Raw genomic sequence first — 408,522 nt, 5'->3', positions numbered from 1 at the left:
CAACCTTCGGTTCCAACCTTATCTTCCCACGCCGTTGCCAGCGTAGTATTTTCAGCCGCCCGGGGCTTAACCGTCGTGTTCGGGATGGGTACGGGTGTTTCCCCCCGGCGCATCGACACCAGACATTCTCTTGACCTTATCAAGAATCGAATCCTACACAGACCCCTACTCTATCCTTAGAAAGGAGGTGATCCAGCCGCACCTTCCGATACGGCTACCTTGTTACGACTTCACCCCAGTTATCTGTCCTGCCTTCGGCAGCTCCCTCTTTTGGGTCACTGACTTCGGGCATTACCGACTCCCATGGTGTGACGGGCGGTGTGTACAAGACCCGGGAACGGATTCACCGCGGCATGCTGATCCGCGATTACTAGCGATTCCGGCTTCGTGCAGTCGAGTTGCAGACTGCAGTCCGAACTGAGACGGTATTTTTGAGATTTGCTCCGGGTCGCCCCCTCGCTTCCCTCTGTTTCCGCCATTGTAGCACGTGTGTCGCCCAGGTCATAAGGGGCATGATGATTTGACGTCATCCCCGCCTTCCTCCGGGTTATCCCCGGCAGTCTCATCAGAGTGCCCATCTTACTGCTGGCTACTGACGATAAGGGTTGCGCTCGTTGCGGGACTTAACCCAACATCTCACGACACGAGCTGACGACAACCATGCACCACCTGTCTCCAATGCCCCGAAGGGAAAAGGCATTACATCTTCTGTCATCGGGATCTCAAGACCTGGTAAGGTTCTTCGCGTTGCTTCGAATTAAACCACATGCTCCACCGCTTGTGCGGGTCCCCGTCAATTCCTTTGAGTTTCATTCTTGCGAACGTACTCCCCAGGTGGAATACTTATTGCGTTTGCGTCGGCACCGATCTCCTTCGGAGACCGACACCTAGTATTCATCGTTTACGGCGTGGACTACCAGGGTATCTAATCCTGTTTGCTTCCCACGCTTTCGAGCCTCAACGTCAGTCTTTGTCCAGTAAGCCGCCTTCGCCTCCGGTGTTCTTCCTGATCTCTACGCATTTCACCGCTACACCAGGAATTCCACTTACCTCTCCAACACTCCAGATCGACAGTTTCCAAAGCAGTTCCCGGGTTGAGCCCGGGCATTTCACTTCAGACTTGCCATTCCGTCTACGCTCCCTTTACACCCAGTAAATCCGGATAACGCTTGCCCCCTACGTATTACCGCGGCTGCTGGCACGTAGTTAGCCGGGGCTTCTTATTCAGGTACTGTCATTATCTTCCCTGCTGATAGAGCTTTACATACCGAAATACTTCTTCACTCACGCGGCGTCGCTGCATCAGGGTTCCCCCCATTGTGCAATATCCCCCACTGCTGCCTCCCGTAGGAGTTTGGGCCGTGTCTCAGTCCCAATGTGGCCGTTCATCCTCTCAGATCGGCTACTGATCGTCGCTTTGGTAGGCTCTTACCCTGCCAACTGGCTAATCAGACGCGGGTCCATCTCATAGCGATTCTCTTTTCACCCTCTGCCATGTGGCAGTGTGTGCTTATGCGGTATTAGCAGAAATTTCTCTCTGTTATCCCCCTCTATGAGCCAGGTTGCCCACGTGTTACTCACCCGTCCGCCACTCAGTCTTCCCCTCTTTGACCCGAAGGTCTTAAAGGCTGGACTCCGTTCGACTTGCATGTGTTAGGCACGCCGCCAGCGTTCATCCTGAGCCAGGATCGAACTCTCATTCAATGGAGGCCTTCCGGCCTCCTCCTGCTTCGCTCATTCTTAAGCTTGGCTTTTTTCCTTCTTTTACTGCGAGTTTTCTTCGCTGCACTTTCTGTGCTTTCTGAATCTCTCCTCTGTCCTTCCGCATTCTTCCGCTTCCAAACAGAGACGGCTTTCGCCGTTTCGAATATTCAGGGTCTGTGTATGATTCGATCTTTGATTTTCAAGGTCCTCGCCGCCCCTTGGGACAGCTTGCTTATGATAGCATCCTCTCCCCTCTTCTGTCAATGCTTTTCTTTATTTTTCTTTTCTTTTTCCCTCTCTTTTTCCCCGAGTCATCTTTAAGAGCCTGAGGCACAGAATACAGTTCTCTTCTTCACTAGATCTTGTGATCGGCCGGCATTTCCTCTCCATCCGCTTCTCCTATAAGCTCGTCCAGAGTCCTACCGTAGGAGGGGAGAAAATCACGCATGAAGTCGGAGAGCTCCGGGAGCTCCGCGGAAAGGGAGAGAAGAATCCGCTCCGTGGATTTTTTCGCGCTCCGAAACTCCTGATTTCCGGCCTGCTCCTCAGAGAGGCATTTGATATAGGCGGAGAGCTTGTCCGCCGCCTTCACAAGCCGGAGAAGGTAGGACTTTGGATCGGGAAAGAAGAGCTCCTCATAGCGCGGGCGCAGGTCCTCCGGAAGGAGGGAGAGCAGGCGTTCCGCCGCCCCCTTCTCCAGCTCCCGATAGGCCTTCTGCATCTCCTCTCCGGAATATTTCACGGGAGTCGGCATATCGCCGGTGATGATCTCCGGGACATCATGATAGAGGGCCAGGAGGGCCGCTCTCTCCCCGCTCAGACTTCTGCCGTAGCGAAGATTTCCGATCTCGCAGAGGCAGTGGGCGATCATCGCGGTCTCCAGACTGTGCTCACTCAGGTTTTCCGGGCAGCTGTTTCTCATAAGTGCCCAGCGCTCGATATACCGCATCCGGGACAGGGTCGCAAAGAAATGACAGTTCACCTTCCAAACTCCTCCCTGTGAAAAATCGCGTAATAAAAAAGATACTGCTGCAGGATCCCGGGCTCCGGGAGAGATGGAAAAGGATCCTCGCCTAAGTAGTATTCCTCGATCGTCCGGCGGATCCAGACATCGATCGGCGCTCTCTCCGTCCTCCCATAGCCAAAGAGGAGAACGCAGTCCGCAACCTTTCGTCCGACGCCCCTGGTGCGGAGAAGCTCCTCGCAAAGTCTCTCCGTGGGAAGCGCCGAGAGCCTTTCCGCCGAGAGCTCTCCCCGGAGAGTTCTCTCGGCGGCGTCCCTTAGATAGGGAGCCCGGTAGCCAAGCCCCAGCTTCCGAAGCTCCTCCTCGGAGAGAGCGGCAATGCTCCCCGGAGAGGGGAAGAGAAAAACCGGCTCCTCCTCATAAGGAGTTCTCACGCTCCTCCCGCAGCGGGCGGACAGCTTCTCGATGCAGCCCCGGATCGCGGGAATGGACTTCCTCTGGGAAATAATAAAGGAGATCAGCACCTCAAAGGGATCCTGGCGAAGAACCCGGATTCCCCTCCCGAAAGCCTCCGCCCTCCTAAGATAACCGTCCTCCTCCGGAATTCCCCGGAGAAGCTTTCGGTAGCTTCTCCTAAGGTCGAAGTACTCCGCCCAGATCCTCTCCCACTTCTCCCCGGAACAGGAAACCCGAAATTCTCTCTCCCCTCGCTCCGGGCGAATATATAGGATTTCCCTCCCCTTGATAAAACGGTACAGTCCGGAGGAAAGGCGACGCGGTCGGAAGCATTGTCCGCTGTCTATGATCTTATCCAGCGAGAGCTCCTCCTCTGTCTCAACCCTTCTCAAGAAAGTCCCCCCTGAGACGCCCTCAGGATATAATACGGTAAAAAGACCCCGTTTAGGAAAAGGAGCTCCAGAATCGGCGCGGCCTTGTCGAAAAAGCCGGGGGAGGGGAGAAGGCGGAGTCTCCTGCAAAGCCCGATGATCGGGAGGAAAAGCAGGAAGCGTTCCCCGCCCTCCTCCAAAAGTCTCCCCTCTCTCTCCAGTCTGCGAAGGTCGATCCAGGCAAAGAAGCCGCTCAGAAGCAGATAGAAAAGGAGCGCATTGGAAAGCGGAAAGCGCCCGCTCGCCGCGAGAAAGAGGAAGGAGAAAAGACAAGCCCCCAGGCCGGGCAAAACGGCGCGGGAGAGCGGGATGAGAGCGTCCGAAAACGGAGCTTTTGCCGTGGAAGTCTCCCCCGGCTCTCCCTCCTCTTTCCTCTTTCCGGTGACTTTTCCCCCGCAGCCCGGACAGTGATCCGCTCCCTCCGGCACCTCTGCACCGCATTTTGAGCAGATCTGCTTCGGCCGGATCCGAAGGATCCTCTGCCCGCAGCGGGGGCAGAACTCACTCTTATCCGGGATTTCCTCCCCGCAGTGCCTGCATTTCATCGTTTCTGTCCTTTCCACTCTGAGACGCCCGCCCCTTCCTATCGCGGGACCGAAAACATCTTACGTCCTACGGCGGCTTTTGGCAAGTACCGAAAGCCGGGGACAGAACTGCTGCACTTGTTCGTGAAGAGTTTAGTAATGCACTTGATTTCTTACGGAGAATGTGGCACGTTGCATTACAAACAAATGCAGATTTGAATGGATGTGTAAGCATGGCAAATGGATTACTTCAGCTTCGTATAGACGACACCCTTCGGAAGGAAGCTTCCGATGTATATTCCCGGCTCGGTCTCGACCTGCCCACGGCAATCCGCATGTTCCTGACTCGCTCTGTGCAGGTGCGCGGCATCCCCTTCAGCATGATCCTGCCGGAAGAGGACTATAAGGCGACGGCAGCTGTCGCAGCCATGAAGCGCATGAGCAGTGATGCGGAGAAAGCCGGTGCAGCCGAAATGACACTGGATGAAATCAATGCGGAGATCGCAGCCGTAAGAAGCCTCCCGGGCGAAGCCGAGTCTCTGAGCCGCAGAAGCAGCAAAGAAAAAGCGTAGAAGTCTGCCATCAGGCAGACTCGGAGCGTCTTTGAGTCTTCTCGAAGAGAAAGAAAGAGGCGAGGAGCTGCCGCCTTTTCTGCCCTTTGCCCGCCCGGCCCAGGACGCTCTCGCTCCGGCTGCCGCGGCCAGCGGCGCATAAGCGATCTTAAGAAACCAGATCGCTAAACGCCGGGGCGGCAGACGGCCTGTGCACGGACAGACAAACTGGCAGGGCGGCAGTTTGAGACATACTTGAGTCTTCTCGAAGAGAAGTGTCTCCCGAAGGGAGATCGGCTGATGCCTCCCGGGCGAAGCCGAGTCCTGAGCGCAGAAGTCTGCCATCAGGCAGACTCGGAGCGTACTTGACCACTTCTCGAAGAGAAGTGTCTCCCGAAGGGAGATCGGCTGATGCCTCCCGGGCGAAGCCGAGTCCTTAAGCGCAGAAGTCTGCCATCAGGCAGACTCGGAGCGTACTTGACCACTTCTCGAAGAGAAGTGTCTCCCGAAGGGAGATCGGCTGATGCCTCCCGGGCGAAGCCGAGTCCTTAAGCGCAGAAGTCTGCCATCAGGCAGACTCGGAGCGTACTTGACCACTTCTCGAAGAGAAGTGTCTCCCGAAGGGAGATCGGCTGATGCCTCCCGGGCGAAGCCGAGTCCTTAAGCGCAGAAGTCTGCCATCAGGCAGACTCGGAGCGTACTTGACCACTTCTCGAAGAGAAGTGTCTCCCGAAGGGAGATCGGCTGATGCCTCCCGGGCGAAGCCGAGTCCTTAAGCGCCGGGGCAAAAGACGGCCTACTCTTTGGCAGACAAAGCGTCAGATCGGAATCAAAAATCGGAAGCGCTCCGACCCTGTCAGCAAGACGTCTATCGCTTGGGGAAAACGGATTCCATCGGAACAATCACGTGCCAACGGGCGTGATGCCGAAAAAGCGTGCGGAACGCCGGCACTTAACGAACACGAGTGCAGCGAAGTGTGAGTTTAGTACCGCTGCGTGGAGCCCCGAACGAGAGTGTCTTTTGAGGCACAAACCATAGCACAGGCGTCATGAATCCTTCCGTCTTTCCTTAGTTTTCCTCCGGCGGCTTTGCCTGGAGGATAAGCTCCGCCTGCTCCTCCGTGAGATCAAAGTTCAGAAACTAAAGGATCAGCACAAAAAAGGGACCGCCGATCACCGAGCTCAAAATGCCGAGCGGGATCTCATAGGGGAGCATGCCCCGGCAGAGGTCATCGGTCAAAAGCAAAAAGCATGCCCCGGCTAGGACGGAGAGCGGAAGCACTCTCCTGTAATTCGGTCCTGCGATAAAGCGGACCAGATGCGGCACCATGAGTCCCACAAAGCCCACGACACCCGCGACGGAGATCGTCGCCGCCGTGAGAAGGGTAGAGGAGATGATCGTGATCAGTCGGATCTTTCCGGTATTGATGCCCAGCGCCTTTGCCTCCTCCTCTCCCAGGGAGAGCACATTTAAGCGCCAGCGCAAAAGAAGGAGGGGCAAAAGCCCGATCCCATAGGCCGGGAGGAGCGTCCGAAGATCCCGGTAGCTCACCTTCGCGATGCTCCCCATCAGCCAGTAGGTGATTTCCGGAAGCGTCGAATTGGGATCTGCGACATATTTCACAAAGGAAATTCCGGACTGACAGAGCGTGGAGATCACCATGCCGCAGAGCACGAGGAGAAGCACCGCGTCCTCTCCCTTTCCGAGGGCGCGGCTTAAGCTGTAGGCGAGAAAAACCGCGAGGATCCCAAAGGCAAAGGCCGAGATCTGAACCAGGGCCGGTGGGAAGCCGAGGAGCAGTGCAATCGCCGCTCCGATCCCCGCCCCCGCGCTCGCCCCCAGAATATCCGGGGATACCATGGGATTTTTGAAGATGCCCTGATAGGCCGCGCCGGAGATCGCGAGCGCACTCCCCACCAGCATCGCGGCGAGGATGCGGGGGAGGCGAATATCCAAAACGACCGTGAGCTCCGCCTTGTTCCAGTTTCCGGGTACTCCGAAAAGACGGAAGAGGAGCATCCTAAGCACCGTTCCCGGGCCGACCGGATAGCGGCCGATCAGAAAGGAAATCCCGATGGCGAATAAAAGGCCGAAGAAAAAGAGGAAAAACAGAAGCGCTCCGCCCGCCTCCGCCCCCCTCCTCTCCTTTCCGCCCTCCGCCTTCTCTCCCATACTTTTCCCCCTTTATTTGCTTATTTTTGAATTCGAATCTCTTTTAAAAGTAATTCGCTTATCCGAAAAAAGCGGCCCGGCTCCCCGAACCGCCTTCTCCGTCTCAGCGCCTTCTCCCCATGAGAGAGAGAATCCGAACGAAGATATTGATGACATCCACATAGAGATTCAGCGCCGTATAGACCGCAAAGCTCGCCGTCTTCGGGCAGCGCTGCCCCCTCGCCCAGTCGTAGCCGATGTAGAGGGAGAAGAGGAAGAGACCGAGCATGCCGAAGAGGCCGTAGTTATAGACATGGAAGAGCATCGCCAAAAGCTCCGCGATGATAAGCCCGATCAGTGCGATGAAGATCGTCCGCCCCATCGAAAGAAAGGCCTTCGGCATGATGAGCGCCGCAAGCGTCATGATGAGGAGCACCACCAGCGTCATGCCCGCTGCAGCTCCGATCAGCGGAAGGGCATAGAAGGGCAGCACCGTCGCAAGAAGAGAGCCGAAGCCCAGCACCGTGATCGTATAGCCGAGAAGCGCGATCGGATAGCTCCCCCTCCTTGCGAGAGAGCTTCCGCCAAGGCTCACGACAAAGAAAAGGATCGTGAATATAAAGGGGTGGTTCCCGTAGTAATTCACGAGGATGCCGCTCATGGTATAGCATATCAATGCCGTCAGGAAAATGCCGTAGATCAGGTGGAGCCCGATCAGGATATTATAGCGTCCGAGAGAGAGCTCACCGTCCTGATAGGCACTTCTCTCAAGCTCTGTGTTTCTTCTGAATTCGTCCATCGAAACTCCTTTCATCCCAGCCTTTTATCGTTTCTGCCTCATAGTTTCGCCGCTTTGTCCATCCTCTCACCCCATTCCCTCTCTTCTTGGATGATACAATGAGCTCCCGGCCAGGCCCGCAGACAGATGCTGTTTTCTCTTGTATCATAGTACAAAATATCCGCCTTGAAAAGGGGGCAAATCCCCGTCTTCCGGATTTAGCACTATGAAAATTCAGGATTTCATTCAGAGGCTCTGCCTCTTGAAGAGGCATTTCCAGCCGGAAGGTCCGGATAGAAAGTCCTGCGAAAAAAAAATGCACAGCAAAATCCGGATAAGCTGTCAATCGGAAAATTGCTTTCCACGGAAATTTGGCCTTGACTTTCAAAAGGAACAGGGGAATACTTCATCTGGGTTTGGGCTGATACTGCGGACTTTATGGTATCTTGTATAAGGCTTTAAGGAGAAGCACGGATCTTATGGAATTAAAGGGACAGGCATTTGATTTGATGCAATACATTTACAGCTTCGTTCAGAAGCCTCTTATCAGAGGCTGTATTCGTTTTAATGGAAAATTGAAGGGCAGCAAACTGAAAGGGGCGATAAAGGCACTAATCTCATTTTACCCTATTTTACGCTGTAAATATGACGTGAAGAAAGGGGTATGGAAGGAGAGCGATATCTCCTATGAAAATTTATTGATAAACATAAGGGCCAATCACGATTTTTCAGTTATTGAAAATGATTCCTTATTATCCTCTCTTGAAATCGGAGTGGATGCGCCGCTGAAAATTTATTGGATATGCGGTGAGGAAAGAGATTCTCTCTGCGTAATTGCAAGTCATCTGCTTTGCGACGGAAGGGGATTGGAACAGCTCTTATATCTTTTCGCTGAGCTATACTCGAACAATGATATAAGGATAAAAACGCGGATGAATACAGACAGAAGTTTTTCTCAGATAAGCAGTAAATTTACCGTGATGCAAAAGGCAAAAATTCTGTTTTCGAGGGCAGGGACAGAGGCTATGGACAGGAAGCTGCATTTACCCTTAAATGAAGGCTCTCAAAAGCCTAAACTGATAGCGAAAAAAATTGATTTGTCGAAATTGGAGTGCTATCGCTCTCGCGCAATAGGATACAGGCCCAGCATAAATGACATTTTGCTCTCGGCCTATATTCTGGCCTTGCATCAGCTCTTCGGCTGGAAGGAGATCAGCATCCCCTGCCCGGTCGATCTTCGCAGATTCAACGCGGACGCAGACGACGCAATCTGTAATCTGACAGGAAATTATTACTGCCATATCAGCTTTCATGGGCATGAAAGCTTTGAAAAGATCTGCAAAGAGATTTCTATGCAGATCTGCGCGCAGAAAAACAGCAGCTTCTGTCTGAAAGAGCCGATTTTACTGCATCTTTTGTACCATGTGCTCCCCTTCCCGATCCTGAAAAAGCTGCTTCCTCCCAGAATTTCCGTTCCTTTAACTTCGTATACCAATTTAGGGAAAATTGAGGAAGCGCGTCTTGTGTTTCAGGGGCTCTCTGTTTCGGACGCTTTTATCGTCGCGGCGGCGAAACCAGTGCCGTACTTTCAACTGGCGATATCTACTTATAAGAGCGAGTGCACCCTTTCCGCGTGTACAGAAGCAAGCGGAAAAAGCTTTGATCTTCTTTCTTCTCTTATGAACAGCATTGGCAGCGTGATCGAGAATTTATCATAGAGAAAGGCCGCCATAGAAAGACCGTCATAAAAATTTAATTCAGCGCCGCCTTTCGCTCTGTCCCCTTTCTCCGGCCGTCCGCGCTTCTCCGTTTTCCGCCGCCTTTCTCCGCGCCTCCGCTCTCCGCGGGCAGCAGAATCCGGATGCTCTTTGGGTGATTTCGGATCTCCGCTCTCCGGAATTTCCCGCCGTATTCCCCATCCAGTGTCCACTCAATGCTCATTTCGCTCTCGATGAGGAGCTCCGCACTTTTAAAGGCGCGGATATAGGGGCTGTCCCGGTCCATCTGGGCGGAGACCAGACTGCCGATAATCTCCGTGAGCTCCTGGATGTTTTTCGGGGCGCGGATCAAAAGCACCTCGAAGAGGCCGTCATTCAGGGCGGGGGACGGCTTTTGCTTAAGGGCCGAGCTCCCGAAGGCGGAGAAGCCCCCGATGGAGCTTGTGTTGGATACTGCGCCAAAGAGGAAGTCCCCCTCCTCGGTCTCCCCATCGTGAAGGATCTTCAGCCTCCTTGTGTAGTTCAGATTCTCCGGGAGAGTCTGAAGCCCGTGGAGCAGATAGGCCGGGTAGCCCAGGACATTCTTAAGATCCTGCTTTGTGGAATAGCTCACCTTTGTGAAGGAGCCGAAGGCCGCCACATAGCTGAAATATTTCCCGTTCAGAGAGCCGATATCACAGGGAAAGAGGGAGCCTCTCGTGACAGAAGCCGCGTTCTTTGCGACGGAGGCCGGAATCCCGAGGCTTCTCGCAAAGTCATTGGTGCTCCCGAAGGGAAAGTAGAGAATCGGCATCCTCTCCTCCTCCTTCATCAGCGCATTTACAAGATGATGGAGCGTCCCGTCCCCGCCGACACAGGAGACGAGCTCGAAGCGGCCCGCATTCCCAGAAAGTATGCTGTCGATGCTAAGCTCGGGGACAGAGGGGAGCACAGGATATACCGTGAGCTCGCAGCCCTGGCGGCAGAGAGCCTCCATGATCCGGTAGCTCTCGCTCCCCCCCTTCTCCATCCCCGCCCGGGCATTGATGAAAAGCAGTGTCTTCTTTCTCTCCATAATCTCCCCCCTGAGGAAAGGCCTCTCCTTTCGGCGCTAATCCTCCTTCTCCCGGTCCAGTGTGAACCAAAAGTCCACACCGGTCCTGGTATTTTTCACCCCGCAGCTCTGATGGTGCGCCTCTGCGATCGCCTTTACGATACTGAGCCCGAGGCCGGAGCCTCCGTAGGATCTCGTGTGCGCCTTGTCCACCTTATAGAACTTCTCCCAGAGCCTGGGAAGCTCCTCCTCCGGGATGGGATCTCCCGTATTTCTGACGTGGACGGAGATCCTGTCTCCCCCCTCCCTCTCCGTAAAGATGCTGATCTGCTTCGGCTCCTTTACATGGTGCATCGCGTTGTTCAGATAGTTCGTGAGCACCTCCTCGATCTTGAACTCATCCGCCCAGACCTTGAGATCCTCCGGGATATCGACCTCGAGCTGTATGCCCTGCTGTCTTAAGAAAAGCTCTGCGGAGGAGACAATGCCGTCTACGACCTTCGCAAGGGAGAAGAGCGTGATATCCGGCAGGTCCTTCCCCTGCTCCAGTGCCGAGAGGTTCATGAGCTCCCGCACCATCCGGTTCATCCGCTTTGCCTCGTCGGAGATCACGGTGCAGTAATAGTCCCGGCTCTCCTTGTCCTCCGCGAGACCGTCCATCAGGCCCTCCGCATAGCCCTGGATCAGGGCGATCGGCGTTTTCAGCTCATGGGAGACATTTGCAACGAACTCCTCCCTCTTCTGGGCGAGTCTCCTCTTGTTCTCCACATCCAGCTGCAGCTCATTGTTTGCGGTCTTCAGCTCCGCGATCGTGCTCTCCAGACGCTCCGAAAGGATATTCATCGACTTTCCGAGCGTGCCGATCTCATCCTCCGAGTCCCCGCAGTAGCGCGCGGAGAAGTCCAGCTTCGACATCTTCTCCGAGAGCTTCGCGAGGGCGTTGATCGGCTTTGTGATCTCCCAGCTCGCAAAAGTAATGATAATCCCTCCGAGCACTATGGCGAAGCCGCCGATCGCAAGGAGGAAGCGATTGAAGAAGGCGGTGGATTCCCTGAGGCTGGAGAGCGGCATCGACATCATAAAGCAGCTCACATTGTCGCTGAAATATCCCCAGCTCTCGAGATAGCCGGTCTCCTCCCCGCTCTCCCCGCTCTGCTCGATGACATAATTGCTGAATCTGCGAAGAGTCCTGCCCTTTCTCCCATTGATGGCCCCCAGGATATTGCTGGAAAGGCGCTTTGAGAGAAACTCGGAGTTTGCGGAGGAGGCAAAGGTCCTGTCGGTCTCTGTGTCCAGGATGATGACGCTGATATTCTGGGTCTCCGTGAGACTTCGGATATAGCGGGTCGCCCGGTTTTCCTGCAGAGAATCCGGGGAATTCTCATCCGCGGGAAAGAGCTCCTCGAGGCCGTCCGCCTCCTCCAGCATCCCGTCGATCGTGGCATAGGCCGTCTCCAGCACATGGACCTTCTCCCGGAGATAGTAGCGCCCGAGGAAAAAGGTATTGGCAGCGAGCATTGCCGTCAGGATAAAGAGTACCAAAAGAAAAAACATGCTGTTTAAGCGCCATTGGATCGAGCTATGGCCTCTTTTTAGGATCTTCATCTAGTCCTCCGGATCAAACTTATATCCCATGCCCCATACGGTCCTGATGTACTCCCCCTTACTCTTAAGCTTCGCCCGGAGCTTCTTTACATGGGTATCAATCGTGCGGGCGTCCCCGAAATAATCGTAATTCCACACATTGTTCAGGATCTTCTCCCGGGAGAGCGCGATGCCCCGGTTCTCCACAAAATAAAGGAGAAGCTCGTACTCCTTGAAGCTAAGCTCCAGCTCCTTCCCGTCGACCCTGACGGAATGGGCCGACTTATCGATCTCGATCCCCCCGACGCTGACGGTCTCCTCCTGCTGGATGCCGGATCTTCGGAGCAGCGCCTCCACCCTGGCGACCAGGATCTTCGGGGAGAAGGGCTTCGAGATGTACTCATCTGCCCCGTACTCAAAGCCCCTGAGCTCATCTGTCTCCTCGGAGCGCGCCGTCAGCATGATCACAGGGACCCTGGAATGCTCCCGGATCGATTTCAGCACCGCCCAGCCGTCCATCTTCGGCATCATCACATCCAGGATCAGGAGGGAAATGTCCTTCTCCTCGAAAAAAAGGTCAATCGCCTCCTCCCCGTCGGCAGCCTCCAGAACCTCAAAGTCCTTCGCCTTGAGGAAGTCGGAGATCAGCTTCCGCATCCTCTCTTCGTCATCCACCACAAGGACCTTCAACTTCTCCATCTCTTCCCCCTTAGCCCGTGAGCTCCTCCAAAAATCGCGACGGCCTTACGCTCCTACTGTAGCGTTCCTTTGTGACATATATGTGAACTTCCCGCTTGGCCCGGGTCAGGGCGACATAGAAGCACCTTCTCTCCTCCTCAAGGCCCTCCCTTCCGTCTGCCCTCCGACTCGGGACGATCCCCTCCACCACATCGATGAGATGCACAATCTCGAATTCGAGCCCCTTTGCGCTGTGGTAGCTCATAAGGCGGATTCTCTCTCCTTCTTTCCCGCGGCAGGCAGCCCTTAGCTCCTCCCTTCCCTCCCGCAGGAAGCGGAGAAAGTCCTCCTTCTCCGGGAAGTCCTCCGCGCGCCCGGAAAGCATGCCGAGGATCTCGGAAAAGGGAGCGGGATCTCTCTGTCCTTTTCCGAGGAGCCAGTCCTCATAGCCCATCTTTTTCCGGATATAGAGAAGAGCCGCCTCCGTCGGAAGGGCGGCGATCCGCTGAAGATCCGTCCGAAGCTCCCGGATCCTTTCGCGGGCCTTTGGCTTCTCCTTGTAGTAGGAGAGAAGCTCGGGAAGGCCGGAGCCCTCCTCCCGAAGCGCCTCTCCGGAAAGAAAGCGGGGAGGGCGGTTCAGAATCCGGAGAAGATCAGCGCGGCTTCCCCTCCGAAGGGAGAGCCTGAGATAGGCGGAGAGATCCTCCGTGACGAGGTGAGAGAAGGGATCCTCCGTCCTCTCCCCGAGGGAAAACGGAATCCCGCGGCGAAGGAGAAACGGGATCAAAGAGGTGAGGACGAGTCTGGTCCGGTACAGGACCGCGATCTCCGAGCCGGGAAGTCCCTCTGAAAGCTCCTTGGAGAGGAGCTCCGAGAGAAAGCGGTATTCCCTCTCTGTGTCCGGGAACAGATACTCCCTTCCCTTTCCGCCCCCCGGAAGCATCGCTCTCAGCTTCTTCGCAAAGCGGAGGCGGTTGTTCTCGATCAGTCGGTGGGAGAGTCTGACCAGCTCCCGTCTTGCGCGGTAATTCTCCGGGAGCAGATAGCGGGATGCGTCCGGGTAGTCCGAGAGGAAGCGCTGCATGATTTTCGGGCTTGCGCCCCGAAAGGAGTAGATGCTCTGGTCCTCATCCCCCACAAAGAAAAGATTTCGCTCCGGCTCTCCGAGGAGGCGGAGCAGCTCGTACTGCGCTTCGGAGATATCCTGAAACTCATCGAGAAGGATATAGCGAAAGCGTCTCTGCCAAAAGGAAAGGCTTTCCCCCTCCCTCCGAAGAAGAGAGAGTGTGCGGAGAATCATATCGTCAAAATCAAGCTTTTGCTCCCTCTCCATCGCTTCCCGATAGCTCCGATAGAGCCTCTCGAAGTCCTCCTCGGAAAAGGAACTTCCAAAGTAAAGCGCTGCCGCCGTCTCTCTTCCCCCTTGCTCCTCCGGATTCCCCTTCTTCTTCCTATTCTCCGAATCCCCGCTCTCCTCCCTCCGCTTCCTCTCGGAAAAGGAAAGGAGGAGCGCTCTCCGAAATTCCTCCCCCTCCGGGAAGGGCCTTTTGTCCTTTCGGAGGATCTCTTCCAAAAGCCGCTGCCTCTCTCCCTCCGTCAGGATATTTCGCTTCCCGAAGCCGTAGCGCTTTCTCAGGATCGAGAAAAAGACCGAGTGGAGCGTGCCGAAGCACAGCTCTCTCCCGGTCCTCGGAAATCTCCTGCAAAAGCGAAGCCGAAGCTCCTCCGCGGAGGCTCTCGTAAAGCTTAAAATCAGGATTTCTTCCCCGGGGACCCCGCTTTGCAGGAGTCTTGCGGCCCGCTCCGTCAGGACAAGGGTCTTCCCGGAGCCCGGTCCGGCGAGGACGAGGGCCGGACCCTCCCCGTGAGAGACTGCTCTCTCCTGGGAAGGGCTCAAACGCCTCCCGCCCTCCGCCCCCTTTTCGGAAATCCCACGGCTCTCCAATGCTTCTCCTCCTCTCCCGCTCTGCTCTCCCCCTTCTCCTCTCTCAGAAAGAAAGTCGGCGGATGCCGTCCCGCAGGCGGGAAAGCGACTCCTCCTTTCCGAGGACAGAGAGGATCTCCGTCGCGCCGGCCGGAGTCATTTTCCGCCCGGAGAGCGCGATCCGGATCGGCCACATGATAAAGCCCGTCTTGTACCCTCTCTCCTTTCCGAAGGCAGAGAGGAGGGAAAAGAGCGCATCGTTCGAGAAATCCCCCTGCTTTTCGAGGAGCGGAAGGACCTCCTGGAGGAGCTTGAGAGAATTTTCGGCATCATTTTTCGTCTTCCGATTCTCATAGAGCTCCGTCGAGTATTCCGGAAGCGCCTCAAAGAAATCCACCTGCTGCGGGATATCCGGGAATATCTCGATCCGGCTCTTCACCATCTCCGCGATTCGACGAAGGTCCAGATCCCGCCGGATCGTCTCCCTGAGGAAGGGAAGCGCTCTCTGATAATAGCGCTCAAAGTCCATCGCCTTGATATATTCCGAGTTCATCCAGCGGAGCTTCCCCATATCGAAGACCGCCGGGGACTTTGATATCCTTTTATAGTCAAAGCTTTTTACGAGCTCCGGGAGGCTCATGATCTCCTGCTCCCCGACCGGGCTCCAGCCGAGGAGGGCGACGAAATTCAAGACCGCCTCCTCCACGAAGCCCTGCTCGATCAGATCCTCAAAGGAGGAATGGCCGGAGCGCTTCGAAAGCTTCCTGTGCTCTTCATCGGTGATCAGGGGGCAGTGCACATATTTCGGGACTTCCCAGCCGAAGGCCTCGTAGAGACGATTGTACTTCGGGCTGGAGGAGAGGTACTCGTTGCCGCGGACCACATGGCTGATCCGCATCAGATGATCGTCCACCACGTTCGCGAAATTATAAGTGGGGAAGCCGTCTGACTTAATCAACACCATGTCATCCAGCTCGGAATTCTCGACCTCCACATCGCCGTAGAGCTCATCGTGAAAGACCGTCTTCCCGCTTCGGGGATTATTCTGCCTTATGACATAGGGGATGCCGGAGACGAGCTTTTCCTGAACCTCCTCCGGGCTTAAGGAGAGGCAGTGCTTGTCATAATGCAGGATCTCCTCCCCGTTCACGACGGTTTTCAGCCCCTCCAGGCGCTCCTTCGTGCAGAAGCAGTAATAGGCCTCCCCCTTTTCCAAAAGCTCCTCTGCGTACTTTCGGTAGATCCCGGCCTTCACCCGCTCCGACTGGACATAGGGGCCGCAGTCCCCCGGCTTGTCCGGACCCTCGTCCCAGAAAAGTCCGGTATCGATCAGAGTGCGCCGGATGATCTCCACGGCGCCCTCGACCTCCCTTCCCTGATCGGTGTCCTCGATCCGAAGAAGGAAATCTCCTCCCTCGTGCTTTGCGATCAAATAGGCATAGAGCGCTGTCCTCAGATTTCCGACATGCATCCTGCCGGTGGGCGACGGCGCATACCTGGTTCTGATCCTCATAAATTCCCTCCTCCCGATGATGAAAGTCCCGGCGGCCTCTCCCGGGGCAAAAAGCGATGGAAAGCGCAGGCCCCTCTCGGCGCTGCGCGATGGGGATGAAAAGGAGGCCGGCTCCTCTCGAAGTCCGGCCCCGTCCCCGCTTCCGCTTCCCTAGTCTCTTCCGGAACCCGAAAGATCCATGGGGCGCATGGTCAGGTTGATGCGGCCCATCTTGTCGATTTCCAGCACCTTCACTCTGACCTTATCTCCGATCTGCACGACGTCCTCAACCCGGTTCACCCTGCCGTCCGCAAGCTTCGAGATATGCACCATGCCGTCCTTATTCGGGCTGAGCTGCACGAAGGCGCCGAAGTTCATGATCCGGACCACAGTCCCATCTATGATCTGTCCCGGCTCCACATCGTTCACGATGGATTCGATGATGGACTTCGCCTTCTCGAGCGATGCGAGATCAATGCCGGAGATGGAGATCATGCCGCTGTCATCGATGTCGATCTTCGCACCGGTCTCCTCCGAGATCCCGTTGATGACCTTGCCCTGCTTTCCGATGACATCGCCGATCTTCTCCGGGTTGATCTGGAGCGTGATGATCTTCGGCGCATAGGGGGAGAGCTCCTTCCTGGGCTCCGAGATGGCGGACTTCATGACACCGTCCATGATGAAAAGTCTCGCCTCGTGCGCTCTCCGGATCGCCTCCTCGACGATGTCCCGTGTCAGACCGTGGATCTTGATATCCATCTGGATCGCCGTGATGCCCTCCCGGGTGCCTGTCACCTTGAAGTCCATATCCCCGAAGAAATCCTCCAGGCCCTGGATATCCGTGAGCACCAGATAGTCCTCGTCGCTCTCCCCCGTCACAAGGCCGCAGGAGATTCCGGCCACCATCTTCCGGATGGGAACGCCGGCCGCCATGAGAGACATGCAGGAGGCGCAGGTGGACGCCATAGAGGTGGAGCCGTTCGACTCCATGGTCTCGGAGACAGAGCGGATCGCGTAGGGGAAGTCCTCTACGGAGGGAAGCACCGGGAGGAGCGCTCTCTCCGCGAGTGCGCCGTGTCCGATCTCCCGGCGTCCCGGTCCCCGGCTCGCCCTCGCCTCTCCCACAGAATAGCCGGGGAAGTTGTACTGGTGGAGATAGCGCTTCTCCGTCTCATACTCATTCAGCCCCTCGACCTTCTGCACCTCGGAGAGGGGGGCCAGAGTCGTAATATTCAGGATCTGCGTCTGTCCGCGCTTAAACATCGCGGAGCCGTGGACCCTCGGGATCAGATCGACCTCGGCCTCCAGCGGCCGGATCTCATCGATTCTCCTTCCGTCCGGCCTCTTATGATCCTTTAAGATCATCCTGCGGACCGTCTTCTTTTCGTACTGATAGATCGCCTCCGGGAGGAGGGAAAGTGCCTCCTCATCCTCCGAAAAGGCCCCCTCCAGCTTTTGGGACAAGACAGAGAGATTCTCATCCCTCTCCTTCTTGTCGTCGGCGAAGACCGCCTTCTCCATCTCCTTCTCCGGCACGATCTCCCGTATCCTCTCAAAGAGCGTCTCCGGGATGGAGCAGGAGACATACTCGTGCTTCTTCTTTCCGCACTCCGCGATGATGCTGTCAAAAAATCCGATGATCTGCTGATTCAGGCCATGCGCAAGATAGATCGCTTCGATCATCTTTTCATCGGAGATCTCGTTTGCCCCGGCCTCGATCATGATGACCTTGTCCCTGGTGGAGGCCACCGTGAGGAGGAGATCCGATGCCGTCTTCTCCGCATTTCCCGGGTTCATGATAAACTCGCCGTTGATCATCCCGACCTGAGTGGATGCGCAGGGGCCGTCAAAGGGCACATCCGAGATACAGGCCGCGAGGGAAGAGCCGAGCATCGCAAGAAGCTCCGGAGAGCAGTCCTGATCCACGGAAAGCACCAGATTGTCCAAAAGAACGTCGTTCCGGTAATCCTTCGGAAAGAGAGGGCGCATCGGACGGTCAATGACGCGGTCCGTCAGGATGGCACTGTCGGCCGGACGGGCTTCCCTCTTCTTAAAGCCGCCGGGAAACTTCCCGACCGCATACATCTTCTCCTCATATTCCACGGAGAGCGGGAAAAAGTCGATCCCGTCTCTCGGCTTCTCGGACGCCGTGCAGCTTGAGAGCACCGTCGTCTCGCCGTAATGCATGAGCGCAGCTCCGTTCGCCTGCGCACAGACCCTTCCGATATCCACGGTCAGGGTTCTGCCCGCAAGCTCCATTGAATAGCTTTTATACATACCTTCCTCCTGATTGGCCGAGCAGAAGCTCCAAAGCCACTGAACAGACTGCGGAATGCCCGCCGCCTCTTCAGTGATCTCGGAAACCTCCTGCTCCTAATTTCCAAAGAGAAAAAATAGAGACGCTTTCCGGAAAGCGCCTCTACCTCCTCTCATGTTTACTTTCTGATACCGAGCTTTTCGATGAGGCTTCTGTAGCTGTCGAGATCTGTCTTCTTCAGATAATCCAGAAGTCCTCTTCTGTGACCGACCATCATAAGAAGTCCTCTTCTGGAATGGTGGTCCTTCGGATTCCCCTTCAAATGCTCTGTGAGCTCCGTGATCCGCTCCGTGAGAATCGCGACCTGTACCTCGGGAGATCCCGTATCTCCGGGCTTCCTTCCGTACTTTTCGACAAGTTCCGCCTTCTTTTCCTTTGTAATCATTGTTTTTCTCCTGTATTTTTCATCTTCTCCCGTGCAGCGGAACAGCCGGAAGGAGTCCGGACTATCACGCCGACGCGTATTTCTCAGGTATCATATCGAATCCGGGATGCCTTGTCAAGCCGGGAAACACGGAGCGCATATCCCCGTCTTTTGTCTGTTCCGCTTCTCCCCTTCCGTCCCTTTCGTAAGAGATTTGTCTCGCAGTTTAAGGGAAATTTACTTGCTCCGCGGCCGAAAAGCCTTTACAATAGCCACCGTCTCCGTTAAAGAGCGGGAGGCAGAGACCGGGATCAAGACCGGATTAAAACAGAAAACTCCGATACCGATGGACTTCCGACCGGAAATCTGTCCGGAAAAAGGAAGGGACTTCTATAAAAGAAGGGAAAGGAATTTCTATTATGATTAAGAGAAAATTCTCCATGACAATGGCGATCGCAGTCCTCAGCGCTTTTTCGGCCTTCACCGCCCTTGCGGGCTGGCAGCACGGAGAGGGCGGAAATCAGAACCGCTGGTGGTACAGCTATGACCAGTCCAGCTACGCAAAGGACGGCTGGAACTGGCTGGACGGAAACGGAGACGGCGTGGCGGAGTGCTACTACTTCGATCAGGACGGCTGGCTCCTCACCAGCACCACGACCCCGGACGGCTATCAGGTCAACGAGGGCGGCGCATGGGTTGTGGATGGAAAGGTACAGACGAAGAAGGTCGCCGTAAAGAAAAACGGTGTCCGCTCGGATTATAAGGCCGTCAATAAGACGGACTCCACCGGCCTCGCTCCGAAAAAGGGAGAGACGAACGCATCTGACTTCCGTTCCGAAATGGACAAAAAGACGAAGGAGATGGAAAAGGAGAGCGTCACCAATACAGAGGACAAGGACAGCGAGGATTCCGGAGACGGCAGGAGCTCCGATAAGGGATCGGGCACTCCGGGACAGAAGAATGTCCTTCCGGACTCCATGGTAGAGTGATCTCTGCCTCTCTCCATCCTCAGTACTGATAAAAGCACCGAGGAAAAGAACTGATAAAAGAACTGAGGAAAATCCGGCGGCTCCGCCGGATTTTTTACTGCATAAGTCTCCGTCAAGCAGCCAAATGCGAGGCAAGCTTGCTTGCAGGAGCATTCGGCTATTTGACGGGACAACAGGTATGAACATGAAGCGCTGCTGCTTTTTGCAGCGTGGAATGCGAATACCTGTCAGCGCTGTGGAAGCTTCGAAGAAGCGAAGCAGCGCGGGGACCGATCTTCCTAGTGATTCAATGAACATGCAGGACGCGATCCTGCTGCTTCCCTGTCCAGCACAGGACGCTCTCGCTCCGACTGCCGCATCCAGCGGCGCATAAGCGATTTACAGGACCAAATCGCTAAACGCCGGGGCGGCAGACGGCCTGCGCACAGACAGACAAGGCAGCAGGGCGCCAGACAGAGTTGCGGATATCTGTCAGCGCTGCGGAAGCTTCGAAGAAGCGAAGCAGCGCGGGGACTGATCTTTCCGGTAATTCAATGAATATGCAGGACGCAGTCCTGCTGCTTCCCTGTCCAGCACAGGACGCTCTCGCTCCGACTGCCGCCTCTCTCAGCTTTTTCTGTAGGAAATCCTCTTCAGAGCGGAAAGGGCGAGCAGCACGAATTCCTCCCGGAGGAGAAGCTGGATGATGGCATAGCTTCCAAAGTAAAGGAAGGCGGAAAGGGCGAGCCGGAAAAAAAGCGAAAGAGGGAGGTCTTTTACTAAAAGAGCCGGGAAGAGGGAGAGAAGAGCAGAAAGAAGGAAGCGCTGCCCGCGGAAATTCCGAAGAAGATAGGGAAGATAGCTCCTTGTGAAGACGAGCTGGACCATAAGCACAAGGTACTCCGTCACCAGGGTCGCAAGCGCCGCTCCGAAGGCCCCGAGCCCGGGAATCAGAAGGAGATTCAGGAGGAAATCCGCGGCTGCCCCGGCGATCACGGAAATCAGAACTCTGCTCTCCCGCCCCTCCGCGGTCAGAACCTGTACCCCGAGGACAGCGGTCAGTCCGATCGCAGTGACAGCTCCCGCCATACAGCGCATTGCCGGGGCGGCCGCGGAAAAATCCGGCCCCGCCAGAAAGCGGATGCTTTCCTCCGCATAAGCGATAAAGTAAAGCGCCAGAGGGAGAGAGAGAAAGAGCGTGAAATTCACCGCCTTTCCGGCGAGCATGAGAAATTCCGCTCTCCTCTCCCTCTTTGCATAATAGGACATGCGGGGAAGAAGGACGTTTCCGAGCGAGGTGACAAGGGAAAGAAGAACCCCCTTCAGTCTGACCGAGGCATTGTAGAGCCCAAGCTCCCGGGAATCCCGGAGAAAGCCGAGCATCACCGTATCCATGTTGGTATAGAGGGAGACGACCAGACTCTGTGAGAAGAGAATCAGGATCGGGCGGAAATGTCTTTGAAGCCGGTAATCTCCGAGCGGACGGAGCGATATATATCGGGGGAGCAGAAACAGATTCAGTACATTCGCCGCCGAGGAGGAGAAGACGAGGATCAGCGCATAGCGAAGGACATCCCCCCTTCTTCTAACGAAAAGAAAGATCAAAACGATGGAGAGAAGGCCGAGAATCAGGCTCCGGAGGGTGATGTAATCGTACTTTTCCAGGGCCTGAAAGAGCCAGTTCATGCCAAAGAGATTCAGAAGAATACTGAAGGAATATACGAAAAAAAGCCCGCTCTCCTCCCGAAAGCGGGGGATCAGGCAGAGGGAGAGAAAGAAGGCCAAAAGGCTCAGGCAGGTCATGAGCGCATTGATAAAAAAAAGCTCCTGCGCCGTCCTGGAGAGGGAAAGCCTGTCGTCTCTCACCTGGGCGCAGGCCCGGATCCCATAGGTCGGGATGCCGAGGGAAGCGATCATCAGAAAATAATTCGCCACCGCGCTGACGAAGGCGACTCTTCCCGTCCCCTCGGAGAGAAGCACCCGGGAGACATAGGGAAAGCTGATGAGGGGAAAGACAAACTGCGCGGCAGTCAGAATGAAATTCATCAGGAAATTATAGCGTATGGAATGCGTTCTTTCAGCCACTCTCCCACCTTCCGCTGCCTTTGCTTTCCCCGGTCCCTGCTTAATAGAGCATCAGGCCTACGATTTCCTTTCCGAGCGCACGGAGCTTCTCCGTCTCCCTTTGCAGGCCTCGATTGCTCACAGCTCCTCTTCTCTCGAGGAGGATGACCCGCTCCCCCTCCGAAAGCGCGGAGATCGCATCCGGATCGCTCAGGATATTTCCGGCGGCAAGGCAGCCCTCCTCCGGGAAGAGCTCCTTAAACCGTCTCTCCGCCTCCCGGAGAAGCTCATCCTCATGCCCGACAAAGAGAAGCTTCCCGGAGCTCTCCCCCTTCACATGGAGGATCGCCCTCGCATTTTCAGCGGAGATCCGGTAAAAGGCCTCCTCTCCCCTGCTCCTGCCATTGTCCCCGGAGAGCTGCGACATCAGCTTGGAGAAAAGCTCCCTTCCGCTGAAGTGCTTCCTGCCGCCGAGCACATTGAGTCCAAAGCGCTTTGCGCTCCCATCCTCATCCACCAGGGGATCCTCCGCGACAAAGCGGCAGAGGATCGCCGCAGCGGCGAGGAAGATCCCGAGAATCATGCCGAGTATGCCGAACTTCACCGCATTCTTTGCGAGGTGCCGCGGTGTGAGGCCGGAATCCTTCGGTCTTTGCAGCTTGAGCAGCGCCTTCTGGACATCGCTGAGCGAGATCTGAAGTCCATTCACCTGCTCAAAGTAGGACTTCTGCTTCCCCGCCACGTCGAAGCTTGTGACGGAGGATCCCTCCGCGGAGGAGCCATCCGAAGCGGCGGAAGGATTCGAAGAAGAGCCATTTGCCCCGGGAGAGGCGTTGTTCGCCGCAAGATGCTCATTATTGCTCCCCTCCGTCACCGGGAAGCCCGGATTCTGAAGAAGCGTGAGATCATGGGGGCAGATCTGACTTGCGACCTCCTCCTTGTTCTTCTCGAGGTAGTCGATGATCGTCTCCCCGATCGTATTGACAAGCTCCGGCGTATCCCCGGCAATCATGATGTTGAGAAGTCCGGAGCCCGGGTCCACTCCCACACTGACCAGCTCCTTCAGGTAATTCGGGCGGACATCCCTTCCGCTCTTCTCATAGATCTCCTGATAGAGATCCTCATGCCCCAGCAGATTCACATAGGCCGCAAGCACGCTCTGTGTGCGGTCCGGATCCTGCATGCTGAGATTCGGATCGATCTTGTAATTCGTCGTGATATAGAAGCTGATGTCCCCCTCATAGAAGCTCGAGGCGTCCAGCTTCATCAGAAGGGATTCCTTCCGGTACTTCTCCTTCTGCGTGATCATGTTCTGGAGCTGGCGGATCTGCTTTTGGTAGGAGCTCTTCTCCACCTTGTAGGCGTTCAGGCGCTCCACGTTCTGCTGATTCAGCTCCGCGGTGAGCTCCTTGTCCCTCGTCTTCAGGAAACCAAGTCCCAGACTGATCAGCCCAAGGAGCAGCGCAAACAAAAGCCCGGTCAGAAGAAGCTTTCGAAAGCTCGCGAGGATCTCCGCGAGAACCTGCTTAAAATCGATCTCCGCGTCCTCTCTCTCGTATTGATTACCCATCTCAAACCCTTTCTCTTCCGTTTATGATTTCTATTTCTAAAGATCCTATTCCGAGCCCTTCCCGCTCACTACGACGAGAATGGTCTTGGCCAAAATCTTAAGATCCAGCCACAGGCTCCAGTTATCGATATATTTGCAGTCCAGGCGGACGACGTCCTCGAAGTCCTTGATCTCGGATCTCCCGCTGGCCTGCCACATCCCGGTGATCCCGGGCTTCATGGCGAGGCGCCTCTTATGGTAATTGCTGTACTTCTTGAACTCATTGACCGTGGGGGGACGCGTTCCGATCAGGGACATGTCGCCCCGCAGGACATTGAAAAACTGCGGAAACTCATCGAGAGAGGTCTTTCGGATAAACCTTCCGACCTTCGTGATCCTCGGATCGTCCTTCATCTTGAACATAAAGCCGTCCATCTCATTCTTCTCCATGAGCTCGGCCTTCCGCTTCTCCGCATCCTGATACATGGATCGAAACTTATACATCCTGAACTTCCGCCCGTTCTTTCCGATCCTCTCCTGCGAGAAGAGCACCGGCCCCGGCGACTCCAGCTTGATCGCCGCGCCGAGAAAGAAAAAGAGGAGGAGCGCGATGAGGGAACCCACGATGCCGCTCAAAATGTCGATGAGCCGCTTGATCAGCATGTAGCGGAGCTTCGGCTCCGGCTGATCCAGAAGCAGCATCGGAGAGCCGTTTCTGGCATAGAGCAGTGTCCTCTGTATGGCCGGACTGTATTTCTCCTCCTCCAGGGCGAGCGCGCGGTCCAGCTTCTCCACCGTCGGGAGATTCAGATGGACGGAGATCCCCATCTGGATGAAGTTCCGCACCGCGTCGATGATGTCCGGCTCCTGCGTGTCTTCCGTGATGAGATAGATCTCATCCAGCGCATTCTGCTGCACCCAGGAGACATAATCCCTCCGCCCCGCTACGACTGGGATATGATCGATCTCCTCCGCCTCCTCCGGTCTTCTCTCCCGGTCCAAAAGCGCGATGGCCGCCACCTTCCGGTACCAGTCTCCCTTCAGGAAATCCGAGAATTCCGCCGCCCGCTCCGAGCTCGTCGCGAGGAGGACAAAGGAAGCGCTCTGCGTCTTATAGAAGTGGTTGATCGTCCAGTTCTGCACAAAGAAGAGGAGGAAGGCCAGGATGGGGAGGAAGAACAGAAGAGAGCAGACAAAATAATATCTCGACTGCGTGACACTGTTCTTTTGGAGCAGCAGGATCGCGGCCCAGATCCCGGCCAGAGCGATCGTCGATCCCAGACTCTTCCAAAGGCTCCTCCAGAGACTGATCCTCTCAAAGGCATAGGCCCCGTCATAAAGGCGAAGGCTCATCGCGGCAAAAGCCGCGAAGCACAGCGGCCCCAGGGTATTGCGAAAGATATTTTTCTGCAAAAACTGCGGCGTCAGCTTATCCTCCCGGAGCAGATAAAAGGATAAGATCCCCGCGAGGACTGCGGAAAAAAGGTAAATCAGAACCGTAATCGTTAATTCCAGTTTTTTTCGCTTCATAATTCCCTGCGGCGCACTCCCCCGGCCGAAGCCGAAGTCGCCCCTCCCCCCTCTGTGCTCTCCGCTTCCCCGGAGAAGATATGCATTTCTCTATTCTATCCGGAATGATGCCGCTTGACAATTTAATTTTTTAAGTCCCTGTCAGGCGCCGGAACGGACGCCGTGTTTACACGAGCGGCCATTCCGGCATCTGACAGGACAACAGATATGAGCATGCAGGGCGGCAGCCCGAAATGCGAATAGCTGTTATGGATTGCGAAAGCAGCAGCGCTGCGAAGCAATCCATGGGACTTATCTCGTCCGCAGTGCCGAAGCCTTTGCCATATGAGTTCCTCTGACAGACAGGACAACAGATATGAGCATGCAGGGCGGCAGCCCGAAATGCGAATAGCTGTTATGGATTGCGAAAGCAGCAGCGCTGCGAAGCAATCCATGGGACTTATCTCGTCCGCAGTGCCGAAGCCTTTGCCATATGAGTTCCTCTGACAGGACAAGAGATATGAGCATGCAGGGCGACAGCCCGGAATGCGAATAGCTGTTATGGATTGCGAAAGCAGCAGCGCTGCGAAGCAATCCATGGGACTTATCTCGTCCGCAGTGCCGAAGCCTTTGCCATATGAGTTCCTCTGACAGGACAAGAGATATGAGCATGCAGGGCGACAGCCCGGAATGCGAATAGCTGTTATGGATTGCGAAAGCAGCAGCGCTGCGAAGCAATCCATGGGACTTATCTCGTCCGCAGTGCCGAAGCCTTTGCCATATGAGTTCCTCTGACAGGACAAGAGATATGAGCATGCAGGGCGGCAGCCCGGAATGCGAATAGCCGTTATGGATTGCGAATAACTGCTATGGATTGCGAAAGCAGCGGTGCTGCGAAGCAATCCATGGGACTTATCTCGTCCGCAGTGCCGAAGCCTTTGGCATATAGGTTTACTGCATAAGTATCTGTTATGGACTTCAAACATCTGTTATGGATTTCGAAGACAGTCGTGCCCCGCTAAAGTCCCGATTGCCAGAGGGGGGGCTTTCCACTATACTGGCGGCAGATCCCCTATTGTCCGTACGAAAGGAGAGATGGAATGAAGGATTTATCCGCTGCCATAGATGTCATAGGAGAGAAAAATATCTCCCGAAAATTCAATGAGAGAGAGAACGCACTCCGTTTCTTTCTCATGAATTTCATCATCGATCATAAAAGGGCCTTTGATCTTTCGCAGGATGCCCTCTGTGCGATGGATGCCTGTCATATGAGCCGGAAAGAGTACCAGGATGCCATCTCCGTCCTCAGGGAAAGAGACGGCATTGTTTCGAACGAGGATCAAAAGGTCTGTTTCGTCTATCCCATTTCCGCTTTGGAGACGGAGCACCAGGTCCTCCTCGGGGATGGGAGAAGCTGCTTTGCGATGTGCGCGATCGATGCGCTGGGCACCGCCTTTAGCTTTCAGCAGGATGTTGAGATCCGCTCCCGCTGCGCGGTCTCCGGAAGGGAGATCCGGATCTCTGTCCGGGACGCTTCCATCGCCTCCGCTTCCCCGGAGAATTTCTACGCCCTGACCTTTAAGCTGGAGGAGCTCACAAACTGGTCCGGCTTCTGCTGAAATGTTATGAAATTTTTCTGCGGGCCCGCAGAATTCGATCAATACGTCCGAGAGCAGGAGCTGGATCCCTCTCTTATCATAAAATGCGACGCAAAAAAAGCCCTCCGGGAGGCGAGGGAAATCTTTCTTTGCCAAGGTCCGGAAGAGTGATGGAAAAATCCGAAAAAGCCCGGCTCCACCGTCTTTTAGACGGCGCGAAAGCGCCTCCGACAGGGCCTCTTGCAGTAAGCCGAAAGTGAGACAAAAGCCAAAACCGGAAGCTTTGGATAAAGGGCGGCGGGACCGGGAAGAGGGTTTTCGCTGAGGGAAGGTGCTCTTCTGAAGGAGGCAGAGACTGACTGACCGCTGTAACTGCTGCAAGCGCCGATAGAAGAAAAATCATAAGGCCTTCTTCAGCAGCAGTCCTTCATCCCCTCTCCGAAGAGATCCTTGAAGCTTCCGTCGATGATCCGGTAAACGGCATAGCCGAGCTTCCCGTTTTTTTCTCCGGTAATCAGTGTCTCAAGAGGAGCGATCCTGTCCATGTCAAAAAATTTGATCTTCTGATTTTCTCTCGGGGCCGGAACGGCATCCGTTTCCCGCAGCTCTTCTCCCTCCCAGTAGAGGACGATGCTCTCGATCCGCTCCTCCTCCCCGGAGATAACGACGAGGTCCCGTCTCCCATCTCCCGTGATGTCCTCCCCGCAGGCGAGGATTATGCTTCTCTCCGGATGCCTCTTCTGAAATTCCAAAAGAAGGGGATCCCTCTCGGAGACCATCGGCGCAAAACCGGCTTTTTCCGCGGAATGACGCTCCCTTTCCGAAAGGAAGCTCCGCAGCGCGGAAAGCGCGGTGATTAAGAGAAGGAGAAAAAAGAGCAGAGCGAAAAACCGGATCAATCTCTTCCTCATCATCCCTCTTTCTCTCCAAAGAGCCACTTCTTAAGCCAGAGCCAAAGCGAAAAGAGCGCATAGCCAAAAAGCAGGGCGCTGCACAGGTACTGAAGCCAGGAGGGAAAGATCAGGAGCAAGCGATTGGCGCTCTGAATACTGTGGCTCGTGCGGTCATAGTTTAAGACCGGCTTAAAATTCGGAAGCAGGCGGTTTGCCGCATAGCCCGCTATTTCCGAGAGCAGGATCACCGACAAAGAGTAGAGGATCACCGCCCTCTTTCCGATACAGCGCCCTATCGTCAAAAGCTCCGCGATATTCGTCGCGCAGCCCGCCATCAGGAAGGTCACGGCCACGCCCGGTGCAGCACCGCTCGCAACGACCGCCGCGATAAAGGGAATGTGCCCCACCGCGCAGACATACATCAGAGCCGCGACCGCCGTGATTCCGAGAAGGGAGATCATCCCCGGCGAACCGAGATAGCGCTGAATCGCCCCCTGCGGCACGACCGTGAAAAGGACTCCCGCGATCAGCATGCCGGAGACCGTGTATTTGCTGATCGCGAGCGAGAGCTCCGTAAAAGCCCAGCGGAGTCCCTCCCGGAAGCGCACAAAAAGAGAGGGCTTCTCCTCCTCCAGAAAAAGCTTCTTCGCTTTCTTCTCATAGGCCGGTCTGTAGTAAAGCTCCTCTCCCGCGAAGCGGTTTGCGATCATTCCGATCAGAAGCGGCCCCAGGAGGCCGGTCAGTACGTAGATGGTCGCGATCTCCTTCCCGAGGAGACCATAGGCCAGGATGACCGCGATCGGATTGATCATCGGTGTCGAGGTCATAAAGGTGAGGACCGGTCCGAGATAGGCCCCCGAATAATACATGCTGATCCCGAGCGGAATCGTCCCGCAGCTGCAGATCGGAAGGCAGGCGCCGAGCAATGTCATCCCTAAAATCCCGGAAAATTTCCTGGAGCCAATGGCAAAACGCTGCATCCTTTCCAGGCTCACAAACTCGTGGATGATCCCCGCGGCAAAAAAGCTGAAGATCATCCACACGGAGGCGCTGTTCAGCATGGAAATCGCAGAGAGCAGGACATCCCTCAGAAAAACCGGAAGGCTCATTCCTCCCCCCTCCTCAGCGCCTCTTCAAAGGCCTCCTTCACTACCGCCCGCGAAAGACGCCGGTAGGCCTTCTCTTCATTCACAACCAGGAGACTTTTCGTGAGCGCGCCATATTTTTCGATATAGTCCGTATCCTTCCCCGCTGTATATACCTTTGTCTCCACCTCGGGATAGTCCTTCGCGAGCTCCTCCGTATACTTCGCGAGCTCCGCGCAGCAGGCGCAGGCCAGAATAAATTCCAGACAGGGCTTTTTCATGCTTCCTTCTCCTTTCTTTTTGCGAGGAAGGCCTTCCGGAGAAGGGAGCTGAGATGATGGCAGATCGCCTCAAATTCCGCGCTCTCCCGATTTCTGCTCCTCGAAAGCGAAACGGGGACCTCCTCCAGAATCTCTCCTTCCGTGCTCATTACGATGACCCGGTCACTGAGAAATACCGATTCCGGGACATCGTGCGTCACCATGACCACACTGATCCTTGCCTCCTGGAGGATCCTCTCCAGCTCATTCTGCATCAGCTCCCGGAGCTGGAAATCCACGGCTCCCAGCGGTTCATCCATGAGCAAAATTCCGGGTCTTCCCGCAAGGGCCCTGGCCACCGCGGCCCTCTGCTGCATGCCTCCGGAAAGCTGAATCGGATACTTATCCCTGTGCTCCTTAAGATGCGACATCTCGAGAAGCTCCTCCAGCCTTTTCTTCTTCTCTTCCTCCGACATGCCGGTAAACTTCATCCCGTAGGAGATATTTTTCTGCACGCTCATCCAGGGAAAAAGCATATAATTCTGAAAGACATAGCCTCTCTCCATAGAGGGGCCCTCGAGCTTCTTCCCATCCAGAAAAATCTCCCCCGCACTCGGCGCCTGAAAGCCCCCTATCATGCTGAGGAGCGTCGACTTCCCGCAGCCGGATGGCCCGAGCAGAGAGACAAACTCGCCCTCATCGACTGTGAAGGAGAGATCCCGGAGTACCTTCCTCTCTCTTTTCCCCTCCGAGAATACCTTTGTAATGTGGGAAAGCTCAAGTCTTCCCATTCCGGAACCTCCATCCTGTCAGTTTTCTCTCGAGGAGACGGATCAGCTGATCGATGAAAAGTCCGACCAGGGCCGACATAATCATAAGGGAATAAAGCTTCGATGTCTGAAGCCTCTGCTGCGCCTCGATGAGAAGGTAGCCAAAGCCCTTGTTGGTCGCGATAAATTCCGCGCAGATCACGCTCATCCAGCCGGCGCCGACCGCGAGGCGGAGCCCCGTCAGAAAGCCCGGCATCGCCCCCGGGACAATGATATCCCGGTAGATCGCTGCCGTCCCCGCCCCCATGCTTTTTGCCGCATTGATATAATTTCTGTCGATAGAGGATACCCCGGAAACCGTGTTCAGGATGAGCGGAAAAACCGCGCTCATAAAAATCAAAAATACCGTAGGTCCCTCCCCGAGACCGAACCACACGATGGACAGGGGCACCCAGGCCATGATCGGAACCTGGCGGATGGAATTGACAATGGGAGAAATCAGCTGAAGCGCCGTCTCCGAATAGCCCATGGAAAGCCCCAAAACCGTTCCGATGAGCGCCGCATAAAAGGTCCCCGTCAATACTCTGCACAATGTGATTCCGAGATTCAAAAGGACCCGGGGCTCTGTCCAGTCCCGGAGAAATTCCCCCATTGTCTCCGAAAAATCCGGCAGAATCATCGGCCTGTCGATCCACTTCGCCGCAAAGTACCAAAGGACAGCGAGAAGGAGGAGCACCGATATGCTGATCAGCCTCCTCTTCCCTCTCTCCCTTCTCTCAGACTCTCGAAGCTTGGCCCCATAGCCTTCCACTGTTCTCTCTTCTCCTTTGTAATTTCGTCTTCCCTCATATAGTGGGAAAGAAGTCCTGTGATCTCCCTCTCGTTCGAAAGTTCGGGCAGCTTTTTCTCATAATCGGAAAGCAGCTTTTGGAAGGCTTTCTTTTTCAGACAGTCCTCCCGGGCGACGAGCACTGCGCTGACCGTCCCCTCCCCGAGCTTTCGAAGCGGAAGAGAGAGGGACAAAGCGGTGCCGAGATCCAGCACCGCGGCATCGATCTCTCCTCCAAAAAGCGCTGTCGGGAGGGCAGAGGGACTCATCGGGAAAAGCTCCGCCGAAGGGTATGCGGCCTCCAAGCTTCTCCGCTGTGTATCCCGCTGATTCATATATCCGATTCTCCGGATCTCCCTCCCCGCTTCGGCAAGCGCCAGAACATCGGTATCCCTTGCGATCACGCCAAGCTCCACATAATCCTCCCGAAGAGAGCGGAGTTTCTCCGCGGCATCCTCGCAGAGCAGCGCGGCGTCAAGCTCTCCGGTGACAAGAGACATCATGGCATAGGAGCCGCAGCAGTCTCCGAAAACCGTCGGATCCGCGACCGCATCCACATCCCTCTGCTCCTCGATGAGCTCCATAAAAAGCCGGGAGGCCAGGTCCTCTCCGCAGGCGATCCTGAATTTCTCCTCCCTCCGCCGAAGATATGGCCAAAGGAGGGAGAAGGCGAGAAGCACAGCGGGGAGAAGGAGCAGGAGGAAAATCCTATATCTTCCTCTCCTCATAGACCGAGAGATCCGCTCCCTCCGCGTGATCGATGGCGAGCGCCTTCTTCTTGAAATCCTCGTAGCTCATCCCCTCCGGAAAAACCGGATCGACCTTCTCCTTCGCAAAGTCCTCGAAATTCTTTGCGCCGCACTGATCAAAATAGCTTAAGTCCACGTAGTCCTCGACATTGACCGTATTGATATCGTCCCGGATTCCATACTCCCGCATGGTGGCGAGCTGATTCCTCATATAATCCAGATTGAGATCCCAGCGTATGGTCCGGCCCTCGTCCACCAGCTTCCTCCAATAGGTCATGAGAGCCACCTCCACCGGGACATTATAGTAGGCGGAGAAGATCCTCGCCGCGCGGTAGGGATGCTCATACATGTATTGAATACAGAGCGTATGCGCTAAGAGCATCCTCTTCGCAAGCTCCGGATGCGCCTTGGAAAAGGTATAATTCATCGCGACCTTACAGCAGGTGCCGTGCCCCGACGGGCGGTCGGTATCCTGGCGGACCATGACGTGTCCGGCCTTGCTGTACTCGGCCATGGAGCCCCAGGGATCACAGCAGATATAGCCGTCCAGGGAACCCGCCACCAAAGCGAGATACTCATCCGAATCGCTCATCTCCTGATTATCGTATTTTGTGATGTCCTCCGGGATATTAAGCTGCTTCGTCCACTCCGCCCAGTTCAGGTTGTTCTTTTCCGGCTCCGTCCCAACGGAGATCTTCTTCCCGATGAGCTCCTCCGGCTTCCCGATCTTGTTGCTGACGACCAGATACTCGCTGCCTCCCGTATGATTTTCCGCCGCGATAAAAAGCGGCACATGCTTCTGCACCGCGCTCAGCGTCGTCGTCCAGCCGCAGTACGCCATGTCCATCTGTCCCGCGCTCATTGCCTCCGGCACATTGCCGTTTCCCGTCGTCTTCACTGTGATTCCGAGGGCCTTGAAAATCCCGGTCGCCTCTCCGAGGCTCGCCGCCGCCATATGATCGCAGTTATAGTATCCGAGATTCACCGTATAATTTTTGTCTTCCTCCGAAAGCTCCGGGAGAGAATAGCCGGAGAGAAGCTCCGAGACGATTTCTCCGTCGTTTTCCTCGGAATCCTTCTCCGCCTTCTCCGAGCCGGACGAAGAAGCGGAAGAATTTCCCTTCTCCGTGCTCCCGCAGCCCGCAAGCCCCAGAGCAAGCGCCGCTGCCAAAACGAGCGCCTCTCCCCTTCTGAATCTCTTCATCTTTCGTTCTCCTCGCTTTTTATCCCGCCCGGGTCCTTCTCCGCTCTTCCCGGCGATTGTTTCTCTCCCGGGCAGCTTCCCTTTCTTTTTCGTTTCCCGCTTTTCGCTTTCTCCGCCGCCTTCTTCGGCGTCAAAAGCAGACACAAATACAGTATAAATCAAGGCGGATAAAAATAAAAATTTGGATTACGAATAAATTCTCTTATTTATAGCAAATTTTAATCCATCTTCGCATCCGCAGCTCTCTTTCCGGAGAAAGCGGGCGGGATTTTCCTTTCGATCAGAGGAGCTCCAAAAAGGCCTCCATCCTGGTCGCAAGCCTCGGGATCTCCGATCGGGAATAGTCGACCTCTACGGAGCTGTAGGGAATCTTCAGACCCTCTGAGAGCTCCCTCACGGAGAAGCGCTCCACGCTGTAGGAATGGCAGGTTCTGAGCACGATATCCACGATCCCGTCGATCCGGTACTCCTTCGAGAGCTCCCGGATCCTGTCCAGTCTCCTTCGGTTCGGATCCATAACCGCGCATCCGATCTCCAGACAGCGGTCCGCGATCGCCTCCATGATATCCTCCCGATCGATATCCACCATGGGATAGACCTCCTTCAGTCCGCCGCAGTTTTCCAGGCAGACGACGGAGGCCCCGGCGCTTTCGATCAGGCGGAGCGTCTTCTCTGAAACTCCTCCTATCGGGCAGCCCGTCAGCAGGATTCTCTTCCTCTCCCTCTTTTCCGGAAGAAGGCGGGATCTCTCCTCCAGATAGGCCGTGAGCTCACAGAGGAGAGAGATGCGCCCGGGGAGAGGAAAAAGTCTCTCCGTTCCCTCCAAAATCAGGAAGAGCTCCTCCCCGGAGAGAGGGGCCGGTATCCTTCTTAGGAGCTGCATGAGACGAAGCCTTGCGAGACGATAGGAATTCCTGGCTCTCGAAGCGGCCCGGAGCTCTTCCCCGCATATAGTCCTTCCCATTCTTTTTTCGAGCTCGCGGAGAAGCCTCCTGCACTCATGGATCCACATTTTCCTCGCATAAGGGCGGTCCGCTCCCTGAGGAAGCTGCATAAGATAGAGCTCCTTTTTCTCTGCGAGAAGCTCATACATCTTTTTCTTCCCATCACAGCTCGTCTCTCCGATGACGAGCTCGGAAAAGCTCATGCAGGAGCTCCTTGGAGAGAAAAGCTCCCCGTATCCGCTCTGGATTAAGGGGCAGAGATTTCCCGGAAGGTCCTCCCCGGAAAGTAAGATGCTGCTCTCCTCCCCGTTTCGGAGGTTCACAGAGCAGATCCCGGCGGCATCCAGGATCTCCAGCGGCACGAAACTGCAAAAGACCCCGGCGATTCTCGCCCCCCTCTTCTTAAGAGCGTCCAGATAGCTTCTCTCCTCTGCCCTGATATTTCGAAATCTCGAGAGGAGCTCCCGGTATTCTTCGTCGGTCATTTCCTCTTTCCTCCTCTTTTTCTGCTCTCCAGAAGCTCCAAAAAGGCCTCGATCCTGGTCTTCAGCTGTTCCCTGTCGTTCGGATAAAAGTCCGTCTCAAGCTTCATATGGGGGACGCCCTTCTCCTCACAGCTCTTCCCGATATTCCTGGACTCGATCCCGAAGGGATTACAGGAATGGAGATTGACACTGATCACGCCGTCTATCCTCCACTCGTCGATGGTGGAGCGCACCTGCTCCATGCGGCGCTCATTCGGAGACATGACGGCGCAGGGGACCTCGAGATATTTCTCCGCGATGGCGAGAATCGGGTCCTTATCCGGGGACTCATCGATCAGCCTCCTCCTAGAGGATATGCCGCAGCAGCCCTCATAGCAGACGACAGCGGCCCCCGCCCTCTCGATCGCCCCGATGATCTTATCCTCCGTCCCCCCGAGACCGGCGCCGGAGATCAGGATGCGGAGCGGACGGCGCTTCCCGCTGTAGGGCCCTCTCCCCGCCCTGTACTCCGCCTCGCATTCTTCGATCTTCGCCTCCGTTTTCCGAAAGCGCTCTTCCTTATCGAAGATAAACTGACTCCCGTCCATGATGCTCCGCATCTCCAGCCCCGTGATGGCAGGCGGATCATATCTTCCAAGCTCATAGAGCCTTGCCATAAGCCGCCTCTCCCGGTTGCCTCTCCGAATCGCCCTGCGGATTGCCTCCTCCGAGATTTTAAGATCAAAGCTCTCCTCCAGCTTCTCCTTAAAGGCCTCTATTTCCATCCTCCAGTAGAGAAGAGATCTCTCCGTATCCGGGACATTGGGGAGGTGAATAACATGCATCGGCTTCAGGCGGCCGAGCATTTCATACATCTTTTTCTTTCCGTCGCAGGTCGTCTCTCCCATCACAAGATCCGAGAAAAAGGCGTAGGGACAGGTTTTATCCAGGACATGACCGTAGCTTGCCTTGATAAGAGGACAGAGATTTCCCGGGAGGTCCCTCTCCGCGGAGGGGATCGCCTCCGCGCTTCTCCCGCAAAGCCCCACCTCACAGAGCCCCGCGGCATCGATGAGCTCGGAGGGCGTATACTGGCAGAAGGTCCCCACCACGCTCTTTCCCTCCTCCTTGAGCCTCTTCATCCGGAGGAAGCCTTCCTTCCTGACATCCTCAAATTCCAAAAAATTTTTCGGCAGCTCCACGCCCATTCCAACGCCCCTCCCTTCGGCTTTTTCTTTCAGTCTAAGGCAGAGCGCGCTTTCGTCAAATTGTGATTTCTGATGAATCCCGACGTTTATTGCGAAGGTCCCCATAAGGGCCTTTCAAAAAATGCCGGATTTCTATCGCCCGGGAGCATCGGGACATGCTATCATAGAGGCACTTTCGGGAAATGTCGGCATAAGCTTTATTGGAGAAAAAAATGAATCTTGCAGGAACGCTTTCGAAGGAGCTGGGACTCCGTCTGTCGCAGGCAGAAGCAGTGATCGGAATGATCGACGAGGGGAATACCATCCCCTTTATCGCGCGCTACCGAAAGGAGCGAAGCGGCGGAATGGACGATGAAATGCTCCGAAGCTTCGAGGAGCGGCTCCGCGGCCTCCGGAGACTGGAGGAGAGAAGAAACTCTGTCCTTTCCTCCCTCGAGGAGCAGGGGGCTCTGACGGATGCCCTTCGAACGAAGGTAATGGAGGCGGAGAGCGCCTCCGCCCTGGAGGACATCTACCGCCCCTATCGTCCCAAGCGGAGAACGAGAGCGATGATCGCGAGAGAGCAGGGTCTTCAGGCTCTTGCGGACTTTCTCCTGGAGGAGCGGCCGTCCCGCCCCGTGGAGGAGGAGGCGAAGCGCTATCTCGATCCGGAGAAGGGGATCCTTGGGACGGCGGACGCAATCCGGGGCGCGGAGGATATCCTCGCCGAGCAGATCTCCGATGAGGCGGGCTTTCGCTCCTTTATCCGGGAATTAAGCTTCTCGGTGGGGCTTCTTGGCTCAAAGCTCCGGGATGAGGCTCTCCGGGAGGAAAAATCGGTCTATGAGATCTACTTCGACTTTCAGGAAGCCGTGAAAAGCCTTCCTCCCCATCGGATCCTGGCAATCAACCGGGGTGAGGCGGAGAAGGTCCTCAGTGTAAAGCTTTTGGCTCCGGAGGACAAAATCCTGGATCGGCTTTTGAGCGCGGTTCTCCGGCGGGGAAACCGCTTAAGCCGCCCCTTCCTCGAAGAAAGTGCCAGGGATGCCTACCGGCGTCTCATCGCCCCCTCTATCGAGACCGAGCTTCGAAATCAGCTCACGGAGCGGGCGGAGGAGAGCGCGATATCCGTCTTCGGGATGAATCTAAAGCAGCTTCTCCTACAGCCTCCTCTCTCCGGGAAGGTCATACTCGGCTGGGACCCGGGCTTTCGGACCGGATGCAAGCTCGCGGTCATCGATGAGACGGGCAGAGTTCTGGATACCGCCGTCATCTACCCCACGGCCCCGAGGCATGAGATCCGGGAAGCCCTCTCGCTCCTCTCCTCCCTCGTAAAAAAGTACGGCGTCAGCCTCATCTCCCTCGGAAACGGGACAGCCTCCCGGGAGTCGGAGCAGATCATCGCGGACTTCATCCGGGAGAGCCGTCTTCCGCTTCGCTATGTGATCGTAAACGAGGCCGGGGCCTCCGTCTACTCCGCGAGCAGGCTCGGCGCGGAAGAATTCCCGGACTTCGATCCCGGGCAGAGAAGCGCGGTCTCCATGGCGCGCCGTCTCCAGGATCCTCTTTCGGAGCTCGTAAAGATCGATCCTCAGTCGATCGGCGTCGGACAGTACCAGCACGACCTGAACCAGGGGAAGCTCTCGGAGAAGCTCCGTGCCATCGTCGAGGACTGCGTAAACTCCGTCGGAGTCGATCTGAACACCGCCTCCGTCCCCCTCCTCTCCGCGGTATCCGGCATTTCCCGCTCCCTCGCAAAAAATATCGTCTCCTACCGAGAATCCCACGGAAGCTTCGCGGAGCGGAGAGAGCTTCTCCTTGTCCCAAGGCTCGGGCCCAGGGCCTATGAGCAGTGCGCGGGCTTTCTCCGCATCACGGGGGGAAAAGAGCCTCTCGATGAAAGCGCCGTGCACCCCGAGAGCTACGATGCCGCAAGAAAGCTTCTCTCTCTCCTCGGTCTCTGCGAGGAGGATATCCGAAACGGAAGGACGCGGGAGCTCGAGAGCCTCCTATCCGAGCGGGGAATACGAAAAAAAGAGCTCATGGATGCGACGGGACTCGGAGAGTACAGCCTCTCCGATGTCCTCCGTGAGCTGGAAAAGCCGGGAAGGGATCCCAGGGCATCCCGTCCCGCTCCGCTCCTTCGCTCCGATGTGCTGAAGCTCTCCGACCTGAAGGAAGGCATGATTTTAGAGGGCGTCGTCCGAAATATCACAGACTTCGGCGCCTTTTTGGATATCGGTGTCCATCAGGACGGACTCGTCCATATCTCAGAGCTTGCGGAGCGCTATGTGAAGCATCCCTCGGAGCTTCTGAGACTCGGTCAGGTCAAAAGGGTCCGGATCCTCTCCGTCGATGAAAAGAGGGGGCGGATCTCCCTCAGCATGAAGAAAATCCCCTCCTGATCACCTTATCCGAGCCGTTCCAGCTCCTCGGAAAAGCGCTCCCAGTCCTCATAGAGCTCCGAGAGTCTCTCTTCCGCCGCCTCCTTCTCCCGGTGAAGCTCCATGAGGCGTCCGATATCGGAGGCGATCTCCGGGAGCGCCATCTGCTCCGTGAGCTCCCCGCTCCTTTCCTCCAGCTTCTGAATCTCCGCCTCCGTCTTCTTTAATCCGTTCTGCGCCTTTCGAAGCTCCGCCTGATGCTCCTTCTGTCCGGCCCAGTCCGTCTTTCCGGGGGACATCGTTTCCGGGGGAGGGGTGGAGCTCTCCTGCTTCGCCCTCCTCTCTCCTCTGTCCTCCCCTCTCCCGGCCGCTCCGTATCTTCTTACATCCTCTCTCTTCTCGAGATAGTAGTCATAGTTTCCGATATAATTATCAAAGCGCTCCTCATAGAGCTCCAGGATCCTCCCCGCGGTCCGATTGATGAAGTAGCGGTCGTGGGAGACGTAGAGCACCGTGCCCTCATAATTCCGAATCGCCTCCTCCAGGACCTCCTTCCCCTGGATATCCAGGTGATTGGTCGGCTCGTCCAGGATCAGGAAATTGGAATCCGAGAGCATCAGCTTCGCAAGGCTCACCCTTCCCCTCTCTCCTCCGGACAGATCCCCGATCTTTTTATAGACATCGTCCCCCATGAAGAGGAAGGCCGCGAGGATACTCCGAAGCCTCGTATTGTCGAGCTCCGGATAGCTGTCCCGGATCTCGTCGAAAATCGTCTTCTCCAGATCCAAAACCGCGTGCTCCTGGTCATAATAGGCCGCCTTAACCTTCGCCCCCAGGCGAAATTCCCCGCTGTCCGCCGGGATCAGGCCGTTCAAAATCTTGAGGAGCGTCGTCTTCCCGCTTCCGTTTCCCCCGATCACGGCGACATGCTCTCCCCTCTTAAGAGAAAAGCTCACATGGGAAAACAGCATTTTCCCATCATAGGACTTTGAGAGCTCCCGCACCGAAAGGACATCATTTCCGGAGAGAAGCTTCGGCATCAAAAGAAGCCGCATCTCATTCTGCATCTCCTCCGGTCTCTCGAGGCGTTCCATTTTCTCCAGCATCTTCTCCCGGGATTCCGCCCTCCTGATGGACTTCTCCCGGTTGAACTGCCGGAGCTTCTCAATGACGGCCTCCTGATGCCGAAGCTCGAGCTGCTGTTTTAGATAAGCCTTCCTCTCCGCCTCCCGGATCTGGCGCTTCTTCTCCGCGTACTCCGTGTAGCTGCCCCGATACATCCGGGCTCTCCCCCCCTCGAGATCAATGATCTTCGTCACGATCCGATCCAGGAAATAACGGTCGTGGGAGACGAGGAGCACCGCTCCCGAGTAACGCTTCAGAACCTTTTCCAGCCATTGGATGGACTCTATGTCCAGATGGTTCGTCGGCTCATCCAAAATCAAAAGCTCCGGCTTGTCGAGAAGGATCTCCTCCAGCCTTTTCTTCGTCTTCTGCCCCCCGGAGAGGATGTCGTATTCCCTGTCATCCTGCGCCATATCCGCGTGCTGCTGCGCAAGGTAGCCGATCTTCTTTCCCTTTGCGAAGGCGATCATCCCGCTGTCCGGCTCCTCCTCCCCCAGGATGCAGCGAAGAAGCGTCGTCTTTCCGGATCCATTGATGCCGACAATCGCGGCCTTCTCCTTCTCCTCCAGATGGAAGGAAACGTCCCGGAGCACCGGCTTGTCCAGGAAGGCTTTATTTAAATTTGAAATATTGATCATCATAAGGGAAAGTATAGCGGATTGCCCCAAATGCCGCAAGGCTCTCCCGGGGACAAAAGGCTCCCCTTATCCCGGAAGTCATGAAAAGAGGCGCTGTCCCGGGAATACAGGCGGGAATAGAAAAAGAACCCCTCCTCTCGGAAGGGCTCTTCCCGCCTCGAAGTCTCCTGATTACTCCGCGGTGATTGCTCCGGTGGGGCATACCTCCTCGCAGGCGCCGCAGTCAATGCAGCTGTCCGCATCGACGACATACTTGCTCTCTCCCTCGGAGATCGCCTGAACGGGACATGCGGATGCGCATGCGCCGCAGCTTACGCACTCGTCGCTGATTACATGTGCCATGTTTTGTCCTCCTTGTTTAAATAGATAGATTCTTTCCGGCCTCTCGCCGTTCCTTTATTCTAGTCGATTTGTCTCAGACTGACAAGTAATTAAAAAAAATGCGCTTGTTCCATTTCAGATGCAGAAAAAAGCAAAGAGAAAAAGCCCGGTCTCCCCGGGCCTTTCCGTCTCTTCGCTTTTCCTCTGGGCGTTACAGGACTCGAACCTGCGACCCCCTGCGTGTGATGCAGGTGCTCTACCAGCTGAGCTAAACTCCCAACGGCTATGATACCATAATCAGGGGAAAATGCAAGCCCCAAAAAGATTGCTCTCCGCCTGTCTCCCCGCCTATCTGCCCCCTCAAGGTCTCCCTAGGCTGTCCGTCTCTCCGCGGAAGTGGAAGAGAAGGCGGAAGCCCGCTCCCCGGCTCTCCCGGAAGCGGGAGGCAGAACTCTCTTTCGGCTTCTCCCGCCGACTCTCCTCCTTCCGGCCTTCCTTCTCCGCTCCGCTCTCCTCTTAGCCTCCTCCCTCTCCGCATCTCTCCGGCTGAGCTCCGAGAGAAGGAGCAGCAGAGCAAAAATCAGAAAGCCCAGAGCCCTCAGCCAGGAAAATCTTGACAGGCCGAATATTGAGGCCGAAAAGATCAAAAAGCCGGCCGCCCTGTCCGAAATCCTCAGAAAATCCATCCGATCCACCGTCCCTTTCCCGCGACATCCGATGGATCGATTATAGCACATATGTTCTTCTATGTAAACTTATGTTTTAGGAATATTTGTTCTTTTTTATAGGCTTTTCCTTGGCGGCTTTCTCAGGATCCCTCCCTTATGACGCGGTATTCCTCGATCAGGCGCTCCAGAGAAAGCGCGCAGTTTGCGGGACTTGTGGACGGGAGGAGGCGGGAATGGAGCCCCGTCCTCGGATAGCTCAGCTTCTCGTAGAAGCGCTGCGCCGCCTTACCGCTGCAGTAAATCCTTCGAATCTTTGTTCTTTTTAAAAGCTCCGGGATATCCGTCGGGACCGGGTCCTCTATCGAGCTGTCACTCGCCCCGGAGATGAGACAGCTCGACAGAGCGTCCCAGAGGGCGATGTGATGCCGGTGGACGAAATCCTTCCTCTCCTCCGTCGTCTTTGGGAGCGGCTCCTCAAATACGGCGGAAAGCACTCTCCAGAAGCGGTTTCTGGGATTCGCATAATAAAAACCCTCCTCCCTGGATATCGGAGAAGGGATGGAGCCCAGGATCAGAATCTCCGCGTCCGCGTCGTATTCTGCCGGGAATGCGCTGTGATCAACTCTCTTTTTTTCCATCAGCGGTGAATTGCCTTTCTGTAGAAGGGGAGGAGGGAGGCGATCGCCTTCTCCGCCTGGTCCAGTCTTGCGGAGAGCAGGGCGACCGGGCGGCCGTTCCCGAAATCCTTCGCAAGCAAAGAGATATTGGCAAAGCTCGGCTGGATCTGCCCGATATGATTTACGATGATCACATAGCAGAGCTCCCCGTTGAGCTCCGCCTCCTGGAGATAGGCCGCGCTGACATTCGGGTCCTGCGACATATACTCCCGGAGCGCATCCAGCATCTCCCAGTAGTCTCCCGTCGGCTCCCGGAAGCGGATCTCCCCCTCTACCTCGACCGCCTCCTCCCCGAGCTCTCTCGCTCTCTTTACGCGGAGGGCATCCATAATCAGCTTTCTTCCGAGAATCATGTCCTCCGTCCCCGCATCGATCACGAAGCCGGAGATCCGCTCATCCCCGAGAGACATCCCGGCAAGCTGCCGAAAGTCCAGCACCGCATAGCTTTTCTCCTCCGCATTCCAGTGCTCTGCCCTCTTTTTCGAGGTGAAGATCGCATAATAATGATGCTTCTCGCCGTCATTGAGGACGGCAAATGCGGGCTTTCTCTCCCTCCCGATCCCCGCGGTCTTCATCGGCATATAGAACTCCGCATCCTGCGTCAGCGCATCCAAAAAAAATCTCTTCGCCGCGGCAGTCTGCTCCTTTCGAAGCCTCTCCATCGCGATGATAAAGCGCCCGTTTTTCTTCTCCGTGTGGTCCATGACAAATCCCCCGATAGTATCAAGTCAAGCTTCCGACTGACTTCACTGCTCTCTGACCGGAGTATTCTACCATAGCGCGGAGCTTACTACAAGCCGACGCCGCAGCGCGGGCGTCGAACCGTATCCCCGCGGAAGAAGCCAATCCGATTCCCGAGGCGGGAGGCTGCTGTGTCCCCCGCCGATCCCCGGCCATAGCAGCAGCGCAGGCGGAGATTCGCAGTCCCGAGAGCGGGAGGCCGCTGTTCCCCTGGCCGCCGCAGCGTTTTTGATATCAGCGCACTCTGTGCACGGCCTCTGCCATTCTCTTTGCGTAGGCCCCGGCGTACTCCGCCTTTCCCTGTCCGGGAAGAGCGGGCATCGCGATCAGTCCGTCAAAGAATGCCGCTGCCTCCCCGGCCTCTTCCGCCTCCTTCTCCCCGAAATCAATCACAAGGGGGATTCCTCTTCTTTCCCGGACGAGCTTTGCTGTCTCCCTCATTTCGGACAGGCCCCCTTCCCCCGCATCCGGAGAGGGCAGGAGGCAGAGGAAGCCCTCCGAGTCCCCGGCGATTGCGAGGACCCTCTTCTCCGGAGAAGGGGCGAGCATGGAGATCAGGCAGATTCCGTGCTTTTTCGCGGCTCCCAGAAATTCTTCCCTCTCCTCAAAGGGGACATCCGGAAGGATCAGGGCATCGGCACCGGCCTCCGCCGCCTCCTTCATAAAGCGCTCCGTCCCGTAGGAGAAGACGACATTGGCATAGCTTCTGTAAATAAGCGGGAGCGAAAGCTCTCTCCGAAGCTCTCTCGTAAGAGAGAAGACGGCGTCTGTCGTTGTCCCTCCTCTCAGAGCGCGAAGCTCCGCCTCCATGACAGCGTCCCCCTCCGCCGCAGGATCGGAAAAGGGGATGCAGAGTCCGATGAGGTCCGCTCCGCCCTTTGCCATCTCACGAACGATCTCCTCCGTTGTCTTAAGATCCGGATCCCCGCAGATGATAAACGGGATAAAGGCCCTTCCCTTTTGAAATGCTTCTTTAATGCGGCTCATTCGCTGATCTCCTCCCCTCTCAAACGCGCGACGGACGCGCAGTCCTTGTCCCCTCTCCCGGAGACCGTAACCACAATGCACTGATCCTTCCGCATTTCCCCGGCAATTTTCATCGCATGGGCAAGGGCATGGGAGGATTCGATCGCCGGGATGATTCCCTCCGTCCTGGACAGATACTCAAAGGCCTCCAGAGCCTCCTCGTCCGTCACCGGCACGTACTCCGCCCTCCCCCTCTCATAGAGCTCCGCGTGCTCCGGTCCGACTCCCGGATAGTCGAGCCCTGCGGAGATGGAATAGACCGGCGCGATCTGTCCATAGCGGTCCTGACAGAAATAGGACTTCATGCCGTGGAAGATGCCGGGGCTTCCGGCGCGGATACTGGCTGCCGTCTCCGGACTGTCAATCCCTCTCCCCGCCGCCTCACAGCCGATGAGGCGAACCCCGGGATCCCCGATGAAGGAGCAGAAGGAGCCGATCGCGTTGGAGCCTCCTCCCACACAGGCGATGACGGCGTCCGGAAGCTTCCCCTCCTTTTTCAGGATCTGCTCCTTGATTTCCCTGGAGATCACCGACTGAAAGTCCCGCACAATCATGGGGAAGGGATGCGGCCCCACGACGGAGCCCATGCAGTAATGCGTGTCCCCGATTCTCCTGGTCCACTCCCCCATCGCCCGGGAAACCGCGTCCTTCAGCGTCCCCGTTCCGCTTGATACGGACACAAGCTCCGCCCCGAGGAGCTTCATCCTGTAGGCATTTAAGGTCTGCCGCTCCACATCCTCCTTCCCCATGAAGATGACGCATTCCATCCCGAAGAGAGCCGCCGCGGTCGCCGTCGCGACACCGTGCTGTCCCGCCCCGGTCTCCGCGATGAGACGGGTCTTTCCCATCCTCTTTGCGAGAAGCGCCTGTCCGAGGACGTTGTTGATCTTGTGCGCTCCGGTGTGATTCAGATCCTCTCTTTTCAGATAGATCTTCGCGCCGCCGAGCTCTCTCGTCATCTTCTCCGCGAAGTAGAGGCGGGAAGGCCGGCCGGCGTACTCGTTTAAAAGCTCCTTCAGCTCCGCCTGGAAATCGGGGTCCTCTCCGTATTTCCGGTAGGCCTCCTCGAGCTCATTCACCGCATTCATCAAAATCTCCGGGATGTACTGCCCCCCGTAGGATCCAAATCTTCCCTTTCTCTCCATGCTGAATCCTCCTTTTCCCTCTGTGCCGTCCCGCCGCCCTGTCTATTCTCGCAAAGGCCCTCTTCCTTCCCGGCCCCGGCACCGCTTCCCTTCGTTCTTCTCCCACCGGGCTTCCGCCGATCTCAGCGAGAGAGGCCGTTTCCTTTGAGAAATAATCCTCTGCGCTCCCATGACTGATACAGCAAAAAGTCCCCGGCAGAAAGAGATTCTTTCTGCCAGGGACGAAGAGATTCTTCGCGGTGCCACCCTGCTTCGCGATCTGACGCGCACTTTGCGGGATACCAACATATCCCCGGAAACTGACGTATTCCCTCACGTCGCAGAATACTCGGATCCGTCTCCGGAACCTTTGACTGCGCCCTCTGCGGTCCATTTGACAGACTGTAGTTCCGCCCGATTCTCAGCATCGCGGGCTCTCTGTGGGATCATGCCTGCCGTTATCTCCGCATCAACGGTTTCTATGGTTTTCCTTTTTAACATAAGCGCGGGAGAGCTGTCAAGAACTTTTTTATATCAGGGCCCCGCTCTCATCCGTCTTCCATCCACCGGCAGAGCACAGGCCCCCAAAGCCGTAACAAACCCGGCCTCCATGATCGGCCCGTTTTTAAGCCTCTATCAGCGGAGCAAAGAGAGCAGCCCCCGAAGCTCCTCCGACGTCTCCGCGGCATTCACTCTCCTCCGAAAGTCCGAGGAGCGGGGAAGGCCCGCCGTATACCAGGAGAGATGCTTTCGCATCTCCCGCACAGCGACCCTCTCCCCCTTATACTCCACCATAAGCGCAATGTGACGCTCCATGAGCCGGAGTCTCTCCTCTAATCCCGGCTCCTCCGGCAGGACGCCGCTCTCCAAAAAGAGGACCGTCCGGCGAATCAGCCAGGGATTCCCCCTCACCGCTCTCGCAAGGGCGATCCCGTCCACGCCCGTAGACTTCAGCATGCGCTTCGCATCCTCCGGAGAAAACACATCCCCGTTTCCGATGACCGGGATGGAGACCGCCTCCTTTACCGATCGGAGAACTTCCCAGTCCGCCTTCCCGCTGTAGTACTGCTCCCTCGTCCGGCCGTGCACCGTCACCGCGGCCGCTCCCGCATCCTCCATCCGCTTCGCAAATTCCGGGGCGGTGGACTCCCCCGCGGAAAAGCCCTTCCGAAATTTCACGGTGACAGGCTTATGAACCCGCGAGACCATCGCTTTTATGATCCTCCCGGCAAGCTCCGGCTTCCGCATCAGGGCGGAGCCCTCTCCGTTTCTCACGATCTTTGGGACAGGGCAGCCCATATTGACATCCAGGACATCAAAGCGCTCCTCCAGACGGACCGCGATCTCGCCCATGATCTCCGGATCGGATCCGAAAAGCTGCACGGCGAGCGGAGACTCCCCCTTTCCCCTCTCAAGAATTGCCTCTGTATTTCGGCTTTCGTAGAGCACGGCCTTTGCGCTCACCATCTCCGTGCAGGAGAGTGCGATCCCCTGCTCCTCGCAGAGGATTCGAAAGGGGAGATCCGTCACCCCCGCCATCGGCGCGAGGACGAGATTTCCCCTGAGCTCAAGCTTCCCTATTCTCACAGACCGCACCTGCCCTCCGAATAGCCTCCATCCCCTGAAAATACAGCTCCAGCTTCTGGAAAAGCTCCTGATTCTCCGCAGAAAGCTCCCGGAGCTTAAGCTCTGCTCCGATTTCGTCGTAGAGATAATCTCCCTCCTCCGACACAGACTGAAGCTCCAGATGTCCTCTCTCATGGAAGCGGAGGATCAGGATCCCTCCGACCTCCTCTGTGAAACGGACGGCCAGGATCCGAAGACGCTTCCGCACCTCCTCCGGAAGCCGATAGGCCGGATTCCAGTAAAATTTCTCGATATAAGAATTCGCGGCGCAGAGCACCGAGCTCTCATCCGCCATCTTTCCCACCTCTCCCTCCAAAAGCAGCTCCTCTTCCTCTCCTCCCGGAAATTATCCCGCTTTCCCCTTGCCCGAAGAAAAAGCCGGAACTGTGTCGTCTTTTGGCCCGGTGCTTCGGAAAATCCATCCATGCGGCAGTCGGAGCAAAAGCTTCCGCGCGGAAGAGGACAGCGAAACTCACGCCGGCTGTCCCCATCAAAAGCAGGGGCAGAGCTCAGCGCACCAGGAGCTTCGCGACCCGGTACTGCTCCGCCGGGATGTTCTTCGTCATGCGGAGAGCCTCCTGAATATCATAGTCCACAAACTCTCCCTTTTTATAGGCCACCAGGCGGTTGGACTTTCCCTCGACCAAAAGCTCCGCCGCCCTCGCCCCCATGATGGATGCGTAATAGCGGTCCTTGCAGGTCGGAGAGCCGCCCCGCTGCATGTGCCCGAGTATGGTCGCCCGGGTTTCGATCCCGGTCGCGGCCTCAATCCGCCTCGCCATCGAGCCGGAATGCCCGATTCCCTCCGCGTTTATGATGATGTAGTGCTTCTTTCCGCGCTTTCTCGATTCGATGATCCGGTTGATGATGGACTGCTCGTCGCCGTCATACTTCTCCGGGAGAAGAATCTCCTCCGCGCCGTTCGAGACGCCGCACCAAAGAGCGATGTAGCCGGCCCGGCGTCCCATGACCTCGATGATGGAGCAGCGCTCATGGGAGGTCGAGGTGTCCCGGATCTTATCGATGGCCTGCATGGCCGTGTTGATCGCCGTGTCGAAGCCGACCGTGTAATCCGTGCAGGCGATATCCAGATCGATCGTCCCCGGGACCCCGATCGTATTGATCCCGAGGGCGGAGAGCTTTCCCGCGCCGCGGAAGGAGCCGTCCCCTCCGATGATGACGATGCCGTCGATCCCGTGCTTTCGACAGATCTCCGCCCCCTTTTCCTGCCCCTCCGCAGTCGTAAACTCCCTGCAGCGCGCGGTGAAAAGAATCGTGCCGCCGCGGCTGATCGTGTCGGAGACGGAGGTCGTATTCATATCGACGATCTCTTCCTCCAGAAGTCCGGCGTAGCCCCTCATGATGCCCTTGACGGCCACTCCGCTGTGAATCGCGGTCCGGACCACACTCCGGATCGCCGCGTTCATGCCGGGCGCATCCCCTCCCGAGGTCAAAACTCCAATCGTCTTTATCTTAGCAGCCATAGCTCCCTCCGTTCTGCCCATCAGGAAGGAACCCGATGGGAAAGCCCCCGTCTCCATCCGCTTTTTTTCGCCCCCTTCTCAGAGGCTCAGAGCCCCGATACGATTCCGCAAAGCAAAAAAGCAGAGGCAGACTTTTGACACTGGAATCATAATTCATCGCCCTCTTTTTTTCAATAGGCCGTAGCGGAGCCTGATATTTTTTTCACCAAAGCCGGAGCGAAGCGAACGGAGGAGCTCTTCTTCGATGGATACGGCGCTGCTCTTCGAAAGACGCTTCACCGCCCTCTCCTTTCTGAGATAAACACAGACCTCCGCCTCCCCCGGATGCGGATGAAGAAGCCCGGAGAGATCCTTCTCCCCCCGAAGATAATCCTCCTTGTCGGAAAATTGGATCCAGAGCTCCCGGGGGACTTCCCGGAAGGGGAGGATCCGCTCTGCGATGAGCTTTGCATCCTGCCCGTCTCCAAGCTGCACCCTCCCTTGGATGAGCAGCTTCTCCTCGCCGTTTAAGGCCTCCCTCTGCTCCTGAAATGTCCTCGGGAAGACCGTGACCTCGATGCTCCCCTGCCGGTCCTCCAGCGTGAGAAAGGCCATCAGCTCGTTCTTCTTCGTGACCTTCTGCCGGATCTCCGTGAGAAGACCGCCGACTGTCACAAGCTGTCCCTCGGAGAGTCCGCCCTCTTCTCCGCTCTCCGGATCCGTCCGGAAGGCCCCCGCCTTCGCATCCACATAGAAGTCCAGAAGCTCCCGGTCGCTGTCCAGGGGATGCCCCGAGAGATAGACCCCGAGCGCATCCTTCTCATTTCGGAGAAGCTCCGCCTTTGGAAACTCCGGGAGGACCGGCATGGTGAAGCGAAAGGCCTCTGCCTCCTCATTGTCCTCTCCCAGGAGATCCGCGAGCGTCATCTGCCCCGCCATCGCGTTCCTTTTCTCCTTCGACTTCGACTCCAGCAGGAAGGGAAGGGCAGTCACCTTCTCCCTCCGGTTTCCGGGAAGGCTGTCCAGAGCTCCGGAGTAGATCAGGGACTCGACCGCCCTCCGGTTTACGCCCCGATCCGAGATGCGGAGAAGGAAGTCCTCGAGGTCCCGGAATTTTCCGCCCCTTCTCCTCTCCTCGATGATCTGCTCCGCCGCGCTCCTCCCGATCCCCTTCACGGCGCTGAGCCCGTAGCGGATCGAAGCGTCCGAGACGGAGAAGCCGCTCTCCGCGAGATTGATGTCCGGCGGGAGGATGGGGATCTCCCGGTCCCTCGCAAACTCCAGATACTCCGCGGTCTTCCCCGCATTGTCCATAAAGGAGCTCATGAGGGCCGCGTAAAATTCCGCGGGGTAATAGCACTTAAGATAGGCGGTCTGATAGGCGATAAGCGCATAGCAGGCGGCGTGAGACTTATTGAAGGCATACTTTGCGAAGTCGATCATCTCGTCGTAGATATGATTCGCCACCTGCTCGGAGATCCCCGCAGAGAGGCAGCCGGGTATGCCCTCCTCCGGATTTCCATAGACGAAGTTCCGCCTCTCCTTCTCCATGACGGAGGCCTTCTTCTTCGACATGGCGCGGCGGAGGAGATCGGACCTTCCCATCGAGTAGCCCGCGAGCTCCCGCACGATCTGCATGACCTGCTCCTGATAGACGATGCAGCCGTAGGTGGACTTTAAAATCGGCTCGATCCTCGGGTGCTCGTAGCTCACCCTTTCCGGATGCTTCTTCCCCTCGATGTACTTCGGGATGAAGTCCATCGGCCCCGGCCGGTAGAGGGATACTCCCGCGATCACATCCTCAAGGCTTGTGGGGCGAAGCCGCTTCATAAAGGAAACCATGCCGCCGCTCTCAAGCTGGAAGACGCCCGCGCAGTCCCCCCGGGAGATCATCTCATAGACCTTCGGATCCTCATAATCCATCCTCTCGAGATCGATCCTCTTTCCGTAATCCTTTTCCGCAAAGCGGATCGCATCCTGGATCACCGTCAAAGTCCGAAGGCCCAGAAAATCCATCTTCAAAAGCCCGAGCTCCTCCACCGTCGTCATCGTAAACTGCGTCGTCACCGCGCCGTCCGTATTCTTCGAGAGAGGCACGAATTCCTCGACCGCGGACCCCGCGATCACAACCCCTGCGGCGTGGGTGGAACTGTGCCTCGGCAGTCCCTCGAGACGCCTCGACATATCGATGATCCGCCTCGTCTCCTCGTCCTCCTCATAGAGCTTCTTGAGATCCGGACTTCCAAAGAGCGCCCTTTCGAGCGTCATATTCAGCTCATTCGGGATGAGCTTTGCGATCATGTCGCACTTCGCGTAGGGGATGTCCATGACTCTTCCGACATCCCGGACGACTCCCTTCGCCGCGAGCGTGCCGAAGGTGATGATCTGGCTGACCTGCTCCTTCCCGTACTTCTTTGTCACATAGTCGATGACCTCCTGCCGCCTCTCGTATTCGAAGTCCACATCGATATCCGGCATCGTCACCCGCTCCGGGTTCAGGAATCTCTCAAAGAGGAGCTGATAGCGCATCGGATCGATGTCCGTGATTCCGATGCTGTAGGCGACGATGGATCCCGCGGCAGAGCCCCTTCCGGGCCCGACTGCGATGCCGTGCGTCTTCGCGAAATGGATATAATCCCAGACGATCAGAAAATATTCGGTAAAGCCCATAGAGCTTATGACGGAGAGCTCATAGGAGAGCCTCTCCCGATAGTGCTCTGCCTCCTCCCCGTATCTTCTCACAAGGCCCTCCTCGCAGAGCTTCCTGAGATAGGAAAGGGGGGTAAAGCCGTCCGGAACCTCATACTTCGGGAGGTGGTAGTGTCCGAACTCGATCTCCACCTGGCAGCGCTCTGCAATCTTCTCGGTATTTAAGATCGCCTCCTCGGCATAGGGGAAGAGCTCCCGCATCTCCTCCTCGGACTTGATATAGAACTGTCCCCCGGGATAGCGCATCCGGTCCTGATCGTTCAGCTTCTTCCCCGTCTGAAGGCAGAGCAGGATGTCGTGCGCCTTTGCGTCCTCCCGGAAGGTATAGTGAATATCATTTGTCGCAACCATCGGGATCCCGGTATCCTCGTGGAGCCGAAGAAGGCCCTGGTTGACCTTCCTCTGCTCCGGATAGCCATGGTCCTGGAGCTCCAGGAAGAAATTCCCCTTCCCGAAAATCTCCTGATAGCGGAGAGCCGCATCCCTCGCCTCCTCATACTGATCCCGCGAGAGATCCCTCGCAAGCTCTCCCGCAAGGCAGGCGGAAAGCGCGATGAGCCCCCCGTGATAGCGCCTTAGAAGCTCAAAGTCCACCCTCGGCTTATAGTAAAATCCCTCCGTGAAGCCTCTCGTCACAAGCTTCATGAGGTTGTGGTATCCCTCCTCATTCTCCGCAAGCAGTACAAGATGATAGTATCTCGCCTCCGCCTTTCCGAAGCTTTTATCGAAGCGGGAGGCAGGACTCAAATAGATTTCACAGCCCAGAATCGGATGGATGCCCTGCGCCTTCGCCTCCTTATAGAAGTCGATCACGCCGTACATCACACCGTGGTCCGTGATTGCCACAGCATCCATGCCGAGCTCCTTCACGCGGGCGATCATCTCCGGAATCTTCCCGGCCCCGTCCAAGAGACTATAGCTTGTGTGAACATGCAGGTGGGTAAAGCTCATATTCTCCTTCCTCTTCGTGTCTCCGCTTTGCAAGGCGCGGGACCGGAAGCGGGCGCCCGGAAAACCGGGCGCCCGCCGCATTCTCTATCAATCCCTGTCAGGCATAGAGCCTCATTCTGCCCCCTTCAGGTATCCGCTGATTTCTGAAACTGCAGCCTCCTCATCGTCACCCTCCGCTGTGACGTTCAGCTCGGTCCCATTGTTCAGGCCGAGCGCCATCATCCCCATGATGGACTTGGCGTTGACCTTCCGGCTTCCCTCGGACATATAGATGCGGGAATTGTATTTGCTTGCGATCTGGACCAGCATCGCCACCGGATGGTCATCTGTCTTTTTCGGCAGGTTGACAGTTACATTCGCGTTCTTCATAGTTTGCCTCCAGGCCTCATCGGTTGATCCTCTGAGCCGCAATTCATGCAGAGTGAAAATATCACTCGTTCCAACACTTACTAAGATGCCTGATTTTCACAGCGCCTGGTTTTTTCGGATTTCCCTGATTCCTGTACTGGGGCATCCCTCCCTCCGGAGATCTGAGGCGATACGGCTCAGCTTTCTCATGCGATGATTGGCGCCGCTCTTTCCGATCGGCGGCTCCACGGTCTCTGCCAGCTCCTCCAAAGAGGCATCGGGTCTCCGAAGTCTCGCTCTCGCGATCTCCCGAAGCCCCTCTCCCAGCCTCTCAAGTCCGATCCGCTCCTCAATAAGCCGGATGTCCTCTGTTTGCCGGATGCTGGCCCGCACGGTCCTGCTGATATTCGCTGCCTCAAAATTTACGCGGCGGTTCACATTCTCACTGAGCTCCTTCCGGATCCGCACATTCTCAAAATCCATCAGCGCCTCATGGGCCCCTATGATATTGAGAACGTCCGAGATCTCAGAGGCGTCCTTCAGATAGATAATGCAGTATCCCCCGCGCTCTGTAGCTCTGGGCCGGAGCGAAAAACGGGACAAAAGCCCCGAAACCTCCGAGGCCTCCTCCTTCCCCCGACAGACAAACTCCAGATGATGGTCCTTCTCGGGGTCCGTGATAGAGGCTCTCTTCAGAAAAAACTCTCTGAGTCTTTTCCGATCCCGCTCCGTCTCGACAGTTTCAATCTTAAATGTTTTTTCAATTGCTGTAAAGCTCTTTTTTAAAAGCTCCTCTTTGACTTTTCTTGAAAATGACATGCTTTCCCCTGCTCAATACCGGAAAATGAGAAAAACACGCCGATCCATTCTCATGTTCCGCTCCTCTTCCCGCTTTCGCTCTGCTCCAGATCCCGGTGATCGATCCGAAGGCCGTAGTCCGCATCCTTTGAAAGCTCCCGAAAGAGAAGCTCCGCGATCGTCACGGAGCGATGCCTGCCTCCGGTGCAGCCGATTCCGATCACAAGCTGATTCTTCCCCTCCGCGATATAGTGCGGAATCAAAAAGCGAATCATATCATATAGCTTTTTCAAAAAGAGCTCCGCGACGCCGTCCCCGAGGACATAGTCTCTGACCGGCTGCTCGAGGCCGCTTCGGCCCCTGAGCTCCGGGATATAATAGGGATTTGGGAGAAAACGCACATCGAAGAGGAGGTCGAGATCCTCCGGTATCCCGTATTTAAAGCCGAAGGAAAGGATCGTGCACTGGAGATTCTCGTAGCGATGCGATTCCCGGAAGATGCGAAAGAGCTCTCTCCTGAGGTCCTTCTGGAGCATCCTCGTGGTGTCGATGATGATATCCGCCCGGCTCTTAAGCCAGGACAGCTTCTCTCTCTCCGCGCTGATCCCGGTCTCGAGACGCCCGTCCCGGCTCAGGGGATGGGCACGCCGGGTCTCCTTATAGCGCTTGATCAGGCAGTCCTCCGAGGCGTCCAGATACAGGATCTCATAGGGGGACTTCCCGTCCTCCCCCCTCTCATCGAGAATCTTCCGAAGCTCCGGGAGCTCCCGGCCCGAACGGATGTCGATCCCCAGGGCCGCCCTCTCCGCAGTCTTTGCCTCTCCCATCAGCTCCGAAAACTTCCCGATGAGAGGGATCGGAAGATTGTCCACGCAGTAGTATCCCATGTCTTCCAGGGATTTGAGCGCCACCGTCTTTCCCGCGCCGCTCATCCCAGTCACGATCAGAAGCTCCCCCACATCTTCACCTCCGGTTTCAAAAGGACGCCGGAGCTCTCCTTCACCCTCCGGATCACCTCCAAAATGAGGGCGTGGATCTCCGCGGCCGTCGCATTTCCCGTGTTTACGATAAAGCCGCAATGCTTTTCCGAGACCTGGGCGCCTCCAATCCGAAATCCTCTGAGCCCCGCCTCCTCGATGAGCCGCCCCGCAAAGTCTCCCTCGGGTCTTTGAAAGGTCGAACCGGCGGAGGGAAGGTTCAAGGGCTGCTTCTCGCTCCTTTTTCTCCGAAATTCCTCGCTCCGTGCCCGGATCTTCTCCGGATCCCCCTTTGAGAGACGGAAGAGGGCGGAGAGAACCGTATATCCCCGCTCCGCTACGATGGAATGCCGGTAGGAAAGCTCCAGCTCCGCGGCGGAAAGCGTCACGGGCTCTCCCGCGGCATCGAGGAGAGAAGCACGGGAAAGGATGTCCCGGATCTCCGTCCCATAGGCCCCGGCATTCATGACGACGGCGCCCCCCACGGTCCCGGGGATTCCCCGAAGGGCCTCCATCCCGCTGAGGGAGAGGGACTCCGCAAGATCCGAAAGCCTGGAGAGAAGGCAGCCCGCCTCCGCAAAAAGGAGAAAGCTCCCGGGGCAGTCCGGGTCCTCTCCGAGGAAGCGAAGCTCCGAGAGCCCTCCTCTAAGGGAAAGGACCGGATCCCGGAGCCCCTTGTCGCTCACCAGGAGATTCGTGCCGTTTCCCAGGATATGAAAGCGCTCCCCCCGCTCCGAAAAGCGTCGGATCAGTGTAATCAGCTCCTCCTCTGTCTTCGGAATGAAAAAATACTCCGCCTCTCCGCCCGCGCGAAAGCTCGTATGCCTCCGCATATCTTCCCTTCTCCGCTCTATCATTCCTCTTGCCGCCTCATATTGGCATTGACGCGGTCATGGAGAACCTGCGCCGCATTGTATCCCATCTTCTTTGCGCGGTGATTTACCGCCGCGCATTCTACGATGATCGCGACATTCCTCCCCGGGCGGATCGGAATCTCATAGCTGATCACGCGGTTTCCCAGATATTCCGCATACTGGTCCTTCAGGCCCAGGCGGTCGTACTCCCTCTCCTTCGACCACTCCGCAAGATTTATGACCATGTTGATGGTCTGGGTATCCTTCACGCACTCGACGCCGAACATCTGCTTTACGTCGATGATGCCGATGCCCCGGAGCTCGATAAAGTATCTCGTGATATCCGGCGCGCTGCCGACGAGGGACTCCTCCGAGACCTTTCGGATCTCCACGACATCGTCCGAGACCAGCCGATGCCCCCTCTTTAAAAGCTCCAGCGCGGCCTCCGATTTCCCGATCCCGCTGTCCCCGGTGATGAGAACTCCTTCGCCGTAGACATCGACCAGGACGCCGTGGACCGTAATCATCGGCGCCATCTTCACCTTCAGCCAGCGGATGATCTCTCCCTCCAGCTCCGTCGTCGGACTCTGGCTGGACAGAAGGGGGATTCCGGCATTGCGGCAGGCGCTGACCATGCAGGAGTCCGGCTCGATATTTCTCGCATAAATGATGCAGGGGATCGGATATTTCGTGATCTCCGCATAGCGGGCGCAGCGCACGCTCCTCTCCAGGGTCATGAGATAGGCGGTCTCGACATTCCCGATGAGCTGCACCCTCTCCGAATCAAACTGGTCAAAAAATCCGGCGAGCTGCAGCGCCGGGCGATTGACATCCGGGATCGTCATATAGATGGGATCCGTGTCGATCTCCGGAGTCAGATTCCGAAGATTTTCCTTCTCGATCAGCTCACTGACGCTGACCTTGTCCACGCTCTTCAATGCACACCTCCCAAGCGAAACCCCTCCCAAAAGGAGGGAGCGCCTCCCCTGCTTCTCTGATGATCTCAAGTATAATCGCCCCTCCCCGAAAAAGCAAGGAAGGCGGCGGCAAGGCGCTCTCTCAGACTCTGATATTCGCCCTCTTAAACTCCTTCTCCAGCTCGCGGCGCTGGCTCCGCTTCTTCATATCCTCTCTCTTATCGTAGTTCTTCTTCCCCCGGCAAAGGCCGATCTCCACCTTCACGAGGCTCCGCTTAAAATAGACGCGAAGCGGCACCAGAGTATACCCCTTCTCCCGTATCTTTTCCGAAAGCTTTCGGATCTCCGATCGGTGCAAAAGGAGTCTTCGGTCCCTGAGCGCATCCCGGTTAAAGAGATTCCCCTTTTCATAGGGATGGATGTGCATCCCCTTGATATAGACCTCCTCCCCCCGGATCTGGCAAAAGGACTCCTTGATGGAGCAGTGTCCGAGCCGGAGGGACTTCACCTCAGTCCCGAAGAGCTCTATCCCGCACTCGTATTCCTCATCGACAAAAAAGTCGTGCCAGGCTTTCTTGTTGTTTGCAATCAGCTTGCATCCTTCCAAAGACATAGACTTATCCTCGTAAAACAAACAAAGGGACCCACATACTCTGTATGCAGGTCCCAGCTCTCCTTATCCCCGGATGGTGATTACCAGATCACGTCAAGGATCAGTGCCACCGCAAAAAACGCGATCGCCGCGAACTTCGTGAACTTCTCCAGATTTCCCTCTATGGAACGCCCCCGGTTCTTCGACCAGTAGGTATCGGCGATCCCGGAGATCGCTCCGAGTCCCTCGCTCTTTCCCTCCTGCATCAGGATGATCGCAGAAAGAGCCAGCCCCAATATGACAAACAGGATCACTAGCGCGATTTTCATTCTCTCACCACCTTTAATAAAGCACCTTGAATCATGGATCGGGGCGCGGCATAAAGCCCTGCCGCTTCTTCCGTGCGATCACAGCTCCAGAGCAGAGCCTTGACGCCGGAATCATAAAGTCCCTGCACAAGTTCTGCGATTATATCATGAAAGCAAAGCGCGCGCAAGGCTTCTCCCATATCTCCTCTGAAAATCTCTGAAACGGGCTTCGCTTCCCTGCTTTTCCGTCTTACGACTCGGGAGACACTTCTCTCTGAGAAGACCCGGGTACGCTCCAAATCCGCCTGATGCTTGCGGCAGTCGGAGCGGGGGTGCCCTGTGCAGGAAGGACAAACGGCAGAGGGCAGAAGCTCAGCTCTCTTTCTTCCATTCAAAAGCCTCTCGATCGCTCCGATCGGCGAGGCATCGGCGGAAGCTCAGCTCTCCTTGTTCAGAAGCCTCTCCTCAAGCTCTGTATCGGGCAGGCTGGAGTAGAGCCGGACACAGCCCCCGCTCTTTCGGTCGGAGAGGAGAGCTTTTTGGAGGAGGCGGTGCTTTGTCTCCCTCGCCGTGCCCTCCGCCCCGTCATAGATCGGGACCGGATAGGACAGGACCTCTCGGATCGCCCGTTTTGCAAAGGGAAAGTGGGTGCAGCCGAGCACAAGGCCGTCGAGCGGACAGCGGATCGTCCCGTCAGCCATCCTTCGGTACGGGCGCAGGAGCTCCCGGAGATAGGATCGCATCTCATCGGAATCCTCCCTCCCCGCCTCCACCATGCGGACGATCTCCGGAGCGGGAAGGGAATGCACCCTCGCCCCCATCCCAAGGCGCGCTGCGAGCTTGTGAAAGCGCTCTCCGCCCAGCGTAGAGCTCGTCGCAAGGACCAAAATCTCCGGCCTTTCCCTCCCCGCGTTCTCGATCGCGGGCTTGAGGGCAGGCTCCATCCCGACGATGATTTCCCCGGGATTTTCCTCTCTGAGAAGCTCCGCCGCCGCCGAGGTCGCCGTATTGCAGGCGATGACGACGGCCTTCACCCTCTGTCCTCTCAGAAATTGATAGGAACGCTCGGAAAGAGCGCGGATCTCCTCCACGCTCTTCTCCCCGTAGGGTGCATTTTTACTGTCCCCGAAAAAGATGAGATCCTCCCCGGGGAGCTCCCGTTTCAGCGCCTTCACGACGCTGATCCCGCCCACTCCGGAATCAAAGATCCCGATCGGGGCGCGCCTTATCTCCTCCGCTTTTCTCATGAGCGCTCTCCGCCCTGCCCCGCTACTCATTTCGAATCGCGGCGAGCGGGCTCAGCCTCATGGCCCTAACAGAAGGGATATAGCCGGAGATCATCCCGACCAGTGTGGCAAAGAGAATCGCAAAGCCCGAAAGCCACAAAGGAATCAGCGAAAGCGATCCCCCGCCGGAAAATCCCATAATCTCCGCCCCGTACTTCTTCGTAAAGAAATTGATGATGACGGAGATTCCAAAGCTTAAGAAGATCCCTGCGATCCCCCCGAGAAGTCCGATCATTGCGGACTCTGTCAGGAACATATTTCGGATATCTCCCATATCACAGCCGAGAACCTTCATGACGCCGATCTCCTTCGTTCTCTCATAGATGGACATCATCATCGTATTCATGATGCCGATCGCCGCGACGAGGAGGGAGACCGCGCCGATTCCGCCGAGGACCATCTGGGTGATCCGAAGCGTTCCCTGGGTCTGCTTCAGCCACTCGGTATTCGAATAGCAGCTGTATCCCATGTCTGTGATCTCCTTCTGCACCGCGGCCACATTGTCCATGTGATCCGCGAAGACATAGGCCTCATCGTAGACATAGTAGCGAAGCGGCTTTCCGTTTTTGTTCCGCGCTGGACTGGGGACCAGGTCCTTCTTATAGATTTTTTTTAAAAGCTTCTTAAAGCTGTCGATATCGGTGTAGCAATTATTGGATTCCTGGCTGTAGTCGTCCTCTCCTCCCTCGATGATGCCGGCTGTCTTCAGGATAAACTTCTTCTGCGGTGCGGGCTGGGAGGAAGCGGAAGCCCCGCTGTCTCCGGGGCTCTGTCCCGCGGGAGAGCTCGCGGCGCCCGAGCCTGCGGAAGCGGAGCTGCTTTCCGGAGCGGGAAAGCTGTAGAAGATCGTCTCTTTCTCCGGATCTACGGTATAGGATTTCATCCAGTTTTTCCCCCTGTGGAAGGAGTTTAAGACCTGGTTTCCGTAGACCAGACTGAGCTCCTCCCCCGGGGCGGGCGGAGAGCCCGAAGCGAGCTTCAGCTCGCGGAGATAGGCCTGAGAGACCCCGATAATATTGTAGGTCGCTTCATAGGGCCCGCTCTTTGCCGTGACATAGACTCCCAGGGAGGGAGAGGTACCCTTCACATGGGGGATCTTCGAGAAATTATCGATCGTCTTGTCGGTGAGCTGAGGGGCGCTCTTCTTCCCGGAGCCCATTCCATCCCCGTAATTCGTGATCGTAATCATCGTGAGAGAGCCGGAATCCTGGAAGGATTTTACAAGACTTCTGTTCATACCAAGCCCCAGACTCACCATGACTACGATGGAGGCCGTGCCGATCACGACGCCGAGGACGGTGAGGACGGTCCTCGTCCTTCTCCTCCTGAGATTTCCGGCCGCAAGCTTTAAAAGATCAGATGCTCTCATCTTTCTTCTTCCTCCGCCTCTTCAGGATGCGGAAGACGGCAAAGACCAGCGAAAGAACAGCGGCCGCTCCGACGATGCCATAGATCGGGCGGACGGGAGAGCCTCCTCCCCCTTCCTTCTCCGCCTTGCTCTCCTGCATATCATCATCCGTCTCCAGCTTCTCCACAACCGTCAAAGTGATTTTTGCGTCCTCCGAGAACTTCTCCCCGTTCACATTCTCATAGTTGATCTTCACCGGGATGGTGCCGTCGTCCTCCGTCGCCGCGACGCCGCTCAGCATGACATCCACATTTCCGGTCTCCCCGGGCTTGATGTTTCCCACATAGGCGGAGGCGGATTTGATGGAGGGCGCCTCAAAGACAGCCTCTACATTATAGAGCGTGACCTTTCCGGTATTGTTGATGCCGAAGGTCGCGTCCGCCTCCGCGCCGATCTCGACGCTCTCCGGCGTGACATCGAAGTTAGAGCAGGAAAGGCGGGCGATCTGATTTACAGGGATGTTCAGGTCCACCTTCTCCTCCGCGTTTTTGAAGTCGGGAGAGTCGTACTTTTCATTTACCGTGACGCCATAGGTCTTCGGATCGACCCCGGCGGCAGCCGTCAGCTGCACCCGGACCTCGCTGGACTTTCCGGCCCCGAGATCGTTTAAGGAGATGGAGCTCGCACCGCCCTCCACGGAGAAGACGGCGGAATCGCTCACCTTCTCGGAGCTCAGATTCAAAAGGATATTGCTCGCGCCGATATTTTGTGAGGCGTTCTTCACATTCATGACGAGGACGAAGGGCTGCCCGGCATAGACCGTCTCCGGCTCCGTGTGATAGGAGTCCACCACGATTCTGGCCTTGGTCCGGTCGTTCGCGTTAAAGTCCCGAGTCTTGTCCTCATCCTTCTTTTCCGGGGGCTGCACCATGGCGGGGTTTTGGACATTGACAAAGAAGGTATCATCCTCTGTGGCGTTTACATCGGCTCCCGGAGCGAGCTTATAGCTTATGATGTAGTGGAGCGGGTAAAATCCGCTCGCCGCGTTCTGCTTGATCGCCATGGAGTAGCCGGGGGAGATGGTCTCGTTGTCCTCCACCTTGTCGAACTTCTGGTCATAGTTCGCCTCGTTGATGTCGAAGGGAAAGTCCTTCACCGCCTCTGATTTCGGGTTCTGTGTGAGCTGGACGCTCTCATTCTCCGCGAGGGCGGGACTCAGCTTCACCGTCACATCGTAGAGCGTCTTTCCGCTCTGATTTCGGAAATTCACGCTGTAGTTCATGACCTCCGGACGGGTCCCGACCGGCGTCGACTGCTGCTCCCCGATGGTAAAGGCCTTATCCTTATTGCTTGTCGCGGGGTTTTTTACCTCTCCCGCCTCCCCGACATAGACATTGATAAACTCTGTCTTATTCTGGGTCCCGGACACACCCGGGATATCGTACCAGATGGTAAAGGGGATGCCGAAGTAGCCGTCGCTCGTCTTTCCGGCATTGTCCTTCATCTTCAAAGCGTCCGAGCGGACCCGGACCTTGAAGCTGAGATCCGCGTACTGCCCCTTCTTCATGCTGCCGAGCCTCTTCTCCTGCGTGAAAAGAGAGGCATTGATCTCAAAGGGATAGACGCCGCCGTCCACGGGATAGACATAGTTCAGCTTGTTCTTATAGGCGTTATTTTTCCCGGCCTTATAGCCCTTCTCCCAGGCATCCTCCGCCTCGGAGTCATCCCCCTCTCCCGAGGAATTCCGGTAGGGATTCTCCTTCTTTACCTGGTTCGGCTCATTGACCGAGAGATAGTTCTGATCGTTCGAGAGGCGGACGCGGACATTCTGGATCTCATCCGTCGGCGGGTTGTAAAGTCCGTTTGAACCATTGTAGCCGATCCGGACATGGAGCTCCATCTCCTGCCCCGGCACACCGTTCTGCGCATCCACCGGATCGTGGATAAAGGTGTTCATATTGGTATTTACATAGGAAGCCTCCGCCCTGCCCGCTTGCGCAAGGCAGGAAAAGAGCAGGAGACTCAGCGCCAAAACCCCCGAAAGCATACTGTGAAAGCTTCTTTTTCCCTGCATTTTCCCTCCTCCGTCCCTTTTCTTCCCATAGCAGTTGCTTTCCCCTCCCTCAGGAGGAAGTCAGCGCTTCTGTCTTCACAAAGGGCCAGTCATGCTTCTCCTCATATATCCTTTTCTCGATGGGACTTTCCTTCTGAATGACGGTCTCCACGATTTTCCCGTCCACCACCCGGAGCTGACGGTCCGACCAGGCCGCGATATTCGGGTCATGCGTCACCATGATAAGGGTATTGTTCCGTTCCCGGACGATCCTCTGCATGAGAGCGAGGACCTCCTCCGTCGTGTGAGAATCCAGATTCCCCGTCGGCTCATCCGCGAAGATGATCTTCGGCTCAATGACGAGCGCCCGGGCGATTCCGACTCTCTGCTGCTGCCCTCCGGACATCTGATTCGGAAGATGATCCCGCTGATCCCCGATCCCCATGAGCTCAAGATATTTCTCGGACTCCCGGAGTCTCTCCTCCTCCGGTACGCCCCGAAACATCAGGGGCAGAGAGACATTCTCCACCGCATTCATCGAGGCTACAAGGTTGTAGCTTTGGAAGATAAAACCCACATTTAGACGTCGGAAGCGCACAAGCTCCCCTTCATTCATCCTGTCGATCCGCTCTCCCGCGATCTCTATCTCTCCCTTCGAGGGCTTCTCCAGTCCCGCCAGCATATTGAGGCAGGTGGACTTCCCGGAGCCCGAGGTCCCGACAATCGCGATAAACTCCCCCTGATAGACGTCAAAGCTCAGACCGTTCAGGGCATAGACTTCATTCTCCCCGATATGAAAGATCTTGTAAAGGTCCCGGACCCTGATGATCGGTTCCACCTCTCTCCCCTCTCTTTCATGGAAACGCCCCAAAATCACCGGCAGCATCCTACATAGAGCGCCCTCTGACAAAAAACGGTACAACAAGAAAAGACAAGATTCGCATAATACGGCAGTTCTCCGATTATTGTAGCAAATCAGCCGCTTAAGTCAAACAAAAGTGAAGTGAAAAGCGAAAGTTTCCCTGCAGCTCTGCCTCTTCTCCCGTCAAATTGCCAAATGCTCGGAGAGGCCGGCCCTGCCCGCGTTTTCCTGCCTGACTGAGGCTGATCTTTTTATAAGACCATAATTTCCGCTCCTTCGTTACAGGGATATAATTTTTTCGGGCGTCCCGAGCTTTGCATCGGCAGGAATATCTGTACAGCACCGGCGGCTTTCTGCAAGCCGCCGGTTTCCCCCTGCCACTTCGTCGATCCAACGCAGGACGCTCTCGCTCCGACTGCCGCAGCCAGCGGCGCGTAAGCGATTTTGAAGTACCAAATCGCCAAGCGCCGGGGCGGCAGACGGCCTTCTTATGGATCGGCAACGCGGCAGGGATATGTCGTGCCGCACTTTCTGCTTTGGCAAAACAGAAAAACGCGGGGCCCCGAAGGTCCCGCGTCCGATATCTCAATATGAAATTCTGCTTCTGACCTCTCCTCATCCTCAGCATTCCTTCGAAAAGCAGGGGCTCTCCCGCCCTGCCATTTTGTCCGTCCGCGCACAGGCCGTCTGCCGCCCCGGCGTTTAGCGATCTGGTTTCTTAAGATCGCTTATGCGCCGCTGGCCGCGGCAGCCGGAGCGAGAGCGTCCTGGGCCGGGCGGGCAAAGGGCAGAAAAGGCGGCAGCTCTTCGCCCCTTTCTATGTTCTCTTCGAGAAGACTCAAGTACGCTCCGAGTCTGCCTGATGGCAGACTTCTGCGCTCTTTCTTCGCTTCTTCGAAGCGAAGGACTCGGCTTCGCCCGGGTGGCTTCAGCCGATCTCCCTTCGGGAGACACTTCTCTTCGAGAAGTGGTCAAGGACGCTCCGAGTCTGCCTGATGGCAGACTTCTGCGCTCTATTTCTTTTCGGTAATGGAGTTGTAGAGCGGAACGAGGCTTTCCTTCCCGCCCATATAGGGGCGGAGAGGTGCGGGAATCCTGACGGAGCCGTCCGCCCGGATCAGGTTCTCGAGGAAGGCGATCAGCATACGGGGAGGCGCCACACAGGTATTGTTCAAGGTGAAGGGAAGGTGGAGCTTTCCGTCCGCTCCTCTCACGCGGATCTTCAGTCTTCTCGCCTGCGCATCCCCCAGGTTGGAGCAGGAGCCCACCTCGAAATACTTCTTCTGTCTCGGAGACCAGGCCTCGACATCGCAGGACTTGACCTTCAGATCGGCGAGGTCCCCGGAGCAGCATTCCAGGGTCCTGACGGGGATCTCCAGAGAGCGGAAGAAATCGACGGTATTCTTCCAGAGCTTCCCATACCAGAGCATCGCATCCTCCGGCTCGCAGACTACGATCATCTCCTGTTTCTCAAACTGGTGGATCCGGTAGACACCCCGTTCCTCGATCCCGTGCGCCCCCTTCTCCTTCCGAAAGCAGGGGGAATAGGAGCTCAGCGTCAGAGGAAGCTTATCCGCCGGAAGGATCTCATCGATGAATCTCCCGATCATGGAGTGCTCGGAGGTCCCGATGAGATAGAGATCCTCTCCCTCGATCTTATACATCATGGCATCCATCTCCGCAAAGGACATGACACCGTCCACCACCCGGGAGCGGATCATATAAGGGGGGATAACATAGGTAAAGCCGCGGTCGATCATGAAATCTCTCGCATAGCTCAGAATCGCGGAATGGAGGCGGGCGATGTCCCCGATCAGATAGTAAAATCCGTTTCCGGCCACTCTTCCCGCCGCGTCGAGGTCGATGCCTCCGAAGCTCTGCATGATGTCGCTGTGGTAGGGGATCTCAAAGTCCGGGACCACGGGCTCTCCGAAGCGCTCATTTTCCACATTAAAGCTGTCGTCCCTTCCGATCGGAACGGAGGGATCGATCATGTTCGGGATGACCATCATCCTCTTATGAATCTCATCCTGGAGCTTCGGCTCCTCGGCCTCGAGCTCTGACAGTCTCCCGGAGAAGTCTGCGACCTCGGCCCGGGCCTTTTCGGCCTCCTCCTTCTTCCCCGCTGCCATCAAAGCGCCGATCTGCTTCGAGACCTGGTTCTTCCTGGCCCGGAGCTCATCCGCCTCCTGCTGAATCTTTCTGGCCTCCGCATCCAGGCGGATCACCTCATCCACAAGCAGCAGCTTCTCCTCCTGAAACTTCTTCTGGATGTTTTCCTTCACAAGCTCCGGATGCTCCCTCACGAACCTGATATCCAGCATCTCTGATTTCTCCTCTCTTTCCCCATTTCCGCATCATGCCCTGTCCTGCCTCCGCGCCCAAGGGGGGCGAAGCTTTGGCACAGGAAATATAATATCACTGATCCTTAAAATTGTCATCGTTCCCATCGCGCTCATCTCCCCGGATGCCGCTCTCCCCCAGGCGGAGAAGCTCTTCAAAGAGAACGCCGCGAAGAGGAGGCTCTCCCCCTTCCTCCGAGCGCTTGATGCATCTTCTGATAAAATCCGCCGAAAGCACTGCGCTCTCGATAAGGCTCCTCCCGGAAAGGCGGCTCCCGGCGGCGATCGCCGAAAAGAGATCTCCGGTCCCGGGTCTCCCCTCCCCGACCCGCTCCCCGTAAAGGAGCGTGAGCTCCCCTTCCTCATAGACCGCATTCAGGATGCTCTTCTCCTGTTCGATCCCGGTGATGATGAGCCCCTTTCCCTCCGGGGAGAGCACTTCGCAGAGCGGCCTGAGAAGCTCCTCCGCCCTTTTCCTCCCGGAATCAAAGGAGGAGCCGCTCTCCCACAAATCTTTCGAGAGAGAGGGATAATCGAAATCCCCGAGAAAGCAGGCCTCCGTGAGATTCGGAAAGGCGAGCTCGGAGCTTTTCAGGAGCGCGCGCATGGAGGGGATGCGCTCCTCCCCCATGTTCTGATACCAGCGCCCGTGATCCGCCATGACCGGGTCCAGAAAACAGCGGGTCCCCGGATGCTCTCTGAGATAGGAGAGGAGCGCCTCTGCCTCTCCGCTGTCCCAGAGATATCCCAAAAGCAGAGCGTCAAAGCGAAAGCCCTGCCTGTCCCAGGCCGAAAGGGCTCTTTGAAAAAAATCCGAAAGCCCCTCCGCCTCCGCTCCGGAAAAACCGGTGTGGCTGCTGAGCACCGCCGTCGGGAGAGGGGAGGCCTCGATTCCGAGTGCCGAAAGGACGGGGAGCTGTACCGCGATCGAGCATCTCCCGACCGCACTGAGATCATTGCAAAGCGCCAGATGTATCATCTTCTCGAAAGCTCCTCCAGGAAGCCCCCCGTATTCTCCGAAATCCTTTCCTTCGGCCGGAAAATGGAGGATCCCACGACCAGAAAGTCCGCCCCGGCATCGAGGATGGAGGGGAGATTTTCCATCGTCACGCCCCCGTCGATCCCGATCTGATAGGCTCCTCCGCTCTCCCTCCTGATCGCGGCAAGCTCCCTTATCTTATCGAGAGTGTAGGGGATCAGCTTCTGCCCCCCGAAACCGGGGTTCACCGACATGATGAGCACAAGGTCGAGCAGGGAATCGAGCCCTCCGGAAAGAAGGACGGAGGAAAGCGGAGTTGCGGGATTCAGAGCAAGGCCGGCCTGCATTCCGAGCTCCCGGATCCGGTTCAAACTGCGGTCCAGATGCCTCGCCGCTTCGGAGTGAATCGTCACCCTGTCCGCTCCGGCGTTCTTCATATCCTCCAGATAGCGGATGGGCTCCTCCACCATCATATGCACATCGAAAAAGCTCTGACTTCGCTTCCGGAGAGAGCGGATGATCGGAGCGCCGAAGGAGATATTCGGCACAAAGCTTCCGTCCATCACATCGAAGTGGACAAAGCGCACACCCGCCCGCTCCGCTTTCGAGAGCTCCTCCCAGAGCTCCGAAAAATCCGCTGCAAGGAGCGAGGGAGCCAGTGTATATTTCATGAATTCTCCTTCCTCAGCCATGCCTCTCCTCCTGATCCCGTATCTCCCGATAGAGCTGACGATAGCTCTCATAGCGCTCCCGCGGGATTTCGCCCTCCGAAAGCGCCCTCTTCACGCGGCAGTCCCGCAGGGGCTCCCCGATATGGACACAGCTTTTGTAGCGGCACTCCCCCCGGAATTTTTCAAATTCCGGATAAAAATAGCGGAGGCGCTCCGCCTCGATCCCGGAGACGTAGAGGGAGCTGAAGCCCGGTGTGTCCATGACATAGCTCTCCTCATCCAGATAGAAAAACTCCGTATGCCTCGTCGTATTTTTCCCCCTCCGGATCTTCCGGGAGAGCTCCCCGGTCTCCATCCGCGCCTCCGGATGGATCAGATTGATGAGGGAGGATTTTCCGACGCCGGAGGGGCCGGAGAGGACGGAGCTCTTTCCGCGAAAGAGGGAGAGAAGTTCCTCCCGGCAGTCCGCCCTCCGCACACTCAGGAGCCGGACGGAATAGGAGGCTCCCTCATAGATTCTCTGAAGCTCCAAGGCTCTCTCCCTCTCCTCCTCTGTCACAAGGAGATCCGCCTTGTTGAAGAGGATCCGGACCGGAATCTCCTGCATTTCCATATGGATGAGGAAACGGTCCAGAAGCGGCAGACTCGGGGAAGGGTCCCGGAGCGAGAAGAGGACGACGGCCTGATCCACATTGCTGACCTCCGGGCGAAGCAGCTGATTCTTCCTCCGGAGGATCCGGATCAGATTCCCGCTCCTCTCCCTATCGGAATTCTGCACGGGCGAAAGCTCCACCTCGTCTCCGACGAGCGGCTTTTCCCTCCGGTTTCGAAAAATTCCCTTCGCCCGGCACTCAAAATCCCCCTCGCCGGTGTGGACATAATAGAAGCCGCCGATTCCTTTTATGATTTTACCCCGGAGCGTCATGTTCCGGACTCCGGGCGGAAGCTCACATTGTACTGTGCGAGCACGCTGTCCTTCTCCGCATCCACCACCTCCACGATGCCGCTCGATACGCCGTCCGCTCCCCGGATCTTGGAAAATACCAGCTGAAGCTCCGTCCCCAGAGTATAGGATCTCGCGCTCTGGAGCGTCGTATAGCGGCTCTCTCCGTTGATATCCTGCCGAAGATAGACCGTGACCATCATCGTATCGCTGACGCCCGGTCCGCCGGAGCCGATGCGGAGCGTCTGATTCAGACTTCCGTACCAATGGCCGCTCTGCGCCTTCTGGCTGCCTCCCGTCCCCTCCGTGCTCTCCGCGCTTTCGGCGCCGCTTAGCTTCAGATCGATCTTTCCTCCCCGCTCCAGTATGTCCCCGGCTTCGGGATTTTGCTCAATGACCACTCCGGTCGGGGTATCCGGATCCTCCTCATAGCTGATCTCTCCCAGCTGGAAGCCCGCAGACTTCAGATTCCGGACCGCATCCTCCTCCCTGCTCCCGACGAGGTCCGGGACACTGATGGGCGCTCTCTCCGAGCCCCTGCTCACAGTGAGGATCAGCTCTCCGGAGCCCGCCGTGCTCGCCTTGCTGCTGCTGATGAGACAGCCCTCCGCCACCGTCTCCGAGAATTCCTCCTTCTTCGTGAAGGGAATCTTTCTGGCATTGAGCTCCTTCTGCACCTCGGAGAAGCGCATCTTATGGAGCTTTGTGAGGTCCTCCGGATGCTGCGCATCGTAGAAATAGATGGTCTCCGGTCCCGCGGAGACGATGACCGTGATGCTGTCCCCCGCTCGGTAGCTTCCGTCCGGATAACTGATGATGACGCCCTCCCGGTAGCTGTCGGAATACTCCTTCTCCCCCTCCCGGAACTTAAGCTGATACTCCCGCATATATTCCGTGGCCTCCGGGATCGTCTTTCCGATGATGTCCGGAAGTCTGGTCTCCAGGGCGGAGATCGTGATATTCAGGCTGGACTCCGGGCTCTTCGTGCTGCTCTCCTGGGAAGTCGTCGTCTCCCCGCCTCTCAGCTCCCGCCCCGCCTTGATAAAGCGAAAGATCCTGCTCCCGATAAAGAGGAGGAGCACGGCGATGAGCAGCATGACGGCGAACGCGATCCCCCGGGAGAGCTCGGAGAAGCCGCGCTCCACTCCGCCGCGCTTTCCCTTTTCCTCTCTTTCTGCATCCATCTCAGCGCGCTTTCCCTCCGGATCCGAGAGCGCCGCCCGGAGGTCCTCCCCGAGCTCCGAAATATGCTGATAGCGGAGAGAGGGCTTTTTCTGCATGCAGGTAAAGACCGCCCGGTCCAAAGCCGGCGAAACATCGGGTACGATGGAGGAGACTCTGGGGATGGGATCCTCCATATGGGAGAAGACGACCGCGACCGAGGTCTCCCCGTCATAGGGCACCCTCCCGGTCAGCATCTCATAGAGGGTACAGCCGAAGGAGTAGATATCGGATCTCTCATCCGCGGCCCCGGACCTCGCCTGCTCCGGAGAAATATAGTGGACAGAGCCCATCACGGTCGCATTGACGGTCTGCTGGCTGGCCGCTCTCGCGATGCCGAAATCCGCGATCTTTACCGTGCCCGCCGAGCTCACCATCATGTTCTGCGGCTTGATGTCCCTGTGGACGATCCCCAGGCGGTGGGCCTGCTCCATGCCGTCGATCAGCTGGAGAGCGATGCGGATCGTCTCCCGGTCGGAGAGGCGCCCCTTCTTCTTGATATACTGCTTCAGCGTGATGCCCTCCACAAGCTCCATCACGATGTAATGGATCCTGTGCTCCTCATCGTCCACGACATCATAGGCGGAGACGATATTCGGATGATTCAGGCTGGCCGCCGCCTGCGCCTCCCTCTGAAATTTCCGGATGAACTCCCGGTCCTCGCAGTATTCCTCCTTCAAAAGCTTCAGTGCCACCAATCTCCCCATCTTCCGGTCCTCGGCCCGGTAGACATAGCTCATGCCGCCCTGGCCGACGAGAGAGAGGATGCGGTATCTTCCGCTCAGGATCTCTCCTTCTTTCAGAATCATGCTCCGCCCTCCCCCTGGAAAGCATCAATGAGGATCACGCCGATATTGTCTCTCCCCCCATTGATATTCGCCATATCGATGAGCGCCTGCCCCCTCTCCTCCACAGGGGAAGCATCCCGCACGATATTAAGGATGCTCTCATTGTCCACCATATTGCTGAGCCCGTCCGAGCACAGAAGGAGAGAGTCCCCCTCCATCAGATTCACTTCGAAGAAATCGGCCTCGACGCTGCTCTCCGTCCCGACCGCGCGCGTGATGATATTCCGGGCCCTCAGATAGTCCGGAGAGCCGCGGCGCATGAGTCCCCTCTCACACATTTCCTCCACATAGCTGTGGTCGTGGGTGATCTGACGGATGCCGCTCCCGCGGATCAGGTAGGCGCGGGAATCTCCGATATTGGAGATCGTAAGGAGCTTTCCCTCGATGACGGCGGATACCAGGGTGGATCCCATCCCCCGGAGCTCATCGTTCTCCGAGGAGAGACGAAAAAGCTCCGCATTGACCCTGCGGATCCCTCTCTCCAGGAGGCGGACCGTCGGCCCCTCCTCCGCGCTCTCAAGATACTTATGGAGCTCCTCCACGAGGAAGCGGGAGGCATAGTCCCCTGCCCTGTGTCCCCCCATGCCGTCCGCAAGGAGAAAGAGATTCGGAAGCTTCCCCACTGCTTCTTTGCTGGCAAAGACATAGTCCTGATTCAACTGCCGTCTCCGGCCCTGATCCGTCTTCGAAAAGAATTCCATCAAACTCTCCTATTCGCGCTCCCGCCTCTCCTCTGTTTCGATGGCATAAAACGAAAGCTCCGCTTCCCCTCCCGCCTTGATCCCCCAGGCACAGGGCAGCTTCCCTCCGTTTCTCCTCTCCCGCATCCTGTATCTATGCTAATTCGTTTCGCTCCGCTTCTCCCCGAGATAATCCCGGCGGAGCTGCCCGCAGGCCCCGGAGATGTCCGCTCCCATCTCGCGCCGGATCGTTGCGGAAATGCCGTTTTTCTCGAGGATATGCTGAAAATCCTCTATCCTCCTTCGCTCCGGCCTCTCCCAGCTCCTCTCCCGGATCGGATTCACCGGGATCAGATTCACATGGAGGGGAAAGCCCTTCTGCTGTCCCGCAGAGCCCTCTCCCTCATCCCGAAGCTTTTTGAGGAGAGAAGAGAGAGCCTCCGCCTCCTCTCTTGTGTCATTGAGATCCCGGACGACAGAATACTCGAAGCTCACCCTCCTCCCCGTCCTCTCGAAGTAATGCCGCACCGCGGGCAGAAGCTCTGAGAGAGGATAGCGGGCTGCGATCGGCATGAGCCTTCGGCGGATCTCATCATTCGGCGCGTGGAGGCTCAGGGCCAGCGTGAGCTGGAAGCCCTCCTCCGAGAGCCGGAAAAGCTCCGGCACGAGACCGCAGGTCGACACCGTAAGATTCCTCTGGGAGAGATGAAGCCCCCTCTCATCCGAGATCATCCGCACGAATTTCGTGAGATTCTCATAGTTGTCCAGAGGCTCCCCGGATCCCATGACGACTACATTGCTGATCCTCTCCCCTAAAAGGCGCTGAATCTGGTAGACCTGCGTGAGCATCTCCGCGGCACTCAGATTCCGGGCAAGTCCCTCCAGAGTAGAGGCGCAGAAGCGGCAGCCCATGCGGCAGCCCACCTGACTGGAGATACAGACAGTATTGCCGTGGCGGTAGCGCATAAAGACCGATTCAATGATATGGCCGTCCTCCAGGCGGAAGATGAACTTCCGAGTTCCGTCCAGACTGGAGGAAAGGATTCTGACAGGCTCCGGGAGGAAGAGACGGAAATGCTCCCTGAGCTTCTCTCGAAGGGGGAGGCTCAGATTCGACATCTCATCAAAGGAGGCGCAGAGCCTTTCATGCAGCCAGCTGTAGATCTGCTCCGCCCGAAAGGGCTTCTCGGAGAGCTCCCTCATCTTCTCCCGAAGCTCCGGCAGACTCAGTTCCCGTATCTCCTGCATTTAGACCTCCTTCTCCTCCCTTCGGCGAAACTCCGCGATATAGAAGCCGTCCGAGGGCTGCCCCGGGAGAACCTTCCTCTCGGAGAGAAGCGTGAAGGAAAAGTGCTCCAGGATATAATCCCGGTTCTCCTCATTTTCCGCGCGGCTCAGCGTGCAGGTGGAGTAGATGAGGCGGCCCCCCGGCTTCACATAGCTCTGCGAGCAGTCCAGAATCTCCCTTTGCAGACTCTGCAGTTCCAGAATCCTCTCCAGCCCCGCGGAGAAACGGATGTCCGGCTTTTTATGGAGGACGCCGAGCCCTGAGCAGGGGAGATCACAGAGCAGAAGATCCGCCCTCCCTCTCCCGAGCGAATCCGTGAGAGAAGGGTCCGACTTTCTCGCATCCCAGAGCTTCGCCTTGATATTTTTAAGATGCAGCCTTTCGATATTTTCCTCGATGAGACGGATCTTTTCCTCTGTGATATCCCGGGCATCGACTCTCCCGCTCCCCCTGAGAAGCTCCGCGACATGGCAGCATTTCCCGCCGGGGGAGGCGCAGACATCGACGACGAACTCCCCTCCCGCCGGGGAAGCGAGGAGACCGACCTGCTGGGAGGAATAATCCTGTATCGTCATCTCCCCGCATCGAAAGGCCTCCTCCTCAGAGAGATTTCCGGAGCGTTTTACGCATCTTCCATCCCGAAAGCGCACGTAATTTCCATGCTCCTCCGAGAGAAAGTAGGCGGCCATCCTCTCCGTCTCCTCCCTCCCGTACTCGGAGAGCAGAAAGCGATAGAGCCATTCCGGGAGGCTGAAGCGCACATATTCCGGGATCTCCCCCTCCTCCCGGAGCAAGCGCAGGATCGATTCCTTCTCTCCCGAAATCCTCCGAAGAACGGCGTTTACGAAGGAGGAGAGTCCGGAGAGCCCCCTCCGATGGCTGAGCTTTACGCTCTCATTGACTGCCGCGCTGTCCGGCACCCGGTCTGAAAACAGGATCTGGAAGCTCCCCATCCGAAGCAGCGTGCGAAGGAGAGGCCTCATTTTCTTCACCTTGAGACGGGAACAGCGGTCCAGAAAATAATCCAGCGTCACGGAGCGCTCCACTGTCCCGTTCACAAGTCTTGTGAGGAAGGCCCGGTCCCGCTCCGGCATGGCTTTATACTTCGAGAGCTCCTCCCGAAGCGCGATATGGGAATGCTTCCCCTTCTCAAAAATATCAAAGAGGATCGAGAGTGCCGTATTCCTCGGATCCTCCGAGCGCCGAATCCTCTCTCCTCTCATCCTCTTTCCTCCCTCTCCCATTCTCTCAGTCCCTTCTGTCCCTGTTTCTCGACAGGATCAAAAGCCGGAGAAGCTGAAGGAGGGAGGAAGCCGCCGCCGCGACATAGGTGAGGGCCGCCGCCGTAAGGACAGCCTTCACGCCGCGAAGCTCCGTCTCCGAAAGGATATGATTTTCCCTCAAGGTCTTCACCGCCCGCCGGGAGGCATCAAACTCCACCGGGAGCGTGATGATCTGAAAGGAGATCGCGATGATGAAGGCGAGGATTCCGAATTGGATGAGCGGCGTAAGCCCGATCAGAAAGCCAAAGAGGATGAGCGGGATCGAGATCCGGGACATGAAAGCGCAGAGCGGACTGATCGTTCTCGTAAGAATCAGGGGATAAAAGCCGACCGAATCCTGAATCGCGTGCCCGCACTCGTGTGCGGCGACACCGATCGCCGCGATGGAGCCGGAGTGCCTCGTGGAATCGGACAGATTTAAAATCTTCTGCGACGGCACATAATTATCCGTGAGGTCCCCGGGGATTCCGCGGATCTCCACATTGCCGATCCCGTTTTTCGAAAGGATAAAGCGCGCTGCCCCCTCGGCATCGAGACCCGCGGAGGCGGGAACAGCAGCGTAGCGCTCGAAGGTATGTCTCACATTGGCACTTGCGAGGAAAGAAAGCAGCGCGCCGATCAGGATGAGAAGATAGGTCCAGTCGAAATAGCCCGGATAATAAGAATACACTGCTTCACTCTCCTTTCTCCCGGAAAAGCTCGGTCCGTCTTATCACTGCCGCCCCGTAATCCCGCCGTATTGCTTCCCCGCCGCATTTCATGCTCTGAGATCATGCCTTCCTCTATCCGCCCGCACTTGAACACTAAGGCGACTTCTCTCCAGCTCCATTCGCTCGAACAGTAAGAAAGCTTCTATCCGGCTCCATTCGCCCGAACAGCAAGGCGGCCTCGCTCCGGCTCCATTCGCTCGAATATCATGGCGGCCGCTCTTCCAATTCCTACTCTTGTCCTCAGAGATGACAGAAGTTTAAACGGAAAAGATCCTTCGGCCCCGGAGGAAGGAGGCGGCATCCATTCTCCTTCTTCCCTCCTCCTGAAGCTCGAGGATCCGGAGAAATCCCTCCCCGCAGCGGATGAGGATATCGTTTCGTCCCTTCTCGAGATAAAGCTCTCCCGCATCCCCCCGAAAGAGAAAATCCTCCCGGGGAAGCTTCGCTCTCTCCGCCTCCAACAGGATGCGCTCTTCATCCAGTCTTCCGATCCGGGAAAGCTCTCCCGCATCACTGCCCCCCGGAAGGCTGTCCGCCTTCCAGAGCTTTAGCTGCTTTCCCAAAAGATAGCTGAAGCTCCCCGGCCAGGGATTCAGAGCGCGGATCCTCCGCTCCAGCCTGTCCGAGGGCTCGTTCCAGTTGAGAAGGCCGCTGCTTTTTTTCAAAAGGCCGACTCTCAGGGCCCCCTCCTCCGGCTGCCTTCTCCTTTGGATCGTCCCTCTCTCCAGACCATCGATCGTCTCCAGGATGAGCTTCCCGCCGAGCTTCGACAGCTTCTCAAAGAGGGAACCGCCCGTCTCGTCCTTTGCGAGCGGGACGGACTCCTGGAGCAGGATATCCCCCGTATCGAGTCCCTCATCCATCTGCATCGTGGTGACGCCGCTCTCCTTGTCTCCGGAGAGAATCGCCCACTGCACGGGGGATGCGCCCCGGAATCTCGGGAGGAGGGAGGCGTGGATATTGACGCAGCCGTAATCGGGGATCTCCAGCACCTCCTTCGGGAGAAGCTGCCCGAAGGCGCTCACTACGATGAGCTCCGGAGAGAGCTCCCGTATCCGTCCTATCGCCTCTTCATCTGTGAAAAGGCGGGAGGGTGTCAGGACCGAAATCCCATGCTCCTCCGCAAGAAGCCTTACCTCGGACTTTCTCGGCGCGCTGTGACGCCCCCTCGGGCGGTCCGGCTGCGTCAAAACGAGGGAAATCTCATGTCCCGCTCCAAGAAGCGCCTTAAGCCCCTCCGCGGCGAAGTCCGGAGTCCCCATAAAGATCAGCCTCACAGCTCCTCCTCTTCCTGTTCTTCTTCTCCTTCCGCTTCCCCATAGACCACGTCCCGGAGCTCTCCCTCGACTCTTGTCGTATACATCACTCCGTTTAAATGGTCGTTTTCATGGGAGACCGCCCGGGCCAGAAGTCCCTCCGCGTCGAATTCATAGTCCTTGAAATCGATGTCCTTCGCCTTCACATGCACGCGCATCGGGCGGGTGACAGTCCCCTCCTTCCCGGGCACGGAGAGGCAGCCCTCGGGGCCGGTCTGGAGCTCCTCCCCCAGCACGCTCACCTCCGGATTGATGCACACATAGCGCTTTTCGTCACCGATATCGATCACAAAGACCCGGCGGAGCACGCCGACCTGAGGAGCCGCGAGTCCCACGCCGTTTGCCTCATACATGGTATCCAGCATATCGCGGATCAGCTCCCTGGTCCGCTCCGTCACATTTTTAATCTCTTTGCATTCCTTCTCCAGAATCGGATCTCCCAGCTCTCTGATGGATCGAAGCGCCATTTCCTACCTCCCTTTTCCCGCTCTGATCTCCCGATATCCGGCATTTTTCATGTCCAAATCATTGTATCAGATCGTAGTGCAAAAGGATCAGCCCTCGCCGGTCAAAGCTTCGGACCGTCTTTGCGAAGTCCTTTCGCAATTTTATTATTATATCATGCGATTCATGCTTAATATAGATGATTTTCCGGAAAATATCCTTTAGCTTATAGAGCGGAGCGTTGAGCGGCCCGATGAGCTCCGCCCCCGCATCCCTCGCCCGGCTCTCGAAACGGGAAAAGCTCTGGGAGCTGACCGCCTCCAGAAAGCTCTCATCCGCGGAGCTCAGCCGGATCGTGAGAAGTCTGGAGCAAGGCGGATAGCCCATCATTTCCCGAAAGGCCAGCTCCTTCTCGTAGAAGAGCTCGTAATCCTGCCGCATGGACAAAACGATCGCATAGTGCTCCGGCTGGTAGCTCTGAATCACGACGGTCCCGGGATTTTCCCCCCTCCCCGCCCTCCCCGCGGCCTGCGTGAGAAGCTGGAAGGTCTTCTCCTGGGAGCGAAAATCCGGGCTGAAAAGGCTTAGGTCCGCTGCGATGACCCCCACCAGCGTGACGCCCGGGAAGTCATGTCCCTTCACGATCATCTGTGTCCCGATCAGAATATCCGCCTCCCGGTTTCGGAAGCGTTCGAGGATCTCCTCATATCCCCCCTTCCTCCCGGTCGTGTCCCTGTCCATGCGGAGCAGCCTCGCGCCGGGGAACTCTTTTTGGCAGAGGCTCTCCAGCTTCTCCGTCCCCGTCCCAAAGGGTGCGAGGTAGGGAGAGCCGCAGGAGGGGCAGCTTTTCATGAGGGGAAGCTCATAGCCGCAGTAATGGCAGCGAAGCCTCCCGTCCCGGTGGAGCGTGAGGCTCACATCGCAGTGCGGACATCGGATCGCCTCTCCGCAGCTTCTGCAGCTCACGAAACTGGAATAGCCGCGGCGGTTCATAAAGAGCATGATCTGCTCCCCCAGGGAGAGCTTCTCCTCCATGAGCTCCCGGAGCCTCCTGGAGAAGACGGAGCGGTTTCCCTCCGAGAGCTCTCTCCGAAGATCCACGATCTCCGTTTTGGGAAGGCAGCTCCCCGGCACGGCGCGCTTTTTCAGGCGGAGGAGCCTGGGCCTTCCGGAGAGAGCCGCCCGGTAAATCGTGAGAGAAGGCGTTGCGGAACCGTAGAGAATCGGGCAGCCGGAGAGCTCCGCCCTCTTTTCCGCGACCTCCCTCGTCTCATAGCAGGGGGCGGTCTCCGATTTATAGGCGCCCTCCTGCTCCTCATCCATGATGATAAGCCCGAGTCCGGAAAAGGGCGCAAAGACCGCAGAGCGCGGTCCGATCAGGATGTCGACCTCTCCCCTCTCACAGCGGAGATACTGCTCATAGCGCTCCCCGAGGCTCATGCGGGAGTGAAGGATCGCGGTCCTCCCCTGAAATCTCCCGCTGACCCTCAGCACCGTCTGATAGGTGAGGGAGATCTCGGGAATCAGAAGAATTGCCTGTCTCCCGCTTTGGATCACCTCCTCCAATATCCTGAGATAGACCTCCGTCTTCCCGGAGCCGGTGACTCCGAAAAGGAGGTAGGACGGCGGATCTTCTCCCTCCTTCCTCTCCTCTCTCTCTTCCGAAAAGCAGCGCCGGTATCCCTCTCTCAGTTCGGAAAGGGCCGCCTCCTGCTCCGGGTTCAGCTTCGGGATCTCCTCTGTCCCATGGTAGCGAAGAAGCGGATCAACTCTCCTTCGGTTCTTACGCACAGTCCTCTTCACCGGAAGCACCGTCTTCAGGCATTGATTCAAGGTCGTGCCATATTCCTCCGACATCCAGACGGCGAGGGCGAGCAGCTGCTCCTTGACGGAGACCGCCCCCTCGACCTTGGAGCGGATCTCCCGGATCTTCCCCGCGTCGTAATCCGTCTCCTCACTGAGGGAGAGGACGTAGGCGGTCTTTTCCTGTCTGCCGAAGGGCACGGAGACCTTATCCCCCGGTGCAAGCTCCATCCCCTCCGGGACAAGGTAGGTATAGGCCCGGTCCAGTGCCTCACTCTTGATATCTACGATAAGCTCTGCGTACAATTCCTCTCTCTCACTCCTCTCGAAAACGCTCCACCAGCCGGGAAAGTCCCATGGAATGAGAGCCTTTAAAGAGGACCAGATCCCCGGGGGCCGCCTCCCGGAGGAGCTCCCGGTAGAGCTCCTCCGCGTTCGAAAAATGCGAGACGGGGATCTGCCTTCCGTCCCCCCTCCGCTTCTCCTCCCTCCGGATGCCCCGGAGTATGCCGAGGGATTTCTCTCCGTAGAGAAGCACCCTGTCGATCGGAAGGGAGGAGAGGAAGGCGCCGCAGTCCTCGTGCAGCTCCTCGCTCCTTTCCCCGAGCTCCAGCATATCGGAGAGAAGCGCGATTTTTCTCCTCCCCTTCTCCTTTGAAAGCACAAGGAGCGAGGCCTTCAGGGCATCCGGCGAGGCATTATAGGAGTCATCCAGGATCCCGATCCCGCTCCTTGAGAGAAGCTTCTCCCCCCTCCCCTTCAGCCCGGAAAAGCCCCGGAGCGCCCGGAGCACTCCCTCCCTTTGAAGTCCGAGGTCCAGTGAGACAGCGAGGGCCGCCGCGGCGTTTTGCTGCATATGATGCCCCGCTGCGGAGAGCGGGATCTCCTCCTCCGCGCGGTAAAAGTGAAGCTCCACCCTCTTTCCCAAAGAGATTCCGAGATCGTGAATCCTCTCCTCCGTGAGAGAGGCGAGAAGCGGGTCCTCTCCGTTTAGGTAGAGAGCTGCTCCGTCCGCTGCGCCGTCCAGGATGTGGAGCTTCTCAAGGAGGATGTTCTCCTTCGTCTTCAGGTTTTCGATGTGCGCCGTACCGATATTCGTTATGAGGGCGAGGTCCACACGGGCGATGGAGGCGATCCTCGTCATCTCCCCGGGCTCCGACATCCCAAGCTCCAGCACGGCGATCTCCGCCCCGCTCCTTGCGAGCTGAAAAAGCGTGATCGGGACGCCGAGCTGCGAGTTCGCATTCCCCGCAGTCTGAAAAACCCTCCGCTCCGAGGAGAGCGCGAGGGCGAGCATCGAGCGCATCGTCGTCTTCCCGGAGGAGCCGGTAACGCCGATCACCTTCCCCCGGAAGCGCTCTTTCTCATAGCGACCGATCTCCTGGAGCGCCGCTCTCGTGTCCGGAACCTGCCAGAAGCGGACCTCGGGATATTTCTTCTTAAGCTCCGTCACATCGCGGGAGGAGAGCACGGCCGCTGCGCCCCTTTCGACCGCCATCTCGATAAAGTCGTGCCCGTCCTTATGCGCCCCGATGATCGGGACGAAGAGGCCTCCTCTTCCGTCCTCCCGGGAATCCAGATATATTTTCTCTATCCCTCTCTCATCAAAGGGAAAGGAAAGCGCAGTCTCCATAGCTCCTCCTCACAATGAAAATTTTCTCGCCGTCTCCTCTATGACCTCCCGGTCCAGAAAGTGGGTCCGCGCGCCGTTTACCTCATTATAGTCCTCGTGCCCCTTCCCGATCACGGCGATGATGTCCCCCTTTTCCGCGTTTTTCATCGCGTATTCTATCGCCTCTCTTCGGTCCGGGATCTCCGCATAGCGGCCCCCGAGAGGGACGAGACGGGACTTGATGTCCGAGATAATGTCCTCCGTCCGCTCGAAGCGGGAATTGTCCGCAGTGAGGACAGAGAAGTCCGCAAGCCTCGCCGCGGTCTCCCCCATGCCGTATCTTCGCTCCTTCGAGCGGTTTCCCCCGCAGCCGAAGACCACGACGAGTCGCTTCGGATGATATTCCCGGAGCGTCTCAAGGAGATTTTCCATGCCCATCGCATTGTGGGCGTAATCGACGATCACAGACATGGTGTCATTCTTAAAGGCGAGCTCCATCCTGCCGTTCACCCGGATGAGGCGGAGCGCCTTTAAGATCGCGGAATTCCGGATCCCGATGAGGGAGCAGACGGAGATCGCCGCCATGGCGTTATAGACATTGTATTTTCCGGGGAGATTCAGCCGGACATCGAGCTTCGCCATGCCGATCACCTGGAACTCCGATCCGACAAAGTCGGGGCTGTTGACAGCCTGGATGCCCTCCGCCATAAAGTCCGCGCTCTTATCGATGCCAAAGCAGTACATCCTGCACTTCGCCCCTGCGATCAGCTCCTCCGCATAGGGGGAGTCCCGATTGATGAGGCCGACCCTGCTCTGCCGGAAAATGCGGGATTTATAGTATTTGTACTCCTCGAAGTCCTTATGCTCATTCGGGCCGATGTGGTCCGGCTCGATATTGGTGAAGATGCCATAGTCGAAGTCAATCGCGTCGGTCCTGTAGAGCTTAAAGCCCTGCGAGCTCGCCTCCATCACGACATAGCCGCAGCCTCTGTCCGCCATCCTCCGAAAGAGATCCTGAAGCTCATAGGACTCCGGCGTCGTATTTTTCGTCTCCTCGTGGATCCCCGCGTAATCAACGCCCGTGGTTCCGATGAGGCCGCAGCTCTCTCCGGCGCTCTCCAGTATGCTCCGGATCATATGCGCCGTCGTCGTCTTTCCCTTTGTCCCCGTAACCGCGATGACCCTCATCTCCCGGGACGGAAAGCCGAAGCGCGCGGCGGAGAGCTTCGCGAGAGCCTCGCGGGAGGACGGAACCCTCACCACCGCGATACCCTCATAGATCTCCCGAAGATCCACCGGGAGCATTGAGCTCTCCTCCTCCACGACGATCGCCTCCGTCCCCTCCGCGATGACCTTTTGGAGGAAGGAGTGGGAATCCGTCGTGCTTCCTCTCATGCAGACAAAGACCGAACCCCTTCCGGCCTTTCTGGAATCATAAATGACTTCCCCGACCTCCACCTTTTCCGGGTCTCCATGCAAAAGCTCGTAGTCAAGCCCGTCCAGCCACTCGCTGAATTTTGCCATAATTCCTCTCCTCCCTCTCCCCTCTATCGCAGTTCTCCTCGGAAAAGCCGGGAAAGCGCCCATAGACTGCGGGAAGCGCCGATGCCGCAGCACTTCGGCATCAGCGCTTCCCCTTATCCGGCCTGATACCGGATCGGCGTTTCGCACACTTTTCCGGCATTACGCCCCTAGCGCAAATCTTTTTTCCGGAACCTGTTCCTCCTTAGAACAGCCCCACGATCTTTCCGTCGACGAGGTCGATGTCAACGGCCGCCGGTCTCTTCGGAAGTCCGGGAAGCGTCATGATATCTCCCGTCAGAACGACGACAAAGCCGGCTCCCGCAGAGACATTCACATCCCGCACCGTGAGCTCAAAGTCTCTCGGTCTCCCGAGCTTCTTCGGATCATCGGAGAGGCTGTACTGGGTCTTCGCCATACAGACCGGGAAGCCGCCGAAGCCGAGCTCCTCATACTTCTGAAGCTCCTTTGTGGCCTTCGGGGAGAAGCTCACCTTGGAAGCGCCGTAGATCTTCTTCGCGACGGCCTCAATCTTCTCCTTCAGACTCTGTCCGTCCTCCTGGACGAAGCGGAAATTCGCCTTCCCCTCATCGAGCACCCGGAGCAGGGTCTCCGCCAGCTGCCTTCCGCCTTCTCCGCCCTTTCCGTGGACCTCGGAGAGCGCGAACTCCACATTTCTCTCCCGGCAGAAGTCCTCGACGAATTTGAGCTCCGCATCGGTATCCGTCGGGAAACGGTTGATCGCAACGACGACCGGCATGCCGAACTCATGGAGATTCTCGATGTGCTTCTCCAGATTGACGATGCCCTTCTTGAGCGCCTCGAGATTCTCTCCCGCAAGATCCGCCTTTGCCACGCCGCCATTATACTTCAGAGCGCGCACCGTGGCAACTAAAACCGTGGCATCCGGACGGAAGCCCGCCATGCGGCACTTGATGTCAAAGAACTTCTCCGCGCCGAGATCCGCTCCGAAGCCCGCCTCCGTGATCGCGATATCGGAGAGCTTCAGGGCGAAGCGAGTCGCCTGAACGGAGTTGCAGCCGTGGGCGATATTCGCGAACGGTCCGCCGTGGATGACCGCTATATTGCCTTCCAGCGTCTGGAGGATATTCGGCTTTAAAGCGTCCTTAAGGAGAACTGCCATGGAGCCTGCCGCCTGGATGTCGTCCGCTGTCACAGGCTTCCCCTCCACATCATAGGCCACGACGATTCTCTTCAGGCGCTCCTTTAAATCATTCTCGTCCGTCGCAAGGCAGAGGATTGCCATGACCTCGGAGGCCACCGTGATCATAAAGTGATCCTCCCGGACAACCCCGTCCCCGGAGCCGCCGAGTCCGATGACGATATTCCGAAGGGAACGGTCGTTCATGTCGAGGACTCTCTTCCACACGATCCTCTTAGGGTCGATCCTGCGCAGATTTCCCTGCTTCAGATGATTGTCGAGCATCGCGGAGAGAAGGTTGTTCGCGCTGGTGATCGCGTGGAAGTCACCGGTGAAGTGCAGGTTCAGATCCTCCATCGGGATAACCTGGGCATATCCGCCGCCTGCGGCGCCTCCCTTGACGCCGAAGCAGGGCCCGAGGCTCGGCTCGCGGAGCGCGACGACAGTCTTCTTCCCCAGCAGGTTCAGTGCGTCGCAGAGACCGACCGAGGTCGTCGTCTTTCCCTCTCCGGCCGGTGTCGGATTGATGGCCGTCACCAGAACAAGCTTCCCGTCCGGCCGATCCTTCACCCTGTCCCAAAGCTCGCGGGAAAGCTTCGCCTTGTACTTTCCGTAGAGCTCAAGCTCGTCCTCCTGGATACCATAGTTTTCCGCCACGTCCCTGATTCTGCGAAGCTCCGCTTCCTGGGAGATCTGGATATCCGATTTCATCTTTTTTCCTCCTTGCTTGATGTATAAACCAGAGAAATTAGAATAATTTCTCCTGCTGCACGAAGTTTTCTCCCTCTCTCTATCCCTATCCCTCTGCTCTATGCCTTCTGTCTCAGCCCTCTTCTCTATGCCCTCTTCTCTATCTCCTCTTTCCCACTTCTTTCTCTTTCCTGCTTCCTATTTCTTTTTCTTTCCTATTTCCGCCCTCCTGCGGCACTCTCCCCTTCTCTCTCCGAAAGGAACGATAGGAACTCCTCCTTCGTCATCTGGACCTTCCGCCCCTTCGTCCCCTCCTCCGCTCCGACCACTCCATAATCCGAGAGCTGATCCATGATGCGGGCCGCGCGGTTAAAGCCGATACGGAATCTCCGCTGCAGCATGCCGATCGAGGCCTTCTCCGCCTCGGTGACAAGCTCTCCCGCCTCCCGGAAGAGTTCATCCCTGTCGCTCTCCGCCCGGCTCTCTCCGGAGAGGGGATTCTCGATGCTGGAGCTCAGCTCCTCGCTGTAATCGCTCTCCGTGTGCTCCTTCAGATATTCCACCGCATCCTGCACCTCCTGATCGGAGACAAAGGCCCCCTGCACCCTGACCGGCTTCGGAATCCCCTGGGGGAAGAAGAGCATATCTCCCTTCCCGAGGAGCTTCTCCGCGCCGTTCATATCGATGATGGTCCTGGAATCCACCCCGCTCGATACCGCAAAGGCGATTCTCGACGGGACATTGGCCTTGATGAGCCCCGTGATGACATTGACGGAAGGTCTCTGGGTCGCGATCACAAGATGCATGCCGCAGGCCCTGGCAAGCTGCGCGATCCGGCAGATCGCCTCCTCCACCTCCTGGGCGGAGACCATCATAAGATCCGCAAGCTCATCGATAATGATGACGATCTTCGGAAGCTTCTCCGCTGCCGCGTCCCCTCCGAGCTCAGCTATCCTCCTGTTATAGCCCTTCAGATCCCTGACTCCGGCCTCCGCGAACTTCTTATAGCGATCGCTCATCTCGGCGACCGCCCAGTTCAGAGCGGCGGCGGCCTTCTTCGGATCCGTCACAACGGGGATCAGCAGATGGGGGATGCCGTTATAGACCTGGAGCTCCACGACCTTCGGATCCACCATGATCATCCGCACCTCCTCCGGGCTGTAACGGTAGATCAGGGACATGATCAAAGTATTGATGGAGACCGATTTCCCGGAGCCCGTAGCCCCGGCGATGAGGAGATGCGGCATCTTCGCGATGTCCGTCACCACCGTTTTCCCCTCGATATCCTTTCCGACCCCGAAGGAAAGCTCCATCTTCGCGTTCCGAAACTCCGCTGAAGAGAGAATATCTCCCAGATATACCGTCTGGCTGTTCCGATTCGGGACCTCGATGCCGACTGCGGACTTCCCCGGGATCGGCGCTTCGATCCGGATATCGGAGGCAGCGAGCCGCATCTTGATGTCATTGCTCAGGGAGACAATGCGGGAGACCTTTACCCCCTGCTCGGGCTGCAGCTCATAGCGGGTGACAGCGGGTCCCACAGAGACATCGCTCACGCTGACTCCGACGCCGAAGCTCTCCAGCGTCTTTTGAAGCGTGAGAGCATTTCGCTCAATTTCCTCCCTGCTGTCCGCGCCCTGTGCCCCTCCTGTCTTAAGAAAAGAGAGCGGCGGAACATGGTAGCTGTGCTCCTTCCCCTTCCGAGGGGGCTTTCCCCTTTCCTCTTTGCCGAAGGATTCCGATGCCTCCCTCGGCGAGGGATCCGCAGCCTTCCGGCTCTCCCCGGTCTTCTCCCTGTCCCTTTCCTCACTCGGCCGGACAGGATCCGGGGCGGCTGCATGAAGCTCGCGGGAGAGTGCCTCCTTCTCATCGATCCAGAGCTCCTCTTCGGAGACGGACTCCGTCCCCGCCCCTTCCTTTGCGATATCGGCCTCGTCGGAAACGCTGGGGAAGCTCCTGCTCCCGCGGATCCCCCGCTTCCGCTTCGAATCCATGCGGGCTCTTCTCCTCCGCACTCCCGAGGGCCCCGCAGCTTCTGTAAGGGGAAGAGAAGGTCCTGTGTCCCCATCCGCGCCTCCCCTATGCCCCCAGGCATCGTCCTCCGGCTCGATCCACATGCCGTATTTCGCATAATCCGGCTCGGAATCGAGATAGTCCTCCGCCGGCTGCGCTCTTTTCCTTCTCCCGGGAAGGACAGGGAGCTCGATCTCTTTTCTTCCTTCCTCCGCTTTTTCCTTCTCCCCGCCCTGATCCCGCTTTTCCTCCGTGGGCCGGGAGCTCTCTTCCTGATGGAGTCCCTTGATCCTGAGAGAGGAGGCAGCGCTGTTTTCCGCCGCATCTTCCTTCTCTCCGCTCTCCCCCCCTCGGATGAAGTCCCGGAAGGAATCCAGAATTCCCTTCTCCTCGGATTCCTCCCCACTCCTCTTTTCTTCAGGAGGAAGGTTCTCCGGCTTTGTTTTCTCTCCCTGCAAAAGGTCAATCTCCGTGAACTCCCGTTCCGCGGCCGGAGCCGGGGTCGTTCTCCTTCCAGCCTCCGAAGCGAAAGAAAGTCTCCGGATCCCCTCCTCCGCCTCTCTCACCTTCCCCGCGGAAAAGCCCATCAGCAGGGCAAGCAGAGGACGACCCGAGGCGTAGACGAGGCAGAACAGCATCCCCATAAAGAGGAGAAACAGAGCTCCCGCCTGTCCTGCGGCCTGCCAGAGCAGAAGGGCGATCCCCCCGCCGACTGCGCCTCCGCCGACTCCTCCGGAGGCACCCTCCTCATAGATTTCCCGGATATCCTTCCCCGCGACACCGCCTCCCGCCGTGAGCTGCAAAAAGGCCCCGAGAAAAAGGAGAAAAAGAAGAGCCGCACAGAGTCTTCTGGAGCTGTTCTGATCCTCCCCCGCAAAGAGGAGAAGAGCCGTCGTGAAGAAAAGGACAAAGGGGAGCAGTCCTCCCAGCAGCCCGAAGACCCCAAACTGCAGGTCCCGGAGCAGATCCCCCACAGGCCCGCAGAGCCCGAGATTACTCAGAAAAAGAAATATGGAAAGGGAAAGAGCGAGAAGCAAAAGCAGCTCCTCCCGGAAGCTCGCCTTCTCCGGATCCGAAGAGGGAGCGGCACTGAGCGAGCGGGAAGCGGCGCTCTTTTCCGCCGTCTTCCTTCCCCTCTTCCTCTTCTCCGAGCTTGTCCTTCCGCGTCCTCCCGCCTTGACAGAGTTCTTTCCCGCGCTCCTCCCCGCGCCGCCCGCCTGCCTTTTAAGCTCCGACTCCGCTTCCCGTTTCTTCCTGCTCTTTCCCTTAGCTGTCATTCAAACCCCACATGCTGCCGCCGATACCCCGGCATCCCCTCTCTACACTCTCAAAATCAAAATCCGCAGCCCGCTCCTCCTCGTTTAAAGAAAAGCCCCCTGCCTCTTTCCCCCTGATATTTTGTATTATAGCTTATTTCCGCCCAAATTTCTACGCCTCTTTTCCTGTTTTTTGCGGCACTTTACCGTAAAAGTTCCTTGTCAGGCGACAGAATGGACGCCATGCTCGCATGGGCGGACATTCTGGCATCGGACAAGACTGCAGGTATGAGCATGCAGAGCGAAGCTCGGAATGCGAATACCGGCGGTGATTGCGAAAGGGCGAAGCCCCGAGCAATCGACTTTTACGGGAATAACTTAGGGAAAGTCCAGCGCTCCCATGGACGCCATCGGACATTTCGGCATCGGACAAGACTGCAGGAGAGCCGCAGAGCGAAGCTCGGAATGCGAATACCGGCGGCGATTGCGAGAGGGCAAAGCCCCGAGCAATCGACTTTTACGGACATTTTACGGAAATAACACAGGGAAATCCCGGCACTCCCATGGACGCCATCGGACATTTCGGCATCGGACAAGACTGCAAACATTACGGGAAGGGGAAGCGGTGCAGACGTGATTTAAAGACTTAATTGACTTTGTCCGAAATTTATGTTACCTATTTCCCAGCGGAAGGGGATCCGGCGGAGCCTTAAAAGCGGCCTCCCGGATTAAAAATGCGAAGATGCAAAAGCAGCCTTCTGTCGGCATTTTGTATCTTTATATCTATCTTTATCTATATAGCTATCTTTATCTATGAATAACGAAGGATCCGCCACAGGGCGAATCCCGTCTTTTACGCAGAGGAAAAGCCATGATAAATGTTGCCATTGTGAGCCCGGACCATTCCCTGGAGCCCGTGGACAAGGTCATAGAGGAGCAGGACTTTGGATGCAGTTTTCATCGCTACATCTATAAGAAGATGACAGATATCGACGAAATCTATCACGACTGCCGCGGAAAATGCGATGTGATGTTCTTCTCCGGAGAGCTCGGCTATCATTATATCCGGCACAAGTTTCCGGATATCCGTATCCCCTGTGCCTTCACCGCCTATGAGCCCATTGATGTGCTCTCGATTCTCCTGAATTTTCAGATCTCTCACCCGGAGATACGCATGAATCGGGTCTTCTGCGATTTTCTGACGGCGACCAATCACTTCATGGGGCTTCTGCAGTACCTCCCAAAGGAGCATCAGCCCTATTTCTATACGGAGCGGCACTACGATTACAGACATATCACCGACTTCGCAAAGCAGCTCTGGGAGCATAAAAAAATCGATATGATTCTCTCCCGAAGCATCAATAATCTGAAGAAGCTGGACGAGCTCGGCATCCCCTATGTTGCGGTTTTCCCCTCCGAGGAAATGATCGTAAAGTCGATCCGGAATGCGCTCAATGAGCTTCGGCTCGATCAGATCGCAGAGAAGGAGATCCTGAGCATCCTGATCCGCCTCCCCTTTTCCGAGGAGATCGAGCAGGAGGAACAGGAGTACCGCGAAGCCACCCTCTACAAGTTCCTCGCGGACTACCGGAAGAGCCGACATTTACACTTTTCCATCGAACAGGGCTTTAACCAATTTGAGCTTCACAGCGAGATTCCCGCCGGGGAGGACAATGCGGGCGCACTCGACTTTCTGAGGCGCGCGCTCACGGAGCTCAAGAGGAAGCTGGACTTCCCCTTCCGGATCGGCATCGGCATCGGAGCGTCCCGAGACAGAAGCCGCTGCTTCGCGGAGCAGGCTCTCATGGAGGCGAACCGCTACGGAAGAAATGATGCCTTCCTCGTGGACAAGGAGGACATCGTTCTGGGACCGCTCTCGCAGGATGCAAGACTCGCCGCAGACTACACCAATGAAAAAGCTCTCCTCTTCGCGAGGGAGCAGGGAATCAGTGACACCAATATTCTAAAGCTGGTCAGCCTCTTTCAGGAAGAAAAAAACCGGCTGCTCTCCTCCCAGTCCCTCTCCTCCCTCCTCGGTGTGACCGGCCGCTCCGCCAGCCGCATACTGGCAAAGCTCCTGGAGCTCGGAATGGTGGAGCAGCTGAGGGAAAGCGAGCAGCCGGAGAAGGCCGGGAGGCAGGGACGCCCGATCCACTACTTTCGTTTTCAGGAGGAGCGCTTCCGGGAGATGCTTTTTCCGGAGGATGATTCCCTATAGAAAAAGCGATGGATCTATCTATCCTGTTTTATCCTTGATAATGACGGAATCAAGCCTCCCTCAGATCGTCCCGGGATGCTGTATGCCCCTTCGAACCTTTTGAAAGCTCTCCTCTCCCATGAGGAGTCGAAGGAGTTCCAGTCCGAAATCCAGCGCAAAGCCGAGCCCCCGGCTCGTACTGATCCGGCCGGAGCTCACGACCCCTTCCCCGGTCCACTCCGCGTCGTTGATCCCCTCCTGCCAGCCGGGATAGCAGGTGAAGCGCTTTCCGGAGAGAAGCCCATAATGCCCGAGAATGCTCGGTGCAGCGCAGATCGCTCCGATCCTCCTTCCTGCTCTCTCCTGCTCCAAAAGCATCGTCTTTACCGCGGGATTTGCCTCCAGATTGGGGACCCCCGGGACTCCTCCCGGAAGGAAGATAAGGTCATATCCGGCGGGGTCCGCCTCCTCCAGCAGGCGGTCCGTCACGATCGCGATCCGATGAGAGCCCGTCACCACACGCTCCCCGCTCACAGAGACAAGCTCTGTCTCCACTCCTCCCCTTCTCAGGATATCCACAACGGACAGACACTCCACCTCCTCCAGACCGGGGGCCAGCAAGGCACATACTCTTGGCATCCTCTCTCCTTTCTCTTATCTTTTATTCTTTTCTCTTCTTATTCCCTTTACTTCTTCTTAGCTTCTTATTCTTTTTTCTTCCTATGTCTTCTCAGCTCATTTTCCTCTTATTGTATTTTATTTCTTCTATTTTTTTGATCCGTTCTGTCTTTCCGATCCGCACCCAGCTCTCCTGTCTCTCCTGTTTCTGCTGTCTTTCCTCTCTCTCCTCCCTTTCCTCTCCTCCGGGTTCCCGGTATAGCTATAGAAAGGAAAGGAGCGGAGCAGGGAGCATTTCATAAAATCTCATCGGAGAAGGGCGATCAGAGGGATGGCAGTATTTTCGCACTGAAATTATTCTCTCCCGAAAAAGAAGAGGGCGACGGTTCCGGGTCCCGTATGACATCCGATGGTACTGCCGATGGGAAAGATCTCCGCCGTTTTCAGCTTCGGAAAACGCTTCCTGAGCTCCACGCGGAGAAGCTCTGCGTCCTCCCGGCAGTCGGAATGGCTGATAAAGCACTTGTCGGAATAGTCCCTCCCGTCCTTGCAGAGCTCCTCCATCTTTTGGAGAATTCTGTCCATCACCCTTTTCTTTCCGCGGACCTTCTCCACTGCCTTCAGGCTGCCGTCCTCCGCGACCCGGAGCAGCGGACAGATATTCAAAAGAGAACCGATCCAGCCCGCCGCCTTCGAAACCCTTCCGCCCCGGATAAAAAACGTAAGGTCCGAGGTAAAAAACCAGCTTTGCTGTCTCGCGACAAGCCTTTGCAGCTCCTCATAGAGCTCCTCTATGCCCATACCCGCATCCCGGAGATCCGCTGCCCTGTCGACAAGCAGTCCATAGCCGGAGGAGGCGTTGAGAGAGTCCAGTACATAGACCTTCCTCTCCGGAAACTCCTCCCTCATCTCCTCCGCCGCAATCCTCGCGGAATTGATGCTCCCGGAAATGCCGCTGGAAAGCGTGATGTGGAGAAGGTCCCTGCCCTTTGAGAGCACCGAGCGAAACAGCGCCTTGTATTCTTCCACATTGACCTGGGAGGTCCGCGTCATCTCACCCGCGAGCATCCTTTGGTAAAGCTCCTCCGGACGAATGGACTCATAGAAATCATCCAGATACTCCTTCTCACCGAGAAAAAAATGGAAGTATGCAAGCTTCACATCCCTCTCCTCTGCCCACTGCCTGGATAAATCCACAGTAGAGCAGCAGCTCAATCCATATGCCGCCATAATTCCCCCGTCCTCTCTCCTCTGTTCCCCGCAGCGACTGCAAAAGGGCGAAGCCAAGTCAAATCGCTTTTTGTGAAACACCGATTTATCATAGAACAAATCCTGTCTATTTATCATCATAACGTGGATAAAGCTCTTTGTCAAAGTCCGGCATAATCAGCAAAGAGGAAATACATGATTTCAAGTTATATCTCATCTGATATGGCATAAATTTTATTTATGCATTTATCGCAGCTTTTCCGTGACAAAGCCAAAAATATACTTTATAATACCTTCGTTCGGGGCATTAGCGCAGCTGGGAGCGCGTCTCCATGGCATGGAGGAGGTCACGGGTTCGAATCCCGTATGCTCCACTCGCGAAAAAGCAGGGAAATCCGCCGGGAATGGCTTCTACCCCTGCTTTTTATGCTTTTCAGCCTTCTTTTTTGCCGCTTCCGGCGCAGCATATGCCACATTTGTCACAAAAATCTTGTCACGGATCTCGTCACAAAATCAGCGAAGCCTCCCCCGGATTTCCCCGATCGATATTTTCAGACGCTCCCTATCTCGACATCTTTCGCCCCGGCATATTTCTCAAACGCCGCCTTCGCCTGACAGAGCAGCTCATCAAGCGGAATCTCTTTCTCAAAGCAATAGATCACCGTCAAAATGTTTCTCGCATCCTCCGTGAGCATGGCGCGGGTGGAATCCGACATGGACGAGCCGAAAATCCCCTCGTCATCAGATAGAACCAGCATATTCTCCATGTCCAGAAAATCCTTTCCGATTCCGCGATAGCCCTCCCCGGCTCCGGCCCTCCGCAGTCTGACCGCGCCCTTAATCCGCGAAAGATCATAGGAGCCGAGCGAGAGCCCGCTTTGCAGGGAGATCATATTATTGACATCCACAACGGTATTGACCGGAGGGATGCCTTCCCCGCGCTTCACCCTGCGAAGCAGTGCCTCGGAGGAAACACGGTAGCGCCCCGGATTTCTCCCAAAGGCCCGGTACGCCGCCCGGCTCCCGCGGATGCCGGGGATCTCTTCCCAGTTTTTTCCTGCACACTCTCTCCGAAGCCTCGGCAGAATATCATTCTCCATAAAACGCGAAAGCTCACCGGAAGAAGGACCCGGCTTCGCATAAAATTGCAGACAGCCGAGCCGGATCTCCGGATAAACCGCATATAATCCTCTTTCAATTCGGATCTCATGCATGACTCTCACTCCCTTCTCACAAAACTGTTTCTCTATTTTCGCATCCTTTCCCGGAAAGCTCAAGGAAAAAGGCGGGAAATACGGATTCAAAATATCCACCCCCTATTGCAATTAAATCGGCTAAAATGTAGAATTAGACAATTTAGAATTTGCTCCGTAGATCAAAGCTGAATTCCGGGGAGCAGGCAGTGAAGAAATCGTAATATGAAGTTTACCTGGAAGAAATTTACCCGGAAGAAGTTTACCTGGAATAAGGAGAGAACAATCATGAATCCATTTATATTAGTGACGATAAAGCTGTTAATCGGCTTTTTTGCGATGGTCATAATCATAAATATATCAGGAAAGGGGAATCTGGCGCCATCGTCGGCCAGTGACCAGATTGTAAATTATGTGCTCGGCGGGATCATCGGAGGTGTGATCTATAACGACAGTATAAAAATACCTAATTTCATTGCCATTCTATGCATTTGGTGTTTTCTTGTCCTGGCTCTGAAGTGGGTCAAGAAGCATAATGTAAGAGCTAAGCAGCTGATAGACGGCAAGGCCCTGACAATAATCAATGACGGCAAAATAGTGATTGAGAATTGTAAGAAGGCCGGCTTGTCAGCTCACGATGTGGCTTTTAAGCTTCGTACCAATGGCATTTACTCCTCAAAGACAGTAAAGAGAGCTGTCGTCGAACAAAACGGGCAGCTGATCATAATACAGTCTGATGAAGAAGATCCAAAGTTTCCGGTCATCACGGATGGCCAGGTACAGCATGACATTCTCAAAGTAATCGGTAAGGACGAGAAATGGCTTCTCGATGAACTCAAAAAGCAAAACGTAGAGAAATACAGCGAAGTCTTTCTGGGAGAGTACGTGGACCATGCTTTGATATTAAATACCTATGAATAAACGGGAAAAAATTTCCTCTTGCTTTTTATCCTTCGATCCTGTATACTCCCTTTCGTTGGAGGTATAGCTCAGCTGGGAGAGCATTCGCTTGACGTGCGAAAGGTCACAGGTTCGAGTCCTGTTGTCTCCACGAAGAGGAGAAGGGGAGCCGTGGAAAACGGCTCCTCTTTTTCAATGCCCGGTAGTCCGTTTTGCTGTGGTGCTTTCTGTCCCGCGGGATCCGTCCGATCCGGCGGAGCTCTGTATTTTCCAAAATGCCCTCCTCCCGGAGAAATTCGCGAATCTGCTCTCTCTCTGTCTTTCCCCCGCATTCCTCATAAAAAAGTCGGTTTTTCCCTCCGCTGTAGAAGCAGGCCGCCTTTGAGAGCGTCGGAAAGCGGAGGAGAAGCCTCTGCTCCAGCGGTCCCGACGGAACCCTCCTCCCTTTCTTCACGAGATAGACATCTCTCCTCCCAAGGTAATACAGCTTTCCCTCTCGGAGTTCTCCGAGATCCCCGCTTCTATGCCAGCTCCCCTCTCTCTCCCTCTCCTCTCTCCCTCCCTTTGCGAGGGATCCTCTAAGCAAGGCATCGCTCTTTACCAGGATCTCTCCTCCTTCGATCCGGATCGAGACTCCCGATACCGCCCCTCCGAGGCAGGACTCTCCCCTCTCCCGGAGGATCCGCACATAGTCCGATAGCTCTGTCCGAGCGATAAGGTTGCACTCCGTCGCGCCGTAAATATAGCTGATCCTCACGCCGGGATAGTTTGCGAGTATCCTCTCCGCCTCCCGGATGTTGAGAATCGCCCCGCCGATGTAGAGCTCCCGGAGCCCGGGAAAAGCATTTTTAAAATGGAGGCAGAAGTCCGGTGTCGTCATCAGACTCCGGATGGGAAGCGAGGAGAAATGCCGAAGCCTGCGCTCCCAATAGGACCAGAGCGGAATCCCCAGGTGAAGCTCCGGAAGCGCTACCGCATTTCCCATAAGAAGGTTGGAAAAGCAATACATAAAGGAGCTGACCAGCACGCATTCCCCCCCGCTTTCCCCCTGATTCTCCATAGTAAGCCGAAGCTGCCGGAGCAGCTCCCCGTGCGTCCGGATCACGGTCTTGGCGCTCCCGGTAGAGCCGGTGGTCATCGTAAGAAGCGCTTCCGTATCCTCGGAGGGCCCGGCAGGGCCCAAAAGCGCAAAGCTCTCCTCCTCTTCCCTTCTCTGCCCTCCGTCTAAGATCCCAGTTTTCTCTTCGCTCCACTGACTGGCCGTACAGCTCTTACGCTCTTCCCTCCACTGCCTTCCGCCTGAAATCTCATCCTTCGCCGCTGCCCTTCCTCCTTTCCGCACCTTTCTTCCCCTCCTCTCCTCCGAAGAATCGATCCGGAGAAGCAGCGGTATCTGAAGGAGCTTTGGAAAGAGCAGCCGCAGAAAAAAGGTCCCTCGATTCACTGCGACGGCATCCGCCGGAGCGCTTTTCAGCGCGGCGCCCCCCCGGCGAAGCCCCGTCTGGACATCCGCATAGAGAAGAGAAATCCCAAGCCGCATGGCGGCGAGCATGAAAAGCAGAAGCTCATAGGAAGGAGGCGCAAAGAGAAGAATCCTCTGCCCGGGGCAAAGCCCCCTCTCAATGAGGCAGCGCTCCCTGCTTTCGACCTCCCGATGGAGCTCCCGGAAGCTTTTCCTCCGGAGCTCCCCCTTCCTGAAGTAGAAAAAGGCGCTCTCCTCCCCCTTCTCTTCGCATACTCTGTCAAAGAGCCTCACGATCTCACTCATATCCTCACCCTCAAAAGCTCTCTCATCCTGTGGACTTCTTTAAAGAAAAAGTATATCATGAATCCGTCTTCTTTCCCCGGACTCTTTTGCCCGTCTTTTTGAAAGAGAGGGATGCATGCCTGTACTTTCCATCATTGTACCGATCTATAATGCCAAGGAGACGCTCAGCCGCTGTGTAAACAGTATCCTCTCACAGGATTTCAAAGACTTCGAGCTCCTCCTCATGGACGATGGCAGCAAGGACGGCTCCGAAAAGCTCTGTGACAGCTTCTGCGAAAAGGATGCGAGGATCCGTGTCATCCATAAGGAAAATTCCGGCGTCTCCAATACCAGAAATGCGGCGCTCTCCATCGCAAAGGGCCGCTATATCCAGTTTCTCGATGCGGATGACTGGATCACTCCGGAGGCCAGCGGACAGCTTGTCCGCGCACTGGAAAAAGAGAAGGCGGATATCGTCATAGCGGATTTCTACCGGGTCGTCGAGAAATGGATCTCCCGGAAGGGCTCTATCGACACGGAAGGACTTCTCACGAGGCAGGAGTTTGCGGACTGGATGGCGAAAAGTCCCGCGGACTACTATTACGGCGTCCTCTGGAACAAGCTCTTCCGCCGGGATATCATCGAGCGCTATGGTCTCCGGATGGACCCGGAGCTCCGCTGGTGCGAGGACTTCATCTTTAATATGGAGTATCTCCTTCACGCAGACAGGATCTATGTGCTCCGCGTCCCGATCTACTACTATGTAAAGACGGAGGGCTCCCTCGTCCAGCAGGGACTCAATGCGAGCGACATCATCCGCATGAAGCTGAATGTGATCGACTACTACTCCGACTTCTATAAAAATGTCTACAGTCCGGAGGATTATGCGAAAAAGCGCGCGGAAATCTACCGCTTTTTGCTCGATTACTCCCGAGACAATGAAGCGATCCCCCTCCTTCCGGGATCCAAAAAACTCGGAGAGGAGAGGACGAAAGTCGCCCACGACTTCGTCCGGGAAAATTCCTGGACAAAGCATTACTATGAGGAGCGCATGTTTCAGCGCCTCTTCCGCTCCGTGATGAGCCGCTTTGATCTGGAGCGCCGCGAGCTTTCCGTCCTCCTCTACCTTCATAGCTTCGGCAGCGTCGGCGACTTAAAAGAGCTCTCCGAATACCTGGAGCTCCCCAAAATTTCCGCGCAGGCTCTCCTTCAGTATCTCTCGATCCGCGGCTACCTGAAGATGGACTTCGCAAAACCGGAGACCGCATCCCTCACAGAAAAATCCGGAAGAATTCTGAATGCGATAGACAGCGCTGTCTCGGAGGAAGAGCAAAACAGCACAGAAGGAATGAGCGAAGGCGAAAAGAAAAACTACCGCGCCCTCAGAGAAAAGGTCTTCCAGAACCTGAAAAAACGCCTGAGAATGTAGAGGTCGGCTGATGCCTCCCGGGCGAAGCCGAGTCGCTGAGCTGCGGACGCAGCGAAGCATAAGCACAGAAGTCTGCCATCAGGCAGACTCGGAGCGTCCTTGAGTCTTCTCGAAGAGAAGTGCCTCCCCCGCTCCTTCAGGACCCCCGGATCACTGAAAGCCCCACATTTTAAGCAGCCGTTCTGCCGCTTTGCCTGCCCAAGCGCAGGCCGTCTGCCGCCCCGGCGTTTAGCGATTTGGTCCTGAAAATCGCTTATGCGCCGCTGGCCGCGGCAGTCGGAGCGAGAGCGTCCTGTGCAGGGCGGACAAAGCGGCAGAAAAGGCGGCCTCCAGCCCTCTAAGGCTCGTGAGGAAGAAGATCCCCCGGGACATGATAAATCGTAAAATCCCGGTAAAAATAGGATCGGTTTTTCGAAAAAAGCCGCCTGCTCTCCTCTTCCTCCGCTAAAAAATCGTCCTTCCGAAGATAACGTCTGTTTTGCATATTCCACAGTGCAATGCGGGCCCCGGGAGAGGCGAGAGCCGAGAGCTTTCTCTCATTTTCCGAGAACTCCTCCTCGTCCATGTACTCAAAGAGATCCGAGAGATTCAGAAAGTCGAAGGGCCTTCCCTCCGGGACCTCCAGAAGGCTCCCCCGGAACAGTCGGAGACGATCGAGCCTTCTGCGGATGCAGTCATGATTTTCCTCCCTCAGATAGTCCGGGAGAGAGCTCTCCGAGTAATTCCCTCTGAGAATGTAGCTAAGATACGGATTTTCGAAGTTTCTGCTGTGGCTTATCCCATACTCAAATCGCGCCTTCACCTCCTCCGGAAAATGATCGGTATCCCCGACATGGCGGTAAAAGCTTCGGTCTCTTCCGAGCCTTCCCATAAGCCTCACCCCGAAATAGAGCCGAAAGATCGCGCGGAAGCGCTTCCCGTCGATCCAGCGCCCGTAAAATGCCCTCTGCTCCTCCGGCTCCCTCAGCCTGCAAAATTCCGAAAGCCTCCGGGAGGAGCAAAACAGCGGGGCGATCCCCCGCCGAAAGAGCTGGAAATACCGCTCAAATTTGCCGCAGTGGATCAAGCCCCTCCGGATTATCCCCGGATGCCTGTCAAAATACGCCCTGGAGGACTCTGAAAGCCCCTCCCGAAGCTTTCGGTAGCTCTCCTGCCGCTTCCCAGAGGGGCGCACTCCCAAAAAGGCGAGAAGCTCCGCGTGGGAAAGCTCCCGAAAGCCCGCCATCTTCAGCTCTGTACAGGCGAGCTCCGAGTGATTCCAGTCAAATGCCACGATCTCCGCGGGATCCGCCGTCAGGAGAAAGAGCGCATTGTCTCCGCCGGAGGCGACCGAAAGCCCTCTCTCCCCGGGCCGGATCGAAAGCCCTTCCCTTATAATCCTGCTGTCCTCCCAGCAATTCGCATAGCGAAGAAAGCGAAAACGTCTGTCCTCCATCCTTCCTGTCCTCCTCTGCCGCATCTCCCAGAAGCCCGCAGATCCCCTTTTATTTTCTGCTGCCGGCACTTCTCTCTTCCCCCGCCTCCTGACTCTCCTCTATCTCGATCCAGCCCTCGGTGCCGTTTACCAAAACACGGTCTCCATCGTGAAGCTTCTTCATCAGTCCCGGGACGCAGATCACGACGGGAAGCCCCATCTCTCTCGCGATCACGGCGGAGTGAGAGAGCAGGCTCCCCCTCTCGATGAGGAGCGCCTTCGCCCGGGGAAAAAGCACCGTCCAGCCGGGATCGGTGCGCTCCGCCGCCAGGATAAAGCCGGGCTCCGGAAGATCCTCCGGCTTCCTCACAATCCGGATCTCCCCCCTTATCCTTCCTCCGCCGCCGGGGATGCCGAAGAGTCTCCTCCCTCCGGAAGTACTTCTCTCCCTTCTTCTTTCTGCGGCCGAGCTTCGCTTCGACACAGAAAGCATATTCTCCGGACAGAGCTCCCCGTAGAAGTACATCCTCGGGGGAGCGGGCTTTTCCCGATTCTCCGAAAACTTCTTCTTCCTCCCGGCGATACGCTCCTTCCAGCCCCGGGAGTCCTCCCTCTCCCCGTCGATCCAGGAGAAAATCTCCGGCTTCGTGAGAAAGAAGATATCCCTCTCCTCTGAAATCAGGCCCTCCTCTGCGAGGTTTTTCCCAATCCGGAGAAAAATCCTCCGGACAATCGCATAGATGTAGGTCCTGCGAAGACGAAGACGCTCCCGGTTTCGAATAAAGTATTTTGTGAGGCGAAGGAGCAAATAGGCGCTCAGCCCCATTCTCCCCATGCCTTTGGAAAGACGCCGCTCTCTCCTTCCTGTCATCCCCCGCTTTTTCTTATGCGATTTGCCGCTTTTTCCGATCCTCCCTCCCTTTCCGCTCTCTTCCCGCTGAAGCTCCTCCTTCAGAGCGGAAAAGAGCGGCTCCGGGTCCTCCAAAAGGGTGATCGTCTCGAGCTTTAACTCCTCCATACTCCTCGCCCCGAACCTTTTGATATAGGATCGAATCCCCGAAAAAAGCGCCTCCTCTTCTTTTCCTCCCCTCCTCTTAAAAAGCTCCGAGAACTCTTTTCCGCTGTGCTCCCGGAAAAGGGCCCTTCCCCTTGGATCCTCCCGAAGCTTCTCCACAAGCTCCCGGTAGGCGAAGCTTTGCTCCGCGCTCTCCACTCCTCCCTGCCGGGACAGCTCTCTCCCAAGAAGCATTTCCGCGTCCTCCCCCCTCTTCTTCCGAAGGAGGGACAAAAGCGAACCGTAGGAGAGCATCGCGGCGATATCATTGATGATCGGCGTTGTGAAATCATCGAGGATCTCTCTCTCGAGCCTGGCGTAGAGCGCCTTTAGTGCAGAATTCTCCCAGCCCTCGAAGTCCGCCCCCTGATAGGGAGCGGTGACTCTTTCAAAGCGCCGGAGAAAATTCCGGCTGTCTCTCTCTATGCGGAGCATCCTTTTCAGAAAGCGAAGGTAGATGCGGGCCTTCCGGAGCTTCGCCTTCTGCACCGGCTCCTTCCACTCCACCTTCACCCCCATCATGGCCTCCATATAGGACTTGTTCTTCTCATATCCCGGGTAGAGCGCTGTCATCTTGTACCAGCTGTTCAGGCAGTAATAGATCTTGTTCTCATAGAATACGATCATGTGGGAGAGCTCCGGCCGGATCCGCTCGATCTCCTTCTCCGGGATCAGGAAATGCCGGAGCGTCTGCCGGTAAATTTTTTCATAGACCTCTCTTGCGAAGCTGTATGTGAGATCCGTCGTGACGCCGGCATAGCTCTCGATAATATTGGCATTGTCCAATATCGTGCGGGCTCTGTTCTTATCGATCTGCCGATAGGCCGTAATGAGCCTGTCCTGGAGGAGATAGATTTCATCCCCTCTCACGGCAAATTCCAGATCCCGGGCGCGCCGCCTCGGATAGCTCCGTTCCACCGCCCTTCCCAGCTCAGCAAGCCGGAGAATAAGAGATGCAGAGAGCCCTCTCCTTCCTCCGAAGACCTTCAAGGAGGAGTCTTCGAGAGCTCTCTCGGCCTCCTCCGAACAGGGAGAAAGCCTCCCCAGAATATCTACGGTATAGTCGAGGCTGTCTTTACTCCCGGATACCAGCCCCTCCCCGTTCCCCGCTGCCAGACTTACGAGGAGCTCGTCCGGATCGTTTGTCGCGGGATCCGTCGTGAAGAGGACACCGGAAAAATCCGCCTCCACCATCTCCTGAAAGATCACGGCGATCGAAAGATCCCCCCTGAGTATCCCCTCTCTCCTCCGATACTCCATCGCACGCTCTGAAAAACAGGAGGCATAGCAGCTCTTAAGAGCGGCGATATAATCGTCCTCTGTGCTCAGATTCAGGACAGAGTCCATCATTCCCGCAAAGCTGTGCCGCTCCCCGTCCTCATCAATGGCGCTGGAGCGGACCGCAAAGCGCCTCCCATCCGGGAAATGGAGGCGAAGCTCTCTGTCCAGGCTCTCCCGCATCCGAAGCGGGAGCTCCCTTCCCAGGATGAGATTCCTCATCTCATCGAGGATCTCCCTCTCTCCCCGGTAGCTGAGAAGAAGCTCCTGAAAATGGGAGAGCTCCTCTCCGAGAAAATCGTAGAAACAGCCGCTCCCCCAGATGAAAAAATCCGGCGTCAAAAAGCCGAGCGCGCGGAGACGCTGAAGATGCCAGCCCTTCCCGCCGAGAACGGGAAGAAGGGAGAGATCCGGAATTCTCCCCGACGACTTTTCTCGCTCCTCCCTCTTTCCTTTTTCCATAGCTTCCTCCTTTTCTCTCTGCCGCTCTCTAAAGGCTGCATTTCTGCCTTTCTTCCTGCTGCTCTCCGAAGATGCATTTCCGCCTTCCTCTCCGCTTCGCTCCAAAGGCACATTTCCGCCTTTTCCCCCCTGCGCTCTATCCTCATTGCCTCTGCCTGCCGGGCGCTCCCGCATCTCTGCCCTCTCCTCTTCTCTGCCTCTCTCGAAAAAGCGTCTCTTTCCTCTTTCTCTTTTCTCTCCGGATCCGTCTCTTTGCGCCCGCCGCCCCATCGCTCTGCCTCTATCTTATCTGTACCGCCTAAGAAGAATCGCCGGCATAAGCATAGATCTTATCCGAGCTGTCTAAGACGGATCCTTAGGAAGGGCCGTTCCACGCGATCCCGAAGCTCAGAGCTCCCCTGATCCTCCCCTCCCCTTCCTCTTCCGGATTCCATAGAAGAAAGATAGGGAAAAAAGCAGGAAGAAAAGTATAAGGGAGGAAGCAGGCAGACGAAATACTGCCGTATGCTCAGAGAGAAGGAAGAGATACGCCGCCGCGCTGAGACTTGCCGTAAACGGCTTTAAGAAAGGGAAGAGCTCCTGAAAAACAGAAAGGGAAAATAGCCCCGCAAAAAAGCACGGAATCGCTCCGAAGAAATGAAAAAGGAGGAGAAAGTATAAAAGAGCGGAGAAAAGATAGAGAAGCAGAAGCTCCGCTTTCTCGATCCTCGGGGGAAGGGAATCGCTCCTTCTCTGATCCTTCCCGGCTCTGTCCGCTTCGTAATCAAAAAAATCATCCGCGATACGGGAAGAGAGAAGCTGTAAAAGGATGAGTCCAAAGAGGGGAAGGAGAAAGTGAAGGGAAGAAGGCCCCCTCTCCCCGGACAAGCTCCGAAAAAAAAGAAGTAAAGCCGCAAAGAGAAGGGAGAGGAGGGCATAGAAAAGGATACGGCCCTTATAGAAAAAATATTGAAAAAAGCGCATATCCCCCTCTTTTTCCCGTCCCCTTATCTTAAAAAGCACTCTCATCTCTCCGCCCTCTTCCTAGCGGCGGGAGAGAAAACGTCGGTAGAGCTCTGCCTTCCAGAGCGTCGGAAACTGCGGCCTTCCGATAAAATGAAAGAGCTCCCGCATCGCCTCCTCCGGCTTTTCCTCCATCCATTCCTCTCTGAGGCGCCTCCCGGCCTCTTCCCTTCCAAGCTGGGAGTCCCGGACGAGAAAGCTGAGCTCCGGAAGACAGTGCGGGCGTCCCTCCGCCCTCTGATAGATGTATTTCGGCGCGAGATGGATGCGGCAGTCATAGTGCTGATATTCCTCTCCCGGGTCCCAGCTCGTCTTCGTTCGGAGAAAGCGGACGATCTCCTCCTCCCGGTAGGGATGATAGAGGAAGTAGGCCAGGAACTCCCGGAGCTCTCCCCGGGAATCCGGAAAGAGCAGCGCCCTCGCCTCTTCCCGGAGCTCCCGGTCCAGCTTCTCCTCGATCAAGGACAGAAGTCTCTGATAAAGCTTAGGAAGCTCCAGTTCTTCGGGAGGTTTAAGGCCCGCGCGGATCAGCTCCGTGAAGACATCCTCCCCATAGCAGCGAAACATCTGCTCCGGGCTTCTCCCGTGGATGACGAGAGCGGCGTCCTCCCGGGCGGAAAAGCGGATCATTGAGGCATAGCCCAGATAGGAACAGGCGATGCAGGGCGTGAGCCATTTTCGGACTGAGCTTCGGTAGAGGCGCTGCAGAAAGCTTTTCTCAAAGCGGATATATTCGTGCTCCACCGAAAGCTCCGATACGATGCGGTCGATATTGCTCCTCGCCCTCTCACTCAAAAAGCCGTTGCAGAGCGTGAAGGCCTTGATCCTGAGCCGGTAGCGTTTTTTCAGCTCATAGAGCACATAGATGCTGTCCTTCCCTCCGGAGATGCCGACCGCGGCGTCATAGCGATGCTTTCCTCTGATCCTCTCGATCCGCTCCGAAAACAGCTTCCCGAGACTCTCGTAATCCCTCAGCTTCTCTCTGTCTCTCAAGTAATTTTTACAGAAATTACAGATGCCATCCGCATGAAAGCGGATCCCCCGCACCGTCTCATCATTCAGACAGATTCTGCACCTCATGAGCTCTCCGAAAATCTCCCCTTTCCTCTCCGATCCCAGCCGCGCTGCTTCGCCGAAGACTCGGATTCAGACTCTCCCGCCACAGCGCTCGATCCCTCGCCCCGCGCGCTGTGGATGCGGGCCTCTGCCTTTGACAACGCCTTCTCACAGCCTCGGATTGATCACTATCATCCTAAGGAAGGGCCGGATCCAGCCTATGCCCTTGACAGCGCCCATTCACAGCCCCGGATTGATCACTAGCTTCTCAAGGGAGGGCCGGATACAGCCTGCGCTCTTGGCAGCGCCTGCTCACAGCTCTCCTCTCTGAATCTCCTGTCCTCCTCCGCCCCGAAGGCTCTTCGAAAAGACCGCGTAGCGCTTCTCCCGGGACTCATACTGCTCCGGGAAGCGCCGAAAGCCGGGCTTTTGCTCGCACTGAAAGTGATAGACGATCTCGTGATAGCCGGCCCTTCGCACAAGCTCCGAGCCAAAGCAGAGAAGAGCCGCATAGACTCCATGCTTTTGAAAGCGCTTTTTCACGGCACTTGTCTTGGAGATAAATTCTGTTCCCAGGGGATTCGGGTAGCCGTAGATATAGCCGATCATCTCTCCCTCCGGAGAGAAGGCCGCAGCCAGAACGAGGGGAAGGCTCCGGAAGCGGCTTAAGTAGATTCGATCGAAGGCCTCCCGCGGGAGCTCGGAATAGAGAAGCGCCGCGGAAAATGCGTCTCGGGAAATCTCATAGATCTCCCCGGCGAGGCCGAGCGCCTCCTCTCCGCGATATTCCAAAAAGCGGTATCCCTCTGAGAGGAGGCTTCGGTAGCTCTCCGCGGCTCTTTGAAGGAGCGGATTATCGATCAGGACGGCAGCGCTCCGATAGCTGTAGAGCTCCCGGTAATGAAGCCTCCTGAGCCAGTCCACAGCCTCGGGGGAATTCTCACAGTCCGGAAAATAATGGATGGAGAAGCCGCTGATGGCAAAGCGGTAGGACATCCAGGTGCAATAATTGACAGGACCCATGAGCTCAGAAAAGCCGAGCTCCGCGGCCCGCCTCTCCATCCTTTCAAAAAGACGCCCGGTCTCGGAAAAACTCCCGTCCAGCTTTGGAAAGCCAAACATGCAGGGATGCTCCGAAATCCCCCGGTTTACAATGAGACAGGCCTCGCAGCTTCCCTCCCGAAACCACTCCGCATAGTCCGAAAACCGCAGGATATCCCTCTCCGATATCTCAGAGGACTCCTTCTCCATCGCTCTCTCTGCCGCCTTTCTCTCTCCCCAAAGACTCAGTCCGTCCCTACTTCCACTGCCGGGGATCCTGCTTCCTGAGAAGCTCTACACTCTCAATCTGCGCGTACTTCGGGAGAATGTCGTTGACCCTCTCCAAAAGCCCGTCCTCAGGGAGCTCCCCGCTGTAGAGCCTCGCGTGGATATGTCCTCCCTCCTCCGAGAGCTCCGCTCTGTCCAGGGAAAGAGCCTGCCGCAGGCACTGCTCCAGCTCCTCCGGATAGATATTCTGCCCGTTCGAGCGGAGGATCATACGCGTCTTCCTCCCCTTCAGATAGAGCTTCCCTCCCCGAAGAAAGCCGAGGTCCCCGGTGTGAAAATACCCATCCCGGTCGAAGCAGGAGCGGTAGTAATCCTCCCTCCCGTAGTAGCCGATAAAGACATTGTCCCCCTTCACGCAGATCTCCCCGATGCCGTCGGAATCCGGCTTCGCGATGCGGACGGACTGATTCTCCAGGACCGTCCCGGAGGAGCTGATATCATGGCTTTGGTAGGAATATTCCAGGCTTATGATGGAGGCGGTCTCCGTGAGGCCGTAGGCCTCAATCAGGTTGATCCGCTCTGACTTGATTGCCGCCCGGATCTCCGTCCGAAGGGCCGCCCCGCCGGAAAAGAGGAAGCGGATATTCCCCCCGAGGAGGGCGGAGATACTCTTCCCCGTCTCCTCCGAGATCCGATAGATCCGTTCCAGCACGAGGGGAACCGCGCAGAGTACCGTGGGATGAAGCTCCGCGAGCTCGGAAAGGATCCTGTCCTTTCCGCTGGAGAGCGCGATCTTCATGCCGCTGATCAGGGAATAGAGAAAGTTTCCGATCTCCCCGAAGGTGTGGCTCAGGGGAAGAAAAAGGTAGGCGCGGTCTGTGTGCCGGATCGGCGCTCTCTGAAAGGTATTCTCCTGATTGGCGAAAATATTTCGGAGAGAGAGCATGACCGCCTTCGGTTCCCCGGTGCTTCCGGAGGAGAAGACAATCTTCACACAGCCATTTTCCGACTGGCTCGCCCATCTCCCGGGCGGAAAGGTGTTGTTGTAAAGGCCGGCATATTCATACTTCGCTCCGGAAAAGGAACGGCGCGCCGCCGCGGCATATTTCCATTCCGGAAGACGCATGCTCTCCCGCTGAAGCTCATAGAGAGAGAGAAGACAGAGCGACGGAAAGCGCTCCCGGAGCAGGCGGAGCGAGTCCTCCCTCCCCGGCGCATACAGGATCGCATCCAGCTCCAGACTCCCGCAGATCTCGAGAAGCTGTTTTCCGTCCCAGTATTCGGAGAGCGCCACGGATATCCCGGTATATCCGAGAACCGCGAGGTCTGCCGCCATAGAAAGACAGGAATTCTCCGAATAGATTCCGATTTTTTTCCCCTCGAGACCCTTTTTCCGAAGAACTCTCGCAAAGCGAAGCACATCCCGGTAAAAGCCCGCATAGCTCTGAGCCCGGTAAAAATCCCCCACCTTCTCGTAGAGATAGGCCTCCTCCCCATACTTCGCCGCATTTTCCCAAAGAAGCTGATCGATACTCTTCATAGGCCACTTCCTCCTCTGCTGCTGTCAATCCATCATGTCTGTTCGGATGAAGCGATGTCCACCTAAAGAAGTTTTACTGCCATAAAAGAAAAAGATCTTCAGAATAAAATTGAATCAAAACCTATCCTTTGTCATGCCTGCGGCTTTTGCTGAGCAGAGCGCCGGACAGCTGCATCCGCTTTTGTGCGGCTGCTGTCCGGAAGGGATTTTTACACTAATTAGTATAGCATATTTTTCCGAAAAAATATTACTCTTTCCGAAGGATATCCCTAAAAAAGACCGCCGCATGGAAAATCCATGCGGCGGTCTTTCTAAAAGATGCCGTTTCGCTCTGCCGCTCGCTCCTACTCCGACTGCCCTGCTCCTTCTGAAGCACGGCTTATGGGGCGGCAAAGCGGAAAAGCGGTCAAATCAACTTAGCAAACAGAAACCGGTCCGTCCTCTTTTGTTACAGAATCTCCAGCTTCTCCGCCTCCAGGACGTCTCCTCCCTTATTCACAGCGAGCTTCTTCGGCCAGATCAGGCATTTCGATCCCTTCTTCAGATCGCCGAGCCAGCTCTCCTTCTTCCCCTCAGAGCCGTACGGGACCGTATCCTCCCGGATGCTCCACTTGCGCCCGCTCGTATCGGTGAGCAGCATCCCCCACTTCTTTCTCTTCACCGATTTGATCTCGGCATAATAGGGGACATCTCCATTATCGATATCCGTGATGAACGCAAGCGCCCAGCTCTGGGGCGGGTAGCTCGCCGTGTACTCCGGAGACATCCAGGCGGATACCCTCATCCCGACCTTCAGATCGGAGCGGGAGAGTCTCTTTCCGCTCTCCGCGCTCACGACCGGCGTCGAGGCGTCCGTATTCGCGACGAGCTCATCCTCCTCGGTCTTTCCATCCTCTCCCTGAACCTCCGTCCGGATCACGATGCTCCCGCTCTTCTCATCGATCGAGCTGATCACCCCGGTCTCGAGGACAGAAACCTCCCTCAGCTCCGCTCCCCCCGCGGAGAGCTTTTCCGCATTCTCCGCCGGTACGGCCTCTGCCGCCTCTGTCTTCGCCTCCGGCGCCTTGCTGCTTCCCTTATCCGCCGAAGCGCTGCACGATGCAAGCGATGCCCCGATGAGACAAAGTGCCATGAATCCCGCTATCCTTTTTTTCATACTGAGCTCCTTTCTCTTGTATCCATCTCGGGGTTCCCTCCTCTGCAGCTTTTCCTATGGGAGAAGAACCCGTAGTACCCTATATCAGTCCTTATCAGCGGCGTTTCTGCCGCTGCTGTCTGCTCTTTGTGATCTCGGCGGCGCTCCCCTGGGGAGGAAAGCTCATGCGGAAGATGCATCCACCGGAGGGATTATCCAGCACGCGGATCCCGCCGCCCAGCTTCTGTACGATGTCCCGCACCAGGGCGAGCCCGATTCCGTAGCCGCTGTTTCTTTGGCTCCGGGAGATATCCGCCCGGTAGAAAAGGTCGAAGGCGTGGCTTTTCTCCTCGTCGCTCATGCCGATGCCGCTGTCTGTCACGTCGATCTCCAGTCCTCTTTCCCTCCTCACCCGAAGCTCACAGCTTCCGCCGGGAGTATTGTATTTGATCGCATTGTCCACGAGGTTGTAGATCGCTCTCTCCAGGAGAAGATCATCCGTGTAAAAGACCGCGTCATCTCCCGTCACATGGAGCGAGATCTCCTTCTCCGAGGCCTTCTCCTCCAGGTCCAGAATCACCTCCTCTGCAAGCTCTCTCACGAAGACCTCCTTTCTCTCCGGCTTTTCATCCCGGGTGAGAAAGAGAATCCCCTCCACGAGACCCGAGAGCCTCGTGATGTTTTTCTCCATGCTGTCCACAAAATCCGCAAGCTCTCCGGAAGGACTCCTCTCCTTCTTTCGAAAGACATCGATCTTTGTCTTCAGAACCGCGAGCGGCGTCCTGAGCTCGTGCGCTGCATTGATGCTGAACTGCCTCTGTTTCTCATAGTTTTCATAGATCTTGTTGATGGCCGCCTGGAAGCCCTCCGAGAGCGCCCGGATCTCATAGCTTCCCTTCTCGATCCGGATCTCGTCCTTTACGTATTCCACATTATCGATGTCGATCTCATTGACCTTCTCCGTCAGAAGCCGGAGGGGCTTAAGCATCCTCCGAATCACGAGGACGAAGAGCAGGGCGCCTCCCAGCATGGTGATTCCCATAATGAAGGCGGCATAGATGCGGTACTCCGCGAGGGTCCGGATCTGCGCCTCATCTACAACGAGAGTCAGCGGTGTATCCTCCGCATCATTCCCACCCTCCATGCCGTAAAAGCTGTGCTCCAGCTGGGACGCGAGCTTCCCCGCCATCCTGCTCTGCTCCTTCCAGAGCATATAGTTGGAAAAGAGGAGCATGAATGCGAAGACCCCGATCGTGACCGCCGTCAGCTTCAGCGCGAGGGAATGTGTCGACAGCCTATCCTTCATCGATGATATATCCCTTCCCGATCTCATTTCTTATGATATTTTTCCCGAGGCTCTCCTTCAGCTTCCTTCGGAGAGCGGATACATGGACCCGCACGGTATTGCTGAATTCGTTCATATCCCCGTCCCAGACATGCTCCAGAAGCTCCTCCTGAGAGATATAATTCCCCTGATTCAGGAGGAGATACTCGAGGATCCCGAGCTCCTTCGCCGTGAGACGGATCGCCTTTCCCTCCGCCGTCACGGTTTTACTCCTCATATCATAGGAGATGCCCTGGGCGGAGAGGACCGTATCCTCCTGCAGCTGCTTCCTCCGGAGGAGGGAGCGGATCCTCGCCTCCAGCTCCTCGAAATGAAAGGGCTTGATGAGATAGTCATTGGCTCCGAGATCCAGACCCTTTACCCTGTCCTTGATCTCCGTCCTTGCCGTGAGCATGATGACATTGACAAGCTTATTCTCCCTTCGGATAAGCTGAAGAAGCGTAAAGCCGTCGATCTTCGGAAGATTGATGTCCAGTACGATGAGATCATAGCTTCCCGAGAAAAAGAGCTCCTCTGCGATCTCCCCGTCCGCCGCCGTATCCACCGTATAGCCGGAGAGGCGAAGCCCCTCGGCGATGCTCTGCCTGAGCTCTCTCTCATCCTCCACCACCAAAAGCTTCACGACTTCTCAGCTCCTTCCCGGGCTCTCCCGAAGACTCCGCTCCGCGCCGTCCTTTCGTCCCTTCAGTCCCTCTATGAAAAATCCGCTCTTCAGAGCCCCGGCGGCGCAGGCCTTCTCGCAGCGGCCGCAGCGGATGCACTCCAGATGATTGCAGTTCTTCATCGGATCGATCTGCATCTGACAGGCCCTCCTGCACGCCCCGCAGCCCGTACATTTATCGGGGTCCAGACGGTAGGAGAAGACAGAGATCGGATTAAAGAAGGAATAGATCGCTCCCAGGGGGCAGATATACTTGCAAAATGGGCGGTAGATCAGGATGGAAAGGAAAATCGTCACAAAGAGAAGCACGTTTTTCCATAGATAGAGGAAGCCCACTGCCCCTCTCATCGTCCGGTTCAGAAGAACCAGGGGGATTCCGCCCTCCAGTGTCCCAACGGGGCAGATCAGCTTGCAAAAGTACGGCGAACCCTGTCCGATGATGTCCACCAGGAAGAGCGGAAGCAGGATGACAAAGACAAGGAGCAGCAGATATTTCAGCTTCCGGAGCAGCTTATCTCCCCGGAAAGTTCCGATCTTCTTCGGAAAAGGGATCTTGTGAAGAAGATCCTGTATCAGCCCGAAGGGGCAGAGCCAGCCGCAGACGAATCTCCCGAGGATTGCTCCGACCAGAAAGAGAAAGCCCAGCACATAGTAGGGAAACTTGAACTTATAGCTCCCGATCACCGCCTGAAGAGAGCCGATCGGGCAGGCCCCCCTCGCTCCCGGGCAGGAATAGCAGTTCATGCCCGGGACGCAGAGCTCCTTCAGCCGCCCTCCGTAGATCTTTCCGCTGAGAAAGCCCTGCAGATAGCTGTTGCTGATCAGTGCCCAGAGGGCCTGCATCCGATGTCTCGGCCACTCATTTATATTTCTTTTCCTGACGTTTTTCTTATCCAATTCCGATACACTCCATACAGATTCTGATCGCCTTTGCCAGCACGACCTCTCCCTCACCTCTCCAGAGTCCATAGATCATCATGAAGATCCCGAGAAGCGCCGCGCAAAGTCCCGGAGCGCGGGAGAGAAGCCAGCGCCTTATCCTTATCATGATCCGCTCTCCTTAAGCTTTTTCTGCTCCTTCTCCACGATTTCCTTCCAGTCCTTCAGGCTTCTGCTCCCGCTGTAGCTGTCTCCGACGATATTTCCATTCTTATCTACGAAGAAGGTCTCCGGCATCGCCTGTAGATTCTTTACTCTGCCGTTCAGATAGGAGCTGTCCGGGATCAGGAAGGGATAGCCCGCCTTTGTCTTCGCCTGGATCAGCTTCGCCTTTTCAATGGCCTCCTGATTCTCCTCTCCGCTCTCATCGCGGGTATCCGTGACGACGCCCACCACATTGACGCCCTTGTCCTTCATCTCCTGCCGAAGCTTCTCAAGATCCGGGATCTCCTGCACGCAGGCCGTGCACCAGGTCGCAAAGACGTTGACCATCGTAAGATCATAGTCCGAAAAGTCCTTCTCCGAAAAGTCCGCGCCGTCGATCGTCTTCGTCGAAAGAGGCGCGATGGAGGCGGTGCCGGAGGCTGTCATGCTCTGCCCCGCGGGTACGGAGGCGCCGTTTTCCGACATTTCCTCTCTCTCCCCTATCGTCACACCGATCTCCTCGATGAGCCCTCTCTCCTCCTCCGACGCGGAAGGATCCGTGCCCATATAGTAGACATACTTTCCGTCGCTGCTCTCCCCGATCTTTTTCTGTGTGCTGCACCTTGTCAGCTCCTTGATCTCCTCCTCCGTCATATCGGAGGCATACATGCCGATCGTTCCGACCCGGGAAAGGCCCTTCATCCAGTTCGTATAGCCGTCTCCTATTTTCTTGACCTCCGCTTCCCTCTGCTCCTTCGTGAGCTTGTTCCAGGAGACGAGGAAGTAACGAAATCCTCCCTTCTCATCCGCGAGGGAGTCGTCGAACATGGCGATCTCCTTCTGATCCATCTTCGAAAGAAGCTTCTCCGGAAGACTGAACGAGACTCCCATATAGGGAAATTCATATTTGTCGCTGCGCTGCCAGGCGTAATCCGCGGGCTTAAAGCTCTCATCCGACATCCCGGCCTGCTCTATGTTCATGCCGTCCATGGCCGCCACGCTCTCCGCCGCGGGGCTTCCCGCCGCCTTCTCCTCTTTCTTTCCTCCGCAGGCCGTAAGCCCGAGGCATAAGCCAAGGCTCAGCATAAGGGCGGCTGCCCTGCTTCCGTTTCCTCTCATATTTAACTCCTTGATCTCCTTAAGACTTTTCCTTTCATCCCGGGAAGCAGACGGAGCAAAGCGCCGGAGCCGTCTTCCCTATCGACAAGGGCAGTATAGCATGGCGGGTATAAAGTTCCTGTTAAGAAATCCGATTTTCGGAGTTTTTTTGAAGGGAGCGGTCCGTCCGCCCCTTTGGAAGCTGTTTCAAGCGGCCGACAGCCCGCTTTCGAAGCGGGCTCATCCCATTCCGCAGCCTTTGGAGTTTATGATCCCCGGATCGACCCGCTCGAAGCTACGGCAGTATAGTATGGGAAGCCGCATGGATAGGAAGCAAAACGGAAGGTGAGAATGGATGAAGAAAACGAAAAATCCCGCATCGGAAAGCCGTACGGATAGTTCTCAGACTTTAAAGCGGTAGCCGACTCCCCAGATCGTCTCGATATACTGCGGCTTTGAAAGATTATCGATCTCGATCTTCTCCCGGAGCTTCTTGATGTGAACCGTGACGGTCGCGATGTCCCCGACGGAATCCATCTTCCAGATCTCTTTAAAGAGCTCCTCCTTGCTGTAGACGTGATTTGGGTGGGAGGCAAGAAAATAGAGGAGATCAAATTCACGGGCTGTAAAGGGGACCTCTTTTCCGTTTACGAAGACGCGGCGGGCCGTGCTGTCGATCTTGATCCCCCGGATTTCCAGGATGGGGATTTCCGTCCGGCTGCTGCCGAGCAGTCTCTCATAGCGGGCGAGGTGCGCCTTGACCCTTGCGACAAGCTCGCTCGCCGAGAAGGGCTTTGTCATATAATCGTCCGCACCGAGTCCGAGCCCGCGGATCTTATCGATATCGTCCTTTCTCGCGGAGACCAGGATGATCGGGATATCCTTCCTCTCCCGCACCTCGCCGCAGATTTCGAAGCCGTCCTTTCCGGGGAGCATGAGATCCAGGATCAAAAGTGCATAGTCCTCCTTTAATGCCCTGGCAAGTCCCTTCCCGCCGTCCGATTCCAGGTCCACGGAAAAGCCGGAGAGCTCCAGATAATCTCTCTCCAGCTCCGCAATCGCCTCTTCGTCCTCCACGATCAGAATCCGCTTCCTCTCATCCATAAAAATCCTCCCGTCCCCGCTCCCTTACGGCCTTCCCTCTTCAGTGCTCTCCTTTTAGCGCCGTGTCCTTTCTGAGCGTAAAGTGGATCGTCGTCCCCGCTCCCTCCGCGCTCTCCGCCCAGATTCTCCCCCCGCTGTCCTCTATGATCTTGCGGGCGATGGAAAGACCGATTCCGGATCCTCCCTTCCGGGAATTCCGGGAGGAATCCTCGCGGAAAAAGCGCTCAAAGACATAGGGGAGAGCGGAGCTTTGAATCCCCCGGCCGTTGTCAAAGATCCGCACCTCCACGAAATCCCCCGCGTCCCCCACGAAGATTCTGACCTCCGGATTCGCCTTGTCCATGTATTTCACAGAATTTGAGATGATGTTGTTCACGACCTTCCGAAGCTGCTCCGGATCGGCCAACATCAAAACGGAATCCTCCACCTCGTTCTTATAGGAAAAGCGGTAGCCCTTCGACTCCATATCGAGTCCGATCTCGTCCGCACAGTCGGAGAAATATTCCCGCACGCTGATGCGTCTGAAATGGTAGGGAATCTTGTTGGTCTCGATCTTTGCGTAATAATTCAGCTCGTCGATCAGACGATCCATGTCGTTCGCCTTGTTGTAGATCGTGCGGATATACTTCTGCTGGCGCTCCGGGCTCTTCGCGATGCCGTCCAATATCCCCTCCGAGTAGCCCTTGATCGTCGTGAGAGGCGTCTTCAGATCGTGGGCGATATTGGAGATCAGCACCTTGTTCTCCGTGTCGTTTCGGATCTTCTCCTCCTGTGTCTCCTTCAGGCGGATCCGCATCTGTTCGAAGGCCTCCATCAGCTCTCCGAATTCATCCTCCGTCTCCGCCTCCAGCGTAAAGTCCAGATCTCCGGATTCGATCCGCTTCGCCGCCCGCTTAAGCTCATCCACCGGCTTCACGATGCCCATATAGATCCACAGGATGAAAAGAAGGCCCGCGAGCACAAGGATCAGGATCCCGGAGCTTAAGCTGAGGATGCCCAGGGAGGAGAGGAAGATAAGGAAAATGGGGAGCAGCGTGCTGACGCCGAAGCTCACCGCGATTCTCCCCATCAGACCGATTTTCATCAGAAGCTCAGCTTCTCCTCAAAGTACTCCGGAAGGGAAGCGATCGGCAGCCGGACCTGCTGCATGCTGTCCCTCTCCCGGACGGTGACGCAGCCGTCCTCCTCCGAGTCAAAATCATAGGTCACACAGTATGGTGTGCCGATCTCATCCTGCCTCCGGTAGCGCTTTCCGATATTTCCCCTGTCATCATACTCGCAGTACCAGCGGCGGGAGAGCTCGGTGCAGATCTTCTCCGCGCCCTCGGAAAGCTTCTTCGAGAGCGGCAGCACGCCGATCTTCACCGGGGCGATCGCCGGATGGAAGCGGAGCACGGTTCTCTCCTCCCCGCCCTCCAGCTCCTCCACATCGTAGGCCGCGCAGAGGAAGGCCAGCGTCACGCGGTCCGCCCCGAGAGACGGTTCTATGACATAGGGGATATAGTGATCCTTCGTCTCGTCATCGAAGTAGCTCATATCCTGCCCGGAGATCTCCTGGTGACGGGAGAGGTCATAATCCGTCCGATCCGCAATGCCCCACAGCTCTCCCCAGCCAAAGGGGAAGAGGAATTCCAGATCCGTGGTCGCCTTGGAGTAGAAGCTGAGCTCCTCCTTATCGTGATCCCTCGCCCGAAGCATCTTTCCCGGAAGTCCGAGCGTAAGCAGCCAGTTTTTGCAGTAATCCTTCCAATACTGGAACCATTCGAGATCTGTGCCGGGCTTACAGAAAAACTCCAGCTCCATCTGCTCAAACTCCCTCGTCCGGAAGGTGAAGTTCCCCGGCGTAATCTCATTTCGGAAGGATTTTCCGATCTGCCCGATGCCGAAGGGGAGCTTCTTCCGGGAGGTTCTCTGGACATTCTTAAAGTTCACGAAGATCCCCTGCGCGGTCTCCGGGCGGAGGTATACGGCATCCTTCGCGTCCTCTGTCACGCCCTGAAAGGTCTTGAACATAAGGTTGAACTGACGGATCCCGGTAAAATTATGCTTCCCGCAGCTGGGGCAGGGGATCCGCTGCTCCGAGACGAAGCTCTCCATCTTCTCCTTCGTCCAGCCGTCGACAGAACCATCCAGCGCGATCCCGTGTTCCGATGCGAAGTCCTCGATCAGCTTATCCGCCCGGAAGCGCTCGTGGCACTCCCGGCAGTCCATCAGAGGATCGGAGAAGCCGGAGAGGTGCCCGGAGGCGACCCAGGTCTGCGGATTCATGAGAATCGCGCAGTCGATCCCCACATTATGCTTCGATTCCTGGATGAACTTCTTCCACCAGGCGCGCTTTACATTGTTCTTGAGCTCGACGCCGAGATTTCCGTAATCCCAGGTATTCGCAAGTCCTCCATAGATCTCGGAGCCGGGATAGACGAAGCCTCTCGACTTCGCGAGGGAAACGATCGTGTCCATTGCATAATTTTTTGCCATAAGTTCCTCTTTCTGCCGCCGGAGTGCGGCAAGCAACCGACCTTTACCGATGGGTGATCCGTCGTCAGGCGAAACTGTCCCATGTTTATCTACTATAGCGCGATTCGCCTTGAAAATCCAGCCATGCTTATAAGGCGCGCTCCGTCACATTATAGGATTACCATACATGTGTTACAGCAGTAAAGGAAGCCGTCTGCCGCCCGGAAAGTGGAAGAAATCACGGTTTAAGTTGAAAGAGAATACTTAATAACAAAGACGGAGGATAGTTGTTAAACATGCTCCGTCTGGGATATTTAGTTTGAAGTCGCAGATTGCGGCTTCAAAAATTATTTTATTGTCTTAAGCCTTGCTATAAGATCTTTTTCAGGGATGCTATGGGCATCGTTGTTGATGTCAATTGGCTTACAGAGGGTGACAAGGAGTATATCGAGATCGGTTATTTTGAAAGCGACTCCGAGCTGCTTTATCAGGATGAAGTCCACGGCTCCATTTTGGAACAGGTCGATAAAGCAATTGAACTGATCTATTTCAAATATATGCGCGCCAAGATCACATATGAGGGGATTTACAGGCGTGAACGCTGCTTTGTACCGGATGCAGCGTTAAGAGAAGCACCGCTCAATGCAATCTGTCATAAGCAGTATGAGTCCAGGATACCAATTCAGGTTAGTGTTTATGATGACAGGCTTTATGTAGCAAATGTAGGACGCCTTCCTGAAAACTGGACGTTGGAGAATCTGATGAGTAAGCATGCTTCCTTGCCATATAACCCTGATATAGCTCATATCTTTTATCTGGCAGGCTTCATTGAAAGCTGGGGGCGTGGGATTGAAAAGATCTGCGATTCTCTGAAAGCAGATAATCTTCCGATGCCGGAATATACCGTCCATCCCGGCGATATCATGATAAAGTTTACCGGGCCGGAGGATAGAATTGTCAGGGTGAATAATAAGGTGAATGATAGGGTGAATGTTCACGTGAATGATCGAGAAAGTGCCCTGTTAAACTACCTTGCTCAAGACCCCGGGTACACGGTAACACAACTTGCTGAAATGATGAATGTCAGTAGAAAAACAATAGCGGGATATTTGAAAACTTTGAAAGAGAAAGGCGCTATCGAGCGTATCGGAACAACGAGAACGGGGTACTGGAAGATCAAGTAGCCCAAAGTAAAACAGAATAATGAATGAAACGAAGGCGCCGACTATAATGTCGACGCTTTCGTTTCTCGTAAGGGCAGGGATTTTGCTTTTGTACTTATCGCTTTTCGCTCACACTTGCGATATAGCCAAGCTCTCTGTCGTGCTCCTTAAAGTAGCGGGACATAGTGTGGAACATCTCCCGCTCCTCTTTCTTCTGTCCCCTCAGGATGATCGCAGCCGCGCGGAGGAGCCCCTCATCCCGGATCATCCCGATCGGGTCCATGAGCGTGATCCTCCCATAGCGCTGCACCGGCCGGAAGGAATGCTTCTCAAGGACCGCCTTCCAGCCCGGGACGCTCAAGGGCTCCACATTCATCCGAATAGCCCGGCTGAGTCCGGCCCGAAGCTCCCGCTGCTTTTCGGGATTCTCTTCATAGAGGCAGACATCATGGGTGAGGAGGAGTCCGCCCGGCTTCAGTACCCTGTAGTACTCCGAAAGTGCCCTGTCCTTTCCGTCCCCTGTCAGCATCGTAAGCATCGCCTCGTTGATGAGGATGTCGAAGCTCTGGTCCGGGAAGGGAAGGCAATAGGCATCCGCCCTCTGCACGGAGAGCCTGTCCTGAAGGCCCGCTCTTCGGATATTCCGCCCTGCCTTCTCCAGTGCCCCCTCATCCAGGTCCACCCCGATCACACGGCAGGGATAATGCCTTCCGATCCGAATCATCGTGGTCCCCATATTGCACGCCACCTCTAAGACTTTCGTATCCTTCCCAAACTCTGCCTTTCCGAGAAGCCAGTTCGTCGCGGCGATCCCTCCCGGTCTCAGCCGACGCTTCCCAAGTCTTGCCAGAAATTCATGCCCTGCTTCTCTCTTCATGCTTGTCTTCTCCTTCTCTCTCATTCCAAGCCTCCGCTTCTTCGGGGATGAGCTCCACCGGCACGATGCTCTTCAGCGCCTTCCCCTTGAAGTGAATTTCATTGACGACGACTCTCACCCGGAACGCCCTCGCGATGTTTTCCGCGCAGAGGACCTCCCGGACCGCTCCGCTGATATAGCTTCCCTCCCGGTCCATCATGAAGGCCTCATCCGCGATGGCCAGGGCATTGGTCGGATAATGGGTGTTCATGACGGCCGCGATTCCCTCCTCGTGAACCAGTCGGTCAATCATGTCCAGCACGAGGAGCTGATTGTGAAAGTCCAGACCGGTCTCCGGCTCATCCAGGATGATAAGCTTCGGATGATTGATCAAAGCCTTCGCGATGAGCACCATTTGCAGCTCTCCGCCGCTCATCTGATTGCAGTCCTTTCCGGAGAGCGATGTAATGTGCAGCTTCTCCATAAGCTCCAAAGCCTGCTCCCGCTCCTTCTGCCCCGGCTGGGCGAAGGGCCCGAGATGGGCGCTCCTCCCCATAATGACCATCTCAAGCCCGGAAAAGGAGAAGGCAAAGGAATGGGACTGCGGGATATAGGAGATATCGGACCAGATCTCCCGGGGCCTAAGCCTCCGGATATCCCTCCCAAGGAGTAAAGACCTCCCGGATTTCCAGGGCAGTATCCCCGTCATGCACTTTAGGAGTGTCGTCTTCCCGACGCCGTTCGGACCGAGTACGGAGAGCATCCTCCCCTCCCTCACATCAAGAGAAATCCCATTCAGGATCTGCCCTCCTTCCGGATAGGAGTAGCAGCCCCCCTCCACCTTCAGAATCATCGAAAGCTCCTCTCCGAGCGCTTCAAAAGCAGGATGAAAAAGGGCGCTCCCAGGATCGCCGTCAGCACGGAGAGCGGGAGCTCAATCACGGTCAAAGTCCGGGACAGGGTGTCGATGAGGATCAGAAAGGAGGCCCCGAGGCTGATGCTCATCGGGATCACCAGTCGATTATTGCTCCCCGTCATCATCCTCGCGCAGTGCGGGATCAAAAGCCCGACCCAGCCCACCTGCCCGCACATGGAGACCGAGGAAGCGGTGATCATGGTGATCGCAAGCACCAGGAGAATCCGCATCCTCTTCAAATGGATGCCGCTCGCCCTCGCTTCATCCTCGCTGAGGGAGAGGATGTTGAACTGCCAGCGGAGCAGGTAGATGAGCGCTGTCCCGATCAGAATCATGGGGCTTCCGATCAGCAGTTTCCGATAGGATGCCCCGGTGAAGCTCCCCATCAGCCAATAGGTGATCTGCGGGAGCTTATCCATCGGGTCTGCCGTATATTTCAGGAGGGAGGAGAGCGCATTGAAGAGGGAGGAAATCATCACACCGGAGAGAACCAGAAAGAGGATCGAGATCCCCCGCTTTCCCGAGGAGAGCCGCAGTGTCACAAAGACGGAGAAGAGGCCAAAGAGCAGCGCCGTCGCCTGAATCCCCGCCATATTAAAGGACAGAATAATCGCAAGGATCGCCCCGACGCAGGTCCCGCTCGTCACACCCAGGATATCCGGTGTGGCAAGCGGATTGGAAAAGAGCGCCTGGCAGGCCGCCCCTGCGCAGCCAAGCCCTCCTCCCACCGCAATCGCCATCAATATCCTCGGGATGCGGAGCTCGAAGATCACGGCGCGCGCCTGCGGATCCGCATCCCTCCCCGTAAGTGTCAGAAAAGCCGTCTCTATGAGCTTCGCCGGGGGCAGGCTCATGCGCCCGAACCCGCAGCAAAATACGGCGATGAGCGGCGGGAGCAGGAGCATGGCGGCGATTGCCCAGGGGCGGAAGGCCCCGTTTCGAAGCAGCAGCTTTCTTTCCATCGCTCAATACTCCAGCATTTCCTCTATCTCCGCCTCATTCAGCTCATAGCCGTAAAAGCGGGAATAGTAATCGCGGATCTTCTTCTTTAAGGGATAGTCCCGGAAGGCCTCCGGATAGGCACAGCAGGCGAGCCAGGCATAGACTAAGGGCGCATCGGGATTTGGAGTAAACCAGCTCCACATTCCGAGTGTCGTATTATAGACTCTTTTGTTCTTCACCGCATCCAGGGAGGAGAAATCCGCACCTTCCACCGTATTGTTCAGGACCTCTTCGCTCCGGATCGGGGAAATCCCCGGCCCGTTCAGGAAGAGAAGCTCCGGATTCCAGCCGTAAATCTGCTCAAAGCTCGTCTGCGCAAAGCCCTGCGTCTCCTCCGCGACATTCCTAAGCCCCAGGTTCTGGAGCCAGAAATCCCCGAACACGCCCTTTCCCGCAACCTGCGGGGAGCCGTTGTTCAGGCGGAAGAGAATCATGGCGCTCGGCCTCTCCCCCTCCGGGATCGTCGCGATCCTCTCTCTCACATCCTTGACGATCTCATCCCCGTATGAGAGGAAGTCGTCCATCTTCCCCTTCTCGCCGAAGACCTCCTCCAAAAGCCGGAGCCAGTCCCGATAGCGGGTCAGAGGGTCGGGAGGGCCCTCCCCGCCCTTCACCGTCGCAAAGCCGACGCAGGGGATCCCCGTCTTGCTGAGAGCCTCGTAATGCTCCTTGTTCCCGGCATTATAGAGGATGATATCTGGCTTAAGCTCCATGATCGCCTCTACATTGAGATCTCCCTGCGCGTAGACGGTATTCGAGACGTCCATGAGCTCCGGGGAGATATCCTTCAGTACGGTCTTTGCAATGGAGTCCTTGAAGCTCCCGGCAAAGCCCACAAGATAAGGGGTCTTCCCCTTAAAATATGCCATATAGGTGGAGAGGATCGGAACCTGATCCACGACGACCCTCCGGATCTCGTTCGGGACCATCACGCGATTTCCCGCGTGATCCAGTATCTCATGGCTTTTGCTGTCGTTTTTCCCCTCCGCCTCGCTCTCTTCCTTTTTTCCTTCTCCCGTCTCTTCCCTCTTCTCTGTCTTCGTCTCCCCGACGGCGGAAGACGATCCCTCTCCGGCCCGGGAAGCACCCCCTCCCGGAGTTGCACAGGCGCAGAGAAGCAGAGCGGAAAGAAGCAGGGACAGCCCTTTCAGAAAAATCCTTTTCATATACCCTCCAGCTGTACTGTGACTCTAAAAGTTAATCACAACTAACTCATGGGCTCAGTTTATCTCATTCAAAGGGATAATTGTGTTGCATTGGCAACACAAAAAACCTTCGGACGGCGCCAGACCTGCTGCTCCGCCCGAAGGCTTTCCTTTTTCCTTATCTCTTATCTATTTTCCTGATCTCTTATCTGTTCTCCTCAGCGGATCGTCTCCAGCACCGCGAGGCTTTTGAAATGCTTTGGGATCGTCTCCAGAAGGAGAGCATCGACGTTTTCCGAAAATTCCCGAAACTGCTCCGGGCTCAGGAGAAAGGTATAGAGCTTTTGCAGCGGGCTGTCCAGGACATGGCGCCAGGCCATTTCGCAGCCCTTTCCCGCATGTCCCGGCGGGAGCTCGGTATACTCCCCGTTCAGAAAGAGCATGCGGAGCTCGAAAATCCTCCGGACGAGCTCATTTGGGATATTTTCCTTCAAAAGGGCACAGAGGGAGAGGTAGAGAAGCGAGACCATCTCCTCCGAAGGAAGGCCCTCCTGCGCACAGTAGTCCGAAAATTCCAGGAAATAGGAGCCGTAGCAGGCATTCGTCAGGTCCAGGGCGATCTCCGTGAAATAGCGGGCGATCGAGGCGGAGCGGAGATTATAGCCGCTTCGTCCTTTGGCAAGCTGAAAGCTTCCGAAGACGAAGGGCCGGCAGGCCGCCATAAGGGGGCTCCCCGGCTTCTTCGCGCCGGAGGCCCAGACTGTGATCTTCCCAAGCTCCTTTGTGAGGAGCGTGAGACATTTGTCATAGTCCCTGGAGGGGCGGGAGGAGAGGACAACCCCGCAAAGCTCCAGAATTTCTCCCTTCGGCAAGGCCTAGAGCGGCTCCTCCCGGTAGCCGTACTCCCGAAGATAAAGGGGATTTTCCCGCCAGTCCTTCCTCACCTTCACGAAAAGCTGAAGGTTCACCCTGCCCTCCAGAAGCTTCTCCATCTGGATGCGGGCTCCGCTGCCGATCCGCTTCAGCATGCTCCCTCCCCTTCCGATGATGATGCCCTTGTGCGCTTCCCTTTCGCATATAATGCTCGCCTTTATGTCCCAAAGGCCGTTCTTCCTCTGCCGCATCTCCTCGATTAAAACCGCGATGCCGTGCGGAACCTCCTGGTCCAGCTTATAGAGCGTCTGCTCCCGGATCAGCTCCGCCGCGATATCCCTAAGAGGCATATCCGTGACCGTATCCTCATCGTAGTAGCGGGGCCCCGGCGGAAGATTGCGAAAGATCGCGCTCTTCAGCTCCTCGATGTTCTTATGCTTATAGGCGGAGATCGGGATCAGCTCCGTCAGCTCCAAAAGATTCCGGTAAGCCTCTGTCAGCTGCGTCAGCTCCTCCTCATTCTTCAGGATATCGATCTTATTCACGACGAGGATTGTCTTCTTTTTACACTCCCGGAGAAGCCCGGCGATATACTCCTCCGCCTCTCCCGGAAGCTCTCCCGGCTCCACGAGCCAGAGGACGAGGTCCACGTCGCCGAGCGCCTTCTCCGCGACATGCTCCATGAACTCGGAGAGGCGGTTCCTCGCCTTATGGATGCCCGGTGTATCGTGAAAGATGATCTGTCCCCTCTCATCATCATAGACCCCCATAATGCGCTTTCTCGTGGTCTGCGGCCGCTTCGAGGTGATCGCGATCTTCTGCCCTATGACGGCATTCATAAGGGTGGACTTTCCGACATTCGGGCGGCCCGCCAGGCCTACAAAGCCCGATCTGATTCCTTCCATCCCGCTCTCCTTTCCTCCTTCCTCAAAGCTTCTCCACACTCTCAAAAAGCTCCCCTGCTCCGGAGACCTTCGCCGCAGACCCGATCGTGCAGGCCGCGCCGGTCGAGAGAATCTCCTCGATATAGGGGGCAAAGCTGCGGATCCTCTCTTCCGTAGTGTCCAGAAGCTCCTCCCTCTCTCTTTGCAGCATCTCGTCTGTGATATGACTCAAAAAGCAGCTGAGATTCCACATCGCTCTCGCATAATTTGTCTTTGGTGCATCCAGCTCCGAGACCGCACCGATGATATATTTCATCATCCCCCTCTCATCGCTTCGGAAGGAGCGGAGATAGTCCGGGAGCTCCGCGTAGACCTGCATCGTACTTCTGATATGCGGATCCCGATAGGAGACAAGATAGCCCTCCCCGGAGAGGGAGAAGCCGGACATGCAGCCATAGGCGTTTCCTCTCTCCCGCAGTCTCTTCCAAAGATACTCAAAGTTAAGGATATTCTTTAAGACGCGGAGCGCACCGGAATAGGGATGCCGTTTCCGATCGAATCTCCCGCACTGCGAGACGAAGTTCACCTGTGCCGTATCGCAGAAGCCCTCTCTCTTTGCTCCCCGCAGAGAAAGCTGGGCGCTCTCCCCGCTCTTCTCCTCCCTCTCTATCCCGGGGCTCAGAATCTTTTCGAGTAAGCTCTGCTCCCGCTCTCTCCTCTCATACTCCGAGAGCCAGTCCGGGAGGAGGCCGAGGAGCTTCTCCAGCTCTCCCTTCTCCGAGGCGGCGGAGAGGAAGAGATTCTTCGTCTCAAAGAGCTTCTCTGCGACGAGGGAGAGCTTCCGCATAACGTTCCCTCCCTTCTCTTCGAAATCCGCGAGACTTCTCTCCAGGAAGCGGTAATATTCGATCCCCGCGCTAAGCTCACGGTAGCGTCCCGCGGCGGAGAAGCCGGAGGAGGCGCGGCGAACCGCATAGCTGTGGCTCGCATTCTCAAGGCTCATCCTCTCCCTGGAGCGGCACTCATTTAAGATCTCCAGCATACGCTTCGGATCCTCCAGCTTCGTCGTGTGCAGGATCTCCTCGAGGAGGGAGAGCGCCTTTTCGATCTGATCGGGCAGTATCCTGCACTCCGCGGCGAAGAAGCCCCGATAGCGGAGGGGATCCTCAAGATCCGGATAGACCTCCATGTCGAAGCCGTAGTCCCCGGTATTCAGATAGAGCTCTGAAGCGAGGTCCCGGAAGTTATGCTTTTCCGTGTCCATATAGGCGAGGGCGCTCTTCAAAAATCCCGCATAGGGGAGCTCCTCCTCCGTGAGACAGGCAGTATTGAAGTTCAGCCTGAGATAGAGGATGCCGCGGCTCGGAAGCTCCGTCAGCAGGATGCTCCTCCCGGAAATTTCCTCCCGATGGAACGAGCTTCGCTCCGCCTCTCTCCCGATGTCCTCCCTCGAGAGAAGCGGCAGGCTTCGAAGCGCCTCCTCCGTATTTTTCTCCTCCTGATAGCGAAGGAGAGCTTCCTCATCCGATCGGATCTTCCTAAGCTCCGCCTCGGAGAGCCCCTCCCGGAAGGCGCGGAGCTTCGCGGAGAGCTCCGCCTCCCTCTTCTCAGAAAGCCCCGCCTCCGGGCGGAGCAGAACGAGACTTGCGTGCTTTTGATTGAGGAAGCTCTCCCGAAGCAGCGACTCAAAATAGCCCTTCTCCACCAGGGCGCGAAGCTCCCCGTAGAGCTTTCCGCAGTCCAGGAAGCGCCAGGGCTCTCCCCCGTAGAGCCAGCTGTCCAGTGCGCTCAGGCTATAGACCAGCCCCTTCGGCGTACGCCCGTAGTCCGCCTCCCGGTAGAGGAACTCATCGTGATTGATCGCGGAGAGCAGCGTCTTTTTGTCGATGCCCTCCTCCGCGAGCTTTCTGAGCGTCCCCCGGATGATCTCCTGAAATCTCCGCTCCTTTTTGGGATCCGTATTCTTTGCGATGACGGAGAAGTAGGGCTGCAGAATCCCGCCGGCGTAGCCTCCGAGGATATCCTCTCCGATTCCGGCGTCCAGGAGAGCCTGCTTGAGCGCTGCGCCCGGTGCGGAGAGAAGCGCATAGTCCAGGATCGAATAGGCCATGGAGCGCTTCGGGTCCAGTGCATCCTTAAGGACCATGCTGTAGGCCAGATAGCTTCTCCCCTCCGGCTTCTCCTCTCTCCCGATCGGATAGCAGTCCTCCTCCCTCCTCTTCCTCGGGAAGGCCTCCTGCACCCGGACCTCCGAGAGGGGATCGATGGCGTCAAAGCCGGAGAGATACTCCCGATCCAAAAAGCGAAGCTTCGCCTCCATGTCGAGATCTCCGTAGAGGATGATGTAGGAATTCGAGGGATGATAGAAGCGCTCGTGGAAGGCGCAGAAATTCTCATAGCTTAAATCCGGAATCGCCTCCGGATCCCCGCCGCTCTCATTCCCGTAGCAGCTCTTCGGAAAGAGAGAGTGCATGATGCGCCGCTCCAGCACAGACTCCGGATTGGAGAAGGCGCCCCGCATCTCATTGTAGACGACGCCGCTGTATCGAAGCTCCGCACCCTCATTTACAGTCTCATAATGCCAGCCCTCCTGCAGGAAGGTAAAGCGGTTCTTCCGGCAGTTCGGGTGAAAGACCGCATCCAGGTAGACGTCCATGAGATTGTCGAAATCCTTGTCGTTTGTGGAGGCGACCGGGTAGACCGTCTTGTCCGGATAGGTCATCGCGTTCAGATAGGTATTCAGAGAGCCCTTCACGAGCTCGATAAAGGGATCCTTCAGCGGGAATTTCTCCGAGCCGCAGAGCACGGAATGCTCCGTAATATGCGAAACCCCGGTCGAATCCTCCGCCGGAGTCCGGAAGCTGATGGAAAAAACCTTGTTTTTGTCCTGATTTTGAAGTGTCAGCACCCTCGCGCCGGACTTCTTATGGCGATATACGACCGCCTCCGTGTCCAGCTCCGAAATCCTCTTTCTCTCAAGCCTCTGATATTCTTTCACTCTTCTGTATTCCTTTCTGTCTTCGGCATAGAGCGCCCGTTTATGATCCCGGCCCGCATATTTCCGTCCGGATATTTCAGATCCGGTATTTGATCCGGTATATTGGATCAATTGTTCCGGATCAGATATTCCCGATCAGGCGGTCCTTGAAGAACTCCGCAACCTCCCTCACGAGAGTATGCGGAATCAGGAGCTCCTCGGTCTGTGCGGGTATGAGCTCAAGACTGCTGAGCCCGTAGCGCTTCGCAAAGCTTTCCGCCCGCAGAAACTGGCTCCTTGAGCATATGATCCCGACGCGAAGCGCTGACTGCGCTCTCGAAGGCGCTTCCTCCCTGCCCTCACTCTGCGCGGGGGAGAGCTCCGCCGCTTCTTCACTCTCCTTTTTCCTCTCCCTGTCCTCCTGTTCCGCGAGGATGCTCTCCGCCTGCTCCGAGGGAGAGACCGTTTCTTCCCCGCTCTCCCCCTTTTCGTCTCCGCTCTCCGACTCCCTTCCCTCCGGATTCACCTCGATCAGCTCCTCCGTATCACTGCCCGCGTCCGGGGAAAAATAGAGCCCGCCGTCCGGCTGCGTCTCCACGGAGTCCGGTTTCGAGAGATCCATCCGGCTCCCATCCTCAAAGAGGATGTATTGCTGCTTCTGCTCCGCGCGCTCCGACTCGTTGGACAGAATGGTCTGCACAGAGTAGCCGATCTTCTCCTGGAGAGAGGAGGAGTAGAACTCCATCAAAAGCTTCGAGGCCGGAACCCCGCGCTTTATCATATAATAATACATCACGCTCGCCTGCGTGCTCGTCCCGAACTTTCCCCGCCCTCCGGAGAGGATGAAGACCGTCCCGGGTGAGCTCCCCGCATAGTCTGCCGCCTTCTCCAGTCGGTCCTTCAGCGTGTCCGAGGCCTTATTGTGGCTAAGGTAGGTCCCCATGACGATCACATAGTCCAGTCCCGCCTCCGGCTTCTTCCTGGGCAGAAGGAGCAAAAGGGAGAGAAGGAGAAAGGAGACGAAGGAAAGCGCATAGCTCGTCATGAAAAAGACGAAAACTCTCTTTCCCCTCTCCCTGTTCTTCTCCCTCTGCCGCTTTTCCCAGCGCCAGAAAAGCGCCGTCAGAAGATTGAGAAGCGAGAAGAATGGCCAAAACCAGAGAAAGCCGATCATCCCGCAATGAAGCAGCAAAATGACAAAGTAGGAAAAAGAGGATATGGCAAGCATAAAAAACAGTAATTCCATAGTCTCCTATCCATCCCTTCGGAGGATGTCCCCCTCCTCCGGACAAGCTGTGAGTCGGAGCATGAGCTCCTGCCCCGCGTGCGGGCAGGAGTCCTGCGCGATCCCGCTCTCCTTGTCCCGGATCTCGAGTACGACTGCCGGGATATCTCTCCCGTCCGGCTTCATGATCCGAATCTCCTCTCCCACGGAAAATTTATTTTTCTGTCGAAGGGCGAAAAAACCTCCCGTCCCCGGCTCCCGCGCTCTTCCGAGATAGACGGAGGGCCTCTCATAGCTCTCCCTTTGGCCCTTGGCCCCGGGCTTCGGGGGGCCGAAGTAGAAGCCCGTCGAATATTCCCGGTGCGTGCATCTCTCAAGCTCGTCCCGGTAGCCGGGCAGCTTCCTCCGGTATTTCTCCGGGTCCTCGTAAAAATCGTCGATCGCCCTCCGGTAAGCCCTCCCGACGGTTGCGGTATAGAGCTCTGTCTTCATCCTCCCCTCGACCTTCAGAGAGTCGATGCCGGCTGAGAGGAGCTCCGGGATATGCCCGATCATGGAGAGGTCCTGAGAGCTTAGGATATAGGTCCCCCTCTCGTTCTCATAGACCGGAAAATATTCCCCCGGGCGCTTCTCCTCGACGAGACAGTAATTCCAGCGGCAGGGATGCGTGCATTCCCCATGGTTTGCGTCCCTCCCCGTCATGAAATCGGAGAGGAGGCATCTTCCGGAATAGGACATGCACATCGCCCCGTGCACAAAGGCCTCGATCTCAAGCGATGCGGGGATCCTCCTCCGGATCTCCGAGAGCTCCGAAAGAGAAAGCTCTCTTGCGGCCACGACTCTCTTTGCTCCGAGCCTGTGCCAAAAGAGAAAGCTCTCGTAGTTGGTGCAGTTCGCCTGGGTCGAGATGTGAAGCTCCATCTCCGGCATCTCCTCCCTTGCGAGAAGGAAGATCCCGGGATCTGCGATCAGCACCGCATCGACCCCGCTCCCCCGAAGCTCCCGGAAATACTCCCTGACACCGGAAAGATCCCCGTTTCTTGCGAGGATGTTCGCTGTCACATAGACTCTCGCCCCCCTCTCATGCGCATAGCGCACGCCGGAGAGGATCTCATCCATGCTGAAATTTCTCGCCTTTGCGCGAAGGCCGTAGGCCTCCCCTCCGAGGTAGACCGCATCCGCCCCGTAGCGAAGCGCTGTCTTCAGCCCCTCCGGCGATCCCGCCGGAAGAAGGAGCTCTGTCCGTCTCACTCTCTTCCCTTCCCTCTTTCTCTGTCTCTTCCCCGCTGCAAATACAGCTGTCCTTCTGCTTCCCGCATCCCTTCTCCGGGAGCTCTTCCCCCTCCGTCCTCTCCTTCCCTTTTTCCCAGCGAAGGGGAGACGCCCGCTCTGATCGGAGGGGAGGCGGGCTCCGCGGCCTCCGGGCAGCGCAAGCTGACCGAAAGTCCGTCTCCGACCGGGAGGACAGCCGTCCGAAGCTTCCTGCTGTGCGTGATCGAGAAAAGATAGTCTCTCATGCGCCTGTGTATGGTCCGGTCCCTCCTCGGGATCTCAAAGCGGCTCTTCGCGATCTCCCCGTCCAAAAGGACATTGTCACTTAAGAGGATGCCTCCCTCTGTGAGAAGGCGGAGAAGCGTCGGGAGCCAGACCGGGTACTGGGCCTTCGCCGCATCCAAAAAAATAAACGGAAATTTCTCCCCTCTTTCGGAAAGAGAGGAGAGGAGCTCCCCCGCGTCCCCCTCGAAGAGATCGATCCTGTCCGAAAAAGGGCTCCCCGCGATATTGGCCCTCGCCTCCTCCGCCCTTCTCGGGCAGCTCTCCACCGTGAGAATCCGCCCTCCCTCCGGTAGGAAGCCCGCCATGAAAAGAGCGGAGTAGCCTACCGCCGCGCCGAGCTCCAGCACCCTCTTCGGCCTTTTCAAAAGCAGAAAAAGCCGAAGAAGCGCCGCCGTCTCATCCCGTATGATCGGGACTGCCCCTGCCAGCGCTTCCCCCCGTATCTTCTCAAGGAAAGGCTCCTCCTCCCCCATCAGAGAACGAATGAAATCGAGAACATGCTCCTCTGTGATAATCCTATTTGCCTCCTCATTCTTTCCCCGCCGCTTTTTCCAAAGTCCGCTGCCCGGATCAAAGCCTTCTCCCTCCGGCTGCCATATAGATCATAAAGACACCGCTTCGCTCCATAACAGCGCTTGCATGGGGGACAGAAGACCTCCCGTTCCCGGGGATGAAAGCGGGGCGGGAAAATACTGCGCCCTTTCGGATCGATGCAGGAAGTCCGGCCGCTATCCTGCCCCGCGGCTGCTCTCTCCCTCTACCGGGGAGTCCCCGATCGTCACATCGGCCTCGTCTCCGGCAGCTTCCTGCGAGTCCTGGGAGTCCTGCGAAGCTCCCTCGGATTCCGCATCGTTTGTCAGAAGCTTCCGCTCCCGAAGCTCCGTGAGCTTCCGCCCCTCCTCCTTCAGATAATCGATGAGCTCCTTTATGGACATCGAGCGGTTCAGGGTATAGCTCCCCGGCACAAACTCCGCCTTATAGAGCCTCGACTGAAAGAGAAAGGCATCCTGATTATCGATGAGTCCCGCCTTTTCAAGCTTCTCCGCGATCGCGCGGCGGCTCTCCCCCTTCAGGATCTCAATGCTTGCCTCCGTCCCCGGCGGCTCCTCCATGGCGTGCTGATAGAGAAGGCCGTGCCCGTAGCGATAGGCCATGAGCGCGCCGATCTGCAAAAAGTAGATGACGAGCATAAAGAGGATGACCCGCCAGGCCGCTCCGATGATGGCTGAGGATACCGTTCTGACCGCTTTCCGTCTTCCCATCACAAGTCCCTAGACCTCCATAATCACCGGGAGTATGACCGGATTTCTCTTGATTCTCTTCCAGAGAAAATCCGCGAGACTGTCCTTTATGATATTCTTGATCTTCCCCCAGTCGTTCACGTGCCTCACGAGACAGTCATCCACGGCATCCTGCACCTGCACCCTGGCTTCCTCCATGAGATCCTCGGACTCCCTCACATAGACAAAGCCGCGGGAAATCAGGTCCGGACCGGCGAGAAGGTGCCCGGAATACTTCTCCAGCGTCAGCACGACGACGATAATCCCGTTCTGCGCGAGGTTCTGGCGGTCCCGGATCACGATGTTTCCCACATCTCCTACCCCGAGGCCGTCGACAAAGATCCCGCCCGCCTGGACATGATCCCTGATCTCTGCCTTCATCTCACCGGACTCGGCGGAAAACTGCAGTACATCGCCGTTCTCCAGGATGAGGCAGTTCTCCCTCTCGACACCGACCGCGGCGGCGAGCTCTGCGGCCGCCCTCCTGTGATGATACTCCCCGTGGACCGGGATCGCATACCTCGGCTTTACCAGGGAGTAGAGGAGCTTCAGATCCTCCGAGCAGGCGTGGCCGGAGACATGCGTGTCCTGCATGATCACCTGAGCATGCTGCTTCGTGAGCTCATTCACGACCTTGTCGACCGCGAGCTCATTCCCGGGGATCGGATGGGAGGACATGACAATCACATCGTTCGGTGTGATATGCACCTTCCTGTGCATCCCGCTCGCCATCCGGGACAGAGCCGCCATGGACTCCCCCTGAGAGCCCGTCGTGATGAGCACCGTCTTCTCATCCGGATAGTCCTTCAGATTCTCGATGTCAATGAGGGTCCCCTCCGGGATATTGATGTAGTGGAGCTCCGAAGCCACACTGATGACATTGACCATGGACCTCCCCTCGACGACGACCTTCCGCCCGTACTTCGCCGCGGTATTGATGATCTGCTGCACCCTGTCCACATTGGAGGCGAAGGTCGCGACCAGGATGCGGTTGTTCTTATGCTCCGCAAAAATCAGGTCGAAGGTTCTTCCGACCGTCCTCTCCGACATCGTGGAGCCGGGCTTTTCCGCATTCGTCGAATCCGAAAACATCGCGAGAACGCCGTTCTTTCCGAGCTCCGCAAAGCGCTGAAGATCGATCTGATCCCCGAAGACCGGCGTGTAATCGACCTTGAAGTCCCCCGTGTGGACCAAAACTCCGGCGGGCGTATAGATCGCGAGCGCCGCCGCATCCTGGATGGAATGGTTCGTCTTCACAAACTCCACCTTCAGGTCGCCGAAGTTCACGGTCTGCCCGAACTTCATGGTCTTCGTCTTCACGAGCTGATCCATCCCTCTCTCCACGAGCTTTCTCTCGATCAGAGCGAGGGTCAGCTTCGTCGCATAGACCGGGACATTGATCTGCTGCAGGACATAGGGGAGCGCGCCGATATGATCCTCATGTCCGTGCGTAATGACGAAGCCCTTGATCTTCTCCATCTTGCTCTTAAGATAACTGATATCCGGGATGACCAGGTCGATCCCCAGCATATCGTCGGAGGGAAAGGAGAGACCGCAGTCCACGATGATCAGGCTCTCCTCCGTCTCAATGGCCGTGATATTCATGCCGATCTGATCCAGGCCCCCGAGGGGAATCACTCTCACAGAGCCTCCTGCCCCTGCCCTTGCCCCCTTCGTCTGCTGCTCCGTCTGCCTTCTGCCGCCGTGCTCTGCCGATCTCGTTCTATCCGCACGGCCTCCCGTTCTTCCCATGCTCTCTGAATGCAGAAGCTGCACTGTTCTTCCTCTTCTTGTCTCCGTCGTCTTCAATTCTTTCGTTTTTTCCGTCACTTCTCTCATTGCCTCTCTTATACATCGTATTATGTATACTTATCCTTTATCATTGTGCCTGTCTTTGGCACGGATCTTAACGGTACATTCTCTGCCGCTTTTCCCGCCCGGCAAAGAACGCTCTCGCTCCGACTGCCGCGGCCAAGGCGCGGCGGCCATGACTGAGTCTCCATCCTGTGAGCGCCCCCTGTCTCTGAGCATGCTCCGCCAGAAGGCTCAGCCTTCCTCCGTCTCGAAGCGGATTCCCTCGTCCTCCAGGAGCTTCGAAAAGAGCTCCATGACGGCTTCCGCCTCCTCATCCTCCGCAAAGACGTAGCTCGCCTCCTCGGCATCCTCCGGAGAGATGTCCTTCATAATATAGCAGGATCCGTCCTCTTCTCCCTCGGTATCCGCCGCCAAAATATAATGCCGTCCCTGCAGCACTGTCTCCTCCAGAACCTCAAGCTCCAGCTCCCCGTCCTCAGAGCGCAGTCTGATTCTCCCGTTCTCCATCCGTCCTCTCCGTCTCCCCGTAAAATCCGCTTGCTGTCTCCGCCGGAAGGAAGCCCTTCTCATCCCCCGCCTCTCCTTCCGGCTCTTCCATGTCTCCAGAATAAGCTGCGCGGCGACCTGATCGATCATCCGCTTCTGCTCTTCCCTGGGGACCCCGCTCTCATCCAGAATCTCCCGGGCGGCGATCGTCGTCAGGCGTTCATCCACCCACTCAATCGGCACCAAAACCCGCTTCGCCAAAAGCGCGGCAAATTCCCGGGCCTTCTCTGCCCTTTCCCCCTCCGTCTCATCCATATTCAAGGGAAGCCCGATGACGATACGCTCCACGGAGAGCTCCGAAACGAGCGCCGCAATCTCCTGCAGACTCCGGCGGAGCTTTCCCTCCCGTTCCCTGAAAATCGTCCGAAGCGGCTGCGCAATCAGACCACTCGGGTCCGTGACCGCGACTCCGATCGTTTTCGCCCCATAGTCCAGCCCCATAATCCGCATAAATCACCAAAATTCAAAGTCCGCGGAGACAAAGCCCGCAAGGAAAAGGCGGAAGCTGTCCCCTTCATCTGCAAAGGGAGTCCACCGGCAGGACACCGGACGAACTCCCTCTCTCCCCGGGGACATCCCGCGGCCCCTCATCATCCCCTCGGCCGCCGCTTCTATCCGCTTCTATTTCTATCCGCTTCAATCAACTGAGCCGCGACTCCACATAGGCGGACATCAGCTCCTCCAGAATCTCATCCCTCTCCACCTTCATAATGAGGCTCCTCGCCCCCTTATGGCTCGTGATATAGGTCGGATCTCCCGACATGATATACCCGACAATCTGATTGATCGGGTTATATCCCTTCTCTGTGAGGGCCTCATAGACTCTCCGGAGAACCTCAGTCACATCCAGACTGTTGTCCTGCATGGGCCTGATAATCTGTGTGCTGCTAAAATCTTTATTCATGCCGTCACGTCCTTTTTACGCCTCTTTTTATTCTATCTCATTTGAACGGCCTTCGCAAGAACATATCTGCCACATAATTTTTCGCCGAGCGCCGAAATTATTTCGCCAACTTTACCCGGCTCCCCCTCTGCTTCCCCACAGGGAATCAGGAACCTGACGTATTCCCTGTTGAAGCCGGCGAGATATCCTCTCCCCTCCCATTCTATCCTCTCCTCAAGGAGGACGCTCTCCCGCCTCCCGAGGAAGCGCCTCCGAAATTCCGCCGAGCGCTCCCGGTCAAGAGCGATAAGACGCGCCGAGCGCTCCGCCTTCACCTTCTCCGGGACCTGTCCCTTCATCCGCTCCGCTGCGGTTCCCCTCCTCCTCGAATATTTAAAGACATGAAGCTCATAGAAGCCGATCTCTGAAATAAAGCGAAGGCTCTCCGAAAAGTCCTCCTCCGTCTCCCCGGGAAAGCCGACAATCACATCCGTGGTGAGAGCCGCATCCGGAAAGCTCTCCCGGATGATCTTTGCGCTCTCCCGGAAGGCCGCGCTGTCGTAATGGCGGTTCATCGCCCGGAGCGTCCGGTCCGAGCCGCTCTGCAAAGAGAGGTGAAAATGGGGGCAAAATTCCGGGATCCCGGAGAGAGCACGCACGAAGTCCCTGCTGATGATCCTGGGCTCCAGACTCCCGAGCCGAACTCTCTCTATCCCGCTCACAGAGGCCACCTCCCGTATGAGAGAAAGAAGGCTCTCCGAGGGAAGGGCGGCGTTAAAGGCTCTCTCCCGTCTCTCTCTGTCCCCGCAGCTCTCCATCCCATAGGAGGAGAGGTGGATCCCCGTCAGAACGATCTCGCGGTAGCCTCCCTCGGAGAGCGCCCGGACCTCCCGCAGAATATCCGGAAGAGCCCTGCTCCGGATCTCTCCCCGGAGATAGGGTATGATGCAATAGCTGCAAAACTGCCCGCAGCCGTCCTGAACCTTCAGAAACGCCCTCGCTCTCTCCGTCCTCCCCCCGGCGGAAAACTCCTCATAGCCATGGACAGAGCGGAGATCGAAGCAGACCGGGGTCCGATCTCCCCGGAGGTAGTCCGAAAGGAGCTCCGCGATCCTCCCCTTCCCCGCATTCCCGATGAGAAGGTCTACGCTCCCGTCGGAAAGGAGCTCCTCCTTCCGCGCCTGCACATAGCAGCCGGTCCCCACCACGATCGCATCCGGATTCTTCGCCCGTGCCCTGTGAAGCATCTGCCGGGACTTTTTGTCCGCGATATTGGTGACGGAGCAGGTATTGATGAGATAGATATCCGCCCTCTCCTCCCAGGGGACGATGCGGGCCCCCGCATTCTCAAGTTCCCGGAGCATCGCCTCCGCCTCGTAGGCGTTCACCTTGCATCCCAGATTGTGCACCGCCACAGAAAGTCCCCTGATCTCCATCGTTTTTCCCGCTCTCTCCCCCCGCTCTCTCACGTCACTTTCTCCCCGCCATACGGCAATGCAGTATGGACGTTTCCCTCCGGATATGCTACATTACTTACGAAATATCGTCAATGGGCGGTCAAGCTGCAGCGGGCAAAAGAGTCCTGCCGGGCCGTCCGGACAAAAGGAGGGAACATGAAAACCGTTCGCATCTCATTGAATTCCATCGATAAAGTAAAGTCCTTCGTCAACGATCTCGTCCGCTTCACGGACGTGGACTTCGACCTCGTATCCGGCCGCTATGTCATTGACGCAAAGTCCATCATGGGGATCTTTTCCCTGGACCTCTCGAAGCCGATCGACTTGAACATCCACGCCGACGCAAACCGCATGGACGAGATCCTCTCCGTCTTAAAGCCCTACATCATCGGCGCGTAACGGAGGCCTATGCTTTATCACAGCTTTTTGATCAAATACTCGGAGATCGGAACCAAGGGGAAGAACCGCTATGTCTTTGAGGACGCGCTGGTACACGATATCCGGAGGAAACTGAAGAGGGCGGAGGGCTCCTTCCGCGTCACGAGAGAGCGCGGCAGAATCTATGTGAGCTCAAAATCCGAGGACTATGACCCGGAGAGCCTCATCGAAGCGCTTCGCCATGTCTTCGGCATCATCGGCATCTGCCCCATGGTCCAGTTTGAAAACGACGGGAATATCGAGAGCCTGAAGCGGGAGGTCCTCTCCTACTGGGGAGAGCTCTACCGCGGAAAGAAAAAAAGCTTCAAGGTCTATACGAGAAGAGCCGACAAGAGCTTTCCGCTCAGCTCCCCGGAGATCGACGCGGAGCTCGGGCACGAAATCCTCGACGCCTTCCCGGAGAGCTCCGTCGACGTCCATAATCCCGAGGTCCGCCTCCACGTGGAGATCCGCCAGTTCATCAATCTCTACTCCGAGATCATCCCGGGTCCCGGAGGCATGCCCCTTGGCACAAACGGAAAGGCGATGCTGCTCCTCTCCGGGGGGATCGACTCCCCGGCCGCAGGCTATATGATCGCAAAAAGAGGCGCGCTCATCGAGGCCTGCTATTTTCATGCGCCTCCCTATACCTCGGAGCGGGCAAAGCAGAAGGTCGTAGACCTCGCGGAAAAGCTCTCCCGCTACGCGGGTCCCGTCGCACTCCACGTCGTGAACTTCACGGAGATCCAGCTTGCGATCTACGAGAAATGTCCCCACGACGAGCTGACCATCCTGATGAGACGCTATATGATGCGGATCGCGGAGAGAATCGCGGAAAAGCGGGACTGCATCGGGCTCATCACAGGCGAATCCATCGGCCAGGTCGCAAGCCAGACCATGCAGAGCCTCGTATGCACCAATGAGGTCTGCCGCCTTCCGGTCTACCGCCCCCTGATCGCCTTCGATAAGCAGGAGATCGTCGATATCGCGGAGAGGATCGGGACCTACGAGACCTCGATCGAGCCCTACGAGGACTGCTGCACCATCTTTGTCGCGCGTCACCCGGTCACAAAGCCCGTACCGGAAAAGATACGAAGCTCCGAGGAGAGGCTCCTCCCGGAGATCGAAGCCATGACGGATAAGGCCGTCGAAGAGGCGGAGCTCATACTCTGCCGCTAGAAGCCGTGTTGCTTTTTCTGCCGTTTGTCCTCCCGGTACAGAACGCTCTCGCTCCGGCTGCCGCGACCCGCGGCGAGTAAGCGCAGAAGTCTGCCATCAGGCAGACTCGGAGCGTACCTGACCACTTCTCGAAGAGAACTGTCTCCCGAAGGGAGATCGGCTGATGCCTCCCGGGCGAAGCCGAGTCGCTGAGCTGCGGATGCGGCGAAGCAAGAGCGCAGAAGTCTGCCATCAGGCAGACTCGGAGCGTACCTGACCACTTCTCGAAGAGAACTGTCTTCCGAAAGGAGATCGGCTGATGCCTCCCGGGCGAAGCCGAGTCGCTGAGCTGCGGATGCGACGAAGCAAGAGCGCAGAAGTCTGCCATCAGGCAGACTCGGAGCGTACCTGACCACTTCTCGAAGAGAACTGTCTCCCGAAGGGAGATCGGTTGATGCCTCCCGGGCGAAGCGCCGAGGCGGCATGGGCCACGGTCTCACAATCCGGATACTGCATGCGGCTCAAATGCCGGATTGCAGGCTGCCGTCGGCATCAGCGGCGGACTCCGCCTCTTTCCGGCGCTATCGCTCCTTCCAGTAGCGGAGAAGCTCCTCTGCCTTCCCTCTCTTATTCCGATAATCCTCCTCCGATAAGAGGTAGTAATGATAGGAGGCGCCGCGGATCACGGTATCCTTTACAAAGCGAAATCCCATCCGTTTTGTAAGGCTGTTCATAATCCGGTTGTCCGCGCGGTCCTCGTTGATCACGCTTTGGACCTTAAGCCGGTCGAAGGCAAAGTCCAGGCTCAGAAGCTCCGCCTCTACCGCATAGGGCGCTTCTCCGGATCGGGTCTCGTCGATCATAAAGCTCCCCTGCGTGAGAGAGGAGCCGTCGGGCGCGATGTCATAGAGCCGGATCGTCCCGATGAAATCCCCCTCCTTTCGAAAAAGGCACCAGTAGATATCGTCCTCCCGGAGAAGATAGCTCTCCCCCCAGGCAAGCTGAGACTCCGGTGTGATCTCCTCATTCTGTGCGAGAAAGTGTCGATTTCTCTCCCGGTTTCTAAGCCGCACGATCTCCAAAGAAAGGTCCGCCCGGTAGGGCACAAGATCGAGGAAGAGCCCCTCGATCTTTTTTTCTCGGTATTCTCTTATGATATCTCCGATCCTGCGCTCTCTGTTCTCTGCCATTTCCTCTCCTTCCGAAACGAAATCTCCCGCTTTTTTCCTCTCCGGCACCACTTCAGATTGAGCTCCCCTCGGGATAAAGGATTTCTCTTCCTCTCTCTGAGGTCTCTAGCCCCGGAGCAGAAGGTTCTGCCCGTTCACCCTGTCACTCGCCGGGGAGAGCAGATATTCCATCGCGGGCGTCACCTCGGAGGGCTTCAGCATGTGCTCGCGGACGCCGCTGATTTCGAGAAGTCTCTCGTCGATTTTACGAAGGAACTTCGTATCCATCACACTCGGGGAGACGGCATTGAAATTGATCCGCTTTCCCTCGTAGTCCGAGGCCAGAGAACGCATGAGACCGAGGAGAGCATACTTCCCGACCGTATACTTTACGGTGTATTTTGCGGGGAGACCGACCGTATTCTCAGAAAGCATGAAGAGCACCTTCCCGTTTCTCTCTCCCTTTGTCATCTTAGGGAGGAAGGCCGCGAGGATCTGCATGATGGAGTGGAGCTGAAGCTCCATATCGTGAAGGACGCTCTCCCAGCGGATATCCTTCAGCTTTTGAAATTCATAGAGATCCGCCGGAAGGTGGACGATGTGAGTCGGCGAGGAGCAGATTTCCCTCACCTCCCCGATCAGCCCTTCCACCTCCTCCGAAAGGGAGAGATCCGCCTGTAAAGCTCGGAGCTGATTCCCGTTCTTCATTTCGATTTCCCGGAGGACATCCGGATGGCTCCGGTAATGCGAGAGAAAGAGAGCCTCCCTCTCCTTTTCGTTCAGAGAGCGGATCAGAGCGCTCCCGATCTCAGAAGACGCCCCCAGGATCAGATAGATATTATTCATAAAAGCCCACCGTAATTGCCGCCTTCGAAACCCTCTCGCCTCTTTGGTTTCGGATGACAGCGGAAATTCTGACTCTCCGAAAGAGCTCGTCCTTCTCCCGGACGGTCCCTGTGATCAGAAGCTGATCCCCGATATAGACCGGTTTATGAAAGGAGGTATCGAGCTCCTGAAGGATGCACTTCTCCCCGGGGAGATAGACCCCGACCAGCGTGGAATAGAAGGAGGCCGTCAGCATCCCGTAGACCAGTCTCCCGGAGAAGCCCTTGCTCTTGGCGATTCCCCCTTCCATATGCATGGGATTATTGTCCCCGCTGATCCGGTAGAAAAGCTCCATCATCTCTTCCGTGACGGTCCTTTGGAAGCTCTCCTTCATCCCGGGCTCGAGGCTCTCGTAGCTGTAGTGCTTCATCCCTTCTTTCTCTCGATCAGGGCGGCGAACTCCCCGACATTCTTTGCGGAGCGGATCTCATCCGTTGTGAAGCGGACACCGAAGCGCTTCTCGATCTCCGCGATCAGCTGCATATGGCTCAGAGAATCCCAGTCCTCGATATCCGCCGCCGTGGTCTCCTCTCCTATCGTAAGCTCCTCATCGTCAAATACATCCCGGAAAATATCCTGGAGCAGCTCCATCGTCTTCATCGCATCATTCCTCCTCTATGTAATAAGTCCCTGCGGGGATCTCTCCGCCCGGAAGCTCCAGGCGGTAGCGCCTCCCTCCTTCTCCATCCTCGCCCTCCAAAGAGAAGCCGAGCTCCGGCAGAAGCCCCTCCACCATTCGGTTTTTCTTCGTGGGAAGATACTCCGCTCTCAGCTCCGAAATTCCCTGCTCTTTGAGAAGCGAGAGGATCTTTTGAAAGGTATAGTTTTCCACTCCCTTTTTCAGAACGCGGCAGCTCATCACCCAGCTGTCGATAAAGCAGCTCTTCCCCTCAGATCGAAGGATGATGCAGGCGATGATGCCATAGTCACTGAAGCGGTCTCGGAGAGAGACCGTGTAGAGCCCGAAGGCGGGATCCTCCATCATCTCCCCGATCTGCGCCTCGGAGTAGCGCCTCGTCCTCAGATTAAACTGATTCGACTTATTGATGAGCTGGGAAAAGCGCTCTCTGGAATTCTCCGAAAGCGGTAGGAAGGAGGCCTTCATGGCGAGCTCCCTGAGATATTCCCCGTAGTCATCCAGGCTTTGCAGAAGCTCCTCCCGCTTCCGGTTGTCCGCATAGGATTTGGAGCGGCTGATGTCCTCCTTCGTGAGCTGCAGCCAGTCAAAGGCGTGGAAGCGGTCCAGAGCCCGGACATAGAGAGCCGGATCCTCCGGGACATCGACCACCGCGACCTCCGGCAGGAACTTTTCCACGATCGCCCGCTCGGTTGGATTATCGTCGAAGAAGACCAGAGAATCCAGACCGATATTGAGCTTTTCCGAGATCAGGCGGAGATTGGACGCCTTATCATTCCAGTTTGCGACAAAGCAGGAGATGTCATCATAGCAAAGGACCATATGCTGGTTCTTCTCGAAGGCCTCTCTCGCAAGATCCTCCTCATTCTTACTGCATACCGCGAGGATCACGCCCCGCTTCTTCAGTAAAAGGATGTATCGCTGAAAGGCGAGAAATGCCTCCCCCACCGCGTCATTGGGATCGAGATTGATCCCCTCATAGCCGAGATCTCCGACCGTCCCGCCCCAGAGCGTATTGTCGAGATCCAGTACCAGGCACTTTCTGACCTTCCCCGAGAGGGCGCGGAGCTGACGTCGGATGAGATCGCAGAAATCCCCGATGTACTGCAGAGAAAAGCCGGACTTATTCAGAAAATACGCCGTCTCATCGAACCAGTTTTTCTTTCCGACATAGGAGGCGAGCGCATCCACGGCGAGGATCGTCACATAGCCCGAACGGGATGCTCCAAGTAAGGCGTTGACCCTCCGAAGATAAGCGGTCCTGGAAAAGCCGCAGTTTGCCTCAAGATTTCCAAGCTGCTCCGAAAAGGGCAGCACCAGATCGGAGAGAAGGATCTGCGCTGCGGGAAGCTTCTCGTGGATCCTCTCGCAGAGCCCGAGAAAATAGCCCGCACTCTCCCTTGCCATCCTCTCCGTCTCCTCCTCGGAGGAGAAAAGCTCCGGATATGCCGGAATATCCCGAAGCTCCGGAAGCAAAACGACATAATCCGGAGCAAAGCGGTAGAAGGGGGAATCCGAATCCAGAACATCCATCCGGATCCCATCGTACTCCCCCTCGTAGATCCTCGGATTCTGCCCATCCGAAAGGAGAAGCGCGCGGAGCACGGACACAATCAGCTGGATACTGTTCGTCCCGAGCACTGCGATCCGGGGAACATCTCCCTCCCCCTGCTTCTCCGCCCTTCTCGCAGCCTTAAGCATCGAAGAAAAATCGCTGACATCCCTTGTCAGCTCCTTCCATTTTGCAAGATCCTCTGCCAAGATATCCCTCCCCGCGGAAATAAAGCCGACACGGATCGACCCGAAAGCTCCTTCCCATACGCTCAAAACGTTATTATCATATCATAAGAAGAGGCACAGGAAAACACCAATTTCCTGTGCCTCTTCTTAACACCGCATCTTCTAGCATGAATGCCTTGTAAGCAATCTAAAAATACGACTCTTCCTTAATACTTTTCAAGGAACTCATTTACGCTGATAATCTTTGGATCCCTCACAGTCGACTCGAGAAAGTCCTTATCCCCCGTAAGAAAAAGGTCAACATTCTCATTCAACGCAGCCCTCAAGATCGGCCTATCCTTCACATCTCGAATCAAACATTCTTCTGCGAACTCTCCTTCCGGCGTTTTGATAAACTCTATCGACTGGAGAATGGTATAAAGGAATGCTTCCAGCTCGACAGCCTTATCCGGAAACTTCTCTTGAAATTTACGATGAAGTTCATCGATTACATAATCACATATCTCTGCCTCAAAGGGAGGCCTAAGTGATTTCATAAGGGCAGCAGCAGATCGCCCATTTGGGAAAAGAGCCGCCGAGATAAAGATGTTGGTATCAATCATAACCTTCATCTATTCGTTTTCCCCTCTTCTGGATCTCATAATCCAGTCGGCGACCTCATCCTCCGACTTAAATCCAAGTTTTTCCGCTCTTCCCTTCATCTGTTCCTGAAATCTCTTTAGAGCATAAACCGCTGAGTTCATGATCCTTATTTCCGAGCCCTCCACAACAAAAGTGATCCGGTCTCCGATTTCAACGCCTAAAGCTTTGCGCACATTTTTCGGAATCGTTACTTGTCCTTTCGACATAAGCTTTGCATCATTTGCAAATACTGTTCCTTCCATGACATTTACCTCCACAGACGGGAAAGCAGGGTATCCCTAGCTATAATTTTACATAGAATTTCTATATATGACAAGAAGATATGATTTGATTCCGATTGATTCCGGTTATCCCATTTCTACAGGGTATACAAACTGCTGTCATCCATTTCTTATCACAGGATGTTTATCAAGTCGTGGTCATACTTTCTCCAGTGCGTCATTTTTAGAGAGCAGATAAACACAGTACTGATTCACGCTGACTCCTTCTTCTTTGAAATGCTCCGCCAAGCTCCTGTGAAGGCTCTTTGGGATACGGAGTTTAAACTGCCCCGAATACCCTTCCGTATTTACCGGCTCCGCAATAGCAATACCATCCTCTATAGCCGCAGCAATCCATTTTTTCTTCGCATCCTCGGCATTTTCCGCAACGCTCTCTATGGAATCTCCAACCGTAATACATCCAGGAAGGTCGGGATACCGCGCTATATATCCTCCTTCCTCCGGATCCGGAAGAATTTCCAGACGATACGGAAGGCTCATATAATATTCAATCGTTTTCATGTGCTGATTCCTCCACCACTTCTCGAACCATCTCTACATATATCTTCTTGATCGGTTCATGTTTTCTTGCCATGATGACCATCAGCTTTCTAATGATAATCGCCTATTTTATTTACATATGCGTTTCTCAATCCGCATAGCGCGTATCCTGCCCTATCAGTTTTCCTGCTGTGTTATGAGATTAGAGGCTCTCTCTGTCCTCCGCCTTCTGTGCGGAAGCGATCTCCAGCTCGATCCTCCCCTTTCCCATCGGCTCCAAAAGCCTCGCCGCTCTTTTCCTACGGAGCCGCACGGCCCTCAGCAGAATGCCAAAAATCGTATACGCCGACACACCGAGCAGAAAATCCAGCAGAGTCCACTTCAGGATCTCCAAAAGGAGCAGGAAGGGCTGGTCATAGAGAAGCGTGATGCAGTCCCTTATATTGTATAAGCTCCAGAAGAATGCATTTTCATGGATCAGATAGATCATAAAGGTAGAGGATCCCAGGAAGTTTATGATTCTGCTGTGTGGAATGCGGATTCGCCGAAAGATTTCAAAGAGGCAGACGACGAGAATGACGACAAGGATATCGAAATTTCCGAGCTCTCCGATGAACTGCACGAAATCCCCGTTTCCCCCATTTCTGACAAAACTCTCGATATTTCCTCTCGTCACATTATAGCTCGACAGAAGATGAAACAGGTTGACCAGAGCGATCACAAAAAGCAATGAGCGGGGCTTTATTTCTTTAAACGGCTGGTATTTGTGGAGGAAGCCCCCCAGCGCATAAAAGAAAACTCCGATCCCCGCGGTCCTAAGCTCAGAGGCCAGTCCGTCCAGCAGCCTCCCGGACCAGCTGAACTGGACGAAGGCAAGAAGAGTAATCAGGAAGGTAAAGTACTGCTTTTCCTCAAGTCCCGCCAGGAACTTGTTGAGAAAAAGAGCCGCGATAACGATCACGACGAAATAATATCCTATAAACCACCAGCCATTGTTGAACTCACCGGATACGATGAGGGCAAGGTATATCCCTGTATCCTGATTATAGAGGGAATCGAAGAGCGCCGACGCTATGACCAGCAGGACGGTCGCGAAAAAAAGCTGCATCAGTATCTTCTGCGAAACCCTGGCCAGATCGATCCTCTCCCTGGAGGCCAGAAAATAGCCGGAGAGCATCATGAAGAGGCCGTTTCCCACTGGTCCCAGCGGCATGGCGGCATGGATGAGCCAAAGCTGCGGATAAAATTCGGGACGATTGAATAAGCCGTTCCCGAAAAAATCGATCGAATTCATATCCGTGAGCTGTGCCTTCGGCCAATGCAAAAAGATGTGAAACATGACGATCATCAACATCGCCGCGATACGAAGGAGCTCGAAATTCGAGCTCCTGACTTTCCCGCTTTCCATGGAACTCCCCTCCCCTTTTCTGCGGGATGCCCCCTCCATCCAGGCCCCGCTGCTTTCATACATCCTAACATCTGTGAGAACTTAAGTCCAGGGCTCCGGCACAAGGCCCGCTGGCCGAGGAGTATAAAAAGATTTGCTTTAAAATACTAAAAGGGGATGCGGACAAAAACCCGGACTCTGACAGGATCCGGAAGGGACTGAAAAAATGGATTACGAGAAATCAACGGTTCGGAAATTCCGAACCGTTCAAGAAGAGGGAAGCTGTGTGGTTGCTCGTACCCTTACTTACTATAAGCTCAAAGAGAACCCGCCTGACACCCTCTCTCCTCCATGGCGTGAATCATGTCCACGACAAAGCGCTGGCACGGGACCTCGATGCCGAGCCTCTGTGCGGCGCGGACGACAGAGCCGCTGATCGTATCCACCTCGGTCCTTCTTCCGTCTCTTAGATCAGCGCAGATCGAGGTGATCCCCCCCGGAGAGCTCAGGGAGGTTCTTCTGACCCTCTCCCGGATCTCTTCCTCCTCCGCGCAAAGGCCCAAAGCGCGGGCCGCTTCCGCCGCCTCATGGATCAAAGCGCAGCACAAATTCCATGCATGCTCATTGGCACTGATATAGCCCATCTTCACCTGCAAAATTCCGGTCACGGCGCTCAGAGAGCTGTTGATAAAGAGCTTATCCCAGATCAACTGCTGAATATTCCCATAGATGCGGACGGAAAAGCCGCAGGCATCGAAGCTCTCCTTCAGCCTCGGGAGGAAAGCCTCCCGATCCTCACAGAGCATGCCGACATTGGTCTTTCCGCCTCCCCCTCGGCGGACATGCCCGAGCCCGAGCACTGCCCCATTGTCCTCCGTCGTTCCGATGATGATCCGCTCCCTCTCCGCGAACTTCCCGAGGATTTCCTCGTGCCCGGAGCCATTTTGCAGGCTCAGAAGCCGCGTCCCCTTCCCGATCAGCTTTCGGTTCTTCCGGAGCGCCTCTTCAGAGGAAAAGGCCTTCACGAAGAGGATCACAAGGTCCATCTCCGGGAGTCCCTCCGCGCTCAGAGACGCCCTCGGGCGGTAAAGCCTGCTGCTTCCCTCTTCCTCGATAAGGAGCCCCTCCTCCCGGATCCTCTCCACCAGCTCGCTTCGGCTGTCGATGAGCCAGACCTCATTCCTCTCTGACAGCAGTCCCCCGTAGACAGAGCCCATCGCTCCCGCGCCGATCACCGCTATCCGCATGGAAATCCCCCTCCCTGTAAGATCATATATTTCTCCGCCGCATCCCCGGGGCGGACCGCTCTTTTTCCTTTCCCGCGGATCTCTTATGGTCTCTTACGAAAACTCCGCGAGTCCCTCGATCGCATAGGCATGGACCGGACTGGAGTCCAGTCCCTTGATCGGAAGCGCCGTAAAGGAGAGGAAGAAAACATCCTGTTTTAATTCCTCCAGATTTTTCAGCACCTCGATGAAAATGATGTTCTCCGCGAGCAGGATATCATGGAAGGGCTTCACATCCTCATTGCAGTTCTCTATGGAAACCCCGTCCCCGAAGCCGACCGCCTTTACCCTCCTCTCGCGGAACCACTCCGCCGTCTCCGCATTGACAAAGAGCCTCTTGTCGAGCTCGGTATTGCTGTCCTTTGTGAACGGATTCAGCTTATAGGAGGAGTCGATGATGGCAATGTCTCCCTCCCGAAGCTTTGCGCCGAAGCGATCGAGATCCGCCGCGCCGATATGTCCGTTCGGCGCGATGCTCTCCCCGAAATTCACATAGACGCCCCGCCCCATAAAGCGGTCCAGCGGGACCTCCGTCACATCCGGCCAGCTCTCATCGTGATGATACGGGCACTCCGCGTGCGTCCCAAGATGGGACATGATATCGAGATTCGTGTGAAAATCCGGGATCGGTCCGCCGGTATTGAAGCGGTCCAGCCTGCATCTCCGGCTCTCCGAAGCGGGATCCACGAGCTTGGAAAGATCCACAAGCCGAAGCCCCATCCCTAAATCATATACTGTCTGCATAGTTTTCTCCTCTCTGCTGCCGCGTTTCCCTGCCGTTTTTCGCCGGCCGGGCACCCAAGCGCGGGACAGCTTCTCCTCGTCTGCCCCTTACTTTTACGCGGGGACTTATCTTCATGATAATGTAGAGCCGTTCGCCGCAGCGGATGGCCTGCGTACAGGCACACGGCGGCACGGCTTTGATTCCGGAATCGGATGCTTTGGGTATTTCCCCTGCCGGGCCGGAAATCACAGCACGGGAAGCGGCATCCATTCTCTGATCCTCCCCCCCCAAATCACAGCACAAGAAGCAGTGCGCACACGATGCACAGAATACTGCACAGCATCGAAATCGAGTTGATCGCGCTGGAGAGCCCCGGGTCCAGCTTGAGCTCCGAGCTGAAGGCCGGCGCTGTGGAGCCGATCGGAGCAAAGGCCAGGATGCACAGGGTCTGCCGTACCTCCCGCGCAAAGGGAAGCAGAAAATAAAAGCCGAGCGAAAGAAGCAGCGCCACAGCGTAGCGCACGGCGATCAGACGGATGAGCAGTGCGGTCTTTTCCCCGCCTCCCGAAATGTGAAAGCCCACGCCGATCATCAGCATCGCGAGAAAGGCATTGCCGCTCCCGATCAAAGAGGCGAAGTCACAGAGCGCCGCCGGGACATGGATATGAGAAAGCGAGAGCAGCGTCATCAAAAGGTAGACGTCAAAGGGAAGAGAGCAAAATAATTTCTTCAGAATCTTCTTCGGAGAGAAATGCCCTCCTCCGTTTAATACAAGGTCCGCGATGCTGTACGACCCGCCCAGGCCGATCACCGCATTTCCCGCGTCAAAAAGGCTTGTGACGATCACGCCCGTCGGGCCGAGAAAGCTCTGCACAAAGGGCAGGGTAAAGTTCCCGATATTGTAGCTCGGCAGGTTCATCACTGCAAAGGCTCTTTTTTCCCGGCCGTTCTTTGCATTGAGAAGAAACGCGAGCAGGATATAGAGCACACCGCCCAGAAAGCCGAGGAGGCAGAGGCTCAGCATCCCGGGATCGATCTCCTTATTGGCAAAGTTCGCAGCGATCGCCGCCGGAAGCGTGATCTTTAACACGATCTTCGACAGAAGCGGAAAATCCTCCTCACGGAAGAAGCCGATCCTCCGAAGCGTGATCCCCAGCAGTATGATGCCGATAAAGCAAAAAGCCTTTGTCAGCGTCGCCGCAACCCCCATCCTCTATTTCCCCCTCTCAGAAAAGCCCCGGGAAGAGTGCCGACGGGATCGAAAGCCAGATCTCCGGGAAGAGAATCAGAAGCAAAAGCACCGCCAGGGAGGAGAGAAAGTAGGGAAGTGTGCCCCGAAACGCGTCCTCGATCCGGATGCCGCTGATGGAGGACGCGAGCAGAAGGCAGAGCCCGTACGGAGGCGTCACCAGTCCGAGCGCCAGCGTCACAACGATAATGAGACCGAGAATGATCGGACTGATGCCGAGCGCCGTCGCGGACGGAAGGATGATCGGCACGAAGAGGATCATCGCCGGCACCGCGTCCATAAAGGTGCCTATGAAAAGGAAGAAGAGCACAACCACGAGGAGAAAGATCAGCCTGCCTCCGGCGAGCCCGAGGAAAAAGTTCTGCACCATCACATTCAGCTGATAATAGCTGAGCAGCTCCCCTAAGGCGTTTGCGGTCGCAAGCGCAAAGAGGGAGAGGGAGGACATCTTCATTGTCTCCACGAGGATTCCCGGGAGCTTTTGGAGCCGGATCGTCCGATAGAAAAAGATCCCCACAAGCAGCGCATACATGCAGGCAAACGCCGCGGACTCTGTCGGTGTAAAGAGCCCGGACACGATGCCGCCGATCAGGATGATCGGGGTCAGAAGGGCCGGCATGGAGCGAAACAGGAGCTTTAAAGCGGCGCGGATCGGGACCCTCTCCGACTTCGGAAAGTTCTTCCTCTTGGAATAGAAGCGCACCACCGCCATCATCGCAAGCCCGAGCAGGATGCCCGGGAGGATGCCTGTCATAAAGAGCGCTCCGGTGCTCACATTCGCGATCCCCGCGTAGACGACCATCGTGATGCTCGGCGGGATGATGGAGCCCAAGGTGGAGGAGGCCGCCGTGACGCCGACCGAGGTCCCCTTGTCATAGCCCTGCTTTTCCATCGCGGGGATAAAGATCTTTCCGACGCCGGCGGTGTCCGCCTGGGAGGAGCCGGAGATTCCGGCGAAAATCATGGATACCAGGATATTGGAATAGGCGAGCCCTCCCCGGAAATGTCCGACCAATGCATTGCAGCAGTCGATCAGCTTCTCCGTGATCTCCCCCTCATTCATCAGATTCGCCGCCAGGATGAAAAGGGGCACCGCGAGCAGGGTAAAGCTGTTCAGCCCATTGAACATCTTGGTGAAAACCACCGTATTCGGAATCGCGGGGAGGGAGCAGATCCCCAGAAAGGATACCAGCCCAAGTCCATAGCAGATCGGGACCCCGATCGCGATGCAGACGATAAATACAAGCACCAGAAGGACCGCCATCTACTTCTCTCCTTTCGCAAGCTTCCCGACATTCTCCGCGATCTGTGCTATGGTATAGATCGACGCGCTCAGTCCGGAGAGCGGCAGGCAGAGCCAGGTCGGTCCCCTCTTAAAGGAGGGGATATTGACCCAGGTATAGTTCCAAAACTGCCTTGTGATCCGTATGCCGTAGTAGACCATCCACAGGGAAAAGAGCAATATTGCGGCGGAGATTATGATCTCCAGAAGGAGCTTCGCCCGCTCACTTTTCAGCGCTCCGGAGAGAGAGCTGAACGCAAAGTGCCTCTTCTCATAGACCATCGCACCGGCCCCCATAAACACGGCCCAGATAAAGGAATACATGGAGACATCCTCTGTCCAGGTCGCCGCGATCCCGAGATAGCGGGAAAGCATCTGCACGACCACCGTGAGCAAAAAGAGAAAGAGAAAGGCGGCACCGACTCCGATCTGCACCTTCTCGAGGATCTGAATTGCTTTTTTCATCACATTCCTCTCATCGAAACAGAAGCGAACAGCTCCGCTCCGAGTCCGCCTGACGGCAGACTTCTATGCACGGAAATGATCCTTTTATGGAGATGCTTACTTTTCCGCTTTTCGGACCATTTCAAGCTCCGCCTTCATATTGTTGTCCGCCGCGAAGCTGTCCTGAATCGGAATCGCGATCGCCCGGAAGGCATCGATATCCATCTCCTCAAAGGGCGTCACCTCCGCGCCGTCCGCGATCACCTTCTCCTTGGACTCCTTGAACATGCGGTAGACTACCTCTCTCTCCTCCTTCGTGCAGGCCTCGACAGCCTCATCGATCCAGCCCTTCTGCTCCTCGCTCAGGCCGTCGTAGAAGTTTCCGTTCATCAGAAGGAGGCGCGTGGTGTAGTCATGATGTGTCTCGCAGATATAGTGACCGTTTTCGGTCTTGTGATGATCCTTCAGCATCAGGGAGGTATAGTCATTTTCCGCAGAATCTACGACGCCCTGCTGAAGCGCCTGATAGAGCTCTCCCCATGCCACCGAGGTCGGCACGGCCCCGCAGCCCTTCCAGAAATCCTGCTGCACCTTGGAGGACTGGGTCCGAATCGTCATCCCCTTCAGATCCGCGGGGGTCTTGATCGGCTTCTTTCCGTAATAGTCTCGGACGGAGGAGCTCCAGTAGGACAGGATCCTGAAATTGTTTCCCGTCTTCTCCTTCACGACCTCCTTCATCCTCGCGCCGAACTCCCCGTCGAGCGCGGCCTCCCAGTGCTCAAAGCTCTTGAAAAGATAGTTCAAAGAGAAGATGTCCACCTCCGGCACGCCGATCCCGGTCATAAAGCCCGGAGAGACGACGATCATATTCGCAGCCCCCATCTCGAGCTTCTCCACAAGCTCGGACTCGTTCTCTCCAAGCGTCCCCTTGTGGACCGTGACCGAAATCTTACCTCCGGACTTCTCCTCCACCACCTCCTTGAACTTATCCATGCCAAGAGAATACGGATTCTCCTCCGAAGTCTGATTCGAAGCGATGATCAGATTCAGCTTCGCCCCGCTGTCCGCAGAGGACGCCTTATCCGCTGCGCTGCTGCCGCTTCCCCCCGCGCTGCCGCAGGATACGAGGGATACCGCTGCCAGGATCCCCGCCAGTAGAAGTGCCAATCTCTTTTTCATAGTCCCCCCTTGATCTGTCTTTGCCGTCTCTCGCCGGCTGCCGTATGCTTGTGTCTTATACTACAGTGCCTTGATCTGCTCCCAGACCTCTTCCAGCACCGGGATTCCGTGCTCGCTGTTCTCCCTCCTCCGGATCCGCTCCCGCTCCCCCGGATAGAATACCTGCCCGCCCGGCGCAAGAGGCGTCGAGCTCCGAAGATCCTTCACCAGCTCCTCCGCGATCTGATCCGTGCTCTTTTCTCCGCAGAGCTTTCGCGGGTCCATCGCGATCAGGATCTGGGACAGGCCAGTCTCTGAGGAAAGCTCTCCGATCTCCCGGACGGAATTTCCGCTGCTCATCGCTGTCGCGATGAGATCCAAAAGGATCGAAAGCCCCGATCCCTTCCAGCAGCCGATCGGAAGCACTCTCCAGCTCTTCTCGATCGCCGCCGGGTCTCTTGTGAGACGTCCCTCCTCATCATAGCCGCCCGGGACCGAAAGCATGGCCCCCTTCTGCCTCGCCTCCTCCAGCTTCCCATAGGAAAACTGGGAGAGCGCGCAGTCCACGACGATATGTGCCCCGTCACTTTTCGGAAATGCCAGGATCAGCGGATTATTTCCGATCCTTCGCTCTTTTCCGCCCCAGGCGGGCATATTCGGCATCGTATTTGACCAGCAGATCCCGATGAAGCCCGCCTCTGCCGCCTGCCGGCCGTAGCTTCCGCCGCGCATCCAGTGGTTATTGTTCCTAAGAGCCACCATGCCGATGCCGTACTCTCCCGCGATCTCACAGGCCCTCTCCATCGCAAGCCTTGCATTCAGCGGTCCCAGACCCCGGTTCCCGTTCCATCTCTCCAGCGCGCCGAAGCGAAGCTCGCAGTCCGCGGATGCCTTCGGATCGATCTCCCCCTGATCCAAATACGAGATGACCCGCGGGAAGCGGTTGACACCATGACTGTACACCCCATCCAGGCTGTTCTCCGCAAAAATCTGTGCGGCCCTCCCGGCATTTTCTTCCGAAAAGCCTCTGCCGACAAGAACCCTCTGAAATTCGTCCCTCAGCTCCTGAAAACGAAGTCTCAGCATCTCTCTCCCCTTTTATCCCGGAATTTATCCCATATTAAAGATCTTCGCAATCGATTGTAACTGCATAATAGCACAATGTAATCGCTATATCAATCCATTCTTCTGGCATCTTATCACATACTTTCCGTAGTAGATTTGTGCTGATTCTCTAATTTTCTCTAATTCCTCCGCTTCCGGAGAATAGCTCATATGAAGAAAGCTCTCGTTCATATATCGAATTCTTCTTTCATCAGCTGATCGACGTCATCGGCGCTGAGGTTTTTTCCCGCTTTTGCAGATTCATAGCCCTTGGCAAGCTCCGCGTTCAATTCAGCACGGCTCATACCTCCGATGGCTGTCGGCTTGCCGTAAGAAAGATGTAAATCCAGCGGGAATCCCTTTGTCAGCACGATCTGACTATAAAGCATCTGAATGGCACTGGAAGGAGAAATGCCAAGCTGATGCAGGATGCTCTCTGCGTTTTTCTTCAGATTCGTATCAATTCTTGCATAAACTGCGCTTGTGTCTGCCATGGACGGCACCTCCTTTTGATCTTAGTATATCTTTTCCGGCAGCTTTTGCAAGCAATTGCAAGCAAATACCAACATTTAAATTTATCATTTCCGGAAGTATCCCGCAGGGGAAAAGGTCTGTCTCTGATAAAATAAAAGGACGGCGCTGTCTACGTCGTCTCCCGCTCCAGGATCCTGCACGGCAGCAGCCTTCGCTGACTTCGGATCCCCTCCTCCATTCCGAGCCTGAGAAGCTCCGCCGCGATCACGCTGGAATCGTACCTCCTGTTATCCAGTGTCGAAAGCTTCGGATTGCACATCTCCCCATAGATGCTGTTGTCGATCCCCATCAACGCCAGCTTCTCCGGCAGCTTATAGCCCTTATCCACAGCGGCCCGGACTCCGCCCGCTGCGATCAGATCGATGGAATACAGGATCCCATCCGTCTCCGGATGCTCTGTGAGAAGGCGCTCCGTCATCCGGCGCCCCTCCTCCACGGAGCGTTCCCCAACCCGGTAGATGAGCGGCTCCGGATTCAGGCCGTATTCCCGGCACTTCCTCCGATACCCCTCAAGCTTCCTCCGATTGGAGGGCGTCTCTTGATCTGTAACAAAGGCGATCCTCTTTCTCCCTCTCCCGTGAAGAAGCTCCATACAGCTCTCCACCCCCTTCTCCTCGTCGATCACGACGCCGGAGACATTCGGAAGCTCCATATAAGCATTGACCAGCACGACCGGAATCCCCGAAAGATAGCTCTCGATTCCCCTTTGGACCGCTTCCCCGCTAAACATGGAGCCGATGAGAGCCACTCCCTCCACACGGCGCTGCTCAACGAGCCGGATGCTCTCCAGCTTTTTCTCTTCCTCCGCACCGGCCCCCATGATGATCGAGCAGTAGCCCCGCTTCGTCAGCTCCTGCTCGATCACAAAGGCGCTCTCAATATGATGACTGACGCGGATGTCCTCGATCAGGATGCCGACCATCCTCGTGGACTGCTTTACCAGCCCCCGCGCGGCGACATCCGGGCTGTAATGATACTTTTCCAGCAGAGCCAGGATCCTCCGGCGCGTCTCCTCCTTCACCCCCGGCTTCCCATTTACGACGCGGGAGACTGTACTCGCCGCGACGCCGGCCTCTCTCGCGATATCATAAATCGTCATCATCCACACCCCTGCGTCGGGAATTCACAGCGGAAAACGCGGACTCTCCGCAGCTTCTCCTCGCTGTGAGCTCCGATTCCCTCTGATCCCTCTGAATGTCGGTCTCCTGCCTTTTCCGCCTCCTGCTCACAGGCTTATTGCCCTGCTTACAGGCTTATTGTCTGCTCACAGACTTATTATCCTGCTTACAGGCCTATTGTTCTTCCCGCTGTCTTCTTTTCCGGCTTGGCTGATTCCCTAGACACCGGCATATCCGCTCTTCATCCGGCAGATTTTCTGCCCTTTATCCTCATGCATTATTTTCGCAGGGAAGAAAATCCTGTCTCTCCCGGCCACGGAGACGCTGCATCCATCAGCCGCTCTCCGGCTCCAGAAAACGTCTGTCCCCGAGCTTTTTCCGAAAAGCGCGAAAGAGCGGGCCCGTGCAGAAGGAAAAGATGAGCTGCATGAGAAATGCCAGAAGGTAGAGCGCCGCCGCGCAGGAAAGCACGTGAAAGAGCAGAAGGGGGAGCGGAAGCGCGGCCGCCTCCCGTATCCTTAGATGGGGAAGGAAGACAGGATGCAGGAGATAGGCGGAAAAGGCAGCCTGAGCAAGGCAGTTGATCGCCGAAACGGTCGGGAGCTTCAGTCCTTTAAAAAGCCGAAAAACGAGGACCGCCTCGGAGATAACCAGCGGATTACAGTACGACCAGGCCGTGCTCTCACGGACCGGAATCCCCCTCCAGCGCTCGAAACAGGCCCAGAGCAGAAGAAGCAGAAGATTTCCAAGAAAAAGCAGCAAAAGCCTTCCCTGTGAAGCCTCCTCCTTCCCCGCTCCCCTCCTGTCCTTCCCCTCTTCCTCATAATCGCGGAGAAAAGCCCCTATGAGATAGAGCAGAGCAAAGTTCACGATCGTATAGCCATGCTGACTTCCGTAAAAGCTGATCGTGCTGAGACCGTTGTAATCCTTTCTCGCGAGATTTTGAAGCAGATCCACCGCGCTCGGATAGAAGGAGAAGAGAAGGAGCAGGAGAATAAGCAGCTTTCTCCTCTGCCTCCAGCTCCCCTCCGCCCTGTCCTTCTCCCGAAGTCCAGAAAGAAGGACATTCAGATAAGGAGAAATGAGATAGAGCCCCGAGTAGATCAGGATGAACCAGTTGCACGGTAAAAGCAGCCCCGCGATGTGCCGAAGGCTGAGCTTTTCCCAGCCCATCCCCGCCTGAAGGAGGAGGGAGAGCTCCCCATACAGGATAACCTGGAGGATAAGTTCCAACGGCTTCGTGCAGTCCCTTTTCCCTGAGCGGGACAGGAAATAGCCGGAGATCAGAACAAAGACATTGACCGCGCAGATCGCAGTATTTTGAAGGAGCTGCAGCATAAGCAGATTCCATCCGGAGCTGTATTTCAGCCCCCCTCCGATCTCCGCATTATTATAATGCAGGATGATAACCCCCATCGCGGCGAGTATCCTGAGCAGCTCTATCCCGGAATTTCGTTCCCTTCGTTCCGCCATTTCTTTTCCCCCTTTGATTACGATACGATCCGATCTCTGTTCTCTTCCTCCTCAGAAAGCGCGGCGAAGAGATCTGTCTTTTTCCCTCGGATGTGATCCAATCCCTCTGCACCTTAGCCCCGAAGCAGGCACAAGATATCGAGCCGGCTTTCTTTCCCCTTCCAATGCAGTCCGATCCCTCTGCGCTTCGTCTTTAAAGCGGGCATACTGCATCTATCATCCATCTATCCTTTTCTCTTATGATGCGCCCCGATCTCCATGCACTGTGCGCCCTGCCGGATATATTTTTCCTTCTGATGGGCAGAATCACTCCCCTCCGCCATTGACTCTTCCCCTCCCATCGCGCTTCCCTGCCGGATGGACGAAAAGCCGCGGGCTCACTCTCTTTTCCCCGTTTCCTTTTTCATGCCTCTTAGGAGCATCCCGATATCCTCCCTGTATAAAAAGAGGTAGAGTGCTGCGCAGAGTACAGCCTCTGCCAGACCGAGGAAGACATTCCTATGGAAAAATATCCTCCATATGAGGAGCGAGAGCAAAAGGAGCAGGCAGGACAGGAGAAAGCGGGTGCGGATCTTCATGAGCTTCATGCGAATCAGAACCAGACAGCAGACAAGATCCGAGATGATATAGCCGCAGAGCGTCGCGATCGCCGCCCCCTCGATCCCGATCCGGGGAATCAGGAGAAAGTTCAAAAGGATATTCGCCGCCGCGCCGCCGGACAGAATCAGCATATTCGGCCAGGTCTTCTTCACGACCAGAAACTGATTGGCCGCGACCTGAAACAGCATTTGCAGAAGCGGCGCAAGAAAAAGATAGGGAGCTACGATAAAGCCCTCCACATAGTCCCCGGCAAAGAGAAGCCGGTAGAGAAAATAGCTAAAGGCGGCGATGAAGATCGATGCCGAAAAGGAGATCACCCCCAGGTATTCAAAGACCCTGGAATTGCTCTCCACCTGATTTTCCTCCTTCATCGTGGAGAAGGCGAAGTACTGCCAGCCCCCGGCGAAGGCCGCATAGATCAGCTGGCTGACCTGTCCGAGCTTCGCGCCGATGGAGTAGATTCCGGCGGCCCCCACATTCATGAGATTTGTGATCATCAGTTTGTCGCTGGAATTAAAGACCCAGTAAATCAGAAAATTCGGGAAAAGCGGGATCGCGATCGAAAGGAGAGGTCTTAAAAGGCTTCGGTCAAAAAAGGACAGGCGAAACCATTTCCGGTTCATGATAAAGAACGCGGCCTCGATCGTAAAGCCGGAAAGCGCAATCGCGAGCGGGAGAGCGATGATGTAATACCCCCGGAGCAAAAGCGGGATGGAGATCGAGTAGGAGAGAAGGGGGGTCAGCGTGTTCGTGACGACAAAGACCCTCCTTTTGTTCTGCATCCTTGTGGGGGCGGAGATCAGATTGTTTGTCGCCGTGACCAGCGTCGCGGCCGCGGAGATATAGACGAGGTAGGCGTATTTCCTGTCACTGAAAAACCATCTCGCGATCAGCCCCCGAAAGAGAATCATCAGGAGAAAAACCAGAAGGGAGGTGCAGAGCGTAAAGGCAAGCGCCGTGGAGCAGATCCTCTTCTTGAAGTCCTCCTCATCCTTTTCGAAATACATCCGATACATCGCATCATACATGCCGAGCACCGCAAGCGCGCTCGCGAAGCTGATCAGGGTATTCGAGAGATCGCTGATCCCATAGTAGGAGGGATCCGGCATCAGCCTCGTGACGATCGGGACCATAATGAGCGGGACTATCTTTCCGATCGTCCCGCCGAGTCCGTATACCAGGAAATTTTCTATGAAAAGCCTGAATTTTTTCATGCGCCCTCACCGAGCGGAGCGGAAAGCGTTGAGATTTTGAATCACGTAATCGATCTCCTCCTCGCTCATACCATAGTACATCGGGATGCTGAGCTCTGTCTCGCTGATCTCCTCCGCAATCGGAAGCGCCCCCTTCGGGATGCCGAGACTCTCATAGCAGCGCTGAAGATGCATGGGAATCGGATAATGCTTATTGGTCCCGATCCCCGCCGCATTGAGACTTTGCTCCAGCTCCTCCCTCCTTTTCGAGCGGACGGCGAAGATATGCCAGACCGGAACGGCATTTTCCGAGACATGGGGCAGGATGAGCTCCGGATTCTTGATCTCGGTAAGATAGCGCCCGGCCGTCCTCCGACGGTCTTCATTGACCTTCGGAAGAAGGGGGAGCTTCGCATCCAAAAAGGCGGCCTGAAGCTCATCGAGACGGGAATTACAGCCCTTACGGATATGATGATACTTATAATCCGATCCGTAATTTCCGAGCTCGCGCACCTTCCTCGCGATCTCCGCATCATTTGTCACGACCGCCCCCGCATCCCCGAGCGCGCCCAGGTTCTTCCCGGGATAGAAGCTAAAGCCCGAGGCGATCCCGAAGGAGCCGACCATCCTCCCCTTATAGAGCGCGCCGTGCGCCTGCGCGCAGTCCTCCACCACATAGAGGCCTCTCCTCTTTGCGATTTCCATGATCTCATCCATCTCGCAGGCCTGTCCGTAGAGATGCACCGGGATCAAAGCGCGGGTCCTTCCCGTAATTTTCTCCTCGATCCTCTCCGGGTCAATGTTAAAGGTCCGGATATCCGGCTCCACAAATACGGGAAGCGCTCCGGTATAGGTCACAGCGAGCGCTGTCGCGATATAGGTATTGGACGGCACGATGACCTCATCCCCCGCGCCGATCCCGAGCGCCTTCAGGATGAGAACGAGCGCGTCCAGTCCGTTTCCGACCCCGACGCAGTATTCCACCCCGCAGTACTTCGCGAAGTCCTCCTCAAACCTCTTGTCCTCCTCGCCCTCGATATACCAGGATCTTTCGTAAACCCTCTCAAAGGCCGCCCGGATCTCACGGTCGAGCTCTCTCTCGAGGGGTTTAAAGCTGACAAACGGCACTCTCATCTCTTCTCCTCCCCATCTTCTCCCACAAAGCGCAGAAATTCCTCATAGTCTCTGATATAGTCCTCTTCCCTGTAATAATCGGAGGCCAGAACCATCAGGACCGCGTCCTCGGAGAAATCAAACATCTCCCTCCACATATTGTTGGAGACATAGAGACCCTCATACGGCTTTTCCAGAGGAACGATCTTCTTTTCCCGCCCGTTGTCCAGACGGATCTTGCAGGAGCCGTGGATGCAGATGAGGATCTGCTCCAGGGATTTATGTGCGTGATATCCCCTCGTCACTCCGGGCGCCGTATCATACATATAATAAACTCTCTTGATCTCAAAGGGAATATCCTTAAATTCCTCCAGCGCGACGAGCTGCCCTCTCTCATCCCCGTGCGGCTGAAAGACATATTTTACGACCTGCATTCTTCTCTCTCCTTCCTCTTTATCGTGAAGCTGTGCCAAAGGTACAGGGCATGCATCGCCGTCCTTGTCAGAGCCCCGCAGCTTCCCCGGTAGGCAGCCGGCATGACGAAAAGACTCTCCATCGCGTGATCTATAGAGTAGACCGTGCGATAGAGCTCCAGCGCCTTCCGGCTCTTCTCCCTGTATTCCGCCTCCGGCATCTGGTAGACCCTTCGGATGAGCTCCTGAAAGCGGAAGGCCCGGTAGCGCTCCGGCTCGCTCACCTTCTCCGAAAAGCGCCCCTCCACCGGCCCCCCGAGACAGTTCACTTCCCCGAAGAATCCCGCGGAATAGTTCTCTGTCTGATAGGCGGAGGCATTGATGCAAAGCACACCCTCCCTCACAAAATCCAGCATGCTGGTCCCCATTCCGACATGGACATCGCTCTCCCGGATGAGCGGCGTGAGCTCCTCGTAGGGGAGCTCTCCGAGGAGCTCCACCCTTTCTTGAATATCCTGCGGGAGTTTCTCTCTCTCCTCCCGGAGCCGGGGCAGTCCCGGCCCGTCCCCCGCGATCTTTAGCTTCATATCGGGATACACCCGGGCGAGCTCCGAAAAATCCGACAGAAGGCCGAGCACATAGCCCTTGAAGGGGAAATCCATCCGGCAGAGGCTGCTGATGACGAAGCTTCCCTCCCGCCTCTTCCGCTCTCTCCCTTCCTCTCCTCCCTCCGTCCTAAGGCCAGGCTCTATGATCGAAATCTTCTCCCTCGAAAGCCCATAGGTATTCGCCGCGATGTCCCGCATGATCTCGTCCATGACGGCGAAGGAGCCGCTCAAGCTGAGCTTTCGGAGGAAGCCTCTCGTCAGCCTGACATTGAGAGAAAGCCTCGGAGACACATCGCCCCAGAAGAGCGCGTAGAAGACCGAGCGCACAGAGCGAAGACCGAGAGAGCGAAGGAGATCTGCGCTGAGATAGAGATTCTCGAAGCTAAGCTGCAAATTCAGGATCTCCGCATCCTCCGTGAGATAGTCCTTAAGCCTCTGCTCCGCCCGAATCCCAAAGACGGTATAGCGAAAGCGCACGATCTCCACCCCGGCCTCCCGGAACATCCTCCCCGCGTTTTCCGATACCGAAGAGCCTTCGGAGACAAGGGCAATCGTCCTTCCTCCCCTCTCCGAAAGCCAGCGCGCCATCCGGTAGAAATAGGTTGTACCTCCCCCCATCTCCACCCGATCAAAGCAGCAGAGCATGATCTTCCTTCCCATCCTCAGTCCCCTCTTCCTCTCATAACTCTCAATTCTCTCACGGCATCCGAACTGCAAAGCCACCGCCGACGCCGCCCCGCCGACCGGTCGGTCCATAAACAGGCCGTCTGCCGCCCCGGCGTTTAGCGATCTGGTTTTTCAAGATCGCTTATGCGCCGCTGGCCGCGGCAGTCGGAGCGAGAGCGTCCTGTGTTGGAGCGGCTGGTCGGCGGAGGCTTCGCCCGGGTGGCTTCCGCCGACCTCCCTTCGGGAGGCATTTCTCTTCGAGAAGACTCAAGGACGCTCCGAGTCTGCCTGATGGCAGACTTCTGCGCTCTGCTTCGCTTCTTCGAAGCGAAGGACTCGGCTTCGCCCGGGTGGCTTCAGCCGATCTCCCTTCGGGAGACACTTCTCTTCGAGAAGACTCAAGTACGCTCCGAGTCTGCCTGATGGCAGACTTCTACGCTCTGCTTCGCTTCTTCGAAGCGAAGGACTCGGCTTCGCCCGGGTGGCTTCAGCCGATCTCCCTTCGGGAGACACTTCTCTTCGAGAAGTGGTCAAGTACGCTCCGAGTCTGCCTGATGGCAGACTTCTACGCTCATTCCACCTGAAGCGGAGTTTCTTTCCCCGTAAAACGAAAGCTCTGCTCCGGCTCTCTGACTCTCCCCCAGTCGTCCATCTCCCCGATCCTCGAAAGCTCGGGATCTCCTCTCAGAAACTGAACTCCCCTCCCGTTTGGAAGCCTCAGAGAGACCCAGAGATAATGGTTTTTGTACTGGAAGCGAAGATTCCGATAGAAAAGCTCCCAGTCCGCGGGGCTTAGGCTCCCAAGCTCCTCCTCTGTGAGTTCCCGGATCAGATAGGGATAGGCCCGGAATTTCCCGGGCTGCGAGATCCTCGCAGGACTGTAGCTCCCCATATCCTGATCGGCCCGCTTAAGGAGCGGCAGAAAGCGGGTGGGCGGAAGCTCCGCCCCGGCCTTCACCCAAAAGCCGAACCAATACTCCTGATACTTCGACCGATTCACCGAGAAATCCGGATAGTCCGGCATGGCCATAAGTCCCGGCTCCGTCCCGGCCGTCCCCCCCGCCGTACCGTAAACCGTCACAAGGCCGGGCACCGTCGCTCCTCCGTCTGTGAAGCGGTACTCCCCATCCGGAAGATCTGTCCGAACGGAAAGCGGAATCGTGAGATCCTGCTCCCCGTTTTTTCCAAAGAGGAGGATCGTCCCATCCCCCTCTATCTGCATATGGAGATCCCCAAAGGAGCGAGACTGCGTATCGACGATGAAGAGATTCTCTGAGGACGCCCCCGGATCCGAGAGGAAATACTGGCTCAAGGCTCTCTGGGAAAGGAGCTTCTCATAGTGCGGCAAGCGATACTCCGGGAGAATCATTCGGTCAAGCCTCTCCCCGAAAAAGAGAGCCAGGATCAAAAGCACAGCAGGAAGAAAAAAGATCAGCTCACGCTTCTTCATACTCCCCTCCGATCAGCTCCAGAAATTCCTCCGCCGCCTTCTTCCACGAAAAATCCTCTCCCCTTCTCCTGCTTTTCTCCTCCATCTCCTTTCGAAAGGAGGGATCCCCGAGGAGCCTTCGGAGGATCTCTCGTAAGGCTCCCGCATCCCCCGTCGGAAACAGGAGCTCCGGAATTCCCACGACCTCCGAGAGAGAGGAATTGTCCGCCGCCACGACTGTCGCGCCGCTCTTCATGGCCTCCACCGCGGGCGTGCCGAAGCCCTCGTAGAGAGAGGGCATCACAAGGCAGAGACTCTCTGCGAGAAGGAGCTGCTTCCTCTCATTTGAGACGAAGCCGGGATAGAGGATATCCGGGTCCGCCTCGATCCGACGCAGGGTCTCCTCATAGTTCCAGCCGCATTTTCCGCAGACGACAAGCTTCAGTCCGCCTTCCTTCAGCCCCTGAAAGGCATCGATCAGGACATCGAGATTCTTTCTCGGCTCCAAAATCCCGATAAAAAGGATGTATTTCTTTTCGGAGAGCCCCTCCGGGAGCTGCTCCTCAGAAAGGGGATGCGTCGTCGCGGAGGGATAGATCACCTGAATTTCTTTCCCGCTGCACTCCCTCTCATAGTATGAGAGCAAGGTTTTCCTCGTATAACGGGAGACCGTGACGATCCGGTCCGCCTCCCGAAGGGAGCTCCCGCCGAAAAGCCGCAGCATGAAAAGAAGCTTTCGATCCATGAGACTCGGATAGACCCGGTAGGTGAGATCATGCACCGTGAGAATCCTCCGGCATCCCTTCGGAAGTCCCAGAGGCATAAACTGCTGCGTCCCCCAGAAGGCATCCAGAACAATTCCCTCTCTCCGGAGAAAGCGGGGGAGAAGGAACTCAAAATACAAGGTATTCGGCAGAAAGCGAAAGCCCTTATAGCGAATCTTACGGACTCTCGGATGCTCCGGAAAACAGATCTCCCCGTCCGATATGAGATAGAGCTCAAGCTCCCGGGAAAGCTCCAAAAGCTCCGAGAGCATCGCGTCCAGATAGGTTCCGATCCCGGACTTCTTTTCCATCAGAGGACGCGCATCAACTCCCAGCCTCATGCTCTCTCCTCCCTTCTGGACAGTACGAGAAAGCTTATCATAAGCGCATAGTTCTCCGCGTTATAAAACATCCCCCAGAAATGGCCGTTAAAGATTCCGGTGATGCACCAGAGCAGAATCATCAGAAAATATGCGCTTCCGTAATGCCGGATAAGCTTCGCCGCCTTCCCGTAAAAGAGCATCAGAAGCCAGGACAGAGTCCCCAGAATCCCCATCCCCGAGAGGATGCTGGAGAAGGAGCCGTGCGAAGAGGTCGTCCCGATCCCGATCCCGAAAAAAGGGCGGAAGCGAAGGAGCGCCAGCGTGGAAAAACTGCTGATCAGCCGCACCCGGCTCGACTGGTAGGGAATATCTCTGACCCTCTCTACATCGATGAAGAGGAGCCCCCAGTCGTCAAAGACCGCCTTCATTCTCTTTCCGAAATAGCTGCTGTCCAGGATCCCGCTCCGATAAATGATGTAGAGGATGGAGAAAGCCAGAAGACACCACAAAAAGATCTGAAATATCTTCTCTCCCCGGATATTTTTCCGGTAGCGACTGATGAAAAAAATCGCGAGAAAGGCCAGAGCGAAGACCACGGAGGAAAAGGACATGCTGAGAAGCATGAGGAGGAAGGCCTGAATGGCCCAGTGAAGCGACATCTTCCCGAGCTGATAGTTCGCCAGGAAGAGAAATGCGACGAGAAGCATGGCATAGGAAAAATGCGCCGCCTCCGTCGTAAAGCCGCTCAAACGAAAAAGGATTCCCCTCTTCTCCATCATCGGAAACACCGCTTCGTTATAGCCGAAAAACAGATTGTTCAGGCTGAAAAGGACGTTGGAATGCGTGAGATTTTTAATCAGAAATTCGACCCAGCCGAAAATCACCGCGGCCTTGCACCATTTTGCGCATTTATCCAGCAGAGCCTCATAATCCTCCCTTCGAAAGCTGAGATAAATCCCATAGAGAATCGTGAGAAAGATCAGATACTGAATCAGCGTTTTCGTGACATAGGAGCGGAGAGCCGGAAGCTGCAGCTCGGTATTTCCGAACCAGTAGTCATCGATCAGCATATCCCCCGTCACCATATATTTCTGAAGAGGCCAGAGCTTTAGGCCGAGCAGACCGACAAAGAGGGCGCTCAGCGCAAGAAAAAGCTTGATCGTGCTTCCCGCATCGATTTCCCCGGATTTTTTTATGATAAAAAAGAGGGCCAGGATCAGGCAGATGAATTCCGTATAAAAATTATATTTGATCCCGCTTCCGATGCTGAGGAAGGCCCCGGCCTCGACATTCATATATACGAAGACATGCATTGCAAGAAGAGCGATGAACTTCTCCTTCAAAGTCCCGCTCTGAAAAAGGGTATATCCCGTATATGCCAAAAGGATCAGCGAAAATGGGTGAATCACGAAGCACTCCTCTCATCCGGCTTTCCGAAAAAGCTCTGCATCCATCGTTCTGCCCTCCGATAAAACCCGCTCCTCGCCAGGACGGAAAGCAGGGGTTCCGCGTAGACAAGGTCCAGAACGATCGCCGCCGCAAAGAGCGCGGCAGGGATAAGAGCTGTAAAGAATGGCGAAAATGGGGACGCTCCCCAGCTCCCCGTCCGGAACAGTAAAAGCCAGATCGACGGAAGCAAAGCGGGAATCTGATGTAAAATATAAACCGTAAAGGTTTTTCTCCCGAGAAAATTGATGAAGCGGCTGTAATGGACGCGGCTTCCCAGCACTCCCTCAAAGAGAAAAAGAGCACAGAGAAAGGCGGGCAGCATATTCATATTGACAAAATAAAATGCCAGATTGAGACCGTCCTTCAGTCCCGCGCTCAGAGCGGGAAAGGCGGGCAGCAAAACATCGCTCACAAAGAGACCGAAGAAAAAAAGGGAAAGGTAGCAGGCAGCGGAGAGCAGGTAAGCGATCCCCGCCCGTCTTATGATAAGGCGGGAGAGAAAGCGTCCCTCCCATGTCCTCTCTCCCGGATAATCGCCGCGAAGACTTCTCTTCAGATATCCTGTCAGAAGATAAAGCAGCATGAACCAGATCTCCTCCCCGAGGAAGAAATAGTCATTTCGAAGCGTAAAGGTCGGGATCAGACAGATTAAAACAAGTCCTGTGAGAATCAGCCTCTCTGTGAGAAGACGAAAGGAAAGGGCGTAATTCAGGAGAGGCCCCGCCATTAAAAGCATGATATAGCAGCTCACAAACCAAAGAGGCGAGCCGGAAAATGGTAGAATTCCGCGGACCAGCGCTTCCGCGCCGACGTCCGGCAGAAAAAGCTTTCCGAGGATCGTGATCGGCACACAGTAAAGAAAGAGGCGAAGATAAAGGTCCAGCAGTCTGCGCGCACGGAAATCCGAATCCGAAAGAAACCAGGCTCCGATCATCACGAAGAGATCCACCCCGATTCTGGGACCCAGGCTGATAAAATAATAAAAAGCATGATAGGACGCTCCCCTTAGCTCCGAAAAGATCCCGGACTGCGTCGCAAAATGACCGAGGACGATCATCAGCATCGCGGCAATCCGCAAGAGCTCAAATCTGCTGTCCCTATGCTTCAGGCCCTCCTGCTTTGGCACCTGCTTCACCTCCTCTCTGACTCCTTCCCTCTGATTTCTTCCCATTCGACATCCGGCCGTCACTTAGTGCAAGGAGAGAAGCTCCTCCGCGATCCTCCTCGCATCCCTCTTCCAGGAGTACTTCCGGAGCGTCTCCTCCCGAAGCGCCGCGGGCTTTTCCTCCTTCAGAAGCTCCGATAAGACATAGTCCGTCCGGAGGGGATCGATGTAGATCGCCGATTCCCCGTAGACCTCCCTCATACAGGGCGTATCCGAGAGGATGATCCTCGCGCCGCAGCTCATTGCCTCCAGCGGCGTGAGTCCAAAGCCCTCATAGAAGGTTGGAAAGAGGAAGGCCGTGCACTTTTGCATCAGCGCCTTCACCTCCCCGTCGGAGAGGTAGCCCGTGAAAATCACATTTTCCGGGATCTCTCCCATCTTCTCCTCGGAAAAGGGGCGGAGCTTCATCCCGGAGATCACAAAGCGCGCGCCCGGATTTCTGTCCGCCTCCCGGATGATCCAGCGGTAATTCTTGTTCGGAGAGAGGCTGGACAGAGTGAAGTACCACTCCTCCCCAAGGGGCGGAAGCTTCCGGAAGATGCCCTCATCCGCCTCGATCCTCTCCATATGCTCTGCGGAGGAGGGAACGACCGTAATCTTCTCCTCCGCCACGCCGCTGTAACGGGAAATCTCCCCTCTGGAAAACTGCGATACGGTAAAAATCTTTCGGTAGCGCTTCGCGTGCTTCCACAGAAGAAGCTGATTCTGGAGGAGAAAGCGCCTGGAGTAGAATTCCGGATGCGCCTTCGTCGCGGCGTCATGGAGCACGATCGCCGATCGCTCCGGGTAAAGGAAAGGGACCGCAGTGCAGAGGCAGAGACAGATCGCCTTATGCTTTTTGCAGTAGCGGAAAAGCTCCCACTGCTGCCAGAAAAGCCTCCTGTTTTTTCCGAAGCGGACGACCCGGAGACTCCGGTACTCCGGAAGCTTCCTCAGATCCTTCGGGACGAGGAGCACAAAATCCGAGGAGGAAAGCTCCCCCTCTGTGATAAGCTCATCGAGCTTCTCTATGACCTCATAGGCATAGCGCTGTACGCCGGTGATGTTGTGGTCGTAAAAATCTCCGTTGATGACGATCATGCTCTCCTCTTTCCATGCTGCCGGTTGTTCCTCCTTCGGAGAAGCCGAAGGAGCGGGAGCTTCAAAAAGGGAAGGGGAAGGGCAAAGAGCAGGGCGACAAGCCGCTGCTTTTTATTTCGATTGTCCCTTCCGAAATACTCCCCGCCGTTTCTCCTGTAATATTGCAAAAACTCCTCTCGGTAGGGGTGGCGGCAGTTTTGGTACCATGGCCTCGCATAGGCGAAGCCCCCCGCAAAGTGAACGATCAAAGGATCCTTCTTTGCCTCCTCATACTCCCTCTCCGAATAGGGAAGCCTCCCGTCCCGATAGCGCTCATAGTCCCGAAAGGAAAAGGCGAGGGGCTGGGAGAGGAGGTTTGTGCGGAAGGGAAGAGAGAGGATATGCCCCTGCATCGAAACATTGAGGGCATCCTGATCCGGATACTTATAGCGCTTCGCAGGCCCCTCCATGAGGGCGCCGAGCCGCTCGCTGAGCTTCTCCCTCCGGCAGGCCGAGAGCTCATAGAGGATCACGCCGGAGTTGATATAACAGCAGCCGCCGGAGAGCCCGAGAGAGCGGAGATAATTTTCGTCCATGCATTCACAGACTCCTCCGGCCCACATCCCCTTCATATCCATGGAAAAAAGGGGAGAGAGATCTCCCCGCACCATCGTATCGCAGTCCAGATAGAGCACCCGCTCCAGGCTCTCCGGCAGAATCTTCTCGATCCGGAGCCTTGCGACAGCAGCTCTCGGCCAGTCCTTTGTGAGATGAAAGGCATCCCCCCGGAAGCTTTCCTCTGTGAGAGGATAGAAGCAAAGCTCCTGATGAAAGCGCTCCGCAAGCCTTGAAAGCTTTTCCTTCCCCCCCTCCGAAATTCCGTCTGAGAGAATATGCAGCCGCACCGGGTTTTCCGTATTTTCTGTGAAAAGACTCTCCGCGGACGCAAGAAGAACCGGGAGAAATCTCTCGTCACTCGCATAGACTGCTTCTATCCGTCTTTCTTCCATAGCGTCCCTCTTCCTTACCCTCCCGCAAGCATACCGCTTCCCTCTGTCTCCGCCGCTCCATGAGCGGCAGCTTGCTCCTCTCTGCTCCCGCGCCTCTCTGGCAAGCGCGCGGATCCCTCTCCCTCTCAGGCCCTTCCTCGATCATCTCAAAGGCTCTCGGGATATTCCTTCACAGTGTAAAACTCAAACTCTCTGAAAGCGCAGCATCCTCCCCCCCTCAAAGCTCCGAAAGCAGTGCCCTGATCTTCTCCGAAAAGCTTCGGTAGAGAAAACGCTCCGTCACGCGCACCCTTGCATTCTCCCCGAGCTCCTCTCTTAGCTTCGGATCCTCCGCAAGCTTTTGGAGAGCCTCCGCATAGGCCGATACGTCCCGGTTTGGGACCTCCAGCCCGCAGAGCCCGTCCGGGCAGACATAATTCACGCCGGAGCCCTCGATCGTAAAGGTGACAGCGGGATGAGCAAAGTACATCCCCTCCGCGAGAGAAAGCCCGAAGGCCTCATTTTTCGTGACGGATGGAAAACAATAGATGTCGCAGGCCAGGAGGTTCTCCCGGAGCTCCTCATCGGGGACTGCCCCGAGGAAGCGGACTTTTTCGTCTCCCTCCGCCTCTTTTTTCAGTTCCTCCGTGAGCGGTCCCTTTCCCGCGATCCGGAGCAAAAAGCGATCGTCGAGAAGGCGGAAGGCCCGGATCAGATACTCATAGCCCTTGTAGGGGACGTGGCGCCCCACGGCGAGACAGAGAATCTTCCCCGTATTTTTCTTCCGAAGCTCCGCCGCCCGCTCCCTCTCGCCCTCGCTCACGCGGAGCCGCTCCTCGTTGATGCAGCTCTCGATCACCGTGCACTTCTCCCGGAAGGCGCGGAGCCAGACGCTCCCCTCGATATAATTCGGGCTTGTGGCGATCACTCGATCCGCCCTCTCGAGAAGTCTCCGATTCTGCCCGGAGAAAAAGCGGCGGAGGAGCTTTTGCTTTGTGATATCAAGATGCCAATAGACGAGAAGCTTCGTCTCCGGGGGAAGCTCCCGGAGGAGATAATGTGCGACGAAGGGATTCGGATAATGAAAGAGCACGACATCCGGTCGAAACTCCCGCATCAGACTCCGCAATTTCCTCCCATAGCTCAGAGAGAGCGCCTGGGAAGCGACGAGAAGCTGCTGCCCGCAGCGGATGACCTCGACGGAATCGATGTGATCTACAGAATCCCCGGAATGCGGGCGGTGATCGAAGCAGATCAGCTTCTGCTCCGCGACTCCCCGAAGAGAGAGCACCAGATCGCGCGCCGTCTGCTCGATCCCCCCGATAAAGGGCATATAATATTTTGAAATATGGAGGATCTTCATTCTCTTCTTCCCTGTCCCTGCCGCCTTTTCCGCCTACCGGCCGCTCCAATGCAAAATGCTCCCGCTCTGACTTCCGCAGGCTTCTCAAAAATGCAAAGCGCCGCTCTATGCCTATGACATGATACCATATTCCCGAAAAAAATCACAGTTCTATCTCAAAGCGCGGTATAATGTTCCTGCCAGGGCTTCCTCGCTTACAGAAGCCCCGAAAAAACATCTCCGGAAAGAAAGGTCCTCTCCATGAGCGAATCCCCCCTCATCTCCGTCGTAATCCCAGTCTACAACGCCTCCCGCTTCCTCCGGGAGGCTCTGTCCTCCGTGCTTATGCAGAGCTTTTCCGACTGGGAAATTCTCGCCGTGGACGATGCCTCGACGGACTCATCTCCGGAGATACTCAAGCGCTTTCAAACGGAATCCTCCCTCCCCGGGGAACGCCTTCGCATCCTCCGAAACGAAAAAAACCGCGGTGTGGCCTTCAGCCGAAACCGCGGTGTAAGGGAGGCACGGGGAGAGTGGATCGCCTTTTTGGATGCCGATGACCTCTGGGAAGCGAGAAAGCTGGAGCGGCAGCTTTCTCTTCTCACAAGCTCCCACAGCGAAAACGAAGTTCCCGTCTCTTCCCCGTTTCCCGCTTCCTCTCTCTCCTCTCCCCTCCTCTTTACCGCTTCCGGCTTTTTGAAAGAGAATGGGGAGCGTATCCCCTATATCCTGGAAGTCCCGGAAAAAATCCGGCGAGAGGAGCTCCTGAAGCAAAATCTGATCTCCTGCTCCTCCGTCCTATGCAAAAGGGACTGGCTGCTCCGCTTTCCCATGCCGGAGCAGCCGGGGATCCACGAGGATTTTGCAGTCTGGCTGCAAATCCTCTCGGAAACCCCCTTTGCACTCGGTCTCAACGAGCCGCTCCTTCTCTACCGGGTCTCCTCTTCCTCAAAATCCGGAAATAAGCTCAATGCGGCGAAAATGAACTGGAGAACCTATCGCTACCTGGGCCTATCCCCGCTTCGCTCTCTCCTCCTGATGGCGCACTACAGCTTCCGAAACCTGAAGAAATGGAGGACCATCCGCCGCGCCGGGAAAAAGGCGGACCTCACTGCCTCCGGGAACAGTCCCGCATAAGCCTGCCTACTCGGATACCTGCTCTGACTTCCAGCTGATATTCAACTTTTTCTTCTCCCTGACACAGTCGAGCAGATAGAGATTGATCAGGGTCTGATACGGTATCCCTGTTTCTGCCGCTTCTTCCCCACAGAGATTCTCAGCTCCTCGAGAAATTCCGAGAAGGCCGGTCCGATCAGAAGAAGAAGCGTATTGTACTCAATGAGGTAGATCTTGTCCTCCAGCAGTCCGTGAAAGGAGAGGAGGGCGAAAAAGTAAAGTGCAAGCCTCCATCTCCTTCGGCAGCAGTACCGCATCGCAAGAAAGAGAAGGAAAAGCGAGAGCAGGGTAAAGAGAAGCCCGTAGCGCTGCAAAACGGAGAGATAGACATTGTCCACATAATCATACTGCCCCGGGACCGCTGTGCCGTTTAAATCCGTCCCGGCCCCGACCCAGCTGATCCTCCGGGAGAAAAGACCGAAGCCATAGCGAAAGAGAGAGAGCTGCGAATACTCGATCCGTCGGTTTAAGAGACTGTTCAGCCTGCCAAGCCAGCCTCCCGCCCCGGGGCGATAGAAAAAGGCCGCGGCGAGGCTTAAGAGGAAGCAGAATGGATAGGAGAGGAGGCTGAGACGGTCCAAAATGGAGAGCAGCTTCTCCGTCTTCTCTGAAAATCCTGTGCTCAAATAGAGGAAAAGGAGGAGGAAGAGAAGACTTATGCCTCGGGAGAGATCCCCGATGCACCAACGATAGACTGTCAGATTAAAGAAAAGGAGAAAAGAGAGAAGCAACTTTCCCCATCCTCCCAGAGGCTGCCCCGAACCGGACTCCCCAGCCTTCCCGGCGGGCACTGCTGTCCCTCCCGCTTCTTCCTGCGGAGAAAGGAGCAAAAGCGAAAGCATCGTGATCGTGAGAAGGTAGGCCGGGAGTACGAGAGGATAGGAAAATCCCATACTGTGCCGAAGGATGCCGTCCTTCTCCCCGATCTGGTAGAGGATGATTCCGGAGAAGGAGAGAAGAACAATAGAGAATGCTCCCGCAGAGAGGAGGATCGCCGCGATCCGGAAGAGACGGCGGATATCCTGCTTTCTCGCCCCGTAGATCAAAAGGAAGCCGTGGATCAGGGCACGCTGGTCATTTCGAATCGAAAGATAGGAGGAAAAGAGGATCAATGCCCAGGACAAAAGATCCGAGAGCCGGTACTCCCGGAGAAAGAGAAAGCGAAGCGCCTCGGAAAGAAGAAGGAGAAAGAGCGGGAGCAGGAAGAGAAGCCGATAGGCGGGACCGTCCAGAAGAAGCTTCTTCACAAAAGAGCTGGAAAACAGCAGAAAAAGCAAGGAGAAAGAAAAGCCCAAACGATAGAGCAGGCCCGCTGCCTCCTCCAAATTGCATTTTTTCATGATTGGCTTCATCGCGTTTCCTCCCTCTTCCCCTCGTCTTCTTTCAGCCCTTTCTCGTTCTCCTTCCTATCCCTCTCCGCTTCCTCCCCCGAGCTCAGGAAGCGCTCCGGATGCTCTTCGAGAAATCTTCTCATCCCCTCCGTCTGCTTTCCGAAGGAGAAATGACCGACAACGGTATTTTCAGAGACGAGAATCGCGCGGGAATGTGTCATACAAAAGCTGCAGAGCCGATCCTCGTCCAGGCCCATGCAGCTTCCGCCCCGGACTGGAAATCTCCCCATCTCCTCCCAGAGACTCCTTCGGAAAAGGATGAAACCGATACTAAAGCGCACCGGACAGGCCTCGTAGCGAAGTCCCTCTCCGGAAAAACGCCGGTTCAGCGCATCGAGCGGCGGAACCTCCCCGCCCTCTCCCCAGAAGAAGCGGGCCGCAGCGGGATCTGACTCAATCCGGTATTCCCTGCCGGCCGCGGTGAGCGGCCGCTCGAATTTCTCCTCATAGCGCTCAAGAAGCGAGAGCTCCGTGAGCAGCCTCCGATAGCCGTAGCCGTTGACCGGGATCAGTGGAGCCGTAAAGCCCGGACGATAGGGCCCCTCCTCCTCCACTCTCCGGTAGAGAGAAAGGAGCGCCTCGAAGCAGCCTTTCGTCACAAAGATATCCTCATCCATCTTGAAGATGAATTCCGCCTCCGGATGAAGTTCGATCGCCATATTCTGTGCCAGCGTCACACAGTTTCTCTTCGTTGAAAGATAGGAGCAGCCCCAGTCCTTGGCAAGCTCCGAAAGCTCCGGATCGAATCGGCCGGAAGATAGAAGACATAGATCCATCGGGAAATCGGGGAGAAAGCTCTTGAGCCTGGGAAAGACCAGTCGGTACAGCCAGGGCTTATAGCCGGCGATCACAAGGAGAAGGATCCTCTCCCCCCTCTGACGATTCAGAAAGCGATGCGGGCCGGAGCTCAGCCTCCTACTCCGCTCTCTCCGAATCCCCTCCTTCAAAAGCCGATAGCCCTTCCCCATCAGCGCCGAAGTCCTGGCCCATTCCCGAAGCTCTGAAAATCCCATGAACCCTCCCGGAACATAGTCCCAAATACCCTCAGAAGACAACTATACCGCGGCCATTCCGCCATGACGATCCACAGGCAGGCCGTCTTTTCCCCCGGCGCTTAGCAGCGCTATAAAGGGAAATCTCCCGCGCAGCTCCCGGCTGGAAACTGACTCCCGCCGCCATGACGATCGGCCGATTCATAAGCAGGCCGTCTGCCGCCCCGGCGACTGACAGCGCCATAGAGAGAAATCTCCCGCGCAGCTCTCGGCCGGAAACTGCCTCCCGCCGCCATGACGATCGACCGATTCATAAACAGGCCGTCTGCCGCCCCGGCGACTGGCAACGCCATAAAGAGAAATCTCCCGCGCAGCTCCCGGCCGGAAACTGCCTCCTGCCGCCCTGACGATCGGTCGATTCATAAACAGGCCGTCTTTTCCCCCGGCGACTGGCAGCGCCATAATGAGAAGTCCCCCGCGCAGCTCTCGGCCGGAAACTGCCTCCCGCCGCCCTGACGATCGACCGATTCATAAACAGGCCGTCTGCCGCCCCGGCGCTTAGCGATTTGGTTCTGTAAATCGCTTATGCGCCGCTGGCCGCGGCAGTCGAAGCGAGAGCGTCCTGTGTTGGATCGACCGATCGTCAGATACGGCGCCAAAACCCCACTTCTCTTCGAGAAGTGGTCAATGACGCTCCGAGTCTGCCTGATGGCAGACTTCTGCGCTTTTTCTTCGCTTCTCCGAAGCGAAGGACTCGGCTTCGCCCGGGTGGCTTCAGCCGACCTCCCTCCGGGAGGCACTTCTCTTCGAGAAGTGGTCAACGACGCTCCGAGTCTGCCTGATGGCAGACTTCTGCGCTTTTTCTTCGCTTCTTTGAAGCGAAGGACTCGGCTTCGCCCGGGTGGCTTCAGCCGATCTCCCTTCGGGAGACACTTCTCTTCGAGAAGTGGTCAAGGACGCTCCGAGTCTGCCTGATGGCAGACTTCTACGCTCGACTTCGCTTCGCGAAGGACTCGGCTTCGCCCGGGTGGCTTCAGCCGACCTCCCGCCGGGAGGCACTTCTCTTCGAGAAGTGGTCAAGATCGCTCCGAGTCTGCCTGATGGCAGACTTCTACGCTCGACTTCGCTTCGCGAAGGACTCGGCTTCGCCCGGGTGGCTTCAGCCGACCTCCCTTCGGGAGGCACTTCTCTTCGAGAAGTGGTCAACGACGCTCCGAGTCTGCCTGATGGCAGACTTCTGCGCTTTTTCTTCGCTTCTTTGAAGCGAAGGACTCGGCTTCGCCCGGGTGGCTTCAGCCGATCTCCCTTCGGGAGACACTTCTCTTCGAGAAGTGGTCAACGACGCTCCGAGTCTGCCTGATGGCAGACTTCTGCGCTTTTTCTTCGCTTCTTTGAAGCGAAGGACTCGGCTTCGCCCGGGTGGCTTCAGCCGATCTCCCTTCGGGAGACACTTCTCTTCGAGAAGTGGTCAACGACGCTCCGAGTCTGCCTGATGGCAGACTTCTGCGCTTTCTTCACGGAGGAGGGAGCAAAGTCCCTGTCTCGCTCTCTCCGAGAGGATACGAAGGCTGTAGTTTTTCTCTCCCAGGACATAAACCGGGCGGCGGCGGACACGGAGACGCTCCGTCCTCGCAAAGACATTCAGAAGACGCTCCGCGAGAAAGCCGAAGACTCTCCCCTCCCGCTCGCTTCGTCCCGAGAGGTCGATCCGCCGTTCCAGTTCAAAGAGGAGCGGAAAGAGCCAGCCGCAGTAGCGCTCAAGAAGAGCTCTCGGCATGACAGCCATGTTGTAATAGGAGGCGGAATACCCGCCCATCAGCTCCCGGTAGGCCGGGTAATCATCCGGAAGGCGCTCCTCGATCAGGCTCTCCAGCGTCTCCAGATCCTTCTCTCTTCCCCCTGTCCGAAGATAGAGCTCCCGCACCGTGGTCCGAAGGCCCGTGATCGGCTCCGGAAGGATGATGTCATGTCTCCGAAGATCCCGCTCCGCCTCCGAAATCGTCAGATAGCGCCGGGAGGACAGCCCCCTCATAAAATATCTCCGGTAGTGGCAGAGGCCGACGAAATCCGAGCGGTCATTCTTCCAGATCCAGTAGAGCGCGGTGAGCTCGTTGAAGTTCGGATTCTTCCGTGAGATCTCCTCCCCGCTGTCGTCCCGGAGGGAACCGGGGATCGAAAAGTCCTTCGCCCCGACGAGGATCGGCACATAGCCCGGAAGCGCGGGGAGCTCTGAGAGCTTATGGCACACGATGTAGAATTTCGTCATAGCTCAGACGAAGCCTCCTCTTAAAAAGCATAAGAAAGGAAAACAATCTGCTCCTCCCCGTGATGCGGCAGTAAAGCTGAAAGTCCCTCCGATAAATCCGGTATCTTCTCTCCGCTCTCTCCCTCCCGGGAAAGGAGGCGCCGGAAAAATCCTGCCGGATCTCCCCCGGAAGGATCCAGAAGCGGTCGAGTCCCTTCTCCCGAAGCCGGTCCATAAGCCAGTAGTCCAGCATATCGAGAAAGATCCTCTCCTCGAAGTCTCCGAGCTCTCTGAGAAGGCTTCGGCAGATGCAGAGCCCGCTGTTGATGCAGTAGAGCCCCCGGTAATGCCCCGGCGCTCTCACGAAGTCCCCTGCCCTCTCAAAAAGCCGATAAGACTTCTTCGGGGAGAGGGGGCCGCGCAGGGAGCGGACCATCCCCGCGCGAAGCTCCGGAAATTTCTCCCCTCCCGAAGCTTTCTCCGCTTCTCTTCCCTCAAGGCAGCTCTCCCGGACATTTCTCAGATATTTCATCGAGAAAAGACTGTCGTCATCCGATAGAAAAATCCAATAATTCCCCTCCGCATTCTCCCCTTTTTCAGAAGGAGCCCCGCCGGAAGATGCCCTGTCCTTTTCTCTTTGGTCAAGCTCCAGAAGGCAGCGGTTGTAGGCCGCGGAGAGACCGAGATTCCTCCCCTCTGAGAGATAGGATATTCCACATCTCTTAGCCTCCTCCCGGTTTTCCGTTAGGAGCGCGGCGTCCTCGGAATTATCAAAAATCAGGATCTCCGTCTCCGGATACTCTCCGCAGAGCCTGATAAACTGCGGGAGGGAGCGAAGCGCCCGGAGCTTTTTTTGATAGAGCACAGAAATAAGATAAAAGCTCTCCATCCTTCCCCCCGCTCAAAAGATCCGAAGCAGCACAGCGAGGCGAAAGAGAACATTCCTCTTTCGGTAGGCGGTCCGGATCCTCCTATCGAAGAAAAGCCGGAGCGACGCGCCGGGACTCCTCCGATAAAAGGCAACCTCCTCCGAAAGCTCCCTCTTGAGCGGACTCATATCACGGGAAAAAGCGCGGAGAAGCTCCCCTGCCATCTCACTGTGAATCCGATCGGGATGGAGCAGGGAATGGAGATAGCGCTTAAGCACCGCTCCCCCGGAGCTCTGGCAGCCCACCGCGTTGTTCCCATGCTGCCGGTAGAGAATCGGCGTATCTTCATCAAAGATAAGCCTCCCTCCGATCGCAAGACAGCCCTTGTGGATCCACTCATCATGCATCGTAATCTTCTCCGTATCCGGCTCCGAGCGGTTGATCTTAAGAAGAAGCGCCCGTGTAAAGAGCATTGTGCAGCCCGTAGAATTGCTCTTTATGAGGGCCGATGCGAAATCGAGCATCCTCTCCTTCGCGTCCCTCCGAAGCGGCAGGGGACGAAGCTCCGCATCCACCAGGCGGGGAAGCCCATAATAGAGCGCGGCTTCCTCCTTTCCCGTCCCAAAGAGGAGGGAGAGAGCCCTCGAGAGCTTGTCCGGGAGCCAGACATCATCCTGATCGCAGAGCGCATAATAAGTACGTGCCTCCGCTCTCTCCTCCCCCCAATCATAGTGCTCCGCCCTCTTCATGAGAGAGAGAAAGCTCCCGGCCGGACCCAGATTTCTCTCCCCGCGGTAAAAAGAAAGTCTCCCCTCCTCCTCGTATTCCCGAAGTATCGCTGTCGTGCCGTCCGAAGAGCCATCGTCCCGCACAAGGATGCGAAGCTCTGTCCCCTCGGGGAGCTCCTGGGAAAAGAGACTTGCAAGCTGCTCCCTGAGATAACGCTCTCCGTTATAGGTCGACAGCAGGACCAGCACCCGCTCCATTATGACTCCATCCTCCTCTTTCCTCGTCCGACGCTTCCCCTGCCCGCAGAAAGACCAATAAATCAGTGCGCATAGCTGCAGGCTGCCGCTCTTAGCTCAGCTCTTCCCCCGCCCGCGGAAAGACGAATAAGCCATCACGCATAGCTGCAGGCCGCCGATTTCCGTCCGGCTCTTCCCCTGTTCATGGAAAGACGGATACCCCCGGCGTGAAGGCTGCAGGCCTCCTGCCTCTGCCGGGCCTTGCTCCCCGCCCACTGAGAGCATCCGGCAGAAAGAAGCGTTCGGAAGCGGCAGAACCGTTCATCCCTTTCCGTTTCCTCTCTTCAGAAGATAGCGCCAGAGCTTCCCGAAGGCCTTCAGAGAGCGCACGAGGTCCGCCGGGTCCTTTAGCCCCATCCACAGGCGGTGCAGGATGTAGCGCGGTCTCAGATAATAGCGCCTTCTCGCCCTGTCGCAGAAGTTCACCATTTCCTCGGCACTCAGCTCCGGGAGATCCAGCACGGTATTGTGTGTGCCGTCCCGCTTGCAGTAATCCTCATAGCTCGATGCCCTGAGCCAGCCGTTTTTCTTCGCAAGCCGATAGACCTCTGTCCCCGGATAAGGGATCAGAGGAAAGAACTGCGCCGTATCCGTATTCAGACGGAGCGCAAGGCGAAGGGTCTCCTCTATCGTCTCCCGATTTTCCCCGGGATTTCCCACCATATAGCAGGCGTGAACCAAGAGCCCCGCCTTTCTGCTGTCCTCGATGTAGCGCTCCACCTGGCTGAGTGTCGTCCCCTTCTTGATGGCATCCAAAATCCCCTGGTTTCCGCTCTCGATCCCGGGGATCAGCAGACGGCAGCCCGCTTTTTTCATAAGCTTCATGGTATCAAGGTCCAGGGTATTGACTCTCGCATTGCAAAGCCAGCGGAAGCGCTTCTGAAGCCCCCGCTCGATGAGGAGCCTGCAAATCGCTTCCACCCTCCTCCTGTCGATCGTAAAGGTGTCGTCCTCCAGTACAATTTCCCGCACATCCGGGAAATTTTCCGCAATATAGGAAAACTCCGAGACGACATTCTCCGGAGAGCGAAGGCGGTAGCGGTGCCCGTGCATGGTCTGCGGATAGACGCAAAAGGTACAGTGACAGGGGCAGCCCCGCCCCGTGAAGATCTGAATCTCCGGATACTCCGAGGCCGGGAAGAAATAATCCCGGTAGTTTAAGCGCCGTCGGATAAACTCCGCGGCCATCGGGATCTCGTCCAGCTTCTCGATATAGGGCGCGTCCGGATTATGATGGATCAGCCCCGCCCCGTCCCGAAAGCTTATCCCCAAAATCCCGGAGAGCCCGGAGAGCGCCTCCTCCCGGGAGGCACTCCCCTCGATAAGAGAGGCGAGTCGGCTGATCGTAAAGTCGTACTCCCTCCTCGCGATGAGATCGATCCCGGGCCCAAGCCGAAGTGTCTCCTCCGGCACAGCCGTCGGATGCGTCCCCACCAGGGCGATAAAGGCCTCCGGATAGCGGGCCTTCAGCGCCTCTCCAAAGGCGATATCCCGATAAATGGAGGGCGTGCTGGTATCCAGGACAAAGAGGCGGCAGCCCTCCGCCCTCTCTCGGATGAGAGAGAGGGACTCCGCCTCGTTGAGAGGCTTCGCGGGCGCATCCAGAAATTCCACGCTGTGCCCCTGCTTTTCCGCCCAGACCGCCGCATAGATCAGCCAGAGCGGGTAATAGAGCGCACCGCTCTTCGTCACGGCAGGACTCCTCGACTCCCTGGAAAACTTTCCGTATTCCGCCCGAAAGGGCGGATTGATAAAATAGATCTTCATTCCTGCCTGTCCTCTGTCCGGACTCCCTCTGCACTCTCTCTCTGAAAAAGAATCTGGACCGTCTTAAGGAGAATCTCCATATCCATCATCAGACTTCCGTTCTGGATATACATGAGGTCCAGCTTCAGCTTGTCATAGGCCGTCGTATTGTACTTTCCGTAGACCTGGGCGTAGCCCGTGAGTCCCGCCTTCACCTTCAGGCGATAAGAAAACTCCGGGATCTCCTTCTCATAGGCCGCCGCGATGTCCGGCCTCTCCGGCCGGGGCCCGACGAGGCTCATCTCCCCGAGGAGAATGTTCCATAGCTGGGGGAGCTCATCCAGGCGAAACGGCCGGATGAAGCGGCCGACGGCGGTAATCCTCTCATCATCCTTTTCGGCGAGGCGCGCCTTCCCGTCCCGCTCCGCATCCTCCCGCATGCTCCGAAACTTATAGATGTGAAAATGCCTGCCGTCCTTCGTGAGCCTCTCCTGCTGATAGATCACGGGCCCCCGGTCCTCGAAGCGGATGAAAAGCGCGATCAAAAGCATTATGGGCGAGAAGAAAAGCAGCCCGAGCGCGGAGATCAGGATATCCGTCAGCCTCTTAAAGAACGCCCTCTCGATGGTGAGGCTTGAGTTTCTGCAAAGATAAAGAGGAGTATCGAAGAGATGCTGATTCTCCGCACTTCGGATCAGGATATCCGAAAGCTTCGGTGTGAGATAACAGCGGATTCCCCTGCGGTAGCATTGCTTTAGAATATAATTTCTCTCCCGGGAGGGGATATCATAGATGAGGACACAGCTGTACTGCTCCATCTCCCGCAGCACGGCCTCCATCCCTTCCCTCAGGCTGATTTCCGCTGCCAGGCTGATCCGGTCCCCCCGGCTTTTCAGCTTATCGAGGAGGTATCGGTCCGGCTTCTCCTCATAGATCAGAAGAACCCGGTGCGGGGGATAGGCCATCCGGTAGAGCCTCGTGCAGACGATGGACCAGACCAGGGAGATCAGCATCTCCAGCACGAAAAGGCAGGAGAGGGGAAGGACGGAGACCATCTTCTTGGTCAGCGCCACGATCTCGATATAGCTCAGCACATTCGCGATCAGAAGCCCCAGCGCATGGGAGGAAATCAGGTTCACAATCCTGTGATAGCCCGCCTTCCATCCGCCGTAGATCCCGATAAAAGCAAAGAGGAAGATCAGATAGAGGGAGAGCACCAGCCAGTGTCCCCTCCGAAAAAAGACAGTCTCCATCAGGGGACTGTAGTAATGCATCCAGACATAGCGAAAGAGCCTTCCATCCAAAAAAAGGAGAACAGCACAGAAGGCCGCACGGATCACCTTTTGATACTGCTCTCTCTCTCTCATCTAAGCTCCTGCCCTCCGGGCGGACAGCTGCCGCCCCGCTTCCCTTCCTTCACTTCACCGCACCGTATCATCATATCGAATGGGAAAGCTCTTGTCAAATCAAGGGAGCAAGGCTTTCATCGCGGAGCAGGGAATAGGAGCCCCGCCCCATTCAAAGGCAAAGCGAAAAACGGGAGCTCAGTTTGAGGGCGAAAAAGGAAAGCTCTCCCCGGCCTTCACCTCGATCTCGCGATCCGCGCTCCCGCTTTGACGGATCACGATGCGGACGCCGTATTTCTTAAATACGCCGCCGAAGCTCTCGTTATCCGGCTCACTGTAGCGAAAATCCTGTGTTCTCGCCGCATTTCCCACTGCCTTCATCAGCTCCGACAGGAAGAGATCCAGAGCCTCCTCCGAGACATTCTCCATGATCTCGATCCGGATGAGAAACTCCTTCTTCTCATTGTCCCCGCTGAGATCCAGATCCTTCACGAAATCGTAGCCCTCATCATTCAGGGCATCCACCACATCGCTGTGAATCTGATCGAAGTCGAGGCGAATCTCCTTCGACTCCGGAGCCGTCGTCAGGGCGGGGGACTCCAGCTTCGTCTGATAAGTCGGTTTGCACGCCGAAAGAGACAGGGCTCCCGCAAGAACGCAGAGCCCCGCCAAACGAATTCCTCTGACTCTCATACTATAAAATCCTCCGGCGGGCAGCCCCGAGTCCATCTCAGTCCCTCGCCGTCCGCACGCAAAGAGCGCCGGGTGTAAACCCGGCGCCCCGAGAAGTAATTCCGCAGAATCCGAAATTACTCCGTGTAGACCTTCTTGCCGTTCGGAAGCGTGATCTCATTCTCGTGATCCTTGCTCTTGCTGTTGTAGGTCTTCTTGTCGCCAGCGTAAAGGATGACGCCGTCCTTATCGGTCAGATAGTAGACATCGTTGCTGTCCTTCACATTGGTCTTCTTCTCCTGCACAGCACCGGCAGCGTTCACGAGGACATGGTTGCCGTCCGCGATGTTCGCAGTGCCATAGTACTCGACGTTCCTTCCGACGAGCTTCTTGCGGTTAGCGCTGTCTACCTGGACACCGGCGAGGTTGGACTCCTCGTTGTCAGCCTTCAGGACCACACCGTAAGCAACATACTTCTTGATCTTGGAGACATAGTTGTTCTCCGCCTCACCGTTGGTCTTGAAGTACATCTGATAGCTATCGTCGTCGAACTCGACGTTCTGGTAGCCGGACTTCCTGGAGCCGTCCTTCTTCTCGTCGCTGGAGAAGTAGTAGAGCTTCTGATCCGCGCCAAGGCTGGCAGCCTGGTCAAGGTAAGCATCCTTGGAGAGATCAAGCCACTTGTCCTTGCCGTTGTATTTGTTGGTGTAGTGTCCGTCGACAACGCCGACAATGCCGGAGAGCATACGGCCCTTCTCGTCGAAGGCATAGCTCTTGCCCTTGATCTTCCGGATGCCGTCCTTGAAGATCTTGCCGTTGCCCTGCGCCCACCACCAGCTGTAGGAGTCGTCGTCGTAGTCGTCCTTGTCGTAGTCCTCGCTCGGAACAGCCCAGACCCACTGATTCTTTCTGGCAGCTCCGTCCGCGTTGGTGTAGACAATGCTGTCCGTCGCGTTCGCCGGAGTATCGAAGCCGTCCGCGCCGTTCTTGGTAGCGGTGGACCAATCCTCGATCATACGGCCATACTTATCGAAGTAGAAGGTGTAGCCGTTGATATTCTTCTTCTTGTTGCTCTGCTTCTTTCCGTTGTTGTCGAAGTAGAACCAGAAGGTATCGCTGCCGTCGCCGTCGCCGCTTCTCACGGAGTCGGTGTTGACCGTCAGCTGAACCCAGCCGTTCTGAGCGGAACCATCGTTCCAGCCGCCGAAGTAGTAGTCAGCATCAACCCAGGCATCGTCGCCGGTCTTGATGGTGTTGCTGTCCTTGTCGATCCAGCCGTAGAGCATCTTGCCGTCCTGATCGAAGGCATACTTCTTGCCGTTGATGGTCTTGAGATCGGAGACAGTCACCTGCTCGTTGTGATCTCTGTAGGCCTTTCCGTCAGAGCCGAAGTAGAACCATCTGTACTCCGCGCTGCTGTCGTCGTCGGTAGCAAGGGCAACCCACTGGTTGCTGACCATCGCGCCGTCCCCGTTGACATAGTAGTAGTCATCGCCGTCCTGGATCAGCTTATCGGTAGCCATGCTTCCGTCGGAATCGAGATAGAACCAGTAATCTCCGGACTTTCTCCATGCATCGGTAACAGCGCTGCCGTTGTTATCGAGATACTGCCAAGCTCCGGTGGAGTTGTCCCAGCCAGCTGCGAAGGTCACAGCGGAGGCACCAAGAGCGAGTAAAGCGGTTGCAGAAAGAGCTGCAACGATTTTCGTCTGCTTTCTCATAATAAATGCACTCTCCTTTTTGATTGATGGATTCAATATCCAAAGTTACGGGACTATTATACCTTCCGAGCTTAAATTATTCAAGTCCTTTTCTTAAATAACGCTTAGCTGCGGTAAATGTATGAATTAAGAGATATAATGCCCGCTGCCTTCCTTATACTACCTCATAAATCCCTCAAAGTACATAACAAAGATTCAACGAATTATTACAAAAAGCTGAACCTAAGAATTAAGGAATCCATAAGGATTGTTCGTATTATATCGACTCTCCGGAAAATGTCAAGTCTTTTTTTGATTCCCGGGGCTCTCCAGGCGGCAGATCAGGACGCTTCCCGGAGTCCGCGCGCGGCGGAAAGCCCGGTGAAGAGGATGACGAGAACCAGCGGCAGGACGATCGGCACCGCGATGTTGACGCTCGCCTGCACGAGGTAGACGAGGAAGGAGAAGCCGACGGCGGCGCACCAGTCCGATGGGAAGGATCTGTCCTCCAGCTTCTTCCCGAGCTCTCCGAAGAGGATGCGGAGCGAGCGGACGCAGAATATGAGATAAAAGAGAAGCCCGAGGATCCCGATCGTGACGAGATAGTTCAGATATTCGTTGTGCGCCGCGTCGAAGACGCCGTACTCCGCCTCTACCATCTGCTGGAAGAAATTGTCCATCGTGACTGCATAATAGCTCTCCGGCCCCATCCCGATGAGCTTTTGAAGAAGGTCCATCTTCTTGATAAAATACTGCATCCCGAACTTCCAGTTCATCCCTCTTCCGGTTCCCCAGGTGTCGCTGAGTACCAGGACATTCCGGTACGGCTCCAGCACACCGAGCGGTCTTCCGCTGTTTGCGATATAGAGGAGGATCAAAAAGGAGAGGATGGAGAGAAGGAGTAGGATGCCCCAGATCCGAACGAGAAGCTTCCCGCCCGGAAGCGCCTGCTTAAAGCAGGCGAGATATTCCTTCTCCCCCATGCTCCCTCCCGTTTTCCGGATCCCCTGCCTGAGGAAAAGATAGTACATGAGACCGATGAGAAAGAGAAGAAGGAAAATGGCGATCGGGAGCATCTTGCTGTCCAGCGCGATGCGGAGCAAAATTCCATTCTCATAGATATTTCCGATATGAGGGATCGTCTCGCTCTTTGTGAGAAAGCCCAGCATCCACATACAGGAGAGGAAAACGAGGATCGACTCCCAGTAGCGGAGGAAGCTCCCCTTCCACCTCCAGGCGTAGAGGGGGAGGAGGGCAAAAAGCACCGCGAAGGAAAGGGCCACGTTGTCGGACTTTCCCATGAAGCAGGCCATATAGGAGATCAGCATGCCCGCGAAATAAAAAAGGCGGAGCCAGGTCTTCTCCTCCCTCAGATGAAGGACCGTGAAGAGAGCCATATAGACCGCGGTCAGGCTGGTGTAGCTGTTGATATTCCCCACGCTCGAGGCGAAGGTCTCCCAGTAGACCGGAGCCACGCCGTCAAAAAAGTGGAAGAGATTCATCTTGAAAAAGTCCGTAATCCCCCAGAGGCAGACGAGTATCCCCGTGAAAAGCCCCAGGAGGATATGCCAGAGCTTGGCCCGGTAGATCCGGCTCAGCATGAAATAGGCGAGAAAGATCATAAACCACGTGAGAAAGCCCATGCATCTCCCGCCTCCGCTTTTCCCCTCCTGGGCGCCCCAGATGCCCCAGAAGGTCTCATAGAGATAGCCGGAGCGGAGCATGGAGACCAGGTAAACCACGATCAGAAGGAGCATGGGGAGGTCTGTCGAAAGAGGCTTTTTTACGATGCCGGTCTCCCGAAGCGCTTTTTCCAGGTCCTCAAAAAAGAGCCTGCATGCCGGGAAAAAGGCGCTTATTCTTTCTCTCAGACCGTGCGGCCCGGGAGAGGGTTTTTTCTCCTCCTTCTTCGCTCCCCTTTTCGCTGCGCGGCGGCGATATAGGAAATCCCCCTCAAAGAAGAAGCGATATAAAAAAACGAGAAGGAGGAAGACAGCCGCCCCGCCTGTCAAGATACAAAAGGCCTTAAAGCGGTCCTTGAGAATATCCCGGTAGCCCCTGAGAGTGAAGAGCGGAAAAAAACACAGCATCAAAAGGACATAGGCGTCCATGATCCGCTCTGCATATCGGTCTTTTGTATTCATCGATGAGCCTGCCTTTCTCTTCGCGCATACATGTATTTGCACCGGCAGAGGAAAACGCCGGTGCAAAATTCAATCTCTTTCCTGCTGATTTATTCTCGGTGGAATCCGACTTTCTCTAGTTTCCCGAATCCCCGCCGGGGCCCGGCTCCGGACTCACGGAGGCATCATTCCCCGGTTTTACGGGGCTGTCCGTCTGCACAGGGGAATCATCCTTCTTCGTGCTCTCCTGCGCCTTTGTGCTCTTTGTTTCCTTTCCGGGGGAGTCGTCCTGCTCCGTCGTCGTCTCACGGGACTTCTGCCCCTCGGAGGAACGGCTGCTCTCCTGCGTCCTGCCCTCGGTCTGGCTCGGGCCCGCATTTCCGTCCTGCGTACTGCTCTCCGATCGGTTCTTGCCTGAGCCCTTGCTCTCCGTATCCTGTGAAGAACTGCTGCTCTTTGCGGAGCTCTCGGAAGAGCCGTTCTTCTCCGAGCTCTTTCCTCCGGAGTCCTTCGCAGCATCCGTCTTCCGGCTCTCTGACTCTCCGCTTCCCTTTCGGCTGCGGCTTCCGTTTTTATCGTTTTTATCGGTCTCGGAGGTGCTTTCCCCGCTGCTCCGGCTCTTTGTCTCCCCGCTGTCCTCCGTGCTTTGCTTCTTTTTGTTCTTCCGGTAGACCTGCTCCGTCTCCTCCTCGTCCCTTCCGGCGCCGGATTTCCTGCGATCCTCCTTCGGCGTGCCGCCGCTCCGATAGGTTCCGCTGTCCTCCCCGATTCGCTTGCTGTAGGTCCAGACCGCATCGGAGGGATTATAATCATTGTCTCCGAAGAGGAAAGAGTGCGCCCAGGTGACATTGGAGGCGAGGCTCGTCGGTATGACACAGTCTCCCTTCTTCCCCATCATCTGCGTCTTTAAATCCTTCGGGAAGCCCTCGGAGCCGACGATATTGTAGCGGGAAATCCCCTTTGCCAGCTGCACGAGATCTCCGGCATTGACATTGAAGGCGAGCTGCGGAAGGACGGTGTCGATAATGGAGGTCAATGTCACAAGATCCGCCTTCTTCGCCTTTTCCAGCACCTGAGAGATCACCTCTCTCTGTCTCTTCGTCCTGCTGAAGTCATCGTCCATATAGCGGAGTCTGGCATAGGCCACGGCCTGCAGTCCGTCCAGATGCTGCTTCCCCGGTCCCTTGATGTATTCCGCCGCGGGATTATCGGTGATCTTTCCCTTCACGCCGGTCTCGGTAATATAGGCATTCATATAAAATGCCTCTTTCTCCGTGAGATCCACATCCACGCCGCCGATCATGCTGATCGCGTCCGCGACAGCCTTCCAGTTAAAGGTCGCGTAATGTTCGATATTCAGGTCCAGGTTTTTATTCAGGGCGGCGACAGCCTGCTCCGGCCCGCCGTCCGCATAGGCCTCGTTGATCTTCGCGAAGCGGCTGCCCGCTCCGAGATTCAGGTAGGTATCCCGGTAAACGAAGAGAAGCTTCACATCCCCGGTCCCCATGTCGATGTTTACGACGATCTGTACATCCGCGTTCGCGCCCTTTCCGACGCTCCCGTCCCGGGAGTCCACGCCAAAGACCGCCACCGTCCAGTAGCCCTGCATCTGCTGCTGCTTTGTGACGTCAATATTGGTGTTCTTCACCTTCTCCGTATTGAACTCGACCTCCTGCACGCTGCTCAGGCGGTACTGCACCGCCCAGACGCAGAAGACCGCCCCCAGCGTCAGAATCTCAAGGACAGCGATTCCTATAATCCTCCGGATCAGCGCTTTTTTCTTTTTTTTCCGGCGGAGCCGCTCCGCCTCGATCTCCTCTTCCCCACCGGAATGAATGCGGAGAACATCGATATGGTCCCTGCCATTCCCCGGCTTCTTCCCGTTCTCCGGCTTTTTCTTGTTCTCCGCTTCCTTTCCGCTCTCCGCTTCCTTCTCTTTCCCGGACTTCTTCTCCGCATCGCTCCCGGAGGAAGCGGCTCCCTTCTCCGCGCGCTTTCCGCTCTCTTCCGAGGCGGGAAGGGAATGGCTCTTCCGATAGCGCTTCTTCGAATTCGGGGCCTTTTCTCCCTCTCCCTTTTCCGGCTCCGGCTTTTCCTCTCTTCGCTTTTCAGCGCTGCCCCGTCCGCTCAGAGAATCCGGAGAGGACTTCCCTGCCTCCTTGCTCTTTTCGGAAGTATTTTCGCCGGAAGATTTCTTTTCCGAAGCCTTTCCCTCTGAAGCGCTTTTCCCGGAAGCATTCCCTGCGGAAGGATCCCGTCCGGCCCCCGTTTCCTCCGGGCCGGACTTTCCTGCCTCCTTGCTCTTCTTCTCCGAATCCTGCCGCTCCGGTTCCCCCCCGGACCCGGCCTTCTCAGAAGACGTCTTCTCCAGCTCCGTCTCTCGCTCCGTGTAGGGTCTTCTCGCACTCTTATTCTTCTCTAAGGCCATAGGTCCTCTCCATGTAGCTCTGCTTTACTGCTCTTTTTGTACTGCTTCTATTCCCATTCCAAGGGGGACGCTGTCCTTCCCCGCCGCGCTGTCATTTCCGCTAATCTGTGCAGCTTCCCCGGCGTCCGGCGATTTGCACGCACCGCCAGCTCCCTCATTCGCATTCCCGCGGCCCTTCGGCCCGCTCCTTGCTCATGCGGGGGCGTGTCTTAAAGTCTCGCTTCCTCTCTCATGCAAGCATGGCTCTTCCCGGGCTTGCTATGATTCCGCATGGCTCCGCCGCTTCGCTGCTCTCGCCATGCTACCCCCCTCATTCGCATTCCCGCGGCCCTTCGGCCCGCTCCTTGCTCATGCGGGGGCGTGTCCTAAAGTCTCGCTTCCACTCTCATGCAAGCATGTCTCTTCGGCTTAAGCTTGCTATGATTCCGCATGGCTTCGCCGCTTCGCTGCTCTCGCCATGCTCCCCCCCTCATTCGCATTCCCGCGGCCCTTCGCCCCGCTCCTTGCTCATGCGGGGGCGTGTCCTAAAGTCTCGCTTCCTCTCCCATGCAAGCATGTCTCTTCGGCTTAAGCTTGCTATGATTCCGCATGGCTTCGCCGCTTCGCTGCTCTCGCCATGCTACCCCCCTCATTCGCATTCCCGCGGCCCTTCGGCCCGCTCCTTGCTCATGCGGGGGCGTGTCCTAAAGTCTCGCTTCCTCTCTCATGCAAGCATGTCGTGGAAGCAGACTTTCGACACTGGAATCATATCATAATGTCGACGGGCGGAATTGTCAATTCGGGCGCGGCTTGGGAAAGTCTTTTCTCAGTATGCGTTCTTATTTACGAAGCCTCGAAAGATCGTGAGGAAGAGGATGCGGATGTCCAGCCCCAGAGTCCAGTTTTCGATATACCAAAGGTCATAACGGATGCGTTCCGGTATGGAGGTATCCCCGCGGAGGCCGTTCACCTGCGCCCAGCCGGTCATGCCGGGCCTTACCTGATGCTTTACCATATAGCGGGGGATCTCCTCCCGGAACATTTCCACAAACTGGGTTCTCTCCGGCCTCGGTCCCACGAGGGACATCTGTCCCATCAGGACGTTGAAAAGCTGGGGGAACTCGTCGATGGAGGTGCGCCGGATAAATTTCCCGATGCCCGTAACTCTGGGGTCCCCCGGTGTCGTCCAGCCGTTTTTCTCCTCCTCCGGTTTTTGCTGGACCATGGAACGGAACTTATACATCATAAAGGGGCGATTGTGGCGACCGACCCTCTCCTGCCGGAAGATCACAGGTCCCGGAGATCCGAGCTTGATGAGCAGAGCCACCGTCAGCATAATAGGGCTGAAGATGAGGAGCGCGGCAAGAGATCCCGCGATATCCATCGCCCGCTTCATAGCGGCATTGAGGGGATCCGTCAGCGGGACATTTCGGATATTGATGACGGGCAGCCCGTCCATATCCTCTGTCATCGGCTTTGAGTGAATCACATTCTGATAATCCGGAATGAATTTTGTGTGAACACCGGATTTCTCGCAGACGGAGACGATCCCGGCGAGCTTCTCATAGGCCGCAAGGGGAAGGGTGATCGCAATCTCATCGATCGTATTTTTCGAGAGAAGCTCCGACAGTGCAGTGATCTTTCCGATCACTTTGACATCGCGGTAGGAGCTCCCCGTCTCAGCCAGATCATCGACAATTCCATAGATATGGTAGCCCCAGTCGGGATTTCTCCGACAGGCGTCGATGAAACGGTCCGAGACCTCCGAGAAGCCGACCAGCAGGATATGCTTTTGATTAAAGCCGCGCTTCCGAAGCCCCGACAGGATCCTGCGGATTCCAAAGCGCTCCAGCGTAGTGAAAAAGACATTGATCGCGAAGAAGAGGGCGATCATCCTCGCGCTGAAGTGATCCAGATAGAGCGTCTTTCGAAAAGCGAAGAGCAGTGAGGCAGAAAGCAGCACTCCCACGCCGTTCGCCTGGAGGATCCGGATAAAAGCCGCCTTTCGTCCCATCGTCCGCTTCGGGCGGTAGAGCCCGAAGATCCAGTAGAGGAAGAGAAAGGCCGGGATCAGGAAAAAAAGCGCGCTGAAATAAACCCGCGGCGGAAGCACACCATGCCCCTCCGGGAATATCGGCGACTCGATCGCGAAGTACCATGCCAAACCGTAGGACCCCGCCAGCACCAGTGCGTCCAGGAGGACATGGAGCTGATTCAGCTGTCTTTGCTTATCCCTGATCATATCCGGAATTATACAATAATCCGCCCATACCCCGCAAGCGCAGAAGTCTGCCATCAGGCAGACTCGGAGCGTTCTTGACCACTTCTCGGAGAGAAGTGCCTCCCGGAGGGAGGTCGGCTGATGCCTCCCGGGCGAAGCCGAGTCGCTGAGCTGCGAAGAAGCGAAGCATAAGCGCAGAAGTCTGCCATCAGGCAGACTCGGAGCGTCCTTGACCACTTCTCGGAGAGAAGTGCCTCCCGGAGGGAGGTCGGCTGATGCCTCCCGGGCGAAGCCGAGTCGCTGAGCTGCGAAGAAGCGAAGCATAAGCGCAGAAGTCTGCCATCAGGCAGACTCGGAGCGTCCTTGACCACTTCTCGGAGAGAAGTGCCTCCCGGAGGGAGGTCGGCTGATGCCTCCCGGGCGAAGCCGAGTCGCTGAGCTGCGAAGAAGCGAAGCATAAGCGCAGAAGTCTGCCATCAGGCAGACTCGGAGCGTTCTTGACCACTTCTCGGAGAGAAGTGCCTCCCGAAGGGAGGTCGGCTGATGCCTCCCGGGCGAAGCCGAGTCGCTGAGCTGCGAAGAAGCGAAGCATAAGCGTAGAAGTCTGCCTGATGGCAAACTCGGAGCACTTCCGATTCCTGTAGCCGATCTGACGTTTTGTACGCCGAAAAGCAGGCCGTCTGACGCCCCGGCGCTTAGCGATTTGGTTTCTTAAAATCGCTTATGCGCCGCTGGCCGCGGCAGTCGGAGCGAGAGCGTCCTGCGTTGGGCGGGCAAACGGCAGATCGATCCACTCTCATCCGAAGCCGAGCCCTAAACGCAAGGTCTGCCATCAGGCATGCTCGGAGCGTCTCCGAGTTTTCTCGAAGAGAGCCGCCTTCCGAAGCAAGGCACTTCGAAATTATAAGATACCGCAACAAAGCAAAGACCCCGCCCTCCTTCGCGCTCACACGAAAAGGAGGACGGGGCCTCGCGTTATCAGGCCTATATTCATACTGCGCCGCAAAGCGCGGCATAGGCATTTACTTTATGGATTGCATACAGCTGACTCTGAAGGGAAGACCGATCCGCCGCTAGTACAAACAGGCACAGCATGGGACGGGAGTGCGCGGGTCTTCTTCCTCAAGAGCAGCTGCATGCCTGCTCCCGAAGGATAGCGATGTTTAGGCGTTCTCTCTCTTTTTCCGGAAGACAAAGGCTCCGGCGAGAGCGCTCATGGAAGCGGCAAGGCCTCCCAGATAGAGGAAGATATTGGACTCATCGCCCGTCTTCACACCACGGCCGCCCTTCCCCTTTCCCTTGGACGCCGCATCCACTGCCGCCTTTGCGCCAGCGGACTTCGCGGACGCGGGATCTCCCTTCTTCGCAGGATCCGCTCCAGCGCCCACAGGGGCCTGCTGATACTGCGCCGGGTTCTCCGGGCTCATATTCTGGCTGTTCTCCGTGTTCTGCCTTGCGGCGGTATCTACCCAGGCGTGACCCTTGGTCCCGGAGGAGGATCTGCCGCCGATCTCCGAATCCGTTGCGATATTGGACCCTGTGGCAGGTGCGGGAACCACATTCGAGGTCGCGATATAGCGGAGTGTCGTGGCCACCGGCGTCGCGGTGGACGAAACGGTATATATTGTGCCGATTGCTCCGATGCCGAGGAGGGATGCCGTCAGCGTAGCAGCGATGGCGTTCTTCCGATTCAAAAGCTTCTTTGTATTCGTATTCTTCTCTCTCTTCATGATGCTCACCTCATACTCTGTCTGGAAGACCTCGGAAAAAGCGCGGACAAGTATTCCCTCTCATAAAGTGGCCTGGGATATGTCGTTCGGGCTTCCGCCCTCCCGGCTCCCCGGGTACCGTGCGAACCATGATCTCTGCGGGCCAGCCGCAAAAACCGTTCTCACAGATTCCCTGAAGCAGAATATTATGCCAAAAAGTGCTTTTTCTTAATCGTTTCTTAAAACACTGCGATTGTAGCGAATCTTTTCGCACTTGTCAAGGCCTGTAAGAAAAATGTCGGATTATCGTATTTCTTTCGACAGCAACGGCGAGCCATATGCCGATCTTCCTTCCAATGCTGAAAGATTTCGCATGCTCTCTATATAATATCCTTCAAGATCGGGAGGGGAAAGGGCTCTCCGGGCGCTTCCTTCTTAAGGTCCCTCAGGACGAAGTTCGACTTCCGGAGTGTGAGGGCCGGGTTATAATAGGGGTCCCCCTGCCGCAGGATCTCCGGCCAGCGCTTCGCGAGCTTCACGATTTCAGAGTTAAAGCGCTTCACCTTCTCCGGCGTGTCCTCCATGCCGCGGGACTTCGACTCATAGTGGTAGAAGAGCGCGTAGGGATTATAGACGATCCGCTGCTTCAGAGCACGGAGCTTTAAACAGAAATCAACGTCGTTGAAGGCCACGGCGAGCTCCTCCGTGAGTCCCCCGACCTGTTCGAAGAGGCTTCGCTTTGTGAGGAGGACCGCCGCCGTCACCGCGGAATAATCCTGGACGCACTTCGCCCTATGCATATAGGTATTTTCCTTATCGTGAATGCCGATGAAGGCCGCGCCGGCGATGCCCCCAAAGCCCATGACGACGCCGGCGTGCTGGATGACATGGTCCGGGTAGAGAAGCCTGGCCCCGCAGGCTCCGATTCCGGGGAGCTGAACGAACTGCAGGAGCTCCCGCAGAGAATCCGGCTCGATGAGCTCGATATCGTTGTTCAGAAGAAGAAAATAGTCCCCTCTCGCCTCCCGGGCTCCGAAATTGTTGATCGCGGAATAATTGAATTCCCGCTCCCAGCGGACGACACGGACGACAGGTCTTTGGAGCGCCTCCTCCTTCGAGACAAAGCAGTCCGGAAATTCGCGCGTGATTTCTTCATAATAAGAGAAGGTATCCTCCCGCTCCGAATTATTCTCCACGACGATGAATTCAAGATTCGAATAGCTCCCCCGGATGAGGGAGCGGATCGCCTTGTCGAGATCCTCCCGGTGGTCCTTGTTCGGGATGATGACGGAGATCAGCGGCTCCGCTCCCTTTTCCGTCCTCTCGATCCGATATTTCAGATGATAAAAGCCGTAGGTGATCCCCTTCTCAGCGCTTAGGAGCGGCAGGCCGACTCTCGCGCAGTGGGCCTCGATCGCCCGTCTCCCGGCCTCAAAGGCATAGAGCTTCGCCTCCGGATTCGCCGCGGTGGAGAGCTGGTGGGAGCGCCAGTGGTAGAGCGCCTTTTTTATGTGAAAGATGTTCTCCGAGGTGAAAAGGGCCTCCGACAGCCGCTTTCTGTCCTCCGGCAGAAGGCCCCGCCTCTCCTCCTCCCGCTCCGCGATCGCATCTGCCCTCTCGCAGAGCCTCAGGATGAGATCGTAATCCTGCGCGCCGTCGTATTCCTTCCTCTCATAGACCTTCTCCCCTCTCTCGTTTTGCTCTGCGACGCTCTCCAAAAGCCCTCTCTCCACCACCAGGAGATGACAGATATAGTTCACCGAGCGGAGGAGCTCCGGATTATAGTCGGACTTGAAATGCGGCTCGAAGAGATAGGCGGACTCGAAGTCGATCTTGTCCTCATCGCTGTAGAGAAGCTTTAAGCCCGGATGCTCGTTGATCGCCTTTGCGCATTCATAGAGAGCGTCCGGCGAGAGCTCATCATCATGATCCATGAGAATGATAAATTCCCCCTCCGCCCCCATGCGGAGCGCGGCATTCGTGTTCTCCGCAATGCCGCGGTTCTTCGGAAGAATCTCATAGCGAAAGCGCGGGTCCTTCTCCGAAAACTCCTGAAGGACCTCTTTCGGAGTTTTTCCTCCCTCCTTTCCCCAGATCAGTCCCTCATAGGCCGAGGCATCCGCGGCGAGGAGCTCAAAATTCCCATAGCTTTGTCTTCGGACGGATTCCAGCATCCTCCTCAGAAATTTCTCCGGTGTCCGGTAGACCGGCACCGCGATGGAGAACTTCGGCTCATGCGGAAAATGCAGTCCTCTCTGCCTCTCGAGCTCCTCCTCGCTCACGCGGCAGCTTCGATACCACTCGTTGTAGTCATAGTCCTCTTCAATCCCCTTCAGCTTATGGACCGTCTTTTTAAAGAGGGCAAAGAATCCGTCCTTTCGAAACGTCTCCCGGACCGCCTCGAGCGTCTCCGGATTTAAGAGGGCGAGGAATTTCTCCCGTTTCCTGTGCGCATGGGAATTAAAGGCCTCCAGGCGTTTATCATCGAGAAAAAAGCGGCGCCTCCTGCCGTCCACCTCGATCAGGAGGGTGCAGGAATCCCCGCTGCCAAAGGTATAGGGAAGTTCGATATCGAAGCCGAGCTCCCGGCGGATCGGATGCCCCGTCTCCTTTTCATAATCCGGGAAAAAGGCCTCCGCCACGGAATCCCTCCGCACCGAGGAGATGAGAACGCCCTCCGCGGCCTTCCCGTCCTTTCCCAGGACCTCATAATGCACCCTTGTCTCCGGGTCTCTCCCGAAGGCCCAGCCCTGCAAATTGAGCTTTCCCTCCCGGACCAGCGCGATATCAAGCTTTGTTCTCATATCCTTCCCTCTCCCCGCGAAGCCATCCCCCCTCCGCGATACCCTCTCTGTCCCCCGCTCTTTGCCGGATCATGGGATCTTCCCGAAATGGGGCTTCAGTCGACACCCGAATACTTCGGGGCGTCGGGAAAATTGATTCTCTCCTCCTCCACCACCAATGGGCGCTTCATGACCCTTTGATTGATGGAGAGGATGTACTCTCCGAGAAGGCCGATAAAGAAGATCTGGACCGAGCCGAGAAAGAGCATGCCGATCAGCATGGGGGCCATGCCTGCCGGAAAGCGGTCCCACCAGATCAGCTTCATGACGAGGTAGAGCATGCCGATCAGCATGGAGAGCGCGCTGCAGACTCCGCCAAAGAATACGGCGATGCGGAGTCCGACCTTCGTGTAGCTTGTGAAGCTCAGCATGGCGGCGTCGTAAAGTGTGTAGAAATTATTGTGCGTCGTCCCCGCCCGGCGCTTTGGCTGCGTATAGGGGATCTCCGTCCTCCGGTAGCCGAGCTCTGCGACGATGCCGCGGAGAAAGGGCGTGGGATCATCCAAAGAGCGCATCACCCTGATGAAGCTTTGGTCATAGAGTCCGAAGCCCGTGAACTGGCTGATCTGATCCACAGAGGACATCCGCTTTATGGCGCGGTAGTAGATGCCGCGGAGCCAGTACATGAGTCTGGACTCCCGGGAGCGGATCTTCACGCCGATTACGATGCGGCTCCCCTCCTCCCAGGCATGGACAAAACGGGGGATCATCTCCACCGGGTCTTGAAAGTCCGCCGCCATCAAGATGGTGGCATCCCCGTCGGACTGCAGCATCGCATAGTAGGGGCTGTTGAACTGGCCGAAATTCTTCGCGTTGAAGATCGCCTTGATCTTCGGATCCTCCCTGCAAAGCTCCCGGATTCTGTCTCTCGTCCTGTCATGGGAGTCGTTGTCGATAAAGAGGAGCTCGTAGCAATAGTCCGAAAGCTCTGCCGAAAAGCAGTCTCTGAGGGCCTTTGCGAGCGGAAGCACATTTTCCTCCTCGTTGTAGCAGGGGATAACAATACTGATCTTTTTCAAATTCGCCTCGTTTCTGACAGCCTCCGAAGATGCGCCGCGCCTTGCTGCCTAGACCGAGATCGCAATCTTTATGGCGCGCCGCTCCTTCATATCATAAATGGCCTCCGCAGTCTTGTCGAGACCCCGATACCGCTTTGTGACAAAGCAGCCCGGATGAAGCCGCTCCGTTGTAAGGATATGGAGTATCCTCTCCAGATTCTCCCTCCCGCCCTTTGAGAGCGAGAAGCGGAGCGTCTTTCCCGCCATGCCCCGCCCGATGGAGAATTTCGGGATCTCCAGAGCATCGATCCCCCGGTGCTCCTCCTGTAATTTCTCCTTCCCGGGCTCTGCCCCAAAGTACATGACATTGGAGACGATTCCGGTCCCGTACTTCACCATGTCCACTGCCATCGGAAGAGATTTCTCGTCTCCCCCGCAGAGAAGCACGCTGTCCACTCCCTTGAGAGCCGTCCTCTTCAGGATCTCGTTTACGACCGGAGAGCCCGTGGAATTGGCGAGCGGATGGAGTCCCTCCGGGAGAGCACTGACGCAGCTTTTATAGTCGATGAGCTCCACCTGGCAGTGCTCGTCCGAGAAGCTCTTTGCGATCTCCGCATTCTCTCTTCGGGAGCCGACCGCGAAGATCCTTTTCGCTCCGTAATGCCTTGCGGCGAGGATCGCGGAAAGTCCGATCGCTCCGATTCCGAGGACCGCGATCTCCTGCCCCTTCCGGACCTCTCCCTCCTCCGCGGCGGTGAAGCCGGTCTGACAGACATCCACCGCCATGAGCGCGTCCAAGAGATCCATCCCCTCGGGGATTCTCGCGAGATTCCGGTCCGCATAGGGGAGATAGAAGAGCTCCTGAAAGGCCCCGTCGATGGACTTTCCGAGCATATGGGCAGAGAAATTATATCCGGCGTGGGCATAATTTTCCAAGACATCCGGCTGAGACCAGTCCGGTGTAACCGCGGAGACCGCGACCAGCTCTCCCGGGCGGAAGTCCCGGACCGCTCCTCCGACCTCTGCGATCTCCGCGAGACATTCATGCCCCAGAGTGAGCTCCGGCTTCTTCGGGGAGCCCTGCCAGATCGTATGCACATCAGAGGTGCAGGGGGAGATGAGCTTCGGGCGAAGCAGCGCGCCGTGGGTAGATAGAAGCTTTGGCTCCGGCTTCTCCACATAGGCGATCTCCCCTCTCCCCCTGAGAACGAGCGCCCTCATACTTTTCCTCCCGGGTATTCCGTGATCGTTTTCGAGCGGAGCGCGAGGATCTTCACATTCTCCCCGAAGTCCCGCCGGATCAGTGCCGCGATCTCATCGGTATAGCCGGGGGCGGCGATCAGGATCTCATCCACCGGCTCGGAGAGGAAGTGGGACGGAGGAACGATCCGGATATGGGAGCCGGGGGCGTATCTCCCCTGCTTAAAGGGAGCGGAGTCTATGATATAGCGGATCCTTCCGCAAAGCTCTGTGCTGGAGGAAAGCGTGAAGCCCTGGTGACTTGCGCCCCAGAGCGCCATAGTCTTTCCCTCCCGGGAAAGCTCCGAGATATGCCGCTGTATCGTCTCCTTCAAAAGACTCTGATTCTCCTTTAAGCCCGTGATATCGACGGGAGATATCGCTGCGGGCTCTCCTCCGGGATAGGCTGTATCGGAAGAACGCACAATGATCTCTATCGTGTCCCGGTTTACGATCCTTTCGGAGAGCGTCTCAAAGCCCGCATCCCGGAAGAGCCTTTGCAGGCTTTCCTTTGTATAATATGCGATATGATCCCGGAGAAGCTCATAGTAACCGTCATTTTCCAGGATATATTCAAAGCTTGGGACCGTGACAAGCCCAAGCCCCGAAGCTGTGAGATTCCTCCGGACCGCCCGGAGCATAGAGAGAGGATCCGGCTGATGCTCTAAGAAATTAAACTGGGTGAAGGCGTCAAAGGGAGCCTCCGGCAGGAGAACATCCCCTTCCAGAAAGCCCCTTCGGACAGAGAGCCCCTGCTCCCTCGCCTCCTCCGAAAGCCTCTCGCTATGCTCAATCCCATAGAGCTTCAGGGAAGTAAGGAGAGAACGGAGCGCTCCCGTCTCCTCTCCCTCCTCTTCGAGGGGAAGCTCTCTCCACAGGGAGAGAAACTCTCCTCTCCCGCAGCCGACCTCGAGGAGCTTCGGCTCCCTGAGCCCCGTCTTTTTGAGCTCCAGAAGGAGGCGGCGGTACTCCTCAAAGCGGAGACGGCGCATCGTACTGCTCCCTCCCCCGGCGCGGATCACATCCCTGTAATAGGGGACCGGCTCTGTATCAAACTGCACCAGCCCGCAGCGCCCGCACTGGCAGAGCCGGAGTGTGATGGCCTTCTCCCTGGAGAGCTCCTCCTCCCCCGGAAGATCCTGCGCACTCGCGGGCATATCCTGAAAGTCCGCAAGCTTCCTCAGTGCCCCGCCGCAGGCGAGGCAACGCCTTTTCGTCTCCCCCTCCCTCATTTCCGTTCCTCCTCTGATAGAAGCTCCTCGATGCCCTGCCGAAGACTGATCCTCTCCGAAAATCCCAGGGCGCGGAGCGCCGCGGTGTCCGGCGCCATGCCGATATCCCCCTCCGCATTGTTCCCCCTCACTCCAAAGAGAAGATAGTCTCTCTCCGGAAGCCTTTCTCCGCCAGATCCTTCATTCAGAATCCGCCAGATCTCCTCGACATAGCTTCGGAGCGGGCGAGTGTCCCGGGACGCGATATCGTAGATCCCGGCCTCCGCCCTCTCTGACTCTGAGAGAAGCAAAAGAGCGGAGGAGAGATCCCGGACCTCCAGATAATTCCAGTCCTGTGTGCAGGGGGAAAGGCGGATGGCTTCCCTCCTTAAATGAGCGTGAATCAGGGCATTCACGAGACTTCCCTCGTGATCCCCGCTCCCATAGACCGAGTGAATCCGAAGGTGATAGAAGGCCGTCTCGGAGCTTTGCTCCATCCCCCAGCGCCCGAAGGCAAGCTTCGCCTTTCCGTATTCGCTCCTCGGCTCGGGCCTTTCGTGTCCCCCTCCTCCGTATTCCGCCTGAGAGCCTGCAAAGAGAAAGCGGGAGGCGTGAAGGCCCTCCGCGATCCGAAAGGCCTTCTTCGCATTCCGGATATTCCGCTCCTGAAGCTCCGGATCGGATCTTCCGGCAGAGCCCACGCCGTCCCAGCTGAAGTGCAAAAAGACAAGCTCCCCCGGCAGGCAGAGCCCCTCCTTCCCCTCTCCGCGAAGGGAGAAGCCGAAGATCCTCCGGCAGGATTCCGCCTCCGGGATGGAGTCGAAGTCCAGCTCCTGAACCAAGAGCCCGGACAGGGCGGGGGTCTTTAGCTTCTCCCTGTTTTTGCTTCCGGGGCGGACCAGTCCCACCACCCTGTGCTTTCTCTCGAGCAGAAGCTTCGCCGCACTTCTCCCCAGAAAGCTTGTGACCCCGCTGATCATAAAGAGCATTCCCTCTCTCCTCCCTCAGGAATCCGCCGTTTTTATAAGCATCAGCTTCGAAAGCTCCTCTTCCGGCAGGAAGGGGGCCATGTCCTCAAGCGGCGGACTGAGGAGTGAGCCGTCCGGTAGCTTTTTCGCGGAGGATTTCGGGAGGAACTGCTGGCTCCTGCTCACGATGATCTCGCAAAGAGCCGGCCCCTCCATCGAGAGAAGCTCCCGAAGGCCCTCCTTGAGCCCGGAATTATCCGATATCCGGAGGAAGGGATAGCCGTAGGCCTTAGCGAGCTTCTCCAGGTCCGGAAAGCTCAGATCGCTTTTCCCGCCGAGTCCGGAATCCACGCCGATCCCGACGAGAGGCTCCCCGAAGAAGCTCCTCTGCGTCTGTCGGATCGAGTGATAGCCGCCGTTATTGATCACAAAAATCTTGATCGGAAGACGGTGGTGGATGATGGTCTGAAGCTCCTGGAGATTCATCTGAAGGGAGCCGTCCCCGGTGAGAAGCAGGATATCCCGTTTCCCGTAGTCCGGATACTGCTCCTTCCTCCCCTTCCAATAGGGGTTTTTCAAGGCGTTCTCCCGCCACTTCTCCGCATCCTCCCCGTGGCTGGCTGCGCAGGCCCCGATCGCCGCCGGGAGGTCGTAGCCCATGGACGCAACTCCGTCCTGGCTGATGAACCTCCCGTCCTTTTTCACAAGCCAGGCCTGCCCCCCCGCGACGCAGGGGCTGCCGTTTCCGACGACCGTGATCTGTCCATCCTCGCTGAGCTCTGACAGGATCTTCACAAGCGCATAGACATTCGCGCCCTCCCCGTCCTCTCCCTCTATCCTCAAGTATTCCGGAAGGACAGTCGGATAGTTCTCCCGGTAAAAGGCCGTGGTCTCCAGCCAGTCGAGCCTTTCACTCTCTCCCCCCGAGGCGATCCTCTCCGCGCTTTCTGTGTGGGAGAGCATGAGCGCGTCCCTTCGCAAAATCCCCTCTCCCCCCGAAAAGAGCCTCCTCAGCTTCCGCCTGTCAAGCTCCGATAAAAGAGCACGGATCAGATCTCCCGCGTCGGAGCGGACCCGGAAATCGACGTGGAGCGAGGGCTTCCAGAGCTCCTCCCCGTCGATATCGCAGAGCATCACATAGGCCTCTCTCGCCCAGCTTTGAAAACGATAGCCGACCTGCCGGATATTCAGGCGGGAGCCGATGCTCAGGATACAGTCCGCATTCTGCACGCAGAGATTCCCCGGACGGTCTCCCCTCCCCCCGGGTCGGCCCGCATAGAGCGGGTCCTCCGTCGGGATGATATCCGGCGCATTCCAGCCGACGACGACGGGAATCTGCAGGCGATCCTTCAGCTTCAGGAAATCGGCCTCCGCCCCGGCGATCCGGATGCCGTTTCCTGTATAGAAGACCGGTCTCCTGCTCTCCTTCAGCTTATCCAGGATATGGGACGCCGCTTCTCTCAGCTCCTCCCCGGGAGGGATCGGAAGCTCCTCCCGCGCTGCCCCCCGGTCCTCCGGAAGGCGCTGCGGATTTTCGAGGGCAGAGAGGCCGCGGAGAACTTCTTCCCTCTCCTCCTCCGACGTAAAGTATCTCTGCATCGAGGACGCCGTCTCCGGGTGAGAATGCCGCTTCCCTTCCGCATTCCCCCAGCCGTCCTCTCCGCGCTCATAGCTCTCCCGGAAAAAGCCCCGGAGCTCCTCCGTCTCGATATAGCAGCCCTGTACATCCACCGGAATATCCAGCCAGCAGGGGCCGGGCCGTCCGGTCTGCGAGAGATAGATGCACTTTTCCAGGGCATACCGCACCCGGTAGGGATCCAGCAAAAGCTCCGCATACTTCGTCATGCAGGAGACCGCCCTTGTGATCTCAAACTCCTGGTCCCCCATCGCGCGGAGCCTGCGTCCGCTCCAATGCGCCGTATTGTCCCTTCGGACCTGTCCGCTGATGACGAGCATCGGGATGGAGTCCAGCCACGCGCCGAGCACGCCGGTGATCGCATTCGTCCCTCCGGGGCCGGAGGTCACACACACGAGCGCCGGACGATTGTAGATCCTCGCATAGCTCTCCGCCGCCATGGCGCAGGCCTGTTCATGGTGCTGATAGAGCGTATGCATCCCCCTCTGATGCCCGAAGGCATCATTTAAGTGCATCGCGCCGCCGCCGGTCACGCTGAAGTTCTGCGTGATTCCGTTTGCGACGAGTGTCTCCGAAATGTAATCCGCCAATCTCTGTCTCATGCTCTCCTATCTCCCGAAAAATTCCGCCCAGTCATCCAAAAATTTCCTGTTTCTCTCATTTTCCCGAAGGACGAGCTCCTCCGGGGCCTCCGGCTCCGGCTCACCGCAGAGGTCCACAGAGAGGATCGGAAGAGCAGAGGCAAGAATCCAGGAGAGGCTCCGCGCGTACTCCTCCAAGCCGATGCCGCTCCCCTCTCTCCCCTCGTCCTGAAAAAGCCTCTTGTCGATCGAGAGACAGAGGGGAAGCGACAGCAGCTGAAGAAGCGAGGGGATATGGCTCTCCGCCCTTCCATTTCTCAGATCCTCATCCGTAAAGCAATAGAGGCTTGTGGAGAGAATCGGATCCCGGAGCTCCGGAGAGGGCCGGTACTCTCTCCCGAGGCTCATAAGCTCATCATTGATCCTCGCCCGCTTCTCCGCACTCGGTCCGATTAGAAGTATCCCCCGGCAATGCGGCATCCTCAGCATGATCTCCCGAATCCAGGAGGCGTGGCTTATCCCCCTTTGCTCCGTCCGCCGAAGATCCGCGTCATAGTCATAGATGACGAGGAGGAAATCCTCCTCCCGCTGCTCCAGCCAGAAACGACTCATATAATGATAATCCGAAAGATCCAGAAAATGAAGAGGAGCACCTAAAAGCTCCGGCCGCAAAAGCTCGGCTCTTAAAAGGGCTTCCTCCTCCGGGGCGCGGAGCCCGCCCCTTTGGAAGCGGTCCCGGAGGGAAAGAAGGAGAGCGCCCTCCCTCTCCCTCCAGAAGCTCTCCCTTTCATAGATTCCGGACAGATCCATGACGACAAAGGACAGCTTTTTCATCTCCTCTTCCCTTCCTCTCCTGAAAAATCCTGTTTCCCGAAAAAGGAAGCGCCGCTTTTCCCGACGCCTCCCGCGATCTTCTCACTGCTTTTCTATCATAACACGAATCCCCCTATAAATAAAATGATTCAAAGCAGAAAGCGCTTGCAAAACTCCGATCGAAATGCTAGGATAGAGGGGTCCTGCGGATATAGTACATCGGTAGTACCCTAGCTTCCCAAGCTAGTGAGGCGGGTTCGACTCCCGTTATCCGCTCTCGTTAAAAGAAGCCCGGAGCAGCTGCTCCGGGCTTCTTTTCTTCTTACTCTTTCCGTCCTCCCGGCTATTTCCCGGGCCAAGAGGAAAGGGGAGCCTTCGCCTCCAAAAGACGGAGGGAAAGCGCAGGAACATGCCATTTGGCTGCCGCAGGGCTTTCCTTTGCGGAAGATCCCAAAGGGCAGCGAAAAATTTCAGGAACTCCGCAATCCGGCGGGAAGCCCCAGCTCCTCCGGCAGAAAGCGCGGAGATACGTTCTCCTTCGTGCAGATGACAGAGGCCGCGAGGCGGCTCCCGATCTCACAGGCCCCGCAGAGCCCCTTCCCATAGGTCAGTCCGATGGCGACCCCGGCAAAGAAAGCATCCCCCGCCCCCGTCGTATCGATGACATGCACCCTTTTCGACGGACAGCGGCCGGAGGCTCCGCTCTGCTCCGCATAGACGGCGCCCCTCTCCCCCATGGTGACGATCATCCTCGGAATCTTCGCAAGCTGCACCTTTTCCAAAAGCTCCTTCTCCAGCTCCTCCGGAGAGCGGCCTTCATAGTTCTCGGAAAAGAGAAGCCCCGCCTCCTGCTCATTGCAGACGATGCAGTCGGTCCGCTTCAGAAGATCCCGCCTCTCCATCGCGATGGACATATTGGAGACCACCGCATAGATCTTCTTCCGATACTTCTCGGAAAGCGAAAAGATCTGCTTCAGAATCGCGGAGTCCATATCGATCTCCAGGACGACACTGTCCGCCCGGGAGATGATCTCCTCCCCATGCTCTTTCAGAATATCGGAGATTTCAGAAAGATCCGGTCTCCCGGAGATCGAGGCCACGACATCCCCCTCGTTGTTGAAGACCGCAAGCCAGGTCCCGAGCCCGCCCTCGACTCTCCGGATGTAGTCGGTGTTCACCCGATGGCGCTGGAGCTTCCGGATCACATCCGTCCCCATGCCTCCCTCATCCACAATGCTGATAAAGGTCGGCCGAAGCTCCACATTCGCGATGTCCTCCGCCACGTTCCGGCTCACGCCCCCGTGCACCTGTATGACGCGGCCCGCATTTTTGCCTCCGGGGATGTACTGCGAAAGCGGATAGCCCTTCACATCCACAAAGACCGCACCGAAGACCACGATTCCCAGCCCTTCGGCGCGGCTTTTCGCATCCTTCCCTTCTCCCTCAGCGTCTTTCTGCCTCGTTTCCTCTTCCATCCCCTCTTGCCTCTTTTCTACATCCATTTTCCCGTGCCGCAGTTTTCCCGGCGCGGGACGCTCTTCCCTCGGCTGCCCTGTCCTTTATATGAATCCGAATCCCTTCGGACCGGGCTCTCCGGAAGATGCCTTCGGATATCGGATTCTCAGGACTCTGCCGCCTCTTCGATGAGCTTGAGATAATTCGCGCTGTCCTTCAGCGTCGCTCCGCTCACGGCATCCGCCTTCTCCTCTCCGGCCATACTGTCGATCTCTATGACCGTCTTTCCGTCCGCCGCCTTCTGGATCGCATCATAGCCCTCGTCGATCCTCTTCGTGGCCTGGGCCTTTTCCTTCATCAGGCCGCTGTAATACTCCGCATTCACTCTCTTCGAGGCGAGAACCTGTCCCTCCGCGTAGTTTTCTCCCAGCTTCTTGTCACTGTTCGGCACGCCGCTCGCCGAATCCTTCGGCATGAACTGCAATTCGTCCAGGTAGCTCAGGACAACCTTATCCCCGTCCGTCAGCACGGCCGCTGTGGAGAAGCACTTATCGCCGTGGGCCGCTCCGAGCATAAATTTCAGCTTAAGTCCGCTCGGATCCCCTTCGAAGCTCACGCCCGGGTTTCCTTTCGCATTCTTCGCCGCCTCAACGATCGCGGCGAGGTACTTCGCCGTGTCCTTCAGTGTCGCTCCGCTCACAGCGTCCACCGCATTGTCCTCCGAAGAGAGCTTCTCCAGCTCTTCGATCGTCTTTCCCGCCGCAAAGCTCTGGATCGCATCGTAGCCTCCGGAGATCGTCCCGGTGGCCTGCGCCTTCTCCTTCATGAGACCGCTGTAATAATCGCTGTTCTCCCGCTTTGAGGCGAGCACGACATCTCCGGTATAGCCCTCCGCGAGGCCGCCGTCCGCATTCGGCACGCCCTTCGCGCTCTCCTTCGGAAGGAACTGGTACTCATCAATATAAGCTGCCAGAACGGTATCGCCCTTTACAACAGCGACGGCCTGGGCGAAGCTCTTCTCCCCGTGCGCTGACGCGTAGGCCTCACCGATCCGGAGCTCTCCTCCCGCCTCCTCCGCCTTGCTCTCGGAGGAAGCGGAGGATTCCTTTTTCTCCTCCGCCTTTGTCTCAGCGGGAGAGCTCTCAGGCGAAGCTTCTCCGAGCGCCTGTTTCACTGCCTCCTTTACCGCATTGCTCGTCACAGTGGCGCCGCTCACGCCGTCAATATCTGCGCCGTTTGCCTTTACGATCTGCTCCTGCAGCGTCGGGATCGCCGCCTTTCCGACATTATCCGTCTCGTTCGCTCCCTCTATCTTCGCCTCGATGATCTTCCCGTCCTTCTTCGTGAGCGTCACCGTCACATCTCCTCCGAAGCCCTTCGCGCTCCCGCTAAGGCTCGCGGAATCTCCCGCCGCTTTGCTCTCCGTCTTTCCGCCGCCGCAGGCAGCGAGTGAAAATCCCATCGCCCCCAGTATAAGTCCTGTCAAAACTCTCTTCATAAAAAATCCTCCCTGAACTTCTATGCCGAAATGACCGGCGCCACGATGATAAGCCCCACATATTTGTATGACTCGGCCCCGCCTTGCCGCCTTGTCTTCTGCCGCTGGGCGAGAACTTACGGCGCAAGCTAATCATATACAGGGGCCAACTCGCTGTCAATAAAAAAGAAGGATTTATTATCGTTTTATAAGTCACAGCTAACTTTCTCCGCTGACAAAAAAATACGAAAAATCCATAAAAGTCTATGCAGATTTTTCTCTCTCTGTGGTATTCTAGAAAGGTATCGACAAAGCTCCGCTTCCCTGTCTTCTCCGGAGGAGGCGTGTGTGCCTTTGGGTCCGCTTTTGCTTTTTTCGATACGTTTCAAAGTAATAAAGAAGGAGATTTCAATGGACAAAGCTTTAATGGACAACTATACGGAGATTCTTCGGGGCGAGCTGATCCCCGCGATGGGCTGCACAGAACCGATCGCGATCGCCTTCGCCGCTGCGGCCGCGGGAAAGCTCCTCGGCGAGGAGGCCGAGCACATGGTGATCAGCTGCTCCGGCAACATGATCAAGAATGTAAAGGCGGTCACGGTGCCAAATTCCGGAGGGCAGAAGGGGATCCCGGCCGCGGCAATTCTCGGTCTGATCGGCGGGGATCCGGACAAGAAGCTCGAGGTCATCACCGAGGTCACGGAGGAAGCGCGGGAAAGGACGAGAAGGCTCGCGAAAGAGGGATTTTGCGAGGTAAAATTCGCGGAGAATGTCCCGAACCTCTACATCTCCGCCATCGTCCGGGGAAAAGAGCACAGCGCGGAGATCCGGATCGAGAACAGCCACACAAATATCAGCCTCATGGAGAGGGACGGAGAAGTCCTCTTTCAGGAAGGGGAACAGCCAAAGGACGACACTCCGATCCCCATCGGGGATAAAAGCCTCATGGATCTCCAGGGCATCCTCGAATATGCGGACAGCGTCGATCTCTCCGAGGTCAGGGAGCTTTTACAGCGGCAGATCGACATGAACTATGCGATCTCCCAGGAGGGACTGGACAATGTATGGGGCGCCTGCGTCGGAAAGACAATCCTCGAGGCCTTCGGGCACGATGTGAAAAGCTGCGCCTGTGCAAGGGCAGCGGCGGGCTCCGATGCCAGGATGAGCGGCTGCCCTCTGCCGGTCGTCATCAATTCCGGAAGCGGCAATCAGGGCATCACGGTGAGCATGCCGATCGTCGAATACGCGAAGGCCCTCGAGGTCTCGGAGCAAAAGCGCTTCCGCGCGCTCATCATCAGCAACCTGGTTTCCATCTATATCAAGCACTTCATCGGGGCGCTCTCCGCCTTCTGCGGAGCGGTTAGCGCCTCCTGCGGGGCCGGGGCCGGCATCACCTATCTCTCCGGCGGAGACTACCCGAGGATCTCGAAGACGATCACCAATACTCTCGCAAATGTGGGCGGTATCGTCTGCGACGGCGCAAAGCCGAGCTGCGCGGCAAAGGTCGCGTCCTCCCTCCACGCGGCGATCCTCGCGCATCACATGAGCATGAACGATAAATCCTTTGCCGCCGGTGAGGGGATCGTGGAGGACGACGTGGAGGAGACCATCCGCAACATGGGTTATATCGGAAAGGTCGGCATGCGCCCCACAGATCGGGAGATTCTGAACGTCATGACGGATCAGGTCGATGTGAAAAGCTGCCTGTAAATACCGTATAAGGTCCCGCCGGTGGGGACTCCGGCGTTCCGCACGCTTTTTCGGCATCATGCCCATTGGCACGTAATTTTTTCGATTGAATCCGTGTTATCCTAACTTTTAACTTTATATTCTTCTCTATGGATAGCTGTCGGAAGGCAGCTGAGAGAAGACGGAAGAAGAAATCAGGAAGGGGAATTTATGAAAAAAAGAGCAGTGATTGGAATTTCCACAGGACTCCTTGTGGACAGCGGGGGGATCTTTCCCGGCTATCACAGGATCTATGTGAACCGGGATTATGTCGACTCCGTGCTGGCATCCGGGGGCGTCCCCTTGATGCTTCCGATGAGCGATGATCAGGAGGCTCTCGAGAAGGCCCTGTCCCTTATAGACGGACTGATCCTCTCCGGAGGCCACGATGTCTCCCCGATAAACTACGGGGAGGAGCCGCATCAAAAGCTCGGGGAGATCTGTCCGGAGAGGGACCGCTATGACTATTTCCTCTATCGAAAGGCAAAGGAAAGGGGAATCCCCATCCTCGGCATCTGCCGCGGCATCCAGGTGATCAATACCTGTGAGGGAGGGACTCTCTATCAGGATCTCTCCGAGAAGTCGGGGGATGTCTACAAGCATATGCAGGGGCACAGTCCGAAGACAGCGACCCACTCCGTGGGAATCGCCAAGGATTCCCGGCTGCAAAAGATCCTTGGAAAGGAAGAGCTCCGCGTGAACTCCTTCCACCACCAGATCTTAAAGGATATCGCGGCAGACTTCGATGTGAGCGCAAGAGCAAAGGACGGTGTCGTCGAAGCGATCGAGCATAGAAGCGCAGACTTCATCATCGGCGTGCAGTGGCACCCGGAAATGCGCTCCATGGTCGACCCCGATATGAAGAAGCTCTTTCAGGCTCTGGTCACGGAAGCGGGGAGGTAAGATATCATGGCTGAAGAAAAAAAGAAAATCGGATTTTGGTCCATCGTCCTTCTCACGATCAATGCGATCATCGGGACAGGCATCTTCCTCTCCCCGGGCGGCGTCGCAAAGCTCTCGGGAAGCCTCGCGCCCTTCATCTACATCTGCGCGGCGGTCTTTGCCGCCGTCCTGGCCCTAAGCTTTGCCTCCGCCTCCCGCTACGTCGTAAAAAACGGAGCGGCCTACGCCTACTGTGAGGCGGCCTTCGGCGAAAATGCGGGACTCTATGTCGGAATCACGAGATTCGTCGCGGCGAGCATCGCCTGGGGCGTCATGGCGACCGGTGTCGTGAAGACCGCCCTCCAGATTCTCGGACAGGACAGCTCGGACAAGGGAAAAATCACCCTCGGCTTCCTCCTCCTGATGACGATTCTCCTCGTGATCAATCTGGTCGGGACGAGGGTCCTCACCTTCGTCTCCAATCTCTCCACGATCGGAAAGCTCTCCGCCCTCGCCATCACGATCCTCGCGGGCTTCTATATCCTGTTCACGACCCATGTCAACCGCATCCTGGAGGTCGATCAGCTCCTGAATGACGCGGGAGAAAAGCTGGTGCCTCCGCTCACGAGCGGCGGATTCGTGACAGCCGTCATCGCCGCCTTCTACGCCTTCACAGGCTTTGAGAGTGTGGCGAGCGGGGCGAGCGATATGGAGGAGCCGGAGAAGAATCTTCCGAAGGCCCTTCCTCTTGCGATCAGCATCATCGCCCTCATCTACTTCGGCATCGTCTTCGTCTCCATGATGATCGATCCCGTGGCAATGGTGAGCTCAAAGGATGTCGTCGTGCTCGCTGCGGTCTTCCAGAATCCCCTGATCAAAAACATCATCATCCTGGGCGCTCTGGTCTCCATGTTCGGCATCAATGTCGCGGCCTCCTTCCTGACGCCGCGTGTCATCGAGGCGATGGCGAATGACGGCCAGGTCCCGAAGCTCTTTGCAAAACGGACCGGGCGCGATCTCCCGCTCCCGGCCTTCCTTCTGACGGTGCTTCTCGCCATCGTGATTCCGATGGCTTTTAATTACGATATGAGAGGCATTATGATCATAAGCTCGATCTCCCGCTTTGTGCAGTTCGTGCTGGTGCCGCTCGCGGTCATTACCTTCTACTACGGAAAGAACCGAAAGCCGATCATCGATAATCCGAAGAAAAACTTCATTCTGGATGTCCCCGTCTCCCTTCTCTCCCTCGTGCTCACCCTGCTGCTCCTCGCAAAATTCAAGTGGGCCGCGCAGTTCTCCGTCACAGTGGACGGAGTGACAAAGCCGAACCTCTATGCGATTTTCGCCATGATCCTCGGCTATATCGTGCTGCCGATCCTCGTCTACCTCTATCGAAGCAGCAAAAAGAAAGCGTCATAGAAAGAAGGAATTGACTATATTTTCCGTATCAGTCTCTCTCAGATAAGGAAACAGCCGCCTGTAAGGCGGCTGTTTCCTTATCTGTCATAATGCCGATCGCTCGTTCCAAAAAATCTTAGTTCTCATAGATCTCTCTGCGGTGCCCGACAGTGAGAGCAAGTATAATGAGCTCATCCTCTTTTATGATGCATATAAGGCGATAATCTCCTATTCTGTATCTCCATTGACCGCTTTTATTTCCCGTCAGTCCTCTTCCGTGGATACGGGGATCTGTCGTGTCCGCAAGATTTTTATCAATCCATCCTCGTATCATTTTCTGCGTGTACTTATCTAGCTTCCTGAATTCCTTCTTGAAACGTTCCGACAGCAGGACTTTATACTTCTGCATCCAACTCCCTCCAAAAATCGGCCGCGGGGGTAGCTTTGCATCCGCTGTCTATATAGTCTTTGTAGGCCTCCTCAGCTGCTGTGAGATCATATTCATCCTCTATACGCTCAAATAAAGCTCTCTTAAAAGCTTCCCCCAAGGAGACTGCATGAAGTTTTGCATAGCTCTCCGCAAGTGCTTTTTCTTCGTCTGTCAATCTGATGGAAAATGCCATATTATCATCCCCTCCCTTTTGCAGTACATTGTACTGCCGCCGGGCCGATCTGTCCATATCAAGCCTCTTATAAAGGGTAAGAGCGTCCGCAGCCTCAAAACCCGAGCACTCAGCGTCTCCTCTTTCTCGCATACTGCATCGCCTGAAGGGAGAAGCGGTAGAACTCCTCCTTCTTTCCCTTCAGGGCGCGGTCCGGAATCACGATCCCCCGCTTTGCATCGAGGTAGAGGATGAGCTGCCACGGCCCCTTCTCGACTCCTTTGATCTGAGACCAGTTATACTCCTGCTTTTCCCCCCTGTGCTTCAGGTAGAGATTTCTCTCGCTCACAAGGAGCTCGACCTCTCCCCAGAGCTTCCTCAGCTGGAGTTTTAAGCGGATCGCGAGGATTATCGGCTGAAAGAGAGGGAAATAAAGAGCCGCAAGGACTGCCAGAGCGCGGATCAGGGGATGACGCCCCGCGGGAGAGGAAAGGGCGAGCGCTCCCGTCGCGGCCGCGAAGGTCATATTGATGATCCCCAGATAGGAATGATAGGTCTTGTAGAGCGTGAGAGCCAGGAGATTTCGCACCGTATTTCGGAAAAGAAAGCGATACCTCATATCAGCTAAGCCCTGCCAGTACCCCTGCGCCCTGCGGCACATAGCCAAAAAGCTTCGGGATAAAGAGAGCAACCCCCGGCACAAAGGTGATAATCAGAAGCGCGAGGACCATCATTACATAGAAGGGAAGTGTCGCGACAACCACCTTCTCCATGGGGCGCTTCGCGATCGCGGAGCCGATGAAAAGGACCGCGCCGACCGGAGGGGTCAGGAGTCCGATCCCGCAGTTTAAGACCACGATGATGCCGTACTGCACCGGGTCCAGCCCGATGGAGCGCGCAATCGGGAGAAGGATCGGCGTGGAGATCAGGATGATCGGCGCCATATCCATGATGCAGCCTAAGAGCAGGAGGATGATATTCAGAAGGATCGCGATCACGACCGGATTGTCCGATACCCCGCGGATCAGCTGCGCTGCGAGATCCGGCACATGGAGCGTCGTAAGGCAGTAGCCGAAGGCGCTGGAGGTCGCGATCAGAATCAGGACGATCGCGAGGGTATTCACGCAGTCGTCGAGGCATTTCCACACACCCTTCCAGTTCAGGCCCTTATAGATATAGACCGAAACGATCAGGGAGTAGATGACGGCAATGGCAGCGGATTCCGTCGCGGTGACGAGGCCGCTCACGACACCGACCACGACGATCAGGATCGAAGCGAGCGCCCAGATCGAGACCCCGAGCTCCTTTAGGAAAAAGCGGAGGGAGAAGGCCTTCCCCTTCGGATAATGCCGCTTCTTCGAGATGATGTAGGAGCCGACCATGAGGCAGCCCGCAAGGACCGCACCCGGAAGATAGCCCGCGAGAAAGAGCGAGCCCACAGAGAGCCCGCCGGCGGTCGTCGCATAGATCACCATATTGTGGGAGGGCGGCACCAGCATCCCCTCGACAGAGGAGGAGATCGTCACCGCGGTCGAAAAGTCCACATCGTAGCCGCGGTTCACCATCATGGGAATCTCGAGAGAACCGAGGGAGGCCGTGTCCGCCGCCGCGGAGCCGGAGATCCCTCCGAAGAAGTAGGAGGCGACGATGTTTACCATCGCAAGCCCGCCGGTCATCCAGCCCACACAGGCGTCCGCCAGATTAAGGAGCTTCTCGGAGATCCCTCCGGTCCCCATCAAAACTCCCATGGTGATGAAAAAGGGCACCGCCATGAGGGAGAAGGAGGAAATTCCCTTGACCATCTGCTGACAGACCGCGGCCAGATCCTTCCCCTGATAGGCGAGGCAGAAGATTGCGGAGAGTGCGACGGAATAGGCGATCGGAAAGCGAAGAAGGATCATGATGAAAAAGCTGAGAAGAAGCACCATGATCGCGGCGGAATTGGCATCCATTACTCTCCCTCCTTCCGATAAAAGGCCTCGAGATCCAAAAAGATCCTCTCAAGCTCAAAGATCAGCATCGCAAGTCCCGCGATCGGGATCGGGAAATACATCCAGAACTTCGAGAGCCAGGGCATGCTGATATAGCTTCCGACCGCGCCGAGCCCGGCCGCATATTTCCATCCCACGACGATCATAATGACGGCGAGCACAAGGACCGCGATATCCGAAAGAAGATCCAGTATCTTCACAAAGGTCTTCGGGAGAAAGCGGTCGAAGGTCGTCATCCGGATATGGCTCTTTCTCCGGATCGCGAGCGCCGCGGAGAGAACCGCCATATAGGACATCAATGTGAGCACAAGCTCCTCCGACCAGGCCGGATCCGGAATGAAGGGGATCTGCCGCCCGATGACAGACATCGTCGTGATCGCAATGTCCGCTATCAGGAGAAGCTTGCAGAGAAAGAGAATGACCTTATCCATCAGGTCATAGAGCGGCTTGATCTTCTCAAGTCTGGAAAATATCACAGGCATAGCGACCTCCAAAAAGGGGCACCGCCGCAGAGGGGACAGCCTCCCGGGAAAGGGCGCGGCGTCCTCCGCCGGGCGAGCGGCGCGGGGATACGGACGACTTTCGGTGATTTAAGGCTGCCGCTTAAGCGGCAGCCTTAAATCGGTCTTTCCGAAATCAGGATGCGTAATCCAGAATCTTCTGGTAGAGCTCCGCCTGAGACTTCGTGCTGTCCTCGATGACCTTCTTGCAGGCGTCCTTCCAGGGCGCCTTGTCCGTCACCTCGACCACATTGACGCCGGAGGACTTAATCTTTGTGAGGACCTCCTTCTCCGCCTGCTCCGCGATCTCCCTGTCGTAGTCGCCGGCGATCCTTCCGGCCTCCTCCAGGACCTTCTGCTGATTCTCCGTGAGCTTGGCCCAGCCCTTATCGGAGATCACGATCTCTATGACGCCGAGGGTGTGGCCGTCCAGGACCAGGTTCGGGGCGACCTCCGGGAAGGCATTCGAAAGGTAGTTCGCCATCGGCTGCTCCGCACCGTCCACGACGCCGGTCTGGAGGGCGGAGTAGAGCTCGTTAAAGGGCACGACAGTCGGATTCGCGCCGAAGCCCTGTACCATTCCGGTCATGATCGGATCATTGGAGACGCGGAGCTTTCTGCCCTTTAAATCCTTCACCTCGACGGCGGGCTCCTTCGTGAAGAAGTGACGGAAGCCCTCCTCCCCGTAGAAAAGTCCGCGGATCGGGAGTCCCTTCTCCTTCGGCTCCTCCAGGAACTCCTTCGCGAGATCGGACTGCGCAAACTTCCAGAAGTGCTCCCTCGATTCAAAGGTAAAGGGCACGGAGAGGAGCTTCGACTTCTCCCCGCCATAGCTTGTGAGCGCAAAGGCGGAGATCCTCGAAATGTCGATACTATCCCCTCCCGCGAGGACGGAATCCAGGACATCATTCTCGGAGCCGAGTACGCCGGAGGCCTGGAGGTCTATCGAGATGGAGCCGCCGGAGATGCTCTCCACAGCTTCCTTGAACTTAAGATCCGTCTTCCCGACGATGGTGTCCAGCGGATTGACCTCTGCCATCACAAGCTTGACCTTCGGGTCCGCGGCGGCCTTCTCGTTGACCTGGTAATCCGTACTGGAAGCGCTTTCAGCGCCCTGCGAAGAGGCATCCTCCGCCTTTGATTCCGCGCTTTCTCCCTTTTCGGACGCGGCCTTTGTCTCCTGCTTCTCTCCTCCCGCCTTCGTCTCCTGCTTTGCGGATCCTCCGCAGGCGGTCAGTGACAAGGCAAGCAGCGCCGCAAGTGCCGCGTTCAGCACTCTTTTTTTCATAGATTTTCCTCCCTTTTTCGTCAAAATCCCATTCCGGTATGAACTCAAATCATTATAAAGCAGAAAAAAGCTTTTGGAAATCGGAAAACTTTCACAGAAAAGGGATAGGATTTTCTGGCAAAAGGCCGGAAAGGGGAGGGGAATGCATCGGATTCCCCTCCCCCTTTTCTCTCCCCCTCAGCCCAAGCCGGGAGGAGCATGGTCCCTGTTTTTCCCATCCAATGCTTCTCCCTCAACTCGGGCCGGAAGGGAGCATGGTCCCCTCGATTCTCTCCGGATGGGTATAGATATTGAATTCCTCTCCCCTCGCAAAGCCGATCAGGGTCATCCCCCGCTTCTCCGCAAGCTCCACCGCCATGGAGCTCGGGGCAGAGACGGCGATCAGGACCGGGGAGCCGATGAAGGATGCCCCCTCCAGGATCTCCGCGGCGATTCTCCCGCTGAAAAGGATCAGCTTCCCCGATAGATCCGGCTCCTCCTTGAGACAGGCCCCGAGAAGCTTTTCCATCGCGTTTCGTCTCCCGACATCCTCCCGGAAGAGGAGGAGCCTCTCAAAGTCTGCGAGGGCAGCGGCGTGAATCCCTCCCGTCCTGTGAAATTTCCGGGAGGCCTCGTTGAAGATACGGGAGAGCTTCTGCACCGCCCGGATCGGAACAAAGATGCGCTCCTCTGTTCTGCGCATTCTCTCCTCTCCGGAGAGCTCCTCCCCCCGGCATCTATCCCGGGGGCGCAGCTTTGCATGGATTTCCATCTTCTCCTCGTCCGCGAAAAGCTCCGAAAGCTCAGAGGCGCTTCGGATCAGGCCGCGGATACGGAGCTCTCCCAGGGCCAGATCCGAAAGCTGCCAGGGGGAGCAGGTGAAGCTCGACAGGAGCTCCCCGTCCAGGTAGAGGCGGCAGGGGAGCTCCGCCGCAAGCTCCCTCTCCCGTCTTTGGAAGCGCTCCCCGTCAAAGCAGAGCGCCTCCCGTCCTATGCCGTCCTCATACACAGCTCATCTCCCTCATATAATCGCTCTCCGGGATCTTCTCCACCTTGACGGTGCAGACCTTGTACTCCGGTGTCTTGGAGATGGAATCCAGCGCATCGCTTGTGAGCCAGTTGGCTCCTCCGATATAGTGGAAGGGCATCCAGCACTCGCCGGGATTGGTCTTCTCCGAGACCACGGCTCTCGCCTGGATCTTTCCCCTTCGGGAGGAGACATTTACCATATCCCCATCCCGGACCTCGAGCTTTTCCGCGTCCTCCGTGTTGAGCTCGATAAAGGAATCCGGCGCCATCTCATTAAGACCCTCCACCTTATCCGTCATCGCGCAGGCATTGTAGTGATAGAGGATACGGCCGGTCATCATGATGATCGGATAATCCTCATCCGGCAGCTCCATGGACGGGATATGTCTCGTCGGGATAAAGCAGCCGAGACCCCGCGCGAACTTTCCGACATGCATGATCTCCGTGCCCGGCTGGTCCTTCGAGCGGCAGGGCCACTGCAGGCCTCTGCCCGCGACCTCCGTGCTGTCCAGCCTCTCATGGCTGATCCCCGCGAAGTTCGGCGTGACCGATGCGATTTCATCCATGATCTCCGCGGCCGTGAGATGCGGCTGCGGATAGCCCATGCGGTTCATGATCTCTGTGAAGATCCAGGTATCCTCCCGGGTCTCTCCTTCAATCTCGACCGCCTTTCTCACCCGCTGCACCCGGCGCTCTGTATTGGTGAAGGTTCCCTCCTTCTCCGCGTAGGAGCGGCCCGGAAGAATGACATCTGCGAGCTTTGCGGTCTCCGTCATGAAAAGCTCATCCACTACGAGGAAGTCCAGAGAGCTGAGCGCCCGCAGGACATGTCTTGTGTTCGGGTCGGTCCGCATGGGGTCCTCACCGAAGATGAAGAGTCCCCGGATCTCCCCCGTCGTCATCTTCCCGAAGCACTCCGTCGCCTTCGTTCCGATCTCGTGATTCAGCTTCGTTCCCCAGGCCTTTTCGAACTTATCCATGACCTCGGGAATATCCAGATTCTGATAGCCCGGGAACTGCTTCGGATCCGCGCCCATATCGCAGGCCCCCTGGACATTGTTCTGTCCTCTGAGCGGATTCAGGCCGCAGCCCCTCTTTCCGAATTTCCCCACCATCATGACCATGTTGGAGAGGGAGATGACGCCGTGCGTCCCTGTGTGGTGCTCCGTCACGCCCAGGCAGTAGATGACCGGGGCGGTCTTCGCCTTCGCGTAGAGTCTCGCGGCCTCTCTCAGCTTGTCGGGGTCGATCCTGCAGATCTCCGCCACCCTTTCCGGCGTATATTCCGCGACGACCTTTTTGATCTCCTCAAAATGCTCCGTTCTCTTTTCAATGAACTCGTGATCGATCAGATCCTCTTCGATGAAAATGTGCATCATGCCGTTCGCAAACGCGATGTTTGTGCCCGGGCGGAGCTTCAGATGGATGTCCGCCTGTCTGCTGAGATCGATGTCCCTGGGGTCCACGACGATGAGCTTCGCTCCCCGCTGCACAGCCTGACGGATCTGCATGCCGATGACCGGATGCGCATGCTCGGGGTTCGAACCCACCAGCATGATCACCTCGGAATCCTGTGTGATGTCCGCAATGGTATTGGTCATTGCGCCAGAGCCTAACGTGGTTGCCAACCCGGCAACAGTAGGCGCATGTCACACTCGGGCGCAGTTGTCGGTATTATTGCTCTGAAACGCAGCTCGAACCATCTTCTGGAGCATATAAATGTCCTCGTTGGTCGATCTGGAGCAGGCAAATCCCGCGAGCGCCTCCCCTCCGTAATTTTCCTTGATTGCATTGAACTTCGAGGCGACGAGATCCAGAGCTTCCTCCCAGCTCGCCCTCTCAAACTCTCCGCTCTCCTTATTCTTGATCAGAGGATAGCGGATTCTGTCCGGATGGTCCACGAAGTCAATGGAGCCGCTCCGCCCCTTAACGCAGAGGAGCCCCTGGTTGGAGGGCCCGTTCGCCCCCATGACGTCCACGATCTTTCCGTTCTTGACATAGAGCTCCATCTGGCAGCCCGTTCCGCAGTGCGGACAGGTGGTGAGAACCTTCTTGATCTCCCACTCCCTGTAGTCCTTTCTCCGCTTGATCGTGATCGCCCCCGTCGGACAGGCCTGGGCGCAGTTGCCGCAGCCCTCACAGTCCGTGTCCTTCCAGTTGTCCCCGAAGGGAACCTTCACATAGACCCTCGCCGCATTTCTCTCCAGGGAGAGGGCGTGCCTCCCCGTCGCCTTCGCGCAGGTGCTGATGCAGCGCTGGCACTGGATGCAGAGCCCCGGATCGTAGGAGAGGAAGGGATGCTCGTCGAAGGGCGCGTGCTGCACATCGTAGTGAGACGGCTGGAAGTTCGGGACATCCACGCCGTGCATCCTGGCCTGGTACTGCAGCTCGCAGGCGCCGTTTTTCAGACACTTAAAGCAGTTTGTCTTGTGCTCCGCCATCAGAAGATGAAGCGTATTCTCTCTGGCCCGCCGGACCCGCTCGGTATTCGTGCGGACCTCCATGCCCTCCTTCACCTTGGTGTTGCAGGCCGTCACCAGCTTCTCCAGCCCCTCCACCTCTACGACGCAGAGGCGGCAGGAGCCGATCTCATTGATCTTCTCCAGATAGCAGAGCGTGGGGATCTCGATCCCGTTCTCCCTGCACACATTCAGGATCGTCTTATCTCCATCTGCCTCGAATTGCTTCCCATCAATCGTCAGCTTTATCATAGATCTCTTCCTCCTTCCATCGCGCCGCAGCCGAAATGATCGCAGCGGAGACAGCGGCTGCATTCCTGCATGGCCTCCTCGTGCGTCATCTCCTCCTCCACATGCAGAAAATCCTTTTTCCGGAGGAAAGCCGGTCTCTCTCCGACCTCCGTCCTTCCGAGAAGCGTCCGGATATTTTCCCTGGGCTCCGGGGCCGCCGCCTCGCAATGGAGCTTATGATGGTATCCGAGATACTCATCGATATTGTGAGCCGCCACCTTTCCCGCCGCGATCGCGCGGATCACCGTCGAAGGCCCTGTCGCGCAGTCTCCGCCGACGTAAACGCCGGGCATTCCCTCTACAGAGGTGTCCAGCCCCGCGCGGAATACCCTGCGGTCCGCCTTCATGCCGAAGTCCTCAAAGGGCCCGGAGACGATGTCCTGCCCCACGGCGATCAGGATCACATCCGCCTCAAAATGCTGCTGCTCCTTGTTCGCGGCGGTGGTTCCCGGTCGATCTCCGGAATAGGTGGATACCATCTGCGGCTGCGTGCTCAGTCCGCTGCAGCTCCCGTCCTCGTGCTTCGTGATCTCCACCGGGGACTGCAGCGTCACCAGCATGACGCCCTCCATGATCGCAGACTCCACTTCGCTTTCCAGCGCGGTCATATCCTTCTGCCTTCTCCGGTAGATGCAGCTGACCTCCGCCGCCCCGCAGCGGATCGCGGAGCGAGCGGCGTCCATCGCGACGTTTCCTCCTCCGATCACGATGACCTTCTTCCCCGTGTAGTCCGGGAGACGACCGTTCCCGATCTCATCCAGCATCTCGACGGCGGAGTAGACATTGGCCGCGTCGACGCCCGGAATGCGGAGTGTCTTTCCGCTCTGCGCACCGATCGCGACGAACATCGCATCGTACTCGTCCCGGACCTTCTGGATGGGGATATCCTTTCCCACATTCGTCTCGTAAATGACCTCGATATCTCCCGCCCCGAGAATCGCGTTCAGGTCCTCGTCTAGGCGGTCCTTCGGAAAGCGGTAATTCGGGATTCCGTAGCGGAGCATCCCGCCGAGCTTGTCGTGGATCTCATAGACCACCGCCTTATGTCCCATGAGCGCGAGGAAGTAGGCACAGGTCATCCCGGCCGGCCCTCCCCCGATGATGGCGATCCTTTTTCCGGTCGAGGGATTCGGCTTCGGCGTCCTCACCTGATCCACCCGCATCTGATCCACCGCGTACTTCTTTAAGCCGCGGATATTGATCGGGGACTCCAGCATCTTCCTCCGGCAACTCTCCTCGCAGGGATGCTCACAGACCATGCCGCAGGCCGTGGGGAAGGGATTGTCCTTCCGGATCATATTGATGCAGCCGGCGTAGTCCTCCTCCGCGATGAGCGCGATGTAGGCCGGGATATCGACGTGCGCCGGGCAGAGCGCGATGCAGGGCACCTTCTGCGCGACCGATTCGTCGCACTTATGAAAGCGGATATGGCTCTGATATTCGTCCGCGAAAAGCTCCAGCCCCTTCAGTACCTCATCCGCGGCATTCCAGCCGATCGCGCAGTCCGAGGACTCCCGGATCATCATCGCCATCATCTTAATATTGTCAAGCGTCTGCTGGGTGGCATCGCCGTTTATCACCTTCTGCAAAAGTCTTGCGACGAGCGGAAGACCGTCCCGACAGGGCACACACTTCCCGCAGGTCTGTCCCGCAGCAGTCCGGAGGAAGGAAAGCTGCACGGTGAGCGGGCAGCTTCCCGGCGGATAAACCTCCACCTTGTGAGAGAAATGCCGCTTGATCTTGCTGATTTTCACATCATAACTGTTCGGGTCCGCCAGATATAACTTACTCATTCTCTCCTCCCTGTTCTAAATCGCGGCGGCATGACCTTTCCCCCTGTCATCCCCCGCTGCTGCGGAGCGCAGGCATGACTCCCTGCTCCTTTTCCTGACAAATTCATCTCATTCTTCCTCCTGAAACTTCGTGCATTCCGCGGGATACCGGGCGGGAAAAACTCTCCTGAAGCTCCCCCGCTCCGCTCCCGGGCCCTGTGACGGGCTCAGCTTCCTCATCCCCCTCGGATCTGATAGATCTTCACCCTGTCCCCCGCCCGGAGAGGAGGCGTGCCGGCCGGAATCTCCGCCAGGAGATCGAAGCCCTCCATGGAAGAGACGGCGCCGTTTCTCTGATTTGAGAGGGGCTCAAAACGAAGCTCCTCCGAGAGAGAAAGCCTTCCCTTCAGGATCCGGGTTCTCCTGCTCGGCTTCGGAAAATCCTCACTCATCCTGGCATAGCCCTCCCGGAAGGAAATCTCGGAAAGACCGCAGAGCTTCCTAAGATACGGCGCGCAGACGTAGAGAAGAGCCGTAGCCGCGGAGCCGGGATTTCCGGAGAGGCAGAAAACCGGCTTTCCCAGAGCCCTGCCGCAGAGCAGCGCTCCCCCGGGCTTAAAGGGAAGCCCGTGGAAGAAAATCTCCGCGGAGAGTCTTTCCATGGCCTCCGGGAGGCAGTCATAGTCTCCCGTACAGACCCCGCCCGTTGTGAGAAGGAGATCGCAGTCCTTCAGGGCCTCCTCGATCCTTTCCGCGATCTTCTCCGCGCTGTCCCGCACTATACCGAAATCCCTCGGGAGGATCGGGAAGAAGCGGAGGCAGTCGGAGAGAAGATAGCCGTTTGTGCTCAGGATCTTTCCCTCGCAGAGCTCCTCCTCCCTCTCGCAGAGCTCATCCCCCGTGCCCAAAATCCCGACGACCGGTCTTCGGAAGACCCGGAGACTTCGGAGTCCCTGCCCTGCGGCGAGGGCGGCCCCTCCGCCAAAGATCCGCTTTCCCGCTTCGAGAATCCTCTCTCCCCTTTGGACATCCTCCCCGATTTCCACGATATTCCCCGGGGAAAGCGGAGAAAAAATCCTAAGCTCCCTCTCCGTAAACTCCGTAAGCTCATACTTTACGACGCAGTCCGCGCCCTCCGGAAGCATCGCGCCGGTCATCACTCTCGTCGCTGTACCGGGCCGGATGGGGAGACGCGGGACACTGCCCGCCGGGACCTCTTCATTGACGTGAAATACGGCGGGCCTTTCCCGGCTTGCTCCCCGGCTGTCTGCCGAGGAAAGCGCATAGCCGTCGTAGGGGCTCCTCCGAAAGGCGGGCACATCCCGCCCCGCGATGACATCCTCCGCGAGCACCCGCCCGAAGGCCTCCTCCAAAGGGACCTCCTCACTCTGCACTGCGGCATCGAGCCTCTCCCAAAGCTCCCATGCCTCCCGCACCGTTTGTATCATAGATAAAGCTCACTTTCTTCCAGATGATGACTCCGATACTCCGCCTCAATGAAATCGGCGATCGCGGAGATCTCATTCATCCCAAATACCTTCTCTCCCTGAAGAGGAAGCTCCTCTCTCTCCCAATCCGTCACATAGGCAAGCCTTCGGCTGAGCCCCTCGATCGCTCCCTTCCCCGTCTCCCTACGGAGCACCTCGATCTTCGGGTAATCCGTCCACTTAAAGCCCTCCAGGAGGATGAGGTCCACCCCCTCTGAGATCCGGAAGAGCTCCGCGGCGCTCAGCTCCCCTCTCCGGCTGAGAGAATATTTTTCAGAATCAAAGATCAAAGAGGCCTCCGCGCCCGCCTGAAAAAAGCGGTAGCTGTCCTTTCCCGGGATATCCGGCTCATAGCAATGTCCGTCGTGCTTCACCGTCATCACGCGGATTCCCCGCCTCGAAAGCTCCGGGATCAGGCGCTCGATCAAAGCGGTTTTTCCGGAATTTTTGTAAGCGGAGACCGCGAGGACACTTCTCCTTCTGCCGGAGAGAGAGGCGTAATCCGCCGGCGTATTGATATTCCGATAGCGCCAGGATTCCCTCCCGGCCCGGAAGATCTTCGTCCTGAGCTTCTCGAGACAGCGGAGCATCTTCAGCTCTCCTCGGGAGATCGCTTCCTCCAGCGCGGGGAGGCAGGAGCTCCGGTAGACAGCGCAGAAGGGATGCAGCCTCCCATCCTCCGTCTCGGAGATCACACAGTCCGCGTCCTCCGTCATCTCCCGAAGAAGACAGGCCGCAAGCTCTTCGGAGAAAAGCGGGACATCGCAGGGAAGTACGAAGAGGAGCGGAAAACGGCAGCTCCTCAATGCGCTGCAGAGCCCTCCCAGCGGGCCGCAGTCCGGATAGAGATCCTCCACCATGGGATAAGCTATGTCCGGATGGCTCTCTCTCCTGTCCACCGAGATAAGAAGCTCCGGAAAGCTGCTGAGTTCATAGACCAGCTTGTCCAAAAAGCTGAGAGAACCGATGCGAAGCTCCGACTTCGGAGAGCCCATGCGGCGGCTTTTTCCCCCCGCGAGGATCACGCAGCTGGATTCTTTGATTTTTTCTTTTCCTCTGTCTTCCATCCCATTTTTATGATATATTGCCTATTTTTCTCCGCTCTATATTCTGTTTTGAAATAATTCTCATAATTTATCATATCATCTTTTACCAAAATATCAACGATAGGTAAAATTTTCACAAACATTCGTTTACTTTCAAAAAGATAAACGATCAAAACAGAGAGACGGACTGAGCGGGGAAAGCTCTCGCTTAAACTGCTGGAAAGCGGCAGAGAAACGATCTTGAAAAAGCCGATCGCCGGGCGAAAGACAAGCTGAAACGCAGGCGGGGAAAGCCGCAGGACAGCGGACCTGAAATCCGAATAGCTGTCAGGATGCAGGGAGTGAAGAAGCCCGCTGCCAGGCTGCCTCAGAGCGAGCTGAAGCACTTCTTTGCTGAAAAAAGCGGGACAGCGCCCCGCTTTTCATGATTTCTCATCCGGCAGTATGCCTCTTCCGCTGAGGCTCCCTCTCGGCGCGGAGTCAAAGCGGAGATGCTCCCTCCGGATCTCCTCCTCAACCCTCTCAAGCTCTCTCTCAAGATCCGCGGCGGAGAGGATGCTGACCCCTCTTCCGGACCAGGCGATGAGCTGGACAAGCCGGTCCCCGCTCGCGACCTCCACTCTCCCTCCCTCCTCCGAAAGGCGGCGGCTGAGCTCCTCGATGTACTGATCCGCCGTCTGCGCCTCCTTTGTAAATACGACGCGGACCCCGGAGCGAAGCGCCGTCTCTACGGGATGGCGCTCCAGCCGGTAGGCATCAAAGACCAGGATCACATTCTTTCCGCTGTAGGCCCGATAGTTGGAAAGCCGCTCCAGAAGCTTTTCCCTCGCGCTGTCCAGATTCTCCTCCGCGATCTCCCGGAGAGCGGGAAAGGCATGGATCATGTTATAGCCGTCCACGATGAGAGCTTCCTCTCCTCTCTCCGGGGCGCCCTTCTTTTCCCGCTCCTCCCGTATCTCCCTCTCCCTTCTCAGATTCTCCGCCCGCGTTTTCTCAAAGCTCGTCCTCTTCCCCGCGGCCTCCGCCTCTGCAGCACGGTCCCGGACCGGCCCGTAGGTCCGGACGAAGATTTCCTCCAGCTCCTGATCCCCGATATAATGCCCCGCCTTCCGAAAGCCCTCTTCCGGATCTCTCCGCGTCCCTTCTCCTTCTCCGCTCTCCTCCTCTCTCCTCTCCCTTTCGAGATAGGGCGGAAGATGCATATATTTCTCCACCTGATCCCAGGGGATGATGCGGCTATTGCCGTGCAGGCAGAAAACGGAGGAGGAGGGGTAACGGAGATCCGAATCCGGATCATAACCCCATTCGGAGAGAAGCTCCCTCTCTTCCGGACAGCCGCGATAGCCGAGAAAGTCCATAGAGAGCTTCCCCCTCCCTCGGGACATCTCCCGAAACTCCCGCTCATAGGAAAAAAGCGAGGAGAGCGGCCCCTCTCCGGAAAGAAAGGCGCTTTCCCCGCGGATCTCCGGAGAGGCCGGCTCAAGTCCCCTCTTTGAAAGCTCTGTCATCGCTCTCCCCAGGGACTCCGGGGGGAGCTCCATCCTATATCGGTACCAGGGTTCGAGAAGCAGAGATTCCGCCCTGCGAAGCCCCTGCCGGAGGGCCCGGATCGCCGCCTCCCGGAAATCTCCCCCATCCGTATGCTTTTCGCTGGCCTTTCCGCTGAGCAGGCTGATCCTTAGGTCTGTGATGGGAAAGCCCCCCAGCACGCCGGGAAACTCCTCCGAGGAGAGAAGCTCCAGAATCTGCCGCTGCTTCTCCCCGGAGAGAGTATCCAAAGGGCAGAGCGTCCGGAGCTCGGTCCCGGAGCCGCGGGGCAGGGGCTCCAAAAGAAGATGCACCTCCGCATAATGGCGGAGCGGCTCGAAGTGCCCGACCCCCTCCGCGATCCTTCCGATCGTCTCTCGATAGAGGATCCGGCCCTCCCCAAAGCACACCTCCGTACCGAAGCGCTCCCGGATCAGCTCCCCCAGGATCTCGGTCTGGACCTCCCCCATCAGGCGAAGGCGGATCTCGGGGAGCTCGGAGTCATAGCTTAAGTGAAGCTCCGGAAATTCCTCCGAGAGCTCCCGGATTCTTCGATACAGCTCCCGAATCTCCTCCTCTCCTCCCTCCGCCGGGTAAAGACTGTACTCCAGGACCGCTTCGGAGGAGCTCCTGCTCTCCTCCCCCTCCTCCCCGATGCTCTGCCCCGCATAAAGGCTCCGGATTCCGGTGAGCGCAACCAGCATGCCGGGCTCCGCCTCCGAGAGCTCCTCATAGCCCGCCCCGCTGTAGAGCCGGATCCCGGTGATCTTCTCCCCCGGGAGAAGCTCCTGCCTTTTTTGAATTTTTCCGCTCCGAAGCTTCAGAAAGCTGAGTCTCCTCCCCTTCTCATCCCGAGAGATCTTAAAGACCCTGGCGGAAAGCCCGCGGGAAGCGGGGAAGGAGGGCTCCTTCATCAGAAAGAAAATCCCAAGGAGAAGAGGAGAGATTCCCTCCAGCTTAAGCGCAGAGCCAAAGAAAATCGGAAAGAAGCGCCTCCTTTGGAAGAGCTCCTGTATGCGAGACAGGGGAAGCTTCCCGGAGGAGAGGTATTCCTCCATGGCGCTCTCCTCTGTGAGAGAGAGGCTTTCGAGGAGCTCCGGCGGGAGGGAGGGAAAATCCGCAGGCTCCGGCATGAGCTCCCCTTCCCCTTCCGAAAGGGCGGAGGAGAAGTCCAGAATCTCAGAGCCAAAGCTCTCCCGGAGCTCCGCGAGGAGCTTCGCCCTATCCGTCCCGGGACGGTCCATTTTATTTACGAAAAAAAAGCAGGGGATGCCCCGGCTCTCCAGAAGTCGAAAGAGCGTCTTTGTGTAGCCCTGTACACCATCCGTCCCGCTTATAAGGAGAATCGCATAGTCCAGGACGGAGAGCGCCCGCTCCATCTCCGCGGAGAAATCCGCGTGCCCCGGCGTATCGAGAAGCGTGATTGTCTTCTCCCCGATGGAAAACACCGCCTGCTTTGAAAAAATTGTGATGCCCCGCTCCCTCTCAAGCCTCTCCGTGTCGAGGTAACTGTCCCGGTGATCCACTCTTCCGGGAGAGCGCAGCAGGCCGCCCCGGTAGAGAAACGCCTCCGAGAGGCTGGTCTTTCCGGCGTCCACCGGGGCCAGAATTCCGATCACAAGGCGCTCCATCTCTTCTCCTCCCTATCCTCTCTTACCGAGGAGCTCTATGATCCTCTCCGCCGTCTCCTCGGGACTAAGCCCCTCCTCATCGATCCGGATATCCGCGTCCTTCTCATAGAGCGCCGCTCTCTCCCGATAGAGATCCAAAAGCGTATATCCCTCGGGGATCGCAACGCCGCGCGCCGTGACATCCCCGATCCGCCTCTCCATCTCCGGATAGCTGATATCCAGATAAATGATCGTGGAGATCTCCCGAAGATGCCGCATCGCCTCTCTCTCATAGCAGATCGAGCCCCCCGGGGAGATCACGGTGTTTTGGACGGAGAGCGCAGAGGCATAGCCCTCCTCAATCCGAAGAAAGCCCTCCCTTCCATGTTCCTCTATGAGCTGTCTGAGCAGCTTCCCGCTCCGCTCCTGGATCAAAAGGTCCAGGTCCAGGAAGCTCATCCCAAGCCGCTTGGCGAGGAGCACTCCGATCACGCTCTTCCCGCTGGACGGCATCCCGATCATCGTCAAATTTCTCATCTTTACCTCACAGACCGTTTGCGGCGCTGTCCGCCGTCCGGAAAATCACAGGCGGAGGGCCTGGACTCCCGCCCTCAGCAAAAGGGGTACTCGGGACGCTTTCGTCCGCCGAACTCCCCCGCTGATGGAAAATTAACTTCCAGTGCAGATAGGGAGGACTTGGGATGCTCCCGTCCGCCAAGCTTCTCCGCCGAAGGGAGCTCACCTCCGGCTCGGCGAAAGGGGACTCGAGCTGCTCCTGTCCCACAAACTTCCCCGCTGATGGAAAATCAACTTCCAGCGCAGATAGAGAGGACTCGGGATGCTCCCGTCCGCCAAGCTTCTCCGCCAAGGGGATCTCACCTCCGGCTCAGAGAAAGGGGATTTGGGATGCTCCCGTTCACAGCCGGAAAACAGGAAAAAAGCGGCAGCTTTTACAGCTGCTCCGCAAAGAGCGTGAGAGGAGGAATCAGCTGCTTCTTCCGGGAGACCACGCCCCGGAGAAGGACGGAGCTTGCGCCGTCTGTCCCGCTGTCCGCCTTTTCCGGGCTCAGTCCGAAGGCATTCTCCACAAGCTGCTCCGCGCCGTTTCCAACCGCGAGAAGCCTCGTATCCTGGTCCAGGATATTGGTCAGCATGACAAAGCTCATATCAAGCCCCTCCTGCTGCATCGCCTCCCGCATGAAGCGAAGAAGTCTCGGCTCAAGCTCCTTCAGCTCCTGCTCATTCAGGGAAGTGACCTGGCTCACACCGAAGCTGAGCTTTCCCGCGCTGAAATGCTTGAAATCCTGATAGAAAATCTCCTTATCCGTCTTCCCCTTCAGATCGGATCCCGCGGAAAACATCTCCAGCGCGTATTTTTCGATCTCGACTCCGGCGATCTTTGCGAGCTCTCTCCCCACCTTTTCGTCCAATGGCGTACAGGTCGGTGAGCGGAAAAGGAGGGTGTCGGAGATGATCGCGGACATAAGAAGTCCTGCCGTCTGCGGATCCACCTCGACCCGGTTCTCCTGATACATCTGATAGATGATGGTGCTTGTGCAGCCGAGCGGCTGATTCCGGAAGTAGACCGGGGCCAGTGTCTGGATCGTTCCCAGCCGGTGGTGATCGATGATCTCCAGAATGTCGGCACTCTCGATCCCCTCTACGGCCTGCCCTGCCTCGTTGTGGTCCACCATGATGATCTGCTTCCCGTGGTTTCCGAGAAGGTTCCTCCGGGAAATCATGCCGAGGTAACGCCCGTTCTTCCCGAGAATCGGGAAATCGCGGTGGCGCTTGCTCGCCATGACCTCCCGGATATCATCGATGTAGTCCTCCTCCTCAAAGGTGATCAGCCCCTCCGTCTTCATAAAATAGCTGATGGGGATGGACTGGTTTATGAGGCGGGATGCCGTATAGGCGTCAAAGCTCGTCACCATGATGATCATCCCGTTTTGCTCCGCGAGGCTCTTGATCGTCGGGGAGACATTCGCGCCCTCGCAGATGATGATGCAGTCCGCGCCGTTGTCCAAAGCGGAGAGCTGATTCTCCGCCCGGTTTCCGAGGATGACGATATCGTGCTTTTCGATGTAATGCTTCATCATCTCCGGATTCGCGGCGGCGATGAGGACCTTTCCCTCCCGGCAGTATCTCTCCTCATCCCCGGTGATGAGCGTCGCCTCCAGCGTCTCCCGAATATTCCGGTACTGCGTGTGCGCCTTCGATATGATGCTCGAGTCATAGACATTCATATAGGACTTCGCGATGTCCCCGACCGTGATGAGTCCCTCCAGGACATCCTTCTCCGTCACCGCGGGAAGCGTCACGACGCCGCCCTCGCTCATCGTGTTCCAGGCCCTCTTTAAGGACATATTCTTTGAGACCCCCGGCGTCTTCCGGTATTCGATATCGCTGACCTGTGTTCGGACGGATTTTATGAGGCGCGGGCTCTCTGCCTTAAAATAACTGAGGACAAAGCTTGTCTCCGCGTTGGGGCTCCCCGCCCTGCACGGAATGTAGCGCCTGCTCCCGCTCAGCTTGTTTTTCAGTCTGGCATAGGCGATCGCAGCGCAGATGGAATCTGTGTCCGGATTCCGATGCCCGGTGACGAGAATCGGTCTCTCCGTGTTGTGCGGAATCTCCGTTCCGCTCTTTCTCTCAGCCATTGCTCTCCCCTCTTTCTATATATAGCCGTACACTCTATATTGCAGTGCGCTCTGCAGCTCTTTTTTATACTTCCGCATGTCTTCGCCGCTTCGCGCCTCTCGACATGCTCCCCCAATTCGCACTCCCGCGACGCTCCCGCCGCTCCCTGCTCATTGGGGGGCGTGTCGGAAGGTCTCTCCTCCTCTCCCGTGCAAGCACGTCGAGGAGGAGAGACTTTCCGATACTGGAAGTATAATTATGCCATTTCCGGAGGGGGGTGTCAAATGGGGCGGCGCTTTGTTTCTCTTGCATGGAATGCTTGAACTTGCGGGAGATATCGTCTATAATGCAAGGCGATGTAAGCGTTTACAAACTGTGTCAAGGCAGTGAAAAGGAGTGTGAACCATGACAGAATTCATGCAGAAGCTCTCGGAGCTGAGAGTTTGTCCCGTCGTCGTGCTGGACGATGCCGGGGATGCCGTGCCGCTCGCAAGGGCGCTCGCTTCAGGCGGTCTCCCCATGGCGGAAGTGACCTTCCGCACCGACGCGGCCGCGGAGTCGATCCGGAGAATCAAGGCGGAGTGCCCGGAGGTCACGGTCGGCGCCGGAACCGTGCTGGACAGAGAGCAATGTATGAGGGCGATCGAGGCCGGCGCAGGCTTTATCGTGAGCCCGGCTTTCTCCGACGAAGTCGCGCAGTGCGCGATCGGACACGGCATCCCCTATTGTCCCGGAACATGCACGCCGACGGATATCACAAATGCGCTCCGCTATAATCTTCCCATGGTGAAGTTCTTCCCGGCGGCGGCTTACGGAGGGCTTTCGACGATCAAGGCGCTCTCCGCTGTCTTCCCGGGACTCTTCTTTATGCCGACAGGCGGCGTGAATGCCGAAAATGTGAGAGACTATCTCGCCTTTGACAAGGTTATCTGTGTGGGCGGGACCTGGGTCTGCGGAAAGAAGCTGGTAAGGGAGAAAAACTGGACTGAGATCACGAGGCTCTGCCGCGAGGCCTGTGAGCTGACGCACTGATCCCGCTCTTCCGAAAGCTCTCCTCCTCGTAAAAAAGCAGCCCCTTCCGGGCTGCTTTTAACTTAATTTCATTCATGAGACACGCGGGAATCGAACCCGCGACAACTTGATTAAAAGTCAAGTGCTCTACCGACTGAGCTAGTGTCTCGAACAGGGCCAGTTGGATTCGAACCAACGAAATGCAGGCGTCAAAGGCCTGTGCCTTACCGCTTGGCGATAGCCCCGCGTAATCCTGCAGCAAAGGGTGGGCACCGGGGGTCGAACCCGGGATCTCCAGAACCACAATCTGGCGCGATAACCAACTACGCTATGCCCACCATATCACAGTCTATTTCACTGTGAATGAGCCAGAAGGGATTTGAACCCCCGACCCACGGCTTAGAAGGCCGTTGCTCTATCCAACTGAGCTACTGACTCTCAAAATCCCGCTTCCCCCGAAGCGACTTCCCTATAGTAGCGGATAGCGGCCGGATTGTCAAGAGAGAAATCGCGCATTCCCGGGCGGTCCCGCGCCTCTCGAAGCCGTAAAAATGCCGGGTTTCCCGAGGCTTCAGCCGGATAGAAAACGGCAGTCCTTCAGAGCGGAAGCCTCTGAAAAAGTCCGTAAAACCTAAGGGAGCGCAAAGCGAAAGCTCATCCTGCCGAAGAGAGCTCCTCCTTCGTTCCGATTCCCGGAAGCTGGGAGAAGAGGATCGCCGCGAGCATGAAGGCGCAGCCGAGGATTTCCCGTCCGCTCAGACTCTGCCCAAGGAGGAGAAAGCCGAAGACAGCGCTGAAGACGCTCTCTAAGCTCAGGATCAGGCTCGCAATCGTGGAATCCACATAGGCCTGCGCCATGATCTGCATCGTATAGCCCGCCGCCCCGCTGAAGATTCCCACGTATAGGAGCGAGGGAAGGGCCGCCCAGAAATCGGAGGCTGTGGGTCTCTCCAGAAGGAACATCAGGATCGTGGATAAAAACGCCGACGCAAGGATCTGAAGAAGGGCGAGATAGATCCCCTCCGCTTTCCTTATGAAATGTTCCACACAGATGATCTGCATGGCGTAGAGGAAGGCGCAGAGCAGCAGCATGAGATCCCCCATCCCGAGTCGAAGCCCCTCCTTCATGCAGAGGAGGTAGAGCCCGACAATGCTGAGCCCCGTCCCGATCCAGGTTCTCATCCCCTCTTTCTTCCGAAAGAGAAAAAGCCCCAGAAGGGGAACCCAGACGACATAGAGAGCGGAGATAAATCCGGCCTTCGCGGCCGTACTCATGGGAAGGGCATACTGCTGCGCTGCGCCGCCCATGCATAAAAAAAAGCCGCAGGCGGCTCCCCCCGCAAAAAGGGCGAGAAGCCCTTCTCTTCCCCGCCCGGCGCCATCCCTCTGCCTTAGGTTCTTCCGATACAAAAGGAACGAAAGGGGGGACATCGCCGCGAGAGAGATCCAGTTTCTCGCAGCCATAAAGGAGAAGGGCCCGAGATAATCCGCTCCATCCCTCTGCGCAATAAAGGCAAGTCCCCATATGGCGGCTGTCAAAAAGAGCATGCAAAAGCCCAGCACTTTTCTCCGACTTCTCCTGTTCAAAGCTCTCCCCCTGTTTTCTCATCCCGCGGCTTCCTCTCCGGCCCTTCTCCGGAGAAGAAGCGGGGATCCTATTGTTCCCTTTTCCCGCCGAAGGCGCGGGAAATACATCGGCACGGAAGCAGATGAAACTAGCGGTTCCTGTCCTCAATGTATTTTTGAATAAAGTCGAGATTTCCCCTCTCATCCACCTCAATAATCATATAGGAGGGGCGGCGGTCCGCCTGACGGGGGAAGCTGATAGAGCCGGGGTTTAAGCAGATGACTCCGCCCACCACCCGGAGAAAGGGCTTATGGCTGTGGCCGAACATCGCGACCCCGCAGTTCCTCGACCTCGCCTCCTCCGCGAGTATCCTCGGGTCCATGCTGACGCCATAGAGGTGTCCGTGGGTCAGGAAGCAGCGTTCCTTCCCAAGCTGAAGCTCCAGCTCCCTCGGAAGCTCCGCGAAAAAGTCACAGTTTCCCTGGAGGAAGCAACAGTGGCAGTCCCTCCCCGCGGCCTCCCGGAGCTTATCCTCCGGCTCCTCGATATCACCAAGATGAATCAGATCGGAGAAGGGCCCCTCCTCCCGGAGGACGCGGAGCAGGTTCTCATCCTTTCTGTGGGTATCGCTGACGACGAGGATTCTCTTCTTTTCTGTCTCTCCCTCTCTTTTTTCGCCGGGCGCTTCCTTCTCAAGCTCCTCCTGGTAGCGTCTCCCCCGCTCAGAAAGCTTCCGGTCGCTCTCCTCCACGGAGCGGAGCAGCCTTCGCATCTCGCGAAGCGCCTTCCCCCTGTGAGAGATCCCGTCCTTCTCCTCGGGACTCAGCTCCGCCGATGTCTTCCGGTACTCCGGAAGGTAGAGGATCGGATCATAGCCAAAGCCATTCCGTCCCGCCGGCTTCTCGGCGATCAGGCCCGGGAAGCTCCCCTCCGTGTGGAAGATCCGTCCGTCCGAAAAGGCAGCGCAGATATCACAGCTGAAATGTGCGCTTCTGTCCTCTCCCTTTACATCCTTGAGCTTCTCCAGAATCCGCCGGTTCTTCTCCTCGTAGCTGCTGTTTTCGCCCAGGAATCGGGCGGAATAGATCCCCGGCGCCCCCCTGAGATAATCGATGCAGAGCCCGGAATCATCCGCGAGGATCACGTCCCCCTCTCGGAGAAGTCCGTGCTCCCTCATATATTCCCGGATGCCGACCGCCTTTGCCTCTGCATTCTCCGCGAAGCTCTTTCCATTCTCCTCCGGATCAAAGTCGATGCCGAGATCTGACTTCGCGAGGATTTCCGAAGCCGCGTCCCTCAGGATTCTCCGGATCTCCCTCATTTTGTCCCGATTATGCGTCGCAAATATGATCCTCACGTCTTCCCTCCTCTCATTAGAATCGGCATTCCGCAGAGCTTATTTTTTCTCCTGGCGCGGACGGATACCGTATGAGTAAAAGTAGGTCTTCATCATCCCATTGTAGATCTTTCTGTTTTTATCCGCTCTCCCGAGGTAGCGCTGCGCATCCTCGTAGGCCGTGATCAGATAGAGCTTCCAGTGATCGAGCCCTTCCCAGGCCTCCCGGAGCTCTGTATAGAGAAGCGGAAGATTTCTCCTATCCTCGATCCGCTCCCCATAGGGGGGATTCGTGATGAGATATCCTCCCCTTCCGCTGTGAGAGAGCTTTGCGAGCTCCCGGAGCTGAAAATGGATCAGCTTCCCGACCCCGGCTCTCTCCGCGTTTTCCCGGCAGACCGGAAGCATCGCAGGGTCAATGTCATAGCCCTGGATATCCAGGGCTCTTCCGGCTCCTCCTGCGAGGATACCGCGGTCTATCTGCTCATTGGCCTCCGTCACCGCCTCATTCCAGTGCTTCCTTGGGACGAGGTTGCTCCAGCCCTCCGCCGTGAAGGCGCGGTCCGCCCCGGGCGAAATCCCCGCGGCGAGCATGGCGGCCTCGATCAAAAAGGTGCCCGAGCCGCACATCGGATCGATCAGCGGCAGCTCCGCTCTCCAGCCGCTTAAGAGGAGAAGGGATGCGGCAAGGGTCTCCGTAATCGGCGCCTTTCCCGCCTTCAGCCGATAGCCCCTTTTGTGGAGGGACTCCCCGCTTGTGTCCAGCGCGACTGTCAACTGATCCTTATAGAGGCTTACGCGGAAGGGATATTTCGCGCCGTGCTCCTCGAACCAGCTCCTGTGGTAGATCCTTCCGAGGCGATCCACCATCGCCTTCTTCATGACCGACTGGATATCCCGCGGCGAATAGAGCTTTGAGTTGATCGAGCTCGCCTTCGTCACCCAGAAGCTTCCATCCTCCGGTATGAACTCCTCTAAGGGCAGCGCTCTCGTCCCCTGAAAGAGCTCTTCATAGCTCTCTGCCCGGAACTCTCCGACCTTAAGGAGGATTCTCTCCGCGCTCCTTATGAAAATGTTGGCCCTGGCGATCGCTTCGGCATCCCCGATGAAGCTGACTCTTCCGTCCCGAACATCGCTGATCTCATAGCCCAGTTCGTAAATCTCCTTCTTCGTGACGGACTCCAGCCCGAAATGGCAGGGGGCCATCAGCTCATATGTCTTCATCCTCTCTCCTTTTTGACGGGAGCAGCCGTATTCCCATAAAGCCATGAAAGCACTGCCGCCATATAGAGCCGGACCTCTAGCGGTCCATCAGCCCCTTTAAAAGCCAAAGAAGCAAAAATACCGCGCAAAGAGGCAGGAGGATCGGCGAAAGCAGCGAGAAGATCCCTCCGATCAGCTGGGCGAGCAGAAAGAGCAGTAAAAGGACGAAGAGGAAGAGGAAGAAGCAGCCGAAATTATTGAGCTGGAAGGACTGAATCCTCGGTCCCCGCTCCTCTGTATTCTCCTCTCTCCACTCTTCCCTTCTTTCCCTCTCCGCCGAGGGACCGGGATCAGAGTCTATGCCTTGGTACTGTCTGTCCTCCTCGTCCGAGTTATAGTTGATCTCACTCTCCTCATGGCGAAACGGCGTCTCCCGGGCGATCCGATCCCCTCCCGCCTCCGCGGCGTCCGCGATGGTCTTTGCGAGGAGCCTCGGCTCTCCGAGCTCCGATACGACCTCCTCCTCGCTCCTCCCCTTTTTACACTCGGAGGCGATATAGTCCTGATAATAGCTTAGCTGCTCCCGGATCCGCTCCTCCGAGACCGAATTGCTGAGCTCCGCGCGGAGCGCCCGAAGAAATTCCTCTCTTGTCACAAGATCTCCTTTTATCCGGGACTTTGAAGTCCCGGTGCATTGTCTGTCTGTTTCCCGCTCTTTTCCCGTCTTAAAGACCGGGCGATCGGGATCAGTCCTTCTCCGCCTCCTCCCGATCCGAGACGACGATGCCGAGGTCCAGAAGCTGCTGCTCCTCAAAGACCGGAGCCGGAGCCTCCATCATGGCATCGGAGCCGTCCTTTCCCTTCGGAAATGCGATGACATCCCGTATCGTATCGGAGCCGACCATCCACATCGCAAGCCGGTCCAGACCATAGGCGAGTCCCGCATGGGGAGGCACGCCGTAGCGGAAGGCCTGCATCAGGAAGCCGAACTGCTCCATCGCCCTCTCTCTCGTAAAGCCAAGCTTCTCCAGCATCCTTTCCTGTACCTCTGCCTGGTGGATACGGACGGAGCCTCCGCCAAGCTCTGTGCCGTTTAGGACGATGTCGTAGGCCTTTGCCCTCACCGCCCCGGGATCTGTGTCGAGCAGGGGAAGATCCTCCTCCATGGGCATGGTAAAGGGGTGATGCATCGCCTGGAAGCGGCCGAGCTCCTCCGAATACTCAAACATCGGAAATTCCGTGACCCAGAGGAAGCTCCACGCCTTTTCGTCGATGAGGGAGAAGTCCCTCCCAAGAGAAAGCCTGAGCGCTCCGAGACTGTTCCAGACCACCCTCCTGTCCCGATCCGAGACAAGGAAGAGAAGATCCCCTGCTTTTGCCCGCATCGCCTCGCAGATCCGCTCCTTCTCCCCCTCCCTTAAGAACTTCGCAAAGCTCGATTTACAGCTTCCATCCTCCATGAGAGAGAGGTAGGCCAGGCCCTTCGCCCCGCATTCCTTCACGAAATCGGTGTAGGCATCGATTTTCTTCCGGGGCATCCCCGCCCCTCCCGGAAGCTTCAGTCCCTTGATGATGCCCCCTTCTCTCACGCAGTCGGAGAAGACGGAGAAGCCGCAGTCCCGAAGAAGCTCCGTCAGATCCATAAGCTTCATTCCAAAGCGAAGATCCGGCTTATCGCTCCCGTAATCGTTCATCGCATCGATCCAGCGCATCCTCCGGAGCGGGAGCGTCAGCTCGACGCCGCAGACCTCCCGGAAGATAAACTGCAGGAGGCGCTCATTGAGCTCCAGGACATCCTCGACATCTGCGAAGGAAAGCTCCATATCGACCTGGGTAAACTCGGGCTGCCGGTCCGCCCGGAGGTCCTCATCCCGGTAGCAGCGGGCGAGCTGAAAGTAGCGGTCCATGCCGGAGACCATCAGAAGCTGCTTTAAAAGCTGCGGGGACTGGGGAAGCGCATAGAAGGAGCCGTGATGGAGGCGGCTCGGCACGAGGAAGTCCCTCGCCCCCTCCGGCGTCGACTTGATGAGAGTCGGCGTCTCGATCTCCAAAAATCCGTTCTCCGTCAGGAAGCGGCGGATCAAAAAGGAGATGCGGGCCCTCGTCATAATGCGTTTCTGAAGCTCCGGGCGGCGGAGATCCAGGTAGCGGTACTTCAGGCGGAGCTCCTCCTTCGTCCGTATGCCGTCCTCGATGGGGAAGGGGGGCACCTCGGACTCCGAGAGGATGCGGAGCTCTCTCGCAGAGAGCTCGATCGAGCCGGTCGAAAGCTCTGCGTTTATGTCCTTCCCCCGGCTCTGCACGATGCCGCTCACCGCGATGACAAATTCAGAGCGAAGCCGGGCGGCCTTCTCAAAGACCTCCTGCCCGCAGTCCTTCTCCTCAAACAGAATCTGAAGGATACCGGAGCGGTCGCGAAGATCAGTAAAGATCAGTCCTCCCTTATTCCGGGACTTCTGGACCCAGCCCATCATCGTGACCTCCTGCCCGATCATAGACTCCGTAAGATGCGCGCAGCGGCACGTTCTGTGCAATCCCCTCATTGACTCAGCCATATTCTTATTCCGCCCCTTCCTAAGCGTAGATCTCCATGCACTCTTGGTAGCCCTCCTTCCGGAGCTGCTCCTTTTGAAATTTCTTATTCTTATTCATGCGGACGATGAGGACTCTCTCTCCTCTTTTCCTCCGGCGGTCTGCCTCTCTGAGCGCCGCCGAAAGCTTCTCCCGGGAGATTCCCTTTTCCAGGAGGATGGCAAGACTTCCCTCCTCCCTCTCTGTCTCCTCATTGCTCTCCAAAAGGATGGTCACAAGCCGTTCAAAGCCGATGGAGAAGCCGACCGCCGCGGTATCCTTCCCCGTAAAGAGCCCGACCATCCGATCGTATCTCCCGCCCCCTCCGATGGAGCCGGGAAAGCCCTCCGCCCGGATCTCGAAGATCGGCCCGGTATAGTAGCCCATGCCGCGGACCAGTGTGGGGTCAAAAGAGAGGCGAAGCTCCGGCCCCGCGATCTCTCGCACCATCTCCATGATCTCCGAAAGATTTTCGGAGATCTCCGGGGAAAGCTTCTCTCCGAGGATCTCCCCGAGCCTCCGGATATCCTCTGCCTCCTCTCCCGCATTGAGGACAAGGCTTAGATAGCGGTCGATCCCCTCCGCAGAGAGTCCCAGGGAGAGGAGTTCCTCCCGGACCCCCTCCGTCCCGATCTTGTCCGCCTTATCGAGGATCACGCAGATCTCCTCGAAATCCTCCTCGGGAAAGCCCGCAAAGCGCTGCATGCCCCGGAGAATCTCCCTGTCATTCAGGACGATCCGGAAGGGATGCCTCTCCGAAAAGCCGATCCGCCGAAGGAAGCTCCCGATCGCGAGGATGAGCTCGATCTCCGAAAGATTCGACTCATCTCCGAGGATATCGATGTCACACTGGACGAACTCCCGGAATCTCCCCTTCTGCGGGCGGTCCGCCCGGAAGACCGGGCCGATCTGCAGGGCCTTAAAGGGATTCGGGAGCTTCGCCTGATTTTCCGCGTAGAATCTCGTGAGAGGCAGGGTGAGGTCATAGCGGAGTCCGGAGTCGGAAAGGGCGGAGGCCTCCCCCGACGAAAGGGCATGCTCCAGCTTCTCTCCTCGCTTCAGGAGCTTGAAAATCAGCTTCTCATTGTCCCCTCCCTGCCGGCTTAAGAGGTTCTCGATGTGCTCGACCGCGGGGGTCTCTATCTCCGTGAAGCCGAATTCCCGGTAGCATTTTCGGATCTCCGAGAGGAGATACTGGCGGACGGCCATCTCGTCCGGGAGAATGTCCTTCATGCCAGTGACCGGCTTTTTCTTTAATCCCATAAACTTTCCTTCCGCTTTCAAAGAAATATCCAAGTATCCGCCCTTTTCAAGGCTCCGGGCTCTTCCATGGAAAAGGCGGCGAAATCCCGCCCTCTCTCAAAGGCTGTGGCTGTCCATGTAGCGCTTCATGTCCGGATCGATATCCAGGGTAGCGAAGTAATCCCTCGGCGTCTCCGCCCGGCGGATCAGCTTCACGCTGCCGTCTCTTTTCTTCAGAAGCTCCGCGCACCAGAGCTTTCCGTTGTAATTATAGCCCATGGCGAAGCCGTGCGCCCCGGCGTCATGGATAAAGAGGAGGTCCCCCTTTTCGAGCCTTGGGAGTCTGCGGTCCACCGCAAACTTATCGTTGTTCTCGCAGAGGGAGCCGACGACGTCATAGCTCTCCGTCCCCTCCTCTTTCTCCTTCCCGAGGACCGTGATGTGATGATAGGCCCCGTAGACCGCGGGCCTCATGAGATTCGCCGCACAGGCATCGACACCGGCATAGTGCTTATAGGTCTCCTTGAAATGGATGACCCTCGTGATGAGCGCCCCGTAGGGGGCGAGCATGAATCGTCCAAGCTCCGTGAAAATCCTGACATCGGAGAGTCCGTTCTTCCCGAGAATCTCGTCATAGACCCGGTGAACGCCTTCTCCGATCGCGAGGATATCATTCGGCTTCTCCTCCGGGCGGTAGGCGATTCCCACTCCTCCCGAGAGATTGATGAAGGAGAGCCGGATGCCGCAGTCCTCCTTCACCCGGACCGCCAGTGTGAAAAGCTGCCTCGCAAGAGTCGGATAGTACTCATTGCTCACGGTATTGGAGGCGAGGAAGGCGTGGATGCCGAAATGCTTTACGCCGCCCGCCTTCAGGATACGGAAGCCCTCAAGAATCTGCTCCTCCGTCATGCCGAATTTCGCGTCCTGGGGATTGTCCATGATCGTATTCGCGATTTTGAAATATCCGCCGGGGTTATAGCGAAGACAGAGCGTCTCCGGAAATCCCCCGAGCGTCTCCCGGAGCTCTTCGATGTTCGAAAAATCATCGAGATTGATGATCGCCCCGAGCTTCTCGGCGAAGCGGTACTCGGAGAGCGGCGTATCGTTGGAGGAAAACATGATCTCCTGTCCCCGGAAGCCGCAGGCTTCGGACATTTCAAGCTCCGCCAGGGAGGAGCAGTCCGTGCCGCAGCCCTCCTCTCGGAGGATGCGGAGGATCTCGGGATTCGGCGTGGCCTTCACCGCAAAATACTCCCGAAAGCCCGGGTTCCAGGAAAAGGCCTGCTTAAGCCTCCTCGCATTCTCCCGGATTCCCTCTTCGTCATAGAGGTAGAAGGGGGTGGGATAGCTCTCTGTGATCCTCTCCGCCTCTTCCTTTGTGATATAAGTCTCTTTCATGTCCATCCTCTTCCATCCTCTGTTCTGTCCTAAGCCCTTTCCCTCTTCCGGCCTTTCCGCCGCTTTCTCCCCCGCGCCGAGACTCCGTCCGCCTGTGCTCTCCCCTTCCGCAAGGCTCCCGCAGCGCTGACCGGGCAGTCGGAGCGGAAGCCCAGCCCCCCACGGGAGCGGCAAGATCTCGCCCTATGGAAAAATCTAAGCTGCGGAAGCCCCCGCATGGGGATAATGGAGACGCCTCGGAGCATCACAAGAGCTTGCATGGAACGGCGGAGCGTCCCAGCATCCCGCGGCGGAACGATATGGAATCTGCTAGGCCTGTATGACTCTCATGATATTTGTGCTTGTGACAGGCTGCCGCCTTGTGAGGCGGGAGAGAACCCCCGCCGTGATGACGCAGAGATCCCCGGTCTCGACGAGATTCCTGCTCCGAAGCTCCTCGAGAGAGCTGTCGAAAAGCTCATCCGTGGTATCCGCTCTCCTCGCCCAGATCGGGCTGACCCCCCAAAAGAGCATCATCTGCCTCGTGGTCTGCTGACTCGGAGAGAGCGCAACGATAGAGGTCCGCGGGCGGTATTTTGCGATCATGGACGCGGTGGCGCCGGAAAGCGTCGGAACGATGATGGCCTTCGCCTGAATCTCATGTGCCGTTGTGACGGTCGCCGCGCATACCGCGTTTCCGATGCTCTCATAGAGGCTCTTCTCGAGCACTCTGGTCTTGAATTGCTTATAGTTTAAGAACTGCTCCGTATACTCGACGATGGACGCCATCATCTGCGCGGCCTCCACCGGGTACTTTCCGTTTGCGCTCTCCCCGGAGAGCATGACCGCGTCCGTTCCATCGTAGACCGCGGTCGCGACATCCGTGACTTCCGCCCTCGTGGGACGCGGGTTCCGGATCATGGAGTCGAGCATCTGTGTCGCGGTGATGACAAGCTTCCCCTCATAATTGCATTTTTCGATGATCTCCTTCTGAAGCTGCGGAAGCCTCCGCGCCTCGATCTCGACCCCGAGATCTCCCCGCGCGACCATGATCCCGTCCGCCGCGTTGATGATCTCCTGCAGGTTGTCAAGTCCTTCCTGAGACTCGATCTTCGCGATGATCTTCATATTGGATCCGGCCTCATCGATGAGCTTTCGGATATCCTCGATCGCCTGGGCATTCCGGATAAAGGAAGCCGCGACAAAATCGAAGCCCTCATCGAGGCCGAAGCGGATATCATCGATATCCTGCTCCGTGAGGGAGGGAAGGCGGATCGGGACATTCGGCACATTGACGCCCTTTCTCTCTCCGAGCTCCCCTCCATTTGTGATCTCACAGCGGATCTCCTTTCCCGCGACCTCCAAAACCTTCAGGCCGATGAGACCGTCGTCGATCAGGATCACATTTCCTTCCTTCACATCCTCGCAGAGACCGCTGTAATTGATGTAGACCCTTTCCTTGTTGCCGACGCATTCCTCTGTGCTGAGCACGATCCTGTCTCCGCTTTTCAGCATGATCTTCTGATGATCCTCGAGAAGTCCCGTCCGGATCTCCGGTCCCTTCGTGTCGAGAAGCGCGGCGATCGGCCGCCCTGTCTCCTGCCGGACCTTCTTCAAGAGCTCATAGCGCTCGAGGTGCTCCGCATGATCCCCATGGGAGAAATTGAATCTCGCCACATCCATCGTCATGCCAAGCCGCTTCATGAGCTCATAGTCATTCTCATTCGGCCCCATCGTGCACACAATTTTCGTTCTTCTCATCTTTCTCTCCTTACTTTATCGCTCAGTCCCCGGGGGGTACTGAAAACAGACTCTCACATTCGGTAGAAGACAAATATTATAGCAGGTTCTATCACCCTATTATAAAAGGAAGCTCAGCGAAAATCCCTAAGATCTATGATCTTCCGCCCGGATCCTCCCTTCCTCCCCCTCTCATTGATCATGAGATAGAAGAGCAGCACATTGAGGATGGATAGGACGATCTCCACCTTCTCCCCGAAATACCGGCTCGAAACAAGGAAATAGAGATAGAGCACAAGCTCTATGAGCGCCATGTATTTCGCCTTCACCGGTATGATGAAGTAGAGCAAAAAGACGCTGTCCGGAAAGCTCAGGGCGTAGGCGAGGAAGATACTGAAGCCCATAAAGGCCGGGTAGAGCCGCAGACTGATCCCGCTTATGAAATAGCAAAGAAGAGCTGCGATAAGGAGGAGGAGCGCCCCCGTCCAGAAAAAAAGATTGTAGCGGAAGGTCCCCCATACCTGCTCCAGCGTCTGCCCGAGACTGTAATAGACAAAGATCCCGATCAGCGCCCAGATCGGGCTCCTGCTCGGATAGTAAAAAAGGAAGGTGATGAGCCTCCAAAGCTGACCATGTACAATCGCCTTCGGATTGAGATCCAGATACTGGAAATAAAGATCCGGATTGAAAAGCTGAATCAGGAAACCCAGTGCATAGATCGCGCAGATATAGCGCATCAGATTCGGTACCGCATATCTCCCAAGCTTCCTCTCCAGCCTCTTCTCAAAACTCATCCTGATTTCCCTCCGGGCATCCCCGCCCGCTTCTCCGGGAGCATTTCTCCCGCCCGCGGACGGGCTCCGTCTCTTCACCGCCTGAACGTAAAGAGTATACTTGTCGGGCATTGATTTTTCAAGGGATTTCCGCCTTTATGCTTTTTTTAGAAAGGGAAAGCTTGCTGGACTCCCCTTCCTATGCTAATGTAAGAGATCCGGAGCAGCGCTCCGGGGAGGGTTTATCTATGAGGAAAAATTACAGACTGGGGATCGATATCGGCTCCACCACGGTAAAGGCCGCGGTGCTGGACCCCGCGGGGAAGCTTCTCTTCTCCGACTACCGAAGACATTTCGCAAATATTCAGGAAACTCTCGCAGATCTCCTCTCGGAGGCCAGGGAGAAGCTCGGAGAGATTTCCCTCTCCGCGGTCATCACCGGCTCCGGAGGGCTCACGCTTGCTAAGCATATGGACACTCCCTTCTGTCAGGAGGTCGTCGCCGTCGCGTCCGCTCTGAAAAAGGAGCGGCCGGACACCGATGTCGCCATCGAGCTCGGCGGGGAGGACGCAAAGATCATCTACTTCCGGGGCGGCATAGATCAGAGAATGAACGGGATCTGCGCGGGCGGAACCGGCTCCTTCATCGACCAGATGGCATCCCTTCTCGATACCGATGCGGCGGGTCTGAATGCGCTCGCGGGGAGCTATCGGATGATCTATCCGATAGCGGCCCGCTGCGGCGTCTTCGCAAAGACAGACATTCAGCCCCTGATCAATGAGGGAGCGGCGAGGGAGGATCTCGCCGCCTCTATCTTTCAGGCCGTGGTGAATCAGACGATCTCGGGCCTTGCACAGGGAAAGCCGATCCGGGGCCATGTCGCCTTCCTCGGCGGTCCGCTCCACTTCATGCCGGAGCTTCGAAATGCCTTTATCCGAAGCCTCAATCTCCGGGACGAGGAGATCATCGCGCCGGAGAACTCCCACCTCTTTGCCGCGATCGGCTCCGCCCTGAACTGTGCGGAAGATGCGAAGGAGATCCCGATCTCCGAGCTCATCTCCCGCCTCCGCGCCGGCATCCGGATGGACTCCGAGATCAAGAGGATGCCCTCTCTCTTCCGAAGTGAAGAGGAGTACCGCCTCTTCCGGGAGCGGCACGAAAAGGCGAAGGTAAAAACCGCGGAGCTCTCCCAGGCAAGGGGCAATGTCTTCCTGGGCATCGACGCGGGCTCCACGACGACAAAGCTCGCGCTCATCTCCGAAAGGGGAGAGCTCCTCTATAAATTTTATTCCAACAACGACGGCTCCCCCATCGCGACCGCGATACGGGCTGTGAACGAGATCCGGGAAAGGCTCCCGAAGGGCGCGCGGATCGCCTGGTCCTGCTCTACGGGCTACGGGGAGGCTCTGCTGCAGTCCGCCTTCCAGCTCGACGAGGGAGAGGTCGAGACCATCGCGCACTACTACGCGGCATCCTTCTTCGAACCGGATGTGGACTGCATCCTGGACATCGGCGGACAGGACATGAAATGCATTCAGATCAAGGACGGGACCGTCGACTCCGTCCAGCTGAACGAGGCCTGCTCCTCCGGCTGCGGCTCCTTTTTGGAGACCTTCGCGAAATCGCTGAGCTTCTCCGTCATCGACTTCGCAAAGGAGGCGCTCTACGCCGAAAATCCCACGGACCTCGGCTCCCGCTGCACGGTCTTCATGAACTCCAATGTGAAGCAGGCCCAGAAGGAGGGGGCAAGCGTCGCGGACATCTCCGCGGGTCTCGCCTACTCCGTCATTAAAAATGCCCTCTTTAAGGTAATCAAGGTCACGGACGCAAAGGATCTGGGCGAGCATATCGTGGTGCAGGGCGGCACCTTCTATAATGACGCCGTCCTCCGCGCTTTAGAGAGCATCCTGGGGAGAAATGTCGTCCGCCCCGATATCGCCGGTATCATGGGGGCCTTCGGCGCTGCCCTGATCGCCAGGGAGCGCTATCTGATCGCGGGGGAGAAGCTCCGGGATCAGCTCATCGCAGGGGAGATCTCCCCGGAGGATACAGACGAGGGCCTGCCGAAGAGCCGCATGCTCTCTCTGGACAGGATCGCCTCCCTGAAATATTCCACCAGCATGACCCGCTGCCAGATCTGCAACAATCACTGTGTCCTGACCGTAAACCAGTTCGGCGCGGGGAGGAGCTTCATCTCCGGAAACCGCTGCGAGCGGGGACTCGGAAAGGCGAGGGTAAAGAGCGATGTCCCGAACCTCTACGCCTGGAAGATGAAGCGGATCTTCGGCTACGAGCCGCTCTCTCCGGAGAAAGCAGACCGGGGAGAGGTCGGAATCCCGCGGGTGCTCGGCATGTACGAGGACTACCCCTTCTGGGCGGTCTTTTTCCGCGCGCTCCGCTTCCGGACTGTCCTCTCCCCCGCCTCTACGAGAAAGATCTACGAGCTCGGCATCGAGTCGATCCCCTCCGAATCCGAATGCTACCCGGCAAAGATCGTCCACGGCCACATCGAATGGCTGATCCGGAAGGGCCAGAAGTTTATCTTCTACCCCTGTGTCCCCTATGAGAGAAATGAGACACCGGAGGCGGGCAATCACTACAACTGCCCCATGGTCACATCTTATGCGGAAAATATCAAGAACAATGTAGAATCCCTCGAGGAGAATTCCATCCTCTTCATGAAGCCCTTCGTCGCCTTCACAAACGAAAAGATCCTGACGGAGCAGCTCGTGAAGGTCTTCGTCCATCCGAAGCGGATCGAGGACAGCATCAAGCCGGTAGGCTCCCTCACACTCGAAAAAATCAAAGAGCAGTTCCGGAAGTGGAGCTTTACGGAGGAGGAGATCCGGCATGCCGCACACGAGGCCTGGGAAGAGCTCCTGAAATCACGCGAGGACACGGAGAGAAAGGGAGAGGAGACTCTTCTTTGGATGGAGAAGAGCGGGCACCGCGGCATCGTGCTCGCAGGCCGTCCCTACCACGTCGACCCGGAGATCCACCACGGTATCCCGGAGCTCATCGCCTCCTACGGCTTCGCCGTCCTCACAGAGGACTCCGTCTCTCACCTCGCAAAGGCCGAGAGGCCCCTGATCGTCACGGACCAATGGATGTACCACTCCCGGCTCTACCGCGCCGCATCCTTCGTAAAGACCCAGGAAAATCTGGATTTCATCCAGCTGAATTCCTTCGGCTGCGGACTGGACGCCGTCACGGTGGATCAGGCGAGGGATATCCTGACCGGCTCCGACAAGATCTATACCGTATTGAAGATCGACGAGGTGAATAACCTGGGCGCCGCGAGGATCCGGATCCGCTCGCTCCTCGCCGCGATCCGCGTTCGCTCGGAGAAAAACTACCGGAGGACACTGCGCCCCGCCTCCTACAGGCGAAAGCTTTTCACAAAGGACATGAAAAGGGAGGGCTATACCATCCTCTGCCCGCAGATGTCCCCGATTCACTTCGAGCTCATCGAACCGGCGATCCGCTCCGCGGGCTACCATCTCGTGCTTCTCGATAATGACAACCGAAGCGCCATCGACGAGGGCCTGAAATACGTCAATAACGACGCCTGCTACCCCTCCATCATCGTCGTCGGGCAGGTGATGGAGGCATTGAATTCCGGGAAATACGACTTAAACCGCACGGCGGTCATCATGTCCCAGACCGGCGGGGGCTGCCGCGCCTCAAACTACATCGGCTTCATCCGGAGAGCTCTCGCAAAGGCCGGCATGGAGCAGATCCCCGTCATCTCCCTGAACGCAAACGGCATGGAGTCCACGCCGGGCTTCCGCCTGACGATCCCGCTCCTCACAAAGGCCATGCAGGGAGTCGTCTACGGGGATATCTTCATGCGGGTGCTCTACCGCTGCAGACCCTATGAATTAAAGCCGGGCTCGGCGGAGGCTCTCCACCAAAAATGGAAGGAGATCTGTATCCGCTCCGTCTCGAAGAAAAGGCCCGATATGCAGGAATTTTCCCGAAATGTGAGAGGCATCATCCGGGACTTCGACGCTCTCCCCCTCCGGGAGGAGCTCAGAAAGCCGAGAGTCGGTATCGTCGGAGAAATCCTCGTGAAGTTCTCCCCTCTTGCGAATAACCATATCGTAGAGCTCCTGGAGAGGGAAGGCGCGGAGGCTGTCATGCCGGATCTTCTGGACTTCCTGCTCTACTGCTTCTATAACCAGAACTTCAAATACGAAAACCTTGGCGCCGGCTGGAAGGGAAGGGCGCTTTGCAATGCCGCGATCGCGCTCCTAGAATTCTTCCGAAAGACCGCGAGAAAGGAATTCCGGGCTTCCCGCCGCTTCACCCCTCCCGGTGAGATCCGGGAGCTCGCAGATAAGGCGAGGGAATACGTCTCCCTCGGAAACCAGACCGGAGAGGGCTGGTTCCTGACCGGAGAAATGCTGGAGCTCCTCGCGGAGGGAGTCGACAATATCGTCTGCACTCAGCCCTTCGGCTGCCTCCCGAATCACATCGTCGGAAAGGGCGTCATCAAAGAATTAAAGCGCCATAATCCCGGCGCGAACATCATCGCCGTGGACTACGACGCCGGTGCCTCCGAGGTCAACCAGTTAAACCGCATCAAGCTCATGCTCACCGTCGCCCAAAACAAAATCCGCGAGGGCGCTTAGTCCCGTAATTTCCCATCGGGGAAATTCGGGACGTACTTGGCGAGGCGAAGCCTCGTCCTGCGAAGCAGGACTGCTCGATGGCTCCCGGCCGAGAGCAGCCCCCGCCGAGAATCTAGCGCTCCTCCCGCACGCCAGGGCCTTTTCTCCGTCTGAAGGGACAAAAGGTCCCGTAATTTCCCATCGGGGAAATTCGGGACGTACTTGGCGAGGCGAAGCCTCGTCCTGCGAAGCAGGACTGCTCGACGGCTCCCGGCCGAGAGCAGCCCCCCGCCCGGGAACCTTTCGCTCCTCCCACACACCAATGCCTCCCCTCTGTCTTATGGGACAAAAGGTCCCGTAATTTCCCATCGGGGAAATTCGGGACGTACTTGGCGAGGCGAAGCCTCGTCCTGTGAAGCAGGACTGCTCGACGGCTCCCGGCCGAGAGCAGCCCCCCCGCCCGGGAACCTATCACTCCTCCCACACACCAAGGCCTCCCCTCTATCTTATGGGACAAAAGGTCCCGTAATTTCCCATCAGGGAAATTCGGGATGTATCTGGCGAGGCGAAGCCTCGTCCTGCGAAGCAGGACTGCTCGATGGCTCCCGGCCGAGAGCAGCCCCCCCGCCCGGGAATCTTTCGCTCCTCCCACACGCCAGGGCCTTTTCTCCGTCTGAAGGGACAAAAGGTCCCGTAATTTCCCATCGGGGAAATTAAGCCGCGGAAAATGCAGACCCTGGAAAAGTGCCGAAAAAAACGGCGGCTTGGATCCAAGCCGCCGTTTCCTGATTTATCAGCTATTTCATTTTTCCGACCGTTGCGAAATATCTCTGTATTCCCAACAATACGACAATGCCATCTACCAGCGGCAAGACATACCAAAGGCTCTGTGTTCCGACTATAAGCGGTAATAAAATGACAGAGGGGATAAATAGGATTATCTGTCTTAGCATTACCAAAATACCAGCCGTTTTACCATCTCCGATTGCCTGAAAGAAAGTCATAGTCATAATCATTACACCATAGACAATGAAAATGCTGTACATTGTCCGAAAGCTTGGAACAGCCAGAAGGAGTGTTTCATCGGACAATCCGAATAATTTGAGAACCGGCTTGGCAAAAGCTTCTGCCGGCAGCCAAAAACAAGCTGCCAATGCGATGGAACTAATGGTGAATACATTAAATATTTTTTCACCCTATCGTACTGCTTCGCTCCGAAATTGGCACCAATAGCAGGCTGCAGCCCCTGACTCATTCCCCATAGCGGGATGAAGGAAAAAGCTTGTATTCTTAAGGTTGCAGCCATAATGGTCGCTGAGGTTTCACCCCCATATCGAAACGCCTGACCATAGAGAAAGCTCTGTTGAATAATAGTAAGCACCTGCATAAGCATAGCAGAAACCCCTACAGAAAACATCTCTCCCGTTATTTCATTTTCTCTCCTGATTAAGCCGATTTTTACAACTTCGCTTTTTTTCTTAAAATACCAGAGTGTAACTATTGCTTGAACAAATTGTGCTGTTACGGTAGCAATGGCAGCCCCTTCAACACCATGTTCTTTCAACAGTATCATAAGGATCGGATCCAATGATATATTGATGCCTGCTCCCATCGCCATAATCAGCATGGCACGTTTCATCAAACCTTCGCCACGCATGACCATATTGGCCGCCTGCGCGAAATTTACAAATACAGATCCCAAAAAAATGATTCGTAAATAACGAGTGGAAAGATTTAAAAGTTCCCCCTTTGCGCCAAAGACAGCAAGCAGTTGTTGACAAAATAAAATCCCCAATACGGTAACAATCGCCGATAACAATAAAATCCAAAAACAAAGATTCCCCATAACTTTGTCAATGGTTCTTTGATTCCCTTCTCCAATTGCTCTTGACAGCAGAGATGCTGATCCTACACCAATCAAGGTAGCAATCCCTGTATTGATGTATGTAAACGGGGTGGCAATGCCCACCGCGGTCATGGCTCTTTCACTAAGTATTTGACCCGCAAAAATTCCATCCATCAGCGGATATAATCCAATGACAATCATCCCTAATATTGCGGGCAATGAAAGCTTAATTAATATCTGTAATGGCTGAGCCGTTAACAGCTCTTTACTGTTTTTATTCATACGATTACACCTCTTTTCCGTTTTCCATCAGAACGTCAATTATCATTTTTTCGATAATGTGGCGCTGTGAAATTAAGAGCGCTCTGATTCCCAATGTCTCACAGCCTAATATGAAAGTATTAATTAAATCATTGAGCAGACCCCAGGATTCTTTGGAAATTTTCGCATAGCCATGTTCCTCTAACATTTGCTCGAAGTTCCTGATACTGCTATCCTGTATCTCTTTATAAAGTTGCTGTAAAGTCTCATCCCCCTGCATTGATTGCAGGAACATAACATATATCGGAATGAATTCATTGTCGGAAAGCGCCTTATCAACAATCAGTTCGGCTAATACCTTTATCCCTAAAGGTTTAGGAATCTCGGATATTTTTTTCTTAATAATGTCTTCTCTGTATTTGCAGCCTCGTATCATCAGGTCGCAGAGGATTTCAGATGTACTTTTATAATGATGATACAATCCCCCCGCGGATAGTCCGGTAGCTTGCACTAAATCATGCATATTTGTGTTTTTGTATCCCTTGATCGCAAAGACTTCCATTGCAATATTCTGTATTTCTAATTTTCTTTCTCTTGGTGTCAGCCTTTCTCTATTCATTTCCCTCCTTTCACTACCGACACATATGTCGGTAGTGAAATATTAGCATAAGCTAACCCGACTTGTCAATATCTCGAATGAGCAAACTAAGCTATAATATTTTCAGGTGCGAATTCCGTCTTACCGTTCCTGCAGCTGACAGCAGTCGGTCAGCTGGGTCAGCTTCTTTTAATAGTTTTGCGAAAGAGGATGAAACGGAGTAAATCCCATTGTCGAAAATCAGCGCCTTGGACTTCCCGAAGCCATGGGCGAAGTATTTCCTGACGCTGGGAATCAGCGTTGTACCGATTATTTTTATCGAAGCATTTTCTCAGTCGTTCCGAAATCCAAAGGAAAACTTGCGGCAAAGATGTTGGAAGCAATTCACGTGCAGGAAAGTAAAAAGGCGGCACGGGAAAAAGCAATAAAAAGGTCCCGTAATTTCCCATCAGGGAAATTCGGGACGTACCTGGCGAGGCGAAGCTATCAGTCTTCGCTTTCCGTTTACTTTTTAGCCTGTGGGAAATACAGTCCTTCCGGGAAGGGCTGAAGGCGGAAATGCTGGTTCGAATCCGAACCAGCGATAAAAGACAGGAGCTTCTAATCCTTGGAACCGCACAGCCAAAAGATCAAGAATACGCCTGCGATACACAGCAGAAATATTATTACGGGAAGAATTTTCAAAAAGTACAACCCTAACAGCACGACAACTGCTGCACTGGCAATGAGCCTTGCTAGTGTGCTTCTTTTCATCCTTATTGCCACCTAATATTTCTAACCGCCGGAAAAAAGATACTCATTCCAGGTGCCAATGTTCCAATCCCTGCTGCCACATAGTTATAATCAAAGGCAATTCCGCCAGGATAAAGAGTCCCAACGACACCTAATGTGGACAGAATCTTTGAAACTACAGGCTCCGGGATCCAGATTCCTCCTATGACAAGAGAGAAATTTTATTTTGTAAATTCAAGACAATTAGCACCCATCAGGTTCTATTCATTGACTTTTTGCACCTTTTATCCTATATTATAGAAAAATGCAAAGGAGGCATGATTATGGCGCAAGCAACCTTCAGCGTCCGCATGGACGAAACATTAAAAAAACAATTTGATGGCTTATGTCAGGACTTTGGCATGAATGCCAGCACAGCAATTAATGTATTCGCCAGAGCTGTTGTCAGACAGCGCAGAATACCTTTTGAAATATCATCTCCTGAAACTGATATCACCAGAGAAGGCGCAATGCAAGCATTCAATACCCTGCGGGCACAGGCTAAAGAAAACGGCGTTTCTGATATGAGTCTTGATGATATCAACAAGGAAATTGATCGTGCGCGTGCCGAGGTATAAGGGATGATCTGCTGCGCAGTCATTGATACAAATGTACTCGTTTCTGCATTGCTCTCAAGCAAGGATAATACAGCCACCGTTCAGCTTGTACGTAAAGTAATCGGCGGTGAAATTATTCCTGTTTACAGCAATGTAATCACAAAAGAATACAGGGAAGTCCTATCCCGTAAGAAATTTGGATTCTCTGGAAACACAATCGAATACTTACTCTCCGCCGTAGAGAAATACGGTATATTGGTCGACCCATCACCATCAGGTATCATACTGCCGGATATGAAAGATCTGCCTTTTTACGAAGTAGTACTCGAAAAGCGTGAAGATAACACATATCTCGTCACAGGCAATATTAAGCATTTCCCGAGGGAACCATTTGTTGTAACACCTCGTGAACTGCTTGATATCCTAAACGAAAATAACTAAAAAGATGTCCGCACTCCCCTATCAAAATACATGCCTTATTTCACTGTTATTTTTCCAGTAATTTATACACTTTAATTTTTCTTCCAGGGTTAATTCCTTAAACAGTCCGTGTTTTTCCATCACAATTTCTGTTGTATATCCAAGCAATTTCTCTTGGGACTTCAAAATATCTTTACCCTTTTCAGTATTCTTTTTTGTTCCAATTCCCATACATAACATAAGTCCACAACAAAAACTAGCCCATACAAATCCCTCGTCAGCAAGTTCTTCAAATATCAAAAATGCTTTTTGAGGATTCAAAAGCAATATATCTCTTCCATTAAGATAGCTAAAAGCCTCTTCATATCTTTTCCTAACAATATCATTTCGCTCATTCGTATATTCTTTCATTACAAGCCCTTCACAGGCTGTGTTATCAGGAGAGCATCCTTTCTTTGATAAAGGCCTTGCCCATCCATTCTCATTCGTACGGTCAAATTGCATCATAGTCATTCATCCCCTTATCAACAAGTTTCTTCAGATCGTTCGGCGCATACAAAAGCCATTTTCGGTGAAACACAAAATCATCCTGCTTATCGAACAGATAGGTTTTGCTGGCAGACGAGTGTTCCATGCATTCTGAGAAAAACATCTCCGATAAAGACAATACATCCTTGTATGTCTCAAGGATATACCCGACTTTCTAATAAAGCTGCCCCCGTCCATATGTCCCCAATGCTTCGAGCAGCTTTGCTTCATCAAGGGAAGGTATAAGCGCAATGCATCGCAGCAATTCCTCTAAACCGCCAATTCTTGTAAAGTCCGCTATGCTGTCTCTATTACTGTTCTTTCAAGTGATGTAACACGCACTCCGTTATTCATCTCCATGATACTATTATTCTGATACTATTATTCCCACGCCACAATACAGGCTGGTAGTTCGGGCCATCGTAATCGAATGACCGCACTTCCTTCTCTGTAGAAAAATATACATCATAGAACGCCTGATTGGCATATCCATAAAACTCAAATGCACTGTAATGCGACACGAAGGAATCTTCAGTTATATGCGAAGCGACCTGAAAACGGTTCGGGATCGACCGCTCCGTTTCCATACTGATGACAACATAAAGATCGCGCCGTACCCGTTCGATATAAGTTTTTTAATAAGCCTTTATATGCCATATAGCTGCGCTCTCCGAACCGGTAAGCTTTACCATGTCACTATGCGAAAAACAGCGAAGGGCAGCTAATTCCTAATATAGATCCATCGCAAAACCTCCTTTCGTTTTTATATTATCGCAAAGCAAAAGGAATTACAACATTTTCGAGCAAATAAAGAAACGGAAGCAGCACCTAAGCAGGAACAAATATATCGCGATCTCGGCGTGGAGCCGCTGCTGGCAGCACAGGAGATGAAGCAACTCTCAATCCACATAGTTATGTATTGTGGGAATCCAGGCTCCATGTCTCTCATCAACGATTCTTCCGCTTCTTAAACCATCGAGAAGATACTTGGAAAGGCTTCAGCCTCCTTTCGCTGTGGGGAGCTCAGACAGATAATATCTTGATAATTCGTTTAATCTCTTTGAAATATTCTCCCGCAAGGCTTCCGGCTTCACCGACAGAACCGAAAGAGAAAAGTGAATAAAATAGTCCGCGATGAATTTTTCCTCTCCGCGATTATAAAAGCCGCGAATGAAATATTGATTTTCCTCTGTGCAAAGCCGCATGGATGGATAGTGCTCTTTATAAAACAGATCAAGCCCTTTTTCCGATATACGTACTTCAAACTCGACAGCATCTTTTCCCTTGTACAATTCATCCGCTGGCTTCTGAAATTCTGATAATTTCTTTCCCCTGAACTGTATGGAAGGCCCGACAGCTTGTATTTTATCACAGCGAAACACTTGAATTTTCTGTGTTTCAAAGTTATATGCCGTTCCATACCATTGCCCATAAGCGGAGGAAATATCAAAGAATTGAACACTATATTTTTTCAAAGCCTGCTTCCCATATTCGATCCGGCAAGGACGTTCTTCAATGACATATTGCAGAATTTCTTTGAGATAGCGGCTTTCGTTTGAATGATAAACCGCGCCTAAGCGAAAAACCTGCTCCATTCTTTGCAAGGCCGTTATCTGTGTTTGAGATAGGCAGCTTTCAAATTTTGATTTCAGTCTTTCCAGGCTCAAATGGAAAGGGGTCGACTGGTATGCCTTTAATGTCAGCATGGAAAAATAGAGCGAATACACTTCGTCAACGGTAAAAATAATAGGGGAAAGCAAGCGATTCGGAAGTATTTTATACGCACCGTTTCTTCCCGCCTGCGAATAGATTGGCATACCGATCTGCTCCAAAGATCGTATATCGCGAATTGCCGAACTTCTGGAAACGCCATACCGTTCCATAATGTCTTTCAAATGGAATGTATTTTTTCCACTGAGGTAGAGCAGCAGATCATTCAAGCGTTCTGACTTTCTCACAAAATCGCCTCCTTGCATAAAAGGTATCACAAATTGACACCTTTATCCATTATAATGCAGATAATTCAAAAAAGGAAAGGAGATCCGTATATGAAAACAAAGGCGGAGTTTTTAAGGATTATGGCGGTACAAGCAGAGATGGCATTGGCCACTTCTGTTGACAATGTCCCAAACGTGAGAATTGTCAATTTCTATTTCTCCCCGGACAGCAATATCCTCTATTTCGCAACTTACAAGGGGAATGACAAGGTGAAAGAGATCGCCGCGAACGAGAGAATCGCGTTTTCCACGATCCCGCATGGCGGGAATGAACACGTTAAAGCAAAGGGCATTGCGGCGAAAAGCAGGAGGACGATTTTCGACCTTGCGGAAAAATTCGTCGAAAAGATCCCGGACTATCAAAACACGATAGATGCCGCGGGAAAATCTCTTGTTCTCTATGAAATCAAATTTGACACAGCCGTTGTCACACTGGATTTAGAGCATATCAGAACAATAAAGCTGTGAGGAAAAGCAATTGGGGGCTGCCGCATCTTCTACCGCGGCGGCCAGCACACCGATCTCCAAACGAATGACCTGCAAGGTAGCAGGATTAGTGAACAGGTGCGGATAGGCAAAGATAACGGTCTGTTTGTCCTTTTCGTCTATGTAGATATTTGCTTCACAGCCAAGCTCCTGAGAAAGTTCTGCCTGAATGGTGGGGCAAAACTGCTCTGCAAGAAAAACTTCTGCCCGCACATTGGCGTCTTTGTTGAACGCATCCTGCTTTGTGTTGGAACGCTTTTCCCATGGCTCATCCTTACCGTATCCCAACACCCGCCAATCCAAAATCAGGTCAATATCTTCGGAAAAACGGCTGATCAAGTTGAATGCCTTGGAAATGCTGGTGCCGCCTTTGAAGGTAATAGCGTCTTTCCAGGGGCAGCGTTGGAACAGATAATCCAGCGTAAAGCATACCCAAAAATCTTTTTCTACGATGGCATCATTCAAGCCCATCTTATCTGCTGTATTTCGGAAGAGTTCGCGCCGGTCACTTTCCGGCAATCGTGCCACATTTCTCATTGTGGGTCACCTCCACACATCTTCCGTATCGTATCGTAAACCCAATTCGTAGATTCCGTCGCCTCTTTCAGACAGGCTCGCTTTTCGTCATCGGACAACTTTTCAGAAAGCGTCTGTATGATCTCCGGCGTCACATTGGTCCTTCCCAAAGTTTTCAGCGCTTGGATCACCAAACTCGTCATGTAAGACAGACCGGTGATTTCCTTGTTGGTCCTATGCTTAAATTCCAACTTTGTGAAGCTCCACTCATAGATCTTATACGGGCCGTCGCTGATATAGAACCAGACCGCCGTTACCTGTGTGGAGAGCCCCAAAAGGTTCAGGGCCGTATTCCCACACGGAACGATGGTCCAATGGTAGCTTCGCGCCAATGCTTTTGCGACTGCGTCCGGGTCAGCCGCTACGTATTCATCGAGCAACTCGCTGTACTTCGGTTTTTCATAGACTCCTTTTAGTATCCTGCGAAGCATACCAGCCTGTGTTAATCTGTTCAGCGTTCGTCTGACCGTTTCCTGGTCAGCAATATCCGCAAAATCGGAGTTCACAAAAATTGTGCCATCGACTGCATTTCCAATTCTATTTTGTATCTGTTCTGAGAATCCGTTTGCCACTATGCTCGCCTCCTTTTGTCCCGAATATTATATATTATTCGGGACACTTTTCAATAGGGTTTACAATCCTTACTTGTAGTATTTCCTGGAAGCAGAGTTTTAATCAAATTCTCAAAACTGAGACCGCATCAAAGGGTGAGTCCACATCAAAGGCAGCATATTATTTGCCCCAAATATTGCATATTATTCGGGACATTTTACGCGCTCGACAAGCAGATCCAGTCATTCATCAGGCACGCACTGGGTTTGCAATCACTGGGGATCAGGCGATACGGGTATTCTCCATGGACTGTGCGTTTGTCCTAAACCTCCATACCGTAAGCCCTGTAGAAGCGATACTCGATATTGGAGAGGATACAGCGAAGGGTTTGCAGCGCTTCTCGCTGGGCGGTGATGATCAGATCCCGGTCAATTTGGCACAGAAAAAAGTTTACGACAAAGAGTTTAAAGTCCAGGCCGTAAAGCTCGGTCGGGTGATCGGCTTCAGCAAAGCGCCAAGGAGCTCGGAATCAACGTGGATTCGCTCTGCAGAGAACGCACATAAGGCATTCCCCGGTATCGAAAAAGCAATCCTTCACAGTGAACGCGAAAGCCAATACACCAGTGCAGTCTGCCGTGCCGCACTTGCCCGCTGCGGCATCGTACAGAGTTTCAGCCTTGCGATATTTTCTTCCTTTGTTCCCGTCCCGATCGACTTATGTCTGCTGAAGCATCTTACTGCGGCGAGTCCCTTCTGAATGCTCTCCAGATAGCCGTTCGGCATTTCATTGTACAAGCTCTTCATAGTATTTTTTATCCTCGTCCTTAAAAACGTGGATGACATACTTCGCACCCATCTGCGGCAGTTCTTTTATTGCAAAAGCGGGCTGTCGTCATCCGTTTTGTCCTGCGCCCGATCTTCCATCAATCGGCGGAGCCGACTTCCCTTTTGATATCCGAAGCGACATCGGCGATCGTGATATGACGCAGTTCATCTTCCATCGCATCCTGTACCCGCCGCAGCTTTTCGTCCATAGCCGGATGAATGTTCCTGCCAACGGGACACTTGATATTCGGATTCTCATGGAAGTGGGCTTCCGGCTCCTCAGCGCAGCTCCCTCATCCTTCCCAGCCGTCGGTTCAGTGTGCTCCGGGATATGGCGAGCGCCCTGCATATTTCCTTTTGTGTCTTCCCGATATTGAGCATTTCCCGGATTCGGTTCTGCTCATACTCTTTCAGGGAAATTTCCCCGCTTTTCTTCTCCTCCCGCAGCCCTCCCTCCGTCACCGCCCTCTCAATCTGCAGATTTAACTCGTTCACCCCCATCCTCATATATTCCATCTGTACCGGCTCGAAATAGTTCTCTCCCCTCTGCTCTATCTTATAGAGCTTCTGATAATACTCTGTCATGCTGCGGGTATATCTTTTAAAAAGCTCAGAATCGGAATGCAGTGTTTTCCCCGGTGAAATCCGGTTCTTCTGCATCATCTCATAGAGCTCCCGCTCAAAGCGCCCGTCCTCAAGATACTCGCCAAGGTCCCGCTCGGTACACAGTATGATTCTCAGGCTCCCTGCCGCGTCCTTCTGCTTTTGGAGAGAAGCTATGTATCTCGCCAGTTTTTTCTGATAATACAGCTGCATCCTCTCCGGGTGATGGATCACCAGTGTCCCATCCTCCATATTTTTCAAGAGTCCATTCTCCCCGAAGAGATACTCCGAAAGATAGTCCCGGTAAAGGCTGGAGCTGTGCATGATGAAAAAATCCTTCAGCTTCTGCGCGGATTCATTGTGCATCGCCTTCGCGAGCATCTCATTGATTTCATTGTCGTCCGTATTGATATATAAAAGCCTTTCCTCGCTCCTCGCAAAGCGTGCGGCCTCCTCCAGGAGCTCCGCTGTGCAGATCTCCTCCAGGAAGTCAAAGGTCACACAGCTTCCGTTTGCAAAGTCAAACTGTGCGGATTCCGACTGAATTTCACCGTATCTCCGAAAGGAGAATAGAACCGTCGTCATTCCCAGCTCATCATGAATCGGTTCCACATTGATGATTCCGTAAAACTGATTGCGCTCTGCCGCCGCCTTGAGCATTTCCGGCTTCAGCTCTCGTTTTTGAAAGATCCTCCTTATGTAATCATAGGGAAAAAGCTCCTGTATATGAGAGCCCAGCAGCTCCTCCGTGACAAAGAACAGCCTCTTGAAGGCTTCATTGACGAAGAGAATCGTCCCGAAGCAATCGGTATAGACATTGGCGATCGGGTTGGCATCCAGTATGCCCCTGAGCTCCGCATTTTTCTCTTCCATGATTTTCGATCTTTGACTGCTGTGTATCTTGGAGGCGATCAGCTCCGCCATACTGTGCATGAATGTCACGGTGGAATCCCGCTTCCTAAAGAGCTCCCTCCCCTTGTCCTTGGGCAGAATCAGGGCGATGACGCCGATCGTGCGGATCCGGTCCCGGATCGGCACGCCGATGAACGCCTCCATCTTGCATTTTGCGTACTCCGCGCAGAGACGGCAGCTCTTCTTCTCCCTTTTATGCTCTACCAGAAGGTCCTTTCCATTGTACAGCACCTCCCCGATCAGGGAGCCGACCTTGATGTCCTGATAGAGCGAGAAGTACTGAAAGGCGCTCCCGATAATTCTCATACTCTTGTCCGTAATGATGACATCGGTGGAAACCACGTCTGAGATTGCCCTCGCAAAATCATCGAATTCCGTCCTGAGCTCTCCTGCATATCCCATCCTACCCTCCCGCCGCGATAACGCAAACAGCCTGCCGCTCCGGCAGGCTCCGTAGAGCGCCGGGGCGGCAAGCCTTCCCAAAAGGCCGCTCTTCCAAGCGGCCCGGTCCTTCACACTTATGATTTATGATATTCCGACACCAGTCTTCGGATCAGCTCCAGCCTCTCCGCTGTCACCTCGGACGAAATCGTGCAGTCGGCGCCGATCGCCACTCCTTTCGTTCCCGCCTCATCCAAGATGCGCCGGATCTCCACGCGAAGCTCCTCCTCACTTCCCGTATACAGTATGCTTCCCTCCGCGTTGTCGAAGCCTCCCAGCACCGGCTTCTCATTCAGGAGCTTCTTTCCCTCCGCGAGTCCGATTCCCTCGGAATACACCGCCCAATTATATGCTTTTACCGGGTAATCCTTGTACCAGCTCAGATGATTCGTATACTTTCCATAACCGCAGATATGCAGGATCGTCCTGTCCGAAAAGCGGTTGATATACTGAAGCACATCCAGATCCAGGGGCTCCACCAGCTTCCGATGCCCCTCGTGTGTCATCAGCTTATCTTGCACGCACTGCACACTGTAATAAATTCCATCGACGGAGGTCTCCTCAAAAAGGCGCTTCACAAGGCATTTCGTGTCCGAAGCGATGCATTTTGCGGCCTTCACCATCGTTTCCGGGCTCTCGTGGAAGAGCCGGACAAACTTCCGGAAATCCTCATCGTATTCCTCAAAGCGGAGGCGGATATACTGAAGCGGTGAAAAAATGTTGTAGTATTTATAGACATCGTTTCCGCAGTAATCGCAGATTTCCTTTACATATTCCACCTGCTTCGTGATCCAAGGATGCTCCGCCCCCACCGGGCCAAGCTCAGCGAGATCCTCTGTAGTGCGGATCGTTTTACGGCAGACGGAGGGATGCCCGAAGAAGCCGTCCGACATGATCTTAAGGAGATCCGGCTTTACCTCATCCGCGAATTTCTTCTGCTCTCTCAGCACAGTCCGGTATATCTCCTCGTCCGCGCCGCTGTAATGATCGTGAAACGAAACGAAATGATGCCAAAAGGCGACCGGGACTCTGCTCTCCTCCTCATTATTCAAAAATGCGTCAATTACCTTTCTGCGATCATCCGTCATATTCTCTTCTCCTCATTGGTTCTGTTCTCCTCATTGGTTCTGTTCTCCTCATTGATTCTGTTCCCCTCTTTGATTCCGTTCTCCCTTTTGCTTCTCTTCTCCTTCTTTGATTCTGTGGCCCCTTTTCCGATTCGATTCTCCTTTTCCTGGAGCTGCCTCGCGATCCAGTGAATTCTCCCGTCCTTAATCTCATTCGGGATGGAACAGTCCGCCCCCATGATATAGCCTCTGTGCCCGTTCTCGCGGATCAGCCGATTCACAAAGGCACAGATCTCTTCCCGGCTTCCCGAATCGATCAGCGTCTCGGGATTATTGTCAAAGCCCCCCAAGACACATTTCCCCGGGAACAGCTTCCGCCCCTCCTCGATGGAAATTCCTTCGGTAAAGGTCGCCCAGTTATATGCCTTCGCCTCATAGTCCTGATAAAAGCAAAGCTGATTCGTATGATGCGAATAGCCGCAGATATGGAGAATGTTGTAGTCGCTGAATTGATTCGCAGACTCCAGGACCTCTATCTCCGTCGGACGGACGATGCGCTCATACATCTCCCTCGTATAGCGCTTACTCTGTATATTCTGTACGCAGTAGTATATCCCGTCCAGTCCGGTCTCCGTGAGGAGCCGGGAGACAAGAAGCTTGATATCCTTCTGAATCTCCATCCCCGCCGCATGCAGCTCCTCCGGGAAGCTCTCCGCGAGAGCTGCGAAACGCTCATAGTCCTTATCGTAAAAATCCAGGCGGATGCGGATGACCTGAAGCGGCGCGAAGATATTATAAAAGGTCATCACCTTATCCCCGAAGAGCTCCTGCAGGCGCTTCACATACTTTATTTGCTCCGTGATCCAGGGATGATCCGGCCCGATGCTTCTGATCCTGAGGAGATCCTCACCCGTCCTTAGAGCATTGTCCATGACCGGGGGATAGCCCATGAAGCCCTCGCTCATAAACTTCATCATGTCCGGCTCAACTTCCTCAAAATATCTCTTATGTCCTTCTATGATCCTCTCTATGATCGCCGGATCCTCCAGCCCGCGGAATTGATCCTTCCCCAGTACGAAGTGATGCCAGAATCCCATGGGCACCCGATAAGTCTCCTTATTGTCCATGGCATCCCTAAGAAGTTTCCTCTTGTCCTCCCTCTCTCCCACAGCTTTTCTCCCATCCTGCTGGCCGCAAAGCTCCTATTTCTCTCTCGATTTCTCCGCGGCAAAATCCATTAAAGTCACAAGCTGATAGGACATCGTCACTGCCCCCGGGTCCAGATGTCCAAGCCCTCTGTCCGCCTGATAGCTCGCTCTCCCCCTGACTGCCTCCATCTTTTTCGTATTTTCGGCGCCCTCCTCCGCTGCCTTCTTCACCTTCTCACAGAGGAGCTCCGCATCTTCCTGCCGATCCAGGCATTCCTTATATTTCTTTACCGCCGGGGCCAGGCTGTCGATCATCGTTTTATCTCCCTCCTTCGCCTGCCCCCGCGAAATAATCGCATCCCGCATCGAAAGCAGAACCTCATACAGCGTCTCCTCCCCGATCTTCTCCTTTCCCTCCAGTGTCTTGGACGCCGCGATATAAGCACTCCCATAGAGTATCCCGGAGGAGCCTCCGATCACCGACATCATAATCCGCCCGATCTCCCGGAACTGCTCTGAAAGCTCCATCTCCTCCAGCCTCTCTGCCTGCTGCACCAGACTCTCAAAGCCCATGTTGAGGTTCGTCCAATGATCCCCGTCCCCGGTCGCGCTGTCAAGCTCTGTGATATAGTCTCCCCTGGAATGGATCAGCTCATACGCTCTTTTGATATATTCCACGTAATCCCGGGACCTAAGTGAAAAGTCCATAGCTTCCTCCTCCTTAAATCTTCCATGCCGGCGTATCACACGGCGCGTCCAAAAGAGCCTTCAGCTCTTCATCCAGCTTCATCAGCGTAATCGATGCGCCCGTCATATCGATGGATGTGCAGTAATTCCCGACGAGAGTGCGGTATGCCTTTATCTCTCTCTCCTTTAAAAGCTTCTGTACTTCCATATTTAAGATATAGAGCTCCATCAGCGGAGTGCCGCCCAGTCCGTTAATGAGGACCGCCGCCTCCGCGCCGGAGTAGTCGTAGTCCGCCATGATTTTATCCAGCAAAATCTCTGCGATCTCCTTCGCCGTCTTGATCTTGCTGCTCTCTACTCCCTGCTCACCGTGGATTCCCATCCCGATCTCGATCTCGTCCTCCGCAATCTGAAAGCCCGGCTTTCCGACCGCCGGAAGAATACAGGGTGTCATGGCGACGCCCATGGTTCTGATGTTCCGAACCGCCTTCTCTGCCGAAGCCCTGACCTCCTCAAGGCTTGCTCCCTGCTCTGCCCTGGCCCCTGCGATTTTATGCACAAAGACGGTTCCCGCGATCCCCCTCCTTCCGGTTCCCTCCTCCCGGTCCGGAACCGCTGCGTCATCCTTCACGATGACCTGACTCGTCTCGATCCCATCCAGCTTTGCGAGATCCGCGGCCATCCCGAAGTTCATGATATCGCCGGAATAGTTCTTGATCACCATCAGCACACCCTTCCCGCAGGATACCTCTCTCAGGGCAGTGCCGATCCGATCCGGGCTCGGGGAGGAAAACACATTTCCCGAGACCGCCGCATCCAGCATTCCCTTTCCCACATAGCCCGCGTGCAGCGGCTCATGCCCCGCGCCTCCTCCGGATATGAGCGCCACCTTATCGATCTTTTTCTCCTTTCGGCAGATCACCTCCAGCTTCGGTATATAGCTCAGGGCATCCGGATATGCCATCTGAAGCCCCATCAGCGCATCCCCTACCACCTCTGTCGGCTTGTTCATGATCTTCTTCATAAACGATCCTTTCTCTGTTTTATTCCCTATTCCCTATTCTCTTCTATAAATTCCCCGTCTGTCATCTCGTGAGCTTGGAAAGTGCCGATTCTCTCAACGCCAACAGCTCTGTTTCATCCTTTTCCATATGACACTTCATTCTCTCGGCAGGATTTCTCAAAATCACGCCATACCGAGGTAGGCTTTCTTGACCAGCGGGTTTCCGGCGATCTCCGAGGCCTTTCCCGACATACTGACGATGCCGTTCTCCAGCACATACGCCCGGCTCGATACCTGTAAAGCCATATTTGCGTTCTGCTCGATCAGAAGCACCGTCACCCCCTGCGCATTGATTTTTCGAATCATGGCAAAGATCATTTCCACAAAATTCGGCGCAAGTCCGAGCGAAGGTTCATCCAGGAGGATCAGTCTCGGATTGGACATCAGCGCCCTCCCCACCGCGAGCATCTGCTGCTCTCCTCCGGAAAGGGTTCCGGCCTGCTGCTGCCTCCTTTCCCTTAAGCGGGGGAACAGTTCATAGACCCGCTCTCTCGACTCCTTAATCTGCCTTTGCTCCCTTACGACAAACGCACCGATCCTCAGATTTTCCTCCACGGAGAGCTCCGGGAAAACCTCTCTCCCCTCCGGAGAGATCCCGATACCCGCCTTTGTCATGGAATAGGTCGGCACGCGGCTGATATCCCTTCCGTCGAAAATAATCTTTCCGGCCGCAGGCTTCACGATCCCCATGATCGAGTTCACAAGCGTGGTTTTCCCCGCGCCGTTGCTTCCGATCAGACAGACAATCTCTCCCTCATTCACTTCCAAAGCGACTCCTTTCAGGGCATGAATCGCTCCGTAGTTCGTATGCAGGTCCTCAATTTTCAACAGCATTCTGTGATCCTCCGAGATAGACATTGATGACTCTCTGATTTCGGGCGATCTCCTCCGGCAGCCCCTCCGCGATCGGCTTCCCGTGATCAATGACATAGATTCTGTCGGAGATCTTCATCACGACGCTCATATCGTGTTCTATCATAAGAACCGTATATCCCCGCCCCTTCAGGAGCCGGATGAACTCCATCAGCTCGGAGGACTCCTGCGGATTCATGCCGGCGGCCGGCTCATCCAAAAGGATCAGCTTCGCCCCCGTCGCGATCGCTCTCGCAATCTCCAGCTTACGCTGGTCCCCATACGGCAGGTTTGAGGCATAGTCGTCCCGCCTCTCATAGAGTCCGACCTCCTTCAGGATTTTCAGCGCCCGGAGCGTAATGGCATCCTCTTCTTCCCGGAATGCCCTGCTCCGAAAGATCGAGGAGAGAAAGCTGTAGCCCGTTTTGATATGCGCTCCCACAAGCACATTTTCGATCACCCTCATATCCGGAAAGAGGCGGATATTCTGGAAGGTCCTGGAAATCCCCCGCTTTACGATCTCTCCCGGCTCGCGGCGCTGGATTTCCTTCCCCTCAAAGAGAATCCTCCCGTGATCCGTCTTATACACTCCCGTGAGCATATTGAATACCGTGGTTTTCCCCGCGCCGTTTGGCCCGATAATGCTGACGACTTCCCCTCTTTTGACCCGGAAGCTGACATTCTCTACTGCAACGATGCCGCCGAAGCGCTTCGTAATTTCCTCTACCTCCAGCAACAGATCCTCTCTATCCATTTTGCCCCCATCCGCGCAGCCGGATTTCCTGCTGCAGCTTCCTATGCGTCTGCTTCCTTCCTAAGCTTCTTTTTCACATTTCCAGACAATCGATACGGCAGGGAAGACCTCCAGCCCAGGATCCCGGACGGGCGAAAGCGCATCATCAGGACAAGGATGGCGCCGTAGAGCACAAATCGGTATTTCATCAGACTTCGGGACAGCTCCGGAAACGCGATCAGGACGATCGCTCCGACATAGATCCCCCGCAATGTCCCCATACCTCCGAGAATCACGATGCTGAGTATCAGCGTGGATACATCGAAATTAAAGGTATTGGGATCGATATATCCGATCAAGGAGGCATAGAGGGCGCCGCCGAGCGCACAGATCACAGCGGAGAGGACGAATGCCAGGATCTTATATGCTGTGACGGGAATCCCCATCATTGTGCTCGCCATCTCATCCTCCCGGATCGCCCGAAGCGCCCTTCCTGTTTTTGACCGCATGAGGGAGCGGCAAAACAGCGATATCAGAACAATCATAAACAGTATCAGGAAATACATCCCGTGATTCGCTGTCGTGAGCTTCCATCCGAAAATCTGCGGCTTTGGGATATTCTTGACCCCCAGCGTTCCATTCGTCACGCTCTGCCAGTTCATCAGCACCATCTTCACGATCTCACCAAAGCCCAGAGTGATGATAGATAAGTAGGTGCCCGTCACGCGCAGGGTCGGAAGGCCCATCAGCGCGCCGATCAATGCCGCCGCGAGCATCCCCGCAAGCATCGACGGGAAAAACGGGCATCCCGCCTTCACGGAAAGAAGCGATGCGGTATACGCGCCGATAGCCACAAAGCCCGCGTGTCCCAGGGAGACCAGGCCCGTATATCCCGTCAGCAGATTCAGCCCAAGGCCCAGTATAATGTAGCAGCCGATCTTCGCGACTACCGTAAGAAAATACGGATTCCGGAATACAAACGGCAGCATAAGAAGGAAGACGGTCAAGATGATCCAGAGCAGCTTCGCATTCCTCCACGCAAAGCTCTCAAACGAAGACAATTTCCATTTTTTCCCTGTTTTATCCATCTGCATTCTCCTGTCCTATACCTTGGTGATTCCCTTTCTTCCGAATAAACCATTCGGCCGAAGAATCAGCACCAGGATCAAAATAATGAATGCCACAGAATCCCGGTAGGTCGAACCCAGAAACATGACTGCCATGCTCTCCGCATTTCCGATGATCAGTCCTCCCAGGATGGCTCCCGGGAGACTTCCGATCCCTCCCAGCACAGCGGCGGAAAATGCCTTGAGCCCCGCCATGAAGCCCATATTCGGGTAGACAATCTCGTAGTAGCCTGCGATCAGGACGCCCGCCAGCGCCGCGGAGACACCCGCGAGAAAGAAGGTAAAGCGGATGACAAAGTTTACGTCGATCCCCATCATCCGCGCTGCCTTGGCATTCTGCTGACTGGCTCTCATGGCAAGCCCGATCTTCGTCCGAAATACGATAAAAACCAGAATCAGCATCAGGATCACGGAGATGACGCACATCATAATCTGCGTCATAGAGACCGTCCCTCCCAAAAGGTGAATCCCGCTGTGCCCGAAAAAATTCGGGAAATTTCTCTTTTCGGAGCCCAGAAAGATAATCAGCAGATTCGTCACGATATTGGAGATCCCGATGGTCGTGATGAGGGAGGCAATCGGAGGCGAGCCCTTCTTCCGGAGCGGCTCCAGCGCCGCCTTATCGATCAAAATCCCCAGTATCCCGGTAAAGAGCATGCTAAGAAGAATTCCCGGGATGATTCCAAGCCGCATACTCACGATAAAAACCATCGCGATCTCCGCCCCGAAGGCATATACCGAGCCATGTGAAAAATTAACCAGCCTCAGGATCCCGAATACCAGCGAGTAGCCGACCGCAATCAATGCGTAGCCCATGCCGAGCGCCAGGCCGTTGAAAATCTGCTGAAGCAGCATAATTACCCCCTCTCCTGTATTGAATTAAGACAGATTTCCTGCCAGCCGCCTCCCTCAAGCTTCCTTCTCTTTCCGACATCAGTCCATCTTGACAAACTTTCCGTCCTTGATCGTCACCTTCACAAAGGCCTTGTCGACATCACCGGTCTTGTCAAACCTGGTATCCCCCGTGACGCCGTGGTAATCCAGCTTATAGAGCTCATCCTTTACCTTTTCGGAATCCGTATCACCGACGTTTTGAATGGCTGTGAGCAGCATCCCCACGGAATCATAGGCCTGGGAGCTAAGGGCCGACGGCGCCGCGCCGTAGGCTTTTGTATACGCGTCGACATAGTCCTTTATGCTCTGCTCCTCCGAATCCGCGAAGAAGATGACCGGGAAGCAGACCCCATTGACGGCATCCCCTCCCAGCTCCAGAAGCTGCGTGCTGTATGCATTGGAAAAGGCGATGATGGCGATGTCCGGATTCACCCTTTTGTACTGCTTTGCCACCGGTGCCACCAGATTGTACATGCCGCAGCAGATCACAGCTTCCGCTCCCGCGTCATTGAGCTTTGCAATCGCCGCGGAATAGTCGTCGGAGCCCTCCATGACCTCCTCGTGCGCAACAAGCTCTACTCCCTTATCCTTCATCCCCTCGAGGATTCCCTTGATGATGCCGGAGGTATTGGTCCCCCAGTCCGTCATAATGGAAATTATGCCGATTTTCTTCTTTCCGAGGTCATTGACCGCGATATCCACACTGGCACCGCCCTCCTTCGAGATGACGGTATTGTTTCGGAAGATATAATCTCCGATCGAGGAATAATCCGGATGCGAGGCGGACGGGGAAATCTCAATCACATGGTTTTCCTCATAGATCGGCGCCGCCGTCATACATACGCCCGATGAAAAATGTCCGATCACCCCCGCAATCTCATCCTTTTCCGAGACGATCTTCTGTGCGATCGTCGTCGCCTCCTCGGAGCTGTTCTTATCATCATACTCGACGATCTGAACCTCTCTCCCCAGGCAGCCGCCATTCTCATTCCACTTCTTCGCCATGAGCTTGGCGGCATTGGCAAAGCCGATGCCGTATTCCGAATTATCGCCTGTCATCGGCGCTGCCACGGCGACTTTAATCGGATGAGCGCTGTCCATGCCGCTGTTTTCCGCTGCACTCTGGGAGCCGCTCTCATTTTTTGCCGCCGTCGTCCCTGCCCCGCTTCCGGCACTGCACGCCGCATTAAAGAGCATCGCCGCAAGCAGCAGCATCGACACTGCCATAGCATTTCTTTTCATACACACCTCCTTAATCATGTTTCATGGATCATGATATCCAGAATTACCTGATCCGTTTCCCTCATTCCTTCCTTTGCAAGCTTTACCACTCCGTCCAGTGTCTTCCGGAAGTTATCCTTGACCATTCCGTCATCGCGGGAGAAGCGGATTCCTTCCATAGCCATATCGCTTCCCATAATGGCCGCATCGATGCTGCTTGCAATCTTCGCCGCACAGGATTCCCCCGCGCCGTCGCATACGATTCCCGAGATATTTTCCAGAGTATTGATGATGGTATTTTCGATCTCCCGCAGCCCGCCGCCTCGAAGATAGCTGATTCCCGCACCCGCTCCGGCTGCCGCATTCACGACACCGCAGTATGCGGAGAGACGCCCGATCTCATGCTTTTGATAAATCGCCGTGAGATTACTGAGCAGTAAAGCCCGCAGCAGCTTTTCGTGGGAAAGCTTTAAATATCTGCTGTATTCTATGAGCGGAAGAGAGACGGTGATTCCCTGATTTCCGCTCCCCGAATTGATTACCACCGGAAGATCGCAGCCATTCATCCTGGCATCCGATCCCGCGGCCGCCATTGCCCTTGCCCGGAGCTTGACATCCTCTGCATTGTTCCTGAAGAGCGCCCTGCCGATTCCAGCGCCATAGCTTCGTCTCAGCCCTTCCTCCGAAATCGCCGTATTGCAGCGGATCTGCTCCTCGATGAGCTCCCTGATCCTTTTCCCATACATGGACTTCTCAAAATCGATCTCCTCCGAAAAGCGGAGAATCGACTCCAGATCCAGCTCCCGATACTCCGGCTCCTTCTCCTCCCCCTCGGCTCCCGTTTCCCGATCGAAGATGACTTCTCCATTTTTACTGAGCCGATACAGTCCGGTATGCGTGTGGCGCACGCAGGCTTCCGCGGTATCGTCCCCGCTCTTGAGACTGACGATAATGTGAAGCTTTTCTGAGCTATCCAGCTGTTCCACAAGACAGATTTTTCTTCGGATCAGCTCCTTTGCAAGATCGATGTCTTCCTGCTGGATCCCCCGGAGCACCTCGAGCTTATCGTCCGGATTTCCTCCGACCGCCCCGAGCAGACACGCTGCCTCAATCCCCTTCAGCCTTCCCCCCATGGGGACATATACGCTTTTGGCGTTCTTTATCACATTCCCGCTGCATCTCACCAGGGCCTGATCCGGAAGCCTTCCGAGAGCTCTTCTCGCGACGGAAGCGGTATATGCGATGGCAATCGGCTCTGTGCAGCCGAGCGCCTTCTTCAGTTCGAAGGCCAAAATATCGCAAAATGCTTTCTCTTCTCTTTCGGACACTCCTTTTTCCTCCTCAATCCCCTCTGTTTTGATGTCATCATTATAGGATTCCGGGCATACTCTTTCAATAATTTTTGTTAAAATAATGCATTTCTCGCGTTTTAAATATACAATAATAGTTTTATTTGCACAAAGCTGGTGGATCTGCAATAAATAATCCGCATGGAATGTGTCAATTTGAGACAAGGAGGAATTCCTCCGGTGAAATCCGCTGTTTTGCGAAAATTTTTTCCTAAACAAGGCAGCCGCTTCCTCTTAATCTATTGAAAAAAAAGAAAAATGCCGGAGCTTCCGCCAAGGAATTTCCGACATTTCTTCTTCGCCTGAAAACACGGATACGGATCCGGTCCGCTTTCCCTCCGTTTCCGGACGGAACCGGACCTGCTTCATAAAGAGGGAAGCAGTCTCAGCGTTTCCCCGCTTCAGCCAAGCCTCTTCTCGATCGCCTCATTGACGGCCCGAAGGGCCTGCACTCTCGCATAGTACTTATCATTTCCGGATAGGATATGCCAGGGGGCAAAGTCCGTGGAGGTATAGCGGAGCATCTCATCCACTGCGCTCTCATATCCCGGCCACTTCTCCCGGTTCCTCCAGTCCTCATCCGTGATCTTCCACTGCTTTTCCGGTACCCTCTCCCGGGCCTCAAATCTCCGAAGCTGCTCCTCATTGGAGATATGGATCCAGAATTTCACGATCACCGCTCCCCACTGCCAGAGCCCGCACTCGAAATCATTGATCTCCCGGTAAGCCCTCTGCCAGTCCGCTGTCTCGCAGAAGCCCTCGATCCGCTCCACGAGGACTCTTCCGTACCAGCTCCGGTCAAAGATCGCGATGTGTCCGTCCTTCGGAAGCCTCTTCCAGAAGCGCCAGAGAAAGTGGCGCTTTTTTTCCTCGGGAGAGGGGCTCGCGATCGGATGGACGATATAGCCCCTCGGATCCAGCGCGGCGGAAAGGCGCTTGATATTCCCTCCCTTCCCCGCGGCATCCCAGCCCTCATAGGCGATGAGGAGCGGAATCCTGTGCAGATAGAGGCGGTTGTGATTTTCCGAGAGACGCTTTTGCTCCCTTTTCAGGGATGCTCTGTACTCCGCTTCGTCCAGCTTTACGGAGAGATCGGTTTCAGAAAGGGCGGGCATCGGGATAAAGCGATAATCTCCCGCATCGATATGCTCCGCCGAGATCTTCCGCGCCGCCCTCTCCCCGGGAAGCCTCGCGAGCTTTTCCTGTACGGAGGAGAGCAGTGCGCGGAAAATCCCGACAGTCGCCGCCCTCCTGTCCACTCCGGAAAAGATATGCCAGGGGGCGGAAGCGGAGTTTGTGTACTCCAGCATGAGATCATAGCATTTTTGGTACCTGCGGTAATGATGCACCCGCTTCCAGTCCGCTTTCGACACCCTCCAGGAGGTATCCGGATTTTCGGCGAGCTTGGTAAGACGCTTTTCCATCTCCTCTTTTGGGAGGTGGAGGAAAAACTTCAGGATGAGATAGCCATTGTCCGTAAGCGTCCGTTCAAAGCGGAGAATGTCGTCCATGTGCGCGCGGTTTTTCTCCTCCGGGATCCCGTTTTTCAGCCGGAGCGTCGATACCTCCTGATACCAGGAGCGGTCCATAATCGAGAGCTGTCCCTCCTCCGGAATCGTCTGCCAGTGGCGCCAGAGCATGGGATAGCGGAGCTCTGTCTCCGTGGGAGGCTGCGTATTCACAACCGTGAACCAGCGGGGATCGAAATTCTGGATGAGCTTCTGAATCATGAGTCCCTTTCCCGCGCTGCTCCATCCCTCAAAGAGGATAATGACGGGGAGCCCGGCCGCACGAAGCGGCGCATCCAGCGCGGTGAGCGCCCTCTTAAGCCTCTCGATCTCCGCGCGGTAAACTTCCTTGGAGAGCTTTTCCTCAAGATTTACTTTTTCCAGCAAGTGGCGGCCTCCTTTCTCTTCTGTTCCTTCCCGGCGGGAAAAGGTACATCCCGCGCCGGGCTTCTCCTTGGACCTTTGGATTTCGGCCCCTGAAATAATAAGGGCCTGTCAGTTTAGGATCTGTCAGTTTAGATTCAGAGCGGCGAGTCCCAGAAAGACCAAAATCATGAGATCGACCGGGATTGTGGTAAAAAAACGGCTGATGCAGCAGTGGAAGCTCTGCTCGGCTTTCAGCTCCCGGAGAAAGGGGGCAAAGCTTCGGACCAGACTGACGATGAGCACCACCGCACCGATGAGCAGGACGAGGGGATAGAGGATACTGAGAAATCCCTCCTCCGAAAAATGGTTCGCTAAAATCGCGAAGAGGTTATTGATGAGGTGGAGAAGAATCGAGCAGTGAATCCCATAGCGGTCTCTGATATCGGCGAGAACGATGCCGAGAAAAAGCGCCAGAAAAAATTGAAAGACATTGGCATGCATGAGCGCGAAGAAGAGCGCGCTCATCAGGATCGCAAACAGCCTCCCATAGCGCCTCAGATATCCGAAGAAAAGTCCCCGGAAAAGAAGCTCCTCAAAGAGAGGGGCCATAAGGATGGAGTAGACCCATTGCCAGATGTCCCCGACATCCCCCCCCGGACGCGGCCTCCCTCGCAGCCTCCAGACTGAAGCCCATCGCCTTGAGAATCCCCTCTATCGGAAAATCCAGAATCATAGTCAGAAGCTGCACTCCATAGAAGAGAAAGCTGTAGTAGACGATGGTCCGGATGCGGAAGCGCTCCAGGGGGACGGGATGCGGCTGAAAGCCCAGGATCAAAAAGGCAAAGAGCAGAGCCGTTACGCCGGAGAGTATCATCGCAAAATACATATTCCGAAAGAGATCCGTCCCCAAAAGAGAGACAAAGCCCGCGCCGAACTGAAATGTGAGCTCATAGACAAAAAGCGCGATCATAAGCTTTGTAAAGTACGGCCTCATCGCGTGTTCCGAAAAACTGACAGAATTCCTTTCCATGACATCCCTCCTGCTTTCGCTTTCCTTATAGTAGCATGTTCTGTCCTATTCCGCATCTTTTTCGCTCTGCCGCATCGTTCCCATCCATTTTCCGCTGCTTTAGCAGCATTTTCGCGGCGTATTTTGGCGGCGAAAAGCAGAGATATTGACAGAAATCCCCCGGCCTGTGCTAAAATATTCTCTGCCGCCTAAGCGAAGGGCAGAGAGGACGGCAGAGGCAGCTTATAAAGAGATAAAGGAAGGGGGCTTATACAGGATGAAGGAGGCAAAGCGCGACTGGTACCTCTATCAAAAGCGGGCGGATTTTTCCGAGCTCTCCGAAAAGCTCGGGATTGATCCTGTGACCGTCCGCATCCTTCGAAACCGGGAGCTCCATACGGAAGAGGAGATCCGAAGCTTTCTCTCCGCTTCCCTCTCGGAGCTCCCCTCTCCCCTCCTCCTCCCGGACGCCATCCGCTTTGCGAATATACTAAATCGGGCACTGGCGGAGAAAAAGCGGATCCGCATCGTGGGGGATTATGATGTAGACGGCGTATGCGCGGCCTATATCCTCTACCGCGGTCTCTCCGCCCTGAGTGAAAATCTGGACTATGAAATCCCCGACCGGATCCGGGACGGCTACGGGATCAACCGGGAAATCATCCGCCGGGCAAAGGAGGACGGAGTCGGGCTGATCCTGACCTGTGATAACGGGATCTCCGCGAGAGAGGAGCTTTCCTATGCGAAGGAGCTCGGCATCCCGGTGCTCGTGACGGACCACCACGATATCCCGAGGGATTCGGAGGGGAGGGAGCTTCTTCCGGAGGCTCTCGCCGTCGTAGATCCCAAAAGAGAGGGGAGCCGCTATCCCTTCCCGGAGATCTGCGGCGCGGTAGTGGCCTGGAAGCTTTTGCTCCTCCTATACCAGATGAAAAATATCGCGGAGGAAGAGGGGATGAGGCTCCTCCCCTTTGCCGCCATTGCCACAGTATGTGATGTGATGCCTCTCCGGGAGGAAAACCGCATCCTCGTAAAATACGGTCTCCAGGCTCTTTCAGATCCGGAAAATCCCGGCCTCCGGGCTCTCCTCTCACAAAGCGGTCTCTCCGGATTCTCCCCCCTTCGCGCCTATCACCTCGGCTTTGTGCTCGGTCCCTGCATCAATGCAGGGGGGAGGCTTGAGAGCGCAAAGACCGCCCTCCGCCTCTTTCTCTCGGAGAGCCCGGAGGAGGCAGAGCCGCTCGCCCAAAAGCTGAAGGAGCTGAACGAACAGAGGAAGGCCATGACGAAGCAGGCCTGCGAGGAGGCCTTCCGGCAGGCGGAGGAGGAGGACGAGAGCAGAAGCGTCCTGCTCCTTTATCTCCCAAAGCTCCACGAAAGTCTCGCGGGAATCGTCGCGGGGAGAGTCCGGGAGCGCTACTACCGGCCGAGCTTCATCGTCACAAGAGCACAGGAGGAGGGCATGGCCAAGGGCTCCGGAAGGTCCATTGAGGGCTACCCCATGGCAGATAAGCTCGCGGAGCAAAAGGAGCTCCTCGAGCGCTTCGGCGGACACCCGATGGCAGCGGGCTTCTCCCTCCGCGAGGATAAGATCGACGCTCTCCGCTCCGCTCTGAATAAGGATGCGGAGATTCCTCCGGAAAAGCTCAAAGAGAAGCTCTGGATCGACGCCGCGATGCCCTTTTCCTATGTGACGGAGAAGCTCATCTCGGAGCTCTCCCGCCTGGAGCCCTTCGGAAAGGGCAACGAGAAGCCCCGCTTCGCGGAGCGGGCGCTCCGGATTCTCTCTGTCAGGGTCCTCGGCCAGAAGCGAAACGCCGTGAAATTTCTCCTTCTCTCCGGGGAGGGAAGGAGAGCGGAGGCGATTCTATTTTCCGACGGAGACCGCTTTCTCCGGGAGCTCGGAGAAAAAAGGCTCATGGATATCGTTTACTATCCGGAGATCCATGAGTATAATGGCAGGAAATCCCTGCAGCTTATCATCAGTGATTACCGCTTCAGGGAGGAGAGCAGGTCGGGAGGAGGGAGACATGATTAAGGAAGTGATGGACTATATCGAAAAAGCGGATCCGGAGGTCGGGAGAGAGATCTGGAAAGAGTATGAAAGACAACAGCAGAACATCGAGCTGATCGCCTCTGAAAATATCATCTCCGCCGCCTCGATGCTGGCGATGGGGAGCGTCCTCACGAATAAATATGCAGAGGGCTATCCCGGAAAGCGCTACTACGGCGGCTGTTCTGTGGTGGACAGGATCGAGAGCATCGCGATCGAGCGGGCGAAGAAGCTCTTTCACTGCGAATACGCAAACGTGCAGCCGCACTCCGGCGCTCAGGCCAATATGGCGGTGATGATGGCGCTGTGCAGCCCCGGGGACAAGGTCCTCGGTATGTCCCTTGATGCGGGCGGACATCTGACGCACGGCTCTTCCGTGAATTTCTCCGGACGCTATTTCTCCGTCAGCTCCTACGGGATCAATGAGGCCGGCTTCCTGGATTATGATGAAATCGAAGAGACCGCGCTCCGTCTGAGACCGAAGCTGATCATCGCCGGCGCCTCCGCCTATCCGAGAATCATCGACTTCCGTCGCTTCCGGGAGATCGCAGACCGCTGCGGCGCGATCCTCTGGGTCGACATGGCCCATATCGCCGGGCTTGTCGCGGCGGGGCTTCACCCCTCCCCCATCCCCTATGCCCATGTGACGACCACTACGACGCATAAGACGCTCCGGGGCCCGAGGGGGGGACTCATCCTCTCCGACAAGGAGACCGCGGAGAGGTTCCAGCTCGACAAAAATCTCTTCCCCGGCTCTCAGGGAGGACCTCTCGAGCATGTCATCGCCGCAAAGGCGATCTGCTTCGGAGAGGCCATGAAGCCGGAGTTTTCGGACTATCAGAGGCAGATCCTGAAAAACACCAGGGCTCTCGCGGAGGCTCTTATGCTTCAGGGCTTCCGGCTCGTCTCCGGCGGGACGGAGAATCATCTGATGCTCCTTGATCTCACAAATCTCCCGGGGCTCTCCGGGAAGGACTTCCAGAACCGCTGCGACGAGGTGCACATCACTCTGAACCGAAACGCGATTCCAAATGACCCCCGCCCCCACTTCATCACCTCCGGCGTCCGGATCGGCACCGCCGCGATCTCCTCCAGAGGCTTCACGGAGGCGGAAATGGAGCCGATCGCGGAATGTCTCTGGAAAACCGCGGCGGATTTTGAGAAGAGCAAAGAAGAGGTCCTTCAGACCATTCTCTCCCTCAGCGCTGCCCATCCCATCTACGAGGGCTGACGCTCCTTCTTCCTGCTCAGAAGATGATAGTAGACCGGAAGCAGCAGGAGAGCCAGGATCGTGGAGGCACTCAGACCGCCGACATCCACGAGGGCGAGGCCCTGCATGACCTCTCCGTTTCGTCCGAAGGCCGCGGCCATAGGAAGCATGGACAGAACCGTGGTCAGCGTGGTCATGAGGATCGGGCGAAGCCTCGTCGCCCCCGCCTCGACCAGGGAATCCTTAAATGGCATTTCTCCCCGGTACTGGTTGACCGTATCCACGTAGAGGATGCCGTTGTTTACGACGGTTCCAACCAGCATGAGAAAGCCGAGCAGGGAGTTCATGGACAGAGTGGCATTAAAGAGCCAGAGGAAGCCGAAGGAGCCGATCAGAGAGAAGGGGATCGTCGTCATGACCATGATGCTGTAGCGCATGGATTCAAACTGCGCCGCCATCACGACAAAGACCAGGAAGACCGCGATGGAGATCGCAAGCCCCAGTGCTCCGAACTCCTCGTTCATACTCTGTGTGGAGACGCTGCTCGTCTTACTCACATCATGATCCAGATACTTTGAAAGAACATCCTCATCCAGCTGCTTCTTCGTATTTTTCGTCGCCTTATCCGTATAATCCGCCGTAATCGTGAGCTGATACTTCCGATCGACGCGGTAGATAGAGGCCGGGGAATCCGAGAAGCTGATATCCGCGATATTCTGAAGCTTTACGGAAGAGCCCCGCGCTGTCTTCAGCATGATATTTTTAAGCTTCTCCAGGCTGTCATAGTCCTCCTTCGGATACTCCAGCATGACGGAGGCATCCTCCCTGTCCACCTTCATCGTCATCACCTCCGTGCCGGAGAGGAGAAGATTCAGGTTCTGCGCCGCAAGGATCGGCGAAAGCCCCTCCGCGGCGGAGCGGATCGGATCCAGACGGACCTTCAGAATGGGGGCCGCGTTCTCCATGCTGGAGTGAACAGCAGTCAGATCCTCCCTCTGCCGAAGCTCCGAAACCAGCCGGTCCGAGATCTCCTTCAGCTTATCATAATCCGTCCCGCTCAGGATCGCCTCATAATTCGGCTGCTCACTTGACATATAGGACATGCTGCTCGAGGACTTCACGCGGATTGAGGCATCCGTCATATCCGAAAGCTTCTTCTGCCAAAGCTCCGCCTTTTTCTTCGTGCTCACGGAGCGTTTCTTCTTCAGATAGGCCGTCACGCTCGATCCGCTCTCACCGAAGAGAAGGCTCCTCGCATCCGAACTGCTCCGCACCATATATCGCTCCGTATCCGAATCCGAGGCTGCGAGCGCCTCCGCCTTTTTCAGGATCTTATCCAGCTCCTCGATCCTAAGCCCCGGCTTTGTCGTGATGGAGATACTCACAATCCCCTCATCCGTCTGCGGCATGAGCTCTGTCTTTACCTTGGTCGCGAGGAAGATCGAGAGCACGAGGAGCAGGATCGTCGTAATGACGACCAAAAGCTTATGCTTCAGAAGCCTCCCGATCACATTGCGGTAGCCCTCCTGCAAGGCCCGGATCCCCCGATAGGCGGGTGCCTTCTCATTCTCCTTCGGACGGTAGATGCTGTAGCAAAGCGGCACGATCGTGAGCGCGGAGATCAGGGAGGAAAGCATACAAAATACGATCGTAAAGCCGAGGGGCTTGAAAAACTGTCCGCTGATCCCCTTCATAAAGCCAAGAGGCAGAAAGACCACGCAGGTCGTCAGAGTAGAGCCGAATACGGAGCCCCCCACCGTCTCCACGGAGCGGATCGCCGCCTGCCTTCTCTCCCCATCCCCGCTGTCTCCGATCTTGTCGATGGAGCGGAAGCAGGCCTCCAGCACGACAATGGAATTATCCACCATCATCCCCACACCGAGGACCAGGGCGGAAAGCGTAATCATATTCATACTGTAGCCCATCGCCCACATGAAGATGAGCGCTCCGAGAATCGCGATCGGAATCGAGGTCCCTACGATCAGAGAGGCCTTCCAGTCCCCGAAAAAGAGAAGGATGATCGCCATGGAGATCGCGACCGCCATGAGCATCGTCTGAAACACACTCGAGAGAGAGTCCCGGATGCTGTCTGCGGCATCGTTGATCACCGAGATCTTCAGATTCGGATCCTCCTTCTCCATCTCCGCGATCAGCTTCTTTGCCCTTCTTGAGAGCGTGACCGCGGACTCGCTCTGCGTCTTTTTCAGGCCGAGCATCACAGTATCGGAACCGTTGTATCTCCCGATCGAGCTCTGCTTCTCAAGCGCCGTCCTCACGGTGGCGAGATCCTTCAGATAGATCGTGTCCCCGTTTCCGGTGATGATCGGAAGCTCCTTTAAGCTCGCAACCGTATCAAAATCCGCTGCCGTCGTGACAGAAAGATCCTGCGATCCCACGCCGGTCTCCCCCGCGGGATAGCTGAAGTCCGCATTCTTTATGATATCGGAGAGCTTTGAGAGATCGAGATGATACTGCTCGAGCTTCTCCGGGCTCAGCCGGATCTGCACATACTGCTTCCTCCCCCCGGATAGATCGACAGAAGCCACGGAGGAGAGCTTCTCAAACTGCGGCGAGATCGTATTCTTCACGTAGTTGTACATGTTTTCCTGCGCATTGTTCTCAACCGCAAGATCCATGGATGAGCTGTCTGTGATGTTCATCTCGACGTAGCTTGGCTCCTTCGCGTCCTTCGGAAGCGAAGGCTTTAATTCATCGATCTTTTTCTTCAGCTGATCGTAGGCCTTGTCCATATTGGTTCCGTAATTATAGCGAACGGCAACCATAGAGAGGTTTTCCGCAGAGGTTGAAGTATATCTCTTGACATCGGAAAGAGCGGCGACCTTCTCCTCGATCGGCTTGCTCAGCAGCTTGTCCACATCCGTCGGGGAAGCCCCGGGATAGCTGGTTGTGATGAGAATCAACGGGAGATTCATATCGGGCATCAGCTCGAGCTTTGAATTCAGGATCGACATAAAGCCGAAGAAAATGAGACAGAGAACGGCGAGAAAGGTCGTGACCGGACGTCTCAGAACAAGCTTTGTGATAGAACTCATACTTATCTCCTATCTGCCTTCCAATCCGGGGAAACATGTCCCGCACTGTCTTTTGGCAAGACTCGTTCCCCCGGTGCTTTCTTTCTATATCAGGTGGCCCCGCGGTTCAAAATCCGAAGGCCCCTTCTATTCGCTCTGAGAGGCAGAGCTTCCGCTCTCCCCCGTATCCCCGGACAACCTCACGGGGGCGCCGTCATAGATCTCATTATTCCAGCTCAGCACTACAAGAGCGTTCTCATCCAGTCCGGACAGCACCTCCGCATGATCTTTATTCTGTATTCCGAGCTCTATGGGGTTTCGAACGACCTTCCCGTCCTGATAGAGATAGACATAGGGCTCCCCCGCGGAATAATAGACTGCGTCCAGGGGAATCCGCTCCGCGTCCTCCGCCCTCTCTGAGACCAGACTGATCTTGCAGGAGGCGCCGTCGGGGAGAAGCTCCGCATTCTCCAGTGTTGCCTTCACCGGGAAAAGTCCGGTCTCAGGACTTGCAGCGCTCCCGATCTCCGTGATCTTCCCGCTGTAGCTCTGACCCTCCTTTTCCAGGCTGATGCTCTGCCCCAGGCTCAGCTTCCCCAAAAGATCCTCTGTCACATTGAATTTCGCGATCTTTCCACCGGAGGCCGCGATCGAGCAAAGCTGCGTGCTCTGAGATACCAGCGCATTCCTGCTCATCGTGCTGTTCTGCACGGTCCCCGAGGCGGGAGCAGTGACCGTCGAGAATTCCACCTGCGTATCATAGTTCAGGCGGGCGGATTTCACCGCCGCCGAAGCGGCCTCTGCCGCCGTTCTCGCGCTCTCATAGTCCTGCTCGGAGATATCCCCTGACTGGCGGAGAGAGGCCATGCGGTTTGCCGTATCCCGGGCGTTTCTCTCCTGCGCTGACGCCTGCTCCAGTGAGAAAGCTGCCGCATCAATCTGCTTTTGATTATCGATCGCCGCGATCTTGTCCCCTGTCTTGACGATGTCCCCGTTTTTCACATAGACCTCCCGGAGCTCTCCCGCGGCCTTCGGAAGGACGCAGTAGGTATCAGAGGGCGCGACCTTCCCCATCAGGGAGACTGTAGTCTCGATACTCCCCCTCTCCGGCTTCCCCGTGCTGACGATCGGGAGCTCCCTCGTCTCAAGCTCCTCCTTCGGCGCAAGCATTCTGGCCGCGATCAGCGCCGCCAGGCAGGCGACAATTGCTGTTCCAATCAAAACCTTCATGATCTTTTTCATACCATTTTGCTCCTCTTTCAAACAAATAGGATTCGTCCCATGGCAAAGCATCACCAGTTCTCAAAACAGAAGGGCTGATCGTTTCAGCCCCTTTCCCTCACGCAATCGCCTCCGACATTCACATCCCGGCCCTGCCTCTTAATACGACAGGATCCTCCTTATGGCTGAGCATCGGCGGACATGCAGCCGCGCTTCAGGATTCCCATGAGGATATCAAATTCCCTGAGCTCCGCCTTCATCGACTCGGGATAGGTATAGATGCGAAGCAGCGTGATGAGAGCGGAGCTGAACATCGCTTTAAACAGGACAATCCGCTCCTCCTCCGGTGCATTTCCGAGAGATGCCGGGCTCGTGCGCCTAAGAAGCCAGTCGAGAAGGACGCGCTCATATTCTCGCTTCGCATCCTTTCGATTGATAAGGTCCAGCCTTCTGGGAATCCCCGCATAGCTCAGAATGCGAAGACTCTCTTTCACGAGAAAATTCTCCTTCGCTTCGACAAGCCTCCTGAGCCAGCTGTGCACGGCAAGCCAGATATCCCCCTCGTACTCCTCCATCCTCTCCTGGAGATAGGCCGCTGCCAACCTCTCCTCCTCCTGAAAAATATAGGCGAGAAGATCCTCCTTGTCCTCGAAGTAGGTATAGAAGCTTCCGCGGGAGATCCCCGCATATCGGATAATCTTGTTGATTGAAGCCTGCTCATAGGGAACATGGGAAAACTCTCTCCGCGCTGCCCTTATGATCCGCTCCTGCTTTTCCTTTTCCAGCTTTAAAAAACGATCACTTGGCATCCTCTCCTCCTTCTTCTTCGAATGACAAGTTGTCATCATTCAGTCTCCATCAGTATAGTGACAATTTGTCATTCTGTCAAGCCCGGATTTCGTCCTGCTGCCCGGATAAGAGATAAACCGCTTCGCTTCCATACTTGGCCTCTGCCTCCTTCCGCTCTTTCCTGCTTTTAGAAAGACTATCGCTGCCTTTATAGCCAAAGCCATCCCTTTGATTGGACGGCTCTTCCATGCGTTCAGATCGGGCAAGGTATGAGAGCCGCGCCCAGACAGAATAAAAGAGCCCTGCTCCGTTAAATCCCGAAGCAGGGCTTTTCGATAAACGTATTTCATAGGTTTCCGTCTTACCCTCTGTCCCCGGAGCCGAACAGGCGGTAAGAAGCATGAGCACCGCTGTCAGCGCAGATGCCGCCCGGATATAGCCTTTTCTCATTCGATCCTCCCAAAATCACAATACAAAAACAGGAGGCCCTCCGCGGTGCGGAGAGCTTTCCGCCGTAAATCCAAATCCATTCTGGCGGAAAGAATTCCTCCTGTCCAATTATGATTTACGATAAGGGAAAGGGATTATTCCAAATCGCTATCCAAGGCCTCTACTTTCCGAATAAGGTTTCCAGGATGCCCCGGCCGAGCGCGGAGCCGACATTTCCTCCGATCCTGCGTCCGACACTGTTTCCGAGGAGGGACTTTCCGACTGAATTTCCGAGCTCCCGTCCGATCGCTCCCGCGGTGGATTTCCCGACCCTCTTAATGATCGCACTCTTCTCCTTCTCCGCCTTTGCCTTCTCCCTTTCGGCCTTTGCCTCCGCCTTTTCCTTCTCCTTCGCGGCTTTCGCCTCTGCTCTTTCCCTCTCCTTTTCTTCTCTCAGGGCAAGCCTCTCCGCCTCTGCCTGCTGCCTTTTTGAAAGCTTCTCCGCCTCCGCTCTTTCCTTTGCCGCTGCCTTTTCCTCCGCCGTCCGGCGCTCTGCCTCCTCCTTCTCCGCCGCTGATCTCTCCAGAGCCTTCCGAAGCTCCTCCTCCGAAAGCTCCGTCTTTCTCTTCAGAAATTCATAGGCGGAATCCCGGTCTATGCTTGCATCGTATTTCGAATAGAGCGAGGATGCCTTGATTTTCGTCTCGCGGACGCTGTCCTCGATCGGCCCCATCCTGCTCTCCGGCGGAAGGATCTTCCCTCTTCGCACCGGCTCGGGCCGTCCCTCCTGATCCAAAAAGGATACCAGCGCCTCTCCGGTCCCGAGCTCCGAGAGCAGCTTTTCCGTATCGAATGCGGGATTCTTCCGGAAGGACTGCGCCGCGCTCTTCAGCTTTTTCTCCTCCGCCGGCGTATAGGCGCGGAGCGCATGCTGGATTTTATTTCCAAGCTGGGATAATACGGAATCCGGGAGATCGGAGGGACTCTGGCTGATGAAATAAATCCCGATCCCCTTGCTTCGGATCAGCCGGACGACCTGCTCTATTTTTTCCAAAAGAGCCTTCGGCGCATTATCAAAGAGAAGGTGCGCCTCGTCGAAGAAGAAGACAAGCTTTGGCTTTTCCGGGTCCCCCGCCTCCGGCAGTGCTTCGAAGAGCTCAGAAAGCAGGTAGAGCATGAAGGTCGAGTAGAGCCTCGGGTCCTGCACGATCCGCGCCGCGTCCAGGATAGTGATGAATCCTCTCCCATCGCTGTCCGTCCGAAAAAAATCCCGGATATCAATGGCCGGTTCTCCAAAGAAACGATCTCCTCCCGCATTTTCCAGTGCCACCACGGCACGGAGAATCGCATTCAGGCTCGGCTTCGACATGTTGCCGTATTCTCCGGAATACTGTGCGGCATTCTCCCCGATATACTGGAGCATGGAGCGGAGATCCTTGGAGTCGAGGAGAAGAAGCTTCTCCTCATCCGCGATCCGGAATACGATAGAAAGGATATCCGCCTGAAGATCCGAGAGCTGGAGAAGCCTTGACAAAAGCACCGGCCCCATTTCAGAGACTGTAGTCCGAAGCGGAAGGCCTCTCTCCCCGCTGAGATCGAAAAACTGCACCGGAAAGCTCCGAAACTGAAATCCTGTCCCCTCCAGGCCGAAATATTCGATCCGCTTCCTCATGTCCTCGGAGTCCGCACCGGCCTCACAGCAGCCCGCAAGATCCCCTTTCACATCTGAGAGAAAGACCGGCACCCCCATCTCGCTGAAGGACTCCGCGAGCACCTTTAAGCTCACCGTCTTCCCGGTCCCGGTCGCGCCCGCGATCAGGCCGTGGCGGTTCGCCATCTTCGGCAGGATAGAAACCCTGCTCCCGTCATCAGCATCCTTCAGCACCCAAAGCTTATCCTCAAATCGCATCCTTCCCTCTCCTTCTCTGCCTCTTCTCCATAAAGCAGGGCTCTCCCGCTCTGCTCCGCAGCCCTCCGTGCTCATAAAGGGCGCATCCTAATCCGCCGTGCCGCTCCACTTTTTCCTGATTCCACGCATGCTTTCGCGGCTGCGTCGCTCTCAGCATGCTCCCGGGCATTCGCACTCCCGGTCTGCTCCGCATCCCTCCCTGCTCATAAAGGGCGCATCCTAAAGTCTCTCCGACTTCGCCCTTTTCCCTGCTCTTACAATGATTCCACGCATGCTTTCGCGTCTGCGTCGCTCTCAGCATGCTCCCCGACATTCGCACTCTCGCTCTACTTCGCAGCCCTCCGTGCTCATAAAGGGCGCATCCTAAAGTCTCTCCGGCTTCGCCCTTTTCCCGGCTCTTACAATGATTCCTCGCATGCTTTCGCGTCTGCGTCGCTCTCAGCATGCTCCCCGACATTCGCACTCTCGCTCTGCTTCGCAGCCCTCTCTGCTCATAAAGGGCGCATCCTAAAGTCTCTCCGACCCTCCCGTGCCGCTCCACTTTTTCCTGATTCCACGCATGCTTTCGCGTCTGCGTCGCTCTCAGCATGCTCCCCGACATTCGCACTCCCGGTCTGCTTCGCAGCCCTCCCTGCTCATGCCGGGGCGTGTCTTAAAGTCTCTCCGACTCCGCCGTGCGCCGCTCTACTTTTCCTGATTCCACGCATGCTTTCGCGGCTTCGTCGCTCTCAGCATGCTCCCCGACATTCGCACTCCCGGTCTGCTCCGCATCCCTCCCTGCTCATGCCGGGGCGTGTCTTAAAGTCTCTCCGACTCCGCCGTGCGAGCACGTCGCGTCGGAGAGACTTTAGACACTGGAATCATTATACCATCCCTTGCGAAAATTTCCTGCTTGATTCTGATCGGGTCTTTCGGAGCTTAGTTTTTGGTTTCCTGGATTCCGAGGATTTCCTTTGCGTGTGAGATCTCCTGTTCTGTCGGCGGGTTGACCGTCGGGAGGCGGTAGGGGATCCCCAGCTTTTCGTATTTATAGACCCCCAGCGTATGATAAGGCAGGATCTCGACTTTTTTCACATTATGCAGGCTATCGATAAAGGATTTCAGACTTCGGAGCTCCTCATCCCGGTCTGTGACACCGGGTACAAGCACGTGCCGGATCCAGACGGGAACCCCGGTTTCAGAGAGGTAACGCGCACAGTCCAGGATATTCTCATTGCCCCAGCCCGTGAGCCAGCGATGCTTCCTGCTGTCAATCTCCTTTATGTCCAAAAGCACCGTATCCGTCAGCTTCATAAGTTTCGTAAATTTTCCGAAAAACGGCTTCTTCCTCGTAAAGGGCTGCGCGGAGGTATCGAGACAGGTATTGATCCCCCTCCTCTTCGCCTCTTCAAAAAGCTGCAGCACAAAGTCGATCTGTATCAGAGGATCGCCCCCGCTCACGGTAATGCCGCCATCCTCTCCCCAGTACTCCCGATAGCGCTCCGCCTGGTCCAGGAGAGAGTCCGCGCTTCTCATGTCCTCGGAGTGATAATCCCAGGTATCCGGATTATGGCAGTAGCGGCAGCGCATCGCGCAGCCCTTCAAAAAGATCAAAAAGCGCGTTCCCGGTCCGTCCACAGAGCCAAAGCTCTCCACGGAATGCACCGCCCCAAGAAGCTTCTTTTCACCGGAAGGCGCATCCGCCGCATCCTTTTCCATATTGATAAGCCTCTCCTCCATGCCCTCCATAAAACCTCCTGATCTCCCAAATTCTATCCCCAACCGTTATTTTTTCGATAAGGAACGACAGCCTCCGATCGTTCCAGAAACATGCACGGAAAAGGGCCGTCCAGAACATCCCATGCTCCCGGGCCCTTTGGCACAGTCGCTTCTCTGTCCTGAATGGCCCTCGGCTCATTCCCAGTCTATCTCCATGGAGACACGGATCGATTCCGGTCCCTGTCCCAGAAGTCAGGGCGCTGCGTTTCTCCCGCAGCGTCCCAGCTCCTCTCGCCTCTCAGCTTCCGTCTTTTTAAAGCTTCTTGTGCTCGGTCCTCGCGATCACATCGAGCTGCTGCTCCCTCGTGAGGTCGATGAACTTCACCGCATAGCCGGAAACCCGGATCGTGAAGTTCGCGTACTCCGGCTTCTCCGGGTGCTCCATCGCATCCCTGAGCTTCTCGACGCCGAAGATGTTGACATTCAGATGATGCGCGCCCTTTGCGAAATAACCATCCATGACCCGCACAAGCGTCTTCGTCTCCTCATCCTCCGTATGTCCGAGTGCCGAGGGATTGATGGTCTGCGTGTTCGAGATCCCGTCCAGCGCATACTCATAGGGGAGCTTCGCGACCGAATTCAGAGAAGCCAAAAGCCCGTTCTTCTCCGCCCCATAGCAGGGGTTCGCTCCCGGAGACAGGGGCTCTCCGGCCCTTCTCCCATCCGGCATATTCCCGGTGGCCTTCCCGTAGACCACGTTGGAGGTGATTGTCAGGATCGAGGTCGTGGGCTCCGAATTCCGATAGGTATGATACTTCTTGATCTTCGTGAGGAAGGTATGGAGGAGCTCCACCGCGATATCATCCGCCCGGTCATCGTCATTTCCATAGCGCGGGAAGTCTCCCTCCGTCTCAAAATCCATGACCAGGCCGCTCTCATCCCGGATCGTCCGTACCTTCGCGTACTTGATCGCAGAAAGCGAATCGACCACATGGGAGAAGCCCGCGATGCCGGTCGCGAAGGTCCTTCTGACATCGGTATCAATGAGGGCCATCTCCGCCGCCTCGTAGAAGTACTTATCATGCATGTACTGGATCAGATTCAGGGTGTTGACGTAGAGCCCCGCGAGCCAGTCCATCATCAGATCATACTTCTTCATCACCTCATCGTAGTCCAGGTACTCGGAGCTGATCGGCGCAAAGGGCGGGGATACCTGCTCCTTGGTCTTCATATCTCTCCCGCCGTTGATCGCGTAGAGGAGGCACTTCGCAAGATTCGCTCTCGCCCCGAAGAACTGCATCTCCTTTCCGGTCTGCGTCGCGGAGACACAGCAGCAGATGCTGTAGTCATCCCCCCAGACCGGGCGCATGACATCGTCGTTCTCATACTGCACGGACGAAGTCTTCACAGAAATCCGGGCCGCATACTCCTTAAAGCTCTCCGGCAGGCGCTTCGTATAGAGCACGGTCAGATTCGGCTCCGGCGCAGGGCCCATATTCTCCAGGGTGTGGAGGAAACGGAAATCGTTCTTTGTCACCATGGATCTTCCGTCCTGCCCCATCCCCGCGACTTCCAGCGTCGCCCAGACCGGATCTCCGGAGAAGAGCTGGTTATAGGACGGGATTCTCGCAAACTTCACCATCCGAAGTTTCATCACGAAGTGGTCGATGAGCTCCTGTGCCTCCTTTTCCGTGATGGCACCGTCCTTCAGGTCCCTCTCAATATAGATATCCAGGAAGGTCGAGATACGCCCCACAGACATCGCGGCGCCGTTCTGCGTCCGGATCGCCGCAAGATAGCCGAAATAGAGCCACTGCACCGCCTCCGCCGCATTCTTAGCCGGGACCGAAATGTCATAGCCGTAGGAGGAGGCCATTTCCTTCATCTGCTTCAGCGCGCGGATCTGATCGGAGATCTCCTCCCTCTGCCGCACGACATCATCCGTCATAATGCCGCAGCCGCAGTTCGCGAGATCCTCCTGCTTCTTTTCGATCAGGAAGTCAATGCCGTAGAGCGCTACCCTCCGGTAGTCGCCCACGATCCGTCCCCTTCCATAGGTATCCGGAAGACCCGTCACGATCTTATTGTGCCTCGCCTTGATCATCTCCGGTGTATAGGCATCAAAGACGCCCTGGTTGTGCGTCTTGTGGTACTCCGTGAAGATCTTGTGAAGCTCCGGGTCCGGCGTATAGCCGTAGGTCGTCAGCGCCTGCTCCGCCATCTTGATCCCGCCGTAGGGCATGAAAGCTCTCTTCAGGGGCTTGTCCGTCTGAAGCCCTACGACTTTTTCCTTCTCCTTCGTCCCCTCCGCGATGTAAGCCGGGCCGTAGGCTGTGATCCCGGAGACCCGCTTCGTCTCCATATCCAGGACGCCGCCCTTTGCCCTCTCCTCCTTCTGAAGCTTCTGTACCTCAGCCCAGAGCTCATTCGTCGCCTCTGTGGGGCCCGAAAGGAAGGACGCATCTCCATCGTAGGCCGTGTAGTTCTCCTGAATGAAGTCTCTCACGTTGACATCCCTGAGCCAGTGACCACCCTTAAAGCCTCTCCATTCTTCTCTCATCGCTCGCCTCTCTATTCTCCGGTTCTATGCCGGTCCGATTACCGCCTTCCCGTTTCCGGGAGGGATGAAATAAAAGCTTGAAAAAACTTAACTACCCTCTTTCCGTGCACAGTATACAATATACATTTTTACGGGTCAATCTCCTGATCCCTTGAATTTTCCATGTATCGGAGGAAAACAATAATACTTCTCAGATTTGTTTTTTCCCTGATACATGCTTGAGTAAAGTCTAGTAATATGCTAGGATTAAAAAGATAGACCTGCGTTTTTCGCCGGATGCAGCGGATCCAGTCCGCGCTGCTCCGCTCTCCTCCCCGGCCAAAAGCGCAGCACGGGACAGAGGGAACTTCGTTGCAGATGCAACGCAAAGTAAGTTTTACCTAACTCTATTGAAAAAGTCAAGGACTTTCAGAATCAGCGGGACGGCCGAAAAGGAGGGAGAAGAAAATGATGATTTCCACGAAGGGGCGCTATGCGCTCACCACGCTGATCGATATCGCGGAAAACAGCGACGGACGGACTCCTGTCTCCATCAAAGAGATCTCAGAGCGGCGGGGAATCTCCCTGAAATATCTGGAGCAGATCATCGCCCTTATGGTGAAGGGAGGCTTTCTCAGAAGTGTCCGGGGTGCAAGGGGCGGTTATCTCTTTACCCGCCCCGCCTCGGAGATCGCTGTCGGGGATATCCTGAATGCAGCCGAGGGCACGCTCGCCCCGGTGGAATGCCTGATGGACGGAAAGAGCTGTGAGAAATCCGCGACCTGCCCGACCTTTCCCCTCTACCGGGAGATTGACGAGGCGATCTACAGCGTAGTAAACCGCTACCACCTCTCCGATCTTCTGAAAAAATAATAAAGGAGGCACTGCAAATCCACAGTGTCTCCTTCTTTTCTGCGTGCGACATGATTCGAACACGCGACCTTCTGGTCCGTAGCCAGACGCTCTATCCAGCTGAGCTACGCACGCACAGCTGCCTCTTTCAAGCTGCAGAAGCAATTCTAGCAAGCTTTCTATCCGCTGTCAAGGCTTCCTTCAAAAATAGTCCCGTTCGCGCCGCCTCCTTCTGACCTCTCCCCTTAGATAGTCAAAGGCGGCCTTCTCCCCCTCATCCCGGAGAAGCTTCAATAAAAAGATAAGCTCCTCCCTCGTCTTCTCGTGGAGGAGCGGCGTGTGCTCCATCTTTCGAAAATACTCCCAGGGACAGCTGTCACGGTAATCCTTTCCCCTGTAGACCTTGCAGGCCGCGACCCGATCACAGAACATCTCCGCCACATAGCGGTAGGGCATGCGGCAGCCGATCATACGATTCGGATCCTTGAGATCATAATCCACCCAGTACTCGAAGTGATGCTTGTTCCGCCCCTTGTGATGCAGCCAGGCGGGAGAGACGCCCGTCGCCAGTCTCTCCACCCCGTTCGGGCTCTGGGTTCCCTTGTAGTAGCGGATGCCGGTCCGAAACTCCGTCGGGCTGTACTTTGAAAGATCATGCAAAAGCCCCTGCCGGTAGAGTCCGATCCGGAAGCAGTTCTTCAGGACCTCCCACTTATGGTGGTTGATCGTCCGGAAATGCCCCCATGCATTTCGAAGGAGCGGCATCAGCACAGCTCCTCATAGAAGTCGGAGAGGAGCTTCGCGGAACGGCGGTAGGCGGCGAGCTCCTCCGGATTCAGGTGAATCTCCACGACCTCCTTCGCCCCCTGCCGGTTCAGGATCGTCGGCGCGCTCAGAAACACGTTTTTCAGGCCGTAGGCCCCGTCCAGCATCACAGAGACCGGGTATATCCTGTTTTCATCAAAGAGTATGGACTTGATGATCGCCGTGGTGGAAGCCGCGATGCCGTAGCAGGTATTGCCCTTCCGCTGGAAAATATCCCATCCCGCCTGAACGGTTTCCCTCAGAAGCTCCTCCTTCGTCTTTCCGGCGGTTCGCTCCGCATTGTCCCGCATGACATCCGATATATTCTTCCCCCCGATATTCGCAGAATCCCAGGAGACGAGCTCACTGTCACCGTGCTCCCCTATGACATAGGCCTGCACGCTTTTTGCGTCAAGCTCATAGAGCTTCGAGAGGCTGATGCAAAGGCGCGCCGTGTCCAGCGTGGTACCGCTCCCGATCACCCGCTCCTTTGGAAGGCCGGAGATCTTCCAGCAATAATAAGTCATGATATCGACCGGATTCGACACGACGACGAAGATCCCGGAAAAGCCGCTCTTCATGACCTCCGTGACGATGCTCCTTATGATTCCCATGCTGGGCGCAAGCATCTCCAGGCGGTTGTTCGAGTTCTTCGGCATCGGGGCCGACGCGGTGATCACGACGATATCCGCCTCCCGGCAGTCCTCATATCCCCCCTCCCTCACCTTGATATTCCGGTTCATGAAGTAGGTGGAATGCTCCATATCCATCGCCTCTGCCAGCGCCTTCTCCCGATTCACATCGATCAGCACAATCTCCTCGCAGAGCCCCTGGTTTATGATGCTGTAGGCCGTGGTGGCACCCACATTTCCCACACCGGCGATCACTACCCTGCTCTTTCTCTCCCCCATAATGCAGTCCTTCCTAGCTCTCCCTTCTCTTTGAGATCAGCCGGAGACGGCGCTTGGAAAGCTCCCGCTCCGCTGCGAGCTCCCCATCGGGGACCCCATCCTCTTCAAAGACAGGATAGCCATAGACAAATCCATAGACAATACTCGCGAGAATACAGGATGCGCTCACATCCAAAAGCGAATGCTGCTTTAAAAAGAGCGTCGCGAGACAGATGAGGAGCGCCAGCAGAAAGGAGCCTCTCCGGATCAGCGCTCCATGCTTAAGCCCCGCGATGTCCTTACTCTTCATAATCGCAATATGCATCGCAATGGAATTGTAGACGTGAACGCTCGGAAAAACATTGGTACAGGTATCCGTCCGGTAAAGCCAGGCCACCCAGTCCGTAAAGATATTCTTATGCGGCATAAGCGCCGGGCGGAGATCCGTCCCGTTCGGATAGATGGTGCAGATCACGAGGCTGAGTATCATCCCGCTGTAGAGGAAGGCCGTGACATGATAAAAATCCGAACGATTCACAAAAAGGAAATACAGTACCCCCCCGAAGATATAGATAAACCACAGAAAGTAAGGTACGATGAAATATTCGCAAAAGGGAATCATATCATCAAAGCGAGTATGCATGACATGAAAGCCTGTCGCTTTCGTGACGGATTTCTCCAGGACCCAAAACCAAAGAAGATAGAGGATCCCATAGTACAGCACCCAGGCGCAGCGATATTTTTTGATAAGCTTTCTGATTCTCTCCATCCGGCTCCTTTTCCGAGATATCCTTCTCCTAAATGGCTAAAGTATAGCATCCTTTTTACCTTCTGTGAAGCCGGATGACAGCCTCCCATCCCGCACTCCTCTTGAGCCCGGAGGAGCGCATGTCCCTGCCGCCGGCAAAATCAAGCGAAGAATCCAAGCTTCCCAAGGCTCAGCGGACTCCCCGGAGGTAGTCCTCCAGGAAGCGGAGAGGAAAGGGAGGATTCGCGAGAGCCTTTACGGCAAGCTGCATGAGGGCAAGCGGATTGTCATCCGAGAGGACGCGGTTTGCGCTCAGCTTTCCGCACTTTTTGCAGCGGTGAATGAGGGCCCACTCTCCGTCCTCCTTCACCCAGACAGCGATCGCCTCCATCTCCCCGCGGCAGTCCGACGCGCGGTCCCCCGGCTCCCGATCCACATGGAGACTGTGAAGACAGTGGGGGCAGTGATTCCTGTGCGCAGAGCCTGCCCCTTCGGCCCGGATTTCCCGCCCGCAATGGATGCAGCAAAAGCTCTCCCGGCAGGGCTCAAAGCGATAGTCGGGCTCCCGCCCCCTCTCCCCTCTCCCGCCTTCACCGTCCGATCGATCCTGCCCATGCGCTGACTTGGCGCTCTCCTCGCTCTCCGCTTCCGAGGAGAGACGTTCCCTGAGCTTCCTCTGGTAGGAGGAAAGGAGCTCTCCGCCCTCTGTCTGTATGCGTCCGTCCTTCTTTCTTTTCTTCGGCGGCTTTCTCAAAAAGCGCTCCATCCTCTCCCTCTCTTCCCTGCATCCGGCCGCATGCTGTCCCATCCTTATTTCGCCGCAGCCTCCATACGCCTCATGGATCTCTTCCCTGCGCCCGGCCGCACACTGTCTTTCCCTTCCTCTTTTCCTTCGAGGCTCCGGGCCGCGCCCACTGCATAAGCCGGCCCCCGGCAGCTTTATCAGATCAAAAAGGACCGCACCCGAAAGTCCGAATACGGTCCATACAGTGGAGACGACGAGATTCGAACTCGCGACCTCAGCGTTGCGAACGCTGCGCTCTCCCAGCTGAGCTACACCCCCTAAAAGAATCGCTCTCCCTGCGACCTGTATAGTGTAGCGCAATTTGATCCGGAATGCAAGAGGAGAATCATCCTCTCAGCTCTGACTTTTCCAGAGCACGCGGTAGGACTTCTCCAGGATCTCCGCAATTTGCTCGATCTCCCCGTGCTCGTCCCGGAAATCGGAAAAATCACTCTCCTCCCGCTGAAATTTCACCGCCGTCCCACAGGAGGAGCTCAGGTCCCGGGGGACCGGCATCATCCTCGCGGGAGCTCCCATCTTGCGAAGCTCCCGCTCGAAGCGCACCGCGCCGAAATGATTATAGAAGGTCGCGATATACTCTCTCATAGCTTGCTCAGATTCATGCGGTACTCGCCGTTTTCCTCCCGGAACTCCGCCTTGTAGCCCGCACTCGCGGCAAAACGCTTTACATTCTCCACAGAAACCATGCTGTCCAGCAGCACCTCATAGCTCGCTTCCTTTTTCTCCAGCGCCTTCTTCACCTGGATTACCGGCTGCGGGCAGGACAGCCCTCTCACATCGATCATAGCTTCTCTCCCCTCCTTTCCGAAAGCCCCCGGCTTTCTCCCTTAAGCTTCCTTCTTATTGAAAGTATTGGAAACCGCGATCACCGTCACTACGACAAGTCCCAAAATCACGGCAATCCGGCCGTTCGGTGTCGAGCCCTTCCCGGAAGATGCCAACGCGAAGTTATGCGCGAAGGCCGCACCGACGAAGAGCCCAAGGTAAGTCACCGCAGAATCCGTATTTCCCTCTCCCGCCATGACCATCTGCCGAAGCGGACAGCCGCCCAGGAGACAGCAGCCATAGCCGGCGAGAAGCATGCCGAGGAAATTCCATAGACTTTCCGTATGCGCGACCGGCTGATCGGCAAAGCCAGGGTGAAAATGCCCGCTCATGAGATTGGCGAGAAATGCCGCGACGAAGATCATGCAAAAGCCGATCAGAAGCTTCGGCTCACGGAAGAGGATGAAATCCCGGATCCCGCCGACCATGCACATCCTCGTGTGCTGTGCCAGTGCTCCGACCAAAAGTCCCGCGAGAAGCGAGATCAGAACCGCCGCGTGCTTCGCACCGGGTCCTTCCTTCGTGAAGAAGATAAAGGCCGGGGCCGCAAGTACAAGCGCGAGAAAAACGAGCTGAATCGCCGGAAGGATCAGCCCTTCGGGGCGGGTCTGCTGATAGCTTCTCTTCAGGGAATAGCCTCTGTTCAGGAAATAGATCCCTGCGACAATCCCGCATATAAATCCCAGAAGACCGAAGATCGCGTTGAAATCCCCTCCCGCGAGCCGAAGCACCGTCCGAAAGGGGCAGCCGAGGAACATCAGACAGCCGATCATCACGAAAAATCCCAGAAGAAATCTCGTCATCGGCGCGGAGCCTCCCCGCACGGAAAACTCCCCCCGGAACAAAGAGAGCAGCATCGCCCCCAGAATCAGTCCGATCAGCTCCGGCCGGATGTATTGTACCGCCTCTGCCCTGTGAAGCCCCAGACCTCCCGCCGTGTCCCGGATAAAACAGGCGAGACAAAATCCCATGTTCGCCGGATTCCCCAGGAGAACCAGCGCCACTGAGACAAGACCGATCACGGCGCCTGCGACGGCGATCGTGATCCGTTCCGCTTTCACATTCATATTCCCTCCTTCTTTCCTCTGCCCATCCATCTGGCATAATTTTCACCACCGATTCTAGCATAATTTTAAGAAATATGATATTTTATTATTTAAATCAGAAGGGAAACTTATAGAATTTGCTGATAAATAAGGAGGAAAATAGGAATGACCCCCATCTATCTCGACAATGCCGCGACCTCCTTTCCCAAACCGCCCGAGGTCGCCGAGGCAGTCTATGACTTTATGAAAAATATCGGCACAAATATCAACCGGGGCGGCTACCGGAATGCCTACCGGGCGGAAAATACGGTTTTTGAAACGAGGGAGCGCCTCTGTGCGCTTTTCCGCGGGCCGGATCCCAGAAATCTCATTTTCTCCTCCGGCGTGACCGCCTCCTTAAATCTCGTCCTGAAGGGCTTTCTGAAGGAGGGAGATCATGTTCTCGTCTCCTCCCTGGAGCATAACGCCGTGATGCGCCCTCTCATGCAGCTTCGAAGCCGGGGCATAAGCTTCACAAGGATCCCGACGGATTCCATGGGGCAGATGAAGCTTTCGCTTCTGGAGGGGCTGCTCCGGGACAATACGCGCGCCCTCGTATGCACCCATGCCTCCAATGTGAGCGGCCTCATCCATCCCGCAGCTCTTCTCGGAAATTTCTGCCGCCGCCATAAGCTCCTCTTCGTCCTGGACTGCGCCCAGACGGCGGGCTCGGTACCGATCGATATGGAAAAAATGCAGATCGACGCGCTCTGCTTCACCGGACACAAGAGCCTTCTCGGCCCCCAGGGAATCGGGGGAGTCCTGCTCCGGGACGGTCTCGGCGAAGAGCTTTCTCCCCTGATCTCCGGCGGCACCGGAAGCCGCTCGGACAGCGAGGAGATGCCGGACTTCCTTCCGGACCGTCTGGAGGCAGGCACGATGAATCTCCCCGGAATTTACGGGCTCTCCGCGGCGCTCTCCTTTTTGGAGAGAACCGGCATTGAGAATATTGCGGGGCGGGAGGCCGCCCTCACAGAGCGTCTCCTGAAAAGGCTCCGCGAAATTCCGGCGCTCCGGATCCTCGGCCATCCGGATGCCCCGTCCTCTTCCCCAAAGGGAGAAGACAGCGCCCACGATGCGCTTGAAGCCGCTCCGCAGGCTCCCGCCTACTGCCCTGTCCTCTCTCTTCAGGCCCCCGGGCTTCCGCTCTCGGAGCTCGCATTCCGGCTCGATGAGCGCTTTCACATCTCGAGCAGAGTCGGGCTCCACTGCGCTCCCTCCGCCCACAGGGCATTCGGCAGTTTCCCGGAGGGCAGTCTCCGCCTCTCCATCGGATACTTCAATACGGAGGAGGAGATCGACCGTACGGCGGATGCACTCCAAGAGCTCATACTTGAGCTCTCCCGGAATTCCTCTGTCTGATGCCGTCCCGTCTCCTTAGGTACAAATCAAGTCCTGCACATAATGAAAAGCAGTATGCTCAGGATAACCACAATTATCTCCACTGCCATCTTTTACCACTTTTTTGCGGCTCGCTGTCGGGATCTTCATCAATAAGATCAGGTAAAACCGCGCAGGGATCATGCGCAGCTGCTTCCCATGAGATTATCGGCGCATCGGCATCAAGAAATGAAGGTCCAAAATGCTCACTTCCTTTCCGGAGTACTTCATTATGCGAAAGCACAGTCTGAAAGAACGCACCCAGATTATGTGAAAGCACAGCCCAAAAGAGTGCATCCAGGTGACATGTCAAACGGAAAGCAATGCGCTGATCCGCGCGAGCGCACTCCTCGGCGCGATTTCGTTTGACATGCTCCGGGTCTTTGTTCCTGAGCCGGCCCTTATCCGGGTGCTCCGCTATGATTTTCCTTGTGACGCAGCGCTGCAGACGAAGTCAGCTAATAATGCATCTCGAGAGACAGCGCGCCACTAGATCCTGTTTTTATCCCCCCACTCACACATCCCATCCAGAATGGGAATAAGGGATTTCCCTCTGTCTGTCAGACTGTATTCTACCTTAGGCGGGATCTGCGGATACTCCTCTCTGTGTACAAGCCGATCGGCCTCCAGTTCCTTCAGGGCAGAGCTTAAGGTCTTATAAGAAATCCCTCCGATATATTTTTTCATCTCATTAAAGCGAACCACGCCAAACGACATTAAGGTATAGAGGATCGTCATTTTATATTTCCCGTTGATTAACGACAGGGTATAACCGAACCCCGTGGAACTCAGACATTCCTTATCGATACATTTTCCATGCATTTTACACTCTCCGAAAAGTAAGTATCTGACTCCCCTGTAAGTATCGCACCTCAATGTGCGTACTTGCCGAAAATCTCATTCTGAATAAAATTATAATGCAGGCCTCGGAGAAAGTAAACGTGCTCTGCCAGCCGACAAGGAGCAAAAAGAGCAGGAGAAGAGCAGGAGGGATTTTCATGGGAAAGAAAATCGCAGTCATCACCGGCAGCCCCCGAAAAAACGGGAACAGCTTCGCCATGACAGACGCCTTCATCAAGGAAGCAGAAGCAAGGGGTCACAGTGTCATCCGCTTTGACGCGAACTCCTTAAATGTGGGCGGATGCCGTGCCTGCGAAAACTGCTTTAAAAGCGGGAAAGCCTGTGCCTTTGACGATGATTTTAATTCTATTGCCCCTATTGTTTTAGAGGCGGATACCGTCGTCTATACTATGCCGGTGTACTGGTACTCTATCCCGGCAAAAATCAAAGCAGTGATCGACAAGATGTTCCCCTTCGGTATGGAGCATGAAAATATCGCCGGGAAAGGCTGTGCCCTGATCTGCTGCTGCGCAGAACATGATATCTCTGTAATGGATGGCGTGCGCTTTTCCATCGAACGCACTGCTACCCTGCTGCAGTGGCATATGGTGGGCGAGGTATTGATCCCCGGTGTGCAAAACCCGGGGGACATTGAGAAAACAGACGGCTGTAAACAGGCCGCCTCTCTTGCGGAAAGGATCTAAACGATAATGCCTTTTTGTCCAAGCGCCCATTGCATTAAATCAAGATTTCTCTAAAAAGGCTATGTGCAGCAAGGTTTTTCAAAATTGCCGAGTATATTGCTGGAAACAGCGGTGAGCCTTATAATCCATCATCAGCACTTGCTTTTTTGAAATCATATGGTATGATTAGTTATACAAATCATACCATATCACATTATTACAGGGGATCAATCATCATGAAGGCACCAAAGGGGAAATATGCCTGGACAGCCACAGTTGGGGAAAAAGGGCAGATAGTAATACCAAAACAGGCACGGGAAATCTTTAATATCAAACCCGGTGATACCATTCTGCTTCTCGGCGATGAAAAACGAGGCATTGCCATACCGCCAAAGGGAGCATTCGCACACTTGATGGAAGCAGCTTTTCAAGAGACAGAGGATGAATGATATGGGATACCTTCTGGAAGTAAATGGCCTTTCGAAAATTTATCCGACTTTTGAATTAAAGCCAATCAGCTTTCGTATTAAGGCCGGTGAAGTTATGGGCTTTATAGGCAGAAATGGCGCAGGTAAGACGACAACGCTCAAATCCATTCTGAATCTTGTACATCCCGACGCAGGCAGCGTTCATATTCTCGGAATGAATTATCTCGATAATGAGGCCAAAATCAAACAGCAGATTGGTTATGCGGTGGGCGGAATCGACTATTACAAAAGAGAAAAGCTAAAGGATATTGTCGCCATTACCCGTATCTTCTATGAGAATTGGGATGATGAGGCATATCGTCATTACCTTGACGCCTTTAAGCTTGACAAAAATAAAAAGATTATGGAGCTTTCCGAGGGCATGAAGGTGAAATTCTACCTTAGCCTGGCTCTTTCCCATCATGCGAAGCTCTTGATTTTGGATGAGCCGACAAGCGGGCTGGACCCGGTGTCCAGAGATGAAATGAATGAAATTTTCCGGAAGCTTGCCGAAAAGGATGTCGCAATTTTATTTTCCACCCATATCACCAGTGATTTGGAGAAATGTGCGGATACTATCAGCTATATCAAAAATGGAGCATTGCTTTTATCCGCAGAAAAAGAAGATTTTATCCGTTATTATGCAAGAGAAATCGGCGGTGCGCCGACGCTGGAAGATATCATGGTACACATCGAAAGAGAAGAGGTGAATCTGTGATGAAAAAACTTCTTTATAAGGAAATGAAGCTGTCGGCAAACCCTTTGAGCTATTGCTTTATCGCCTTTTCGGCTATGACAATGATTCCAAGATATCCCATTCTTGTCTCTTCCTTTTTTATCTGCCTTGGCATTTTCCATACCTACCAGCAGATCCGGGAATACGACGATATTACATACACGGTTATGCTGCCGGTCAAAAAACAAGACGTGGTCACAGCTAAATATTTATTCGTTTTGTTCATCGAATCCATGGCTTTTATTTTATATACATCGCTGACGATTATCAGAATGAAAGCTTTAGGAGCTGCCGCTCCTTATGCTGCAAATCCATTGATGAATGCAAACGCGGCTTATCTTGGATATGCACTAATTGTATTTGCAGCATTTAACAGTATTTTTCTCGCGGGCTTTTTTAAGACAGCATACAAGATCGGAAAACCCTTTTTAATATTCTGCATTGTCAATTTCATCATAATAAGCGTGGGGGAGATCCTGCATCATCTTCCCGGTCTGGGAAGCTTGAATGACCCTTCCAATTTGAGCATAGCGCAGCTTGTCCTATTTGCAATTGGCGTCACCGTATTTCTCTTATGTACATGCCTATCCTATCAAACATCCATAAAGGACTTTGAGGTAATTGATTTGTGAGCGAAAATCCCGCTTCAGAAAATCTTCCGGCTTCCGGCATTTTTATCCTCCTTTCGTAATGCCGTTCTGCTTTCGTTTGCGCTTGTACCTCAGCCTGATTTGTCACCACAATCCTGCACCGCACCGGCCAGAGATCACAGCGTTTCAAAAACAGCTTCCGTCAAGGATGACATCACGCAAAACAAGCGATAATTTATCAGCCATAAGTGCTGCAAAAAAGCTTGACCAGAACCGGATTTTCAGTTTTAGCCCGACCTTAATCTAAGTCTCTTTCAGAGGTATCGAACTGCATTGTCTTAATCATATGATGAAATTCGCAAATGGCTCTTTCCCTTTGTTCCTCAGTCATTTCTTCTTTGGAGACAGTGAGCAAAACGGAGTAGTCCAAATCCATAGCATAGACAAACTCATAGTAATAATCTTTACTCTCTCCAAAAACAAGATAATCAAATCCATTGCTATTGATCGTCCGGAGCTGGAATTTCTCAATACTTGGATATGCTTTTTTACACCTTTCCGTAAACGCCTCCCAGTCCTCCGGATTCTCCGTGATTTGCTGAAAAGAGATATAAGTCTTGCTGTCTAAATTTACCTGACTCCCGTCGGGAGAATAGGTATAGATGGTGTCAATTTCCATCGTATCAGCATCATAATCTGCATTCAAAAAAGAACTGGGGGACAGCTTATGAAAGCTAATCTTCATTTCATCTTTTGTTGTAAAGCTTTCCAAGTCGGGGTCTTCCTTCAGACCAAGCTCCCCGGCTTTTTTCGTATCCAAGTAATCCGTCTGTATCTTCGTCTCATCATAGCGGAATAAGCTGCCGGAAGAAGATCCCATTTTATCCTTCACCTCTTTCGCGACGATACCATTTAACAAAACCCCGGCTCTTCCGTCATTTTCACCGACGGAAGAAATTAAATTTCTTCCCTGTTCAATTGCTGTTACCTTCGCCGGACATAGACCATCCTCTGTTTCCAGCAAGACAAAGTCTCCCGTCCTGAGAGTGTCTTTTGCATTGCCTACTACTACCAAGCCTCTGTTTTTCATCAAAAGACAGTCATCAAAACGGAAAATGGCAGACTCCTCTTCGGAATCTGTCTTGCCGGATGCTTTCGAGGAAAGCTCTTCTTTATCTGCTGATTGACCATGACTGCTGTTCCCGGTCTCGCTGATTCCCTTTTCAAGATCAGACGCCCCTTTATTCTGCGCCTCGTTTTTGCCGCAGCCGCTCAGCATTACCATCAAGATCAAACTAAAACAAAGACAAAATTTCCTTATCATCTCTCGATTCCCCCTCTTCCGCGATATCTCGTCCATCTTGTACCGGCTTATTGTCTTATCCGCTTTATCGTTACTATATCATTCACTGAAATATTTTTCCATTAAGTTAAGCCATTCTTCTTGTCCGGGACTGTAGCAAACAGAGTTCCCCAAAATAAATCCTTCACCGGTCATTAAACCGGAGTAATACGGTGAAATCTGCAATTCTATCTCACTTCCATCCTCTTTTGTAAGAATCAATAAATCTTCATAAGATGACCTCCCCATATAAGATACATCAGAGCTTTTTAAAATCTTTATTATTTTATCAACGGTATCCGCATCTTCTATGTTTACAATCTTGCTCTGCCGTCCTCGGGTTTTTCGAATCAGTTTTATGGAAGAAATATCTGTAATCTCATCTAAAGAACGGACTTCATAAAAATCTTCAATTTTTTCATAAAGGGATCGATTAACAGAATCCATAAAAGGCATAGGATCCCCATTATAATCATATAAATGCACACATTCACGATTTATTTTTGACGGATCAACCTTGCTCTTGTCCTCTGTAATTGCAGTCAGTTCATCGTATGAGATCGGTTTGTATGCATAAAAATCTTCTCCGTGTTCCCACTTATACATCGATATATATGGCGTCTTAAACGGCTTAAGGGCTCTTAATTGCTTTTCGTGCAATTGACTAATATATTCCGACCTATTTTTATTTACTATCTCATCAAACACCTTGCCCAAATTCATATCTGAATATTTTATATCACCCAAATCCGAATATTGTCTAATACCCAAGTACAAAAGCCTCCCGTCTCTACCTTGATAAAAAGACAGAATCCCCGGAAAATCATATATTTCCTCAAAGCTCTCCTCGTTACCCATCTGGCTATCCATCCATTTTCCTAACTGAACATATCCGATTTCCTCAATCCTGCAATCTAACTCTCTCAAAACAGCAGTTTCGGTCTTAGATATTCCGAGAATGTAGGCGTATCCGTTACCAGAAAACCGTCCTAAAAACTTATAGTCATTTTTTATAGGCCTTGTATAGAACCCCAAAAGAGATTGATCCATATCCGCATATTTGATTTCAGGAGTTTCCGCCTCCATCGAAGTTATTAAATCCCTTATTTCACCCATTTCCGTATCAGTAAACCGATTTTCTGTAATACCGTCAGAAACAGCATTTGTTTGTTTATCGGTATCTGTATGTTCAAAGGTTTCCACGGAATTTAATCCCTGCCGCCCGGTACAGGCAATCAACAAAGCCATTGGTATAAAAATATAAAGCCAAAGTTTTTTCATAGTTATACTCTTCCATAAGAATCTCTGAGGAAAATATTCAAGCTTGAATTATTAGTTTTCGTATTGACTCCCCCCATCAATGATAATGATCCAAGTCTTTGCCTTTGCCTCATACTATTACTCGATAATTTCTGATTTGAGACGCACTGCAGATTATCCTCATTTTACATACTACATCTGAAATGCCGTTATCCAAAAACATATTCCGGCTATCAGTGAAAGCGGAGTCATAACATATTTTTCTTTCCTGCTCTTTGAAAGCATGTTCATAATAGTATTCAAAGACAGGTAAGCGGCAAAGAAGAAACAAATATATTTAGTAGCCTTAAAAGGCAGCCACAAGGGCATAAAACCTCCGGCTTGCAGAATAATTATCATTGCAAAAATTTGGATAGCCACCGAAATGACTGCCGCAACTCTAAATTTCTCAGGTAAGATTTTATATTGTCCGCCCATTGTAAATTCGCCCAAAGGCAAACCACAGGCAACAAGAACTGTCATAGCCGCTATAACTCCAAATATTACTGCACCTAATATTGAAAGCATAAATCAATATTCTCCCTTCGCAAAATACAAAAAAATTTCAGTTGCAAGCTGGAATTTATCGCTTATCGATCTCCCTCGCTATTCTGCTTTTTTTCAGCGTTTTATTTTTCAAACGCTGAATAAAAACGGTTGGATTATAATTGTAAGACAGCCTCACGATATAGTAATTTATCCACTCAATAACAGAGAACAACAAGAGAAAGACGGACACTGCTGTTACAATGAGATTGCTGCCATTCAGCAGGAGGATTGGGACTCCTATACACAACAGAACTGCATCTATTACTTTGAGTATTTTATATGTATTTCCAGTATATTTTATAAGAAACAGAGGGTCAGACATTCTCTTTAATAAAATGAACCAGTAAATAGAACCCTGCATTAAAATAAAGCTCAAAACGGACAGCGGATACAGGATAAGAATTATCATTTTAGAATCTACAAGCCACGCTTTCATAGCAAAAAAACATAACCAGAACGATACAAGCGCAGCAAGCTCCCCAGTCCCTAATTTTATCAGCTCCTTCTTTATCGCAATCGCATTCATTAGTCTCCCCCCGGAAAAAATCAGTTTATCTCATACATCCAATCAAAGACGGAAATGCCTGTCCTTAGCGCAGTAAGATGAAAGTACCTTCCATCAGGAGCTTTATAAAATTTAATCCATAAGTGTCACAAAAGCACTTCTTCCTTGTACTCACCTCTAGTTTTGAGGGTCTTGCATTTCATATTATCATAGTTAATTTCAAGGCGGCGTTTTGCGATATCTTGCCGGTCTCCTTTGCCGTTTTTTCTCCAGCGTATATAGCCCCCTTAAGAAGCTCATAATTGGATTTCAGGCATAATATTATCCTCCAAAAGGGTTTACTCTTCGATATTAGATGAGAGATTCGCATTTGTCAATTTAAAAGTTCTCCTTCAAATCAGAGGGTAGTCCAAGAGACCCTTTTCTTCCGGCTTTCGTATAAGGGTATAACGCACGGAAGCTGACTTCATCAGGTCCAGACAGCTGCTCTAAGATAAAATCAAACTGCTCTTTCGTTGATGCCATACCCCATCCTCCTCTTTTTCCCTGCTATCCTCAATGCAGGCAGAAAGCAGATCCGCGGAGTACCCCGTGTCCTTTGAAAGACCCACAGTCACAGATCAAATATGCTCATCTGCAGATACCGCTCAGGAAATTCCTGCAGAAACCGAAAGCAATCATCCGGTGTCGACAGGATTCCATTATCCCTACAGATATTTCGGAATATTCCCGACAATTCTTTCGCATTCGGACTCGGCAGCTCATATGCATTCCCATACCGTCTGATATACCGCTCTTTCATTCCCGGGAAATGCTTATCAAGTGCTGCATAATAGTATTCCCGATCGCCTTCCCGAAGTGTAAGTCCCATACCGAAATCAATAATACCCTTTACGCCGACTCTGACGCACTCATTCAAAATTGCCGTGATATTCTCCTCTGCATCATTGATAAACGGTAGAATCGGTGTAAGCCAGACAATCGTTGGAATGCCTCTGCTCTGCATTTCTGCCAGCACCTCGATCCGGCGCTTTGTATTGCAGACATTCGGCTCTAAAATCCGGCACAGCTCATCGTCGTAAGTTGTGAGAGTTATCTCTACGACACACTTTGCAGACCGGTTAATCTCTGACAGCAGGTCGATATCCCGAAGGATGAGATCCGATTTTGTCTGAACCGCAGCCCCAAAACCATTTTCCAGAATGATCTCCAGGCATCGTCTTGTCAGCCGCAGCTCTTCCTCGCAGTGCATATATGGATCCGACATCGCTCCTGTTCCGATCATGCACCTTTTTCTTTTCGACTTCAGTGCCCTTTCCAGAAGCTCCGGCGCATTCTTCTTCACCTCGATATCTTCAAAAGGATGCGCGAACTGATAGCAGCTGCTCCTGCTGTCACAGTATATACAGCCATGGCTGCATCCCCGGTATATGTTCATTCCGAAGTATCCGCCGCTGCCATTCAGAATTCCTCTCGCTTTTGCAAAATGCATTTTCAGCTCCCCTTTATCTTAATCGGATGCCTTATCACGGTCTTTCGCTTCTCCGGGGCGACCTTTCTGGCATCACTGAGATAAATCTCATGATGCAGCCGTTTATCCGTAAGATCCAGCTCATAACCCTGCTGTTCCATGAACTCATGCATCCTCTTAACTGTAGCAGGCTCATCATCATAAGAACCGATATGCATGCATTGGACGCATAGGCCTTCTTCGACTGTCAAAAGCTCCGCCCTGGAAAAATCCAGCTTTTTCTTTTTCGTCGCCTCATTCACAGCCCAGCTGAAATCATCCTCTGTCACGAAATCCGGAAGGCGCATCACGGAAATCCAATGGAAGTTTTCCTTATGCGCATAGTCAATTCCAGCCACGCTTTCCCGCCGGCCGGATCGGTCGCTTCGCAGCATGGCATCCGCTGCCTTCCGCTCAGACTGCCACCAGAATCCTTCCAGCGGCGGCACAACATAATCGAAGTATCCCTCTATCCGATGCTCTCCCTTCCTGCTCATCTTGATCGTAAAGGAAATTCCATACAGCAATCCGATAGACTGCCTGTACTCTCCATCCTCCTGATTCGGATCTCCCGATCCGCGCGCAGCGACATAATGCATGCTCGGCACTGTCACGATACCAGGCTTATCCTTTGGCATGTAAAGTTCTTTATATTCCTTCTTAAAATCAAATGCCACAGTATTCTACCTCCTTGCATCCTTCTATTCAAAACGCCTATTCCATGAAGCAATCTCGATCAGTCTGTCTATCTTCATTCTGCTCGCGCTCCGCAGGTATCATATCAATCCGAACACGACAACAGTATGTCGTGTTTATTATACCACTTTCAAATCGCCGCACAAAAAACAGCTGACAGAAACGGGAGCTTCCATCCGCTGCATGCATAACAAATGACTGTTCATGTCTGCACTTTATTCTATCCTCTGAAAATATCTCATTGCATTTTCGTCGTCGCAGCTTGCTTTACTTTCCGCCGCTGTCAGATCCAGCTTATCTATTTCGGCCTTCACACCGATGTAAGACTTGGCTTCGGAAAGTTTGGGAAAAAGGCAGCTCATCTTCACATGGCCTAGCTCATCTTCACATGGCCTAAGATAGTACTTTGAATGCCAACGCTAAGAGGAAAATACCCCATAACTTCAGAAGTATGCGGAAAAATCCCCATAAGATATCATTCTTGATTCAATATCCAGCCTATACTCCGTCATACTCTTCCCTGTCCAGATTATGAATGCCCGGAGGAAAGAGTTCAGCTCTGCATATCCCAGTAAAAAAGGGGGGTGCGAACGTTTTCTTGGACTGTCTGAGCGGCAATCCCGTCCGATATGGCCCATTTTACTGCTTTTCCGAGAGCTTCCTCCTTCAAATCATTTTCGGTCAGCAGGCTGCGCAATTCCTTCTGCTGAAAATATGGATTATACTCGACCTGATTGGCGCTCGATACGGAATCAAATTGCGGGATCCAATGATTCCAAATCTTTGGTGTCACATTGACGTACTCTCCGTAGGGCTGGTGGATCAGGTACAGATCCATATAATCCGTTCCCGGCTTTTTCAGATTATAATTGGGTTTTTTCGAGTAAGGTCAGCCCCTCCGCGCTCATCCTGTAAACTTTGTCGCAGACCTCGGAGATGTATTTTCGGTCGTGGGAAACGCTGATGATGGCCCCCGGGAACTGTTTCAGGATCTTGCGTACTTCCGGACCCGAGAGCGGCGAAAAGTTTCTGGTCGGTTCATCCAGAATCAGGACATTAGCCTCTGTCAGACTGATCTTCAGGAGAAAGAGTTTTGCTTTCTGACCGCCTGAAAGCTCCCTGATCGGATGGAACATCTCATCCGACGTATATTTCATGGATCCGAGATATGTCCGTACCATCGTCACATCTTCTTTTCTTCCTGAAGGCGCCAGATATTCCACCGGCGTCAGGTCGAACGGAAGTCTTTCCTCATAATTCTGAGGCATATAACAGGCTGTCAGATCCTGCCTCAAAAGAAGTTCTTCTGCAAGCTTCCGGATCAGCGTTGTCTTTCCCACGCCGTTATCCCCGATGATACAAACTTTCTCAGGCCCTCTCACCTCCAGCACAATGTTTTCTGCAAGAGTCCTTCCCTCCGGCGACTTCAGTTCAGTCAATCGAAATTCTATCACTGTTTTTCCGGCCGGCATGGCCTTCTGCCGCTCAAATCGTATCGTAATAGGGGCCTCTGTTTCCGGGACTTCGGTCATCTCTCCATGTTCCCTTTCGTAGCGCTTCTCCAGGGATTTCACAGCCTTCATTTTTTTCTTCAGCCGCCGTCCGCCGCTCGGATCCCGCCTTGATATATTCCGAAGATCCGATTCCACCGTTTGTTCAATGCGGCGAAACCGTTCCATGGCCTTTTTCTCATCTCTGCGCTCGTTATAAGCCTCCTGCGCCTGTTTATCGAACGCCCTCCGCCGTTCCTCCATAAAGGTCCGAAACGGCACGTTGGCCACAGTCAATCTGGAAGCTGTTTTTCGCCGCAGCTGTTCGATCAGGATCACACGGTTTGCCGTCCGCTCTATCAATGTCTCGTCATGGGAAATGAAAAGGATCCCGCCTGGAAACCGGTTGATCATTTTCTCCAGCCACTGAAGCGTCTCCAGATCAATATCGTTTGACGGCTCATCCAGAAGAAGGAGATCCGGATGTGCAAGAAGTAAACCCGCCATCTGAACCTTGACCCTTTCTCCTCCCGAAAGCGTCTGCATTTCCTGATCGGAATAAAACAGGGAATCCATAAATCCCATTTCCGCTGCTGTTTTCTTCAGCTCAGAAGGATTTGCATCCCAGAAGGCCGGAAGGCCCGAAAAATACTCATAAACAGTTTTTCTTTTATCTTCATCCCGAAGCTCCTGCGAAAGATATCCCAAAAGCTCTCCCTGTATGGTTCGCACTCCATTCGCTTCAACATAGCCTTCTACCAGTGAAGGATCATAGATCCACTTCAGCAAAGTAGACTTTCCATTCCCTTCTTCACCGACCAGGACGGCCTTGTCACCGGCGTTCAGCACAAGGTCAAAGTCCTGAAGGATCGTTCTAAAATCTTTGGTATGTATTATAGTAAGCGATTTGACCTGTAACAAAAAAACACCCCTCTCTGACACGCATAGACTGATTGATAGTCTGTCAGAGCGGGACGGTTTCTAAGTTTACGTAGAATGCTGCAAGAAAGGGCACAGAAGATATGCAGCCGGAATGCTCACTGCGATCAAAAAACCTTTCTCCAGATCCGCTCAAAAAAACAGACAATCTTCATTCAGTCTACGCAAACCAATTATGAGTATGGCACGCCCATAGGACATCCACAGTTTACATATCCCGAAATCGATTATCTGTCAATCATTGCTTCACCATCACATGAAGGTCATGTGCCTTTCAAAAAGAATCAAGAAATATATACCATATAAATGTCTATTTTTCAATACTTATTTCGGAGTTTATAGATATCCATTCTGTGCAGCAGCCAGCGGATGCCGAAAAGATCTTTATCATCGTCGATGAAGCGGTAACCTGGATTCCCGCAGCACATAACTATGTAGATTGAGAGTTACTTCATCTCCTGTGCTGCCAGCGGCGGCTCCACGCCGAGATCGCGATATATTTGTTCCTGCTTCTTTAGGACTTCGCCCTGAATTGCTGCCTTTCCGGGTTCCCGGAAGCATTCGATGACATCGAGCTCATCAAGAAGTTCCTGCATCGTATACCTTGAAAATAATCCTGCTTCCTCCATCTTTTTCTTGATGTAGGAAAGGTAAATCAGTGCCACAAATTCAACAAAAAGCTTGCCTTCCAGTGAACTTTCGGAAGAAGTTAATGTTCTGCGCAGGTTTAGACGCTCCTTGATGTTCCGGAAAGCTTTTTCGATGACATCGCGCATCCTGTATAGGCGGAGTGCCGTGACCGGATCTTTCACTTCGTTACTGATCAGGACAAAGAATCCATATCTCTCTCGGACGGAATCCATGGCTTCCTGCTTGTAGGAAAGAGAGATTCCTCTAGAACGGCAGGCCGGAGTTTTCTCCGAAGATCAGGGCCAGATTGATCTGCAAAAGCTTTTCCCCATCCTTATTCTTGCCGTACTTGACCTGCCTTAGGCTCTCGGAATAACTGGATACAGAAGTGCTGTCATAAGCCCAGTATTCCTCATCGGTCAACTTTTCCAACGCCCGGTGCAGCTCATCTTCAGCCAGCTTGCGAAGTACGGCATCCTCCACACTTTCACCGGCATCCGAAAATTGCCCGGCATTGTCATCTATCAACCGATCCAGAGAATCCTCCCGGCCGGGAATGATCCGCTGCACAGTACCGTCCTCGGCCAGTATGGTCCGCTCCGTCTTCAAATCCGTCTCAAAGTAGCGCATCTTGCGATCACCCTGCATATAGACCTGATAGACCTCCTCGGAAACCTCAATGAACTGACCGTTGACCCATAGTTTCCTTTTGTTATCATCCATTTAGCACCTCCAAATCGCGTGAAAACCTTTGGGCTTCGCACGATTCGGAGGGCTGCGGCGGTGGAAATGATGCTGCCTCCTGTATATGAAAAAACACCCGCACCACAACCTGAAAAGGCGTGATACAGGTGCATAGAAGCCATTTAATTCATGTTTATACTGAACTAACAGTTCAGCTTGTGACGCATAGGAGTACCGGGCGGCGCAAGCGCTTTTTTTAACTGAGCCGCCCTGTTAGTCAGCCGATGGAAAAACAGCTGCTTTTAATGAGCTGAGTATGGTCAAAATGAGACCAACGTATAACAAGACCCTCCTATCGAAGTTTTGACAGGGCGGTCTTGCTTTTATCTCTCAAGATTTGAACTGTTATACCATCTATAATTGAATTCTCATGCCATTATCAACTGGGCAGAAAAGGATAAAATTATAGATGGAGGTGAACTGAGAGTGCATATTAATCCTGAATCGCCGGGCCATATCGTCAAATCAGCACGAGAAAGAGCCGGAATAAGCATTGAAGAACCGGCGGAAAAGCGGGTATCTCCGAACGCTATCTGTACCGGATCGAGAACGAAGGGAAAAGGCCAAGTTATAATGTTCTCTATCGGATGATCCGGACATTGAATGTTTCTGCCGATATTTTCTTCTACCCGGAGAAGCGGACTGACGATACCGAGGTCGATCACCTTCTCCGTATGCTCTGCAATGCAGATGAGAGGGCCTTGGAAGTTATCAAGGCCACTGCAACGGCCCTTATCAATACCGCCCCTGAAAAGCAGCTGTGAGGCTGCTTTTTTGTTTCTGGCTCTCCATAGCCTTTTTCATAAGCAAACCGTCTCCGTATAAATGAAATGAGCCGACGATCACAGTCATAGACTGTTGATCATCGGCTCTGCGTCTTAGCGTCTGGCTCTTTGATGATAGTAATATTACCCTGTATTAGATTGATAAGTGTTTCCTTGCGGCACTTGGGGCAAAACAACGGAAAGTTCTTTAACTCTGTATCCTTGCGGATTTTTGTCCTGGTCTTTCCGCCGCAGATGGGGCAAAGAATCCACTTTGACCCCTTCATGAAAAACGCTGTTCGTTCCCACTCAAAAGATTTTCTGACTGAATTGTACGCATGCTCCACCATCCTTTCTGTTTGAAAGCTCGACTCTGCCGCCAAGCTGGTGTACCAACTGTTTTAACGTATACAGCCCCAGGCCGGAGTGGCCTTCGCCGCTTTGCCGGGCTTCGTCACCCCGGTAAAATCGTTCCGTTGCGCGCTCTAAATCCCTTTTGCTGAATCCGCACCCCGTATCACACACCCGATATGTGATGGCTTTTTGATCCGCGGAAGCGGAGATCAGGATTTTCCCATTTGCAGGCGTGTAGCGCAGACTGTTGGATACGAGATTATCAAAGATGCGATCCAGCTTGTCCGTATCAAGGGAATATGCACCATATATGCTGGCATCATCACACAACTCAATTGACACGGCTTTTTCCTTCGCCTGTAATTCGTAATGCTTTACTTTCCGGGAGAGGAATTCATATAAATCCACCTCTGTGAGTTCTAGTTTTTTTCCGGCCTGCTCGGACTCGGAAGCGGCCTGCATTTGCCGGACGAGGTTGCTGCATTTTTGGGCGTTTTCCTCAATGACAGACAAATACCGCTGTGATCTTTCCGGATTCATGTTTTTACTGTCCAGCAGGGATTCTGTGTAAGCCAGAACAATGGAAATCGGGGTCTTTAAGTCATGCGCCAATGCCTCAACCATCTCCACACGCTCCCGTTCCATTTCCCACTGAGTGGAAAGGGAAGTTTTTAATTCCTCCTGCATCTCGGAAAAAGCAGTACAGAGTTTCCCCAATTCGTTTTCTGAATAATAGTGGATCTCGAAATCCAGATCCTTGTCCTTTATCTTTCCTGCCGCCTCCATTAAAAGCTGCAAAGGCCGATTGATCCGCTTAATGAACTGCTTGGAAAACAACATTGTAAACAGGATGATATATAATACAGGTGAAAACAGGGCGACGGCAATCACGCCCAATACCCATCGGCCGCCGCTGCCTGAAGCGGATATTTTCACCTCATAAACGAGGGCAACGGCACCCTCCATTTTCCCGTCCTCGCCCGTAAGCGGGATCACATGCAGGTATGTATTCTTATCCGAATAGACCTCTGTGGTGTTCAGATGGTTAATCAGGTCTGCTTCCGAGGAGAAGATCGGGTCGGTATTTGTCCCATAGAGGACGGCTGCGCTGCTGTCAACGACCTGATAGGAAATGCCGTCACCTTCGATGGAATTCTTCAGCCCCATCTCATTTTCCTGGGACAGTAATCTTGTGTTTTCACCGCGCACATACTGATCGATGGACGGAATCTGCAGTTCATAATAGTTTGCCGGGTAAATGCCCCTGTTCTGTTCCATCAGATACAGGGCGGCGGCAAGGGACCATGTGATCAGCGTGGCCACGATGGATGCGGCGGCGATCCATGTAACCGTCATACGGAAGCCGCCGACAAGAGATTGTTTTTTCATGCGCTCACCACCTCCTATATGCGGTTCCATTTGTAGCCGATGCCCCATACCGTGGAAATATACTCCGTATCAGGGGATACCTCGGAAAACTTCTTCCGTATTTTTCGGATATGCTCCACAACGGTATAGGAGTCTCCTTCTAAGTCGTATCCCCATACTCTTTCGTAGATATGTTCCCTGGAAAAGACCTGACCGGCATGGAGCGCCAGAAGCTCAACGATGTCATACTCCCGTTTGGACAGGGGGATCGCTTCCCCACTGATTTTTACGCTATGCTCCAGCAGGTCAATGCCGAGTTCATTGAAGTACAGCTTTGTGCGCTTCTTTTCAGCGTTGATGTATTGCGACCGCTGTTCCCTTCGGAGGTTCGCGTCGATCCTTGCCAGAAGCTCCCTGAGCCCGAACGGTTTGGAGATATAATCGTCCCCGCCGAGTGTCAAAGCGCGGATTTTATCACTCTCCGCCTGCTTTGCACTCAGGAACAGGATGGGGCATAACAGCTCGTCACGGATTTTCCGGCAGACCTCAAATCCGTCCATCTCCGGCATCATAATATCAAGGACAATGAGCTCCGGCTGCTTTTTCGCAAGGGACACGCCGTCTGCTCCGTTATAGGCTGCCAAAACCTGATGACCCCGCGCCTCAAGCTCGTCCTGCAGGAGCGTAACCAGCTCTTTTTCATCGTCAATAATCAGTATCTTACTCATTTACTATCAGCTCCTTTTTACTGCTGCTGACATACAGGTTACGCCGGATCATCTGCACAAGTCAAGTCTGCGGCCGTCAGCCGGCCGTATATTCGGCCAGTTTGAACACGATCCCGCCTGATCCGCCATCCTGGTATTGATACAGGATACGGGTTTCTGTAGAGAACCAGAGCGTTGTTTCTCCAAAGGATACCTTAAAGCATTCTGCCTCGCCATAGGGAACCGAGATAGTTTCCGTTCCCTCGTATTTGATCTTCAGCATGGAGATGCTGGCAGTCAGGGGAATGGTGTCGTTCAGCTTGTAGGTTTTCCCGTTCTCATAGAAGACGGCACCTAAAATGACCATGAGAGATTCGTTATCGTAATAGGCGGCTGGCAGGGAAACCGTTTGATTCGAAGATTTCGCCCCGTTTGTTTCCACCTCCCAGCGGTCTGAATATTTCGTACTCACCTCAAATTTTTCATAAGGGGCCGCTTTGTTGTAATAGGAGGAAAGGGGCATGAGCGTGTCCATCGCTATCGTGACGCCGCTCTTGATCACCGTTTCGTCCTCATAGCTCTTTGTTTTCTGAATATCGCAGGTCTGGGCGGTCAAGTCCACGGTGATGTCAATTTCTGCAGTACCGTATTCATTGCCTTTGCTGTTGTAGATCACATAGGAAGCCGTTTGGTGTGCCGCCCACGGTATCGTTTCAATCACGGGCAGAGCTTCCGCGTTTGGATCGCTCTGCTTTGTTTGCAGGTTCTGAACGGCACAGCCGCTTAAAAGCAGGGTGCAGCAAAGTGTAAAAACCGCAACATACCCGAAAAAGTTCTTATTCATAATGCTTTCTCCCTTCCCATTTGTTAAACCAGATTACTCCGCCGACATAACAAGCGATCAGGCAGATCAGGACGGCAGCTGTGCCAATGATAAGCTGCTGCAAAACAGCGCCCGATGATATTTCCGCCGGAGGTATATTCATTCCGGCAGTAAATCCCAAGTAGGCTCCCGGCAGCTTTGCCAGCCGGAACGGCCACGCCCAGGGAATGAACATCCAGACTTTATCGCCAAGTACGGTTGTTCCAATGATAGCAGCCGTCACAAGGCCGCCCATGCCGATGCCGATAGACGCTCCCGTTCCCCAGCTAAAACTCAGCCACAAATGGAGCGCCATAAGCGGCAGGGTCCCGAAAAGTTCGAGGATCATTGCAAAGATGAACATGACCCATCCGTTCACGGTTCCCGGAGAAGCGATACTCATCCCGATACAAAATACTATCAGGGCAATCACTGTACTGACCGTATTGCAGAGAAACAGCGTCCAAAACTTTCCGGCGTACAGGGATCTTCGGGGAATGCTTGTGCTGAGATACCCTGTGAAGTTACCGGCCAGTTCTTCTTCCTGCACGATGAAAGCCGCAAGAATGCTGATAGCCAGAGGAACAACGAGTGCAGCCCAAGCGATAAAATATCCCTGAAACACATAGATTTCTTCCAGGTCGCTTCGCATGGATATATATACTACTCCTGCCAGAGAAAACAGAACAGGAACCAGAAAGGTCAGCCAACGGATCGCCGTCCGCTTTGTTTTGGTCCATTCAGATGACAATACTGAAATCATTTCAACTCCCTCCTTTGAAACCACAATGCGGTGAGGCCGGTCACTACGAAAAAGCCGACAACGGAAAGGATGATCCCGACAGGCAGGACAGATGCATCCAAGAGCGGATCGCCCGCCTCCAACATGACACCATTTGGATCTAATTGCAGGACAGGACACATCATGCGCGTCCCCCAACTCCACGGAAGTATAAACCACCATGATTTTTTAACGACGAACATACCTGCGATCAGTCCGGCAAAGCCTACCCCCATGCTGGCAAACATGCCTTTCCACGTCGCAGCCCATAGCTGGATCGGGATGATCGCAAGGCACGAGAGCCACGCAAGGAAATCTGCGGTAAAGATCGTTTTCCACGGAATATCCCATTTCCCATCGGTGATCGTGATCAATCCGGAACAGATCGTCGCTACAAAGAGGATCAGCGTTGCGATGAAAGTAAATATTACCATAGCGGTCACTTTGTTGACCCAAATCTGTCCGGGGGAATACGCATGTGCGCGTAAGCTGCGATAATTGCCGGCCTTCCTTTCCTGCATATCGATCAGATATGCGAATAAGGCAATGCCAAGAGGCAGGAATACGACCGTCCAGATATTGAATACCATCGTATTCACGTGTTCCCAGCCTCGCACAACATCCTTCGGCATGAGCCAGATGCCGGGCATCGCCTGAAGGACAAAGAACAGGGGAAGCAGGATCACAAGTTTCTTTGTGAAGGTTCTTCTATATTTCAACAGTTCAGACCGTAACCCATTCATCTGCGCGCACCTCCTTTGATCACCTCCATGAAGAACGCCTCCAGATCCTCGTCCCGGTTTGGTGTCCCCTGGAACATCAGCTGCCCTTTATTGATGATGCCGATCTCATCCACGACCTGCTCCACCTCGGAAAGAATGTGGCTGGAAAAGATCACTGTCATTCCTTTTTTCGGGAAAGTGGCAATCAGTTCACGCAGTTCCTGGATGCCTACCGGATCAAGCCCGTTGGTCGGCTCGTCCAGTATCAGCAGAAAGGGATCATTCAGCAGGGCAATGGCGATCCCAAGCCGTTCCTTCATGCCGTGTGAGAATTGGGAGGCACATTTGCTGCCGGTGTCCTTCAGATCGACGGTTTCCAAAACCTCGTAGATTTTATCTTTCGGGACGCCCAACAGTTTTGTGTGAACAAGCAGGTTTTCCTCGGCTGTCAGGTTTCCATATAATGCAGGCTCCTCGATCAGCGAGCCGATTTTGGCAAGATGCTCCCGCTTCCAAGGCTCTCCATCAAAGAGGATTTCCCCTTTTGTGGGACGGAGCAGACCCAGGATCAGCTTCAGGGTGGTGGATTTTCCCGCACCATTAGGGCCAAGCAAACCATAAATGGTATTTCTCTTGATTTCCAGCGAAACACCGTTCACAGCAAACTGCCCGGAGAAGTTTTTCGTCAATTCTCTTGTTTCAAGGATATTGTCTCTCATCGTATGAACCGTTCCTTTCTTGCAAACTATAGCTTTTTGTTTACAAGCACAGGATACGGGACAATTATCAAGAAACTATCATGATTTCAAAAAAGTTGAAAAGGATATAAAAGCGCGGCGGCTAACCCGGAAAAGTCGGGAAAGCCGCCGTTCAAGAAAAGGTTACTGAAACTTCCCACATGGGAAATGTCTGTGAACCTTGAGAACTCAATAGTTTAGCCGATAAAAAAGCGTAAGCCCCCATGCACAGATACTCGGTTTTATCAGTATTTATGCGGCTTTGCGGCACTTATCATAGTGATATCCTAGTGTGGAATCGCGGGAATGCAGGATAAAACACCTTATCGCACACGGCATTACAGCCCTTACACATTTCACCATAGCAATAGCAGGCACTGCAATCAGACCCACAGCAGCTGATAAATTCGATCAAATCATTCATCTCCCAATATCTCCTTTTGTTTCTTCTTACTGAAGTTCCCAAGCACTATCTGATATGCCTTATCAAGCAGATCTTTCAGGATGTCATCCGGCACCTCTCCATCAGCCTTTACTGAATTCCAATGCTGCTTATTCATATAGTAGCCAGGGATTATATCTTCATACTGTTTCCGCCAGAAATCCCCCTCCAGCGGCTCAAGCTTCAGCGTAATGTAATAAGGCTCATCATTATCATCCAGACATATCGCGGCAAACATCTTCCCACCGATCTGAAATCGAATCCAGTTCCATTCCGCCTGTAAATCTTTGGTCACACCTGTTTTTTCCATCAGATACTCTTCAATCCAGGGATATTTCATGCCTTTTATTCCTCCTGTAATTCTTTATCATGGCTTCTATCGCAGTTCTGACCTTCTCACGAACTTCCTCAGGTTCAATTACCTCCGCTTTATCTCCGAATGTCAAAATCCAAGTGATCAGATTCTCCATGTCCGTATAATCCGCTGTAAAGAGAAGTCTGCCATCATCATTTTCCGTAAAACATGAAGTCCCGAACTCTTCTACCAACCGCCACTTCTGATCCGCTTCAAATAATGCCTTCACTTTGATCCCACCCGGAAAGATTTTTTCATTTGAGAGATCCGGCATAGTCGCCTCTCTGCATTCAAAATTCTTTTCCGTTATTTGAACACCATCCATACGGTTCAGTTTGAACAGCCTAAAGTCCTTCCTTTTCAAGCACCACGCCCAAAGATACCAGCTCGACCAGCGAAACACCAGATAATATGGTTCAACCGTTCGCTCACTCTCCCCTGATGGAGCATAATACCGGAACTTGATCAAGCGCCTGTCTCCGATTGCATCCTGTATAATCTCTATCTTTGGAGCCAGCGAATCCCGGTACCATGATGACAGATCGATCAGAATGGAATCCCTGCCGGTGATAAACTCAGAGGAACCAGCCTGGATCTTTTCCATCAGCTGACCGTAATAACTACTTCCGCTCACGCTGTCCAGACTCCGCAGCCCTGCAAGGATCATCTGCATATCCTTTGATGTCAGGATTGTCCTGTCCATCCGGTATCCGTCCATAATGCTGATTCCGCCGCCAATGCCTTGTGCTGTACGGATAGGAATGCCCGCCCTGCAAAGATCTTCAATATCACGGTTTATTGTTCTTTTTGAAACCTCAAACCTATCTGCCAGCTCCGGTGCCGTAGTTTTCTCTTTCTGCAGCAGCACTGACAGTATCCCGATCAGCCTGTCTATCTTCATTCTCATTATGCTCCGTATGTATCATATCAAGCAAAACATGACATCTATATGTCACGTTTATTATAATTGATGTACAACTGAAAACAGCTGACAGAAACAGAGGATTCCATCAGCTGTATGCATTACAAATGACTGTCCATTGCTATTTTCTATTCAATCCTCTGAAAATATTTCAATGCATTTTCAATCGCCGCCGCTTTCTCCTCCGGACACTGTGGCTGCCTGCTGTCTTCAGACTTTGGTCAGCTTCGGTAGACATCCTGCTCGGCAAACATCTTTTCGTAGAGCTTTGTGTTCAGTTCCTCGTTTGCCATTTGATCTCACCTCCATTAACAATAGAAAAAGTCGGATGTTCCTTCGCGGAGAAACACCCGGCTATGTGAAAACTGGCTGATTTCTCCTGAAACCAATCGGTCTAAAGTCCAAATATGTGATTATTCAAATAAGACTGTCATCCAGAAGAAAGTCTATGACCCCGATGTTTAACACGCCGTTTTCGTCATACCATCGCTTTCTCACATCGTGGCGTACTACAATTTTCGGAAAGGAATCGCCAGTCAGAGAAAACGGTCTCATCTCGGTATTGATTTTTTCCGAATTTTCCATGGCATAGACAGATTGGATATACATCTTTTTATCACCTTTGGATACAACAAAGTCAATCTCCCTTGCGGTTCTTTTTTGCTTCTCTTTTTCATCTTTTTCATTGGAATATACGATTCCAATATCCACGCTGGCACGGCGGATTGCCAACTCGTTATAGATGATGTTCTCCATGATATGCGTCATTTCCTGCTGGCGAAAGCCGATCCTCGCGTTGCGAAGGCCGATATCTTCACAATAGTATTTGTTCGGATACTCGAAATAGCTCTTGCCCTTCACATCATAGCGTTTGCATTCACTGAAAAGAAAGGCATCTTCCAGGTGAGCCATATAGGATTTCACGGTATTGGGAGCGATTTGGTCTTTGCTCTTCAGCTTTTGCATGGAGTTGATCGCGTTTGCCACATTATTCGGATTTGTAAGCGAACCTACCGAAGAACAGAGCAGATCCAAAATGTCAGACAGAACGTCTATACGAGTGATTTTTTTCCGCTCTACGATGTCTTTGATATATACTTCAGTAAACAATGCTTTCAGATAAGCCATGCGAGCCTCATCATCCGGTCTTGAAAGAATGAGCGGCATCCCGCCGTAAAAGGCATAATTGTCAAAGGCATCCGCCTTGTCACCTCCGGCTGCAGCATAATACTCCGCGAAGGAAAGCGGATGTACGCGCACCTCGTCGCTGCGGCCACGAAATTCAGTCAGAATATCACTGGACAACATCCGTGAATTACTTCCGGTCACATAGACGTCAAGATCGGAAATGGTTTTCAGATCATTGAGCGCATCATAGAAAGTGATAGGCTTTCCATTCGGGTTATAGGGGTTCGGAACCTCGTCTGACATCTGTATCTCATCCACGAATAGATAAAACTGTTCTTTCTGATTGCCAATGCGTTCCTTCACATACGCTGTCAGCTCCAATGGGTTGCGATAGCGAATATCCCTTGCAAGGTCAAGTTCAATGACGATAATATGATCCTCGCTTATTCCGTTTTCCAACAGATAATTCTTATACAGGGTCCGCAGCAGATAAGACTTCCCGCACCGGCGCACACCGGTAATGACCTTCACCTGTCCGTCCCATGCATAGCCGATCAGCTGCTTCAGGTAGGAATCTCTTTTAATCTCCATAACGTCCTTCATTGATAACTTGTCAATATTATTATTCAAGTTCGCAATCACATTATACCTGATGGCAAATATAAAATCAATGTTTTTGCGCTATCAGAAGCGATATTTTACGGCAGTAAAAATGGCTTAAACACGTTGATTTTCCTGGGAATCCACGCATTTAAGCCATTTTTCTTTTCGTAGCGAGAGGGGGACTTGAACCCTCGACACCGCGGGTATGAACCGCGTGCTCTAGCCAGCTGAGCTATCTCGCCTTCTCAAACCATCCGACCCGAATCGCGATTAGCCGCGCCCCGGGCCGGACACTGGGGCCTACAGGGCTCGAACCTGTGACCCTCTGCTTGTAAGGCAGATGCTCTCCCAGCTGAGCTAAGACCCCTGTCCGCACTTTTCGCGACCTCCTTAGTCTACTAAACGGGCATTGCTTTGTCAATCCTTTTCTCAGTTGAAGCCATAGAACTTCTGACTCAGTTTATAGGCCATGATGGTGAGGCGGTTTCCGACTTTTCCGGGGAGGTTCACGCCCTGCCCGAGAAAGCCCATCCTGAGCCGCCACCAAAGCTTCAGATCCTTCTTCCGAAAGTACTCCCAGAGCTTCCGCTTCTTCTCCATGTTTTCTTCTGTCCCGGAACGGATCGCGAGCACAGAGGAGATCGTTGTGATGATCTCCAGATAGTGAAACATATAGTTTCGGAGCTTGGGTGGCTGCACCGCCGCGAGATTGCAGCAATCCGCCATGAATTGATTGACCCGGATCTGCTGATCGATCCGTCCGATCATGACCTGCTCATTGACCGACTGATCCTCTCTTCCGATGAAATAGTGATAGAGATTTTCATCCATATAATAGATATTCTTCACGAAGGGGAGCGGCTGGTAGACAAAGATATTGTCCACGTAAAAGGTGTGCTTTGGGAGCTCCAGCCCGCAGTCCCGGAGCATCTCCGTGCGGTAGATGACGGAATGCATGAGGATGTATTGGCCGAGCAGAAAGTGCTTCACCTCCTTCCAGCCGAAGATCCTGTCCTCGGGGAAGGCCGTCTTATAGCGCATGACCTTCTTTCGCTCCTGCCCGACCTTGTCGTAGACGAAATTTGCGACAAACATATCGACCGGAGTACCGGCGAGGACCTGCTCCCGAAGCTTCTCAAGCACGCGGAGAAGGACCTCGCTGTCCAGCCAGTCATCGGAGTCAACCACCTTAAAGAAAAGCCCCTTTGCGTTCCGCAGTCCCGCATTGACCGCCTCGCCGTGTCCCCCGTTCTCCTGATGGACCGCCCTGCAGACCCCCGGGTACTTCGCCTCATACTCCTCCGCGATTTCCAGCGTATTGTCCTTTCCCGATCCGTCGTCAACAATGATGATCTCAAGCTCATCGCCGCCGGGCAGGATACTCTCGATACAATGCCTCATATAGGCGGCGGAGTTGTAACAGGGAATCGCAAAACTGACTAATTTCATCTCGGTCCTTTCCATAGCGGAATGAATCCCTTCACGGCATTCAAACGTCGACACCTTCTCTCCCCGGCTCTCTTGCAATCTCCTCCGATTCCTAAAGTCCGGGCGGCAGATTTATATAAAAAACGAGGAGCATCTCTGCTCCTCGCCGGGATCGGAATGACAGGACTTGAACCTGCGGCCTCTTGACCCCCAGTCAAGCGCGCTACCACCTGCGCTACATCCCGATGCCCGTTAATATTATCGCAAAATCCAGAGAAAAGCAAGAGATTTACGGGAATTTACTTTTATTTTGCGGAAGATAAATCCGTCCCCCCTAGAAGCCCTGCCACTGCTCTGTCCCATTGACCGGCGCCTCTCCGCTCTCCGCTCCGATCGGATAGGAGACCCCGAGAAGCTTCTTGTGCATTAAAAATCCGACCATGGTCGGGATCGCCCCGAGCAGCGTAAAGAGATAGTAGAGCGCCAGATTTTGATAGTAGACCGCTGTACTCCCCGATTCCCTGACGACCACTCCCACTGCCGGAAATGCATCGAAGAGATTCACTTCATAGGCCCTCATGATGGAGATCGCCCAGTCCAGATTGTTACCGAGATAAACCATGAGCGCCATGACAAGGACGGAGAGAATCATTCCGAGGATATCGAACTTCCCCGCGAGAAGCTCATAGCCCTTGGTGACGCAGACCCCCATGACTATCCCTGCCCAGAGAGAAACATAGCCGAGCTGCCCGATAAAGACCATCACCGCAATGCCGATAAAGCTCCCGAGCAGTGCCCCGACGATTCCCGCGATAAAATTCCCTCTCTTTCCATTGTTCTTCTCAAACTCCGACTGCGTGCGGTTCCTCTCCTGGGCATACTCCTCCTTTGTCAGAAAACGAAGACTCCCCCCGACAAAATAGCAGCCGTTTTCGTCCGTGCGGCCGCTGAGCTCGCTGCAGTCCTGCAAACCATTTTGATGCAAAAATGTCGTGAGGTCCCGGATCCCCTCCGCGCATCTTTCGATCTGTGACTTCGCCGTAAGTCCGCTCTTCGCCAGAAAGCTCGCGCGGTGCCCCTGCAAAATCAGCTTTCCGAGCGTCTTTTTATACTCCTTCGGCGCCTGCTTCAAAACCTCCTTTTCCGGCTTCTGTCCTGCCCCCATCGAGACGGACACCACGATCTTTCGGACATTCGCGTCCATGATCACCGCGACATGGTAGCCATTGAAGTAGCCGGCGCTGATCCCACTGTCCTTGTCAAAGCTAAGACCGGTCTGCTCCGCGATCTTACGATTTACATCCTTTACCGTCATACTCTCCCCTTCTTCTGATACCGTGGTCCAGCCCCCTGCTGTCCACCATCCACTAACCACTAATCACTGAGCACTGAGCACTGAGCACTGAGCACTGAGCACTGAGCACTGAATGAGTATAAGCCAATCCGCCTGCGGCTTCAAGCTCCAGTATAGACATTTCCTCAAAATTTGCTCAGAAAAAGGCCGGGCAAACACCCGGCCCTTCGCAAGGTTTTCTCTGTCTTATTTCTTTTCTCCCCGCAGGAATTCATCAATCCCCTTCGCCGCCGCCTTTCCGGCTCCCATCGCCAGGATGACGGTCGCGGCGCCGGTCACGGCATCTCCTCCGGCATAGACCGCCTTCTTTGAGGTCTCTCCGTTCTCCTCCTTCGCGATGATGCATCCGTGGCTGTTCGTATCCAGGCCCTTCGTAGTAGCGCTGATCAGCGGGTTCGGAGAGGTGCCGAGGGACATGATCACGGAGTCACAGTCGATGACATATTCGGATCCCGGGATCTCCACCGGCCTTCTTCTTCCGGAGGCATCCGGCTCTCCGAGCTCCATCTTGATGACTTTGATGCCCTTCACCCAGTCATTTTCATCGGTGAGGATCTCCACCGGATTTTGCAGAAGATCAAAGATGATCCCCTCCTCCTTCGCGTGGTGAACCTCCTCCTGTCTCGCGGGGAGCTCCGCCTCGGATCTCCGATAGACGACATGCACCTCCGCGCCGAGGCGAAGCGCGGTCCTCGCCGCGTCCATCGCCACATTTCCGCCGCCGACCACGACGACCTTCTTTCCGCATTTGATCGGCGTATCCGCATCCTCCCGATAGGCCTTCATCAGATTATTTCTCGTGAGGAACTCATTCGCGGAGTAGACACCGTTCGCGGTCTCACCCGGAATATTCATAAACTTCGGAAGCCCCGCCCCGGTCCCGAGGAAGACCGCGTCGAAGCCCTCCTCATTCAGGAGCTCGTCCACCGTGATGGATCTTCCGACCAGAACATTGGTCTCGATCTTCACTCCGAGCTTTTTCACATTCTCGATCTCCGGGATAACCACCCTGTCCTTTGGAAGACGGAACTCCGGGATCCCATAGAGAAGCACGCCGCCCGGCTCATGGAAGGCCTCAAAGATCGTCACCTCGTAGCCGAGCTTCGCGAGATCTCCCGCGCAGGTCAGCCCGGAGGGACCCGCTCCGATGACGGCGACCTTCCTGCCGTTCGGCTCTCCGGGCTTCGCGGCGACATAGCCGTGCTCCCTCGCCCAGTCGGCCACATAGCGCTCGAGCTTTCCGATCGCGACAGGCTCTCCCTTGATCCCTCTCACGCACACACCCTCGCACTGCGTCTCCTGCGGGCAGACTCTTCCGCAGACAGCGGGAAGGGCCGAGGAGCGGGCGATGACATCCGCCGCCTTCTCGATATTTCCCTCATTGATCTCATGGATAAACTCATTGATCTGAATGGAGACCGGGCAGCCGACCACACAGCGGGGATTTTTGCAGTTCAGACAGCGGGAGGCCTCCTCCTTCGCCTGGGCATCGTCATAGCCGAGGCAGACCTCCTTGAAATTGGTGGCGCGCACCTTCGGATCCTGCTCCGGAACCGGAACCTTGTTCTTCATCATATTCACAGCCATTCTCTCACCTCCGATCATCCATTGCAGTTGCCGCAGCCGCCATGCGCCTTCTCCGCCTCGAGGAGCTCGAGCATCGCCCTGCCCTCCTCGGTCTTATAGGTCTGCTGGCGCTTCATAGCGAGATTGAAATCGACGAGATGGCCGTCGAATTCCGGTCCGTCCACACAGGCAAACTTTACTTTGTCACCGACAACGAGGCGGCAGGCGCCGCACATGCCGGTCCCGTCGATCATGATCGGGTTCATGGAGACAACGGTCGGGATGCCAAGTTCCTTTGTGGTCAGACAGGCGAACTTCATCATGATCACCGGTCCGATCGCGATGCACTTCGTGTACTTCCTGCCCTCCTCCAGGACCAGCTTCTTCAGGACATCCGTCACGACACCCTTTGCGCCGTAGGAGCCGTCATCCGTCGTCACATAGACATTTTTCGAGACGGAGCGGAGCTCCTTCTCCATGATGAGAAGATCCTTATTTCTTGCGCCGAGGATGACATCCGCCTCAACGCCGTGCTCATGCAGCCACTTGACCTGCGGGTAAACGGGAGCAGCGCCCACGCCGCCCGCAATGAAAATGATGCTCTCCTTCTTCAGCTCCTCGATCGGGGTCTCAATGAGCTCAGAGGGTCTGCCGAGAGGGCCCACAATATCCGTAAAATACTCTCCCTCCTTCAGCTTGCTCATCTTCTCCGTGGAAGCTCCGACGACCTGAAAGACAATGGTGATCGTCCCGGCCTTTCTGTCATAATCCGCGATGGTGAAGGGAATCCTCTCCCCAAGCTCCCCCAGCTTCGCGATCATGAACTGTCCCGGCTCCGCGTTCCTTGCGACAAAGGGCGCCTCCACGACCATGAGCCAGTCCTTGTCTACCAGATGCTCAACTTTTGTGATTTTGTACATGTTCTCCTCCATGTCCACTGCTTTCGGCCTGATACCCCTGCTGTACAGACCCGTGCGACTTTCGTCATCTTATGATTCCAGTATCAAAAGTCCCCCATCCATGATCTGCTCGCACAGGAGTGGATGAAAGACTCTATGATACGCCCTCTTACGGCTATGGAACGAAATAGCAGCCGGTATGCAGATAAGAGGCGGCATGGATGGGAGCCGCGAAACAGCGGAACCATGCGGAATCACTTTCGGCGTTTGACTTATTATAGCATATCCGCATGAAAACAGCATCATATAACAGGCGATTTTGCCCCATTTCCCGCCTTGCTTCGCAAATAATACATAAACTTTGCCGTAAAAGCCCCGTCCAATGCCCGCATAGATGAGATGCGCTGCGGCATTGAACATGCAGGCCCGAAAAGCCGGAAGGCAGACGGCAGGAGCGGCCGCGCCCGGGCAATCGGCCTTTACAGACGAGGAGAAGCGCTAAATCATGAGCGCTCCCCGCAGACCAGACAAAGCGCCGGAATTCACAGGTACCGGAATCCAACCGGAAAATAAGAGAGCGGGATGCCTAGCTCTCTCCCTTCCGGAGGAAGGCCGCCGCTTCGTAGGGGCGGAGCTTCCCGTCCTTCCTCCCGTCCTCGGGATAATTCCCGATGAGGAGCTCCCATCCTTCTTTCCGGGAAGGAATTCCCTCTGCCCTCTCCTCATCCGCGGAGAAGCTTCCGAAGACGAGGAGGCGCTCTTCCCCGAGGCTCCTCTCATAGCTCAGGACCTTCTCATTCCCGGAATCCGTAAAGTGAATCCGTCCCTCCGAGATGGGCGGGAGCTTCTTTCTGAGAAGGATCAGTTCCCGGTAGCAGTGCAGGATAGAGTCCTCGTCCGCCTCCTCTGAGGCGGCATTGATGAAGCTGTGGTTTTCCGGTACCGCTATCCATGGCTCTTCCTTTGAAAAGCCGGCATATCTCCCACCGTCCCACTGCATCGGCGTCCGGCTGTCATCTCTCGATCGGGCCGCGAGAATCCGGAGGGCGTCCTCCCTGCTGTGCCCGTCCTTTCGGAGAATCCCATAGTAGTTTATGCTCTCCACATCCCGATAATCCTCGATCCTCTGATAGCCCGGATTCGTCATGCCGAGCTCCTCTCCCTGGTAGACATAGGGCGTCCCCCGCATCAGATGGATAAAGATCGCGAGCATCTTCGCGGACTGCTTCCAGTATTTTCCCTCGTCGCCAAAGCGGGAAAGCACTCTCGGCTGGTCATGATTGCACCAGAAAAGCGCATTCCAGCCGCCTCCCTCCTGCATCTTTTCCTGCCACTCCGAGAAAAGTCTCCTGAGCTCCCGAAGATCCGGCGCCATCAGGGCCCATTTGTTTCCATCCTTGTAATCCACCTTCAGATGATGGAAGCTAAAGCACATGGAGAGCTCCTTCTCGGAGGGCCTTGTATAGAGAATGCAGTTCTCGATCGAGGTGGAAGACATCTCTCCGACCGTCACCATCCCATCGATTCCGGTCTTTTGTACGAGCTCCTTTAAGAAGCGGTGCACATGTCTCCCATCGGTATAGAACCTCCTGCCGTCCCCTTCCTCATCATCCGGAAATTCCTCCGGCTTTGAGATCAGATTTACGACATCGAAGCGAAAGCCCCGGAGCCCCTTTTCCTTCCAAAAGAGTATGATTTTCCGAAGCTCCTCCCGAAGCTCCGGGTTCTCCCAGTTGAGGTCCGCCTGCGTCCTGTCGAAAAGATGCAGATAATACTTCCCAAGCGAGGGGACATATTCCCAGGCGCTTCCGCCGAACTTCGACTGCCAGTTGCATGGCGCACCCCCGGATACGGGATCCCGGAAGATGTAATAATCCATATATCTTTTCTCACCGCGGAGCGCCCGCTGAAACCATTCGTGCTCCGTGGAGCTGTGATTAAAGACCATGTCAAACATCATCCCGATCCCGAGCTCCCCGGCCTCCCGGATCAGATTCACCGCGTCCTCCATCGTCCCAAAGACGGGATTCACCGAGTAATAATCCGAAATGTCATAGCCGTTGTCGCGCATCGGAGAGCGGAAAAAGGGCGTGACCCAGATATAATCAATACCGAGATCCTTCAGATAGGGAAGCTTTTCCCGGATGCCGTTCAGATCGCCGATGCCGTCTCCATTGGAATCCGCGAAGGACTTGATGTAAATCTGGTAGACCGTGCTTTTCCTGAAATCGTTCATTCTGTCTTCCTTATACACTCCTCGCGATCTCGTCCTTTCCGGCCCTGACCTCCTTCCCGGTCTCAAAGGAGAGCTCCGGCCCCTCTGTGACGACGAGAACGGTAATGAGGGGATGTCCCGCGGCGCGGATCTTTTCCGGATCAAAGCGGATGAGCTCCTGACCCTCTCTGACCTTCTCCCCCATCTTCACGAAGCTCTGAAAGCCGTCCCCGTTCATTGCGACGGTGTCCAGCCCAATGTGGAGAAGGATTTCCGTCCCATTCGGAAGGCTCAGCCCGACCGCATGATTGCTCTCCTCCATGACGACGCTGACGCTGCCGTCCGCCGGAGCGAGAAGGACATTGTCCGTCGGCTCAATCGCCATGCCCTCTCCCAATGTTTTCTTGGAGAAAACCTCGTCCGGAACCTCTTCGATCGGAACCGTTTTCCCGCTCAGAAAGGCCTTTAAATGAAGGGGAGCGCCGGAAGCCTCCGCGGCGGGAGATTCCTTTTCAGGAGCTCCGTTCCCTCTTTCCTCCTCCCTGTCAACTCCCTTTCTCCGTCCGATTCCATAGGTCAGAAGGAAGGGAAGCACGACAGCGACCAACATGCAGAGCGCAAACATCCCCATGCTCTCCGGCTTGATGGAGAGGATCCCCGGGAGTCCGCCGACTCCGATCGCGGAGGCATTGACAGAAAATGCCGTGCTCAGAACTCCGGCGACGCAGGACCCCGCCATGGCGGAGAAAAACGGAAAGACATATTTCAGGTTGATACCAAACATCGCCGGCTCTGTCACGCCGAGATAGCAGGAGATGCAGGACGGAATATTGATCTCCTGTGCCTTCGCGTTTCTCCTTTGCAGCACGATCATGCCGAGAACTGCGGAGCCCTGCGCGATATTGGAAAGCGCGATCATGGGCCAGAGCATGGTCCCTCCGAAATCGGAAATCAGCTGGAGGTCGATGGCATTGGACATATGATGCAGTCCCGTGATGACAAGGGGCGCATAGAAGAAGCCGAAGACCGCCCCGAAGATGACACGGTAGGGTCCGCTGATCCCCGCGTAAACCACTGCAGAAATCACGGAGCCGATGCGCCAGCCGATCGGGCCGAGCACGAAGTGCGCTGCCATCACGGAGAGAAGCAGGCTCATAAAAGGCGTCACAATCATGGACACCACCTTAGGCGTGACCCGTTTAAAGAAGCGCTCCAGATAGACCAGCGTAAAGGCAGCGAGAATCGCCGGGATGACCTGCGCCTGATAGCCGATCATATTGACCTTTACGAAGCCAAAATCCCATTTCGGAATATCCGCCGCCGCGGTCCCTGCGACAGCGTAGGCGTTGAGGAGCTGTCCCGAGACCAGGGTGAGACCGAGGATCAGGCCCAGGATCTCCGTCCCCCCCATCTTTTTCATCACAGACCAGCAGATCCCCACCGGGATGCCGACATGGAAGACGGCCTCACCGAGCAGCCAGAGGAAGCTGTCCACTCCCGCCCAGAACTGGCTCTGCGATACCAGAGTCGCCCCGTTAAAGATATTCAGGCTGTCGATCACATTTCGAAAGCCCAGGATCAAACCTCCGACGACGATCGCCGGGATGATCGGGGCAAAGATCTCCGCGATGGAGGTCATGACTCTCTGAAGCGGATTCTGGTTTCTCTTCGCTGCGCTCTTTACCTCGCTCTTCGAGACACCGGAGACGCCTGAAACCGCGACGAAATCCTGATAGAAATCCGCCACCTCATTTCCGATGATGACCTGAAACTGCCCCGCCTGCGTAAAGGTCCCCTTCACACAGGGGATCGACTCGATCTCCGGAATATTTGCGATCTTTGGATCATTGAGCACAAACCTCATCCTGGTGATGCAGTGGGAGACCGCGTGGATATTGTCTTTTCCGCCGATCGCCCGAAGCAAACGCTCCGACGACTCCGTAAATTTCCCCATAAGCCCTCCTTCGAAAATCCATGCCTTTCATCTACTTGTATAAACAAATTTCTCCTTTCCTACATCTTATCTTGTTTAAACAAATTGGTCAAGCAAATTTTCCTGTCTGATAAGGAAAAACTATGCTATAGTCGTATCAGCATGAAAACACCCCCGCGGACTTTCCCTGCCGCGGGGATGAAATGAGTCTCAGAAAGGAGATCTTATGTTCGAACAGCAAAAGCTCGGCTACAGCTACGATGCCCTGGAGCCCTTCCTCGACGCCCTCACGATGGAAACGCACTACAGCAAGCACCACGCGGCCTATACCAAAAATCTGAATGCCGCCCTGGAGAATGCCGGCATCCGTCCGGACTCCATCGAAAAGCTGCTCTCCTCCCTCGACGAAATATCCGACGAGGCCGTCCGGAAGGCGGTGCGGAACAACGGAGGAGGCTTTTACAACCACAATATCTACTTCCAGTCCCTGAGCCCCGAAAAGCACCGGGAGCCTGTCGGAAAGCTCGCGGACGCCATCCGGACACAGCTCGGCGGGACGGACAGCGTGAAGGAGAAGCTCAGCGCCCTCGCGGTCTCACTCTTTGGATCCGGCTGGGCCTGGCTCTCCGCAAATTCCGATGGAAAGCTTCAGCTTTCCTCAAGCGCCAATCAGGACAATCCCCTGATGGAGGGAAAGGGCTTCGTCCCGATCCTCGCGATCGACGTCTGGGAGCACGCCTATTACCTGAAGTACAAAAACCTCCGGGCCGACTATGTGAAGGCCTTCTGGGAGGTTCTCGACTGGAAAAAGGTCAGTGAAAGCTATGAAAAGCTCCTGAAATAGAAGACGCCCCGTATTTCAGCCGCTTTGCCTGCTCGTAAAAGGCAAAGCGGTCCGGGCGGTGCCGCGACTGCGTATACTCAAACATGACGCCATCCTTATTATAGGTATGGCTGGAGACCACGGCGAGACAGTTATAGTCCTTCATATCCATGTATTTCCCATCAATTTCCGTGATCCTTTCCACCGTGTACTTTCTTTTCGTGGTGACAATCGTCTCTCCGAGGACATACTCCATATATTCATAGATGGAGCCCTCGGCGATTTCTTTCGTGAGATTCCTCACAATGCTCTTCAGAAAATAGTTGTGATCCAAAATCAAAGCCTCTCCGTCCAGGTAGCGAAGCCTCTGAAGATAATAGATCTCCGCCCCGATCGGAAAATCCGTGCGGCGCTGAATCCGCTCCTCTACTAAAAGCTCCGCAAAGAAGATCACCTTCGTCTTTAATTCCAGGCGGTTCCTCGCGGCGGCCTCGCGGAGATTCTCGATTCCGCCGATCAAAAACTCCGCCTGCTCCTTTCTGCGGAACAGGACCACCGCTCCCTTCCCATGAATGATCTGGACATAGCCGTCCTCTGCAAGCTGCTGGAGAGCCCTGCGGACCGTATTTCGGGAGCAGCCGTAGTGCCGGATGAGCTGATGCTCTGAGGGGAGCATGCTCTGATACTCATAACGCTGATTCTCGATCTCCTCTCTCAGGTCCCTGTAAATCGCATCATACTTTGCTGCGGGCATGGCATTCTCCTCTTCAGCTGCTCCCCTCCGATTTCAAAAAAGAGAATAGCATCTTTTCCTCAGGCGGTCCACCGGATCCGCTGTCCTACCGGATTCCGACAAATTCGTATCCGGCCTCCTCCACCGCCTTTCTGAGTATCTCCTCCGGGATCTCCTGTCTGAGAGTGAGAAGCGCAGTGCCGCTCTCATGGGAGACCAGCGCGTTCTCCACTCCGGGGAGCTTTTCCAGGGCCTCCTTCACATGTCTCTCACAGTGCTCACACATCATTCCCTTAATCTTCAGCGTCTCTTTCATCTTTTCTTCCTTTCCGGAAAGCGGTCCTTCGCTCTCCATCCTGTTTGGATCGTTTCTGCTCTCCTCCTCGTGGCAGGGGGCGGGCAGCGGCTTCTCTTCCGCTTTTTCCCTGCCCGCTCCTCCTGCCGCCGAGGATGCCTCGGACTCAAGCTCTCCTCCCCAGGCCCTCCCCTTTCCCCTTCCATGGATCGGAAAAAGATTCAGACGAAGCGCATTCATGCACACCGTGAAGCTGGACAGAGACATCGCCGCCGCCCCCAGCATGGGGCTGATCCTCAGCATCGGGAGGAGCCCGGCTGCGATCGGGATCAAAATCGCATTATAGGCAAAGGCCCAGAAGAGGTTCTCATGGATATTCCGAAGCGTCGCACGGCTTAAGCGCACCGCGGCGGAGACATCCGTGAGGCGTGAGTTCATGAGTACCAGGTCCGCGGAGTCGATCGCGACATCCGTCCCCGCGCCGATCGCGATCCCGATGTCCGCTCTCGCAAGAGCCGGGGCATCATTGATGCCATCCCCCACCATCCCGGTCATGCCCTCCTTCTGGAGCTCCCGGATCACAGCCTCCTTTCCATCGGGCAGTACACCCGCTATGATCCGATCCACCCCGGCCTCCCGGCCGATCGCCTTCGCCGTTCTCTCATTGTCTCCGGTCAGCATGACAAGGGAAATCCCCATCCGCCGAAGCTCCGCCGCGGCCTCCGCGGAATCCTCCTTGATGCGATCCGAGACGGCGATCATCCCCAGAACCTCTCCGTCCCTTTCAAAATAAAGTGCTGTCTTTCCCTCCGCTGAAAGGGCTGCGGCTCTCTCCGAGAGCTTTGGGGGAAGCTTCGCCAAAGTGGAGATAAAGCTCCCGGATCCCCCGTGCAGTACGCTGTCTCCAAGTCTCCCCGTGAGGCCGTTTCCGGCGAGGACGCGGAAATCGCGGAGCTCTCCCGCATCGACATGCTCCTCCTCGGCTCTTCTCGTAACAGCCCCGGCGAGAGGATGCTCACTCCTCTTCTCGAGGGAGGCGGCGAGGAAGAGAAGCTCCCTCACCGAGACATTTTCCGCCGGGATCAGATCACTCACCTCCGGTCTCCCCTCAGTGATTGTCCCTGTCTTATCCAAAGCTATGATCCGGAGCTTCCCCGCATTTTCCAAGGCCTCCGAGGTCTTAAAAAGGATTCCGTTTCGGGCCCCCACTCCGTTTCCGACCATGATCGCGACCGGAGTCGCGAGGCCGAGCGCGCAGGGGCAGGAGATCACGAGCACACTGATCGCTCTCTCCAGGGAAAAGGCAAAGCTCTGTCCGGCGAAAAGCCAGCCCGCAAGCACAAGGAGCGCGATCAGCATGACCATAGGTACGAAAACTCCGGAGACCCGATCCGCCACTCTCGCGATCGGGGCCTTGGTCGCGGCCGCGTCGCTGACCATCTTGATGATCTGGGAGAAGGTCGTATCCTCCCCGACCCTCGTCGCTCTCGCCCGGATAAATCCGGATCGGTTGATCGTCGCCGCGCTCACCCGATCCCCCTCCTTTTTATCCACAGGAACGGATTCCCCAGTCAGCGCGGACTCATCCACCGCGCCGCCGCCGTCCACGATCACGCCGTCCACCGGGATGGACTCCCCGGGTTTTACGAGAAAGATATCTCCCGCTCTCACCTCCTCAATCGGCGTCTCGACCTCCCTTCCGTCCCGCTCGAGAAGCGCGGTCTTCGGCGCCATTTTCATCAGATTCTTCAAGGCGTCCGTCGTCCTCCCCTTGGAGAGAGACTCCAGGGTCTTTCCGACTGTGATCAGAGCCGGGATCATGGCTGCGGATTCGAAGTAGAGCTGATTATGATAGAGCTCCATGAGCTCCTGACTCTGCGCCCCGTTGGAGACAAGCCAGCTCATCCGGTAAAGAATATAAAGAGACCAGAGAAAGGATATCCCGGAGCCAAGCGCCACAAGGGTATCCATGTTCGGGGCCCCATGGCGAAGGGAGCGAAAGCCCGAGAGGAAAAAGGCCCGGTTAATCATCATCACGACGCCCGCAAGCAAAAGCTGTGTGAGCGAAAGCCCGATGGGATTGTGCTGCAAAAAGCCCGGGATCGGCAGTCCCAGCATCTTATGCCCCATGCTGAGATACATAAGAAGGAGCAAAAAGACGAGAGAGAGCTTAAGTCTTCGAAAAAGCTTCGCTGTCTCCCGGTCCCGGAGCGCTTCCTCTCCTCCGTCCGCCTCCTCCCTCTTCTCTGCTCTCTCCTTCGGGACCGCCCTGTATCCCGCGTTCTCCACAGCTCTCTCGATCTCGGCATCTCCCGCAGTCCCCTCTACCGACATGGAATTCGTGAGGAGGGAGACGGAGACAGACTTCACCCCGGGAAGCCTGGAGACCGCCTTTTCCACATGCGCCTGACAGGACGCGCAGCTCATGCCGCTCACATTGTACTGCCTTATTTTCCCCTGCTCTTTTTCCATCCTTTTTTCTCCCCTTATCTCTCTCATTCTGCCATTTCCCTGGGTCTGCCCCGCAGAAAAGCCCTCGGCGAAGCTCCGTTTTCCCGGCGGCCTGCCGCTCCGCTCTTCAGCGCATCAGCCTTTGGAGGAGGGCGCAGAGCTCATCGATGGCCTCGTCCTTTCCCTCCCGGATATCCTCCGCGACGCAGCTATGGATGTGACAAGAGAGCAAGCTCTTATTGAAGCTGTTTAAAGCGCTTGTCGCAGCGGAGACCTGAACCAGAATGTCCGGACAGTAGGCATCCCTCTCCACCATCCTCTCTATCCCCCGGATCTGTCCCTCCACCCTCTTAAGCCGTAAAAGAAGAGCTCTTTGCTCCTCTTCGCTCCGCTTCTTCCGGCGAGGTCCGCAGCAGGACTCCGGGGAAATGTCTCCCTCCGCCGACTCCGCATCGAAGAAATCTCTGTCTTCTGTCTCCTGCTTCTCCATCCTCACCTCCATAAGCCAAAAGCCATGCCGAAGCTGTGTACGGCTTCCTTCTCCCTGCAGTGTTTTTTCCGCCAAGCGGCAGATCTTCTCCCCACAGTCCGAAGCTTCTGAAATCCAAAGCTTTCAGGCTGCGGTCAAAGCCTTCTCCGCCGCTCTTCAAAGCCGAGGTAGATACCCATTAGGGGTATATCTTTTCAAAAGGATATTATACCCCCTATGGGTATTTGTCAAGTCCCGCTTCTCAGCTCTTTTCCATCTCCTCCCCCCGTTTCGCGGGAGCTTTCGTCTTTTCAATTATTTATTATAGAAATTCTCAATATATTGTCGTTATTTATTTAACAAAAACTCCTTTTCAAGCTCCTCCTATGGTGCTATGCTTCCAAAGGACGGTGCAGGGCCGCCCTTTGGGACCGGATTCTATCCGGGAAAGGAGAGAGCGTATGGCAAGATTTACTTTACCGCGGGATATTTATCATGGAAAAGGAGCTCTGGAGACACTGAAGAAGCTCGAGGGAAAGAGGGCGATGCTCCTTGTCGGCGGAGGCTCCATGAAGCGCTTCGGCTTCCTGGACAAGGCCGTCTCTTATCTGAAGGAAGCCGGTATGGAGGTCGAGCTCTATGAGGGGATCGAATCCGACCCTTCCGTAGATACGGTTATGAAGGGCGCAGAGGCGATGCAGCGCTTCCGCCCCGACTGGATCGTCGCGATGGGCGGAGGCTCTCCGATCGATGCGGCAAAGGCGATGTGGATCCGCTACGAATACCCCGACTGCAGCTTTGAAGATATGTGCAAGGTCTTCGGTCTTCCAAAGCTTCGGAGGAAGGCCCACTTCTGCGCCATCTCCTCCACCTCCGGCACCGCCACGGAGGTCACGGCCTTCTCCATCATCACAGACTATAAAAAGGGAACAAAGTATCCGATCGCGGATTTTGAAATCACTCCGGATATCGCCATCGTCGACCCGGAGCTCGCGGAGACCATGCCGAAGAAGCTGGTCGCCCACACCGGTATGGATGCGCTGACACACGCGATTGAAGCTTATGTCTCGACGGCGCATTGTGATTTTACGGACCCCCTCGCCATCCACGCGATCGAGCTCGTTCAGAAGAATCTCATCCCCTCCTACCAGGAGGACATGAGTGCGAGGGATACGATGCACAACGCGCAGTGCCTCGCCGGCATGGCCTTCTCCAATGCCCTGCTCGGCATCGTCCACTCCATGGCGCACAAGACCGGCGCCGCATTTGCGGACTGCGGAGCGCATCTGATCCACGGCGCGGCAAACGCGATGTATCTTCCGAAGGTCATCGCCTTCAACGCAAAGAATGCGGAGGCGAAGAAGCGCTACGCTGTCATCGCAGATTACATGCACCTTGGCGGAAAAAATGAGGATGAAAAGCTGAGCCTTCTCATCGCAGAGCTCCGCCGCATGAATGATGCGCTCAATATCCCCCACTGCATCCGAAATTACGGCGCGGATTCCCTCCCGACGGAGCAGGGCTTTGTCCCGGAGAAGATCTTCCTTGAGAGACTGCCCGGTATCGCGGAGCGTGCGATCGGAGACGCCTGCACCGGATCGAATCCCAGGATTCCGACACAGGAGGAGATGGAAAAGCTCCTGAAGGCCTGCTACTACGATACGGAGGTCGACTTCTAGGAAGGCCTCGATAAAATTTCATGTTGGGTCTTCCGAAAGCACTGTAAAATACTGCCCCCGGCGGGCGGCCGCGGCTTCGCTGCTCTGTCTGCGCGAGGGCGCCTTACGCCGCATAAAAAGCCCCCCGCGGATCCTTTGATCCACAGGGGGCTTATTTCCGAAAAAGCTTAGAGAATTACTTCAGCAGGAAACCGTACTTCACGGGATCATCATCATCCAGAACAAGCTGATTGAAGCCGGTTATATAGGCGCTCCCGGAGATCTTCGGAATGACCGCATCGTAATCTCCGACCTTCGCCGTCCCCACGATCTCTCCCTCGAAGATCGTGCCGAGAATCGACTCATAATAAAATTTCTCATGCTCCTTCAGTTCCCCGCGCGCAAATAAAGTCGCAAGCTTCGCGCTGGTTCCCGTTCCGCAGGGGGAGCGGTCAATCTGCCCCTGTCCGAAGGCGACACAGTTTCTGAGACTGGCTCCCTTGGTCTCCGTCTCGGACCACCATTCGACGAGGTCGACACTGTGGATATGCGAAAGCAGAGGGTGCTGCACCGGGATCTCCCTGTTGATGATCTCCCTCAGCTGAATTCCAAGCTTACTCAAAAGCTCCGCGTTCTCCGGCTTGATCTCGAGGCCGACCTGGTCCGCCCTCACGATCGCGAAGAAGGAGCCGCCAAAGGAAAGGTCAAATCGAATCTTTCCATGGCCGGGAAGCTCCACCTCCTGGTCCTTCTTATAGAGAAAAGCCGGGACATTCTGGAAGCTCACGCGCTTCGCCCTGCCGTTCTCCACCTGAACCTCGCCGCGGATAATGCCGGCCGGCGCCTCCTGGATGATCTTTGTGACAGGCTCCGTCACGGGGACCATCCCCGTCTCCACCGCAGTCGTCATGGCACCGATCGTCCCATGTCCGCACATATTCAGGTATCCGCCGCCATCCATGAAAATGATTCCGTAGTCCGCCTCCGGATCCGTCGGCTGAGTGAGGATCGCACCGAACATATCATTGTGTCCCCTTGGCTCCAGCATGAGAGAGGTCCTCAGCTGGTCCATATTCTCCTCCAGCCACTGCCTCTTTTCCGGCATGGACTTCCCCTTGATATTCGGGACGCCGCCGATCACAATTCTGGTGGCCTCACCCGCCGTGTGCGTGTCAACTGCCTGGATGCTTCTGAAAAGATTCATGCTTATCTTCCTCCATCTTCAAGTTCCTTATTCCTCCGCGGTCACTCCCGCGCCAAAAATCTCCTCTTCTATTTCTATTATATCCTCTGATGGGAAGCGCTGATTCGCTGTCTTGTCCGGGCTCAGACCTTCTTCTCTCCGCCCTCCGCTTCTGTCTCTCCGGCCTTTTTCTCCTTGTAGAGAGAATAGAACATCGAAAGTGCCGAGTATGCCATGACGATGACGATGACGATGCTGAGCACCTCATGAGAGAGACCGAGCACGAGACGGCTCGCGATAAATACGCCGATAACGCTCGGGATCACGGCGAAAAGCGACATCTTCCGGTTATACATCCCCTCCTTGATAAAGCGGATGGACGCCACCGGCATGAGATAAGCACAGGATCCCATCATGATCGGAAAAGCGACCTTCGGATCCATCCCCAGCAGCGAGACCAGAGCAAAGCAAGGGGCATAGAGTCCCACGCCGAGCGTCATGATCGCGCCGAGGAAGAAATTGATCACGACCGCAATGATGAGCTTCACTCCATGAAGACCGATCGCCTCTCCTTTTCCGGGAACCAAGCCTACCGTCTGGCAGACGATGACAACGCCGATCACCACGAGGGCGATACCCATAAAGAGCTGAACCTTCTGCTTTGAGAGCTTCGAGACCGCACCGGCACCGATCCATGCGCCGAGAGTCGCGGAAACAAGCATTGCGGCCAGCGTGAGCGGCTCTACCTGCACCGCCGAAATGAAGAAGCAGGCCTCCGCTATGACGGGAGGAACACAGGAGACATTCAGAGTCCCCGGGATCTTCCTGTCATCCACCTGATGAAGGCTCTTGTAGAGAGCGAGGCCAAGCGCGAAGGAACCAATGCCGAGCGTGTCCAAAAAATTGATTCCGAAACCGATCAACGCCGAGAGAAGACCGTTGGTCCCCTTCTCCAGTTCTCCGCGGTGGGCCAGGATATCTCTGACAAAATAGACTGCAAAAATCACAGCCAAAATCCCGAGTCCCCCCAATAAAAGATTGCTAACCATATTTTTTATCCTCCTCTGTCCTTCCCTTCCGTGAAATGATCCCAGACATCGTAAAAAACAACGACAAACTGCGGATCCCATCACTTCAGCTCTGCGGCCCATGCCGCATTCTCTGCGCTTCCCCCATTTTCCGGAAATTACACTTTGACGCTATCCCAAACGGAGACGTCTCTATTCTATGGCATTTCTGTTAGATTTTCAATCTATATTTTAATATAAATTAGTCACATTATCGAGGCTCTTCCCTTCCCCCACTCCACCGCTTTTTCCGAAAACTTCACGACAATTTTCCCGCTATTTTTCTCATTTTCCGTCTTTTTATTCTTATTTTTCTCATTTTCCACTTGCATTTCCGGAGAATCCGCGGTATATTGATTCCAGAAATTAGCAGCCACTCAGCTCTAATTTCAAATCAGGGGCTCCTTCCATTGACGTGACTTCTCAGGAATGACATCGGAAGGAGTTCCATTTGTTTGTAAAAGTCCCGGACGGCGCCTCTGTGTCTGCCGTGCTTGCACGGGCAGACACAGAGGCATCGGACGGGCTAGGCGTCATGAGCATGGAAGGCCGATAGGCCTGGAATGCGAATGACGGCGGCGATTACGAAAGGGCGAAGCCCGAAGCAATCGACTTTTACAAAATCTATGCACAGCATCTTACATCCAGCGCAAAGGAACGGGCTCACGGGCAGACACAGAGACATCGGACGGGCTAAGCGTCATGAGCATGGAAGGCCGATAGGCCTGGAATGCGAATGACGGCGGCGATTGCGAAAGGGCGAAGCCCGAAGCAATCGACTTTTACAAAATCTATGCACAGCATCTTACATCCAGCGCAAAGGAACGGGCACACGGGCAGACACAGAGGCATCGGACGGGCTAGGCGTCATGAGCATGGAAGGCCGATAGGCATCTGACATTCACACAAGAGGCAGCATTTACGAAAAAACAAGGCTCTTCAGAAGCTCCGGGAGCTCCCGGATATCACAGAGCCTTGCGGCGGGCTCCTCCGCCTCTCCGAAGCCATAGGCCGCATGGATAAAGGGGATCCCCGCGCTGCGGGCCGCTCTTTCATCCATGACGGTATCCCCCACGTAGAAGGCTCCCTCCCGGCTGATCCGATTCCTCTCCATCAAAGCCGCGATATTCTCTCCCTTCCCTTTTCCGGTATTTCCAAAGCACTCGATATCCTGAAAGTCACCCTCCTCTCCCAGAGAAAGCCCTCCGCAGTGAAGCAGTGTCTCGATATATCCCTTCTGGCAGTTTGAGACGATATAGAGCCGGATCCCTTCCTCCCGAAGTACCCGAAGCATTTTCACCGTCCCCGGATAGAAGCTCCCGCTGTGCAGCGCCAGGTAGGCATTCTCGTGCTGCATGCATTCCTCCATGATCCGGCAGCGCTCTTCCTGAAGGAGTCCCGGAAGTATCATCCGTCCGATTTCTTCCATGGTATGCCCCATATAACGGTACATATCCTCTCTCGTAAGCGGCGTCTTTCTGCAGCCCGGATATCGGGACAGCACCTCATTCCAGGACTCCGTGACCGCGTCGGAGGAGTCCCAAAGCGTTCCGTCCACATCAAAAATTACTGATTTTTCCATTTCTCTCCCCCGGAAGACAAGTCTCACCGCTTCCCTTATGAATGCGCACGCTTTTCCGGCATTCATTTCCCGTTCACACTTTGTTTCCAATTTGTTTACACCGAAAACATAGTTTATTCACTTCTGAAAACTATATTATACCTAGGATAACAAAGAGCAGTTATCCAGCCAAAAAGATTTTTTTCATAATACTCGGGCAGGGATCAAAGGATCCCTGCCCTCCTCCCATTTCAGGGATAAATTTCTGCCCCGCCGCAAAGATCGCAGGCGGGATTCTTTTATACCCAGGCATACAGAAGGAGAACAGCCTTTTATTATTAAAGGTCTGCCCCCCTCTGCAGGCCTGAGGGAAAAGTTCTTTTCCACTCGGGACTCTCCGCGGATTTACTCTCTCTCAAAATCCCACTGATTCCGCTTGACAAGCTATGGCATTTCTGCAGCTTACAGCCGCCGGGAAGGGTGTTGGCACAAGCGAAACGAATGCCTTCTCTCAAGCTGAAGCTTGAGGAACACCGCACATCATCCCGCTTTTTGGGAAAGCTTTACAAGCTCCGGCATAAGATACATAAGAAGCACCGCTATCCCATTATTCAAAAAATGAAGCCCCATCGAAGCCAGAATATTCCGCTTCTTTTCATAGAGCCGGCAGAGCATGAAGGAAAGCGGCAGGTATACCATAATCGCCAGCATATCCCGGGGCTTTCCGCTGAGGATCGCCGCAAGGCCGTGCACCAGGGAGAAAAGGGTCATAGATGCCGCGTAGGCGATGAGGCGTCCTCTCTGGCGGAGTCTCGCAAAGATGATCCCCCGGAAAACGGTCTCCTCAACGACCGGCGCAAAGATCAGCGCGAGGAAAATGACAACGAACTGCCAGGCCCTGCTCTGTCCGAAGATGCCGAAGATCTCCATCTGGTTTTGGTTTGTGACGCCGATCTTTTGCATAAGGAGAGCCAGCGGGACATTGATGAGATATACAAGAAGATTGCAGAGCAGGATATAAGCGAAATTCCGAAACGGCCTCCGAAAGGCTCTTCCGATGCCGTCGGAAAGCTCCTCCCGTTTTACAAGAATCACCTTACAAAGCATCAGCACATTGCCAAGGAAATAAAGGAGAAGATAAGGGAGAGTCTCCATCTTCCAGGGAGTGAAGCTCGATATAAGAGCGAGCAAAATACTGAGAAGCAGAAGATATCCCAGGAAATACCAAAGCAGAATACCCCGGTCTTCCTTCCAGCTGTTCCAAAGTTTCATAATCAAGTCCTTTCTCTCTATCCATTCCTTGGAGCGATCGGCCCTCCCCGTTTTCGCATCCGTCAAAGCTCTTCTTCCTCCTGCTCTTCCTCTCCCCTCTTAAGATCCCGAAGAGCGGCGGACAGGGAAGAGTCTTCCGCGCAGTCTTCCCGAGACTCATCGCCCTCCTTCCAATTCTCCAGGATGGGGCGGAGCTCCTCCTCTCTTTTCTCCTTCGGAATAAGGCGGGCGAAGATCTTCTCAAAAAAGGCAGAATTCAGCCAGGCGACAGCCGGATACCCGATCAGAAAGAGAAGGGGTGTGAGGATGGGGATCCAATAGATGCTGGACAGTGAAACGAGGATGAGCGCGCCGTCCAGAAGCAGCATCAGGATGGTAAAGCCCAGATTTCCGACGGCAAGTAAAAGAGCGTTTTTCAGCGTGCGCCACAAGCTGTTCTCAAAGCGGGCGAGCACCGGCCAAAGATAAAGGAAAACGATGAGCCAAAGCATCGTGAGCATAAGGATCACGGCGTGAAAAAACATCCCCCAAGGCCTCGGGCCCCGGAAGATCCGGAGAAAGAAAAAATGGTCTGCAAGGAGAAGAAGCCCCACAAGAAGCATAAGAAGAAAAAGGCAGACGGCCTGGCGGAAATTCTCCTTAAAGCTTTTGAAAAACATGTGGATGACCCCATTGTCTTCTTCCCGTACGATTTTCATGGTGCAGTAGTAAAGCGCAGTCGTGGAAGCCCCGATCGTGAAAACGGGGAGGCAGCACAAAAGCCAAAGGAGATTGAGAAGCATCATGTCTGCAAGCCGTCCGATAAATCTCCAGACCGGATTGTCATAATTGAATAGTCCCTGAAACATCTCTATCCCCCGCTCTTTTGCCGCCCGTTCTCTGGATTACTCGGATTGCTCCGCGCTTCCCGCTCCCGCAATCCGGGCGTTCATTCGCATTCCGCGGGGGATAAATACCTCCCCCGCTTCTTGCTCATGCCCGCTGCGCGCCTTAAGCGCATCCCCACTCTTTCGCGCAAGCGCTGAGAGCGGGGATGCGCTTAGGCGCTTGTAATCACATTGTACCCCGTCTGTCAAGTCTATGCAAGGAACGTCCCTTTTGTATTTTTTGCAGTATCATGTATTTTGATCCCAGCTTCCGGAGGAAATGCGTCCTCTTCTGGGCGGGAGAGCGGCAGAAGGGCAAGGGCAGTGCCGCGCTGTCTCAGGCCTCTCCGTAGGCCCTCTCCCAGTTCACGATGAGCTCTTCGATCTCTTTTTCAGAGGGGGAGTCCTCCATCCGCCCGCTTTTCTCTATCTCTTCGAGAATCCTGCTTTTCTCTTTTCCGATTCCATCCTCCCCGCCGTTTCGGGATGCGGAGAGCTCTGCCTGATAGCATTTCACATCCTTCCAGAAGCTCAGAGAGATCAGGAGGATCACGAAGCCGATCGGGAAGGCCGCGATGATGGAGACAGACTGCAGGTTCGCCATCGAGCTCTCCGAGAATACAAGGGCCAGAGGCAGGAGGATGAGGAGAAAGGCCCAGAGGCCTTTGACGGAATTCGCCGGCTCCTCCCCATCCGGAAGCCTGCGATAGCTGTATTGGGAAGCTACCAGCGCGATGGAGTCAAAGGAGGTCGCATAAAAGGCGATCATTGTGAGAATCAGGATTACGAGGAGCAGCGGAGCAAAGGGGAGATTCCGCAAAGCGACGATGATCGTCTCGTAGAGAGAAGCGCTCGTTTCATAGAAGGAGAGGAGGTTCTGCTTCCCCAGCTCCTGCAGGCCAAGAGAGTAATTCCCGAGGATAATAAAGCTGATCCAGGTGCTCCCCACGCCGAAGAGATAGCCTCCCAGTATCGTCTGGCGTATCGTCCGCCCCCGGGAGATCGAGCCGATGAAGAAGGGAGCCGCTACGCACCAGACCATCCAATAGGCCCAGTAAAAGATCGTCCAGTTCTGCGGAAAGCCTGTCCGCCTCGTCGGATCGGAATCGGTGGAGAGAACGAGAAAGTTCTGAAGGAGTCTTCCGATCGCGGAAAATCCGGTCTCCAGAATATAGCGGCACTCTCCTCCGAAGAGAAGAACATAGAGAAGAATCCCGTAAAAGAGGAAGGTGCAGGTCTTCGCGAGGAAGGAGATCCCCTGCATGCCCCGCATCACCGAATAGGTATAGACGATACAGGTCAAAATCAGGATGAGAATCGTGATCTCTCTCTGGGGGAGTGCAGTGCCCGTGAGACTCCGCACAGCCTCCGACATAAGCGGCGTCGCGACGGAAAAGGTCGTGGCCGTCCCCGCGAGAAGGGCGAATACCGCGAGGAGATCGATCAGCCGTCCCGCCATTCCGTCGGTATGCTTCCCAAGAAGCGGGCGGCAGGCCTCGGAATACCTCTGCCTTTCCCGCCTTCTGACATGAAGCATGAAGCCAAAGGCCGCGGCCAGCACAAGGTAAAAGGCCCAGGGAGTCAGCCCCCAGTGAAAGAGCGTAAAGGTGGAGGCCCAGTCCTGCGCAGTTCCGAGCTCCGCGATATGCGGATCCTTCGCATACAGGATCCATTCACAGAGAGAATAAAAGAGGATATCCGCCGCAAGCCCCGCCGTAAACATCATGGAGCCCCAGGCAAAAAAGCTGTATTTCGGCTTCTCACCCACCTCCCCGAGCACCAGCTTCCCGATATCGGAGAAGGCGAGCCAGAGGGAGAAGAGAAAGATCCCAAGCCCGAGCGCCAGATAGAGGACGCCGAACTCCTCCCCAATGAAAGCGCGAATCTGCGAAAGGACTCTATTGGAATCCTCCGGCAGAAGGAAGAAAAGAGCGGAGAGAACGAGAAGAGAAAATACAGGGATGAGAGTGATTCCCCAGTCGATTTTTCGAATGTCCTTCCCCTTCTCTGCTATTCTTTTGTTCATTTTCTTTCCTCCTTTTTTTATTTTGAACAATATAGCACGGGGAATAAGACCTGTCAAGAAATTCCACTCTTCATTGACCTCGATTTTCAGAGAGTGTATCATGGAACGGAATGAAGGAAACGCTGATTCAAGGAAGAGAAAGGAGTCCTTATGGATCTAAAGCTCGGAGATGTTCAGGGAACCGCGCTGATCCCCCTCGCAGTGCGCGCTTCGGAGAGCCGGAGAAAAAATGCGAGAATTCAGGATCCCAAGGCAGTAGAGATCATGGAGAAGCTGCAGATTGATCCGAAAAATCTGGACAGGCTCATAACGCATGAGTGCGTCGTCGCAAGAAGCATCCTCTTTGACAGCACGGTAAAAAAACTGATCTCCCAATACCCGAACGCCCTCTGCCTGAATCTGGGCTGCGGTCTGGATGACCGCTTCTCAAGGATGGATAATGGGGCTATAGACTGGTACAATATTGATCTTCCGGATTCCATCGAGGTCAGAAGGAGGGTCTTTGGCGAGCGGGAGAGAGAGCATACTCTCAGCAAAGATATCATGGATGAGAATTGCTTTCAGGATTTCCCGAAGGACCGTCCGGTAATTGCTGTCGCGGAAGGGCTTTTCATGTATTTTTCCAGGGAACAGATCAGCTCGGTCCTCCGCTCGCTCCAAAAGGGCTTCCCGAAGGGTTTCCTCGCCGCAGAGCTGATGCGGCAGCGCTCCATGAATAAAAAAAGGCACGATACCCTAAGATACAGCAGGGCTGAATTCGGCTGGGGCTGCGAGAACGGCCGGGAGCTGGAGAGCATGAATCCCGCCTTCCATCTTCTCTCCGAAACAAATTTCTCCGACGAAATGCAAAAATCCACATTCCTGAGCCGTCTGATCGGCACCCTCCTCCGAAAATACAATAATCGGCTCGCTCTGTATCAGTGGGGGGAGGAGTAAGCCCTCTTTTTGCCAAGCGGAGCCCTAGCCCTTCTTCTCCGACAGCGAGCGGATTGAGCTCTCATACGCGGTCGGAGACATGGCGGCGAGCTTTTTGAACTGGCGGGAGAAGTAGTGGACGGAGCTATAGCCCAGGCGGTCCGAGATCTCTGTCATATTGCATCCCCCCTCCCGGATCATGCGCTTTGCCTCTTCGATCTTCATGCGGGAGAAAAGCTCTATCGCCCCGATCCCCGCATTCTTCCGGAAGATCTTCTGAAGCTGCGAGCTTCCGATCAGATTGTCCCGGCAGATCCTGGAAATCGTCATCTTCTCCCGGATATGGCTCTCCATATAGCGGACGATCCGCCGATATCTTTCGCCTCTCTCCCCCCTCTCTCCCCGCCCCCTTTCTGCGGGGACGCGGGAAAAGCTCCTCCGGTAGAGGGAGATAAGAAGCTCCGAGAGATATTGGCGGATCAGCTGTGCCCCGCCAAAGGGAGCCTTCCTGGAAAAGCGCAGTTTTTTCTGATAGGGATCGTCCATCCTCCCGGAAAAAACGGAGGAGGCCTCCCGCACGATCCTTCCAAGAAGCTCCTTCTCCCTCTCATCTACGGAGAGAAGCTTCCCGGAAAAGCGCTCCATAGGGGAAGAGCGGCAGAAAAAGCCGATCACCACAAGACTCGGAGAGATCCTTCCATCGGTGAGGACATTGTGGAACTCACCCGGTCTGTGAAAATACAGCTCTCCCTGCCGAAGCGGGATCTCCCTCTCCCCAGCCACGACGCGGATCTCCCCGTAATCCACACAGATCAGCTCCCAAAAGTCATGGGACTCCCCCGGGAAGGCGAAATTACTCTTATATTGAAAATAATGTACGGACACAATCTCTTCGATCGAAATGACGTCGCACAGCCGCACCCCCTCATACTGCTCTTCCCGCTTCTCTTCCTCCTGCATCTCCATCGCTTGCTTCCCGGCCTCCGTCCTTCCCTTTTCCCTTTCCTTCTCCCGGCGTTTCCCCGTCCTTCCCCAAAGAAAACCGCGCCATCCCCCTGAGAAGATACGGCACGGACTTCCCCTCAGAGAAGCCGCGGCCAATCCTCTCCTTCCACCCGCTCCCATGACTGCAATTATACAAAGAATGGACGGAATTGTACAAAGAATTTTTTCGTCATATTTTCTATACTGAGCGTAGCAGAATCTCTTGTATATCGTGTTTATGCTAAAAATCAGGGAGGTAAATGATGAAAAAAAGACAGCTTGGAGCGGCGGCCCTGGCAGTTCTGACAGGCCTTGCCCTCGCATCCTGCGGGGGAGGAAGCACGGAGTCCGCCTCCACGGAAAAGGCTGCAGAGAAGCAGGCGGATGCTTCGGAGGCGAAGAGCGACTCTTCCGCGGAAGACGGAAAGGGCCTCGTCTATTGGTCCATGTGGGAGGCCACCGAACCGCAGGGCAAGGTCATACGGGAGGCCGCGGAGAAGTTCTCAAAGGACACGGGGATCCCGCTGGACGTACAGTTCAAGGGCAGAACCGGAATCCGGGAGGGATTGCAGCCGGCTCTCGACGCGGGGAGCAGGATCGACCTCTTCGACGAGGACATTGACCGCGTGAATAAAACCTGGGGGGATTATATCCTGGATCTGGAGGAGCTCTCGAAATCCCATGACTACGAAAAAAGTGCGAATGCGGGCCTCATCGCCGCCTGCCGGGAGGTCGGAGGCGGAAAGCTGAAATCCATCCCCTACCAGCCGAATGTCTTCGCCTTCTTCTACAATCAGTCCCTCTTCGACGAGGCCGGAATCAGCGAGGTTCCAAAGACCTGGGAGGAGCTCGGAGAAGACTGCCAGAAGCTCAAGGACAAGGGCTATGTCCCGATCACATCGGATGACGCCTATATCCTCAGCATGTTCGGCTACCATCTCTCCCGGATCAACGGCTATGAAAAGGCCTCTGAGATCGTGAAAAACGGGAAATGGGACGATCCCTCCGTGCTGGAGGTGGCAAAGGCCTACGAGGACTTCGCGAAAAAGGGCTATTTCTCGGAGAACATCTCCTCCAATGTCTGGCCGGCGGGACAGAACCAGGAGCTCGCGCTCGGCAGCGCCGCGATCTATCTGAACGGCTCCTGGCTCCCGAATGAGGTAAAGGATATGACGGGGGACGATTTTAAATGGGGCTGCTTCAGCTATCCGGCGGTCCCCGGCGGAAAGGACGGCACGGAGGCCTCCAACTACGGCGCACAGGTCTTTGCGATCAGCAAGGATTCCAAGAACCCGGAGGCGGCCTTCCGCTTCATCGAGTATGTCACAAAGGGAGAATTTGATAAAAAGCTCTCCGAGGAATCCCTGGGAATCCCGGCGGACTCCGAAAACAGCGATTGGCCGAAGCAGCTCGCCGCGGTAAAGCCCGTCATGGACAGCTTAAAGACCCGTTATCCCTGGGCGGCATCCGCGGAGGACAATGTAGACATGACCCCGATCCTGAAGGAAAATATGCAAAAGCTCTGCGGAGGAGAGATCAGCGCCGAGGACTTCGTGAAAAACCTTCAGAAATAAGGGATCAAAAAAGAACCGGAGGATGCAAAGGCTGTCACGGCAGAAGATAATCTCACCGTGAAGCAGACATCCTGAAAAGAGCATCATAAAGAGGAAAGATCGCAGCGGAGGAGACAGCGTGAGAAAGCAAAGCAGCGGGCAGAGAGGTCAGGGAACGGCAGCCGCAGGGAAAAGGAGGGCGGGAAACGCGCCGATCCTTTTCGTCCTGCCCGCGCTCTTTTTCTTCTTCTCTGTCTTTCTCTACCCCATCCTCCGCACGATCCTCATGAGCTTCTTCCGGATCGAGGGGATCACGGATCCGATCCCGAAATGGAGCTTTGTCGGGCTTCAGAACTATGAGAAGCTCTTCCGCACCGCCCTATTTCGGATCTCCCTTTGGAATCTCTTCCGGATCTGGTTCCTGGGAGGAATCCTCGTTCTGAGCCTCTCTCTTCTTTTCGCGGTGATTCTGGAGAGCGGGATCCGGGGCAAGCGCTTCTTCCGGGCCGTCATCTATCTTCCCAATATCGTGAGTGCGGTCGCGCTCGCCACCATGTGGCTCCAATATGTCTACAGCCCGAAATTCGGCCTGCTGAAAACCGTTTTCAGCTCACTTGGCATGAAAAGCCTCTCAAAGATTCAATGGCTGGACAGCGCCCATAAATTCGAGTCCCTGCTTCTCGCCTACTGCTTTGGCATGATCGGCTATCACATGCTGATTTTCATGAGCGGAATCGAACGGATCGGAACGGAATATTATGAGGCGGCGACTCTGGATGGTGCGGGCCGATTCCAGCAGTTTCGCTATATCACCCTGCCTCTCTTAAAGGGAATGTTCCGGACCAATCTTACGATGTGGTCTGTGACGAGCGTCGGCTTCTTCGTCTGGTCCCAGCTTTTTTCCACAGTCACGGCGGATACCCGGACAATCACACCGATGGTCTATCTCTATATGCAGGTCTTCGGGGCGGGAAACAGCGTCACGGAGCGGAATGCGGGTACCGGGGCCGCGGTGGGCGTATTGCTGAGCCTCGCGGTCATCCTTATCTTCCGGCTGGCAAACCGGCTTCTCAGAGACCGGGATCTGGAGTTCTGAGAGAGCAAAATAGAAAAAAACGTAAGGGGCATAAGGGAAAAGCTCGAAGTGCGGAAGCCGCCGAGAGCGCGGTGGACCTCCGGGAGTATGAGACCTTGGAGCGAAAAAGGTATTGAAAACAGGATGGAAAATGCGGGTTTTCACAAAAATCCGAGGAGGAAAGCTATGAAAAAGGCTGAGAAAATCTCATCGGGGCAGCTGCGCCTCTCCCGGGAGCTTAAGCTCCTTCCGGGCTACTTCATCGTTATCCTCTGGTGCGTCTTCACCTTCCTGCTCCTCGGCTGGGTCTTCCTCGCAAGCTTCTCTACGACGAAGGAGATCTTCTCGAATCATCTCCTGCAAAGCGGCTTTCATCTGGAGAACTTCCGAAAGGCCTGGGTGAACTCCGATGTCTCGACCATCTTCTTTAATTCGCTCTTCTACTCCCTCTCCTCCTGCGCCCTGCTGATTCTGATCGCTTCTCCTGCGGCCTATGCGCTCTCCCGCTTTGATTTCCCGGGAAATTCCATCATCCAAAGCGCCTTCGCGGGCTCCATGGGGGTGCCCGTCGTCATGATCGTGCTGCCGCTTTTCTCTCTCGTGGCCGGGCTGGATGTCCTAAACCACACGCTTTTAAACCGTCTGACCCTCATTTTCCTCTACACCGGCATCAATGTCCCCTATACCACGATCTTTCTGACGGCCTTTTTCGCAAATCTCTCCCGCTCCTTCGAGGAAGCCGCGTCGATCGACGGCTGTCCGATGGGGAAGGCCTTCTGGCTCATCATGCTCCCGATGGCGCAGCCGGGCATCATCACCGTCACAATCTTTAACTTCGTAAATATCTGGAACGAATATTTCATCTCTCTGATCTTCGGAAATTCCGACAAGGTGAGGTCCGTCGCGGTCGGTCTCTACTCCATGATCAATTCCATGAAATACACCGGTGACTGGGCCGGCATGTTCGCCTCTGTCACCATCGTCTTCCTGCCGACGCTCCTTCTCTATCTCTTCCTCTCCGAGAGGATCATCGCCGGAGTGACGGGGGGCGGCATCAAGGGCTGAGGAAGAGATCGATCTCCTCCCCGTCCTCGCTCAGCCGCAGCTCCCGAAAGTGAAGAGGGGAAAAATCCTGCTCATCCCTCTTCCGGAAGGAATAGCTCCCTCTCTTGAGATAGAATCTGTTTGTCTTTCTGTCCCCCTCGATCTTCATCACCAGCAGTCTGTCCCCCGATTCCGAGATGAGGAGATAGTCCTCCTCCGGATCGCCGCTCTCCGGATGCAGTGAAATCATTTCATAGTCCCGCTTCTCGGAAAAAAGCTGCTGCCGGTAAAAATGATCGAACAAAAAAGATAAAAATCCCAGATTGACGCACACAAGGCCCAGGATAAAAAATGCGCTCCAAAGCGTTCGGGCCGCTCGGAAAAGACCCTTCCCGAGCATTTGAATAATCCCGAGAAAGCCTCTCCCGATGCTTCGGATCCTTCCTTCCAGCCTTCCTCCTCTCATCTCAAGGGGAAGGCCTTCCCTCTCCATCCTCTCCCGCATGGAATCCTTTCTTATCCATGTAAAAAAATAAGAGAGATAGATCAGGGCACCCACGGCATAGAGAAGCAGTTCCCATGTATTTCGGGATATCCCATCTGTCCATGCGCTTATTTCCGATAGATACGGGATTTCTTCGAAAGAGGAGGAAAGACTGCTCACAAAAGAGGAAATGTGAACAGAAAAGCGACTGAGAAAAAAGCCGGCGGTGAAGCCTCCGATAAGGAAGAAGCTGAGAAAAAGGTCGCACTTTTCGATGAAAATGCCAAAGCGCTCAAAAAAGCCGGAAGCTCCCCTTCCCGGTCTCCCCTTTCCTCCGCTCCTTCGCTCAGCCCAAAGCCTTCTCCAAAGATACGGACTCCCGAAAAGAAAGCTGAATAGGGAAAGGCACGCCGTAAATTCCATCACATAGCGAAGCCCCTCCTGATGCAGCAAAAGCTCTCTCGGGATCCCGTAGAATTTCTCCCCATCCACGGCGCATTCATATCGGATCCATGCCCAGGCTATCGCTCCCGCGGCGCCAAAGAGGGCAATGATCTTCAGCGCGCTCTCCGAAAGAGCGCCGAGGAATCGGATGATTTCGTAAAAGCTCCTTCCGGAGGAATCCCGCCTCCCCCTTTCTCTATCCTTCTCCTCCTTCCCGATATGCTCGATCTGCACACCGTCCTTTCCGGGAATTTTGATTCCGATTCTGATCATTCCTCTCTCCTTTGGCAATGAAAGTCACGAAAAGGCGGAGCCGCCTCCTCTGCAAGGGATTATACAAGGAAAGGGCCGGATTGTGCAAAGAAAATCCGCCCTGCATTTCCTATACTCTTACTGTATGAGTCCCACGTTTTTCCGGCAGCTATCCTGCCCGTCCGGTCCATAAACGCCGCCCCGGCGTTTATCTGTAAATCGCTTATGCGCCGGAACGAGAGCGTCCTGCGATGTATCAGGGCAGCGCATCTATGCTCCTCCAGTCCAGATACGAAGTATCGTTTCCTGTATCGCTCCCGGTCCGATGGAAGGACAGCGGGACCGGCCGCGAATCCCTATATTGAGGTGTATCGATCTATGAGAACAGAAATCACGAAAGATGTCCTGCGCCGCGCTGCCGCGGCCTTCCAAACCAAGGGAAAGCTTCGCTCCTGTGTCCCCTACGGAAGCGGTCACATCAACGATACCTTCCGCTTAGACTGTGAAATCCCCTATATCCTGCAGCGAATGAACCGGGATATTTTTCGGGATATCCCCGCCCTTATGCGAAATATCTCTCTCGTGACAAGCTTCCTCCGGGAAAAGATCCTAAGCCGCGGCGGAGACCCGGAGAGGGAGTGCCTGAACCTCATCCCGACAAGGGATGGGAAAAGCTTTTACCGGGACCCGGACGGGGAATGCTGGCGCGCCTATCTCTTTATCGAGCGGGCAAGCAGCTATAATCTCGTGCGCCGCCCCGAGGACTTCCGGGAGAGCGGGAGAGCCTTCGGAAATTTCCAGCTCCTCCTCTCGGATTTTGATGCCTCCCTTCTCACAGAGACCATAGCGGATTTTCATGACACAAAAAACGCTTCCTCCGCTTTCGGGAAGCGCTGACAGAAGATCCGCTCGGGCGCGCGAAAAGCTGTGAGAGAGAGATCCGCTTCGCGCTCTCCCGTGAAATGCTCGCGGACAGAGCGATGTCGGCTCTCCGAGAAGGCCGCCTCCCTCTCCGCGTCTGTCACAATGACACAAAGCTCAACAACATCATGATCGACGACGAGAGCGGAAAGGCCGTGTGCATCATAGACCTAGACACCGTGATGCCCGGCCTCTCCCTCTTCGACTTCGGGGACTCCATCCGCTTCGGGGCGAGCACCGCGGAGGAGGACGAGCGGGATCTCTCAAAGGTTCACTTCTCCCTGCCGCTCTATGAGCTCTATCGGGAGGGCTATCTCGAGGGCTCCGGGGGAAGCCTCACGGAGGAGGAGATCCGGATGCTCCCGGAGAGCGCGCGCCTGATGACACTCGAGTGCGGCGTGCGCTTCCTCACGGACTATCTCAGCGGCGATCATTACTTCCATACAAGCCGGCCTGCTCACAATCTGGACCGCGCAAGGACCCAGTTCCGGCTTTTGGAGGAGATGGAGGAAAAGCTTTCCCTCCTCTCCTGATCCGCCTATGCGCGCTCTGCCCCGATTCCTTTCGCTTACAGCGCTCTCCCTTTAGGGCAGGGCGCTGCGGCATCTACATCGTCCAAAGAAGAAGTCTGTTCCGGATCTTTTCAAAGATCTGCATGATGATGACCAGGATGACGATCATAAAGATGAAGCCGGCCCAGGTCTTGTCATAGAGTCCGAGCATCGCATTCTGCCGGACATAGTAGCCCATGCCGTACTCCGCGCCGTACATCTCCGCATAGACCAGCATGACGAAGGTCCCGCTCAGAGAATTCACAAAGCCGGAGATGATGGACGGGCTCGCGGCGGGGAGCATGACCCGGAAGAGCTTCCGGAAGCCGTGGAGCTCCAGTGTCTCCGCCTTGTCCAGATAGCGCCTGTCAATCGTCATAATGCCGGTGATCGTGCCGAACACCGTCGCCCAGACGCTCTCGTAGACGATGAGAAAGAGGGACGCCGTCCGGAAATTCGGCGCGAGCAAAAGCGCAAAGGGAGAGAGAAGGATGGAGGGGACGACACTGATCGTGTAGAGCACCGGGTGCAGCGCATCCCGGAGCCCCCGGTTCATCCCCATGATCACTCCGATCAAAAGCGCGAGCGAGAGAGAGATCACGATGGCCGGAACCAGGATCGAGAGAGAGGCAATCAGATTCAGGAGCATGATATAGCGGTCCCCGGCAAAGGCCTTGCAGATCGCCTGCGTCGTCGGGAAGAGAAAGGCATTGATCAGGTGATTATTTGCGACATAGGCATAGAGTCCGATCAGAAAAAGATATACTAAAATTGTGATCCAGTACCTCTTAAAAAAGCGCGCGATGATCTTTCCCGCTCCGTTCATTTTCCGCCTCTCCTTTCCGCCCCGGCACGCAATGGCACTTCGCTACGCATCATGCTCCGCATAGAATTCCTGTATTTTCCGGTAGAAGTCCGGATTTTTCTTTTTCCTGCACTCCTCCGATTATTCCCCGATATGCTGTTCCACGTCCTGATTGATCTGACGAATCAGCTCGTTTCTCATGGAGATGATCTCCGGGTCCACAAACTGCGTCTCCCTCTTCGCCCTTTTCTCCTCCGGAATCCTGAGCTCGTAGATGATGCGGCTCGGCCTCTGTCCGAGGACGATGATGTGATCCGCGAGCAGGATCGCCTCATCCACATCATGTGTGACGAAGAATACCGTCTTCTTCCGACTCCTTTCCCCGCTCTCCCAGAGCTCCAGCACGAGGTCCTGGAGCTTTGCCCTGGTCACGGCATCCAGCGCTCCGAAGGGCTCATCCATGAGGAGAATGGGAGGGTCAATCGCAAAGGCCTGAGCGATCGCGCAGCGCTGCTTCATCCCTCCGGAGAGGCTCTTTGGAAGCTTCGAATAGATCTCCCTCTGAAGCCCCACCTTCTCCAGCATGGAAAGCGCAAGCGCCTTTTTCTCCGCCTTCGTCATCTCGGGAAAGCGCTGCCTCAGGGCGAGAACGATATTCTCCCCCGCGCTCATCCAGGGGAAAAGCCCATAGTCCTGAAATACCATGCCGCGAGACAGGCTCGCTCCTCTGATCTCCTCCCCGTCGATCCGTATGCTCCCACCCGTCGGCTTCTCAAGCCCCGCGAGAAGCCGAAGCAGCGTGCTCTTCCCGCAGCCGGACTGTCCCAGGATACAGACGAATTCTCCCGCCTCGACCGGGGTTCCGATCTCATGGAGGATTTCCTGCTTACTGTCCCGATAACAAAAGGAAAGACTGTCGATCTCTACACCATTCATATCTTTCACTCCTCTATCCTCGTCCCGGCGCCTCTGCGGGGACTTCCGGAATCCTGCGCCCCTGCCATGAAGGCAGCAGCGCATCACTCCGGGTCCTCAGGGCCACAGGCTCAAAGCATCTCGAGAAAGGCGGCGACACGAGTATTGAGCTGTCCGATATCGCTCTTTGAATAATCCGTCTCCACATTCAGATAAGGGATCTGCTTCTCCCCCGTGACGAAGCTCCGAATCTTATTCGTCTCCACATTATAGGTGTGACAGGCCTGAAGCGTCATCTCCAGGACTCCGTCCGCCCGGTACTCATCCACCATCTCCCCCAGCGCTTGGAAACGGTTCGGATTCGGGGACATGATGGAGCAGCCGATAGCCAGGTAGCGGCGGGAAATCGCCTCATAGATATCCTCCGCACTCTCATCGACCTGGAGTCCCACTGACTTCTGTCCGCTGCAGTTTTCATATCCCACAACGACGCCCCCGTTCTCCTCGACGGCCTGAATCACCTTCTCCGTCGCGCCGCCGATCGGGCAGCCTGTGATGATGATCCTGGGCCGTTTCTCGATGTGCTTCCCCGCCGCGTAATCCTTTTCGATCTGCTCCCGGAGCGAATCGACCTCATCCGCCAGAGCACTGCGGTCGAACTTGAAGGTAGAGCCATAGAGAACCTTAAAGATATCATAGCCATAGACCGGCGCCGGATCGTGCCGCATCACTCCGTAAAAATTCATCAGCGCGGCATTCGCCCTGTTGTTGATCCTGACCGCCTCCCGGACCTTCTCCTCCGTAATCTCGCACTGAAACTTCTCCGAAAGATAGTCCTTAAGGCGGAGGATCTCCTTCCGGTAAGCCTGCACGCCGTCCTCATCCTGATGGTTCGGAAGACGCAGAATGAAGACATCCTTGAACTCCCCCATGAGCTCATACATCTTCTTCTTTCCGTCGCAGGTCGTTTCCCCCACCACTACATCGGAAAAATAAAAATAAGGGCACTTCTGCGTCTTGGCAAAGCCGTAGCTCGACTTTATGAGAGGGCAGAGGTTCTTCGGGAGATCCTTCTCCGCATCCTGGATCGTCTCATCCGAGGTCGAGCAAAGGCTGACCGGAGCGGCCCCCGCCGCCATCGCGATCTCCTTCGGAAAGTAGGTGCAGTAGGAGCCGACGATCGGAATCCCCTTTTCCTTATATTCCCTGACGGTCAGAAAGGAATTCTTTCTCTGCTCCGCAAAGCCGTCGAAGACCGACGGCAGATCCTTGATCAGTTCCACTTCTCTCCTCCTGTTTCTGTTCCTTCTTCTCCCGCACTCTCCTAAAGAGGCTGTGCGGAAGCTCCTCCTGAAAAATATGTCTATTTCCGGCAAAGCGCCAGGCCCCTGTTCCCATCGAGGCCGGAACGCGGACGCTGCCCTGAAGCCTCGGATCCTCAGATCCCGCGATCGGAAACGCCCGGAAAAAACGGAGCTTTCTCAGCTTCGGCTCACAAAGCTCAGAAACTGTCTGAGCCGCTCATTCTCCGGATGATCCAGAATGTCCTCCGGCTTCCCGTCCTCCATAATCGTGCCCCCGTCCATAAAGAGCACTCGGCTTGCGACCTCTCTGGCGAAGGGGATTTCGTGGGTCACGAGGATCATGGTCACTCCCTCCTCCGCGATCTCCTGTATCGTCTGGAGGACCTCCTTCACCCATTCCGGATCCAGGGCCGAGGTCGGCTCATCAAAGAGCACGACACTCGGATTGACTGCGAGAGCCCGCGCGATCCCAACTCTCTGCTGCTGTCCCCCGGAGAGCTTCGAGGGGTAGAAATCCCTCCGGTCCAGCATCCCGACCTTTTGAAGAAGCGCCTCTGCCCTCTCCTTCGCCTCCTTCTTCGGGATATGCTGGACGAAGATCATCGCCTCCATGACATTTTCGATCGCTGTCTTATTCTTAAAAAGGTTAAACTGCTGAAAGACCATCGAGGAATTCTTCCGAAGCGTCTCTACCTCTTTTTTCGTATGTCTTTCCGCGTCGACTCTGACTCCATTGACCGTGACGATTCCCCTTGTGGGAATGGTCAGGTAGTTCAAGCAACGAAGCAGCGTCGATTTTCCGGTTCCGGAGGGGCCGATAATGGCGACCGCCTCCCCCTTATTTACCGAAAAGCTGATGTCCCGGAGCACCTCCGTCTTCCGGTCAAAGTCCTTATAGAGATGCTCCGCCCTGACGATTGTCTCTTCCGCCATCGTCCCTCCCCTCCGATTCCGATTCTCCCGGCAAAAAGGCATTTCCCGCGGAAGGATTCCACTCCGCTCCCCTCCGGGAAGGCGGCCTCCTCTCTCCTCCGGGAGACAGCCTGTATGCCCGATCAAGCTCTCATTCGACGGTATAGCCGAGCTCACTGTAGGGAATGATGTTCTGTGTCATATCGGAGTACATATATTTTTCGATGATCTTTGTGATCGTCCCATCCTCCATGAGTCCTGCGAGAACGACATTGACCTCATCCCGGAGCTTCTTTCCCTCCTCTGTCCTCGGGAAATAATATGCGACATCATTTGCGTAGAGGCGCTCATCCAGAAAGCGGAGATCCTGCTTCGTGCCGTTCTCCCATTTATAGACCGCGGAATCCGTACTCGCAAAGGCATCCAGACGGCCGAGCAGCACGTCCTGATAGCCGGCGGAGCCGTTATCTCCCTCATAGAGCGTGACCTCGAAGCCCTTTTCCTTCCCCATATCCTCGATGCTCTGCTGAGCAGCCTGTCCATTCAGAACGCCGACTCTCTTTCCCCTTAAGTCATCAAAGCTCCGAATCTCGCTGTCCGGCTTCACGACGACGCACTGTGCATCGCCGTAGTAGGGATCGGATACCAGATACTTCTTCGTCCGCTCCGCGTTAACGGCATAGCAGTTCGCCGCGACATCCGCTCTGCCGGCATCCAGCTGCCCAAAGGTCGCACCGGAGCCGGTCGCCTGCAGCTTCTCGATCTTCCAGCCCGTCTTTTCCCCGATCGCCTCCCAGATCTCCGCGTCGATGCCGGTCCATTTCCCGCTGTCATCGATCAGGCTGTAGGGCTCTCCCGAGCCGCTGGTCACCACTCTCACGCTCCGATCCTTCGCGAGGCCGGAATCCGCCTTCTCCTGCTCTTTCGCGGAGCTCTCCTCCCCGCTTTTGGCCGTCTCGCTTCCCTCTGACGCTTTTCCGCTTTCCGCCGAACTCCCGCCGGAGGAGGAGCCGCAGCCGCCGAGGAGCACTGCGAAGCCGAGAATCACTGCCGTCAAAAGTACCGCCCCTTTTCTTTTCACTTATCTTACCTCCTGTGTTTTCCCTGATCTCCCTGTATTTCCCTGCTCTTTCGCATTCTCTGCGCCCCGGGGCAGGCTTTAAAACGCCGCCGCACAGCGTTTTTCGAGAAGCTTCCTCAAAAAATCAAAGGCCGTGATGACGACCCAGTAGACCACCATAACCGCGCCGTAGATCTCAAAATATCGGTAGGTCCGGGAGCCCTCCGTGCGGGCGGCCCCCATGATATCCGGAACTCCCAGCATGAACGCCAGGGAGCTCGCTTTGATGAGATTGATAAAGTCGTTGAAGAGAGGCGGTAGCGCCACGCGGAGCGCCTGGGGTATGATGATGCGCCGCACGATCTGCAGATTCGACATGCCGAGCGACAGCGCCGCCTCGCGCTGCCCGTCATCCACCGAGAGGAGCGCCGCGCGGATGCTCTCTGACATGAAGGCCCCTACATTCAGACTCAGCACTAAAGAGACCGCTGTGACCGGCGTCATATCTCTGACCAGAGCGGAGTAAACCGCCACGCCAAAGTAAAAGAAGTAGAGCTGCGCGACGATCGGGGTCCCCCGCATGAAAGAGACAAAAGCTCTCGCGGCGGGATAGAGAAGCGGAAGCCGGTAGTAGGCGATCACCGCGATGATCATACCGAGAAGAAGCGAGAAAAACGCGGCGATCAGAGCGATCTCCAGTGTGACCGGAGTCTTCGCAAAAACCTTGGGGAGGACCTCCAGAAAGTAATGAATATCAAACATGCTTCTCCTTTTTCCCGCGCTTATCCCGGGATACGGATGCCGTGAGTCAGATCTCTGTCCCCTTAGAACTTGCCGTTCCTCCCGCATCCCGTAGAAGAGCGCGAGGCAAATCGGGGCGCCGATCATAGCGCCGATCACAGACAGAAGAAGGCCCGCAATAAAGAATCAGGCATTGTGCTCTGTATAGAAATCCTGCATCTTCTTATAGAATTCCGGATTCTCCGAGCCGTAATCCTTCTCCGCCTCGTCCAGAGCCTCCTTATAGAGCTCTGTCTGGATATGATCGTCCACCTTGATATTCTCCCAGCCCTCGCTCAGGAATCCGGTCTTCCCAAGAATATTCCAGCCTCTCTCCACCTCATGCTTCAGGGGATCCACGCTGATGCGGAAGTGCTCGTTGTTCATATAGGAGTTCAGGTAATCCTCCGTTACGTTCATGCGCTTCCCCAGGATCTTCTTGCACTCCTCCTTGTTCGCGTCGCTCGCCTCATAGTAGGCCTGCGCACGGAGAAGAGTCTTAATGACCTTTTTCATGGTATCCCGGTTTTCCTTGAGATACTTGTCCGTGACCACCATCCGGCAGCAGGAGTACCAGGGCATTAAGTCGCTTCGATAAGCGACGATCTTCAGCTTCGGCTGCTGAGAAATCTCGAAGTTTCTGCTGGTGCCGACCACCGCATAGTCCGCCTCTCCCTTGATGACGGCCGCCGTCATATCACTGTAGTTCGGGTAATGCACCCACTTCACATCCGTTTTCGGATCATAGCCCTTCTCCAGCAAAGTCCCAGCGATCGTATAGTCCGAGGCATCCGCCGCGACAGTTTTCCCAACCAGGCTCTCCACGCCCTTCCATTCCTCCGGGTTGTCCGTCCGGGTAATGATGGGCATGCAGCCGGTCGCCATATATCCCCCGATGATCTGCAGATTCTCTCCAGAGGCAATCGTCTGCAGAGGACCGTTGGTCCCATAGTTTGAAAAGATGTCGATATCCCCGGCAAGAAGTGCTGTCGTCGCATCATTCGACGCGTCAAAGGGCTTCTCTGTGATCTCTATCCCCTCTTCCTTGAGCCAGCCCTTTTCGATGGCAAGCTCCAGAAAGGTATTTCCACTGTTATCCCTCGCCCAGTTAATGCGAACCGTCTTCTGCGGCTTCTCCGCCTCGGCCTTCTCCGCCTCCGATCCGCCGCTCTCCGACGCTCCCGCGCTTTCCGAGGCGCTGCTGCTTCCTGCTCCGCTCTCTCCCGTCTTTCCTCCACAGGCCGCGAGTCCGAAAACAAGTCCCAGTACGAGAAGTCCCGCCAGTCTTTTCCTCATCATTTTCATCTCCTTTTTAATTAAGATAGAATTTCACCTTCCGGATTTTATCTCCCGCTTTTCTCCCCTCTCTCCCTGAAGGAGGAGCCTTCCCAGACGCCCGTTCAAAAGGAGCGAGACCAAGACAGAGGAGACAAGCTTATCCGTAAAATTTCCCGCGACAGCCCCCCAATAGGTCGCGCTGATCATATCCTTTCCGGACTGCCGGAGAGCCATGATCAGGATATCCGTTCCGGAACCCGTCAGCCCGCCGAAAAGCGCAAGGCGAATCGGGGCACCGATCATAGGACAGATCACAGACAGAAGGAGTCCCGCGACGACAGCGGTAGGAAGGGGAAAGCGCCCATGACTGAACTTCCGACAAAGCGACACGGTGACTGCGACCGCCGCACTGACAAGAGCAAATGGTATCGCCACAGCTCCCCCCACAACTCCCATGAGGAGATTGGTGCTCACACCGGTCAAAATCCCATAGCCCATGCCATAAGCCGCCGAGATGAAAATCGTCCCCAGCGTATCCAGGAAGAGGAGAGGGATCTTCATCGCCGAAACGGCCTCCCCCAATACAACATTGATCACGACCGCCATGGCGCATAAGACCAAAATCCTGGTTTTCTCAGCTCTCATCTCTTTTCCCCCTAAGAAAATCGTCCAGCCTCTTTCTGAAATCCCTCTCCTCTCCCTCCGCATACCAGACGGGAAGCTCTATGAAATCCGTGCTCAGATGAAGCTCGCGCAGCCGCTCAAAAAGAAGCTCCATAAAGACCCCTCTTCTCTCACTCAGCGCGCAGTTCGGGCTTTCCCGGACCGCGATCACCCCCCGGAAGCGGTATCCCTTTCTGCTGCAAATTGAAAGCTCCTTCAGCACCGGCTCCAGAAGGCGGATACAGTGCTCCCTGTAACCGGAAAGACGGGCATAGTCCTCATAGCTCATGGGAGGCCTGTCCGGCCCCAGAAAAAGAAGCTCCGGGCAGGGAAGCTGTATCACTCCATACCCGCTTTTCATAAGATCCGCCGCAAAGGGGAAAGCGCCTCTCGCCCTCTCCCAGCCTCTCAGGACCGCATTTTGATTCAAGATGCAGTGACACACGAGTATCAGCCTTTTCCCCGGAAAATCCATATTTCCCCTCGGCAAAGCAGAAAAATTCCAGAGCCGATCAGCGAAATAAACCATAAACCTCGACTCTGTAAGTGAAATACGATGATCATAAATCAGTTCGGCATCTCAAGCAACTTTTTGCCGCTATATATACAAAGAAACTAGAAATCCTTTGATCTATTTTATTTTTCTATCATTTGGAAAAATCACGATTTCCGCCCCCGAAGATCAGGAAGCAGTCCCATATCAGCTCTCGATGCAGGATGCGGATTTTGTAAAAAATCGGCGAAACGATTTTACAAAGCTGATAAAGCCCGGCGAAGCGGTAAAGCTTATTCCAATCCGGGCCCCTATCCTGTAAAACAGCTGCTTTTAAAACTTAACGGGGATGAAAGATCGATTCATGGAATCAGGAATAAAGGTCATGGAAGGGCACGGTGTCCGGCAGGAGGTGGAAGGAGATCCGCTTCCATTCCTCTGCCTCTCCCTGTGTATGAAGCCGGATGATGCGATCGGCAATGGACAGAGAGTCCGCCATACTGATCGTCGGAATAATCAGTGCAATCCCGTTTTGTAAAAGCATTCTCTGTAATTCCCAGATTCTTTCTCTCTGCGCAAGTCCTGCATTCTTAAAGGGCTGTATGCAAAAAATGAACTTGGGCCTTTGCAGGAGAATCCGATGGTAGACAAGAGCATATTTTTCTCTCTTTGTAAGCTCTCCCGCCGCTTTTCGGGCGATTCCCTTCCCGAAAAGCTCCTCCTGCTCCCTCCGTATTCTATCCCGCATCCTTTTCCGCTTTATGGGATTTCCCAAGGCGAATTCCATGGTAAAGCAAAGATTCTCCATAAAGCTAAGTTCAGGGAAGAGCATGCTCTTATCCGCCTGCTCCCAGATGACCGCGCACTCCCTGTCTCTCCCCGGGCGGATCCTGCGTCCGTCGAGCAGGAAAGCCGCCTCTCTCTTTCTTCCATCCCCCGTCAGGCAGTCCGAAAAATCTCTGTAATCCGCTGAATCCAGGAATTGTAAGACCAGGCATTCTCCCTCTCGGATCGTAAATTCGAAGCCCTGTCTCTCCGTCTTTCCGAGATAGTGCACGCAAAAAGCCGTCATTTTATCCCAAAGCTTCCTGTCTTTTAAATAAAAGTTGATCTGCTTCCGATAATTTTTCGATATGGCGGAGGCGATCCCTTCTCCTTCTCTTTGGTCTTTTGCGATCTTCATGATCTGCCCGTCCTTCAGGAAGGCCGTCCGATCGCAGATCATCTTGAGCTCCTCATAATGCGGGCTGATCAAAAGAAAGCTGATTCCCCTCTCCCTGTAATATCTTATGATCTGATATAATTTTTTGAGCTCCTCCTCGCTGAGCACAGCTCCCAGCTCATTGAAAATCATAAGAGAGTGTCCCGCTGTGATGCCGCGGATGATTTCTACGATAATCCTCTCAAAGCTCCCCAGGCTTTCCACGGACGAACGGGGGTCGATCTCTAAAGAAAGATCTTCAAAGATCCCTCCCAGTCTCTTTTCCAGAACGCGGTTTCGAATGATCCAATCCCGGAAGCCCCTTTGATAGACAAAGATATTGCTCAGCACCGACTGTCCCTCGATCAGGGAGCTCTCCTCTGAGATCAGACTAAGCTGCGGCGTCCTTTTTTTCGCTCCGCTCTCCTTCCATGAGTTAATGAGCTTTCCCCGGAAATAGATGTATCCATAGTAGATCGGATCATTTTCGAGTAAGAGCTTGAGAAGAGTCGCTATGCCAAAATGATTGATCGGGAGCAGTCCCATAATTTCCTCTTGCATGATACAAAGATCAAAATTCTGCAAAACGGGATTGTCCTGCCCCAGATATGTCACCTTTTCCATGCGAAGAATTTCACATCTCAAGATTTCCGCTCCTCCCTGAATACAGCCGTCTTTTCTCGGAATTTTCCTCTGCTTCTCTCCGGATCAGGGGCAGAGTGATCTCCACATCCGTACCGATATCCTCCACAGAGAAAATATGCAGTCCATACTCTTCCCCGAAGAGAATATGAATACGCTGATTGACATTCGAAAGGGCAATCCCCCCTCTGCCCGTCCCGGTAATTCCGGCCGAGAGCTCCTCCCTGGCATCTCCCAGTCTTTTCCTGAGCTTCCTGAGGTGCTCCTGATCCATTCCGACCCCGTTATCGGAAACCGTGAGCAGGAGCCCTCTGTCCGTTCTCTCGATCCGAATCTCTGTGCAGCCCTGCTCCAGCTTCAGCTCCGTCCCATGGATAATGCTGTTCTCCAAAATCGGCTGCAGGCTCAGCTTTGGAATCATGCATTTCAGAAGAAAAGCCTTATCCTCCTCATCCATGAGAATCCTCATGAGAAGGCGATCCCCGAAGCGGTATTTCTGGATTTTGAAATAGGTATTGCAGTTCTCAAGCTCCTCCTCCAGCGTCACCAGATCCTCCGTATTGCTGATCGTGTATCGAAAGAAAGCGGCCAATGCCTCTGTCATCTCCGCCACCTTATCCAGCCCGGCGATCAGCGCCTCGCTGCGGATGCCGTCCAGAGTATTATAAAGAAAATGAGGGTTGATCTGATTTTGCAGAGCCTGGTACTGCGCCTGCCGTTTGCTCTGCTCCGAAAGCTCCGCGGAATTCAGGATCTCCGATACCAGCTCCAGCTCCCTTTTATTCATCGGTGTCAGAGCGGGCAGCTCCGCGCAAAGCTCCGTTAAAGCGGCATAGCCTCGGAGAACCCGCTCAAGCCTCTCCTCATAGAAGCGGTAAGGGCGATAAATGCAAAGGAAAAAGAAAAGAGAGAGGAGCAATAGAAGAAAGAGCAGAAAGACAGCGCGAAAGCGAAAAAAGGATGCCTCTCCGGAGCAGAAGAGATCCGTCGCGATCACAAGAAGGAATAGAGCAAGAACGATGAACAAGAAAAAAATGATCTTGAGAGAGATCGCTCTCTTCCCCCGCCTCTTCATAAGAGCTCCCGGCTTCCGACCGCAGAGGCTCGATAGACGCTCGGTCTCATCCCGGATGTCTCCTCAAAGATATGGGAAAAGTGCTTTGCGTCATTATATCCCACTCTCCGGCAGATTTCCGCCACGGAGAGGTTTGTCTCTCTCAAAAGCTCCTTCGCCTCATCCATCCGCACATTGATAAGATATCTGGCAAATCCGATTCCCATCTCTTTTTTAAAGAGATTACTGAAATAGGAAGATGTCAGGCCCACGCTCTCACTGACGCTCTCCAGAGTAATCTGCTCCTGAAAATGGATCCGGATGTATCTTCTTGCAAGGCGTACGGCATGATGCGCTTTTTCCTTCTCTGACTCCCCTTCCCTCTCGGATTCCTCCTTCCTCTCCTCTCCCCCTCCGCCCCCGATCAAAAGCTTCAGCTTTTCCAAGACCTCGTTCAGCTCCTGCCTTTGGATCGGCTTCAGCAGATAGGCGAAAACTCCCTCCTCGATCGCGGTCTTCGCATAATCGAAATCCGCGTAGCCGCTGATAATGACCGTCTTTAGGGCGGGCGAAAGCTTTTTGGCCTCCCGGATCAGCTCAAGCCCCGTGAGACCGGGCATGCGGATATCCGTAATCAGAATATCCGGGGGACTCATCGCAATTTTTTCCAATGCGGCCGGCCCGTTTTCCGCCGTGCCGCTAAGCTCCATGCCATGCCCTTCCCAGTCTCCCAGAATCTGAATCAGTTCACAGATTCTTTTCTCGTCATCGGCGATCAGCACCTTTATCATCTCATCTCCCGCATCATCCCATCCACCGCCACAGACAAAGCCGCATAGTCGCCGATCCGATCTCCCAGTTCCGCCGCTCTGATCCCGCAGATTCCGGCGGGACCACTCAGTGCCTCCTCCGATATCACTCTTCGCATCTCCTCCGAAAACAAGTCCTCACAGCGCTCATAGATGCTTCCGATCACTATGATATCCGGATTCAGAAGATCAATCAATATGGATAATCCTCTCCCCAGCATCAGAGCGGATCTTCGAAACACAGAGCGCGCAAAGGGATCTCCCCGGCGCGCGGCCTTCGCAAGGAGCTTTGCGCTCAGCTCTTCCGCACGCAGCTCTCTTCCCTCCCACAGAAGCTTTTCTCCCCTCTGCCTCCTCTCCAAAAGAAGCGTCCTGGCCATTTCCGAAATCCCGCCTCCGGAGCAAAAGCCCTCGAAGGATCCCTCCTTTCCATAGCCCACAGGCCCATACTCCGACATCCGGATATGTCCGATCTCTCCGGCCATTCCGCTGCTCCCCTCATAGAGACGTCCGTTCAGGATGAAGCCCGCGCCCATGCCGGTGCCAAAGGTAAGAAAGATCATATTATCCGCCCCTCTCCCCGCCCCGAATCTCCATTCCGCAAGGGCACAGGCATTGGCGTCATTCTGTAAGAAGGCGGGAAGTCGGAAATGCTTCGTCATGATTTCGCATATCGCGATCTGATCCCAGCCCGGGAGATTCGGCGGGGACAGAATGATCCCGGCTCCGCTGTCAAGAGGTCCTCCGCAGCTGATTCCGACAGCGCACGGTCTCTGTCCCCCAAAGGACGAAAGCATCTCCTCCGAAAGCCCGATCAGTGCCTCTATGCACTCTCCTGCCGTCCTCCTCCCCGCTTCCGTTTCTATCGCCTCGCGCTTTAAAAGCTCGATTTCCGCTCCCCGCTCTCTTCCAAAGACCACAGCGGACTTGCTGCCGCCGATGTCAAGCCCCATATAAAGTCTTTCCATCTCTCCCTCCATATCCGCTGATGAAATCAGGATAATGAGCGCGCTCCCAAAGGCACGAAACGCCGCCGCTGTGCGTAAGGAACGCGGAAAAAGCGAAGCGTAAATCCGCGAATCCCTATGCCTCATCCCGAAACTGATCGACATTAAAATCAGAAGATAAGCAGTGTTTCCTTCTTCGAAAGCAAAAGCAGCTTTGAAAAAACAGGGCAGCTTCCCGGAAGCGGCCCCGTCTCTTCGATGATTTCACGGCACAGCGGCAAAACTCCGCGGCCGATGCTGTTTCGTCACTGCCGAAATTCACTCTATTGGATATTGCTCTTATCCAGCACAGAGACTCCGGTATCCGTGACCTTCCCTCCCAGTGTCTTTCCATTCAGAACCTCTACGCAGGCATCCACGCCGAGGCTTCCCATCTTATCGGGATTCTGCGCCATGGTGCAGAGCAGATAGCCGTCCTGTACGAGTCCCTTGATCGTATCTGACTTATCAAAGCCCACACCGACGATATCCGAATTTCCGGACGCCTTGATCGCATTCCCGGCACCGGCCGTAGAGCCCTCATTGGCGCCGAAGATTCCGACGACTCCCTGCGTAATATAATTTTCCGCGATGCTCTGTGCCTTTGCGGCATCACCGTCACAATACTGCGTCTCCAGAAGCTTGAACTTCGTCCCCTCGAAGGCCTCCCGGAAGCCCGCATCGCGGTCCACCGTCGACTGAGTAGAGGCATTCGTGCTGATGATTCCGATATCACCGCTCTCGATCCCCTTCGCCTTCAAGGCCTTCAGCATCTCCTCTCCCGCGCTTTTTCCCCCTTCCTTGTTATTGGTCGAAAAGCTCGCCTCCGCATCCACATTGGCCGGAGAATCGACATAGACCAGCTTAATTCCCTTGTCGATCGCCTCCTTCAGAGAACCGGAGATCGCGTCCGGCCCGTTTGCGGCGATCATGATCGCATCATAGCCGCCGGCCACCGCATTGTTCACGCATTCAATCTGCTTCGAATCATCCTTGGTGTCCGGGGACATGAAATCCACCGTCACGCCGTCCTTCTTCGCCGCCTCCTGCGCTCCCTTATTGAGGTTGACCCAATGCTGGTCGATGGAATCCATGGTGATCAGGGCGATCTTATAGGGCTTGTCCGCCTTGACCGCCTCCGCATCTGCCCCGGCCGCAGACGATCCCTCCTCCTTCCCCGTATCCGCAGGAGCAGAGCTCTCCTCGGTTTTAGGGCTGCTCTCTAGCTGCTCTGTCCCCTTCGTTCCCGCAGACGAACATCCGGACAGGAGCGCTGCCGCGATCACTGCGCTGCTCAGAAATACCGCCAAAGCTTTTTTCATGATTTTTCCTCCCTAAGCATAAACTTCTATCCTACCCCGGCCTAAAGGCCGCTGCTTCCTCTTCTGAAATATATAATGATTCCTCTTCCCCCGCGTATGCCAAAGGGAAGAGAAGCTTTCCGTCATGCTGCTTCACAGTCCTCAGTGACCTGCGGGACGGCGCCTGCCATAGCGCACAAGCACATCCGTGAGAACAGCCAGTACGACAATCACTCCGATGACGATCCGCTGAATCCCAACCTGCGCTCCCACCATATTGAGTCCGTTTTCCAGAGTCTGCCAGAGAGCGGCTCCCGCAAAGGTTCCAAGAAGAAGCCCTGAGCCCCCAAGCGGTGATACGCCTCCGATGACTCCCGCCGCGACGCCGTACATTTCGTACATGTTTCCGGCCTCCATATTGCCCATACCGGCCTGTGCGCAGAGGATATAGCCCACGATAACCGCACAGAATGCGCTGATCAGATAGGCCTTAATCGTAGTCGCCACGATATCCACTCCCGAGAGCCTCGCCGCGTCCGCATTGGAGCCGATCGCATAGATATGCCTTCCGACCCGGGTTTTCCCCAGAAGAAAATAGAAGATAAGGAAAAGGAGGAGCGCGATCCAGAAGGTATTATAGATTCCGAGCGTTTTTCCGTAGTAGAAAAAGCCCTGAAAGCGGTCCCCCTCCCCCTTTCCGAGAACGGCCGCGATATTATCCGTATTGCGGTTTCCGTTTACCAGATAGCCGATCCCGCGCGCAACAAACATGGTGCCGAGCGTGGCGATAAACGGAGGCAGCTTGAACTTCCCCACCAAAATCCCGTTCAAAAGTCCGATCAAAAGCCCGAGGCAGAGAGTCAGAAAGAGTGCCGGAATCAGCGGAATACCCCTCGTCATAAGCGTCGCGCTCATCATCGCGCTCATCCCCACCACCGATCCGATGGAGAGGTCGATATTTCCCGTGATCATGACGACACTCTGTCCCAGTCCGATCAGAAGGTATTTCGACATGGAGCGGAGCAGATTCAGGATGTTCTGAAGGGACAGAACCTTCGGATTGATCAGGCCAAACACGATATATATGATGATGAGGCCCGCAAATGCCGTCAGAGCCCCCCCCATTCCCCGGATCTCCAGAAGCCTTTTGGGCGCGTTCTTCTTCTCTTTCATATCCTCTCTCCATTTCCCGCAAGGCTCTGTGCCTCTCATATTTTCTTCTCAAAGGCTGTCGCAAGCTTCAAAATCTCGCTCTGACTCGCCTCCGCCGCGCTGAGCTCTCCGGTGATCCGCCCGTCGCAGATCACGAGAATCCGATCCGCAAGTCCCAAAAGCTCCGGCATCTCCGAGGATACAAAGAGAACCCCGATCCCCTGCTTTTTCAGGCGATTCATCAGCTGATAGATTTCCACCTTTGCGCCCACGTCGATCCCGCGCGTGGGTTCATCAAAGATCACAAGCCTTGAATTTCTGAGCAGCCATTTCCCGACCACGATCTTTTGCTGGTTTCCCCCGGACAAAAGTCCGGCCTCTGTCTCCATCCCCGGTGCTTTGACCTTCAGATTCTCGATCGCTTCCCGGCAAAGCGCGCGTTCCTTTCTGGAATCAATCACTCCGAATCCCCGGCAGATCCTGTCCAGATTCGGAAGCGCCAGATTCTGCCGGATGGAGAGCCTCGTGCAAAGTCCGTCCTTTCTCCGATCCTCCGGGGCTAGTACGATTCCCGCCCGGATGGCATCCCCGGGCTTTTCGATCTTAATTTCCCTCTCGTCCAGATAAAACGATCCGCTCTCCCGGAGATCCGCACCGAAAATTGCCCGCGTAAGCTCCGTCCTCCCGGCCCCCATGAGTCCCGCAATCCCGACAATTTCCCCCTCATAGAGAGAAAAGCCGATATTTCTTACCTTTCTCCCGGCATTGAGATCCTTCACTTCGAAAATCTTCCTGCCCTTAGCGCGGTCTATTCTCGGATACTGCTCCCTGATCTCTCTTCCCACCATGAGCGAGATGATATGATCCATGCTGTATTCCGAAAAGCTGCCGGAGGAGACCATCCTCCCATCCCTCATGATGCTGACTCGATCTGCGATGTGAGAGAGCTCGTCCAGTCTGTGGGAGATATAGACGATCCCATGTCCCTGCTCCTTCAGCTTTCGAATGATCCGAAATAATTCCTCGATCTCCCGGCTGCTCAGCGCCGAGGTGGGCTCATCCATGATCAAAATCCTGGCCCGGACAGAAAGAGCCTTCGCGATTTCCACCATCTGCTGCCGGGAAACCTGCAGCTCACCCGCAATCCTGTCTGCCGGGACAGAGATCCCGAGCTCCTCCAGATATTTCTCCGCCTCGCGGTTCATCGCCGCATTGTCCAGGAAGATCCCGTGTCTTCGCTCCCTGCCAAGGAAGATATTTTCCGCCACTGTCAGCTGATTGCAGAGATTCATCTCCTGATGGATGATCGCCACTCCCGCTTCCCGCGCGGATTTCGGGGAGAGATCACCGTAATTTTTCCCGAGGATACAAAGCTCCCCGGCGTCTCTCCCGTGGATCCCGCTGAGAACCTTCATGAGCGTCGATTTACCCGCCCCATTCTCCCCCAGAAGGGCCATGACCTCTCCCGCTTCCAGCTCGAAGTCCACCTGATCCAGGGCGAGAACTCCGGGAAAGGTCTTCGTGATCCCCTTCATTGAAACAAGCTTCTCCATCGCTCTGCTCTCCCCATGGAAAAACCGAAATAATCCCCAAAATACTATCGTATATCCACGAATTTATGATCTCTATTTCAATTATAATCCGATAAGCGGGGAGGCATAGTCCGGAAAACTTATTATTTCCGGTGAAATTTTTGCGATATTTTCTCCGGCACAGAAATAAAAAGACGGCGTCCCCGGTAGATTCGGAGACGCCGCTTATTCCAAAGCTCCGGACTGCTTTCCAAAGGAAGGAAGCTCCAGGCTGCTTTCCCAAAAGCATGCCTTGCCATGCTGCCCGCATGAGCAATGAAACCTACGCATTAAAAAAAGCGCGAGACGGGAATCGAACCCGCGACCTTCTCCTTGGCAAGGAGACGTAGTACCACTCTACTACTCGCGCATACTCGAAAGCAAAAGCTTTTCTGAGAATGCCCAGAACCGGAATCGAACCAGTGACACGAGGATTTTCAGTCCTCTGCTCTACCGACTGAGCTATCTGGGCAAGAGCGGGTGATGGGAATCGAACCCACGTATTCAGCTTGGAAGGCTGACATTCTACCGTTGAACTACACCCGCATTTCGCGCCCTCAGTCTCAAGGGCACGAACGATATTCTATAAGATGTCCAGGCTTTTGTCAAGGCGAAATCTCAGGAATTTGCCGAGCGAATTTGCGGCTGAAGGTATTCTCTGGGATTCCCGCTTCCTTGCTGCCTTTACCTGACCGATTGATATGTTCATATCCCAAGTGTATTTCATTTAGGGCATCACGATATCCGGCAATCTCTGCCTCGTTGTGGTTTAGTGGTGCACTGTTCTGATTCACAATTTCTGCGATACGCTCATCACTGGTCACAATCCCTTCAATAGCATTGGAACTCTTAACGGACTGCACTTTTGCAATAGCCTCCAATTCCGTGAATACACAGATATGTTCCTCTTTTCGAACACTTGCCATGGTTTTCAGGGAAGCAATGCTTGCCGTAATATTCATGAGCTTTGCAGGCAATAGTCCGTTATTAAGAAAAGAATAATCAAATCTTCTCATTAGAGGCCCCTATCTGCACATAATTATACTCTCTTATATGCAGATAATTCTTGGTCTTATGCAGATACAGTGAAACTTGAAGCACACCTGTTTTTGGGAAAGACCGCGCTTTATTGCGGTGTGCTTCCCGTTTCCCGTCAGGGATTCTACTGCTTCTTAAAGCGCCGGGATGATCCCGGGAAATAAGTCCGATTCCTCGGAGCACCTTTGCTGTCGCTGATGTAAAATACAGAGGACTACAGGGTTGTATTGAATAATACTTTCCCAACCGATGAGACTATATAACAGCCTATACGAAACCTGCTTTTTGGGCTGATCCCTATATTTCCGTTTCCGGCTGGCCCGTTTCAGTCAGATATGGCACCAAAAGCCCTCCTTTTTGACACTCAGCTCCTTGAATTCTGTCGACAATTCTGTCGACATTTCAGGCATGTTTCTCTTGGAATATAGTCTAATATATGCTATTATCAGACTATACGAAAGGAGAGACCTGTTATGCCGATTCCACGTGAAATTCTAGATGTCCCGCGCCCTAAGAACACAGTTGTCATTGCTTATGGGAGCGGCAAAAAGCGATACGCTGTCCGCCGGCGTGTCGGCTGCAGAAACGCAGGCGGCCGACATCTTCCGGTGAACGGTCCTACGATCGGCCACATCGTTGATGGTGCCTATGTTCCAATCGAAAAGAGTGCTCCGCAGGACGTTTCTCTTTCGCCGATTGATCTGAAGGATTGGGCCAGTGTCGTCCTCTGCGACCGATTGTTTAAAAGCATCCAGGATGAACTGTTTGCCGTATACAGTCAGAGTGACGCAATGAAGATTTACTGCATCTCACTGCTGAGGGTTTGTGACAAAGGCATCCGTGACTTTGAGCTTAAGGAGGCATATGAGACCAGCTTTCTGTCAGAACGGTATCCCGACGTATCCTTATCGAAAAACACGGTATCGACCTTCCTGAACGATCTTGGAAAGACGATGTCCCGCATCGTTACCTTTATGAGGAACCGGACAGCCTCTGTCTCCCCGGATCACCATCTGCTGGTCGATGGAACGCTCAAGTCGGATGAATCCAAAGTAAACTCTCTCTCCGATTTTTCCAGGAAAGCCCGGACCAAGGGGACAAGAGATATCTCTGTTCTCTTCGCGTTCGATCTGGAAGCGATGGAGCCGATCTGCTCCAAGTGCTTTCCCGGAAATATGCTGGATGCCACTTCCTATGAAGCCTTCATCAAAGAGAACCAGATCACCAAAGGAATCATTGTCGGTGATAAAGGCTTCCCGGAATCCGCAGCTCACGAGGAGTTTGAAAGCCATCCGGATCTGCATTATCTTAACCCGATAAAGCGTAACTCCAAGCTGATTGCGCGGCACTCCATGCTGGACTTCACGGCGATCCTGCCCGGCTATGAAGGCATCACTTACCGCAAGGAAAAGTGCGTTGGCATCGACAAATGGCTCTATTCCTACCGGAGCAGTGCCAAGGCCGCCAAAGAAGAAAGTGACTGGCTGCGCCGGGCAAAGAAGGAAAAGACCTACAGCCTTGAGAATCTCAGGGAGAAACAGAAGACTTTCGGCACGATCGTACTAGAGTGTGATCTGGATCTTCCTCCGGAGATTGCCTGCAAAGCTTATGACAAGCGCTGGGAGATCGAGCTCGTCATGCGGTATTACAAATCTGCCTGTGAATTCGATGAGACCCGCGTGCAGGACGACTACTCTGTGATCGGCAGTGAGTTTTGTAATTTCCTTTCAACGCTCCTGACCTTTCGCCTGATCGATGCCTTTGACAAGGCAGGTCTTCTTGAGGATTACACCTACAGAAAGATCTTCTCCGTGCTAATCCGGGCGAAGAAAGCGCGTGTCGGAAGCGAAAACTGGCAGCTTGTACGGAGGAATCCTTCTCACCTGGATCGTCCGAAGACTGAAGCACCATCCGATCAGGCGGAGCAGCCGGTAAAGCGTAAACGCGGCAGACCGCCGGGCAGCAAAAACAAGCCGAAGTCAGCTCCGCCTGAGCCATCAATGTGACAATAGGTCACTGAAGAGAACATCCACCTAAGACTATGTCATTGTCGATATAGTCTCACTGGTTGGGAAACTACTATTTGATATTTCTCCCAACAAAAAAGCAACCGTCCTCCGGCTGCTCTTTTGCTGCTTTCTTGTTTACGGTGTGATGGTATAGCTCTTATCAAGGAGCGGCCCGTTCACCAGATTGTCGACATCCTGCACCCGCAGGTTGAACTGCAGTTCCTTGATCTCCGCCTCCGGGATCGTGAGATCCTGATACGTGATAAACCCGAACAGGGACTGTCCCGGACCCACCTCAAAGTAGCGCGTTGTGCTACGCGTCTCTCCGTTCACGCTGCCCTTATCGCTGTTGATATAGAGCCGCTTGTTTGTCTTATTCCGGAGATAGAAAAACACATTCTCATTCCCGAATTGGTCCTGCTTGCACTCTGTCACGACTGCTTCAAAAATCTCATTGTCATCAAGCTGCTTGTAGCTGTCATTCGGCGCGAAAACATAGTTCACTTCCTTGTTCTCGCCGTAGGGATAAATGTGGAACACATCGGTCTCCCCCTTCTGATTCTTCGCATTGCTATCCACAATCGCAAAGCGGAAGGTCAAATCACCGAAACTCTGTAAGCTGTAGGTGCTATTCTTTTGGAAGATCAGATTGACCTGCTTTTCCTGTCCGGGCTCAACGGTCTCGCTGATTCCGCTCGTTCTGAGCACAATGCCGTCGCCCTCCAGGTTCTTTAGCACAAAGACATAGCTCTTGTCCGCACTCTTATTCTGCAGCGTGAGCTGCAGGTATTCCTGGTCCTCGCCGACATTTCCGTAATTGACGATTTTGACGCCGTAGTCTTCCTTGTCCACTGCCTGAAACGGGGTGATCTGAAACGCGGGTTTCTCCCCTTTTTCCTGCTTCTCAATCTCAGCCCCACTCCCCGCGGTCAGCGTGGTTTCTGCGCTCTCTGTAAGCGCAGTGGTCTCTGCGCTCTTTGCGTCCGCCTTCTTGCCGCCGCAGCCCGACACAAAAAGTGCCAACATACATGCCAGTGCAAATACTGTGCGCTTTTTCATCTGTCTCCTCCGTTCTGTAAGGTTTACGCGCTCACCGGGAAAGCATAGCACGCCCCGTCAAGCTTTACAATATTATCGCGATTGTTTCGCATGATATCCGTCGTTTTATTCAAAATATGCTCACTGCGACAAAAAAGGCAGCCCCTCGGGACTGCCTTACGGTTTACTGTTCCACGGTATAGGCCTTTTCGAGCGCCGGATGCTCCGACATCACGAAGGTATTCCCCTCATCCACAAAGAGGTTGAAGCTCAGATTCTGAATCGCCTCGACCTTCGTGTCCTCAACGTAGGAATGATCCCAGAAAATCGGGACAAACGCGGACTGTCCCGCCCCCACAACATGGAAGTTATTCATTTCAATCGGGATGCCGTTGACTGCGCCGCCCTGGATATACAGGGTAATCAGCTTATCGGAACGGTTCTCGAGATAGAGGTTCAAGATGTAATTGCCGTACTTGTCCTTCGTGACACCGGTGTTTGTCGCCTTGAAGTACGCGTTCTCATCGAGGAGCTTATCGCCTTCCTTTTCCTTCCAAGTATAGTGAACCTTGCTGTTTTCTCCGTTCGGGTAGATGTGGAACACATCATCCTTTTCCGGCGTATAGACCGAGAGCTTCGAATCCTGAACCAGGAAGCGGAACTCGAGGTCGCCGAAATCCTGAAGCTTATAGTTCGGGTTCGCCCGGACCTGGAGCTGTACCGGAACCTCCTGCCCCGGCTCCACGACCTGATTGATAGGGCCGTAGAGGCGGATGCCGTCTCCGGTGAAGGAATCCAAGAGGAAGCGATACGATACCGTCTCGCTTTTGTTCTGCAACCTGAAGGAAATAAATCCATTGTCGTTCGGGTCCATCATATACCCATCGACGCGGATGCCGTAATCCTGCTTGTCGACGGCCTGGAAGGACTGAATGGTAAAGGGCTTTTCTGCCTCGCCGCTCGTCTCGCTCGCCGCTACAGTCTCGCTTGTCGCTACGGTCTCGCTCTTCGTCTCCGCTTTTTTGCCGCCGCAGGCAACGAGTGGAAGCGCAAGGGTCAGCGCAAGGGTCCATGTCACAAATCTTTTCATATACTCCTTGTATGATGATTCCAGAAGCTAAATCAACTACAACTTTCCCAACGGTTGGACTATAGGAAAGCCTATACTTTCGCTTCTGTAGTTGCCGCCGTTATTACTTGGTTTACCTGTCCGCTCGTAAAGCCCTGAAAACTAGCCTTTCTGAGCATCCGTATCTTGAAAATCTGTCGACATTTTCCGCCCCGTTTCCTTGATATATAGCCTAATTAGATGTATAATAAGGCTATACAAAAGGAGGCCTGAAAGTGCCAATTCCGAAAGAAATCCTCGCCGTAGAACGCCCTAAGAACACAGTCGTTATCGCATATGGCAAGAACAAGGACCGGTTTGCAGTCCGTCAGCGGGTCGGCTGCAGGAACATCGATGGAAGACATCTTCCTGTCAATGGCCCGACCATCGGCCACATCATTGACGGCCGGTATGTTCCGATCATAAAGGAGACCACCGCTCCCGTCAGCCAGGCCAGAATCGACATGAAAGACTGGGCGGACATCATTCTCTTTGACAATGTTTTCCGCAGAATGTTGCCTGAACTCCAGAAAGTTTACTGCCAGGCTGACGCCCAGAAGCTCTACTGTATTGCCATCCTCCGGGTCTGTGACCCCGGGATCAAGGACAACGAGCTGAAGGCTGCATATGACGACTGTTTTCTATCGGAGCTGTATCCCGATGTAGCACTTTCAAAGAACACAGTGTCTGCTTTCCTCCAAAATCTCGGCAAGGCTGTTTCAAAGATCGTGCAGTTCATGCGGAATCGTACAGCTGCTGTTTCAATGGATCATCACCTCCTGGTCGATGGGACTCTGAAATCGGATGAATCGAGTGTCAATTCCCTCTCCGACTTCTCCTGGAAGGCGAAAATCAAAGGACGCAGAGATATTTCCGTTCTGTTTGCCTTCGACCTGGAAGAGATGGAACTGGTCTGCTCCAAGTGCTTCCCAGAAAACATGCTGGATTCCACTTCTTATGAATCCTTCATTACTGAGAACCGGATCACAAAGGGCATCATTGTTGCTGACAAGGGTTTCCCCGAATCAGCCGCTCACGAACAGTTCGTGGAGCACCCGGATCTGCATTACCTCAATCCGATCAAACGGAACTCCAAGTTCATTGAACGGCATCACATGCTTGACTTTACCGGAATCCTGCCCGGCGATGGAAGCATCACCTACCGGAAAGAGAAGTGCGAGGGCCTTGATAAATGGCTCTACTCCTTCCGGGACAGCAGCAAAGCTGCCGCAGAAGAACAGGACTGGCTCCGCAGGGCAAAGGAGAACGGGACCTATGACCTGGACGTTCTGAAGAAGAAGCAGAGGACCTTCGGGACCATCGTGCTGGAGTGTGATCTGGATATCCCGCCGGAAGTCGCTTATAAGGCTTACAGCAAGCGGTGGGAGATCGAGATCGTCATGCGGTTCTATAAATCCGCCTGCGATTTCGATGAGACCAGGGTCCATGATGACTACTCCGTCATTGGCAGCGAGTTCTGCGATTTCCTTGCTGCCGTCCTGACCTTCCGCCTGCTGAAGACCTTCGGCCAGGCGGGACTGCTGGAACGCTACACTTATAAGAAACTGCTTTCTATCCTGGTCCGGGCCAAGAAAGCCCGCCTGGATCGGGGGGACTGGCAGTTGATCCGGATCAACCCTTCCCATACGGTGATCCTTCAGACACTGGGACTACTTCCCAAGCCGGAAGAACCGCCCAAGAAGAAGCGTGGCCGCCCGAAAGGAAGTAAGAATCAGACCAAGTCTCCGAAAGAGAAATCGGAGCAGCCTGTCGTAAAGCGGAGACCCGGCAGGCCCAAGGGAAGTAAAAACAGGCCCAAGCCTACAGGGCAATCATAGTCGACTACATGCCCCCTTGGGGATGTATAGTCTCATTGATTGGGAAAGTTGTATTTAATGTCAACATTGTTTGGAGATCAATTACTGATGCTGGAGTGAAACGCTGATTTCCGCATCAGCTTCCGGAAATGCTGTATCTCAGCTTGATCCCGGCTCCCTTATTTCCGATCAGCAGCCTGAATTTCCCCCCGCTCGGATAGATCATGGAGGAGACGGCATATCTTCCATCAAAGAGGAAGAGCTCCAAGACATTCCCGTCCCTGATCAGCTCAAAGGGGATCTCATTCTCCCCTCCGATCTCTGCCTTATAGAGCTTTCTGCCGTTTCTGATCCAGGGATCCGCCTCCGTGAAGTCGGTGCTGATGCTGCCAAAGAGAAAATCCAGGCAGACGCGGATGCAGTGGGAGTCCTCGTCCATGAAGCGGAATTGAATGAGATTCGTGCCCATGCTTCTCTCTATGCTTCCCCGAATCCGGACAGGCTCCTTCCCCCGAAAGAGCTCCGCCGATGTCCCTCTCGCTATCTTCCGGATCAGCTCCCCTTCCTCCCGGGCGGCATCGTCTATATCGGAATACGGCCTCATTTTCAGCGCCCCATCCCGCGCTTCCGACAGAAGGCGGGGGTAGGAGAGCACGCCCCGGTAGCCGTCTTCCTCGGACGGGCCGTGGTCTCGGATCCACGGCATCCACTCCCAGCCTCCGAGCCAGGCCATGGAGATGAGACGGCCGTACCTGTCCCTATAGACCTGCGAAGCATAGTAATGAGGGCCGAAATCCAGGGTCCCGGAGCTCTCCACATAGAAGATGCAGTTTTTGAAATTGATCATCCCCATCATATAGATCGTACTCTGAAAGTCCGTCCGATTCATCGGCGATGCCGTGATGACCCAGTGATCTCCGAGCGGAAAAATATCGGGGCACTCAAACATGCTCCCCTCCCCGTCCTTCGCTTCGTAGAGGATGCCGTCATAGTCCCAGTGAAGGAGATCCTCGGAATGAAAGAGGTAGATCCTGCCATGGCTTCTCCGATCCTCCGCGTCGCCGCTCGATCCTCCGCAGAGCATCTGCCAGCGCCCGTTGTGGTAAATCACCTTGGGATCTCGGAAATCATGACTGTCCGGGCAGGGACAGCGTCCGATCAGGGGATTCTCCGCCGCCCTCTCAAAGTGACAGCCGTCATCCGAGTACGCCATGCACTGCGTTTGGAAGCTCTCTCCGTCCCTCGAACTCACCGCCGTATAGAAGGCATAGAGGCGATCCTTATATACGATGAGCGATCCGGAAAAGCAGCCGCCTCTTTGCCAGAGCTCATACTCCTTTTCCGGGAGCAACGCTGCTCCGCACTCCTCCCAGTGGATCAGATCCTTGCTCCTCGCATGCCCCCAGTGCATCATCGCCCATTCATTTCCGTAGGGATTGCATTGGAAGTAGAGATGATACTCTCCCTTGAACCAAACGAGCCCATTGGGGTCATTGAGCCATCCCTTTTTCAGGGCGAAATGCCACTTCGGCCGGATAATATCTGCCCTTCCCGTCATGATTTCACCGCCCCCAGCGTCATGCCCGCCGTCATCCTGCTGTTTAAGGAGAAATAGATGAGAAGCGTCGGCAGGATGGAAAGGGCGATCGCCGCGTAGGTGGCGCCCCAGTCCTTTAATCCCCGCGGTCCGATAAAATCCTGGAGGCCGATGGAGATCGTCTTCAGCTCGGCGCTGTTGATGAAAACGAGGCTGAAGGTATAGTCATTCCAGACGGTGATGAAATTCATGGCGAGAACCGTCAGAATGGTATTCAGGGAAAGCGGAATCATGATCCTTCCGTAAATTCCGAAGATACCGCAGCCGTCGATCACCGCCGCCTCTATGATCTCATCCGGTATGAAGCGGTAAAAGTTCACAAAGAGCATGATGGAGACCGGGAGCTGGAAGGCGAGGAGCGGGAGAATCACACTGATTCTGGTATCGATCAGTCCGATTTTTGCGAACATGGTAAAGAGGGGGATCAGCGTCACCGAATAGGGAATGGTCAGACCGATCAGAAAGTAGCGGTACAGAGCCCTGTTTCCCTGAAACTTCATCTTCGCTATGGCAAAGGCCGCCATCGAGCTGAAGAGCACGATGAAGCTCAGAGAGAAGAAAGAGATGATGGCGCTGTTTTTGATATACGTAAGAATATGGCTTTTCGTAAATATCGTCACAAAGTTTTCCAGGGTCAGGCTCCTTGGGAGCGCAAAGGGAGCGCTCAGGAGCTCGATATTCGGCCGGAATGCTGCGAGCAGCAGCCACAGGATCGGGTAGGCCTGAATCAGCAAGAAGGCAGCCATCAGCGACCAGTAGAGCACTCTTTTCGTCCTCTTAATGAGATAATACCGCATCCTCTCCCCCTATATCTCTTCTCGTTCCATATAGCGGCTGATCAAAAGGACCGCTACGATACTCAGTATGACGATCACGACCGCGAGCGCACTCCCGTATCCGTAGTCCCGGCTCGTAAAGGCCTTCTTGTACATATAGGTCGCAAGAATCTCCGACCTGTGATTGGGTCCCCCCTTTGTCATATTCATGGGCGCCGCGAAGCCGCGGAGCGCTCCGACGAGACTCAGGATCCCGGAGAGCAGAATGACATTTGTGATGGAGGGGATCCTCACCTTAAAGAGAAGCTGTGTCTCACTCGCCCCATCGATGCGGGCCGCCTCGATGATATCCGGAGAGACGGAAACGAGCGCCGAGTAGAAAATCAGCATATAGATCCCGATGTACTGCCAGCCCTCCACGGAGGCCACCGCCGGAAGCACCGTCCTGTATTCACTCAGAAACGCGATCGGAGCGAGACCGAAGAGCTTCCGGAAGATGTTGAAAAGCCCGATCGGCTCATAGGAATAAAAGCTGGTAAAGAGCTGCGCGACGGCGATCACGGTGATGACAGACGGAATATAGTAGACTGTCTGGATAAAGCCCCTTCCCTTCTTCAGATAGGTGAGAAGCAGGGCGATCAGAAAGCCGATGCCAAGCTGCATGAGCATCACGATCAGGATATAGACCAGGTTATTGCTAAGGGCCCTCACAAAGACCGCATCGCGCATCAGCTTCGCGAAGTTCCCGAGGCCTATCCATCTTTTTTCCCCAAGCCCATCCCAGTCCAGCACGCTGTAGTAGAACGTGAGTGCGATCGGAATCATGACAAGGACGGAATAGACGAGCAGCGCCGGAGACAGGAAAAGCGCAATCGCCTTTTTATCACGCAAAACTTTCATAAACACTCCTATACCGTGCGGCCTGCATTCCCCGATGCAGGCCGCGAAAGGCTGCGGTAAAAGCTCCGATAAAAGCCTCGATAAAAACCTCGAAGGGGAAGAGCCTCTCCCCGGAGAATCAGCGATTATTCTCCAGCGCCTCGTCGACCGCCTTCCGGAAATCCTCCGGCGTCTCCTCTCCCATGCAAAGCCCGGGAAGGTTATCGTTTATGACGGAGACCACGTCCTCCTTCAGTACGACATCCCAGGGACGGGCCGCTGTCTCGCCGATCTTCGACGCATCCTCCATGACCTTTACAAAGAGCGGGTCAAACTTGCTGCTGTCCCCTGTCTCGACCTTCTGCGGCGTCATGTGCTGGTGAGAAAAGTAGACCTTACTGTAGTTTTTCACGATATAGCTCAGATAGTCCTTGTACTCCTTGTCGAAGGACTTCGGATTGACCGCGAGGCCGATCCCGCCGAAGGCCCAGTACTCATTCGGCTTTGTCACGGCTCCCTCGCAGGAGGGCATATAGAAATACCCGAGCTTCAGCTTTTCCGGGCGCTTCTCGTCCGTGAAATAATTGAGCTCCCAGGTGCCGGTCGGATACATCGCGACCTTTCCGCTCAGGAAAAGATTTAATCCGGTGGCGACATCCGTCGTCGAAAAGCCCGGCTGAAAGTACTGACCGATCTCCGCCATGAACTCACTGGCCTTCACTCCCGGCTCCTCCTCCATCTTCGCCTCTCCGGATGCGAGCCGGTTCAAAAAGTCATTGCCGCTTAGGCGGAAGGGATAGGTGGCGAGAAGCCTTAAAAGCGGCCATCCGTCCCCTCCCCCGATTCCGAAGGGGGTATAGCCCTTCTCCTTCAGGATTTTGCAGTCCGCGAGGAGCTCGTCCAATGTCTTTGGAGCCTCCGAAATCCCCGCATCCGAAAAGATCTCCGTATTGTACCAGATCATCTCCGTGGAGAACTCCAGGGGCAGGGTATAGAGCTTTCCGTCGGAGGTCCTGCCGTAATTCAGGGCGAGCGGGATATAGCTGTCCTTCTCCCCGATCTCATCCAGAAACTGATCCATATCCGTCAGCATCCCCTGATTCCCAAGCTCTACGGCATAGGGGGAGGCGTCCAGATCAAACATATCCGGCATCTGCTGCCCCGCGATCATCGTGCGGAGCTTCTGGTCGTAGGAGGACCGGTCCGCATTGCTGTCGATGATGAGCTTGATCTTTCCTCCTTCTTTGTTGTAGCTGTCCGTGACCTCCTGAAGGGAGAGCAGGGTATCGTCCGAGGAGGACCTGGAGGAAAAGTAATGGATCTCCCTCTCGGCCTTCTCAGAGGAGCTTCCCGCCTCCTCCGTCGATGCCGCTTTTCCCCCTCCGCTGCAGCCTGTGAGAAGTACTGCCGATGTGAGGACAAGGCCTCCGATGCATCTCATTCGCCTGGAAAACATAAAACCTCCTATCATAAATAAATAATTCATAAATGATTATTCGCTTCTCGCATAGATGCGGATATGCTCCATACTGACGGCTCCGTCCTGTACAAAAAATCCCCAGTGCGTCCCCTTCCCGGAATAGGCCCTCGCGCTGAGCGCCAGCTCGTCATTGACATAAAGGCAGAGTATGCTTTTATCGGAGATCAGCCGGATATGAAGCCGCCGATCCGGGAGCTTTCGATAGTCCAGCGGCCGCTCCAGCTCAATCAGAAAGGGCTTGTCTCCGTCGATATACCACTGATTGACCCCCTTCTCCCTCCGCGGCCAGCGGTCCATGACCACCCGGTTGTAGAATGGCTCAAAGCGGAAATAATATCCCTCGGAGAGAGCGGTATCCTGACGAAGCGAAAGTCCGAAAACTCTGCTTCCCTCAGAAAATGAGAGATCCGCCTCTATCATGCAGCTCTCCGGCATGCCGTCGAAGCTGATGCGGCTTTTTCCCTCCCAGTTCTCTGCCTCTATCCTTTCCCTAAGCGCATCCTCCGGAGTGATATCCTTTTGGAAAAGGGCAGTGAGAGCCTCCGGGGGCTGCACAGTGAGCCTCTTACCCTCCTTTTGCGAGAGCCGATGCATATGCAGGGAGCCTCCCCACTCATATTGTCCGAAGTCCGTCTCCCCCCGTCTTGTCGGGATCCAGGCAAAGGCCCATCTCTCTCCGTTTCGCTCCGCCGTCTTCGCCGCGTAAAAGGCCCTCCCGTCCAGGCTGTCCTCGATCGGCGCCCTCCACGGTCCGTGAAGGGAGTCCGAGACCCGGTAATGTGTCACGAACTTTTCCGAGAAGGTAGAATACAGAAGATAATACTTCCCGCCCATGCGAAAGAGATCGGGGCATTCGTGCGTCATATAGGAATCCGGTTGATAGAAGGGCTGCTGCGCCTCCCAGTGGAGGAGATCAAAGGAGCGGCAGAGCCCGACGCAGCCTCCGCTCTGTTCGCTCGCCCCCCGAAGCCTGGCCGCAAGAAGCATGTAGTAGCACTTCTCCTTCTCCTCATAAAAGACATAGGGATCCCGCCAGTCATAGGGCTCATAGATTGACTCATCCGCACTGAGCAGGAAGTCCCTGTCCTTCTCCCAGTGAATCAGATCCCTGCTCACGGCATGCATGATATACTGCATCGGACGCCCGTCCCTGAAATATTTGGGATTGTAATTATTCTGCGCCGTATAAAAAATATGGAATCTTCCTTCCCTGTCGGAAAGGACAGAGCCGGTGTAGCAGGCGTAGTCGGCATCCTCATATTCCCCGACCGGAAGCACGGCTCCGCAGTCCTCGATCTCGACCCCATCCTCCGTAATCAGAAGATTCCAGCTCGTGCGGTAGCCATACTCATCCTCCGTATTTCCCTTTCTCTCATCGTGGAGATAGAAAATATAGAATTTTCCGTCGTGCGAAAACGGGATCGTATCTCCGACCCAGCCGTTTTCCGGTCTGTAAAAGATTTCCTTCATGAGCGGTACTCCTTCTTTCCTTATACCGCCATCCTAGCATCTTTCCCTCTGCCCTGATATCCGCAGAAACAACAATGTTTTCAATCCTTGATTGTGCAAGTGATTGTTTTCTTGCATTTTCACCGGAAATATCTTATCATTTTCATAGTTATCTTCTTTGTGTCGATTTGTTTTCATAATCAAAAATCAGAAAGGGAAGCTATGATAACGATCCATGAAGTGGCGAAGGCCGCGAACGTGTCGATATCGACCGTGTCCAGAGTGATGAATCAAAGCGATGCGGTCTCGGAGGAGACCAGAAGGAAAGTTCTGAAAGAGATCCGGGAGCTCGGATATCTCCCGAACGCATCCGCGAAGAAGGCCGCCCGAAAATCCGTAAAACTGATCGGCGCGCTCTTCCCCGACATCTCGAACAATGTCTTCGGGAGAATCCTTCAGGGGATCAACAGCATTGTCTCTCCCCTGGGCTACAACATTATCATCTGCGAGACCAACGGCGAGATGGAAAAAGAGATCCATTTTCTGAATGTCCTGAAGGACAAGCAGGTGGACGGCGTCATCATGGCCAACGTCCATATCCCGGAGGAGCAGCTGATGTGGATCCACAAAAACCAAAAGCCTGTCATCTACGTCTGTCAGGATATCCCAGACTTTGCCCTGAGGACCCCGTCGAGCTCTGTAAATATCGACAACAAGCAGGCTATGTGCGATATGGTGCGCTTCCTCTATGAGATGGGGCATCGGAGAATCGCCTTTATCGGAGGGCCGCTCCACGATCTCTCGGCCGGGAAGAAGCGCTATGACGGCTTTATGAAGGGGATGCGGGACTGTAATCTCTCGATCCATCAGGACATGATCTGCTTTCAGGAGGACTTCAGCATCCGCTCCGGCTACAGGGGCATGCATCAGATCTACGAACAGTCCGCCCTGATCCCGAGCGCCGTGATATCCGCCTGCGATAATATGGCGATCGGCGCGATCGGATTCCTCTACGACAATGATATCTCGGTTCCCGGGCAGGTCTCCGTCACGGGTGTCGATGATACCAATCTCGCAAGTGCGATCCGCCCCTCGCTGAGCACCATCCGCCACGCCGACTCGGACACCGGCGTCAAGGCGGCGAGGCTTTTGCTGGAGCATATCGCAAATCCCGATTTCAAGGGAGGCGCCTTTCAGCTTCCCTACCAGATCCTCAGAAGGCAGAGCGTCCGGCAGCTCCTGCGCCAGGATACGGCATAGTCAAAAGTCCCGGAGGATCAAAAGATATCTGTCCGGGATGTCGAGTATTCGATCTGTCTGGCTCCGGCATAATCCGGCTTTAAAGATATCCCACATAAAGAAAGAACAAGCGCAGTAGCTCCAAACACAGGCCGGATCCATCTAAGGCTCGGTAATTACAGCTATGAATTGGCGGTACCGCTTGGACAGAGATGCCCAAGCGGTACCGCCGCACAAAACAGCGAAGTGGCTCTCAAGCTTCCGGACCGGCGGCTCCGCCGCACAAGAATCATCACTCTCCGACCTTGTTCCTGCTTTTTCTCCATCTTCGAATAGTCAATCCCACTATCAGGTAAAGGATCGTGGGAACTATCCCTACAGACAGGGAAAAGAAAATTGCCTGACTTTTTTCTACAGACACGATTTTCATCAAAAGCAGCGGATTTATCACCGCATCTTCCATAGTGTGTGCAATGACTAAAGGCCATAAGCTTTTGGTCATTCTGAAAATTTCGGTATACATTACACTCCAACATGCAGTCACGATAAAACCTATCAGAAAAAATGTCAGCCGTCCAACAGGTAAAACATCATAAATTTCACTTTCCGACAAAAATACCATGATATAAGGCAGGTGCCAGAACCACCATATAAAACCTACAAGCAGATAAATTTTAAAATCGGGCAGTTTCAGCTTTAACAGCTGATTGGTAAGATATGCTCTCCAAACGGATTCTTCAAAAATATTTTTTATAAATTGAGTCGCAATTTGGACAAGTAAAATTCCTATATAGGCTTTAATAGTTATATTCGTATCCGAAAGCCGGATACCGCCTGTCATTTTCCCAAGCATGACAGCGATAAAAGTTACCGTAGGATATATCAAAAAACTGATGAGGTACATCATTTTATTGTTTTTTAAGTTAGGGGCAAATCCGGCATTTCTCCAGCCGTCTCCTCCGAAAGTACGAAGAATTATAGTACAAATCATTGGAGATATAAGCCATAGGACAAGCCCTAAGGATCCGTCTCCTCCTATATCCGTTCCGATATTTTCATAATGAGCCTGATTCGTTGCCAAATCTATGAGATAGGCTATCCATCCGCAGATGCCGCAAAAAATCGCAAAGATAAGTATATTGCGCCTGATTTGTTTTACATCATTCATCTTGATCTCCTTTTTCGGCTTGATAATATTCCGTACTACAACTTTTTCCTGAGCCTTTTGAACCACTCTATATTAAATTCCGTAGTATCAATACCGTAATCCAACGTTGCCAATGTAAATTTGCTGATTTCTTTTATCTTGTTGGACAGCTTGCTTTTGTTGTAAAGGGAGTTCATTCTTTCCCGATACTGCTTATCCCGATTCAGATCTTCTTCAAGCTGCGATTGTTCCCCGTGGATATCTATGGATTCTCTTAATTGCAGCAGCGACCTATACTCTTCTTCCAAAGAAAGAATGATCTTATCAATCAAAATTTCCCGTTCCTTTTTTGATACATAACCCATAAAGAGAAGTTTAGCCAGATCTGCATTTCTTGTCTTTGAAGTATCTATCGGAATCTTCAGCCATTCGAGCAATTCTTTCTGTCCTGCTTCAGTAATTGCGTACCTCTTCTTATTGACTCCGTTTTCCACCACTTCTTCAAAAGTAACCATCTCCCTTTCAAACAGCCTTTTCAGTGCCGCTTGTATACTTCCGAGGCTGTCACTGCACATTGATTTAAAACTATTTTTGATGACGTTTTTCATTTCATACGCTGTCATTCTGTGCAGCATCAAAATTCCCAAAATTATTTTATCCATAACTCCTCCTTCATTTTATACCTTATAGTATCATACCTTTTAGGTATGTTCAAGAGTGTTTTTAAAATAGATTTCAGGCAGAGCGTCCGGCAGCTCAGATAGAAAGAAGCGGATAAAAAATCGAAGCTGTCGGAAATTCCGACAGCTTCGACTGGAAGGATCGAAGGAAAGCGTGAGATCACACGGAAAAATGCGCGGTCTATCCTCCCGCTTTGATATCCCGGGCCCGCGGAAATTCTAATCCGCGGGCCTTTTAGTCAAGGATAAATCCATGGTGAAAGCAAAAAGCGCGGGGCCCCTCGAGGTAAATCCGTGGTGAAAGCAAAAGACGCGGGCCCTTCGGGATAAGTCAGTGGTGAAAGCAAAAGACGCGGGCCCTTCGGGATAAGTCAGTGGTGAAAGCGAAAAACGCGAGGTCCTTGGGCAGTTCAGGGGTGAAAGCGGAAGACCGCGAGCCCGTATCCGGAAAGCGGATGGGGGATATGCCAGGGCTGGTGGTCGCACTCTCCCTTTTTTGCCCGGTAGATATTCTTTCCGGTGAGGCCTTTCACCTTTCCGTTTTCGTCAAAGATCAGTGTGTATCTCCCGCCCCTCGGGACACCCACCATGTAGTCCGGCCTCTCCACCGGCGTCATATTGATGACGAAGAGAAGGCCCTGCTTTCCGGACTTATCCTTTCTGTAGAAGCTGAAGATCGAGCGGTCCGCATCGTCCGCATTGATCCACTGGAAGCCATCCCAGGAGTCGTCGATCTCATACATTGCGGGATGATCCCGGTAGAGATGGAGGAGGTCCTTCATAAAGGACTTCAGATCCCGGTTCAGCGGCTCCTCGCAGAGGTACCAGTCCAGCGCCGCGTTTTCATTCCACTCATGGAACTGCGCGAAATCCTGTCCCATAAAGAGGAGCTTCTTCCCGGCATGTCCGAACATAAAGAGATAGGCCGCCTTGAGATTTCGGAACTTGTCCTCTGTGCTTCCCGGCATCTTGTTGATCATGGAGCACTTCAGATGTACGACCTCATCGTGGGAGAGGACGAGGATGAACTTCTCGCTCGAGGCATAGCTCATGCCGAAGGTCATTTTATTGTGGTTGAACTTCCGGAAATAGGGGTCCAGCTTCATATAGTCCAGGAAATCGTGCATCCAGCCCATGTTCCACTTAAAGTGAAAGCCGAGGCCGTCGTCCTCCGGCCGGGCCGTCACCTTCGGCCAGGCTGTGGATTCCTCCGCGATGATGATGCTCCCGTCTCCGCGGCCGCGGATCACGGAGTTCAGGTGCTTGAAAAATTCTATCGCATCGAGATTTCCGTTTCCGCCGAAGCGATTCGGGACCCACTGTCCGTCTCTTCTGCCGTAATCCAGATAGAGCATGGAGGCGACCGCGTCCACACGGAGGCCGTCGATATGGTACTCTTCATACCAGTAGAGCGCATTTCCGATCAGAAAGTTCTTCACCTCGTTCTTGGAATAGTTGAAGATCTTTGTCCCCCAGTCCGGATGCTCCCCCATCCTGGGATCCGGATATTCATAGCAGGGCGTGCCGTCGAAGTCCGAAAGTCCGTGCGCGTCCTTTGGGAAATGGGCGGGCACCCAGTCGAGAATGACACCGATATTTTTCTGATGGAGGTAGTCCACAAGATACATGAAGTCCTTCGGACTTCCGTAGCGGGAGGTCGGCGCGAAATAACCTGTGACCTGGTAGCCCCAGGAGGCATCCAGGGGATGCTCCGCGATGCCCATGAGCTCAACATGCGTATAGCCCATGTCCAGGCAGTACTCCGCGACCTCCACCGCGCTCTTCCGGTAATTCATAAAGCCGGTCTCGCTCCCCGGATCCTTCTTCCAGGAGCCTAGATGGAGCTCATAGATCGCCATGGGACTCTCATAGAGATTCTGTGCGGCTCTCTTTCGCATCCACTTCTCGTCTCCCCACGAAAAATTCGAGAGATCCGCGGTCCTGGAGGCCGTGCCCGGGCGAAGCTCCGCGGAGAAGCCATAGGGGTCCGCCTTATAGAGGATTTCTCCCCACTCGGTGTGGATCGCGTACTTATAGAGCTCTCCAAAGCCCATATCCGGGAGAAAGCCCTCATAGATTCCGCTTTGCTCAAGCGGGAGCATATAATTTGCCTCCGCATTCCACCCGTTTCTGTCACAGACCAGGGAGACCGCCTTCGCATGGGGGGCCCAGACGGCAAAATGCATCCCCTTCCTCCCGTCCAGAACCGCGGGATGCGCGCCCATCTTCCGATAGACACTGTAATTTCTGCCATTTCCGAAGAGATAGCGGTCCAGCTCCGTCAGAAATACCGGATCCAAAGCCTCTGTCTTCGCAGGATTCTTCTTCTCCATCACATCCTCCTATGCTCTTCCCGGCTCCGCGAAAAAGGGCTCTAAAACTGCCTCTTCCCCCCGGCACTATCCGTTCGCGCCCTTTAATTTTATGATCCGCTCCCCGTGCGCGGGGACCAAAAGCTGCAGCCTGTCCCCGGAAAGCGGAAGCTCCTCCTCCAAAAGGAGGTCGATCGCAAGCTCCGCCTTCAGCGGAAGCTTGAGGCTCAGCTCCGCCGGGCTGTCGTCACAGCTCAGCGCGATGAGCACCGCTCCGTTTCCCTCCATCCTGGCATAGGCCCAGTGGCGATTTTGAAGCAGGATCTCCCGGTAGGCTCCGCTCTGAAGCTCGGAGTTCCTGCCGTGGATCTCAGAGAGCTTTGCGAGGTAGCTCGTAAATTCGTTCGGCTTCATCTCCTCCGTGATCCTCGGGCGAAGCGGAGCATCATCACCGTCCTTCCCCTTCCTTCCCTCCAGTGCGAACTCCCCGCCGTAGTAGATCGAGGGTTTCCCCGGCAGTGTAAAGAGCGCCGCATAGCAGGGGTAGAGGTCCTCCCGCCGGTCCAGCTTCGATGCGATCCGGTCCACATCGTGGTTTTCGAGGAAGGTATAGAGCTCCCCCGCAATCTGAATGTTCCGATTCAGATTGTGCGCCGGCTCAAAGAAGTTCCGCGTGTTGAAGCCGGAGTAGAGGGACTTATGGAGCTCATAATTCGTGACGGAGTGCAGGGTCTCCGGATTGACCCAGCGCTGATACTCCCCGTGGATCACCTCTCCCATGAGCCAAAACTCCGGCTTCATCTCATTCGTGAAGTAGCGAAGGGATTTCTGGAAATGAAGGTCCAGGACGTCCGCGCAGTCGAGGCGGAGGCCGTCGATATCAAATTCCTTCACCCAGAAGCGCACGATCTCCACGAGATATTTCCGGAGCTCCTCACAGTTAAAATTCAGCTCCGGAAGCTCGTTGACTCCGTGCCAGGCGGAGTAGGAGAAGGGGTCCCCGAGCGGAGAACGCTGCCCGAAGTTCACTCCCTTGTACCAGTCCCGGTAGGGGGATTCCTCCCCTTTTGAGAGGAGATCCTGAAAGGCGAAAAATTCTCTCCCCGTGTGGTTAAAGACGGTATCCACGACTACGCGGATCCCGCACTTATGCGCCATCTCCACAAAGCCGCAGAAGTCCTCGTTGGATCCGAGGCGCCGGTCGATTCTTTTATAATCCCGGCTGTCATATCCGTGGGAGGAGGATTCGAAAATCGGTCCGATGTAAACGGCGTTGCATCCCAGGACCTTGAGATACGGGATACAGGCCGTGAGCTCGGAAAAGCGGCGGCGGATCGCTCCGGAGTCATTTCGCTTCTCCGCCCCCACCATGCCCAGCGGATAGATGTGATAGAATATTGCGGAATCATACCATGCCATAGGCGGCCCTCCATTAGAGAAAACTACAGGCGGCTGACAAAGCCTTCGATCCGCTCCAGGGCCTTCTTGAGATCCTGAATGGAGTAGGCGTAGGAGATCCTCATATAGCCCTCCCCGCAGGCCCCGAACGCGTTGCCGGGAATGATCGCGACCTTTTCCTCCCGGAGAAGGCGGTTTGCAAAGTCCTCACTCGTCATATGAAAACGGCGAATCGAGGGAAAAACATAGAAAGCCCCATAGGGCTCAAAGCAGTCCATTCCGATCCTGCGGAGATTAGCGACCAGAAAACGGCGGCGCGCATCATAGGCCTGCCGCATCCTCGCGACATCCTCATCCCCGTTTCGGAGCGCCTCTACCGCCGCATACTGAGAGCAGGTCGGGGCACACATGAGCGCAAACTGATGGAGCTTCAGCATCTGACTTAGGATCCTCTCCGGCGCGCAGGCGTAGCCGAGCCTCCAGCCGGTCATCGCATAGGCCTTCGAAAAGCCGTTGATGTAGACCGTCCGCTCCCGCATCCCCGGGAATTCGATGATGGAGCGGCTTCTCCCCCGGTAGCTTAATTCCGAGTATATCTCGTCAGTCAATACAAAAAGATCATGCTCCTCGATGAGAGGAAGCAGCGCTCTCAAGTCCTCCTCCTCCATGATGGCCCCGGTCGGATTGTTGGGGAAGGGGAGGACCAGAAGCTTCGTCCGCTCCGTGATCTTCTCCCTGAGCTTCTCCGCGCTCAGGCGAAAGGAATCCTTCTCCTCCAGCTCGATCGGCACCGCCCTCCCCCCTGCCATGAGCGCGCAGGGGACATAGGAGACATAGCTTGGCTGGGGGATCAGCACCTCGTCCCCGGGGTTTAGTATGGCGCGCATCGCAAGGTCGATCGCCTCGGAGCCGCCGACCGTCACCATCACTTCAGAGGACGGGTCATAATTCACGGAGAAGCTCCGCCTAAGATAAGCCGCAATCTCCGTCTTCAGCTCCAGAAGGCCCGAGTTTGAGGTGTAGAAGGTTCTTCCCTTTTCGAGGGAGTGGATCCCCTCCTCCCGGATATGCCAGGGCGTGTCAAAATCCGGCTCTCCGACTCCCAGAGAGATCGCGTCCTTCATCTCCGCGACAATATCAAAAAACTTCCGGATTCCGCTCGGCTCGATCTCTGTGAGCACATGGTTCAGCGGAGCACTCATGGAGACACCTTCATTCTCTCATCCTTCCGGATCCGTTCCAAGATCGTGCTGTGATCCTTATATTTTTTCAGTACAAAATGCGTCGCGGTAGAGAGGACGGATTCCATCGGCCCGAGCTTCATGGCGACGAAATTCGCGACCTCCTTCATGGTCTTTCCCTTGATCATCACCGTGAAGTCGAAGCCGCCGCTCATCAGGTAGAGTGCGTCCACCTCCTCGTATTGATAGATCCTTTCCGCGATGGAGTCAAAGCCCATGCCGCGCTGCGGCGTCACCTTCACCTCGATGAGAGCGTCCACCCTCTCATCCTCTGTCTTATCCCAGTTGATCAAGGTATGGTAGCCGCAGATGATGTGCTCCTTCTCCATGGCCTCGAGCTCCGACGCCACTCTTTCCGGCTCCTCCATAAGGATGTCCGCGATGTCCTCTGCCGTCAGCTTCGCGTTGTTCTCTATCAGTAAAAGGATTTTCTCCCTCATGCTTTCCTCCGGAATTCCATTCTTAAGATTGGCGTCTTTTGCGCGTCTGAAGCCCGCTCCCGGTCCTTCCCGCAAGCCCTGTTTTGGGATATCACACGGCTGCTCCGCGCTCCCACATCCGAAAGTCATTCGGACTCTCGGCCCCTTTCGGTTCCTCCGTCCTCATGCCTTTTGCGCGTCTGAAGCCCGCTCCCGGTCCTTCCCGCAAGCGTGAAGGACCGGGAGCGGGCTTCGACGCTTGTGATATCATTGTACTGAAATTCGTCCTTCTAAGCAAGTCGATTTGTGCCGCTTATGATGCACTTGTACTATTTTCCGCCTTCTGTCCTCTTATGCTTTTTATCTCCGTTTTTGTCTTTTTATCGTCCCGAAAGGGGATTTGGCACTTCCCCTTTTGTGAGGAAGGAGGGTGCGGTGCCGTCTGTCCTGAGACGCTTCCGGTCCTCGCTGAGGGATCCGATCACGGAGGAGCGGACGCCGCACTGCCCCAGCTTTTCGGAGAGGGCATAGCCTCTTTCCAAGGCCATGAGGCAGCAGTTTCCGGAGGGGAGGCGGAAGGGATTTTGCGAAAAGAGCTCACAAAGCTCAATGCTCAGGGAGAGAAAGGGGATTTTCCCATAGGAAAAACGGCAGCCGAAGCTTCGCCCGCCCTTTTTGCCCTCACATAGTCTCCATATTGCGTCAAGCACACCGCCGTCCTCTACCGAAATGAGGGCGGAGAGGCCATAATCCTTCGCATAGCCGGGGATCAGGTCCCCAAGCTCCCCGGGAAAGATCTCCCCCGCGTTCTCCTTCGCGATGAGATCCTTCTCATAGAGGGTGACCGCTCTTCTGTCCTCCCTGTGGAGAAGAAGCCCGCATGCCATGATCCTGTCCTCCCGAAAGGAAAGGAGCGGAAGTCTCTCCAGCTTCCTTCGCTCCTCCCGGAGATAGCGCCGTGAAAAGCGGCGGCAAAGCTCCTCTTCCCGGCTCTCAAGGAGCGTCCTCGTTCCGAGGAGCCCCGGAATACCGATCAGCAGAAGCTCCTGCCCCGCCCGCATCTCCGTCACGATATGCGCCTTCGCCGCTCAGCGAAATATTGTGAGCACTCCGGGGAGAACCATCCCGATGATCATGACCGCTACCAGTATCGCCACAATGATCGTTGTGATTGTCTTCTTCTGATTGATATTCATTTTCCCTCCTGAAAAACATCCGTTCCGGGATTCTGCCCGCAATCAGATATAATGCTTTTTTGAGAATTCGAGCCGGCTCAGCGCTCTTGCGAGAGCGGCCTGAGACATCTTGTACTCCTGCACGCTCTGCTTCTGCCTAAGTCTCTCCTCCGCTCTCTGCCTCGCCTCCTCCGCCCTCCTCACATCGATCTCCTCGGGCCGCTCCAGAGTGTCGACGAGGAGTGTCAGGCGGTTATTCGCAAACTGGAGGATGCCCTTTCCGACCTCGACATGGACCCAGCTTCCGTCATCCTTTTGGACGTCCAGCGTCCCGACCTCCACCGCCACGACGATCGGCGCGTGATGTGCCATGAAGGCGATCTCCCCATCCAGCGTCCGGACATTGAGATAGCGCGCCTTGCCGTCGTAAAATACCTTATTCGTCGCAATGACCTTCAGGCTGAAAAGCTCCGCTGTCTTAGCCATGGATCGTCTCCGCCTTCTTCTTCACATCCTCGATATCGCCGACATTGAAAAAGGCGGCCTCGGGGAAGTCATCCATCTCTCCGTCGATAATGGCCTTAAAGCCTCGGATCGTATCCTTCAGCGGCACATAGCGCCCCGCGACTCCGGTGAACTGCTCCCCGACGAAGAACGGCTGCGAGAGGAAGTTTCTCAGCTTTCTCGCCCGGTAGACGAGCATCTTATCCTCCTCCGAGAGCTCCTCCATGCCGAGAATCGCGATGATATCCTGGAGCTCCCTGTATTTCTGAAGGCTCCGGAGTACGGCCTGCGCGGTCTCGTAGTGCTCCTTCCCGACGATATCCTCCTCCAGGATCCGGGAGGAGGATTCCAGCGGGTCCACGGCCGGATAAATCCCCTGCTCCACGATCTTCCGGGAGAGGACCGTCGTCGCGTCCAGATGGGCGAAGGTCGTCGCAGGCGCCGGATCCGTCAGATCGTCCGCCGGGACATAGACCGCCTGCACCGAGGTGACGGAGCCCTGCCTTGTGGAGGCGATCCGCTCCTGGAGCTGTCCCATCTCCGTTGCGAGAGTCGGCTGGTAGCCGACGGCGGAGGGCATGCGGCCGAGCAGGGAGGATACCTCCGATCCCGCCTGGACAAAGCGGAAGATATTGTCGATGAAGAGAAGCACGTCCTTGTGCTCTACATCCCGAAAATACTCCGCCATCGTGAGCCCCGTCTCCGCGACCCGCATCCTCGCACCGGGGGATTCGTTCATCTGCCCGAAGACCAGCGCGGTATTTTTGATGACGCCGGACGCCGTCATCTCGGTGTAGAGATCGTTTCCCTCCCGGGATCTCTCCCCCACTCCGGTAAAGATGGAGTAGCCGCCGTGCTCTGTCGCCACGTTCCGGATGAGCTCCTGAATCAGGACGGTCTTCCCCACGCCGGCCCCTCCGAAGAGCCCGACCTTCCCGCCCTTTGCGTAGGGCGCGAGGAGGTCGATGACCTTGATCCCGGTCTCCAGGACCTCCTGCACCGGACTCTGATCCACAAAGGAAGGGGGCTTCCTGTGAATCTCCCAGCTCTCCGAGTCGAGGATCTCCTCCTTTTTATCGATGGTCTCCCCGAGGACATTGAAGAGCCTTCCGAGTGTCTTCTCCCCAACGGGGACGCTGATGCCCTTTCCGAGGGACTTCACCGGCATATCTCGCTCCAGCCCCTCGGAGGGGGAGAGCATGATGCAGCGGACGACATTCTCCCCGAGATGCTCCGCTGTCTCCATCACGGCCCTCACCCCATGGTTATCCACCTCCATGGCGGTTCTGATGGTCGGAAGGGGGCCCTTTTCAAACTCCACATCCACGACCGGTCCCATAACCTGAACGATTTTTCCCGTCTGCATGCTTTCCCTCTCCCGTCTCAGGGCCGGACTCTCGTCCCGCCCCGGCTTCTTCTCTTCGCCTTCGCCCTCTGCTGCGCCCTCGCCCCGGCGGCGACCTCCGTGATCTCCTGTGTGATCTTAGCCTGCCTCACCCTGTTGTAGAGCGTTTTAAGCTGCTGCTTCAGCCTGCTTCCATTCCGGTTCGCCGCGTCCATCGAGGTCATGCGCGAGTTCTGCTCCGAGCAGAAGGACTCCACGAGCGCGCTGTAGATGAAACCGTTGATATAGTCCGGAATGATATTTTCGATCACCGCATCCGGGGAGGGGAAGATGTTGAAGGCCTCATAGTTTGCGCTCACCGGGTTCCCCGTGAAGATCTCCTTATGCAGCTTGTCCAGGGGGAGGAGCTGATTGACGCAGGTCTCCATCTCGAGGGAATTCTTCATCCTCGTATAGACGATATAGAGCTCATCGATCTCCCGATCCTCAAAGAGCTCCATCATCCGCATCGTGATCATTCTGGCGCGGTGGAGGGTCGGGTTCTGCGCCGTATAATGGAACTGCTCCTCGATCTCCTGATTCTTCGAGTGGAAGTAGACCCTTCCCATCTCCCCGACGACGAAGAGCTTGGAGTTTCCGTGCCGGCTCAGAGTCTCCTCCGCCATCTTAAGGACATTGTGATTATAGGCCCCGGCGAGGCCCTTGTCCGCCGTGATGCAGAGCACCGCGGTCCTCCCCTCTCCCCGGAGCACCTTCTTCCGAAAGTCGAGATAGGGATGACTGTAGTCCGGCGGCAGATGCCTTATGATGCGGGCGATCATGGACTGAAGTGTATAGAAGTAGGGCTCCGTCGACAGAAGCTCCGCCCTGGCCTTTCGCATCTTGGTAGAGGAGATCAGATACATCGCGTTGGTGATTTTCATCGTATTGTCGATGCTGCTGATCCTGTCCCTAAGTTCCCGCGTCGTGGGCAAGCTGTGCCTCCTTCCCCGCATCCTTTGTATAGAGCTTTCGGTACTCCTCCTCGATCTCCAGAATCTTTTTCTCACTGTCCTCCGAAAGAAGGCCCGAGATCTCGATATTCCTTCCGATCTCCGGATACTTCTCCGAGAAATGCCGGAGGAGCTTCGCCTGGTAGTCCTTTACCTCTCCGCTCTCCAAAAAGAGCAGTCGCTTATTTAAGGCGACGACCAGGGTGATCACCTGCTCGGAGAGGGACATCGGATGCCCCAGCGGCTGCTTTAAAAGCTCCATCAAAATCTTCCCCTGGGCGAGCTGCTCCTTCGTTCCCTCATCGAGATCCGAGGAGAACTGGGTAAAGACCGCCATCTCCCGGTACTGCGCAAGGTCGATCCGGAGAGAGCCGGAGGCCTTCTTCATGGCCTTTGCCTGCGCCGCGCCTCCGACGCGGGAGACGGAGAGGCCCACATTGACTGCGGGGCGCTGGCCGGAGAAGAAGAGACTGCTCTCCAGGAAAATCTGTCCATCCGTGATGGAGATGACATTCGTCGGGATATAGGCGGAGACATCCCCGTCCAGCGTCTCGATAATGGGGAGGGCCGTGATGGAGCCGCCGCCGTGCTCCTCGCTCAGGCGGCAGGATCTCTCCAGCAGTCTGGAGTGCAGGTAGAAGACATCCCCGGGATAGGCCTCCCGCCCCGGCGCCCTCCCGAGGAGCAAAGAAAGCGCGCGGTAGGCCACGGCGTGCTTTGAGAGATCATCATAGACGATCAGGACATCCTTCCCCTTCTCCATGAAATACTCCGAAAGAGAGGTCGCCGAGTAGGGCGCGATATACTGAATCGATGCGGGATCCGCCGCCGTCGCCGCCATGATGCAGCAGTAGTCCATCGCATCATGCTTTTTCAGATTGTCAACGAGAGAAGCGATCGTGCTCTCCTTCTGCCCGATCGCGACATAGACGCAGATGCAGTCCTTCCCCTTCTGATTCAGGATGGTGTCGACCGCGATGGAGGTTTTCCCGGTCTGGCGGTCCCCGATGATCAGCTCTCTCTGCCCCCGTCCGATCGGGAACATGGAGTCAATCGCGAGGATGCCCGTCTGAAGCGGCTCACTGACCGATTTTCGGTCTATAATGCCGGGGGCTGGCTGCTCGATCGCGCGGTAGCCGTCCGCCGGGATCTGTCCCAGTCCGTCTACCGGAGCGCCGAGCGCGTCGATCACCCTTCCGAGATACTGATCTCCCACGGGAATCCCGGCCCGCTTCCCTGTCCTTATCCCGCGGGAGCCCTCCGCGATATCCGCCTCGTCCCCGAAGAGGATGACACCGATCCGATCTCTTTCGATATTCTGTACCATGCCCTTCACGCCGCTGTCAAAGAGGATGACCTCTCCGTACATGGCGTGATCCAGCCCGTCCAGGATGACGATTCCGTCCCCGACGCTCTCCACAAAGCCGATCTCCTTCTTCTCGGCCTTCAGATCGAAGCTGTCGACGGAGCTCCTCAAAATCGTCATGATATCCGCGTCGCTTGTCAGAGAGGATCGGGTATTCTGGATCTCCTGGAGAAACTGCTCTCTCCTCCCCCGGGTGCTCCAGTCGTACTGGTCATTCCCAACCTCCAGGATAAAGCCTCCTCCGAGGGATTCATCCTTTTCCAGCTCAAAGCGGGTATGATTCATCTGATAGCGGTCTGTGACGAACTTCTTGATCTTCAGAAGCTGCTCTTCCGTCGGCTTCGTCACATAGCGAAGCTTCACCCGGAGAGTCGTCGCCTCCGCGTTGGAGAGCTTCTGGTACTCATCCGCGATCTCCTGCCAGGAGGATACGGAATTATCGTCGACAAGCAGCTTCAGGATATCCCTGACCTCGGCGGGAAATACGCTGTCTATGATCTCGTGGCGTTTTTCCAGCGGAATCATCGGGTCCGCGAGCTGGGAGGAGGTCTCCGGCAGTACCTCAAAGATTCTGCTGCTCTCCTCGATGACGCTCTGCGAAACCTTCATCCTGTTCAGCTGCTTCGCATACTCTATCGTTTTCTGAAGCATATTCCTCCCTTAATCCCCCTTGCCCGTATCCTTCAGGAAGGTGTCATAGAGCTTACTGTCATTCTCGCTGGAATCCTTCGAGGCCGCAATCTTGTAGGCCGCCTGCGCGACGAGGAGCGCCATCTGCTCCTGCATCTCATGCTGCTTGGCCTTCGCCTCCTTCTCTGCCTCCAGCTTGGCATCGCTCAGGATTCTCTCCGCCTTCTGCCTCGCATTGCCGATGATCTCATCGTACTCCTGAGAGGCCTCGAGCTTCGTCTTCTCAAGCTGCTCCCTGCGCTCTGCCTCCACGCCGTTCATGCTTGTCTCGTACTGTTTTCGGAGGTCCTCCGCCTGCCGCTTCGCCTCCTCCGCATCCTTATAGGAGCTGTCAATCTCGCCCCGGCGCTTTTCCAGCACCTCCCGCACCGGCTTAAAGAGAAAGCGGTGCAAAAAATAATACAGGATCAGGAGATTGATCACTGTGAAGATAATATTGGTAAGTTCTACGCTGAGCATCCCTTCTCCTTCCCTCTCCCGGCTCCCGCCAATCACTTAAGCAAGCCGTTCCTACTTTAAAAAGAAGATAATCAGGATGCCTATGACGAGACCATAGATGGCGGTCGCCTCCGCAAGAGCACAGCCCATCACCAGAGTCGTCGTGATCTTCTGGCTGGCCTCCGGCTGTCTCGCCACCGCCTCCACCGCCTTTCCGGTCGCAAGTCCGATGGAGATTCCCGCTCCGATACATGCCAATGCTGCGATTGCAGCTCCCAATGCTACCATAACCCTACCTCCGTTTCGTAGATTATCCGCCCCTTATTCCCCGACCTCTTCCTTGATGTAGAGAGAGGTCAGAAAGACAAAGACATAAGCCTGAATCAGTCCGTCAAAGATGTCAAAGTAAAGGCTCAGAACCGCCGGGAGTCCCACCGGGACCACGAGCTTTACCAGTTCCATAATGACAAAGGCCCCGAGCACGTTTCCGAAAAGCCGCATGCAAAGGGAGAGGGGACGAATGAAAAGCTCCAGGATATTGATCGGCGTCACGATGGCCACAGGCTTTGTGAAGCTCTTAAGCCAGCCTTTCGCGCCGAGCGCACGAATCCCGGCAAATTCCACCAGGAAGATGCTCATAAGGGAGAGGGCGATCGGAACATTCAGATCCTTGGTCGGCGGCTTCACACCGAATATGCCGATCAGATTCGCAAGGCCGATGTAGAGGAGTACGACCGCCATATAGCTTCGGTACTCCCTTCCCTTCTCCCCCAGCATTTCCCCCGTAAAGCTGTCCAGCCGGCTCACAATCAGCTCCGAGAGAAGCTGCCTCCTCCCCGGATTCCGCACCTTCAGATTGGAACCGAGATAAAACGCGGCGGCGATCAGCAGCACCATGACGGCCCAGCTGATTACGACCGACTCAGAGATTCCGATCCCTCCGAAGATGGGTATCGTAAAGACGGTCTTCACCTTCAGCTCATTCAGAAGCTCCTCCGCAAGCTTTTGCATCCCTTTCCCTCCCCCTTTTTGTCCCGGAAGACATTCCATTATATACCCTGTAAATATTTATTCAAGGGACTTTCTCAAAGTCGAGACAAAGGGAGGGAACGGCCCCCGCAGCATGGCCGTCCCCTCCTCCTTCTTTTCTCCCGTCAGGCCGCGGCCGTACTAGAGGAAAGCGCGTTGGGGAGCGTTGCCTGTGTCCCCGCCTCCGCACTGCTCAGAGCTGCCGCATTGGTGATCGCGGCGGCCTCCTCCACGCGGAGATAGCGCTTTGCGACATAGGCGTCCTGTCCATTGTAGTCGATGATCGCCCAGTCATTATCGTAATCGCCCTTGTAGTGGACCTCCGTCCCCCCCTCGAGCCTCGTCAAAATCTCGGAGCCCTCCGTGCTCGGCTTCGTCCGGACCCTGAGTCCCTCTGCCGCGAAATACCGCTTCGGACTCTCCGTCGTGACCGGAGCCGTCGTCTCAGGGGCCTGCGTCTCGGCCGCACTGCTGTCCGCCTCGGAGGAGCTTTGCTGCGCCGCCGGCGCCGTAGTCCGCGTATTCTTCTTGGAACCGCCGCTCACAAAGGCGCGGATCAGGAAGAAGAGAAGGATCAGGCAGAGAATCGGAACCGCGATCTTCAGGATGTTGTAGATGTCAATCTCATAGACATCCTGCCGTTCCGTACCTCTCCGCTTTCCCGTGCCGCCTGCATTCCGCCCGCTCGTCCTGAGGCCTGTCGTCTTCTGCGCGGCATTCCTCCTTGGGGTATTGCGAAGCGGCCTTGCCGGGCGTTCCCCGAGGCGTCTGCCCGTCCCCGTGTTCCTCGTGTTCCGCCCCGTGGACACGGATCGGCTCATCTCCCTCGCTCTCTCCGATCCGCTCCTGCCGGAGGAGCCCGGACTCGGATTCGCCTCCTTGAAATGGAGCGCACTGATCGGAATCTCCACCCGGCCGGTCACGGCGGAGGCTCTCCGGCGCTCAAACGGCTGCTCCAGGGATGGGGATTCCGACGGCTGCTCCTCCGCCCCCTCTCCGGGCTGCTCTTCTCCCCCGGAAACCGCCGCACCGTCCGCCTTGCTCCGTCTGGGCTGGTCCCGATCCACATAGGCCGAAAGCTCCTCACGAATCAAATGGAAGGACTCATTGGCGTCCTCCGGGGACACCCCCTCTCCGGAATCTCCGATCGAGCGGATCCTGTGATAATTGTCCCGGGTCTTCGCACCGATCAGACGGTTGTCATAGAGCTGGTCGATATCCCCCTCCAACTCGCCGGAGACAAGGACAGCCTTGTCGATCTGAATCCTCACCAGACTCTTCAGAATCTCCCTGTTCAGAACAGCCGCGTCCTGATATCTTCCCCTGGAGATCAGGTTCTGCGCATCATTCAGCTGCACCCGGATATTTCCCCAGATACTGTTCTCTCTCGATGTTGGCATCGGTTTACCTCCTTCTGCCTATGCTGGTCCCTCCTATCATAATATTTATATTTTGGCATTGCAAGGAGATGTTCGATAAGAGCGGTTCTCTGTGTACAGCAGTCTCCGCCGTACAAAGCTCAGGAGAAAATCCTCCAGCCGGCGATAAAGTGGCTCGCCCACCAGCCGTTCAGACTTCTGTTTACGACGCGGCCGTTGGAGGAGGAGGCATCGATGACTCCACCTCCGCCCGTCGCGATCCCGACATGCCCTGATACGACGATAATATCTCCGGCCTGCAGCTCCCCGTAGGAGACCCTCTTGAAACGGCCCGGGCTCCTCCAGCCGGCGGAGGACATATAGGAGATCCCCACACCGGACTGGTTTAAGCACCAGTAGACGAAGCCGGAGCAGTCAAAGGAGTTCGGCCCCTTCGAGCCCCAGACATAGGGGCAGCCGATCTTTGAGGAGGCGACGGAGATCAGTCTCCCCGCGGAGCCGGATACCGTCGCTCCTCCCCCTCCCGTGCTCTGCTGGACGGGAACCGAATCCGCACCGCTTCTTCCCTGTGAGCCTCCGCTCCCGCTCCTTCCGCTTCTTGCCGGCGTCTTCTTCGGCTGCTCCTTCGGCTTGGACTTCACATTGCCGGAGCCGAGCTTCGCGAGTGTCTGCGCGCCTGCCATGCCGTCGGCATTCAGCCCGTTCCTGGACTGGAAGTCGGCGACCGCCTGCTTCGTCAGCTCCCCGAAATAGCCGGAGGCCTTCTCCTGCGGGAGGTAGCCGTATTTCGCGAGGAGCTTCTGAAGATTCGCGACCTCGTCCGACTGCTCTCCCAGCCGCATGCCGTAGGGCTTTGCGCTGTCCGAGTCGAGCGAGGCTCTGGTATCCGGTCCCAGGTAGCCGTCGACGATCTGATCATTTCTCGACTGAAAGGCCCGGATGGCATTCTGCGTGCTCTGGCCGAAATTTCCGTCCGCGCTGCCGGACATATAGCCGAGCGCAATGAGACGCGCCTGATACTTCTTTACGATGTCGCTCTGCTCTCCGAGGGCAATGATATTCGCCTTTACGTTGTCGGAATAGAGCAGCTCATCCGTGGACTGTCCCACCGTGCCGTCGACCTTTAAGCCGTTGACCTCCTGCATCTTCTTCACTGCGGTCTCCGTCACCGCATCGAAGCTTCCGTTGATCTGGCTTGCCTCCGTCAGATAGCCGAGATTATAGAGGCGGTACTGGACATTGGTGATGTCATTTCCCTGAAAGCCGAGCTTCGCCGCATAATGCGGGGCGGAATCCGCCATCAGAGCGTCCCAGGTGCTCACACCCGTGATGCCGTCCATGGGCATCCCGACCTGTCTTTGGAAATACTGCACGGCCTTTGAGGTGGCATCCCCATAGTAGGTGGTGGGCTCATCCACATCCATATAACCGAGGTCCATGAGGCGCTGCTGCAGATCCCGGACAACGGAATTGATGACGCCGACGGTCAGATTGACCGGCGCGAGCTCCTCCGCGTTCTGATCGATCGTCACCCCGTCCACAGAGGGAAGAACATTGCCGTTGACCCCGAGTGCGGCCACGGCCCGGACCGCTTCTGTCTCCTCCGCCGTCGTCACGACAATATCGGTCTCCGAAGCGGAGCTGTCACTTTTTTCTCCCACCCGCCTTTCGCAGCCGGAAGCGGCAAAAAGCAGCGCCGCCGCAAAAAGGGACAGTCCCTTTCTCCATAAAATCTCTCTTCTCATCTTCTCTTCTTCCTCCTTCCGCCGTCCAAAAAGCGCTCCCCGCTTCCCGGCGAAAGCTTCTTCCCTCTCTATACGATAACAGAAAAACCTTGATTCCCACTTTCCCAAATCACTGCCGGAAACGCGATCCTCCCGATGGAGTCTGCGTTTCCCCGGCCCGGCTTTCTCCCGGCTTTCTAATTCTCCGAAGATTTGTAATTATAACATAGGCCCCGGCCCCTTGTCCCCATAAAATTTGATCTGCCCCGGGAAGCGGGAAAATCAGAGGCGTTAAGCAGCATCCTGTTCCGTCAAGCTCCTGTTTTCCCGCGGAGCGGCCGCCTGATTGCAGGACACTTTCACTACAGGGCGCTGCCTTGACTTTTTAGATGCGGACATTATACTTGTGCGTGGTTTTATTTAAAGAGCGTGGGATATGCGGCAAAGCGGAGGGCCGGAGCATGCGTTTACGCCATATTGCAGGATCAGAGGACTTTGTCCTTCAGTCGGACGCCGCAGTGCGGGAGCCCGCGCGCTTTCGGGGGAGGTGGAAGGAGGATTTCTTCCGAAATCATGCGCCGATCCATATCGAGATCGGGATGGGAAAGGGACGCTTTCTGACGGAGCTCTCCCTCCTCCATCCGGAAATCAATTTTCTCGGAATCGAACGCTACGACAGCGTTCTTATGAAGGCGATCCAAAGGAGGAAGCGGGCCGAAAAAGAGGGGGCGGACTTTTCGAATCTCTCCTTTCTGAGCATCGACGCAAGGCTCCTCCCGGAAGTCTTTTCGGAAAATGAAATCAGCCGGATCTACCTGAACTTCTCCGACCCCTGGCCGAAGACACGGCAGAAAAACCGGCGCCTCACAAGCCCGGTCTTCCTCCGAATCTATCGGAGCTTTCTGAAAGCAGAGGGAGAGCTTCGCTTTAAGACAGACAATGAAGCACTCTTTCGCTACTCTTTGGAGAGTATCTCCTCCTCCGGCTGGTCCCTCCTCGAAAAGACAGAGGACCTCCATCGAGATCCCGTCCTCTCCCGGGGGAATGTCATGACGGAATACGAGAAGAAGTTCTCCGAAAGAGGGAATCCCATCTTCGCGCTCTATGCAAGGCCGTAAGTGCTTCCCCGTCCCTCCTCTTCCGCCCCCCCTTCTGTTCCAAAACGCGAGGACGCAGAAGCCTCCCGATCCTTATTATGGAAGCGCGGAAAAGCCTCCGGGAACTCCTTTTTCTCATTCCCGGGGACTCCCCGCGGCGGCCTTAAATTTTTTTGAAAATCTCTTGACTTTTCCCCGCGGCTTTTGTATATTTATGAGCGTCGCCGGAGGGCGGCACAGTATAAAAGCGCCCTTAGCTCAGTTGGTAGAGCAGTAGACTCTTAATCTATTTGTCCAGGGTTCGAGTCCCTGAGGGCGCAGCAGTGCGGAGGAGCGAAGGCTCCTCCGCACCTTTTCTTGCAGGAAGAAATAGTATACAATAGAACACAGGCCTGCTTTTTGAACAGGAAGACGGATTTCAGGAACAGGAGGACGGCATGCAGACCATTCTAGTTTGTGATGATGATAAGCAAATCGTGGAGGCGATCTCCATTTACCTGGCCGGAGAGGGTTTTCGGCTTCTGAAGGCCTACGACGGCTATGATGCCTTAAAGATTATGGATCAGGAGAAGGTGGATCTCCTGATTATCGATGTCATGATGCCGGGTCTGGATGGGATCCGCACCACGCTCAAGATCCGCGAGAAAAGCTCCATCCCCATCATTATCCTCTCCGCAAAGGGCGAGGACAACGACAAGATCCTGGGGCTGAACATCGGTGCGGATGACTATATCACAAAGCCCTTCAACCCCCTCGAGATGGTGGCCCGCGTAAAGTCCCAGCTCCGGCGCTACACCCAGCTTGGGAATATCGGCGAGGCCGGGAATCTGGACAGCATTTATTCGAGCGGCGGTCTCGTCATCAACGACGACACCAAGGAGGTGACAGTGGAGGGAGAGCCGGTAAAGCTCACCCCGATCGAGTACAACATTCTTCTCCTCCTCGTGAAAAATGCGGGCAAGGTCTTCTCCATCGACGAGATCTATACCTCGATCTGGAACGAGCAGGCGATCGGAGCGGACAATACGGTCGCGGTGCATATCCGGCACATCCGGGAGAAGATCGAGATCAATCCGAAGGAGCCCCGCTACCTGAAGGTGGTCTGGGGAGTCGGATATAAGGTCGAGAAGCAGACGAGCCTAGAGGATCCCAGAAAATGAAGCGAATCCTGGCAGGCTCCGTCAACGCCTTCTCCATCCTTTTGGTCCTCGCGGGCATCATTACGCTGGCCTTAAACTCCGAGCAGGGCGGGATTTTGGCCTCTCTCGCCAACCCGGCTTACTTGGATTCTCCCGTCTTTGAGACACAGGTTTCCGAATCTGTCAACGACATCTTTGACTACATCGATCTCAAGGATATCTTCGAAAACGGCAGCGCCCTGGATCTGAACCGGACCATCGCGCAGAGCGAGACGGCAGGCGCGTCCCGCTCCTACAGCCTGGACTATCTGATCAAATACGCCCGTTCCATGGGCTATTACCTTAACGAAAAAAATGAGATCCGGGACGACGGTCCCGCGACCGTCACAAAGCTTCAGGACGAAAAACAACATCAGATCCGCGTGACCTACCGGGCTTATATGCCAAACTACCAGCCCAGCAGTCCCTCCGACGGCCTTATGAGCCTCGGAAAGCTCGCCCAGGAGACGCTGAGCTATCTCGCAAAATACTACGCGGTCCGCTCCGAGTTCTTCGATCAGCCGACGAATCTCCGCTTCTATGCCTCCTACTCCGGAGACGGGAAGTCGACGAGCTATACCAACGCGCCGGAGCTCAGCATGGATACCCTCTCCCAGTCCGGAAAATATCTCTATACCGATTCCGAAACGCTGGAGTTAAGCTCAAACATGAAGACCCCGCCGAACCTGGTCCCCCTCCTGCAGGCGAGAAATCCCTATCAGAACGGCTCCTACCTTTTTGCGGTCAGCATCGACACGGATTTTCCGAGCCAGGATGCCTATGCACTTGCGGCGGCCCGCTATCACTCCCACCACGTCAACACCGTGGTGGGGCTTGTGCTGCTGTTCTTCGGACTTTTCGCCTGTGCGGTGAGCTTCTGTGCGCTCCTCATGCTCACAGGGAGAAGCGCGGAATCCGGGAAGATCCATCTCTACCCCACGGATCGTCTGCCCTCAGAGCTCCCGATCCTCCTTTTCCTGCTCTGGATTCCGGCCTCCGGTGCGCTCAGCCGCGCTCTCCTCGCCTCCCTCGAGAATTTCACCGGGAGCATGGAGCACTGGGATTACTGGCACGGCGCCCTCCGCCTCTTTTTCCGCTACCTCTTCTTCCTGCCTCTCTGCCTCTCTCTCGCGAGAAACTATAAGGCAGAGACTCTCTGGGAATACTCCTTCCTCCGAAGGATGCTCCTCGTCATAAAGCACTACATCCGCTCCGCGGCGCTCACGGCTCCGCGCTTCTACAGCATCCTCCTCTTCCTGCTCCCCAATCTCTCGGGGCTTTTGCTGATCGGACTCCTCCTCTACCGCTTCTTCACCCGGGCAAGCCTCTTCTGCTTCCTGGTCGCATCGGCCCTCCTCCTGATTCTCCTCGCCATCGACTTCTATGCCTGGAGGATCGCCACCGGCCTCAGCAAGGCGGTGAACGAGCAGGTGAAATCCGAGCGGATGAAGGCCGATCTCATCACCAATGTCTCCCATGATCTGAAGACTCCCCTCACCTCCATCATCAACTATGTGGATCTCCTGAAGAGGGAAAAGATCGAAAATCCCAGGGCGGCGGAGTATCTGGAGGTGCTGGATCAGAAGGCAAACCGTCTGAAAACTCTGACGGAGGACCTCGTGGAGGCCAGCAAGGCAAGCTCCGGCAATGTGTCGATCGAGCTCACAGAGCTCGACTATGCCGCGATGGTGCAGCAGGCGCTCGGCGAGTTCGAGGAGAAGATGAAAGCGGCGAAGCTGGATGTGATCCTGAATGTGCCGGGGCGTCCCGTGCTCATCCTGGCGGACGGAAGAAGGCTGTGGAGAGTGCTGGAAAATCTCATGAATAACTGCTGCAAGTATGCGCTCCGCGGAAGCCGCGTCTATGTGGATGTCCGGGAGGAGGAGGACTCTGCCTCCTGCACGATCAAAAATATCTCGGAGGCCCCCTTAAACATCTCTGCGGAGGAGCTGACCGAGCGTTTCGTCCGGGGCGATGTCAGCCGGACGACCGAGGGCTCCGGTCTGGGTCTCTCCATCGCGAAGAGCTTGAGCTCCCTCATGAAGGGACGGCTCGAGATCTCCATCGACGGAGATCTCTACAAGGCCGCGGTCATCCTGCCAAAGCCGCACCGAAATGAGGAGGCGGGAAGGCCGGGCACTGTCCCGGATGCAGAGAGCGCCATGGAGAAAACCAATGAAGCCGTAGCGGAGCAGGTGAGAGAGCTCACGGCGGAGCTCCCGGAGATCGATTCCAGACTCGCAAAGCTCTCCTCCAGAGAGAACGGAGAAGAAGGACAGGGCCGAGAAGAGCAGGGCGAAGAAGAACAGGCCGAAGAAAAAGACAAAGACTGAGACAGAGAACCGAGAAGCCGGGAGGAGAGATCGAGAGAGGAGGTCTTATGAAAAAGAAAAGAGAACACTTCCACGCCGCCCTCCTTATCCTGCTGCTCTTTGCGGGGCTTTTTCTCCGGCTCGGGAGCGAGGGAATCGCTTTCGCCGCGGGGGGAAGCTGGCCTTCGCCCCCGGCGGATATCCAGTCCAACGGAGCGATCCTGATCGACTCCGATTCCAACGCGGTGCTCTACGCCAAAAATGAGCACGAGCATTACTTCCCCGCCTCCATCACAAAGGTGCTCACCGCCGTCGTGGTCCTGGAGCATGTGAAAAATCTCGATGAGAAGCTGACCTTTTCCAGCTCCGCGACAAGCGGAAATCTGGAGGCAAATTCCACCGTCATCGGAGCGGTGCCGGGGGATAAGCTGAGCGTGCGGGACTGTCTCTACAGCCTGCTCCTGCACTCCGCAAATGACTGTGCCAATGCGCTCGCGGAGCATGTGGCGGGCTCCAATGAGGCCTTCGCCGAGCTGATGAATCAAAAGGCCGCGGAACTCGGCTGCACGGACTCCCACTTCATGAACCCCTCCGGCCTGGACAACCCGGAGCACTATACCAGCTGCGCGGACATGGCAAAGATTTTGCAGTATGCCATCAAGAATCCGACCTTCCGGCAGATCGACAGCACACAGGTCTATACGCATGCGCCGATCAGCAAGTATCCGGATATCGGCGCAAAGGAAAATACCATCTACGCCCACCACCACATGATGCGGCGGGCCTACCGGGACTTCTATAACGGAGTCTTCGCCGGTAAAACGGGATATACCATGACGGCGGGAAATACGCTTGTGACGGCATGCAAAAGAAATAATATGACCCTGATCTGCGTCATCCTGAACGGCCACCACAGCCAGTATTCCGACACCAGGAAGCTCTTCGACTTTGCCTACGACAATTTCAGCTCCATCCCCATCTCAAAGAGCGACTCCCCCTACGCCTCTTTGCAGAACAATCTCAAGGTGGACGGGATTCCTCTTGTGAATGCTCTGGAGCTCTCCATCGGCGAGTCCGACCACATAACGCTCCCAAAGGATGTGGAGTTCCAGGAGCTCAACTCCTCGCTCAGCTATGAGCTCTCCGAACGGGAAAAGTCCGACGGCTCCATCGCGAGAGTGGATTACCGCTTTCAGGATCACACAGTGGGCATCGCCTATGTAAAGCTTCTGGACCGCTCTATGAATGCGGGAGGAGATGCGGCGGAGGACGCGGTGAATGCCGCGGAGGCCTTCACGGAAAGCATGCCGGGCACAATCCGCTCTGAGCGCTCCGGGGAAGAGGAGTCCACGGTGGCGGGGCAGCTCTCCAGGGGGAACAGAAGGAGCCAGGCTCCCCTCATCTTCGACAAAAAGGGCGGGCGCATCATCGTCCAGAAGCCGATCCTGCGGGTTCTCGCCATCCTTCTCGCGATCGTGCTCATCCTTCTCCTTGCCTTTCTGATCCTCTATCTCTATCAAAGACAGGAGGAGTTCACGAGGAAGCGCCGGAGAAGCCGGATGCTGAAGCATACCCGGGATCTCACGCGGGAGCAGAAGGCCCGCAGGGATCTGATGCTCGGGAAGCGAAGCGGAAGAAATAAAAGAAGATTCTGAGAGCCATCAGCCCTTCATCCGGCCGATCAGCTTCGCGCCGTTTACGCGGAGCCAGTCCCGGCGCTCCCGGTAATCCGGAAGCTCCTCCTCCACGAGAGCCCAGAAATGCGGGGAATGGTTCATCTCCCGGCGATGACAGAGCTCATGGACCACGACGTAATCTAAGACCTCCAGGGGGCAGAGCATGAGAAGGCAGTTAAAGCTCAGATTCCCCGCCGCCGTACAGGAGCCCCAGCGGGTCTGTTGATTCCGTATTCTGATCCTGCCATAGTCCACGCCGATTCTTTCGGCATAGTATCGAACTCTCTCCGGTATGCTCTCCTCCGCCTGATCCGCCAGCCTTCGGAGCTCCTCTGTCCCGATCGGAGGGAGGCTCCGGCGCTGCTCCGCCTCCATCGCCCGCTTCTCCTGATGACTGATGATCCAGTCCGCCCTGCTCCAAAGAAAACGGTGAATCTGCCGCTCTGAAAGCCGAAGCGGGGCCCTGACGAGGATTTCACCGTTCCGGTCGACCTCCACGGAGAGGCTCCTCCGATCACTTCGCTTCAGCTTCGCGTGAAGCTCCGTCCCCGGAATCTCCAAAAGCTTCGCGGACAGAGCCCGGTTTGCGAACATGCAGGGAAGCGCTCTTTTTTCCCTGCCCGGGCCTGCCTCCCCTTCTTTTTTTCCGCTTTTCCGCTTCATCCCTTCCCCCTTCTCTCTATCTCCCGGAAAGGCATATCGGGTATCCTTCTCCCCGAGCTCTCCCAGGATGCGCATCGGCCGTTCCCGGAGGGAATCCGGCCCCGCAAAAAATCCCCTCTGGCAAAAAACCCCGGGGTAATATTTACCCCAGGGTCTCTGCAAATTGCCGATCAATGAATGGATCTCTCCCCGCCGGATGACGGGGCGGATTCCTTAAACCAAATAATCCGAAAACGTATTTTTCATGTACGGCAGCTCCTCAGAAGCTGCTGTCAGCTGTAGGATCTTCCCGACGCCAAGGTACAGGATTCCGAGAATGGACTTCGCATCCACTACCCGGCTTCCCGCGCTCAGATTGATATCGAAAGGAAGTCCTGACGCCTTCTTCACGAAATCATCCGCCCCCGCGGCGCTGGGGATCATTACATTTAATGTGCTCATTTTCGTTCCTCCTGAAGCTTTCTCCGAAAACATAGCCCTCGTTATTCTCCCTATTTCTATCCTCTACTCTATCCCCCATCTTCATTTATCAGGCCTCTCTATGGGGTGGCAGATATATTACCATCTCTTTTCACCGTTTACAATGGGCAAAGCTCACAATCTTCAAGATCTCTCTTCCTATTTAAAGGCTTTTTCTGCTATACTGTAATCGTAAGACCCGAGATTAAAGCCGGAAACGGCCGCGAGGAAAGGGGGATTTCTATGTTTAATTTTGATCGTTTTGAATTCCGCAATGTGAGACCGTCCGAGATCGATGAGACCGCAGAAATCGAGCTCCTCTGTTTTCCGGAAAACGAAGCCTGCAAGAGAGAACATATGGCGGAACGCGTGAAGACCGCCCCGGAAACCTTTCTCATCGCCTATGATCGGATCAATGGGAAAATCGCAGGCTTTCTCACGGGACTCGCCACAGAGGAGGAGAGCTTCCGGGATGAGTATTTCACGGATGCCTCTCTCCACGATCCAAGGGGAAAGACCGTCCTCCTCCTCGGTCTGGATGTCCGCCCCGAGTATCGGCATCACGGCCTTGGCAGCGAGCTCATGCAGCGCTACATCAAAAGAGAGCGGGGAAGGGGCCGCTCTCTTCTGCTTCTGACCTGCCACAGCCAGCTCGTCGGCTTCTATGAGAACCTCGGCTTTGAGGATCTCGGAATCGGAAGCTCCAGCTGGGGAGGCGTGCGCTGGCACGATATGCTCCGAAGGCTCGGAGATTAGGGAAGCGAAAGACTCGGCTTCGCCCGGGTGGCTTCAGCCGCCCCCCCTTCGGGAGGCACTTCTCTTCGAGAAGTGGTCAAGAACGCTCCGAGTCTGCCTGATGGCAGACTTCTACGCTCAGTCTTCTTTCATTTCGCGGATCCTCTGGTTCATCTTCCCGGCGAGCTTCCTGTAATACCAGGCATAGCCGAGCCAGATCAAAAATGCGAGCAGCAGCTCCCCTGCGAGGTAGAGCAGCATCGCCCCGAGCCCTTGTCCCGTCGGAATCCATCCCGCCCAGAGGGCTGCCGCCGTATACACGCTGCAGCCTATCCCCATATGAACGAGGGCCTTGAGCGGAAGCGGCATGTCGCTCCCCTCGTAGATTGCGGACGGCGCTCCGAAGCCGATCCCTATCAGGATCGTGGCGATAAACATCCTGCTGTAGGCGTAGTGTGTCAGCACAAAGTTCCCCTGGGAGGAGCGGTCAATCAAAAAGCCCACCGCCCCGAAGATAAAGCTTGCAATTCCGATTCCCATCGCTGCATTCATAATTCCGCTTTTCCATATACTTTTTTTCATCTTTCTCCTCCTCTCATATCCCAAGGTAATTCCGGAACGCTTTCAGATATTTCCGGGTGACATAATCCCGGCAGCCATTCTTCAGCTTCAGGGAAAGTGTACCGCTAAAGCCCGCCTCCACACTGTCCAGATAGCTCAGATTGACGAGCGTCGTCTTCGATATCTGGAGGAAGCGATTCCCAAGCTGCTGCGCGATCTCGTATAGCCTCTTTCTGGATCGGTAGCGCTGATTCCTCCCATAGAGAAGGGTCTCTCCGCCCTCAATCCGGACCATATACAGCTCCTCCGGCTGCACGATTCGAAGCGTATCTCCCTCCCAGGCTGCGATCACTGTCCCTGCGGCGCCAAGGAGCTCCAGCGCCTTTTGCACCTCCTCCGTCACAGCGGAAGCATAGATCACGGCACAGGCATCCCCGCAGCCCTCTGTAATTTCCACACGCACCTTCATGATTTTCCTCTCCCTCTTTCTATCTTCCCTTCTCCTCCCGCGGCATCCTTTCCTGCCTCTCCTTCTCCCTTTGCTTCCGCTTGTCCCTACTATAGCGCAGGGGACGCATTCCTGTCCCGCATTCTCCGCTAAGATGCAGAAAAAGGCAGCTATGCTGCCTTTTTCCATCGCTGAGGCCGGATTCTCCCCTGCCATTCCCCTACAATATTACGCCGTCCTTAAAGATCGAGATTTCCCGGCAGTCATGCTCCTCGCTCCTGGTCCTTTTCCCGGAGGCCGCCTCCTTTACGAAGTTCCAGAGGCGCTCCGCGGCGCTGTCGATGGATTCCCCGGAGGATGCGACAGTTCCCGCGTTGAAGTCAATCCAATTTTTCTTCCGCTTCGCGAGGCTGTCGTTGCTGGACAGCTTCATCGTCGGCGCCGGGGCGCCGAAGGGGGTCCCCCGTCCCGTCGTAAAGAGAATCAGCTGGCAGCCGGCAGCAGTCAGATTCGTCGCGGATACCAGATCGTTTCCGGGCCCCCAGAGAAGACTGAGGCCCTGTTTTTTCGCGCTCTCCGCGTAGCCGAGCACATCGACGATCGGCGCTCTCCCGCCCTTTTGTACGCAGCCGCAGGATTTATCCTCGAGAGTTGTAATCCCCCCTTCCTTGTTTCCGGGGCTCGGATTCTCATAGACCTGCTCATGATGACTCAGAAAATATTCCTTAAATCCGTTCAGCATATCGGACGCCTTCCGGAAGACCTCCTCGTTTTCACAGCGGGGGAGAAGCATCTCCTCCGCACCGAACATCTCCGGAACCTCGGTGAGCACCGTGCTTCCTCCCTCCGAGATCAGACGATCCGAGAGACGCCCCACCACAGGATTTGCCGTGATGCCGGAGAGGCCGTCGGAGCCCCCGCACTTCATTCCGATGAGCAGCTTGTCGACTCCGAGGGGCTGTCTCTGAAAGCGACCAGCATAGTCCGAAAGCTCCATGAGAAGCTTCCTCCCGTCCTCCAACTCATCCTCCGTATCCTGGCAGATCAGGAAGCGGACTCTCTCCCTGTCATAAGGCCCGAGCTCGGCGAGAAACTGCTCGTGGGTCAGATTCTCACAGCCCAGAGAGAGTACCAGTACGCCCCCCGCGTTGGGATGCCGGACGAGAGACGCGAGGAGCTTCCGCGTCATCCCGTGATCCTCTCCGGTCTGGGAACAGCCGAAGGGATGGGGGAAGGAGTAGAGCCCTTCGATGCTCCCCTGCACGAGATCCTGATTCTCCCGGACGAGCGCCTTCGCGATATCATTTACGCAGCCTACTGTCGGGATGATCCAGAGCTCATTTCTCGTGGCAGCTCTCCCGTCCGATCGGAGATATCCGAGAAAGCTCTCCGTCTCCCTCCTTTTAAGCGCGGGATGGGAAGGACTGTAGCGGTATTCCAGCTCAGCGGAGAGATTTGTGGCCATATTGTGGCTGTGAACCCATTCTCCGGCCGCGATCTCCCGCGTCGCATGGCCGATGCGGCAGCCGTATTTTATAATATCCGATCCCTTCTTCAGGGAATAAAGAGCGAATTTGTGCCCCTGCGGGATATCCTCTCTCAGCCTGACGGAGATCCCATCCACCTTGAGCTCGCTTCCCGCGGGGATCGGCCGGATCGAAACTGCGACATTGTCCTCCGGATTGATATGCACAAACTCTGCCATATTTCTCCTCCTCTTCCAAAATTCCAAAAGCTCTCTCCCCCGGCAGCGGAGCCATGATCGATCTATCGTATCCGCCTCTCGGGAGCGGAAAAGAGATGCCGCGTTCCGTCTGTCATAGACGAATTCCTCCGCCCGGGAAAAAAATTCCCCCGCGGAAAGCCCCGGGACGATCAGCTTATCAATCTCGCGGTCCTTCCTCCCTCAGGCCTCATCCCCTGCGGCAAGGGCAAAGGCCGCCTTCGCGCCGTCCCTCCGGATCCGCCTGAGATTTTCCAGTGTCAGCGGATAAAGCCCCGGGATCTCCTTCAGATCCCTGCCCCAGAAGTCCTCTCTCCCCATTCCGTCAAAGAGAAGGCTCTCCGGGGAGGCATTCCTCTTCTCCCAGAAGAAGTCGAGCACCGCTTTGTCATCCTTTATGCGGTACTCCTCTCCGTCCGGCCTTTCCGCAAGGACGGCGTCTTCCTCCCTCTGCTTAAGCCCATCGGAGTAAAAGGCGAAGTAAAACGCGAGGCTCATCGCGAGACATTTCGGAAGCTTCCCGAATTTCTCATGGTACTCGAGCAGAGAGGGCAGATTCCTCGCCCTCCACTTCGATGTGGAATTCAGGGAGATCGAGAGCAGCTGATGGTCCACAAAGGGATTTCGGAAGCGGTCCTCCACGGCCGAGGCGAAGCGCTCACAGTCCTCCCTCTCCAGGGGCAGGATCGGGATGATCTCCTCCTTGAGCATCTTATTCAGAAAGCCGAGGATCACGGGATCCTGCACGCAGTCTCTCACGATATGAAAGCCCGCAAGATACGCGCCGAGCACAAAGCCCGTGTGCGCCCCGTTCAGGATTCGGACCTTCCGTTTCTTATAGGGGGCAACCTCCGGGACCACATGTACATTGAGACCGGCCCTATGGAAGGGCAGCTTCTCCGCGAGGCTCTCCGGTCCTTCGATATACCAGACGCCGAAGACCTCCCCGACATCCGCGAGCGGATCGCTGTAGCCGTTCTCCCGGTCCAGTCTCTGCCGCTCCTCCTCGCTCCGGATCCTCCCCGGCACAATCCTGTCGACAAGGGTAGAGCAGAAGAGGTTCTCCTTCTCCAGCCAGCTTCCGAAATCCGCCCCGAGCTTCCACTCTTCGCCATGACGCTCCACGAGCTTCTTCAGCTCCCTTCCGTTATCATCGATCAGCTCGCAGGAGAGGATGACAAGTCCCTCCCGCCCCGCCCGGAATCTCTCATAGAGAAATCTCGTGAGCTTCCCCGGGAAGGAGTGCGGCGGCCTGTCCTCAAAGCGGGTATCGGGATCGTATACGATGCCGGCCTCCGTCGTATTGCTCACGACATACTGAAGCTCCGGAGATTTTGCAAGCTCCAGAAACTCCCGAAAGCCCTCTTCCGTATAGGGGTTCAGGCAGTTTTTTACCGCGGAGATCACGCGCCTTTTATCCACCCTCTCCCCCCTCTCCATGCCCCGGAGATAGAGAGTATAGAGCCCCTCCTGCTGATTCACGAGCTCCGTAAGTCCCTGGGCGATCGGCTGCAGCATCGTGATCTTTCCCTGCCATCCCGCCCTCTCATTCGCCATATCGAACCAGTAATCCGAAAAGGCGCGGAGAAAATTCCCCTCCCCGAACTGCAGGACCTTTACCGGAGCATCCCGAAGGATATACCCCTGATATCCGCTTTTCCTCAAAACCTCATAATTTAATTTCTCCATGGAAATCCCGCTCCCTTTCCCTCTCTCCTCGCCGCCGTCCGCTGCTTGATCCGCGCTAAGCGGACATCCCGCTGTCTCGCGGAAAAGCGGCCGGCAGCATGCAAAGCCTCTGCTCTCAGCGCTGTTTTCTGGTATTTTTGGTATTTCTGGTATTTTTGGTATTTTTGGTATTTTTGGTATTTTTGGTATTTCTGCTGTTTCTCCTGTTTCTGGTATTCCAGCTATTATCGCCTCTGCCCGCTGTTCTTCTGCTCGTGTAAGCGCTTACATTTTATGCAATAATAATACCCTCCGAAGAGGGCAAAGTCAATAGGCTTCCGGAAAGAGGAGATGGAAGACAAGCAGAGGCTCAGTCCGGGGATCGGAGAAAACGTTTGATCTCCAGCTCCGGCATGAGCTCCTCCGTGATGATGGTGAGCATCTCCTCCAGCTTTTCCAGCTCCTCCGGGGCGAACCTCTCCCGGCAGCGCCGCTCTACGATCTTCGCATAGCTGCTGCTCAGCTCATAATACTCCCAAAATCTCCTCGTGGGGCGGAGATGATACTCCCTCCGGTCGCTCTCGGAGCGGACCTTCTCGATATAGCCCTTCTGTATAAGGGCGTTCACCTTATAGGCCGCATTCGGAGCGGAGATCCCCATCATCCCGGCAAACTCCTGTACGGTGGGCTCCCCCAGAGCACGGATGCACTCCATGCTGTAGGATTCCACGGTCGTAAGCGTCGCCTCCCGCTTCTCGAAGCGGGAGAAAACCTGCATATAAAAATAGATTCGAAACTTGTTGTAAAGCTCCACGATGACATCGCTGAATTTCATGACTTCTATCTGCTCTCCGCCGCAATTTACCTTATCATTCCCCTCTGACCCCGCCGCCCCCTTCGCATCCCGAAGCATCAGCCTATCATAAAAGTGAGCTCCGCGGAGACCGCGGTTTTCCCGTCGATCCTCGCCTCTGCCTTTCCGATCCCGACCGGACCGTGCATGCGGCAAAGCTCACAGCGAAGCTCGAGCACATCGCCGGGGCGGATCTTTTGGCGAAATCTCGCATTCCTGATCCCGCCGAAAAAGGCGAGCTTCCCTTTGTTCTCCGGCATGCTGAGAAGCGCCACTGCACCGGTCTGCGCGAGCGCTTCGATGGCAAGGACCCCCGGCATCACCGGATAAGCCGGAAAATGTCCCTGGAAAAAGCTCTCATTTCCGCTGACACATTTCCGCGCCAACGCAAAGCCCCCCGGCTCATAGTCGAGTACTCTGTCGATCAGGAGAAAGGGATAGCGGTGCGGCAGGATTTTCTGTATACCGTCGATATCGAGCTCCCGAGGCTTCCTCTCTGCCTCCATGCTCTCTGATTCCATCTTTTCCGGATCTCTCATCTTCCTCTCCTCTCTCCCTATGCTTTTTTGAAGATCAGGCAGGCGTTATGTCCGCCAAAGCCGAGCGAATTCGAGAGCACATACTGAAGCTCCCCGCTTCGTCCCTTATTCGGAACATAGTCCAGATCGCAGTCCGGATCCGGCACAAGGAGGTTCTTCGTCTGGGGGATATAGGCATCCTCCAGAGCCTTTACGGAGAAGATCGCTTCCACAGCCCCCGCGCCGCCGAGCAGATGCCCGGTCATGGACTTTGTGCTGGAGACCGGAATTCGATGGGCAAGCTCTCCGAAGACAGTCTTAATCGCCGCTGTCTCCCCGAGATCATTCAGGTGTGTGGAGGTGCCGTGCGCATTGATATAGCTGATCTCTTCGGGCCGAATCCCCGCATCTCTCAGCGCGAGTCTCATGCACTCCGCGCCGCCCTCCCCGTTCGGGGCCGGGGAAGTGATATGATAGGCATCGCAGTTCGCCCCATACCCGACGATCTCCGCATGAATCCTCGCTCCCCTTTTTATGGCGTGCTCTCTCTCCTCGAGCACAAGGATGCCGGCGCCCTCCCCCATGACGAAGCCGCCCCGCTCCTTATCGAAGGGAATGCTGGCCCGCGCGGGGTCCGATGCCGTGGAGAGCGCCTTCATGCTGGAGAAGCCGCCGATGCCGAGCTCCGAGATCGAGGCCTCTGTGCCTCCGGTCAGCATCGCATCCTCATAGCCGTCCCGGATCCGATGGAAGGCATCGCCGATCGCATTGGAGCCGCCGGCGCAGGCCGTCACCGGGCAGCTGCACATACCTCGGAGCTCATAGCGGATCGCGATCTGCGCCGCCGCCATATTGGAGATGGCCATCGGGATGAAGAAGGGATTTACCCTTTCAAAGCCCCGCTTTTCTCCCTTGCTGTGCTCCTCCTCGATGGTTTTGAGTCCTCCGATACCGGAGGAGACGATCGCCCCGATGCGGGTCGGATCGATGGCAGCGCGCAGTCCGCTCTCCTGCATCGCCTGCTCAGCGGCGATCAGCGCGAACTGGGTAAAGCGCGCCATATGCTTTAATTCGCGCTTGTCCAGGATCTCCTCCGGATGGAAATCCTTGACCTCCGCCGCAAGCTTTACCGAAAAGCCTTCCGTATCAAAGCAGCTGATGGGGGCGATCCCGCATTTTCCATCCCGGATCGCATCCCAGCTCTCCTTCACCGTATTTCCCGTCGGATTCACTGTGCCAAGCCCGGTGATGACCACCCTTCTTTTTTCCATCTTTTTCTCCTTCCTGCTTCTTCCTGTAGTTCCTGCCCGCGGCGGGAGCCTTTAAAAACGGACCTGCTCTTTCTCTTGGCTCTTTTTCTGTCCTTAGCACTGTGCCAACTCGCTCCGGCGTTTTTCCTTCGGAGCATCACTGTCCTTCCCTCCGGGTCCTGTTCGGTCCTGTAGGCCTCACAGGATCCCGCTTCGCGGGACACAGTGCATCGCCCTATGGCTTTCCGATTCTGTCGGACCCGCTCTTTCTCTTGGCTCTTTTTCTGTCCTTAGCACTGTGCCAATTCGCTCCGGCGTTTTTCCTTCGAGGCGGAACGCTCCTTCTCCCCGGGTCCTGTTCGGTCCTGTAGACCTCACAGGATCCCGCTTCGCGGGACACAGTGCATTTCTCTATGGACATTCAGCTTTGTCGGACCTGCTCTTTCTCTTGGCTCTTTTTCTGTCCTTAGCACTGTGCCAATTCGCTCCGGCGTTTTTCCTTCGAGGCGGAACGCTCCTTCTCCCCGGGTCCTGTTCGGTCCTGTAGACCTCACAGGATCCCGCTTCGCGGGACACAGTGCATTTCTCTATGGACATTCAGCTTTGTCGGACCTGCTCTTTCTCTTGGCTCTTTTTCTGTCCTTAGCACTGTGCCAATTCGCTCCGGCGTTTTTCCTTCGAGGCGGAACGCTCCTTCTCCCCGGGTCCTGTTCGGTCCTGTAGACCTCACAGGATCCCGCTTCGCGGGACACAGTGCATTTCTCTATGGACATTCAGCTTTGTCGGACCTGCTCTTTCTCTTGGCTCTTTTTCTGTCCTTAGCACTGTGCCAATTCGCTCCGGCGTTTTTCTGAAAGAAAAACGCCTACGCTCTCATTCCACCGTCGATCAGGAGTACCTGGCCGGTGATGTAGGAGCTTTCGTCGGAGGCGAGGAAGCTGACGGCGTTTGCGATGTCTTCCGGTTTTCCGAAGCGTCCGAGGGGGATTTCCGAGAGCATGCTTTCTTTGATCTTTTCCGGCAGTGTCTCGGTCATGCGGGTTTCAATAAAGCCGGGGGCCACGGCGTTGACTGTGATATTTCTCCCGGCGTATTCCCTCGCCAGGGTCTTCGTGATGCCGATGATCCCCGCCTTGGACGCGGCATAGTTGACCTGTCCGATATTTCCATGGAGGCCGACGACACTGGAGATATTTATGATCCGGCCGCTTCTTTTCTTCAGCATGTATTTCCCGGCATATTTAGAGAGGAGGAAGACGCCCCGGAGATTGATGCGAAGGACGCTGTCGAAGTCCTCTGCGCTCATCCGAAGAAGGAGATTATCTCTTGTGATTCCGGCATTGTTTACGAGGACATCGATCGCCCCGAAGCGTTCGACCGCCGCATCGACCATCTCCCTGACCGCCTCTTCCTCCGAGACATCCGCCCGAAAGAGCAGGACCTCTGCCTCCGGCGCGGCCTCATGGATCAGGCGCTCCGTCTCCTTCGCCCCCTCCTCATTTCCCGCATAGTTTATCAGCAGATTTCTCCCCGCCCTCGCCTCGCGGACCGCGATCGCTCTCCCGATCCCGGAGCTCGCACCGCTCACAAGACTGAGCTTTCGCCTCTCTTCTCTTTTCTCCATCTTCTCCTTATCCCCTCATCCTTTCTCTCAGCGCTTCGATCTCCTCCGCGGTCTCCAGCGAAGTAATCTCGATCTCCTCGATCTCCATGGCCTTTGCGGTCTTTTTCACAAAGCCGGAGAGGGTCCTCCCCGGGCCGATCTCATAGAAGCTCCGGACTCCCCTTCCGAGGAGCTCCCGGAGAATGCTCTCCATTCGGACCGGCTTTTGCACCTGCTCGATGAGAAGCTCCGGTATCTCCGGATCGCCTTCCCTCCTCTCTCTTCCAAGAAAATTGTAGAGGACCGTGCATTCCGGCGTCTTAAAATGGATCTTTTTGAAATATTCGGAGAGCGCATCCCCCGCGCTCTTCATAAGAGCGGTGTGAAAGGGGCCGGAGACCTTGAGAGGGATTACTCTCTTTGCCCCGAGCTCCAGGGCGATCCGTCCCGCCTCCTCCACGGCCTCGCTCTCTCCGCCGATCACAAGCTGCCCCGGGCAGTTATAATTGCAGATCGAGACCAGTCCCTTTTCGGAGGCCCTTTCGCAGGCCTCCGAAAGCTTCTCCTCCGAGAGGCCGAGGACCGCGCTCATCCCGCAGGCGATGCCCTGCGAGGCCCTCTGCATCGCATCCCCCCGAAAGGCCGCAAGCTGAACCGCGGTCCTTGCGTCAATGGATCCCGCATAGCTGAGAGCGGAATATTCCCCGAGGGAGAGGCCTGCCGCGTAATCCGCGCGAAAACCCATGCCGCGGAGGATCGCCGTCACGCCGCAGGCGAAGGCGACGAGGGCCGGCTGCGTATACTTCGTCTCATGAATGAGTCCCTCCGGGTCCTCAAAGGAGAGGCGGCGAAGGTCGAATGGCAGCTCTATGCCCTCATAGACCTCCCGAAATTCCGGATAGCTCTCATAGAGGTCCTTTCCCATCCCCGCGTGCTGACTGCCCTGCCCGGCGTATAAAAATGCGATGCTCATCTCTCTCCTCCTCTATTCCGCCGCCTGATAGCGCGCTCTCACTCAGATCCCCCGGCAGATTTCCGCCAGGATCTCTGCCACCGGCCGGATCTCCTTCAGCTGTCCGCAGCTCTGTCCCGCCATGAGCGATCCGTTCTTCGTATCGCCCTCGAAGACCGCCCTTCGGAGAGAGCCGAGCGTGAATTTCTCGAGCTCCATCCTGTCCTCTCCGGCCTTCTCCCTCTTCACATACTCGCGGCTCATCTGGTTCTTGAGAACCCGCACCGGTGTCCCTCCGATTCTCCCGGTCACGATGGTATCAGAGCCCTGCGCCTTCAAAACCGCTTCCTTATAGTTTTCATGAATCGGACATTCCTCCGCCGCAAGAAGCGCGGTGCCGATCTGAGCCCCGCAGGCCCCAAGCGTGAGAACGGCCTGCATCTGCCGATGATCCGCGATGCCGCCCGCCGCTATGACCGGGATATCCACCGCATCGACCGTCTGCGGGATCAGAGTCATCGTCGTCATCTCTCCGATGTGCCCTCCGCTCTCACAGCCCTCCGCAATGACCGCGTCCGCCCCGATCCGCTCCAGATGCTTTGCGAGGATCGGAGCCGCCACGACCGGAATCACCAGGATTCCGGCGGCCTTGAATCTCTCCATATAGGCTCCCGGATTTCCCGCGCCGGTCGTGACCACCGGGACCTTCTCCTCGCAGACGATATCCACCATCTTCTCCGTCTCCGGATTCATGAGCATCAGATTGACGCCGAAGGGCTTCTTTGTCCTCTCTCTCAGAATATGGATCTGCCTCCTGAGCTCCTCCGCGCTCCGGATTCCGCCGGAGCCGATCAGCCCCAGTGCCCCTGCCTCAGAACAGACCGCCGCGAATTCCCCGCTTGCGATATTGGCCATGCCGCCCTGAATGATGGGATAGCGAATCCCGAGTATCTCATTTAAGCGTTTCTTTTCCATATTCCTTTTCTATTTCCTTTCTGTTCCCGTCTCCTCTTTTGGATCCTTCGGCAGCGGAGGTTCATAGCAAAGGATCGCCGAAGCCCAGGTGAGCCCTCCCCCAAAGCCCACGAGGATGAGCTCCTCCCCTCTTTGAAGCAGGCCTCTCTCTCTCATGTCATCCAGCGCGAGCGGAATCGAGGCCCCGCTGGTATTCCCGTAGTGCTCCATATCCTCGAAGAACTTTCCGGGATCTGCCTTCATATGGCGGACGACATTTCGTATGATGCGGCTGTTGGCCTGATGGCAGACCACATGGGAGATCTCCTCCAGCGTCCTCCCGCTCTTTTTCAGGATCTCCTCGATGCAGCGGGGCACGATATCGATCGCAAAGAGGAAGACCGATTTCCCGTCCATCAGCATGTGATCTACCTTCTGATGCTTCCCCGCGGTGACTCCGCTCCCAAGCACGCTTTCATCCTCCGTCCCGTCGGAATAAAAGCCATCGAAGGCCCCCGTATAGGTCCCCGGCGCGAGGATCGACGCATCCCCCCGGGAGCCAAGGAAGCTCTCATAGACCGAGGCCGCGCTCCGCTCGAGGACCGCGGCCCCCGCACCATCCCCGAAGAGGATGGAGGTCGTCCGGTCGGAGAGATCTAAGAGACGGGAGAGCTGCTCCGTCCCGATCAGGAGCGCATAGCGGCCTTCGTTTCCGAGAAGCAGTCCCCTTGCGACCTCGAGTCCATAGACAAAGCCGCTGCAGGCGGCATTGAGATCCAGGGCCGGGATCGTCTCCGGGCATCCCAGCTCCCGCGCCACAAGACAGGCGAGGCTCGGTGTCGCAAAATCCGCGGACATCGTCGCCACCACGACAGCGCCGAGCTCCGAGGAATCGATGCCGGATCTTCCGAGGGCCTCCCGCGCCGCCCGGACGGCGAGTGTCATCGCGCTCTCCTCCTTTTTGCAGAAATACCGGTCGTGGATGCCGGTCCTCGGAAAAATCCACTCATCACTCGTGTCCGCATAATGCGAGAGCTCATCATTTGAGACGAGCCGCCCCGGCAGTGCGGAGCCGAGCGCTATTATCTTCAGTCCGTCCATTCCGTCCTCTTCTGTCCCCTCTCCTCTGTCTTCTGTCTCCGCGTCAGATCGCCCTGTACTTCTCAAATCTTTGCTCCCGGATCTCCGAGGGACTCATCCCCCGGAAGGAAGAGAGTGCCTCGGAGATCGCTCTGTCCATGCTCCGGTAGAGCTGCTCCGGGTCGCGCTGCGCCCCTCCGACGGGCTCTGGGATGACGCTGTCCGCGACCCCGGCCCGGAGGAGATCCTCCGCCGTGAGCTTCATCACCTTCGCGGCCTCCCCTGAGAGGGAGGCATCCTTCCAGAGAATCGTCGCAAAGCCCTCCGGGCTCAGAACGGAGTAGACCGCATTTTCCAGCATGAGGATCTTGTTCGAGACGCCGATCCCGAGAGCCCCTCCCGAATTCCCCTCCCCCGTGACGAGGGAAAGGATGGGGACATGGAAGGCGCTCATGACCGCGAGATTCTTCGCGATCGCCTCCCCCTGCCCGTGCGCTTCCGCCTCCAGCCCGGGATAGGCACCCGGTGTATCAATGAAGCTTAGGATCGGGCGCCCGAACTTCTCCGCCTGGCGCATGATGCGAAGCGCCTTCCGGTAGCCCTCCGGCCGGGGCATGCCGAAATTGCACTCCATGTTCTCCTGGACCGTCCTCCCCTTCCGCGTGCCGAGCACCGTCACGGGCTGCCCGTGGAAACGGGCGATTCCGCCATAGACCGCCCGGTCCTCGTCAAAGAGATGGTCTCCTCTTTGCTCAAAAAAATCCGTAAAAAGCGCCGCGATGAAGTCCTCGACATGGGGGCGCTTCGGATGCCTCGCGAGGAAGACCCGATCCCCGGGCTCAAGCCTCTTCAGCTTCTGAAGAAGCTCCTCCCTCGAGGCTCCGAGTCTCTGCATCTCCTCCCCGCTCTCTCCTTCCTTCCGCTCCGAGAGGGCCCCGAGCTCCCGCTCCGTCCGCTCCAGCTCGCTGAGAATATCCTTTATCATCATGCCTTCTCACCCCCCTGCGCTCCCTCCGCTCTGTGGAGCTCTAAGAGCCGGAGCAGAATCTCCCTCATCTCCCTCCGCTCCACGATCCTGTCTAAAAAGCCATGCTCCAGCAGGTATTCGCTCCGCTGAAAGCCCTTTGGGAGCTTCGCATTGATGGTCTGCTCTATGACCCTCGGCCCCGCAAAGCCGATCAGGGCGCCCGGCTCCGCGAGCGTGATGTCCCCCAGCGTCGCGAAGCTCGCCGTCACTCCTCCGGTCGTGGGGTGCGTCAGGAAGCTGATGTAGAAGCCGCCGTGCTCCGAGAAGCGCTCGATCGCGGCGGAGGTCTTCGCCATCTGCATGAGACTGTAGATCCCCTCCTGCATCCTCGCTCCGCCGCTCGCGGAGAAAATGATGAGCGGCTGCCCCTTTTGGTCCGCGTGTTCTACTGCCCGGGTCACCTTCTCCCCGACGGCGCGGGACATGGAGCCCATGAAAAAGCGGCTGTCCAGAACGACCGCGGTCAGATCGATGCCGCCGATCTTCCCATAGCAGGAGACGACGGCCTCCTTCAGACCGGTCTTCTTCTCCTGTGCCGCGATCTTCTCCTCATAGTCCGGAAAATCCAGCGGATCTCCCGCGCAAAGATCCTTGTCCAGCTCATGAAAGCTCCCGGGATCGAGGATGAGCTTCAGCCGGTAATAGGCGCCGATCGGGCTGTAGGAGCCGCAGATCGGACAGATATAAAAGTTCTCCTCCCAGCGGCTTCTCAGAGATCTCCTGCTGCATTTTCTGCAGCTGATAAAGCCCGCCGGAATCTTCACCGACTGAGACGCGCTGATCGTGTCCTTATACGCGCGGTTTCTGAGCTCCCGGTCCTTGACCAGCTCATATAGGGAAGTAATGGGTGATTTCATATTGCCTCCTGAGAAGCGGACCAACCCGCAAGATTCAGGAATGGGCGCCGCAAAGCGCGCGCCCATTCCTTCGCTTCCTCCGAAACTTATGCCTTCGCCTTCTGGAGATAGTCGTATACATCCTGTACGGTGTGGAGCTTTCCGATCTCTCCATCCGGGATGGAGACTCCAAGCTCATCCTCCAGCGCCATATGAAGCTCTACCAGGGAGAGGGAGTCGATCTCCAGATCCTTGATCAGATCCGCCTCCGGCTTCACCTTATCCTCATCACAGGCCAGCGTATCCACGATGATTTCCTTTAATCTCTCAAAGTCCATATTCTT

Annotated in this window: 350 protein-coding genes, 17 tRNA genes, 2 rRNA genes and 1 pseudogene; 52 read left to right on the top strand and 318 right to left on the bottom strand. The window is 55.3% G+C overall.

Translation table 11 applies throughout. The features are described 5' to 3' along the window. Nucleotides 1-4: 4 nt before the first annotated feature. From rrf to GCWU000341_RS13895, 6 genes are all read right to left on the bottom strand, one after another. A 5S ribosomal RNA gene (rrf, locus tag GCWU000341_RS03310) occupies nt 5-123 on the bottom strand. Nucleotides 124-180: 57 nt separating this feature from the next. Continuing rightward, nucleotides 181-1,704 (bottom strand): 16S ribosomal RNA (locus GCWU000341_RS03305). Next, entirely contained in the window at nt 1,697-1,828 is a 132-nt protein-coding gene (locus tag GCWU000341_RS14075; protein ID WP_009216427.1) for a hypothetical protein, read from the bottom strand. Before GCWU000341_RS14075 ends, GCWU000341_RS03305 begins: the two co-directional genes overlap by 8 nt. A 231-nt stretch (nt 1,829-2,059) precedes the next feature. Further along, entirely contained in the window at nt 2,060-2,686 is a 627-nt protein-coding gene (yfbR, locus tag GCWU000341_RS03295) for a 5'-deoxynucleotidase (RefSeq protein ID WP_081443122.1), read from the bottom strand. Beyond that, complete coding sequence (locus GCWU000341_RS13900; protein WP_009214313.1) at nt 2,683-3,516, bottom strand: DNA-3-methyladenine glycosylase family protein; 834 nt, start codon at nt 3,514-3,516, stop codon at nt 2,683-2,685. Before GCWU000341_RS13900 ends, yfbR begins: the two co-directional genes overlap by 4 nt. Beyond that, the gene (locus GCWU000341_RS13895) at nt 3,513-4,118 is read right to left on the bottom strand and encodes a zinc ribbon domain-containing protein (protein WP_155812584.1); all 606 of its coding nucleotides are present in this window, start codon (nt 4,116-4,118) and stop codon (nt 3,513-3,515) included. The genes GCWU000341_RS13900 and GCWU000341_RS13895 overlap by 4 nt, the downstream gene beginning before the upstream one ends. Before the next feature lie 194 nt (nt 4,119-4,312). Between GCWU000341_RS13895 and GCWU000341_RS13005 the strand changes: the two genes are divergently transcribed. After that, nucleotides 4,313-4,651, top strand: a complete 339-nt coding sequence (locus GCWU000341_RS13005) for a type II toxin-antitoxin system RelB/DinJ family antitoxin (protein ID WP_009214311.1) — start codon at nt 4,313-4,315, stop codon at nt 4,649-4,651. A gap of 1,120 nt (nt 4,652-5,771) precedes the next feature. Here GCWU000341_RS13005 and GCWU000341_RS03275 read toward each other — a convergent pair. Then, entirely contained in the window at nt 5,772-6,803 is a 1,032-nt protein-coding gene (locus tag GCWU000341_RS03275; RefSeq protein WP_009214307.1) for a FecCD family ABC transporter permease, read from the bottom strand. A 103-nt stretch (nt 6,804-6,906) separates the two neighbouring features. Then, a complete protein-coding gene (locus tag GCWU000341_RS03270; RefSeq protein WP_040653011.1) occupies nt 6,907-7,581 on the bottom strand; it encodes a Bax inhibitor-1/YccA family protein in 675 nt (224 codons plus the stop codon). Between the two features lie 458 nt (nt 7,582-8,039). Between GCWU000341_RS03270 and GCWU000341_RS03265 the strand changes: the two genes are divergently transcribed. Next, nucleotides 8,040-9,278 carry a hypothetical protein gene (locus GCWU000341_RS03265; protein WP_009214304.1) on the top strand — a complete coding sequence of 413 codons (1,239 nt, stop codon included), beginning with the start codon at nt 8,040-8,042 and terminating at the stop codon, nt 9,276-9,278. Between the two features lie 34 nt (nt 9,279-9,312). On the opposite strand, the gene GCWU000341_RS03260 is transcribed toward GCWU000341_RS03265, so the two are convergent. The 7 genes from GCWU000341_RS03260 to rpsO form a co-directional block, all read right to left on the bottom strand. Then, nucleotides 9,313-10,332: a diacylglycerol/lipid kinase family protein gene (locus GCWU000341_RS03260; RefSeq protein WP_009214303.1), complete on the bottom strand. Its 1,020-nt coding sequence runs from the start codon at nt 10,330-10,332 to the stop codon at nt 9,313-9,315. 36 nt (nt 10,333-10,368) lie between these two features. Then, entirely contained in the window at nt 10,369-11,916 is a 1,548-nt protein-coding gene (locus GCWU000341_RS03255) for a sensor histidine kinase (protein WP_009214302.1), read from the bottom strand. Further along, nucleotides 11,917-12,594, bottom strand: a complete 678-nt coding sequence (locus GCWU000341_RS03250) for a response regulator transcription factor (protein WP_009214301.1) — start codon at nt 12,592-12,594, stop codon at nt 11,917-11,919. It lies immediately after the preceding gene. A 10-nt stretch (nt 12,595-12,604) separates the two neighbouring features. Further along, a complete protein-coding gene (locus GCWU000341_RS03245; protein WP_009214300.1) occupies nt 12,605-14,518 on the bottom strand; it encodes an ATP-dependent helicase in 1,914 nt (637 codons plus the stop codon). 43 nt (nt 14,519-14,561) lie between these two features. Further along, nucleotides 14,562-16,010 carry a glutamate--tRNA ligase gene (gene gltX, locus GCWU000341_RS03240; protein WP_040653008.1) on the bottom strand — a complete coding sequence of 483 codons (1,449 nt, stop codon included), beginning with the start codon at nt 16,008-16,010 and terminating at the stop codon, nt 14,562-14,564. 150 nt (nt 16,011-16,160) lie between these two features. Further along, nucleotides 16,161-18,266 (bottom strand): polyribonucleotide nucleotidyltransferase, encoded by a 2,106-nt coding sequence (locus tag GCWU000341_RS03230; RefSeq protein ID WP_009214297.1) that lies wholly within the window; start codon nt 18,264-18,266, stop codon nt 16,161-16,163. A gap of 158 nt (nt 18,267-18,424) precedes the next feature. Further along, the gene (gene rpsO / locus GCWU000341_RS03225; RefSeq protein WP_009214296.1) at nt 18,425-18,691 is read right to left on the bottom strand and encodes a 30S ribosomal protein S15; all 267 of its coding nucleotides are present in this window, start codon (nt 18,689-18,691) and stop codon (nt 18,425-18,427) included. 398 nt (nt 18,692-19,089) lie between these two features. Between rpsO and GCWU000341_RS03215 the strand changes: the two genes are divergently transcribed. Continuing rightward, nucleotides 19,090-19,659, top strand: coding sequence for a hypothetical protein (locus GCWU000341_RS03215; protein WP_009214294.1), 570 nt, complete (start codon nt 19,090-19,092; stop codon nt 19,657-19,659). A gap of 606 nt (nt 19,660-20,265) precedes the next feature. Here GCWU000341_RS03215 and GCWU000341_RS03210 read toward each other — a convergent pair. The 3 genes from GCWU000341_RS03210 to GCWU000341_RS03200 are packed head-to-tail and all read right to left on the bottom strand — an operon-like array spanning nt 20,266 to nt 24,781. Then, nucleotides 20,266-21,723 (bottom strand): flippase, encoded by a 1,458-nt coding sequence (locus tag GCWU000341_RS03210; protein ID WP_050761878.1) that lies wholly within the window; start codon nt 21,721-21,723, stop codon nt 20,266-20,268. 40 nt (nt 21,724-21,763) lie between these two features. Further along, complete coding sequence (locus GCWU000341_RS03205; RefSeq protein ID WP_009214291.1) at nt 21,764-23,272, bottom strand: hypothetical protein; 1,509 nt, start codon at nt 23,270-23,272, stop codon at nt 21,764-21,766. 45 nt (nt 23,273-23,317) lie between these two features. Beyond that, nucleotides 23,318-24,781 carry a sugar transferase gene (locus GCWU000341_RS03200; protein WP_009214290.1) on the bottom strand — a complete coding sequence of 488 codons (1,464 nt, stop codon included), beginning with the start codon at nt 24,779-24,781 and terminating at the stop codon, nt 23,318-23,320. 1,079 nt (nt 24,782-25,860) lie between these two features. On the opposite strand from GCWU000341_RS03200, the gene saoL reads away from it, so the two are divergent. Further along, nucleotides 25,861-26,379: a MerB-like organometallic lyase SaoL gene (gene saoL, locus GCWU000341_RS03195; RefSeq protein ID WP_040653003.1), complete on the top strand. Its 519-nt coding sequence runs from the start codon at nt 25,861-25,863 to the stop codon at nt 26,377-26,379. Between the two features lie 392 nt (nt 26,380-26,771). On the opposite strand, the gene saoC is transcribed toward saoL, so the two are convergent. From saoC to GCWU000341_RS03150, 9 genes are all read right to left on the bottom strand, one after another. Beyond that, complete coding sequence (gene saoC, locus GCWU000341_RS03190; RefSeq protein ID WP_009214287.1) at nt 26,772-27,272, bottom strand: Cys-Cys-COOH (seleno)protein SaoC; 501 nt, start codon at nt 27,270-27,272, stop codon at nt 26,772-26,774. Next, nucleotides 27,269-28,360: an efflux transporter SaoE gene (saoE, locus tag GCWU000341_RS03185; RefSeq protein ID WP_009214286.1), complete on the bottom strand. Its 1,092-nt coding sequence runs from the start codon at nt 28,358-28,360 to the stop codon at nt 27,269-27,271. The genes saoC and saoE overlap by 4 nt, the downstream gene beginning before the upstream one ends. Then, entirely contained in the window at nt 28,357-28,617 is a 261-nt protein-coding gene (gene saoT / locus GCWU000341_RS03180) for a thioredoxin-like (seleno)protein SaoT (RefSeq protein WP_009214285.1), read from the bottom strand. The genes saoE and saoT overlap by 4 nt, the downstream gene beginning before the upstream one ends. Beyond that, the gene (locus GCWU000341_RS03175; RefSeq protein WP_009214284.1) at nt 28,614-29,387 is read right to left on the bottom strand and encodes an ABC transporter ATP-binding protein; all 774 of its coding nucleotides are present in this window, start codon (nt 29,385-29,387) and stop codon (nt 28,614-28,616) included. The genes saoT and GCWU000341_RS03175 overlap by 4 nt, the downstream gene beginning before the upstream one ends. Continuing rightward, nucleotides 29,374-30,177 carry an ABC transporter permease subunit SaoP gene (saoP, locus tag GCWU000341_RS03170; RefSeq protein ID WP_040653001.1) on the bottom strand — a complete coding sequence of 268 codons (804 nt, stop codon included), beginning with the start codon at nt 30,175-30,177 and terminating at the stop codon, nt 29,374-29,376. The genes GCWU000341_RS03175 and saoP overlap by 14 nt, the downstream gene beginning before the upstream one ends. Then, a complete protein-coding gene (gene saoB / locus GCWU000341_RS03165) occupies nt 30,114-30,923 on the bottom strand; it encodes an ABC transporter substrate-binding (seleno)protein SaoB (RefSeq protein WP_009214282.1) in 810 nt (269 codons plus the stop codon). Before saoB ends, saoP begins: the two co-directional genes overlap by 64 nt. Beyond that, nucleotides 30,904-32,148, bottom strand: coding sequence for an ABC transporter substrate-binding subunit SaoX (gene saoX / locus GCWU000341_RS03160; protein ID WP_155812582.1), 1,245 nt, complete (start codon nt 32,146-32,148; stop codon nt 30,904-30,906). The genes saoB and saoX overlap by 20 nt, the downstream gene beginning before the upstream one ends. Nucleotides 32,149-32,428: 280 nt before the next feature. Beyond that, nucleotides 32,429-33,577: a double-cubane-cluster-containing anaerobic reductase gene (locus tag GCWU000341_RS03155; protein WP_009214280.1), complete on the bottom strand. Its 1,149-nt coding sequence runs from the start codon at nt 33,575-33,577 to the stop codon at nt 32,429-32,431. Next, complete coding sequence (locus tag GCWU000341_RS03150; protein ID WP_040652999.1) at nt 33,574-34,764, bottom strand: double-cubane-cluster-containing anaerobic reductase; 1,191 nt, start codon at nt 34,762-34,764, stop codon at nt 33,574-33,576. Before GCWU000341_RS03150 ends, GCWU000341_RS03155 begins: the two co-directional genes overlap by 4 nt. Nucleotides 34,765-34,976: 212 nt before the next feature. On the opposite strand from GCWU000341_RS03150, the gene GCWU000341_RS03145 reads away from it, so the two are divergent. After that, a complete protein-coding gene (locus GCWU000341_RS03145; protein WP_009214278.1) occupies nt 34,977-37,148 on the top strand; it encodes a Tex family protein in 2,172 nt (723 codons plus the stop codon). A gap of 5 nt (nt 37,149-37,153) precedes the next feature. Here the strand turns inward: GCWU000341_RS03145 and GCWU000341_RS03140 are convergent, their stop codons facing one another. From GCWU000341_RS03140 to GCWU000341_RS02935, 39 genes are all read right to left on the bottom strand, one after another. Beyond that, the gene (locus GCWU000341_RS03140) at nt 37,154-38,893 is read right to left on the bottom strand and encodes an ABC-F family ATP-binding cassette domain-containing protein (protein ID WP_009214277.1); all 1,740 of its coding nucleotides are present in this window, start codon (nt 38,891-38,893) and stop codon (nt 37,154-37,156) included. Between the two features lie 168 nt (nt 38,894-39,061). Continuing rightward, the gene (locus tag GCWU000341_RS03135) at nt 39,062-39,232 is read right to left on the bottom strand and encodes a DUF362 domain-containing protein (RefSeq protein WP_009214276.1); all 171 of its coding nucleotides are present in this window, start codon (nt 39,230-39,232) and stop codon (nt 39,062-39,064) included. A 184-nt stretch (nt 39,233-39,416) separates the two neighbouring features. Next, nucleotides 39,417-39,489: transfer RNA gene (locus GCWU000341_RS03130), tRNA-Val, on the bottom strand. A 93-nt stretch (nt 39,490-39,582) separates the two neighbouring features. Next, entirely contained in the window at nt 39,583-39,906 is a 324-nt protein-coding gene (locus tag GCWU000341_RS03125; RefSeq protein WP_196794790.1) for a hypothetical protein, read from the bottom strand. 113 nt (nt 39,907-40,019) lie between these two features. Beyond that, entirely contained in the window at nt 40,020-40,517 is a 498-nt protein-coding gene (locus GCWU000341_RS03120; protein ID WP_009214274.1) for a DNA-deoxyinosine glycosylase, read from the bottom strand. After that, nucleotides 40,517-41,260: an enhanced serine sensitivity protein SseB C-terminal domain-containing protein gene (locus tag GCWU000341_RS03115; protein WP_009214273.1), complete on the bottom strand. Its 744-nt coding sequence runs from the start codon at nt 41,258-41,260 to the stop codon at nt 40,517-40,519. Before GCWU000341_RS03115 ends, GCWU000341_RS03120 begins: the two co-directional genes overlap by 1 nt. A 271-nt stretch (nt 41,261-41,531) precedes the next feature. Continuing rightward, nucleotides 41,532-42,284, bottom strand: coding sequence for a tryptophan synthase subunit alpha (gene trpA / locus GCWU000341_RS03110; RefSeq protein WP_009214272.1), 753 nt, complete (start codon nt 42,282-42,284; stop codon nt 41,532-41,534). Further along, the gene (gene trpB, locus GCWU000341_RS03105) at nt 42,281-43,468 is read right to left on the bottom strand and encodes a tryptophan synthase subunit beta (RefSeq protein ID WP_040652990.1); all 1,188 of its coding nucleotides are present in this window, start codon (nt 43,466-43,468) and stop codon (nt 42,281-42,283) included. Before trpB ends, trpA begins: the two co-directional genes overlap by 4 nt. Nucleotides 43,469-44,083: 615 nt before the next feature. Beyond that, nucleotides 44,084-44,986, bottom strand: coding sequence for a tRNA dihydrouridine synthase DusB (gene dusB, locus GCWU000341_RS03095; RefSeq protein ID WP_050761897.1), 903 nt, complete (start codon nt 44,984-44,986; stop codon nt 44,084-44,086). Between the two features lie 28 nt (nt 44,987-45,014). Then, complete coding sequence (locus GCWU000341_RS13410; protein WP_009214267.1) at nt 45,015-45,389, bottom strand: DUF6145 family protein; 375 nt, start codon at nt 45,387-45,389, stop codon at nt 45,015-45,017. Nucleotides 45,390-45,582: 193 nt separating this feature from the next. Then, nucleotides 45,583-46,557, bottom strand: a complete 975-nt coding sequence (pfkA, locus tag GCWU000341_RS03085; RefSeq protein ID WP_040652987.1) for a 6-phosphofructokinase — start codon at nt 46,555-46,557, stop codon at nt 45,583-45,585. Nucleotides 46,558-46,710: 153 nt separating this feature from the next. After that, nucleotides 46,711-50,196, bottom strand: coding sequence for a DNA polymerase III subunit alpha (locus GCWU000341_RS03080; RefSeq protein WP_040653337.1), 3,486 nt, complete (start codon nt 50,194-50,196; stop codon nt 46,711-46,713). Nucleotides 50,197-50,307: 111 nt separating this feature from the next. Next, a complete protein-coding gene (locus GCWU000341_RS03075; protein ID WP_009214263.1) occupies nt 50,308-50,565 on the bottom strand; it encodes an HPr family phosphocarrier protein in 258 nt (85 codons plus the stop codon). Nucleotides 50,566-50,661: 96 nt separating this feature from the next. After that, nucleotides 50,662-51,363, bottom strand: a complete 702-nt coding sequence (whiA, locus tag GCWU000341_RS03070) for a DNA-binding protein WhiA (RefSeq protein ID WP_009214262.1) — start codon at nt 51,361-51,363, stop codon at nt 50,662-50,664. 50 nt (nt 51,364-51,413) lie between these two features. After that, nucleotides 51,414-52,274 (bottom strand): RNase adapter RapZ, encoded by an 861-nt coding sequence (gene rapZ, locus GCWU000341_RS03065; RefSeq protein WP_036600079.1) that lies wholly within the window; start codon nt 52,272-52,274, stop codon nt 51,414-51,416. A gap of 11 nt (nt 52,275-52,285) precedes the next feature. Further along, nucleotides 52,286-53,152 (bottom strand): UDP-N-acetylmuramate dehydrogenase, encoded by an 867-nt coding sequence (gene murB / locus GCWU000341_RS03060; RefSeq protein WP_242651599.1) that lies wholly within the window; start codon nt 53,150-53,152, stop codon nt 52,286-52,288. Nucleotides 53,153-53,172: 20 nt separating this feature from the next. After that, complete coding sequence (gene hprK, locus GCWU000341_RS03055; RefSeq protein WP_009214259.1) at nt 53,173-54,111, bottom strand: HPr(Ser) kinase/phosphatase; 939 nt, start codon at nt 54,109-54,111, stop codon at nt 53,173-53,175. Nucleotides 54,112-54,232: 121 nt separating this feature from the next. After that, nucleotides 54,233-54,703 (bottom strand): SsrA-binding protein SmpB, encoded by a 471-nt coding sequence (gene smpB / locus GCWU000341_RS03050; protein ID WP_009214258.1) that lies wholly within the window; start codon nt 54,701-54,703, stop codon nt 54,233-54,235. Between the two features lie 80 nt (nt 54,704-54,783). After that, complete coding sequence (gene secG, locus GCWU000341_RS03045) at nt 54,784-55,011, bottom strand: preprotein translocase subunit SecG (protein WP_009214257.1); 228 nt, start codon at nt 55,009-55,011, stop codon at nt 54,784-54,786. A gap of 416 nt (nt 55,012-55,427) precedes the next feature. After that, nucleotides 55,428-56,237, bottom strand: a complete 810-nt coding sequence (murI, locus tag GCWU000341_RS03035) for a glutamate racemase (protein ID WP_040652982.1) — start codon at nt 56,235-56,237, stop codon at nt 55,428-55,430. 22 nt (nt 56,238-56,259) lie between these two features. Then, nucleotides 56,260-57,645: an ABC transporter permease gene (locus GCWU000341_RS03030; RefSeq protein ID WP_009214254.1), complete on the bottom strand. Its 1,386-nt coding sequence runs from the start codon at nt 57,643-57,645 to the stop codon at nt 56,260-56,262. Then, the gene (locus GCWU000341_RS03025) at nt 57,632-59,698 is read right to left on the bottom strand and encodes a COG1361 S-layer family protein (protein WP_009214253.1); all 2,067 of its coding nucleotides are present in this window, start codon (nt 59,696-59,698) and stop codon (nt 57,632-57,634) included. The genes GCWU000341_RS03030 and GCWU000341_RS03025 overlap by 14 nt, the downstream gene beginning before the upstream one ends. 49 nt (nt 59,699-59,747) lie before the next feature. Then, on the bottom strand, nt 59,748-60,563 hold the full coding sequence (locus GCWU000341_RS03020; RefSeq protein WP_009214252.1) for an ABC transporter ATP-binding protein: 816 nt from the start codon (nt 60,561-60,563) through the stop codon (nt 59,748-59,750). A 989-nt stretch (nt 60,564-61,552) separates the two neighbouring features. Further along, nucleotides 61,553-62,863 carry a serine--tRNA ligase gene (gene serS, locus GCWU000341_RS03010; RefSeq protein ID WP_009214249.1) on the bottom strand — a complete coding sequence of 437 codons (1,311 nt, stop codon included), beginning with the start codon at nt 62,861-62,863 and terminating at the stop codon, nt 61,553-61,555. Nucleotides 62,864-62,957: 94 nt separating this feature from the next. Then, nucleotides 62,958-63,860 carry a bifunctional hydroxymethylpyrimidine kinase/phosphomethylpyrimidine kinase gene (locus GCWU000341_RS12545; RefSeq protein ID WP_009214247.1) on the bottom strand — a complete coding sequence of 301 codons (903 nt, stop codon included), beginning with the start codon at nt 63,858-63,860 and terminating at the stop codon, nt 62,958-62,960. Beyond that, nucleotides 63,857-64,552, bottom strand: coding sequence for a ribulose-phosphate 3-epimerase (gene rpe / locus GCWU000341_RS03000; RefSeq protein WP_009214246.1), 696 nt, complete (start codon nt 64,550-64,552; stop codon nt 63,857-63,859). The genes GCWU000341_RS12545 and rpe overlap by 4 nt, the downstream gene beginning before the upstream one ends. Continuing rightward, nucleotides 64,545-65,456: a ribosome small subunit-dependent GTPase A gene (gene rsgA / locus GCWU000341_RS02995; RefSeq protein WP_009214245.1), complete on the bottom strand. Its 912-nt coding sequence runs from the start codon at nt 65,454-65,456 to the stop codon at nt 64,545-64,547. Before rsgA ends, rpe begins: the two co-directional genes overlap by 8 nt. After that, a complete protein-coding gene (locus GCWU000341_RS02990; RefSeq protein WP_009214244.1) occupies nt 65,453-67,504 on the bottom strand; it encodes a protein kinase domain-containing protein in 2,052 nt (683 codons plus the stop codon). The genes rsgA and GCWU000341_RS02990 overlap by 4 nt, the downstream gene beginning before the upstream one ends. Then, nucleotides 67,501-68,244, bottom strand: coding sequence for a Stp1/IreP family PP2C-type Ser/Thr phosphatase (locus tag GCWU000341_RS02985; RefSeq protein WP_009214243.1), 744 nt, complete (start codon nt 68,242-68,244; stop codon nt 67,501-67,503). The genes GCWU000341_RS02990 and GCWU000341_RS02985 overlap by 4 nt, the downstream gene beginning before the upstream one ends. Nucleotides 68,245-68,382: 138 nt before the next feature. Continuing rightward, nucleotides 68,383-69,471 (bottom strand): 23S rRNA (adenine(2503)-C(2))-methyltransferase RlmN, encoded by a 1,089-nt coding sequence (gene rlmN / locus GCWU000341_RS02980; RefSeq protein ID WP_009214242.1) that lies wholly within the window; start codon nt 69,469-69,471, stop codon nt 68,383-68,385. Beyond that, complete coding sequence (locus GCWU000341_RS02975) at nt 69,472-70,734, bottom strand: transcription antitermination factor NusB (protein WP_196794789.1); 1,263 nt, start codon at nt 70,732-70,734, stop codon at nt 69,472-69,474. A gap of 25 nt (nt 70,735-70,759) precedes the next feature. Next, nucleotides 70,760-71,464 carry a zinc metallopeptidase gene (locus GCWU000341_RS02970; protein ID WP_009214240.1) on the bottom strand — a complete coding sequence of 235 codons (705 nt, stop codon included), beginning with the start codon at nt 71,462-71,464 and terminating at the stop codon, nt 70,760-70,762. 297 nt (nt 71,465-71,761) lie between these two features. Further along, nucleotides 71,762-72,781 carry a methionyl-tRNA formyltransferase gene (fmt, locus tag GCWU000341_RS02965; RefSeq protein ID WP_009214239.1) on the bottom strand — a complete coding sequence of 340 codons (1,020 nt, stop codon included), beginning with the start codon at nt 72,779-72,781 and terminating at the stop codon, nt 71,762-71,764. After that, nucleotides 72,778-73,287 carry a peptide deformylase gene (gene def, locus GCWU000341_RS02960; protein ID WP_009214238.1) on the bottom strand — a complete coding sequence of 170 codons (510 nt, stop codon included), beginning with the start codon at nt 73,285-73,287 and terminating at the stop codon, nt 72,778-72,780. The genes fmt and def overlap by 4 nt, the downstream gene beginning before the upstream one ends. A gap of 58 nt (nt 73,288-73,345) precedes the next feature. Beyond that, on the bottom strand, nt 73,346-75,373 hold the full coding sequence (priA, locus tag GCWU000341_RS02955) for a replication restart helicase PriA (protein ID WP_009214237.1): 2,028 nt from the start codon (nt 75,371-75,373) through the stop codon (nt 73,346-73,348). A 10-nt stretch (nt 75,374-75,383) separates the two neighbouring features. Further along, entirely contained in the window at nt 75,384-76,700 is a 1,317-nt protein-coding gene (locus GCWU000341_RS02950; RefSeq protein ID WP_009214236.1) for a UDP-N-acetylmuramoyl-tripeptide--D-alanyl-D-alanine ligase, read from the bottom strand. Nucleotides 76,701-76,709: 9 nt separating this feature from the next. Next, nucleotides 76,710-78,203, bottom strand: a complete 1,494-nt coding sequence (locus tag GCWU000341_RS02945) for a UDP-N-acetylmuramoyl-L-alanyl-D-glutamate--2,6-diaminopimelate ligase (protein WP_040652977.1) — start codon at nt 78,201-78,203, stop codon at nt 76,710-76,712. A gap of 202 nt (nt 78,204-78,405) precedes the next feature. Continuing rightward, nucleotides 78,406-80,073: a formate--tetrahydrofolate ligase gene (locus GCWU000341_RS02940; RefSeq protein WP_009214234.1), complete on the bottom strand. Its 1,668-nt coding sequence runs from the start codon at nt 80,071-80,073 to the stop codon at nt 78,406-78,408. A 194-nt stretch (nt 80,074-80,267) separates the two neighbouring features. Beyond that, the gene (locus tag GCWU000341_RS02935; protein ID WP_009214233.1) at nt 80,268-83,342 is read right to left on the bottom strand and encodes a DNA translocase FtsK; all 3,075 of its coding nucleotides are present in this window, start codon (nt 83,340-83,342) and stop codon (nt 80,268-80,270) included. Between the two features lie 850 nt (nt 83,343-84,192). Here GCWU000341_RS02935 and GCWU000341_RS02925 point away from each other — a divergent pair. Beyond that, nucleotides 84,193-85,539, top strand: coding sequence for a hypothetical protein (locus tag GCWU000341_RS02925; RefSeq protein ID WP_009214230.1), 1,347 nt, complete (start codon nt 84,193-84,195; stop codon nt 85,537-85,539). Between the two features lie 60 nt (nt 85,540-85,599). On the opposite strand, the gene GCWU000341_RS02920 is transcribed toward GCWU000341_RS02925, so the two are convergent. Continuing rightward, entirely contained in the window at nt 85,600-86,157 is a 558-nt protein-coding gene (locus GCWU000341_RS02920; RefSeq protein ID WP_009214229.1) for a DJ-1 family glyoxalase III, read from the bottom strand. Nucleotides 86,158-86,490: 333 nt separating this feature from the next. Beyond that, entirely contained in the window at nt 86,491-87,366 is an 876-nt protein-coding gene (locus tag GCWU000341_RS02910; RefSeq protein ID WP_040652975.1) for a DegV family protein, read from the bottom strand. Nucleotides 87,367-87,646: 280 nt separating this feature from the next. Between GCWU000341_RS02910 and GCWU000341_RS02905 the strand changes: the two genes are divergently transcribed. Next, nucleotides 87,647-87,719, top strand: a tRNA-Ala gene (locus GCWU000341_RS02905). Between the two features lie 177 nt (nt 87,720-87,896). Here the strand turns inward: GCWU000341_RS02905 and GCWU000341_RS02900 are convergent. Then, a complete protein-coding gene (locus GCWU000341_RS02900) occupies nt 87,897-88,559 on the bottom strand; it encodes a B3/B4 domain-containing protein (protein ID WP_040653324.1) in 663 nt (220 codons plus the stop codon). A 267-nt stretch (nt 88,560-88,826) separates the two neighbouring features. Here GCWU000341_RS02900 and GCWU000341_RS02895 point away from each other — a divergent pair, with 267 nt between their 5' ends. Both GCWU000341_RS02895 and GCWU000341_RS02890 read left to right on the top strand, forming a co-directional pair. Continuing rightward, the gene (locus tag GCWU000341_RS02895) at nt 88,827-89,459 is read left to right on the top strand and encodes a DUF421 domain-containing protein (protein ID WP_040653322.1); all 633 of its coding nucleotides are present in this window, start codon (nt 88,827-88,829) and stop codon (nt 89,457-89,459) included. A 57-nt stretch (nt 89,460-89,516) separates the two neighbouring features. After that, nucleotides 89,517-89,589 (top strand) — tRNA-Val (locus GCWU000341_RS02890). Here GCWU000341_RS02890 and GCWU000341_RS12985 read toward each other — a convergent pair. Further along, entirely contained in the window at nt 89,563-91,206 is a 1,644-nt protein-coding gene (locus GCWU000341_RS12985; protein ID WP_009214224.1) for a class I adenylate-forming enzyme family protein, read from the bottom strand. The genes GCWU000341_RS02890 and GCWU000341_RS12985 overlap by 27 nt on opposite strands. A 115-nt stretch (nt 91,207-91,321) precedes the next feature. Between GCWU000341_RS12985 and GCWU000341_RS02870 the strand changes: the two genes are divergently transcribed. Further along, a complete protein-coding gene (locus GCWU000341_RS02870; RefSeq protein WP_009214223.1) occupies nt 91,322-92,614 on the top strand; it encodes a glycosyltransferase family 2 protein in 1,293 nt (430 codons plus the stop codon). Nucleotides 92,615-92,951: 337 nt separating this feature from the next. Here GCWU000341_RS02870 and GCWU000341_RS02865 read toward each other — a convergent pair whose 3' ends face one another. The 15 genes from GCWU000341_RS02865 to GCWU000341_RS02790 form a co-directional block, all read right to left on the bottom strand. Continuing rightward, nucleotides 92,952-94,049, bottom strand: a complete 1,098-nt coding sequence (locus tag GCWU000341_RS02865) for a DUF3419 family protein (RefSeq protein WP_196794788.1) — start codon at nt 94,047-94,049, stop codon at nt 92,952-92,954. Between the two features lie 49 nt (nt 94,050-94,098). Beyond that, on the bottom strand, nt 94,099-96,822 hold the full coding sequence (locus tag GCWU000341_RS02860) for a PEP/pyruvate-binding domain-containing protein (RefSeq protein WP_196794787.1): 2,724 nt from the start codon (nt 96,820-96,822) through the stop codon (nt 94,099-94,101). Nucleotides 96,823-97,209: 387 nt separating this feature from the next. Beyond that, a complete protein-coding gene (locus GCWU000341_RS02855) occupies nt 97,210-97,830 on the bottom strand; it encodes a hypothetical protein (RefSeq protein ID WP_009214220.1) in 621 nt (206 codons plus the stop codon). 15 nt (nt 97,831-97,845) lie between these two features. Next, nucleotides 97,846-98,904 carry a hypothetical protein gene (locus tag GCWU000341_RS02850; RefSeq protein ID WP_009214219.1) on the bottom strand — a complete coding sequence of 353 codons (1,059 nt, stop codon included), beginning with the start codon at nt 98,902-98,904 and terminating at the stop codon, nt 97,846-97,848. Between the two features lie 288 nt (nt 98,905-99,192). Continuing rightward, the gene (locus GCWU000341_RS02845; RefSeq protein WP_009214216.1) at nt 99,193-100,131 is read right to left on the bottom strand and encodes a hypothetical protein; all 939 of its coding nucleotides are present in this window, start codon (nt 100,129-100,131) and stop codon (nt 99,193-99,195) included. A gap of 46 nt (nt 100,132-100,177) precedes the next feature. Next, entirely contained in the window at nt 100,178-101,689 is a 1,512-nt protein-coding gene (locus GCWU000341_RS02840; RefSeq protein ID WP_009214215.1) for an AMP-binding protein, read from the bottom strand. A gap of 448 nt (nt 101,690-102,137) precedes the next feature. Continuing rightward, the gene (locus GCWU000341_RS02835) at nt 102,138-102,845 is read right to left on the bottom strand and encodes a hypothetical protein (RefSeq protein WP_009214213.1); all 708 of its coding nucleotides are present in this window, start codon (nt 102,843-102,845) and stop codon (nt 102,138-102,140) included. Between the two features lie 94 nt (nt 102,846-102,939). Continuing rightward, nucleotides 102,940-104,130 carry a sensor histidine kinase gene (locus tag GCWU000341_RS02830; protein WP_009214212.1) on the bottom strand — a complete coding sequence of 397 codons (1,191 nt, stop codon included), beginning with the start codon at nt 104,128-104,130 and terminating at the stop codon, nt 102,940-102,942. Next, nucleotides 104,120-104,791 (bottom strand): response regulator transcription factor, encoded by a 672-nt coding sequence (locus GCWU000341_RS02825; RefSeq protein WP_009214211.1) that lies wholly within the window; start codon nt 104,789-104,791, stop codon nt 104,120-104,122. Before GCWU000341_RS02825 ends, GCWU000341_RS02830 begins: the two co-directional genes overlap by 11 nt. A gap of 6 nt (nt 104,792-104,797) precedes the next feature. Then, nucleotides 104,798-105,673, bottom strand: coding sequence for a 4Fe-4S binding protein (locus tag GCWU000341_RS02820; protein ID WP_009214210.1), 876 nt, complete (start codon nt 105,671-105,673; stop codon nt 104,798-104,800). Nucleotides 105,674-105,719: 46 nt separating this feature from the next. Further along, entirely contained in the window at nt 105,720-105,878 is a 159-nt protein-coding gene (locus tag GCWU000341_RS13715; protein ID WP_009214209.1) for a CD1871A family CXXC motif-containing protein, read from the bottom strand. Beyond that, nucleotides 105,875-107,032, bottom strand: a complete 1,158-nt coding sequence (locus GCWU000341_RS02810; protein ID WP_009214208.1) for a TlpA disulfide reductase family protein — start codon at nt 107,030-107,032, stop codon at nt 105,875-105,877. Before GCWU000341_RS02810 ends, GCWU000341_RS13715 begins: the two co-directional genes overlap by 4 nt. A gap of 381 nt (nt 107,033-107,413) precedes the next feature. After that, nucleotides 107,414-108,115 carry a response regulator transcription factor gene (locus GCWU000341_RS02800; RefSeq protein WP_009214206.1) on the bottom strand — a complete coding sequence of 234 codons (702 nt, stop codon included), beginning with the start codon at nt 108,113-108,115 and terminating at the stop codon, nt 107,414-107,416. Between the two features lie 40 nt (nt 108,116-108,155). After that, nucleotides 108,156-109,199, bottom strand: a complete 1,044-nt coding sequence (locus GCWU000341_RS02795) for a sensor histidine kinase (protein ID WP_009214205.1) — start codon at nt 109,197-109,199, stop codon at nt 108,156-108,158. After that, nucleotides 109,199-110,593, bottom strand: coding sequence for a glycine--tRNA ligase (locus GCWU000341_RS02790; RefSeq protein ID WP_040652966.1), 1,395 nt, complete (start codon nt 110,591-110,593; stop codon nt 109,199-109,201). Before GCWU000341_RS02790 ends, GCWU000341_RS02795 begins: the two co-directional genes overlap by 1 nt. A 374-nt stretch (nt 110,594-110,967) precedes the next feature. Here GCWU000341_RS02790 and GCWU000341_RS02785 point away from each other — a divergent pair, with 374 nt between their 5' ends. Further along, nucleotides 110,968-111,756, top strand: a complete 789-nt coding sequence (locus tag GCWU000341_RS02785; protein WP_009214203.1) for an ATP-binding protein — start codon at nt 110,968-110,970, stop codon at nt 111,754-111,756. 94 nt (nt 111,757-111,850) lie between these two features. Here the strand turns inward: GCWU000341_RS02785 and GCWU000341_RS02780 are convergent, their stop codons facing one another. The 15 genes from GCWU000341_RS02780 to mtaB form a co-directional block, all read right to left on the bottom strand. Then, nucleotides 111,851-112,612: a class I SAM-dependent methyltransferase gene (locus GCWU000341_RS02780; RefSeq protein WP_009214202.1), complete on the bottom strand. Its 762-nt coding sequence runs from the start codon at nt 112,610-112,612 to the stop codon at nt 111,851-111,853. After that, entirely contained in the window at nt 112,590-113,444 is an 855-nt protein-coding gene (locus tag GCWU000341_RS02775; protein WP_009214201.1) for an ABC transporter ATP-binding protein, read from the bottom strand. The genes GCWU000341_RS02780 and GCWU000341_RS02775 overlap by 23 nt, the downstream gene beginning before the upstream one ends. After that, complete coding sequence (locus GCWU000341_RS02770) at nt 113,441-114,469, bottom strand: FecCD family ABC transporter permease (RefSeq protein WP_009214200.1); 1,029 nt, start codon at nt 114,467-114,469, stop codon at nt 113,441-113,443. The genes GCWU000341_RS02775 and GCWU000341_RS02770 overlap by 4 nt, the downstream gene beginning before the upstream one ends. Before the next feature lie 3 nt (nt 114,470-114,472). Continuing rightward, nucleotides 114,473-115,675 (bottom strand): ABC transporter substrate-binding protein, encoded by a 1,203-nt coding sequence (locus GCWU000341_RS02765; protein WP_009214199.1) that lies wholly within the window; start codon nt 115,673-115,675, stop codon nt 114,473-114,475. 197 nt (nt 115,676-115,872) lie between these two features. Continuing rightward, a complete protein-coding gene (gene recO, locus GCWU000341_RS02760) occupies nt 115,873-116,526 on the bottom strand; it encodes a DNA repair protein RecO (RefSeq protein ID WP_009214197.1) in 654 nt (217 codons plus the stop codon). Between the two features lie 3 nt (nt 116,527-116,529). Beyond that, complete coding sequence (gene era / locus GCWU000341_RS02755; RefSeq protein WP_040653314.1) at nt 116,530-117,432, bottom strand: GTPase Era; 903 nt, start codon at nt 117,430-117,432, stop codon at nt 116,530-116,532. Between the two features lie 22 nt (nt 117,433-117,454). Continuing rightward, on the bottom strand, nt 117,455-120,409 hold the full coding sequence (locus GCWU000341_RS02750; RefSeq protein WP_040653312.1) for an insulinase family protein: 2,955 nt from the start codon (nt 120,407-120,409) through the stop codon (nt 117,455-117,457). A 121-nt stretch (nt 120,410-120,530) separates the two neighbouring features. Continuing rightward, nucleotides 120,531-121,634: a YdcF family protein gene (locus tag GCWU000341_RS02745; protein WP_009214194.1), complete on the bottom strand. Its 1,104-nt coding sequence runs from the start codon at nt 121,632-121,634 to the stop codon at nt 120,531-120,533. Between the two features lie 6 nt (nt 121,635-121,640). Beyond that, entirely contained in the window at nt 121,641-122,864 is a 1,224-nt protein-coding gene (locus GCWU000341_RS02740) for a peptidase U32 family protein (protein ID WP_009214193.1), read from the bottom strand. Beyond that, nucleotides 122,861-123,643, bottom strand: a complete 783-nt coding sequence (locus tag GCWU000341_RS02735; protein ID WP_009214192.1) for an O-methyltransferase — start codon at nt 123,641-123,643, stop codon at nt 122,861-122,863. The genes GCWU000341_RS02740 and GCWU000341_RS02735 overlap by 4 nt, the downstream gene beginning before the upstream one ends. A gap of 255 nt (nt 123,644-123,898) precedes the next feature. Further along, nucleotides 123,899-124,432 (bottom strand): endolytic transglycosylase MltG, encoded by a 534-nt coding sequence (locus GCWU000341_RS02730; protein ID WP_009214191.1) that lies wholly within the window; start codon nt 124,430-124,432, stop codon nt 123,899-123,901. Between the two features lie 9 nt (nt 124,433-124,441). Next, nucleotides 124,442-126,289, bottom strand: a complete 1,848-nt coding sequence (locus GCWU000341_RS02725; protein ID WP_009214190.1) for a ribonuclease J — start codon at nt 126,287-126,289, stop codon at nt 124,442-124,444. A gap of 207 nt (nt 126,290-126,496) precedes the next feature. Beyond that, nucleotides 126,497-127,261 carry a Holliday junction resolvase RuvX gene (ruvX, locus tag GCWU000341_RS14160; protein WP_009214188.1) on the bottom strand — a complete coding sequence of 255 codons (765 nt, stop codon included), beginning with the start codon at nt 127,259-127,261 and terminating at the stop codon, nt 126,497-126,499. Between the two features lie 190 nt (nt 127,262-127,451). Continuing rightward, nucleotides 127,452-127,715, bottom strand: coding sequence for an IreB family regulatory phosphoprotein (locus GCWU000341_RS02715; protein ID WP_009214186.1), 264 nt, complete (start codon nt 127,713-127,715; stop codon nt 127,452-127,454). 32 nt (nt 127,716-127,747) lie between these two features. Beyond that, nucleotides 127,748-129,130, bottom strand: coding sequence for a tRNA (N(6)-L-threonylcarbamoyladenosine(37)-C(2))-methylthiotransferase MtaB (mtaB, locus tag GCWU000341_RS02710; RefSeq protein WP_009214185.1), 1,383 nt, complete (start codon nt 129,128-129,130; stop codon nt 127,748-127,750). A 177-nt stretch (nt 129,131-129,307) separates the two neighbouring features. On the opposite strand from mtaB, the gene GCWU000341_RS02705 reads away from it, so the two are divergent. Then, nucleotides 129,308-129,550, top strand: coding sequence for a PTS sugar transporter (locus tag GCWU000341_RS02705; protein ID WP_009214184.1), 243 nt, complete (start codon nt 129,308-129,310; stop codon nt 129,548-129,550). Nucleotides 129,551-129,559: 9 nt separating this feature from the next. Then, nucleotides 129,560-130,747, top strand: coding sequence for a tRNA uracil 4-sulfurtransferase ThiI (gene thiI, locus GCWU000341_RS02700; protein WP_009214183.1), 1,188 nt, complete (start codon nt 129,560-129,562; stop codon nt 130,745-130,747). Nucleotides 130,748-131,307: 560 nt separating this feature from the next. Here thiI and GCWU000341_RS02690 read toward each other — a convergent pair. From GCWU000341_RS02690 to GCWU000341_RS02575, 23 genes are all read right to left on the bottom strand, one after another. Next, entirely contained in the window at nt 131,308-131,916 is a 609-nt protein-coding gene (locus GCWU000341_RS02690) for a GNAT family N-acetyltransferase (protein WP_155812572.1), read from the bottom strand. Nucleotides 131,917-132,021: 105 nt separating this feature from the next. Continuing rightward, nucleotides 132,022-132,741: an SDR family oxidoreductase gene (locus tag GCWU000341_RS02685; RefSeq protein ID WP_009214180.1), complete on the bottom strand. Its 720-nt coding sequence runs from the start codon at nt 132,739-132,741 to the stop codon at nt 132,022-132,024. Further along, complete coding sequence (locus GCWU000341_RS02680; protein ID WP_009214179.1) at nt 132,734-133,150, bottom strand: MaoC family dehydratase; 417 nt, start codon at nt 133,148-133,150, stop codon at nt 132,734-132,736. Before GCWU000341_RS02680 ends, GCWU000341_RS02685 begins: the two co-directional genes overlap by 8 nt. Continuing rightward, nucleotides 133,147-133,380, bottom strand: a complete 234-nt coding sequence (locus GCWU000341_RS02675; protein WP_009214178.1) for an acyl carrier protein — start codon at nt 133,378-133,380, stop codon at nt 133,147-133,149. Before GCWU000341_RS02675 ends, GCWU000341_RS02680 begins: the two co-directional genes overlap by 4 nt. 4 nt (nt 133,381-133,384) lie before the next feature. Continuing rightward, entirely contained in the window at nt 133,385-135,178 is a 1,794-nt protein-coding gene (locus GCWU000341_RS02670) for an HAD-IIIC family phosphatase (RefSeq protein WP_050761873.1), read from the bottom strand. A 185-nt stretch (nt 135,179-135,363) separates the two neighbouring features. Continuing rightward, nucleotides 135,364-135,768 (bottom strand): putative toxin-antitoxin system toxin component, PIN family, encoded by a 405-nt coding sequence (locus GCWU000341_RS02665; protein WP_009214176.1) that lies wholly within the window; start codon nt 135,766-135,768, stop codon nt 135,364-135,366. Beyond that, nucleotides 135,769-136,041, bottom strand: coding sequence for an AbrB/MazE/SpoVT family DNA-binding domain-containing protein (locus GCWU000341_RS02660; RefSeq protein ID WP_009214175.1), 273 nt, complete (start codon nt 136,039-136,041; stop codon nt 135,769-135,771). Between the two features lie 177 nt (nt 136,042-136,218). Beyond that, nucleotides 136,219-136,581 carry a type II toxin-antitoxin system HicB family antitoxin gene (locus tag GCWU000341_RS02655; RefSeq protein WP_009214174.1) on the bottom strand — a complete coding sequence of 121 codons (363 nt, stop codon included), beginning with the start codon at nt 136,579-136,581 and terminating at the stop codon, nt 136,219-136,221. 181 nt (nt 136,582-136,762) lie between these two features. Then, nucleotides 136,763-137,968, bottom strand: a complete 1,206-nt coding sequence (locus tag GCWU000341_RS02650) for an acyltransferase family protein (protein WP_196794786.1) — start codon at nt 137,966-137,968, stop codon at nt 136,763-136,765. Between the two features lie 296 nt (nt 137,969-138,264). Continuing rightward, nucleotides 138,265-139,194, bottom strand: a complete 930-nt coding sequence (locus tag GCWU000341_RS02645; RefSeq protein ID WP_009214172.1) for a ketopantoate reductase family protein — start codon at nt 139,192-139,194, stop codon at nt 138,265-138,267. A 93-nt stretch (nt 139,195-139,287) separates the two neighbouring features. Continuing rightward, entirely contained in the window at nt 139,288-139,977 is a 690-nt protein-coding gene (locus tag GCWU000341_RS02640) for a cyclase family protein (protein WP_009214171.1), read from the bottom strand. 272 nt (nt 139,978-140,249) lie between these two features. After that, entirely contained in the window at nt 140,250-141,167 is a 918-nt protein-coding gene (locus tag GCWU000341_RS02630) for an AEC family transporter (RefSeq protein WP_009214169.1), read from the bottom strand. 16 nt (nt 141,168-141,183) lie between these two features. After that, nucleotides 141,184-142,470 (bottom strand): TRAP transporter large permease, encoded by a 1,287-nt coding sequence (locus GCWU000341_RS02625; protein ID WP_009214168.1) that lies wholly within the window; start codon nt 142,468-142,470, stop codon nt 141,184-141,186. Continuing rightward, nucleotides 142,471-142,953 carry a TRAP transporter small permease gene (locus tag GCWU000341_RS02620; protein ID WP_009214167.1) on the bottom strand — a complete coding sequence of 161 codons (483 nt, stop codon included), beginning with the start codon at nt 142,951-142,953 and terminating at the stop codon, nt 142,471-142,473. A gap of 96 nt (nt 142,954-143,049) precedes the next feature. Next, nucleotides 143,050-144,111, bottom strand: coding sequence for a TRAP transporter substrate-binding protein (locus tag GCWU000341_RS02615; protein ID WP_009214165.1), 1,062 nt, complete (start codon nt 144,109-144,111; stop codon nt 143,050-143,052). A gap of 60 nt (nt 144,112-144,171) precedes the next feature. After that, nucleotides 144,172-145,176, bottom strand: coding sequence for a 3-dehydro-L-gulonate 2-dehydrogenase (yiaK, locus tag GCWU000341_RS02610; RefSeq protein ID WP_009214164.1), 1,005 nt, complete (start codon nt 145,174-145,176; stop codon nt 144,172-144,174). Between the two features lie 206 nt (nt 145,177-145,382). Beyond that, the gene (locus GCWU000341_RS02605; RefSeq protein ID WP_009214162.1) at nt 145,383-145,688 is read right to left on the bottom strand and encodes a type II toxin-antitoxin system RelB/DinJ family antitoxin; all 306 of its coding nucleotides are present in this window, start codon (nt 145,686-145,688) and stop codon (nt 145,383-145,385) included. A 149-nt stretch (nt 145,689-145,837) separates the two neighbouring features. Beyond that, nucleotides 145,838-146,830 (bottom strand): LacI family DNA-binding transcriptional regulator, encoded by a 993-nt coding sequence (locus tag GCWU000341_RS02600; RefSeq protein ID WP_009214161.1) that lies wholly within the window; start codon nt 146,828-146,830, stop codon nt 145,838-145,840. 349 nt (nt 146,831-147,179) lie between these two features. After that, a complete protein-coding gene (locus GCWU000341_RS02595; RefSeq protein ID WP_009214159.1) occupies nt 147,180-148,319 on the bottom strand; it encodes an acyltransferase family protein in 1,140 nt (379 codons plus the stop codon). Between the two features lie 377 nt (nt 148,320-148,696). Then, on the bottom strand, nt 148,697-150,133 hold the full coding sequence (locus GCWU000341_RS02590) for a lipopolysaccharide biosynthesis protein (protein WP_009214158.1): 1,437 nt from the start codon (nt 150,131-150,133) through the stop codon (nt 148,697-148,699). Nucleotides 150,134-150,139: 6 nt separating this feature from the next. Beyond that, nucleotides 150,140-151,246: a DegT/DnrJ/EryC1/StrS family aminotransferase gene (locus tag GCWU000341_RS02585; RefSeq protein ID WP_009214157.1), complete on the bottom strand. Its 1,107-nt coding sequence runs from the start codon at nt 151,244-151,246 to the stop codon at nt 150,140-150,142. Beyond that, nucleotides 151,243-151,659, bottom strand: a complete 417-nt coding sequence (locus tag GCWU000341_RS02580) for a sugar 3,4-ketoisomerase (protein ID WP_009214156.1) — start codon at nt 151,657-151,659, stop codon at nt 151,243-151,245. Before GCWU000341_RS02580 ends, GCWU000341_RS02585 begins: the two co-directional genes overlap by 4 nt. Beyond that, nucleotides 151,647-152,906: a glycosyltransferase gene (locus tag GCWU000341_RS02575; RefSeq protein ID WP_040652956.1), complete on the bottom strand. Its 1,260-nt coding sequence runs from the start codon at nt 152,904-152,906 to the stop codon at nt 151,647-151,649. Before GCWU000341_RS02575 ends, GCWU000341_RS02580 begins: the two co-directional genes overlap by 13 nt. 428 nt (nt 152,907-153,334) lie before the next feature. On the opposite strand from GCWU000341_RS02575, the gene GCWU000341_RS13400 reads away from it, so the two are divergent. Next, a complete protein-coding gene (locus GCWU000341_RS13400) occupies nt 153,335-153,496 on the top strand; it encodes a hypothetical protein (protein WP_009214153.1) in 162 nt (53 codons plus the stop codon). On the opposite strand, the gene GCWU000341_RS02565 is transcribed toward GCWU000341_RS13400, so the two are convergent. From GCWU000341_RS02565 to GCWU000341_RS02530, 7 genes are all read right to left on the bottom strand, one after another. Next, the gene (locus GCWU000341_RS02565; protein ID WP_009214152.1) at nt 153,484-154,362 is read right to left on the bottom strand and encodes a hypothetical protein; all 879 of its coding nucleotides are present in this window, start codon (nt 154,360-154,362) and stop codon (nt 153,484-153,486) included. The two genes, GCWU000341_RS13400 and GCWU000341_RS02565, sit on opposite strands and share 13 nt — an antisense overlap. Beyond that, complete coding sequence (locus GCWU000341_RS02560; RefSeq protein WP_009214151.1) at nt 154,349-155,446, bottom strand: glycosyltransferase family 4 protein; 1,098 nt, start codon at nt 155,444-155,446, stop codon at nt 154,349-154,351. Before GCWU000341_RS02560 ends, GCWU000341_RS02565 begins: the two co-directional genes overlap by 14 nt. Continuing rightward, a complete protein-coding gene (locus GCWU000341_RS02555) occupies nt 155,443-156,837 on the bottom strand; it encodes a hypothetical protein (protein WP_009214150.1) in 1,395 nt (464 codons plus the stop codon). Before GCWU000341_RS02555 ends, GCWU000341_RS02560 begins: the two co-directional genes overlap by 4 nt. Continuing rightward, nucleotides 156,834-158,048, bottom strand: coding sequence for an acyltransferase family protein (locus GCWU000341_RS02550; RefSeq protein WP_009214149.1), 1,215 nt, complete (start codon nt 158,046-158,048; stop codon nt 156,834-156,836). The genes GCWU000341_RS02555 and GCWU000341_RS02550 overlap by 4 nt, the downstream gene beginning before the upstream one ends. A gap of 18 nt (nt 158,049-158,066) precedes the next feature. Then, a complete protein-coding gene (locus GCWU000341_RS02545) occupies nt 158,067-159,122 on the bottom strand; it encodes a glycosyltransferase family 4 protein (protein ID WP_009214148.1) in 1,056 nt (351 codons plus the stop codon). Next, a complete protein-coding gene (locus tag GCWU000341_RS02540) occupies nt 159,119-160,111 on the bottom strand; it encodes a glycosyltransferase family 8 protein (RefSeq protein WP_009214147.1) in 993 nt (330 codons plus the stop codon). Before GCWU000341_RS02540 ends, GCWU000341_RS02545 begins: the two co-directional genes overlap by 4 nt. A 217-nt stretch (nt 160,112-160,328) precedes the next feature. Further along, nucleotides 160,329-161,453: a glycosyltransferase gene (locus tag GCWU000341_RS02530; RefSeq protein WP_009214145.1), complete on the bottom strand. Its 1,125-nt coding sequence runs from the start codon at nt 161,451-161,453 to the stop codon at nt 160,329-160,331. A 240-nt stretch (nt 161,454-161,693) separates the two neighbouring features. Here GCWU000341_RS02530 and GCWU000341_RS02525 point away from each other — a divergent pair, with 240 nt between their 5' ends. After that, nucleotides 161,694-162,569 carry a glycosyltransferase family 2 protein gene (locus GCWU000341_RS02525; protein WP_009214143.1) on the top strand — a complete coding sequence of 292 codons (876 nt, stop codon included), beginning with the start codon at nt 161,694-161,696 and terminating at the stop codon, nt 162,567-162,569. Between the two features lie 86 nt (nt 162,570-162,655). Here GCWU000341_RS02525 and GCWU000341_RS02520 read toward each other — a convergent pair whose 3' ends face one another. Next, the gene (locus GCWU000341_RS02520; protein WP_009214142.1) at nt 162,656-163,960 is read right to left on the bottom strand and encodes a hypothetical protein; all 1,305 of its coding nucleotides are present in this window, start codon (nt 163,958-163,960) and stop codon (nt 162,656-162,658) included. Beyond that, complete coding sequence (locus GCWU000341_RS02515; RefSeq protein ID WP_009214141.1) at nt 163,957-165,012, bottom strand: hypothetical protein; 1,056 nt, start codon at nt 165,010-165,012, stop codon at nt 163,957-163,959. The genes GCWU000341_RS02520 and GCWU000341_RS02515 overlap by 4 nt, the downstream gene beginning before the upstream one ends. Before the next feature lie 953 nt (nt 165,013-165,965). Here GCWU000341_RS02515 and GCWU000341_RS02505 point away from each other — a divergent pair. Further along, on the top strand, nt 165,966-166,253 hold the full coding sequence (locus GCWU000341_RS02505; RefSeq protein WP_040652948.1) for a hypothetical protein: 288 nt from the start codon (nt 165,966-165,968) through the stop codon (nt 166,251-166,253). A 206-nt stretch (nt 166,254-166,459) separates the two neighbouring features. Here GCWU000341_RS02505 and GCWU000341_RS02500 read toward each other — a convergent pair whose 3' ends face one another. From GCWU000341_RS02500 to GCWU000341_RS02415, 18 genes are all read right to left on the bottom strand, one after another. Continuing rightward, the gene (locus tag GCWU000341_RS02500; RefSeq protein ID WP_009214135.1) at nt 166,460-167,257 is read right to left on the bottom strand and encodes a DUF4422 domain-containing protein; all 798 of its coding nucleotides are present in this window, start codon (nt 167,255-167,257) and stop codon (nt 166,460-166,462) included. Then, nucleotides 167,229-168,125 (bottom strand): glycosyl transferase group 2 family, encoded by an 897-nt coding sequence (locus GCWU000341_RS02495; protein WP_009214134.1) that lies wholly within the window; start codon nt 168,123-168,125, stop codon nt 167,229-167,231. The genes GCWU000341_RS02500 and GCWU000341_RS02495 overlap by 29 nt, the downstream gene beginning before the upstream one ends. A 12-nt stretch (nt 168,126-168,137) precedes the next feature. After that, on the bottom strand, nt 168,138-169,091 hold the full coding sequence (locus GCWU000341_RS02490) for a glycosyltransferase (protein ID WP_009214133.1): 954 nt from the start codon (nt 169,089-169,091) through the stop codon (nt 168,138-168,140). 300 nt (nt 169,092-169,391) lie between these two features. Next, complete coding sequence (locus tag GCWU000341_RS02485) at nt 169,392-170,897, bottom strand: B12-binding domain-containing radical SAM protein (protein WP_009214131.1); 1,506 nt, start codon at nt 170,895-170,897, stop codon at nt 169,392-169,394. Continuing rightward, nucleotides 170,894-172,243 (bottom strand): sugar transferase, encoded by a 1,350-nt coding sequence (locus tag GCWU000341_RS02480; protein WP_009214130.1) that lies wholly within the window; start codon nt 172,241-172,243, stop codon nt 170,894-170,896. Before GCWU000341_RS02480 ends, GCWU000341_RS02485 begins: the two co-directional genes overlap by 4 nt. A 177-nt stretch (nt 172,244-172,420) precedes the next feature. Beyond that, on the bottom strand, nt 172,421-172,915 hold the full coding sequence (locus GCWU000341_RS02475) for a hypothetical protein (RefSeq protein ID WP_155812568.1): 495 nt from the start codon (nt 172,913-172,915) through the stop codon (nt 172,421-172,423). A 116-nt stretch (nt 172,916-173,031) separates the two neighbouring features. Then, a complete protein-coding gene (locus GCWU000341_RS02470) occupies nt 173,032-174,615 on the bottom strand; it encodes a hypothetical protein (RefSeq protein WP_009214128.1) in 1,584 nt (527 codons plus the stop codon). 320 nt (nt 174,616-174,935) lie between these two features. After that, nucleotides 174,936-176,738, bottom strand: coding sequence for an O-antigen ligase family protein (locus GCWU000341_RS02465; RefSeq protein WP_009214127.1), 1,803 nt, complete (start codon nt 176,736-176,738; stop codon nt 174,936-174,938). 115 nt (nt 176,739-176,853) lie between these two features. After that, nucleotides 176,854-179,145, bottom strand: a complete 2,292-nt coding sequence (locus tag GCWU000341_RS02460) for an LCP family protein (RefSeq protein WP_009214126.1) — start codon at nt 179,143-179,145, stop codon at nt 176,854-176,856. A gap of 805 nt (nt 179,146-179,950) precedes the next feature. After that, nucleotides 179,951-181,366, bottom strand: a complete 1,416-nt coding sequence (locus tag GCWU000341_RS02455; protein WP_040653297.1) for an undecaprenyl-phosphate glucose phosphotransferase — start codon at nt 181,364-181,366, stop codon at nt 179,951-179,953. 1,142 nt (nt 181,367-182,508) lie between these two features. Further along, nucleotides 182,509-183,075, bottom strand: coding sequence for an LPXTG cell wall anchor domain-containing protein (locus tag GCWU000341_RS02450; RefSeq protein WP_009214122.1), 567 nt, complete (start codon nt 183,073-183,075; stop codon nt 182,509-182,511). A 359-nt stretch (nt 183,076-183,434) separates the two neighbouring features. Continuing rightward, nucleotides 183,435-185,858 carry a glycosyltransferase family 2 protein gene (locus GCWU000341_RS02445; protein WP_009214120.1) on the bottom strand — a complete coding sequence of 808 codons (2,424 nt, stop codon included), beginning with the start codon at nt 185,856-185,858 and terminating at the stop codon, nt 183,435-183,437. 95 nt (nt 185,859-185,953) lie between these two features. Beyond that, on the bottom strand, nt 185,954-186,916 hold the full coding sequence (locus tag GCWU000341_RS02440; protein WP_009214118.1) for a glycosyltransferase family 2 protein: 963 nt from the start codon (nt 186,914-186,916) through the stop codon (nt 185,954-185,956). 48 nt (nt 186,917-186,964) lie between these two features. Beyond that, nucleotides 186,965-188,116: an alcohol dehydrogenase catalytic domain-containing protein gene (locus GCWU000341_RS02435; RefSeq protein WP_009214117.1), complete on the bottom strand. Its 1,152-nt coding sequence runs from the start codon at nt 188,114-188,116 to the stop codon at nt 186,965-186,967. After that, the gene (locus GCWU000341_RS02430) at nt 188,113-189,366 is read right to left on the bottom strand and encodes a class I SAM-dependent methyltransferase (protein ID WP_009214116.1); all 1,254 of its coding nucleotides are present in this window, start codon (nt 189,364-189,366) and stop codon (nt 188,113-188,115) included. The genes GCWU000341_RS02435 and GCWU000341_RS02430 overlap by 4 nt, the downstream gene beginning before the upstream one ends. Beyond that, nucleotides 189,363-190,334: an NAD-dependent epimerase/dehydratase family protein gene (locus GCWU000341_RS02425; RefSeq protein WP_009214115.1), complete on the bottom strand. Its 972-nt coding sequence runs from the start codon at nt 190,332-190,334 to the stop codon at nt 189,363-189,365. Before GCWU000341_RS02425 ends, GCWU000341_RS02430 begins: the two co-directional genes overlap by 4 nt. Nucleotides 190,335-190,349: 15 nt before the next feature. Beyond that, nucleotides 190,350-192,551, bottom strand: a complete 2,202-nt coding sequence (locus GCWU000341_RS02420; RefSeq protein WP_009214114.1) for a thiamine pyrophosphate-binding protein — start codon at nt 192,549-192,551, stop codon at nt 190,350-190,352. A 6-nt stretch (nt 192,552-192,557) separates the two neighbouring features. Continuing rightward, complete coding sequence (locus GCWU000341_RS02415) at nt 192,558-193,364, bottom strand: hypothetical protein (RefSeq protein WP_009214113.1); 807 nt, start codon at nt 193,362-193,364, stop codon at nt 192,558-192,560. A gap of 184 nt (nt 193,365-193,548) precedes the next feature. On the opposite strand from GCWU000341_RS02415, the gene GCWU000341_RS02410 reads away from it, so the two are divergent. Continuing rightward, nucleotides 193,549-193,619: transfer RNA gene (locus tag GCWU000341_RS02410), tRNA-Gly, on the top strand. Nucleotides 193,620-193,813: 194 nt separating this feature from the next. Here GCWU000341_RS02410 and GCWU000341_RS02405 read toward each other — a convergent pair. Further along, nucleotides 193,814-194,818 (bottom strand): carbohydrate kinase family protein, encoded by a 1,005-nt coding sequence (locus tag GCWU000341_RS02405; protein WP_330360368.1) that lies wholly within the window; start codon nt 194,816-194,818, stop codon nt 193,814-193,816. 146 nt (nt 194,819-194,964) lie between these two features. Then, nucleotides 194,965-196,296, bottom strand: a complete 1,332-nt coding sequence (locus tag GCWU000341_RS02400) for an FMN-binding protein (protein WP_009214111.1) — start codon at nt 196,294-196,296, stop codon at nt 194,965-194,967. A 390-nt stretch (nt 196,297-196,686) separates the two neighbouring features. Between GCWU000341_RS02400 and GCWU000341_RS02395 the strand changes: the two genes are divergently transcribed. The 3 genes from GCWU000341_RS02395 (at nt 196,687) to GCWU000341_RS02385 (ending at nt 200,304) form a co-directional block, all read left to right on the top strand. Further along, nucleotides 196,687-197,985 carry an L-cysteine desulfidase family protein gene (locus tag GCWU000341_RS02395; RefSeq protein ID WP_040652945.1) on the top strand — a complete coding sequence of 433 codons (1,299 nt, stop codon included), beginning with the start codon at nt 196,687-196,689 and terminating at the stop codon, nt 197,983-197,985. Nucleotides 197,986-198,174: 189 nt separating this feature from the next. Next, a complete protein-coding gene (locus tag GCWU000341_RS02390; protein ID WP_009214109.1) occupies nt 198,175-198,906 on the top strand; it encodes a gamma-glutamyl-gamma-aminobutyrate hydrolase family protein in 732 nt (243 codons plus the stop codon). Between the two features lie 6 nt (nt 198,907-198,912). Further along, nucleotides 198,913-200,304, top strand: coding sequence for an APC family permease (locus tag GCWU000341_RS02385; protein ID WP_009214108.1), 1,392 nt, complete (start codon nt 198,913-198,915; stop codon nt 200,302-200,304). Between the two features lie 115 nt (nt 200,305-200,419). Here the strand turns inward: GCWU000341_RS02385 and GCWU000341_RS02380 are convergent, their stop codons facing one another. From GCWU000341_RS02380 to GCWU000341_RS02305, 15 genes are all read right to left on the bottom strand, one after another. Beyond that, nucleotides 200,420-200,692, bottom strand: a complete 273-nt coding sequence (locus tag GCWU000341_RS02380) for a type II toxin-antitoxin system RelE family toxin (RefSeq protein WP_009214107.1) — start codon at nt 200,690-200,692, stop codon at nt 200,420-200,422. Then, nucleotides 200,679-200,906, bottom strand: coding sequence for a type II toxin-antitoxin system RelB family antitoxin (relB, locus tag GCWU000341_RS02375; RefSeq protein WP_036598971.1), 228 nt, complete (start codon nt 200,904-200,906; stop codon nt 200,679-200,681). The genes GCWU000341_RS02380 and relB overlap by 14 nt, the downstream gene beginning before the upstream one ends. 109 nt (nt 200,907-201,015) lie before the next feature. Next, a complete protein-coding gene (locus GCWU000341_RS02370) occupies nt 201,016-201,504 on the bottom strand; it encodes a YcxB family protein (protein ID WP_009214105.1) in 489 nt (162 codons plus the stop codon). A 1-nt stretch (nt 201,505) separates the two neighbouring features. Beyond that, nucleotides 201,506-202,837 (bottom strand): TRAP transporter large permease, encoded by a 1,332-nt coding sequence (locus GCWU000341_RS02365; RefSeq protein ID WP_009214104.1) that lies wholly within the window; start codon nt 202,835-202,837, stop codon nt 201,506-201,508. Then, nucleotides 202,837-203,358, bottom strand: a complete 522-nt coding sequence (locus tag GCWU000341_RS02360) for a TRAP transporter small permease (RefSeq protein WP_009214103.1) — start codon at nt 203,356-203,358, stop codon at nt 202,837-202,839. Before GCWU000341_RS02360 ends, GCWU000341_RS02365 begins: the two co-directional genes overlap by 1 nt. A 154-nt stretch (nt 203,359-203,512) precedes the next feature. Continuing rightward, nucleotides 203,513-204,664, bottom strand: coding sequence for a TRAP transporter substrate-binding protein (locus GCWU000341_RS02355; RefSeq protein ID WP_009214102.1), 1,152 nt, complete (start codon nt 204,662-204,664; stop codon nt 203,513-203,515). A 232-nt stretch (nt 204,665-204,896) separates the two neighbouring features. Continuing rightward, complete coding sequence (fdhD, locus tag GCWU000341_RS02350) at nt 204,897-205,652, bottom strand: formate dehydrogenase accessory sulfurtransferase FdhD (protein WP_009214100.1); 756 nt, start codon at nt 205,650-205,652, stop codon at nt 204,897-204,899. Next, the gene (gene fdhF / locus GCWU000341_RS02345; protein WP_081443116.1) at nt 205,645-208,383 is read right to left on the bottom strand and encodes a formate dehydrogenase subunit alpha; all 2,739 of its coding nucleotides are present in this window, start codon (nt 208,381-208,383) and stop codon (nt 205,645-205,647) included. Before fdhF ends, fdhD begins: the two co-directional genes overlap by 8 nt. Then, nucleotides 208,380-210,215 (bottom strand): NAD(P)-binding protein, encoded by a 1,836-nt coding sequence (locus tag GCWU000341_RS02340; RefSeq protein WP_009214097.1) that lies wholly within the window; start codon nt 210,213-210,215, stop codon nt 208,380-208,382. Before GCWU000341_RS02340 ends, fdhF begins: the two co-directional genes overlap by 4 nt. Nucleotides 210,216-210,430: 215 nt before the next feature. Continuing rightward, complete coding sequence (locus GCWU000341_RS02335) at nt 210,431-211,642, bottom strand: molybdopterin molybdotransferase MoeA (RefSeq protein ID WP_009214096.1); 1,212 nt, start codon at nt 211,640-211,642, stop codon at nt 210,431-210,433. Beyond that, nucleotides 211,639-212,748 carry a molybdopterin-guanine dinucleotide biosynthesis protein B gene (mobB, locus tag GCWU000341_RS02330; protein WP_040652941.1) on the bottom strand — a complete coding sequence of 370 codons (1,110 nt, stop codon included), beginning with the start codon at nt 212,746-212,748 and terminating at the stop codon, nt 211,639-211,641. Before mobB ends, GCWU000341_RS02335 begins: the two co-directional genes overlap by 4 nt. After that, a complete protein-coding gene (locus tag GCWU000341_RS02325) occupies nt 212,703-213,113 on the bottom strand; it encodes a hypothetical protein (RefSeq protein WP_009214094.1) in 411 nt (136 codons plus the stop codon). Before GCWU000341_RS02325 ends, mobB begins: the two co-directional genes overlap by 46 nt. A gap of 36 nt (nt 213,114-213,149) precedes the next feature. Then, nucleotides 213,150-215,885 carry a translation factor GTPase family protein gene (locus GCWU000341_RS02320; RefSeq protein WP_009214093.1) on the bottom strand — a complete coding sequence of 912 codons (2,736 nt, stop codon included), beginning with the start codon at nt 215,883-215,885 and terminating at the stop codon, nt 213,150-213,152. 12 nt (nt 215,886-215,897) lie between these two features. Further along, a complete protein-coding gene (locus GCWU000341_RS02315; protein WP_009214092.1) occupies nt 215,898-216,401 on the bottom strand; it encodes a shikimate kinase in 504 nt (167 codons plus the stop codon). Nucleotides 216,402-216,814: 413 nt separating this feature from the next. Further along, entirely contained in the window at nt 216,815-218,497 is a 1,683-nt protein-coding gene (locus tag GCWU000341_RS02305; protein WP_040653289.1) for a putative manganese-dependent inorganic diphosphatase, read from the bottom strand. A 412-nt stretch (nt 218,498-218,909) separates the two neighbouring features. Here GCWU000341_RS02305 and eda point away from each other — a divergent pair, with 412 nt between their 5' ends. Next, nucleotides 218,910-219,536 (top strand): bifunctional 4-hydroxy-2-oxoglutarate aldolase/2-dehydro-3-deoxy-phosphogluconate aldolase, encoded by a 627-nt coding sequence (gene eda, locus GCWU000341_RS02300; protein WP_009214089.1) that lies wholly within the window; start codon nt 218,910-218,912, stop codon nt 219,534-219,536. A 75-nt stretch (nt 219,537-219,611) separates the two neighbouring features. Here eda and GCWU000341_RS02295 read toward each other — a convergent pair. The 13 genes from GCWU000341_RS02295 to GCWU000341_RS02235 all read right to left on the bottom strand — a co-directional run bounded on the left by GCWU000341_RS02295 (nt 219,612) and on the right by GCWU000341_RS02235 (nt 231,345). After that, a tRNA-Lys gene (locus GCWU000341_RS02295) sits at nt 219,612-219,684 on the bottom strand. Between the two features lie 3 nt (nt 219,685-219,687). Then, a tRNA-Gln gene (locus tag GCWU000341_RS02290) sits at nt 219,688-219,760 on the bottom strand. Between the two features lie 19 nt (nt 219,761-219,779). Next, nucleotides 219,780-219,853 (bottom strand) — tRNA-His (locus GCWU000341_RS02285). A gap of 26 nt (nt 219,854-219,879) precedes the next feature. Continuing rightward, nucleotides 219,880-219,953 (bottom strand) — tRNA-Arg (locus tag GCWU000341_RS02280). A 216-nt stretch (nt 219,954-220,169) separates the two neighbouring features. Next, complete coding sequence (locus GCWU000341_RS02275; RefSeq protein WP_155812566.1) at nt 220,170-221,102, bottom strand: DMT family transporter; 933 nt, start codon at nt 221,100-221,102, stop codon at nt 220,170-220,172. Nucleotides 221,103-221,230: 128 nt separating this feature from the next. Then, complete coding sequence (rdgB, locus tag GCWU000341_RS02270; RefSeq protein WP_009214087.1) at nt 221,231-222,439, bottom strand: RdgB/HAM1 family non-canonical purine NTP pyrophosphatase; 1,209 nt, start codon at nt 222,437-222,439, stop codon at nt 221,231-221,233. A gap of 39 nt (nt 222,440-222,478) precedes the next feature. Next, nucleotides 222,479-223,642 carry a THUMP domain-containing class I SAM-dependent RNA methyltransferase gene (locus GCWU000341_RS02265; RefSeq protein WP_040652939.1) on the bottom strand — a complete coding sequence of 388 codons (1,164 nt, stop codon included), beginning with the start codon at nt 223,640-223,642 and terminating at the stop codon, nt 222,479-222,481. A gap of 76 nt (nt 223,643-223,718) precedes the next feature. Then, a complete protein-coding gene (locus tag GCWU000341_RS02260; protein WP_009214085.1) occupies nt 223,719-224,276 on the bottom strand; it encodes a DUF1700 domain-containing protein in 558 nt (185 codons plus the stop codon). Nucleotides 224,277-224,367: 91 nt separating this feature from the next. Further along, on the bottom strand, nt 224,368-226,176 hold the full coding sequence (gene aspS, locus GCWU000341_RS02255) for an aspartate--tRNA ligase (protein WP_040652935.1): 1,809 nt from the start codon (nt 226,174-226,176) through the stop codon (nt 224,368-224,370). Between the two features lie 19 nt (nt 226,177-226,195). Continuing rightward, entirely contained in the window at nt 226,196-227,455 is a 1,260-nt protein-coding gene (gene hisS, locus GCWU000341_RS02250) for a histidine--tRNA ligase (RefSeq protein ID WP_040652932.1), read from the bottom strand. A 96-nt stretch (nt 227,456-227,551) separates the two neighbouring features. Then, nucleotides 227,552-228,838: a diaminopimelate decarboxylase gene (locus tag GCWU000341_RS02245; RefSeq protein ID WP_196794785.1), complete on the bottom strand. Its 1,287-nt coding sequence runs from the start codon at nt 228,836-228,838 to the stop codon at nt 227,552-227,554. A 303-nt stretch (nt 228,839-229,141) separates the two neighbouring features. After that, entirely contained in the window at nt 229,142-230,572 is a 1,431-nt protein-coding gene (gene pyk, locus GCWU000341_RS02240; protein WP_040652930.1) for a pyruvate kinase, read from the bottom strand. Between the two features lie 113 nt (nt 230,573-230,685). Further along, nucleotides 230,686-231,345, bottom strand: coding sequence for a membrane protein (locus tag GCWU000341_RS02235; RefSeq protein WP_040653285.1), 660 nt, complete (start codon nt 231,343-231,345; stop codon nt 230,686-230,688). 227 nt (nt 231,346-231,572) lie between these two features. Here GCWU000341_RS02235 and GCWU000341_RS02230 point away from each other — a divergent pair, with 227 nt between their 5' ends. Beyond that, entirely contained in the window at nt 231,573-235,958 is a 4,386-nt protein-coding gene (locus tag GCWU000341_RS02230; protein ID WP_040653283.1) for a 2-hydroxyacyl-CoA dehydratase, read from the top strand. Nucleotides 235,959-236,952: 994 nt separating this feature from the next. Here the strand turns inward: GCWU000341_RS02230 and GCWU000341_RS02215 are convergent. Together GCWU000341_RS02215 and GCWU000341_RS02210 are read right to left on the bottom strand one after the other, a co-directional pair. Further along, the gene (locus GCWU000341_RS02215) at nt 236,953-238,065 is read right to left on the bottom strand and encodes an MATE family efflux transporter (RefSeq protein ID WP_009214076.1); all 1,113 of its coding nucleotides are present in this window, start codon (nt 238,063-238,065) and stop codon (nt 236,953-236,955) included. A 4-nt stretch (nt 238,066-238,069) separates the two neighbouring features. Beyond that, entirely contained in the window at nt 238,070-238,663 is a 594-nt protein-coding gene (locus GCWU000341_RS02210) for a TetR/AcrR family transcriptional regulator (protein WP_009214075.1), read from the bottom strand. Nucleotides 238,664-238,871: 208 nt separating this feature from the next. Here GCWU000341_RS02210 and GCWU000341_RS14430 point away from each other — a divergent pair, with 208 nt between their 5' ends. The 3 genes from GCWU000341_RS14430 (at nt 238,872) to GCWU000341_RS02200 (ending at nt 240,411) form a co-directional block, all read left to right on the top strand. Further along, nucleotides 238,872-239,192 (top strand): transposase, encoded by a 321-nt coding sequence (locus GCWU000341_RS14430; RefSeq protein WP_442852098.1) that lies wholly within the window; start codon nt 238,872-238,874, stop codon nt 239,190-239,192. Nucleotides 239,193-239,697: 505 nt separating this feature from the next. Beyond that, on the top strand, nt 239,698-239,991 hold the full coding sequence (locus tag GCWU000341_RS02205; protein ID WP_040652923.1) for a type II toxin-antitoxin system RelB/DinJ family antitoxin: 294 nt from the start codon (nt 239,698-239,700) through the stop codon (nt 239,989-239,991). Between the two features lie 3 nt (nt 239,992-239,994). Continuing rightward, nucleotides 239,995-240,411: a putative toxin-antitoxin system toxin component, PIN family gene (locus GCWU000341_RS02200; protein WP_009214070.1), complete on the top strand. Its 417-nt coding sequence runs from the start codon at nt 239,995-239,997 to the stop codon at nt 240,409-240,411. Between the two features lie 21 nt (nt 240,412-240,432). Here GCWU000341_RS02200 and GCWU000341_RS02195 read toward each other — a convergent pair whose 3' ends face one another. Together GCWU000341_RS02195 and GCWU000341_RS02185 are read right to left on the bottom strand one after the other, a co-directional pair. Next, on the bottom strand, nt 240,433-240,897 hold the full coding sequence (locus GCWU000341_RS02195) for a hypothetical protein (RefSeq protein WP_040652922.1): 465 nt from the start codon (nt 240,895-240,897) through the stop codon (nt 240,433-240,435). A gap of 1,019 nt (nt 240,898-241,916) precedes the next feature. Further along, nucleotides 241,917-242,876 carry a helix-turn-helix transcriptional regulator gene (locus GCWU000341_RS02185; protein WP_040652919.1) on the bottom strand — a complete coding sequence of 320 codons (960 nt, stop codon included), beginning with the start codon at nt 242,874-242,876 and terminating at the stop codon, nt 241,917-241,919. A gap of 90 nt (nt 242,877-242,966) precedes the next feature. Here GCWU000341_RS02185 and GCWU000341_RS02180 point away from each other — a divergent pair, with 90 nt between their 5' ends. Beyond that, nucleotides 242,967-243,383 carry a pyridoxamine 5'-phosphate oxidase family protein gene (locus GCWU000341_RS02180; RefSeq protein WP_040652918.1) on the top strand — a complete coding sequence of 139 codons (417 nt, stop codon included), beginning with the start codon at nt 242,967-242,969 and terminating at the stop codon, nt 243,381-243,383. Here the strand turns inward: GCWU000341_RS02180 and GCWU000341_RS02175 are convergent. Both GCWU000341_RS02175 and GCWU000341_RS02170 read right to left on the bottom strand, forming a co-directional pair. Beyond that, nucleotides 243,354-243,938, bottom strand: a complete 585-nt coding sequence (locus GCWU000341_RS02175) for a nucleotidyl transferase AbiEii/AbiGii toxin family protein (RefSeq protein ID WP_009214063.1) — start codon at nt 243,936-243,938, stop codon at nt 243,354-243,356. The genes GCWU000341_RS02180 and GCWU000341_RS02175 overlap by 30 nt on opposite strands. Next, nucleotides 243,935-244,549, bottom strand: coding sequence for a DUF6088 family protein (locus tag GCWU000341_RS02170; protein ID WP_009214062.1), 615 nt, complete (start codon nt 244,547-244,549; stop codon nt 243,935-243,937). Before GCWU000341_RS02170 ends, GCWU000341_RS02175 begins: the two co-directional genes overlap by 4 nt. A gap of 284 nt (nt 244,550-244,833) precedes the next feature. Between GCWU000341_RS02170 and GCWU000341_RS13705 the strand changes: the two genes are divergently transcribed. Then, complete coding sequence (locus GCWU000341_RS13705) at nt 244,834-245,286, top strand: hypothetical protein (protein WP_009214061.1); 453 nt, start codon at nt 244,834-244,836, stop codon at nt 245,284-245,286. A 166-nt stretch (nt 245,287-245,452) separates the two neighbouring features. Here the strand turns inward: GCWU000341_RS13705 and GCWU000341_RS13870 are convergent, their stop codons facing one another. From GCWU000341_RS13870 to GCWU000341_RS12540, 15 genes are all read right to left on the bottom strand, one after another. Then, nucleotides 245,453-245,599 (bottom strand): hypothetical protein, encoded by a 147-nt coding sequence (locus tag GCWU000341_RS13870; RefSeq protein ID WP_242651612.1) that lies wholly within the window; start codon nt 245,597-245,599, stop codon nt 245,453-245,455. Between the two features lie 34 nt (nt 245,600-245,633). Beyond that, nucleotides 245,634-247,271, bottom strand: a complete 1,638-nt coding sequence (locus GCWU000341_RS02155) for a sigma 54-interacting transcriptional regulator (protein WP_040652916.1) — start codon at nt 247,269-247,271, stop codon at nt 245,634-245,636. A gap of 116 nt (nt 247,272-247,387) precedes the next feature. Then, nucleotides 247,388-248,398 (bottom strand): uroporphyrinogen decarboxylase family protein, encoded by a 1,011-nt coding sequence (locus GCWU000341_RS02150; RefSeq protein WP_009214059.1) that lies wholly within the window; start codon nt 248,396-248,398, stop codon nt 247,388-247,390. Continuing rightward, entirely contained in the window at nt 248,395-249,546 is a 1,152-nt protein-coding gene (locus GCWU000341_RS02145) for a uroporphyrinogen decarboxylase family protein (RefSeq protein WP_009214058.1), read from the bottom strand. Before GCWU000341_RS02145 ends, GCWU000341_RS02150 begins: the two co-directional genes overlap by 4 nt. A 33-nt stretch (nt 249,547-249,579) precedes the next feature. Further along, nucleotides 249,580-250,233 (bottom strand): dihydroxyacetone kinase subunit DhaL, encoded by a 654-nt coding sequence (gene dhaL, locus GCWU000341_RS02140; protein ID WP_009214057.1) that lies wholly within the window; start codon nt 250,231-250,233, stop codon nt 249,580-249,582. 13 nt (nt 250,234-250,246) lie between these two features. Continuing rightward, nucleotides 250,247-251,236: a dihydroxyacetone kinase subunit DhaK gene (gene dhaK, locus GCWU000341_RS02135; RefSeq protein WP_009214056.1), complete on the bottom strand. Its 990-nt coding sequence runs from the start codon at nt 251,234-251,236 to the stop codon at nt 250,247-250,249. Nucleotides 251,237-251,398: 162 nt separating this feature from the next. Further along, nucleotides 251,399-252,109, bottom strand: a complete 711-nt coding sequence (locus GCWU000341_RS02130; protein ID WP_009214055.1) for an ABC transporter ATP-binding protein — start codon at nt 252,107-252,109, stop codon at nt 251,399-251,401. After that, nucleotides 252,093-252,881 (bottom strand): ABC transporter ATP-binding protein, encoded by a 789-nt coding sequence (locus GCWU000341_RS02125; protein ID WP_009214054.1) that lies wholly within the window; start codon nt 252,879-252,881, stop codon nt 252,093-252,095. Before GCWU000341_RS02125 ends, GCWU000341_RS02130 begins: the two co-directional genes overlap by 17 nt. A 41-nt stretch (nt 252,882-252,922) precedes the next feature. Next, entirely contained in the window at nt 252,923-253,948 is a 1,026-nt protein-coding gene (locus tag GCWU000341_RS02120) for a branched-chain amino acid ABC transporter permease (RefSeq protein ID WP_196794784.1), read from the bottom strand. 15 nt (nt 253,949-253,963) lie between these two features. Beyond that, nucleotides 253,964-254,842, bottom strand: a complete 879-nt coding sequence (locus tag GCWU000341_RS02115; RefSeq protein WP_009214052.1) for a branched-chain amino acid ABC transporter permease — start codon at nt 254,840-254,842, stop codon at nt 253,964-253,966. Between the two features lie 78 nt (nt 254,843-254,920). Then, the gene (locus tag GCWU000341_RS02110) at nt 254,921-256,123 is read right to left on the bottom strand and encodes an ABC transporter substrate-binding protein (RefSeq protein ID WP_040652915.1); all 1,203 of its coding nucleotides are present in this window, start codon (nt 256,121-256,123) and stop codon (nt 254,921-254,923) included. Between the two features lie 14 nt (nt 256,124-256,137). Further along, nucleotides 256,138-257,430 (bottom strand): L-cysteine desulfidase family protein, encoded by a 1,293-nt coding sequence (locus GCWU000341_RS02105; RefSeq protein WP_040653268.1) that lies wholly within the window; start codon nt 257,428-257,430, stop codon nt 256,138-256,140. Nucleotides 257,431-257,852: 422 nt separating this feature from the next. Continuing rightward, nucleotides 257,853-259,346 carry a polyphosphate:AMP phosphotransferase gene (pap, locus tag GCWU000341_RS02100; protein WP_009214048.1) on the bottom strand — a complete coding sequence of 498 codons (1,494 nt, stop codon included), beginning with the start codon at nt 259,344-259,346 and terminating at the stop codon, nt 257,853-257,855. A gap of 123 nt (nt 259,347-259,469) precedes the next feature. Then, nucleotides 259,470-259,934 (bottom strand): CPBP family intramembrane glutamic endopeptidase, encoded by a 465-nt coding sequence (locus tag GCWU000341_RS02095; protein WP_009214047.1) that lies wholly within the window; start codon nt 259,932-259,934, stop codon nt 259,470-259,472. Next, nucleotides 259,918-260,355 carry a hypothetical protein gene (locus tag GCWU000341_RS12540; protein ID WP_009214046.1) on the bottom strand — a complete coding sequence of 146 codons (438 nt, stop codon included), beginning with the start codon at nt 260,353-260,355 and terminating at the stop codon, nt 259,918-259,920. Before GCWU000341_RS12540 ends, GCWU000341_RS02095 begins: the two co-directional genes overlap by 17 nt. A 256-nt stretch (nt 260,356-260,611) precedes the next feature. Here GCWU000341_RS12540 and recJ point away from each other — a divergent pair, with 256 nt between their 5' ends. Both recJ and glyA read left to right on the top strand, forming a co-directional pair. Further along, nucleotides 260,612-262,372, top strand: coding sequence for a single-stranded-DNA-specific exonuclease RecJ (gene recJ / locus GCWU000341_RS02090; protein WP_040652914.1), 1,761 nt, complete (start codon nt 260,612-260,614; stop codon nt 262,370-262,372). Further along, nucleotides 262,365-263,618 carry a serine hydroxymethyltransferase gene (gene glyA / locus GCWU000341_RS02085; RefSeq protein ID WP_009214043.1) on the top strand — a complete coding sequence of 418 codons (1,254 nt, stop codon included), beginning with the start codon at nt 262,365-262,367 and terminating at the stop codon, nt 263,616-263,618. Before recJ ends, glyA begins: the two co-directional genes overlap by 8 nt. Here the strand turns inward: glyA and GCWU000341_RS02080 are convergent. The 7 genes from GCWU000341_RS02080 to pflB form a co-directional block, all read right to left on the bottom strand. Then, complete coding sequence (locus tag GCWU000341_RS02080) at nt 263,606-266,650, bottom strand: efflux RND transporter permease subunit (RefSeq protein WP_009214042.1); 3,045 nt, start codon at nt 266,648-266,650, stop codon at nt 263,606-263,608. The genes glyA and GCWU000341_RS02080 overlap by 13 nt on opposite strands. Before the next feature lie 126 nt (nt 266,651-266,776). Next, nucleotides 266,777-267,871: an efflux RND transporter periplasmic adaptor subunit gene (locus tag GCWU000341_RS02075; RefSeq protein ID WP_040652912.1), complete on the bottom strand. Its 1,095-nt coding sequence runs from the start codon at nt 267,869-267,871 to the stop codon at nt 266,777-266,779. Between the two features lie 158 nt (nt 267,872-268,029). After that, nucleotides 268,030-268,659, bottom strand: a complete 630-nt coding sequence (locus GCWU000341_RS12535) for a TetR/AcrR family transcriptional regulator (protein ID WP_081443135.1) — start codon at nt 268,657-268,659, stop codon at nt 268,030-268,032. A 39-nt stretch (nt 268,660-268,698) separates the two neighbouring features. Next, nucleotides 268,699-268,989 carry a hypothetical protein gene (locus tag GCWU000341_RS02065; protein WP_155812562.1) on the bottom strand — a complete coding sequence of 97 codons (291 nt, stop codon included), beginning with the start codon at nt 268,987-268,989 and terminating at the stop codon, nt 268,699-268,701. 260 nt (nt 268,990-269,249) lie between these two features. After that, nucleotides 269,250-270,977: a helicase HerA-like domain-containing protein gene (locus GCWU000341_RS02060; RefSeq protein ID WP_009214038.1), complete on the bottom strand. Its 1,728-nt coding sequence runs from the start codon at nt 270,975-270,977 to the stop codon at nt 269,250-269,252. 918 nt (nt 270,978-271,895) lie between these two features. After that, entirely contained in the window at nt 271,896-272,675 is a 780-nt protein-coding gene (gene pflA / locus GCWU000341_RS02050) for a pyruvate formate-lyase-activating protein (RefSeq protein WP_040653263.1), read from the bottom strand. 313 nt (nt 272,676-272,988) lie between these two features. Further along, nucleotides 272,989-275,235, bottom strand: coding sequence for a formate C-acetyltransferase (gene pflB / locus GCWU000341_RS02045; protein ID WP_009214035.1), 2,247 nt, complete (start codon nt 275,233-275,235; stop codon nt 272,989-272,991). Between the two features lie 447 nt (nt 275,236-275,682). Here pflB and GCWU000341_RS02040 point away from each other — a divergent pair, with 447 nt between their 5' ends. After that, a complete protein-coding gene (locus GCWU000341_RS02040; RefSeq protein WP_009214033.1) occupies nt 275,683-276,087 on the top strand; it encodes an RrF2 family transcriptional regulator in 405 nt (134 codons plus the stop codon). A gap of 40 nt (nt 276,088-276,127) precedes the next feature. Here GCWU000341_RS02040 and GCWU000341_RS02035 read toward each other — a convergent pair. From GCWU000341_RS02035 to yedE, 9 genes are all read right to left on the bottom strand, one after another. Further along, nucleotides 276,128-276,201 (bottom strand) — tRNA-Arg (locus GCWU000341_RS02035). Nucleotides 276,202-276,267: 66 nt separating this feature from the next. After that, nucleotides 276,268-276,831, bottom strand: coding sequence for a DUF5662 family protein (locus GCWU000341_RS02030; protein WP_009214032.1), 564 nt, complete (start codon nt 276,829-276,831; stop codon nt 276,268-276,270). After that, nucleotides 276,831-277,781, bottom strand: coding sequence for an L-lactate dehydrogenase (locus GCWU000341_RS02025; protein WP_009214031.1), 951 nt, complete (start codon nt 277,779-277,781; stop codon nt 276,831-276,833). Before GCWU000341_RS02025 ends, GCWU000341_RS02030 begins: the two co-directional genes overlap by 1 nt. A gap of 13 nt (nt 277,782-277,794) precedes the next feature. Further along, nucleotides 277,795-278,529 (bottom strand): phosphatase PAP2 family protein, encoded by a 735-nt coding sequence (locus GCWU000341_RS02020; RefSeq protein WP_009214030.1) that lies wholly within the window; start codon nt 278,527-278,529, stop codon nt 277,795-277,797. Nucleotides 278,530-278,698: 169 nt separating this feature from the next. After that, on the bottom strand, nt 278,699-279,316 hold the full coding sequence (locus GCWU000341_RS12940; protein WP_081443114.1) for an RNHCP domain-containing protein: 618 nt from the start codon (nt 279,314-279,316) through the stop codon (nt 278,699-278,701). A gap of 182 nt (nt 279,317-279,498) precedes the next feature. Next, nucleotides 279,499-279,571: transfer RNA gene (locus GCWU000341_RS02010), tRNA-Ala, on the bottom strand. A 75-nt stretch (nt 279,572-279,646) separates the two neighbouring features. Continuing rightward, on the bottom strand, nt 279,647-279,898 hold the full coding sequence (locus GCWU000341_RS02005) for a DUF3343 domain-containing protein (protein WP_009214028.1): 252 nt from the start codon (nt 279,896-279,898) through the stop codon (nt 279,647-279,649). After that, the gene (locus GCWU000341_RS02000) at nt 279,895-280,098 is read right to left on the bottom strand and encodes a sulfurtransferase TusA family protein (protein WP_009214027.1); all 204 of its coding nucleotides are present in this window, start codon (nt 280,096-280,098) and stop codon (nt 279,895-279,897) included. Before GCWU000341_RS02000 ends, GCWU000341_RS02005 begins: the two co-directional genes overlap by 4 nt. Nucleotides 280,099-280,140: 42 nt before the next feature. Continuing rightward, on the bottom strand, nt 280,141-281,205 hold the full coding sequence (gene yedE / locus GCWU000341_RS01995) for a YedE family putative selenium transporter (RefSeq protein ID WP_040652910.1): 1,065 nt from the start codon (nt 281,203-281,205) through the stop codon (nt 280,141-280,143). Between the two features lie 144 nt (nt 281,206-281,349). Here yedE and GCWU000341_RS01990 point away from each other — a divergent pair, with 144 nt between their 5' ends. Next, nucleotides 281,350-282,585, top strand: a complete 1,236-nt coding sequence (locus tag GCWU000341_RS01990) for an aminotransferase class V-fold PLP-dependent enzyme (protein ID WP_009214025.1) — start codon at nt 281,350-281,352, stop codon at nt 282,583-282,585. 507 nt (nt 282,586-283,092) lie between these two features. Here GCWU000341_RS01990 and GCWU000341_RS01985 read toward each other — a convergent pair. Further along, on the bottom strand, nt 283,093-283,425 hold the full coding sequence (locus GCWU000341_RS01985) for a winged helix-turn-helix transcriptional regulator (protein WP_009214021.1): 333 nt from the start codon (nt 283,423-283,425) through the stop codon (nt 283,093-283,095). 176 nt (nt 283,426-283,601) lie between these two features. On the opposite strand from GCWU000341_RS01985, the gene GCWU000341_RS01980 reads away from it, so the two are divergent. From GCWU000341_RS01980 to GCWU000341_RS01965, 4 genes are all read left to right on the top strand, one after another. Further along, on the top strand, nt 283,602-284,147 hold the full coding sequence (locus GCWU000341_RS01980; RefSeq protein ID WP_040652908.1) for a flavodoxin family protein: 546 nt from the start codon (nt 283,602-283,604) through the stop codon (nt 284,145-284,147). Nucleotides 284,148-284,362: 215 nt separating this feature from the next. After that, nucleotides 284,363-284,575 (top strand): AbrB/MazE/SpoVT family DNA-binding domain-containing protein, encoded by a 213-nt coding sequence (locus GCWU000341_RS01975; RefSeq protein WP_009214019.1) that lies wholly within the window; start codon nt 284,363-284,365, stop codon nt 284,573-284,575. After that, nucleotides 284,568-285,311 (top strand): ABC transporter ATP-binding protein, encoded by a 744-nt coding sequence (locus tag GCWU000341_RS01970; RefSeq protein ID WP_009214018.1) that lies wholly within the window; start codon nt 284,568-284,570, stop codon nt 285,309-285,311. The genes GCWU000341_RS01975 and GCWU000341_RS01970 overlap by 8 nt, the downstream gene beginning before the upstream one ends. After that, nucleotides 285,311-285,961, top strand: a complete 651-nt coding sequence (locus GCWU000341_RS01965) for an ABC-2 transporter permease (RefSeq protein ID WP_009214017.1) — start codon at nt 285,311-285,313, stop codon at nt 285,959-285,961. The genes GCWU000341_RS01970 and GCWU000341_RS01965 overlap by 1 nt, the downstream gene beginning before the upstream one ends. A gap of 256 nt (nt 285,962-286,217) precedes the next feature. On the opposite strand, the gene GCWU000341_RS01960 is transcribed toward GCWU000341_RS01965, so the two are convergent. The 11 genes from GCWU000341_RS01960 to GCWU000341_RS01915 all read right to left on the bottom strand — a co-directional run bounded on the left by GCWU000341_RS01960 (nt 286,218) and on the right by GCWU000341_RS01915 (nt 295,602). Further along, nucleotides 286,218-287,243, bottom strand: coding sequence for a hypothetical protein (locus tag GCWU000341_RS01960; RefSeq protein ID WP_155812560.1), 1,026 nt, complete (start codon nt 287,241-287,243; stop codon nt 286,218-286,220). A 78-nt stretch (nt 287,244-287,321) separates the two neighbouring features. Then, the gene (locus GCWU000341_RS01955; protein ID WP_009214015.1) at nt 287,322-288,542 is read right to left on the bottom strand and encodes a hypothetical protein; all 1,221 of its coding nucleotides are present in this window, start codon (nt 288,540-288,542) and stop codon (nt 287,322-287,324) included. 171 nt (nt 288,543-288,713) lie between these two features. Next, nucleotides 288,714-289,088, bottom strand: coding sequence for a hypothetical protein (locus tag GCWU000341_RS01950; RefSeq protein WP_009214014.1), 375 nt, complete (start codon nt 289,086-289,088; stop codon nt 288,714-288,716). A 55-nt stretch (nt 289,089-289,143) separates the two neighbouring features. After that, on the bottom strand, nt 289,144-289,635 hold the full coding sequence (locus GCWU000341_RS01945) for a hypothetical protein (protein WP_009214013.1): 492 nt from the start codon (nt 289,633-289,635) through the stop codon (nt 289,144-289,146). Nucleotides 289,636-289,992: 357 nt separating this feature from the next. Then, on the bottom strand, nt 289,993-290,139 hold the full coding sequence (locus GCWU000341_RS13865) for a hypothetical protein (RefSeq protein WP_009214011.1): 147 nt from the start codon (nt 290,137-290,139) through the stop codon (nt 289,993-289,995). Between the two features lie 88 nt (nt 290,140-290,227). Next, complete coding sequence (locus tag GCWU000341_RS01940) at nt 290,228-291,106, bottom strand: SPL family radical SAM protein (RefSeq protein ID WP_009214010.1); 879 nt, start codon at nt 291,104-291,106, stop codon at nt 290,228-290,230. A gap of 2 nt (nt 291,107-291,108) precedes the next feature. Next, the gene (locus tag GCWU000341_RS01935; RefSeq protein WP_009214009.1) at nt 291,109-291,801 is read right to left on the bottom strand and encodes a GyrI-like domain-containing protein; all 693 of its coding nucleotides are present in this window, start codon (nt 291,799-291,801) and stop codon (nt 291,109-291,111) included. Between the two features lie 572 nt (nt 291,802-292,373). After that, a complete protein-coding gene (locus GCWU000341_RS01930; RefSeq protein WP_009214006.1) occupies nt 292,374-292,658 on the bottom strand; it encodes an oxidoreductase in 285 nt (94 codons plus the stop codon). Nucleotides 292,659-292,683: 25 nt separating this feature from the next. Further along, nucleotides 292,684-294,231 (bottom strand): ATP-binding cassette domain-containing protein, encoded by a 1,548-nt coding sequence (locus GCWU000341_RS01925; RefSeq protein WP_040652906.1) that lies wholly within the window; start codon nt 294,229-294,231, stop codon nt 292,684-292,686. 464 nt (nt 294,232-294,695) lie between these two features. Next, the gene (locus tag GCWU000341_RS01920; protein WP_442852097.1) at nt 294,696-295,139 is read right to left on the bottom strand and encodes an IS1634 family transposase; all 444 of its coding nucleotides are present in this window, start codon (nt 295,137-295,139) and stop codon (nt 294,696-294,698) included. Between the two features lie 4 nt (nt 295,140-295,143). Then, nucleotides 295,144-295,602, bottom strand: a complete 459-nt coding sequence (locus tag GCWU000341_RS01915; protein ID WP_009214003.1) for a hypothetical protein — start codon at nt 295,600-295,602, stop codon at nt 295,144-295,146. A 539-nt stretch (nt 295,603-296,141) separates the two neighbouring features. On the opposite strand from GCWU000341_RS01915, the gene GCWU000341_RS12935 reads away from it, so the two are divergent. Then, complete coding sequence (locus tag GCWU000341_RS12935; RefSeq protein WP_081443113.1) at nt 296,142-296,387, top strand: helix-turn-helix domain-containing protein; 246 nt, start codon at nt 296,142-296,144, stop codon at nt 296,385-296,387. A 98-nt stretch (nt 296,388-296,485) separates the two neighbouring features. Here the strand turns inward: GCWU000341_RS12935 and GCWU000341_RS01910 are convergent, their stop codons facing one another. From GCWU000341_RS01910 to treP, 19 genes are all read right to left on the bottom strand, one after another. Then, nucleotides 296,486-296,674, bottom strand: a complete 189-nt coding sequence (locus GCWU000341_RS01910; protein WP_009214000.1) for a cysteine-rich KTR domain-containing protein — start codon at nt 296,672-296,674, stop codon at nt 296,486-296,488. A 22-nt stretch (nt 296,675-296,696) separates the two neighbouring features. Next, complete coding sequence (locus GCWU000341_RS01905; protein WP_242651594.1) at nt 296,697-298,130, bottom strand: sensor histidine kinase; 1,434 nt, start codon at nt 298,128-298,130, stop codon at nt 296,697-296,699. Nucleotides 298,131-298,144: 14 nt separating this feature from the next. Next, nucleotides 298,145-298,837: a response regulator transcription factor gene (locus tag GCWU000341_RS01900; protein ID WP_009213998.1), complete on the bottom strand. Its 693-nt coding sequence runs from the start codon at nt 298,835-298,837 to the stop codon at nt 298,145-298,147. Nucleotides 298,838-298,913: 76 nt separating this feature from the next. Next, complete coding sequence (locus GCWU000341_RS01895; protein ID WP_009213997.1) at nt 298,914-299,660, bottom strand: DUF3108 domain-containing protein; 747 nt, start codon at nt 299,658-299,660, stop codon at nt 298,914-298,916. Beyond that, nucleotides 299,653-300,441: a lantibiotic immunity ABC transporter MutG family permease subunit gene (locus GCWU000341_RS01890; protein WP_009213996.1), complete on the bottom strand. Its 789-nt coding sequence runs from the start codon at nt 300,439-300,441 to the stop codon at nt 299,653-299,655. The genes GCWU000341_RS01895 and GCWU000341_RS01890 overlap by 8 nt, the downstream gene beginning before the upstream one ends. Continuing rightward, entirely contained in the window at nt 300,438-301,202 is a 765-nt protein-coding gene (locus tag GCWU000341_RS01885; protein WP_009213995.1) for a lantibiotic immunity ABC transporter MutE/EpiE family permease subunit, read from the bottom strand. Before GCWU000341_RS01885 ends, GCWU000341_RS01890 begins: the two co-directional genes overlap by 4 nt. Next, on the bottom strand, nt 301,199-301,900 hold the full coding sequence (locus tag GCWU000341_RS01880) for a lantibiotic protection ABC transporter ATP-binding protein (RefSeq protein ID WP_009213994.1): 702 nt from the start codon (nt 301,898-301,900) through the stop codon (nt 301,199-301,201). The genes GCWU000341_RS01885 and GCWU000341_RS01880 overlap by 4 nt, the downstream gene beginning before the upstream one ends. 434 nt (nt 301,901-302,334) lie before the next feature. Next, on the bottom strand, nt 302,335-302,700 hold the full coding sequence (locus GCWU000341_RS01875) for an MmcQ/YjbR family DNA-binding protein (protein ID WP_009213993.1): 366 nt from the start codon (nt 302,698-302,700) through the stop codon (nt 302,335-302,337). After that, entirely contained in the window at nt 302,681-303,616 is a 936-nt protein-coding gene (locus GCWU000341_RS01870) for a helix-turn-helix transcriptional regulator (protein WP_040652905.1), read from the bottom strand. The genes GCWU000341_RS01875 and GCWU000341_RS01870 overlap by 20 nt, the downstream gene beginning before the upstream one ends. Before the next feature lie 438 nt (nt 303,617-304,054). Further along, nucleotides 304,055-305,356, bottom strand: coding sequence for an ATP-binding protein (locus GCWU000341_RS01865; protein ID WP_040652904.1), 1,302 nt, complete (start codon nt 305,354-305,356; stop codon nt 304,055-304,057). A 180-nt stretch (nt 305,357-305,536) separates the two neighbouring features. Next, nucleotides 305,537-305,610: transfer RNA gene (locus GCWU000341_RS01860), tRNA-Met, on the bottom strand. 52 nt (nt 305,611-305,662) lie between these two features. Continuing rightward, nucleotides 305,663-305,735 (bottom strand) — tRNA-Val (locus tag GCWU000341_RS01855). A 62-nt stretch (nt 305,736-305,797) separates the two neighbouring features. Next, the gene (locus GCWU000341_RS01850; RefSeq protein ID WP_040653258.1) at nt 305,798-306,817 is read right to left on the bottom strand and encodes a glycosyltransferase family 2 protein; all 1,020 of its coding nucleotides are present in this window, start codon (nt 306,815-306,817) and stop codon (nt 305,798-305,800) included. A gap of 151 nt (nt 306,818-306,968) precedes the next feature. Continuing rightward, a tRNA-Pro gene (locus tag GCWU000341_RS01845) sits at nt 306,969-307,041 on the bottom strand. Between the two features lie 89 nt (nt 307,042-307,130). Continuing rightward, nucleotides 307,131-308,111 (bottom strand): FUSC family protein, encoded by a 981-nt coding sequence (locus tag GCWU000341_RS01840; RefSeq protein WP_009213988.1) that lies wholly within the window; start codon nt 308,109-308,111, stop codon nt 307,131-307,133. Between the two features lie 225 nt (nt 308,112-308,336). After that, nucleotides 308,337-309,737, bottom strand: coding sequence for an NADPH-dependent glutamate synthase (gltA, locus tag GCWU000341_RS01835; protein ID WP_040653257.1), 1,401 nt, complete (start codon nt 309,735-309,737; stop codon nt 308,337-308,339). A gap of 14 nt (nt 309,738-309,751) precedes the next feature. Continuing rightward, nucleotides 309,752-310,636 carry a sulfide/dihydroorotate dehydrogenase-like FAD/NAD-binding protein gene (locus tag GCWU000341_RS01830; protein WP_040652903.1) on the bottom strand — a complete coding sequence of 295 codons (885 nt, stop codon included), beginning with the start codon at nt 310,634-310,636 and terminating at the stop codon, nt 309,752-309,754. A gap of 565 nt (nt 310,637-311,201) precedes the next feature. Next, a complete protein-coding gene (gene treC, locus GCWU000341_RS01825; protein WP_040652902.1) occupies nt 311,202-312,851 on the bottom strand; it encodes an alpha,alpha-phosphotrehalase in 1,650 nt (549 codons plus the stop codon). A gap of 10 nt (nt 312,852-312,861) precedes the next feature. Then, nucleotides 312,862-314,784, bottom strand: coding sequence for a PTS system trehalose-specific EIIBC component (gene treP / locus GCWU000341_RS01820; RefSeq protein WP_009213981.1), 1,923 nt, complete (start codon nt 314,782-314,784; stop codon nt 312,862-312,864). A gap of 205 nt (nt 314,785-314,989) precedes the next feature. On the opposite strand from treP, the gene GCWU000341_RS01815 reads away from it, so the two are divergent. Then, nucleotides 314,990-315,607, top strand: a complete 618-nt coding sequence (locus GCWU000341_RS01815) for a superoxide dismutase (RefSeq protein ID WP_009213980.1) — start codon at nt 314,990-314,992, stop codon at nt 315,605-315,607. On the opposite strand, the gene treR is transcribed toward GCWU000341_RS01815, so the two are convergent. The 3 genes from treR to GCWU000341_RS01800 form a co-directional block, all read right to left on the bottom strand. Next, entirely contained in the window at nt 315,576-316,340 is a 765-nt protein-coding gene (treR, locus tag GCWU000341_RS01810; RefSeq protein ID WP_009213979.1) for a trehalose operon repressor, read from the bottom strand. The genes GCWU000341_RS01815 and treR overlap by 32 nt on opposite strands. Before the next feature lie 85 nt (nt 316,341-316,425). Continuing rightward, nucleotides 316,426-319,086 (bottom strand): heavy metal translocating P-type ATPase, encoded by a 2,661-nt coding sequence (locus GCWU000341_RS01805; RefSeq protein WP_196794783.1) that lies wholly within the window; start codon nt 319,084-319,086, stop codon nt 316,426-316,428. 106 nt (nt 319,087-319,192) lie between these two features. Beyond that, entirely contained in the window at nt 319,193-319,567 is a 375-nt protein-coding gene (locus GCWU000341_RS01800) for a metal-sensing transcriptional repressor (RefSeq protein WP_009213977.1), read from the bottom strand. A gap of 428 nt (nt 319,568-319,995) precedes the next feature. Between GCWU000341_RS01800 and GCWU000341_RS01795 the strand changes: the two genes are divergently transcribed. After that, entirely contained in the window at nt 319,996-321,213 is a 1,218-nt protein-coding gene (locus GCWU000341_RS01795) for an iron-containing alcohol dehydrogenase (RefSeq protein WP_040652901.1), read from the top strand. A 175-nt stretch (nt 321,214-321,388) separates the two neighbouring features. On the opposite strand, the gene GCWU000341_RS01790 is transcribed toward GCWU000341_RS01795, so the two are convergent. From GCWU000341_RS01790 to GCWU000341_RS01765, 6 genes are all read right to left on the bottom strand, one after another. Then, the gene (locus GCWU000341_RS01790) at nt 321,389-322,396 is read right to left on the bottom strand and encodes a proline racemase (protein WP_009213974.1); all 1,008 of its coding nucleotides are present in this window, start codon (nt 322,394-322,396) and stop codon (nt 321,389-321,391) included. Between the two features lie 122 nt (nt 322,397-322,518). Then, a complete protein-coding gene (locus GCWU000341_RS01785) occupies nt 322,519-323,424 on the bottom strand; it encodes a sulfite exporter TauE/SafE family protein (protein WP_009213973.1) in 906 nt (301 codons plus the stop codon). 937 nt (nt 323,425-324,361) lie between these two features. Next, nucleotides 324,362-325,024 (bottom strand): HAD family hydrolase, encoded by a 663-nt coding sequence (locus GCWU000341_RS01780; protein WP_040653247.1) that lies wholly within the window; start codon nt 325,022-325,024, stop codon nt 324,362-324,364. A gap of 519 nt (nt 325,025-325,543) precedes the next feature. Further along, nucleotides 325,544-326,341: a CPBP family intramembrane glutamic endopeptidase gene (locus tag GCWU000341_RS01775; protein WP_009213968.1), complete on the bottom strand. Its 798-nt coding sequence runs from the start codon at nt 326,339-326,341 to the stop codon at nt 325,544-325,546. Next, entirely contained in the window at nt 326,338-327,123 is a 786-nt protein-coding gene (locus GCWU000341_RS01770) for a YesL family protein (RefSeq protein ID WP_009213967.1), read from the bottom strand. The genes GCWU000341_RS01775 and GCWU000341_RS01770 overlap by 4 nt, the downstream gene beginning before the upstream one ends. A 355-nt stretch (nt 327,124-327,478) precedes the next feature. After that, nucleotides 327,479-329,167 (bottom strand): BCCT family transporter, encoded by a 1,689-nt coding sequence (locus tag GCWU000341_RS01765; RefSeq protein WP_081443112.1) that lies wholly within the window; start codon nt 329,165-329,167, stop codon nt 327,479-327,481. A gap of 150 nt (nt 329,168-329,317) precedes the next feature. Between GCWU000341_RS01765 and GCWU000341_RS01760 the strand changes: the two genes are divergently transcribed. Then, a complete protein-coding gene (locus GCWU000341_RS01760) occupies nt 329,318-330,103 on the top strand; it encodes a class I SAM-dependent methyltransferase (protein WP_009213964.1) in 786 nt (261 codons plus the stop codon). Nucleotides 330,104-330,127: 24 nt separating this feature from the next. On the opposite strand, the gene GCWU000341_RS01755 is transcribed toward GCWU000341_RS01760, so the two are convergent. Further along, a complete protein-coding gene (locus GCWU000341_RS01755; protein WP_330360366.1) occupies nt 330,128-331,048 on the bottom strand; it encodes an AraC family transcriptional regulator in 921 nt (306 codons plus the stop codon). Between the two features lie 281 nt (nt 331,049-331,329). On the opposite strand from GCWU000341_RS01755, the gene GCWU000341_RS01750 reads away from it, so the two are divergent. The 3 genes from GCWU000341_RS01750 (at nt 331,330) to GCWU000341_RS01740 (ending at nt 334,759) form a co-directional block, all read left to right on the top strand. Beyond that, nucleotides 331,330-332,640 carry an ABC transporter substrate-binding protein gene (locus tag GCWU000341_RS01750; RefSeq protein ID WP_040653241.1) on the top strand — a complete coding sequence of 437 codons (1,311 nt, stop codon included), beginning with the start codon at nt 331,330-331,332 and terminating at the stop codon, nt 332,638-332,640. 193 nt (nt 332,641-332,833) lie between these two features. Continuing rightward, the gene (locus GCWU000341_RS01745) at nt 332,834-333,715 is read left to right on the top strand and encodes a carbohydrate ABC transporter permease (protein WP_040653233.1); all 882 of its coding nucleotides are present in this window, start codon (nt 332,834-332,836) and stop codon (nt 333,713-333,715) included. A gap of 165 nt (nt 333,716-333,880) precedes the next feature. Next, nucleotides 333,881-334,759, top strand: coding sequence for a carbohydrate ABC transporter permease (locus GCWU000341_RS01740; protein ID WP_040652900.1), 879 nt, complete (start codon nt 333,881-333,883; stop codon nt 334,757-334,759). Here the strand turns inward: GCWU000341_RS01740 and GCWU000341_RS01735 are convergent. Then, nucleotides 334,749-335,939 carry a hypothetical protein gene (locus GCWU000341_RS01735; RefSeq protein WP_009213959.1) on the bottom strand — a complete coding sequence of 397 codons (1,191 nt, stop codon included), beginning with the start codon at nt 335,937-335,939 and terminating at the stop codon, nt 334,749-334,751. The two genes, GCWU000341_RS01740 and GCWU000341_RS01735, sit on opposite strands and share 11 nt — an antisense overlap. Before the next feature lie 357 nt (nt 335,940-336,296). On the opposite strand from GCWU000341_RS01735, the pseudogene GCWU000341_RS14305 reads away from it, so the two are divergent. Next, nucleotides 336,297-337,372 (top strand): annotated as a pseudogene (locus tag GCWU000341_RS14305) (phosphotransferase enzyme family protein). Nucleotides 337,373-337,445: 73 nt separating this feature from the next. Here GCWU000341_RS14305 and GCWU000341_RS01725 read toward each other — a convergent pair. The 20 genes from GCWU000341_RS01725 to GCWU000341_RS01625 form a co-directional block, all read right to left on the bottom strand. Then, the gene (locus GCWU000341_RS01725; protein ID WP_009213956.1) at nt 337,446-338,216 is read right to left on the bottom strand and encodes an ABC transporter permease; all 771 of its coding nucleotides are present in this window, start codon (nt 338,214-338,216) and stop codon (nt 337,446-337,448) included. Between the two features lie 120 nt (nt 338,217-338,336). After that, nucleotides 338,337-339,131 carry an ABC transporter ATP-binding protein gene (locus tag GCWU000341_RS01720; RefSeq protein WP_040653230.1) on the bottom strand — a complete coding sequence of 265 codons (795 nt, stop codon included), beginning with the start codon at nt 339,129-339,131 and terminating at the stop codon, nt 338,337-338,339. Between the two features lie 110 nt (nt 339,132-339,241). Then, complete coding sequence (locus GCWU000341_RS01715; protein ID WP_009213954.1) at nt 339,242-340,393, bottom strand: double-cubane-cluster-containing anaerobic reductase; 1,152 nt, start codon at nt 340,391-340,393, stop codon at nt 339,242-339,244. A 198-nt stretch (nt 340,394-340,591) separates the two neighbouring features. Further along, a complete protein-coding gene (locus GCWU000341_RS01710) occupies nt 340,592-341,347 on the bottom strand; it encodes an amino acid ABC transporter ATP-binding protein (protein WP_009213953.1) in 756 nt (251 codons plus the stop codon). 130 nt (nt 341,348-341,477) lie between these two features. Further along, on the bottom strand, nt 341,478-342,407 hold the full coding sequence (locus tag GCWU000341_RS01705) for a transporter substrate-binding domain-containing protein (RefSeq protein ID WP_009213952.1): 930 nt from the start codon (nt 342,405-342,407) through the stop codon (nt 341,478-341,480). Between the two features lie 78 nt (nt 342,408-342,485). Continuing rightward, complete coding sequence (locus tag GCWU000341_RS01700) at nt 342,486-343,148, bottom strand: amino acid ABC transporter permease (RefSeq protein WP_040652899.1); 663 nt, start codon at nt 343,146-343,148, stop codon at nt 342,486-342,488. Between the two features lie 165 nt (nt 343,149-343,313). Next, nucleotides 343,314-344,465, bottom strand: coding sequence for an ABC transporter substrate-binding protein (locus GCWU000341_RS01695; RefSeq protein WP_050761870.1), 1,152 nt, complete (start codon nt 344,463-344,465; stop codon nt 343,314-343,316). A gap of 30 nt (nt 344,466-344,495) precedes the next feature. Next, nucleotides 344,496-345,089, bottom strand: coding sequence for a CD3073 family putative ECF transporter S component (locus GCWU000341_RS01690; RefSeq protein WP_009213949.1), 594 nt, complete (start codon nt 345,087-345,089; stop codon nt 344,496-344,498). Next, on the bottom strand, nt 345,079-345,582 hold the full coding sequence (locus GCWU000341_RS01685) for a CD3072 family TudS-related putative desulfidase (protein WP_040653225.1): 504 nt from the start codon (nt 345,580-345,582) through the stop codon (nt 345,079-345,081). The genes GCWU000341_RS01690 and GCWU000341_RS01685 overlap by 11 nt, the downstream gene beginning before the upstream one ends. Before the next feature lie 388 nt (nt 345,583-345,970). Further along, nucleotides 345,971-347,446: a hypothetical protein gene (locus GCWU000341_RS01675; protein ID WP_155812558.1), complete on the bottom strand. Its 1,476-nt coding sequence runs from the start codon at nt 347,444-347,446 to the stop codon at nt 345,971-345,973. Next, nucleotides 347,436-348,518, bottom strand: coding sequence for a sensor histidine kinase (locus GCWU000341_RS01670; RefSeq protein WP_009213945.1), 1,083 nt, complete (start codon nt 348,516-348,518; stop codon nt 347,436-347,438). Before GCWU000341_RS01670 ends, GCWU000341_RS01675 begins: the two co-directional genes overlap by 11 nt. After that, complete coding sequence (locus tag GCWU000341_RS01665; protein WP_009213944.1) at nt 348,515-349,288, bottom strand: response regulator transcription factor; 774 nt, start codon at nt 349,286-349,288, stop codon at nt 348,515-348,517. Before GCWU000341_RS01665 ends, GCWU000341_RS01670 begins: the two co-directional genes overlap by 4 nt. Beyond that, nucleotides 349,285-350,274 carry an ROK family protein gene (locus tag GCWU000341_RS01660; protein WP_040653221.1) on the bottom strand — a complete coding sequence of 330 codons (990 nt, stop codon included), beginning with the start codon at nt 350,272-350,274 and terminating at the stop codon, nt 349,285-349,287. The genes GCWU000341_RS01665 and GCWU000341_RS01660 overlap by 4 nt, the downstream gene beginning before the upstream one ends. Before the next feature lie 302 nt (nt 350,275-350,576). Beyond that, nucleotides 350,577-351,614 carry an ABC transporter substrate-binding protein gene (locus GCWU000341_RS01655; protein WP_009213941.1) on the bottom strand — a complete coding sequence of 346 codons (1,038 nt, stop codon included), beginning with the start codon at nt 351,612-351,614 and terminating at the stop codon, nt 350,577-350,579. A gap of 141 nt (nt 351,615-351,755) precedes the next feature. Beyond that, nucleotides 351,756-352,766, bottom strand: a complete 1,011-nt coding sequence (locus GCWU000341_RS01650) for an ABC transporter permease (RefSeq protein WP_040653219.1) — start codon at nt 352,764-352,766, stop codon at nt 351,756-351,758. 35 nt (nt 352,767-352,801) lie between these two features. Further along, on the bottom strand, nt 352,802-354,298 hold the full coding sequence (locus GCWU000341_RS01645) for a sugar ABC transporter ATP-binding protein (protein ID WP_009213939.1): 1,497 nt from the start codon (nt 354,296-354,298) through the stop codon (nt 352,802-352,804). A gap of 316 nt (nt 354,299-354,614) precedes the next feature. Further along, nucleotides 354,615-354,686, bottom strand: a tRNA-Gly gene (locus tag GCWU000341_RS01640). A 29-nt stretch (nt 354,687-354,715) separates the two neighbouring features. Continuing rightward, a tRNA-Phe gene (locus GCWU000341_RS01635) sits at nt 354,716-354,788 on the bottom strand. A gap of 3 nt (nt 354,789-354,791) precedes the next feature. Then, nucleotides 354,792-354,862, bottom strand: a tRNA-Gly gene (locus GCWU000341_RS01630). 59 nt (nt 354,863-354,921) lie between these two features. After that, nucleotides 354,922-355,332: a hypothetical protein gene (locus GCWU000341_RS01625; protein ID WP_009213936.1), complete on the bottom strand. Its 411-nt coding sequence runs from the start codon at nt 355,330-355,332 to the stop codon at nt 354,922-354,924. Nucleotides 355,333-355,962: 630 nt separating this feature from the next. Between GCWU000341_RS01625 and GCWU000341_RS01620 the strand changes: the two genes are divergently transcribed. After that, nucleotides 355,963-357,360: a transposase gene (locus GCWU000341_RS01620; protein ID WP_242651593.1), complete on the top strand. Its 1,398-nt coding sequence runs from the start codon at nt 355,963-355,965 to the stop codon at nt 357,358-357,360. A 138-nt stretch (nt 357,361-357,498) separates the two neighbouring features. Here the strand turns inward: GCWU000341_RS01620 and GCWU000341_RS01615 are convergent, their stop codons facing one another. Together GCWU000341_RS01615 and GCWU000341_RS01610 are read right to left on the bottom strand one after the other, a co-directional pair. Further along, the gene (locus GCWU000341_RS01615) at nt 357,499-358,422 is read right to left on the bottom strand and encodes a hypothetical protein (RefSeq protein ID WP_009213934.1); all 924 of its coding nucleotides are present in this window, start codon (nt 358,420-358,422) and stop codon (nt 357,499-357,501) included. 163 nt (nt 358,423-358,585) lie between these two features. Beyond that, entirely contained in the window at nt 358,586-359,491 is a 906-nt protein-coding gene (locus tag GCWU000341_RS01610; RefSeq protein WP_009213933.1) for a hypothetical protein, read from the bottom strand. Nucleotides 359,492-359,745: 254 nt separating this feature from the next. Between GCWU000341_RS01610 and GCWU000341_RS01605 the strand changes: the two genes are divergently transcribed. Continuing rightward, entirely contained in the window at nt 359,746-361,347 is a 1,602-nt protein-coding gene (locus GCWU000341_RS01605; protein WP_009213931.1) for a transposase, read from the top strand. 115 nt (nt 361,348-361,462) lie between these two features. Here the strand turns inward: GCWU000341_RS01605 and GCWU000341_RS01600 are convergent, their stop codons facing one another. From GCWU000341_RS01600 to GCWU000341_RS01580, 5 genes are all read right to left on the bottom strand, one after another. Then, nucleotides 361,463-362,884: a glycoside hydrolase family 32 protein gene (locus GCWU000341_RS01600; protein WP_009213930.1), complete on the bottom strand. Its 1,422-nt coding sequence runs from the start codon at nt 362,882-362,884 to the stop codon at nt 361,463-361,465. Further along, nucleotides 362,881-363,720, bottom strand: a complete 840-nt coding sequence (locus tag GCWU000341_RS01595) for a carbohydrate ABC transporter permease (RefSeq protein ID WP_009213929.1) — start codon at nt 363,718-363,720, stop codon at nt 362,881-362,883. The genes GCWU000341_RS01600 and GCWU000341_RS01595 overlap by 4 nt, the downstream gene beginning before the upstream one ends. Before the next feature lie 9 nt (nt 363,721-363,729). After that, nucleotides 363,730-364,599, bottom strand: coding sequence for a carbohydrate ABC transporter permease (locus GCWU000341_RS01590; RefSeq protein WP_009213928.1), 870 nt, complete (start codon nt 364,597-364,599; stop codon nt 363,730-363,732). A 118-nt stretch (nt 364,600-364,717) separates the two neighbouring features. After that, nucleotides 364,718-366,034, bottom strand: coding sequence for an ABC transporter substrate-binding protein (locus GCWU000341_RS01585; protein WP_242651592.1), 1,317 nt, complete (start codon nt 366,032-366,034; stop codon nt 364,718-364,720). Between the two features lie 36 nt (nt 366,035-366,070). Further along, entirely contained in the window at nt 366,071-367,528 is a 1,458-nt protein-coding gene (locus tag GCWU000341_RS01580; RefSeq protein ID WP_009213926.1) for a glycoside hydrolase family 32 protein, read from the bottom strand. A 201-nt stretch (nt 367,529-367,729) separates the two neighbouring features. Here GCWU000341_RS01580 and GCWU000341_RS01575 point away from each other — a divergent pair, with 201 nt between their 5' ends. Continuing rightward, nucleotides 367,730-368,767, top strand: a complete 1,038-nt coding sequence (locus tag GCWU000341_RS01575; protein ID WP_040652896.1) for a LacI family DNA-binding transcriptional regulator — start codon at nt 367,730-367,732, stop codon at nt 368,765-368,767. Nucleotides 368,768-369,038: 271 nt separating this feature from the next. Here GCWU000341_RS01575 and GCWU000341_RS01570 read toward each other — a convergent pair whose 3' ends face one another. The 16 genes from GCWU000341_RS01570 to GCWU000341_RS01495 form a co-directional block, all read right to left on the bottom strand. Further along, nucleotides 369,039-369,914: a CPBP family intramembrane glutamic endopeptidase gene (locus tag GCWU000341_RS01570; RefSeq protein WP_040652893.1), complete on the bottom strand. Its 876-nt coding sequence runs from the start codon at nt 369,912-369,914 to the stop codon at nt 369,039-369,041. A 35-nt stretch (nt 369,915-369,949) separates the two neighbouring features. Beyond that, entirely contained in the window at nt 369,950-370,555 is a 606-nt protein-coding gene (locus tag GCWU000341_RS01565; RefSeq protein WP_009213923.1) for a PadR family transcriptional regulator, read from the bottom strand. 428 nt (nt 370,556-370,983) lie between these two features. Continuing rightward, the gene (glgB, locus tag GCWU000341_RS01560; RefSeq protein ID WP_009213921.1) at nt 370,984-372,906 is read right to left on the bottom strand and encodes a 1,4-alpha-glucan branching protein GlgB; all 1,923 of its coding nucleotides are present in this window, start codon (nt 372,904-372,906) and stop codon (nt 370,984-370,986) included. A gap of 66 nt (nt 372,907-372,972) precedes the next feature. Further along, nucleotides 372,973-374,304: an alpha-amylase family glycosyl hydrolase gene (locus tag GCWU000341_RS01555; protein ID WP_009213920.1), complete on the bottom strand. Its 1,332-nt coding sequence runs from the start codon at nt 374,302-374,304 to the stop codon at nt 372,973-372,975. Between the two features lie 23 nt (nt 374,305-374,327). Beyond that, nucleotides 374,328-375,485, bottom strand: a complete 1,158-nt coding sequence (locus GCWU000341_RS01550; RefSeq protein WP_009213919.1) for an aminotransferase class I/II-fold pyridoxal phosphate-dependent enzyme — start codon at nt 375,483-375,485, stop codon at nt 374,328-374,330. Beyond that, nucleotides 375,482-375,964 (bottom strand): Lrp/AsnC family transcriptional regulator, encoded by a 483-nt coding sequence (locus tag GCWU000341_RS01545; RefSeq protein ID WP_036598946.1) that lies wholly within the window; start codon nt 375,962-375,964, stop codon nt 375,482-375,484. Before GCWU000341_RS01545 ends, GCWU000341_RS01550 begins: the two co-directional genes overlap by 4 nt. Before the next feature lie 359 nt (nt 375,965-376,323). Continuing rightward, a complete protein-coding gene (locus tag GCWU000341_RS01540) occupies nt 376,324-377,013 on the bottom strand; it encodes a hypothetical protein (protein ID WP_050761868.1) in 690 nt (229 codons plus the stop codon). Nucleotides 377,014-377,181: 168 nt separating this feature from the next. Next, nucleotides 377,182-377,604 carry an ATP synthase F1 subunit epsilon gene (gene atpC / locus GCWU000341_RS01535; RefSeq protein WP_009213915.1) on the bottom strand — a complete coding sequence of 141 codons (423 nt, stop codon included), beginning with the start codon at nt 377,602-377,604 and terminating at the stop codon, nt 377,182-377,184. Then, nucleotides 377,597-378,988, bottom strand: coding sequence for a F0F1 ATP synthase subunit beta (gene atpD / locus GCWU000341_RS01530; protein ID WP_009213914.1), 1,392 nt, complete (start codon nt 378,986-378,988; stop codon nt 377,597-377,599). The genes atpC and atpD overlap by 8 nt, the downstream gene beginning before the upstream one ends. Nucleotides 378,989-379,005: 17 nt before the next feature. After that, nucleotides 379,006-379,941 (bottom strand): ATP synthase F1 subunit gamma, encoded by a 936-nt coding sequence (gene atpG, locus GCWU000341_RS01525; RefSeq protein WP_040652889.1) that lies wholly within the window; start codon nt 379,939-379,941, stop codon nt 379,006-379,008. After that, nucleotides 379,919-381,976, bottom strand: a complete 2,058-nt coding sequence (atpA, locus tag GCWU000341_RS01520; RefSeq protein ID WP_009213912.1) for a F0F1 ATP synthase subunit alpha — start codon at nt 381,974-381,976, stop codon at nt 379,919-379,921. The genes atpG and atpA overlap by 23 nt, the downstream gene beginning before the upstream one ends. Nucleotides 381,977-381,985: 9 nt before the next feature. Next, nucleotides 381,986-382,474 carry a F0F1 ATP synthase subunit B gene (gene atpF / locus GCWU000341_RS01515; protein ID WP_009213911.1) on the bottom strand — a complete coding sequence of 163 codons (489 nt, stop codon included), beginning with the start codon at nt 382,472-382,474 and terminating at the stop codon, nt 381,986-381,988. Between the two features lie 51 nt (nt 382,475-382,525). Beyond that, nucleotides 382,526-382,741: an ATP synthase F0 subunit C gene (atpE, locus tag GCWU000341_RS01510; protein WP_009213910.1), complete on the bottom strand. Its 216-nt coding sequence runs from the start codon at nt 382,739-382,741 to the stop codon at nt 382,526-382,528. Between the two features lie 33 nt (nt 382,742-382,774). Next, nucleotides 382,775-383,464 (bottom strand): F0F1 ATP synthase subunit A, encoded by a 690-nt coding sequence (locus GCWU000341_RS01505; protein WP_040652887.1) that lies wholly within the window; start codon nt 383,462-383,464, stop codon nt 382,775-382,777. Between the two features lie 143 nt (nt 383,465-383,607). Beyond that, nucleotides 383,608-384,882 carry an SH3 domain-containing protein gene (locus GCWU000341_RS12530; protein WP_009213908.1) on the bottom strand — a complete coding sequence of 425 codons (1,275 nt, stop codon included), beginning with the start codon at nt 384,880-384,882 and terminating at the stop codon, nt 383,608-383,610. A gap of 119 nt (nt 384,883-385,001) precedes the next feature. Further along, the gene (locus GCWU000341_RS01495; RefSeq protein ID WP_036599441.1) at nt 385,002-386,606 is read right to left on the bottom strand and encodes an NlpC/P60 family protein; all 1,605 of its coding nucleotides are present in this window, start codon (nt 386,604-386,606) and stop codon (nt 385,002-385,004) included. Nucleotides 386,607-387,046: 440 nt separating this feature from the next. On the opposite strand from GCWU000341_RS01495, the gene trmB reads away from it, so the two are divergent. From trmB to GCWU000341_RS01470, 5 genes are all read left to right on the top strand, one after another. Continuing rightward, on the top strand, nt 387,047-387,703 hold the full coding sequence (trmB, locus tag GCWU000341_RS01490) for a tRNA (guanosine(46)-N7)-methyltransferase TrmB (protein WP_040652884.1): 657 nt from the start codon (nt 387,047-387,049) through the stop codon (nt 387,701-387,703). Between the two features lie 226 nt (nt 387,704-387,929). Next, nucleotides 387,930-388,002 (top strand) — tRNA-Lys (locus GCWU000341_RS01485). Between the two features lie 117 nt (nt 388,003-388,119). Further along, the gene (locus GCWU000341_RS01480; protein ID WP_009213905.1) at nt 388,120-388,842 is read left to right on the top strand and encodes a response regulator transcription factor; all 723 of its coding nucleotides are present in this window, start codon (nt 388,120-388,122) and stop codon (nt 388,840-388,842) included. Then, nucleotides 388,839-391,193 carry a sensor histidine kinase gene (locus tag GCWU000341_RS01475; RefSeq protein WP_009213904.1) on the top strand — a complete coding sequence of 785 codons (2,355 nt, stop codon included), beginning with the start codon at nt 388,839-388,841 and terminating at the stop codon, nt 391,191-391,193. The genes GCWU000341_RS01480 and GCWU000341_RS01475 overlap by 4 nt, the downstream gene beginning before the upstream one ends. 47 nt (nt 391,194-391,240) lie before the next feature. After that, nucleotides 391,241-392,827, top strand: a complete 1,587-nt coding sequence (locus tag GCWU000341_RS01470) for a D-alanyl-D-alanine carboxypeptidase family protein (RefSeq protein WP_009213903.1) — start codon at nt 391,241-391,243, stop codon at nt 392,825-392,827. 6 nt (nt 392,828-392,833) lie between these two features. On the opposite strand, the gene GCWU000341_RS01465 is transcribed toward GCWU000341_RS01470, so the two are convergent. Then, the gene (locus tag GCWU000341_RS01465) at nt 392,834-393,685 is read right to left on the bottom strand and encodes a M48 family metallopeptidase (RefSeq protein WP_242651591.1); all 852 of its coding nucleotides are present in this window, start codon (nt 393,683-393,685) and stop codon (nt 392,834-392,836) included. 39 nt (nt 393,686-393,724) lie between these two features. Further along, nucleotides 393,725-393,952, bottom strand: coding sequence for an HPr family phosphocarrier protein (locus GCWU000341_RS01460; RefSeq protein WP_036599440.1), 228 nt, complete (start codon nt 393,950-393,952; stop codon nt 393,725-393,727). Nucleotides 393,953-394,213: 261 nt separating this feature from the next. Between GCWU000341_RS01460 and GCWU000341_RS01455 the strand changes: the two genes are divergently transcribed. Next, the gene (locus tag GCWU000341_RS01455) at nt 394,214-394,726 is read left to right on the top strand and encodes a GNAT family N-acetyltransferase (protein WP_040652879.1); all 513 of its coding nucleotides are present in this window, start codon (nt 394,214-394,216) and stop codon (nt 394,724-394,726) included. Between the two features lie 117 nt (nt 394,727-394,843). On the opposite strand, the gene GCWU000341_RS01450 is transcribed toward GCWU000341_RS01455, so the two are convergent. The 14 genes from GCWU000341_RS01450 to acpP form a co-directional block, all read right to left on the bottom strand. After that, nucleotides 394,844-395,287 carry a DUF3021 domain-containing protein gene (locus GCWU000341_RS01450; protein WP_009213899.1) on the bottom strand — a complete coding sequence of 148 codons (444 nt, stop codon included), beginning with the start codon at nt 395,285-395,287 and terminating at the stop codon, nt 394,844-394,846. A 13-nt stretch (nt 395,288-395,300) separates the two neighbouring features. Then, a complete protein-coding gene (locus tag GCWU000341_RS01445; RefSeq protein WP_040653204.1) occupies nt 395,301-395,735 on the bottom strand; it encodes a LytTR family DNA-binding domain-containing protein in 435 nt (144 codons plus the stop codon). 199 nt (nt 395,736-395,934) lie between these two features. Further along, entirely contained in the window at nt 395,935-397,419 is a 1,485-nt protein-coding gene (locus GCWU000341_RS01440; RefSeq protein ID WP_009213897.1) for a UxaA family hydrolase, read from the bottom strand. A gap of 201 nt (nt 397,420-397,620) precedes the next feature. Continuing rightward, complete coding sequence (locus GCWU000341_RS01435; protein ID WP_009213896.1) at nt 397,621-399,126, bottom strand: tagaturonate reductase; 1,506 nt, start codon at nt 399,124-399,126, stop codon at nt 397,621-397,623. A gap of 349 nt (nt 399,127-399,475) precedes the next feature. Further along, nucleotides 399,476-400,018, bottom strand: a complete 543-nt coding sequence (locus GCWU000341_RS01430; protein WP_009213894.1) for a MarR family winged helix-turn-helix transcriptional regulator — start codon at nt 400,016-400,018, stop codon at nt 399,476-399,478. After that, entirely contained in the window at nt 400,018-400,464 is a 447-nt protein-coding gene (gene fabZ, locus GCWU000341_RS01425; RefSeq protein ID WP_040653200.1) for a 3-hydroxyacyl-ACP dehydratase FabZ, read from the bottom strand. The genes GCWU000341_RS01430 and fabZ overlap by 1 nt, the downstream gene beginning before the upstream one ends. A 50-nt stretch (nt 400,465-400,514) precedes the next feature. Next, a complete protein-coding gene (fabF, locus tag GCWU000341_RS01420) occupies nt 400,515-401,747 on the bottom strand; it encodes a beta-ketoacyl-ACP synthase II (RefSeq protein WP_009213892.1) in 1,233 nt (410 codons plus the stop codon). 844 nt (nt 401,748-402,591) lie between these two features. Then, nucleotides 402,592-403,350 (bottom strand): 3-oxoacyl-[acyl-carrier-protein] reductase, encoded by a 759-nt coding sequence (gene fabG, locus GCWU000341_RS01415; RefSeq protein ID WP_009213888.1) that lies wholly within the window; start codon nt 403,348-403,350, stop codon nt 402,592-402,594. Nucleotides 403,351-403,357: 7 nt separating this feature from the next. Then, nucleotides 403,358-404,302 carry an ACP S-malonyltransferase gene (locus tag GCWU000341_RS01410; protein WP_009213887.1) on the bottom strand — a complete coding sequence of 315 codons (945 nt, stop codon included), beginning with the start codon at nt 404,300-404,302 and terminating at the stop codon, nt 403,358-403,360. Nucleotides 404,303-404,344: 42 nt separating this feature from the next. Continuing rightward, nucleotides 404,345-405,256 (bottom strand): nitronate monooxygenase, encoded by a 912-nt coding sequence (locus GCWU000341_RS01405; RefSeq protein ID WP_009213886.1) that lies wholly within the window; start codon nt 405,254-405,256, stop codon nt 404,345-404,347. A 9-nt stretch (nt 405,257-405,265) separates the two neighbouring features. Next, nucleotides 405,266-406,402 carry a 3-oxoacyl-ACP synthase III family protein gene (locus GCWU000341_RS01400; protein ID WP_330360365.1) on the bottom strand — a complete coding sequence of 379 codons (1,137 nt, stop codon included), beginning with the start codon at nt 406,400-406,402 and terminating at the stop codon, nt 405,266-405,268. Then, the gene (locus tag GCWU000341_RS01395) at nt 406,380-407,303 is read right to left on the bottom strand and encodes an acetyl-CoA carboxylase carboxyltransferase subunit alpha (RefSeq protein ID WP_009213884.1); all 924 of its coding nucleotides are present in this window, start codon (nt 407,301-407,303) and stop codon (nt 406,380-406,382) included. The genes GCWU000341_RS01400 and GCWU000341_RS01395 overlap by 23 nt, the downstream gene beginning before the upstream one ends. After that, nucleotides 407,300-408,199: an acetyl-CoA carboxylase, carboxyltransferase subunit beta gene (gene accD, locus GCWU000341_RS01390; protein ID WP_040652873.1), complete on the bottom strand. Its 900-nt coding sequence runs from the start codon at nt 408,197-408,199 to the stop codon at nt 407,300-407,302. Before accD ends, GCWU000341_RS01395 begins: the two co-directional genes overlap by 4 nt. An 86-nt stretch (nt 408,200-408,285) precedes the next feature. Continuing rightward, the gene (gene acpP, locus GCWU000341_RS01385) at nt 408,286-408,516 is read right to left on the bottom strand and encodes an acyl carrier protein (RefSeq protein ID WP_009213882.1); all 231 of its coding nucleotides are present in this window, start codon (nt 408,514-408,516) and stop codon (nt 408,286-408,288) included. Between the last annotated feature and the right edge of the window lie 6 nt (nt 408,517-408,522).

Source organism: Oribacterium sp. oral taxon 078 str. F0262 (assembly GCF_000160135.1).
Classification (GTDB): Bacteria; Bacillota; Clostridia; order Lachnospirales; family Lachnospiraceae; genus Oribacterium.
This window is presented reverse-complemented; position numbering and strand designations above follow the sequence as displayed.

What these genes read in the sequence shown, in the direction of transcription:
- GCWU000341_RS14075 (WP_009216427.1), bottom strand. Translation starts at nt 1,828, where the DNA reads ATGCGGAAGGACAGAGGAGAGATTCAGAAAGCACAGAAAGTGCAGCGA.
- GCWU000341_RS13005 (WP_009214311.1), top strand. Translation starts at nt 4,313, where the DNA reads ATGGCAAATGGATTACTTCAGCTTCGTATAGACGACACCCTTCGGAAG.
- GCWU000341_RS03275 (WP_009214307.1), bottom strand. Translation starts at nt 6,803, where the DNA reads ATGGGAGAGAAGGCGGAGGGCGGAAAGGAGAGGAGGGGGGCGGAGGCG.
- GCWU000341_RS03270 (WP_040653011.1), bottom strand. Translation starts at nt 7,581, where the DNA reads ATGGACGAATTCAGAAGAAACACAGAGCTTGAGAGAAGTGCCTATCAG.
- GCWU000341_RS03265 (WP_009214304.1), top strand. Translation starts at nt 8,040, where the DNA reads ATGGAATTAAAGGGACAGGCATTTGATTTGATGCAATACATTTACAGC.
- GCWU000341_RS03260 (WP_009214303.1), bottom strand. Translation starts at nt 10,332, where the DNA reads ATGGAGAGAAAGAAGACACTGCTTTTCATCAATGCCCGGGCGGGGATG.
- GCWU000341_RS03255 (WP_009214302.1), bottom strand. Translation starts at nt 11,916, where the DNA reads ATGAAGATCCTAAAAAGAGGCCATAGCTCGATCCAATGGCGCTTAAAC.
- GCWU000341_RS03250 (WP_009214301.1), bottom strand. Translation starts at nt 12,594, where the DNA reads ATGGAGAAGTTGAAGGTCCTTGTGGTGGATGACGAAGAGAGGATGCGG.
- gltX (WP_040653008.1), bottom strand. Translation starts at nt 16,010, where the DNA reads ATGAGGATCAGAACCAGGTATGCGCCGTCGCCCACCGGCAGGATGCAT.
- GCWU000341_RS03230 (WP_009214297.1), bottom strand. Translation starts at nt 18,266, where the DNA reads ATGTATAAAAGCTATTCAATGGAGCTTGCGGGCAGAACCCTGACCGTG.
- rpsO (WP_009214296.1), bottom strand. Translation starts at nt 18,691, where the DNA reads ATGATTACAAAGGAAAAGAAGGCGGAACTTGTCGAAAAGTACGGAAGG.
- GCWU000341_RS03215 (WP_009214294.1), top strand. Translation starts at nt 19,090, where the DNA reads ATGATTAAGAGAAAATTCTCCATGACAATGGCGATCGCAGTCCTCAGC.
- GCWU000341_RS03205 (WP_009214291.1), bottom strand. Translation starts at nt 23,272, where the DNA reads ATGGGTAATCAATACGAGAGAGAGGACGCGGAGATCGATTTTAAGCAG.
- GCWU000341_RS03200 (WP_009214290.1), bottom strand. Translation starts at nt 24,781, where the DNA reads ATGAAGCGAAAAAAACTGGAATTAACGATTACGGTTCTGATTTACCTT.
- saoL (WP_040653003.1), top strand. Translation starts at nt 25,861, where the DNA reads ATGAAGGATTTATCCGCTGCCATAGATGTCATAGGAGAGAAAAATATC.
- saoC (WP_009214287.1), bottom strand. Translation starts at nt 27,272, where the DNA reads ATGATGAGGAAGAGATTGATCCGGTTTTTCGCTCTGCTCTTTTTTCTC.
- saoE (WP_009214286.1), bottom strand. Translation starts at nt 28,360, where the DNA reads ATGAGCCTTCCGGTTTTTCTGAGGGATGTCCTGCTCTCTGCGATTTCC.
- saoT (WP_009214285.1), bottom strand. Translation starts at nt 28,617, where the DNA reads ATGAAAAAGCCCTGTCTGGAATTTATTCTGGCCTGCGCCTGCTGCGCG.
- GCWU000341_RS03175 (WP_009214284.1), bottom strand. Translation starts at nt 29,387, where the DNA reads ATGGGAAGACTTGAGCTTTCCCACATTACAAAGGTATTCTCGGAGGGG.
- saoB (WP_009214282.1), bottom strand. Translation starts at nt 30,923, where the DNA reads ATGAGGAGAGGAAGATATAGGATTTTCCTCCTGCTCCTTCTCCCCGCT.
- saoX (WP_155812582.1), bottom strand. Translation starts at nt 32,148, where the DNA reads ATGAAGAGATTCAGAAGGGGAGAGGCGCTCGTTTTGGCAGCGGCGCTT.
- GCWU000341_RS03155 (WP_009214280.1), bottom strand. Translation starts at nt 33,577, where the DNA reads ATGACCGACGAAGAATACCGGGAGCTCCTCTCGAGATTTCGAAATATC.
- GCWU000341_RS03150 (WP_040652999.1), bottom strand. Translation starts at nt 34,764, where the DNA reads ATGGGCGTGGAGCTGCCGAAAAATTTTTTGGAATTTGAGGATGTCAGG.
- GCWU000341_RS03145 (WP_009214278.1), top strand. Translation starts at nt 34,977, where the DNA reads ATGAATCTTGCAGGAACGCTTTCGAAGGAGCTGGGACTCCGTCTGTCG.
- GCWU000341_RS03140 (WP_009214277.1), bottom strand. Translation starts at nt 38,893, where the DNA reads ATGATGATCAATATTTCAAATTTAAATAAAGCCTTCCTGGACAAGCCG.
- GCWU000341_RS03135 (WP_009214276.1), bottom strand. Translation starts at nt 39,232, where the DNA reads ATGGCACATGTAATCAGCGACGAGTGCGTAAGCTGCGGCGCATGCGCA.
- GCWU000341_RS03120 (WP_009214274.1), bottom strand. Translation starts at nt 40,517, where the DNA reads ATGGAAAAAAAGAGAGTTGATCACAGCGCATTCCCGGCAGAATACGAC.
- GCWU000341_RS03115 (WP_009214273.1), bottom strand. Translation starts at nt 41,260, where the DNA reads ATGGACCACACGGAGAAGAAAAACGGGCGCTTTATCATCGCGATGGAG.
- trpA (WP_009214272.1), bottom strand. Translation starts at nt 42,284, where the DNA reads ATGAGCCGCATTAAAGAAGCATTTCAAAAGGGAAGGGCCTTTATCCCG.
- trpB (WP_040652990.1), bottom strand. Translation starts at nt 43,468, where the DNA reads ATGGAGAGAAAGGGAAGATTTGGATCCTACGGGGGGCAGTACATCCCG.
- dusB (WP_050761897.1), bottom strand. Translation starts at nt 44,986, where the DNA reads ATGGCGGGGGTGACGGATCTCCCCTTTCGAATCCTCTGCGAGGAGCAG.
- pfkA (WP_040652987.1), bottom strand. Translation starts at nt 46,557, where the DNA reads ATGGCTGCTAAGATAAAGACGATTGGAGTTTTGACCTCGGGAGGGGAT.
- GCWU000341_RS03080 (WP_040653337.1), bottom strand. Translation starts at nt 50,196, where the DNA reads ATGAGCTTTACCCACCTGCATGTTCACACAAGCTATAGTCTCTTGGAC.
- GCWU000341_RS03075 (WP_009214263.1), bottom strand. Translation starts at nt 50,565, where the DNA reads ATGAAGAACGCGAATGTAACTGTCAACCTGCCGAAAAAGACAGATGAC.
- whiA (WP_009214262.1), bottom strand. Translation starts at nt 51,363, where the DNA reads ATGTCATTTTCAAGAAAAGTCAAAGAGGAGCTTTTAAAAAAGAGCTTT.
- rapZ (WP_036600079.1), bottom strand. Translation starts at nt 52,274, where the DNA reads ATGAGCGGCGCGGGAAAGACGGTGGCGCTCAAATCCCTGGAAGACATG.
- murB (WP_242651599.1), bottom strand. Translation starts at nt 53,152, where the DNA reads ATGCGGAGGCATACGAGCTTTCGCGCGGGCGGAGAGGCGGAGTATTTT.
- smpB (WP_009214258.1), bottom strand. Translation starts at nt 54,703, where the DNA reads ATGTCTTTGGAAGGATGCAAGCTGATTGCAAACAACAAGAAAGCCTGG.
- secG (WP_009214257.1), bottom strand. Translation starts at nt 55,011, where the DNA reads ATGAAAATCGCGCTAGTGATCCTGTTTGTCATATTGGGGCTGGCTCTT.
- murI (WP_040652982.1), bottom strand. Translation starts at nt 56,237, where the DNA reads ATGAGAAAAGCGGAGGAGATAAGGCGCGCCCCGATCGGGATCTTTGAT.
- GCWU000341_RS03030 (WP_009214254.1), bottom strand. Translation starts at nt 57,645, where the DNA reads ATGAGAGCATCTGATCTTTTAAAGCTTGCGGCCGGAAATCTCAGGAGG.
- GCWU000341_RS03025 (WP_009214253.1), bottom strand. Translation starts at nt 59,698, where the DNA reads ATGCAGGGAAAAAGAAGCTTTCACAGTATGCTTTCGGGGGTTTTGGCG.
- GCWU000341_RS03020 (WP_009214252.1), bottom strand. Translation starts at nt 60,563, where the DNA reads ATGCTGCCGGTGATTTTGGGGCGTTTCCATGAAAGAGAGGGGAGAGAG.
- serS (WP_009214249.1), bottom strand. Translation starts at nt 62,863, where the DNA reads ATGCTGGATATCAGGTTCGTGAGGGAGCATCCGGAGCTTGTGAAGGAA.
- GCWU000341_RS12545 (WP_009214247.1), bottom strand. Translation starts at nt 63,860, where the DNA reads ATGATACATCTGGCGCTTTGCAATGATCTCAGTGCGGTCGGGAGATGC.
- rpe (WP_009214246.1), bottom strand. Translation starts at nt 64,552, where the DNA reads ATGGCTGAGGAAGGAGAATTCATGAAATATACACTGGCTCCCTCGCTC.
- rsgA (WP_009214245.1), bottom strand. Translation starts at nt 65,456, where the DNA reads ATGACGCTCCGGGGTAAAATCATAAAAGGAATCGGCGGCTTCTATTAT.
- GCWU000341_RS02990 (WP_009214244.1), bottom strand. Translation starts at nt 67,504, where the DNA reads ATGATTCTGAAAGAAGGAGAGATCCTGAGCGGAAGATACCGCATCCTC.
- GCWU000341_RS02985 (WP_009214243.1), bottom strand. Translation starts at nt 68,244, where the DNA reads ATGGAATTCTTTTCGAAGACGGATCAGGGCCGGAGACGGCAGTTGAAT.
- rlmN (WP_009214242.1), bottom strand. Translation starts at nt 69,471, where the DNA reads ATGCAGGAGATACGGGAACTGAGTCTGCCGGAGCTTCGGGAGAAGATG.
- GCWU000341_RS02975 (WP_196794789.1), bottom strand. Translation starts at nt 70,734, where the DNA reads ATGAGAGGAGAGAGGATTCGGCGCTCGGAGGATCCGAGGAATACGGCA.
- def (WP_009214238.1), bottom strand. Translation starts at nt 73,287, where the DNA reads ATGGCGCTTCGATCCATCAGAGAGCTGGGAGATCCGATTCTGGAGAAG.
- GCWU000341_RS02950 (WP_009214236.1), bottom strand. Translation starts at nt 76,700, where the DNA reads ATGGAGACTGCGCTTTCCTTTCCCTTTGATGAGAGAGGGATAGAGAAA.
- GCWU000341_RS02945 (WP_040652977.1), bottom strand. Translation starts at nt 78,203, where the DNA reads ATGGCAAAATTCAGCGAGTGGCTGGACGGGCTTGACTACGAGCTTTTG.
- GCWU000341_RS02940 (WP_009214234.1), bottom strand. Translation starts at nt 80,073, where the DNA reads ATGAAATCGGATATCCAGATCTCCCAGGAAGCGGAGCTTCGCAGAATC.
- GCWU000341_RS02935 (WP_009214233.1), bottom strand. Translation starts at nt 83,342, where the DNA reads ATGACAGCTAAGGGAAAGAGCAGGAAGAAACGGGAAGCGGAGTCGGAG.
- GCWU000341_RS02925 (WP_009214230.1), top strand. Translation starts at nt 84,193, where the DNA reads ATGATAAATGTTGCCATTGTGAGCCCGGACCATTCCCTGGAGCCCGTG.
- GCWU000341_RS02920 (WP_009214229.1), bottom strand. Translation starts at nt 86,157, where the DNA reads ATGCCAAGAGTATGTGCCTTGCTGGCCCCCGGTCTGGAGGAGGTGGAG.
- GCWU000341_RS02910 (WP_040652975.1), bottom strand. Translation starts at nt 87,366, where the DNA reads ATGGCGGCATATGGATTGAGCTGCTGCTCTACTGTGGATTTATCCAGG.
- GCWU000341_RS02900 (WP_040653324.1), bottom strand. Translation starts at nt 88,559, where the DNA reads ATGCATGAGATCCGAATTGAAAGAGGATTATATGCGGTTTATCCGGAG.
- GCWU000341_RS02895 (WP_040653322.1), top strand. Translation starts at nt 88,827, where the DNA reads ATGAATCCATTTATATTAGTGACGATAAAGCTGTTAATCGGCTTTTTT.
- GCWU000341_RS12985 (WP_009214224.1), bottom strand. Translation starts at nt 91,206, where the DNA reads ATGAGTGAGATCGTGAGGCTCTTTGACAGAGTATGCGAAGAGAAGGGG.
- GCWU000341_RS02870 (WP_009214223.1), top strand. Translation starts at nt 91,322, where the DNA reads ATGCCTGTACTTTCCATCATTGTACCGATCTATAATGCCAAGGAGACG.
- GCWU000341_RS02865 (WP_196794788.1), bottom strand. Translation starts at nt 94,049, where the DNA reads ATGGAGGACAGACGTTTTCGCTTTCTTCGCTATGCGAATTGCTGGGAG.
- GCWU000341_RS02860 (WP_196794787.1), bottom strand. Translation starts at nt 96,822, where the DNA reads ATGGAAAAAGGAAAGAGGGAGGAGCGAGAAAAGTCGTCGGGGAGAATT.
- GCWU000341_RS02855 (WP_009214220.1), bottom strand. Translation starts at nt 97,830, where the DNA reads ATGAGAGTGCTTTTTAAGATAAGGGGACGGGAAAAAGAGGGGGATATG.
- GCWU000341_RS02850 (WP_009214219.1), bottom strand. Translation starts at nt 98,904, where the DNA reads ATGAGGTGCAGAATCTGTCTGAATGATGAGACGGTGCGGGGGATCCGC.
- GCWU000341_RS02845 (WP_009214216.1), bottom strand. Translation starts at nt 100,131, where the DNA reads ATGGAGAAGGAGTCCTCTGAGATATCGGAGAGGGATATCCTGCGGTTT.
- GCWU000341_RS02840 (WP_009214215.1), bottom strand. Translation starts at nt 101,689, where the DNA reads ATGAAGAGTATCGATCAGCTTCTTTGGGAAAATGCGGCGAAGTATGGG.
- GCWU000341_RS02835 (WP_009214213.1), bottom strand. Translation starts at nt 102,845, where the DNA reads ATGAAAAAAAGGATAGCGGGATTCATGGCACTTTGTCTCATCGGGGCA.
- GCWU000341_RS02830 (WP_009214212.1), bottom strand. Translation starts at nt 104,130, where the DNA reads ATGAAGGATAGGCTGTCGACACATTCCCTCGCGCTGAAGCTGACGGCG.
- GCWU000341_RS02820 (WP_009214210.1), bottom strand. Translation starts at nt 105,673, where the DNA reads ATGCAGGCCCTCTGGGCACTGATCAGCAACAGCTATCTGCAGGGCTTT.
- GCWU000341_RS13715 (WP_009214209.1), bottom strand. Translation starts at nt 105,878, where the DNA reads ATGATAAGGATAAGGCGCTGGCTTCTCTCCCGCGCTCCGGGACTTTGC.
- GCWU000341_RS02810 (WP_009214208.1), bottom strand. Translation starts at nt 107,032, where the DNA reads ATGAGAGGAAACGGAAGCAGGGCAGCCGCCCTTATGCTGAGCCTTGGC.
- GCWU000341_RS02800 (WP_009214206.1), bottom strand. Translation starts at nt 108,115, where the DNA reads ATGGATGAGAGGAAGCGGATTCTGATCGTGGAGGACGAAGAGGCGATT.
- GCWU000341_RS02795 (WP_009214205.1), bottom strand. Translation starts at nt 109,199, where the DNA reads ATGAAAATCGGTCTGATGGGGAGAATCGCGGTGAGCTTCGGCGTCAGC.
- GCWU000341_RS02790 (WP_040652966.1), bottom strand. Translation starts at nt 110,593, where the DNA reads ATGGCAAAAAATTATGCAATGGACACGATCGTTTCCCTCGCGAAGTCG.
- GCWU000341_RS02785 (WP_009214203.1), top strand. Translation starts at nt 110,968, where the DNA reads ATGGGCATCGTTGTTGATGTCAATTGGCTTACAGAGGGTGACAAGGAG.
- GCWU000341_RS02780 (WP_009214202.1), bottom strand. Translation starts at nt 112,612, where the DNA reads ATGAAGAGAGAAGCAGGGCATGAATTTCTGGCAAGACTTGGGAAGCGT.
- GCWU000341_RS02775 (WP_009214201.1), bottom strand. Translation starts at nt 113,444, where the DNA reads ATGATTCTGAAGGTGGAGGGGGGCTGCTACTCCTATCCGGAAGGAGGG.
- GCWU000341_RS02770 (WP_009214200.1), bottom strand. Translation starts at nt 114,469, where the DNA reads ATGGAAAGAAAGCTGCTGCTTCGAAACGGGGCCTTCCGCCCCTGGGCA.
- GCWU000341_RS02765 (WP_009214199.1), bottom strand. Translation starts at nt 115,675, where the DNA reads ATGAAAAGGATTTTTCTGAAAGGGCTGTCCCTGCTTCTTTCCGCTCTG.
- era (WP_040653314.1), bottom strand. Translation starts at nt 117,432, where the DNA reads ATGGAAGGAATCAGATCGGGCTTTGTAGGCCTGGCGGGCCGCCCGAAT.
- GCWU000341_RS02745 (WP_009214194.1), bottom strand. Translation starts at nt 121,634, where the DNA reads ATGGAATTACTGTTTTTTATGCTTGCCATATCCTCTTTTTCCTACTTT.
- GCWU000341_RS02735 (WP_009214192.1), bottom strand. Translation starts at nt 123,643, where the DNA reads ATGGGGGAGGAGGAGCCTTTCCTTGAGAAGATACGGGGGGAAGCGCTG.
- GCWU000341_RS02730 (WP_009214191.1), bottom strand. Translation starts at nt 124,432, where the DNA reads ATGGGAAGACGGAAAGCGGTCAGAACGGTATCCTCAGCCATCATCGGA.
- GCWU000341_RS02725 (WP_009214190.1), bottom strand. Translation starts at nt 126,289, where the DNA reads ATGAGAGAAGTGACGGAAAAAACGAAAGAATTGAAGACGACGGAGACA.
- ruvX (WP_009214188.1), bottom strand. Translation starts at nt 127,261, where the DNA reads ATGCGGATTATGGGGCTGGACTATGGGGCGAAAACGATCGGAGTCGCG.
- GCWU000341_RS02715 (WP_009214186.1), bottom strand. Translation starts at nt 127,715, where the DNA reads ATGAATAAAGATTTTAGCAGCACACAGATTATCAGGCCCATGCAGGAC.
- mtaB (WP_009214185.1), bottom strand. Translation starts at nt 129,130, where the DNA reads ATGGAGATCAGGGGACTTTCTGTGGCGGTGCACAATCTGGGATGCAAG.
- GCWU000341_RS02705 (WP_009214184.1), top strand. Translation starts at nt 129,308, where the DNA reads ATGAAAACCGTTCGCATCTCATTGAATTCCATCGATAAAGTAAAGTCC.
- thiI (WP_009214183.1), top strand. Translation starts at nt 129,560, where the DNA reads ATGCTTTATCACAGCTTTTTGATCAAATACTCGGAGATCGGAACCAAG.
- GCWU000341_RS02690 (WP_155812572.1), bottom strand. Translation starts at nt 131,916, where the DNA reads ATGGCAGAGAACAGAGAGCGCAGGATCGGAGATATCATAAGAGAATAC.
- GCWU000341_RS02685 (WP_009214180.1), bottom strand. Translation starts at nt 132,741, where the DNA reads ATGAATAATATCTATCTGATCCTGGGGGCGTCTTCTGAGATCGGGAGC.
- GCWU000341_RS02680 (WP_009214179.1), bottom strand. Translation starts at nt 133,150, where the DNA reads ATGAAGCACTACAGCTACGAGAGCCTCGAGCCCGGGATGAAGGAGAGC.
- GCWU000341_RS02675 (WP_009214178.1), bottom strand. Translation starts at nt 133,380, where the DNA reads ATGAAGACGATGGAGCTGCTCCAGGATATTTTCCGGGATGTATTTGAC.
- GCWU000341_RS02665 (WP_009214176.1), bottom strand. Translation starts at nt 135,768, where the DNA reads ATGAAGGTTATGATTGATACCAACATCTTTATCTCGGCGGCTCTTTTC.
- GCWU000341_RS02660 (WP_009214175.1), bottom strand. Translation starts at nt 136,041, where the DNA reads ATGGAAGGAACAGTATTTGCAAATGATGCAAAGCTTATGTCGAAAGGA.
- GCWU000341_RS02655 (WP_009214174.1), bottom strand. Translation starts at nt 136,581, where the DNA reads ATGAAAACGATTGAATATTATATGAGCCTTCCGTATCGTCTGGAAATT.
- GCWU000341_RS02650 (WP_196794786.1), bottom strand. Translation starts at nt 137,968, where the DNA reads ATGGAAAGCGGGAAAGTCAGGAGCTCGAATTTCGAGCTCCTTCGTATC.
- GCWU000341_RS02645 (WP_009214172.1), bottom strand. Translation starts at nt 139,194, where the DNA reads ATGCGGATAGCGGTGATCGGCGCGGGAGCGATGGGCTCTGTCTACGGG.
- GCWU000341_RS02640 (WP_009214171.1), bottom strand. Translation starts at nt 139,977, where the DNA reads ATGCAGACAGTATATGATTTAGGGATGGGGCTTCGGCTTGTGGATCTT.
- GCWU000341_RS02630 (WP_009214169.1), bottom strand. Translation starts at nt 141,167, where the DNA reads ATGGGGGTTGCGGCGACGCTGACAAAGGCTTTTTGCTTTATCGGCATC.
- GCWU000341_RS02625 (WP_009214168.1), bottom strand. Translation starts at nt 142,470, where the DNA reads ATGGCGGTCCTTCTGGTGCTTGTATTTATCGTCTGCATCGCGATCGGG.
- GCWU000341_RS02620 (WP_009214167.1), bottom strand. Translation starts at nt 142,953, where the DNA reads ATGAAAAAAGCAATTCAGATCCTCGAGAAGGTGCAGATCGGAGTCGGT.
- GCWU000341_RS02615 (WP_009214165.1), bottom strand. Translation starts at nt 144,111, where the DNA reads ATGAAAAAGAGATTGGCACTTCTACTGGCGGGGATCCTGGCAGCGGTA.
- yiaK (WP_009214164.1), bottom strand. Translation starts at nt 145,176, where the DNA reads ATGCTGAGACTTCGTTTTCAGGAGCTGAGGGACGAATTTCAGAGGGTT.
- GCWU000341_RS02605 (WP_009214162.1), bottom strand. Translation starts at nt 145,688, where the DNA reads ATGGCAGACACAAGCGCAGTTTATGCAAGAATTGATACGAATCTGAAG.
- GCWU000341_RS02600 (WP_009214161.1), bottom strand. Translation starts at nt 146,830, where the DNA reads ATGATGACGATTTATGATATCGCGAGAGAGGCCGGCGTCGCGGCGAGT.
- GCWU000341_RS02595 (WP_009214159.1), bottom strand. Translation starts at nt 148,319, where the DNA reads ATGGCGGAACGAAGGGAACGAAATTCCGGGATAGAGCTGCTCAGGATA.
- GCWU000341_RS02590 (WP_009214158.1), bottom strand. Translation starts at nt 150,133, where the DNA reads ATGAAAAAATTCAGGCTTTTCATAGAAAATTTCCTGGTATACGGACTC.
- GCWU000341_RS02585 (WP_009214157.1), bottom strand. Translation starts at nt 151,246, where the DNA reads ATGAGAGTGCCGTTTGTCAGCTTTAAACCCCTCGAGAGAGAGCTCGAC.
- GCWU000341_RS02580 (WP_009214156.1), bottom strand. Translation starts at nt 151,659, where the DNA reads ATGCAGGTCGTAAAATATGTCTTTCAGCCGCACGGGGATGAGAGAGGG.
- GCWU000341_RS02575 (WP_040652956.1), bottom strand. Translation starts at nt 152,906, where the DNA reads ATGGGAAGGAAGATCATGCTCTGCTGCTTTGATCGGGTGGAGATGGGG.
- GCWU000341_RS13400 (WP_009214153.1), top strand. Translation starts at nt 153,335, where the DNA reads ATGGCAGACTTCTACGCTCTGCTTCGCTTCTTCGAAGCGAAGGACTCG.
- GCWU000341_RS02565 (WP_009214152.1), bottom strand. Translation starts at nt 154,362, where the DNA reads ATGAAGAAGCGTGAGCTGATCTTTTTTCTTCCTGCTGTGCTTTTGATC.
- GCWU000341_RS02560 (WP_009214151.1), bottom strand. Translation starts at nt 155,446, where the DNA reads ATGAGGCTGGGAGTTGATGCGCGTCCTCTGATGGAAAAGAAGTCCGGG.
- GCWU000341_RS02550 (WP_009214149.1), bottom strand. Translation starts at nt 158,048, where the DNA reads ATGGGAAGAAATCAGAGGGAAGGAGTCAGAGAGGAGGTGAAGCAGGTG.
- GCWU000341_RS02545 (WP_009214148.1), bottom strand. Translation starts at nt 159,122, where the DNA reads ATGATCGTCATCAACGGAGATTTTTACGACCACAACATCACCGGCGTA.
- GCWU000341_RS02540 (WP_009214147.1), bottom strand. Translation starts at nt 160,111, where the DNA reads ATGGAAGAAAGACGGATAGAAGCAGTCTATGCGAGTGACGAGAGATTT.
- GCWU000341_RS02530 (WP_009214145.1), bottom strand. Translation starts at nt 161,453, where the DNA reads ATGAAGATCCTCCATATTTCAAAATATTATATGCCCTTTATCGGGGGG.
- GCWU000341_RS02525 (WP_009214143.1), top strand. Translation starts at nt 161,694, where the DNA reads ATGAGCGAATCCCCCCTCATCTCCGTCGTAATCCCAGTCTACAACGCC.
- GCWU000341_RS02520 (WP_009214142.1), bottom strand. Translation starts at nt 163,960, where the DNA reads ATGAAGCCAATCATGAAAAAATGCAATTTGGAGGAGGCAGCGGGCCTG.
- GCWU000341_RS02515 (WP_009214141.1), bottom strand. Translation starts at nt 165,012, where the DNA reads ATGGGATTTTCAGAGCTTCGGGAATGGGCCAGGACTTCGGCGCTGATG.
- GCWU000341_RS02505 (WP_040652948.1), top strand. Translation starts at nt 165,966, where the DNA reads ATGGCAGACTTCTACGCTCGACTTCGCTTCGCGAAGGACTCGGCTTCG.
- GCWU000341_RS02500 (WP_009214135.1), bottom strand. Translation starts at nt 167,257, where the DNA reads ATGACGAAATTCTACATCGTGTGCCATAAGCTCTCAGAGCTCCCCGCG.
- GCWU000341_RS02495 (WP_009214134.1), bottom strand. Translation starts at nt 168,125, where the DNA reads ATGGAGAGCTTTTATCTTATTTCTGTGCTCTATCAAAAAAAGCTCCGG.
- GCWU000341_RS02490 (WP_009214133.1), bottom strand. Translation starts at nt 169,091, where the DNA reads ATGGAGCGGGTGCTGGTCCTGCTGTCGACCTATAACGGAGAGCGTTAT.
- GCWU000341_RS02485 (WP_009214131.1), bottom strand. Translation starts at nt 170,897, where the DNA reads ATGAAGATCTATTTTATCAATCCGCCCTTTCGGGCGGAATACGGAAAG.
- GCWU000341_RS02480 (WP_009214130.1), bottom strand. Translation starts at nt 172,243, where the DNA reads ATGAGAGAGAGAGAGCAGTATCAAAAGGTGATCCGTGCGGCCTTCTGT.
- GCWU000341_RS02475 (WP_155812568.1), bottom strand. Translation starts at nt 172,915, where the DNA reads ATGAGAGTCAGAGGAATTCGTTTGGCGGGGCTCTGCGTTCTTGCGGGA.
- GCWU000341_RS02470 (WP_009214128.1), bottom strand. Translation starts at nt 174,615, where the DNA reads ATGAGAAAGCAGACGAAAATCGTTGCAGCTCTTTCTGCAACCGCTTTA.
- GCWU000341_RS02465 (WP_009214127.1), bottom strand. Translation starts at nt 176,738, where the DNA reads ATGAATACAAAAGACCGATATGCAGAGCGGATCATGGACGCCTATGTC.
- GCWU000341_RS02460 (WP_009214126.1), bottom strand. Translation starts at nt 179,145, where the DNA reads ATGGCCTTAGAGAAGAATAAGAGTGCGAGAAGACCCTACACGGAGCGA.
- GCWU000341_RS02455 (WP_040653297.1), bottom strand. Translation starts at nt 181,366, where the DNA reads ATGATCAGGGATAAGCAAAGACAGCTGAATCAGCTCCATGTCCTCCTG.
- GCWU000341_RS02450 (WP_009214122.1), bottom strand. Translation starts at nt 183,075, where the DNA reads ATGAAGAGAGAGAAGAATACGAATACAAAGAAGCTTTTGAATCGGAAG.
- GCWU000341_RS02445 (WP_009214120.1), bottom strand. Translation starts at nt 185,858, where the DNA reads ATGAGAACAAAGCTTGATATCGCGCTGGTCCGGGAGGGAAAGCTCAAT.
- GCWU000341_RS02435 (WP_009214117.1), bottom strand. Translation starts at nt 188,116, where the DNA reads ATGAGGGCGCTCGTTCTCAGGGGGAGAGGGGAGATCGCCTATGTGGAG.
- GCWU000341_RS02430 (WP_009214116.1), bottom strand. Translation starts at nt 189,366, where the DNA reads ATGAGGGAGGGGGAGACGAAAAGGCGTTGCCTCGCCTGCGGCGGGGCA.
- GCWU000341_RS02425 (WP_009214115.1), bottom strand. Translation starts at nt 190,334, where the DNA reads ATGCTCTTTATGATCAGCGGGGTCACAAGCTTTCTGGGGAGAAGTGCG.
- GCWU000341_RS02420 (WP_009214114.1), bottom strand. Translation starts at nt 192,551, where the DNA reads ATGAGACAGAGATTGGCGGATTACATTTCGGAGACACTCGTCGCAAAC.
- GCWU000341_RS02415 (WP_009214113.1), bottom strand. Translation starts at nt 193,364, where the DNA reads ATGAAAAAGCTGTCCTTTGTCGTCATGGATCTGTCCGGAATCTATGAA.
- GCWU000341_RS02405 (WP_330360368.1), bottom strand. Translation starts at nt 194,818, where the DNA reads ATGGAAGAGGAAACGAGGCAGAAAGACGCTGAGGGAGAAGGGAAGGAT.
- GCWU000341_RS02400 (WP_009214111.1), bottom strand. Translation starts at nt 196,296, where the DNA reads ATGAAGAGAGTTTTGACAGGACTTATACTGGGGGCGATGGGATTTTCA.
- GCWU000341_RS02395 (WP_040652945.1), top strand. Translation starts at nt 196,687, where the DNA reads ATGGACAAAGCTTTAATGGACAACTATACGGAGATTCTTCGGGGCGAG.
- GCWU000341_RS02390 (WP_009214109.1), top strand. Translation starts at nt 198,175, where the DNA reads ATGAAAAAAAGAGCAGTGATTGGAATTTCCACAGGACTCCTTGTGGAC.
- GCWU000341_RS02385 (WP_009214108.1), top strand. Translation starts at nt 198,913, where the DNA reads ATGGCTGAAGAAAAAAAGAAAATCGGATTTTGGTCCATCGTCCTTCTC.
- GCWU000341_RS02380 (WP_009214107.1), bottom strand. Translation starts at nt 200,692, where the DNA reads ATGCAGAAGTATAAAGTCCTGCTGTCGGAACGTTTCAAGAAGGAATTC.
- relB (WP_036598971.1), bottom strand. Translation starts at nt 200,906, where the DNA reads ATGGCATTTTCCATCAGATTGACAGACGAAGAAAAAGCACTTGCGGAG.
- GCWU000341_RS02370 (WP_009214105.1), bottom strand. Translation starts at nt 201,504, where the DNA reads ATGAGGTATCGCTTTCTTTTCCGAAATACGGTGCGAAATCTCCTGGCT.
- GCWU000341_RS02365 (WP_009214104.1), bottom strand. Translation starts at nt 202,837, where the DNA reads ATGGATGCCAATTCCGCCGCGATCATGGTGCTTCTTCTCAGCTTTTTC.
- GCWU000341_RS02360 (WP_009214103.1), bottom strand. Translation starts at nt 203,358, where the DNA reads ATGCCTGTGATATTTTCCAGACTTGAGAAGATCAAGCCGCTCTATGAC.
- GCWU000341_RS02355 (WP_009214102.1), bottom strand. Translation starts at nt 204,664, where the DNA reads ATGAAAAAAAGAGTGCTGAACGCGGCACTTGCGGCGCTGCTTGCCTTG.
- GCWU000341_RS02340 (WP_009214097.1), bottom strand. Translation starts at nt 210,215, where the DNA reads ATGAGTAAGTTATATCTGGCGGACCCGAACAGTTATGATGTGAAAATC.
- GCWU000341_RS02335 (WP_009214096.1), bottom strand. Translation starts at nt 211,642, where the DNA reads ATGATACAAACGGTGCGGGAGGCATGGGAGCTTTGGGAGAGGCTCGAT.
- mobB (WP_040652941.1), bottom strand. Translation starts at nt 212,748, where the DNA reads ATGGAAGACAGAGGAAAAGAAAAAATCAAAGAATCCAGCTGCGTGATC.
- GCWU000341_RS02320 (WP_009214093.1), bottom strand. Translation starts at nt 215,885, where the DNA reads ATGGAGCGCCTTGTGATCGGAATTCTGGCCCCGGTGGACGCCGGAAAG.
- GCWU000341_RS02315 (WP_009214092.1), bottom strand. Translation starts at nt 216,401, where the DNA reads ATGAGAAATTTGACGATGATCGGGATGCCGTCCAGCGGGAAGAGCGTG.
- eda (WP_009214089.1), top strand. Translation starts at nt 218,910, where the DNA reads ATGACAGAATTCATGCAGAAGCTCTCGGAGCTGAGAGTTTGTCCCGTC.
- GCWU000341_RS02265 (WP_040652939.1), bottom strand. Translation starts at nt 223,642, where the DNA reads ATGAAGACATATGAGCTGATGGCCCCCTGCCATTTCGGGCTGGAGTCC.
- aspS (WP_040652935.1), bottom strand. Translation starts at nt 226,176, where the DNA reads ATGGCTGAGTCAATGAGGGGATTGCACAGAACGTGCCGCTGCGCGCAT.
- hisS (WP_040652932.1), bottom strand. Translation starts at nt 227,455, where the DNA reads ATGGGATTAAAGAAAAAGCCGGTCACTGGCATGAAGGACATTCTCCCG.
- GCWU000341_RS02245 (WP_196794785.1), bottom strand. Translation starts at nt 228,838, where the DNA reads ATGGACATGAAAGAGACTTATATCACAAAGGAAGAGGCGGAGAGGATC.
- pyk (WP_040652930.1), bottom strand. Translation starts at nt 230,572, where the DNA reads ATGAGAAGAACGAAAATTGTGTGCACGATGGGGCCGAATGAGAATGAC.
- GCWU000341_RS02235 (WP_040653285.1), bottom strand. Translation starts at nt 231,345, where the DNA reads ATGAGTTTTGAGAAGAGGCTGGAGAGGAAGCTTGGGAGATATGCGGTA.
- GCWU000341_RS02230 (WP_040653283.1), top strand. Translation starts at nt 231,573, where the DNA reads ATGAGGAAAAATTACAGACTGGGGATCGATATCGGCTCCACCACGGTA.
- GCWU000341_RS02215 (WP_009214076.1), bottom strand. Translation starts at nt 238,065, where the DNA reads ATGAATAAAAACAGTAAAGAGCTGTTAACGGCTCAGCCATTACAGATA.
- GCWU000341_RS02210 (WP_009214075.1), bottom strand. Translation starts at nt 238,663, where the DNA reads ATGAATAGAGAAAGGCTGACACCAAGAGAAAGAAAATTAGAAATACAG.
- GCWU000341_RS02205 (WP_040652923.1), top strand. Translation starts at nt 239,698, where the DNA reads ATGGCGCAAGCAACCTTCAGCGTCCGCATGGACGAAACATTAAAAAAA.
- GCWU000341_RS02200 (WP_009214070.1), top strand. Translation starts at nt 239,995, where the DNA reads ATGATCTGCTGCGCAGTCATTGATACAAATGTACTCGTTTCTGCATTG.
- GCWU000341_RS02195 (WP_040652922.1), bottom strand. Translation starts at nt 240,897, where the DNA reads ATGATGCAATTTGACCGTACGAATGAGAATGGATGGGCAAGGCCTTTA.
- GCWU000341_RS02180 (WP_040652918.1), top strand. Translation starts at nt 242,967, where the DNA reads ATGAAAACAAAGGCGGAGTTTTTAAGGATTATGGCGGTACAAGCAGAG.
- GCWU000341_RS02175 (WP_009214063.1), bottom strand. Translation starts at nt 243,938, where the DNA reads ATGAGAAATGTGGCACGATTGCCGGAAAGTGACCGGCGCGAACTCTTC.
- GCWU000341_RS13705 (WP_009214061.1), top strand. Translation starts at nt 244,834, where the DNA reads ATGGACTGTGCGTTTGTCCTAAACCTCCATACCGTAAGCCCTGTAGAA.
- GCWU000341_RS02155 (WP_040652916.1), bottom strand. Translation starts at nt 247,271, where the DNA reads ATGGGATATGCAGGAGAGCTCAGGACGGAATTCGATGATTTTGCGAGG.
- GCWU000341_RS02150 (WP_009214059.1), bottom strand. Translation starts at nt 248,398, where the DNA reads ATGACGGATGATCGCAGAAAGGTAATTGACGCATTTTTGAATAATGAG.
- dhaL (WP_009214057.1), bottom strand. Translation starts at nt 250,233, where the DNA reads ATGGACTTTTCACTTAGGTCCCGGGATTACGTGGAATATATCAAAAGA.
- dhaK (WP_009214056.1), bottom strand. Translation starts at nt 251,236, where the DNA reads ATGAAGAAGATCATGAACAAGCCGACAGAGGTGGTAGGGGATGCGCTG.
- GCWU000341_RS02130 (WP_009214055.1), bottom strand. Translation starts at nt 252,109, where the DNA reads ATGCTGTTGAAAATTGAGGACCTGCATACGAACTACGGAGCGATTCAT.
- GCWU000341_RS02125 (WP_009214054.1), bottom strand. Translation starts at nt 252,881, where the DNA reads ATGGATAGAGAGGATCTGTTGCTGGAGGTAGAGGAAATTACGAAGCGC.
- GCWU000341_RS02120 (WP_196794784.1), bottom strand. Translation starts at nt 253,948, where the DNA reads ATGGATAAAACAGGGAAAAAATGGAAATTGTCTTCGTTTGAGAGCTTT.
- GCWU000341_RS02115 (WP_009214052.1), bottom strand. Translation starts at nt 254,842, where the DNA reads ATGCTGCTTCAGCAGATTTTCAACGGCCTGGCGCTCGGCATGGGCTAC.
- GCWU000341_RS02110 (WP_040652915.1), bottom strand. Translation starts at nt 256,123, where the DNA reads ATGAAAAGAAATGCTATGGCAGTGTCGATGCTGCTGCTTGCGGCGATG.
- GCWU000341_RS02095 (WP_009214047.1), bottom strand. Translation starts at nt 259,934, where the DNA reads ATGGCCCCTCTCTTTGAGGAGCTTCTTTTCCGGGGACTTTTCTTCGGA.
- GCWU000341_RS12540 (WP_009214046.1), bottom strand. Translation starts at nt 260,355, where the DNA reads ATGGAAAGGAATTCTGTCAGTTTTTCGGAACACGCGATGAGGCCGTAC.
- recJ (WP_040652914.1), top strand. Translation starts at nt 260,612, where the DNA reads ATGAAGGAGGCAAAGCGCGACTGGTACCTCTATCAAAAGCGGGCGGAT.
- glyA (WP_009214043.1), top strand. Translation starts at nt 262,365, where the DNA reads ATGATTAAGGAAGTGATGGACTATATCGAAAAAGCGGATCCGGAGGTC.
- GCWU000341_RS02080 (WP_009214042.1), bottom strand. Translation starts at nt 266,650, where the DNA reads ATGAGTTCTATCACAAAGCTTGTTCTGAGACGTCCGGTCACGACCTTT.
- GCWU000341_RS02075 (WP_040652912.1), bottom strand. Translation starts at nt 267,871, where the DNA reads ATGAAAAAGATCATGAAGGTTTTGATTGGAACAGCAATTGTCGCCTGC.
- GCWU000341_RS12535 (WP_081443135.1), bottom strand. Translation starts at nt 268,659, where the DNA reads ATGCCAAGTGATCGTTTTTTAAAGCTGGAAAAGGAAAAGCAGGAGCGG.
- GCWU000341_RS02065 (WP_155812562.1), bottom strand. Translation starts at nt 268,989, where the DNA reads ATGAAATACGTTTATCGAAAAGCCCTGCTTCGGGATTTAACGGAGCAG.
- GCWU000341_RS02060 (WP_009214038.1), bottom strand. Translation starts at nt 270,977, where the DNA reads ATGCGATTTGAGGATAAGCTTTGGGTGCTGAAGGATGCTGATGACGGG.
- pflA (WP_040653263.1), bottom strand. Translation starts at nt 272,675, where the DNA reads ATGGAAAAGGATGCGGCGGATGCGCCTTCCGGTGAAAAGAAGCTTCTT.
- pflB (WP_009214035.1), bottom strand. Translation starts at nt 275,235, where the DNA reads ATGAGAGAAGAATGGAGAGGCTTTAAGGGTGGTCACTGGCTCAGGGAT.
- GCWU000341_RS02040 (WP_009214033.1), top strand. Translation starts at nt 275,683, where the DNA reads ATGATGATTTCCACGAAGGGGCGCTATGCGCTCACCACGCTGATCGAT.
- GCWU000341_RS02030 (WP_009214032.1), bottom strand. Translation starts at nt 276,831, where the DNA reads ATGCCGCTCCTTCGAAATGCATGGGGGCATTTCCGGACGATCAACCAC.
- GCWU000341_RS02025 (WP_009214031.1), bottom strand. Translation starts at nt 277,781, where the DNA reads ATGGGGGAGAGAAAGAGCAGGGTAGTGATCGCCGGTGTGGGAAATGTG.
- GCWU000341_RS02020 (WP_009214030.1), bottom strand. Translation starts at nt 278,529, where the DNA reads ATGGAGAGAATCAGAAAGCTTATCAAAAAATATCGCTGCGCCTGGGTG.
- GCWU000341_RS12940 (WP_081443114.1), bottom strand. Translation starts at nt 279,316, where the DNA reads ATGGGACAGCATGCGGCCGGATGCAGGGAAGAGAGGGAGAGGATGGAG.
- GCWU000341_RS02005 (WP_009214028.1), bottom strand. Translation starts at nt 279,898, where the DNA reads ATGAGAGAGTATATCGCGACCTTCTATAATCATTTCGGCGCGGTGCGC.
- GCWU000341_RS02000 (WP_009214027.1), bottom strand. Translation starts at nt 280,098, where the DNA reads ATGATCGATGTGAGAGGGCTGTCCTGCCCGCAGCCGGTAATCCAGGTG.
- yedE (WP_040652910.1), bottom strand. Translation starts at nt 281,205, where the DNA reads ATGAATGTGAAAGCGGAACGGATCACGATCGCCGTCGCAGGCGCCGTG.
- GCWU000341_RS01990 (WP_009214025.1), top strand. Translation starts at nt 281,350, where the DNA reads ATGACCCCCATCTATCTCGACAATGCCGCGACCTCCTTTCCCAAACCG.
- GCWU000341_RS01985 (WP_009214021.1), bottom strand. Translation starts at nt 283,425, where the DNA reads ATGCATGGAAAATGTATCGATAAGGAATGTCTGAGTTCCACGGGGTTC.
- GCWU000341_RS01980 (WP_040652908.1), top strand. Translation starts at nt 283,602, where the DNA reads ATGGGAAAGAAAATCGCAGTCATCACCGGCAGCCCCCGAAAAAACGGG.
- GCWU000341_RS01975 (WP_009214019.1), top strand. Translation starts at nt 284,363, where the DNA reads ATGAAGGCACCAAAGGGGAAATATGCCTGGACAGCCACAGTTGGGGAA.
- GCWU000341_RS01970 (WP_009214018.1), top strand. Translation starts at nt 284,568, where the DNA reads ATGAATGATATGGGATACCTTCTGGAAGTAAATGGCCTTTCGAAAATT.
- GCWU000341_RS01965 (WP_009214017.1), top strand. Translation starts at nt 285,311, where the DNA reads ATGAAAAAACTTCTTTATAAGGAAATGAAGCTGTCGGCAAACCCTTTG.
- GCWU000341_RS01960 (WP_155812560.1), bottom strand. Translation starts at nt 287,243, where the DNA reads ATGATAAGGAAATTTTGTCTTTGTTTTAGTTTGATCTTGATGGTAATG.
- GCWU000341_RS01955 (WP_009214015.1), bottom strand. Translation starts at nt 288,542, where the DNA reads ATGAAAAAACTTTGGCTTTATATTTTTATACCAATGGCTTTGTTGATT.
- GCWU000341_RS01950 (WP_009214014.1), bottom strand. Translation starts at nt 289,088, where the DNA reads ATGCTTTCAATATTAGGTGCAGTAATATTTGGAGTTATAGCGGCTATG.
- GCWU000341_RS01945 (WP_009214013.1), bottom strand. Translation starts at nt 289,635, where the DNA reads ATGAATGCGATTGCGATAAAGAAGGAGCTGATAAAATTAGGGACTGGG.
- GCWU000341_RS13865 (WP_009214011.1), bottom strand. Translation starts at nt 290,139, where the DNA reads ATGGCATCAACGAAAGAGCAGTTTGATTTTATCTTAGAGCAGCTGTCT.
- GCWU000341_RS01940 (WP_009214010.1), bottom strand. Translation starts at nt 291,106, where the DNA reads ATGCATTTTGCAAAAGCGAGAGGAATTCTGAATGGCAGCGGCGGATAC.
- GCWU000341_RS01930 (WP_009214006.1), bottom strand. Translation starts at nt 292,658, where the DNA reads ATGGATCTGTACCTGATCCACCAGCCCTACGGAGAGTACGTCAATGTG.
- GCWU000341_RS01915 (WP_009214003.1), bottom strand. Translation starts at nt 295,602, where the DNA reads ATGGATGATAACAAAAGGAAACTATGGGTCAACGGTCAGTTCATTGAG.
- GCWU000341_RS01910 (WP_009214000.1), bottom strand. Translation starts at nt 296,674, where the DNA reads ATGAAGGGGTCAAAGTGGATTCTTTGCCCCATCTGCGGCGGAAAGACC.
- GCWU000341_RS01905 (WP_242651594.1), bottom strand. Translation starts at nt 298,130, where the DNA reads ATGAAAAAACAATCTCTTGTCGGCGGCTTCCGTATGACGGTTACATGG.
- GCWU000341_RS01900 (WP_009213998.1), bottom strand. Translation starts at nt 298,837, where the DNA reads ATGAGTAAGATACTGATTATTGACGATGAAAAAGAGCTGGTTACGCTC.
- GCWU000341_RS01895 (WP_009213997.1), bottom strand. Translation starts at nt 299,660, where the DNA reads ATGAATAAGAACTTTTTCGGGTATGTTGCGGTTTTTACACTTTGCTGC.
- GCWU000341_RS01890 (WP_009213996.1), bottom strand. Translation starts at nt 300,441, where the DNA reads ATGATTTCAGTATTGTCATCTGAATGGACCAAAACAAAGCGGACGGCG.
- GCWU000341_RS01885 (WP_009213995.1), bottom strand. Translation starts at nt 301,202, where the DNA reads ATGAATGGGTTACGGTCTGAACTGTTGAAATATAGAAGAACCTTCACA.
- GCWU000341_RS01880 (WP_009213994.1), bottom strand. Translation starts at nt 301,900, where the DNA reads ATGAGAGACAATATCCTTGAAACAAGAGAATTGACGAAAAACTTCTCC.
- GCWU000341_RS01875 (WP_009213993.1), bottom strand. Translation starts at nt 302,700, where the DNA reads ATGAAATATCCCTGGATTGAAGAGTATCTGATGGAAAAAACAGGTGTG.
- GCWU000341_RS01870 (WP_040652905.1), bottom strand. Translation starts at nt 303,616, where the DNA reads ATGAAGATAGACAGGCTGATCGGGATACTGTCAGTGCTGCTGCAGAAA.
- GCWU000341_RS01865 (WP_040652904.1), bottom strand. Translation starts at nt 305,356, where the DNA reads ATGGAGATTAAAAGAGATTCCTACCTGAAGCAGCTGATCGGCTATGCA.
- GCWU000341_RS01850 (WP_040653258.1), bottom strand. Translation starts at nt 306,817, where the DNA reads ATGAAATTAGTCAGTTTTGCGATTCCCTGTTACAACTCCGCCGCCTAT.
- GCWU000341_RS01840 (WP_009213988.1), bottom strand. Translation starts at nt 308,111, where the DNA reads ATGACGGTAAAGGATGTAAATCGTAAGATCGCGGAGCAGACCGGTCTT.
- gltA (WP_040653257.1), bottom strand. Translation starts at nt 309,737, where the DNA reads ATGGCTGTGAATATGATGAAGAACAAGGTTCCGGTTCCGGAGCAGGAT.
- GCWU000341_RS01830 (WP_040652903.1), bottom strand. Translation starts at nt 310,636, where the DNA reads ATGTACAAAATCACAAAAGTTGAGCATCTGGTAGACAAGGACTGGCTC.
- treC (WP_040652902.1), bottom strand. Translation starts at nt 312,851, where the DNA reads ATGAACGATTTCAGGAAAAGCACGGTCTACCAGATTTACATCAAGTCC.
- treP (WP_009213981.1), bottom strand. Translation starts at nt 314,784, where the DNA reads ATGGGGAAATTTACGGAGTCGTCGGAGCGTTTGCTTCGGGCGATCGGC.
- GCWU000341_RS01815 (WP_009213980.1), top strand. Translation starts at nt 314,990, where the DNA reads ATGTTCGAACAGCAAAAGCTCGGCTACAGCTACGATGCCCTGGAGCCC.
- treR (WP_009213979.1), bottom strand. Translation starts at nt 316,340, where the DNA reads ATGCCCGCAGCAAAGTATGATGCGATTTACAGGGACCTGAGAGAGGAG.
- GCWU000341_RS01805 (WP_196794783.1), bottom strand. Translation starts at nt 319,086, where the DNA reads ATGGAAAAAGAGCAGGGGAAAATAAGGCAGTACAATGTGAGCGGCATG.
- GCWU000341_RS01800 (WP_009213977.1), bottom strand. Translation starts at nt 319,567, where the DNA reads ATGGAGGTGAGGATGGAGAAGCAGGAGACAGAAGACAGAGATTTCTTC.
- GCWU000341_RS01795 (WP_040652901.1), top strand. Translation starts at nt 319,996, where the DNA reads ATGGCAAGATTTACTTTACCGCGGGATATTTATCATGGAAAAGGAGCT.
- GCWU000341_RS01790 (WP_009213974.1), bottom strand. Translation starts at nt 322,396, where the DNA reads ATGAATCTTTTCAGAAGCATCCAGGCAGTTGACACGCACACGGCGGGT.
- GCWU000341_RS01785 (WP_009213973.1), bottom strand. Translation starts at nt 323,424, where the DNA reads ATGGTTAGCAATCTTTTATTGGGGGGACTCGGGATTTTGGCTGTGATT.
- GCWU000341_RS01780 (WP_040653247.1), bottom strand. Translation starts at nt 325,024, where the DNA reads ATGGAAAAATCAGTAATTTTTGATGTGGACGGAACGCTTTGGGACTCC.
- GCWU000341_RS01770 (WP_009213967.1), bottom strand. Translation starts at nt 327,123, where the DNA reads ATGTTTCAGGGACTATTCAATTATGACAATCCGGTCTGGAGATTTATC.
- GCWU000341_RS01765 (WP_081443112.1), bottom strand. Translation starts at nt 329,167, where the DNA reads ATGAACAAAAGAATAGCAGAGAAGGGGAAGGACATTCGAAAAATCGAC.
- GCWU000341_RS01760 (WP_009213964.1), top strand. Translation starts at nt 329,318, where the DNA reads ATGGATCTAAAGCTCGGAGATGTTCAGGGAACCGCGCTGATCCCCCTC.
- GCWU000341_RS01755 (WP_330360366.1), bottom strand. Translation starts at nt 331,048, where the DNA reads ATGGAGATGCAGGAGGAAGAGAAGCGGGAAGAGCAGTATGAGGGGGTG.
- GCWU000341_RS01750 (WP_040653241.1), top strand. Translation starts at nt 331,330, where the DNA reads ATGAAAAAAAGACAGCTTGGAGCGGCGGCCCTGGCAGTTCTGACAGGC.
- GCWU000341_RS01740 (WP_040652900.1), top strand. Translation starts at nt 333,881, where the DNA reads ATGAAAAAGGCTGAGAAAATCTCATCGGGGCAGCTGCGCCTCTCCCGG.
- GCWU000341_RS01735 (WP_009213959.1), bottom strand. Translation starts at nt 335,939, where the DNA reads ATGATCAGAATCGGAATCAAAATTCCCGGAAAGGACGGTGTGCAGATC.
- GCWU000341_RS01725 (WP_009213956.1), bottom strand. Translation starts at nt 338,216, where the DNA reads ATGAACGGAGCGGGAAAGATCATCGCGCGCTTTTTTAAGAGGTACTGG.
- GCWU000341_RS01720 (WP_040653230.1), bottom strand. Translation starts at nt 339,131, where the DNA reads ATGAATGGTGTAGAGATCGACAGTCTTTCCTTTTGTTATCGGGACAGT.
- GCWU000341_RS01710 (WP_009213953.1), bottom strand. Translation starts at nt 341,347, where the DNA reads ATGGCGGAAGAGACAATCGTCAGGGCGGAGCATCTCTATAAGGACTTT.
- GCWU000341_RS01700 (WP_040652899.1), bottom strand. Translation starts at nt 343,148, where the DNA reads ATGTTTGATATTCATTACTTTCTGGAGGTCCTCCCCAAGGTTTTTGCG.
- GCWU000341_RS01695 (WP_050761870.1), bottom strand. Translation starts at nt 344,465, where the DNA reads ATGATGAGGAAAAGACTGGCGGGACTTCTCGTACTGGGACTTGTTTTC.
- GCWU000341_RS01690 (WP_009213949.1), bottom strand. Translation starts at nt 345,089, where the DNA reads ATGAGAGCTGAGAAAACCAGGATTTTGGTCTTATGCGCCATGGCGGTC.
- GCWU000341_RS01685 (WP_040653225.1), bottom strand. Translation starts at nt 345,582, where the DNA reads ATGGATTTTCCGGGGAAAAGGCTGATACTCGTGTGTCACTGCATCTTG.
- GCWU000341_RS01670 (WP_009213945.1), bottom strand. Translation starts at nt 348,518, where the DNA reads ATGAAGAGGCGGGGGAAGAGAGCGATCTCTCTCAAGATCATTTTTTTC.
- GCWU000341_RS01665 (WP_009213944.1), bottom strand. Translation starts at nt 349,288, where the DNA reads ATGATAAAGGTGCTGATCGCCGATGACGAGAAAAGAATCTGTGAACTG.
- GCWU000341_RS01660 (WP_040653221.1), bottom strand. Translation starts at nt 350,274, where the DNA reads ATGGAAAGACTTTATATGGGGCTTGACATCGGCGGCAGCAAGTCCGCT.
- GCWU000341_RS01655 (WP_009213941.1), bottom strand. Translation starts at nt 351,614, where the DNA reads ATGAAAAAAGCTTTGGCGGTATTTCTGAGCAGCGCAGTGATCGCGGCA.
- GCWU000341_RS01650 (WP_040653219.1), bottom strand. Translation starts at nt 352,766, where the DNA reads ATGAAAGAGAAGAAGAACGCGCCCAAAAGGCTTCTGGAGATCCGGGGA.
- GCWU000341_RS01645 (WP_009213939.1), bottom strand. Translation starts at nt 354,298, where the DNA reads ATGGAGAAGCTTGTTTCAATGAAGGGGATCACGAAGACCTTTCCCGGA.
- GCWU000341_RS01625 (WP_009213936.1), bottom strand. Translation starts at nt 355,332, where the DNA reads ATGAGAAGATTTGATTATTCTTTTCTTAATAACGGACTATTGCCTGCA.
- GCWU000341_RS01615 (WP_009213934.1), bottom strand. Translation starts at nt 358,422, where the DNA reads ATGAAAAAGCGCACAGTATTTGCACTGGCATGTATGTTGGCACTTTTT.
- GCWU000341_RS01610 (WP_009213933.1), bottom strand. Translation starts at nt 359,491, where the DNA reads ATGAAAAGATTTGTGACATGGACCCTTGCGCTGACCCTTGCGCTTCCA.
- GCWU000341_RS01600 (WP_009213930.1), bottom strand. Translation starts at nt 362,884, where the DNA reads ATGACGGGAAGGGCAGATATTATCCGGCCGAAGTGGCATTTCGCCCTG.
- GCWU000341_RS01595 (WP_009213929.1), bottom strand. Translation starts at nt 363,720, where the DNA reads ATGCGGTATTATCTCATTAAGAGGACGAAAAGAGTGCTCTACTGGTCG.
- GCWU000341_RS01590 (WP_009213928.1), bottom strand. Translation starts at nt 364,599, where the DNA reads ATGAAAGTTTTGCGTGATAAAAAGGCGATTGCGCTTTTCCTGTCTCCG.
- GCWU000341_RS01585 (WP_242651592.1), bottom strand. Translation starts at nt 366,034, where the DNA reads ATGTTTTCCAGGCGAATGAGATGCATCGGAGGCCTTGTCCTCACATCG.
- GCWU000341_RS01580 (WP_009213926.1), bottom strand. Translation starts at nt 367,528, where the DNA reads ATGAAGGAAATCTTTTACAGACCGGAAAACGGCTGGGTCGGAGATACG.
- GCWU000341_RS01575 (WP_040652896.1), top strand. Translation starts at nt 367,730, where the DNA reads ATGATAACGATCCATGAAGTGGCGAAGGCCGCGAACGTGTCGATATCG.
- GCWU000341_RS01570 (WP_040652893.1), bottom strand. Translation starts at nt 369,914, where the DNA reads ATGAATGATGTAAAACAAATCAGGCGCAATATACTTATCTTTGCGATT.
- GCWU000341_RS01565 (WP_009213923.1), bottom strand. Translation starts at nt 370,555, where the DNA reads ATGGATAAAATAATTTTGGGAATTTTGATGCTGCACAGAATGACAGCG.
- glgB (WP_009213921.1), bottom strand. Translation starts at nt 372,906, where the DNA reads ATGGAGAAGAAGAATCCTGCGAAGACAGAGGCTTTGGATCCGGTATTT.
- GCWU000341_RS01555 (WP_009213920.1), bottom strand. Translation starts at nt 374,304, where the DNA reads ATGGCATGGTATGATTCCGCAATATTCTATCACATCTATCCGCTGGGC.
- GCWU000341_RS01550 (WP_009213919.1), bottom strand. Translation starts at nt 375,485, where the DNA reads ATGAGTGCTCCGCTGAACCATGTGCTCACAGAGATCGAGCCGAGCGGA.
- GCWU000341_RS01545 (WP_036598946.1), bottom strand. Translation starts at nt 375,964, where the DNA reads ATGAGGGAGAAAATCCTTTTACTGATAGAGAACAACGCGAAGCTGACG.
- atpC (WP_009213915.1), bottom strand. Translation starts at nt 377,604, where the DNA reads ATGGCTAAGACAGCGGAGCTTTTCAGCCTGAAGGTCATTGCGACGAAT.
- atpD (WP_009213914.1), bottom strand. Translation starts at nt 378,988, where the DNA reads ATGCAGACGGGAAAAATCGTTCAGGTTATGGGACCGGTCGTGGATGTG.
- atpA (WP_009213912.1), bottom strand. Translation starts at nt 381,976, where the DNA reads ATGCTTCAGAAAACGATAGAGTATGCGAAGCAGCTGAACAGGATGAAG.
- atpF (WP_009213911.1), bottom strand. Translation starts at nt 382,474, where the DNA reads ATGCTCAGCGTAGAACTTACCAATATTATCTTCACAGTGATCAATCTC.
- atpE (WP_009213910.1), bottom strand. Translation starts at nt 382,741, where the DNA reads ATGGTAGCATTGGGAGCTGCAATCGCAGCATTGGCATGTATCGGAGCG.
- GCWU000341_RS01505 (WP_040652887.1), bottom strand. Translation starts at nt 383,464, where the DNA reads ATGCAAAAGCTTGCGGAGGAGCTTCTGAATGAGCTGAAGGTGAAGACC.
- GCWU000341_RS12530 (WP_009213908.1), bottom strand. Translation starts at nt 384,882, where the DNA reads ATGCCAACATCGAGAGAGAACAGTATCTGGGGAAATATCCGGGTGCAG.
- GCWU000341_RS01495 (WP_036599441.1), bottom strand. Translation starts at nt 386,606, where the DNA reads ATGAGAAGAGAGATTTTATGGAGAAAGGGACTGTCCCTTTTTGCGGCG.
- trmB (WP_040652884.1), top strand. Translation starts at nt 387,047, where the DNA reads ATGCGTTTACGCCATATTGCAGGATCAGAGGACTTTGTCCTTCAGTCG.
- GCWU000341_RS01480 (WP_009213905.1), top strand. Translation starts at nt 388,120, where the DNA reads ATGCAGACCATTCTAGTTTGTGATGATGATAAGCAAATCGTGGAGGCG.
- GCWU000341_RS01475 (WP_009213904.1), top strand. Translation starts at nt 388,839, where the DNA reads ATGAAGCGAATCCTGGCAGGCTCCGTCAACGCCTTCTCCATCCTTTTG.
- GCWU000341_RS01470 (WP_009213903.1), top strand. Translation starts at nt 391,241, where the DNA reads ATGAAAAAGAAAAGAGAACACTTCCACGCCGCCCTCCTTATCCTGCTG.
- GCWU000341_RS01460 (WP_036599440.1), bottom strand. Translation starts at nt 393,952, where the DNA reads ATGAGCACATTAAATGTAATGATCCCCAGCGCCGCGGGGGCGGATGAT.
- GCWU000341_RS01455 (WP_040652879.1), top strand. Translation starts at nt 394,214, where the DNA reads ATGTTTAATTTTGATCGTTTTGAATTCCGCAATGTGAGACCGTCCGAG.
- GCWU000341_RS01450 (WP_009213899.1), bottom strand. Translation starts at nt 395,287, where the DNA reads ATGAAAAAAAGTATATGGAAAAGCGGAATTATGAATGCAGCGATGGGA.
- GCWU000341_RS01445 (WP_040653204.1), bottom strand. Translation starts at nt 395,735, where the DNA reads ATGAAGGTGCGTGTGGAAATTACAGAGGGCTGCGGGGATGCCTGTGCC.
- GCWU000341_RS01440 (WP_009213897.1), bottom strand. Translation starts at nt 397,419, where the DNA reads ATGGCAGAGTTTGTGCATATCAATCCGGAGGACAATGTCGCAGTTTCG.
- GCWU000341_RS01435 (WP_009213896.1), bottom strand. Translation starts at nt 399,126, where the DNA reads ATGGAGAAATTAAATTATGAGGTTTTGAGGAAAAGCGGATATCAGGGG.
- GCWU000341_RS01430 (WP_009213894.1), bottom strand. Translation starts at nt 400,018, where the DNA reads ATGCTTCGGGATGCGAAGGGGGCGGCGGGGTCAGAGGGGAATGATAAG.
- fabZ (WP_040653200.1), bottom strand. Translation starts at nt 400,464, where the DNA reads ATGGAGGCAGAGAGGAAGCCTCGGGAGCTCGATATCGACGGTATACAG.
- fabF (WP_009213892.1), bottom strand. Translation starts at nt 401,747, where the DNA reads ATGGAAAAAAGAAGGGTGGTCATCACCGGGCTTGGCACAGTGAATCCG.
- fabG (WP_009213888.1), bottom strand. Translation starts at nt 403,350, where the DNA reads ATGGAGAAAAGAGAAGAGAGGCGAAAGCTCAGTCTTGTGAGCGGTGCG.
- GCWU000341_RS01410 (WP_009213887.1), bottom strand. Translation starts at nt 404,302, where the DNA reads ATGAGCATCGCATTTTTATACGCCGGGCAGGGCAGTCAGCACGCGGGG.
- GCWU000341_RS01405 (WP_009213886.1), bottom strand. Translation starts at nt 405,256, where the DNA reads ATGGAAAAGAAACGCTTAAATGAGATACTCGGGATTCGCTATCCCATC.
- GCWU000341_RS01395 (WP_009213884.1), bottom strand. Translation starts at nt 407,303, where the DNA reads ATGATGATAAAGGATATTCTCAGCGAGCTGGAGCGGACGGAGCGGGAG.
- accD (WP_040652873.1), bottom strand. Translation starts at nt 408,199, where the DNA reads ATGAAATCACCCATTACTTCCCTATATGAGCTGGTCAAGGACCGGGAG.
- acpP (WP_009213882.1), bottom strand. Translation starts at nt 408,516, where the DNA reads ATGGACTTTGAGAGATTAAAGGAAATCATCGTGGATACGCTGGCCTGT.